The sequence below is a fragment of the Alcaligenes sp. Marseille-Q7550 genome (assembly GCF_965112015.1).
Genome location: NZ_CBCOPU010000002.1, coordinates 1 through 455,265, shown reverse-complemented (window position 1 = coordinate 455,265; position 455,265 = coordinate 1). Strand labels below are relative to the sequence as shown.

Below are 455,265 nucleotides of genomic sequence, written 5' to 3'. Positions count from 1 at the left end.
CGAAGCCGACGAGAAAGGCCGTCTGCGCCTGTCCATCAAGGCGATCGGCGGCATCGAAGCCCAAGGCGGCCCGTCCGCTCCAGTGGCCCAGTAAGCCTGCGCATCTTCGGATGCCGAAAAAGCCCGTCTTCGGACGGGCTTTTTTTGGTTCTTCGAAGAATTCCGGGGATTCCTCCTTGATTGGCGAGCTGTTTGGGCCAATCGAAAAGAACCTCGGGTTCTCGCAAGGCCGGCCGGGGCGGGCCGGCTTGGCTGGGTCCTTCGCCCGCGCTGCGCGCGGGTTTCCTGGTCAGGATACGGGGGCGGGCGGGGCGTAAACTCGCAGGGTGATTCGTCCACTGGACGAATCACAAGCGCCCTGCTCGAGCAGCACGCCCCTTGCTTCCCGCCCCCGCATCCCGCCTGCGGCGAAGGCCCTGACTCGCCCGCCGGCCCGCCCCGGCCGGCCTTGCGAGAACGGCGCCGCTGTTTTGGCCCAAACAGCGGGACGTCCGCGCAAAAGCCGCACAACGTATCAACCATCCGCTGAGTTTTCCGCTTGGTATGGATGCCTAGGGCCGGGTCGATGCCATCGGCATTTTGAGCCGTTCAAGGCGCGGGTAGATCGGACGGGGCGGGTCGGATGGCTTGCCGCAGGCGGGGCGCGGGGACGGGGGGCAAGCGTCGTTCTGTTCGACGGCGGCGCTTGTTGCTCGCCTGGGAGGCGAGCAACCGCCGGAGTTAACGACGCGCCCGGCCAGGCGCCCCGACCAGGGCACCGGCGCACCGCGCCGGCAAGCCGTCAGCGCCGTCCGATCTACCCGCGCCTTGAACGGCGTCTTCAAAAACCGGTTCAGCATCGACTTGGCAATTCAGTACCCGGAATTCCTCGAAGAACCTTTTTTTGGCCTGGTCTCACCGTGTCTGTTGGCCGGGCAGGCGCCTGGACCGTCCTAGGCTTGCATGGCAAGCAGGCCGGCGCGGCTGATCACATAGATGCCTGTGCCGTGCGAGCGGACCAGGCCTCGCGTGCGCAGCCGTTTCCAGGTGTCCGCGGTGGCGCCGCTCATGACCCAGCCTTCTCGGGACAGGAAGGTGACGGATTCGATCTTCTTGTGCGCATCGCGCTTGACCTGGATGTGGCCGCCTTGGGCCAGCATGAGCAGGACGCGGCGCTCTTGACGGGAAACGTTCATGGCCGCCCTCCGGGAGCAGAATGCCGGGCGGACGCGGAAAAGGCCGGAGCGCAAGCTCCCGCCTGTAAAAAGACAAGCATGATGAAAAACCGGAAAAAATACGCAGAAAGACGCCAGACGGTAGGTCCGGGTCAAGGGCTTGTTGGGTGTTGCTGCGGGCCTCTGCGCATAGGTCTCCGGTGGCGGGGCAGGAAGCGTCCTGCGCCCTGGTCGCCCTGAATAGGGCGGGCAAGTGGTGCATCCAGCCGGAATCGAACCGGCACGATCAAGGATCGAGGGATTTTAAGTCCCTTGCGTCTACCAATTCCGCCATGGATGCAGCGGGAGAAACTTGGCGGAAGCGGTGAGATTCGAACTCACGGATGGGTTGCCCCATCGCCGGTTTTCAAGACCGGTCCATTCAACCGCTCTGGCACGCTTCCTGTTTTCTTGGCTTTTGTTCGGCTCCGCGCCTTGGGGCGGGGCGCCGTTCCCCGCCCAGACAGGCGGGAAAGCTCTAAAGTGTAACGTAAAAGGCCGGGAGCGTCATCGGAATATTGTGGTCGTCGCGGCGGCTTTGCCAGGCAGGGCAGGGCGCATATGGTAGATTGCGGGGATAAGGTGAGAGGGCCGCTGCACGGCGCGGGGCCTTTCGTCATGGAATTCTGAACATAGGGAGCAGGCATGCGAGCCATTGAAATTGCTGAGTTTGGCGGTCCGGAAGTATTGCGCGTGGTGGAGCGGCCCATGCCGCAGCCGGGCGCGGGAGAGGTGCTGGTCAAGGTGCTGGCGGCGGGCGTCAATCGCCCGGATGCGTTGCAGCGCGCGGGGACCTATCCGCCGCCGCCCGGTGCCTCCGATCTGCCGGGGCTGGAGTTGGCGGGAGAAATCGTGTCCGGCGATCTGCAGGGCAGCGAGTTCAAGATTGGCGATCAGGTCTGCGCCCTGGTGACCGGCGGCGCCTATGCGGAGTACTGCGTCGTGCCCGTGCAGCAATGTCTGCCCATTCCCGCCGGATTCAGCCTGGTCGAGGCCGCGGGCCTGCCCGAGACCTTCTTCACGGTCTGGAGCAATGTGTTCGAGCGAGGCGCCCTGACGCATGGCGAAACCCTGCTGGTGCATGGCGGAGCCAGCGGCATCGGCACCACCGCCATCCAATTGGCGGTCGCCCTGGGCAACACGGTCTATGCCACGGCAGGCAGTGACGAGCGCGTGGAGGCCATCAACCGCCTGGGCGGCATCGGCATCAACTACAAGACTCAGGCCTACGAAGAGGTCATCAAGGCCAAGACCGGCGAGCGCGGCGTGGACGTCATCCTGGACATGGTGGCCGGCGACTACATCGACCGCGACCTCAAGTGCCTGGCGGACGACGGCCGTATCGTCATCATTGCCCTGCTGGGCGGCGCCAAGGCCACCATCAATTGCGGTGAGATCCTGCGCCGCCGCCTGACGGTGACGGGCTCCACCCTGCGCCCGCGTCCGGTCGCCTTCAAGGCGGCCCTGGCCCGGGCCCTGCGCGAACGCGTGTGGCCCTTGCTGGAATCAGGCCAGGTCCGGCCGGTGGTGCACGCGACGTTTCCGCTGGAGCAGGCCGATCGCGCCCACGCCATGATGGAGGCGGGCGAGCAGGTGGGCAAGATCATCCTGGTGCCTTGAGCCGCAAATGGATCGTCCGGGAGCGCCCGTTGGTTTTTCCACGTCTATTTGGGCCAATGTCGAGCGAAATCGCCAAGCTCGCGCTACAATAGCGGGTTAGCTGCGTCTGCATTGCGGGCGTCGGGTGTAACTTCTGACTGACATCAAGGGAGCAATGGGCGTACCTTCTTTGCGAAAACGACTGGTTGCGGGCAATTGGAAAATGAACGGTTCGCTCGATGGCAACCGCCGTCTGCTGGATGAGTTGCTTGCCCAGCCTGATGTTCAGCCGTCCGCGGCCCAGCCGAACGCGGCCCGGCCGGATGCGGCCCAACCGAATGCGGCCCAGCCGGAATGCGAGGTGCTGGTGTGTGCGCCGTATGTATACCTGCCCCAGCTGGCCGACGCCCTGCAGGAATCGGGCATCGCCCTGGGCGCCCAGGACGTCAGCGTGCATGCCAAGGGGGCCTATACCGGCGAGGTATCCGCCTCCATGCTGGCGGACATTGGTTGCAAGTGGGTCATCGTCGGCCATTCGGAACGGCGGCAGTACCATCAGGAAAGCAGCGCCCTGGTGGCTGCCAAGGTGGTGGCGGCCCTGGATGCGGGTCTGACGCCCATTGTCTGCATCGGCGAGCTGCTGGCTGATCGCGAAGCAGGGCAGGCGGCCTGTGTGGTGCAGGACCAGCTCGAGCCGATCAAGGCGCTGGGCAAGGATGTCGTGGAACGCATCGTGCTGGCTTACGAGCCGGTCTGGGCCATCGGTACCGGACTGACGGCTACGCCGGGGCAGGCGCAGGATATGCACGGGCAGATCCGCGCGTTCATGGAGTCGGATCGGCTGCGCATTCTGTACGGCGGCAGCGTCAAGGCGGACAACGCCGCCGAGCTGTTCGCCATGCCGGATATTGATGGTGCCCTGGTGGGCGGTGCGTCTCTGGATGCACGGGAATTCTTACGTATTGTGGCCGCTTGAGGCCTCGGAGTCTTTGAATGCAACATTGGATGTCTTCCGTTCTGATGGCCGTGCAGGTCATTTCCTCGCTGCTGATTATTGGCTTGGTGCTGCTGCAGCAAGGCAAGGGCGCCGACATGGGCTCCGCATTTGGCGGTGGTTCCGCTGGCAGTGTCTTCGGTGCCGCGGGCGCCGCCAATTTCCTGTCGCGCATGACCAAATGGGCGGCCATTGTGTTTTTTGCCTCGACCGGCGGCCTGGCCTGGATGGCGCACCATCCCGCCAAGCAGGCGGAATCCGGCGTGATGCAGGGTTATGAGTCCCCTGTGCCCGGCGGCGCTCCTTCCGGAGCTTCTTCCGTACCTGCACCCGCCGCTGCGCCCGCCGCCGTTCCCTCCCCAGCGCCTTCGTCGGTGCCGGCAGCTCCTTCGGCCGCCCCCCCTCGTCCCGCAGGCCCAGGAGCAGAGTCCTGAACCCGCTGCCGGTGAGCAAGCCCCCAAGGCGGAGTCGGAACCGGCCGCCAAGCCCTGATCTCTATATATAGAGAGGGGATCGAAAAGCCCGCCGTCAGGCGGGTTTTTTCACGGACTGCGCCTTGGTTTGTCGCGCCGAGTAAACGAAATCCTGTTTTTCCTGCGAAGGGCGGGGCCCGAATGCTGACAAGCCATTCTTTCTCGTGCTAATATCGCTGTCTTGATTGCCTTGCCGACGTGGTGGAATTGGTAGACACGCTATCTTGAGGGGGTAGTGGCGAAAGCTGTACGAGTTCGAGTCTCGTCGTCGGCACCATCGCATAAGTAAAAGTGCGCAGCGCACGCTGCCAGATAAAACCTGATCCGATTGCGGACAGGTTTTTTTTTGCCTGCAAATTGGCCGGCGCTTCAATACGGGGTCGTGGGTTCGTATGCTGGGCAGGGTGTCTGTTTCGCTAGTGCGGCTTGCCGACGATGGATGTTTCAGTCCTGTGATTGGCTTCGTATGCCTCGGCAGGTTCGGGACGCCGGACGTGCAATGACAATGACTGCTGTGCGTCAGGGCTCTTCTGTCTGGAAACTTGTCTTGGATTCGTCATGCGCAGAGCAGCCGGCAGGGATTGTTTTGTATGCGAAATTGTCTGCCCTGGGGCAGGGAGCGTCATCGGCGTTGCCCCCATTTGCTCGTGCTTGATCCTGCTTTGAGCGGTGAAATTTTCGCAAGGGCATGTGGCTGATTTATCAGCCCAAGAGAAATCGAGCGGACATGAAGCCGCCGGGATCGCGCCTCGGCGTGAACAGGGAGCGGCGCCGCCAAGCGGCGACTGTTTCCGGGCTCGCTGGCTGCTCGAATCGAAAAAGAGAGGCTTTCGAACGGCTTGAAAAGGGGACTTAAAGCAAGTTCTCAAGAGTGCCTTGGGTCATCAGGCCGCTAATGGTCCTGTAAAGGCCGCCAAACCACGGGTAAACCCTTGCGGCACGGGCGTTGTGACTTTGTTTTGTTGTGTATAGCCAACAAGGCGCGCACAAAGATTCACGATTCTGAATGGTTTCGTAGTCAAGCGTCGGGAATTTTGATGCAATAACGTTAACTTCCCATCGCGGAGTTAGAAAGAGCAGCAGCACTGTTGTAGTTGGGCTGCTCTGATTTACTCAAATCTACGGAGATTTCTTACATGAAAAAGACTCTGCTCGCTGCTGCTCTGATGGCCGGCTTCGCTGGCGTCGCACACGCAGAAACGTCTGTTACCCTGTACGGTATTCTGGATGGCGGTATTGGTTACCAAAAGCTGAAGTACAACGAAGCCCTGTACCTGTCCAATGTGGATGCTGGTGACTTCTCCCAGAAGCGCACCGGTTTGATCAACGGCATCCAGTCCGGCAACCGCTGGGGTCTGAAGGGTTCCGAAGATCTGGGTGACGGTCTGCGCGCTGTGTTCGTTCTGGAAAGCGGCTTCGACCTGGGTACCGGTAACTCCGCTCAAGGTGGTCGTCTGTTCGGCCGTCAAGCCACTCTGGGTCTGGCTGGCGACAGCTGGGGTCAACTGGACTTCGGTCGTCAAACCAACATCGCTTCCAAGTACCTGCCAGGCGTAGCCGATCCTTTCGGCGGCGGTTTCGACCAAGCTAACATCGGTGGTGCATTCACTGCAGCCAGCACCGCTCGTTACGACAACATGGTCATGTACCAGACCCCCAACTTCTCCGGCTTCCAGTTCGGCGTTGGCTACTCCTTCAACGTGAACGGCAACCAGGCTTACAAAGTTGACGGCGGCAGCGAGCGCAACAAGCGCGGCGTTACCACCGGTCTGCGTTACGCTAACGGCCCTGTCGGCATTGCTCTGACCTACGACCAGTTCAAGACTCCTGAGAACCTGGCTGGCGACAGCACCTCCGTCAAGTCCTGGAACATCGGCGGCAGCTACGACTTCGAAGTCGTGAAGGCTTACCTGGCCTTCGGTCAGACCCGCAATGGTCTGTTTGCTACTCAAGACTACGCTGGTAGCACCGGCCTGCTGAAAGATGCTGGCATCGACAGCAGCATGATCGGTCTGGACGGTCTGAAGATCAACTCCTACCTGGTCGGTTTGTCCGCTCCTGTTGGCGCTGGCAACCTGATGGCTTCCTGGACCATGGCTGACGCCCGTTCGGCTCCAGACGCGCTGGCTAACAGCACGCTGTCCTGGGAAATGAAGAAGCAGCACACCTACAGCCTGGGTTACAGCCACCCACTGAGCAAGCGCACCAACGTGTACGCTATCGGCTCCTACGCCAAGAACGTGTACTTCGTGCCTAGCGCCAAGTCCACTCTGATCGGCGTTGGTCTGCGTCACCAGTTCTAATTGTGCCGCGTAGCTTGTCTACGCGCTCAATGGCAAGCCTTCGGGCTTGCTGAACTGACTAGCAGTACAAGCTGTACGAAAAAGCCACCCGCAAGGGTGGCTTTTTCTATGCCCGATAATCCAGGGGACGGCCGGGTGTCGGCAAGCCGGGCAAGGCTGCATGGCTGAGTTCCATCGCGGCATGGGCGGGTGCGTGCCGGCTTGGTTCGGCTGGGCAATGGCACATCTTTTCTGATGAGCTTGTGGTTACAAATTAGATGCGAGTGGGCGTGTTTTTCCTGCTGGATATCTGACATAAACCTGACAAAAGAGGGTAGAATAAATATCCAGGTGCAGAAAACTCAACCTTAAATAATCCAAATAATCAATAAGGAACTGGGTTTTGTAAGGCGGCTGAGGGATTTTTGCTGCGCATGCGCAACATCGCCGTCAAGATGTAATGGTTTGGGGTTATCCCTCAAAACTGTGCTCTCAAAATGCTACAATCCAAGAGTTTATTTACTGCGATTGGATGCTTTGCATGAACCTGCAAGAGTACTTTCCCGTTTTGCTGTTTATCATTGTCGCCACGGGCATCGGCCTGGCGCTGCTCACGGCCGGTCGGCTGCTGGGCCCGAACCGTCCCGATGCCGAAAAGCTCTCGCCGTACGAATGCGGTTTCGAAGCGTTTGGCGACTCCCGCATGAAGGTGGACATCCGCTACTACCTGATCGCGATCCTGTTCATCATGTTCGACCTGGAAATCGCTTTCCTGTTTCCCTGGGCCATGGCCAATGGCACCGTCGGCCTGGTGGGCTTCTGGACTGTCATGGCCTTCCTGGCCGTGCTGACGGTCGGCTTTATCTACGAATGGAAAAAAGGCGCCCTGGACTGGGAGTAACCCTCCAGTCGGAGGTCCGCGCGGCGGGTCTTCGCGTCTCTTGCTGAACTCAAGGCGCACCGGGATGCGCCTTTGCGGCGGCAAGTTTGGTCAGCAATAGGATCGGCGGGGTTCTCCGGGCCGGATCCGGCAAAAGGCAACTACTATGGCTATCGACGGCATTCTCAAAGAAGGTTTTGTGACGACCAGTGCGGATAAGTTCCTTAACTGGGCAAAGACGGGGTCCATGTGGCCCATGACATTCGGCCTGGCCTGTTGTGCGGTGGAAATGATGCACGCGGGCGCGGCGCGTTACGACCTGGACCAGTTCGGCATCATCTTCCGGCCCAGTCCCCGTCAGTCCGACCTGATGATCGTGGCGGGCACGCTGTGCAACAAGATGGCTCCCGCCCTGCGCAAGGTGTACGACCAGATGGCTGAACCGCGCTGGGTCGTATCCATGGGCTCCTGTGCGAACGGCGGCGGTTATTACCACTACTCCTACTCCGTCGTGCGCGGCTGCGACCGCATCGTGCCGGTCGACGTCTACGTGCCGGGCTGTCCGCCCACGGCCGAGGCCCTGGTCTACGGCCTGCTGCAGATGCAGAACAAGATCCGTCTGACCAACACCATTGCGCGCTGATCGGCTAGAACAGGCTTAGAAAGACTATGACACGGCTAGAAACACTGAAAACCAACCTGCTCGCCGTCCTGGGCGAACAGGCCGCGCTGACCGAGGCGCTGGGCGAGCTGACCCTGGAAGTGCCGGCGGACGCCTGGGTGGACACCTGCACGCTGCTGCGCGACCACGCTGACCTGCGCTTTGAAACCTGTATCGACCTGTGCGGCATCGATTATTCCGCCTGGAAGGCGCCCACATACCAGCCTGTGGCCGGCCAGTTTCCCTATCGCTTCGCCGTGGTGCTGCACTTGACCTCGTTGACGCACAACTGGCGCCTGCGCGTGCGCTGCTTCGTGCCCAACGACGACTTTCCGACGCTGCCCACGCTGTTCGAGGTCTGGCCGTCGGTGAACTGGTTCGAGCGCGAGGCGTTCGACCTGTACGGCATCATTTTCGAGAACCACCCGGACCTGCGCCGCATCCTGACCGACTATGGTTTCATCGGCCATCCTTTCCGCAAAGACTTCCCGATTTCCGGCTACGTCGAAATGCGCTATGACACCGAGCAGAAGCGGGTCATTTACCAGCCCGTCACCATCGAGCCGCGTGAGATCACGCCGCGCGTGGTGCGCGAGGACGACTACGGAGTAGGGCGTTAATCATCATGGCAGAAATTCAAAACTACACCCTGAACTTTGGTCCCCAGCACCCGGCCGCCCACGGCGTGCTGCGCCTGGTGCTCGAGCTGGACGGTGAAGTCATCCAGCGCGCCGATCCGCACATCGGCCTGCTGCACCGCGCTACGGAAAAGCTGGCCGAGCATCGCACCTATCTGCAGACGCTGCCGTACATGGATCGTCTGGACTACGTGTCCATGATGGTGAACGAGCACGCCTATTGCATGGCCGTCGAAAAGATGGTCGGCGTGCAGGTTCCGCTGCGCGCGCAGTACATCCGCGTCATGTTCGACGAGATCACCCGCATCCTGAACCACCTGATGTCCGTGGGCTCGCATGCCCTGGACGTGGGCGCCATGGCCGTGTTCCTGTATGCCTTCCGCGAGCGCGAGGACCTGATGGACTGCTACGAGGCCGTCTCGGGCGCGCGCCTGCACGCAGCCTACTACCGTCCCGGCGGCGTGTATCGCGACCTGCCCGACAGCATGTCGCTGTACAAGGGCAACAAGTACCGTTCCGAAAAAGAGCTCAAGGCCATGAACGAGGCTCGTTCGGGTTCCCTGCTGGACTTCATCGAGGACTTCACCAACCGCTTCCCGGCCTGCGTGGACGAGTACGAAACCCTGCTCACCGACAACCGCATCTGGAAGCAGCGCCTGGTGGGCATCGGCGTCGTGGATCCGGAGCGTGCCAAGGCCCTGGGCTTCACCGGCCCCATGCTGCGCGGTTCGGGCGTGGAGTGGGACCTGCGCAAGGTCCAGCCCTACGAAGTCTACGACCGCATGGAATTCGACATTCCGGTCGGCCGCAACGGCGACTCCTACGATCGCTACCTGGTGCGCATCGCCGAGATGCGCGAGAGCAACCGCATCATCCGCCAATGCGTGCAGTGGCTGCGCAACAATCCCGGTCCCGTCATCACCGACAACCACAAGGTCGCACCGCCGTCGCGCGAACGCATGAAGTCCGGCATGGAAGACCTGATCCACCACTTCAAGCTGTTCTCCGAAGGCATGCACGTGCCGACCAGCGAAGTGTACGCCGGCGTGGAGCATCCCAAGGGCGAATTCGGCATCTACCTGGTGTCCGACGGCGGCAACAAGCCCTACCGCCTGAAGATCCGCGCCCCGGGCTTCGTGCACCTGCAGGCCCTGGATGAAATGTGCCGCGGCCACATGATCGCCGACGCCGTCACCATCATCGGGACGCAGGACATTGTGTTTGGCGAGATCGACCGCTAGGTCGCGCCTGGAAATACGGAACCGAATTATGTTGCTTTCCGAAAAAGCCTACCAACAGATAGATCGGGAACTGGGCAAGTTCCCGGCCGACCAGCGTCGTTCCGCCATCATGGCATCGCTGGCCATCGCCCAGCAGGAAAAAGGCTGGGTCTCGCCCGAGATCATCGCCGACGTGGCCCGCTACATCGGTGTGGAACCCATTGCCGTGCAGGAGGTCGCCACCTTCTACAACATGTTCCACACCAAGCCCGTGGGCCGCGTGACCATCTCGGTCTGCACCAACCTGCCCTGTGCGCTGCGCGACGGCGTCAAGGCAGGCGAATACCTGAAGGAAAAGCTGGGCATCGATTACGGTGAAACCACCGCCGACGGCCAGTTCTCCCTGATCATGGGAGAGTGCATGGGTTCGTGCGGCGACTCGCCCGTCATGCTGCTGAACAATCAGCACATGTGCGTGCGCATGGAAGCCGAGCGCATCGACGCCATGCTCGAAGAACTGAAGAAACACGGAGAGTCGGCATGAGTGCACCGGACATTCTGCGCAAGCTCGCCCAGGGGCTGGAGCCCAATCCCGGGGCCGACCTGTCGCGCAGCATGATTTTTCATGATCGCCACATCGAGCCCCAGATCCTGGCCGGCCTGAACGGCGACAACTGGGGTCTGGAAGAATACGTCAAGCGCGGCGGCTACGAGGCCCTGCGCAAGGTGCTGACCAGCGGCATGAAGCCCGAGGACGTCATCGCCGAAGTCAAGACCTCGGCCCTGCGCGGCCGCGGCGGCGCGGGCTTTCCAACCGGCTTGAAGTGGAGCTTCATGCCGCGCGCCATCCCCGGCCAGAAATACCTGGTGTGCAACTCGGACGAGGGCGAGCCCGGCACCTTCAAGGATCGCGACATCCTGCGCTTCAACCCGCACATCGTGATCGAGGGCATGGCCATCGCCGCCTATGCCATGGGCATCAGCGTGGGCTACAACTACATCCACGGCGAAGTGTTCGAGATCTACCAGCGCTTCGAAGAGGCGCTGGAGCAGGCGCGCGCCGCCGGTTTCCTGGGCGACAACATCCTGGGTTCGGGCTTCAACTTCCAGTTGCACGCCTTCCATGGCTACGGCGCCTACATCTGCGGCGAGGAAACCGCGCTGCTGGAATCGCTGGAAGGCAAGAAAGGCCAGCCGCGCTTCAAGCCGCCGTTCCCCGCCAGCTTCGGCCTGTACGGCAAGCCCACCACCATCAACAACACCGAGACCTTCGCCGCGGTGCCCTGGATCATCCGCAACGGCGGCCAGCAGTACCTGGAAGTGGGCATTCCCAACGCCGGCGGCACCAAGATCTTCTCGATCACGGGCGTCGCGGAGCGTCCCGGCAACTATGAAGTGCCCCTGGGCACGCCTTTCGCCAAGCTGCTGGAGCTGGCGGGCGGCATGCGCGGCGGCCGCAAGCTCAAGGCCGTCATTCCCGGCGGCTCGAGCGCTCCCGTGCTGCCGGCCGACATCATGATGGCCACCAACCTGGATTACGACTCCATCGCCAAGGCCGGCTCCATGCTGGGCTCGGGCGCGGTCATCGTCATGGACGAGACGCGCTGCATGGTCAAGTCGCTGCTGCGCCTGTCGTACTTCTACTACCACGAAAGCTGCGGCCAGTGCACGCCCTGCCGCGAAGGCACGGGCTGGTTGTGGCGCATGGTGCATCGCATCGAGAACGGCCAGGGTCGCAAGGAAGACCTGGACATGCTCGACGACATCGCACACAACATCATGGGCCGCACGATCTGCGCCCTGGGTGACGCCGCCGCCATGCCGGTGCGCAGTTTCGTTAAGCATTTCCGCGACGAGTTCGCACACCACATCGAGCACAAGAGCTGTGTGGTGCCTCAATATCTGTAGGCCAGGACAACGTAATGGTAGAACTCACCATCGATGGCATTAAAGTTGACGCCCCGGAAGGCAGCATGGTCATTCAGGCTGCCCATGACGCCGGGGTCTATGTGCCGCACTTCTGTTATCACAAAAAACTGAGTATTGCCGCCAACTGCCGCATGTGTCTGGTGGACGTGGAAAAAGCGCCCAAGCCGCTGCCGGCCTGCGCCACGCCCGTGACCAACGGCATGGTCGTGCGTACTCGTTCGGAAAAAGCCATTGCCGCCCAGAAAAGCGTCATGGAGTTCCTGCTGATCAACCACCCCCTGGATTGCCCCGTGTGCGACCAGGGCGGCGAATGCCAGCTGCAGGACCTGGCCGTGGGCTACGGCGGCTCCGAGTCGCGCTACAAGGAAGAAAAGCGCGTGGTGGCCCCCAAGTCCATGGGACCGCTGATTTCCACCGACGCCATGCAGCGCTGCATCCACTGCACCCGCTGCGTGCGCACGGGCGAGGAAATCGCCGGCGTGCAGGAAGTGGGCATGCTCAACCGTGGCGAACACTCTGAAATCACCACCTTCGTGGGCAAGGCCGTCGAATCCGAACTGTCGGGCAACATGATCGACGTCTGTCCCGTGGGCGCGCTGCTCTCCAAGCCGTTCCGCTTCAACGCCCGTACATGGGAACTGGCCCGCCGTCGCAGCGTCAGCCCCCACGACAGCGTGGGCGCCAACCTGGTGATCCAGGCCAAGATGGACAAGGTGCTGCGCGTGGTGCCCTTCGAAAACGAAGAGGTCAACGAGTGCTGGATCAGCGACCGCGACCGTTTTTCCTACGAAGGCCTGTATACCGAAGACCGCCTGACTCACCCCATGGTGCGCGGCGATGACGGCCAGTGGCGCGAGGCGTCCTGGAACGACGCCCTGCAGACCGTGGTCGCCGGCATGAATGCCGTGCGCGAGAAGTTCGGCGCCGACCAGCTGGGCTGCATCGGCTCGGCCACCTCCACCACGGAAGAACTGGCGCTGCTGGCCCGCCTGGGCCGCGCCCTGGGCACCGAGAACGTGGACTTCCGCCTGCGCCAGACCGACGCGCGCCTGGACGGCGCCCTGGCCGGCGTGCCCTGGCTGGGTCTGCCCCTGACCGAACTGAACAATCTGGATCGCGTCCTGGTCGTGGGCTCCTTCCTGCGCAAGGACCATCCTCTGATGGCCCAGCGCCTGCGCCAGGCCGTCAAACGCGGCGCCCAGGTGTCCTTCATCGATTCCGCCGCCGACAATCCGCTGTTCCAGGCCATTGCAGGCCGTCTCACCGTGGCTCCCAGCCAGTTGGCCAACGCCCTGGCCGAAGTCCTGGTGGCCGTGTCCAAGGCCAAGGAAAGCGCCGTGCCTGCCGGGCTGGAAGGCGTGCAGGTTTCCGCCCAGGCCCAACAGATCGCCGACAGCCTTGCCTCGGGCGAGCGCGTGGCCGTGCTGCTGGGCAATATGGCCGTCAATTCGGACCAGGCCAGCGTCATTGCCGCCAATGCCTCCGCCATCGCACAGGCCAGCGGCGGCAAGCTGGGCTTTCTGACCGCCGGCGGCAACACCGTGGGCGGCTATCTGGCCAATGCCGTGCCGGGCAAGGGCGGCCTGACCGCCGAACAGATGCTGGCGCAATCCCTGCGCGCCTACCTGGTGCTGAACGTCGAACCCGCCCTGGACAGCGATCTGGGCGAGCGCGCCGTGGAAACCCTGAAGTCCGCCACGTTCTCCGTGGCCCTGACGTCCTACCGCTCGGCCGCCGAGGCCTGGGCCGACGTCATGCTGCCGGTTTCTCCCTTCACCGAAACCTCCGGCACCTTCGTGAACGCCGAAGGCCGCGTGCAGAGCTTCAAGGGCGCCGCCGCTCCCCTGGGCGACACCCGTCCGGGCTGGAAGGTGCTGCGCGTGCTGGGCAATCTGTTCCAGCTCGACGGCTTCGATGACGAGACCTCCGAATCGGTGCGTGACTCCGTCATGGCCGCCGGCGTGGAATCGCGCCTGTCCAACCAGATCAAGCTGGCCCCTTCGGTCGTGGCAGCCGCCAGCGGCCTGGAGCGCGTCGCCGACGTGCCCATCTACCGCAGCGACGCCCTGGTGCGCCGTTCGGCGCCCTTGCAGGCCACGCCGGCTTCGGCCGCGCCGCGCGCCCGCATGGCCGCCGCCACCCTGGCCCGGCTGGGCCTGGCCGACGGCGATCTGGTGCGCGTCCGCTCCTCGCAAGGCGAAGTCACCCTGCCAGTCCAGCTGGACGACACCGTTGCGCCATCGTCGGTGCGCGTGGCCACGGCTTTCCCTGAAACCGCCGCACTGGGCAGCGCATTCGGTCAACTGACAGTGGAGCGTGCATAACATGGAATTTCTCTCTGTCATCAACAACTTCGGCACCGAACTGCTCGGTCCCACCGCCTGGTACGTGGTCTGGACGCTGATCAAGATCGTGGTCATCGCCGTGCCCATCATCCTGTGCGTGGCGTACCTGACCTACTGGGAACGCAAGATGATCGGCTTCATGCACGTGCGCCTGGGGCCCACCCGCGTGGGTTACCGCGGCCTGCTGCAGCCGTTCGCCGACGTGTTCAAGCTGCTGACCAAGGAACTGATCGTTCCGGCCAAGTCCAACAAGACGCTGTACATCCTGGCTCCCGTGGTCACGCTGATGCCCGCCCTGGCGGCCTGGGCCGTGATTCCCTTCGGTCCCGAGTCCGTGCTGGCCAACGTGAACGCCGGCCTGCTGTACATCCTGGCCATTTCCTCGCTGGGCGTGTATGGCGTGATCGTGGCCGGCTGGGCCTCCAACTCCAAGTACGCCTTGCTGGGCGGCCTGCGCGCCGCGGCCCAGGTGCTGTCCTACGAGCTGGCCATCGGCTTCGTGCTGGTGACCGTGCTGCTGGTGTCGGGCACGCTGAACCTGTCGGGCATCGTGACCGGCCAGACCCAGGGCTACTTCGCGGACAAGGGCCTGAACTTCCTGTCCTGGAACTGGCTGCCGCTGCTGCCGCTGTTCGTGATCTACGTGATCTCGTCCGTGGCCGAGACCAACCGCCACCCCTTCGACGTGGTGGAGGGCGAGTCGGAAATCGTGGCCGGTCCCATGGTGGAATATTCGGGCATGGGCTTTGCCCTGTTCTTCCTGGGCGAATACGCCAACATGATTCTGTTGTCGGCCCTGGCCTCCACCATGTTCCCGGCCGGCTGGACTCCCATCGTCGCGTTCGCTCCCTTCACCTGGATCCCGGGCTGGCTGTGGCTGGGTCTGAAGACCTTCGTCGTGGTCTCCATGTTCATCTGGTTCCGCGCAACGTTCCCCCGTTACCGCTATGACCAGATCATGCGTCTGGGCTGGAAAGTGTTCATCCCTCTGACGGGTGTGTGGCTGTTGATCGTGGCGATCTGGATGCAGACGCCATGGAACATCTGGCAGTAAGGCTAAGGGGCAAGATTATGGAAGCAATCAAAGATTTCTTTGGCAGCCTGATGCTGTCCGAAATGCTCAAGGGCATGCGCCTGACCGGCAAGTATTTCTTCAAGCGCAAGGTGACCCTGCGCTACCCGCTGGAAAAGACGCCGACCTCGCCGCGTTTCCGCGGCCTGCACGCCTTGCGTCGCTACGCCAACGGCGAAGAGCGCTGCATTGCGTGCAAGCTGTGCGAAGCCGTGTGCCCGGCCTTGGCCATCTCCATCGAGTCGGCCGAACGCGAGGACGGCACGCGCCGCACCACGCGCTACGACATCGATCTGGCCAAGTGCATTTTCTGTGGTTTCTGTGAAGAAAGCTGCCCGGTCGACTCGATCGTGGAAACACACATTCACGAATACCACGGTGAAAAGCGCGGCGACCTGTACTACACCAAGGACATGCTGCTGGCCATTGGCGACCGCTACGAGGACGAGATCGCTCGTCGTCGCGCCGCAGACGCACCTTATCGCTAAGGCCGGAGCTCTACACACATGTTATTTACTACTGTTCTGTTCTATGTGCTGGCGCTGGTGCTGGTGGTGGCCGCGTTCCGCGTGATCTCGGCCAGCAACCCGGTGACCGCCGTGCTGCACCTGATCCTGGCCTTCTTCACGGCCGCCATGCTGTGGATGCTGATGGGCGCCGAGTTCCTGTCGCTGCTGCTGGTGGTGGTGTACGTGGGCGCCGTGATGGTCATGTTCCTGTTCGTCATCATGATGCTGGACGTGCGCCAGGAGTCCGTGGCGTCCAAGTTCAAGGCCTACATCCCCCTGGGCCTGTTGATCGGCGCCGTCATGATCCTGGAGATGGGCTTCGTCCTGACCCAGTTGTGGCTCAAGGCCGGTCCGGCCGCCGTCATGCCGGAGGACTACAACAATACCCGCGTCATCGGCGAACTGATGTATTCGCAGTACGTCCTGGCCGTCCTGATCGGCGGCATCGTGCTGCTGGTCGGCATGATTTCGGCCATTGCCCTCACGTTGCGCAAGCGCGACGGCGTGAAACGCACCGTCCCCGGCCAGCAGGTCAAGGTGCGCGCACAAGATCGCGTGCGCCTGGTGTCCATGCCCGCCCAAACCGAAAAGCCGTCGGTATCCAGTTCGGCTGACGCCGTCGTTCCAGGAGACAAATGATGATGACGCTGTCGCTTGCGCACTATCTCGTCCTGAGCGCCGTGCTGTTCACGATCGGACTGTTCGGCTTCTCCCTCAACCGCCGCAACCTGATCATCCTGCTGATGTCGGTGGAACTGATCCTTCTGTCCGCCAACATGAACTTCGTCGCCTTCTCCACCTGGATGGGGGACGCGGCCGGGCAGGTGTTCGTCTTCTTCGTCCTGACGGTCGCTGCGGCCGAGGCGGCGATTGGTCTCGCGATTCTCGTATTGCTGTTCCGCAATCTGAATTCGATCAATGTCGAGGATCTCGACCAGCTCAAGGGTTGATGGGATAGCACAACAATGAACTCCATAAATCTTTATCTGACGATTGCGCTTGCTCCCCTGGCGGGAGCTGCGCTGGCCGGCCTGTTTGGCACCGGCTTTCTGGGGCGGATCATCGGCAAGACCGGCGCCCACCTGATCACCATTGCCGGCGTGCTGATCTCCTTCATCGGCTCGGTCACCGTGCTGTTCCAGGTGCTCGACGGCCAGACCTTCAACGGCTCCGTCTACACCTGGATCACCATAGGCAGCATCAAGTGGGACATCGGCTTTCTGATCGACCAGCTGACCGCCCTGATGATGGTGGTGGTGACTTCCGTGTCGCTGATGGTGCACATCTACACCATCGGCTACATGAAGGACGATCCGGGCTACCAGCGCTTCTTCTCCTACATCTCGCTGTTCACCTTCTCCATGCTGATGCTGGTCATGTCCAACAACATGCTCCAGCTGTTCTTCGGCTGGGAAGCCGTGGGCCTGGTCTCCTACCTGCTGATCGGTTTCTGGTACGAGCGCAAGACCGCGATCTTCGCCAACATGAAGGCGTTCCTGGTCAACCGCGTCGGCGACTTCGGCTTCGCCCTGGGCATCGGCCTGCTGTACGCCTACACCGGCTCCATGAACTACTCGGATGTGTTCGCCAAGGTCCAGGAGCTGAGCGCCATGACCTTCCCCGGCACGGACTGGCAGCTGCTGACCGTGGCGGCTCTGGCCCTGTTCGTGGGCGCCATGGGCAAATCCGCCCAGGTCCCGCTGCACAGCTGGCTGCCTGACTCCATGGAAGGTCCCACCCCGATCTCCGCGCTGATCCACGCCGCCACCATGGTGACGGCCGGCATCTTCATGGTCGCCCGCTTCTCGCCCGTGTTCGAACAGTCGACCACCGCGCTGTCCTTCATCATCGTGATCGGCGCCACCGGCGCGCTGTTCCTGGGCCTGCTGGGCATCATCCAGAACGACGTCAAGCGCGTCGTGGCCTATTCCACGCTGTCGCAGCTGGGCTACATGACCGTCGCCCTGGGCGCCTCCGCCTACTCGGCCGCGGTCTTCCACCTGATGACGCACGCTTTCTTCAAGGCCCTGCTGTTCCTGGGCGCCGGCTCGGTCATCATCGGCATGCACCATGACCAGGACATCCGCAACATGGGCGGCCTGCGCAAGTACATGCCCATCACCTGGCTGACGTTCCTGATCGGCACCCTGGCCCTGGTCGGCACGCCGTTCTTCTCGGGCTTCTATTCCAAGGAGCACGTCATCGAGGCCGCCCGCGAAGCCGGCATCTGGGGTTCCACCTATGCCTACTACGCCACGCTGATCGGCGTGTTCGTCACCTCGCTGTATTCCTTCCGCCTGTACTTCCTGGTCTTCCACGGCAAGGAGCGTTTCCGCGACGTCAAGCACGACGACCACCACGGTCATGACGATCATCACGCGCACGGCGGCGATCCGCACGAATCCCCCTGGGTCGTCACGCTGCCGCTGGTCCTGCTGGCCATTCCGTCGATCTTCGCCGGCATCTGGTTCGTGGATCCGCTGCTGTTCGGCTCGTTCTTCGACGGCGTGATCACTGTTCTGCCCGATCATCCCGCCATGGCGACTCTGGCCCATCACTGGACCGACTGGATGGCCTACGCCCTGCATGGCTTTGCCACCGTGCCGTTCTGGCTGGTCGTGGCCGGCGCCGTCGTGGCCTGGTACCTGTACCTGGTCAACCCAGCGCTGCCTGCCGCCATCAAGAAGAACTGCTCCTTCATCTACCGTATCCTGGAGAACAAGTACTACGTTGACTGGTTCAACGAGCAGGTGCTGGCTCGCGGCGCCCGCTGCCTGGGTACGGGACTGTGGAAAGGCGCCGACCGCGGCCTGATCGACGGCCTGCTGGTCAATGGTAGCGCCCGCGTGGTGGGCTGGGTGGCTGCGATCAGCCGTCACTTGCAATCCGGCTACGTCTACCATTACGCCTTCGCCATGATCATCGGCATCATGGCGCTCTTAACCTTTTTTGTACTGACGGTTCGGTAAATGGCTAGCGATATGGCGTCTTCTACTCTTCCTTGGTTAACGCTGGCGATTTTCGTACCCATCGTCGCCGGCCTGCTGGTGCTGGCTCTGGGACGCGACGACCGTCCCGAGTTCACCCGCTGGCTGGCCCTGCTGGGTTCGATTGCCGGCCTGATTGTCACCATTCCCCTGTACACCGGCTTCAATCCGGGCACGGCCGACATGCAGTTCGTCGAGCTGGCTCCCTGGATCGATGCCTTCAAGGTCAACTACCACCTGGGCGTGGACGGCATCTCCATGTGGTTCGTGCTGCTGACGGCCTTCATCACGGTCATCGTGGTGCTGGCCGGCTGGCAGGTGATCACCAGCCGCGTGGCCCAGTACATGGGCGCCTTCCTGATCCTGTCGGGATTGATGGTCGGCGTGTTCGCGGCCCTGGACGGCCTGCTGTTCTACGTGTTCTTCGAAGCTACCCTGATTCCGATGTACCTGATCATCGGCGTGTGGGGCGGTCCGAACCGCGTGTATGCCGCAATCAAGTTCTTCCTGTACACGCTGCTGGGTTCGCTGCTGACGCTGATCGCGTTCATCTACCTGTGGAACGTGTCCGGCGGCACCTTCGACATCCTGACCTGGCACGATACCAAGCTGGGCTATACCGCCCAGGTGCTGATCTTCGTGGCCCTGTTCATGGCTTTCGCCGTGAAGGTGCCCATGTGGCCCGTGCACACCTGGCTGCCCGACGCCCACGTGGAAGCGCCCACCGGCGGTTCCGTGGTGCTGGCCGCCATCATGTTGAAGCTGGGCGCCTACGGCTTCCTGCGCTTCTCCCTGCCCATCGCCCCCGATGCGTCCCAGGGCCTGGCCGGCATCATCATCGCGCTGTCCCTGGTGGCCGTGATCTATATCGGCCTGGTCGCCATCGTCCAGGACGACATGAAGAAGCTGGTGGCGTATTCGTCCGTGGCGCACATGGGCTTCGTTACCCTGGGCTTCTTCGTGTTCAACACGACCGGCATGGAAGGCGCGATCATGCAGATGATCTCGCACGGCTTCGTCTCCGGCGCGATGTTCCTGTGCATCGGCGTGCTGTACGACCGCCTGCACACCCGCCGCATCGCCGACTACGGCGGCGTGGTCAACGTGATGCCCCGTTTCGTGACGTTCTTCGTGCTGTTCTCCATGGCCAACAGCGGCCTGCCCGGCACCAGCGGATTCATCGGCGAATTCACCGTCATCATGGGCGCGGTCGAACACAATTTCTGGATCGGCCTGCTGACGGCCACGGCCCTGATCACCGGCGCGGCCTATTCGCTGTGGATGCTCAAGCGCGTGGCCTTCGGCCCCGTGGGCAACGAGAACGTTGCCGGCATGAGCGATCTGAGCAGCCGCGAGTTCTTCGTTCTTGGCGTAATGGCGATTGCTGTGTTGGGTATGGGTGTCTATCCAAAACCATTCACCGATGTCATGCACGTTTCGGTTGAAGCGCTGCTGCAACACGTCTCCATCTCGAAACTGTAGGCCGAAACACTATGGAAACTACCTTCAACTTTTCTCTGGCCCTGCCTGAGATTCTGCTCCTGGTTCTGGCCTCGTGTGTGCTGATTTTCGACTCCTTCAGCGCGCACAAGCAGCGCCACAATACCTTCGTGCTCAGCCTGGGCACGCTGGTGGTGGTCGCGCTGGGCGTCGCCTGGCAGTGGTCGCAGGGCATGACCGGCACCACGTTCGGCGGTCTGTTCGTGGTGGACGAGCTGTCCCACTTCCTGAAGCTGCTGTCCTGCGCGGCCGTGGCCGTCACCCTGATCTACGGTCGTGACTACGCCGAGCAGCGCGACATGCTGGATCGCGGCGGCGAGCTGTACACCCTGTCGCTGATGGCGCTGCTGGGCCAGATGATCATGATCTCGGCCAACAGCATGCTGACGGTCTACCTGGGCGTCGAGCTGATGTCCTTCGCCTTGTACGCCCTGGTGGCCCTGCGCCGCGAGCATCGCCAGTCCATCGAAGCCGCCATGAAGTACTTCGTGCTGGGCGCGCTGGCTTCCGGCGTGCTGCTGTACGGCATGTCCATGATCTACGGCGCCACCGGCCATCTGGAACTGACCCGCATCGCCGAAGTCATCGGCTCGGGCAAGGCCGAGCGCCTGGCTCTGGTGTTCGGCGTGGTGTTCGTGGTCTCGGGCCTGGCCTTCAAGCTGACCGCCGCTCCCTTCCATATGTGGACGCCTGACGTCTACCAGGGCGCGCCCACCACGGTCACCCTGATCATCGGCGCGGCTCCCAAGCTGGCGGCCTTCGCCGTGACCCTGCGTTTCCTGGTCGAAGGCCTGCACGGCATCGCCGTGGACTGGCAGCCCATGCTGCTGGTGCTGGCCGTGGTGTCGCTGGCGCTGGGCAACCTGACCGCCATCGTGCAGAAGAACCTCAAGCGGATGCTGGCTTACTCCACCATCTCGCACATGGGCTTCATCCTGCTGGGCCTGCTGGCCGGCGTCTTCGACGGCCAGACCAGCGCCCAGGCCTACGGCGCCTCTTTGTTCTACGTCGTGATCTACGTGCTGACCACGCTGAGCACCTTCGGCCTGATCCTGTTGCTGAGCCGCCGCGGCTTCGAGTGCGAGAACATCGACGACCTGAAGGGCCTGAACCGCCGCAATCCCGGCCTGGCCCTGGTGTGGCTGCTGTCCATGTTCTCGCTGGCCGGCATCCCCCGCTGGCCGGCTTCGGCGCCAAGCTGAGCGTGTTGCAGGCCGTGGTCGGCGCAGGCTACATCTGGCTGGCCGTCTTCGCCGTGGTCATGTCCCTGATCGGCGCGTTCTACTACCTGCGCGTGGTCAAGGTTGCCTACTTCGACGAGCCTGAAGGCGAAGCGCATCCTTTGGCGACAGGCGTGTTCACCAAGGCCGTCATGCTGGTGAACGGCGTGTTGATCATCGGCCTGGGCCTGCTGCCCGGCGGCCTGATGGACACCTGCATCCGCGTGATCCAGGCATCCCTGCAATTCTGATCGAGGTGACGACATGGACCAAAGCCTTTCCATCTGGGTGCTGATCGTTCTTTCGCTGATCACGGCCAATCTGCCGTTCTTCGTGGAGAAACCCTTGCTGGTTCTGCCTTGGTCCGCGCGGGGAGAAACGCCGCGTCCCGCCTGGCTGCAGTTGTTCAGCGGCGTGGTGTTCCTGGCCGTGGTGACGGCGCTGGGCCTGGGCATCTACAGCCTGATCGGCCGCAGCTCGGGCCTGAGCTCCACGCCCGCCATGCTGGGCAAGGTGGCGCTGGCGCTGGCTGTGGCCGCGGCAGTGTTCTACTTTCCGGCCTGGCGCGCAAGAGGCCAGAACGTCCACAAGAGCTTTTTTTCCGCTTGCTGGAAGTCTGTGCGTTCTACGGCATCGTCGGCGCCCTGGGCTTCGCCTTCGAAGCCAGCATCGGCAATCCCTTCAGCCAGACCTGGGTGTTCTACACCATCACCTTCGCCTTGTTCCTGGTGCTGGCCTATCCAGGCTATGTGTATCGCTACCTGATGCGCCACCCCAAGGGCAAGTTCGAATAGGCCGGCTGAACCGCCATAAAAAAACCCGCATGCGTGAACTGACCCCCGAAAGTTGGACGGTCAGAGCCTAAAGCCCGAAGGCCTGAGCTCGGTACTGCACCGGGCTCAGGCCTTTTAGCTTGAGCTTGATGCGTTCGTGATTGTAGTAGTGGATGTACTGGCCGATGCCGGCCTGGAGCTGCTCGATGCTCTCGAAGCGGTTCAGGTGGAAGAACTCGGCCTTGAGCGTGCCGAAGAAGCTCTCCATGGCGGCATTGTCCAGGCAGTTTCCCTTGCGCGACATGCTCTGAATCACGCCTTGCTCAGCGAGCCGACGCCGGTACTGGGGCTGCTGGTACTGCCAGCCCTGATCGGAGTGCAGCAGCGGGCGATCCGTGGGTGCGAGCCGGGCCAGCGCTTTCTGGAGCATGCTGCCCACGAGCTGGAACACGGGGCGCAGGCTGGTCTCGTAGGCCACGATCTCGCCGTTGTACAGGTCCATCACCGGCGAGAGGTACAGCTTGTCGGCGCCGACCTTGAACTCGGTCACATCCGTCACCCACTTCTGGTTGGGCCTGTCGGCCTGGAACTGGCGCGTCGGCAGGTTCGGCGCCACACGGCCCTGCTCGCCTCGGTACGAACGGTATTTCTTCGGGCGCACCAAGGACTTCAGTCCCAGCGTCTGCATCACGCGCTGGACGGCCTTGTGGTTGATGAGCTCACCGGCTCGGCGCAGCGCCGCCGTGATGCGCCGGTAGCCATAGCGGCCCTGGTGCTGGTCGTACAGCGCGCGGATGCGCGCCTTCAGTCCGGCGCAGGGATCGGCCGCGCCCAGTGCCTTGGCCTGGTAGTAGAACGTGCTGCGCGACAGCCCGGCCACCTTCAGCAGCACGGCCAAGGTGTGGCCTTGCCTCAATTCGAGCACGACCCGCGCTTTTTCTGCGCGGCCAGCGCTTTTTCCTGACGCAAGGCCCTCAATTTTTTTAAGTACGCATTCTCCGCGCGCAGATATTCGTTCTCTTGGCGCAACTGCTCCAGCGTGCGCGTGTCCTCGCAGGGCGAAGGCGTAAGGGTTGGAGGTTTGGGGGATTTCATCGTCGGGGAGCGGCCTGGGCGAGGGTTGGGGGTCAGGGCGCGAAGGCCCCCTTCATGATACTCGCGTTCCCACCGCCTCACGACGCCATGGCCGCCGCGCACGTCGAACCGCGCCGCGGCTTGGCGGCAAGACAAGCCCTCTTGCCACATCCGACTCAACACGGACAGCTTGAACTCGGCGCCGTAGTGACCGCTGTGCTTCTTGTGCAATCCCGCCTCGCCATGCTCTCGGTACTGCGCGGCCCAGCGGCGCACCGTCCCATGATCGAGCCCATATCGCCCGGCCAATGCCCGGGCCCCTAGCGACCCGGACCAATAGTCCCGTGCCACTTCCAGCTTGAAGTCCACATCATATTTCGCCATGTAAAACCCCCGAAGGTTGGTTCAATGTCCAACTTTCGGGGGTCAGTTCAGCGTTGCGGGTTTTTTTATGTCCGGGTGGGTTCATCGGCCGCCCAGCGGAGCATGGGGCGCCCCGGCCACGCCCATGCGCTTGCAGACGCCCTGGGCTTCCTGGGCCAGCACCAGTGTCAGCTGCTCGGCGGGAAGGCGCCGCCCGAGCGAGGCGGCTTGTCCGCTCCAGAGCGAGGTGAAGTCGCTGCGTCCTTGCTTTTCGGCTTCGATGCGCAAAGGACTGAGTGCGGAGCCGGCGTGCGGAAAAACGGGCGCGCTGGCGTCCAGAGGGCCGATTTCATCCATCAGCCGGGTGCGTATGCTGCGCGCCGGGCGGCCGGAGAACAGATTGGTGATGGCGGTGCCGTCCGAGGTACTGTTGTTCAGCGCCTTGCGGTGCAATTCGCTGATCTTGGATTCAGGACAGAACAGGTAGGCCGTACCGATCTGGGCGGCGCAGGCGCCCAGCGCGAACGCGGCGGCGATGCCGCGTCCATCCGCAATGCCGCCTGCCGCGATGACGGGCTTGTCCACGGCATCCGCAATCTGCGGCAGCAGAGCCAGGCTGCCGACCTGGGTGGAGACATTCTCGCCCAGGAACAGGCCGCGATGGCCGCCGGCCTCCGAGCCTTGGGCAATGATGACGTCGGCGCCGTGTTCCTGCAGCCAGAGGGCTTCGGCCACGGTGGTGGCGCTGGCCATCGTGAGTGCGCCCGCCTGCTTGACGCGCTCGAGCAGATCGGGGAGGGCAGGCCGAAATGAAAGCTGACGGCTTCAGGACGAAGTTCTTCCAGCAGATCCGCATGCGCCGGCGAGAATGGTGCGCGCGAGGCCTTGGGCAGCTCCTGGTTCGGGTCCAGTCCGTACTCTTGATAGTAAGGCATCAGGCGCAGCCGCCATTCCTGCAGCGCTTCGGGTTCCAGGCGCTGGTCCTGGTGGCAGAAGAAGTTCAGGTTCAAGGGGCGATCCGTGGCCTGGCGGAACAGGCTTACCTGTTCGCGTATCTGGTCCACGCTGAGCATGGCGCAGGGCAGGGAGCCCAGTCCGCCTGCACGTGCCACGGCGATGGCCAGAGCGCTGTCCTGGGCGCCGGCCATGGGAGCCTGGACGATGGGATGTTCGATGTTCAGCAGATCCAGCAAAGTATTGTTGGGCCAGACGTACATAGAAGAGTCCTTGTTTTCCTGTGTGCTTCATCGTAGCAGGATGAGTCCGGGCTGAAAACCGGCGCCTACGCCGCGGGAAGCCGCCCTGCGGAAAGCCGCCCTGCGGGAAGCCGCCCTGCGGGAAGTCGCTCCGGCCGGGTGTCGTTTCCCTCTGCCGACGCGATACAATAGCAATTTTTTGCCGCCGGGCCGCCCCAAGGCGAAAAGCGCCCCCTCGGGGGCAGCAAGCCGAAGGTGCAGCGTGGGGGCTTTTTTGCCGCCGGGCCGCCCCAAGGCGAAAAGCGCCCCCTCGGGGGGCAGCAAGCCAAAGGCGCAGCGTGGGGGCTTTTTTTGCCGCCGGGCCGCCCCAAGGCAAAAAGCGCCCCCTCGGGGGGCAGCAAGCCGAAGGCGCAGCGTGGGGGCTTTTTTGGGCTCGCCGCGCGCGCCCCGTTTATTTGTTTCGTGGACGTATTGATGTCTCATCTCATTCTTCAGGGGCCGCGCCTGGATGGCGCCATCATCGAAAAAATCGCCGCGCTGGTGCAGGCGGACGGCGTCCAGGAACTGGGGCCGACGGCCGTGCGCCTGCTGGGCGCCGATGCGCAGCAGAAGCCGCAGGTCCAGGCCCTGTGCCAGGAGGCCCGCATGGACTTTGCTTTCCTGGACCAGATCGACCGGCTGAAGGAGATGCGCGTGCTGGCGATGGACATGGACTCCACGCTGATCAATATCGAGTGCATCGATGAGATCGCCGACATGGCGGGCCGCAAGGAACAGGTCGCCACCATTACCGAAGCCGCCATGCGCGGGGAGATCAAGGATTTCTCGGAGAGCCTGATCCGCCGGGTGGCGTTTCTGGAAGGCGTGACGGTGAACGATCTGGCGCGCGTCTATGAAGAGCGCCTGCAGCCCAACCCCGGCGCCGAGCGGCTGGTGGCCACGGCGCATGCGCACGGCGTCAAGACGCTGCTGGTATCCGGCGGCTTCACCTTCTTCACGGAACGCATGAAGGACCGCCTGAGCCTGAGCTATGCCTATTCCAATACGCTGGAAGTCGTCGATGGCGTGCTGACCGGCAAGGTGCTGGGCGATATCGTGGACGGACAGGCCAAGGCGCGTTTCCTGCAGGAGCTTGCCGCCGAGCTGGGCGCGGGCCCCGAGCAGTGCATCGCCATGGGCGATGGCGCCAATGATCTGCTGATGCTGGCCAAGGCCAAGTATGCCGTTGCATACCGGGCCAAGCCCGTGGTCCAGGAGCAGGCCCGCTTCGCCCTGAATCATTCGCCGCTGGACGCGGTGCTGAACTGGTTCAGGCTGGACGTGTAAGGCGTTCACGCCGGCCCAGGCAGACAAAATCCCCGTAAACCGCAGGTCTACGGGGATTTTTTCATGAGCGGCCGGTCCGGCGCGAAAAGTCTGCAAGACGGGCGGCGGTGCGCCCCGTCAGCAGCTGATCTCAGGCTGGCTTGCCATTTTCTTTCTTCAGGCTCGCCAGCACGCTGCGCACGGCCTGGACACGGTTCTTGACGACTTCCCCGTCGCGGATCTCGATGCGTAGCTTGTCCGGACCGGCCAGGCGCACCTGCTTGTTCTTCTGCGCCAGTTCGATGATGCTGACCGGGTCCACATTGGGCTTGGTCGAGAACTGCACGGTGGCCTGTGCTTCGCTGGCGTCGATCTTGACGATGCCCAGCGGCTCGGCCTGGATGCGCAGGCGATGCACGGCCAGCAGATGCTCGCCGGGCTCGGGCAGCGGCCCGTAGCGGTCGATGAGCTCTTCCTGGATGCTGAACAGGTCTTCTTCGTTGCGCGCGTGCGAGAGCGCCTTGTAGTGTCCCAGGCGGGCATTGACGTCCGGACAGTAGCTGGAGGGCAGCAGGGCGGAGGTGCGCAGATTGACTTCGCATTGCAGGGCGAAGGGCGAATCCAGGTCGGGTTCTTCGCCGGCCTTGAGCGCTTTCACCGCCGCATTGAGCATGTCCGAGTACATGGAGAAACCCACTTCCTGGATATCGCCCGACTGCGATTCGCCCAGCACTTCGCCGGCGCCCCGGATCTCCAGGTCATGCATGGCCAGGAAGAAGCCGGCCCCCAGCTCTTCCATGGCCTGGATGGCCTCCAGCCGCTTCTTGGCATTGCTGGTGATGGCGTCCTCGCCCGGCGTCAGCAGGTAGGCGTAGGCCTGGTGGTGCGAGCGCCCGACCCGGCCGCGCAACTGGTGCAGCTGGGCCAGGCCCAGGCGGTCGGCGCGGTGGATCACGATGGTGTTGGCGCTGGGCACGTCGATGCCGGTCTCGATGATGGTCGTGCACAGCAGCACGTTGTAGCGCTTCTGATAGAAGCCCTTCATGACGGCTTCCAGCTCGCGTTCGGGCATCTGGCCGTGGGCCACGGCGATGCTGGCTTCGGGCACGAGCTCCTCCAGACGGGCGCGGCGGTTGTGGATGGTCTCGACTTCGTTGTGCAGGAAGTAGACCTGGCCGCCGCGCTTCAATTCGCGCAGCAGGGCCTCGCGTATGGTGCTGCCGTCTTCACGGCGCACAAAGGTCTTGATGGCCAGGCGCTTCTGCGGCGCGGTGGCGATCACGGAGAAGTCGCGTATGCCTTCCAGCGACATGCCCAGCGTGCGCGGGATGGGGGTGGCGGTGAGGGTCAGGACGTCCACCTCGGCACGCAGCGCCTTCAAGGCTTCTTTCTGGCGAACGCCGAAGCGGTGTTCTTCGTCGATGATGACCAGGCCCAACTGCTTGAAGCGCACGTCGGAGGACAGGATCTTGTGCGTGCCGATGACGATGTCCACGCTGCCTTCGCGCAGGCCGGCTATGGCCGCCTGGGTGTCCTTGCTGGAACGGAAACGCGACAGTTCGGCCACGCGTACCGGCCAGTCGGCGAAGCGGTCCGCGAAGGTCTGGGCGTGCTGTTCGGCCAGCAGCGTGGTGGGGCACAACAGCGCCACCTGCTTGCCGTTGGCCACGGCCAGGAAGGCGGCGCGCAGCGCGACCTCGGTCTTGCCGAAGCCCACGTCGCCGCAGACCAGGCGATCCATGGGTCGGCCCGAAGTCATGTCCTGGACGACGGCCTCGATGGCGGCCGCCTGGTCGGGCGTTTCCTCGAATCCGAAGCCCTCGGCGAAAGCCTGGTAATCGTTCAGCGGCAGCTTGAACTGGTAGCCCTGGCGGGCGGCGCGCTGGGCGTACAAGGCGAGCAGTTCGGCGGCGCTGTCGCGCGCCTGTTTGGCCGCGCGCCGGCGCGCCTTGTCCCACGGGCCCGAACCTAGCTGGTGCAGCGGCACAGGCTCGGGTGCGGAGCCGCTGTAGCGAGCGATGACGTGCAACTGCGCCACGGGCACATACAGGGTGCTGCCTTTGGCGTACTCCAGGTGCAGGAACTCCACCGGGCCTTCGCCCAGATCCATTTCCTTCAGGCCGCAGTAGCGGCCTATGCCGTGCTCGGCGTGCACCACCGGATCGCCTTCGCGCAGTTCCGACAGGTCGCGCACCATGGCTTCCACGTCGCTGCTGCGCTCGTTGCGGCGGCGGCCGCGCTGGGTGCGCGCCTGGGTCGGGTAGAGGTCGTTCTCCGTCAGCAGGCTCAGGCCGCCGTGCACCAGGGCGAAGCCATGGAACAGCGGCGCCACGATCAGGGCGAAGGGCGCGTCCGAGTCCAGGAAGTCGGCCAGGTTCTGGCAGGCGGGCGCGGGCCGCAAGTCATACTCCAGCAGCATTTGCAGCAGCGTCTCGCGACGCCCGGGCGAATCGGCGCATAGTACGGTGCGGCGGCGCTGGTCGTGGACCTCGCGACGCAGCAGGGCAAGCGGGTCCTCGGCGCGGCGGTTCACGGCCACGGCCGGCAGAGGCTCGAAGTCCGGGTGTGAAAGCGGGGCGGCCTCCGGTGCATCGGAGGCCGCCATGTCGGGTTTAGGCGTGCCAGGCGCCGCCGCGCCGCCCAGGCTGAGCCGGGCGAAGGGCTTGATCTCGCCGAAGAACTGTTCGTCCGACAGGAACAGGCTGGCGGGCGGCAGGATGGGGCGCTCGCGGTCGTTCTTCAGAAACGCGTAGCGGCTGTGCGTGTCGTTCTGGAAGCGCTGGATGGCCGTCTGGGCGTCGCCGTGCGTGACCACCAGGCTGCCTTGCGGCACGTAGTCCATCAGGGTGGCCGTCTGTTCGAAGAACAGCGGCAGATAATACTCGATGCCTGCGAAGGCGATCCCGTTGCCCACGTCCTTGTAGGGCAGGGCGCGCGAAGGATCTCCTTCGAACTGTTCGCGAAAGCGCGCCCGGAAGTTGTTGCGCGCCTCTTCGTCCATCGGGAACTCGCGTCCCGGCAGCAACTGGATCTCCTTGACCGGGTACAGGCTGCGCTGGGTGTCGATGTCGAAGCTGCGTATGGTCTCGATTTCGTCGTCGAACAGGTCCAGGCGGTAAGGCAGGGCCGAGCCCATGGGAAACAGGTCTATCAGGCCGCCGCGGATGCTGAATTCACCCGGTGCGCTCACCTGGGTCATGTGGGTGTAGTTGGCCAGCGTCAGTTGGGCGCGCAGGCTGGCTTCGTCCAGGGCGTCGCCCTGGCGGAAGGAGAAGGTGTAGGCGGCCAGGAAGGACGGCGGCGCCAGCCGGTAGAGCGCGGTGGTGACGGGCACCGTGAGCACGTCCACCTCCTGCATCATCAGGGCGTGCAGGGTGCGCAGGCGTTCGGAGATCAGGTCCTGGTGCGGCGAGAAGCTGTCGTAGGGCAGCGTTGCCCAGTCGGGCAGCTGGGGGACGCGCAGCTCCGGCGCGAACAGCGGCACTTCTTCGGCCGGGCGCTGCGCGGACAGGGGATCGGCGCACAGCACGATCAGGGGCGCCCCGCGCCGGCGCGCCAGGTCGGCCATCAGGCAGGCATCGCCCGAACCGGGCGGCATGGGTTGAACGTAGCGCTGGCCGGGGCGCAAGGCAGCCAGCACCTCGTGAGTGCTGGGCAGGGACAGGGAGTGCTGTTTTTCGGTTTCCATCAGGATTGTCATTATAAACTCCCCCACCTCTGAACCCTACGTTGATTGCGATTGTTCCGGCCGCCGGCATAGGCTTGCGCGCCCTGGATTCTGCCACGAAGGCGCAGGGCCTGCCCAAGCAGTACCGCCTGCTGGGCGGAGAGCCCATGCTGCGCCGCTCCGTGCAGGCGCTGCTGGCCGACGAGCGCGTGACGCAGGTGCGCGTGGCGGTGGCGCCCGGCGATGTCTGGGCGGCCGATGCGCTGCGGGGCCTGCCGCGCACGGTCTGCCTGCCCTGCGGCGGTCCCACCCGGGCCGACACGGTGCTCAATGCCCTGCGCAGCCTGGAGCCTGACCCGGACCAGTGGGTGCTGGTGCATGATGCGGCCCGGCCGGGCCTGCCCGCCCACGCGCTGGCGCGCCTGATCGACGCCTGCCTGCGGGCGGGGCGCGGCGGCCTGCTGGCCCAGCCGGTGCCGGACACGGTCAAGCGCAGCGCGGCGGGCGACGTTCCCGCCGTGCAGGCCACGGTGGACAGGGAAGGGCTATGGCTGGCGCAGACGCCGCAGATGTTTTCCGCGCAAGGCTTGCGGCAGGCCCTGGAACAGGCCGCTGTGCAGGGGCGGCCCGTCACGGACGAGGCCAGCGCCATGGAACTGGCGGGCGACAAGCCTTTGTTGATATTGGGGTCGGCGCGCAATTTTAAAGTGACCTGGCCGGACGATTTTGAATTGATGGAAAAATGGCTATGACAATACCGTTTCGTGTGGGGCAGGGGTTCGATGTACATGTGTTGTGCGAAGGCCGGCCGCTGATCCTGGGCGGCGTCACGATCCCGCATACGCATGGCCTGATGGGGCATTCGGACGCCGATGCGCTGCTGCACGCCATCACCGACGCCATTCTCGGCGCGGCGGGCCTGGGCGACATAGGCCGGCATTTTCCCGATACCGATCCACGCTATAAAGGCGCCGACAGCCGGGTGCTGTTGCGGCACGCCTTCGGGCAGGTGAAGGCGGCGGGCTGGAAGGTAGGCAATGTGGACGCCACCATTCACGCCCAGAAGCCCAAGATCGCTCCGCATGCGCCCGCCATGGCGGCCAACATCCAGGCGGATCTCGAATTGGAGCCGGGTTGCGTGAACATCAAGGGCAAGACCAACGAGGCCATCGGCTTCGTGGGGCGCCAGGAAGGCATCGCCGTGACGGCCGTGGCCTTGCTGGTGCCCGCCTGCGCCGCGCCTTCAGCCTTCCTTGTCCGCCAGCGGGGCAGGAGCGTTCCGGCCGGCGCGGATGCGCGGCAGCTGGATACGGGCGGTCAGCCCGTTGGATGGCGCGCTGATCAGCTCGAAGTGGCCGCCGACCTGGCCCAGCAGGCGCTCCACGATGGCCAGCCCGAGGCCCGCGCCGCTGACCCCGGTGCGGGCCGAGACGCCGCGGGAAAACGGACGCAGCAGGCGCTGGATGTCGTTCTGGGCGATGCCCACGCCCTGGTCCTTGACGGCGATCTCCAGGATATTCCCATGCTGGTGGGCGGACAGTTCGATGCGCGCGCGATCGTCTTCGGGGCTGCGGCCGTAGCGGCGCGCATTTTCGATCAGGTTGGAGACGATGCGCTTGAGGTCGTGGGCGCTGATGCGGGCGTACAGATTGGGTTCGATGGATGCGGTCAGGATCCCGCCCAGGGTCTCGGTATGGGTGCGCTCGCGCTCGTACACATCGTTCAGCACGGCGGACACGTCGATGCCGTGTTCGGGCACCGCGGTGGCGGGCCGGGCGTATTCCATCAACTGGCCGATGCTGTGGTCGATCTGGGCCAGGTCCTCGTCGATGGCGGCGCGCGTCTCGTCCGAGACCTGGCTCAGCTCGATCTCCAGGCGCATGCGCGCCAGCGGCGTGCGCAAGTCGTGCGAGATGCCCGCCAGCATGATTTCCCGGTCGGCTTCCGTCTGGCGTATGTCGCGCGCCATGCGGTTGAAGGCGATATTCATGTCGCGGATTTCCGCCGGGCCCTTTTCAGGCAGGGTATTGGGCGTTTCGCCGCGCGCAAGCTGCTGGGCGACCTTGGCCAGCTGGGCCAGCGGACGGTTGACGAAGCGCACGCTGACGGCCGCGCCGATCAGCGCCAGCAGCAGGGCGGTGGGGCCCCAGCCCAGCCATTCGACCCCCGCCGTCAGGCTGAGCTGCTCGCGGTCGAACACCAGCCAGTACTGGTCGTCGTTGATGTCGAAAGACACCCATACGCCGGGGGCGTTGTTGACGGACCACATGACCAGCGTCTGGCTGCCCAGGGCGCCGCGCACTTCGGTGGATACGTGCTGCCAGTAGTTGGAGCGCGGCAGGGGCTCCAGTTCGTCCGTGGTCTCGCGGGGCTGGACGCGCAGGCTTTCCTTGGTGGCCAGGTCCAGCAGCAGGGCGGGACGCACGGCCGGCGGCGCATAGACCAGCGCGGAGCGCGTGATGCTGACCACAGAGGCCACGCGCTGGGCCATCAGGGCGGCGCGCGGACCCTCCTCCACGCTGAAGAACACTTGCAGCCACGCTCCCAGGCTGACCAGCATCAGGGCGGCCAGCAATAAAAAAGACCGGCTGAACAAGCCCAGCCGGATGCTCGATCTCTTGGGGGAGCGGCGCTTGGCGGCCGCGGGGGGCCGCCCTGCTGTCTGTCCGGTGGACAAAATCAGTTACCGCCGTCGGGCACAAAGACGTAGCCCAGGCCCCAGACCGTCTGGATGAACACGGGTTTGGAGTCGTTGGGCTCGATCAGCTTGCGCAGACGCGAGATCTGCACGTCCAGACTGCGATCGAAGGCTTCGTATTCGCGGCCGCGCGCCAGTTCCATGAGCTTGTCGCGCGACAGCGGGATCTTGGGATGGCGGGCGAAGACCTTAAGTACCGAGAATTCGCCCGTGGTGATGGGCACGACCTCGTTGTTGCGCGTCAGGGTGCGGGTGGACAGGTTCAGCACATAGGGGCCGAACTCGATGGATTCGTTTTCCTGGCTGGGCGCGCCGGGGTGTTCCTCGGTGCCTCGGCGCCGCAGGATGGCATTGGCGCGGGCCAGCAGCTCGCGCGGGTTGAACGGCTTGATGAGGTAATCGTCAGCGCCCATCTCCAGGCCGACGATGCGGTCGATTTCCTCGGCCTTGGCCGTCAGCATGATGATGGGAGTGTTGTCGTGTCCGCCACGCAGTCGGCGACAGATGGACAGGCCATCTTCGCCGGGCAGCATCAGATCCAGTACCAGCAGATCGAAATGCTCGCGTTGCCAGAGCTTGGACATTTCCTTTCCGTCTTCGGCGACGAAGACGTTGAATCCTTGTTCGGACAGATAGCGACGCAGGAGGTCGCGCAGTCGTGGATCGTCGTCGACGACAAGGATTTTGCGGGCGAGGGGGGGGGTCTGCGTGTTCATAGCGAAAATGTAACAGGCATCAGAAAGCGCGTACAGGGGGCCGTAGAAAAATATTACACATTAAGCGTTTTGTACGACTTGCGCGCCTTTCAGCCATTTTACAGCCTCCATGAAAGGGGGCCGAAGGGGTCTTCGGCGCTGTTCGGCAGAGCAAGTTTAGCGGCAAAAACAGCGTTGCGGGACATGCGCGTTGAAATGGTCCGCCTCGCCCCGGGAGCAGGAGAGGAACCTGCCGCCCATTTGCCCGTGCTTAAACTAAAATAGCGCGATGGATGCACATATTCTTGCCCTGGAAAGTTCCTCCAGCCTTTGCGAGCTGGCCCTGCTGTCGCGCACGAGCGCGGGCCTGCGCGTGCTCGAGATAGCCCACGAAGGCACGGGCGATCATGCCGAGCGCCTGTTGCCCATGGCCGATCAACTGCTCGCGCAGGCCGGCCTGGAGCGGCGCGCCCTGACGGCCGTCGCCTTCGGCCAGGGGCCGGGCGGCTTCACGGGATTGCGCGTGGCTTGCGGCGTGGCTCAGGGCATGGCCTTCGCCCTGGACCTGCCCGTGCTGCCGGTCTCGTCCCTGCTGGCCGCCGCCGCGCGTGCGCCCGGGCAGCCCGACACCGTGTACGTGGTGGCTCAGGATGCGCGCATGGAAGAGCTCTATGCCGGCGTGTTCGCCTGGAGCGGGCAAGAGGGCTGGCAGGTGCTGCAAAGCCCCGTGCTGCTGGATGTCGCGCAGTTCGTGGACTGGGTGGAGCGCCTGCACGGCTCCTGGACTGCGGGCATGCCGCGGGCGCGCATTCAGGTGCTGGGCGATGCGGTCCGTCAGTTCCCCGCCTTGGCTCTGCAGGTGCGCGCCAAGGGCTGGCAGGTCGGCGAGCCTTGGCGCGCCGGCGCCCGCAGCGTGGCGCAGCTTGCGCTTCAGGATCTGGACAAGGGTCTGGGCGTGGCTCCGGAACTGGCCATGCCGCTGTACGTGCGCGACAAGGTTGCCTATACCATTACTGAACGGGAACAGGGGCAGGGCGGCAACCCGGCGGCCCAGGACCAGCCCGTGTCCATCGAGACCATGCGCGCCGGCCACCTGGAAGCTGTTCTGGATATCGAACGCGGCGTCCAGAGCCATCCCTGGACAAAGGGCAATTTCGCCGACAGCCTGGCGGGCGCCGGCTATTACGCGCGCGTCGCCCACCAGCAGGGCCGGGTGCAAGGCTTTGCCGTCTGGCTGGCCGCGCCGGATGTCATGCAGTTGCTGCTGATCGGCGTGGATCCCCAGTTTCAGCGTCGCGGACTGGGTCGTCAATTGCTGGAAGACGGCCTGGCCTGGACGCGCAGTCAGGGGCTGGACAGGGTGGTACTCGAAGTGCGCGCCTCCAATGCGCAGGCCATCGCCTTCTATCGCGGCCAGGGTTTCCAGATGGATGGCGTGCGCAAGAATTATTATCCGACCGACCATGGCCAGCGCGAGGATGCCGTGCTGATGAGTCTGGTCCTGGCCGACAAGGCGGCGGCATGAGCGCGTTCGAGCCTTTGTCGCTGCTGCAGCGGGCCTGGCTGCTGGAACTGGGGCTGGAACGTGCGTTCCTGGCGCGCCTGCCGCAGGCCGGCGAAGCTGCGCCCGCGCCGGTCCCGCAGCAGGATGGCGCCCGGCCTGTCCCTCAAGGAGTTGCCGACGCCCCTGATCAGGCCGAGTCCGCCATTCCGACGGTCCGCGCGAATGATTCCTCCCGCGCTGCGCGCGACCAGGCCCTGGCCTTGCTGCGCAAGCCGGGCCGCCAGCCCGCCGCGGCGCCGGCGCCCGAGGAGGCGGCCGCCGTCCAGCCCGCTGTGCTGATCCAGCCTGAGCAGGCCGCCGATCTGCAGGCCTTGCAGGAGCAGATCGAAGCCTGCCAGGAATGCGGCCTGTATACGGGGCGCTCCCTGGCCGTGTTCGGCGCGGGCGTCTCGCCGCAACCGGACTGGATGATCATCGGCGAGGCGCCGGGCACCAGCGACGATCGCAGCGGCCAGCCTTTCGACGGCAAGGCGGGCGTGCTGCTGCAGGCCATGCTGGCCAGCGCGCTGCCGCAGGCGTCGGTATACATGGCGCACCTGGTCAAGTGCCGGCCCCTGGGCAATCGGCCGCCCACCCAGGAAGAAATGGCGGCCTGCCGGGCCTTTCTCGATGCCCAGATACGGCTGGTTCAGCCGCGTCGTCTGCTGGCGGTGGGGAATCTGGCGGCGGCGGCGCTCAGCGGCCGCAATGAAGATCTGGAAACCCTGCGCGGCCAGGTCCTGTCTTATACGGATGCGCTGGGGCGCCAGCTGCCGCTGGCGGTCACCTACCATCCCGCCTCGCTGCTGCTTCGTCCGCAGCACAAGGCCAATGCCTGGCGCGATCTGTTGCTGCTGCGCCGGATGCAGTCCGGCGACTGATCACCAGACTCTGATCAATGCGAGGCCAGCGCCTGGCCGTGGCCTTCCTGGCCGATGCTGGCCTCCAGCTGCGGCTGGGCGCGCAGATTGGCATTCTTCCACATGATGAAGACCGTCATCAGGCAGGCCACCAGCACGCCGAACAGCACGATGATGTAATTGATGGGCAGGCCCAGCCAGAGCAGCAGGCTGTAGAAGGCCAGCATGAACAGAATGTTGAGCTGCTCGTTGAAGTTCTGCACGGCGATGGAATGGCCGGCCGACAGCAGGACGTGGCCGCGATGCTGCAGCAGCGCGTTCATGGGCACCACGAAGAATCCCGACAGCCCGCCTATGCTCATCAGCAGGGTGTAGACCGCCCATTTTTCATACACGAAGGGCATCAGCAGCACGATCAGCCCCATCAGCACGCCGACCGGCAGGACCTGCAGCGACTTCTTCAAGGGGACGCGGGCCGCGAAGATGGCGCCGAACACGGTGCCCAGCGCGGCCACCCCCATCAGGATGGAAGCCTGGTCCAGGCGGTAGCCCAGGTGCTGGGCCCCCCATTCGATCACGATGAACTGCAAGGTGGCGCCGGCGCCCCAGAAGAGCGTGGTGACGGCCAGCGAGATCTGGCCCAGCTTGTCCCGCCACAGGATCTGGACATAGTTGCGGAATTCCTTGAGCAGCTTGACCGGATGCTTCTGTTGCGGCGGGTAGTGGATATTGGTGCGGGGAATCAGCAGATTGCACAGCGCCGCCATCAGATAGACCAGCGAGATCAGCAGGATGGCCACTTCGGCGCGCGTCTGGGCCAGGGGAGCGATGAGCGAGTGCTCGGCCAGCGCGGCGGCGACGTGAGGGCTGATGAGCACGCCGCCCAGCACGGTCCCGACAATGATGGACAGCACGGTCAGCCCTTCGATCCAGCTATTGCCCTTGACCAGCAGTTCGGGCTTGAGCATCTCCGTGACGATGCCGTACTTGGCCGGCGAGTAGGCGGCGGCGCCCACGCCCACCAGCGTATAGGAGGCAAAGACCAGGATGAGCTGCTGCGAGTCGGTCATGCCGAAATACTGGTGGCAGAACATCATCAGGCAGCCGATCAGCTTGACGGCGTTGGTGGCGAACATGACGCGGCCCTTGGGGAAGGAATCCGCGAAGGCGCCGACGAAAGCGGCCAGAACCACGTAGGACAGCGCGAACCACCATTTCATCATGGGGGCCATCCAGGCGGGCCCCTGAAGGTCGGCGATCAGGGCAATGGCGGCGATCAGCAGGGCGTTGTCGGCGACTGACGACAAGGCCTGCGCGGCCATGACCAGATAGAATCCTTTATTCAAAATGCGTCTCGAATGCGTGTGTCCCCTCTGGCCAGGCGATGGCGACGATTGCGAGACACGGACCAAAGTGGGTTGTTTGAAGATTGAATTCCACAAGAGTTTACCGCCTGATTGCCCAGGCTGACCAATAATTGCCGCTCAATTGTTTTTTGCCCTTCCTGGCTGCGCAGAGCAGGTGCTGCGGTATCATACGTGGCGCGATGCCGGGTCGTGCCGCCCGAGGCTCGCGCCTGTTCGAACCGGACCATATCTAGCTGATTCCCACCTGTGCGCTTAACCCAGATCAAACTCGCCGGCTTCAAGTCGTTCGTGGACCCGACCTCCATTCCCACACCCAGTCAGCTGGTGGGCGTGGTCGGGCCCAACGGCTGCGGCAAATCCAACATCATCGATGCGGTGCGCTGGGTGCTGGGCGAAAGCAAGGCGTCCGAACTGCGCGGCGAATCCATGCAGGACGTGATCTTCAACGGCTCGGGCCAGCGCAAGCCGGCGGGCCGCGCGTCCGTGGAGCTGGTGTTCGACAATTCCGAGGGCCGCGCCTCCGGCCAATGGAGCACCTACGCCGAAATTTCCGTGCGCCGCGTGCTGACGCGCGATGGCGCCAGCAGCTATTTCATTAACAACCAGGCGGTACGCCGCCGCGACATCCACGACATCTTCCTGGGTACGGGCCTGGGCGCGCGCGGCTACGCCATCATCGGCCAGGGCATGATCAATCGCCTGATCGAGGCCAAGCCCGAAGAGCTGCGCGTCTTCCTGGAGGAGGCCGCGGGCGTGTCGCGCTACAAGGAACGCCGCCGCGAGACCGAAAACCGGCTGAAGGACACGCGCGAGAACCTGCTGCGCGTCGAGGACATCCAGCGCGAGCTGGAGACCCAGCTCGAGAAGCCGCAGGCCCAGGCCGAGGTGGCCCGCCAGTACCGCGACCTGCAGCAGGAAGGCGAGCTGAAGCAGAATCTGCTGTGGCTGGTGAAGGAATACAATGCCCAGAGCGACCAGAAGTCGCGCTTTCTGGCCATCGAGCAGGCCCAGACCAGGCTGGAAGAGGCCATCGCCGGCCTGCGCCATACGGAATCGTCGCTGGAATCCCAGCGCCAGGCCCATCTGCAGGCGGGCGATGCCCTGCACGCCGCGCAGGCCCAGCTTTACGAAGCCGGCTCGCAGGTCTCCAGCCTGGAGGCGGAGATCCGCCACGTGCTGGACTCGCGCAATCGCATGCAGCAGCGTCGTGAACAATTGGAGCAGCAGCAGCGCGACTGGCAGGAGCAGCAGGAGCATTGCCAGGAAGAGCTGGCCGTCAGCGAAGAGCAGCGCGAAGAAGCGGCGGTCCGGGTCGAGGAATTGCAGATGCTGGCCGAAGAGGCCCAGGGCAGCCTGCCCGAACTGGAGCTGCGCGTGCGTGAAGAAGCCCGGCGGCGCGACGAAATGCGCATGGCCCTGGCGCGCGTGGAGCAGAATCTGGCGCTGGCGGCCCAGTCGCAGCGCGACGCCGACCGGCAGATACAGGGCCTGGACGTCAGGCATGAGCGCCTGACCCAGGAGCTGCGCCTGCTCAATGCGCCCGATCCGGACAATCCGCAGCGCCTGCAGGGCGAATTGAACATGCTGCAGACTCAGCTCGCCCAGGCTCAGGAACACATGCAGCAACTGGAAGGCCAGTTGCCGCGGCTGGAGGCGGAGCGCAAGCAGGCGCAGCAACAGGCCTTGCAGGGCGGGCAGGAGCTGGCCCGGCTGGAAGCGCGGCTGCTGGCCTTGAGCCGGCTGCAGGAAGATGTGGCGCGCAAGGGCACGCTGGAACCCTGGCTGGCCAAGCACGGGCTGGATGGCATGAAGCGCCTCTGGCAGAGCCTGGATGTGGAGAAAGGCTGGGAGACGGCGCTGGAGTCGGTGCTGCGCGAGCGCATGACGGCGCTGGAGCTGCGTCGTCTGGACATGTCGGCCGCTTTCGCTTCCGACGCGCCGCCGGCGCGGCTGGCGTTCTACCAATTGCCGACGGCGGCCCCTCAGCCGGCCAGCGGCTTTGAATTGCCCTTGCTGGTTTCGGTGCTGCGCCTGCATCAACCGGAGCTGCGCACCTTGATGGACGCCTGGCTGCGGGAAGTCTATGCCTGTCAGGACCTGAAGCAGGCGCTCAGCCTGCGGGAGCAGTTATCCGATCAGGCGCTGATCGTGGTGCGCGACGGACACGTGGTGGATCGCCACAGCATCCGCTTCTACGCACCCGATTCCGAACAGGCGGGCATGCTGGCGCGCCAGCAGGAGATCGCCCACCTGGAGCGCGAGCTCAAGGCCGCGCAATTGATCGTGGACGAGCTGGCGGGCTTCAGCGCCCGGGCCGAGTCCGCCTTGCAGCAGGTCAGCGCCGGCCTGGCGCCGGCGCGCGCGCGCGTGGGGGAGCTCACGCGCCGCATGCACGATGTGCAACTGGAGCATTCCCGGCTGGCCCAGCAGGCCCAGCAGTCGGAGGAGCGCGCCGGACGCATCCGCGAAGAATTGGACGAGCTGCGCCTGCAGCGCGAGGAACTGCAGGCTGGCCGGGAGGAGGCCGAGGCGCGCTTCGAGGCCCTGGACGAGGAACTGGCCGAGCATCAGACGCGCTTTGCCGACGCCCAGATGGCGGGCGAGACGCTGGCCGAGCAGGCCGAGCGCGCCCGCAACGCCCTGCGCGAGCGCGAACGCGCCGTGCAGGACGCCCAGTTCGCCGAGCGCGCCCTGGTGCAGCGCATGGCCGAACTGCAACGCAACCTGACGCTGGCCCAGGAACAGGCGCAGCGCGCCATCGGCGAGCTGCAGGGCCTGCAGGGCGAATTGCTGGAGCTGGACGCCTCCGCCGCCCAGGCGGGCTTGCAGGAAGCCCTGGAGCTGCGCGCCGAGCGCGAGGAGAACGTGCGGCTGGCCAAGATCAACCTGGACACGCTGGCGGCGCAACTGCGCGAGAACGAACAGGCCAGGGTCGAGATCGAAAAGAACCTGCAGCCTCTGCGCGAGCAGGTGACCGAGCTGCAACTGCAGGAGCAGGCTTCGCGCCTGGCCGTCGAACAGTTCGCCGAGCAGCTGGATGCGCGCCAGGTGAACCGCGCCCAGTTGTGGGCCTTGTTACAGGAAAAGACACCCGAATGGCAGCGCGTGGGCTGGCTGCAGTCCGAAGTCCAGCGCATTTCCCGCCAGATCGAGGCATTGGGTCCGGTGAACCTGGCGGCGCTCGAAGAGCTGACCACGGCGCAGGCAGGCAAGACTTACCTGGACGCCCAGCACAAGGATTTGAGCGACGCCATCGAGACGCTGGAAGACGCGATCCGCAAGATCGATCGCGAGACGCGCCAGTTGCTGATGGAAACGTTCAACATTGTTAATCAACGTTTCGGCGAGCTTTTTCCGCGTCTGTTCGGCGGCGGAGAGGCTAAACTGACCATGGTGGGCGAGGAAGTGCTCGAGGCTGGCGTACAGGTCATGGCGCAGCCGCCGGGCAAGCGCAACAGCACCATCCACCTGTTGTCGGGCGGCGCCAAGGCGCTGACGGCGACGGCTCTGGTGTTTGCCTTCTTCAAGCTGAATCCGGCGCCGTTCTGCCTGCTGGACGAGGTGGATGCGCCGCTGGACGACGCCAATACGGAACGTTATGCCAATCTGGTGGCCAGCATGAGTGATCAGACGCAGTTTTTGTTCATTTCCCACAATAAAATTGCCATGCAGATGGCCAAGCAGCTGGTTGGGGTCACCATGCAGGAACAGGGCGTCTCCCGTATCGTGGCGGTCGATGTGGACGCCGCCATGCAGATGGCCGACGCTTGAGGCTGCGCGGCGTAGAGGCTTTTTTTTAACCGTTACAGCGTTGATACGACGGAACTGACAATGAGTGATTTGCAAATCGCACTGATTTTATTGGGCATTTTGCTCATCTTGCTCGTGGTGGTGTTCAATTGGTGGCAGGACCGCCGCATACGCCAGCAGATGCAGAGCCAATTCCCGGACGGCGATACGGATCCCTTGATGAGCCAACTGTCCGAGGCCGAGCGGCGCGAACCCAGCATGGGACGCGGCGAACCGGCGAGCGCCGACGGCGAGCACGACGCTGCGGAGGTGGACTGCACGACCGAAGCGGTCATCGATATCAGCTTCAGCCAGCCTGTGCAGGCGCAGGCGCTGGCCCAGGCCTTGCAGGGCGTGCAGCGCGTGGGCGGCAAGCCCGTGCGCTATTTCGCCGAATGCGAGGGCGGCGGGCATCGCGCCCGGCTGCGCGCCGGCGAATCCTATTCCAGCATGCAACTGGCCGTGCTGCTGGCCAACCGCAGCGGTCCCCTGTCGGCCATCGAATGGTCGCAATTGTGGACGGCGGCCCAGTCCCTGGCGCAGCAGTTCGACGCCTCGGTCGAAGGGCCAGAGCAGAATGACGTGCTGCGTCGTGCCGCCGCGCTGGACAATGCCTGCGCCGACCTGGACGCGCTGGTCGGCATTTCGGTGCGCCTGCCCGGGCCGTTGCCGGCCGCCAAGGTGATCCAGGCGGTCAGGGATTCCGGCTTTCTGCCCTATGGCCAGCAACTGGCCTGGCTGGCCGATTCGGGTCAGCCCCGTTTTACCGCCATGTTCGACAGCGCCAACCCGAATGACATCCAGTCCGCCAGCATCGAGCGCATCGACCTGCTGCTCGACTTGCCCAACAGTCCCGCCGACGACCACGCCTTCAGCCGCATGGCCACGGTGGCGCGCGATCTGGCCGGCCGTCTGGAGGGCGTGGTGCTGGACGACCAGGGCCGTCCGCTGCCCGAAAGCGCGGACCAGAACATCGATGAGCAATTGAGCAATCTATACCGTCGCCTGGACGAGGCGGGCTTTACCGCCGGCCAGGAACGGACTGGCAGGGTTTTTTCGTGACATTGAAACGAGTACAGGAACTGCATCAGGAATTGGCCCAGCACAACTGGGCCTATTACGTTCAGGATGCGCCCACGATTTCGGACGCGCAGTATGACGCGCTGATGAACGAGCTGCTGGCCCTGGAGGCCGAGCATCCGGAATGGATCACGCCGGATTCGCCCACCCAGAGGGTGGGGGCGGCGCCGCTGGCCGGTTTCGAGTCCGTGCAGCACGCCGTTCCCATGCTGTCCCTGGGCAATGCCTTCGAGGACGAGGACGTGCTGGCTTTTGACAAGCGCGTGGCCGACACCCTGGTGGAGGCGGGCCTGGCAGGGCTGGACCGGCGCGTGGACTACGTCGCCGAATACAAGTTCGACGGCCTGGCCATCAGCCTGCGTTACGAGCAAGGCCGGCTGGTACAGGCCGCCACGCGCGGCGACGGCGCGACCGGCGAGGACGTGACCAGCAATATCCGCACCATCAAGTCCATCCCCCTGCGCTTGCGCGGCGCCGCCGCCGACCTGCCGGCCGTGCTGGAAGTGCGCGGCGAGGTGCTCATGAACCGCGCCGACTTCGAGCGCCTGAACGAAAGCCAGGCGCGCCGCGGCGAGAAAGTCTTCGTGAACCCCCGCAATGCGGCGGCCGGCAGCCTGAGGCAACTGGATCCGCGCATCACGGCGCAGCGCCCGCTGCGCTTTTTTGCCTATGGCTGGGGCGAAATCAGCGGCGTGCCCATGGTGACGGTGGGGCAGGGCGGCTTGTTCGAAGAGCCGTTGCCCGATGCATTGCCGCGCGACACGCAGGCCGGCATGATGGACTGGCTGGAAGGCCTGGGCCTGCCCGTCAGCCGCGACCGGCGCGTCGTGCAGGGCGCCCAGGGCCTGCTGGATTTCTACGCCCGGACGCAGGAGCGGCGAGTGAGCCTGCCCTTCGAGATTGACGGGGTGGTGTACAAGGTAAACGCGCTGACGGCGCAGCGCGTGCTGGGCTATGTGGCCCGCGCGCCGCGCTTTGCCGTGGCGCACAAGTTTCCGGCCCAGGAAGAGATGACGCGCGTCGAACGCATCGAGTTCCAGGTCGGACGCACCGGCGTGGTGACCCCGGTGGCGCGCCTGAAGCCGGTCTTCGTCGGCGGCGTCACAGTCACCAATGCCACCCTGCACAATGAAGACGAGGTCCGCCGCAAGGACGTGCGCGAAGGCGACATGGTGACGGTGCGCCGCGCCGGCGACGTCATCCCCGAAGTGGTGGCGGTCGTGCTGCAACATCGGCCCGAAGGCAGCCTGCCTTTCGTCATGGCCAGCGCCTGCCCGGCCTGCGGATCGGCTCTGGAGCGGCTGGAAGGCGAGGCGGCCTGGCGCTGCACCGGCGGATTGATCTGTCCCGCCCAGCGCAAGCAGACGCTGATCCATGCCGCCAGCCGCAAGGCGCTGGACATCGAAGGGCTGGGCGAGAAGCTGGTGGACCAGCTGGTGGATACGGGCCTGGTCAAGACGCTGGCGGATGTGTTCAAGCTCAAGGTTGAGAACCTGGTGCTGCTGGAGCGCATGGGGCGCAAGTCGGCGGAGAACCTGATCGAAGCTATCGACAAGGTGCGCCAGCCGCCTTTGAATCGTTTTGTGTATGCGCTGGGGATACGGCACGTGGGCGAGACCACGGCGCGCGACCTGGCGCAGCATTTCGGTTCTCTGCAGGCGCTGGAGCAGGCCGACGAGGAGTCCCTGCTGCAGGTCAATGACGTGGGGCCCGTGGTCGCGGCCTCGGTACGGCACTTCTTCCAGGAGCCGCATAACCGGCAGGTGCTGGACGCCTTGCTGGCGGCCGGGGTGACGCCCCGGCAGGCCCAGGCGCGCGCCAACAGCGGCGCCTTGCCCCTGGCGGGCAAGACCTTCGTGATCACGGGCACCTTGCCCAGCATGAGCCGGGACGAGGCGACGCGCCGCGTGCTGGAGGCCGGCGGCAAGGTCAGCGGTTCGGTGTCCAGGAAGACCGCTTTCGTGCTGGCGGGCGCCGAGGCGGGCTCCAAGCTGACCAAGGCCCAGGAGCTGGGCGTGACCGTGCTGGACGAAGAGCAGTTTATGTCCATGCTGGCCGGTTAGCGATGCATCGCCGCAGCTCGCTCGCAAATCCATTGCAAGCATAAAAAAACCGGCGCCCCAAAAAGGGCGCCGGTTCGATCGTGCCTTTTCCGCCCGGCCGGGCGGGGGCGCCTTACTTGATGTCGGCGTCTTTCAGGATCTTCTGCTGGTACTCGGCCAGCTTGCGCTGGCGCAGCATTTCTTCCAACTGAGGCTTGACGTCGTTCAGGGCGGGGAAGGTCACGGGACGGGCGTCTTCCACCTGGATGATGTGCCAGCCGAACTGGGACTGCACGGGAGCGGCGGCCAGTTCGCCTTTCTTCAGCTTTTCAACGGCCTGGGCGAACTCGGGCACGTAGGTGGAGCTGGGCGCCCAGCCCAGGTCGCCGCCTTGCTGGCCGCTGCCGGTGTCGATGGAGTTCTTCTTGGCGGCGTCGGCGAAGCTGATCTTCTTGGACTTGATCTGGGCCAGCAGATCCTTGGCGGCCTTTTCATCCTTGACCAGGATGTGGCGCACCTTGTATTCCTGCTTGCCTTCTTCCATGCCCTTGATGGTGTTGTATTCCTTGCTGATGTCGGCTTCGGAGACGGGGTTCTTCTTCAGGTAGTCGGCCATCAGGGCGCGCACCAGGATGCCCTGGCGAGCCAGTTCGATTTCCTGCTGGACGTCGGCTTTCTTGTCCAGGCCGGCTTTTTCAGCGGCCTGCACGACAGCCATGCGGTTGACCATCTCCTGCTTGACCTGCTCGCGCAGTTCGGGCGAGTCCTTTGCGCCTTGCTCGACCAGCAGGGCGACGAACTGGTCCATGTCTTTCTGGGTGATGGCCTTGCCATTGACGGTGGCAACCGTCTGGGCGTAGGCAGGCGCGGCCAGGGCGCAGGTCAGGGCGAGGGCGGCAAAACGTTTCATGTGCATCCTTAAGCTATGGTTTTGGCTTGGATAGCCAGTGCGTGAATCGGGTAAGGCATGAGATCGTGGACGCGATCATACACAAGTCTGTGCCTTGCCAGTGTTGAAATTCCATCAAATTGTTTCGAGGCGATAATCACGCGGAAGTGGATGGCGCCTCCTTGCGCCCCGGCGTGGCCGGCGTGCAGGTGGGATTCGTTGATGATGTCGAGTTCGGCCGGCTCCAGCGCCTGGAGACGCTCGCGCAGCACCTGTTCGAGAGAGTCGGTCATGATTGCGTCAGGATTTGGGTGGATTGGATTTGTCGGAATGGTCTTCCAGATAGCGGCCCAGCCAGAGGGACTGGGCGATCACGAAGACCAGCATCATGCCCAGCAGTCCGAAGGCCTTGAAGTTCACCCATTGGGATTCGGTGAAATGTCCGGAAAAGGCCACGTACAGATTGACGACGCCCGCGGCCGCAAAGAACAGCGACCAGGCCAGGTTCAGCTTGTCCCAGACGCCTTCGGGCAGGACCAGTTGGCCGCCCATGAGCTTTTGCATCAGGTTGCGGCGCATCAGGTAGCGCGCGCCCAGCAGGATCGCGGCGAAGATCCAGTACAGCACGGTGGGCTTCCAGCGTATGAATACGTCGTTGTGGAAGATCAGGGTCGCACCGCCGAACACCACGATGACGGCCAGGTTGATCCAGTGCGAGGCCTCGATGGCCTTGCCGGTCAGTTTGAGCCAGACGATCTGCAGCACCGAGGCGAGCATGGCCACGCCGGTGGCCATGTAGATGTCGGAGAAGCGAAAGACCAGGAAGAACAGGACCAGCGGGAACAGGTCGAACAGGAGTTTCTTCATGCTTCGGGTTCGAACTTCAGCGACAGGGAGTTGATGCAGTAGCGCAGGCCGGTGGGCGGCGGGCCGTCCGGAAAGACATGGCCCAGGTGGGAGTCGCACACATTGCACAGGACTTCGGTGCGGGTCATACCGTGGCTGAAGTCGGCCTCCTCGCGGACATTGTCCGGATTCAGGGGCTCGAAGTAGCTGGGCCAGCCGCAGCCGGCGTCGAACTTGGTGTCCGAGGCGAACAGCGGTGTGCCGCAACCCACGCAGCGGTAGATGCCTGGCGTGGTGGTGTTCCAGTAGCGGCCGGTGAAGGCGCGTTCCGTGCCTTTTTTCCGGGTCACGATGAATTCTTCAGGACTGAGCAGGGCGCGCCATTCGGCCTCGGTCTTCCGTACTTTTTCCACGAGAGCTGCCTTTTGAAAAACGGGATGGACGCCTGCATGAACACTTTCCGGCAGGCGCAACACCACCTGTTGAACGCGAATTAGAGCCAATTTGCGTTCCAAGGTTCCGCGATGCACCACGGCGGACCGGTTGGCCCTATGATAGCGGCGGTGTCTTACCCCGCTCGATTTGACCGCGGCGCATTTAGTGCAGTATTCAAATTTTTAATATTTAAGGTAAACACCAATACCTTGTTTCAGCATGACTTGATACGGTTCCGGTATGTGCTGATGATTATCTGTATTACGATTTTCCGGCCGCCGAAACGGCCAACAACAATGAACAGATCTGGGAGATAAGAATGAACTGCTTTCCAACCGTGCGCCTGACCACGCTGGCGGCCGCCCTGGCGCTGTGCGCGCCGCTGGCCGTATCCGCTCAGGTGAAAGTGGGCGTGACCATTGCCGCGACCGGGCCGGCCGCCTCGCTGGGCATTCCCGAGCGCAACACCGTCAGCCTGCTGCCTACCGAGGTCGGCGGCCAGAAAGTCGAATACATCGTGCTGGATGATGCGACCGACACCACGGTGGCCGTGCGCAACATGCGCAAGCTGATCACCGACGACAAGGTGGACGTGGTCATCGGCACCTCGGTCACGCCCGGCTCGCTGGCCATGGTGGACGTGGCCGGCGAGACCAAGACGCCCATGATCAGCGTGGCGGCCAACGCCAAGATCGTCGAGCCCGTGGAAGGCGCCCGCACCTGGGTGTTCAAGACGCCGCAGAACGACCAGCTGATGGCCGGCGCGCTGGCCGACGCCATGGTCAAGCAGAACGTCAAGACGCTGGGCTTCATTGGCTACAACGACGCCTATGGCGACGGCTGGCTGAACGTCATGACCGAAGCCGCCAAGGCCAAGGGCATCAATGTGGTCGCCGCCGAGCGCTACGGCCGCAACGACACCAGCGTCACGGGCCAGACCCTGAAGCTGCTGGGCGCCAAGCCCGACGCCGTGCTGATCGCCGGCTCGGGCACGCCCGTGGCCCTGCCGCAGCGCGAGCTCAAGGGGCGCGGCTACGCCGGCATCATCTACCAGACGCACGGCGCCGCCAACAGCGACGTGCTGCGCGTCTGCGGCAAGGACTGCAACGACATGATCCTGCCGGCCGGCCCGCTGCTGGTGGCCGAGCAACTGCCCGATAGCAACCCCGTCAAGAAGACGGCCATGGACTACAAGACAAAGTACGAGGCCAAGTTCGGGGAAGGCTCCATCAATACCTTCGGCGGGCACATGTGGGACGCCGGCCTGCTGGTGGCCGAGGCCATTCCCGGCGCGCTGAAGACCGGCGCCAAGCCCGGCACGCCCGAGTTCCGCGCCGCACTGCGCGATTCCATCGAGCAGATCAAGGATCTGCCGGCCTCCCAGGGCGTGTTCACCATGTCCGACAAGGACCACGCCGGCCTGGACCAGCGCGCCCGCGTCATCGTGAAGGTGGTGGACGGCAAATGGACTTATCAGCCTGACCTGTAATCTCCCACAGGCGAAAACCGGCTTCCCAGCCGGTTTTTTCTGAAGGCGGGACCCGGCACGGGCCGGGCCCGTCCCCGCGACTGGTTTGCGTTACAGTAAGCCCCTTGCCCATTTTTTGTTGTACAGGATGTTGTCCGACATGGATACCACCATCGCTTTAATCTTATTGCAGGATGGCATATTGAACGGCGCCATCTATGCTCTGCTCGGACTCGCCCTGGTCCTCGTCTTTCTCGTCACCCGGGTCATCTTCATCCCGCAAGGCGAATTCGTCACCTTCGGCGCCTTGACCCTGGCCTTCGTGGTGAACGGCCGCATGCCCGGCACGGTCATCCTGCTGTTGATCGCCGGCTCGCTGGTGTTCCTGCTGGAGCTGCTGGCCGCCTTGCGCAGCCGCAGCGCCGCCGGCCTGCCGCGCAAGTTTCTCGTCAATATCCTGATTCCCGTGGCGGTGTACTTCGCTGCGCCCCATATCGTGGCCGCCGATCTGCCGCTGTGGATGGACGTGCTGTTCTCGCTGGCCGTGGTCATCCCGCTGGGGCCCATGGTCTACCGCCTGGCCTACCAGCCCATTGCCGAAGCCAGCGTGCTGGTGCTGCTGATCACGTCGGTGGCGGTGCACTTCGCGCTGACCGGCCTGGGCCTGGTGTTCTTCGGGCCCGAAGGTTGGCGTACGCCGCCCTTCATGCAGGGCGAGGTGTCCCTGGGCGCGGTCAGCTGGTCCGCCCAGACCTTCTTCGTGATGGGCGCCTGCGTGGCCTTGATCCTGGGGTTGTGGGCCTTCTTCGGCAAGACGCTGTACGGCCGCGCCTTGCGCGCCACCGCCGTCAACCGGCGCGGCGCGCGCCTGGTGGGCATCAGCACCAATATGTCCGGCTCGCTGACCTTCACCCTGGCCGCCGCCATCGGCGCCTTCTCGGGCATGCTGATCGCGCCGGTCACCACCATCTACTACGACACCGGCTTCCTGATCGGCCTGAAGGGCTTCGTGGCCGCCATCTTCGGCGGGCTGGTCAGCTACCCGGTCGCTTTGCTGGGCGCGCTGTTCATCGGCGTGCTGGAGGCTTTCTCGTCCTTCTGGGCCAGCGCCTATAAAGAGGTCATCGTATTCACCATGGTCATTCCGGTTTTGTTGTGGCGCTCCTTTGGTAGCAAGCACGTGGACGACGAGGAGTAAACACACATGAAACGCTTGCTGACGATATTGTTCATCGCCGTCCTGTTCGTGCTGCCGCAACTGGGCGCCACGCCCGAGTTCTGGATCACCCAGTTGAACTACATCGGCCTGACCAGCCTGGTCGTGCTGGGCCTGGTGCTGCTGACCGGCGTGGGCGGGCTGACGTCCTTCGGCCAGGCCGCCTTCGTGGGCCTGGGCGCCTACACCACCGCCTACCTGACGGCCCGCCTGGGCTGGTCGCCCTGGCTCAACCTGCTGATCGGCCTGGGCCTGACCATGCTGGTGTCCTACATCCTGGGCGCCATCACGCTGCGCCTGTCCGGTCACTTCCTGCCGCTGTGCACGCTGGCCTGGGGCCTGGCGCTGTACTACCTGTTCGGCAACCTGCAGTTCCTGGGCCAGTACGATGGCATCTCGGGCATTGCGCCGCTGGACATCTTCGGGCTGTCGCTGGCCTCGGGCAGGGACATCTATTACCTGATCTGGGTCGTGGCGCTGCTGGCCATGTGGGGCACGCGCAACCTGCTCGATTCGCGTCCGGGGCGCGCCATCCGCGCACTCAAGCACGGCAGCGGCATGGCCGAATCCTTCGGCGTGAACATGGCGGCCTACAAGGTCATCATCTTCGTCTACGCCGCCTTGCTGGCCTGCCTGTCGGGCTGGCTGTACGCGCACTATCAGCGCGCCGTTTCCCCCAGCCCCTTCGGCCTGAACTACGGCATCGAATACCTGTTCATGGCCGGGCTGGGCGGGGCCGGCAGCGTCTGGGGCGCGGTGCTGGGTTCGGCCCTGGTGCTGACCCTCAAGGACCAGTTGCAGAACTGGCTGCCCAAGCTGCTCAGCACCGACATCAACTTCGAACTGATCGTGTTCGGCATCCTGATGGTGCTGATCCTGCAATACGCCCGCGACGGCATCTGGCCCATCCTGCAAAAGGGCTGGGAGCGCGTGTTCGGCGTGCAGACGCGCCGCCAGGCGCCGCCGCCGCAGGCGCAGGCCCTGCCGCAGCGCGCCCGTCCGCAGGCCGGTTCGCTGGTGCTGCAGGTGGACAAGATCCGCAAGGAATTCGGCGGCCTGGTGGCGGTCAACGACATCAGCTTCACCCTCGACGCCGGCCAGATCATGGGCCTGATCGGGCCGAACGGCGCAGGCAAGAGCACGACCTTCAACCTGATCACCGGCGTGCTGTCGGCCACCAGCGGCCAGGTCAGCTTCCTGGGCCAGCGCATCGACAAACTGCCGGCGCGCGAGATCTCCCGCCTGGGCGTGGGCCGCACCTTCCAGCACGTGCAGTTGCTGCCGACCATGACAGTGCTGGAGAACGTGGCGCTGGGCGCGCACCTGCGCCGCAAGGTCGGCGTGGTGCCCGCCGTGCTGCATGCCGAACGCCGCAGCGAAGCCGAGCTGCTGCATGAGGCGGCGATCCAGCTGCAGCGCGTGGGTCTGGGAGATTATCTGTATGAACAGGCCGGCAACCTGGCTCTGGGCCAGCAGCGCATCCTGGAGATCGCCCGCGCCCTGGCCTCCGACCCCGTCCTGCTGCTGCTGGACGAGCCCGCCGCCGGCCTGCGCTACAAGGAAAAGCAGGAACTGGCCAAGGTGCTGGACCAGCTCCGCCGCGAAGGCATGAGCATCCTGCTGGTCGAGCACGACATGGACTTCGTCATGAACCTGACGGACAAGCTGGTGGTCATGGATTTCGGCACCAAGCTCGCCGAAGGCCTGCCCAAGGAGATCCAGGAAAATCCCGCGGTGCTGGAAGCCTATCTGGGCGGCATCGACGACGATCTGGAGCTGGACGAACCCGCAACAACCTCGCACGCAGGAGCATCCGCATGAGTCAGGCAACACCCCAGGATGTGATCCTGAAAGTCACCAATCTGGCCGCGCAATACGGCAAGGTCAGCGCCGTCATGGGCGCCAGCCTGGATGTGCGCGCCGGCAGCATCGTTACCGTGATCGGCGCCAACGGCGCCGGCAAGTCCACCCTGCTCAATGCCATGATGGGCGCGCTGCCCAGCGTGGGCCGCAGCACCGGATCGGTCCGGTACCAGGGCGAGGAGATCAGCCACTGGGAGGTGGAGCGGCGCGTGGCCGGCGGCATTTCGCTGGTGCCCGAGCGGCGCGAGCTGTTCGGCAGCATGACGGTGGAGGACAATCTGCTGCTGGGCGGCTTCCGGCTGTACCGGGCCCGGCAGGCCGGCTGGCGCGATACGCTGGACCAGGTGTATGCCTTGTTTCCGCGCCTGAAGGAGCGCCACGGCCAGTTGGCCGGCACCCTGTCCGGGGGTGAGCGCCAGATGCTGGCGGTGGGGCGCGCCCTGATGGCGCAGCCCAAGGTGCGGATGCTGGACGAGCCCAGCCTGGGCCTGGCGCCGCGCATCGTGCGCGAGATCTTCATGATCATCGCCCGCTTGCGCAGCACCGGCGTGGCCATCTTGCTGGTGGAGCAGAATGCGCGCGCCGCCTTGCAGGTGGCCGACTACGGCTATGTGCTGGAGACGGGCGACGTGGTGCTGGAAGGCCCCGCGCGCGAGCTGGCCGACAATCCCCGGGTGATCGAAAGCTACCTGGGACTGGGCAAGCGAGAGGCCGAGACGGCGTAGACGCCGCGTCCTTGAATGCAGAACGGGCCGCCCATGGGCGGCCCGTTCTGCATTTCGGCGCCTTAGAAGCGGTAGCCCACGCCTATGGTCGCGACCACGGGGTCCAGCTTGGCCTTGCCGATGGACTGGCCGCTCAGCTTCACGTCGGGACGGATGCTGATGTAGCGCACGTCGGCGTTCAGGAACCAGTTCTTGTCCAGCTTGTAGTCCACGCCGACCTGGGCGGCGAAGCCCCAGGTGTTCTTCAGCTTCAGGTCCGCGCCTTCCAGGGCGCCCTGCGACTTGGTGTCGAAGAACATGGTGTAGTTCAGGCCCACGCCCACGTAGGGCTGAAAGTCGCTGTCCGGCAGGAAGTGGTACTGCAGGCTGAGGGTGGGAGGCAGGTGCTTGGTGCTGCCGATGCGTCCCAGGTTGCTGTCGATGTTGTGCTTGAAGGGGAAGGCGCCCAGCAGTTCCACGCCGATGTTGCGGGTGGCCATGTAGGTCAGCGAGAAGCTGGGGCGCACATTGTTGCCCACGTCCAGCTTGACGGTGCCGTCCGCGACCGTGCCGTTGTTGGACTTGGGGCTGACCAGGGTGACGCCGCCTTTGACCAGGAAGTCGCCCGCTTCATGGGCCTGGCCGGCCGGCGTGTAGAGGACGGCGGCCGCGCCGATGGCGAGCAGGGACAGGTGCAGGGCTGGAAACAGGTGGCGGGTTTTCATGGGGACTCCGTAGGGTTGATTCAGACCTACAGAATGCCCGAGCGCCAGGGCGCCTGATTTGACCCAGAGCAACATCTTGATACAGGCGCCCGCCGGGACTTGTTCCAGATCAAACAAGTCCGATAAAGCGCGTCCGCCTTACGCCTCGCGACGGCGCAGCCGCCAGGCCAGTTCGCCCACGATGCCGCGCCGGAACGCCATCACGCACAGGATGAAGATCAGGCCGATGACGATGGTGACGGATTCGCCCAGGGTGCGGAATCCGTTCCAGCCTGTCCATTGGGCGAGCAGCGCGCCCCATTCGCCGACCTTGTTCTCCAGCACGACCACGATGATGGCGCCGATCACGGGGCCGGCCAGGGTGCCCAGTCCGCCGATCAGCGTCATCAGGATGACCAGGCCCGACATCTGCCAGGTCGCGTCGGTCAGCGTGGCCGACACGAACACCAGCGACTTGGTGGCGCCCGCCAGTCCCGACAGAGCGGCCGACAGCACGAAGGCCAGCAGCTTGAAGCGATCCACGTCGTAGCCCAGCGAGATGGCGCGCGGCTCGTTCTCGCGTATGGCCTTGAGGACCTGGCCGAAGGGCGAGTGCACGCAGCGCCAGATCAGCAGGAAGCCGAAGGTGAAGATGCCCAGCACCAGGTAGTACAGGTTCAGGTCCCGGGACAGGTCCCAGCCCAGGATGCTGCCGCGCGGAATGCCCTGCAGGCCGTCCTCGCCGCCCGTGAAGGGCGCCTGCAGGAAGAAGAAGAACAGCATTTGCGCCAGCGCCAGGGTGATCATGGCGAAGTAGATGCCGCTGCGCCGGATGGACAGCGCGCCCATCACCAGGCCCAGCGCGCCGGCGCAGGCCGTGCCGAAGAGCAGCCCGGCCGCCGTGGGCCAGCCCCAGACCGCCAGCGACTGGCCGGCGGCGTAGGCCGCGCCGCCCAGGAAGGCGGCGTGCCCGAAGGACAGCAGCCCCGTGTAGCCCAGCAGCAGGTTGAAGGCGCAGGCGAACAGCGCATAGCACATGACCTTCATGATGAAGATGGGATAGGCGCCCATGGCCGGCAGCAGCGCGACGATCAGGAGCAGAACGATGAAGACAGGGATCTCTCGTTTCATTTGACTTTCCCGAACAGGCCCGCCGGACGCAGCAGCAGGACGATGACCATGATGATGAACACGACGGTGTTGGAGGCTTCGGGCCAGAACACCTTGGTGAGGCCCTCGATGACGCCCAGGCCAAGGCCGGTCAGGATGGAGCCCAGGATGGAGCCCATGCCGCCGATGACCACCACGGCGAAGACCACGATGATCAGGTTGCTGCCCATCAGGGGGAGACTTGCAGGATGGGGGCGGCCAGCACGCCGGCAAAGCCCGCCAGGCCGACGCCGAAGGCGTAGGTGAGGGTGATCATCAAGGGCACGTTGACGCCGAAGGCCTCGACCAGCTTGGGATTCTCGGTGGCGGCCCGCAGCAGGGCGCCCAGCCGGGTCTTCTCGATCATGAACCAGGTCGCCAGGCACACCACGACGGAGGCCGCCACGACCCAGGCGCGATAGATGGGCAGGAACATGAAGCCCAGGTTGTAGCCGCCCTGCAGCAGCTTGGGCGTGGGGTAGGGCTGGCCGGACACGCCGTAGATGCTGCGGAACACGCCTTCGAGCAGCAGAGTCAGGCCGAAGGTCAGCAGCAGGCCGTAGAGGTGGTCCAGCCGGTAGAGGTGGCGCAGGAACAGGCGTTCCAGGACTATGCCGAACAGGGCCACGCCCAACGGCGCGAGCGCCAGCATGACCCAGTAGTTCAGGCCCAGGTATTGCATGCCCATCCAGGCCAGGAATGCGCCCAGCATGTACAGGGCCCCATGGGCGAAGTTGATGATGTTGAGCAGGCCGAAGATGATCGCCAGCCCCAGGGACAGCACAGCATAGAAGGAACCATTCACCAGGCCCAGCAGCAGCTGGCCCAGCAGAGCCTGCAGGGGAATACCGAAAATATCCGTCATAGTACGCGCGACCCGTGCATGTAGTCAGTCGTCAGGCATGGACCGGCCGCGGAAGCGGCCGGCCGGCGGGTTCTTATTTCTTCACCAGCGAGCAGGTGGATTCTTGCAGCGAGGCGTAGACCTTGTCTCCCGGCAGGGTCTCGACCAGTTTGTAGTAGTCCCAGGGCTGCTTGGATTCGCCGGGCTTTTTCACCTGCATCAGGTACATGTCGTGCACCATGCGGCCGTCTTCGCGCACGACGCCGTGGTCGGTGAACATGTCCTTGATGGGGTTGGACTTCATCCATTTCATGAGGGTGTCGGCATCGTCCGTGCCGGTTTCCTTGACGCCCTTCAGGTAGAAGGCGGCGCTGGAGTAGTCGCCCGCCTGCAGAAAGGACGGCATGCGGTTCTGTTCCTTGAAGAAGCGCTGCGCCCATTCCCTCGAAGCGTCGCTCTGGTCCCAGTACCAGGCGGTGGTCAGGTACAGGTTCTGGGTGGCTTCCAGGCCCAGGGCATGCACGTCGTTGATGAATACCAGCAGTCCGGCCAGATGCATGGTGGCGGTGATGCCGAACTCATTGGCGGCCTTGACCGAATTGATGAAGTCGCCGCCGGCGTTGGCCAGGCCCAGGATCTTGGCCCCGGAGGACTGCGCCTGCAGCAGGAAGGAGGAGAAGTCCGAGGCGCCCAACGGCACGCGCACCTGCCCCTTGACCTCGCCGCCGGCTTTCTTCACGACCTCGGCCGTGTCGCGTTCCAGCGAGTGGCCGAAGGCGTAGTCCGCCGTCAGGAAATACCAGCTCTTGCCGCCGTCCTTGACCACGGCGGCGCCCGTGCCGCGCGCCAGGGCGATAGTGTCGTAGGCGTAGTGCACGGTGTAGGGCGTGCACTGGGAGTTGGTCAGGTTGGAGGAGCCTGCGCCCACCGCGATGAAGGGCTTCTTCTTCTCCGCCGCCACCGCGGCCATGGCCAGCGAGGTGGCCGAATTGGTGCCGCCGATCAGCACGTCCAGCTTCTGGCTGTCGAACCATTCGCGGGCCCGGGCCGACGCGATGTCGGCCTTGTTCTGGTGGTCGGCCACCAGCAGTTCGATCTTCTTGCCGTTGATCTCGCCGCCCGCATCGGCGATGGCCATGCGGATGGCGTCGCCGCCGGCCTTGCCGTCGATGTCGGAATAGACTCCCGACATGTCCGTGATGAACCCGATGCGGATCACATCATCGGAGATGGCCGCAACTGCCGGTTGGGCCAGTAGTAGTCCGGCCGTCGTCAGGGCGGCGCTGATCGTTGCAAGCTTCATGGGCTGTCTCCTCGTGGTGTTGAGTGGCGTGTCTGGCCTTGCCGGCGGGAAGGGATCAGACCCCGAGCAAGGTGTTGAGTGTCTCGTGCTTGTGGGCAAGCTCGCTGGCCGCGAAGCTCTCGACCACCTGGCCGTGCTCCATGACGTAGAAGTGGTCGGCCAGGGGAGCGGCGAAGTGGAAATTCTGCTCCACCATGACGATGGTGTAGCCTTTGGCCTTCAGGGTGGCGATCATGCGGGCCAGCGCCTGCACGATGACGGGTGCCAGGCCTTCGGAGATTTCATCGAGCAGCAGCAGGTTGGCGCCGGTGCGCAGGATGCGGGCCACGGCCAGCATCTGCTGCTCGCCCCCGGACAGGCGCGTGCCGGGAGAGTGGCGGCGCTCCTCCAGGTTGGGGAACATTTCGTAGATCTCGGCCAGCGACATGCCGCCTCCCGGCGTGGAGCCGATGGCCGGCGGCAGCAGCAGGTTCTCCTCGCAGGTCAGACCGGCGAAGATGCCGCGCTCTTCGGGGCAATAGCCCACGCCCAGGTGGGCCACCCGATAGGTGGGCAGATGGATGGACTCGGCACCCTGGATGCGGATGGAGCCGCGGCGCGTGTCCGTCAGGCCCAGGATGGCGCGCAGCGTGCTGGTGCGGCCGGCGCCGTTGCGCCCCAGCAGCGTGACGACCTCGCCCTGCGCCACGTTCAGGTTGACTCCGTGCAGGATGTGGGACTCCCCGTACCAGGCATGCAGATCCTCGATTTCCAGGGCGGCCTTGCTCATGGATGCGCTCCTTGCAGTTCGGTTGCGGTGGTCCCCATGTAGGCCTGCATGACGGCCGGATTGCGGGACACGTCCTCGTAGGGGCCTTCGGCCAGGACGGCGCCGCGCGCCAGTACCGTGATGCGGTCGGCAATGGAGGAGACCACGTTCATATTGTGTTCGACCATCAGGATGCTGCGCCCGGCGCTGACCTTGCGGATCAGCTCGGTGATCCGCTCCACGTCCTCGTGGCCCATGCCCTGGGTCGGTTCGTCCAGCAGCATCAGTTCGGGCTCCATGGCCAGCGTGGTGGCGATCTCCAGGGCGCGCTTGCGCCCATAGGGGAGGTTGACGGTCAGGTCCCGGGCGAAGCCGGCCAGGTCCACCTGTTCCAGCAGATCCATGGCGCGCTCGTTCAGGCCGTCCAGGCAGCGCTCGCTGCGCCAGAATTGAAAGGAGGCGCCGGTGCGGCGCTGCAGGCCGATACGCACGTTCTCCAGCACGGTCAGCTGCGGAAACACCGCCGAGATCTGGAAAGAGCGGATGATGCCGCGCCGGGCGATCTGCGCCGGGCGCTCCCGGGTGATTTCGGTATCGTTGAAGTAGATCCGGCCGGAGGTGGGAGCGATGAACTTGGTGAGCAGATTGAAGCAGGTCGTCTTGCCTGCTCCATTGGGACCGATCAGCGCGTGTATGTCCCCGCGCCTCACCTGTAGATTGACCTTGTCGACAGCCACGAACCCCAGGAATTCCTTCACCAGGTTCTCGGTGCGCAGAATGTACTCTGTCATCGCCTGCCAGCCCTTGTGCGAAGTTAACGTCGAGTTTCAGTATGGAAGCCCGCATGGGCGAAAACCATGCGGGTTTGTCATAGGATAGGGAAACTCCGGTGGCGGACGGGAAGGCGGCGCCCTGAAGGAGCCGCCGGCGGGATCCGATCTACTTGCCGACCGTCTTGGACTTGAACTCGCACAGGTCGGCAATGCCGCACTGGGGGCATTTGGGCGTGCGGGCGACGCAGATGTAGCGGCCGTGCAGGATGAGCCAGTGGTGGGCGTCCAGCAGGAACTCCTTGGGAATGACGCGCTCCAGCTTCTTTTCCACTTCCACCACGTTCTTGCCGGGGGCGATGCCGGTGCGATTGGCCACGCGGAAGATGTGCGTGTCCACGGCGATGGTGGGCAGGCCGAAGGCGGTGTTCAGCACCACGTTGGCCGTCTTGCGGCCCACGCCGGGCAGAGCCTCCAGCGCGGCCCGGTCGCAGGGCACCTGGCCCTGGTGCCGCTCCAGCAGGATCTGGCAGGTCTTGATGACGTTGGCGGCCTTGGTCTTGTACAGGCCTATGGTCTTGATGGCTTCGCGCAATCCGTCCTCGCCCATGGCCAGGATGCCCTGGGGCGTGCCGTGCTCCGGGAAGAAGCGGCGCGTGGCCAGGTTGACCGATTTGTCGGTGGCCTGCGCGGACAGGATGACGGCGATCAGCAACTGGAAGGTGCTGTCGTATTCCAGTTCCGTGGTGGGCTTGGGGTTGGCGGCCTGGAAGCGGCTGAAGATTTCGTGGCGTTTGGCGGCGTTCATGGCGTGATTCAGTTGCCGGCCTGGCCCGCGCGGCGGGCGCGGGCGCGGGCCAGGGCGGCGGCAATGGAAGCCTGGCGCTTGTCGGCCTGGTCGGCGTCGTTGGCCAGCACGGGCTTGTTGGCCAGCGTGCGCGCCGCCAGCTCCGAGCTCTCGGCGTGGCGGGCCAGCAGGCGCAGGCGACGCTGTTCGGTATCGCGCCTGGCCTGCTCGGCCTGCGATGGCGTCCAGTCATCGGTGGGCACCATGGTGATGCAATCCACCGGACAGGGCGGCAGGCACAGTTCGCAGCCGGTGCAGCGATCGGCCAGCGCGGTGTGCATGAGCTTGTTGGCGCCGACGATGGCATCGACCGGGCAGGCCTGGATGCACAGCGTGCAGCCTATGCAGTGTTCCTCGATGATGACGGCGCGGCTCGGGCCGGCGAATTCCCCGCACTCCGGGTCCAGGGGCGTTTCCTCTCGCCCCAGCAGGGCGGCCAGGGCGCGCACGCCTTCCTGGCCGCCGGGCGGGCAGCGGTTGATGGCCTCGCCCTCCAGGGCGATGGCCTGGGCGTAGGGCAGACAGGCGTCGTAGCCGCAGCGCGTGCACTGGGTTTGAGGAAGCAGGGCGTCGATGCGCCGTATCAGTGAGTCGGACATGAATGCAAAAACGGGGCCGACCGGCCCCGTGGAGATGCGCGGTGGGCGAAATCAGGCGTGCTGACGGATGAAATCCTTGATTTTAGGACAGATCAGCGTGCGCCAGCGACTTCCCGAGAAAATCCCGTAGTGGCCGCAACGCGGCGCCGTGAACTGCTGCTTGAGTTCCGGGGCGATGCCCGAGCACAAGCCCTGGGCGGCATGCGTCTGCCCCAGGCCGGAGATGTCGTCCAGTTCGCCTTCGATGGTGAAGAGCGCCACGCCCTGGATGTCCTGCGGGCGCACCTGTTCGCCGCGTACATGCCAGTGTCCCTTGGGCAGCTGCTGCTCCTGGAACACCACGCGTATGGTGTCCAGGTAGAACTCGGCGGGCATGTCCAGCACGGCGTTGTATTCGTCGTAGAAGCGGCGGTGCGCTTCGGCGTCGTCCTCGTCGCCCTTGATCAGGTGCTGGTAGAAGTCGTAGTGCGAATGCATGTGCCGGTCCGGATTCATGGCAATGAAGCCGGCGTGCTGCAGAAATCCGGGGTAGACGCGCCGGCCCGCGCCCGGGTACTTGGACGGGACCCGGTGGATCAGGTTGTTCTCGAACCAGGCATAGGGCTTGGTGGTGGCCAGGCGGTTGACCTGGGTGGGCGACTGGCGCGTGTCGATGGGGCCGCCCATCATGATCAGGCTGCGCGGCATCTTGGGATCCTTGCGGCTGGCCATGAGCGACACGGCGGCCAGCACCGGCACGGTGGGCTGGCACACGGACATCACGTGCACGTCGGGTCCCAGCGCGCGGATGAATTCCTGGATGTACAGCACGTAGTCGTCCAGATGGAAGGGACCGGCAGACTGGGGCACCATGCGTGCATCCACCCAGTCGGTGACGTAGATCGAGTGGTCCGGCAGCAGGGCGCGCACGGTTTCGCGCAGCAAGGTGGCGTGGTGGCCCGACAGGGGTGCCACCAGCAGGACCTTGGGGGCCTGGTCGGCTTCGGGAAAGTCGCGGCTGAAATGGATCAGGTTGCAGAAGGGCTTGGCAATCTGCACACGCTCGGTGACCGCGACCGTGCGTCCCTGGATTTCCGTCTGGTTCAGTCCCCAGGCCGGTTTCTCGTAGTCCTTGCCCAGGCGATGCACGAGTTCGTACGCCGCCGCCAGTTGCCGGGACACGGGGGTGTAGGCCAGCGGGCTGTAGGGATGGGAGAACAGCTGCGAGCTGGTGCCCGAAGGCTGCCAGCGGCGCCAGGAAGGAGCGCTGGAGTTCGTGCAGATCGTAGAGCATAGGTGGTTGCGCCTTGGTGTTGCCTGATTCCTTATGCAAATAAATGCATAAGCTTATTTGCTACTTGAAACAATACGGCTTTTGCCGCCGCTTTTGACTTGGGATTATCCCGTTGCTGCATTGCAGCAATGTTTCTTGTATCAAAAGTGCGGCGGCCGACGCAAGCGCGGCAGGGAAGAAAGGCAGGCGCGGCGCCGGCGCTCAGAGGGCGCGGGCGCGGATCAGCGTTCCAGATACTGTAGTTTGTTTTCCACACCGTTCCAGTTGTCGGCGTCTTCCAGCGGTTTCTTGGAGCGGTTGATGCTGGTGAACACCGGGGAGAGCTCGGCGTTCAGCTCGATGAACTGGACCTGGTCCTGTGGAACGTCTTCCTCGGCGAAAATGGCGTTGGCCGGGCATTCGGGAATACAGACGGCGCAATCGATGCACTCGTCCGGATCAATCACCAGAAAATTCGGGCCTTCACGAAAACAGTCCACGGGGCACACATCCACGCAATCGGTGAATTTGCACTTGATACAGTTTTCGGTGACGACATGGGTCATTTCAGTAAAGCTCCTGCGGGATCGGTAAGGCTGTCGGACCAAGGGGGCGGACTGTGGGCGGGTGCACAGGGCGGGGCGACAGAAACTGGATTCAATCCATCAATTTTAACGAATATTCGGGTTCCTGCTTATTGAGTTGGCGCAAGTCCGCCGCGCCGGCCCTCCCTTGCGCCAGGTGCGCGAGGCGGGGCGGGCGTGCTATGGTTGCGCAAACGAAACCGGTATGCCCGCGATGATCATCACTTCTCTTCTCGATACGGACCTTTATAAATTTTCCATGATGCAGGTCGTGCTGCATCATTTCCCGGCGGCGCAGGTGGAGTACCGCTACAAATGCCGGACCCCCAACATCAACCTGAGCCAGTATCTGGACGAGATCCGCGCCGAGATCCACAGCCTGTGCCAGCTGCGCTTCTCGGACGAGGAGCTGGCCTATCTTGGTTCCCTGCGCTTCATCAAGAGCGACTTCGTCGACTTTCTGGGACTGTTCCATCTGCCCGAGCGCTGCATCAGCGTGGAGGCGGGCGCCGCGCCCGGCGAGATCGAGATCCTGGTCAAGGGGCCCTGGCTGCACACCATCCTGTTCGAGATACCGGTGCTGGCCATCGTGAACGAAGTGTATTTCCGCAACGAACGTCCCAATCCTCCCTGGGAGGAGGGGCGCGAGCGGCTGCAGTCCAAGATGCGCCTGGTGGTGGACGATCCGGCTCTGGCCGATTTCCGGGTGGCCGACTACGGCACGCGCCGCCGCTTCTCCAAGAAGTGGCACGAGGAGGTGGTCACCACCATGATCCAGCAGATGCAGCCGCATTTCGCCGGCACCAGCAACGTCTGGCTGGCCATGAAGCACGGCGTCACCCCCCTGGGCACCATGGGCCATGAATACCTGCAGGCCTGCCAGGCCCTGGGGCCGCGTCTGCGCGATTCGCAGATCTTCGCGCTGGAAGTCTGGGCCAAGGAGTACCGGGGCGACCTGGGCATCGCCCTGTCGGACGTCTACGGCATGGACGCCTTCCTGCGCGACTTCGACATGTACTTCTGCAAACTGTTCGACGGCGCGCGGCACGATTCGGGCGACCCCTTCATCTGGGGGGAACGACTGCTGGCCCATTACATCGCTAACCGTACCGATCCGCGCACCAAGACGCTGGTGTTCTCCGACGGTCTGACCATCCCCAAGGCCATCGAGCTGGCGCAGCGTTTTGCCGGCCGCTGCAAGGTGTCGTTCGGCATAGGCACCAATCTGACCAACGACCTGGGTCATGAACCGCTGCAGATCGTCATGAAGATGGTGCGCTGCAACGGCCAGCCCGTGGCCAAGGTGTCGGACGCGCCGGAAAAGACCATGTGCGACGATCCGGCCTACCTAGCGTACCTGCGCCAGGTCTTCCAGCTGCCGCCGGCGTGATCATGACAGGCAGAGCAGGGCGGCCAGGTGGGCGCCGGCCTGCCGCGCTTCCTGCTTCTGTTCCGCGCTCAGGTGCTTGGGCGCGAGAATGGCTTCGGGCGTCTGCGCCTGGAAGTTGAAGATGCGGCCGGGCCAGGCCGCCTCCAGGCGCCAGCCCGTGCAGATGCGCTCCAATTGGGCCAGGGCTCCGCGGCCGTCGCTGCCGGCGCTGATCAGGGCGCCGTAGGGCCGGCCGTTGAGCTGGTCGAGCACCGCATAGTAGAACCGGTCGAAGAATTCCTTCATGGCCCCGCTCAGGCTGCCCAGGTTCTCGGGCGCGCAGAACAGATAGGCCTGGGCCTGCAGCAGGTCTTCGGCGCCGGCCTGTTCACAGCCCAGCAGGCGGACCTGGATGCGTTCGCGCTCCTGCAGTTCCTCCAGGACCTGGCGCGCGCCTTCGCCGGCCTGCTCGGCCAACTGGCGGGAGGCGCCGGTGCGCGAATGCCAGACGATCAGCAGGCGGCGATGCTCGGGCGAAGGCATAAGGCTCATATGCTAATACTCGCGGTGATAGACTACGACTTATAGTATAGAGAGCCGCCGCCGGAACGGCCGCCATACCGAAGTAAACGACATGAATCAGACAGTATCCCCCCCTCTTGCCGAATCGGCCTTCAGCCCGCAGTGGCTGGCGCAGGCCGGCGCCGGGCTGGACGAACCGGGGCGCGAGCTCCTGCAGCGCGCGGCCGAGTGGGCCGAGCCGGCTCTGCGCGAGCTGGCGGGCAGCACGGGCGAGCCGCTGGACCAGCATTGCGCGCAAGTGGCGGTGATCCTGGCCGGCCTGGGGGCCGACGCCCAGACGCGCGCCAGCGCCTTGCTGGCCGTCATGCCTGCGCCGGATCGGGACGTCAAGCAGGATCCCGTCCAGAAAGCCTTCGGCGCCGAAGTCATGACCCTGGTGCGCGGTTCGCGCGCCCTGTACCGGCTGGGTTCGCTGACCGGCCAGGCCAAGGAGCAGCCGGGCGCCGGGGACCCGAAGGAGATGAAGCGCAAGATGCTGCTGGCCATGGCCGCCGACCTGCGCATCGTGCTGATGCGGCTGGCCTCGCGCCTGCAGTCGCTGCGCTGGTTCCGCCAGTCCAAGGCGCCGTGCCCCGTTGCCTTCGCGCGCGAAACCCTGGAGCTGTATACGCCGCTGGCCAATCGGCTGGGCATCTGGCAGGTCAAGTGGGAAATGGAAGATCTGGCCTTCCGTTTCCTGAATCCGGACGTCTACAAGGACATCGCCCGCCAACTGGATGACAAGCGCGTCGAACGCGAAACCCTGATCGCTCAGGTGCGCGACCAACTGCTGGCGGCGCTCAAGCGCGAGCACATCGACGCCGAAGTGTCGGGGCGGCCCAAGCATATCTACAGCATCTGGAACAAGATGCGCAACAAGCACCTGGACTTCGGCCAGTTGTTCGATCTGCGCGCGCTGCGGGTCATCGTCGAGGACGAGCGCAGCTGCTACAACACGCTGGCTGTCGTGCATTCGCTGTGGACGCCGGTGCCGGCCGAGTTCGACGACTACATCTCGCGCCCCAAGCCCAATGGCTACCGGTCCCTGCATACCGTGGTGGCCGACGCGCAGGGCCGCACCTTCGAGATCCAGATCCGCACTCGCGAAATGCACCAGTATGCGGAATTCGGGATGGCCGCGCACTGGCGCTACAAGGAAGCCGGCCCGCAGGGCGGACAGGTGGCCGCCGATGGCGAGGACGACCGCAAGATCGCCTGGATGCGCCAACTGCTGGCCTGGGACCGGGATGCGGCCGCCTCCAACGCGGTGCTCGGCGAACCCGCAGCCGCGGCTCAGGCGCCGGCCGCGCCCGCCTCGCCCCGTCCCCTGAAGGCGCAGGAAGAAGACCATATCTATGTGCTGACTCCCCAGGCGCGCGTGATCGAGCTGCCTGTGGGCGCCACGCCGGTGGACTTCGCCTACTACCTGCACACGGACCTGGGCCATCGCTGCCGGGGCGCGCGCGTGGATGGGCAGATGGTGCCCTTGTCCACGCGCCTGGCCACGGGTCAGACGGTGGAGATCGTGGCCGCCAAGTCGGGCGGTCCGTCGCGCGACTGGCTCAACACCCAGCTGGGTTTCCTGGCCAGCCCCCGTTCGCGCTCCAAGGTGCGGGCCTGGTTCAATGCCATCGAACTGCAGCAGCGCATCTCCCAGGGCCAGGCCATGGTCGAGAAAGAGTTGCAGCGCCTGGGCCGCACGGCCGTGAACCTGGAGCAGATGGCCCAGCAACTGGGTTTTGCCCGGGCCGACGACCTGTATGTGGCGGTGGCCAAGGATGAATTCAGCCTGCGCCAGGTGGACGCGCTGTTCCGCGGCGCCCCCCAGGAAGAAGAGCCTGTGCGGCGGGTGTTCGACGCCGCCAACGACAGCGTGGCCAAGACGGGCAAGAGCGGGGTCCTGGTGGTGGGCGTGGATTCGCTCATGACCCAGCTGGCTCGCTGCTGCCGGCCCGCGCCGCCGGACCTGATCGCGGGCTTCGTGACCCGGGGGCGGGGCGTATCCATCCATCGCGCCGACTGCAAGTCCTACCACGAGCTGAGCCTGCGCCATCCCGAGCGGGCCATCAGCGTGGACTGGGGCAATACCGGTGACTCCCTGTATCCCGTGGACCTGGCCATCGACGCCCAGGAGCATCCGAACCTGCTGCGCGATCTCTCCGAGGTCTTCGCACGGCTGCGCCTGAATGTCACCGGCATCAACCCCCACAGCCGCCGTTCGCTGACCCAGATGGTCTTCACCATCGAAGTGCGCGACGGCGAGCAGATCCAGAAGGCCTTGACCGCCTTGAACGAGCTGCCGGGCGTGAGCGCCCGCCGTTACTCGTCTTGAACTGGTAAAATCGTGGAATCCGAACGTCGCGGGCGCCGTGCCCGCGATTGTTCTTGTCAACCAAGAGAGCTAGCTTTGAAAACCTATACCTTGCCCGACCCGGATGGACATTTTGGTCAGTTTGGTGGTTCGTTTGTGGCCGAGACTCTCGTTCATGCCCTGGACGAGCTGAAAGCCGCCTACGAACGGTATCGGAACGATCCTGACTTTCTGCGTGAGTTCAACTACGAGCTCAAGCACTTCGTCGGCCGTCCCAGCCCTGTGTACCATGCACGCCGATGGTCGGAGCAACTGGGCGGCGCTCAGATCTGGTTCAAACGCGAAGACCTCAACCATACCGGCGCGCACAAGATCAACAATTGCATAGGCCAGATCCTGCTGGCGCGACGCATGGGCAAGCCGCGCATCATCGCCGAGACCGGCGCCGGCCAGCACGGCGTGGCCACGGCCACGGTGGCGGCCCGCTACGGCCTGGAATGCGTGGTGTACATGGGCAGCGAAGACGTGCGCCGCCAGGCGTCCAACGTCTATCGCATGAAGCTGCTGGGCGCCACCGTCGTGCCGGTGGAGTCCGGCTCGCGCACCCTGAAGGACGCGCTGAACGAAGCCATGCGCGACTGGGTCACCAACATCGAGAACACGTTCTACATCATCGGCACCGTGGCCGGTCCGCATCCCTATCCCATGCTGGTGCGCGATTTCCAGTCCGTCATCGGCCAGGAATGCCTGGAGCAGATGCCGGCCGAGGTCGGGCGCCAGCCCGACTACGTGGTCGCTTCGGTGGGCGGCGGCTCCAATGCCATGGGCATCTTCTACCCCTACATCGAGCAGGACGGCGTCGCCCTGGTGGGCGTGGAGGCGGCCGGTCGCGGCCTGGACACGCTGGAACACTCCGCTTCCCTGTACAAAGGGCGGGTGGGCGTGCTGCACGGCAACCGCACCTATGTGCTGCAGGACGAGAACGGCAACGTGATGCCCACGCATTCGGTGTCGGCCGGCCTGGACTACCCGGGCGTGGGGCCCGAGCACGCCTGGCTCAAGGACAGCGGCCGCGCCCAATACGCCACGATCACGGACCAGGAGGCCTTGCAGGCTTTCCACGACTGCTGCCGCATCGAAGGCATCCTGCCGGCCCTGGAGTCCTCGCACGCGCTGGCGCACGCCGCCCGCATGGCGCCCTCGCTGGGCAAGGACAAGATCATCCTGGTCAGCTTGTCCGGTCGCGGCGACAAGGACATGCACACGGTCGCCGAATACGGCGGCCTGACACTGTAATCAATCGGGAAGCCATTATGTCGAGTAACGTACGCCTGAAAGCGGCGTTTGAGCGTTTGAACGGGCGCTGCGCCCTTGTACCGTATGTCACGGCCGGCGACCCCTCCGTGCCGTCCACCGTCGCCCTGATGCACGCCCTGCGCCAGGCGGGCGCGGACGTGATCGAGCTGGGCGTGCCGTTCTCCGACCCGACCGCCGACGGTCCGGTCATCCAGCGGGCCGCCGAGCGCGCCATTAGCCGCGGCGTGGGCTTGCGCAAGGTGCTGGACATCGTGCGCCAGTTCCGTCAGCTGGACGACGAAACGCCCGTGGTGCTGATGGGCTACGCCAATCCCATCGAGTGCATCGGTCAGGCCGAGTTCGCCCGGCTGGCCGGGCAGTCCGGCGTGGACGGCGTGCTGACGGTGGATTATCCGCCGGAGGAATCCCAGGAGTTCACCGCCCTGCTCACCGAGCAGGGCGTGGACACCATCTTCCTGCTCTCGCCCACGTCCACGGACGAGCGCATCGCCAAGGTGGCCGCCCTGGCCCAAGGCTATGTGTACTATGTGTCGCTCAAGGGCGTGACCGGTTCGGGCCAGATCGACGTGGCTGATGTCGAGCACCACCTGCAGCGCATCCGCAAGCATGTCAAGATTCCGGTGGGCGTGGGCTTCGGCATCCGCGACGCCCAGAGCGCCAAGGCCATCTCGCGCAATGCGGATGCCGTGGTGATCGGTTCCAAGCTGATCGAGACCATGGAAGAGGCTGTGCAGGCCCATGCAGGCAAGGACCAGAAGGACGTGGACGCCGCCGCCATCGCGGCCGCGGGCCAGTGGCTGGGACAGATACGCCAGGCGCTGGATAATTAGCCCAAAAGCGCTTTTAGCGTTTAGAATCATGTGCCTGTTCCGCGTGAACAGGCGCTTTTTTTCAGAATAAGAGGGCAGCGGCCACGGGCCGGCTGACCGAACACAGGATCTCACAATGAGCTGGATCGAGAAAATACTGCCGCCACGAATCAACCGCAATCCCGAGAGCAGCCGTCGCGTGCCCGAAGGCCTGTGGGTGAAATGCCCATCGTGCGAGTCAGTGCTCTACAAGGAAGATCTGCAGGCCACGCTGAATGTCTGCCCCAAGTGCAGCCATCACATGCGCATCGGCGCGCGTGCGCGCATCAAGGCGCTGCTCGATGCCGAAGGCCAGGTGGAGATCGGTGCCAACACCCGTCCCATGGACCCCTTGAAATTCCGCGATTCCCGCAAGTACACCGAGCGCGTTGCGGAAGCCACCAAGCAGACCGGCGAGACCGAAGCCATGGTCGTGGTCAGCGGCACGATCCTGTCGGTGCCCGCCGTGGTGGCCTGCTTTGAATTCGAATACATGGGCGGCACCAAGGGGTCGGTGGTGGGCGAGCGTTTCACGCGCGGCGTGCAGGCGGCCATTGCCAATCGCAGTCCCTTCGTGTGCGTGGCTGCCTCGGGCGGCGCGCGCATGCAGGAGAGCCTGTTTTCGCTGATGCAGATGGCCAAGACCACGGCCATCCTGGCCGAACTGGCCGAAGCCGGCCTGCCTTTCGTCAGCATCCTGACCGATCCCACCATGGGCGGCGTGTCCGCCAGCTTTGCCTTCATGGGTGATGTGGTCATTGCCGAGCCCAATGCCCTGATCGGTTTCGCCGGCCCGCGCGTGATTGAGCAGACCGTGCGCGAAAAGCTGCCCGAAGGCTTCCAGCGCGCCGAGTTCCTGCTGGAGAAGGGCGCCATCGACATGGTGGTGGACCGTCGCGAGATGCAGCGCGAGCTGGCCGAACTGCTGGCCCTGCTGACCCGCCAGCCTGCCGAGGCCGTCGCCCGTCAGGCCTGACCCCGTGCCTGGCCCGCAAGGGCGTGAAGAGCGCCGCCTGTGTATCAGGCGGCGTTTTTTATTCTTGCGATTTTTCGTGCGCCCATGCAAAAACGCCGCCCCGAAGGGCGGCGTTTCTGTCTGGCGCTTAGTGCGTTTCGACTTGCTGCAGCGGTTCGCTGCTTTCAGCCTGCACCACGCGCTTGCGCGGACGGCCCATGCGCACCGGAGCGGGCTGGTAGTCATCCTGCACCGCGGAACGGGAGGTTTCGACCAGTTCGATGCCGGCGGCTTCCAATACGGCGTTCAGCTCGGCGGGCTGAGTTGCGCCGGCAGTGCCGTTCACCTGGGGCTGGGCGGCAGCGGGAGCCGCTTCCTGCGCCGTTTCCACGGCTTGCTGGGTCACTTCCTGGGCCGGAGAGGCCTTGGGCGCTTCCTGAGCCGCTTCTTCCTGAACAGGCTGCTCGGCTTGAGCTGCGGCTTCTTCCTGCGCTGGTTCTTCAGCGATCGGGGCGACGGCGGGCTCGGCCTGCTCGGAGGCGGCCTGTTCGGCAGCTTCCTGCACGGGCTCTTCGGCCACTTCCTGGGCGGGCGCTTCAGGCTGGGCCGCAACAGGCTCCTGGGATTGGACGGGTTCGGCGGACTGTTCCTGGACCAGTTCGGCAGGCGTTGCCTCGGCGGAAACGGGTTCGGCTTCCGAAACAGGAGCGGCCTGCTCGGGCTCGGCGGCAGGAGCGGGCTCCTGTTCGACGGGCGACTCCACGGCTACAGGGGCGGCCGCCACTGCAGGTTCCAGGGCGGCTGGAGCCGTCTCGTCACCGGAAGCGGCGCCTGCCTGGTCCTGGGCTTCCAGGGCGGCGGGGTTGAAGCCGGGGGTTTCGTGGGCCACGTAGGCGATGGCAGCGCCTTCTTCGGCGCTGTCTTCGCTTTCAGTCGCGGCGGCGGCGTCCGGGCTGCGACGGCCGCGACGGCTGCGGCGACGGCGGCGCTTGCGCTCGGGATCCAGCGCGCCGGCGTCCGCGGCTTCTTCGCTTTCGGTTTCGGCGACTTCGCTTTCCTCGACGGCTTCGGCGCGGGCGTCAGCGGCCTGGCTGGCGGCGGCGATGCCGGCCACCGTGGCGGCCGTGGCGGCAGCAGCGGCGGCGGCTGGAGCCGACGTCTGATCCTGCTGTTCCTCGACGGCGAGGTCCTTGTTCAACTCGGGCGTGTCCACGCTGCCTTCTTCACGGCGCTGGCGACCCCGGCCGCGGCGGTTGCGCGTGCCGCGGCTGCCGCTGGCGCCGCTTTCCTCGGCAGCAGCCGTTGCGGCAGGCGCGGCTGGAGGGCTCTGGCGGGTTTCCAGGACGGCTTCGGAGGCGGCCGATGCAGAACGGCGGCGGCCGCGTCCGCTGGCGGCCGCGTCAGCAGCGGGCTTGTCTTCCGTGGCGGATTCGGGACGGTTGCCTTGGCGGCGACCGCGCGTGCGTTCGCCCTGGCTGCGGCTGCCGCTGGACTGGCCGTTGCGGCCCTGGCGGCGCGCGGGAGCGGCCTTGGCGGTTTCCGTCTTGGCGGTTTCGGCGGCCGGCTCGGCAGGGCTGCCGGTCAGCCAGCCGATCAGGCGCTTGAGCAGACCGGGCGAGCCGGCCGCCGGCGCGGGAGCAGCGGCGGCAGGGGCGGGCTTGCTGATCGGGGCGGGCTGGGCCGGGGTGATGCCCTTGACCAGTGCTTCGGGGCGCGGCTTGACCTCGTGGCTGCGGTGCGGCACCAGGCTGTCCTGCTGTTCGGGCTGCTGCACCAGCTCGTAGCTGCTGCGCAGTTCGTCCAGGCGGGGGTCGTCGTGGCGCAGGCGCTCGATGACGTGGTGCGGCGTTTCCAGATTCTTGTTGGGAATCAGGACCAGGGCGATGTTCAGTCGCGACTCGATCTTGGTGATGTCGCTGCGCTTTTCGTTCAGCAGGAAGGTGGCCACGTCCACGGGCACCTGCGCGTGCAGGGCCGCCGTGCCTTCCTTCATGGCTTCTTCCTGCAGCAGGCGCAGCACGTGCAGGGCGCTGGACTCGGCATCGCGGATGACGCCGGTGCCGGTGCAGCGCGGGCAGGTGACGTGCGAGCCTTCATTCAGGGCGGGACGCAGGCGCTGGCGGGACAGTTCCATCAGGCCGAAACGCGAGATCTTGCCCATCTGCACGCGGGCGCGGTCAAAGTGCAAGGCATCGCGCAGGCGCTGTTCCACGGCGCGCTGGTTCTTGCTGTCTTCCATGTCGATGAAGTCGATGACGATCAGGCCGCCCAGGTCGCGCAGGCGCAGCTGGCGGGCCACTTCGTCGGCGGCTTCCAGGTTGGTGCGCAGGGCGGTTTCCTCGATGTCGGCGCCGCGGGTGGAGCGGGCCGAGTTCACGTCGATGGCCACCAGCGCCTCGGTGTGGTCGATGACCACGGCGCCGCCCGAAGGCAGCTGCACGGTGCGTGAATAGGCGGTCTCGATCTGGTGTTCGATCTGGAAGCGCGAGAACAGGGGGATGTCGTCGCGGTACATTTTGACCCGGTGTAGATTGTCCGGCATGACCACGCTCATGAAGGCGGCGGCCTGCTCGTGGATTTCATCGGTATCGATCAGGATCTCGCCGATCTCGGGCGAGAAGTAGTCGCGGATCGCGCGGATGACCAGGCTGGATTCCAGGTAGATCAGGATGGGCGCGGAGTTGTCGCGGGCGGCGCCGTCGATGGCGGTCCACAGCTGCAGCAGGTAATTCAGGTCCCATTGCAGCTCTTCGACGCTGCGGCCGATGCCGGCCGTGCGCGCGATGATGCTCATGCCCTGGGGAATGTCCAGCTGGTCCATGGCTTCGCGCAGTTCCTGGCGGTCCTCGCCTTCGACGCGACGCGAAGCCCCGCCCCCGCGGGGATTGTTGGGCATCAGCACCAGGTAGCGGCCGGCGAGTGAGATGAAGGTGGTCAGGGCGGCGCCCTTGTTGCCGCGTTCTTCTTTTTCGACCTGGATGATCAGCTCCTGGCCTTCGGTCAGGGCGTCCTGGATGCGGGCGGTGCGCACGTCCACGCCTTCCTTGAAGTAGCTGCGGGCCACTTCCTTGAAGGGCAGGAAGCCGTGACGCTCTTCGCCGTAGCTGACGAAGCAGGCTTCCAGGCCGGGCTCGATGCGGGTGATGACCCCTTTGTAGATATTGCCTTTGCGCTGTTCGCGCCCGGCTGTTTCGATGTCGAGGTCAATGAGCTTCTGACCGTCGACAATGGCGACGCGTAATTCTTCTTGATGCGTCGCATTGAACAACATGCGTTTCATGAGTGAGGATCTCCGTTGTCATGGCGCACCGTTCATCGGCGCACGACCTCGGGTCACTCGGTGTGTAGCGCAATTGCTGCAGCAGTACGGGGCAGGCAGGCGTATACGGCCTGCCGGCTTATAGTCTGGGAGGCACGAATCGCACGAAAGTGCGAAGTTCAGTCAGCAGGGGGGTCAGGTTCACGTGTGTGGTTGACGGATACAAAGTTGCTGGGAACGGCAGTCGCGTTGATGACGCGCCTGGTGCAAAAGAGCGGGACAATCTGTGCAGGAATTCAGCGCCGCACGCGGGAGGGAAGCATCTACTGGAAAGCGGGCGTATCGCGACTCGACTTTCTATATTTCGGGCTCACCCCGGCGACCTTGTGACCCGGAAGCTGGAACTCAAGGATACAATTATAAGACCTTGTCCATCCAACGGAGACGCACCCTTTGCATCTCTACGCCGGACCTAGTCTCAGCTCCCTTGGGCTGAAGCGATTATATGCCCCTTTTTGTTATGTGCAATCCTCACGATTCACAAAGACCATCCCCCCAGGTGCGGATGATACGCATCGACGAAAGCCGGGCGGGTCAGCGCATCGACAACTTCCTGCTGCGTGAATGCAAGGGGGTGCCCAAAAGCCACATCTACAAAGCCATCCGCGGCGGCGAGGTGCGGGTCAACAAGGGCCGCATCAGCAGCGACTACCGCCTGGAGGACGGCGATCTGGTGCGCGTACCGCCGCTGCGCCTGCCCGAGCGCGACGAGCCTCGCCGGGCGCCGCCCGCGGTGTTTCCGGTGGTCTTCGAGGACGAGCACCTGATGGTCATCGACAAGCCGGGCGGCGTGGCCGTGGACGGCGGCAGCGGCGTATCCTTCGGCGTCATCGAGCAACTGCGCGCCGCGCGCCCGCAGGAACGCTTCCTGGAGCTGGCGCACCGCCTGGACCGCGAGACCTCCGGCCTGCTGATCATTGCCAAGCGCCGCGCCGCGTTGGTCGGATTGCACGACATGTTCCGCGAGATCCGGGCGCGCAAGTTCTACCTGGCCCTGGTGCAGGGCGACTGGGCGAACGATCGCCAGCACATCCGCTTTCCGCTGCTGCGCTGGCTGACCGCCAACGGCGAGCGGCGGGGGCGGGGGGGCGAGGCAGGCAAGCCGGCCCACACCATCATCACCCTGCAGCGCCGTTTCGGCCGATTCAGCCTGCTGCAGGCGGAACTGAAAACCGGGCGCACGCACCAGATCCGGGTGCATCTGGCCCATTCGGGGTTCCCAATCATCGGCGACGAGAAGTACGGCGACGACGCCCTGCGCGAGCAATTCGCCCGCCAGGGCTTCAAGCGCATGTTCCTGCATTCGGGCCGCCTGGAGTTCGATCACCCCGTCACCGGGCAGCCGCTGGCGCTGGAGGCGCCGCTGCCGCCGGAGTGCCGGGCTGTTCTCGACATGCTGGAGAAGCAGGCATGAAGCGCTATGCCGCCGTTGTATTCGACTGGGACGGGACCGTCATGGACTCGACCTACTCCATCGCCAGCTCCATCCAGCAGGCCTGCGCCGACCTGGAATTGCCCGTGCCTTCCATCCAGCAGGCCAGCTGGGTGATCGGGCTGTCGCTGGAAAGCGCGCTGTACCGGGCGGTGCCGGACCTGAGCGCCGAGCAGATGCCGCAGTTCCTGGAGCGTTACCGCTTTCATTTCCTGCAGCGTGATCCGCACATCAAGCTGTTCGACGGCATCCTGCCGTTCCTGGGCGAGCTGCGCGGCCGCCGGGTGGCGCTGGGCGTGGCCACGGGCAAGAGCCGCCAGGGGCTGGACCGGGTGCTGCAGCAGGCCAGCCTCGGCGCTTTCTTCGACGCGACCCGCTGCGCCGACGAAACCCGCGGCAAGCCCGATCCCGAGATGCTGCACCAGCTGCTGGACGAACTGATGCTGGAGCCCTCGCAGGTGCTGATGGTGGGCGATACGGTGCACGACATCCACATGGCCGCCAATGCGGGCATGGACAGCGTGGCCGTCACCTACGGGGCCCATGATCCGCACACGCTGGCCCAGGCCCGGCCCACCGTCATGGTGGACAGCGTGGCGCAGATGCGCGACTGGGTCCTGCCGCGCATCACGAGCAGGTTCTAGGCCTTTGCAGGAACTTTGCGCCCGGCGGCCGGTCTCATGCTGGCAACCCGACAGGAGATTTTCATGTTCAAGTCGCGCTCCGTGCCTGTGCGTCCTTCGGAAATCACGGATGAATCCATCTGGCGCTCCCGCCGCCGTCTGCTGCTGCAGGCCCCCGGCGCCCTGGCGCTGGCCGCGGCCCTGCCGGGCAGGGCGCATGCCCTGGCTGCGGGCGAACCTTTGGATTTTTCCCGCTCGACGCGCTGGGCCGTCCAGGAGGAGCCCACCCGCGAATCCGACATCACCTCCTATAACAATTACTATGAATTCGGCACCGGCAAGGAAGACCCTTCCCGTTACGCCGGCGCCCTGAAGACAGAGCCCTGGACGCTGGTCGTCGACGGTCTGGTGGGCAAGCCCCTGAAGCTGGACATGGACCAGATCCTCAAGCTGGCGCCCCTGGAGGAACGCGTCTATCGCTTGCGCTGCGTGGAGGCCTGGTCCATGGTGGTGCCCTGGGTGGGCTATTCCCTGTCCGAACTGATCAAGCGCGCCGAACCTCTGGGCGACGCCCGCTTCGTGCGCTTCGAGACGGTGCGCGACGAGGGCGCCATGCCCGGGCTGCGTTCCGGCATCCTGGACTGGCCCTACGCCGAGGGGCTGCGCCTGGACGAGGCCATGCATCCGCTGACCTTATTGGCCACCGGCCTGTATGGCAAGTCCCTTCCCAAGCAGAACGGCGCGCCCGTGCGCCTGATCGTGCCCTGGAAGTACGGCTTCAAGTCCGCCAAGTCCCTGGTGCGCATCACCCTGACCGATTCCATGCCGGTGTCCAGCTGGATGCAGGTCGCCCCGCACGAGTACGGCTTCTACGCCAACGTGAATCCGGCCGTGCCCCATCCTCGCTGGAGTCAGGCGACCGAGCGCGTCATCGGCTCGGGTTTCTTCGCCGCCAAGAAGCCGACCTTGCCGTTCAACGGCTACGCCGAGGACGTGGCCGGCCTGTATGCGGGCATGGACCTGAAGCGGAACTACTGATGGCGACCTGGAAGGCTGCGCAAGTCGGCCGGTTCAAGCCGCTGGTATTCCTGCTGGGCCTGTATCCTTTGTTGCGCTGGATCTGGCTGGGCTTCATGGGCGGCCTGACCGCCAATCCCCCGGAATTCCTGACGCGCTCCAGCGGCCTGTGGGCCTGGGTGTTCCTGCTCCTGACCCTGGCGGTCACGCCGTCGCGGCGCCTGCTGGGGCAGCCGGCCCTGGTGCGAGTGCGACGCATGCTGGGCCTGTTCGCTTTCTTCTATGCCGCGCTGCATACTGCCGCCTGGGCCTGGTGGGACCGTTCCGGCGACTGGCTCTCCATGTGGCACGACATCCTTCAGCGCCCCTTCATCACGCTCGGGGCCGTGGCGACCGTGCTGATGCTGGTGCTGGCAGCAACCTCCACCCATGGTTGGCAGCGCCGGCTGGGCCGCCGCTGGTCCAGCCTGCATCGCAGCGTCTATGCCGTGGCCATCTTGTCGGTGGTGCACTTCTATCTGGTCAGGGCGGGCAAGAACGATGTGCTGGACGTCTTCGTATATGGCGCGGTGTTCCTGGGGCTGATGCTGCTGCGCAAATGGCCGGGCGCCGACCGCCAGTCGGCCTAGTTTAAGAAGCGCCTGGTCCGGCGCCTGCGGCGCATCGCGGCTTCATGGATGCGGCCCTGGCCCGCCGGACAAGCGCCGGCGCTCAGTTCAGACTCTTCAGTATGGCCAGGGTTTCCGCGTCCAGCACGCCGTCAAAGCGCGAGGGCCGGTAGTGCATCTGGAAGGCGGCGATCACATTCTGCGTGGCCTTGTCGAAGATGCCGGTCTCCGGCGTCTCGTAGCCCGCCTTGCGCAGCAGGGCCTGCACCTCGGCGGCCTGCGGCAAGGGCAGGGCGGCGTACTGCGCCTGCAGCTGGCGCGCCTGCGCCTCGTTGTACCAGCGGCCTATGCCGGCCTGGGCCAGTTCCTTCCAGGGAAACAAGGGGCCTGGATCCTGCTTGCGCTGCGGAGCCAGGTCGCTGTGGCCGATGATGTTGCGCGGGGCGACGCCATGACGCTGCGCCAGGTCCTGCAGCAGGATGGTCAGCGTCTTGATCTGTTCCGGCGTGTACGGCACCCAGCGGCCGTCGTCCAGGCGCCCCAGATTGACGATTTCGATGCCTATGGATCCGGTGTTCAGGTCCGTGAAACCGTACCAGGAACCCAGTCCGGCGTGCCAGGCGCGCCGGTTCTCGTCGACCAGGCGGTAGACGGTGGGACGGCGTTCGTCGGTGATCAGGTAATGGGCGCTGACATCGCGCTGGGTCAGCACTTTCAGCGACGTCATGTTGTTCAGGGCCGTGTAGTGTACGACCAGATAGCGCACGCGGCTGTTCTGGCCTTTGGCCTTGTAGCTGTCGTCGATCTTCAGGGGGCCGCTGCCGCCGCAGGCGGCCAGCAGGGCGGCCAGCGACAGAATGCCGGCCCGGGCGCCGCGTCGCAGCAGGGAGGAAGCCAGAGTCATGATCTTTCCTTGAGCAGGTTCCTAGCGGCCGGCCAGGAACAGGAATATGCAGGGGATCTTGTCCAGGTCCGGAGCCCGGCGCTCGCGCCATTGCTCGATGGTGGCGGTGCGCACCCATTCCTGGGAGGTCGTCAGCCCGCGCGCCACGCACAGGCGCGTGCCGGGCTTGAGCGTTTGCAGGAGCGTGGCGAACATGGCTGCATTGCGGTAGGGGGTTTCGATCAGGATCTGGGTCTGCTTCAGCGACTGCGAGACGCTTTCCCATTGCTTGAGCTGCTTGGCCCGGGCGGCGCCGTCCACCGGCGCGTAGCCGTGGAAGGCGAACTGCTGCCCGTCCAGACCGCTGGCCATCAGGCTCAGCAGGATGGACGAGGGGCCTACATGGGGCCGGACGATAATGCCCATGTCGTGCGCCATGGCAACGACGGTTGCGCCGGGGTCGGCGACGGCAGGGCAGCCCGCTTCCGACACCAGGCCGATGTCCTGGCCCGCCAGGGCCGGCTTGAGCCAGTCGCGCAGTTCGCCGGGCTTGTTGCCGCGCTTGTCCAGGGTGTGGATGGTGATCTCCTGCAAGGGGGCGGCGGTGCCCACCAGCTTCAGGAAGGCGCGTGCCGTCTTGGCGTTCTCGGCGATGAAGATGGTCAGTTCGCGCGTCAGGGCCTGGACGTCGGCGGGCAGCCAGCCGCTGGTCGGGCTCTCGCCCAGTCCGACGGGAATCAGGTGCAGGGAGGCGGCTTGGGGCATGGGGCGGGGTTTCCTAGTCTGGATTGGTCAGCAGGCCGGGCTGCAAGGGATTGAGGCCGAAATGGCGCAGCATGGAGCACAGCTCGATCAGGGGCAGGCCGATGATGGCGGTGGGATCGTCCGAGCGCATGCTCTGCATGAGGGCGATGCCCAGGCTTTCGGCCTTGGCGCTGCCGGCCGTGTCGTAGGGCTGCTCCACTGCCAGATAGTGTTCGATTTCCGCATCGGTCAGGGTGCGGAAGCGGCAGTTCGTTATGATATCGCTGCACAGGAACTCATGCCCGTCGGTCACGCACAGGGCGCTGTGGAAATCCACGCTGCGACCGCTCAAGGAGCGCAACTGCCGCAGGGCGCCCGCATGAACGCCGGCCTTGCCGATGGCGTCAGCGCCCTGGGTGGCGACCTGGTCGGAGCCGATCACGATGGCGCCCGGGTTCAGGCTGCTGATCCGGGCGGCCTTTTCGCGCGCCAGCCGCAGGCTCAGGTCGGCGGGATGCTCGCCCGGCTGCGGGGTTTCATCGATGTCCGGCGACTGGCAGGTGAAAGGCAGGCCCAAACGCGCTAACATGTCGCGGCGATAGACCGAGCTTGATGCAAGGATGATACGCATGGTGTGTTCTTGCTGTGCTTAGGTTTGACTGTCTTGCTTCAAGCACGGTATTATCTAATGTTTTCTTCGTTATTGAAATGGTTGGGCAAGGGTCTTTCCGGGCGGTTTTTTGACTGCTTGGGCCGGATCTTTTGCCCGCATGGCAAAACACATGGCGAAACAATATATAGATACCCAAGCTTTGAGCCGCGGTCCCCAGAATCTGGCAGGCCAGGCTCTTGTTGCGGATCTGTCTCGCCTGGTGTCGGATCTGCCCGCGCAAGGCGACCTGTCGGTGGCCTGGAGCGTGGCGGGCCGGGCTGATTCGGCGGGACGGCGCTTCGTGCACGTCCAGGCCAAGGGCGGCGTCATGCTGGAATGCCAGCGCTGCATGAAGCCCTTCGAATGGCCCATCGATATTTCCAACGAAGTGGAAGTTGTGGCAACAGAAGCCGAGCTTGAGCTGGATGACGACGACGTCGAAGGCCCGGATCGCATTTTTTGCGAAGGCCGTCTGGATGCCCTGGGTCTGGTCGAGGACGAATTGATCCTCAGCGTGCCGTACGTGCCGCGCCACGATGTCTGCCCCGGCAGCCAGGCGGCGGATGCGGAACCGGCTCCTGAAGACGAGCCGGCGCCCAAGCGGGAATCTCCGTTTGCCGTGCTGGGTTCGCTCAAGAAACCTTGATTGTTTGTTGCTAATTCGTTAATTTTTCGGGCTGACCCCATTCGGGGCGGTCCATCTACAGGAGTCATCATGGCTGTTCAGCAGAATAAAAAGAGCCCGTCCCGGCGCAACATGCGTCGTTCGCACGACGCACTTACCGGTCCTTCGACGGCCATCGAGCCCACGACCGGCGAACTGCACCTGCGCCACCACATCAGCCCCAACGGCATCTACCGTGGCCGCAAAGTGCTGAAAACAAAGAACGACGAGTAATCAGTCTCTTTGTCTCTGCAAGCAACATAGGTTGCATGCTTGATGTCTAACAAAAAAATACGTATTGCCATCGACTGCATGGGCGGCGATGTCGGTTTGCCGGTCACCGTCCCTGCGGCTCTGCTTTTTGCGAAGCGGTTCCCGGATGTGCACTGCTTATTGGTGGGCGATACCCAGGCCATCGAGCAAACACTGCGAGCGCAAGGCAATGTCGATGCCTCCTGGTACGACATTCTTCACGCTTCTGAAGTCGTCACCATGGCCGATTCGGTCGAGGTGGCCCTGCGCCGCAAAAAAGATTCTTCCATGCGTGTGGCCGCCCAGGCCGTCAAGGACGGGCTGGCCGACGCGTGCGTCTCCGCCGGCAACACCGGCGCCTGGATGGCGATCACCCGCTATGTGCTCAAGACGCTGGACGGCATAGACCGGCCGGCCATCGCCACGTCCATTCCCAACCAGAAGGGCGGCGCCACCACCATGCTGGACCTGGGCGCCAATGTCGACTGCACGGCCGAACACCTGCTGCAGTTCGCCATCATGGGCACGTCGCTGGCCAGCATCGTCGATGGCCACGAGCGTCCCACCGTGGGCCTGCTCAACATCGGCGAAGAAGTCATCAAGGGCAATGAAGTCGTCAAGCGGGCGGCGGAACTGCTGCGCTCCAGCGGCCTGAATTTCTACGGCAACGTCGAAGGCGACGACATCTGCAAGGGCACCGTCAATTTGGTGGTCTGCGACGGCTTCGTCGGCAACGTGGTGCTCAAGTCCATCGAAGGCCTGGCCAAGATGGTGGGCAGCATGCTGCGCGAGGAGTTCACGCGCGACACCCTGAGCAAGGCGTCCGCCCTGGTCGCCCGGCCCGTCTTGAACCGTTTCCGCGACAGGGTGGATAATCGTCGTCACAACGGCGCGGCGCTGCTCGGATTGCGCGGTATCGTCATCAAGAGCCATGGCTCGGCCGACGCCTACTCTTTCGGGTATGCTTTGCAGCGGGCTCGCGGCGCGGTGCTCAATGGCCTGCTCGACGGCACCAGCCAGGCGGTGGAGCGTATCAGGCAAAGCCTGAATTCGCTCGACGCCCAGCCCGGCGAACCGGATCCACTCCATACTTCAGAGCCCTCATCCCATTGAACCGGGCTCGACTGGGAAGAAAACTATGACGATATTTGCCAAAATTATCGGTACGGGCGGCTATCTGCCACCTCGGGTCGTGTCAAACGATGACCTGGCCGCCGAACTGGCGCAAAAGGGCATCGAGACCTCCGACGAGTGGATTGTCGAGCGCACCGGCATACGGCAGCGTCATCTGGCCGACCCCGGCGTGCGCACCAGCCAGTTGGCCACGCACGCCGCGCGCCAGGCCCTGGAGGACGCAGGCGTCCAGGCCCAGGACCTGGACCTGATCGTCGTGGCCACCTCCACGCCCGACTACGTCTTTCCCAGCACCGCCTGCCTGGTGCAGGCCGAATTGGGCAACAAGGGCGCCGCCGCCTACGACGTGCAGGCGGTCTGCAGCGGTTTCGTGTACGCCCTGACCACGGCCGAGGCCATGATCCGCGCCGGTCGCGCGCGCCACGCCCTGGTCATCGGCGCCGAGGTCTTCTCGGGCATCCTGGACTGGAACGACCGCCGCACCTGCGTGCTGTTCGGCGACGGCGCCGGCGCCGTGGTGCTCAAGGCCAGCGAGGAGCCCGGCATACTGGCCGCGCAGCTCAATGCCGACGGCAGCCAGATGGGCATCCTGTGCGCCGCGGGCAATGTGTCCCATGGCCAGGTTGTGGGCGATCCCTTCCTGCGCATGGACGGCCAGGCCGTCTTCAAGCTGGCCGTCACATCGCTGGCGGCCTCTGCGCACCAGGTCTGCGAACAGGCCGGCGTGCAGCTCTCCGACATCAATTGGCTGGTACCCCACCAGGCCAATATCCGCATCATCAATTTCCTGGGCCGCAAGCTGGGCATCCCGTCCGAGAAAGTCATCGTCACGGTGGACCAGCATGCCAACACCTCCGCCGCCAGCGTGCCTCTTGCGCTGAACGCGGCGCGTCGCGATGGCCGCATCCGCGCGGGCGACCTGGCCTTGCTGCAAGGCGTGGGCGGCGGCTTCACCTGGGGCTCGGTGCTGGTTCGCTGCTAAGCCTGCCGCGCCGCGCGTCCGTCCACTTCCTTCGAGTCTCTCTACCATGAAAATTGCGTTTGTCTTTCCCGGGCAAGGTTCGCAGTCCGTCGGCATGCTGGATGCCTGGGCTGAATCGAGCGTCGTGCGTCAGGTCATCGAGCAGGCCAGCGCCGCACTGGGTCAGGACCTGGCTGCGCTGATGGCGCAAGGACCGGCCGAAGACCTGAACCTGACCACCAACACGCAGCCCGTCATGCTGGCCAGCGCCGTCGCCATGTACCGCGCCTGGATCGAGGCGGGCGGTCAGGCTCCCGATCTGATGGCCGGGCACAGCCTGGGCGAGTATTCCGCGCTGACCGCCGCCGGCGCGCTGACGCTGGAGCAGGCCGTGCCGCTGGTGCGGGTGCGCGCGGACGCCATGCAGGCCGCCGTGCCTGTGGGGCTGGGGACCATGGCCGCGGTGCTGGGACTGGACGACGAGCAGGTGCGCGAGGTCTGCGCCCGCGCCGCCCAGGGCCAGGTGGTCGAAGCCGTCAACTACAATGCGCCCGCCCAGGTCGTGATCGCCGGCCACGTCGAGGCCGTGGAGCGCGCCTGCACGCTGGCCAAGGAAGCCGGCGCCAAGCGCGCGCTGGTCCTGCCCGTGTCCGCGCCGTTCCACTCCAGTCTGCTGGAGCCGGCCGCCGCCGTGCTGCAACAGGCCTTGGCCGGCATCGACCTGCAGGCGCCGTCCGTGCCCGTCATCAACAACGTGGACGTGCAATCGCCGGCCGATCCGGCCGGGATCAAGGACGCGCTGGTGCGCCAGGCCTGGCATCCGGTGCGCTGGGTCGAGACCATTCAGGCCATGAAGGCCCAGGGCGTCACGCACGTGGTCGAATGCGGCCCCGGCAAGGTGCTCAGCGGCCTGGTCAAGCGCATCGACCGCGACCTGGTCGCCCTGTCCATCACCGATCCCGCCTCGCTGCAGGCGACCCTGGAATCCCTGAAGGTAGCGTAAATGCAAGATTTCAATCTCAGCGGCAAGACCGCCCTGGTCACCGGCGCATCGCGCGGCATCGGCCAGGCCATTGCAAAAGAATTGATGGCGCGCGGCGCCAAGGTCATCGGCACGGCCACCTCCGAATCCGGCGCACAGGCCATCAGCGCCGCGCTGGACCAGAACGGCAGCCGCGGCGTGGTGGTGAACGTGGACGACGCCCAGGCTTGCGAGGCCCTGATCCAGGAGCTGAGCAAGGACGACGGCGGCCCGCACATCCTGGTCAACAATGCCGGCATCACCCGCGACAACCTGGCCATGCGCATGAAGGACGAGGACTGGGACGCGGTCATCCAGACCAACCTGAGCGCCGTGTTCCGCCTGGCCCGCGCCGTGGTGCGCCCCATGATGAAGGCCCGCTGGGGCCGCATCATCAGCATCACTTCCGTGGTGGGCGAGAGCGGCAATCCGGGCCAGGCCAACTACGCCGCCGCCAAGGCCGGCGTGGCCGGCATGAGCCGCGCGCTGGCGCGCGAGCTGGGCAGCCGCAACATCACGGTCAACTGCGTGGCGCCCGGCTTCATCGACACCGACATGACGCGTTCATTGACGCCTGAACAGTCGGCCGCCATCCTGTCTCAAATTCCCTTGGGCCGCCTGGGTTCGGCCGAAGATATCGCCAACGCGGTGGCCTTTCTGGCCGGCCCGCAGGCGCAATACATTACTGGCAGCACCATTCATGTGAATGGCGGCATGCACATGTAAGGGCTTGGCATCGCGCCCGGCTGAGGTAAAATTGCGGGATTATTTGGGGCCTATTGCTTGAGCCGGCGTTGCACGGGTAACGCTGGGCCTCATACAAGAACGCCGTTTTTTGTCATAGCCTACATCTTTTAGCAGTTTGGATTGGCTATAATTCGCGGGAATTTTTCCCCAACTTGGAGAATCTGCATGGAAAGCATCGAACAGCGCGTCAAGAAGATCGTCGCTGAACAACTTGGCGTCAACGAAGCCGAGATCAAAAACGAATCTTCTTTTCTCGACGACCTCGGTGCCGACTCGCTCGACATGGTCGAGCTCGTGATGGCGCTCGAAGACGAATTCGAAACCGAAATCCCAGACGAAGAAGCTGAGAAGATCACGACGGTCCAGCAAGCTGTGGACTACATCAATTCTCACAGCAAGCAGTAAGTTCAATCCAGGGTGTGGGCCTGCGTTCCTGCATGCCCCCGCTCCAAGGCGGTTTCCAGAGAATGGCTCGCGCCCTGCAGCTTTGGCTGGCAAGACGCAGTCATTCCCCTCGAACCGCTTTTTTTGTGTTTAGGAGTCATCCGTGAAGCGACGTGTCGTGATTACCGGTCTGGGCATTGTTTCCCCGGTCGGCAACGATATCCCCACCGCGTGGGATAACATCGTCAATGGACGTTCGGGCATCGGGCGTATCACCCGTTTCGATCCGTCGGCCCTGAGTGCCCAGATTGCGGGTGAGGTCAAGGATTTCGATATCACGCAGTACATCTCGGCCAAAGAAGCCAAGCAGATGGATACCTTCATCCATTATGGCGTGGCGGCCGGCATGCAGGCCTGGAAGGATTCCGGCCTGGAAATCACCGAAGCCAACGCCGAGCGCGTGGGCGTCATCGTCGGGTCCGGCATCGGCGGCTTGCCCCGCATCGAAGAGACCCAGAAAGATTATCTTGAACGGGGCCCGCGCCGCATTTCCCCGTTCTTCGTTCCCGGTTCCCTGGTCAACCTGATCTCGGGCCATCTGTCCATCAACCTGGGCCTGAAGGGCCCCAGCTACGCCGTGGTCTCGGCTTGCACGACGGGCCTGCATTCCATCGGCGACGCCGCCCGCCTGATCGAATACGGCGATGCCGACATCATGATCGCCGGCGGCGCCGAATCCACCGTCTCGCCGCTGGGCATCGGCGGCTTTGCGGCGATGCGTGCGCTGTCCACCCGCAACGACGATCCCCAGACCGCCTCGCGTCCCTGGGACGTGGACCGCGACGGCTTCGTGCTGGGCGAGGGCGCCGGCGTGCTGGTGCTGGAAGAATACGAGCATGCCAAGAAGCGCGGCGCTCGCATCTATGGCGAGTTCTCGGGCTACGGCATGAGCTCGGATGCGCATCACATCACCTCGCCCGACCGCGACGGTCCGCGCCGCGGCGTGCTCAATGCGCTGCGCAACGGCGGCATCAATCCCGACCAGGTCGACTACGTGAACGCGCACGGCACGTCCACGCCGCTGGGCGACGTCAATGAATCCGAGGCCCTGAAGCTGGCGTTCGGCGACCATGCCCGCAAGCTGGTCATCAATTCGACCAAGTCCATGACCGGCCACCTGCTGGGCGCGGCCGGCGGCATCGAGGCCGTATTCACCACGCTGGCGGTGTACCATCAGGTCTCGCCGCCCACCATCAACATCTTCAACCAGGATCCGGCCTGCGATCTGGACTACTGCGCCAACCAGGCGCGCGAAATGAAGATCGACGTGGCGCTGTCCAATTCCTTCGGCTTTGGCGGCACCAACGGCTCCATGGTGGTCAGCCGTCTTCGCTAATACGGCCCACTCCGCTCGTCACGCCCAGTCCTGGCGAACCGGCGCTCCCGCTCCGGTCCGCAGGCTGGGCGTCGCTGCTTCTGTGCTTGCCGCGGCCGGCGCCGCCTGGGTGCTGCATTCCTGGCGGCAGCCCTGGCCGATCTGCCTGGCGTTGGGCGTGCTGCTGGCGATATTTCTCGGTCTTGGCGCCCGGCGCGCGCTGGGGGATTCCGCTATCCTAAGCCATAGGGCGGGGCTATACTGGTTGCAGCGCAACGGAGCCGGGTTCGAGCCCGTGCAGCTCAGGCAGGTCTGGCGCTCGCCATGGTGGTTGACGCTCCAGCTGGCCGCCGGCGGCCCGGACGCGCTGCGCAGCCAGGTCACGGTGTGGCGCTTCGGCCAGCCCCCGCAGGCCTGGCGGGCCTTGCGTCTGTGTGCAAACAGACTGCCACAGCAGGTCCGTGTTCAGAATAAGGATACTCAATGAGTGAACGCGATACCGATGCCGAACTGATTGCACGTGTTCAGCGTGGGGACAAGCGCGCCTTTGACTTGCTGGTGCTGAAATACCAGCGCAAGATCATGCGTCTGCTCAGCCGCATGATACGCGACCCGTCCGAGATCGAGGACGTGGCGCAGGAAACCTTCATCAAAGCCTATCGGGCGCTCCCCCAGTTCCGGGGCGAAAGCGCCTTTTATACCTGGCTGTACCGCATTGCAATCAACACCGCGCGCAACTGGCAGGCGTCGGCCGGACGCCGGCCCAGCGCGCTGCAGGCAATCGAAAATGAAGAAGGTGAAACTTTTGATCAAATCGACAACCTAACTGACATAAGCACGCCTGAGTCCGTGATGGTCAGCCGCCAGATTGCCGAAACCGTAAATAGTGCGATCCAGGCCCTGCCCGAAGAATTGCGGACTGCCATCGTGCTGCGTGAAATCGAAGGCATGAGCTACGAAGACATCGCTCAGACCATGGATTGCCCGATAGGAACGGTGCGCTCGCGCATCTTCCGGGCCCGCGACGCCATTGCCGCGCAATTGCGTCCCATACTTGATGGTGAAGATAGTGAACGACGGTGGTAAGGATTGATGATGCAAGCCCTGAAATCCCATTCCGATGAAGAACAGCTGAACGCCTGGGAAGCGTCCGTATCCTCCTGGGTGGACGGCGAGGCCGAGATGCGCCCCGAAGAACTGGATTCGCCCTACGGGCGCCAGGTCTGGGATACGTATCACCTGATCGGCGATGTCATGCGCACCGAGGCGCTGGCCATCCGAACGTCGGACCGCTTCTATGCGCGCCTGTCCAAGGCGATCGATGAAGAACCCACCATTCTTGCTCCGCATGCGCTCAAGAAATCGTTGGCGCAGCGCTATGCCGTGCCCGGCCTGGCGGCGCTGGCCGCGGTGGCGGCGGCGGTCTGGATGGGCCTGCCTTACCTGGGCGTGACCGACGCTCCGCAAGGCGGCTCCCTGGTCGCCAGCGCCCAGGATGAACAGCTCGGGAACGACTATGCCGACCTGCACCGCGACTTCGTCGGAGCCGGTCCGGTGCGCCATGTGTCCTTTGAAAGCGGAGCGCTGGGCCAATGACGCTTGTACCCTTGCCGTCGCGTACGACGGCGGCCCGCATGCGCAAGGGCCTTGCCGCCTCGCTGCTAGCCTTGCTGGCGGCCCCGGCGCTGGCCCAGGAGCAGCGTCCCGTCCAGCCTCTGGACCTGCCCTGGCTGCAGCAGGTGCACAAAGCCGCCCGCGACCTGGACTATTCCGGAGTCATCATCTATACCCAGAGCGAATCCAGCCAGTCCATGAAGCTGGTGCACGTAGTCGACGGCACCGGCGAGCGCGAACGGCTGGAGATACTGGACGGACTGCCGCGCGAATACCTGCGCCAGAACGACGTCACCCAGTGCCTGATGCCAGAAAAAAAGATGGTGGTCATCGAGCGCCGCCAGAATGAACGCTTCCCCAGCTTTCTGGTGGGCGATGTCAGCCAGTTGCCCCAGCATTACGACATGCGCCGCCTGCCCGAAGCCGAACGCGTGGCCGGCCGCCCCTGCGACGTGGTCGAGCTGGTGCCCAAGGACGACCAGCGCTACGGTTATCGCCTGTGCGCCGATACCGATCACCGCCTGCTGCTCAAGATGCAGACGCTGGACGCCCGCCAGGCCATCGTGGACCAGATCGCCTTTGTCTCGGTGGCTTTCGGCGACCAGGTCGCGCTGCAGGACTTGCGCACCAGTTGGAATCCCAGCCAATGGGAAGTCGTCGAGCCCGAGGTGCGCAAGCTCGACTCCAGCCAGCAGGGCTGGCAGTTCGCCATGCCGCCCGGATTCACGATGCGCTCGGAAATGCTCCGGCCCATGCGCGCCGGCCGGCAGGTCACGCATCTGGTCATGGCCGACGGCCTGGCGGCCATTTCCGTGTTCCTGGAACGCATCGGCACGCCCGAAGCCGAGGAGAACAGCCTGGGCGCCTATCATCGCGGCTCCATGAACATGTTCCGCGCCCGCATCAATGATCATGTCGTGACGACCACGGGCGAAGTCCCCATGCAGACCTTGCGCTCGCTGGCCGAAAGTACGCAGTTCGTTTCCCCATCCCGGACACATTGACTATCGTCCACCAGGAGTTTTTCAATGGAAAAATCGAGTCATAAAATGCGTTTCAATGTCCTGTCGGCCCTGACTGCCACGGCGCTGCTGGCTGCAGCCGCGCCTTTGACGGCCGTCCATGCCCAGGCGCAGAGCGCGCCGGTCGCCCAGGCCAGCGTGGCCGGGCTGCCCGACTTCACCGATGTCGTGGCCAAGACCGAGGATGGGGTGGTGAACATCCGCACCACCGAGGCCGTGCAGGTGCGTTCGCCGGCCATGGGCCCGGGTTCGGATCCCTACGACATGTTCCGCTGGTTCTTCGGCCCGGACTTCGTGCCGCCGGGCATGGCGCCGCAACGCCCGCGCGGCGGCAACCAGCCGCAGCCCCAGGAGCGTACCGTGCCGCGCGGCGTGGGCTCGGGCTTCATCATTTCCAATGACGGCTACATCCTGACCAACAACCATGTGGTCGCCGACTCCAACGGCATCTTCGTCACGCTCAGCAACGGCAAGGAGTATCCGGCCAAGATCATCGGCACCGACGAGCGCACCGACGTGGCCTTGATCAAGATCGAGGCCAAGGATCTCAAGCCGATGACCATAGGCGATTCCGCCAAGCTCAAGAAAGGGCAGTGGGTGCTGGCCATCGGCTCGCCCTTCGGCCTGGAGTCCACCGTGACTTCCGGCATCGTGAGCGCCATCAATCGCGACACGGGCGACTACCTGCCTTTCATCCAGACGGACGTGGCGGTGAATCCCGGCAACTCGGGCGGTCCGCTGATCAACCTGAACGGCGAAGTCGTGGGGGTCAACTCCCAGATCATCTCGCGCAGCGGCGGCTTCATGGGCATCTCCCTGGCCATTCCGATCGACGAAGCCATGCAGGTCGTCGAGCAGCTCAAGGCGCATGGCAAAGTGACGCGCGGGCGCATCGGCGTGCAGATCACGCCGGTGGCCGATGACGTGGCCAAGGCGCTGGGCCTGTCCGACAGCAAGGGCGCGCTGGTCAGCAGCGTGGAAGAGGGCGGTCCGGCCGCCAAGGCCGGCATCCGCTCCGGCGATGTGATCCTGAAGTTCAACGGGCGCACGATCAATCAGGTGACTGATCTGCAACGCTTCGTGGGCGGCACCAAGCCGGGCGAGAGCTCCACCGTGGAGATCTGGCGCAAAGGCAAGCTGCAAACCGTCAAGGTCGAAGTGACAGAAGTGCCCTCGTCGTCTTCGGCGCCGAACAATGCGCCCGAGAAGGCCCCGGCCACCAGCGCCGACGCCTTCGGCCTGAAAGTGACCGCGGTGCCCGAGGCCGATCTCAAGCGCCTGGGTCTGGACAGCGCCGTGCAGGTGACCGAAGCCGGCGCTCCCGCCAGCGAGGCGGGGCTGCAGCCCGGCGACCTGCTCCTGCGCGTGAACGACAAAGACGTGGGAACTCCCGAACAATACGCTAAGCTGGTGTCCTCATTGGACAAATCCAAAGCGGCCGCCTTGCTGGTATTGCGTTCGGGCCAATCTCAATGGGTTCTGATCACGCCATCGAAATAAATCCTGCAAAACGGCTAAAATAGCCGTCAGTCAGAAGGGGGCGCCCTGGACGCCCCTTTTTCGTGGCGTTTTCCTGGCATCGAGCCACAACTTATTGTTTATTCTTAACGGTCTATGGATCACATCCGTAATTTCTCCATCATTGCCCACATCGATCACGGCAAATCCACCCTGGCTGATCGCCTGATCCAACGTTGTGGAGGCCTGGCCGACCGCGAAATGTCGACCCAGGTTCTGGATTCGATGGACATCGAGAAAGAGCGGGGCATCACCATCACGGCCCAGACGGCGGCCCTGCAGTACAAGGCCCGGAACGGCAAGATCTACAACCTCAACCTGATCGACACCCCCGGCCACGTGGACTTTTCCTACGAGGTCAGCCGTTCGCTGTCGGCCTGCGAAGGCGCGCTGCTGGTGGTCGACGCCTCCCAGGGCGTGGAAGCCCAGACCGTGGCCAACTGCTACACCGCCATCGAGCAGGGCGTGGAAGTCATTCCCGTGCTCAACAAGATGGACCTGCCCCAGGCCGATCCGGACGCCGCCCGCCAGGAAGTCGAGGATGTGATCGGCATCGACGCCAGCGACGCCATCGCCGCCAGCGCCAAGACCGGCATGGGCATCGACGACATCCTGGAGACCATCGTGGCGCGCGTGCCCGCGCCCGTGGGCAGCCCGGACGAGCCCCTGCAGGCGCTCATCATCGATTCCTGGTTCGACAATTACGTGGGCGTGGTGATGCTGGTGCGCATCGTCAACGGCGTGCTGCGTCCCAAGGACAAGGTGCTGCTGATGGCCACGCGGGCCACGCACCTGGTCGAGCACATCGGCGTATTCACGCCCAAGTCCGAAAATCGCCAGCAGCTCTCGGCCGGCGAAGTGGGCTTCGTCATCGCGGGCATCAAGGAGCTGGAGCACGCCAAGGTGGGCGACACCATCACCCTGGCCGGCAAGCCGGCCCAGGCCGCCTTACCCGGTTTCAAGGAAGTCCAGCCGCAGGTGTTCGCGGGCCTGTATCCCGTGGAAAGCAGCGAATACGACCAATTGCGCGACTCCCTGGAAAAACTCAAGCTGAACGACGCTTCGCTGATGTTCGAGCCGGAGGTCTCCCAGGCCCTGGGCTTTGGCTTTCGCTGCGGCTTCCTGGGGCTGCTGCACATGGAGATCGTGCAGGAGCGCCTGGAGCGCGAATTCGACATGGACATCATCACCACCGCGCCATCGGTGGTGTACGAGGTCGAGAAGCGCGACGGCGAAGTGCTGATGATCGAGAGCCCGTCCCGCATGCCGGAGGTGGCCCATATCGAGGATGTGCGCGAGCCCATTGTGGTGGTTTCGCTGCTAATGCCCCAGGAATACGTGGGCCCGGTCATGACGCTGTGTACAGCCAAGCGCGGTTTGCAGTTAAATATGACCTATCACGGTCGTCAAGTTAACCTGACCTACGAAATGCCGCTGGCCGAGATCGTGCTTGATTTCTTCGATCGCCTCAAGTCGGTGTCCCGCGGCTACGCCTCCATGGATTACGAGTTCAAGGAATACCGCTCCGCCGATGTGGTCAAGGTCGATGTCCTGATCAACGGCGATCGCGTCGATGCCTTGTCCATGATCGTGCACCGCAGCAACGCCCGCTACCGCGGCCGCGAGGTCGTGGCCAAGATGCGCACCCTGATCCCTCGTCAGATGTTCGATATCGCCATCCAGGCGGCCATCGGCGCCGAAGTCATTGCTCGCGAGAACGTCAAGGCGCTGCGCAAGAACGTGCTGGCCAAGTGCTACGGCGGCGACATCTCGCGCAAGAAGAAGCTGCTCGAAAAACAGAAGGCCGGCAAGAAGCGCATGAAGCAGGTGGGCAACGTCGAGATCCCGCAGGAAGCCTTCCTGGCCATCCTGCAGGTCGAGGACAAGTGATCCTGGCGCACCGGGCCGGTGCAAGCCCGGCCCCGCGCGCAGGGCTGGATTAACTTCTTTAAAGGAAACCGATGAGCTGGGATTTCGCTCTGATTTTGTTCGTGCTGCTGGTGGTGACCGGCGTGATCTGGTTTCTGGACCGTTTCTCCCTGCGCCCGCGCCGGCTGGCCCGCGCCCAGGCGGCCATGGACGCCGTGCCCGTCGCGGCCGGCATGGACCCGGAGGACAACCAGCGCCTGCGCCAGGAAGCCTACGACCGTGAAAACCGCATGCCCTGGTGGATCGAGTACGGCGTCAGCTTCTTTCCCGTGATCCTGTTCGTGTTCGTGCTGCGCTCCTTCATTTTCGAGCCCTTCCGCATTCCCTCGGGCTCCATGCTGCCCACGCTCAAGAGCGGCGACCTGATCCTGGTCAACAAGTTCGAGTACGGCATCCGCCTGCCGGTCACCGGCACCAAGGTGATCCCCATGGGCCAGCCCGAACGCGGCGACGTCATCGTGTTCCGCTATCCCGTGGACACCGATGTGGACTACATCAAGCGGGTGGTGGGCCTGCCGGGCGATCGCGTGGACTACCGCGACAAGGTGCTGTCCATCAATGGCGAGCCCGTGACCCAGGTGCGCAATGGCGACTACTACGAGCCGGACCGCACGGTCTACATCGGCCGCTACCTGGAGGAACTGGGCAAGACCCAGCACAACATCCTGCTCAACAAGACATTGCCGCAAGGCCTGATGCCCATCGTGGCTTTTCCGCATCGCGATTCCTGCGAATACTTCGTCGACGGCGTGTCCTGCGTGGTTCCGGAGGGCAATTACTTCGTGATGGGGGATAATCGCGACAACAGCCTGGACAGCCGTTACTGGGGCTTCGTGCCCGACGAGAACGTGGTCGGGCGCGCTTTCTTCATCTGGATGAATTTCCGCGAACCGGGGCGCATCGGCCGCTTCCACTAATGAAACGTTTATCTTTGCTTGAGGCCGCCATCGGCCACTCTTTCAAGGACATCGCGCTGCTGGAGCAGGCGCTGACGCATCGCAGTCACAGCGCCCGCCACAACGAGCGCCTGGAGTTCCTGGGCGACCCGGTCCTGAACTTCACCGTGGCGGCCCTGCTGTACCGCCGCTTCGAGCGCATCGACGAGGGCGACCTGTCCCGTCTGCGCGCCAATCTGGTCAAGCAGGCCGCGCTGGCGCAGATCGCCAACGAGCTGGACCTGTCCGAGTACCTGCGCCTGGGGGAAGGGGAGCTCAAGAGCGGCGGCTTTCGCCGCCCGTCCATCCTGGCCGACGCCGTGGAGGCCATCTTCGGCGCGGTGTTCCTGGACGCCGGCTTCGCCCAGGCCGAAGCCGTCATCACCCGGTTGTACGAACCCATGCTGGTGGATGTGGACCCCAAGACCCTGGGCAAGGATCCCAAGACCTTGCTGCAGGAACTGTTGCAGGGCCGCAAGCTGGACCTGCCGGTGTACACCGTGGTGGCCACTCATGGCGCGGCCCACGACCAGATGTTCGACATTGAATGCACCATCGCCAAGCTGAACATCCACGTCCAGGCCAGCGGCAGCAGCCGCCGGGCGGCCGAGCAGGCCGCCGCCACCCAGGCCATCGCCTTGCTGCAGGCCCAGCTGCCGGCCAAGACCACGCGCGCTTCGCGTCATCGCCGCCCGTCCCAATTGACTCTGCCTGTGGCGGTGTCCCAGGAGAATTCATGACAGACCAAGCTTTTCGCTGCGGGTTCGTCGCCATCGTCGGACGCCCCAATGTGGGCAAGTCCACCCTGGCAAACGCCCTGATCGGCAGCAAGATCTCCATCGTCTCGCGCAAGGCCCAGACGACCCGGCACCGCATCAACAGCGTGCTGACGCGCGAGCACGATCAGATCGTCTTCGTGGACACGCCCGGCTTCCAGACCCGGCATGGCGGGGCCATGAACCGCATGATGAACCGCGTCGTCAACCAGGCGCTGGCCGACGTGGACGTGGTCGTGCACGTGGTCGAGGCCGGCAAATGGTCGGCCGCCGACGCCGAGCTGCTGCCCATGCTGCCCAAGGGCGGCAAGACCATCCTGGTGGTCAACAAGGTGGACGCCTTGAAGAGCAAGAACGAGCTGCTGCCCTTCATCGCCCGCCTTTCACAGGAATTCGAGTACGGCGCGGTCATCCCCGTGAGCGCCGCCAAGCGCGTGCAGCTGGACCAGCTCCTGGACGAGATCGCCCAGCGCCTGCCCGAAGGCGAAGCCATGTTCGATGCCGAGACCATCACCGACCGTTCGGTGCGCTTCATCACTTCGGAGCTGCTGCGCGAGAAGATCTTCCGCCTGGTGGGCGACGAACTGCCTTACGGCTGCACGGTCGTCATCGAACAATGGGAAGAGAACGACCATGGCGCGCGCATTTCCGCCTGCGTGGTGGTGGAGCGCGAGAGTCATCGCCCCATCCTGCTGGGCGCCGGCGGCATGCACATGAAGCGCATCGCCACCGAAGCCCGTCAGGACATCGCCAAGCTGATCGACAAGCCCGTCTACCTGGATGTGTACATCAAGGTGCGCAAGGGCTGGTCCGATCGTGAAGCGGCCTTGCGCGAACTGGGGTATGAATAGTCGCCGGCAGCGTTTTCAGGACGAGCCCGGCTACATACTGCACACCAGCGCCTGGCGCGAAACGTCCCTGATCTGCCAGGCCTTCACGCGCAACCACGGTCTTGTGCCGCTGGTCGCCAAGGGGGCCAAGCGACCGCATTCCGTCCTGCGGCCCGCCCTGTCGGTCTTCCAGCCCCTGTTGCTGAGCTGGACGGGCCAGAACGAGGTCAAGACCCTGACCCGGGCCGACTGCGCAGGCATCCGGCCCCTGAAGGGCAGGGCGCTGATGTCGGCCTGGTACATGAACGAGCTCCTGATCCGCCTGCTGCCGCGCGAGGATCCGCATCCGGTGTTGTACGACGCCTACGAGGCCGCCCTGGCTCATCTGGCGCAACAGCCCCGGCCGCCGGTCGCCGGCGCCTTGCGGCGTTTCGAATGGGTGCTGCTGACCGAGACCGGCTACGGCTTCGAGGACGAGATGCCTGATTTCGACGATCCCCAGCGCGAACCCGAACTGCGCATCCGCCTGCGCGAGCGGCTCAACAGCCTGTTGGGCCGCCCCTTGCACACGCGCACCGTGCTCATGCAATTGCAACGCTACTGATATGGCCGCCGCTCTTCCTTCCGTGCTGGTGCTCGATACCTGCGTGCTGATTTCCAACGTGCTGCGCCGCCTGTTGCTGGCCATGGCCGACGCCGGCGTGTTCCAGCCGGTCTGGAGTCCGGTCATCGGCGATGAGTGGCGCCGCAACGCGGCGCGCTTGTGGAAGGTCATGCCCGTGTCCATCGAGGAGCAGTGGGAGCAGATGCAGCAGGCCTACCCGCAGGCCGACCTGGGCGATACGGCGCCGTTCAAAGACGGACTGCGTCATTCGGACGCCAAGGACTGGCACGTGATCGCCACGGCGCGCGCCGCCCGGCAGCGTCATCCAGGCCAGGGGGTGGGCATACTGACGCGCAACATCAAGGATTTCAATCGCTCCGAACTGCGCCGCCTGGGCTTGACGCTCTGGGAGCCGGACCAGTTCCTGTCCCTGTGCATGGAACGGCAGACCGAGCTGATGCGGCGCCTCCTGGAAGGCTTGCCGGGGCTGATGGTCACGCCCGAGGCCCAGGCCCTGGACACCGCGACCTTGCTCAAGCGCGATCGCCTGTTCCGCCTGGGCCAGCTCCATCTCCAGATGTCGTCGACAGGGGCGCAGCCATGAAGCAGGGCGTATTGCTGTCCGTTTTCGCCTCGTCGCTGTTTGCGCTGCTGTATTTTTATGCGACGGTGCTGCAGCCGCTCAGCGGCGAGCAGATATTCGCCTGGCGCATCGTGCTGGGTCTGCCGGCCCTGGCCCTGGTCATCACCCGGGCGCGCCGCTGGCGGGAAGTGCGCTGGGTGCTGCGGCATTGGCCGGGCAACTGGCGCTACTTCGCCCTGCTGGGCCTGGCCGCGGCCCTGGTTGGCGTGCAACTGTGGATCTTCGTCTGGGCGCCGCTGCACCAGATGGCGCTGGACGTGTCGCTGGGCTATTTTCTGCTGCCGCTGATGATGGTGCTGGTGGGCCGCCTGTTCTACAAGGATACCCTGACGCGGCTGCAGTGGCTGGCGGTGGCCCTGGCGGCGGTCGGCGTGCTGCACGAGCTCTGGCGCGTGGGCAGCGTATCGTGGGCCACGGCCGTGGTCGTGCTCGGCTACCCACCGTATTTCATGCTGCGCCGCTATCTGCGCCTGGGTTCGCTCGCCTCCCTGTGGTTCGATCTGAGCTTCCTGTTTCCGCCCGCCTGCTGGCTTCTGTTCGTGCAGAATGACGGCATGTGGGGAGAATTCATCCAGCATGCGCGCCTGTTCTGGCAAGTGCCGGTGCTGGGGCTGATCAGTTCCGTGGCGCTGGTCAGCTATCTGTCGGCCAGTCGCAAGCTTCCGCTGGCGTTGTTCGGCATCCTGGGCTATGTGGAGCCGATATTGCTGTTCTGGGTGGCTTTCCTGCTGCTGGGCGAGCCTATGAGCCCCGACCAGTGGTGGACCTACATTCCCATCTGGATTGCGGTGCTGCTGGTCGCGCTGGAGGGCGGAATCCGCTGGTGGCGCACTGAGCGCGCCGCGGCGCGCGGATAGGCCCATTCCCCGGAAAGCAGACGCGCGCCCTGATGCGGCCGGCAGTGGGGGCGCCTTCACGTCGGTTCGGCAAGACGGGGGCGGAACGGCGCCGGCTGGCGCGCCGTCCGTCAGACGTTCAGTGCTGGCCTGCGCATTGGCATTTTTCCTCAGCCAGGGCGATATGGCCGCGGGCGCGGCGCTCAACGGCGCCGGTACGTGCTTCCCGATCCTGGAGGCCAGGGTCGGGCTGCTGCAATTCGTTCAGAATCGGGCAGTCGGACCGGTGGTCGCCCGCGCAGGAGTCGATCAGCGCCTTCAGCGATTGCGCCATCTGCCGCATGTTTCCTATGCGCCGGTTCAACTCGGCGATGTGCTGCTCGGCCAGGCGCTTGACGTCCGCGCTCTGGCGCGACTGGTCGTTCCACAGATTCAACAGATTGCCGATCTCGGCCACCGAGAATCCGAGGTCGCGGGCGCGGCGAATGAAGTGCAGCCGGTGGATGTCGGCCGGGCCGTAGGTACGGTAGCCTGAGTCGGCCCGGCCGGCGGGGGGAATCAGGCCGATCTCCTCGTAGTAACGGATCATCTTGGCAGAGATTCCGGAAGCCTTGGACGCATCGCCGATGTTCATGAATTTTCTCCTTTCTCAGTGCGCAGCGGTGGATGTCGGTGGCGCTTGGCGAGCTTGTGGCTGCCGGCCATGCTTGCGATTCGACATGGCACAGAGTGGGGCTTGCCATGATAGGAAGGTCAAGTCCTGTCCCTGGCCGGCGGAACCCGGCTTGTTGTTTTCAGCGCTGGGCTGCCCGATGCCCGGTGCTCATGAGCCGGACGGCAGGCGCGCCCGGCCTGCCTGTGCAGCGGCGCGTCGTGTGACTATGCGAAGGAGAAATTTTCAGCAGAAGGAAGGCTTGACCTTCCCGTCGTTGTAACGCTCAGCCTTGCCTCAAATTCCTGCAGAGACGCTTCGGAAGGGCCGAAGCCCTGCTGCATGTAAAGGGGCATGTTCATGCGTCAAAAATTCAAATTCGCTGTGGCGGCGGGCATCATCGCGGCCCTCGGGGGGACGGCGTTCGCTGCCCGCGACGCCGCCAAGGACGAAGGCAAGGCCGCGGCGCCTCCAAAGGAAGCGCCCGCAGGCGCGCCGATGACGCCGCAGGTGCCCGTGGCCGAGGTCATCACACGCTCGATTGCGCCCGCCATCGAATTCACGGGCTTTCTTGCCGCTCCCAGGACCGTCGAATTGCGTTCACGAGTGGGCGGCGCCGTCGAGGCGGTCAGCGTCCCCGAAGGCGGGCTCGTGCGCAAGGGGCAGTTGCTGTTCCAGATCGATCCGCGCCCGTTCCAGGTCGCGCTGGACACTGCCACGGCAAACTTGCGCCAGGCCGAAGTGCTGGCCAGCCAGGCCCAGGCTGATTTCGACCGTGCCGAACGGCTGGTGGCCACCGGCGCGGTCTCGCGCAAAGCCTATGACGATGCCGCCTTCGCGCGCCGGGCGCGGCAGGCCCAGGTGCAATCGGCCCGGGCGGCTGTTGCTGCGGCACGGCTCGACCTCTCCTATGCACGCATCACCGCGCCGATCTCCGGACGCGTGGACCGGGTGCTGGTGACCGAGGGGAATCTGGTCAGCGGCGGCGCGGCAGGCGCGGCCACGCTGCTGACCACGATCGTGTCGATCGATCCCTTGCACGTCTATTTCGATATCGACGAGGCCACTTATCTTGCCGCCGTGAGAGAGGCCCGGCCTGATGCCAAGGCAAACGCGCCGGCGATGACGGTCGAGGTGGGCCTGGCTACCGACAAGGGCTTTCCCTACAAGGGAGTGCTCGACTTCGTGGGCAACCAGATCGATCGCAGCACGGGCACGATACGCGCGCGTGCCGTCGTGCCGAACCCCGATGGCCAACTGGCGCCGGGCCTGTTCGCCCGCGTCAGACTGTCCACCGGCGTCGCGCGCCAGACCATCCTCATCGATGACCAGGCCGTGGGCGCCGACCAGGGACGCAGCTATGTGCTGGTCGTCAGTCCGGACAGTCAAGCCCAGTACCGGCCGATAGAACCCGGACCGATGGTGGGCGGCTTGCGCGTCGTCCATGGCGGCTTGCAGGCCGGCGAGAAGATCATCATCAAGGGCCTGGTCCGTCCCGGCATGACCGTCACGCCCCGCATCGTACCCATGCAGCAGGCGGCGCCGGCGCTTGCCGGGCCGAACGGCCAGGCCGGTGCGCAGGAGGCCGGCCAATGAACTTTCCCCGCTTTTTCATCAATCGGCCGATCTTCGCCATCGTGCTGTCGGTGCTGATGCTGATCGCCGGCGCGGTGGCTTTCCTCCAGCTGCCGCTGAGCGAGTATCCTTCGGTCACCCCGCCCACGGTACAGGTCACGGCAAGCTATCCGGGCGCCAACCCCCAGGTGATCGCCGACACGGTTGCCTCTCCCCTGGAGCAGGCGGTCAACGGCGTGGAGGGGATGCTCTACATGAACTCCCAGATGGCGACCGACGGCCGCATGGTGCTCACGATTTCGTTCAAGCAGGGAACGGATCCCGACATGGCGCAAATCCAGGTGCAGAACCGCGTCTCGCGCGCCTTGCCCCGGCTGCCGCAGGAAGTCCAGCGCATCGGGGTGGTCACGCAGAAAACCTCCCCCGACGTGCTCATGGTCGTGCACCTGGTCTCGCCGGGCAAACGCTATGATCCGCTCTATCTTTCGAACTTCGCCATCCGGCAGGTTCGCGATGAACTCGCGCGCCTGCCCGGCGTGGGCGATGTCCTGGTCTGGGGGGCGGGGGAATATTCCATGCGGGTCTGGCTCGACCCGGCCAGGGTCGCCGCACGCGGGCTGACCGCGAGCGATGTGGTCGCCGCCATCCGCGAGCAGAACGTCCAGGTCGCCGCCGGGTCGGTGGGGCAGCAGCCGGACGCCTCGGCCGCCTTCCAGGTCACCGTCAATACCCTCGGCCGCCTGACGAGCGAAGAACAGTTCGGCGACATCGTCGTGAAGACGGGCGCCGAGGGGCAAGTGACCCGCCTGCGAGACGTCGCTCGCGTCTCGATGGGCGCGGACTCCTACTCCCTGCGCAGCCTGCTCAATGGCGAACCGGCGCTGGCGATGCAGATCATCCAGAGCCCCGGCGCCAACGCGCTCGATGTTTCCAGCGCCGTGCACGCCACGATGAAGAAACTGCAGCAGGACTTCCCGCAGGACATCGAGTACCGGATCGCCTACGACCCCACGGTCTTCGTGCGCGCCTCGCTCGAGTCCGTCGCCATGACCTTGCTGGAAGCCACCTTGCTGGTGGTCATCGTCGTCGTGCTCTTCCTGCAAACCTGGCGCGCCTCGATCATACCGCTGGTCGCCGTGCCGATTTCGCTGGTCGGCACCTTTGCGCTCATGCACCTGTTCGGCTTTTCCTTGAACACGCTGTCGCTGTTCGGCCTGGTGCTGTCGATCGGCATCGTGGTGGACGACGCCATCGTGGTGGTCGAGAACGTGGAGCGCCACATCGCCCTGGGCCAGTCGCCCAAGGAAGCGGCGCGCAAGGCCATGGACGAGGTTACAGGCCCCATCCTGGCCATCACCTCGGTGCTGGCGGCGGTCTTCATCCCTTCGGCCTTCCTGTCGGGCCTGCAGGGCGAATTCTATCGCCAGTTCGCGCTGACCATCGCCATTTCCACCATTCTGTCGGCCATCAATTCGCTCACCTTGTCGCCGGCGCTCGCGGCCGTGCTGCTCAAGCCGCACCATGCAGGGGGCAGGCCCGACCGCCTGACGCGCGTCATCGACAGCGTGTTCGGCGGATTCTTCCGCCGCTTCAACCGCTTCTTCGACAAGGCTTCGGACGGCTATGTGGGAACGGTGCGCCGCGCGGTGCGCGGCAGCGCCATCGTGCTGCTGCTCTATGCCGGCTTCCTGGCCCTGACCTGGCTGGGGTTCCACAAGACGCCGGCCGGCTTCGTGCCCGCGCAGGACAAATACTACCTGGTGGGCATCGCCCAGCTTCCAAGCGGCGCGTCCCTCGATCGCACCGAGGCGGTCGTCAAGGAGATGTCCAGGATTGCGCTGGCCGAGCCCGGCGTCGAGAGCGTGGTGGCTTTCCCCGGCCTGTCGGTCAATGGCCCGGTGAATGTGCCGAACTCCGCCCTGATGTTCGCCATGCTCAAGCCGTTCGGCGAGCGCAAGGATCCGTCCTTGTCGGCCAATGCCATCGCAGGCAGGCTGATGGGCAAGTTCAGCCAGATCCCGGATGGCTTCGTCGGCATCTTTCCACCGCCGCCCGTGCCGGGCCTGGGGGCGATGGGCGGCTTCAAGCTCCAGATCGAGGACAGGGCGGAGCTGGGCGTCGAGGCCCTGGCGCGGGCGCAGAGCCAGATCATGGGCAAGGCCATGCAGGCGCCGGAGCTGGCGAACATGCTGGCGAGCTTTCAAACCAATGCGCCGCAACTGCAGGTGGACATTGACCGGGTGAAGGCCAAGTCCCAGGGCGTATCGCTGACCGAGGTGTTCGACCCCTTGCAGGTGAACCTGGGCTCGCTGTACGTCAACGACTTCAACCGGTTCGGCCGCACCTATCGGGTCATGGCCCAGGCCGATGCGCCCTATCGCATGCAAGCGCAAGACATTGGCCTGCTCAAGGTGCGCAATGCGGCAGGGGAGATGATTCCGCTCTCCGCCCTGGCGACGATCACGCGCAGCACCGGCCCGGACCGGGTGATGCACTACAACGGCTTTCCCTCGGCGGACATCAGCGGCGGCCCGGCTCCCGGCTATTCCTCGGGCCAGGCCACCGATGCCATCGAGAGAATCGTCCGCGAAACGCTTCCGGCCGGCATGGTGTACGAGTGGACGGACCTGACCTTCCAGGAGAAGCAGGCCGGCAACTCGGCGCTGTTCATTTTTCCGCTGGCGGTGCTGCTCGCCTTCCTGATACTGGCGGCCCAGTACAACAGCTGGTCGCTGCCATTCGCGGTGCTGCTGATCGCGCCCATGGCGCTGCTGTCGGCAATCGCAGGAGTCTGGATCTCAGGGGGCGACAATAATATCTTCACGCAGATCGGCTTCGTGGTGCTGGTCGGCCTGGCGGCCAAAAACGCCATCCTGATCGTGGAGTTCGCTCGCGCCAAGGAAGACGAGGGCGCCGACCCGCTGAGCGCCGTGCTCGAGGCGGCGCGTCTGCGCCTGCGCCCCATCCTGATGACTTCGCTGGCCTTCATCGCCGGTGTCGTTCCGCTGGTGCTGGCCACCGGCGCCGGCGCCGAAATGCGGCATGCCATGGGGATCGCGGTGTTCGCCGGCATGCTGGGCGTGACGTTGTTCGGCTTGCTGCTGACGCCCGTGTTCTACATGGTGGTGCGCCGTCTGGCTCTGCGTCGCGCAGCCCGTGGCGTCGTCGCGGAGCTGAACAATCAGAGTGCATGACAGCCGGGAGGACATATCGACATGAAAACATTTTTTGCTCTGACCCAAAGAACCAGGATGCCGACGCTGCTTGCCGCGACGGCCGTACTGGCCGGATGTTCCCTGACGCCGACGTATCAGCGCCCGGCCGCGCCTGTCGATCCGGCCTATCCATCCGGCGCGGCTTATGTTCAGGCAGCGTTCGGGAGCTCCGGCGAGGTGAGCGCCGCCGACATAGGCTGGCGTGACTTCTTTCGCGATCCGCTATTGCAGCAGTTGATCGCCATTTCCCTGTCCAATAACCCTGACCTGCGCAAGGCGGCGCTGAACGTGGAAGCCGCCCGGGCGCAGTATCGTATAAAGCGTGCCGAGCTGCTGCCCCATCTTGGAGCGGGTGCGGATGGCGCGGCCCGGCGAGTGCCGGCAGACCTCGGCCCGGCCGCAGACGCCACGATAGACCGCAGCTACCAGGTTTCGGGCATTGTGTCCTGGGAAATTGATCTGTGGGGACGCATTCGCAACCTGGGCGAACAGGCTCTGGCGTCCTATCTGGCGCTTGATGAAACTCGTACGGCGGCCCAGTTGAGCCTGGTCGCCGAAGTGGCGAACACCTATCTGACATTGCGGGCCGACCAGGAACTGCTGGGCCTGACTCAAGAAACACTGAACGCACAACAGCGCTCTTTCGATCTGACCGCGCAGTTGGTCGAAGCCGGCGGCGCCAGCCAGATCGATCTGCGCCGCGCCGAGATGTCGCTGCGCAGCGCACAGGCAAACCTGGCGATGTACACCCGGCAGGCTGCGCGTGATCGCAATGCCCTGGTGCTGCTCCTGGGGCAGCCATTGACTCCGGACCTGTCCCGCCTGCTGGATGAGGCCGTGACGCTGCCCGACGGCCTGGTGCCCGCGGACCTGCCGGCCGGCATGCCGTCCGATCTGCTGGTACGCCGGCCTGATGTACGGGCTGCCGAACATCAGTTGCGCGGCGCCAATGCCAGCATCGGCGCCGCACGGGCGGCCTTCCTGCCCGCGATCAGCCTGACGGGGGCAGCCGGCACGGCCAGCGCGAGCCTGGACGGCTTGTTCGAGGCAGGTTCGCGCACCTGGAGCTTCATGCCTCGGATCATGCTGCCGATCTTCAGCGGCGGTGCGCTGAAAGCCAAGCTGGACGTGGCGACAGTGCGCAAGCGCATCCAGATCGCTGCCTACGAAAAAGCCATTCAGACGGCCTTCAGGGAGGTGGCCGATGGCCTGGCCGGCAAGCGCACGCTGGATGATCAGATCCGGTACGGGCGGCAATTGGCGGCCGCCAGCCAAGAAGCTTATGAACTGGCCCGGCAGCGCTTCATGGCCGGCGTGGATGACAATCTGAGCCTGCTGGATGCGCAACGCACGCTCTATGGCGCGCAGCAGACTCTGGTGCGCACGCGCCTGGCGCGTGTGAGCAATCTGATCGATCTCTACAAGGCCCTGGGCGGAGGCTGGTCGGAGCAGACGGTGCAGTCCGCCGTTGCTGCCATGCAGTTCCCCGGCGGGCCTGCACACGAAGCGGACAGGACCTCACCCGGCGCAATAGGGGCAGCCAGCCGCCCTTGACTGCGCCGCCGTGGCCATGCCTGCTTCCAGCGGTGGACCGGCCTGCCCGTGCCGCGCGCCTATTGGCCGCGCAGCAGGCTGGCCTGGGTCACGGATACGCCGGCCGGCACGTCGTCGGTGATCCACACGTTGCCGCCTATGGTGCAGCCCTTGCCCAGGGTGACGCGGCCGAGAATCGTCGCCCCGGCGTAGATGACCACGTCGTCCTCCACGATGGGGTGGCGCGGCTGGCCTTTGAGCAGAAAGCCTTTTTCGTCCTTGCTGAAGCGCTTGGCGCCCAGGGTGACGGCCTGGTAGATGCGCACGCGCTTGCCGATGATGGCCGTCTCGCCGATGACCACGCCCGTGCCGTGGTCGATGAAGCAGGCCTGATCGATGCGCGCGCCGGGGTGGATGTCGATGCCGGTCTGCCCATGGGCCAGCTCGGCGATGATGCGGGCGATCAGCGGCAGGTCCAGGATGTGCAGCGCATGGGCGATGCGATGGTGGATCATGGCCAGCACGCCGGGGTAGCACAGCAGCACTTCATCCACGTTCTGCGCGGCGGGGTCGCCCTGGTAGGCGGCCACCACGTCCAGGTCCAGGGTGCGGCGCATGTCGGGCAGGGAGTCGGCAAAAGACTGGATGGCGGCCTGGGCATGCCGTTCGATGGCTTCGCGGTCCATGTTCAGCCGCAACGCCAGGGCGGAGCGGCGCAGTTCGATGCGCGCCTGCTCCAGCAAGGCGTTCAGAGCCTGGCCCAGGGTGTAGCCCACATAGTGGTCTTCGTGTTCGCGGCGCAGGTCGGGGCTGCCCAGGCGCATGGGAAACAGTACGCCCTTGAGCTGCTCTGTCACGCGGGTCAGGGCCTGCACGGAGGGGAATTCCTGTCCGTCGGGCTCCTTCAGGCGCTGCTGCGCATGCCGCCAGTCCTCGCGCGCGCCGCGCAGATTGTCCACGATGTGTTGGGTTTCGAATACGGCCACCTGCTATCTCCGGATCGGAAGTTTTTTACAGGTTTTACTATACCCTTGAGCTTCACCTGCCACATGAAAAACCAGCTTGCGGATCGGGGCGAATGGTTGCGGCTGGGCGCGAGACGGCCGGAGGCAAAAAAACGGTTCTTCGAGGAATTCCGGGGGTTCCTCCGTGTCTGGCGAGCTGTTTGGGCCAAGCAGAAAGAAGCTCGGGTTCTCGCGAGGCGGGCCGGGGCGGGCCGGCTTGGCTGGGTCCTTCGCCCGCGCTGCGCGCGGGTTCCCTGGTCAGGATACTGGGGCGGGCGGAGCGTAAACTTGTATGGTTAAGGTGTCGGGGTGGAGGGACACTGTGAACTATCGGCCATCGCCGGACCGACACTGCGAGAACTCTCCTGCCCCACCCATCATCGTCGATAAGGAACTGAGCGGCGCTGTTCCTTGAACCGCGACCGCCGATCTGAACGCAAGTTAACGAGCCCGATGGCGTACACCCCGACATTGTTCATAATGCGCTCAGGAGGTGCTCCCATGCAAACGACTAGGCTTTATATCGGCGCCGATGTCGCCAAGGCTGACGTGGTCATCAGCGTAGCGGGCGAACGGCCCTGCACCATTGCCAACACGGCGGCTGGTATTACGCGCTGGTTAAAGACGGTGCCCGAACAGGCTCAAATTGCGATGGAGTCAACGGGCCGTTATCACGCCTTGCTGGCTCAGTTGGCTCATCTTCATGGCCTGACGGTGTTTATTCTGAACGCTCGCGACGTCTTTTACTATGCGCGGGCCTTGGGCAGCCGGGGCAAGACCGACAGCCTTGATGCCGAGGTGATTGCCCGCTACCTGCAAGAGCATCAATCCAGCTTGCAGGCCTGGCAACCGCTCAGCATCCAACAGCAACAGCTACGCCAGCTGCTGTCTCGTCGCGCTCAAGTCATCGCTCACCAGGGCGCCTTACGTCAGGCGTTTGCGGATGTGGATGTATCGGGTGTGGATATCCACGCGTTGCAGCAGGGGTTTGAGGCTGTTCTGGCTTCAATGGATCGGCAAATACAGCGCTTGATTGCCGGCGATCCACAGCTCGAACAGGGGTATCAACGCTTGCGCAGCGTCACGGGCATTGGCCAGCAGACAGCGTCCGTGTTAACGGAGCTGCTCAATCGTATCCCCTTCGCCAACGCGGATGCCTTGGTGGCGTATAGCGGATTGGATCCCCGACCCAATGACTCCGGGGCCAAACGAGGACGTCGCCGTATCAGCAAGCGTGGGCCAGCCCTGCTGCGCCGACAACTGTACTTGGCAGCGATGTCGGCGTGCCGTAGTACGGCATGTAAACCGCTGTATGAGGCGTATCGAGCTCGAGGCCTGGCGGGCACAGAGTCGATTGTGATTCTGGCGCGCAAGCTGTTGCGCATCGCCTATGCGGTATGGAAAAGCGGACAAGCCTTCGATCCATCCAAGTTATTGCCTAAAACGACTTGACCCAAACCATAGAACCTCGCAGGGTGATTCGTCCACTGGACGAATCACAAGCGCCCTGCTCGAGCAGCACGCCCCTTGCCTCCCGCCCCCGCATCCCGCCTGCGGCGAAGGCCCTGACTCGCCCGCTGGCCCGCCCCGGCCCGCCTCGCGAGAACGGCGCCGCTGTATTGGCCCAAACGGCGGGACGTCCGCGCAAGCCGTATGAGGCGTCAACCTCACATCCGCTGCGCCTTGAATGGCGTCTTCAAAGAAACAGTTCGGCATCGACCTGGCAAATTGACTCCCGGAATTCCTCAAAGAACCAAAAAAAAGCCCCCTGGGAAGGGGCTGAAATATCGAGAGGAAGAAAAACTCAGTCGCGGTCGCCGCCGAGGATGCCCAGCAGCATCAGCAGGTTGCTGAAGATGTTGTACACGTCCAGGTAGATGGCCAGCGTGGCCGAGACGTAGTTGGTTTCGCCGCCGTTGATGACGCGCTGCAGGTCCACCAGCAGGAATGCCGAAAAGATGCCGATGGCCATCACGGAAATGGTCAGCATCAGGGCGGGCAGTTGCAGGAAGATGTTGGCCAGGGCGGCGACCAGGATGATGACCGCGCCGATGAACAGGAACTTCTGCAGGTGCGTGAAGTCGCGCTTGGTGGTGCTGGCCACGGTTGCCATGGTGGCGAACACGGCCGCGGTGCCGCCGAAGGCCAGCATGATCAGTTGCGCGCCATTGCCCATGCCCAGTACGAAGCCCAGCAGGCGCGACAGCATGACGCCCATGAAGAAGGTGAAGGCCATCAGCAGGGCCACGCCCAGCGAGCTGTTCTTGTTGCGTTCGATCAGGAACATCAGGCCGAAGGCGCCGACCAGGAATACGATGGCGCTCAGGCCGGGGCTGGCGCCCATGACCCGGTTGATGCCGGAGGACAGGCCCAGCAGGGCGCCCAGCACGGTGGGCACCATGGACAGGGCCAGCAGCCAGTACGTGTTGCGCAGGACGCGATTGCGAGCAATCAGCGACTGTGCGCCCAGGGAGCCGTTGTGCTCAGGCAGGCTGGATTGACGAAATTCGCTCATGGTGATTCCTTAGAATACAGGTGGGATCAAGGGCAAAGAATAACTGACAAATACCTGAATAATCAAGAGAGTCGTCGCCGGCTTCAGTGACGATCCAGCTTGTGGGCGTGCAGCTCGCAACCCTGGGCCTGATACAGGCGCCAGCGTTCGCGCGCCTGCAGCCGGTCGGATTCGCGTTCGGAGACGATTTCCAGCACGCGCTGGAACTGTTCGAACCCGGGCGGGCACTGCGCGTCCAGGTTGAGCAGCCAGGCCTGTTCGGCCGGGGGCACGGGCGCGGCCGAGGTCAGCACCACGGGGGTGTCCGGCGCCAGGGGATCATCCACGCCGACGTGGGGCACGAAGGCGGTGGATTCGAAGCCCCACAGCAGGCGGTCGACGCGGGCGAGCTGGCGGGGGTCCGACCGATAGACCACCCCCTGCCGGCCCGCCTGGTAATGCTTGCGCACGACCTCGCAGGCCATGCGCAAGCGGTCCGGCGCGCCGAAGGCGAAATCGACGCGGCTCATGCCTAGCGGCCCTGATTCAGCAGGTACTGGACCAGCAGCGGGACGGGACGGCCGGTGGCGCCTTTTTCCTTGCCGCTGCGCCAGGCGGTGCCGGCGATGTCCAGGTGGGCCCAGCGGTACGCCTTGGTGAAGCGCGCCAGGAAGCAGGCGGCCGTGACCGAGCCGGCGGGCGGGCCGCCGATATTGGCCATGTCGGCGAAGTTCGAGCGCAACTGTTCCTGGTAGGCGTCCTCCAGCGGCATGCGCCAGGCGGTGTCGCCCGCCTGCCGGCCGGCCTGCAGGAGCTGGTCGGCCAGTTCGTCGTCGGGCGAGTACAGGCCGCTGTTGACGTGGCCCAGGGCGATCACGCACGCGCCGGTCAGGGTGGCCATGTCGATGACGGCGGCAGGCTTGAAACGCTCCACGTAGGTCAGGGCGTCGCACAGCACCAGGCGGCCTTCGGCGTCGGTATTCAGGATCTCGATGGTCTGGCCGGACATGCTGGTGACCACGTCGCCGGGCTTGTTGGCGCGGCCGCTGGGCATGTTCTCGCAACTGGCCACCACGCCGATGACTTCACGGTCCAGGTTCAGTTCGGCCACGGCGCGCAGGGTGCCCAGCACGCTGGCGGCCTCGCCCATGTCGTACTTCATCTCGTCCATGTTGAGGGCCGGCTTGATGGAGATGCCGCCGGAGTCGAAGGTCAGGCCCTTGCCGACCAGGACGATGGGGCCGTCCTCGCTCACCGGCTTGGCGCTGGGAGTGTGGCGCAGCACGATGAAGGCCGGCGGTTCGTCCGAGCCGCGCGCCACCGACAGGAAGGAGCCCATTTTCAGCGCTTCGATCTGCTTGCGCTCCAGCACCTCGACCTTCAGCGACTTGAATTCCTTGGCAAGTTGCTTGGCGGTCTGGGCCAGGTAGGTGGGGGTGCAGATATTGCCGGGCAGATCGGCCAGCAGTCGGGCCAGAGTGACGCCATTGCCCACCGCATGGCCTTGCTCCAGGCCGGCCTTGGCTTCGCCGGCCTGCGTGCGGGCGGTCCAGAGCTGAAATTTCTTGAGCCTGGGGGCGGGCTCGGGCTTGCTGAGCGTGGCGGTGTAGCGGTACAGGGCGCGGGTCACGGACAGGGCGGCGTCCTGCGCGCGGCTGCGCAGCGTCGTCCCCTTGCAGTCCACGCTGGCCAGGGCCGAAACGGCTTCGGGCAGTTCGGCCTGAGCGCAATAGTCGGCCAGGCAGGCCTGGGCGTCGGAGTGCGTGGCGGCTTTATACTCGTCCTGGGCGCCCAAGCCGATTAAAATGACCCGTTCGGCCTTGACGCCGGGCAGGTTGCGCAGCACTAGGCGGGTCTTGGGCTTGCCTTTGAACTCGGCCTTGACGGCGGCACTCACGGCGCCGTTGCTGGCGCGGTCTATCAATTCCGCGGCGGGGCTCAGGATGCCCTCGGCAAAGACGCCCACGCCCAGCGCGGCGGTCTTTATCTGGTGTAAGGAAGTGGATGTCTGTGTGCTAAATTCCATTGAACTGTCCTCCGGATCTCAGTGCTGATTCGATTCTGATTATCCCGCAAATTCTCACATGTCTCTATTCAAACGTTCCGCGGTCTCCGAAATCCTAAGCCATGGCGGCGTGGTCCTGTCCACTTTGCTGATCGTCTGGCTGAGCGTGCTGCTGGTGCGTTTGCTGGGCGAGGCGGCCAACGGCACCATCGGGCCGGACGTGGTGCTGGGCCTGGCCGCGTTTTCCAGCATCACGGCGCTGCCCATCATTCTGGCGGTCTCCCTGTTCATCGCGGTGCTCACCACCGTCACACGCAGCTTCCGCGAATCGGAGATGGTGGTGTGGTTCGCCAGCGGCCTGTCGCTCAAGGACTGGGTCGTTCCGGTGCTGCGCTGCGCCGTGCCGGTGGCCGTGCTGATCGCCTTGCTCACGCTGGAGGCCTCGCCCTGGGCGTATCGGCAGATCGCGGAGTACCGCCAGCGCTTTGAGCAGCGCTCGGACCTGAGCAAGGTCACGGCCGGCCAGTTCATCGAATCGGACGACGGGGCGCGGGTGTTCTACGCGGATTCTCCCCAGCAGGAGGGCGACGAACTGGGCAACGTCATCGCCCGGGTCATCGATCCGGAGTGGCTCAGCGTGGTGACAGCCGAGAGCGCGCGCCTGCAGGACGAGCCCAATGGCGATCGCTTCCTGGTGCTGACCCGCGGGCATCGCTACGACTTGAAGCCCGGCCAGCCCGAATTGCGCATGGTGGACTTCGACAAATACGGCATACGCCTGGAGAGCCGCGACAGCGGCAATACCGCCGAAACCATACGGGCGCGCGCCGAGCAGCAGATCAAGGCGCGTCAGACCAGCCTGCTGTTCGGCGACGGCAATGACGAAGCCCTGTCGCAGATCATGTGGCGCTTCGCGCTGCCTCTGGCGGCCCTGAACCTGGCCCTGCTGGCCATTCCCCTGGGGGCGGTCAATCCGCGCATGGGGCGTTCGGGCAATATCCTGATGGCGGGCCTGGTGGGCCTGCTCTACATGAATCTGATCAATCTGTCGCGCGGCTGGATCGGTCACGGCCAGCTCAGCTTCGAGCTGGGGCTGTGGCTGGTGCACGCGCTGTTCCTGGGCGTGATGGTCTTCATGATGTGGCGCAAGCTGCGCGTCAAGGCGCCCAAACCGCCGGCCGCAACGGCCTGAAGAACAGCAAGGGGCCTTGAGGCCCCTTTTTTGTTCCGAGTGCGCTCCAGGGCCCGGACCTGACTGTTCAGACCCCGTCCAGCAGGGCCTGGCGTTCCTGTACGGCCTGTTTCAGGAAATGCCACAGGCTGGTCAGGCTGGGGTTGTGGCGTTGTTCTTCATGACAGAACATCCAGAAGCGGCGCCGCAGCTCCACCTGCCCGGGCAGCACGCAGCGCAGCCGCGGATCGGTCTGCGCCAGAAAGCAGGGCAGCACGGCCAGTCCCTGTCCCTGGAGGGCGGCCTGGTATTGTGCGATCACGCTGGTGCTGCGAAAGCGGACCGGCGCCGAATGCACGATCTCGTCCAGGTAACGCAGGCTGTCGCTGAAGAGCAGGTCATCCACATAGGCGATGAAGCGGTGGCGGGGCAGGTCCTGTATGTTCGCGATGGGCGGGCGGGTGTTCAGGTAGTCGACATGGGCGTACAGGCGCAGACTGTAGTCGGCCAGGCGGGTGCACCAGTAGGGGCCGCGCTGGGGGCGTTCCAGCGCGATGGCCAGGTCGGCGTCCCGGCGCGACAGGCTGATGGGGCGGGGCACGGGCAGCAGCTCCAGCGTCAGGTCCGGGTAGCGGGCCTGGAACTGGTTGAGCAGGGGGTCAGCACGTAGCTTCCGAATGCTTCCGTGCAGCCCAGGCGCAGCGTGCCCGACAAGGGCCTGGCCTTGCCCGCGACGGCGTCGCGCGCGGCCAGAAGCCGGCTCTCCACGGGCTCCAGGCGCTGCTGCAGGTTCAGGCCTTCGCCGGTCAGGCTGTAACCGCTGACGGTGGACTTGTGGAACAGCCGCACGCCCAGCTCCTGCTCCAGAGCCTGGACGCGGCGCGCCACGGTGCTGTGCTGCACGCCCAGTCGCTGCGCGGCCAGGCTGATGCGCTGGCAGCGGGCGACTTCCAGGAAATAGCGCAGATTATCCCAGTCCATGGCCCTGTGCCCTCGGGAAAACGACCTTGTGCATGAATGCCCAGCTCCTGTGCATTTTTCATCATGGTAAACGGCGGCCCGGCCTTCTACACTCGATGAGAACCCTATACAAAAGGCCACGCCGCCGCGGCGGCAAGGCCTGAGTTCTTCACAGGAGACAGGAGATGACAGAAGCCGTCCGCGTACCTTTGCTGATCGATGGTCAGCGCGTGCAATCGAGCAGCGCCCACTGGGAGGATGTGCTCGATCCCGCCACCCAGGAGGTGGTGGCGCGCGTACCCTTTGCGACTCAAGCCGAACTGGACATGGCCGTGGCCAGCGCCGCCAAGGCGTTCGAGAGCTGGCGGCATTCCAGCCAGGGCACGCGCATGCGCGTCATGTTGAATCTGCAGCGCCTGGTGCGCGAACGCAGCGCCGAACTGGCGCAGGCCATTTCGCGCGAGCACGGCAAGACCCTGCCCGATGCGGAAGGAGAAGTCGGGCGGGGGCTGGAGGTGATCGAGCACGCCTGCTCCATCGTGTCGCTGCAACTGGGCGAATATGCCGAGAATGCGGCCAGCGGCATCGACGTCTACACCTTGATACAGCCGCTGGGCGTGTGCGCGGGCGTGACGGCGTTCAACTTCCCGGTGATGCTGCCTTGCTTCATGTTTCCGCTGGCGGTGGCCTGCGGCAATACCTTCGTGCTCAAGCCGTCCGAGCAGGATCCGACCTCCAGCCTGATGCTGGCGGAGCTGGCGCTGGAAGCGGGCTTGCCGCCCGGCGTGCTGAACGTGGTCCATGGGGGCGCGGACATCGCCAACGCCCTGGTGACGCATCCGGACGTCAAGGCGGTGTCCTTCATCGGCTCCACGGCCGTGGGCACTGAAATCCATCGCCGCGCGACCGAGGCGGGCAAGCGCTGCCAGGCCATGATGGGCGCCAAGAATCATTGCATCGTCATGCCGGACGCCGACCGCGACGTTGCCTTGAATCAGTTGCTGGGCGCAGCGTTCGGCGCAGCCGGCCAGCGTTGCATGGCGATCTCCGTAGCCGTCATGGTGGGCGCCGCGGGCGAATGGATCGATGAGCTGGCGCGGCGGGCGGCCGCCTTGAAGGTCAATGTGGGCACGGACCGCCAGGCGGACCTGGGCCCGCTGGTATCGCCGCGTGCGCGCCAGCGCGTGGAGTCGCTTATCGAGGCGGGCGTGCAGGAGGGCGCCGCCCTGTTGCTGGACGGCCGTGGCGTGCAGGTGGCCGGCTACGAGAAAGGCAACTTCGTGGGGCCGACCATCTTCCGGGACGTGCAGCCGCAAATGCGCATCTATCAGGAAGAGATCTTCGGCCCCGTACTGTGCGTGGTGCGGGTGGACACGCTGGAAGAGGCGGTGCAGTTCATCAACCGCAACCCCAATGGCAACGGCGTGTCCATCTTCACTCAGGACGGCGGCCATGCCCGCTACTTCCAGAACATGATCGACGTGGGGCAGGTCGGCATCAATATCCCCCTTCCCGTGCCTGTCGCCTGGTTCAGCTTCACAGGTTCGCGCGCCTCCAAGCTGGGCGACCTGGGGCCCAACGGCAAGCAGGCGGTGCACTTCTGGACGCAGACCAAGACAGTGACGGCGCGCTGGCAGGCGCATGCCAACACGGTCAATACCACGATAGTCATGAAGTAAGTTGTGGGTGTAAGCTTATAACTTAATATAATAAGTAGAGCTTGCCTTATTACATATAATAGCCTCGTACATGGGGCTATTATATGAATCTACAGCAATTCCGATTTGTGCGTGAAACCATACGGCGCAACTTCAATCTGACTGAAGCGGCCCGTTCGCTCTATACGTCCCAGCCTGGCGTTTCCAAGGCCATCATCGAATTCGAAGACGAGCTGGGCATCAAGATCTTCGAGCGCCACGGCAAGCGCATCAAGGGCCTGACCCGTCCCGGCGAAGCCGTGGCCGAGGTCATCGACCGCATCATGCGCGAAGTGGACAATCTCAAGCGCGTCAGCGATGACTTCGCCCGCCGCGACGAAGGCGCGCTGGTCATCGCGTGCACCCACGCCCAGGCGCGCTATCTCCTGCCCAAGGTCATCCCCGAGTTCCGTCGGCGCTTTCCCAAGGTGCACATGTCCCTGGCCGAAGGCAATCCGCCCGCACTGGCCCAGATGGTGCTGCACGAACAGGCGGATGTCGCCATCGCCACGGAAAGCCTGGCGCTGACGCCCGGACTGGTGGCCCTGCCCGTGTATTCCTGGGAGCACACTGTCGTGGTGCGTCCAGATCACCCCTTGGCCGACCTGCCGTCCAACAAGCAACTGTCCATCGAGACCCTCTCGCAGTATCCCATCGTGACATACGACCACGCCTTTTCAGGACGGCGCTCCATCGACGAGGCCTTCGCGGCCGAAGGCATCACGCCGGACATCGTGCTGGAGGCCATCGACGCCGACGTGATCAAGACCTACGTGGACGTGGGCCTGGGCATAGGCATCATTGCCGGCGTGGCGTTCGACCCGCGCCGCGACAAGGGACTGGTGGGCCTGTCGGCCGGGCATCTGTTCGGCACACACCATACCCGCGTGGCGGTCAAGGCGGGCTCCTTCCTGCGCGACTACATCTTCGTGCTGCTGGAGATGCTGGCGCCGGCCCTGACTCGCGACGTGGTGCAGAATGCGCTCGATGAAAGCCAGTCCGTGGCGCCCTGAACCTGCCTTTGTTCTCTGTCGGGAGGCCGTTCGCGCCTCCCGCGCCGCCTGCCTGCCGGGCATCTTTTCTTTTTACTGCTTTCCCAACGTTCTCCTTCGATGTCGCCGCTCGTGAAGGCGGTCTGAGCAGTCTGCGTCCGAAATTGAAACAGGCTATCAGTGCAATTGACTGTGATAATAAGAATGATTATCATTAACTAACTTTCACACCCCGATGGAGTTCCCATGTCGCAATTCGTCAGTGCAGTCGCGGTCGGCGCGGACCGCCTAGGCAACATTCCGGACCTGCTCTAGATCCATAACATCGCCATCAAGCACCATATCAGCGGGCGCGATCCCGCCCATCAGAAGAAGACCTTGCAGTTGCCCTCGGGCACCGAACTGCTGATCCTGCTGACCGATTTCCTGGGACACAATGTCATGAAGACATTCCGATCCGCCGCCCAGAAGTCGGGCGTGCAGGTCGTCGCCTGCCGTCGCTCGGTTTGCAGCATGAAGCAGGCCCTGGCGCAGTGCGGTTATTGCGAATCCTGCCCCCTGAACAAATCCAACACCCATTAGCCCATTGCTGGCCGCGTTCCCAGTGTCGCGGCATGGCAGGGAATCTCTTCAGGCGCTGAAAAAGACAAGGCCGTTGCATGTCGTGCAACGGCCTTCTTTCGTGATGGCCCGCCTTTGGCGTCAGGGAGGCGGGCGACAAAACAAAACAGCGCCCAAAAGGGCGCTGTTCGACAAGGCTGCAAGCCAGAGCTTATCTGGCGCTGCGCAGGCGCGTGCCGGTGTCGGGCTGCGCGGCCGCCAGACGGCGGGCGCCATTGTAGCGCTTTTTCCAGTAGGCGGTCTGCATGCTTTCCACGCGCACCACGGCGCCGGTGCGGGGAGCGTGGACGAATTTGTCTTCACCCAGATAGATGCCCACGTGGGAGAAGCGCGAGCCGCGGGTGTTGAAGAAGACCAGGTCGCCCTTGCGCAATTCGTTGCGGTTGACCGATACGCCTTCCTTGGCGATATCCTTGGACTGGCGGGGCAGCTTCAGGCCCAGGGACTTTTCCGCGGCGTAGGAAACCAGGCCGCTGCAGTCGAAGCCCGTGCTGGGGGCGTCGCCGCCGAAGCTGTACTTGACGCCCAGGAAAGAGAGGGCGGTGGAGGCCATGCCGGGGGAGTGGGACTTGCCTGTGCGGCTGGAGTCGCGCGTCTCGCCGCGGTTCTGGCGCCGTTCGCTGCTGTAGGCGATATTGATGTCGTTGCGGGCGCGGTTGGCCAGGTAGGCGCCCAGGGGATCGGATTCGGTCTGGAGATCGTAGTTGGCGAAATAATCGTCGTCGAGCTGGGCGAACTGATCCTGTTTGCTGCTTTGCTGCGTGCCGGTGGTGGCGCAGCCGGTCAGGGTCAGCGCGGCTGCAATCAACAGGTATTTGACGCTACGATAACCGGATTGCAGAAGCGCAGGCGGAGTGAGGTAATGTGGCGGCATGACCGGGGCTTTTTTAGGGGCTTGGTGGGTAGCAGCACAACCTTGATGCCTATTTTTGCTGAACTTGGCAGCAATTGATGGGTATCAGGGCTGTAAGTATGGCTAAAAGCGCATACCTTGCCGGACGTTGCTGTACTTCGAATAGTTTGGCAGTGTACCGGATGAAAATCACACCGTAAAGCTTTGCAAAGCCCAAATTCGCCATTGATTCATACTGTTTCACAGTATGTATATAGGCCGGATGGCGAGGGGAAGCGGAGCTGTCATGCTGTTGGCATCTGGTTTGCGAAAAATGAGCTGTTCTTAATGTTTTTTAACGAAATTTAGAGGTGGTTTGCATGGTGCGACGGCTTGGTGAACGCCTAGGGAAAGCCCTTAATGATGATGTCAGGCTGCGTGAGCTCTGGGCCTGGGCCATGTACGATTTTGCAAACTCCGGCTACACCACGGTCATATTGACCAGCGTGTACAGTGCATACTTCGTTGGCGTGGTGGCGGACGGACGCAGCTGGGCGACGCTGGCATGGACGCTGGCGCTGTCGCTTTCTTATTTGAGCATCATGTTCACGATGCCGGCTCTGGGCGCGCGCGCGGATGCGCGCCGCGGCAAGCGCCGGCTGCTGTTCAGCAGCACCGTGGGCTGCGTGTCGTTCACCTTGCTGCTGTTCTGGGCCGGAAAGGGCGACATCCTCTGGGTATTGGTGTTCATTGCCTTGTCCAATTACTGCTATTGCATCGGTGAATCGGTGGTGGGCGCTTTCCTGCCCGAAATCGCCCGGCCGCAGGCGCTGGGACGGGTGTCGGGCTGGGGTTGGGGATTTGGCTACTTCGGCGGCATGCTGGCCCTGGGGCTGTCCCTGGCTTTCCTGACCTGGGCGTCGGCGCGGGGCTGGCCGGCCGAGCGCTACGTGCCGGGAATCGTGGTCATCACGGCGGTGCTTTTCGCGCTGTCGGCCTTGCCGTCCTTTCTGCTGTTGCGCGAGCGCAGTGCGCCGTCGGGCGTCGAAGAGCCAGGCATGCTGAGCCGCCTGGCCGTTTCCTGGCGGGACGTCAACCGCCACTTTCCGGACTTTCGCACCTTGCTGCTGTGCGGCGCCGCCTACCAGGCCGGCATCGCCGTCGTCATCACCCTTTCGTCGGTGTATGCCACCGAAGCCATGGGCTTCACCATGGCCCAGATCATGCAGCTGATCTTCACGGTGAACATCGCCGCCGCGGTCGGGGCGCTGGCCTTCGGGCACGTGCAGGACCGGATCGGCCATCGTCGCGCGCTGACGCTGACGCTGTGCGGCTGGCTGGTGATGGTTGGCATCCCCGTCAGCTCGCGTTCCCTGGCCAGCTTCTGGGTCGCCGCCGCCGTGGCCGGATTGTGCATAGGCAGCAGCCAGAGTGCGGGGCGGGCGATGGTGGGCCTGCTGGCGCCCAGGCGTCGCCTGGCCGAATTCTTCGCCTTGTGGACGTTTGCCGTCCAACTGGCGGCGGTGTGCGGCCCCATCTCCTATGGCCTGGTGACCTGGCTGAGCGGAGGCAACCACAGGCTGGCGCTGGCCTGCACGGGGCTGTTCTTCCTGGCTGGTCTGCTGATATTGTCACGGATGAACTTCGAGCGCGGCGTGCAGGCGCGCGACGGGGCAGGGATGCCGCAGGCTGTCAGGCTTGAGTAAGTCTGGCGCGTTACGTTTACAAAAAATCAAGACGGCAGGCTTTGAAGCCGGTCGTCCAAAACACCAAATCTGGAAGAAAGGAGCCAAAAAATGAGCGGTTCTACCTCTATTGAATCCGTGCTGTCGGAAAGCCGTGTGTTCCCGGTCTTCCCGGACCTGGAGCGCCATGCGCGCATCGCCGGCATGCAAGCCTACCAGGACCTGTGCATGCAGGCCGAGCAGGACTATCCGGGCTACTGGGCCGGCCTGGCCCGCGACCGGCTGGTCTGGACCAAGCCCTTCACGCAGGTGCTCGACGACAGCAAGCCGCCGTTCTACAAGTGGTTCCACGATGGCGAACTGAACGTGTCGGCCAACTGCCTGGACAAGCACCTGGGCACTCCCGTCGAGCACAAGACGGCCCTGATCTTCGAGGCCGACGACGGCGCGGTCACCAAAGTCACGTTCCGCGAACTGTACGAACAGGTCTGCCAGTTCGCCAACGGCCTGAAGGCGCTGGGCTACAAGACCGGCGAGCGGGCCCTGATCTACATGCCCATGTCGGTCCAGTCCATCGTGGCCATGCAGGCCTGCGCGCGACTGGGCATCACGCATTCCGTCGTATTCGGCGGCTTTTCCGCCAAGAGCCTGCATGAGCGCGCCGTGGACGTGGGCGCCACGCTGGTCATCACGGCCGACGAGCAGCGCCGGGGCGGCCGCGCCATTCCCCTGAAGAACGCCGTGGATGAAGCCCTGGAAGGCGGCGGCTGCGAAGCCGTGCGACATGTCATCGTGTACAAGCGCACCGGCGGCACCGTGGTCTGGCACGAGGGCCGCGATCTGTGGTGGGACGATGTCGTCAAGGGGCAGGCCGCGGAATGCGCGCCCGTGCCCGTCAATGCCGAACATCCTCTGTTCGTCCTGTACACCTCCGGTTCCACCGGCAAGCCCAAGGGCGTGCAGCACTCCTCCGCCGGCTACCTGCTGGGCGCGCTGCTGAGCGTGCAGTGGACTTTCGACGCCCAGGACAGCGACGTGTTCTGGTGTACCGCGGACATAGGCTGGGTCACCGGCCACACCTTCATCACCTACGGCCCGCTGGCCGCCGGCCTGACGCAGGTCGTGTTCGAAGGCGTGCCCACCTATCCGGACGCCGGCCGCTTCTGGGACATGATCCAGCGCCATGGCGTCACCATTTTCTACACGGCGCCCACCGCCATCCGTTCCCTGACCAAGGCGGCGGAGGCCAACGAGGCCGTGCATCCCAAGCAATACAACCTGGACTCCCTGCGCATCATCGGCTCGGTGGGCGAACCCATCAACCCCGAAGCCTGGATGTGGTACTACAAGAACGTGGGCCGCGAGCGCTGCCCCATCGTGGACACCTGGTGGCAGACCGAGACCGGCGGCCATGTCATCACGCCGCTGCCGGGCGCCACGCCCCTGAAGCCGGGTTCCTGCGGCATGCCGTTCCCCGGCATGGACGTGGCCATCGTGGACGAGGTGGGCGAAGAGGCCGAACGCGGCAACGGCGGCTTCCTGGTGATCCGCAAGCCCTGGCCCAACATGATCCGCACCATCTGGGGCGATCCCGACCGCTTCGTCAAAAGCTATTTCCCGCCCGAGCTCAAAGGCTATTACCTGGCCGGCGACGGCGCGCAGCGCGACGCCGACGGCTACTTCTGGGTCATGGGCCGCATCGACGACGTGCTGAATGTCTCGGGCCACCGCCTGGGCACCATGGAAGTGGAATCGGCCCTGGTGGCGCACGAGCTGGTGGCCGAGGCCGCCGTGGTCGGCAAACCGGACTCGACCACGGGCGAGGCCATCGTGGCCTTCGTGGTGCTGAACGGCGACCTGCCCTCGGGCGAGCAGGCGGACAAGATCGCCGCCGAACTGCGCGCCTGGGTGGGCAAGGAGATCGGGCCTATCGCCAAGCCGCGTGAAATCCGCTTCGGCGAAAACCTGCCCAAGACCCGCTCGGGCAAGATCATGCGGCGCCTGCTGCGCTTCGTGGCCAACAATGAGCCCATCACGCAGGACGTGTCCACGCTGGAGAATCCCGCCATCCTGGACCAGCTCTCCGAAGCCCACTGAAAACGCCGCGTCTTCTTTTTTGGTAGTTCCTGTTTGGCCCTGGTTCTTCATTCGAACCAGGGTTTTTTTAATGGGGCGGCCATGGCGTCGGACAGGTCCGGCCAGCCGGATGCTCCGTCAACCGCCGCCGTTTCCTTGCCTGCCCCTTTGGCGTAGCATAGGGCCTGTTTCAATGAAGCGTCTACGCTGTAAAAAAAGGGGATGAGCTTGACCAAGGGGCAGACGCAGGACAAGGTGGCATTGGTCCTGATGGGCCTGGTGGTGTTGGCCTGGGGGATGAGCTGGGTGGTCATGAAGGCCATGACCACGCATATCGGGCCGGTGGATCTGATCGCGGTGCGCTATGCGCTGGCCTTCGTATTCCTGTGGGGCTTCATGCGCCTGAAAGGGCTGCGCCTGCACGCCACGCCCTGGAAGCTGAGCCTGGGCGTGGCCGTGTTCCAGACGGTGGGCTTCCAGCTTCTCAGCCAGTTTTCACTGCAGGCGGGCGGCGCCGGCAAGATGGTGGCTCTGGCTTACACCATGCCGTTCTGGATCGTGGTGTTTTCCTGGCCTTTGCTCAAGGAAAGACCTCAACGACGGCATATGCTGGGCATGGCCGCTGCGCTGAGCGGCCTGCTGTTGATCATAGCCCCGTGGCAGGGCATGGGGGGAGTGCTCGGTTCGCTGCTTGCCCTGCTCAGCGGCGTCAGCTGGGGCCTGGGCGCTGTATTTTCCAAAATGCTTTTCCAGCGCCATAGGGTGGAACTGCTCAACGCCACGGTGTGGCAGTGCTTCCTGGGCATGCTGATCGTGGCGCCGCTGGCCTGGCTGGTGCCCCAGCGCGAGCCGTCCATGGAATGGCCCATGGTGGCGGGCGTGCTGTTCCTGGGCGTCATCGCCACCGGCGTGGGCTGGCTGCTGTGGATGGCGGTGATGAGCCGCGTGAGTGCGGCCGTGGCCGGCATGTCCAGCCTGGGCGTGCCGGCCCTGACCGTGCTGCTGGCCTGGCTGATGCTGGGCGAGCTGCCCACGCGCCTGGAACTGGCGGGCACGGCCCTGATCCTGCTGGGGCTGTTGATCGTGAACTGGCCGGCGCGCCGATCGGCGTGACGGACCGGCCGCCCGCGGGCCGGCAAGCTGCGCAGGCGGCCTGTTTCCTACATGCCGTTGTAGACGGGGCCTTCGCCGCCTTGAGGCGGCACCCAGACGATGTTCTGGGTGGGGTCCTTGATATCGCAGGTCTTGCAGTGCACGCAGTTCTGCGCGTTGATCTGCAGCCTGTCGTCGCCGGTTTCGGTCTTGACGAATTCATAGACCCCGGCAGGGCAGAAGCGCGCTTCCGGCCCGCCGTAGCGCGCCAGATTGACCGCCACCGGCACCTTGGGATCCTTCAGGGTCAGGTGGACGGGCTCGTCCTCCTCGTGGTTGGTGTTGGAGATGAACACCGAGCTGAGGCGGTCGAAGGTGATCTTGCCGTCCGGCTTGGGGTAATCGATGCGGGCGCATTCGGCGGCCGGCTGCAGACAGGCGTGATCGGGTTTGTGGTTGCGCAGCGTCCAGGGCATCTTGCCCTTGAGCAGGCCCTGTTCCACAAAGGTCATGACCGATGCGATGGAGCGGCCTTTCTTGAACCATTGCTTGAAATTGCGCGCCTTGTTCAGTTCTTCGTGCAGCCAGGATTGTTCGAAGCGCTGGGCGTACTGGGTCAGTTCGTCGTGCTGGCGGCCGGCCTGCAGGGCCTCGAACGCGGCCTCGGCGGCCAATGCGCCCGACTTGATGGCGGCATGGCTGCCCTTGATGCGCGAAGCATTCAGAAAGCCGGCTTCGCAGCCCACCAGGACGCCGCCCGGAAAGCTGAGCTTGGGCAGGGCCAGCAGGCCGCCGGCCGTGAGCGAGCGGGCGCCGTAGGCGATGCGCTTGCCGCCTTCGAAGGTGGGGCGGATGGCAGGGTGGGTCTTGTAGCGCTGGAATTCGTCGAAGGGCGACAGCCAGGGGTTGGCGTAGTCCAGACCGACCACCAAGCCGACCATGACCAGGTTGTTGTCCAGGTGGTAGAGGAAGGAGCCGCCGTAGGTGTCGGAGTCCAGGGGCCAGCCGGCAGTGTGCATCACCAGGCCGGGGCGGGCCTGGGAAGGGTCCACTTCCCACAGCTCCTTGATGCCGATGCCATAGCTTTGCGCATTGCGGCCTTCGTCCAGCTTGTAGCGCGCGATCAGCTCACGGCCCAGGTGGCCGCGCGAGCCTTCCGCGAAAATGGTGTAGCGCGCCAGCAGTTCCATGCCGGGCTGGTAGTGGGACGTATGGGTGCCGTCGCGCGCCACCCCCATGTCGCCGGTGACCACGCCGCGCACGGCGCCCGAGTCGTCGTAGAGCACGTGGGCGGCGGCAAAGCCGGGGAAGATCTCCACGCCCAGGGCTTCGGCCTGTTCGCCCAGCCATTGCACCACATTGCCCAGGCGCACAATGTAATTGCCGTGGTTCTTGAAGCAGTCGGGCAGCAGCCATTCCGGCGTGGAGCGGGCGCCTTTTTCGGTCAGGAACAGGAACTTGTCTTCGGTGACTGCCACGGAGATAGGGGCGCCCTTGGCTTTCCAGTCGGGGATCAGCTCGTCCAGGGCGCGCGTGTCCATGACGGCGCCGGACAGGATGTGGGCGCCCAGCTCGGCCCCTTTCTCGAGGACACAGACGCTCAGCTCCTGTTCATTCTGCTGAGCCAGCTGCTTGAGGCGGATGGCCGTGGCCAGCCCTGCAGGCCCCGCTCCCACGATCACTACGTCGTATTCCATCGATTCGCGTTCTGACATTGCTGTCGATCTCCTGTAGGGGTAACCGTTCTGTTCTTGATTGTTCGGCGGTGAAATTCGTGCACAGTGCGTACGGTCGATTGTATTGCAGTCTGCCTGGCTTGTTTTAAGTTTAGACTCCTGCCGTGGGGCGCCGGATCGGGTCCGGCGCCCCGGCATGATTCAGCAAGGAGAATAAGAGATGCCGGAAACCGTACGCGCCGAGCCTGGTTTTGTCTTTGACATCCCGGTGCGCTGGGGCGATCTGGATGCCATGAACCACGTCAACAATACCGTGTACTTCCGCTATGTCGAGGAGGCGCGCGTGCAGCTGATGCTGAAGCTGGGCATGCTGCCGCCTTCGACGCGCACGGGCGTGCTGGCGCACGCCAGCCTGGATTTCGTGCGCCCCGTCCTGTATCCGGCCACGGTCCGGGTGGTGCACCACCTGGTGCGCATGGGGCGCAGCAGCCTCGAGGTGGAGGTGAGCGTGCGCGACGCGGACCAGCCCGAGGTGGTCTATGCGCGCGGGCGCAACGTGCTGGTGTCCATCAGTCCGGAAGGACGCTCGCAGCCCTGGAGCGAAGAGGAAGTCGTCCGGATCCGCCAGGCCTTCGGCGCCTAGGCGGCTTGCCGTAAATGTAAAGCCTGACTTTCATCAAGTCGTAAAAGGCCCGATGGTATGTTCCAGGACATCTTTGCATTATTCTAAGAGTTGCTGTGCAGGATACTTTTTGAGTCATTGGAGAGTGAATTGAACAAGGTCTATCCAAGCGCCCGGGAGGCGTTGCAGGGAGTCGTCGCCGACGGGCAGACGATTGCAGTGGGCGGGTTCGGCCTGTGCGGGATCCCCGAGGCGCTGATCGCCGCCTTGCGGGACAGCGCGGTCAAGAACCTGACCTGCATCAGTAACAATGCCGGCGTGGACGGCTTCGGCCTGGGCCAGTTGCTGACCACCCGTCAGGTGCGCAAGATGATCTCGTCCTATGTGGGCGAGAACAAGGAGTTCGAGCGCCAATACCTGGCCGGCGAGCTGGAGCTGGAGTTCACCCCCCAGGGCACGCTGGCGGAAAAGCTGCGCGCCGGCGGCGCGGGCATTCCCGCCTTCTTCACGGCCACCGGCGTGGGCACCATCGTGGCCGACGGCAAGGAGATCCGCGAGTTCAACGGCCAGCAATATGTGCTGGAACACTCCCTGGTGCCGGACGTTTCGCTGGTCAAGGCGCACATCGCCGACCGCAGCGGCAACCTGGTGTTCCGCAAGACGGCGCGCAACTTCAATCCCAACGTGGCCATGGCCGGCAAGATCACCATCGTCGAGGTCGAGGAAATCGTCGAGACCGGCACGCTGGACCCGGACCAGGTCCATCTGCCCGGCATCTACGTGCACCGCATCGTGCTCAATGCCAATCCCGAGAAGCGCATTGAACAGCGCACCGTTCGACCTTCCTGATTAGCGAGGCAGATAAAAATGGCTTGGAACAGAGACCAAATGGCGGCGCGCGCCGCCCGGGAGCTGCAGGACGGCTTCTACGTGAACCTGGGCATAGGCTTGCCCACCCTGGTGGCCAACCACGTGCCCGAGGGCATCGAAGTCTGGCTGCAGTCCGAGAACGGCCTGCTGGGCATCGGCCCCTTTCCCACCGAAGAGCAGATCGACGCCGACCTGATCAACGCCGGCAAGCAGACCATCACGACCCTGCCTGGCTCGGCGATCTTCTCCTCGGCCGATTCATTCGCCATGATACGCGGCGGCAAGATCAACATCGCCATCCTGGGCGCCATGCAGGTGTCCGAGAAGGGCGATCTGGCCAACTGGATGATCCCCGGCAAGATGGTCAAGGGCATGGGGGGCGCCATGGACCTGGTGGCCGGCGTCGGGCGCGTCGTGGTGCTGATGGAGCACGTGGCCCGCAAGAAGGACGGCACCGAGGATCTGAAGATCCTGCCGCAATGCACCTTGCCCCTGACGGGCGTGGGCGTGGTGGATCTCATCATCACCGATCTTGGCGTCATCGAAGTCACGGAAAATGGTTTAAAGTTGTTGGAGTTGGCACCTGAAGTCAGCGTCCAGGACATTCAGGCCAAGACGGGCGTCGAACTGGACGTCAGCGCCGTGGCCTGATTCCTCCTTCCATGACGCGAAAAAAGCTTCGGCCCGGGCCGAAGCTTTTTTTTTGAATGCCCGGTGCGTGAAAGACGTTTTACAAAGGAAGTCGGCATGGACCATACCTCTATCGCCGCGCGCCTGCAGGCGCTGCGCGAACAAATGACATTCCAGGCCCTGCAGGCCAGCATCTGGCCCACCTCCGATCCGCATCTGTCCGAATACCTGCCGGACCGCTGGCAGAGCCGGGCGTGGCTCAGCGGCTTCAGCGGCTCGGCGGTCCTGGGGGTCGTGGGGAGGGACTGGGCGGGCCTGGGGACAGCCAGCCGCTACTGGGGGCGGGCCGCCAAGGAGCTGGAAGGCAGCGGCATCGTGCTGATGCGGGCCGGCGAACCCGATGTGCCCGAGCCGGCCGCCTGGCTGGCCGGTCATCTTCCGGCGCAGTCGCGCGTGGCGCTGGACAGCCAGTCCATCTCCATGCAGGGCCTGGCCGCCTGGCAGGATGCGGCGCGCGAGCAGAAATACGACTGGGCGCTGAACGCCGACCTGCTCGGTCCCATCTGGACCGACCGTCCGGCCGCGCCTTGCGGCAAGGTCGTCGAGTACCTGCCGCCGCACGCCTGCCGCAGTCGCCAGGAGAATCTGGCGCGCACGCGCCAATCCATGCAGGAGCAGGGCGCGCACTGGCATCTGATCAGCGCGCTGGACGATATTGCCTGGACACTGAACCTGCGCGGCGAAGACGTGCCCTACAACCCGGTGTTCCTGTCCTACCTGCTGATCGGGCCCGACCAGGCGCATCTGTTCGTGGACGCCGGGAAACTCTCGCCCGGCGTGCGCGCATCCTTGGGCGAGGCCGGCGTCGAGGTCCAGGACTATGCCTTCCTGCCGGAGTTCATGCGGGCTCTGCCGGCATCCCTGACCGTGCTGCTGGATCCGGCGCGCACCACGGCCTGGGCGGCGCAACTGGCCGCGCATCTGACGGTGGTCGAGCACATCAATCCCGCCCATCTGTTCAAGTCCTGCAAGACGGATGCGGAACTGCAGCACGTGCGCGAGACGATGGAAAAGGACGGCGCCGCGCTGTGCGAGTTCTTCGCCTGGTTCGAGCAGCAGGGCGGCGGCCTCACCGAGCTGGACGTGGACGAGCAGATCACCGCGGCGCGGGCGCGCCAGGAGGGGTTCGTCAGCCCCAGCTTCGGCACGATCGCGGCCTATCAGGCCAACGGGGCCATGCCGCATTATCACGCTACCGAGCAATCTCATGCGCGCATCGAGGGCGATGGCCTGCTGCTGATCGACTCCGGGGGCCAGTACCTGGGCGGCACCACGGACATCACCCGGGTGGTGCCGGTCGGGCAGGCCTCGCTTGAGCAGATCCGCGACTTCACCCTGGTGCTCAAGGGCATGATCTCGCTGTCCCGGCTGGTGTTTCCGGAAGGCGTCGCCGGCCAGCAGATCGACGTGCTGGCGCGCCAGCCGCTGTGGGAGCAGGGGCTGGACTTCGGGCATGGCACAGGGCACGGCGTGGGCTACTTCATGAACGTGCACGAAGGACCGCAATCCATTTCCTGGAGGGGGCGCATCGGCCCGCACTCGGGCATGAAGGCGGGCATGATCACCTCCAACGAACCGGGCCTGTACCGGCCGGGCCGGTGGGGGATACGCATCGAGAACCTGGTGGCGGCCGTGCCCGCCATGCGTACCGAATACGGACAGTTCCTGCGCTTCGAGACCCTGACCCTGTGCCCGATCGACACGCGTTGTATTGATGCATCATTGTTGACCCAGGCCGAACGCCTCTGGCTCAACGAATACCATGCGCAGGTGCGCGAGCGCCTCCTGCCCCGGGTGCAGGGAGCGGCGCGCAATTGGCTTGAACAAAGGACCCAGGCCATCTGAGCCGGGCCGGCGCCGCTGTCAAGACGCCGTGCGCAAGAGGCATGCGCCGCTTGCGCGGCCTTCTTGCGAAGTCCCCAAGGACGGGCGCTTCCCGTTATAATCCAAATTTCCCGCTATCGCCTGACTTGCCGTCAGGCGCGTTTTTATAATGACCACCAAATACGTATTCGTGACGGGAGGCGTCGTGTCCTCCCTGGGCAAAGGTATTGCGGCCGCATCCCTGGCTGCCATTCTGGAGTCCCGAGGCTTGCGCGTGACCATGCTCAAGCTCGACCCCTACATCAACGTGGATCCGGTCACCATGAGCCCCTTCCAGCATGGTGAAGTGTTCGTTACCGAGGACGGCGCGGAAACCGACCTGGACCTGGGCCACTACGAGCGGTTCATCTCCGCCCGCATGCACAAGGTCAACAACTTCACCACCGGCCAGATCTACGAATCCGTGCTGCGCAAGGAGCGCCGCGGCGATTATCTGGGCAAGACCGTGCAGGTGATCCCGCACATCACCAACGAGATCCAGGACTTCGTCATGCGCGGCGCCAAGGCCGCCTATGACGGCGCGGCCGACGTGGCCATCGTGGAAATCGGCGGCACCGTGGGCGACATCGAATCCCTGCCGTTCCTGGAAGCCGCGCGCCAGATGAGCCTGCGCCTGGGCCGCAACAACACCGCCTTCGTGCACCTGACGCTGGTGCCGTTCATCGCCTCGGCCGGCGAGCTCAAGACCAAGCCTACGCAGCATTCGGTCCAGAAGCTGCGCGAGATCGGCATCCACCCGCACGCCCTGCTGTGCCGCGCCGACCGCGTCATCCCCGACGACGAGCGCGCCAAGATCTCGCTGTTCTCGAACGTGCCCATGGACGCCGTCATCTCCGTCTGGGACGCCGATTCCATCTACAAGATTCCGGCCATGCTGCATCAGCAGGGCCTGGACAGCCTGGTGTGCGATGCGCTGGCCCTCTCGCCGCCTCCCGCCGACCTGTCCATGTGGGACCGCCTGGTGGAAGCGCTGGAGAATCCCGAGCACGAAGTGCGCATCGGCATGGTGGGCAAGTACGTCGACCTGACCGAATCCTACAAGTCGCTCAGCGAAGCCCTGGTGCATGCCGGCATCCATACCCGTACGCGCATCAACATCGAGTACCTGGATTCCGAAGTCATCGAGAACGAAGGCACCGAGTGCCTGAAGGGTCTGGACGCCATCCTGGTTCCCGGAGGCTTCGGCAAGCGCGGCACCGAAGGCAAGATCCGCGCCATCCAGTACGCCCGTGAAAACGGCGTGCCCTTCCTGGGCATCTGCCTGGGCATGCAACTGGCCGTGGTCGAGTACGCCCGCCACGTGGGCAATCTGGTGGGGGCGAACTCCACCGAGTTCGATCCCTCCGCCGTGCATCCCGTGGTGGCCCTGATCCCCGAGTGGGCGGACCGCGAAGGCAAGATCGAGCGCCGCGACGGCTCCTCCGATCTGGGAGGCACCATGCGCAAGGGCGCGCAGCGCTGCCCCGTCAAGCCCGGCACCCGCGCCGCCGCCATCTACGGTGCGGACGTCAACGAGCGCCACCGCCACCGCTTCGAGGTCAACACGCTGTACGTGCCGCGCCTGGAAGAAGTGGGCATGGTCATCAGCGCCCGCACGCCGACGGAAAACCTGCCCGAAATCATGGAGCTGCCCAACCACCCCTGGTTCATGGGCGTACAGTTCCACCCCGAGTTCACCTCCACGCCCCGCGATGGCCACCCGCTGTTCACCAGCTATATCAAGGCCGCTCTGGAGCACCAGAAGAAATCGGCCTGATTTCCCGGCATGAATGAAAAAGCCCGCATGCTGAACTGACCCCCAAAAGTTGGACGGTCAGAGCCTAAAGCCCGAAGGCCTGAGCTCGGTACTGCACCGGGCTCAGGCCTTTTAGCTTGAGCTTGATGCGTTCGTGATTGTAGTAGTGGATGTACTGGCCGATGCCGGCCTGGAGCTGCTCGATGCTCTCGAAGCGGTTCAGGTGGAAGAACTCGGCCTTGAGCGTGCCGAAGAAGCTTTCCATGGCGGCATTGTCCAGGCAGTTTCCCTTGCGCGACATGCTCTGAATCACGCCTTGCTCAGCGAGCCGACGCCGGTACTGGGGCTGCTGGTACTGCCAGCCCTGATCGGAGTGCAGCAGCGGGCGATCCGTGGGTTTGAGCCGTGCCAGCGCTTTCTTGAGCATGCTGCCCACGAGCTTGAACACGGGGCGCAGGCTGGTCTCGTAGGCCACGATCTCGCCGTTGTACAGGTCCATCACGGGCGAGAGGTAAAGCTTATCGGCGCCGACCTTGAACTCGGTCACATCCGTCACCCACTTCTGATTGGGCCTGTCGGCCTGGAACTGGCGCGCCAGCAGGTTCGGCGCCGCGCGGCCCTGCTCGTCTCGGTACGAACGGTATTTCTTCGGGCGCACCAAGGACTTCAGTCCAAGCGTCTGCATCACGCGCTGGACGGCCTTGTGGTTGATGAGCTCACCGGCCCGGCGCAGCGCTGCCGTGATGCGCCGGTAGCCATAGCGGCCCCTGTGCTGGTCGTACAGTGCGCGGATGCGCGCCTTCAGCCCGACGCAGGGATCGGCCGCGCTCAGTGCCTTGGCCTGGTAGTAGAACGTGCTGCGCGACAGCCCGGCCACCTTCAGCAGCACGGCCAAGGTGTGGCCTTGCCTCAATTCGAGCACGACCCGCGCTTTTTCTGCGCGGCCAGCGCTTTTTCCTGACGCAAGGCCCTCAATTTTTTTAAGTACGCATTCTCCGCGCGCAGATATTCGTTCTCTTGGCGCAACTGCTCCAGCGTGCGCGTGTCCTCGCAGGGCGAAGGCGTAAGGGTTGGGGGTTTGGGGGATTTCATCGTCGGGGAGCGGCCTGGGCGAGGGTTGGGGGTCAGGGCGCGAAGGCCCCCTTCATGATACTCGCGTTCCCACCGCCTCACGACGCCATGGCCGCCGCGCACGTCGAACCGCGCCGCGGCTTGGCGGCAAGACAAGCCCTCTTGCCACATCCGACTCAACACGGACAGCTTGAACTCGGCGCCGTAGTGACCGCTGTGCTTCTTGTGCAATCCCGCCTCGCCATGCTCTCGGTACTGCGCGGCCCAGCGGCGCACCGTCCCATGATCGAGCCCATATCGCCCGGCCAATGCCCGGGCCCCTAGCGACCCGGACCAATAGTCCCGTGCCACTTCCAGCTTGAAGTCCACATCATATTTCGCCATGTAAAACCCCCGAAGGTTGGATCAATGTCCAACTTTCGGGGGTCAGTTCAATGTGCGGGGGCTTTTTCCTTTTGGAAAGGAGATTCCTGCTTACGATGTGATTGATTCTGTGTGCGCGCTCCGGACTTGAATCGGACCGAGATATCGGAACATCTGGCTGGGGACTGTCTCCACGCAGTGTCCACGTCCGCGGGAATGTGGGAAAATGCGGCAATACTGAAACGAGGTCAATTATGGATTTATGCGGCTATGAAGTGGGGCTGGATCGGCCCTTTTTCCTGATTGCCGGCCCTTGTGTGATCGAATCGCGCCAGATGGCCTTCGATACGGCGGGCCAATTGGCCGAGATCACCTCTGCGCTGGGCATCCCCTTCATCTACAAAAGCTCCTTCGACAAGGCCAACCGCAGCTCGGGCAAGTCCTATCGCGGACCGGGCATGGCGGAAGGACTGCAGATCCTGGCGGACGTGCGCTCGCACTACAAGGTGCCGGTGCTGACCGACGTGCACGACAAGGACCAGGTCGATGACGTCGCCGCCGTGGTCGATGTGCTGCAGACGCCGGCCTTTCTGTGCCGCCAGACCGATTTCATCCAGGCCTGCGCGGCCACGCTCAAGCCCGTGAACATCAAGAAAGGACAGTTCCTGGCCCCGCACGACATGGTGCAGGTCGTGGAAAAGGCGCGCGCGGCAGCGCTGGATGCCGGCGGCGACGGCTCCACCATCATGGTGTGCGAGCGCGGCGCTTCCTTCGGCTACAACAACCTGGTCTCGGACATGCGTTCCCTGGCCATCATGCGCGAGACCGACTGCCCCGTCGTGTTCGACGCCACCCATTCGGTGCAACTGCCCGGCGGGCAGGGCACTTCGTCCGGCGGGCAGCGCGAGTTCGTGCCTGTGCTGGCGCGCGCCGCCGTGGCGGCGGGCGTGGCCGGCGTGTTCATGGAAACCCATCCGGATCCGGACAAGGCCCTGTCCGACGGCCCCAATGCGGTGCCCTTGGCGCAGATGCCCGATCTGCTCCGGACCCTGCAACAGATTGATTCCATCGTGAAGAGCAGCGGTGCCTTGCAGCACGGCTATTGAGTTGTTTTTGGAGACGCCATGTCCGCATTTCTGATTGCCAATGTTGAAGTGACCAATCCCGAGCAGTACAAGCAATACCAGGAGTTTTCCACCATCGCCATGCAGACGCACAACGTGAAAGTGCGCGTGCGCGGCGGCAAGACCCTGGCCCTGGAAGGCAATGCGCCCCTGCGCACGGTCGTCATGGAGTTCGACACCCTGGAGCAGGCCCAGGCCTTCTATGATTCCCAGGAGTATCGCCGCGCCCGCCAAGCTCGCGACGGCGCCGCCAACATGACCATGTACGTGGTGGAAGGCCTTTGATCCTTCTGGACAGGCGCCGTCCGGGCGCCTGAATGCAAAAGGGAGCGTGTTGCACGCTCCCTTTCTTATTGGTCGGCGTACCGCACCGCGCCGCCTGAGCTGGCGGGTCAGGCCCAGTCAGAAACGGGAATCCTTCAATGCGGGCAGTATCAGTTCCCGCACGAAGCTGGCGTCGGACAATTGTCTGTATTCCTGATCCGCGGTCGATGGCAGGGCGAACCTGGCGTCCTGCTTGCTGACGCCATTGTCGGATGCGCAACACGGTCAGGGGCCGCAATCACCTTTGTCTTGTCAGGTTTTTAGGGATTTCGTAAAATTATTGATAAGTCAACAATTGTATGGTCAATGAAAAATGGCAAGCATTCCCGATCCGTCCCAACTGGCCCAGGGGCGCATGTTATCCGTCACGCAATCCATCCTGGCGATGATGGGGCTGTGTTTCGTCGTCATGCTGGTGGCCATCGACCAGACCGTGGTGGGCACGGCCATGCCCAATATCGTGGCTGAACTCAATGGCTTCGAGCTTTATGCCTGGGTGGCCACGGCCTATCTGCTGACTTCGGTCATCACCGTGCCCATCTTCGGCCGGCTGGGCGACTTCTACGGCCGCCGGCGCTTTGTGGTGGTATCCATCGTGCTGTTCACCGTGGCCTCGGTCCTGTGCGGCATGGCCCAGAGCATGATGCAGCTTGTGCTGGCGCGCGCCCTGCAGGGGGTGGCCGGCGGCATGCTGGTGGGAACGGCCTTCGCCTGTATTCCCGACCTGTTTCCCGATCCGCGCGTACGCCTGCGCTGGCAGGTGATGATGAGCGCCGCCTTCGGGATCGCCAACGGCATAGGTCCGTTCCTGGGCGGTTTCCTGACCGAGCAATATGGCTGGCGCTCGGTCTTCTACGTGAACCTGCCCATAGGCTTGCTCAGCCTGTATTTTGTCTATCGCTACCTGCCGCTGATCCGGCATTTCCGGCAGGGCGGCGTGCGCCTGGACTGGCAGGGCGCCATCCTGCTGATGCTGGGCCTGGGCTGCATCCAGCTGCTGGTCGAGCTGCTGCCCCAGCATGGCGCCAGCTCCTTCATGGTTCTGCTGGGCGTGGCCAGCCTGGCGGCCTTTGGCCTGCTGGTGCATTGGGAGCGCCGCGCGGCCGAGCCGCTGCTGCCGGCCGCCCTGTTCAGCAATCCGGCTCAGCTAGCCTTGTTCGTCCTGTCCGTGGGCCTGGGCTTCATCCTCTTTTCCCTGTTGTTCTACGGTCCGCTGCTGCTGCAGGGCGGCTTCGGCCTGCGTCCGCAGACCGCCGGCCTGCTCATCACGCCGCTGGTGGTGTTCATCACCGTGGGCAGCATCATCAATGGGCGCGTGGTGACGCGGCTGTCACGGCCCAACATCATGCTGTACCTGGGCCTGGCGCTGCTGACCATCGCCTGCATCGGCATGGTCTTCATGGATAAAACCGTCCCGCATTGGCAGTTCGTGCTGTATGCGATCGCCGGCGGCACGGGAATTGGCTTTATCATGCCCAACCTGACGGTGTTCTCGCAGGAAATCGCCGAACGTTCCATGCTGGGCATTGCCACGGCCATGCTACAGTCCATGCGCATGGTCGGCGGCATGCTGGGCACGGCCATCGTGGGCACATTGGTCACCTACCAGTACGGCGAGGGCTTGAGCAGCCGGGTGGCCGGCTTGCCGGCCGATCTGGCCGCTTCCCTGAAGGATCCGCAACTGCTCATGAGCTCCGCCCAGCAGGCGCAGTTCCTGGAGCTGGCCGGCCGGCAGGGCCAGGCCGGCCAGATGTGGCTGGGCGTGGCGCGCGATTCGCTGGCCCATGCCGTCAATATAGGAATGGCGGTCACGCTGCTGCTGATCGTCTGGTGTTTTTATTGGGTTCGCAAAGTGCCGCCGATCCGGTTCGTCCGTAAAGCGGAGTCCTCGCAATGAATGAATTTCCACAACTGCAGGCCGTTCAGCAACTGGGCCGCACCTATCGCAGCCTGATGGCCGCCTTCGACCAGCAACTGGGCATGCCCATGCCGCGCTGGCGCATCCTGATCTGCCTGTATCAGGACGGCTGCGTCTCGCAGAAGCAACTGGTGCGCCACCTGCGCATCGATCCGGCCGCGGTCACGCGCCAGCTCAAGAGCATCGAATCGCTGGGATTGATCGAACGCTTCACCGACGAGCAGGACAACCGGCTGACCAATGTGCGCCTGAGCGCCGCGGGCCGCGAACTGGTCGAGGCCACGCTGCCGCGCCGCCGCCGTCTGGTCGAGACCATGCTGCAGGACTTCTCCGATCAGGACCTGGAACAGCTCATCGCCTTGTTGACCACCTGGGAGCGTTCCTTGTCGCGCGCGGTGGACGCGGACCCATCCTGAGACTTATCGGTACTTTTCGTATTTACTGATACAACGCGCAGTCTCGGACTTTCTTGTGATAATAAACAGGTCCAGGCCCCGCCGGAGCCAAGCCGCCTGGCCGCCAGCCAGGCTTTTTTGGCGGCTTTTGGGGCCAGACATGGCACGGCTGTGTCATGGGCAGGTACAATCCCAGTTCAGTGGAGGATGGCATGGCAGCCTCGTCCGGAGAGCTGACGGGACGGCGCAGAAGCCATCCTGCATGCAGCGCGCCGGAGACCAGGCTGACCGCAAGGCCCGCCCTGGGCTGCAGGCCAGGCTACAGGATTGTTTAACTTATCTAGCTAAATGCTACTTCAGGCAGGACTGTCAAAATCATGAGTGCAATCGTAGATATTATCGGACGCGAGATTCTGGATTCCCGCGGTAATCCGACTGTTGAGTGTGATGTGTTGCTCGAGTCGGGCGCCATGGGCCGCGCGGCCGTTCCGTCCGGTGCATCGACCGGCGCCCGTGAAGCGCTGGAACTGCGCGATGGCGACAAGAGCCGTTACCTGGGCAAGGGCGTGCTGCGCGCCGTCGAGAACGTCAATACCGAAATTTCCGAAGCCTTGATGGGCCTGGACGCCCAGGAACAGACCTTCATCGATCGCACCCTGATCGAGCTGGACGGCACCGAAGACAAGAGCCGCCTGGGCGCGAACGCCCTGCTGGCCGCCAGCATGGCCGTGGCCCGCGCCGCCGCCGACGACTCCGGCCTGTCCCTGTACCGCTATTTCGGCGGCAGCGGCGCCATGGCCATGCCCGTGCCCATGATGAACGTCATCAATGGCGGCGCGCATGCCAACAACACCCTGGACCTGCAGGAATTCATGATCATGCCCGTGGGCGCTAAGAGCTTCCGCGAGTCCCTGCGCATGGGCGCCGAGGTATTCCATTCCCTGAAGTCCCTGATCCACGGCCAGGGCATGTCCACCGCCGTGGGTGACGAAGGCGGCTTCGCGCCCAATGTGGCCAATCACGAAGCGGCCATCGAACTGATCCTGCGCGCCATCGAGAACGCCGGCTACGAGCCCGGTTCGCAGATCGCCCTTGCCCTGGATTGCGCCGCTTCCGAGTTCTACCGCGACGGCAAATACCACCTGGCCGGTGAAGGCGGCGTGTCCCTGAGCTCCCAGGACTTCGCCAACCTGCTGGCCAACTGGTGCGACAAGTACCCCATCATCTCCATCGAAGACGGCATGGCCGAAGATGACTGGGATGGCTGGCGCATCCTGAGCCAGCAGCTGGGCGACAAGATCCAGCTGGTGGGTGACGATCTGTTCGTCACCAACACCAAGATTCTGAAGAAGGGCATCGAGATGGGCATCGCCAACTCGATCCTGATCAAGATCAACCAGATCGGCACCCTGACCGAAACCTTCGCCGCCATCGAAATGGCCAAGCGCGCCGGCTACACGGCCGTGATCTCGCACCGTTCGGGCGAAACCGAAGACTCCACCATTGCCGACATCGCCGTGGCCACCAACGCCATGCAGATCAAGACGGGTTCGCTGTCCCGCTCCGACCGCATGGCCAAGTACAACCAGTTGCTGCGTATCGAAGAAGAACTGGCTGAAGTCGCTACCTTCCCAGGTCGCGATGCGTTCTATAATCTGCGCTAATTCAGTTCAGACGGCCGGGTCGCAAGACCCGGCCCATACGCCGCCATGCGCCTTCTTGCCCTTTTGCTGTTCTGCCTGACCCTGGCCACTCATTACGCCCTGTGGTGGGGCAAGGGCGGCTGGCTGGATGTGCGACAGATGCAGACCAATCTGGCGGCCCAGAAGGAAACCAACGAGGCCCTGACCGCCCGCAACAACGCCTTGCTGGCTGAAGTCCAGGACCTGCGCTCCGGCACGCATGCCGTGGAAGAGCGCGCCCGCAGCGAGTTCGGCATGATGCGCGAAGGCGAGATCTTCGTGCAGATCGTTCCTCCAGGCGGCTCGGCCGCACAGACCCGGCATCCTTGATTCACAGCGCGCAGGCGCTGCTGCATTTCTTTTTCTTCCCTTGGCCACATTCAACAGCCCATGCGGGCGGAGCTGCCGTGTGCGCGCGTCATGGAGTCTTGCGGCTTTGTATTCAGTCGCAGGACTCGGGCAGTGGGGGATCCGCGGGCGGCTGATTTGCTTCGCCCGACGTGGCGGGCGGCGACTGCGGCAGGCCGGGCGTCGAGGGTTCGCCGGGGCCCGGGAATGGCGGAAGAGGCGGTGCGGGCGAAGGAGGGCCATGTGGCCGTCCTGGGGCGGGTGAACCTGCTCCAGGTGCCGGCAGGTCCGCCGCATGGTCCGCTCCGTAGACGACGCGTCCGTCCGCCAGGTCATCCCATTGAACGGCATCGGACTGCATGGGATGCCGGATGTCCAGCCGCATCAAAAGCGCGCGCGGGCCGGCCGTCGTGTTCAGGCTGGCGGCCAGGATGGGCAGCAGCCGCGACAAGGACAGCGGGCCGGGCTGATGGGCGTAGCGCAGCTGCAGATGCAGGGTATTGGCCTGGAAGATGGTGGGACGGCTGTCCGGCCGGTGCGCATGCTGCCGGGCCTGCCAGCCTTGACGGATGGCGGGCCTCATGGCGTGCTGGCGGGAAGGACGGCCGTGCAGGGCGAAGGCGGCGGCGGAAGGCGACAGGATGCGGATCTGCCAGCGATCCCTGCGTGGCGCTCTGGCTGCGGCCAGGCCTTGGGAGAAGCTGCGGGCGATGTATTCCGGGCTGCCCTGGTGGATGCTGGCCTGGCGCGCAGCATGCAGCAGGGCATGATGCAGGCGCACGCGCAGGGAATAGAGCGTGAGCACGTCCAGAGCCAGCAGCGAAAGCAGGAGTACGGCCAGCAAGGCCGCTATCGCCGGTGCGCCGGCCAGGCCGGATTGAGACAGAAGAGGGGGGCGGAGAGCAGGCATGGTGCGTTCATCATGCCTGCTTGGCTGGAGCAGGGGCAGACGGACTTGTACTGGCGTACAAATCCGTGCGCAGGGCTTTTAATGCAGGGTGCTGTCGCCGGGCAGGCTGTCGCTGTTGTCCACGAAGAGCGAGGCGCAGTCGATGGCGTCGAATTCGTAGGGCTTGCCGCAGAAGTTGCACGAGACATGGATGGTGCTGCGTTCGGCCAGCAATTGTTCGACTTCCTGTCGACCCAGCATGCGCAGCATGTTGCTGACGCGCTGACGTGAACAAGGGCAGTGCCAGCGCACGGATTGGGGGTCGAAGGCCAGCAGGTCTTCTTCCCAGAACAGGCGATGGATCAGCGTGTCGCAGTCCACCTGCAGCAGCTCCTGGGGCTGCACGGTGGACGCCAGCGCCAGGGCGCGTTCCCAGGTCTCCAGGCTTTGCACGATGCTTTGTCCGCCTTGGGCGGGCAGGCGCTGCAGCAGCAGGCCGGCGCAGTGCTGGCCGTCCGCAGCCAGCCACAGGCGCGTATCGAGCTGTTCGGAGCCATGCATGTAGGTCTGCAGGACTTCGGCCACGGTATCGCCTTCCAGCGGCACCACGCCCTGGTAAGGGCGGAAATCCGAACTGCTCTGCCTGGGAGCGAGCACCACGGTGAAGCGGCCTTCGCCCTGCGTGTTCAGCAGGCTTTGCAAGGTGCCGCTGTGCGGAATGGGCTGGTTCTCGCGCAGGGAGACGGTGGCGCGTATGTCCATGTCCGATGTGCATTCCACCACCAGCAGGGCGATGGGACCGTCGCCCTGGATCTGCAGGATCAGGGAACCGTCGAACTTGAGGTTGCCGGCCAGCAGCACGGAAGCGGCCACCAGCTCGCCCAGCAGGTTGCGTATGCAGTCGGGGTAGTGCTGATGTTCGAGACCGGTCTGCCAGGCCTGCTCCAGGTGAACGACCTGGGCGCGGGTGCTCTGGTCGGCAAACAGGTATTTTTTGAGGATGTCAGTCATGACTTTGGTGAACTACTAAAAAAATGGTCTGCAGGCCGTTCCGTTCAGGCTGCGGGAACGGCGGCACGGGCCGGGCGGGCATCGATCAGGCGAGTCTTGGACAGGCGGTCGTGCAGGAATTGCTGGTCTTTGTCGAACCAGGTCCAGATGAAGTTCAGGAACGGCGTGAACACGATGAACAGGTCCGTGGACGCATAGCCTGTATAGGCCGATATCTGCTTGACCAGCAGTGCTCCCAGCAGCGGCAGGGGCCAGATCAGAATATAACGCAGCAGCAGCGTGCGCAAGGCGGGAATACGACCCTGCTCATCGACCAGACGGATGTGACAGGTCTTCATGGGCAGGGTCTGGCCGAGCCGTCGCCAGCACAGCACGAAGTAGACGCCCAGTGCCAGGAACAGCACGACCTGGCGTCCGTGGCGCAGGTCCAGTCCGCTGCGGCTTTGCGTCAGGGTGTCGAAGAGGTAGCTGGTCGTGAAGATGACGCCAAAAAGCAGGATGGATTCATACATCATGCAGGCGAAGCGTCGCCAGCGTCCGGGCGTGGAGAAAGAGGGTGTCATGGTGCGAGCGGAGGCATACAAGACTGCATTATCGCGTATATCGGCAGCCAGCGGAACGATGCGCTTGCCATGCGCGCCCGGGAGGCAAAAAAAAGCCACCGCATCCGGTGGCTTGGGCTGCGCGGGCGGCTTGAGCCGTCCGGTTCTGGCGGATCAGGCGTTGATGCGACGCTGTTGGCCGAACAGGCGCATGAAGAGGTTCTTGAGCGCCTTGAAAGGGCGCAGGCGATACTGCTCTTCCAGCGCATGGGTAAGGAGCTGGCGTTCGATTTCGTCGGTCAGACGCAAGTCGTTGCGGTAGTTCATTTTGCCGTTCCGTTCATTGATAAGGGTTAACCCTGATTTTAGGGTTAACCCTTATATTTGGCAACTGAACCAGCAGGTTTCCGTGTACTTATGTCGTTCTATTACGACTCCATGCCGGCGTCGTCGTCCTGACGGTAGCTTGCCTGCACCATGTCGAAGCAGAACAGGCGGCAGTCCAGGGGGCCGTTGTACAGCGGGTAGCGGCGCTTGGGCTTGAGGCGCATGTGGCGCGGCAACTCCAGGTCGCTGCTGATCATGTTCACGCTCCAGCCGGCGAAGTTCTGCTTCAGGTTGCTGGACCAGTCACGCCAGAAATCGTCGTCCTGATGCTCCAGGCGTTCGCCGTAAGGCGGGTTGGTCACGATCCAGCCGGGTTCGGTGGAGGGCTGGATCTCCAGCGCATTGCCATGTTCGAAGCGGATGGTGTCCTGGGTCAGGTGCGAACGGTCCAGATTGGCGCGGGCCGCTTCCAGCACGACGGGATTGATGTCATAGCCTATCAGCGGCGTGTCCAGACGGGGCGCGATGCGTGAGCGGGCCTCGTCCTTGATGTCGCGCCACAGGCGGAAATCGTGGCAGCGCAGGCGTTCGAAGTGGAAAGGCCGCCAGATGCCGGGCGGCGCGCCCAGCGCCATCCAGGCCGCTTCGATCAGGATGGTGCCGCTGCCGCAGAACGGATCGAGCAGCGGTTTGGAGGGATCCCAGCCCGACAGGGCCAGCAGGCCGGCGGCCAGGTTCTCGCGCAAGGGCGCGTCGCCCTTGTCGTGGCGCCAGCCCCGCTTGAACAGGGATTCGCCGCTGGTGTCCAGGTAGAAAGTAGCGGTGGTCTCGTCCAGGAACAGGTGCACGCGGGCGTCGGGCCGTACGGTGTCGATGGACGGGCGCGCGCCTTCCAGTTCGCGCAGGCGGTCGCAGATGCCGTCCTTGGCGCGCAGATTGCAGTATTGCAGGCTCTGCATGGGGCTGCGCACGGCCGAGGTGTCCACGCGCAGGGTCTGCTCGGGGCCGAACCAGCGTTCCCAGGGCGTCAGGCGGGCCAGGGCCAGGATATCGTCTTCGTTGCCGACTGGCGCGTGCGAGAGTTCCAGCAGGATGCGGGTGGCCAGACGCGAGGACAGGTTGGCGCGCATGACGCCGATCCAGTCGGCAACGAAATGGCAGCCGGCGCGGCCGGCCTGGACGTGATCGTAGCCCAGGGCCTGGAGCTCGGCCGCCAGGGCTTCTTCCAGACCCTGCGGGCAAGGAGCGAACAGGCGGTACTGTTCGGTCTGGGCGGCCTTGATCTGCACTCGCTCAGTCTGCTGGATGCTGGCGTCGTGCAGGCGTTGGCCCGGACGGGGCGCCTGCGGGCTGTCCACTTTCTTGATGGGCGAATCGTACTGTGGAAAGGCGTCGCCGTTCTTGGCCGGACTGAATAGGCTGCTGCTGCGACTGGCCGATTCGCGGCGCTCACCGGAGAACTCGCGCCGCTCACCGGACTGGGGACGGCGTTCCTGGTCGCGGTTGAAGGCGGGTCGCTCACGGCGCTCGCCGGAGAACTCGCGCCGTTCACCGGATTGGGGACGGCGGTCCTGGTCGCGGCTGAAGGCGGGGCGCTCACGGCGCTCGCCGGAGAACTCGCGCCGTTCCCCGGATGAGGGACGGCGGTCCTGGTCGCGATTGAAGGCGGGTCGCTCGCGGCGCTCACCGGAGAACTCGCGCCGTTCCCCGGATGGGGGACGGCGGTCCTGGTCGCGATTGAAGGGGGGCGCTCGCGGCGCTCGCCGGAGAACTCGCGCCGTTCCCCGGATGGGGGACGGCGGTCCTGGTCGCGATTGAAGGCGGGTCGCTCGCGGCGCTCGCCGGAGAATTCGCGCCGTTCACCGGATGGGGGGCGACGGTCCTGGTCGCGATTGAAGGCGGGGCGTTCACGGCGCTCGCCGGAGAATTCGCGCCGTTCGCCGGACTGGGGTCGGCGGTCCTGGTCGCGATTGAAGGCGGGTCGCTCGCGGCGCTCGCCGGAAAACTCGCGCCGTTCACCGGATGGGGGGCGGCGGTCCTGGTCGCGGTTGAAGGCGGGACGTTCCTGCTCGCGCTTGCCGGCGTAAGGTCGGGGTTCGCGTTTGGGAGCGCCTTGCTGGCGTTCCTGCTGGCTGACGACGCGCGCGCGCGCGCCGGAGCGCGTGCGTGGTTCGGTGCTGGCGCTTTTCTTTTTGTTGCCTGACACCAGGCTTAGTGTCTTGCGTTCGGGTTGGTCTGACATGAAGAGTGCATTAAAAGGGTTTTACAACCACCAGGATGAGGACCAGCAGCAGAACGATGACCGGAAATTCATTGAACCAGCGGAAGAAGATGTGCGAGCGGGTGTTCAGCCCCTGCTGGAACTTCCGCAGGAAGCGTCCGCACACGCCATGGAAGGCAAACAGCGTCAGGACCAGAGCCAGCTTGGCATGCATCCAGCCTTGTCCCTTGCCTATGCCGTAGTACAAAAACAGCCCCAGGCCGGTGAGCAGCGTCAGGATGGCCAGGGGCGTCATGAAGCGATACAGCCGCCGGGCCATGCCCAGCAGCGTTTCGCGGCTTGCAGCGTCGTGGTCCTGGGCCAGGTTGACGTAGATGCGCGGCAGGTAGAACAGGCCCGCGAACCAGGACGTGACGAACAGAATGTGGAAAGCCTTGAGCCAGAGCATGGTCTAACCGCGCAACTGGCCGTCGCCGTGCAGCACCCATTTATAGGTCGTCAGTCCTTCCAGACCGACGGGGCCGCGGGCGTGCAGGCGATTGGTGGAGATGCCGATTTCGGCGCCCAGGCCGTACTCGAAGCCGTCGGCGAAACAGGTCGGCAGGTTCACCATGACGGAGCTGGAGTCCACCTCGCGCTGGAAGCGTTCGGCGTTGCTCAGGTTCTCCGTGACGATGGATTCCGTGTGCTCGGAGCTGTAGCGGGCGATATGATCCATGGCCTGCTCCATGGAGTCGACGATGCGCACTGCCAGGATGGGCGCGGCGAATTCGGTTTCCCAGTCGGATTCGGTGGCCGGTGTCACGTTCGAGACCAGGGCGCGGGTCTGTTCGCAGCCGCGCAGCTCCACGCCCTTTTCCTGCAACTGACGGGCGGCGCCGGGCAGGAAGGCGGGGGCGATATTGCGATGCACCAGCAGGGTTTCCATGGTGCCGCAGATGCCGTAGCGGTAGGTCTTGGCATTGAACACGATGCGCGCCGCCTTCTCCAGGTCGGCGAATTCGTCCACATAGACGTGGCAGTTGCCGTCCAGGTGCTTGATCAGGGGCACGGTGGCTTCGTCGCTCAGGCGCTGGATCAGGCTCTTGCCGCCGCGCGGCACGATGACGTCCACGAAATCATTCATGGTGACCAGCAGGCCCACGGCGTCGCGGTCGGTGGTGGGCACGACCTGAACGGCTTCCTTGGGCAGTCCGGCGCGCTCCAGGCCGTCGGCGATGATGCGCGCCAGCGCCTGGTTGGAATGGAAGGCCTCGCTGCCGCCGCGCAGGATGGTGGCATTGCCCGACTTCAGGCACAGGGCGGCCGCGTCGATGGTGACGTTGGGCCGGGATTCGTAGATGATGCCGATCACGCCCAGGGGCACGCGCATCTGCGCCACGCGCATGCCGTTAGGGCGGGTGCGCGAGGCGCTGATCTGCCCGACCGGATCGTCCATGTCCGCGATCTGGCGCAGGCCCGTGGTCATGATGTGCAGGGCCTTGTCCGACAGGGCCAGGCGCTCGATCATGGCCGGCGCGATCTGACGCTCGCGCGCGGCCTGCAGGTCCAGCTCGTTGGCGGCCTGCAACTGGACCTTCTGCTCCATCAGGGCGTCGGCCATGTGGCGCAGGGCGTCGGCCTTGGCCTTGCCGCTGGCGGCGCGCATGCGGCGCGCAGCGGCCTGGGCGCGCACGCCCAGGTCGCGCATGAGGGTGGGCAGGTCGCCGGCTTGCTGGGCGGCGGAGGTATGGGTGATGTCGTTCATAGCCGTGAAACTCTCCGGTTCAAGAGAGCATTATCGCAACAAATAAAGGGTTCGGGGCGTTGGGAAGTCAGGCGCGGGCCGGTCGTGTCGCCACGGCGATACGCAAGGTCAGGCGACGCATTTCTTCCCAGGGATCGTTCTGGCGGCCGGCCGGGCGCAGGCCCTTGATGAGCCTGTCTATGTCGTGGGCGTGCAGCACGGCGGCCGGCCAGGCGGCGTCCGGGATGCGCTCCAGGGCCTGGCGCACGAGTTTTTCGCGCGGCCCGAAGATGCGGTGCTGACGGAACAGGGAAGCGATGTCCTGGCCCTGCTGGCGGGCGCGGGCCAGGCGAGCCAGCGTGCGCACTTCGTCGCCCACGGCCCACAGCACCAGAGGCAGGGCCTCGCCCTCGGCCTGCAGGCCGTCCAGCACGGTCAGGGCGCGGCGGCTCTGTCCGGCCAGCATGGCATCGCGCAGGTCGAACACGCTGTAGCGCGCGACGTTCAGCACGGCGTTTTCCAGCTCCTGCTGGCTGAGCGCGCCGGGCGGGTAGATCAGGGCGAGTTTCTGGATCTCCTGGAAGGCGGCCAGCAGATTGCCTTCGACTTTGTCGGCCATCCATTCCAGGCTTTCGCGCTCCAGGCTCTGGTCCTGGCGCTTGAGGCGCTGCGCGATCCAGCCCGGCAGGGCGGATCGGCCGACAGGCTGGATGTCCACCCAGCAGGCGGCCTGCTCCAGCGCCTGGCACCATTTGGCGCTGCGGGTGGCCTTGTCCAGGCGCGGCAGCTGGATCAGGACGGCGGTGCCGTCCATCTGGCCGTTGGCGACCAGCTGGCACAGGCGCTGCAGGGCGTCCGCGCCCGGCTTGCCCGGCTTGCCGCTGGGGATGTTCAGGTCCACCAGCTTGCGATCGCCGAACAGGGAGATGTTCTGGGCCGCGGCAAACAGCGGCGACCAGTCCGAACGGGCATCGAAGGTGAAGCTGCTGCGTTCGGTGAAGCCGTCCTGGCGCGCGCGGGCGCGCACGGCGTCGGCGGCCTCCACCAGCAGCAGGGGCTCGTCGCCGCACAACACATACAGGGGCTGGAAGGCCGTGGACGGCGTGCTCAGCTCACGCAGCAGGGTGTCGTGGTCGACTTTGCGGCCCATGGTCAGAAGCGCGCCTCGTTGCGGGGCAGGCGCTCGCTTTCCTCGAGAGAGGGCAGGTCGGGCTGGCTGGCGGCGTAGCGGAATGCGTTGGCGACATCCGGCGAGCTGAGGCGGCGCGCGATGCGGTTGATCAGCGATTGTTCCATGTCGCGGAAGATCATGGCGATTTCGCTGTCCTTGGCCTGCACGGCTTCGGCGTCGTACGGCACTTCGCGGATGGCGCTGAGCGTGGTGGGCGGCAGGATGACGCGGCCCTTGGCGTCGTTCAGTTGGAAGACGAAGTTCAGCTGCAGCTCGTATTCTTCCACCTGGCCCTTGGCGTTGATGGAGATCTCGCGCTGGCTGCGGCTGTGTTCCAGTTCCAGAAGAACGGCTTCGGCGTCCTGCTGGCGATCCACGAAACGCGTGTTGGGCGAGCTGGCCGTCAGGTTGCGGCGCAGGTTGGCGCCGAAGGCGGTGTTGTCGGAGATGTTGGTGTAGAGCGTATCGAACGGCAGCGGCGCCACCCCTTTGAGGTGAAAGCCGCAGGCCGTCAGGAACAGGCTCAGCAGGATCAGCACGCCCGCCAGCCCCCACTGCCGTGGTTGGAACGCGGACAGGCGGGCGGACAGCGGGGGACGGGCAATGTGCATGGATTTATCCTACGACGTTCACGAGTTTGCCGGGCACCACGATGATGCGCTTGGCGGGGCGACCTTCCAGGTGCTTGGCCACGGCCTCGTGGCCGGCGGCGGCCTGTTCGATGACGGCCTTGTCCGAGCCATGAGGCACCACGACCGAACCGCGCAGCTTGCCGTTGACCTGCAGCATCAGTTCGATCTCGTCGGCGATCAGCGCCTGTTCGTCCACCTGGGGCCAGGCGACGTCCAGCATGTCGCCCAGTGTATCGGCCCAGCCCAGCTCGCGCCACAGTTGCCAGGTGATGTGCGGCACCACGGGATACAGCACGCGCAGCAGGATGGAGGTGGTTTCGGCCAGGGCGCGCTGGGCGGCCGGCGTGTCGGCCCACTTGGCCTGCTCCAGGGTGTTGAGCATCTTCATGCAGGACGACACCACGGTGTTGTACTGGATGCGCTGGTAGTCGTAGTCCGCCTGCTTGAGCAGCGAGTGGATCTCCAGGCGCACGCGCTTGGATTCGGCGTCCAGGTCGGACCAGTCCCGGCCTTGCGCATTGCCGGTGCGCAGGGCGTCGGCGTGGTTGTGGCAGAAGGCCCAGAGACGGCGCAGGAAGCGGTTGGCGCCCTCCACGCCGGAATCGGACCATTCCAGGGTCTGCTCGGGCGGGCTGGCGAACATGACGAACAGGCGGGCCGTGTCGGCGCCCATCGAATCGATCAGGGACTGCGGGTCCACGCCGTTGTTCTTGGACTTGGACATGGTGCCGATGCCGCCGTACTGGATCTCCGAGCCGTCGCTCTTCAGGCGCGCGCCCACGATGGCGCCCTTGTCGTCGTAGACGTTCTCGACGTCCTCGGGCCAGAAGTATTCGATCCCGCCCTGGGGCGTGCGGCGCGAGTAGATGTGGTTGAGCACCATGCCCTGGCAGAGCAGGCGCGTGAAGGGCTCGTCCACCTTGACCAGGCCCATGTCGCGCATGACCTTGGTCCAGAAGCGGGCGTACAGCAGGTGCAGCACGGCGTGCTCGATGCCGCCGATGTACTGGTCCATGGGCATCCAGTAATCGGTGCGTTCATCGACCATGGCGTCAAGGCTGTCCGGCGCCGTGTAGCGCAGGAAATACCAGGACGAGTCCACGAAGGTGTCCATGGTGTCGGTTTCCCGGCGGGCGGGCTTGCCGCAGGCCGGCCAGTCGCCCTTCACGCCGGCTTCGTGCTTGTTCAGCGGGTTGCCGCTGCCGTCGGGGATCAGTTCTTCGGGCAGGACCACGGGCAGGTCCTTTTCGGGGACGGGGACCGGGCCGCAGTCTTCGCAATGGATGATGGGGATGGGCGTGCCCCAGTAGCGCTGGCGCGAAATGCCCCAGTCGCGCAGGCGGAAGGTGGTCTGTTTCTCGCCCAGGCCGGCGGCGGCCAGGTCGGCGGCGATGGCGTCCACGGCCTGTTCGTGGTTCAGGCCGTCGTACTTGCCCGATGCGATGGTCCGGCCCTGCTGCTTGTCGCCGTACCAGTCCTGCCATTGGGTGGCGTCGTAGTCCTTGCCTTCGACGGCAATGACCTGGCGTATGGGCAACTGGTACTTGAGGGCGAAGGCGAAGTCGCGCTCGTCGTGGGCGGGCACGCCCATTACGGCGCCGTCGCCGTAGCTCATGAGCACGTAGTTGCCCACCCAGACGGGCACGTCCGCACCGGTGATGGGATGCTTGACCGTCAGGCCGGTGGGCAGGCCTTCTTTTTCGCGCGTGGCCAGGTCCGCTTCCGTGGTGCCGCCTTTCTTGCACTCTTCGATGAAGGCGGCCAGGGCGGCGTTGTCGCGCGCCGCATGACGCGCCAGCGGGTGTTCAGGGGCCACGGCGCAGAAGGTGACGCCCATGATGGTGTCGGCGCGCGTGGTGAAGACGTACAGGCGGCCGTCCTGGATGAGTTCGCCCTGCTCGTCGCGGATCTCGTGGGGAAAGGCGAAGCGCACGCCCTGGCTCTTGCCGATCCAGTTTTCCTGCATCAGGCGTACGCGCTCGGGCCAGCCGGGCAGGCCGTTCTTGACCGTGTCCAGCAGTTCTTCGGCATAGTCGGTGATGCGCAGGTAGTAGCCGGGGATCTCGCGCTTTTCCACCAGTGCGCCCGAGCGCCAGCCGCGGCCGTCGATGACCTGTTCGTTGGCCAGCACGGTCTGGTCCACGGGGTCCCAATTGACGGTCTGGGTCTTGCGGTAGGCGATGCCCTTGTCCAGCATCTTCAGGAACAGCCACTGGTTCCACTTGTAGTAGCTGGGATCGCAGGCGCACATTTCGCGCGACCAGTCGATGGCCAGCCCCATCGCCTGCATCTGCTTCTTCATGTAGGCGATGTTGTCGTAGGTCCACTTGGCCGGCGGCACCTGGGACTTGATGGCGGCGTTTTCGGCAGGCATGCCGAAGGCGTCCCAGCCCATGGGCATCGGAACGTTGTACCCGCGCATGCGCAATTGGCGCGCCATCATGTCGTTGATGGTGTAGTTGCGCACATGGCCCATGTGCAGCTTGCCGCTGGGGTAGGGCAGCATGGAGCACGCATAGAACTTGGGCTTGAGCGAGCCGTCGGGCGTGGTGGCGTTTTCGGTGGCACGATAGGCGTCGCGATCGGACCAGTTCTGCTGCGCGAGTTGTTCAACCTCGCGGGGGTTGTAACGTTCCTGCATGAGTGGCAATACCGTTTTAGACAAAATGGATGAAGTATCCGCCATTATACGCGGCAAACATCGATATGACCCCGACTGGGAAGGCGCCAGGCCCCGACTGTGCGGTCCAGGTGCGCCAAGGCGGTTCGGGCGTCCCGGCGGCATGGGCGAAAAAAAACCCTGCCGGGCACGGTTTTTTGTCTGGAGCCGGGGTGCCTTGCGGCGGGCGGGCTGCTTAGCGCAGCTTGGTTTCCTTGTATTCGACGTGCTTGCGGGCAACGGGGTCGAATTTCTTGATCACCATTTTTTCAGGCGTGTTGCGCTTGTTCTTGGTGGTGGTGTAGAAGTGACCGGTGCCTGCGGACGATTCGAGTTTGATTTTCTCGCGTATACCTTTAGCCATGTTGAGCTCCTGGTGAGATGTTTATGAAGCGCGGCTTAGACGTTTTCGCCGCGGGAGCGCATTTCGGCCAGAACGGCGTCGATGCCGTTCTTGTCGATGGTGCGGATGGCGTTGGCGGATACGCGCAGGCGCGCCCAGCGGTTTTCGCTCTCGACCCAGAAACGACGGGACTGCAGGTTTGGCAGGAAGCGACGCTTGGTCTTATTGTTGGCGTGCGAAACATTGTTGCCCGACATTGGGCCTTTTCCGGTCACTTGGCATACGCGTGCCATGGTCATACCCCTTGATATCTAAATCGGCCTCCGCTCAAACGTAAAAAGCCGCGGGCGATTGTAAAATTAGGATCGTGTTAACCCCGACATGGGGCCTAATGCAGTTTATTCTAATATGGAAAAAACGGTTAGATCAAGTTTTACCGTGCATTTGCGCGGGCGTTGCGGCCAAACAGCCACGATAGAACCGCGCAGGCGGCCAGCACCGCGGTCAGCGGCAGGGCGCTGACGTCGGCCCACGAACTGACGGCCAGACCGGCCAGGGCGCCGCACATCATCTGCATGGCACCCATCAGCGCCGAGGCGGTGCCCAGGCGCCGCCCCTGGTCCGACAGCGCAAGCGCCGCCGAGTTCGGATTCACGAAGCCCTGGCAGGCCATGAAGCCCATCAGGGTGGCCATCAGCAGCGGCAGGGTCAGCAGGCCCAGGGCCGCCAGCACGGCGCCGGCCACCGTGATCAGCGCCTGCAGGTTCTGGGCGATGCGCAGCAGCGTCTGCGGCCTGTAGGTGTTCAGCAGGCGGGCGCTGACCTGGGAGAACACGATCAGCGAGGCCGCATTGGCTCCGAAGTAGAAACCGAAATGCCGGGGCTCCACATTGAACAACTCGATGAACACCCGGGGCGAGCCCGAAATGTAGGCGAACATGCCGGCCGAGCTCAAGCCTCCCGCCAGCGAGTAGAACATGAATTCCCGATGGCGCAGCAGGCCGGCGTAGTTGCGCGCGATGATGCCCGGCCGCAGGGGCACGGCCCGCTCGGCGGGCAGCGACTCCTTCATGGTGAACAGGGTGAACAGGCCCAGCAGCACGCCGCAGCCGGCCATGAAGTCGAAGATGCCGCGCCAGTCGCTGAAGATCAGGATCTGTCCGCCGATCAGGGGGGCCAGGATGGGCATGACGCCCATGATGAGCATCAGCAGGGACAGGGCCTTGGCGGCTTCGCGGGTCTCGAAGCGGTCGCGGATGACCGCGCGCGGGATGGCCATGCCGGCCGCCCCGCCGAAGGCCTGCACGATGCGCCAGAGCGTCAGGTGCTCGATGTCGTCGGCGATGGCGCAGAAGAACGAGGCCGTGGTGAAGATGAGCAGGCCCATCAGCAGGGGCGGCTTGCGCCCGAAGCGGTCGGCCATGGGGCCGTACACCAGCTGCGGCAGGCCCGCGCCCGGCAGGTAGCGGGCCAGCGTGCGCTCCGCCATCGCCGGCGGGGTCTGCAAGCCGTGCGCCATGGCCGGAAAGGCCGGCAGGTACATGTCGATGGCCAGGGGTCCGAGGGCGGTCAGCAGGCCCATCAGGATCAACCAGCGGGGAAAGGCGGGGGTGGAGTTGCTTGTCATCCGGCTTCTTGTTGCTGTGGGCGATGTCCATGCCGCCTGGCGGGACGCTGCACCCTGGGCGCCGCTTTCAATGATAAATTATTCGCACGGCAGAAGAGTCGAGTTTAGCACGCAGTACGGGCGGTCCGCGGAATTCTGTTTCAGGTCTAAAGTATCTGGACGGCTTCCGGCATGCGGGCCGCTCTTGCCGACCGCCACTTCGTTTCGGGCGCGGCCGGCAGGTTACGGGCGATGTGCTGAAAGAGGCGGCGCATCGCCATCTTTGTTTGTTTCACATACAGGGAGGCGGAGTTGAGTTCTATTTCATCAGCGGTAGAGGCCAAGCTGGCGCAACTGAGCGTGCCGGTGCGACTGACCTTGCCAGGCGGCGAGCAGGTGGGACCTGCGAATGCCCGCATGCACCTGACCATCAAGGACAACGCCACGCTGGCGCAGTTGGCCGCCGGGCAGTCGGGGCTGCTGGGGGAGGCCTACGTGGAAGGGCGGATGGATTTCGAGGGCTCCATGCGCGACCTGATGCATCTGGCGGCCGAGATCCTGCCCGGCTCTCCGGTGGACGCCGCGCAGGCCGGCTGGCTGACTTCCATCATCAAGCACCTGACCTCCGTCTGGCGCCATTCGCTGGAGCGCGACGCCAAGCAGATCCAGTTCCATTACGACCTGTCGGATGATTTCTACGCCCTGTGGCTGGATCCGCGCCGGGTCTATTCCTGCGCCTACTACCGCGAGCCGGGCATGACGCTGGCCCAGGCGCAGGAGGCCAAGCTGGATCACATCTGCCGCAAGCTGCGCCTGCAGCCGGGCGAGCGTTTCCTGGACGTGGGCGCCGGCTGGGGCGGCCTGCTGATGTGGGCGGCTGAAAACTATGACGTGGACGTCACCGGCATCACCCTCTCGCGCAACCAGCATGCCTACGTCAATGGCCTGATCGAGCAGAAAGGCCTGGCCGGGCGGGCGCGCATGATGCTGCTGGACTATCGCGAGCTCGATGAACTCAAGCCGTATGACAAGCTGGCCTCCGTGGGCATGTTCGAGCATGTGGGCCGGGCACAGCTCAGCGCCTACTTCGACAAGCTGCGCCGCCTGGTCAAGCCGGGCGGCCTGATCCTGAACCATGGCATCACCGCCGGCGGGCTGGACAACAGCCAGTTGGGCGCGGGCATGGGGGATTTCATCGAAAAATACATCTTCCCCGGCGGCGAGCTGACCCACATCAGCCATGTGATGCGCCACCTGGCCGAAGGCGGCCTGGAGGGGCTGGACGTGGAGAATCTGCGCCCCCACTATGCCCGCACGCTCTGGGCCTGGAGCGATGCGCTGGAAGCGCAGTTGGACAAGGCGGCCGCCACCCTGGATTCCGAGCAGGGACGCAAATCCCTGCGCGCCTACCGGATCTACCTGGCCGGCTGCGCCATGGGTTTCGAGCACGGCTGGATCGCCCTGCACCAGGTGCTGGCGCACCCCCAGGGAGGCGGGCGCGCCGATGAGCTGGACTACCCGGCGGATCTGGCTTATCCGTGGCGACGCGACTACATGTACCAGCGTTGAGGAAATCCGTCCTGTTGGGGAAAGGCAAGGCTGCGGCCTTGCCTTTTTGATGCGCGATTCCTTGGGCTTCAGTCGGAGAAAAGGCGGCGCCCAAGAAAAGTTACAAAAAAAAATTCAAAAACTCCTGAAAACCGCGTGTGGCAAAGGCTTTGTTGCGTTTTTGCAGTTGACTTATCGCATGTTTATCGGAATTAAATGCGGTAAAAAATTGTTTTTGATGGCAAAGACTCGTAGAATGGCCTCCGTTCTTTGACGCATCAACCTGGTGAGTCCGGCTTCCACAGCCTGTCGTCACCGCAGAATTCACCGTGTTCGCACGGTGTCCCCCAGCCACTTTCCGGCCAGCCGGCCGGGAAAGGTGTCGGCCAGGATGACGGATCCCGCAAGGAGTCCCGCCCTGCCGCCTCCGGTGGCTCCACGAGTGCGTTGCACTCGCTACGCAGGTATGTATTGGCGATTGTGAATCGTCTTCCGCACACCCCTTTAGCCTTGGCGCCGACTGATCATGCAGGACGCGTCCACAGTAACTCAAGGAGGAGCATCATGTCTTCATACTTCCCTCGCGCCGGTGCCGAGTCGCGCTCGCACCGATCCCCTCTTTTCCAACGTTCCCTTCTGGCCAGCGTGCTGCTGGGCCTGTCCGCCGCTTCCGGCCTGGCCCAGGCGGCGGATGCGCCGGCCTGCGAGCTGGACCGCAGCGTGCGTTTTGGCGGCATGAACTGGGAATCCAATCTGGTCCTGACCGAGGTCGAGCGCTTCATCGCCGACAAGGGTTACGGCTGCAAGACCGAGGTCGTCTCGGTCGAGACGCTTCCGGCGCTGGCCGCCCTGGAGCGCGGCGACCTGGACGTGAACAGCGAGATCTGGCTGAACAGCACCTTCGAGCCTTGGCAGAAAGCCGAGGCCAGCGGCCGCGTCAAGCGCATCGGCGACATCTACATGGGCGGCGAGGCCTGGTTCATTCCGCGCTACACGGCCGAGCGCCTGCCCGAGCTGAAGTCGGCTCAGGACCTGCCCAAGTTCAAGGACGAGTTCAAGGATCCGGAAGAGCCCGGCAAGGGCCGCTTCTATGGCTGCCCGGCCGGCTGGGGATGCGAGGTGGTGAGCGGCAACCTGTTCAACGCCCTGAAGCTGGGCGACACCTTCACCTTGTTCTCGCCGGGCACCGGCGCCACGCAGAAAGCGGCGCTGACCTCCGCCTACCAGCGCAAGGAAAACATCGTCTTCTACTACTGGTACCCCACGCCCCTGGTCGGTTCCATGGACCTGGTCAAGCTGGAGCTGCCCGCCTATGACAAGGGCAAGCACGCCTGCCTGACCGATCCGAACTGCGCGGACCCGCAAGCCACGGCCTATCCGGACAATCCGGTCTTCACGGCCGTGAACACCGACTTCTCCGAAAAAGCGCCCAAGCTGACGGCCTTCCTGGCCAAAGTCAGCGTGCCCCTGGAACTGATGAACCAGACCATGGCGCACATGGAAAAAACCGAAGGCGAGCCCGAGGACGTGGCGCAGTGGTTCCTGAAGGAGCACGGCGACGTCTGGACCCAGTGGGTGCCCGCCGACGTGGCGGAACGCGTAAAGACCGCTCTTTAGTACTCGTGCCTTTCGCGGGGCGCACCGGTCCGCGGGCAGTTCCCTTTGCCGGGAACGTCCGAGGGTCGAGCGCCCCTGGCCGGCTTGCCCCTTCGGGCGGGCCGGCGTTTTGGACAGGTTCGCGCCTGGCCGTCCGCACGAGTTCTACGGAGTGTTTTTTATGTTTCCAGACCTGATTGATCCGCGCGCCCTGCGCCTGCCCATCGACCAGTTCGTGGGCGAGCTGGTCGCCAATTATTCCAGCGTGCTGCGCGCCATGACGCAGCCCTTGCTGGACATGCTTGTCTTCATGGAAACCATGCTGCGCAGCAGCCCCTGGTGGGCGGTGGTGCTGGTGGCGTTCGGCCTGGCCTGGCTGGCCAGCCGGCGCGTGCTGTTCGCCGCCGCCATGGCCCTGATGTTGTTCGCCATCGGGCTGATAGGCCTGTGGGATGCCGCCATGCAGACGCTGGCCCTGATGGTCGTGGCCGTGTTCCTGTCGGTGCTGATCGGTATTCCCCTGGGTCTCTTGATGGCCAGCTTCAACTGGTTGCGGCGCATCATGCTGCCGGTGCTGGACGTGATGCAGACCATGCCCAGCTTCGTCTATCTGATTCCCGTGGTGATGCTGTTCAACCTGGGCAAGATCGCCGCCCTGATCGCCACCGTGATCTACGCCATCGCGCCGGTGATCCGTCTGACGGACCTGGGCATACGCCTGGTGGACAGCGAAGTGCTGGAGGCCTCGCGCTCTTTTGGCTCCAACCGCTGGCAGCAGCTCTACGGCGTGCAGCTGCCGCTGGCCATGCCCAACATCATGGCCGGCATCAACCAGACGACCATGATGGCCCTGGCCATGGTGGTGATCGCCTCCATGATCGGGGTGCGCGGGTTGGGCTATGAGGTATTGCAGGGCATCAACCGCCTGCAGGTGGGCCGCGGCCTGATGGCCGGCCTGGGCATCGTGCTGCTGGCCATCCTGTTCGACCGGATCACCCAGGAGTTCGGCCGCCGTTTCCAGACCCGGGAGGCCGCATGAGCAAGATTGAAGTCCGCAATATCTACAAGATCTTCGGCCCTCATCCGGAGCGCTGGCTGGAGCGTGCCCGCCAGGGCGTGCGCAAGGACGAGCTGCTGGCCGAAAGCGGCCACACGCTGGGCCTGCGCGACATCAGCCTGTCCATCGAGCATGGCAGCATCTATGTGATCATGGGCTTGTCCGGTTCGGGCAAATCCACGCTGATCCGCCACTTCAATCGCCTGATCGAGCCGACCGCCGGCCAGATACTGGTGGACGATGTGGACGTGATGACCCTGGACGCGCGCGCCCTGGCCAGGTTCCGCCAGCAGAAGATCAGCATGGTGTTCCAGCGTTTTGGCCTGTTTCCGCATCGCACGGTGCTGGAGAACGCCGCCTACGGCCTGCAGGTGCAGGGCGTGGCGCGGGCCCAGCGCGAGGAAAAAGCCTTGTACTGGCTGGAGCAGGTGGGGCTGCAAGGGTTCGAGAAACAGTTTCCGCACCAGTTGTCCGGCGGCATGCAGCAGCGCGTGGGTCTGGCCCGCGCGCTGGCCACCGATGCCGACATCATCCTGATGGATGAGGCTTTCTCGGCCCTGGATCCCCTGATCCGCCGCGAGATGCAGGACCAGTTGCTGGAGCTGCAGGCCCGCCTGAACAAGACCATCGTCTTCATCACCCATGATCTGGACGAGGCGCTGCGCCTGGGCAACCGGATCGCCATCCTCAAGGACGGCGAACTGATCCAGGAGGGCTCGCCCGAAGACATCCTGCTGTCGCCGGCGACCGACTACGTCCAGGCCTTCCTGCAGGACGTCAATCGCAGCAAGGTGCTCAACGCCACCCATGCGGTGCGCGAATCCAGCAAGACCCTCACGTTGACCATGCGCACGCGGGCCGCGCATGCCCTGGAGCGCATGAGCGAGCGCGGCGTGCGCTATGCGCCCGTGCTGGACGGCAAGCGGCTGGCGGGCGTGCTGATGCGCATCCGTGCCGAGGAGGCCGTGCGCGCGGGAGCGCGCGACGTCTCGGGCTATGTGGACGAGATGACGTCCGTGCCGGCGACCACCGGCCTGGACGAGGTCCTGGGACACATGCTGCGCAGCAACGAGCCCATGGCCGTCACGGGAGAGAACGACGAGTTCCTGGGACTGCTTTCACGCAGCAAGGTCGTGGATCTGGTGACGCCGCTGATGGACAATGCGGCCGCGCCGGATGCGCCTGCGCAAGAGGAGCCGCCCGTCCCTGCGGCCGGCGGAGCCAACGCAGCCTGAATGCAGGACGGCGTCAAGAAACGGGGCGGAAACGCCCCGTTTCTTGTCGTGTCTTCAGCTTGGGCGCGCGCGCCGGGCGGGATTATGGATGCGCAGGATGCGCGCATACCACAGCAGGAGCAGGAAGGCGGAGGCGCCCAGGCCCAGACTGGCCATCAGCCACAGGCTGGCGGCGCCGGTCGGCGCGCCGGGCGCCAGCCGCTGGAGGAGGCCGCCCAGGGAGCCGGCCGCGGGACCGAAGCCCAGCCACCAGCCTCCGCCCAGACCCAGTACGCTCAGGGCCAGGAACTGCAGCAGCATGGGCACGAAGGCCACTTTGTAGGCGCGCAGCAGATAGGAGATGACGCACTGGAAGGCGTCGCAGAAGTGAAAGTACGGCAGCAGCTGCAGCAGGAGCAGGGCCAGCAGAGCGACTTCCGGATCGTCGGTGTAGGCGTGCGCCAGCGTGGGACGCAGCAGCACGAGCAGGCTGACGATCACGAGCACGCCGGCCAGCACCAGGGCCAAACCGAGCATGCCGATGTGGCGGGCGCGGTGGAACTGGCCGGCGCCGATGGCCTGGGCGCTGACCGAGGCCGAGGCCACGCCCACGGCCATGGGAACCATGAAGCAGACGGCGGCCAGGTTGGCCATGATCTGGTGTGCGCCGGACACGAACACGCCTTCGCGCGCCACCAGCAGCGCCATGAAGCTGAAGGCGCAGATCTCGATCAGGTAGGAACCGCCCATGGGCAGGCCCAGGCGCAGCAGCTCTTTTTGCGAGCGCCAGTCGGGCAGGCCCAGGCGCAAGCGGAAAGGCTGGTAGAAAGGATCGGTGCGCAGCACCCACAGGCCGGCCAGCAGCATCAGCCAGGACACCAGGGCGGTGGACAGACCCGAGCCCACCGCGCCCATGGCGGGCAGGCCGGCCTTGCCGAAGATGAACAGCCAGTTGAACAGGGCCTTGAAGAGCACGCTGAGCAGATTGATCGTCATCACGACCTTGGGCCGGGAGACGGCCGTGCCCAGGCAGTAGATGGTGCGGAACACCAGCGCGGCGGGCAGGGCCAGGATCAGGCTGCGCAAGTACCAGGTGACGCGCTCGTGCACCAGCGGGTCCAGGTCGCCCGACCAGCGCAGCCAGAGATCGGGCAGGGCCAGCCCCAGCGTGCCGATCAGGGTCAGCAGCAAGGCCAGCCAGACACCCTGGCCCCACCAGCGGCCCACATCGGTCAGCTTGCGGGCCCCGAAGCTTTGCGCAGTGATGGGAATCAGGGCGTGGATCACGCCCATCAGGCCGATGAAGACGGAGATATAGATGGACACGCCCAGGCCCATGGCCTGCAGGTCGATGGCGCTGCTGTGGCCCACCATGACGGTGTCCAGCACGCCGAAGACGATGCCCGCCCAGGAGCCGACCAGCACCGGCCAGGCCTGACGCAGGATCAGGCCGGCCTGGCTTTTCCAGTTGTGATGGAACAGGGTGGGCATGGTGGAGGCTGGGGCCTGTCGACCTCAAGGGTTCTGGATGCGCAGCAGGCGGAAGGCTTCGTGACGGTCCGGTCCGCGCTTGCCCTGCCAGAGTTCGACGGCATTGGGCGGAATGGGCTCGTTGTTGTCGCGCAGATCGCGCAGCGAGAACTGCTCGAGCACCAGCGTGCAGCGGTTGTCGAAATTGATGTTGATGTCGTCGAAAACCAGGAAGGAGGCGCGCTGCCCCGAGCCCACGCCCCAGGAGCGCAGGCATTCGCCGGGACGGCGGTTTTCTTTCAGGGCCGCGGCCAGCTCGCCCGACACGTCGCGGTAGCTGCGCACATAGTCCAGCGAAGGCATCCACAGCGTGACCAGCAGCAGCCAGGTGGTGATGAGGCCCCCGGCCGCGAGCACCGTGCCGCGCAGCAGGCCGGGCGGATGCGTGGACAGGCGCCAGCGCACCAGGGCGATCCAGGCCAGGGTGCCCAGCGCGGCGATGATCATGACGGGCCAGGAGACGAAGGTGTCGTAGCCCTGGGTCTGGCGGGCAATGTTGCGTGCGATCTGGCTGGGCCAGCCGGTCTGCTGGGCGATCCAGCCCAGCCAGACCGTGGCGGCGGTCAGCGAAAAGCACATGATGGCGAACCAGTCCAGCGTGTTGACCACGCCGCGGCGCAGCGTGGGCAGCGAGAAGGCGGCCAGCACGGCGCAGGGCACCACCAGCAGGGCGTACTCGGGCTCGAAGGCGTCGCGCACCAGCAGCAGGCTCAGGGCGGGAATCAGGAAGCTGATGGCCGGCACGTAGATGTGCGGGGCACGCAGCCAGCTGCGCCACTGCCACAGCGCCAGCAGGGTCAGCGGCCAGGTGGGCCACAGGAACCAGGCCAGGTCGCGCAGGTTGTTGAGCTGCTCCTTCAGGCCGCTCCAGCCCCAGGCGGCCAGATGCCACAGGCGCCATTGATCGGTCCAGTAGACGCTGACCCGCTTGGCCGGTATCCACCAGGCCATGATGATGGCCACGGTCAGGGCGATGGTCAGGGCCAGCCACTGAATGTGCGAGCGCAGCGGCCCGCGCGGCAGGAAGCACAGCGCGGTGGCGACCATCACGGGCAGGGCGCCCAGCCAGCCGCGCGCCAGGAAGCAGGCGCCCAGCGACAGGCCCAGCAGGATCGCGCCCGAGGCGGGCCGGTCGAACATGCGCACCAGGCTGTAGAGCGCCAGGGCCTGCAGGGCGATCATGGCCGGCACTTCGGAGGTTTCGTGCATGCGCCAGATGATGCCCACGGTAGCCACAGTGAGCAGCAGGGCGGCGTCGGCGATCATGCGGCCGTAGTCGGCGGGCGAGGGTTCGCCGCCGAAGGGCAGGCGCAGCGGCTGGGCTTCGGGGCGTCGGGCCAGCAGATAGGCGCAATGCCAGACCGAACCGGCCAGCATGCCGAACCATAGCAGATTGGGCAGCCGCGAGGCGGCGATGGTGGCGTTCAGGTCGGAGGTGAACAGCTTGAGCAGCGGCGCGAACAGGGTGATGCACAGCACGCCCAGCCAGGTGGCCAACGGGCCGTCCTGCGCATGCGCCAGATTGCCGACCTGCGGCAACAGCAACGCCTGGCCGCTGGAATCGCCCAGGGCGGTCATCATGGTGGCCAGCCCGATCACGTCATCGGTTTTCCAGGGATCGCGGAAGAACAGGCCGGCAAGAATGTAGATGGTGCCCACGACGATCAGCACCAGTCGGGGCAGCTTGACGGCCGCGGTGGCGGTGAGCCGGGCGGGCGTGGAGTTGGGTATGAGGCTGGAAGACACGTACGGATGAAACAGTCTGTGGATTCGCCCTATGTTAAATCAAAGGGCCGCGCTGTGGCCGTGAAAATACTCCCACGCCGCGCAGGCCGAGGACGGCCTGCTGTTCCCCGAGAGGGGCATCAGCGGTAAAAAAAGGCAGCCGAAGCTGCCTTTTCTTGCGCTGAACGCGGGTACTGGCAAAGAGGGCTTATTCGCCTTTCTTGACGGTACCGGCGGTGCGGGCGAAAAGGGCGCGGAACTTCTCGACGCGGCCGGTTTCCACGATGCGCGTCTGGGCGCCCGTGTAGAAGGGGTGCGACTCGGACGTCACGTCACACTTGAACAGCGGATAGGTCTGGCCGTCTTTTTCGATGGTTTCGCGAGTCTGGACGGTGGAACGGGTGATAAAGGAATTGCCCGTTTGCAGGTCCAGAAACACCACGTCGCGGTATTCTGGGTGAATGCCTTCTTTCATGATGATTCCTGTTTTGACAAGTAAGGACCGCCAGCAGGCACTTGGCAAGCATGGGCGGGAAGCGCATACAAGGAACAGGGCATTGCCTGCCGCTGTGTTGCTGGTGCCACCCGCTGTTTATTTGCCTTACAGCGCCAAAAAGCTAATTGGGCTTTTGCCACGTATCCGGTAAAGCCTGAAATTCTAACATCGAGCCGGGGCTTTTCAAAGAAAAACCCGCCAAGCTCCGTGCAAGAGCGCAACAGACCGGTTCCTACAGATTGGTGCGCAGGCTCCAGAGTTCGGGGAACAGCACCGTATCGAGCATCTTGCGCAGGTAGGACACGCCGGAGGTGCCGCCCGTGCCGCGCTTGAAGCCGATGATGCGCTCGACTGTCGTCACGTGGCGAAAGCGCCAGAGCCGGAAGGCGTCCTCCAGGTCCGTCAGCTTCTCGGCCAGTTCGTACAGTTCCCAGTAGCGGGGCGCGTCGCGGTACACCTGCAGCCAGGCCTGTTCCACATCCGGGCTGGCCTTGTAGGGCTGGCGCCAGTCGCGCTCCAGGTAGTCGGCCGGCACCGGTACGCCGTGCCGGTCCAGGCAGCGCAGCGCCTCGTCGTAGAGCGAGGGCGCTTCGTAGGCCTGGAGGACGCCGGCCAGGCGTTCGGGGTTGTGCTGGTGGGGCTTGAGCATGGCCGCGTTCTTGTTGCCGAGGGAGAATTCGATCTCGCGGTACTGGAAGCTCTGGAAGCCGCTGGACTGGCCCAGATAGGGACGCAGGGCGGAGTATTCCGGCGGCGTCATGGTGCTGAGCACGTCCCAGGCATTGACCAGCGCGGCCATGATCTTGCTGACTCGGGCCAGCATCTTCTGCGTTTCCTGCAGCCTGTCCTCGCGCAGGCAGCCGATGGCGGCGCGCAGTTCGTGCAGCAGCAGCTTCATCCACAGCTCGCTGGTCTGGTGCTGGATGATGAACAGCAATTCGTTGTGTTCGGGCGAGAGCGGGTGCTGGGCGCTGAGCAGCTGGTCCAGGCAGAGGTAATCGCCATAGCTCATGTCGCGGGAAAAATCGAGCTTGGCATGTTCTTCAGCGACAATGCGTTCGCCGGGCGTGGGATCGGTATGGGTCATGATGTCAGGCTAGAGAACGAAGAATGGCGCGAACGGGGCTGGCGTCAGCCTCGACGAGCGCCAGGGGCAGGGCGATCAGTTCATAGTCGCCGGGGGCGATGTGGTCCAGCACCAGGTTCTCCAGCACGCGCATATCGTGGCGGCGCAGGATCTGGTGGCTGTCCAGAGTCTTGCTGCTGGCCGGGTCGACGCTGGGGGTGTCTATGCCCACCAGCCGTACGCCGCGTTCGGCCAGCAATTGCAGGCTGGCCGGCGAGTAGGCCGCGAAGTGGTCCGTCCAGGCCTGTTGCGGCGCCTGGGCGGTGGTGCTGACCAGGATGCGCGGCGGGCAGCCCTCCAGGTGCGGCAGCAGGTCGGCCGGTTCGATCAAGGCCTTGCCGTGGCGCGCATGAATGACGCGGCACGGGCCGATGAAGGGCTCCAGCGCCAGCGCGCCGGCGGCCGCGCCCAGCGGATCGTAGTGCAGGGGCGCGTCGGCGTGGGCGCCCACATGGGGCGAAAGCGTGATTTCGGATACGTTGACGGGGCAGGCGCCCGACAGTGTCCAACGCCAGCTCTGGCGGTAGGGCGTATCGCCCGGAAAGACGGGGGAACGGCTGCTGACCGGCGGAGAAATGTCCCAGATGGTGCGCATGGCGAAATCGGAATTTGGTCGGTAATGCTCGCAGTGTAGATGATTTGGTACTGAAGCAGTGTGGGTTCAGAGGTCGCCTCGTTCGGCCATGGAGACGGCCTGGGTGGGCGTGACGATGATGTGGTCCAGCAGGCGGACCTCCACCAGGGCCAGGGCCTGGCGTATGTGGCGCGTCAGGCGGATGTCGGCGTCGCTCGGATAGGCGGCGCCGGACGGATGGTTGTGCGCCAGGATGATGGCCGAGCTGTGGTGGCGCAATGCGGCGCGCACGATCTCGCGCGGATAGACCGAAGCCTGGTTGATGGTGCCGCGGCTGATTTCCTCGGCGCAGATCAGGCGCAACTGGTTGTCCAGGAACAGGGCCAGGCAGTGCTCCACCGGCAGGTGGCCGATGTGCGAGACGCAGTAGTCGCGCACCTTGTCAGCCTGGTCCAGCAGAGGCTGGCCGACCAGCGCCTCCAGGGCGCAGCGGCGCTGCAGTTCGCGGATGACCAGCAGCTCGGCGCATTTGGCCGGGCCTATGCCGTCGACCTGCCGCAGCGCGGAGGCCTCGGCCGATAATAATCCCGTGAGTCCGTTAAAATGCTCCAGCAGCGCCTGGCCGAGCTGCACGGCGTTGCGCTCGCGCGTGCCCGTGCGCAGCACGATGCCCAGCAGTTCGGGAGTGGTCAGGCAGGCCGGGCCGTGCGCCAGCATGCGTTCTCGAGGTCCTTGGACGCGTAGTGTGGGTGTGGCCATAAGAAACGCTAAAATGCGGTAATTGAATGATTTTCCATGGTGATCGATCGTGAGTAACACTGCTAGTTCCGAGGCTGGAATTGTCCGTCCGGATTCCTACCTGACGCTGCATTACCGCATAGAGCTGGCCAGCGGCCCGGCGGCGGGTTCCGTTTTTGCCGACACGTACACGGGCCGTCCGGCCACTTTGCAGCTGGGCAACGGACAATGGGCGCCGGGCATGGAGGCGCGCCTGCTGGAGCATCGCGAAGGCGAGCGCTTCCAGGTCGACATCCCTGCCGGCGAGGCCTACGGCGAGCGCAATCCGGAACTGCTGCAGCGCGTCACGCGCGGCATGCTGGCCGCCCATGCCGCCGAGGGCGCGCAATTCGAGCCGGGCGACATGGTGGAATTCGCCGCGCCGGACGGCAGCCGTTATTCGGGCGTGCTCAAGGAGATCGACGACGAGACCGCCCTGTTCGATTTCAATCATCCCCTGGCCGGCGTCGCGCTGCGCCTGGATGTCCATATTCTGGGAATTCTGTAATGAGCCAGCTTGCTGCCGCCCAGGACGCCGAAGTCGTCCTGGCCCAACCCCGGGGGTTCTGTGCCGGGGTCGATCGCGCCATCGATATCGTCGAGCGCGCCCTGGAACTGCATGGCGCGCCCATCTACGTGCGCCACGAGATCGTGCACAATCGTTATGTGGTGGAGGATCTGCGCGGCAAGGGCGCCATCTTCATCAAGGAGCTGGACGAGGCGCCCGCGGGTTCCATCGTCATCTTCTCGGCGCACGGCGTCTCGCGCCAGGTGCGCGCCGATGCCGAGCAGCGCGGCCTGAAGGTCTTCGACGCCACCTGCCCGCTGGTCACCAAGGTGCATATCGAAGTCTCGCGCATGCGCGCCGAAGGCCGTGAAATCATCATGATCGGCCATGTGGGCCACCCCGAGGTCGAAGGAACGCTGGGCCAGGCCGAGGGCGGCATGTACCTGGTGGAAACGCCCGAGGACGTCGCGCGCCTGCAGGTGGCCGATCCCGACAAGCTGGCCTTCGTCACCCAGACCACGCTGTCGGTGGACGACGCCCAGGTGGTGGCCGATGCGCTGCGCGCGCGGTTCCCGAATATCGTCGAACCCAAGAAAAGCGATATCTGCTACGCCACGCAGAATCGCCAGGACGCGGTCAAGATCATGGCGCCCCAGTGCGACCTGGTCCTGGTGGTGGGCAGCACCAACAGCTCCAACTCCAACCGCCTGCGCGAGGTGGCCGAGCGCAAGGGCGCCGAAGCCTATCTGCTGGACAAGCCCGAGATGATCGATCCAGCCTGGCTGGTCGGCAAGAAGCGGGTGGGCGTGACCGCCGGCGCGTCGGCTCCCGAGGTGCTGGTCAATCAGGTCATCGAGAGCCTGCGCGAACTGGGCGTGGGACGGGTGCGGGCCCTGGACGGCGTGGAAGAGAACATTGCCTTTCCGCTGCCGCGCGAGCTCTCGCGCAAGATCGAAAACCTGAACAAGTAAAGCCCGCGCCGCCATTGGCGGGGGGACAGGAGACGCGATGATTCTGTACAGCTATTTTCGCAGCTCGGCTGCCTATCGGGTGCGCATCGGACTGAACCTGAAGGGTCTGGACTACGCCATCGAGCCGGTGCATCTGCTCAAGGACGGCGGCCAGCAGCACCAGCCGGACTATGCGCAGCTGAATCCGGCCGACCTGGGGCCCACCCTGTCTCTTATACACACCGGACGCTGCCGACGACTCCTTACGTCTGGGACCAGCCGGCGATTCTGGAGTATTTGGAAGAACGCTATCCGCAGGCGCCCCTGTTGCCGCAGGACGCCATGCAGCGCGCCTGGGCCCGGTCCATGGCCCTGGCGGTGGCCTGCGACATCCATCCCTTGAACAATCTGCGCGTGCTGCAATACCTCAAGCGCGAACTGCAGGTCGAGGAAGAGGCCCGCAACATCTGGTACAGGCACTGGGTGGCGGCTGGCCTGCAAGGCCTGGAGACGCTGGTGCGGCGGCACCGCGACGGGCGCCATTTCATTTTCGGCGACCAGCCCGGCATGGCCGAAGCCTGTCTGATCCCGCAGCTTTTCAATGCCCGCCGGCTGGAATGCGACCTGGCGCCGTACCCGACCCTGCTGGCAATCGAGGAAAAATGCCTGGAACTGTCGGCTTTCCAGGAAGCGGCGCCCGAGCGCCAGGCGGACGCCGCCTAGCGCGCCTGTTTCAATCCCGCGAAGGGCGTGCCCTTCGTGCGCCCGCCGCCATGGCGGGTTTTTCTTGCCCAGGGCAGGAAGTTTCTTTTAAGGAATGACGGACAATGAAGATCGGTTTTTGCGGTTTGGGCCTGATGGGCCAGCCCATGGTGCATCGTCTGCTGCAGGCCGGGCACGAGGTCCTGGTCTGGAACCGTTCGGTGGACAAGGCCGGCGGCGTGCTGCAGGCCGGGGCAGTCTGGTGCGACAGCCCGGCCGTCATGGCGCGGGAATGTGAAATCGTGCTGCTGTGCGTGTTCGACGCCCAGGCCGTCCATGACGTGGTGCTGGGCGAGCAGGGGCTGGCGGACGCGCACGGCGTTCTGCGCGTGGTGGTCGACCATTCCTCGATTCCGCCGCAGGCCACGCGCGACATGGCCGAGCAATTGCGCCGGCGTTGCGGCGCGCAATGGCTGGACGCCCCTGTCTCGGGCGGGGTGGGCGGCGCGGAGCAGGGCACGCTGGCCATCATGGCGGGCGGCCAGGCGGATGTGCTCGACGAAGTGCGCCCCGTGCTGGCCGCCTATTCCCAGCGCGTCACCCTGATGGGCGGCAACGGGGCCGGACAGGTAACAAAATTATGCAATCAGACCATCGTGGCAACAACTTTGACGGCCATTGCGGAGGCCCTGAGCCTGGCCAATGACAATGGCGTGGACGCCTCTCTGATCAGCGAGGCGCTGGGCGGCGGGTGGGCCGATTCGGTCCTGCTGCAACTGTTCGTCCCGCGCATGACGCAGGGCACGGACCAGACCAAAGCCTCTATCGACACCATGTTGAAGGACCTGAACACGGTGGCCGACCTGGCCCGCGCCAGCCATACCACCATGCCGGTGGCGCATGCCGCCCAGCAGACCTACCGGGCGGGTCACCGCATGGGGATAGGGGGCGGGACGTCGCCGAGATCGTCCAGGTGCTCGGTTACAATTCCAATAAATAAACCACGATGCCAAAATCCAGTTTCGGTATCATGTCGGCAAATTTAATTTAGGACTTCTGGTCCGACAAAAGGGAAGTAAATGAAGAAAAGCACAGGGGTTGTCGCACTGGTCGTGGCGCTGGCGGCTGTTTATGGTGGTTCCACATGGTACATGGGTCAGAAGACCGAAGAGCTGGTGCGCCAGAAGGTGGCCGAGTTCAACACGGCTTCGGCCGAAAAGCTCGCGCAGTCCGGCATCGACGGCACCGTGACCATGAACGTGGTGGAGTACAAGCGCGGCGTGTTCTCGTCCGACGCCCGTTACACCGTCACGCTGGCCTCGAACGACAAGCAGGACGAGCCGCTGGAACTGACCTTCGATGACAAGATCAGCCACGGGCCGCTGCCCCTGTCCGCCCTGAAGCTGGGCAACTTCACGCCCGTCGCGGCCCTGACGCACAGCACGCTGGTCAAGACCAAGGATACGGAAGGCTGGTTCAAGCTGACCGGCGACAAGACGCCGCTGTGGGCCGACAGCCTGGTCGGTTTTGACGGCGCCGTCGATTCCACCGCGCATTTCGAGGCCATCAAGCACCAGGGCGACACCGTCAAGGTCGAATTCAGCGGCGGCCAACTGCGCGCCAAGGCTGGCGGCAAGAGCGACGACATCCTGGTCAGCGGCAATTTCCCCAATCTGCTGGTCGATGACATCGGTGAAGATCCGCTCAAGCTGCAGGCCGCCAATTTCGCGGTGGACTTCAAGCAGACCGGCGACATCAACGTGAACGGCACGCAGACCGGCAAGATCAGCGTGGACGACATCCAGTTCCAGACTCCCGAGAGCGAAGGCCTGAAGTTCAAGCAGATCCTGCTGGATACCGACGGCGTCACCAAGGATTCGGTCGGCAACGCGAAGGTGCGCTATGTGTTCACCGACATGGTGTTCGAAGACAAGCTGAGCCTGGGCTCGGTCGAACTGGCCATGAACATGGACAGCATGTACATGCCTGCCATCACGGCGGTAAGCAAGCTGGTCTCGGATCCGGGCTTCCAGGACAGGATCGACAGCGAAGATCCGCAGACCGCCAAGCTGCTGCTGGAGCAGGTGCTGGTCGCTCTGGAGCGCAAGCCCGTGCTGAGCATCGAGCCGCTGCGCTGGTACAACGAGCAGGGCGAGACCAAGGCCACGCTGCGCGTGGACCTGCAAAAGCCCGCCGCCACCTTGCAAGAACTGGAAGACAGCCCTCAACTTTGGCTGCAGGCCATTCCGTCGGCCCAGCTGAACCTGCTGGTCTCCAAGCCCATGCTGCGCGGCGTGGCCACCCAGCTGGACAAAGCCGAAGGCGTCTCGCCCGAGGAAGGCTCCACCGCCATGCTGGACATGATGCTCGAGGCCGCCGTACAGCCTTACGTCGAGTCCAAGCTGCTCAAGCAGGATGACAATTCCATCTCCACGGAAGTCAAATACCTGGGCGCCGATCAAGGCTTTGACATCAACGGCCAACATTTCACCACTGACGACCTGATGGGTCTGGTGCTGATGAGCATGATGTAAATCGGCCCTGGCCTTGCCGATCAAGCCCGCCTATCATAGGTGGGCTTTTTTTCGGCGGGCCGCCCAAGGAAAAAAGCGCCCCCTCGGGGGCAGCGTGCGGGCGCAGCTCCAGTGGCGTGGGGGTTTTTTTTGAAGGGACGAGCACATGGCAAGTTTGTCGGATCAGTTGTCCAGGCTGGTGTATAGCACGGAACAGGGCAGGATGTGCCCCGGCTGCGGGCAGCCCCGGGCGCAGTGCTGCTGTGAGCAGGAGCGCCGCCAGGAACGTCTGTCGCGGCCTCAGGGGCCGGTGCGCCTGACGCTGGAGACCAAAGGGCGCAAGGGAAAAGGAGTGACGGTGGTGGGGGGGCTCGTCATGGACGAGCCGGATTTGAAGGCGCTGGTGAAGGAACTGAAGAACGCTTGCGGGGCGGGCGGCACGCTCAAGGACGGCGTGCTGGAGATTCAGGGCGACCATCGCGCCGTGGTGCAGGCGCGCCTGGAGCAGCGGGGCCTGACGGTCAAGCGCGCCGGCAGGCCCTGAGACGAGCGGGATCAGAAGCTGTAGCCCAGCCCCACGCCGCCGAACACGCTGCTCTTCTTTTCCACCAGCGGGCTGTCCTTGGCTTCTTCGCCCAGGGTGTTCACGCCCAGCACGCCCTGCAGGGACCAGCTCTGGCTCAGCTTGTGGGTGTATTGGCCGTACAGGGAGTAGGAACGCAGGCCGGCGTCGGGCCGGTAGGCGTGCAACTGGCCGTTGCTGGCGGCGGCCTCATGGCTTTTCACGCCGAAATAGGTGCGCATGGCCTTCTCGTTGGACCACTTGAACTCCGTGCCCAGGGAGAAGCTGCTGTCGTGGTCGTTCCAGAGGCGGTAGCTCAGGTCGATCACGGCGTTGGCGCCGTAGCCGCTCTTGAGGGCCTGATAGTAGCTGGCCTCCATCTTGGCGGGGCCCAGGCGAAGCGCCGTGAATACCCCCAGGTTGCCGTGGCGGCTGATGTCGTCCGTGCCGTACAGGCGATCGGCGTCGTCGGCCTTGCGCGAACGCGCCAGAGAAGCGTAGGTGCCTACGGTCCAGTTTTCAGTCAGATTGGTCTGCAGGCCCACGGCGGGCAGGCCGGCCTTGGGCGCCAGGAAGAAATGGCCGTTGCGGTGCGAGAGCAGGGGATAGGGACGGGCGCCGTAGCTGTCCGCGCCTTCGTACTTGGGCATGAAGCCCACGCCCACGCCTATCGTCGTCTGCTGGGCGACGGCCTGGCTGGCTCCCATGGCGAGCAGGATCAGCAGCAGGCTGGGGCGAAAGACGGTACGGGAACGGGCAGACATGGGCACTCCTTGTGGAACGGATACAAAATATGCCCGCCTTTGCGGCGGGCGTAACTATCGTAACAAGGTTTGCCGGCCGGGGTGTCAAATCATGACCGAACGGTATGGTATGTTGTCCTTAGCCCACAAGGAATTCAGGACCGGATGTAGGCCCAGCCGTCCTGCTGCAGCCGTACCAGGGCGGTGACCGCGCCCTGCTCCAGGACGCGCAGGCGCTTGGGCGCGTTCAAGTCCAGGTTGCGCAAGGTGTTGGGGCACAGATAGGTATAGGCGTCGCACTCGTGGGCTTCGCCCTGGACGCAGGCCGTCACGGCCTGCGCATTGGCGATGATGCGCACCTGGGCGTCGGGCATGTCCTTGAGCAGGTTGCGGGCGTTGTTGCGGGCGCGCTGCAGGGCGTCGGGCGTGGGGGCGTGAAGCAGAACCTGGGTCGTCATGGTTTGGTCTCCGGGCAAAAGTCAGCGCGGGCCGAAAACGCGCTCGGCCGCCTCGGGAGAGGCGCCGGTCTGCATCTGCATACGGCCTTGCTCATCCCGCCAGACCATGGCGGGCGTGGCGCGCAGGTCCCAGCCTACCATCAGGTCCTCGTTGGCCGTCAACTGGGCGTCGATGTCGGCGGGAATGTCGGCCAGGCCCTTGACGCCCCCGCTGCGGTCCTTGAGCATGGCGGCGGAGTGCTCGTGCAGGGCGGCGGCCGGGTCCTTGGACGCCAGGATGGCGGCCGCCTTGGGGCCGCTGGTGGGCGTGAGTATGCCCACGAGGATGTGGCGCAACTGCACCCTGCCCGAATCCACCCAGGGGCGGGCCATCTGCCAGAGCTGCATGCAGTAGGGGCAGTTGGGGTCGGTGAAGACATACACGATGCGCTTGGCGTCATCCTTGCCGTCGGCGATCCAGCGCGACTTCTCCAGCTTGCCCTGCATGTCTTTGGCGATGGCCGGCTGGACCAGTGCGTCCAGGCCGGCAGGGTGCACTTCCTCTCCCTTGGCGTCGATCAGCGTCCCGACCAGCATATGCTGGCCGTCGGGCAGGACATAGATGGCCAGGGGGCGATTGCCGTTGTAGGCGCCCCAGGCCTTCAGGCCGCCGGGCGCATCGAACTGGCCCACCACCGAGAAACCTTGTTCTTCCAGCAACTGCAGGGCAGGGGGGCGATCGGAGGCCTGAGCCGGGGAAGCTGCGCAAATCAGGCCCGCCAGGGCTGCGCGCAGGGACAGGGAGGAGGCTTGCTTCAAGGCGATTCGTGCGAAATGGGACGGCATGGTTTTATATATCCATTAAAAATATATAAATAAATAAACGGAATGAAGAGTGGGACTGCGCAGTCGGCGCGGAGTTCCCGATTCCTGTCATGCCGGCTGCCCGCATGACAGGCTGCGTCAGGCCGTCTGGACCGCCACCAGGTCGGCCAGCTGCAGCAGATGGTAGGTTTCGTGCACGGGCAGGCCCATGATGCCCGTGTAGCTGCCGCTGATATGCCGCACGAACATGCCGCCCAGGCCCTGTATGCCGTAGGCGCCGGCCTTGCCCATGGGTTCGCCGCTGGCGCAGTAGCGTTCGATCTCGCGTTCGCTGAGCGTCTTGAAGCTGACTTCGCTGATGCTGATGCTGTCGTATTCGTTGCCGCGCGCGCCCAGGCACAGCGCGGTCATGACCTTATGGGTGCGACCCGAGAGGGCGCGCAGGATGCGCCGGGCGTCATCCTGGTCGGCGGGCTTGCCGAAGATCTCCTCGTCCAGGCAGACGGTGGTGTCGGCGGCCAGGATGGCGCGCTGGGGATCCAGGCCCGGTTGCGTTGCGCGCCATTGCAGGGCGCGCAGCAGCTTGTCGCGCGCGGTGCGCCGGACATAATCCAGGGCGCGTTCATCGGCCAGCCGCGGCTCGTCCTCGCCGGGCGGGCTGGGGACGGCCAGCACCTCGTGGGGCACTTGCATGCTGACCAGCAGATCGTGGCGTCGGGGACTGGCGGAGGCGAGATAGATCGGTACGAATTGCATGATGCTTGACTGGAAGTGGGATTCTAGGCGCGGTGGTAAGGGTGGCCGGTCATCACGGACCAGGCGCGGTACAACTGTTCGGCCAGCAGGATGTGCACCAGCGGATGGGGCAAGGTCAGGGAGGACAGGCGCAGCATGCCGTGACAACTTTGCTTGAGGGCGGCGTCCAGGCCGTCCGGCCCCCCGACCAGAATGGCGATGTCCCGCCCCTCGCCACGCCAGCGCTCCAGTTCCTGGGCGAGCTTGACCGTGGTCATATCCTTGCCGCGCTCGTCCAGCGCAATGCGCAGGGCCTGGGCGGGGATGGCGGCCTCGATGCGCTTGGCTTCGGCCTGCATCATCTGCGCCGGCGTCTTGCCGCCGCTGCGCGGTTCGGCCTTGATCTCGCGCAGTTCCAGGGCGCAATCGGCCGGCATGCGGCGTGCGTATTCCTGCCAGCCCTGTTCGACCCAGTCCGGCATGCGCTGGCCAACGGCGATGACAATCAGTTTCATGGCTTATGGTGGAGAAAAAAAAAGGCCGCCTTGCAAGTGCGGCCTGCGCGCCGCCGGGATCGGCGGGCTGGGCTTACTGTTCGTCGTCCGGGCCGTCGTAGAAGCCCGGCTGCGGGATCTGGCGCGACTGCGGCAGCAGTTCCACGTCCACCGGACGCTCGCCCCAGAGATCCTCCAGGTTGTAGTACTGGCGGATGGCCGGCTGCATGCAGTGCACGACGACGTCGCCCAGGTCGATCAGCACCCATTCGCCGGTGTCGTCGCCTTCGTGAGCCAGGATTTCGACCTTGTTCTCGCGAGCCTTGTCGATGACGCTGTTGGCCAGCGCGCGGGTCTGGCGGTTGGACGTGCCGCTGGCGATGACCACGCGGTCGAACAGCCCGGTCATGTGGGTGGTGCTGAAGACCTTGATGTCCTGGGCCTTGACGTCTTCGAGGGCATCAATGACGATGCGTTGGAGTTTTTCGATATTCATAAAAAGAACTATACAGGGCGTGCCTGTCAGTGGGAAAGATAGAGTCCGTTTTTGCGGATGTAGTCGGCGACTTCCTCCGGGACCAGGCCGGCGATGTTGTCGCCGCGCCGCACTCGGTCGCGGATGTCCGCGGCCGACACGTCCATGGGCGTGAAGGCGATGCGATGCAGGCGCCGGCCCAGTTGTTCCAGGCGCGCCGCCAGCGGGGCCGGCGCCAGCGGGGCGGCGCCGGGGCGCTGGGCCACGGCCAGCTCGACGCGCTCGGCGATTTCTTCCCAGGCATGCCAGTTGCAGAAGTTGAGCAACTGGTCGCTGCCCAGTATCCAGTAGTAATGCGGCCCGGCGGGCAGGGCGCGCAGGGTTTCGACCGTATAGGTCGGCCCGCCGCGGCGGATCTCTTCCGCGTTGACGCTGAGCTCCGGATAGGGGCGCACGGCCAGCGCGGTCATGGCGAGCCTGTCCTGTGCGCTGGCGCCCAGGGCGGGGCGCTGCCAGGGCTGGGCCGCGGGCAGCAACTGCACTTGGTCCAGTTCCAGTTGCCGGCGGGCCGTCAGGGCCAGGGCCAGGTGGGCCCGATGGACGGGGTCGAAGCTGCCGCCCAGCAGACCGATGCGGACTAGATCCATTCGCGCGGCACCAGGTACTGCGCCAGCGCGGCCTCCGGGGTGCCGTGCTCGGGCGACCAGTTGTAGCGCCACTTGGCCTGGGGCGGCATGGACAGCAGGATGGATTCCGTGCGCCCGCCCGATTGCAGGCCGAACAAGGTGCCGCGGTCAAAGACCAGGTTGAATTCGACGTAGCGGCCGCGCCGTATCGCCTGGAATTCGCGCTGGGCGTCGGTGTAGGGCCTATCCATGCGGGCGCGCACGATGGGGGCATAGGCCTGCGTGAAGCAATCGCCCACGGAGCGGGTCAGAGCGAAGCTGGCTTCGAAGCCGGGCTCGTTCAGGTCGTCGTAGAAGATGCCGCCGATGCCGCGCGTTTCGTTGCGGTGCTTCAGGTAGAAATACTCGTCGCACCAGCGCTTGTAGCGGGGATAGTATTCCGAACCATGCGGCGCCAGCGCGTCGTGGCAGACCTGGTGGAAGTGGCGCGCATCATCCTCGTGCAGGTAGTACGGGGTCAGGTCCAGCCCGCCGCCGAACCAGAACACGTCCTTCTGGCCGTGTTCCTGCGCCTGCGCGACGAACATGCGCACGTTCATGTGCGTGGTCGGCACGTAAGGATTGCGCGGATGGATGACCAGCGATACGCCCATGGCCTCCCAGGGACGGCCCGCCAGTTCGGGGCGATGGGCGCTGGCCGAAGGCGGCAGGGCGTGGCCCTTGACGTGGCTGAACAGCACGGCCGCGCGCTCGAACACGGGGCCGTCTTCCAGGAAGCGCGACAGTCCGCCGCCGCCTTCCTGGCGCTTCCATTCGTCCGCCTCGAAACGCGAGCCGTCCAGTTCCTGCAGCGTGTCCACGATGTGGCTTTGCAACTGGCGGAAATAGGCCTGGGCGGAATCAACGGGTAAAGACATGGGAAGACCTTGCTGCGGGGATCAGGATTCGTTGGCGGGCAGGGCGCGCCAGCCGATGTCGGTGCGGAACTGCTTGCCGTCGAAGTGCGTCTGGGAAATGGCCTGGTAGGCGGCTTCCTGGGCGCGGCGGATGGAATCCGACAGCGCAGTGACGCACAGCACGCGTCCGCCCGTGGTCACGATGGTCTCGCCATCCAGGCGCGTGCCGGCGTGGAAGGTCACGCAGGTATCGGTGTCGGGAGCGAACTGGATGATGGGATCGCCCGTGCGCGGGGTGTCGGGATAGTTGGCGGCGGCCATGACCACCCCGATGGCGGTGCGCCGGTCCCATTCGATGGTGGCTTCGTCCAGCTTGCCGGCCAGGGCCAGCTCGAAGGTCTCGGTCAGGTCGCTCTTGATGCGCATCATGATGGGCTGGGTTTCAGGGTCGCCCATGCGGCAGTTGAATTCCAGCACCTTGATGGGGCGGGTGGCGTCGGGGCCGTCGCCGATCATGACGCCGGCGTACAGAAAGCCCGTGTAGGGCAGTCCTTCCTTGGCCATGCCCTGCATGGTCGGCAGGATCACTTCGCGCATGATGCGGTTGTGCAGCGTGGGGCTGACGATGGGGGCGGGCGAGTAGGCGCCCATGCCGCCGGTGTTGGGGCCCTGGTCGCCGTCCTTCAGGCGCTTGTGGTCCTGGCTGGTGGCCATGGGCAGCACGTTCTTGCCGTCGCACATGACGATGAAGCTGGCTTCCTCGCCGGTCAGGCATTCCTCCACGACCACGCGCGCGCCAGCCGCGCCAAAGCGCCCGTCGCCCAGGATGTCGTCGATGGCGCCCAGGGCTTCTTCCAGGGTCGTGGCCACGATGACGCCCTTGCCGGCGGCCAGCCCGTCGGCCTTGACCACGATGGGGGCGCCCTGCTGGCGGATGTAGTCCTTGGCCGCTTCGGGATCGGTGAAGGTCTGGTAGGCCGCCGTGGGGATCTTGTGGCGGACCATGAAGGCCTTGGCGTAATCCTTGGAGCTTTCCAGCTGGGCGGCCGCCTGGGTGGGGCCGAAGATCTTCAGTCCGGCGCTGCGGAACGCGTCCACGATGCCGGCGGCCAGCGGAGCCTCGGGGCCCACGATCGTAAAGGCGATTTTTTCCTGCTGCACGAAGGCGATCAGTTCCTGGATATCGGTGATGTCCAGGTTCTTGATGCGTTCGGCGCGGGCCGTGCCGCCATTGCCCGGGGCGACGTAGACGGTCTGCACCCGGGGGGACTGGGCCAGGCGCCAGGCCAGGGCGTGTTCACGGCCGCCGCTGCCGACAACAAGTAGCTTCATAGTGGTGAATTCGGGCAGGGCCCGCAAAGAGGAGTTTCAGGAACCAGTGTTATTCGGCTTCGTCCATGACGGCGGTGGTGTAGACCTCCTGGACGTCGTCCAGGCCTTCCAGCGCGTCCAGGAGCTTCTGCATCTTGGCGGCGTCATCGCCGCTGAGCTCGGTTTCGTTCAGGGCCTTCATGACGATGCCCTCGACTTCGGGCGCCAGGCCGGCGGCTTCGAAGGCGGCCTTGACCGCGGCGTATTCCGAGGGCGGGCACAGCACTTCGATCAGGCCTTCCTCGTCGGTGAGCACGTCGTCGGCGCCGGCCTCCAGGGCGACTTCCATGACGGTGTCCTCCGAGGTGCCGGGAGCGAACAGGAACTGGCCGCAATGGCGGAACTGGAATACCACCGAGCCGTCCAGGCCCAGGTTGCCGCCGTTCTTGGTGAAGGCGTGGCGCACGTCCGAGACGGTGCGCTGGCGGTTGTCGGTCATGCAGTCCACGATCACGGCCGCGCCGTTGATGCCGTAGCCTTCATAGCGGATTTCTTCGTAGTTGGCATCGTCCGCGCCGCCCGAGCCGCGCTGGATGGCGCGCATGATGTTGTCCTTGGGCATATTGGCGGCAGTGGCCTTGTCCCAGGCCAGGCGCAGGCGCGGGTTGGCGTCGGGGTCCGGGCCACCGGCGCGCGCGGCCACGGTGATTTCACGAATGATCTTCGTCCAGAGCTTGCCCCGCTTGGCGTCCTGGCGACCCTTGCGGTGCTGGATGTTCGCCCATTTACTATGTCCGGCCATAAAGTATTACCAATTCAGTAGTCTGCGTTCAAGAAAAGTGGAACTATTTTAACCTGTCTGTGAAGCAAGAGCCTGTCCGCACTTTTTTCATGACGCCCGGGCTCTTGCGAAAGTCGCTAGAATTCATTCATTTGGCATTCTATCCGGAAGGTGAAGAACGATCATGGCCGATCCCATCCTGCTTGCCCAGAACGGCGACACGCCGATTTACCTGCTGCCCGCCCTGGCCAATCGCCACGGCTGTATCACCGGCGCCACGGGGACCGGCAAGACGGTCACGCTGCAAGTGCTGGCCGAAGCCTTTTCGCGTCAGGGCACTCCCGTGTTCCTGGCTGATGCCAAGGGCGACCTGAGCGGCATCTCCCAGGCGGCCCAGCCCAACCCCAAGCTGCAGGAGCGCCTGCAGAAGCTGGGGCTGCCCGAACCCGCCTGGGGCGCCAATCCCGTCACCTTCTGGGATATCTTCGGCGAGCAGGGCCATCCGGTGCGCGCCACGGTCTCGGACATGGGCCCGCTGCTGCTGGGACGCATCCTGGAACTGAACGACACCCAGGAAGGCGTGCTGAACATCGTGTTCCGGGTCGCGGACGATGAAGGCCAGCTGGTGCTGGACCTGAAGGATCTGCGCGCCATGCTGCAGAACGTGTCCGATCGCGCCGCGCAGTTGCGCGCGCAATATGGCAATGTGTCGGCCGCCAGCGTGGGCGCCATCCAGCGCGCGCTGCTGCGCCTGGAAACAGAAGGCGCGGACCGCTTCTTCGGCGAGCCGGCGCTCGATGTCATGGACTGGATACGCACCGACTCGTCGGGGCGCGGCATGATCAACGTGCTGGCCGCCGACAAGCTGATGCAATCGCCGCGCCTGTACGCGGTCTTTCTCTTGTGGATGCTGGCCGACCTGTACGAGCGCCTGCCGGAGGTCGGCGACCTGGACAAGCCGCGCCTGGTCTTCTTCTTCGACGAGGCCCACCTGCTGTTCACCGGCGCGCCCAAGGCGCTGCTGGAGAAAGTGGAGCAGGTGGTGCGCCTGATCCGTTCCAAGGGCGTGGGCATTTATTTCGTCACCCAGAACCCGCTGGACATTCCCGATACCGTGCTGGGGCAGTTGGGCAACCGCGTCCAGCACGCCTTGCGGGCCTTCACGCCCCGCGATCAGAAGGCGGTCAAGACGGCGGCCCAGACCATGCGTCCCAATCCGGGACTGGACATCGAGGCCGCCATCACGGAACTGGGGGTAGGCGAGGCCCTGGTGTCGCTGCTGGACGAAAAGGGCCGGCCCAATCCCACCGAGCGGGCCTGGCTGGTGGCGCCGGGCAGCCGCATCGGCCCGGCCACGGACGCCGAGCGCCAGGCCGTGCGCCAGGCTTCCTTGCTGGGCCTGAAGTACGACCAGGCCGTGGATCGCGAATCGGCCTATGAGGAGCTCGCCAGGCGCGCCGCCGGCGCCCCGGCTGCAGGGCCGGCCGGCGAGCAGGGCGCGCCCGCCAAGCGGGACGACGGCCTGATGGGAGCCGTGAACGATTTCCTGTTCGGCACCACGGGTCCGCGCGGCGGCAAGAAAGACGGCCTGGTGCAGAGCATGGTCAAGACCGAGGCCAGGCGCGCGGCCACCAAGCTGTTGCGCGGCGTGCTGGGCTCGCTGCTGGGAGGCAAGCGCTGATGTCGGCCGGACAGCCTCACCTGATCGTCGCCACGCCCAGGGACAGCGAAACGCAGCGTTGGGCGCAGCATTTCCGCGACGCCTATCCGCAGTGGCGCGTCGATGAATTCGTACCCGGCCGCACCGCCACCGGCGCCCATTACGCCGTGGTCTGGAAGCCCGATGCATACCTGTTCAGCCAGGAGCCGGGGCTGCGCGCCGTGTTCAACCTGGGAGCGGGCGTGGACGCCATGGCCGCCTCCATCCCGGCGGGCATGCCTTTGTACCGGCTGGAGGACGCCGGCATGGCCGAGCAGATGGCCGAGTATGCCTTGTATGGCGTCCTGCAGGCCACGGGGCGTTTCCGTCCCTATGAAGAGCAGGCCAGGGAGGGGCGCTGGAAGGCCCACCGCCCCGTCGATCGGCGTCAATGGCCGGTGGCCGTGCTGGGCCTGGGCGTCATCGGGCGCAAGGTGGCCGATCTCATCGCCAGCCTGGGCTATCCGGTGCGCGGCTGGTCGCGCACTTTGCGCCAGGCGGGCTTTCCCTGCTACGCAGGCGAGCAGGGGCTGCAGGAATGCCTGGCGTCCAGCCGCATCCTGGTCAACGCCTTGCCGCTGACGCCGCAGACCCAGGGTCTGATCAATCGGGACACGCTGGCGCGCCTGCTGCCGGGCGCCTACCTGATCAATCTGGCGCGGGGCGCGCACGTCGTGGACGAGGACGTGCTCGAGGCCCTGGACAGCGGCCAGCTGGCCGGCGCGCTGCTGGACGCGTTCACGCAGGAACCCCTGCCGCAGGATCACCCCTTCTGGGGCCACCCCGGCGTCATGGTCACTCCCCACATCTCGGGCATCACTTTGCGCGAGCAGGCGCTGGAGCAGATCGGCTCCAGAATCGCCCTGCTGCACCAGGGCCGTGAAGCCGGCGGGCGAGTGAACGCCGCCCTGGGCTACTGAATCGCGGCAACAGAAGCGCCGGCCGTCCAGCCGGCGCTTTTCACAACAATTACATTGCAAAACCACAAGGAAGTTGAATGAGCACAGTACATCGCATTGCCGTGATCGCCGGAGACGGGATCGGCAAGGAAGTCATGCCCGAAGGACTGCGGGTCATGGAGGTGGCGGCCCGCCGCCACGGCATCCGCTTCGACTGGAAGGAGCTGGACTGGAGTTCCGAGTATTACCAGAAGCACGGCCGGATGATGCCCGAGGACTGGAAGGCCCAGCTGGCGGACGTGGAAGCCATCTATTTCGGCGCCATGGGCTGGCCCGAACTGGTTCCCGATCACGTGTCGCTGTGGGAGTCGCTGTTCAAGTTCCGGCGCGAATTCGACCAGTACATCAATCTGCGGCCGGTTCGCCTGATGCCGGGCGTGCGCTCGCCCCTGGCCGGCCGCGAGCCGGGCGATATCGATTTCTTCATCGTCCGCGAGAACACCGAAGGCGAATACTCCAACAGCGGCGGCATTCTGTTTGAAGGCACGGAGCGCGAAGTCGTGATCCAGGAAAGCGTATTCACCCGCACCGGCACGGATCGTGTGTTGAAATTCGCCTTCGAGCTGGCCCGCAAGCGCGGCAAGCACGTCACCAGCGCCACCAAGTCCAACGGCATTTCCATTTCCATGCCCTGGTGGGACGCGCGCCTGGCCGAGATGGGCAAGCAGTATCCGGACGTCAAATGGGACAAGTACCACATCGACATCCTGTGCGCGCATTTCGTGCAGCATCCGGACTGGTTCGACGTGGTGGTGGCCTCCAATCTGTTCGGCGACATCCTGTCGGACCTGGGCCCGGCCTGCACCGGCACCATCGGCATTGCTCCCTCGGCCAACCTGAATCCGGAACGCCGTTTCCCGTCGCTGTTCGAGCCCGTGCACGGCTCGGCGCCGGACATCTACGGCAAGGGCATCGCCAATCCGGTGGGCCAGATCTGGAGCGGGGCGCTCATGCTGGACTTCCTGGGCCATCCCCAGGCCGCTTCCGAGGTGGTGCGGGCCATCGAGCAGGTCCTGTCCCAGGGACCGCGCACGCCGGACCTGGGCGGGCAGGCCGGCACCCGCGAGGTGGGCGAGGCCGTCGCCCGCGTGCTTCAGGACATGGCCTGATCAGTCCGATGGTTTCGGCCTGGGCGGCCGCAGGCCCGCCCAGGTGATGGCGCCTATCATGATGGCGCCGCCCAGCAGGGCCCGCGCGCTGGGGTACTGCGCAAACAGCAGAGCCGCGAAGGCGATGGCGTAGACCGGCTCCAGCGCGATCACGATGCCTGCGCTGCGGGCGTTGAGCACGGTCAGCGCCGACACCAGCAGATAGTGCGACAGCGCCGTGCAGAACACGCCCAGCAGGGCGATCCAGAACCAGTCCAGCAAGGATGGCTGCCCCAGCAGGGGCAGCGCGAATGGCCAGCACATCAGCGCCACGAACAGATTTTCCCACCAGGCCACCTGCTGGGCCGACAGATGCTTGGCCGCGCGCCGGTTGATGATGGTGAACATGGCGAAGGTGAAACCCGAGGCCACCGCCCAGGCCAAGCCTATGGTGGACTGGTCCTGGAAATCGAAGGAAGGCGTCACCAGCAGCAGGCCGAAGGTGACCAGCGCCAGGATGATCCACTCCGACAGCGTGACGCGTTCGCGCAGCACGCCCCATTCGCACAAGGTGATGAAGGCGGGGAAGCTGGCGAAGCCCAGCGTGGCGATGGCCACGCCGCCCACCTTGACCGCCACGAAGAAGGTCGCCCAGTGGATGGCCAGCATGACGGCTGCCGACAGCAGGATGCCCAGGTCGCGCCGACCCATGCCCTGGCGCAGGCGCCGGCCCTGGGAGCGCACGCTGATGAACAGGGCCAGGACGGCGAAGCTGGCCCGGCCCGCCGTGATCAGCATGGCCCCCGCCTGGATCAGTTCGCCGAAAATGCCGGTCAGTCCGAAAAGGACGGCCGCCAGGTGGATGGCAGCCAGGGCGCGCCGCTGGGTCATGTGAAACAGTCCGACAAAAAGAGGATCAAAGTAGGCTATTCTGGTGTTTTGGACCAGGGAGCGGCACGGCCGGCGCCGATGCGGCGCGGGTGCACGGCGTCATTCTAACCAACTTGCCGCACGTCGCTATCATCGAAGGAGCAAAACAGTGAGTCAGACAGTCAAGGCGATACGTATCGAAAAGAACGGCGGACCTGAAGTGCTGCAATGGGTGCAGGTCGATCTGCCCGCCCCCCAGGACAAGGAAGTCACCATACGCCAGAAGGCGGTGGGCCTGAACTTCATCGATATCTATTTCCGCAACGGCCTGTACAGCCACCCCCTGCCGCACGGCCTGGGCTTCGAGGCGGCGGGCGTGGTGGAGGCCGTGGGAAGCGCCGTCACGCACCTGAAGGTGGGCGATCGCGTGGCCTATGGCCAGAGCCCGCTGGGCGCCTACGCGCAGGCGCGCAACGTGCCGGCCGACCGCGCGGCGCGCATCCCCGACGCGGTCTCGTTCGAGCAGGCCGCCGCGCTGATGCTCAAGGGTCTGACCTGCTGGTACCTGCTGCGCCAGACCTATCGCGTGCACGAAGGCCAGACCATTCTGTTTCATGCCGCCGCAGGCGGCGTGGGCCTGTACGCCTGCCAGTGGGCGCGCGCCCTGGGCGTCAAGCTGATCGGCACGGTCTCCAGTCCCGAGAAGGCGAAACTGGCCAAGGAGCACGGCGCCTGGGAGGTCATCGATTATTCCCGCGAAGACGTGGTGCAGCGCGTCCTGGAGCTGACGGGCGGCCACAAGGTGCCGGTGGTCTATGACGGCGTGGGCAAGGACACCTGGGAGCGTTCTCTGGATTGCCTGCAGCCGCGCGGCCTGATGGTCAGCTTCGGCAACGCCTCCGGCCCGGTCACCGGCGTGAATCTGGGCATCCTGGCCTCCAAGGGTTCGCTCTATGTCACGCGTCCCGTGCTGGGCGCCTACGTGCCCACCCAGCAGGCCATGCAGGAAGCCGCCGATGAATTGTTCGACCTGGTGGTGCAAGGCAAGATCAAGGTGCTGATCGGCCAGCGCTTTCCCCTGGAACAGGTCGCCCAGGCTCACGAGGCCCTGGCCGCCCGCCGCACCACCGGCTCCACGGTGCTGACGCTGGAAGAGGGTGGATCGGGAATGAAAAAACGGCCGCCTGATCTGGCGGCCGTTGTTTTTTTGCAGGGTCAGCCCTGCAGGTGATACTGGCGGATGCGCTCGACTTCGTTGCGCGAGCCCAGGATGACGCCGATGCGCTGGTGCAGTTCGGACGGCTGCACGTCCAGGATGCGCTGGCTGCCGTCGATGGACAGGCCGCCGGCCTGCTCGACCAGGAAACTCATGGGATTGGCTTCGTACATCAGGCGCAGCTTGCCCTTGCGGCCGGACTCGCGCGCATCGCGCGGATACATGAAGACGCCGCCTCGCGTCAGGATGCGGTGCACGTCGGCGACCATGGAGGCGATCCAGCGCATGTTGTAGTTCTTGCCCAGCGGGCCTTCCGTACCGGCCAGGCAGTCGTCGATATAGCGCTTCACGGGCGCTTCCCAGTGACGCATATTGGACATGTTGATGGCGAACTCGGCGGTGTCTTCGGGAATGGTGACGCGTTCGGTGGTCAGCACCCAGGAGCCCATTTCCTTGTCCAGCGTGAAGGCCGCCACGCCGTCGCCCACGGACAGCACCAGCATGGTCTGGGGGCCGTAGATGGCGTAGCCGGCGGCGACCTGGCGCACGCCGGGCTGCAGGAAGTCCTGTTCCTGGATGAGGCGTTCACGGGCTTCCTGCGGCACGCTCAGCACCGAGAAGATCGTGCCGATGGACCCGTTGACGTCGATGTTGGAGGAGCCGTCCAGGGGATCGAACAGCAGCAGGTTCTCGCCCTTGGGGTAGTAGTCGGGGATGCGGTGCAGGGTGTCCATTTCCTCGGAGGCCATGGCCGCCAGGTTGCCGCCCCATTCGTTGGCCTCCAGCAGGATTTCGTTGGACAGCACGTCCAGCTTCTTCTGGACCTCGCCTTGCACGTTCTCGGTGCCCAGGCTGCCCAGCACGCCGCCCAGGGCGCCCTTGCTGACGGCGTGGCCGATGGCCTTGCAGGCGCGCGCCACGGTTTCCAGCAGCAGGCGCACGTCGGCGGTGACCGTCTGTTTCTGGCGCTGTTGCTCGACCAGGTACTGAGTGAGGTTTTTCTTCAAGAGAGACTCCGGGTGATCAAAGAGTTAATGCCTTGTGCACGATTTCGCCCACGTTGCCCGACAGGCCGGGCTCGGCCTGGATGCGTTCGAGCGCCGCCTTGAGACCGTCGCGGGCCTCGGGCTCGAAGCGGGCCCAGTTGTCGAAGACACGGGCCAGGCGGGCGGAGATCTCGGGGTTGAGCTTGTCCAGCGCGATGACCTGCTCGGCCCAGAAATCGTAGCCTTCGGGACTGTGCACGCCTTGCAGATTGTTGATGCAGAACTGGAAGATCAGCGAACGGGCGCGATTGGGGTTGCGCAGCGAAAAGGCCGGGTGCAGCATCAGGGCGCGCGCCTGCGCGACCCCCGTGCTGGGCGCCGTGGCCTGCAGGGTGAACCAGCGGTCCAGCACCAGCGGATTGTGCTGCCAGCGCTGGAAGAAGTCCTCCAGTCCGTCCTGGCGATCTTCGGCGCTGCCGTAGTTGACCAGCACGCTGAGCGCGCCCATGCGGTCGGTCATGTTGGTGGCCTTGTCGTACTGGTTGCGGGCCAGTTGCGCGCCGGCGCTCACGCCGGCCGCCATCAGGTAGGCCAGCGCCAGGTTGCGCAGCGAGCGCGCGCCCGCTTGCATGGCGTCGGGACTGTAGTCGGGCTGGTCCAGGCTCAGGTACTGGTAGAGCTCCTGCCAGTAAGGCGTCAGGGCCAGCCCCAGCTCCTTTTGTACATGCAGGCGCGCCTGCACGATGGCGCGCGGGGTCATGGGCTGCGTCTGTTCCAGCAGCTCGCGCTCGCTGGGCAGGGCCAGGATGCGAGCCTTGTAGGCCGGGCTCAGGGCTGCGTCCTGCAGCAGGGCGTGCCAGGTCTGGACCAGCGTGGCCGATTGGGCCGGGGAGGGCGCGCGGCCGGCGGCGCGCGCCAGGATCAGGCGGGTGGCCAGCAATTGAGCGGCTTCCCAGCGGGCGAAGGGGTCCGGGTCGTGGCGCGCCAGCAGGGCCAGTTCCGCGTCGGGGCGGTAATACTCGATGCGCACCGGCGCCGAGAAATTGCGCAGCAGCGAGAGCACCGGAGTCTGGGGCACTTGGGCGAAGGTCCAGCTTTGTTCCTGCTCGGTGAAGTCCAGCACCAGCGTGTGATCGCTGCGTCCGTCCAGATGCAGGGTCAAGGGGCGGCCTTCCTGGTCCAGCATGCCCAGCGCGAACGGGATGTGCAGCGGGGGCTTGACCGCGGACTTGGGCTCGATGCCGACAGGCGGGTTGCTCTGGCGCAGGGTCAGCGTGCAGGTCTGGGAGGCCGGGTCATGCTGCAGGCTGACACTCACGCGCGGCGTGCCGGCCTGCTCGTACCAGCGGCGGAACTGCGTCAGGTCCCGTCCTGGATGGCGCTCGCGGTAGACGCTGTCCATGGCGTCCACGAAGTCGTCGCAGGTGACGGCCTGGCCGTCGTGGCGGCGGAAGTATTCGCGCATGCCGGCCTGGAAGCCGTCCTCGCCCAGCAAGGTATGCTGCATGCGGATGACCTCGGCGCCTTTTTCGTACACGGTGGCCGTGTAGAAATTGCTGATCTACTGGTAGCGCTCGGGACGGAGGGGGTGGGCGCTGGGGCCCGCGTGCTCGGGAAACTGGGCGGAGCGCAGCACGCTGACGTCGTCGATGCGCTTGACGGCGCGGGCGCTGGCCGCCTGCGCGCCGTCCAGGCCGTGCGCCAGCATGTCGCCGGAGAATTCCTGGTCGCGGAACACGGTCAACCCTTCCTTCAGGGACAACTGGAACCAATCGCGGCAGGTGACGCGGTTGCCGGTCCAGTTATGGAAGTACTCGTGGCCGATGACCGCCTCCACGGCGCGGAACGACGCATCCGTGGTGCTTTGCGGGTCCGCGAGCACATAGGCGGCGTTGAAGATGTTCAGGCCCTTGTTTTCCATGGCGCCCATGTTGAAGTCGCGCGCGGCGACGATCATGAAGCGGTCCAGGTCCAGGTCCAGCCCGAAGCGCTGTTCATCCCAGCGCACGGAATTCTCCAGGCACTGGATGGCCCATTCGGCCTTGTCGCCGTCGCCGCGGTCGCAATAGACCTGGAGAAGGGCGGGGCTGCCGTCGGCCTTGGAGATCTTGCGCTCGCGCAGGTCGAAATCCCCGGCGACCAGGGCAAAAAGGTAGGACGGCTTGGGGAATGGATCCTGCCAGGTCGCCTGGCGCCGGCCGTCCTCCAGCTCCACGGTGTGGAGCAGATTGCCGTTGGACAACAGAGTGGGGTAGCGGCCAGGGTCGGCGCGCAGCACCACTTCGTAGCGCGCCATGACATCGGGGCGGTCCGGGAAGAAGGTGATGCGGCGAAAACCCTGGGCTTCGCATTGGGTGAACAGATGCTGGCCCGATACGTACAGGCCCATCAGGGATGTATTGTCCTTGGGGCGGCAACGGCTTGTCAGCGCCACGTCCACTTCCGGCTTGCCGGGGTGCAGCGTCAGAGTCTGATCGGTCAGTTGATAGTCCTGTGGCGCCAGGGCAACGCCATCAAGACTCACGCCGAGCAGTTCTATGTCATCGCCGTCCAGGATCAGGGGAAGCGCCTGGCCGTTCAGGCTGCTGGCGCGGAACTGGAGGCTGACCTCGGTCTGTTCGGCCGCCAGGTCGAATTCCAGCCGGACCTGTTCGATGCGGTACGGGTAGGGCTGGTAATCCTGGCGGGAGATCGTGGGTAGGGTATCTGTGCGCATGTCATCCTGGTCCGACAATCAAAAAAGATTTGTCTATTGTAATGTTGTTTGAAGAGCCGGGCGGGCGGCGCGGCGGTAAACTCAATAACCGCCTCCCTGTCCAAGCAAGGGCGGACTTGCGCTCCGGGCAGGGCCGGCGAAATTTCAAGGGCAAATGTCATGACTATTCTTTCCACAGCATTTTCCATGCGTGTCGCCCGCCTGGCGGCGCTGGGGCTGGTGGCGCTGGCGACCGGCTGCGCCGCGCCGAGCTGGTCCGCCAAGTTGACGCGCTACCAGCAATGGCCTGCCCAGACCAATGGCGAAACGTATCGATTGATGTCCACCGATGCGCAGCGCGGCAATCTGCAATACCAGTCTTTCGCCGATTCGGTGCGCTCCGCCATAGGCGTGACCGGACTGGTGGAGGCCCAGGCCGGTACGCCGGCCCGCTTCGTGGTGGAAATCGATTACGGCAATCCGCAGGAACAGAGCTGGGTGCCCCAATATGCGGATAGTTTTTACGGCCCCATGGGCTGGGGCATGGGGCGCGGCTACTTTGCGCCCAATGACGGCTGGGCAGGGGGATTCTTTTATTCTCCGCCCGTGGTCAATGTCCCGGTCACTCTCTATCGCAATTACCTGAATGTGGTGATCAGGGATAATCGCCAGCAGCAGGCCGAAGTCTATCGCGCAACGGCGGTCAGCTATAGCCAATCCGACAATCTGGCCGTGCAGATGCCATTTTTGTCCCAGGCCATATTTGACGGCTTCCCGGGCAATAACGGTCAGGTTATCGATATCGAGTATCAACTTCCCAAACGCTGAGGAGAAAAAAGCGTCTGCTTTAGCGCAGCGTCTTGAATAAACGAAAAAGGGACAGCATATGGAAGCTGTCCCTTTTTCGAGTGAGGCGGCCCGACTTACTTGATCAGGAAGTCGTCGCGGCTTTGGCCCTGGGCTTCGGCGTCGATGATCCAGCGCGGAGGGCGGCCGCGGCCGGTCCAGGTGTCCTGGGTGCCGGGATGGCGGTACTTGGGAGGCAGGCTGGCCTTGGGTTCGTTGGAGCCGGCGGAGGAACCGCGCTTGGAGGTTTTTTCCAGCGCTTCAGCCACTTCTTCGAGGGTGATCTCGTTGTCCTGCATGGACTTCACGATGGAAGCGATGACAGGACGGCGTTGTTTGACCTTCAGGGACTTCATCTGCTTTTGCAACCGCAGAATCTCTTTTTCTATCTTCTGCTTGGCAGAGCTGTAAGTTTCGACGGACATATGGGATTCCTGTTTGGTGATTGTAGTTATCTGATAAACGCTGCCTTTGCCGGCTCATGTTTATCATGCGAAAACAGTGTACTTTGATTTTTTGAAAAATATAAGGGCTCGATGTAAAAAAATTAAGCCGTAATTCACGGCTGGATTGTGCTTTGTAATCGAACTGTCAGTTTGCATAATTACTTTGGCGGGGCGATTAATTATCCTGATCGGGGGCTATCATATTTTTGAATGGGTTTATATAAAAACGGTATAGCCATATAGAGTATTAATGTCTCAATACGATACGCTCTGCATTCATAATCACAAAATGTCGTAGCCGGTGTTTCACCGGGATGCGCCCGCCAATCGGGACGCTGGCCTGCGCGGGGCGCGGGCGCGGCCATGGGCCATCGCGCGCAGCGACGCATTCTGTTTTAATGCAGTGGTGGACACAGTCCGGACGGAGCCCATCGCGTCGGTCCGGCGGAAATGATTCAACCCTTGCGCATGACCGCTGCAACGGGTTTGCCAGTAGGAATACATAATGAAGCTTGTTGATCCCGCCATCGATGCCTTGGCGTGCGCCCGCGGACTGTTGCTGGAGCCCTGGGGCCTGAATGAAACCCATCTGTCCAGCGCGCTGGGCGAAATCCTGACCCATCAGGCGGACTATGCCGACCTGTATTTCCAGTACACCCGCAGCGAAGGCTGGAGCCTGGACGAGGGCATCGTCAAGAGCGGCAGCTTTTCCATCGAACAGGGCGTGGGCGTGCGCGCGCTCAGCGGCGAGAAGACCGCCTTTGCCTATTCGGATTCCATCAGCCAGGACGCGCTGCTGTCTTCGGCCCGCGTGGTGCGGTCCATCGCGCGCCAGGGCGGCAATGGCAAGAGCGGCGTGCTGGTGCCCTCCAAGCTGACGCGGCCCGCCCTGTATACCGGCGCCGATCCCATCAGCAGTCTGTCGGCGCCGGACAAGGTCGCCCTGCTGGGTCGGCTGGAGGCGCTGGCGCGCGCGGCCGACCCGCGCGTGATCCAGGTGATGGCCAGCCTGGGCGCCGAGTACGACGTGGTGCTGGTGGCCAGCAGCGACGGCCGCCTGGCTGCCGACGTGCGCCCGCTGGTGCATCTGTCCCTGTCCATCATCGTCGAGCAGAACGGGCGCCGCGAGCGCGGCTCGGCCTCGGGCGGCGGACGCGTGGACCTGTCCTATTTCTCGGACGAGCTGCTGCGCAGCTATGTGGACAAGGCGGTGCGCTCGGCCATGACCAATCTGGAAGCGCGCCCCGCGCCCGCGGGCCGGATGACCGTGGTGCTGGGCCCCGGCTGGCCGGGCGTGATGCTGCACGAAGCCGTGGGCCACGGTCTGGAGGGCGACTTCAATCGGCGCGGCAGCAGCCTGTTCTCGGGCCGCATCGGCGAGCGGGTGGCCTCCAAAGGCGTCACCGTGGTCGATGACGGCACCCTGGCCAATCGCCGCGGCTCGCTCAATATCGACGACGAAGGCAACCAGAGCCAGCGCACCGTCCTGATCGAAGACGGCATCCTGAAGGGCTATCTGCAGGACACGCACAATGCGTGCCTGATGGGCGCCGCCGTCACCGGCAACGGCCGGCGCGAATCCTATTCCAGCCTGCCCATGCCGCGCATGACCAACACCTTCATGCTCGGCGGCGACAAGGATCCGCAGGAGATCATCGCCTCGGTCAAGAAGGGCCTGTATGCCGTGGATTTTGGCGGCGGCCAGGTGGACATCACCAGCGGCAAGTTCGTGTTCTCGGCTTCGGAAGCCTGGGTCATCGAGAACGGCAAGCTGATGTATCCCGTCAAGGGCGCCACCCTGATCGGCAACGGACCGGACGCCATGAACCAGGTCAGCATGATAGGCAACGACATGCAGCTCGATCCCGGCGTGGGCACCTGCGGCAAGGAAGGGCAGAGCGTGCCCGTGGGCGTGGGCATACCCACGGTCCGCATGGAGAACCTGACCGTCGGCGGGACCGCCTGAGGCCAAGGTGGCGCAGATCGGAAAAGAACCTGCCTTCGGGCAGGTTTTTTTGTCCGTGCGCAGCCGCTGGCGCGTTGGCGTCCGGAATGGCTGTGCTAGCGCATGCGCCAATCTGTTTCCAGGTGTATCCTGCCGACCAAACTCGTTTGACTTACACCTTTACTGATCTTATGATTTCAACACGAATGAATCGTGCTGAATTATTTTGTTTGGCTAATTAAATGACTACTGATCAACAATACGACCTGCGCATCCTGCGGGCCTTGCGCCGTATTACCCGCTCGATCGCCCTGCATTCCCGTCAGCTGGCCGCCTACAGCAACATCACGGCGCCGCAGCTGATCTGCCTGCGCACGATCATCGAAAAAGGTCCGCTGACCGCCACCGCCATCAGCCGCGAGATGCATGTCAGCCCCAGCACGGTGGTCGGCATCCTGGACCGCCTGGAAGACAAGAAACTGGTGCTGCGCGAGCGCGGTCGCGAGGATCGTCGCATCGTATTCGTCAGCGCCACTCCCGAAGGCCTGGAACTGGCGCGAGACACGCCTTCGCCTCTGCAAAAGAAACTGGCCGATGCCTTGAAGGAGCTGCCCGAGCTGGAGCAGGCCACCATGACCTTGTCGCTGGAGCGCATCGTCCGCTTGATTGACTCAGACCCGGAATCGCCCATGGAGGCGGGGGATCCCGTGTCGCCGATACTGGAGGTCCCGGAGGGAGACGTGCCCCCTGAATCCGGGCTAGTGGTTTGACTGCATACGCCGAATCATCCCCCCCAGCCGGAGCGCCCCGGGGGGGAACCGCCGCTCCGGGCGCAGGCCCGATGCTGCGGGCTCCCCAAGCACAGGATGCCGCCGCCATCCACCAATTGACCGCAGAGTGCCCGCCTCTGGATCTCAATTCCGTCTATGTCTACCTGTTGCTTTGCGAGCATTTCCGCCGGACCTGTGTGGTCGCGGAGCGAGGCGGCCGGGTGGACGGCTTCATTTCCGCCTATTTCCTGCCCGAGCAGCCCGATGTGCTGTTCGTCTGGCAAGTCGCCGTACACGAACGCGCCCGCGGCCAGCGTCTTGCCCAGGCCATGCTGGATCATCTGAAACAGCGTCTGGCCAGTGACCGGATCCGTTTCCTGGAGACCACGGTCAGCCCGGACAACCAGGCTTCGCGCGGCTTGTTCAAGGCCATGGCGCGGCGCTGGCAGGCGCCGTTGCAGGAGCAGGATTTCTTTCAATCAACGTTGTTCGGCCGGCAGGCCCACGACGCTGAACCTCTGTTACGAATCGGTCCCTTCGGCGCAGCCTGAAGGGGTCCCTACGCAACAGGACGTTCAAGCCTGCGCTGCGCGAGCAGCCGGCTCGAGGAGGGGCGTCCTACAACCAGGAGAGGAAACATGACTGACTTAAAAATATTCGACCGGATGGAGTCCGAAGTCAGAGGCTACGTCCGGTCCTTCCCGGTCATCTTCAACAAGGCGCGAGGCTCCTTGCTGGAAGATGAGAGCGGCAGGCAGTACATCGATTTTTTCAGTGGCGCCGGCACGCTCAATTATGGCCACAACAACCCCCACCTGAAAGAAAAGCTGATCGAGTACCTGAACACCGACGGCGTCGTGCACGGCCTGGACATGGCCACCAGCGCCAAGAAGTACTTCCTGGAGACGGTGGACCGGGTGCTGCTCAAGCCGCGCGGCTGGAACTACCGGCTGCAGTTCACCGGCCCCACGGGCACCAATGCCGTCGAGGCGGCGCTCAAGCTGGCCCTCCAGGTCAAGGGGCGGCAGAACATCATTTCCTTCACGCATGGTTTCCACGGCGTCAGCACGGGTTCCCTGGCGGCGACCGCCAATTCCAAGTTCCGTCGCGCGGCCGGCGTCGCGCTGGGCAACACCACCTTCATGCCCTACGACGGTTACCTCGGACCGGACGTCAACACCATGGCCTACCTCGAGCGCATGCTGGAAGATCCCAGCAGCGGCCTGGACCATCCAGCGGCTGTCATCGTGGAAACCGTGCAGGGTGAAGGAGGCGTGAACGTGGCCACGCAGCGCTGGCTGCGCGAACTGCAGCGCCTGTGCCGCGAACACGACATGCTGCTCATCGTGGACGACATCCAGGTCGGCTGCGGGCGTACGGGCCGCTTCTTCAGCTTCGAGCAGGCCGGCATCAGCCCCGACATCATCACGCTGTCCAAGTCGCTGTCGGGCTTCGGCCTGCCCATGTCGCTGGTGCTGCTGCGCCCCGAGCTGGACATCTGGAAGCCCGGCGCGCACAACGGCACCTTCCGCGGCAACAACCTGGCTTTCGTCACGGCGGCCCAGGCGTTGGAGACCTACTGGGCGGACGACGCCTTCGAGGCCGAAGTCCAGGCCAAGGAGCGCCAGGTGCGCGACTGGCTGGAGAACCTGGTGCACAGCTACCCCGACACGGGCTTGAGCGTGCGCGGACGCGGGCTGATCCAGGGCCTGGTCACGCCGGCAGGCGAGGGCCTGGCCAACAAGATCGCCGCCCAGGCTTTCGAGCACGGACTGGTCGTCGAGACGTCCGGAGCCCACGACGAAGTGCTCAAGCTGCTGCCGGCCCTGACCATCAGCGGCGAGGAGCTCGCACAAGGGCTGAACATCATTGAACGCAGCGTCGCGCAATGCCTGTCGCGGCGCGGCGCCAAGGCACGAGTACTGAAAATGGGAGGAGCACGCTGATGCTGGTCAAGAACGTACAGGATGTGATTGGAACGAGCGACGAAGTTCGCACCGACAACTGGGTCAGCCGCCGCGTGCTGCTCAAGAAGGACGGCATGGGTTTTTCCTTCCATGAGACCGTCATCTTCCCCGGCACCGAAACGCATATCCACTACCAGAACCACCTGGAGGCGGTCTGGTGCGTGGAGGGCGACGGCGAGATCGAGACCATCGCCGACGGCAAGAAGTATGCCCTGGGCCCGGGCGTGGTCTACGCGCTGGACCAGCATGACGAACATTGGCTGCGTGGCGGCGAGAAGCCGCTGCGCGTGATCTGCGTCTTCAATCCGCCCCTGACCGGGCAGGAGGTGCACGATGCCGAGGGCGTCTACCCCTTGGTGTCGGACGCCACGTAAGCAAGTAGGAGGTCATCATGACAGTGACAATGACGGATCCGTATGCATCGCGCACCGAACGGGGCGCGGCCATCGTCAGCCGCCAGGAGCCCGTGGTGTATGACACGCCGGTGGGCAGTTGCCCGCTGGCTGCCGGCCAGTTGCAGGAATACGAGGAGAACGGCTTCCTGCTGCTGCCGGACCTGTTTTCCGCGCAGGAGGTCCAGGCCCTGCTGGCCGAGGTCGAAGCCATGAGCGTCGACCCGGCCATTCTGGCGCGTGAGGAAGCGGTTGTGGAAAAGGGCAGCAAGGCCGTGCGTTCGATCTTCCGGGTTCACGAACTGAGCCCCCTGATCGCCCGCCTGGTGCGTGATCCGCGCGTGCTGGACGTGGCGCGCCAGATACTGGGCTCCGAGGTCTATGTGCACCAATCGCGCGCCAACCTCAAGCCCGGCTTCAAGGGCAAGGAGTTCTACTGGCATTCGGACTTCGAGACCTGGCACGTGGAAGACGGCATGCCGCAGATGCGGGCCCTGAGCTGCTCGGTGCTGCTGACGGACAACAATGCCTGCAACGGGCCGCTGATGCTGGTGCCCGGCTCGCACCGCCAGTTCGTCTCCTGCGAAGGGGTGACGCCCGACAACCACTACAAGGAGTCCTTGCGCAAGCAGGAGTACGGCGTGCCCGACCCCATCAGCCTGCGCCTGCTGGTGGACAAGGGCGGCATCGAGGCCATCACGGCCAAGGCCGGCTCGGTGATCTTCTTTGACTGCAACACCATGCACGGATCGGCCAGCAATATCTCGCCCTGGCCGCGCGCCAACGTGTTCACGGTGTACAACAGCATGGAAAACTGCGTGCAGGATCCCAAGTACGGCCTGGATCCCCGGCCCGAACACGTCGCCACGCGCGGGCGCTTTCCCGTGCTGGAGCCGCTGCAAGGCCGCTTGCTGGACGGGCAAGGCTAGGCTGGAGCGTTGAATGCGGCGCCCCTTGGGAGTTTTCTCCCAAGGGGCGTTTCTTATGTCAGCAACTGAATGGAAAGGACAGCCGCGGCGACAGCTCCCGGCCTTGTGCATCGACCAGGCGGCAGGGGGGGGCGTGGGCGGTGTCTTTCCGGATGTCAACTGGCGCCGACCGTGGCGATAGGCCGCGTAAGCGGCGACCGTGCCGCCCAGGGACACCGGCCCCATGGATTCGCAGGCGACCTGTCTGGCTGCGGGCTGGCTTCGGAAGACATGGCGTGCGGAGCCATCCGGCTGCGCGAGGGCGCGCACATCCCGGCCCGTTGCCCGCAAGACGCTCACGAAGGCTTGATGAAGTTGCCCAGGAACTCCTGCGTGCGCGCTTGCCGCGGATGCGTGAACAGTTCCTCGGGCGGGCCGGACTCCACGATGACGCCTTTGTCGAAGAAGCAGACGCGGTCCGAGACTTCCTTGGCGAACTGCATTTCATGCGTGACCAGGAGAATGGTCAGGTCATGTTCTTCGGCCAGTTTCTGGATGACGCCCAGCACTTCGCCGACCAGCTCGGGGTCCAGGGCGGAGGTAGGCTCGTCGAACAGCATGATGTTGGGCCGCATGGCCAGCGCGCGGGCGATGCCCACGCGCTGCTGCTGGCCGCCGGAGAGCTGGCTGGGGAACTTGTCGGCATGGTCGATCAATCCCACCAGCTCCAGGTACTCCTCGGCGCGCTCGCGGGCCTCCTGCCTGGACAGGCCCAGCACATGAGTGGGGGCCTCGGTCACATTGCGCATCACCGACATGTGGGGAAACAGATTGAACTGCTGGAATACCATGCCCATTTCCTTGCGCATCTCGCGCAGGTGGGCTTCGCCGGCGGGCACCAGGTTGCCGTTGACCTGTTCGTGCCACAGCGGCCGCCCGGCTACGGTGATGACGCCGTCGTCGATGTTCTCCAGCGTCATCAGGATGCGCAGCACCGTGGACTTGCCAGAGCCGGACGGGCCGATGATGGTGACCTTCTCGCCGCGTCGCACCTCGAAGTTCAGGGAGTCGAGCACGGTCACGTCGCCGAATTTCTTGGTGACCTGGTCGAACTGGATGATGGGGGATTCGTTCGGGTTATTCCTCGTAGCGGGATTCCTTGTTTGGGCAGGCGGGTATCCAGGGCGCGCACGCCGGCCGAGGCCAGCAGCGTCATGATCAGGTACAGGCCGCCCACCATGGACAGGGGGATGATGTAGTTGAACGTGCGATCGCCGATGATCTTGGCCACGTTCAGCATCTCCAGCACCGAGACGACCGACAGCACGGGCACGTCCTTCATGATGGAGACCAGGTAATTGCCCATGGCCGGTATGATGCGCGGGATGGCCTGGGGCAGGATGATCACCGCAAAGGTGCGCAGCGGCGACAGGTCCAGGGCGCGGGCCGCCTCGGTCTGGCCATGGGTGACGGACTCCAGGCCGGCGCGGTAGACCTCGGACAGATAGGCGCTGTACTGCACGCCCAGGGCCAGCGCTCCGGTCAGGAAGGCGGGCAGCACGATGCCGTAGTCCGGCAGCACGTAGTACAGAAAGAACAACTGCACCAGCAGGGGCGTGTCGCGCAGGAACTCGGTGAAGACGTAGGCCGGCCAGGAAATGAGGCGCAGGCGCACGCTCTTGAGCCCGGCCAGCGCCAGGCCCAGCACGGCGGCCACCAGAAAGCCCAGGACAGTGGCCTGCACCGTCACCCACAGGCCCTTGAGCAGGATGGGCAGGATGGACACGGCGAAGGCCCAGTTGCTGCTGGTGTCCCATTCAATGCCGAACAACATGGTCAGCTCCTTCCGGCGCGCCACCGTCCGGTGGAGCGCTCGAGCAGTTTCATCAGGGCGGTCAGCACCAGCGCCATGCCGAAGTACATCAGCAGGAGCAGGGTGTAGATGGTGGTGCTGTCCTGGGTGAAGTTGCGTATCTGCTCGGCCCGGAATGCCAGGTCGCTCAGGCTGATCAGCGACACCAGGGCGGTGTCCTTCAGGTTCTGCACGGCCAGGTTGCCGAAGCTGGGCATCATTTCGGGAACGGCCTGCGGCAGGCTGATGCGCCAGAGGGTCTGGCGTTCCGTAAAGTCCAGCGCCTTGGCGGCCTCCAGTTGCGAATGCGGCACCGCCTGGATGGCGCCGCGCACGACCTCGGCCCCGTAGGCGCCGATGTTCAGGCTCAGGGCCAGCGTGCCGGCCACCACCGGGTGCAGGCGCAGGTCCAGGCCGACGGCTTCGCCCAGGATGGGCAGGGCGAAGTAGAGCCAGAACAGCTGCACCAGCAGGGAGGTGCCGCGAAAGACTTCGATGAAGGCGATGGACAGGGCGCGCAGGCCGATGTTGCGCGACAGCTTGCCGATGCCGAAGGCAAAGGACAAGAGGCCGCCCAGCACCGTGGAGTAGGCCGTCAGCTTGACGGTGACCCACGCGCCTTCCAGCAGGGGAGTGCTATAGCTTAACCAATCCATAGGGGAACCCAGAGAAGGCCGGGGAGCGCGCCGGCGGCGCGCCGCCCGTCCGGATGGCGGGAGAAAGAGAGTCGGCGGAGCCGGGCGGCTCCGCGCAGCGGTGGATGCTTAGCCCTTGCAGAGCTGCTCGGTGCTCTTCTCGAAGGAGTGCTTGGCATCTTCGTCGGTGAAGCCATAGTTCGCCAGGATGGCCTTCCATTCGTCGGTCTTCTTGAATTCGGCCAGTTCCTTGTTGACCGCGTCGCGCAGGTCCTGCGAATCCGAGGCGAAGGCGAACCCGCCCCAGCTGCGCACCGGGTTGCCGTTGATGATGGGGTCCTTGAACTCCGCGGCCAGCTCGGTCTTGCCGCCGCTCTTGGAGGCCAGGTCGTTGACGGTCAGGCCGGTGGCGGCATAGGCGTCGGCGCGGCCCGTGGCCACGGTGGAGATGGCGTCCGCGTTGTTGGAGATGGTGACCATGCGGCTGTCGGGCACGCCCAGCGCCTGCATCATCTCCAGCTGGTCGGCGCCGGCCATGATGGCGATCTTGTGCTCCGTCTTGGCGAAATCCTCGTAGGAATGGATGTTCTTGGGATTGCCCTTGGCCACCAGCAAGCCTTCGCCGTAGGAGCTATTGGGTTCGGAGAACAGAATTTGCTGGCAGCGCTGCGGCAGGATCGCCATCTCTGCGGCCACCATGTCGAAGCGCTTGGCCTGCAGGCCGGGGATCAGCGAACCGAAATTGGCCGTCTCCCAGGTGATGTTCTTGATTCCCAGGCGTTCCATGACGGCCTTGGCCACATCGGGCCCGGCGCCCTTGGCCTGGCCGGACATATCCATATAGCCATAGGGGATCTCGTTGGCGACCGCGATGCGGATGGACCCGCGTTTTTGCACGTCGGCCAGCGAGATGGCGTGTGCGCCGGCCATGATACCCAGGCAGCCGGCCAGGGTTCCGGCCAGAACAGAAAGCGGTTTGAACCTTGTTTTCATGAGCATTTCCTTTTCTGGTGCAAATCATTCTTCAAAAAAATGATTTGCATTACAAAAGATTTACCGAGAAATCATACTTCATAAAAACATTTGTACTCAAATTAATTTAATAGAAACTATCGTTCTCATGCTCTGCCTAGAAATCATCAATGAACCTGATGCGCGCCTTGCGGCTCCGCTGCCGTGCCCAGGGTCGCTGTTTTTGCTATGCTTTGCTGCAGAGTCTGGCGTGGACGCTCCTGCGTCGCCCGGGCTCGGCAGCATCCAGATCGTTTCAGTGATTAGCGCCGCTTGCAGGCGGCTGCACCGTTTTTTGCGGCGCGCGAATGCGCGCCGCAAGCAACATGCCGACCAGGGTCGGATCCGGCCCCATCCGGGCCGGGGAGACCACGAGGCGCGAGCCGTATAGAGCGGCGGCCGCGGCATCGGTTCGGCATGACGTCCGACTCCCGTGGAAACGGGCGCGGACCGGCAGGCGGCAGCTCTACTAACGCTAAATCGTGGAGGCTCTATGAGCAGAGAAGAGGGCGGTTTCATCAAACGGCATCTGATCTGGGTGCTGATCGCTTTGTTGGGGGCGTTTGCCCTGGGGACCGTGGCCTTGCACAGGGGCGAGACCATCAACGCCCTGTGGATCGTGGTGGCGGCGGTCTGCGTCTACCTGGTCGCCTACCGGTACTACAGCCGCTTCATCGCGCGCAAGGTGTTCGAGCTGGACGCCACGCGCCTGACGCCGGCCTGGCGCCACAACGACGGCCTGGACTACGTGCCCACCAACAAGCATGTCCTTTTCGGGCATCACTTCGCGGCGATCGCCGGGGCGGGGCCGCTGGTCGGGCCGGTGCTGGCGGCGCAGATGGGGTATCTGCCCGGCATGCTCTGGATCCTGGCCGGAGTGGTGTTCGCCGGCGCGGTCCAGGATTTCACCGTCCTGTTCATTTCCATGCGCCGCGACGGGCGTTCGCTGGGCGACCTGATCAAGGCCGAACTGGGCAGCGTGCCCGGCGTCATCGCGCTGTTCGGCGCCTTCATGATCATGGTGATCATCCTGGCGGTGCTGGCCCTGATCGTGGTCAAGGCCCTGATCGGTTCACCCTGGGGCACCTTCACGGTCGTGGCGACCATCCCGCTGGCCATCTTCATGGGCATCTACCTGCGCTACCTGCGGCCCGGCCGCATCGGCGAAGTGTCCGTCATCGGCCTGGTCTTCCTGCTGGGCGCCATCGTCTACGGCCAGGACGTGGCCGCCCATCCAACCTGGGGGCCGTTCTTCACGCTGGACGGCGTGGAACTGACCTGGGCCCTGATCATCTACGGCTTCATCGCCGCCGTGCTGCCGGTGTGGCTGCTGCTGGCGCCGCGCGACTACCTGTCCACCTTCCTCAAGGTGGGCACCATCGTGGGCCTGGCGATCGGCATCCTGATCGTCGCGCCGCACATGAAGATGCCTTCCACCACGCAGTTCATCGACGGCTCCGGGCCGGTCTGGTCGGGCAGCCTGTTTCCCTTCCTGTTCATCACCATCGCCTGCGGCGCGGTGTCGGGCTTTCACGCCCTGATCTCCTCGGGCACCACGCCCAAGATGATCGAGAACGAAACCCAGGCGCGCTACATCGGCTACGGCGGCATGCTGATGGAATCCTTCGTGGCCATCATGGCCCTGGTGGCCGCCTGCGTCATCGAACCCGGCATCTACTACGCCATGAACAGTCCCGCGGCCCTCATCGGCACCACGCCCGAGCAGGCGGCGCAGGTGGTCTCGAGCTGGGGCTTTCTGGTGACGCCGGCCGACCTGACCCAGATGGCCAGCAATGTGGGCGAGAGCAGCATCATCTCGCGCGCGGGCGGCGCGCCCACGCTGGCTGTGGGCATGGCTTACATCCTGCACAACGTCATCGGCGGACCCGCCATGATGAGCTTCTGGTATCACTTCGCCATCCTGTTCGAGGCCTTGTTCATCCTGACGGCGGTGGACGCCGGCACGCGGGCCGGGCGTTTCATGCTCCAGGACCTGCTGGGCACCTTCGTGCCCAGCCTGCGCCAGACCGAATCCCTGGTGGCAAACCTGATCGCCACCTCCCTGTGCGTGGCGGCCTGGGGCTACTTCCTGTATCAGGGCGTGGTCGATCCGCTGGGCGGCATCAATACGCTCTGGCCGCTGTTCGGCATTGCCAACCAGATGCTGGCCGCGGTGGCGCTGGTGCTGGGCACCGTGGTGCTCTTCAAGATGAAGAAAGACCGCTACGCCTGGGTCACCGTGCTGCCCACGCTCTGGCTGCTGATCTGCACCCTGACCGCGGGCCTGCAGAAGATGTTCCATCCCGATCCCAAGATCGGCTTCCTGGCCCATGCCAAGGTGTACCAGAAGGGCCTGGCCGAACAGATGGTGATGGCGCCGGCCAAGTCGCTGGAGCAGATGAGCCAGGTGATCTTCAACGATTATGTCAACGCCTCCTTGTGCGGGCTGTTCATCTTTGTGGTGTTGAGCATGGTGTTCTTTGGCATACGCTGCGTGTTGCGGGCTCGCCGGGACGCCGCGCCGCACACGGCCGAAACCCCCTACGAGCCGCTGCCCCAGCAGGCGGCGGCGGGAGCCTGACATGAAAGGACTGTTCACCGGCGCCCTGGCGCGCAGCGCCCAGGCGGGGCGCGACACCGGACGCTATCTGGCCACGACGCTGCGGCTGATGGTGGGCGTGCCGGACTACGACACCTATCTTGAGCACATGCGCCGCAACCATCCGGAGCAGACGCCCATGGATTACCCGACGTTCTTCCGGGAGCGTCAGCAGGCCCGCTACGGCGGGCGAGGGCGCATCGGCTGCTGCTGAGGATCGGGCCGGCCTGCAGCAACGGCGCTAGCCGGATGCACTGCAACACCCGCCCGCCGGGCGGGTGTTGCGGTAAAAACAACAGGACAATCGCAATGAGATGGATTCTCCTTGATTTTCCTGAAAACTCGAAACAAAAGGGCTTTTAAAAAAACCAAAACGAAATATTCATTTCGTTATTGGGCAATTTATACAGTAAATTCGATATGAATATTCTGTCAGTCGCCATATTTTCATGCCGTTCTTGCTGAAATCCTTGGCAGGGCCCGGAAAACTGTGTTAGGATTTTTCCCATGAAGCAAGCAACCCCATTCTTCTACTTTTACTTTTACGCTTTTCCAATGCCGCTGGTGGAGGAAAGGACGGGTTGCACCAAACGAAAGTAAGCCCAAAATCCTGAAAAAAGCCGCCAGCATCGTCCGGGCGGCTTTTTTTTCGCCTGCCCCGGCCCTGGCAAAACTACTGGAGTAACGTCGTGTCGCACAATACTGATGATTTACGGATCCGTGAAATCAAGGAGCTCTCGCCCCCATCGCACGTCATGCGCGAGTTCCCTTGCACGTCCGAAGTATCGGCCACGGTCCACAATGCGCGCCGCAGCATTCACAAGGTCCTGCACGAGCAGGACGATCGCCTGGTCGTCATCGTCGGCCCGTGTTCCATCCACGATACCGAGGCCGCGCTGGACTACGCCCGCCGCCTGACGGTCGAACGCAAGCGCTTTGCTTCCGAACTGGAAATCGTGATGCGCGTCTACTTCGAGAAGCCTCGCACCACCGTGGGCTGGAAGGGCCTGATCAACGATCCGCACCTGGATGGCAGCTTCAACATCAACCAGGGCCTGCGCACCGCGCGCGAGCTGCTGCTGGCGGTGAATCAGCTGGACCTGCCCGCCGGCTGCGAATTCCTGGACATGATCACGCCGCAGTACATCGCCGACCTGGTGTCCTGGGGCGCCATCGGCGCGCGCACCACGGAAAGCCAGGTCCACCGTGAGCTGTCGTCGGGGCTGTCCTGCCCGGTCGGCTTCAAGAACGGCACCGACGGCAACATCCGCATCGCGCTGGATGCCATCAAGGCGGCTTCCCAGCCGCATCATTTCCTGTCCGTGACCAAGGGCGGCCATTCGGCCATCGTGTCCACGGTGGGCAACACCGACTGCCATGTGATCCTGCGCGGCGGCAAGACGCCCAACTACGATGCCGAAAACGTGGAGGCGACCAGCCAGGCCATGGTCAAGGCCGGCATGATTCCGCGCGTGATGATCGACGCCAGCCATGCCAACAGCAACAAGGACTACCGTCGCCAGCCTGAAGTCCTGGCCGACGTGGCGGGCCAGATCGCCAAGGGCGATGCGCGCATCTTCGGCGTGATGATCGAAAGCCACCTGGTGGGCGGCCGCCAGGATCTGGTCAACGGCTGCGCCCTGACCTACGGCCAGAGCATTACCGACGGCTGCATATGCTGGGATGACACCGTCGCCGTGCTGGAGCAACTGGCCCAGGCGGTCAAGGACCGCCGCCAGGCGCGGGTGAAGCTTGAAGAGGCGGCGCTGAGCCACTCATAATAGCGTTTTGCTCGTTTCTAGGAATCGCTATGAATGCTCCTGGCCATGCCGCCGCCGTGCGGCGTCCCATACCGGAGGGCTTTCTGCAAGCCCTGCAGGCCCAGTTCAATGAACGCTGTTCGCTTGCGCACGCCGTGCGCGAGCACCATGGCAGGGACGAATCGCCGTTCCCGCCCATGCTGCCTGATGCCGTGGTCTTCGCCCGCACGACCGAAGAAGTCGCCTGGGTGGCGCGGCATTGCCATGAGCATCACGTCCCGCTGATTCCCTACGGGGTCGGCTCTTCCCTGGAGGGCCACCTGCTGGCCGTGCAGGGCGGGGTCAGCCTGGACCTGTCGGGCATGGATCAGATCGTGGCCATCAATCCCGAAGACTTCACCGCCACGGTGCAGGCCGGCGTCACGCGCCTGGCCCTGAACGAACATCTGCGCGATACCGGCCTGTTCTTTCCAATCGATCCGGGCGCCGACGCCAGCCTGGGCGGCATGGCGGCCACGCGGGCTTCGGGCACCAACGCGGTGCGCTACGGCACCATGCGCGAGAACGTGCTGACCCTGAAGGTGGTCACTGCCGACGGCCGCGTCATCGAGACGGCCAACCGCGCCAAGAAGTCCTCCGCAGGCTATGACCTGACTCGCCTGTTCATCGGCAGCGAGGGCACGCTGGGCATCATCACGGAAGTCACGGTGCGCCTGTACCCGCAGCCCGAGGCCATTTCCGCCGCCATCTGCAACTTTCCCGACTTGCGCTCGGCTGTCCAGAGCGTGATCGAGGTCATCCAGATGGGCATCGCCATCGCGCGCGTGGAGTTCATGGACGCCGCAGCCGTGCGCGCCACCAATGCCTACAGCAAGCTCGCGTTGAAAGAGACGCCGCTGCTGCTGTTCGAATTCCACGGCAGCCCCACCGGCGTGCAGGAGCAGGCCCAGGTGGTGCAGGAGATCACGCGCGAGAACGGCGGCATGGATTTCGAATGGGCCAACAAGCCCGAGGACCGGTCGCGGCTGTGGACGGCGCGCCACAACGCCTATTTCGCCGGGCTGCAGCTGCGCCCCGGCTGCAGGGCCAGCACCACGGACGTATGCGTGCCGATCTCCGCCCTGGCCGACTGCGTGGCGCAGACCGCGGCCGACATGGACCAGGCCTCCTTCCCCTACACCATCGTGGGCCACGTGGGCGACGGCAACTTCCACGTCCTGATGCTGCTCGCTCCGGACAGCCAGGAGGAATGGCAGGAGTCCGAAGTCCTGAACCGCCGCCTGGTGCAGCGCGCCATCGCCATGCAGGGCACCTGCACGGGCGAACACGGCGTTGGCCTGCACAAGATGGAGTTCATGCTGGCCGAGCACGGCCAGGATTCCCTGGACTTGATGAGCAGCATCAAGCAGGCGCTGGATCCGCACAACATCCTGAATCCGGACAGGATGATCCCGCCCCGCCCGCTGGACTGAGACGCGGCCCGAAGGGGCTTGCGTGTGGATTCGCCCCGGCAGGCGTACAATGCGTTTTTGCGGCCCGCCGGGGCGGGCCTTCCGCGTTACAGCGCGCCCCTCGCGGCGCGCCTCACCACCACCGCAATGACTACTTCCACCAAGAAAGGTCGCGTCGTGATCGGCATGTCCGGCGGCGTCGATTCCTCCGTGTCGGCCTGGCTGCTCAAGCAGCAGGGCTATGAGGTCGTCGGCCTGTTCATGAAGAACTGGGAAGACGACGACGATTCCGAATACTGCTCCTCGCGCCAGGACTGGCTGGACGCCGCCAGCGTGGCGGACGTGGTGGGCGTGGACATCGAGGCCGTGAATTTCGCCGCCGAATACAAGGATCGGGTCTTTGCCGAGTTCCTGCGCGAGTATTCCGCTGGCCGAACGCCCAATCCTGATGTGCTGTGCAATGCCGAGATCAAGTTCAAGGCCTTCCTGGACCATGCCATGACTTTGGGCGCTGACTGGATCGCCACCGGTCACTACGCACGGGTGCGCGCGGTGCAGGCCGGCGGGCGTACGCAATACCAGTTGCTCAAGGGGCTGGACGCCTCCAAGGACCAGAGCTACTTCCTGCATAGGCTGAACCAGGCCCAGCTTTCGCGCAGCCTGTTTCCCCTGGGCGAGATCAACAAGCAGGAAGTGCGCCGCATCGCGCAGGAGTTGCGATTGCCCAACGCAGCCAAGAAGGATTCCACCGGCATCTGCTTCATCGGCGAGCGGCCGTTCCGCGAGTTCCTGAACCGCTATCTGCCTACCCAGCCCGGCCCCATCAAGACGCCGGAAGGCGTGGTCGTGGGCCAGCACGTGGGCCTGTCCTTCTACACCTACGGGCAGCGCAAGGGCCTGGGCATAGGCGGGGTCAAGGGCAAGCAGCGCGACGACGGCACGGCCGACGCCTGGTATGCCGCCCGCAAGGACCTGAAGACCAACACGCTGTATGTGGTGCAGGGGCATGACCACCCCTGGCTGCTGCAGTCCGAGCTGCGCGCGGCCGATGCCAGCTGGGTGGCCGGTCATCCTCCCGAACTGGAAACGCTGGGCGCCAAGACCCGCTATCGCCAGGCCGACGCCGCCTGCCGCCTGCTCCAGGCCCAGGGCGACACCTTTACGCTGGCATTCGATCAGGCCCAGTGGGCCGTCACGCCGGGGCAGTCGGCCGTGCTGTATGACGGCGACGTCTGCCTGGGCGGCGGCATCATCCAATAGGGGCGAGCATGGATCCCATCCTGATTGCCAGCCTGCTGGCGCTGGGCGCCGGCGTGGGCGTGGCCGCCGGCCTGCTGGGCATAGGCGGGGGCATGATACTCGTGCCCTTCCTGACCTTTCTGCTGCCGCGCTTCGGCGTGTCCCAGGAACTGGCCGTGCACGCCTCGATTGCGACGGCCATGGCCACCATTCTGTTCACGTCGCTCTCCAGCGTGCGGGCGCACCACAAGCGCGGCGCCATACGCTGGGATGTGGTGCGGGCCATGGTGCCGGGGCTGATCCTGGGCGGCATGCTGTCGGGCGGCGCGGTGTTCGCCGTGATCGACGGCACGGCGCTGGCCATCGTCTTTGGCGTGTTCGTGCTGTATTCGGCCTACAAGATGGGCCGCAACACGCCCGTGCCGCAGGGCCGGGCGCTGCCCGGGCAGGCCGCCATCGTCGCCATGGGCGCTTTGATCGGCTTCGTGTCCGGCCTGCTGGGAGCGGGCGGGGCCTTTCTGTCCGTACCCTTCATGCTGCGCGGCAATGTGCCGGTGCGCCAGGCCGTGGCCACCTCGGCTGCGCTGGGCTTCTTCATTTCCCTGGCCAACAGCGTGGGCTACATCTGGTCCGGGGAGGCCGTCAATGGCGGCCAGCCGGGCATGATAGGCTACATCTACTGGCCGGCCCTGCTGATCGTCTCGGCCATGAGCATCTGCACCGCGCCCGTGGGCGCGAGCCTGGCGCACAAGATCTCGCAGCTCGCTCTCAAGCGCATCTTCGCGGCCATGCTGACCATGCTGGCCATCTACATGATCGGACAGGCCATCGTTCACGCCTGAATGTCCCCGGCGCTGGCCGCATGCCGGGGGCGGCCAGCGCGTCCAGTTCCGTTTCCCGGATGCCTTCGAAGGCGCCGGCGCCTCCGGCCCATGCCACTGCTTCCCGCAGTCGTTCGAGCGCATGCGGGCCCTGTCCAGGCCCGACCCGCCGCGAAAGCGGCTGGCATAAAAAAAGCCCATTCTGCTGAATGGGCCCTGTCTTGCCGGATGTTGCGGTCAAATCACAGGGATGGTGCTGGCGAACGAGGGGCGGGTCTGGAGCTTTTCGTCCAGCCGCTGCAGGTTGCCATATTGCGAGCGCCAGGCCAGGTCCGGAAAACGAAGGTCCAGGTAGCCCAGGGCACAGCCCACGGCGACGTCGGCCAGGCTGAAGGTCGTGCCCGTGCAGAAGGCCTGTTCGCCCAGGCTGCTGTTCATGGATTGCAGCGCGGCGGCGATCTTGCCTTGCTGGCGTTCGATCCAGGGCTGATGGCGCAGCGCCTCGGGGCGGCGGTTTTCCACCACGATGGCCACGGCGGCGTCCAGCACGCCGTCGGCGATGGCTTCCCAGCATTTGACCGCGGCCCGGTCGCGGCCCGCCTGGGGTATCAGGCGACCGACGGGCGAGAGGGTGTCCAGATATTCGACGATCACGCGGGAATCGAACAGGCTGCTCTGATCGTCCATGATCAGGCAGGGAACCTTGCCCAGCGGGTTGTACTTCATGATATTGCTGTCGTCGGCCCACACATCTTCCAGAATCAGCTCGTAGTCGAGCTTTTTTTCCGCCATGACGACACGCACCTTGCGCGCGTAAGGGCTTGTGAGGGAAGCAAGGATTTTCATAGGAAGCTATCAAAAGTTACAGGCCAAAAAAGTATAGCAGGAACCCATGGGCGAACGCTCCGGCCACCCGGCGCAAGGGGCGAGGATGCGGTAATGGCTATAAATTGTGGTTTATTCGTCAATCAGGCGGACGAGGGCCGGATTCTTGGCCCGGCCGGGCGAGGCGCTGCGCGGGCGCCGGCCGGCAATGTTAGAATGCTGGCTGAATTTTTCCCCCTTTTTCCTGTAGAACGATGCAAATAGCCGATACTCTGAGCACTCTCAATGCCCTGTCTCCCCTGGACGGGCGTTATGGCAGCCGTACGGGCTCCCTGCGTGGACTGTTGTCCGAAGCCGCCTTCATGTGGCATCGCGTGGAGGTCGAAGTGGCCTGGCTGATCGGCCTGTCCGACGCCGGCCTGCCGGAGCTGCCCGCGTTCTCGGCCGAGGCGCGCCAGAAGCTCAAGAGCCTGGTCGAACAGTTCTCCGAAGACGACGCGGCCCGCATCAAGGCCATCGAGCGCACCACCAACCACGACGTGAAGGCCGTGGAATACTGGCTCAAGGAAAAAGTTGCGGATCATGCCGAGCTGGCCAAGGCGGCCGAATTCATCCACTTCGCCTGCACGTCCGAGGACATCAACAACACCTCGCATGCGCTGATGCTGAGCCGCGCGCGCGAACAGGTCATCGTGCCGCAGCTGCAGGCCGTGTGCGACGCCATCAAGGCCCAGGCGCGCCTGCACGCCGCCCAGCCGCTGCTCTCGCGCACCCACGGCCAGCCGGCCAGCCCCAGCACCATGGGCAAGGAATTCGCCAACGTGGCTGCGCGCCTGCAGAACGCCATCGCCGCCATCGTCGCCGTCCAGCCCTTGGCCAAGCTCAATGGCGCCACCGGCAACTACAACGCCCATTTCTCGGCCTACCCTGAAATCGACTGGCCTGCCTTCAGCAAGAACGTGCTGGCCGGCCTGGGCCTGACCCAGAACGTCTACACCATCCAGATCGAGCCGCATGACTGGATGGCTGCGCTGTTCGACGCCATCGCCCGCGCCAACACCATCCTGCTGGACTTCAACCGCGACGTCTGGGGCTACATCTCCCTGGGCTACTTCAAGCAGCGCCTGAAGGAAGGCGAGATCGGCTCGTCCACCATGCCGCACAAGGTCAACCCCATCGACTTCGAAAATTCCGAAGGCAACCTGGGCCTGGCCAATGCCGTGCTGCGCCACCTGTCCGAGAAGCTGCCCGTGTCGCGCTGGCAGCGCGACCTGACCGATTCCACCGTCTTGCGCAACCTGGGCGTGGCGCTGGGCTACAGCGTGGTGGCGTATGACGCCTGCCTGCGCGGCCTGGGCAAGCTGGAGCTGAACGCCGCCGCCGTGGATGCCGACATCGACGCCTGCTGGGAAATCCTGGCCGAGCCCGTCCAGACGGTGATGCGCCGCTACGGCCTGCCTCAGCCCTACGAGCAGCTCAAGGCTCTGACTCGCGGCAAAGGAATCACCGAAAGCGCATTGCGCGAATTCATCGGCGGTCTGGACCTGCCGGCCGATGCCAAGAATTACCTGCTCAACCTGACCCCGCGCAGTTATCTGGGCGTGGCGGTCGAGCTGGCCAACGCGATTTAAGAGCCGCCTCGCGCGCGTCGTGGGGAAGCGGCGCGCCAAGCGGCCCGGCATGACCTGCAAGCCTCGCAAGGGGCGTTTCAAGTATCACTAAACAGGAGTCCGTATGAAGAAGTTCGCTTTCCTGGCAGCCGCCGCGGCGGTGTGCGCCGCCATCGCCGCCCCGGCCACGGCGCAGTTCGCCAAGCCTGAACAGGCCATCAAGTACCGTCAGGCCGGCATGACACTGATCGGTTCGCATTTCGGTCGCATGGCGCCCGTGGCCAAGAAAGAGGCGCCGTTCGACGCCGACGCCATCGCCAAGAACGTGGAAGTGCTGTCGGTGCTGGCTGCCTTGCCCTGGGCCGGCTTTGCCCCCGGCGCCGAAGGCGGCGATGCCAAGCCGGAAGTCTGGAGCGATGCCAAAGGCTTCAAACAGGCCGAGGACGACTTCCTGTCGGCCATGGACAAGCTGAAGACGGCTTCCGCGTCGGGCGATTTCGATGCGTTCCGTGTGGCTTTCGGCAATGTGGGAAAATCCTGCAAGTCCTGTCACGATTCCTATCGCAAGGAAAAGTGATCGCTGGCGGCAGCCTGAAAAAAAGCCCTCGAAAGAGGGCTTTTTTACGTCTGGGTCGAGCCGGTGGTGCAGGAGCCGGCAGGCGGTCGGGACAGGGCGGGTTGAGCGTCATGGCTGGTCTCAGCTCTGGTATCCGGATTCGCCGTGCGTGCGGATGTCCAGGCCTTCGCGCTCGTGCTCGGGACTGACGCGCAGCCCGCCGCAAATCCATTGCGCCAGCTTGAAGGCGATCAGCGCGGCGAGGCCAGACCAGGCCAGCGTCAACAGCACGCCTTCCAGCTGGATCCAGAGCTGCATCCACACGCCGTTGCCTGCCGCCGTGCCCGGGCCGCCCCACGACGGCGCATTGAACAGGCCGGTGAGCAGGGCGCCTACGATGCCGCCCAGGCCGTGGATGCCGAAGACGTCCAGCGTATCGTCGGCGCGCAGCAGGCGCTTCAATCCGTTGACGCCCCACAGGCAGGCCAGCGAGGTGATCAGGCCGATGGCCAGCGCCCCTGACGGAGCCACGAAACCGGCTGCGGGCGTGATGCCCACCAGTCCGGCGATGGCGCCCGAGCAGGCGCCCAGCAGGGAAGGGTGGCCCTTGATGAGCCATTCGCCCAGCGTCCAGGCCACCACCCCGATGGCCGCCGCCAGCATGGTGTTGAAGAAGGCCAAGGCGGCGTTCTCGTTGGCGGACAGGGCGGAGCCCGCGTTGAAGCCGAACCAGCCCACCCAGAGCAGGGCCGCGCCGATGAAGGTCAGCGGCAGATTGTGCGGCGGCATGGCTTCGCGCCGGTAGTTCAGGCGCGGACCGACCAGCCAGGCGCCCACCAGTCCGGCCATGCCGGCGTTGATGTGCACCACGGTGCCGCCGGCGAAGTCCAGCGCGCCGCGCTGATTGAGCAGTCCCCCGTTCTCGGCGTCGGCAAACCATACCATGTGGCAGATCGGCAGATAGGCCAGGGTGAACCAGATGACGGTGAACACCAGAATGGAGGACAGGCGGGCGCGTTCGGCCAGGCTGCCGACCACCAGTGCGCAGGTCAGTCCGGCGAAAGTGGCCTGGAAGGCGGCGAAGAGCAGCTCGGGCAAAGAGCCCGACAGCGCGAACCGTTGGTCGCCGGGCGTGAACAGCCCGTTCAGGAAGGCTTTGTCCAGGCCTCCGATGAAGGGATTGCCCGCCGTGAAGGCCAGCGAATAGCCGTAGATGAACCACAGCACCACGCCCAGCGAGAATACGAGCAGCGTCTGGGACAGCATGGACAGGGCGTTTTTGCGGCGCACCATGCCCGAGTAGAACAGGGCCAGGCCGGGGGCGGCCATCATCAGCACCAGGAGGGTGGACACCAGCATCCACGATAGGTCAGCGTTGTTCATGATGAGGTCTCCCGAAGTCACAATGCGTTTTCGTCGCACTCGCCGGTGCGGATGCGGACCACATGGTCCAGGGACTGCACGAAGATCTTGCCGTCGCCGATGCGGCCCGTGCGGGCGCTGGTCTGTATGGCTTCCAGCACGGTCTCGAGCAGGGCGTCCGGGATGGCCAGTTCGATGCGTATCTTGGGCAGGAAGTCCACGGCGTATTCCGCGCCGCGATACAGTTCGGTATGGCCTTTCTGGCGTCCGAAACCTTTGACTTCGGTCAGCGTCATCCCCTGTATGCCAAGCTCGAAGAGCGCTTCCCGTATTTCGTCGACCTTGAACGGCTTGACGATGGCGGTAATGAGTTTCATAGGTGTTCCTGAAATGAACGCAGGTCCGCTCGCCGTCGTGGCAGGGCAGGAACACCGTGGGGATGGCGGCGGGTGGGGGAGGGCCTGCCGGGACTCGTGATCCTGGCGGCTGGCTTGAAGCCGGGCAAAGCCGGCTTGAGTTGATCCCTGGCTGCGGCGCCTCGAGGGCGGCAGCGCGAGCACAAGATGTAGGCAAGCGGACCTGTGTTGTAGGTTGAAGAGCAACACAATTCCGGCAAGGCGAGTAAGCTAGCTTGGCACGTGACCCCGATCTTGCCTAGTCGGTGGGCAGTGAGGTGACGGCAGCGCTCTGTGACGCCTGTTTCCGCGGATCTCACCGCCGCAGGAACAAAGACTATGGAAAAATAATATATGCTGCAGCGCAACAAGTGAGCGTCGGCCGCCACTTTTTTTTTGAATAGTCTTAACTTTGCAACAAAAGTGTAGCCAGCGCGCGCAGCAAGCAGGCAAAGAAAAAGGCCGCTTTCGCGGCCTGATTCTGCTATGCTTCGCAGGATTTCTGGTGGGTCGTGTGCGACTCGAACGCACGACCAATGGATTAAGAGTCCAGTGCTCTACCAACTGAGCTAACGACCCGTGTTTCCTGCGAAGAAAATAATTATAGATCGAATTCCTCGGCGGACAATACCAGTTTACATATTTTTACATTTTACTCCTGCCCGATGGCCCGACAAAAAAGCGGCGGCCGCGGAGAATCCGGTAAGGCGCGGCCGCCCAAGGGAACTCAGTTCGCCATGGCCAGGGCCTGGCGGGCGCGGCGCTTCTTGGCCAGCGTCGAGTACAGCAGGCCCAGGATCAGCAGCGCGCTGGCCAGCATGAAGCCCGCGCTGATGGGCCGCTCGATGAAGACCGCCATGTCCCCGCGCGACAGCAGCAGGGCGCGGCGGAAGTTTTCCTCCACCATGGGACCCAGCACGAAGCCCAGCAGCAGCGGCGCCGGTTCGAACTCCAGGCGCATGAACAGGTAGCCCACGATGCCGAAGAACAGCACCATGCCCACGTCGAACAGGTTGTTGTTGGTGCTGTAGACGCCCACGCACACAAAGAACAGCGCGGCCGGGAACAAGTACTTGAAGGGCACGGTCAGCATGCGTATCCACATGCCGATCAGGGGCAGGTTGAGCAGCAGCAGGATCAGGTTGCCGACCCAGAAGCTGGCGATCAGGCCCCAGAACATGTCGGCATGCTCCAGCATCATCTGCGGGCCGGGCTGTATGCCGTGGATGATCAGGGCGCCCAGCATCAGGGCCATGACCGGATCGCCCGGGATGCCCAGGCTCAGCGTGGGGATGAAGCTGGTCTGCGTGGATGCGCTGGTGGCGGCCTCGGGGGAGGCGATGCCTTCGATGGCGCCGCGCCCGAAGCGCGAGGGTTCCTTGGCCATCTTCTTTTCCGTGGCGTAGGCAATGAAGGAGGCGATCGTGGGGCCGGTGCCGGGCAGGATGCCGAAAGCCGCGCCGATGGAGGTGCCGCGGACCAGCGCGCCGCGCGACTGGCGCAGGTCGCCTTTTTGCGGGCGCAGCGACTTGAGCGTGACCTTGCTGCTCACCACGCTGTTTTCCGGCGTGATCTGGTTGATGTTCTTCAGGAAGTCGGCCACGCCGAACAGCCCCATGGCCAGCGCCACGATCTGCAGGCCGTCGCTCAGCTCCATGATGTCGAAGGTAAAGCGCATGACGCCGCTGTTGACGTCGGTGCCGATCACGCCCATGAGCAGCCCCAGCACCACCATGGCTACGCCCTTGAGCGCCGAGCCTCGGGCCAGGGTGGCGCCGGCCAGCAGGCCCAGCGTCATCATGGCGAAGTATTCCGCCGGCCCGAAGAGAAAGGCCACGTCCACCAGGACAGGGGAGAACAGCATCATGGCCAGGATGCCGATGGTCGCGCCGAAGAAGGACGAGCACATCAGCATGAACAGGGCCGAGCCCGCCTTGCCGTTGCGCGCCATGGGATTGCCGTCCAGGCAGGCCACGGCGTGCGAGGCGGTGCCGGGCAGGTTCAGCATGATGGAGGTGATGCCGCCGCCGTATTGCGAGCCATAGTAGATGCCCGCCAGCATGATGAGCGCGGCCGTGGGCGTCATGGTGTAGGTCAGGGGCAGCAGGATGGAGATCGCGGCCAGCACGCCCATGCCGGGCAGCACGCCGATCAGGTTGCCCATGAACACGCCGAAGATGGCCCAGATCAGGTTGTCCCATTGCAGGGCCACCTGGAAGCCGTGAAGCAGATTCAGTACGGTGTCCATGGATCAGCCCCAGCGCAGCAGCGGGAACTGCAGATTCAGCCCCCAGTAGAAGATCAGCGAGCCGGCGACCGTCATGAAGGCGGCCAGCAGGCCGGCGGTCTTGATGGTGTGCTGGCGGTCGCCCATTGCCGAGATGAATACCAGGGCGAAAGTCGCCGGGGCCAGGCCGCCCCATTTGCCGAAGAACATGAAGGCCAGGATGCCGGCCGTGATGCAGGCCCAGCCGCGCCATTGGGGCGGGGCGACCGGTTCCTCCTCCTGGGTGCCGGCCGACCGGCCGGTCAGGGCGATGGCCAGCCCGAGCAGGGCCAGCAGGATGCCCAGCATCAATGGGAAATAGCCCGGTCCCATGCGCTGCAGGGTGCCGACGTTGTAGCCGAGCGAGGTGATGGCGGTCGCGGCCCCCAGCACCACCATGGTGCCGCCCGCGACCAGATTCTGTCTGCCGTGCAGTTTCATTATTGTGTCTCCCGTGGACGCACAATTGCGCGACTCCATGGTAGGGACACGGCAGGCCCCGGGGGATTACAAATGCCTTAACGAACGGTAATGTGGCGGGCGATAGTACAGGCTTGAATCATTCAGCCCGCCGGCCGGCGGGCTGTTTCAACGCGGGTCGGCCAGGGTGAAGGTGTCGCAGCTGCGCAATTGGCCGCTGCGATAGCCTTCCTGGAACCAGGCCATGCGCTGCCTGGCGCTGCCATGCGTGAAGGAGTCGGGCAACACATAGCCCTGGGCCTGTTTCTGCAAGGTGTCGTCGCCCACGGCCTGCGCGGCGGCCATGGCTTCCTGGATGTCGCCCGGTTCCACTATCTGGCGCTGCGCGTCGGCATGGTGCGCCCAGATGCCGGCGTAGCAGTCGGCCTGCAGTTCCAGGCGCACGGAAGCCTGGTTGGCGCGCGTCTGGGAACCGCTGCGGCGGGCCTGCTCCACGGCGCGCATGGCGCCCAGCTGGTTCTGGACGTGGTGGCCTACTTCGTGGGCGATGACGTAGGCGGGGGCGAAGTCCCCCTTGACGCCCATGCCGCGCTCCATTTCATCGAAAAAGCCCAGGTCTATGTAGAGCTTTTCGTCCCCGGGACAGTAGAAGGGGCCCATGGCCGACTGGCCGGTGCCGCAGGCGGTGGGGGTGGCGCCGCGATACAGCACCAGGACGGGGTCGCGGTACTGGCCGTTGGTCTGCTGGCGGAAGATGTCGCGCCAGACGTCTTCGGTTTCGCCCAGCACTTTGGCGATGTACTGGCCCTGCGCATCGTTGGCGGGCACGGACTGCGCCGGAGGCTGGGTGACGGGGCCTTCGGCCAGGTTCAGCACCATGTTCGGGTCTATGCCAAAGTACATGGCGACCAGTGCCAGCACGACGGTGCCCAGGCCTATCTTGCCGCGCCCGATGCGCGGGCCGGCCGAGCGGCGGTCCTCGACGTTCTGGCTGGAGCGGGATCGATCCAGGCGCATCACGTTCTCCTTGCTCTGAAAAGCGTCAATGTACTCCGAATCGGCGCTTGCCGGTGCGCTCGGCAGGCGGCCGCTGCGGCTCCATTGGCTGGACGTTTGCTGACCTGGAAATATAAGTGCTTGATGCCAAAATGGAAATCAGGTTTTTCCAGAGGCTGTTCCCATTTTTGTCCACCGGGATTGTGGATAAGCCGGCTGCGCTGCGGGCCGGTGTATGCTGTCCGGATTGAGCATGGCAGGCAGGAGGCGATGAATGTTGGCTGGTACTTTGTTGTCCTTGCGCGATCATGCGCGGGTGCGCGCCATCGGCGCGGTCGTGGCGCGGTACGGCATCGAGGACGTGATTCAGCGCCTGGGCTTGGCCGAACTGTGGCCGAGGACGTCGAGCAAGGCTCAGGCCGGCTTGCGCGAACAGGCGGCGCCCGTGCGCCTGCGCCGCGCCCTGGAGGAACTGGGACCCACCTTCATCAAGCTGGGCCAGATCCTGGCCACGCGCAACGACTTGCTGCCCCAGGAATGGACGCAGGAGCTGGAAAAGCTGCAAGGGCAGGCCGCGCCCGTGCCCTGGTCCGTCATGAAGCCCGAGCTGGAGCGGGCGCTGGGCCAGAGCCTGGAGCAGGCCTTCGCCTGGTTCGATACCGATGTGCTGGCCGCGGCGTCCATGGCTCAGGTCTACCGTGCCCGCCTGCACGATGGCGCGCAGGTCGTGGTCAAGGTGCAGCGTCCCGGCCTGAAGCCCTTGATACAAGCCGACCTGAGGCTGCTCTCGCAGATCGCGCGCCTGGTCCAGCAACAAGGCCTGCTGCCGGAGTACCGGCCGCACGATATCGTGCGCGCCCTGGCGCAGGCCATTGCCGACGAGCTGGATTTCACGCGCGAGGCGGCCAACGGCATGGCCGTGCGGGAGAACCTGCGCGAGTTCGATTACCTTGTCGTGCCGCGCGTGCACGAGGCCTGGACCAGCCCTGCCGTGATGGTGCAGGACTACGTGCAGGGCGCTTCGCCCGTCAATGCGGCGGCCCTGGATGCGATCGAGGCGGACCGGGAAATACTGGCCCGCCGGGGCGCCTTGGCTTTCCTGCACATGGTGCTGGAGGACGGCCTGTTCCACGCCGACCCCCATCCGGGCAATGTGCTGGCCCTGCCCGGCAATCGGGTGGCCTTCATCGACTTCGGGCTGGTGGGCCGGCTGACCGCGCGGCGGCGCCAGCAGCTGCTGATCCTGCTGCGGGCCATCGTTGACGGACAGGCTGAGGGGGTGGCCACGACTTTGCTGGACTGGTCGGGCGCCGATGATTTCGACTGGGCCCGTCTGGAGGAGAGCGCCCAGCGCTACGTCGCCAGACAAGGCAGCGGCCTGCTGTCGATATCGGCCGCGCTGCTGGACTTCATGGCGCTGGCGCGCGAGAACCGGCTGATGCTCCCTCCGGACCTGGCGCTGCTGTTCAAGGCCTTCATCACGGCCGACGGCGTACTCAAGCGCCTGGACCCGCAGTTCGACGTGATCGCCGTGGCCCAGCCCATGATCGCCGACCTGATGCGCCGGCACTATTCGCCGCGGCGCCTGTATGCGGACCTGCAGCGCAGCCTGCTGGAATCGCGCCAGATCGCCATGGACGCCCCTCAGTTGCTGCGCCTGCTGATGCACCGGGTGCGGCAGGGCAAGGTGCAGGCGCGCATCGAAATCCAAGGCATGCAGCGCCTGGGCGCTTCGCTGCAGAAGGCCGCCACGCGCCTGGCCATTGCCATCGTCACGGCGGCCTTCGTCCTTGTGTTGGGACCAGCCCTGCTGACGCGGGGGCCGGCCTGGCTGGGCTTGACGATATTCGGCTGGGCGGGGCTTCTGGCGGCGCTCGTGGGGCTGGTGCTGGTCCTGTGGGGATTCTGGCGCCGGCGGTAATATTGCATTTGCCTTGGGCGTCGTTTCGAACGAAGATGCGAGCTTTTCAAGCAAAGGAAGGAGAGTCATGCAGGGCAAGTGGCGCTGTTTGATCGTCGAGGACGATGCCGAGACCGCGCGTTACATTGCGGACGGGCTGGGACAGCAAGGGCATGCGACGGTGATCTGCCGCGACGGCGTGGAAGCGTTGACGCGCTCCATGGAGCAGGATTGGGACTTGATCATCCTGGACCGCATGCTGCCCAGCCAGGTCGACGGCCTATCCATCCTGTCCACGTTGCGCGGCCTGGGCAAGGAGACGCCGGTACTGGTGCTGAGCGCGCTCAACGCGCTGGACGAGCGGGTGCGCGGCCTGAAAGCCGGCGGGGACGACTACCTGACCAAGCCTTTCGCCTTCTCCGAGCTGTATGCGCGGCTGGAAGCGCTGGCGCGTCGCAGCCGGCGCAGCGACCAGCCTGTGTTGCAGATACTGGATCTGACGGCCGACCTGGCCTCGGGACGCGTGACCCGCGCCGGCCAAGCCGTCGCCTTGCAGCCCAGGGAATTCCGCTTGCTGGCCTATCTGATGCAGAACGAAGGCCAGGTCGTCACCCGCACCATGCTGCTGGAGGCGGTGTGGGATTACCGCTTCGATCCCCAGACCAATCTGATCGACGTGCAGATCAGCCGCCTGCGCCGCAAGCTCGATGCGGCCGGCGGCGCGCCCTTGATCCACACCTTGCGAGGCGTAGGCTACACCATGAGCGCCGCCGCTCCCGACCCCTTGGCGGACTTGCCGTGAGGGCCGGCCGTCTGCCGGCATGGTGGCGTTCGATCTCGTTTCGCCTGACACTGAACTACGGGGCCCTGGCCACGCTCACGACGCTGACTCTGCTGGCGTTCATCTATATACAGGTCATCAGCGTCCTGCATACCCAGTTCTTCCGCCATGTGTCCGTGACGGCGCAGCGCCTGCTGCTGGAGTATGAGGACGGAGGGCGGCCGGGACTGGTCCGCGCCCTGGAGCTGGCCTTGTCGGATCGCGTGGATTCGGAACGTGAGATCTATCTGCTGCTCGATGAAAACGGCCACAAGATCGTGGGCAATCTGGACGAGCTCGAACCGGCCTTGCTGCGGCGCACGGACATGTCCGAGGTGGCCGTGCACCGCGAAGGCGTGCTGACGCAGGGGCGGCTGCGCGTGCAGGGACTGGACGACGGTTCGGTCCTGGTGGTTGGGTACGATCTGCAGGAGCTTAACGAGATCAAGTCGCTGATCGGGCAGGCCAGCCTGGTGGCCGTGCTGGTGGCCGGCTTGCTGATTGCAGCGGGCACCTACATTTTCTACTCCGAACTGGGCTACCGGGTGGCCGGCATCCGCCGGATCACCCAGGAGATCCGGGCCGGACGCTTGCGCGAGCGGGTCCCGCTGCTGGGCCATACCGACGAGTTTTCCCAGTTGGCGCAGGACATCAATTCCATGTTGGACCAGATCGAGGATCTGATGCAGGGCGTGCGCCATGTATCGGATACCATAGCCCACAATCTGCGTACCCCCTTGACCCGCCTGCGCGGCCGCCTGCAGGCGGCGCAGCAGCCAGGCGCCGGCGTGGCGGAAATGCGTGCCGCCCAGCAGGCTGCGCTGGCCGAGATCGACCTGCTCAACCAGTTGTTCGGCAAGATGCTCCAGATCGCCGAGATTGAGGCCGGCATGCAGCGCCAGCGCTTCCTTTCCTGCGACTTGAGGGAGATTTGCCGGGATGTGCTGGATATGTACGACGCGCTGGCCGAAGAGTGCGCCGTGTCAGTCTCCTGTACGCTGGGGGCCACGCCCCGACTGATGGGCGATGCCGATCTGCTGGCCAGCGCGGTGGCCAATCTGCTGGACAATGCCATCAAGTACGCGGACTCCAGGGTATGGATCAGTACCGGCACTGACGGCCGCGGCTGGGTCCGGATGTCCCTGCAGGACGCCGCGCCCCGGGCGGCGCGCCGAGAGCCTGCCCTTGCTCGGACGGCATTTCTTCCGCGCCGACGAGCGATATTCCGGGCACGGCCTGGGGCTGAGCAGCGTGCTGGCCACCATACGGCTGCATGGCGGCGAGATTCTCTGGGAGAATGCGCAGCCTGGGCTGCGCGTGCATGTTTTCTTTCCCGCCGCCTCGTCAAAGCACTAGGGCGGGTCGTCAGCCGGATGCTCCTGTCGTTCTGGATGACGTCTGGCTCTAGGCTGCCCGGCCTAGGACGGATAGTCGCCGTCCACTTTAAAAGACAGTCAGCAGGAATGCGGCTCAGGCAAAACAATCCCCGCGTTATCCCCAGGTTTGTGCACAGTTTCTGGGGATAAGTCGGGTCTACATGAAGTCATCCATTCCACCGGCGGGCGCCAGTCCGGTCAAGGCGTAGACGCCCCAGCCGATGAGGATGGCCAGCACAAGGGCGATAAGCCGCGTCTTCCAGGTGTCGGTGCTGGCGGGTAGGGCGGGTTCGGCCGGAACCTGGGCGTCGCCGCTGATCATGGCGCTGGTCAATTTCTGACCACCCAGGACGCGGTACAGGAAGATGGCCAGCACGTGCATGGTAATGAGCGCCAGCATGATCCATTCATTGGCCTTGTGCAGGCCGGTCAGGGTCTTGGACCAGTCGCTGCTCAGGTAGGCCAGCGGCCCGGCCGTGAAGATGTCATCGTTGGCGAACAGGCCCGAGACGGCCTGGAAGCCGAAGACGATCAGCATGGCCCAGACCGACCAGGCGCCGATGGGGTTGTGGCCGGGGTAGAAGGCGGGCCTTTCGCGCAGATAGTTCAGGCTGCGGGCCGGATTGGGCAGGAAGCGCGCAAAGCGCGAATAGTAGCCGCCGATCAGGCCCCAGACCAGACGGAACGCCAGCAAGCCCAGTGCAAACAGGCCAAAGCGCACATGCCAGTCCATCCACAGGCCGCCTGCCTTGACCGTGACGAAGCTGCCGACGACGCTCAGCACCAGAAGCCAGTGAAACAAACGGGTGGGCAGGTCCCAGACGCGCAGGCGGCGGGAAGCATGAGCAGAGTTCATGATGAAATCCGGGGTGAGATAGAACAATCGATTATAAGCCTTGTCCTATTGGTCAGCCCCGGCGGGGGCGAAGTTCCGCTTAGCGCATGGCCTGACGGCGCTTGCGCAGGCTGACTTTGCGCCCGTCGTAGCGGTATTCGTCGATCTTGGTGGGGTCTTCCCGGTTGGGCGTTTCCATGATCAGCGTCTGGCCCTGGTGGCGCACGCGTATCTGGGCGCTGCAGTAGCCGAAGGCCGGCGACAGCGTGTAGCCGCTGGCGGCCACGGTGATCCAGTGGTAGCTGATGGGGCAACTGCCCAAGCCCGTGTCGACGGAGATCAGCGCCGTCTGGCCTTTTTGCTGTTTGAAGGCGTAGGGAATATTGAGCATGCCCTTGAGTTCAGGAGCAATGACGGTGGCGCCCAGCAGCAACTGGGCTTCGTAGACGTATTCGCTCTGGCTGACCTGCAGCTTGCCATAGGGGGTTTCCAGACTGAGCTGGGATGGCGGCTGCGGCCAGGCCAGCGGGGCGGCGCCGCTCGAGGACAAGGGGTGGAGCAGGATGGCAAGCCCGGATGCCAGGCCGCATAAACAAGCTTTGGAAAGACGCATGGCGAATCAAGTCTGAAAGGAGCAGAACTGGGCTGAGTGAGTACCGCGCAGAATTTCCTCTGTTTGTAAATTCTATGACATTTTATGTTGCTTGTCAGTTATGTTGATATCGAGTGTAAGTTCGGTTACGTATGTCATTATTGCATAACATGATGCAATAATGGCGGTTGCGTGAGTGGAAATGGCGACGATATACCCACTGGGCTGAGGGCTTATGCATGTGGGTAAGAATGAGGCAGGGGTGTTTTGCGCTATGATTGACAGGTTGGCTCCCGCCGGGGGCAAGCCGCATTTTTTCGTTGCAGCCGAGACTCTTCATTTATGCAATCCACGCCGGATTCCTCACTGGCGCCTGAAGCGGGAACTCCAAGCCCCGCAAGCGAGGCTGGCCAGGCTCCACTGCTGGACTACATCAGCGCCAGCCAACTTCCTACCCCATGGGCGGTCTTCAAGATCCACGTCTTCGTCGAGCGCAGCACGCAGAAGGAGCACGTGCTCCTGACCCTGGGCAATGTCGCGGGCGGCGAGCCCGTCCTGGCGCGCGTGCACTCCGAATGCCTGACGGGCGACGCCTTGTTCAGCCTGCGCTGTGATTGCGGCCCCCAGCTGCAACTGGCGCTGGAGCGCATCGCCAAGCAGGGGCGGGGAGCCCTGATGTATCTGCGCCAGGAAGGGCGCGGCATAGGCCTGGTCAACAAGATCCGCGCCTATCAGCTCCAGGACCAGGGAGCTGATACGGTCGAAGCCAACGAACGGCTGGGCTTTCCCGCCGACATGCGCCGTTACGACATCTGCAAAAGCATGCTGGATCACGTGGGCATACGCCAGATCCGCCTCATGACCAACAATCCCCGCAAGGTCAAGACCTTGCAGGACATCGGCATCGACGTCGTGGAGCGCGTTCCGCACCAGATCGAAGGCAATCCCTATAACAAGAATTATCTGAACACCAAGCGCCTGCGCCTGGGGCATTGGCTGGATACGGACCAGTAGCACGGGCTTGCGCAACGCCAGGCAGGCGTTGCGCAAAGCGCATCATTGCATCTGGGTCTGACCCGCATAAAAAAAACCGCCAGCTCTACGGGGCCGGCGGTTTTTTTTGCGGGTGTTGCGCACTGGTTCAGACGGTGGCTTGCTCCAGCAGGGAGGCGACGCTGGCCTTGGCCTTGTCCAGGATGGCCTGGCGCTGCTCGGGAGCCTGGGCCATGCCTTCGGCGTAGATGAAGCGCAGGTCGGTCACGCCCATGAAGCCGAACATCACGCGCAGGTAGCTCTCCTGGTGCTCCAGGGCCTGGCCCTGCTCGGAGCCGGAATAGACGCCGCCGCGGCTGATCACGATGTAGACCGTCTTGCCGCCGGCCAGGCCTTCGGGGCCGTTGGCGGTGTAGCGGAAGGTGCGGCCGGCCTGGGCGATGCGGTCCAGCCACGATTTGAGCTGGCTGGGGATGGTGAAGTTGTAGAAGGGGGCGCCGATCACCAGCGTGTCGGCGGCCAGGAACTGGCTGACCAGTTGTTCGGAGATCACGTTCTCGGCGCGCTGGCGATCGCTCAGGCTGGCATCGTCCAGGCCAAGGCGCAGGCCCAGGGAGTCGGCCGAGAAGTAAGGAGGAGGATTGTCGGCCAGGTCCAGGTACTCGACTTGCACGTCGTCATTCTGCTGGCAGATCTGTTCGACCACATAGTGGGTCAGCATGCGCGATGCGGAAGCGGAGCCGGTGATACTGGAGTCAATGTGCAGCAATTTCATGATGTCGGGTGTCCAAGTGGTTCATTGAATGGTTGTTATTATGTTTGAACTCATTGCTGGTGATAAGCTGGCTATTTTGAGAAAGATTATTCCACTTTTGTTGGTAATGTTGCGGCGATGCATGACTTGAACGATATGGTGCTGTTCACCGAAGTGGTGCAGCGAGGAGGATTCAGCGCGGCCGCGCGGCATCTGGGCATGCCGCCGTCGCGGCTGTCGCGGCGCATCAATCGCCTGGAGACGGAGCTGGGCGTGCGCCTGCTGCAGCGCACGACTCGCAGCCTTTCGCTGACGCCGGCGGGCGAAGTGTTCCTGCGTCACTGCCAGGCCATGCGCGACGAGGCGGAAGCCGCGCATGCGGCGGTCGCGCAAGTTCAGCAGGAGCCGCGCGGCCTGTTGCGGGTCAGTTGTCCGGTGACGCTGGCGCAGACCGTGCTGCACCAGGTGTTCGCGCAATATCTGCTGCGCTACCCCCAGGTGGACCTGGAAGTGGAGGTCACCAATCGTGTTGTGGACCCGGTGGCCGACGGCATGGATGTGGCCCTGCGCGTGCGCAGCACGCTCAGCGACAGCGCCAGCTACATCGTCAAGCGCCTGGGCGAGAGCAGCTCCATCCTGGTGGCGCATCCAGCCCTGCTGGCCCGATTCGACCCCGTGCGCGGACCCGCCGATCTGGCACGCCTGCCCACTGTGGGGATGTCGGCCCGGCAGGGGCAGGCCGAATGGCAGCTTCACGGCCCCGGCGGCGCATCCATGGCCGTGACGCACCGGCCGCGCTACGTGGCCACGGACCTGCTGACCCTGCAGCAAGGCGTGGAACTGGGGGTAGGCGTGGGGATTCTGCCCGACTATATGTGCTGCGAATCGCTGCAGGCCGGGCGGCTTGTGCGGGTACTGCCGCAATGGGCGCCCCTGCCGGGCATCATCCATGCCGTGTTCGCGTCACGCCGGGGCATGGCCCCGGCGGTGCGCCGCTTCCTGGATTTCCTGGCCGAGCAGTTGCCCGTCCATCATCCTCGCATCTGATTGCGGCTATTGCTGTCCGGCCTTCGCATCGCAGGCCGCGCGCTCGGGCAGGATGGCCCAATGCAGATCGATCATGGGGCTGCGCTCCGAGGACCAGCGCTGTTCGCGCAGGCCCTTGATGGGCGCCTGCTCGTACAGGGCGGCCAGGGCGGGCTGGGGCGGTCCGCGCGTCTCCAGGCTATAGACGATCAGCGCCCCGCAGTCCAGGTCCCTGGGCAGGACCAGCCAAGGGGACGAGGCCGCATCGGCGTCGATGAAGACCTGTGTTTGCGGCCCCGCATGCACGGCGATATTGCCGCCCAGCCACGTGTCCGAGATCACCACGCGCAAGGGCTTGCCCGGCATGTGTTCGTTCCAGACCTGCTGCATCTGCGCGGAAACTTCAGGGCCGGGAAAGGTGGAGCGCGAGTCCCGCCCCGCATGCCAGGCTAGCGGCCCGCGCGCCAGCGCGTAGCCGGCGGCCATCAGGACCTGCAGCACGATCACGATGACGGCAAGACGCCGCAATTGGACGCGTTCGCGGCCGTGGATGATCCACAGGGCGAAGAAACCGTACAGGACGAAGAAGGTCGTGGCCCAGGAGGCCACCAGTCGGGTGCCCAGCACGGCGGAAACCAGTACGGTGCTCAAGAAGGGCGTCAGGCCGACCCACAACAGGAACTGGCGATCGGCCGGATCCAGGGCGTTGGCGTAGCGCCGGGCCTGGCGCACGTCCGCGCCTGGGTCATAGTTCACCCTATGGCTGCTGCGCCGGTTCCAGATCTTCAAGGCGGCCAGGGCGACGATCATGGGGCTGAGGCGGGCAAGCTGGTCCAGCACGAAGCTCAGCAGTTCCTTGTAGGCCTGCCAGCGGGTGGAGGTCTCCAGCGAGCCGTCCATGTAGCGAAAGGGCGCGAAATCATGCGCGACCAGCCAGTACAGGTGGGGAGAGAGCACGGCCGCGTAGGCGACCAGCGCCAGTCCCAGCCCCTGCCAGGTCTGGCGGCGCGCGAAGGCCCCGCTGCGCAGCAGGTACAGGAAGAAGGCCGCGAACAGGATGACGGCGCTGTATTTGGTCATGGTGGACAGGGCGGCCACGGCGCCCAGCCAGAACCAGCTGGAGAGCCGCTGGAGACGGGTGGCGCGGTAGAACAGCCAGATCGCGGCCGTCACGGACCACAATTGCGCCGTATTGTGATTGAAGATGGTGCCGCGCAATGAAAAATAGATGCTGACCGAGCTGATCAGCAGCACGATGAAGGCGCGCCGCTGGTTCAGGAATTCGCAGGCCAGCTTCCAGATGAACCACAGCCCGAGCGCCGAAGCCGTCATGCCGGCGGCGAAGGTCAGCCATATCGGACGCCCGAATACTTTGGTGAGCGCGGCCATGATCCAGGACGGGAAAGGGGGATGCTTCGGATAGCCCAGCTCGAAGCTGGCTGCCCAGACCAGTTCTTCCATGCCGTCCAGGTCGGGCGCCTTGTGGCTGAGTCCTGTCAGCACGGTCCACAGCACGACCATGAACAAAAGATACAGGATTACCTGGCTGCCCAGGTTGCGGCGTATGGCAAGAGGGTGGGGTCGGGCGTGCATGCTCGTCATCTGCGAAACAGGAAAAGGCAAGTGTATCGCCTTTGCGTGGCGGCTGGCAGTGCCGACTCGACAGGGGCTGCAATCTGGGCTACTATCGCCTGCGTCATTGGGGAGTAGCCGCTCCGGTCCGCCGGAGGTCAGCGTCAACACACTTGGCCGACAAGGGGCCATGGCGCTGGCAGCAACAGCCTGGCAAGACCTTTGACCATGAACCTTCGCGTTGGGCCGGGGAGGTTTGTGGTCATTCGTCTGTTACCGGCCAGGAGTTTACATGGAAGCTCTCTTTGTCTCTACCGGCGTGGTCGCACTGGCCGAAATCGGCGACAAGACCCAATTGCTGGCCTTTATCCTGGCGGCGCGCTACAAGCGTCCCTGGCCCATCATCATCGCCATCCTGCTGGCCACCCTGGTCAACCACGGCCTGGCCGGCGCCATTGGCGTCTGGGTTCCTTCCCTGCTCGATCCCGAAGTCCTGCGCTGGGTGCTGGGCCTGTCTTTCCTGGCCATGGCCGTCTGGATTCTCATTCCCGACAAGATCGACGACGCCGAGGCCGCGCGCACTCGTTTCGGTGTGTTCGGCACGACTGCGGTCACGTTCTTCCTGGCGGAAATGGGCGACAAGACCCAGGTGGCCACGGTGGCGCTGGCGGCCAAGTACCACGAGTTCTGGTGGGTAGTGGTCGGCACCACGCTGGGCATGATGCTGGCCAACGTGCCTGCGGTGCTGTTCGGCGAGCGCATCGCCCAACGCCTGCCCACCCGACTGGTGCATCGCATCGCCGCCTGTATTTTCGCGGTGCTGGGCGTGCTGGCCTTGCTGGGCGGGATGGAACGTCTGGGCTTCTGATCCTTCAGGCGCTGGAGGCCTGATGGCGCAGCGCGCGCTGCCGGGCCGGGGGCCTGCGGACCGGGTCCATGGGCGCCAGGGCCGGCGGCTCGCGACCGGGTCGGGCGCCGCTGGCGGCTTCGCCGTGATTGAGCACGTTGATGGCTTCCTGCAGGTGTTCGCCGTTGCGGCTCAGGCGCTGCGCTGTTTCGCTCAGGTCGTGCACCAGCGCGGCATTGTTGGTCGTGATCTGATCCACCTGGCCGAGCGCCTGCGTCAATTGGCTCAGCCCGACGCTTTGTTCGCTGGTGGCGGCGGATATCTCGCCCATCAGCAACGACACTTCCGATACTGATTTCAGGATTTCTTCCATGGTCTGCCCGGCATGCTCGGCGTGCGCCGCGCCCTCGGCGGTCAGCGCGCTGGTGTCCTGGATCAGTTGCTTGATCTCGTCGGCCGCGGCGGCGGCCTGCTGGGCCAGGGAGCGCACGGCCGAGGCCACCACCGCAAATCCTTTGCCGGCTTCTCCCGCGCGGGCGGACTCGATGGAGGCGTTGATGGACAGGATGTTGGTCTGGAAGGCGATATTGTCGATCAGGGTCACGATGTTGCCGATGCGCCGCGAGCTCTCCAGGATGCGCTGCATGGAAGCGGTCACCTGCTGCACGGCATCATTGCCGCGCGCCGCGATGTCGGCGCTGCGGCTGGCCAGGCTGTGGCTGGCCTTGGCGTTTTCCGCCGTCTGCAGTACGGTCTGGCCAAAAGAGCTCATGCTGGCCGTGGTCTGCTGCATGGAGGCCGCCTGTTCGTGCGTGCGCGCTTCCAGCAGCGCGCTGTTCTCGGACAGTTCCTGGGCCACGATCTGACTGTCGCGGCTGCTGTGGTCCACATCGGTGCTGATGCTCACCAGGCTCTTGCGCATCAGGTCCAGGCTCAGTCCCAGCTTTTCCAGTTTCTGTACGGCGGCGCTGCGGGTGTCCACGGTCAGATTGCCGGCGGCGATCTGTTGCGCCACATGCGTGGCGGTCCGGAAGGAGCCCAGCACCCGGCGCATCAAGACAGCCTGACAGCTCAGGATCAGCAGCGTGCCCGCACCCAGCGCCGTGGCCAGGACGGCCATGCTTTGCGCCGGCATTTCCGTGTTCAGGATCATCGCGATGACGCCGCCCGTGACGCCAATGTTCAGCAGCCCCTTGCGCAGGAAGGCGGCCAGCAGCGTCGGCCCCGCCAGGAACGACAGGGCTGTCCAGGGTCGCCGCCAGCTGTGGGCCACGATGCGGCCTTCGCGCACGGTACGCCCCCGCGCCCGGCCTTCGCGCAGTTCCTGATAGAACTGCTCGGCCTCCTGTATCTGCCGCGCGTCGGCGCGTACCCGCACAGAGGCAAAGCCTGTCAGTTCACCGTTTTCCATGATGGGGCTGGCATTGGCCAGCACCCAGTAGAAGCCTCCGTCCTTGCGGCGGTTCTTGACCACGCCCACCCACGAACGCCCATGCTTGAGGGTGTGCCACAGATCGGCGAATACGGCTGGGGGCATGTCGGGATGGCGCACGATATTGTGCGGCTGGCCTATCAGCTCTTCCCGGCTGAAGCCGCTGACATCCACAAAAGCCGGATTGGCGTAGACGATGCGGCCTTTCAAGTCGGTTTTGGAGATCAGATATTGATCATCCAGCAGTTCAGTTTCAACTCCCGTCACGGGCAGATTCTTGCGCATAGCTTTTCCCCTATGTTTGCGGGTCCGCAACCAGCCCAAAACGACATTCAATGCCGTTCTTTATGTTTTTTCGGGAATCGTATCACTTTGATTTATTTTTGTGTTAAAAATTAAAAAAATGATAATAAAAAAGCGCAACAATTGAATTGAACAAGCGTGCAGAGACCGACGACCAGGGAGGGTCGCCAAGATCGGGCACGCGGATGGAGGTCAGGGAGCCAGGCATTGGGCCTGGAATGCTTCGCTGAGCAATTGCAACAGCAATGCGATGGGAATGGGTTTGGCCAGGGCCGTGGAATTGGGCGGCAGGCCGCCGCGCGAATGGATGTCGGCGGCGCTGAGGGCTGAAATGACGTAGATGCGGGTGCGTTGCGTCTCGGGCGCGTCGGACAAGGCCTTGAGCATGGCGAAACCGTCGAGCTCGGGCAGATTCAGGTCGACGAGCAGCACGTCGGGATGAAAGTTGCCGGCCGTGATCAGGCCTTTGAGCCCGTCCTGCTCGCAGCGCAGCTCTATGGGAAATGGCAGGTTTTCCATCGCCATGCGGTACACCGCCACCAGGTCTTCATCGTCCTCGACCACCAGCACGCGCAGGCAGGCTTCGTCCCCGTGCCGCCGAGCTTGCGAGGCGCAGACGGGCGCGGCAAACGAGGCAGGCGGCGCAGCGGCGGCCTGTCTGCGTTGTTGCAAAATCGCCTGCACGGACTGGTGGTCGATACGGCGGTGTCCGCCTTGCGTCTTCCAGGCCTTGAGCGTGCCGGCTTCCACCCATAGCTGCACGGTACGTACTGAAACCCCCAGCAAATCAGCGGCCTGACGCGTGGAATAGACAGTGGAGCTCATGGGTTCTTGGGCAGGGGAGCGGCGAGAGACAGAAGCTTCACAGTGTAACGGGCTTCTGCTTGCATAGGATTGCATAGTTTCTAGACGGTATCATTTGCTACTTTGTTGACAATAATGGTAACGGTAAACGATTGTTTCAGGGTGCTGGGCGATCGGAAAACCATAAAAGCATGTTTTCTAAACCCCGAAATTTCAAGTTTCCGTATGCCGTTACGGAACTGCTCAAGAAGTTGCAAGGCCGCTGGAGAGTTGCCGCCGTGCTTATTTTAAGCTGGACAATATTGCTGTCCTGGGTCATGGGGGATGAAGGCGCGGATCAGGGGGGAGGCTTGCGGTCACAGCAGGCCGTGTCCGAAACCCTGGCCATGCACACCAAGCAGATTCTGGCCGAGGCGGATCGCCTCGTTTGGCGTCTGGTCGGGCAAGCCAGCATCCAAGACCATGATCATAGCTGGCTTGACTCAGTTCTGGAAGAAGCAAAATTGTCCAGTCTTATTTCCGGCATTGCCATATACGACCATGACAAGCGCCTGCTCATGTCCGCCGGCCATCTCAATGTGAATCTGTCCTCCGCAGACCTCGCGGCGGCTCACCGCTCGCCCTATGTGGTCCCGTCCGAACCGCCGCTGACGCTGGTCAGCACGGGCGGCATGGACGGGCGGTCTGGCGGCTATATCGTCAAGTATCGCGTCAACTTGGGTTACTTTCATCAGATGCTGCATCTGGTCGTGGGCGATGAGCCCTGGCTGCTGCTCCTGATGGATGCGGACAGCCATCAGGTTCTTGATGCCTATCCGAACATGCCGGCGCGCTGGCGCGCGCAGGATGTGCAGCGCGCCTTGCGTCACCATTCCAAGCAGGGAGGGCGCTCGAGTTCCCTGGCTTATTTCACCGGACACAAGCGCCATGAGCTCAGTATCTCCAGCATGGAACCCTGGCCCTTATTGCTGGTGTCCGAGAGCATGGCGCTGCATCCGGGGTTTCTGGTGCATTGGAAGCGATGGGCTGCGCTGGCGGTCCTGTTGCTGGCGTCGTTCCTGCTGTTGCGCTGGGATTGGCAGCGACGGGATCGCCATGCGGTCCGGCAGCCGCGCGAAGCGGGGGGCAGGATAGGGAGGGCACGCGGGTGTTCGAGCGCATCTTCGAAACCTTGCCGGATGCCGTGATCATGTTCGATGCCCAAGCCAGGGTCGAGGGGGTCAATTCCGCCATGCGGCGCCTGCTTGGCGGCCTGGACGACCAGGCGCGTCCCCGCTGCATGGCAGACTTCGTGCGTTTGCTGCAGGCCCGCGAGCGCGGCGCCGCCGACGGCAGCGGCTCATCAGCGCTGGCCTGCGGGCTGAGCGGCGTGATCGAGCGCGTGCAGAGGGAGTTTCGCTGCATGCAGGTCCAGGCGGGCAGCGATCCGGCCCGGATGCTGGAGCTGCGCGCCTATGCGGCCAGCGAGCCGGACGATGCCACTCTGGTCGTGATACGGGATGTCACGCTGCAGGTGGAGCTGGACCGGATGCGGTCCGAATTTCTGTCGCTGGCTGCGCATGAGCTGCGCTCGCCGCTGGCCTCGGTGGCCGGCTACGTGGAGCTGCTGGAGCTGGGGCTGGTGGCTCCGGAGCGCCAGTCCAAGGTCTACGCCCAGGTGCGCGAGAAAGTGCGCGACATGACGGCGTTGCTGGAGAACCTGGCGCGCCTGAACCGCATCGAGCATGCCGGCGACTGGCGGCAGGACTGGCGCGAGCTGGACTTGCGGGCCTTGTTGCGCCTGAGCCTGCGCGCGTTCTACGAATCGCGTCAACGCATCCAGCTGGAGGTGCCGCCGCGGGCGCTGCGCGCCAGTGTCGATGCGATGCAGTTGCTGGTGGCGGTGCGCAACGCGCTGGAGAATGCCTTGAAGTATTCCGGCGAGCTTACGACCGTGGTGCTGCGCCTGCGGCAGATCAGCAGCGGCTGGGCGAGCATCGAGATCATCGACCAGGGGCCGGGGATCGCTCGTGTCTTCCACGACCGGGTCTTCGACAAGTTCTTTCGCGTGCCCGGCCAGAAAGTCCAGGGCACGGGCCTGGGCCTGGCCATACTGAAGTCCATTATCGCCAATCACGGCGGGCGGGTGTATTTCCACCCCTGCGCCAGGCAAGGCACGCATCTGGTCATGGAGCTCACTTTGCTGTCTTCAGCTTCTTATATTCGCTGATCCGCCTTCATTTGCGACCATCTTCTTATATTGTGGACGGATATAAGGTACAATCCCTCGTTTATATGCGGAGCGGGGGCTTGCCGCCAGGGTGCGTCTCGCTTCGGGTTTTTTTGTAGCTTACCTGTTGCAGGAGCTGCAGAGTCCTTTTCAAGGAGCGCGCAATCATGCAAGGCCTGCACCTGACCGCAGATCTCTACCAATGTGCCTGCAGCCCCAAGCTGCTCATCGATGCCAAGGAGCTGGCGGACTTCTGCCGCCAGCAGACGCTGGATGCGGGGCTGACCATCGTCGGCGAAGAATGGCAGGCATTTCCTGAATTCGAGGGCCAGCCCGGCGGGGTGACGGGCATGTTGCTGCTGGCCGAGTCGCATCTGGCCATCCACACCTGGCCGGAGCGGGACGGCGTCACGCTGGACGTCTATGTCTGCAATTTCATGCAGGACAATTCCGGCAAGGCTCAAGCCCTGATCGACGGTCTGGAGGCCGCCTTCAAACCTGGGCAGTCGCAGCGCAACCGCATCTGGCGGGGCGATGCGGACGGCCCGGCGCAAGGCGGCGAAGTGCTCACCGAGAACCTGAACGACGACGCCCTGTACGGCTTTCGCTTCACGGAGCGGCTGCTGGAGCGCGATACGGCTTTTCAGCGGCTGGAATTGCTGCGCTCCGCCACCCTGGGCAAGACGCTGCGCCTGGATGGCTGTCTGATGACCTCCGAAGCGGACGAATTCTTCTATCACGAGGGTCTGATCCATCCGGCGGCAGTGGCGCATCCGGATCCGCGCCATGCGCTCATCGTGGGCGGCGGCGACGGCGGCGCCTTGGAAGAATTGCTCAAGCACAACAGCCTGGAGCGGGTTACGCTGGTGGACCTGGACGGCGAGGTCATCGAGGTGGCCCGCCAGCACCTGCAGTCCATCCACAAGGACGCATTTGACGACCCGCGCGCGGACATCCGCGTAGGCGACGGCGCCGACTTCCTGGCTCGCACGCAGGATCGCTTCGACCTGATCTACCTGGACCTGACCGATCCGGAAACCCCGGCCGGCCCCCTGTACACGCCGGCGTTCTTCGAATGCTGCCGGCAGGCGCTCAAGCCGGGGGCGCCCTGGTCCTGCACCTGGGTTCGCCGTTTCATGAACCCGACCAGGTCGCTGCGCTCGGCGCCGATCTGGCCAAGGTGTTCGCGCAGGTGCACGGCTATGGCCTGCACATCCCCCTGTATGGTTCCTATTGGGGCCTGGCCATCGCCTCGGACGAACTGGATCCGCGGACGCTGTCCGGTGCGCAGGTGCAGAAGCGCCTGGCGCAGCGCTTCACCTCCGGTCAGCAGGATTCCCTGCAGTTCTACAATGCCGAGCTGCATGGCGCGCTGTTCGCCCTGCCCACCTTCTACCGTCGCCTGCTGCCTGCGCCGCAATCCTGCCTGGAAGAGGTCTGCTGAACGGGTCCGCACCATAGCAACCATAAAAAAAAGCCCCCCGGGCCAGGATGGCGCGGGGGGCTTCTTGTTTGGCGGGATCAGTTGGGAGCGTTTCGACGGGTGCGGAAGGACAGGATCCAGATGCCCACCAGCAGCTCCAGCGCGGCGATGATCCACAGGCCGCTCTGGAAGCTGCCTGTGGAGTCCTTCAGCGCGCCCAGCATGAAGGGCGCGCCGAAGCCGGCCAGGTTGGCCACCGAATTGATGAAGGCCACGCCGATGGCGGCCGCCGAACCGGCCAGCACGGCATTGGGCAACTGCCAGTAGACCGGAATGCAGCCCATGGTGCCCGAGACGGCGATGGCCAGGCTGATGAAGGCCAGGATGGTGTTGTTGCCCAGGAACAGGCCTACCCCGGCCAGTCCGAGGGCGCCGATGATGACCGGGATGCCCGTGTGCAGGCGCGCTTCGCGGCGGCGGTCGGCGCTGAAGCCCAAGGCCAGCTGGAAGATGGCGCCAAAGACATAGACCAGTCCGACCAGCAGGCCCACGTGCAGCGGATCGGTGGGGCCCAGCGAGCGCACCAGCGTGGGCGCAAAGAAGGCCAGGGTGGAGTTGGCGGCCACGATGCCGAAGAACATCAGGGTCAGGGTCCACAGGTCGCGGTTGCCCAGGGCCTTCTTGAAGCTGTGCTCGCGCGGGCCGGCCGCCTTGGCGTCCAGCAGCAGCTCCTCCTTGATCAGGTCTTTCTCGCGCTGGCTGAGCCAGCTCGCCTTCTCGGGACTGTCCACGATGAACATGACCGCCAGGATGCCGGCGAAGATGGTGGGCAGGCCTTCCAGCAGGAACAGCCACTGCCAGCCCGACCAGTCGTTGACGCCGTGCAGGTTGGTCATGATCAGGCCGGCCAGCGGCGCGCCGACGACCGAGGCCACGGCCGAGGCCGAGATGAATACGGCGAACGCCTTGGCGCGGCGATGGGCGGGGAACCAGAAGGTCAGGAACAGGAGCACGCCGGGCTGGAAGCCCGCCTCGAAGGCGCCCAGCAGGAAACGCATCACATAGAAGTAGGCCGGCGTCTTGGTGAACATCATCAGCACGCAGATCAGGCCCCAGCCAAAGGCGATGCGCGCCAGGGTCTTGCGTGCGCCGATGCGCAGCAGCAGCCAGTTGCTGGGCACTTCGAAAAAGAAGTAGCCCAGAAAGAAGATGCCGGCGCCGATGCCGTACACGGTTTCGGAAAAGCCCAGCTCGGGCTGCATCTGCAGCTTGGCGAAGCCGATGTTCAGGCGGTCTATCCAGGCCAGCATCCACAGCAGGAAGATGAAGGGCAGGATGCGCCACATCACCTTCTTGTAGATCCGGTCCAGCTCCTGCTGGCTGGCCGGCGATGCCCGGTCCCCGCTCAGGGTCGTCGTTGTCATGCTTGCTTCTCCTCTTCGGTATGGTTGCAGCGTATTCAGTTGATGCGCAGGGGCAGCTTTTCGGCCATCAGTTCACAGGCGGCGACGATGGGGTTGACCACGGGCACGGCCAGCTTGTCCTGCAGGCCCTGCACGCTTTGCGCCAGTGGGCCGCCGCCGATGATGACGGCGCGGGCGCCGTCCTGTTCGATGCAGGCGCGCACGCTGTCCTCCAGTTCCTGGTTCTGGCGCTTGGGCGATCGGGCCAGGTCCAGCGGCGGGGGGGGCGGCAGGCGCAGGCCGGCGAACTGGCCGCGCCACCCCCAGCGCCGCACCCGTTCCAGAATGGATTGTTCCAGCCCAGGCGTGGTGGTCGCGATGCCGAAGGGCGAGCCGGCCCGGGCGGCCTGCAGCATGGAGGCCTGGCCGATGCCGATCACAGGCGGTTCCACCTCTTCGGCCAGTGCCGCCAGGCCCGGATCGCCGAAGGCGCCCACGATCACGCCGTCCGCGTGGCGAGCCTGCTCCAGCACCAGGGGATGTTCGGCGATGGAGGCGGCCTGCGCCAGTTCCTCCATCTCGGTCAGCATGCCGGGGCCTTGCGGGGCGGTCAGGCCCCGTACGAGGATGTCGCGCCGCTCCAGCCGGTCAAAGCAGGCCTGCGCGATGGCGACCATCATGTCCGTGGTCTGGCGGGAGGTGTTGGGATTGATGAGCAATACGGTATGGGACATAAAGGTATGCGCAATGGCCGGGGCGAGCCCGGCCGGTCAGATTGAAATCAGGTATCCAGGGGGCGGCCGAAGGTCTCGGGCGCCAGTTGCAGGACGGCGGCGAAGGTGACGTACATGCCGGCCATCAGGGTGAACATGCCGCCTACGCCGTAGACTTCCAGCACCCAGCCGCTCAGGGTCGGCACGAAGGCGCCGGCCAGCGTTCCCAGGGCCAGGATGAAGGCGGTGCCGAATGCCCGCACGCGGGTGGGATAGAGTTCGGGAGCGAAGATCCAGATCGTCGTGTTGAGCAGCAGCACGCAGAACTGGAAGGCGGCGCCGAACAGCAGCACCAGCGCGATGTTGTGGCTGAGAAAGCCGAAGGCCAGGCCCGAAGCGCAGGCCAGCAGGGCGCCGACGGTGAACACGCGCTTGCGGGGCATGCGCGAACCCAGGTAGGAGGCGGTCAGCGCGCCCAGCAGGCTGCCGGACTGCATCAGGATGGTGAAGGTGTAGCTCTTGACCAGAGAATGGCCCTGTTCCACCAGCAAGGTGGGCATCAAGGTCAGCACGGTCAACTGGGCGCCGTAGGTCATGCACACGGCAATGCCGGTGACCAGCGTGCGCAAGGCGAGCGGCCCCTGGAAGATCTCTCCCAGGCGTACGCCCTCGGCCTTCCGGGCTTGAGGGCCGCTTTGCAGGTAGGGGTAGGGATTGGCTACGTTGCGTCCCAGCTTGCCCGAGGCCAGGATGTTGAGCACCTTGTTGGCTTCCTCGATGCGTCCCTGGGAGACCAGGAAGCGCGGCGTTTCAGGAATGTAGCGGCGGTAGAACAACACCATGAACGCCGGCATCACCAGCAGGCCGAACAGCCAGCGCCAGCTTTCGGGGCCGGGGAACAGGGTGAACACCAGCAGGCCGAAGGCGGGGGCGAGCATATTGCCCAGGCCGCCGCCGGCCACGTTGATGGTGCCCACGGCCGTGCCGCGAAAACGCGAGGAGCAGAACTCGGCCAGCATGGTGACCGCGATCGAGATCTCGCCGCCCAGCCCGAAACCCACGATGACGCGGCCCAGGCCCAGGACCCAGTAGCTGGGCGCCAGCGCGCAGATCAGCGCGCCCAGGGTGAACAGGCCCAGGTTGATGGTCAGCATGACGCGCCGGCCGTAGTGGTCGGCGATGTAGCCCGAGAGCAGGCGTCCCAGGGCCGCTGCGGCGAAGGTCAGCGTGTTCAGAAAGCCTACGTCGCGGGTGCTGATGCCCCAGTACTCCTGCAGCAGGGGGCCGACCAGGCCGACGGCGTTCTGCTCCAGCACATCGAACAAGACGCCCAGCAGGATCAGGGCCAGCACCTTGCGATGCGAGTTGGTGACGCCGATGGTCTCCAGCGAATGCTCCAGCTGGTGCTGGACTGTGGCGCCGCCGGCCGAAGGGGCGGCCGCGTCGGGGCGCGCGGCGTCCCCGGGCAGGGCTTGGCTTGTGGTTTGCATGATAGTCTCCTCGTTCAAGGACGCGTGTGGCGCGCCCGCCTCCATACAAAATTTTTTCAGTGATTATTGATATGAAAAAATTTTTGCAAAACTAGGGTAAACGAGAAAGATCTTTGCAGGACTCTCGTTTGGAGCCTGCAAGTTGTTGATACGTAATGGAAATTTAAATAATCTCGGATATAACTATATCCGCATGATGATTATTTGCTTTTCTGATGACGCTTACAGTTCCTGGAAGCAGTCGTGGAAGGCTTCCACCATGCCCAGGTGCCGGCGTCCTGTCGGGCCCGCATTGTCCATGATCTGGCTCAGGATGAGGTGGCACAAGCCGATCACGGCCACGTGGTTGTCCAGGACGCCGGGCGATTGCACGTCGCAACGCACTGTCCAGCGACAGGGGCTCTTTTCGGCGCTGAGCTGATCGGTGATGTGCAGGACATTGGGGCAGTTATGGGCCAGTTGCTCGATCAGCAGGCCCATGCCGCGCACGCGGCGGCGCAAGGCGAACACCACGACCACATCCTGCTCGCGTATGCCCGCCAGGTGCTCGCCCATGGTCTCCCCAGGGCCGGGGATCAACTGCGCGTCGGGCACGATCTGCAGGAGCTGCCAGCGAAAGTAGCTGGCCAGCGCGTGGCTGGACCGGAAGCCCAGCACCCATACCTTGCGGGCGCCTATGATGGCATGGGCGATCTCATCGAGCAGGGATTCGGGGATGCGGCGATAGGTGGAGGCCAGATTGCTCTGGCTTTGCTGCAGGTGGTTGGCCAGCGAGCGGCCCGTCTCGGTCTCGGTGGCGGCCAGCAGCAGGGGGAGCCGGCATTCTTTTCGGAACGCACCTGCTTGCGGGCGGCTTCGTAGTTGGTGTAGCCCAGCCGGCGGATGAAACGGGTGACCGTGGCGTTGGAAACATGCGCCAGGGACGCCAGTTCCGATGCCGTATAGCCGGCCAGATCGCCGGGAAAGTCCAGGGCGAATTCCGCCAGGCGTCGTTCAGAAGGAGAAAGATCGTTGAGAATCTCGCGTATGCGTCCAACAAACGATTTGGGGGCGGTATCGGGCATGGGCATTTCGGGTTCTGCTTGTGATGTATTCGGGATTTTATCCGTGGCTGACTCAACTGTATCAAAATTTCCGATTCGATACCGGCCGCGCCGAAACAGGACAAATTAAGCCAATACATTTCAGGCATAAGCTTCTGCGCGCGCCGGGCATGAGCAAATAGGCATTGCTTCGTTCTTCGGCGTGAGGAGGATTGATATCTTTTCCTTACAAATTGATGAAAGGAGAAGTCATGTCATTGCTCAAACATTTTGCCGGCCTACTGTCCGCCAGCGCGCTGGCCGCCGGCCTCATGGCCCCGCTGGCCGCCCAGGCAGCGGCCTCCGACGTGCTGGTCAGCACAGAATGGCTGGAAAAGAACCTGGACGATCCCAAGGTCCGCGTGATCGAAGTCAGCGTCAACCCCGGACTGTACGAACGCGGCCACATCCGCGGCGCGGCCAATTTCCGCTGGCATACCGACCTGGTCGACACGGTGCGGCGCGACATCGTCGGCAAGGACCAGTTCCAGAACCTGTTGCGCCAGGCCGGGGTCAACCAGGACTCGGTCACGGTCCTGTACGGCGACAGCAATAACTGGTTTGCCGCCTGGGGCGCCTGGGTGTTCGACATCTACGGCGTGCCCAATGTGAAGCTGCTCGATGGCGGCCGCAAGAAATGGGAAGCCGAGGGGCGGGCCCTGAGCCCGGCCGTGCCTGAACGCAAGCCCGGCAACATCACCGTGCAGGCGGCCAATGAAGACCTGCGCGCCCGCCTGAGCGATGTATTGGCCGTGGCCAAGAAGGAAAAAGACGCCGTGCTGGTGGACATCCGTTCGGCCGATGAATACAACGGCAAGATCTTCGCGCCCAACGGCGTGCCGGAGCTGGCCGTGCGCGCCGGCCATATTCCCGGCGCGGTCAACGTGACCTGGAGCAAGCTGGTGGCCGAGGACGGCACCTTCAAGTCCGTGGAGGAGCTCAAGAAGATCTACGCGGACGCGGGCGTGGACGGCAGCAAGCCTGTCATCACCTATTGCCGCATCGGCGAGCGCTCCAGCCACTCCTGGTTCGCCCTGAAGAAGCTGCTGGGCTTCGAGGTGCGCAACTACGACGGCTCCTGGACGGAATACGGCAACTCCGTGGGCGTGCCGATCGACAATCCGGCCGGCACGGTCTGGGGCCAGACCTGATACGGAGCGCGTGAATGACGGCAGGCACTTTCGAGCCTGCACGCGGCGGACGGCCAGCCCGGGTGCTGGCCGTTTTGCTCGTGCTGGCCTTGATCCTCTTCAGTTTCCACCTTTCCGGCATACCGGGCGAAGGCCGCGTCCTGGCTTTCGCCGTCCTGGCCGGCGGCCTGTTCGGGCTCGCGCTGCAGCGCTCGCGCTTCTGTTTCTTCTGCGTGACGCGCGACTTCCTGGACAGGCGCGACGCCCGCGGCTTGCTGGGCATCGTGGCGGCGCTGGCCGTCGGGATGCTGGGCTACCACGTCCTGTTCAGCGTCTTCCTGCCTGTGCCGGCGGCCGGCCGGCTGCCGCCGGGCGCTCATATCGGACCGGTCAGTTATGTGCTGGCGGTGGCCGCCTTCGTGTTCGGCCTGGGCATGGCGATTTCGGGCTCCTGCATCAGCGCGCATCTCTACCGCCTGGGCGAGGGCGCGCTGGCTTCGCCTTTCGCCCTGCTGGGCGCCCTCCTGGGGTTCGGCCTGGGCTTTCTGTGCTGGAATGTTCTGTATCTGGATGCCATACAGGCCGCGCCGATCGCCTGGATTCCCGCCTGGACCGGAAGCTATGGTCTGTCCCTGCTGCTGCAACTGGGCCTGCTGGGCGTGCTCGCGCTGCTTTTGTGGCGCCGACATGTCGCTCCGGCGGGGACGCTGGCACGTTCTGCGGAAGCCCATCCCTTGCTGGGCCGCTGGCCGGTATGGGTGGGCGGCCTGCTGATCGGCTTTCTGGGCGTCATGTCCTATTTTCGCTATGCGCCGCTGGGCGTCACCGCGGAACTGGGCAGCCTGGCGCGCACGGCGGGTTCTGGGCTGGGCTGGATTCCGAGCAGGCTGGAAGGCCTGGATGGTTTCGCCGGTTGCGCCACGGTGCTGAAAGAGACCTTGTTTTCGCCCAATGGCGTGTTCGTGATCGGCCTGGTGCTGGCCTCCTGGGCCAGCGCCCTGGCGGCGGGCGAGTTCAAGCCCGTGCGTCCGAGCGGGCGCGATGTGGCGCGCAACTTTGTCGGCGGCATATTGTTGGGCTGGGGCAGCATGCTGGCCCTGGGCTGTACGGTGGGCACGCTGCTGTCGGGCGTCATGGCCGGCGCGGCGTCCGGCTGGCTCTTCGCCGCGGCTTGCCTGGCCGGCATCTGGACGGGGTGGCGCGCCCGCCAGTGGGTGGGGCGGCGCCTGGGCTGAATGCCTTGTCAGCGTCCTTCCAGGACCTCGAAGTGCCGGCGCAGTTCGTTCAGGGCGTGGACCAGCGAGCCCTGGACGAACTGGGTGCTGACGGCCACCATCAGGTTGCAGGGCAGGTCGAAATCTTCCACCAGGGCGCCGTTGCGGTCGCGCCAGAGCTGGCTGGCCGAATCCAGCACCAGCGGCCCGTAGTGCTCGCGAACGGTTTCCAGCACGGTGCCTTCGTATTGGCGGTAGGTGAATACCGGCAGGCCCTGCGCCACGGCATAGCCGATCTCGAACGCGGTGCCGGTGTCCATTTCCGCGCCGCGAAAGGGGATGATGTTGGCGACGACCGCGTCGGCTTCATTCAGCAGGCGGATGTTGAGGTGGTAGATGGACGCCGGATCATTCTTTTCCTGGTCCACGGGATGCAGGGGCTCGAAGCCGAATTCGCGGACCATCTGCTTGTGCAGGGCGGCCCGCTCCAGGGCGTCGCTGAAAAACACATCCGGGCCAGCCAGGTAAATCCGTTTCATGGGGCAGTCTCCCTTGTACGCCGCCTGTGGCGTCCGGGTCGTGAGGACCCGGCGCCTGCGGCACGGCCAGCTTCAGGCCATGGGATATTTTATCGGGCTGACCGGGACGGCGGAGCTTCTTTTTTTGCGAAGGGGCCTATGATCAGGCCCGGCCCGGTTCCAGGGTGGCGGCGGCGGTGAACAGCACGTCGGTGGAGGAGTTCAGGGCGGTTTCCACGGAATCCTGGACCACGCCGATCACGAAGCCCACGCCCACGACCTGCATGGCGACATCATTGGAGATGCCGAACATGCTGCAGGCCAGCGGAATGAGCAGTAGGGAGCCGCCGGCCACGCCCGAAGCGCCGCAGGCGGCGACCGTGGCCACCAGGCTCAGCAGCAGGGCGGTGGGCAGGTCGGGCGTGATCTCCAGCGTATGCACGGCGGCCAGGGTCAGCACGGTGATGGTGACGGCTGCGCCGGCCATATTGATGGTGGCGCCCAGGGGGATGGAGACCGAGTAGGTGTCTTTGTGCAGGCCCAGGCGCTCGCACAGGGCCAGGTTGACCGGGATGTTGGCGGCCGAGCTGCGGGTGAAGAAGGCGGTGATGCCGCTTTCGCGCAGGCAGGTGAAGACCAGCGGGTAGGGGTTGCGGCGCAGCTTGGCAAAGACGATCAGCGGGTTGATGACCAGGGCCACCAGCAGCATGCAGCCTACCAGCACTATGAGCAGCAGGGCGTACTGGCGCAGGGCCTCGAAACCGGATTCGGCGATGGTGGCGGCGACCAGGCCGAATATCCCCAGCGGCGCGAAGCGGATCACCAGCCGCACCAGCGAGGACACTGCGCCGGCCATGTCGGTGAGGAAATCGCGCGTGCCTTGCGTGCCGTGCTTGAGCGCCACGCCCAGGGCGATGGCCCAGGCCAGGATGCCCATGTAATTGGCGTCCTGCAGCGCCTGCACGGGATTGACGACGATGCTGGCCAGCAGGCCCAGCAGCACCTCGGCAATGTCGCCGGGCGGATTCAGCGTGGAATTGGCCAGGTCCAGCTTCAGCGTGACCGGAAAGGCGAAGCTGGCGATCACGGCGATCAGCGCCGCCAGGAAGGTGCCCAGCAGGTACAGCAGCAATACCGGGCCCATGCGAGTGCCGGACTGAGCTTTCTGGTTGGCGATGGAGGACATCACCAGCACGAAGACCAGGACGGGCGCCACCGACTTCAGGGCGGAGACGAAAAGCTGGCCCAGCAAGGAAATGGAGTGGGCGGCGCCGGGCGCGAAATGCCCCAGGAGAATGCCGGCGATCAGGCCGATCACGATCTGCGTGACCAGGCTGCCATGAAGAATGAACCCGAGCGGGCCCCTGGCTTGTGCTGCGGTTTGAGCCATGAGAAGGCGACTCCAAACAAGGTATGGTATTGGCTGGAAGCAGAGCTGGCCGGGCGCGCCTTGTGGACGAGCCCGGCCAGCTCTGGGAAAACGTTTATTCTAGCACTTTGGTATGTACATTTATGGGCGCTTATGGTACGCTTTCTAATCCACAGGGGCCGACATGGCTTCGACGTGGGTCAAGAAACAGAGCAGGGCGTGTCGAGCACCAGTACGCTCGTAAATCCACTGGAAAACTACAAACGCCAACGACGAGCGTTTCGCTCTCGCCGCTTAAGGCTGAGCCGCTGCACTAATTTGTCTTTGGGTTAGGTAGGGCAACCTACAGCAGCGTCACTTACAAAGAATCGAATCGGCCTGGGCCACGCAGTCCGGTTCTAAATCCTAGTGGCTCGCCAAGGAAAGGCCTGTCGGTTGGCACAGTCCAAGGTTAAACTCTAAAATCAATCGACTACACATGTAGAACTGCCTGCGGACGACTTGCGGACGGGGGTTCAATTCCCCCGACTCCACCAAGTTTCTCTAAAAGCCAAGGACTTAGCGGTCCTTGGTTTTTTCTTTTCCAGGCCTGCTTCGGCACGCTTTGGGCCTGCTCATCAGACCGTCTTGCTCATCGACGATGCAGTGTCAGCGCGTGGGCGACCTTGGCGGACCAGTCGTGCAAGCCCGCTGAGCGATACGTCCTGTACTCCCCGCATGGCTTTCTGAACACCTCATTCACCGCTCTGCGCCGTCGGAGCCGCCCGGGCACATGTCTAGCGTCATTTCCGCTGTCCTGCTGTGGGGCTGCTTGGCCCGCCGCAGCGCTTCGCGTTTGAGCTTGCCCCTGATGTTCCCGGGAGGATTTGGGGAATATTTGCAGGCGATGCTGGTCAGGCTGTTGCAAGACGCCATTTTGATTGAAGGAATGGAACCTTTGTAGCGTAACTGGTACTTATTTGTACAAATTTTATTGTCAAGGGGAAAGAAATGGCCAGCTCCATATTGTCCGATAAGTTCAGTAATTATTACAGAACTCACCGGATAAGCGAATCGCGCCTGGAACGCCTGAAAGATCCGGACAAGAACAAGGCGACGCATTTGGGTTTGTGGGATAAGTTCAAAGATCTGTTTTTGACGAATAAAAAGCAAGATGCATTGAATGCTTTGCATGATGCGATCCATGGAGATTCGGCATCAAGCAAGCTGGAGGCTTTTGGAACCTTGAAGTCGTGTGCTGGGCAGGCATACCAGGATCGGTTTACCAAGCAAATCGACGACGCTGGAAAGATTTCGCTGCTCATTGATAAAGACCTGGTCACCACTTGCTCCGTCAAGGAGGCCCTCTACATCGACGACGACGTGTCACTGCACCCCATGACGAATGAGGAGAAAGGGCTTTTCATTAGAATATTGGATGTTACCAAGGAGCAAGAGCGTTTGATTGGCGTATCCGACGGTGCAGAGACGGCGCGCAGAAATGCTGTGAGAGAGAGCATAAGAGAAGCTCTTTATGCGGTATACAGGCCCGATGAAAAATCGACGCGTTTACCTGCGGACTGGAAAGGCGGCAATATTGATGAGTTGGCGGAAAATTTGAAATGTTTGAATGCGAATAGTTTTGATCTGCCGACTCAATTCTACAAAATTGGCTATCAATATGATCCAATGATGGAAGCTCTCGAATTTAAAATGGTTCATCCTGTGATATCTTATATGATGGGCGCGTATGTGAACGCGGATGATTTTGATGGAAGTCGAGGTTATATAAAAGAGGACTGGGTATTTCAGAATAGTTTTTTGCTGAAAGAGCATAATAGCGATTACGAATCGTATTTGAATAAAAAAAATGAAATAGACAAGCAGTTTAGTGCGATTTATGAATTACACGACAAGACTCTTTGCATACAATTAAACGGGAGCGGCCGAAACTATTTGTGCATGCCTGGCATGACCGAAAACTCCTAGCTGACGGCGCGTATTCCGGCGTCTGCCGCCATGACGAAGACGACGCCTGATCAAGGGGAAGGGAGGCGTCCTCTAGCGCATGCATGGCGGCCGGGCCGGGCTTTGCGGTTGGCGATGGAGGACACACCAGCATGAAAACCGGGACGGGCGCCGCCGGCTCAGGGCGGAGACGAAAAGCTGGTCCGACAAAGAAATGGCGTGGGCGGCTCCAGGCGCGAAATGCCCGGGAAGAATGCCGGCGGTCAGTCTGATCACGATCTGCATAACCGAGCTGCCATGAAGAATGAACCCGAACGTCAATAAATGTTGAGCGATCAAACGGAGCATGATGTCGACCTTGGGTAGCAACTGTCGACTACGAGGCCAGATAAGATGAATTGGTAAGCCCGGAGTCGATAGGTGAGGCATGATTTCCACTAGATCGCCGCGTTGTAGTTCATCGCGTATCAGTCGCCAGTTGGGAGATGCCGTAGCCTTCTTTGACTGCTTGCACCTGAGCCTCTCCGCTACCGACTATGATCCTGCCTCTCATGATGCGTCTCTCGATCTGGCCGTTGGGTCCGCTGAAGCACAAGGACGGCCACGCCGTCCGCGCTATCTTGTCCCGCCCTGAACGGAAGGGCTTGTCGCGCGCCGGGGCGTTGCACACAATCACTTCAATCCGGCGCAGGGCATTGGCGATTCAGCATCAGCGCGAACCGCGAATCCAATGGCTTTCAGCTCCGTTTTGCCGCCAGCGCCCACGTCAGCGCGTGGGCGACCTTGGTGCTCCTATCCATTTCAGTCGCGCAAGCCCACTGAACGACATGTCCTGTGTTTCTCGCATGGATTGCTGAACACCCCATTCACAGCCCCCGCCGACGGAGCAGCCCGGGCACATATCTAGCGTCATTTCAGCGGGACTGCTTGGCCCGCCGCAGCGCTTCGCGTTTGAGCTTGCCCCTGATGTTCCCGGGAGGACTTGGGGAAGATTTCCAGGTGCTGCTGGTCAGGCTGATGCAAGACGCCATGCTGGTTGCATGAATGGAACCTTTGCGGCGTAACTGGTACTTATTTGTACAATTTTTATTGTTAAGGGGAAAGAAATGGCCAACTCCATATTGTCCGATAAGTTCAGTAACTATTACAGCACCCATCAGATAAGTGAATCGCGCCTGGAACGCCTGAAAGACCCGGACAAGGCCAAGGCGACGCATTTGGGCTTATGGGATAAGTTCAAAGATCTATTTTTGACGAATAAAAAGCAAGATGCATTGAATGCTTTGCATGATGCGATCCATGGGAGCTCGGCGACAGGCAAGCTGGAAGCTTTTGAGACCTTGAAGTCGTGTGCTGGACAGGCATACCAGGATCGGTTTACCAAGCAAATTGATGACGAGGGTATAATTTCGCTCCTCATTGATGAAGACCTTGTCACGACTTGCTCTGTCAAGGAGGCGCTCTACATCAATGATGACGTAGCACTACTCCCCATGACGGCTGATGAAAAAGGGTTGTTTCTTAAAATTCTGGATATTGCCAAAGAGAAAGACAGGTCTATTAGCGGTGAGGCTGTAATAGGGAAACGCAGAGATGCGATCTGCGAGGAAATACTGGGTGATCTTTATGCTGTGTATAGGCCATCAGAAGATCCAGCGCGTGCAACTGTGGAGTGGAAAGGGGATGGGGCTGGGTGGGAGATAGATGATTTGAAGTGGTTGAACTCAGGGGAGTTTGATCCTTTTACGCAATTTAATAGAATTGGCTATCAATATAATTCCATAATGGAAGTAGTGGAGTTCAAAATGGTTCATCCTGCTATTTCATTTCTGTTGGGAACATATTCAAACGTAGAAGAAACTGCCAGGGAAATGGGTTTGGATAAGAATCTGATTATGAAAAGCGGCTCTGATTTTCTGAATGTGATAAATGGGGACTATGTTAATTATCAAGAAAAAAAACCGGCTATAGATAAAACGCTTAATGATATTTATGAATTACACAACGGTACGCTTTGCATAGGAACCGAGAGCGGTAGCCGAAACCGTTTGACTGTATTTGAGAAAGCTTAAGTCTCCGGTTGACGACGCGTATTTTGACGCCTGCCGCCACCACGAAGGCGGCTGCATCAATCGATTGCACATGTAGACCCGCTTGCGGACGTGGCTTCGATTTCCCCCGACTCTACAAAGTTTCTCCAAACGCCAAGGACTTGACGGTTCTTGGCGTTTATTCCGTGGCCTTCGGTCCGCTCCAGAAAGCCGGGTGTTGCCTGCCCGTGGCATTTTGTGGCCATAGGCGGCTTGCGCCTTCTCGTGAAATGCACTGACAGATGCAGTCTGAAATCAGTGGTACAGTCCAGCGTATGCGGGTTTACCGCGCTAAACAGTTCGGTTTGCTCGCGACAGGCCATGCTTGACCAAACGGTCGATCAGCTCTGGATAGCTGACACCGCTTGCCGCCATAACCTTGGAATACATGCTGATGTCGGTGAAGCCCGGAATGGTATTGAGTTCGTTGACGAGAATTCTCATGTCCGAGGTAACAAAGAAATCCGCTCGAGCCATGCCGTCACAACCGAGAGCTCGAAAGGCCTTCAACGCCATGGTCCGGATTTCATCCTCAAGCACGGCAGGCAAATCGGCCGGCACCGTTAGAGCTGCTCCGTCCTTATCGATGTATTTGGCAGAATAGGTGTAGAAACCGTGGCTTTTCGCCGGGAGAATTTCGCCCGTCCGCGACACGAACAGGTCGCCCTTGTCATCCTCCAAAATAGCGCATTCGATTTCGCGCCCGCGAATGAACTCTTCGGCAAGCAGTTTACGGTCGTAGCGGAATCCTCCTGTCAGAGCTGCCTCGTAGTCTGCTACGGGCGAGACTTTGCTGACTCCAGCAGACGAGCCCTGGCGGGCTGGCTTGATGAAGATCGGAACGCCGAGCACGCCTTTGCGGTGGTCGAAGGATGGAACGAAATCCCTATGGATTGCAACTGATCGTGCTGCAGGCACACCGGCCTCATTGAACAGCCGCTTGGCAATATCTTTATCAAGCGCGTTGGCCGAGCCGGGCAGGCCGCATCCCGCAAACGGCACGCGGGCCACTTCGAACACCCCTTGCACTGTACCGTCTTCGCCATGAGGACCGTGTAGAACTGGAAAGACTATGTCGATCTTCGGCAGTTCATAGGGAGCTCCGTCTGAGGGAAGCGCTATAGCTCGTCCGTATCCCCCCGGCGTGAAGCAGACTTCGGTACCGCTTGACGGCTGGGCAAGCGACCCCTTCTCAAAGGTGCTTAGCAGCCATCGACCCTCTAGAGTCACGAAAATCGGGACGGCATCGTATTTTTCGGATGCCAGTGCGCTCATAACGTTGGTGGCCGAAAGCACCGAAACATCATGCTCCGCTGAACGCCCTCCATACAATACGCCGATACGCAGCTTGTTCGATGTGCCTGCCATGTTCGCCCTTTCCTATGAAACTTTGCTGAATCTCAGAGATTGCTCCAACCAACACGAGCGCGTTAGTAGTAATTCGTCCGTCTTGATCAACGGTTGCCGAAAAACCATTATGAGCCAGTCAAATAAGCTGACCAAGACCTGTCAATCAGAACTCAGGTTCGCTGGGCTATGCCCATACTGAGTAGAGAATCATGAAAATTGGGTTCGGGTAGCACGTGACTCTCTTGTTGCGCAGTTGTGGCACAGGCATGGTCCAGGTGCAGATGGGCTGCCAAGGCGACGGCCCGGCCGTTGAGCACAATGGTCACGGAGTCTGCGGCAATTCGCCAAACTGCATATCGCTCCCCATTGACCTGGTCTAGTTCAGCCTTGTTGCGGGTGACCTGAACCATGTGGCCCGCTTGGACTTCTGCCGTGCGTGTCGCCCGGGCACATGTCCAACGCCATTCTGATCGGAGGAATGGAACTTTTGTGTCGTAGCCAGCACTTATTCGTGTAACTTTAATTGAAAAAAGGACGGAAATGGCAAACTCTATTTTGTCTAACAGGTTCAGTAATTATTTCAGCACCCATAAAATCACTGAAGCGCGTCTGCAGAGCATGAAAGATCCGGATAAGAGCAAGGCGACGTATATGGGCTTGTGGGATAAGTTCAAAGACTTGTTTTCGACAGATAAAAAGCAGGATGCATTGAATGCCATGCATGATGCGATCCATGGGAATACGGCGACGGACAAGCTTGAGGCCTTTGATACGTTGAAGTCCTGCGCCGGACAAACATCCCAGGATCGGTTTACCAAGCAAATCGATGACGATGAAAAAATTTCGCTGCTCATCGATAAAGACCTTGTCACTACTTGCTCTGTCAAGGAGGCACTCTACATCAACGACGACGTGTCAATGCGTCCCATGACAACTGATGAAAAAAAACTGTTTCTTAAAACATTGGATGTTGTCAAGGAGAAAGACAGGACAATTGTTGATGCTCAAAAACTTATGGTCGGCGCACGCAGAGAAGCTGTAAGAAAGGAAATAAGGGACGATTTGAATGCTCTGTACAGGCCCGCGGAAAAGCCATTGAGCTCAAATGTGGAGTGGAAAGGCGACGAAATCAATGGTTCATTGGACGAGCTGAAATGCTTGAATATGGGAAATGGCAAGCCTCATACATTATTTCATAAGGTTGGTTATCAATATAATCCCATAATGGAATCTGTCGAGTTTCGAATGGTTCATCCTACGATCTCGTATCTGCTGGGGCAATATGTAAATGCAGATGAGATGGCTGCGAAATTTGATCAGGAAAAAGAAGATATTATGTTAAAGAATTCTAGTTATTTGAATTTATTTAATGAAGATTACGAAACGTATCAAAGCAATAAACCGGCTGTAGACAGCAAGCTTGAAGAGGTGTATCAATTACATGGCGATACTCTTTGCATAACAGTCGGTGGCGAGTGTCGAAATCACTTGTAATAGTAGTCTTCACTTATGGCAACCGGAGCCCTCGATTGACGACGCGTATCCTGGCGCCATTACGAAGGCGACGGCATCGGTCGACTGCACATGGAGATCTGCTTGCGGACGAGGGTTGAAGCTGCCCCCGACTCCAGCAAGTCTCTCCAAAGGCCAAGGACTTGGCGGTCCTTGGCTTTTTTCATTCCGGGGCCTTTGGTCCGCCCCAGGCAGCCTTGCCAGGCGCCTACGTCGCCTCGGCGGTCTTCACGGCCTGATTGGGCGCATCCGAAAATTCCGCTCGCTCCGTTCCGTGCTTGATGCGGTAGTCCTTGAGGAATTTGGCCATGCGGCTGATGGCTTCGCGCAGGTCCGGTTCGTGGGGCAGGAAGACCATGCGGAAGTGGTCGGGGTGGGGCCAGTTGAATCCCGTGCCCTGCACCAGCATGACGCGCGTGGCTTCGAGCAGTTGCAGGAAGAACAGGCGGTCGTCCTTGATGGGGTAGACCTCGGGGTCCAGCCGCGGGAACATGTACAGGGCGGCGTGCGGCATGACGCAGGTCACGCCTGGAATGGCGGTGATCAGTTCGTAGGCCAGGTCGCGCTGGCGGCGCAGGCGACCGCCTTCGCACACCAGGTCCTTGATGCTCTGGTAGCCGCCCAGGGCGGTCTGTATAGCCCATTGGCCCGGCACGTTGGCGCAGAGTTTCATGTTGGCGAGCATGCTCAGGCCTTCGATGTAGTCGGCCGCGGCGCTCTTGTCGCCCGAAATGACCAGCCAGCCCGCGCGGTAGCCGCAGGCCCTGTAGCTCTTGGACAGCGAATTGAAGGTCAGCGTCAGCACATCGGTGGACAGGCTGGCCAGGGCGGTGTGCTTGAGGTCGTCGAACAGCACCTTGTCGTAGACTTCGTCGGCCAGCAGCACCAGGCCATGCTCGCGGGCGATATCGACCAGAGCCTGGAGCACTGAGTCCGGATAGAGCACGCCGGTGGGATTGTTGGGATTGATCACGACGATGCCCTTGGTGCGCGGCGTGATCTTGGAACGGATGTCCTCCAGATCGGGGATCCAGCCGTTGGCCTCGTCGCACAGGTAGTGCACGGGGGTGCCGCCCGACAGGCTGGTCACCGCCGTCCAGAGCGGGTAGTCGGGCATGGGCAGCAGCAGTTCGTCGCCGTCATCGAGCAGCGCATTGGTCGCCATGGCGATCAGTTCCGAAGCGCCGTTGCCCAGGTAGATGTCTTCCAGCGTGACGCCTTCGATCCCCTGTTCCTGGGTGTAGTGCATGACGGCCTTGCGCGCAGCAAAAATGCCTTTGCTGTCCGAGTATCCGGCCGAGTTGGGCAGATTGCGGATCATGTCGAGCTGGATTTCCTCGGGGGCGTCGAAACCGAACACCGCCAGGTTGCCGATGTTCAGCTTGATGAGTTTCTGGCCCTCATCTTCCATTTGTTTGGCCCTATCCATGATGGGGCCGCGAATGTCGTACAGGACATTCGCCAGCTTGCTCGATTTCTTGATGGTTTTCATGGTGCTTGTGAATCGGATTCCGTTTCCGCGACTGAGGATCATTGCCAGGGCAGGGCAGGATGCATGCGCCGCAACATATTGCCTGGCCAGTGCAGCCTATTGTCGCACCTTCCTGGCTCCAGGTTTCGTTCATTTCCATGCTATCAGGCCTCAGAGCTCGAGAGCGATTGCTGGTTGATTGCATCGCAACATTTGCGCAACAGCGGCGGGATTCGAATACGGGGAGCTGGCGTTTCAGTTATATAATTCGATATCTAACTATATGATGTCAAGCTATGCAATTGGAACGAAAATACATGGCCCTGCTGGAAGACGCCCGGCAGCGGGGTGGCGCGGATCTGGGGGGCATGCAGCTGTGTTTCCAGATTCTGTCGTTAGCTGCGGGTATAGACAGGGACTGCGCGGCCCTGCTGTTTGCGCAGGGGCTGACCGAAGGGCGTTTCGTGCTGCTCTTTCTGTTGGACGTGGCGCCTGACGGCCTGGCTCCCCATGTGCTGGCCGAACGGGCGGGCGTGACGCGCGCCACGGTCACCGCCTTGCTGGAGGGACTGCAGCGCGCGGGTCTGGCCGAGCGCAGGGCGGATGCGAAGGACCGGCGCGCCCTGACCGTGCATTTGACAAGCAAGGGCAGGGCCGTGGCGCGGGAGATGGTGGCCGCTCATGCGCAGTGGATAGGCGGCCTGTTCGGGCATCTGTCCGGGCAGGAACGCAGCCAATTGTCGGACTTGCTGAACAAGGCGGCGCAAGGACGCGCCCCGGCGGAACAGGAGCGTGCATCATGAAAGAAACAGCTCGCAAAGGGTATGCCCGCGCGGCCGATATTCCGGCCGATGTCCTGTCGACCTTGTCGCGTGGCGAGATGGCCAGCGCGACCTTGTCCGAATCCTTGGCCATCGATCAGCGCATGCTGCTCGGCGCCGTGTTCCCGGAGTTGACCGAGGCTCAATGGGAAGAGCTCGATACGCTCTGCCAACTGGGCATACTCAAGCGCATGATGGGCGTGGGCGCATGGCCGCTGCAGTTCGGGGGGCGGCAGGCTTGGGAACGTTGCCGTGATCATGGTTCCGATACGGTGCGGGGCTGGTCCCGCTTCATGGTGGGCGCCGAACCGGACTTGAGTCTGGCGCAACGGCTGGAGAAGATGGAGTCCCTGGCGAATGATGCGCATTTCGGCGTTCGTGAATGGGCCTGGATGGCGCTGCGGCCGCATCTGGCCGCCGACCTGGATCGGGCCGTCGAGCTGCTGGGCGCCTGGTCTCTCTCGCCGTCCGCTTATCTGCGCCGCTTTTCTTGCGAAGCCTTGCGTCCTCGCGGCGTCTGGTGCGCGCACATTGCCGTGCTCAAGCGCGAGCCTGGGCGCATGCTGCCCATATTGTCCGCCTTGAGCGCGGATGACAGCGTCTACGTCCAGGATTCCGTGGCTAACTGGCTGAACGACGCCGCCAAGGACCAGGCGGACTGGGTGCGCAGCGTGTGCGCCCAATGGCAGGCGCAGGCTGCACAGGACGAGGCGACGCAGCGTATCTGCCGGCGCGCGCTCAGGAGCCTGACGCCCTAGCAGGAATGGCGGCCGATCAGGGGGCGCGGCGCAAGGTGATCAGCGTGATCTCCGAAGGCCTGCCGATGCGCAATGGCAAGCCGGCCCACAAGCCCGTGCCGTTGCTGACGTACAGCTGCATGTCGCCGACCTGGTAGACGCCGGATACAAAGCCTTCATTGGCCATTTGCACGATCTTGTGCAGACCGACGATCTGGCCTCCGTGGGTATGGCCCGACAATTGCAGGTCGGCGCCGGCCGCAGCGTTCACGGCTGCGCCGGCAGGGCGGTGGCTCAGCAGAATGACAGGCGTGCCGGCGGGAATGCCGGCCATGGCTGCGCGTACGTCGGGATGCGGCTGCCCGCGCTGGGCGGCGGTGGCGTCGGTGATTCCCGCCAGGGCGAAAGCAGCGCCGTTGCGTGTGATCAGCGCGTGCTCGTTGAGCAGCAGACGCAAGCCCAGGGCCTTGAAATGCGCAATCCACTGAATGTAGTTGGCGTAGTACTCGTGGTTGCCAACGACCGCGAAGACACCCTGCGGTGCCGCCAGATCCTGCAAGGGAGCAACGTCGGCCAGGCGGGCGGCGACACTGCCGTCTACCAGGTCGCCCGTGATGACGATCAGGTCGGGCTCGAGCGCATTGGTCTTGTTCACCACGGCGCGGATCCAGCCCCTCTGCAGCAGACGGCTGGCGTGCAGGTCGGTCAACTGCGCCAGCCTGAAGCCGTCCAGTTCGGCCGGCAGGCCCTTCAGGTTCACTTCCAATGCCTTGACGTCTGGAACATGCACTGCTTGCCAGACTCCCAGGGCGGACAAGGCCAGCGCGGCTGCGCCGACGGCGGTGCGTGCCGTTCGGGCGCCCAGCCAGCGCCGGCCGGCAGGGCGGTTCACGGCCCAGATCGCAAGACTGGCCAGGTCCAGCAGCAAGAGCAGGCAGGCCGCCAGCAGAATGCCGCCGAATGCCCAGCCCAGCACCATGATGAGCTCGCCCGGAATCTCCGGCGAGGCCCGCGTGCCCCAGAAGCTGGCCACGATGCGGTGGTGCAGCGACGCCGCCAGGACGAGGGCGGCCAGAACGCCTTTCAGCCAGGGCCGCAGAGGCAGAAGGAGCACGATGCGCCAGGATACGTACAGGGCGAGCAGGATGGCGACAGCTTGGAACACGACAGGAATCCAGAAAGAGGCCGGGAAGCGGCCGAGGGGCAAGTATAAGGCCTGGCGGCCTGCTTTTTTGTTCCCGTCCGGTAACTGGATGATTCTACAAGGCAAAAGCAGGGGCGGGGCGGTCATAGTTGCTCACGACTTGAGACGCCCGTTCGCACTCGGGCCCGGAAAAAAACCTAGGCTTTTCTTCACGAACCCGCCTGGCATGAGGCTTTTGCAGGCAGGTTGTCGCAAGCCTCGTTTTTTCAAGGAGCACACCGTCATGGACAAGGACCGTATCAAGGGCGTCGCCCATGAAGTCAAAGGCGCGATCAAGGAAACCGTGGGCAAAGTCACCGGCAACAGATCGGTGGAGCTGAAAGGCAAGGCGGAAAAGACCGCCGGCGCCCTGGAGCGCAAGGTGGGCGAGACCAAGGACGCCGTCCGCAAGGCGACCAAAACTTGAATCCGGCCATTGGCGATATTTTTTTCAAACCGAGAAGGAGAGTCAGATGAAATCCGTTTCCCTTGTACTCCAAAGCGTGTTTGCCGCATCCGTCATGACCCTGGGCCTTGGAGCCGCGCCGGCCTCGGCCGCCCAGGACGACAGTGCTATCAAGGCCCAGTATGACCAGGCCATGAAGCGCTGCGACGCCCTCAAGGGCAATGAAAAGGACGTCTGCGAGAAAGAAGCCAAGGCCCAGCGCGAAAGCGCCAAGGCGGACGCCAAAGAGGCCAAGGAAAGCGCCGAGGCGCATCAGGAGGCCGTCGAGGACAAGCGTGACGCCCAGTACAAAGTGGCCAAGGAGAAATGCGACGCCATGTCGGGCGATGCCAAGGACGCCTGCCTGGCCGAGGCCAAGACCAAGTACGGCCAATAAGCCGCCCATAGCCGATCAGGCCCCGTTCCCAGGCGGGGCCTGTTTTTTTGTCTTGCAAAGGAGGACCGCATCGTGGCCAAGAAACAGCCGACAGCACCCGTACAGACCCGTCACGGCCAAGGAGGCGAGCCGCACCAGAGCGGCTACCAGGGCCTGACCACCAACCATGGCATGCCCATATCGGATAACCAGAATTCGCTGCGCGCGGGTGCGCGCGGCCCGACCTTGCTGGAAGATTTCGTCTTGCGCGAGAAGATCTTCCACTTCGATCATGAACGCATCCCTGAACGCATCGTGCACGCTCGCGGCACCGGCGCGCACGGGTTCTTCGAATGCCTGCATCCCATACCGGAGTTGACGCGCGCTTCCCTGTTCCAGAAGGCGGGCGCGCGCGTGCCGGTCTTCTGCCGTTTTTCCACGGTGGCCGGCTCCAAGGGGTCCAAGGATACGCCCCGCGACGTGCGCGGCTTTGCCGTCAAGTTCTACACGGACGAGGGCAACTGGGACCTGGTGGGCAACAATATGCCCGTGTTCTTCATCCAGGACGCCATCAAGTTTCCGGACCTGATCCATGCCGTCAAACCCGAGGCGGATCGCGGCTTTCCGCAGGCGGCCTCGGCGCACGATACCTTCTGGGATTTCGTCTCGCTGATGCCGGAATCCATGCATATGGTGTTGTGGCTGATGTCCGATCGGGCCCTGCCGCGTTCGTTCCGCATGATGGAGGGTTTTGGCGTGCATACCTTCCAGTTGGTCAACGAACAGGGGCAGGCGCATTTCGTGAAGTTCCACTGGAAGCCCAAGCAGGGCATGCAGTCGACCTTGTGGGACGAAGCCGTCAAGATCTCCGGAGCCGACCCGGACTATCTGCGCCGCGACCTGTATGAAGCAATTCAGAGCGGCGCATTTCCGGAGTGGGAACTGGGCATACAGGTGTTCGACCAACAGTGGGCCAGCCAGCAGGATTACGATGTGCTGGATCCCACCAAGCTGATACCGGAGGAGGCCCTGCCGGTAAAGATCATTGGCCGGCTGGTGCTGGACCGCTATCCGGACAATTTCTTCGCAGAAACCGAACAGGTCGCGTTCCTGCCGTCCAACGTTGTGCCCGGTATCGATTTTTCCGATGATCCCCTGCTGCAGGGGAGGCTGTTTTCCTACATGGACACGCAGAAGTCGCGCCTGGGCACCACCAACTTCCACCAGATTCCGGTGAACGCGCCGCGCTGTCCGTTCCACAACTTCCAGCGCGACGGCATGATGCAGACCCAGGTCTTCAAGGGCCGGGCCACGTATGAGCCCAACAGCCTGGGCGAAGTTGGCGAGCCGACAGGGCCGCGCGAGCAGGAGCATGGCTTTCGCACGGTGGGCAGCGCGCCGCAGGACGCGGCCAAGCTGCGGGTGCGCGCCGAATCCTTCGCGGACCATTACACCCAGGCGCGGCTGTTCTACCGCTCCCAGTCCGAGATCGAGCAGGAGCATCTGATCGCCGGCCTGGTGTTCGAACTGTCCAAGGTGCAGCTCAACCATGTGCGCCTGCGCGTGCTGTCCCATATGCGAGTGATCGACGAGGGCCTGGCCCAGCGGGCCGCCCAGGGCCTGGGGCTGGAGCTGCCCGAGCCGGCCGTGCCTGTCGTGCCGCCGCGCGACATGCCTCCGTCGGCCGCCCTGTCCATCCTGGCGCACAAGCCGCCTGCCGCCGGCCGCTGCCTGGGGATCCTGGTGACGGACGGAGCCGACGACGCCCTGGTCGGCCTGCTGCGCAAGACGGCGGAGCAGGCCGGGGTTGCGGTCAAGATCGTGGCCCCGCGCGTGGGCGGGGTGACACTGGCCTCCGGCAGGCGCCTGCCGGCCGACGAGAAGATAGACGGGGCGCCGTCGGTGCTGTTCGACGCCGTGGCCTTGCTCATGAACGAGAGCGAAGCCGGCAAGCTGTGCAATTGCAAGGCCGCGGTGGATTTCGTGTCGGATGCCTATGGACACCTGAAGGCCCTGGGCCATGACGGCGGGGCCAAGCCCCTGCTGGAGCGGGCCGGAGTGTCCACCGACAAGGGCGTGTTCGTCATCAAGACGGGCGGTGATCTGGTGGGCAAGGTGGCGACGCGCTTCTGGGAACGCCGTCACCAGATCAACGGCACGGCGTGACGGGTGGGGGCGGAACCGCCCCCGTTTCCGTGCGGGTCAGAAGCGCCAGCTCAGTCCGAGAACCGGTCCCGACAGACGGGCGTCGAAGACATGACCCGCGCGGCGCGAGTCCACCTCCAGAATCTTGTAGCCGGCGGCCACGCTGAAGCGTTCGGACAGATCGTAGTTCAAAGTCAGCACAGCCTGGCGGCTGCGGCGCGAGCCGGCGCCGAACCCCCCCAGGCCGGCCTGGGCCTGCACGGAGAAGCGCTCGTCGAGACGGTAGAATGCGCGCAGGCCGATCATGGGGTCCACCCAGTTGAAACTTTCCCTGTAGGAGGTGGAAAGCGGTCCAGCCTGCAGGCGAGCGCGCGTGCTCACGTCCCAGAAGGAGGCTCCGGCCAGCACATCCAGGCTTGCCTGTTCCGACTGCAGGATCCGATAGCCGCCTTGCAGCGAGGTCATGAACAGGCGATTGTCCACCTTGCCTTCCAGGGCGCCCGGCAGGGGCAGGCCGTCAACGATTCTGCTTTCGCTGCTGTCCACATAGAGCAGGTCGCCCGACAATACATAGCGAGCGCGGCGCGCCCAGAGGTTGACGAATCCGCCCGCGTTCAGGTCCCGCCAGACATCGTTAAAGGATTTTTCAATACCGATCGTGGGGCCGCGCTTGAAGGGAGAGACATCGCCTTTCAAGCCCGTCACCCAGAGATAAGGAGTGAGCTGCAGTGCGTGCGCGGCGCCGGGCCCCGCTGTCCGATCCGGCCCGGCCATGGCCGCCAGGGGCGCAAGGCCCAGCAGCATCAGCCACGGGCCGTGTTTGAGCATGCGGGAAAGAGTCATGGGGCGTCTTCCATCTGCCGACGTTCGCAGGCCGGCAAGATAACGGCGGGCTAGGATTCGAATGGGCCTCAATGTAGCACGGGAACCTGCCGGGTTCCGGTATTGCCATGCAGGTCGGGCTCTTTGATTACAATCGCGCATCATCAACAAAAAAGGGGGAATGATCATGATTCGTCTGTCCAAGACATTGCTGGTGGCGGCCATTGGCTTTTTTGCATTTCTGGTCGCCTTCGGCAACATCACGGATTACGGCACCAATTTCGCTTTCGTGCAGCACGTCTTCCTGATGGACACCATCTTTCCGGATGCCGCCATCAAGTATCGGGCCATCGATACGCCCTGGATCCATCATGCGGGCTATATCGGCATCATCGCGCTGGAAAGCCTGACGGCCATTCTGTGCCTGGCGGGCGCCTGGATCATGTTCAAGAACCGGCATGGCCTGGATTTCAATAAATCCAAGCGCGTGGCCGTGGCCGGACTTACTTTGGGGTTTCTGACCTGGCAGGTGGCGTTCATGTCCGTGGGCGGCGAATGGTTCGGCATGTGGATGTCCAAGACCTGGAACGGCGTGCCGGATGCCTTCCGTTTTTTCATCACCATTTTGCTGGTGCTGATTTACGTGGTGCAGCGCGACGAGTTCGACGATTGAGCCCGGATATATATTTGCGGCACACGCGAAGCCGCCTGCCCGAGCAGGCGGTTTTTTTACAGGCCGCATTCCGGACCGGCGCCATGCCCATGTCGTGTTGCTGTGCCTGGTGCCGGGGGTGAAGCTGCCCGTGTAGTCCGCGCTGGCGCGCGGGCGCCGACCTTCGGTATGCTGCATGTATTGTCCAACCACTTTACAGGAGGTCGATATGCATCTGTTCTATCTGTGCAGGGAAGAGGTTGACAGTCTGGCGCGTCTGGTGCGGCTGGCGATGGAGGCCGGGCCAAGGCGCGAAGTCGGCTTCACGCCGCAGGAATTGAACCTGCGCGCAGCGCTGGAGGCGCTGGAAGACCCCAAGCTCTCTGAACTGCTGGCCGGCGCGCGCATCGCCCCCGACCGTTACGAGGCGGGACTGGCGGACGAGGACTATCGGGAAAAGGTGCTGGAGCTGGAAACCCGGGACACGTCCTACCTGATCGACCAACTGATGGGCAGCTATACGCAATTGCCGCTTTTCTTCAAGCACCTGGAGTTCTGAAGCGGGAAAGAAAAAAACCGGCCCCTGAACGGGGCCGGCGTGCAGCTGGGACGCAAGACGATCAGAAGCCGACCGTCAGCTGGGCCCAGTAGCGGCGGCCGTCATACACGGCATCGAAGGTTTCATCCGTGACGCGCTTGTCCAGGATGTTGTAGATGCCGAAACCAACGCGGGTGTTCTTGTTGATCTTGTAGGACAGGCCCGCGTCCACAAAGGTGAAGGACGGGGTGCCGTCGCTCATGGACGTGCGGCTCAGGTAGTCGGAAGTGCGTCCGCGGTAATTGACCCGGCTCCACAGGCCCAACTGTTCGTTGACGTCCCAGTCCAGCGTGGCGTTGAACATGTGTTTGGGCATCTTGTTCAAGGGGCGACCGGCGAATTCGCCGCTTTTCTGCTTGGAATAGGTGTAGGTGTAGTTGGCTGCCAGGCGCAGGTCGTCCGTGATCGACCAGGTGGTCGAGGCTTCCACGCCGCGCATCACGGCCTTGTCCACGTTCACGCGATCGCTGATGAATTTGTAGCCCTGGTCGCCGGGGAACACGTGGCAGTTGGGCAGTCCGTCGGGATCCGTGCAGCGGCGAGTCTCGGAGATCTTGTCCTTGAAGTCGGTGTTGAAGAAGGTCAGGCTGTTGACCAGGCCGTTGCGGTTGTCCCAGATCAGGCCCAGTTCCTGGCTCAGGCTCTTTTCCGGCTTCAGGTTGGGATTGCCCACGATCACGGCGGGCACGCCGCCGCCTCCGCCTGTGATCTGGCCCCAGTCGGCCACCGCCGAGCGCAGCGCCGGCGCCTTGAAGCCGGACGACACGCCGCCCTTGATGCTCAATTGCTCGGTGGCGTGCCAGACGCCATACAGGCGCGGGGTCCAGTGGTCGCCGTAATTCTCGTCATGGGTCATGCGCAGGCCGCCGGTCAGGGCGAAGTTGTCCGTCATGCTCCATTCATCTTCCGCAAACACGGACCATTGGTCGCGGCTCAGATTGTTGACGTCCGGCTTGTACTGGTTGCCCATGTCGCGCAGCTCTTCTCGCAGGAACTGAAAGCCCGAGGTCAGCATGTGGTTGCCCAGCGGCATGCTCCACTGCGTATTGAACTCCGTGTTCTTCAGGAACATGTTGCGGCCGGGATTGTCGATCTCTTCGCGCTGAACATAGGTGGAGGAGACCGCCTTGCCCCAGCGGCCGTTGTGGGTGAGCGAATAGACATTGCGGTCGTACTTGCTCTGGGACAGTTCATTGGGCGTGCACTTGCCGCGGCTGCAGCTCTCGACGGCCATGCTCTTGCCGGGCGTGGAGGTGCGCTCCTGCAAGGTGCGCGAGAATTCGGCCGTCAGGTCGTGATCGGCGTTGGGCGTCAGGGTCAGCTTGACCGTGCCCGAGGAGGTGTTCTGCTTGTTGAAGCCGTTCAGGATCTCGTCCTCGTTGCGGCGCGACTCCTGACCGTAGATCTGCAGGCCCAGCAGGTCTTCCTTGATGGGGCCGGCCAGGTAGAAGTTGCCCTGGTAGATATTGCCGGACTTGGAGTCTTCCTGGAACGTGCCTTCGGTACGCAGAGAGCCTGTCCATTCCTTGTTGACTTTGCGGGTGATGATGTTGATCACCCCGCCCATGGCTTCGGAGCCATACAGGGAGGACATGGGGCCCCGGATGACTTCGATGCGCTCGATGGCCTGCATGGGAGGCAGCCACCCCTGCTCGATGCCGGCATTGTCGCTGTTGGGACGGGTTTCACGCGAGTTCTGCCGTTTGCCGTCCACCAGGATCAGGGTATAGGCGGACGACATGCCGCGTATGCTGATGTCGCTGCTGCTCGCCCCGCCGGTGATCACCACGCCGGGCACGTCCTTGAGCGCATCGGTCACGTCGCGATAAGCCTTTTTCTCCAGTTCTGCACGCGGAATGACGCTGATGGAAGCGGGCGCGTCCTCCACGGCCTGCTCGAATCCCGACGCGGTGACCACGATATTGTCCAACTGCTTCACGTCCTGTTGGGCCAGGGCGCTGGAAAGAGGAAAGGCGGAGCCGGTCAGGATGGTCAGCACGCGTGCGGTAGGGAAGAGTTTGAATGAAGACGACATGGGCTGGATATCAAATTAAATAATAAAATAAACGATAACAAGAATTATTCTTATTATTAAAATATTTCTTTTGTAAACTCCTGGCCATTCTTTTTTTTGTTCTGTGGACTCATTGCAACGCTCGAGCTCCAGCCTTGACGGCGCAGAAGAATTCTGCCTTTAAGCTCGCCGTCAGCCGTCGGAAAGGGAAGACGGGCAGGGATGCGCGGGGCGTGCGCACCCTGCGGTATGATGGCCGGGCGGCCGGTCCCGGAGGCCGGCCCCAGACCTGGCATCATGCCGGGCCTTTTACCTGGAGGCCGCGCGCAGATACCGCTGTCGGAGAAAAAAGCTATGTCGCAACAACGGTTTTGTCATGGGCTGCTGGCGTGCGCCCTTGGGCTGTCATTGTTTTCGCCTGCCTTGCAGGCGTGCACGCGGGCGGTGTATCTGGGAGAGAACGGCCAGATCATCACCACGCGGTCCATGGACTGGAAGACGGATGTCATGACCAATCTCTGGGTCTTTCCCAGGGGAGCGCAGCGTACGGGTCAGGCAGGACCGGACTCCATCGAGTGGACGTCGAGGTATGGCAGCGTGATTGCATCCGGCTATGACATCTCCACGACGGACGGCGTCAATGAAAAAGGGCTCAATGCCAACCTGCTGTGGCTGGTGGAGTCCTCGTATCCCGCGCCCGTCAAGGGGGATAAAACGCTCAGCATTTCCCTATGGGCGCAGTATGTGCTGGACAATTTCGCAAGCGTGGCCGAGGCGGTCGCCGCCCTGGAGAAGGAGCCTTTCGTCATCGTGACGGACCAGGTGCCCGGCGAGCAGCGCCTGGCGACCTTGCATCTGTCCATGTCCGACTCCTCAGGCGACAGCGCCATCGTCGAGTACATCGACGGCAAGCAGGTCATCCATCATGGGCGCCAGTATCAGGTCATGACCAATTCGCCGACCTTCGACCAGCAATTGGCCTTGAACGAATATTGGAAGCAGATCGGCGGCACTGTCATGCTGCCGGGTACGAACCGGGCGGCCGACCGCTTTGCGCGCGCTTCCTTCTACATCAATGCGGTGCCCCAGGCCGCCCCGCCCAACGAGGCCCTGGCCAGCGCTTTCAGCGTCATACGCAATGCGTCCGTGCCTTACGGCATCACGACCGAAAGCGAGCCCAATATTTCCTCCACGCGCTGGCGCACGGTCTTCGATCACAAGCGCGGCTTGTATTTCTTCGAATCCGCCCTGACGCCCAATACCTTCTGGGTGGATACGCGGCGGGTGGACTTTTCGGCCGAGACCGGCAAGGTGCTCAAACTGGACCTGGGACCGAACCAGACCAACGTCTATTCGGGCGACGCCCTGGATCAGTTCAAGCCGGCTGAGCCGTTCCGGTTCCTGGGCATCTGACCGTGCGCCGTTGCGTCGGCCTTGCCGTCCATGGCAAGGCCGGTGCTTCGGGCGCATCCGCCTGTCGAAGGCTGGAGAAGGAGTGTTGCGTTTTTTCGATGTGAATTCCAGAGCGGTCCTGGCTGGATTATGCTTTGCCATGTAATGCGCGCTGACGACGCGCCTTCACGCCAGTCGCGAGGCTGGGTCCTTCACAAGGAGGAATGCCATGAAATCCGTTTCATCACGCCCTTGGGCGGCAGGGCTGGCCGCCGCCGCCCTGGTGCTTCTTGCCGGATGCAGCAGCGGTCCCGCGGGCAAGGCGCTGCTGGGCACGCAGAAGAATGTGGATCTGGCGCGCTACGTGGGGCTCTGGTACGAACAGGCTCGCCTGCCCAACCGTTTTCAGGATCAGTGCGTGGGCGACGTGCAGGCCATGTACGAGTTGGTGGAGCAGGGCTTGCGGGTGACCAACCGCTGCCGCACGGCGTCCGGGCAGTTCGACGAGGCCAAGGCGTTCGGGCGCCTGGCCCCCGATACCGAAGACCCAGCCCGCCTGCAGGTGCGTTTCGCACCCCAGTGGATGTCCTGGCTGCCCTGGGTCTGGGGGGACTACTGGATCCTGCGGGTGGACGGCGATTACGACTATGCTCTGGTCGGCACGCCGGACCGGGAATACCTGTGGGTGCTGAGCCGCAAGCCGCAGGCGGACGAGGCGCGCATCCAGTCCCTGCTGGATTATGCGGCGTCTCAGGGCTTCGATATCGCCAAGGTCCGGCGCACGCCGCAATCGCCGGGTTGACTGCGCGACGGGCAATTGTCATCTGAACGGTTTACAGTAGGACCTTTCAGTAAAGCGTAATAACCATGCCTTATGTTGTGACGGATGCGTGCATCCAGTGCAAATACACCGATTGCGTGTCGGTGTGCCCCATGGACTGTTTCTTCGAAGGCCCGAATTTCCTGGTGATCCATCCGGACGAGTGCATAGATTGTTCGATCTGCGTGGCCGAATGCCCGGTGGGCGCCATCGTCAGCGAACAGGACTTGAAGCCGGAGCAGGCCGTCTATGCCGACCTTAACCGGGAGTTGAGCCAGGCTCCCGGCTGGGTGCGGATCACTCGACAGAAAGCGCCTTTGCCGGAGCACGAGTACTGGGCGGGACGCAGCGGCAAGCTCGGCCTGCTGCAGCGGCCCTAGATCGATGCAGCCCCATTCTGGTCAGCCGGGCCGACGCTGGAAGCGCCAGACGGCCAGGGCGGCGGTCAGCAGCAGTGCCGTGCACGCGGCCAGCACGGCTACGTAGCCGCCATCGAAGGCGTTGCGGGCCAGTTCGCCCACCAGCAGCGCCTGGTCCCGGGGCAGGGATTCGGCCGCCAGCAGGGCTTCGTCCAGGCTGTCGCGTACGGCGAAGGGCAGGTTCGTACCTGCCGGCAACAGCAGAGTAGCGCTGTACACCGCGGAAAGCAGGCTGCCCATCAGGGTCACGCCCAGCGCGCCGCCCAGTTCATAGGACATTTCCTCCACGGACGCCGCCATCCCTGCGCGCGAGGCTGGCGCGCTTTGCATGATGGTGCTGGAGGCGGCCGTCATGGCCGCGCCTATGCCCAGCCCCAAGAGCGCCAGGCTGACAGCCTGCAGGGCCTGGGGCGCATTGTGCCAGAGCAGATAGGCGCCCATGCCCAGACCCGACAGCGTCAGGGAGCCGGTCAGCAGGCGCGCGCTGCCGATGCGGGGCAGCAGCTTGCCGGCCAGCGGACCGGCCAGAAAAGCCGCCAGAGGCAGCGGGACGATGGCCAGGCCGGCTTCCAGCGGCGAGAAGCCCAGTACCAGTTGCAGGCGTTGACTGAAAACCAGCTCCATGCCGATCAGGGCGGCGGAGGCGGTCAGGGCCGCCACGACCGAGGTTGTGAAGGCGGCATTGCGAAACAGCGAAAAATCGATCAGCGGATGCGGGCTGCGGCGCTGCTGGCGTGCGAACAGGGTCAGGAACAGCACGCCGGCGGCCAGCGCGGCGGCAGCCAGCGGCCAGGCGGGCGTTTGCTTGCCGGCTTCCTTGATGGCGAAGGTGCAGGCCACCAGTCCCACCATGATGATCAGGGACCCTTTCAGATCCCAAGGACGCGAGGTATCGGGGCGCGAACGCGGCACAAGCAGCATTCCCAGCGGCAGGGCGAGCAATACGATGGGTACGTTGATCAGGAACACCGAGCCCCACCAGAAATGCTCCAGAAGCAGGCCGCCGACCACCGGTCCGAAGGCGGCGCCGCCCGAGGCGACTGCAGCCCAGATGCCGATGGCGACGGCGCGCTCGCGCTCGTCCGCGAAGGTGATGCGGATCAGCGACAAGGTGGCCGGCATCATCATGGCCGCGGCCACGCCCAGGAAGGCCCGGGCGGCGATGAGGGCCGCAGGGGTGGGGGAGTAGGCGGCGGCCAGCGAAGCCAGGCCGAACAGGGCCAGGCCGGACAGGAACAGGCGTTTGTGGCCGAGACGGTCGCCCAAGGTGCCCATGCCCAGCAGCAGGCCGGATACGACCAGGGCGTAGATGTTGACGATCCATAGCTTTTGCGAGGCCGAGGCGTGCAGATCGTGGGTCAGGCGGGGAAGGGCGGTATAGAGCACTGTCATGTCGATGACGATGAGCAGCAGCGCCGCCGAGACAATGGCCAGGACCAGCCAGCGCCGGCTTGTGGTCGGATGGGTCTGGGCTTGGTTGGGCGTCGTGGTGAAGGACATGGGAAAGCGTCGTTGTTGCGAAGCGTTTATGATCCATCAATAATATCTGCGTACAAAGTTAAATAGCATCTATAAATTTGATAGCATGGATTGGACCCTGGAAAGAATGAGGCACTTCGTGGCCGTGGCCGAGGCCGGCTCCATGACTCAGGCCGCCCGGAACCTGGGCAAGGTGCAGTCGGCGCTGAGCACATCCATAGGTTTGCTGGAAGCGGACCTGAATCTGGAATTGTTCGATCGTTCCCGGCGCGCGCTGAGGCTGACGGCGGCCGGCGAGGTCATGTTGCTGGAGGCGCATGCCTTGTTGCGCCAGGCCGATGTCCTGGAGCGGCGCGCCCTGGAGTTGTCCCAGGGGCAGCCCGCACGCCTGGAGATCGCCCTGGACGAAGCCCTGCCCCTGGAGCCGGTGTCGCTGCTGCTCAAGGAGCTGGCGGCCCGCTGGCCGGCGCTGGAGCTGACGGTGCTCAACGGCACGGCCTCGGAAGTGATGGCCTACGTGGCCGAGGGACGCTCCCGGATCGCTTTCCAGTTCGACCGCGGCCCCGCTGCGGCGCAGTTCGCGCAGCGCTACATAGGCACCGTGCCGCAAGCCATCTGCGTGGCGCGCACGCACAGCCTGGCGCGCCAGGGGCAGGTCAGCCGCAGGGATCTGGCCGGCCATCGCCAACTGCTGATGCACATCGAAGGCGCGGAGCAGGCCGTTATCAGCCCCAGCGTCTGGCGTTCGGACAGCTTCTACGTGATCGCGGACATGGTGGCCGATGGCCTGGGCTGGGCCATCCTGCCCCTGAACATCGCCGAATACGAGAACCTGCGCGCCAAGCTGCGGCAGCTGCATTGCAAGGAGATGGTCCTGCCGCCTCTGGCGGTGCGCATGCTGTGGCGGCAGGGCGAGGCCTTGCCGCCGGCCGTTCTGCGGATGCAGCAACGCCTGCCGGCGCTGCTGCCCTGAGGAGAATCAGCAGGCCAGGGGGAGGCGGCCTGGTGCCCGCCCTGGGCCCAGCGTTGCACGCCCTCCCAGATTTCGGCGACATCGTGGGCGATCAGGTCCGCCTTCCAGCTGGGTATGGCCGGGTCCTGCGCGCAATATCCGTAGGCCGCCACCATGGTGGCCATGCCGGCGGCCTGGCCGGCCTGTATGTCGCGCTGGTCGTCGCCCACGTAAAGGCAGTGCTGCGGCTGGAAGCCGGCTTTTTCGGCGGCGTAGAGCAGGGGGGCGGGATGCGGCTTGGCATGGCCGGTGGTGTCTCCGCCCACGGTGACGGCGCAAGCCTGCTCCAGGCCCAGGTGGCGTATCAGGGGCAGCGCCAGGTATTCCAGCTTGCCGGTGACGATGCCCCAGGTGTACTGGTTGTGCTCCAGCCGCTGCAGCATCTCGGCCACGCCCTCGAACAGATGGGTGAGCGAAGTCATGTTGGCCTCGTAGTCCTGCAGGAACTGCGCGCGCAGCTGGGCGTATTCGGGATGGTCCGGGTTCATGTCCAGGGCCGCCTTGAGCAGGCCGCGGGCCCCATGCGAAGCGTGGGGGCGCAAGGTCTCGTAGGGCAGGGCGGCCAGGCCGCGCTGCAGGCGCAGCCGGTTGGCGGCGGCGGCCAGGTCGGGAGCGGAGTCGGCCAGGGTGCCGTCGAAATCGAACAGGACGAGTTTCTTCATGGACATGGGGTCAGTCTTGCCGGCGGGTGGCCACCAGGTAGTTGACGGAGGTGTCGCCGGACAGGCGATAGTGATCGGTGATGGGGTTGTACTCCAGGCCTCTCAGCTCTTCGGCCTCCAGTCCGCAGTGGCGCGCTGTCTGGATCAGTTCGCTGGGCTTGATGAAGCCTTCGTAGCTGTGCGTTCCCTTGGGGATCAGGCGCAGCACGTATTCCGCGCCCACGATGGCGAACAGAAAGGACTTGGGATTGCGGTTCAGGGTGGAGAAGAACACCCAGCCGCCCGGTTTGACCAGGCTCGAGCAGGCGCGGATGATGGAGCCAGGGTCCGGCACGTGCTCGAGCATCTCCATGCAGGTCACCACGTCGAAGCGCGCCGGGTGCCGTTCGGCCATGTCCTCGGCGCTGACGGTCTCGTACTGCACGGGTACGCCCGATTCCAGGCTGTGCAGCCGCGCGATCTTCAGGGAGCGTTCGGCCAGGTCTATGCCGGTGACTTCGCCGCCGGCCTGCGCCAGGCTTTCGGACAGGATCCCGCCGCCGCAACCCACGTCCAGCACCCGCTTGCCCTGCAGCGGACCGGTGTGTGAAAGAATCCAGTCCAGGCGCAGCGGGTTGATGGCGTGCAGCGGCTTGAATTCGCTGGTCGGATCCCACCAGCGGGAGGCCAGCGCGCTGAACTTGTCGATTTCTGCCTGATCGACGTTGGCGGTCGCGGCAGTAGGTGTGGAGACTGTCATGGTTCACCCAAAAAATTAAGGCCCCGCGAAAGCGGAGCCTTAATTGTAGCCTTAGCTACGGAAATGCGTGGCGCAGCAGGAATTACTTGCGGTTGCCGACGATTTCGATTTCCACGCGACGGTTCTGAGCGCGGCCTTCGCGGGTCTTGTTGGACGCCACGGGTTGGCTTTCGCCCTTGCCTTCAGCGTAGATGCGGTCAGCAGGAACGCCTTTGCTGATCAGGTACTGCTTGACGGTGTTGGCGCGACGCTCGGACAGCTTCTGGTTGTAAGCTTCGGTACCGATGGAGTCGGTGTGACCGGTGGCGATCAGGGTTTCCAGATTGATGGACTGAACGGTTTCAGCCACTTGATCCAGGACCTGGCGGCCTTCTGGCTTCAGCGTTGCCTTGTCGAAGTCGAAGAACGTGTCGGCGTTCAGGGTCACTTTGGTGACGGTGGGAGCTACGACGGGAGCTTCGGGAGCCTGAGCAACGGGCACACCGTCACAACCTGGAATGCCCGTGGCGGGAGTCCAGAAGTTGTTACGCCAGCACAGTTCGTTGGTGCCGTTCTTCCAAACGTCGCCAAACGGATTGCGCCAGTTGTTGATCTCGCCGGATTCCTGTGCGGAAACTGCACCGGAGGCCGATACAGCGGCAATGGCGAGTACAAGTGCGATTTTGGAGGGTTTGTTCATATTTCTCCTCGTTGAGCTGATGCTGTTAAGTGACCGCAGCGAACCCCTGCCGCCGATTTACGGAACCAGTATAGCAATGCCCTGAACGGATCAAAGAATTGCGCTGGGTTTCATGCGTGTTAGCTCGAATCTTAAGACATTTCGGTCCCATGCGTTAGGTTGACGGGGAACGATTCGGCCAGATAAACGGAATTAACCCCGTTCTTTCCCGTTATTGTTGGTTTTAGGCAACAAGGCGTGAAGCGGGAGCGGGAGGCTACGGACGGGCGGGCATGACCGGCCGGCACACTTCTTTTTCACGCCCGCCCCCCGCATCCGGACGGGGCGGGCGCGCCTGAATCGTCCGCTGCGTCCCTCTATGTGAAAGTGCTAGAATTTCCTCTTGTCCCGTTTACGGCTGGCTTACTGCTTAACCCATATCTATAAAGAATTAACCTATGGATTCCTTTGCCAAGGAGACGCTTCCCGTTTCACTTGAAGAGGAGATGCGCCGCAGCTACCTCGATTACGCCATGAGCGTGATCGTTGGCCGTGCTCTTCCCGACGTGCGAGATGGTTTGAAGCCTGTGCATCGCCGTGTCTTGTTTGCCATGCACGAACTCAACAACGATTGGAATCGTGCCTACAAGAAATCGGCCCGTATCGTCGGCGACGTCATCGGTAAATACCACCCGCATGGTGATTCCGCCGTTTACGACACCATCGTGCGCCTGGCGCAGGATTTCTCCATGCGCTACACGCTGGTGGACGGACAAGGCAACTTCGGCTCCATCGACGGCGACAATGCCGCCGCCATGCGCTATACCGAAATCCGCCTGGCCAAGATCGCGCACGAGCTGCTGGCCGACATCGACCAGGAAACCGTGGACTTCGTGCCCAACTACGACGGCAGCGAAAAAGAGCCGGCCCTGCTGCCATCGCGCCTGCCCAACCTGCTGGTCAACGGCAGCTCGGGCATCGCGGTGGGCATGGCCACCAACATTCCGCCGCACAACCTGGCCGAAGTGGTCAACGGCTGCCTGTATTGCCTGCGCAATCCGGAGTGTTCGGTCGATGAGCTGATCGAGCACATCCCTGCGCCCGACTTCCCGACCGGCGGCATCATCTACGGCATGTCCGGCGGGCGCGAGGGCTACCGCACAGGCCGCGGCCGCGTCATCATGCGCGCCAGCACGCACTTCGAAGACATGGAGAAGGGCAACCGCCAGGCCATCGTGGTCGACGCCATTCCCTACCAGGTCAACAAGAAGTCCCTGCAGGAGCGCATCGCCGAGCTGGTCAACGAGAAGCGCATCGAGGGCATCTCGGACATCCGCGACGAATCCGACAAGGACGGCATGCGCCTGGTGATCGAGCTCAAGCGCGGCGAAGTGCCCGAAGTGGTGCTGAACAACCTGTACAAGAACACCCAGCTGCAGGAAACCTTCGGCATGAACATGGTGGCCCTGGTCGACGGCCAGCCCCGCCTGCTGAACCTGAAGCAACTGGGTGAGTATTTCCTGAGCCACCGCCGCGAAGTGGTCACGCGCCGCACCGTGTTCCAGTTGCGCAAGGCGCGCGAACGCGGCCACGTGCTGGAAGGCCTGGCCGTGGCGCTGGCCAATATCGACGACTTCATCGAGATCATCAAGGCCGCGCCCACGCCGCCGGTGGCCCGCCAGGACCTGATGGCACGCTCCTGGGACTCCAGCCTGGTGCGCGAGATGCTCGCGCGCGCCGGCCCCAGCGCCATCGTGGGCGGCCGCCAGGCCTATCGCCCCGACGATCTGGGCGCCGAGTTCGGAATGGGACAGGACGGCCTGTACCGCCTGAGCGAAGTGCAGGCCCAGGAAATCCTGAACATGCGCCTGCAGCGCCTGACCGGCCTGGAGCAGGACAAGATCGTCCAGGAATACCGCGAAGTCATGGACAAGATCGCCGACCTGCTGGACATCCTGGCCAGCCCCGCGCGCGTCTCGGCCATCATCGGCGACGAGCTGATCGCCCTGCGCGACGAATTCTCCGCCACCGGCAAGGACCTGCGCCGCTCCCAGATCGAGCACAACGCCACCGAGCTGGACACCGAGGACTTGATCACCCCCATGGACATGGTGGTGACGCTCTCGCACAGCGGCTACATCAAGAGCCAGCCGCTGTCTGAATACCGCGCCCAGCGCCGCGGCGGCCGCGGCAAGCAGGCCACCGCCATGAAGGAAGACGACTGGATCGACCAGCTCTTCATCGCCAATACGCACGACTACCTGTTGTGCTTCTCCAACCGCGGCCGGGTCTACTGGCTCAAGGTCTGGGAGGTGCCGCAAGGCTCGCGCAACTCGCGCGGCCGCCCCATCGTCAACATGTTCCCGCTGGAGGACGGCGAGAAGATCACGGTGGTGCTGTCGGTCAAGGAATTCAGCGAGGACCAGTTCGTGTTCATGGCCACCTCGCGCGGCACGGTCAAGAAGACCCCGCTGTCGGATTTCTCCAATCCCCGCAAGGCCGGCATCATCGCCGTGGGCCTGGACGAGGGCGACTACCTGATCGGTGCGCAACTGACCGACGGCGTGCACGACGTCATGCTGTTCTCGGACGCCGGCAAGGCCGTGCGCTTTGACGAAGGCGACGTGCGCCCCATGGGCCGTGCGGCGCGCGGCGTGCGCGGCATGATGCTGGAGGACGGCCAGTCCGTCATCGCCCTGCTGGTGGCCGAAGATGAAAGCCAGTCCGTGCTGACCGCCACCGAGAACGGCTACGGCAAGCGCACCCCCATTGCCGAATACACCCGCCATGGCCGCGGCACCAAGGGCATGATCGCCATCCAGACCTCGGCCCGCAACGGCAAGGTCGTGGGCGCCGTGCTGGTGCGCGATACCGACGAGATCATGCTGATCACCACCGGCGGCGTGCTGGTGCGCACCCGCGTTGCGGAGATCCGCGAGATGGGGCGCGCCACGCAGGGCGTCACCCTCATCAGCGTGGACGACGACAGCCAGCTCTCGGGCGTGTACCGCGTGGTCGAGACCGACGACGAGGTCGAGGCAAGCCTGGCCGAAGAGGGCCGGGTCGAGGACGACCGGACCCAGGACGATCAGTCCGGCTCCGCCGATGGACAGGCGAATACTACAGGCAAGGAAGACGTGTGATGCGCGTATGGAATTTTTCGGCAGGCCCGTCGATGCTGCCTCTGGAAGTGCTGGAGCAGGCCGCCGCCGAAATGACGGATTGGCGCGGCACGGGCATGTCCATCATGGAAATGAGCCATCGCGGCAAGGACTACATGGGCGTGCGCGACGAGGCCGAAGCCGACCTGCGCGCCCTGCTGGCCGTGCCCGATGATTTCGCGGTGCTGTTCGTGCAGGGCGGGGCGCAAGGCCAGAACGGTCTCATTCCCCTGAACCTGATCCAGCGCAACGGCAGCGGCAAGGCCGACTACGTGCTTTCGGGCAGCTGGTCGGTCAAATCCTACGAAGAGGCCAAGCGCTACGGCGACATCCAGGTGGCCGGCACCAGCGGACACGAATGGCAGGACCTGGGCCGTACCTGGTCGCCCTGGACATGGTTCCAGGAACCTGCGCAATGGAAGGTGCGCCCGGACGCCGCCTACGTGCACGTGTGCACCAACGAGACCATAGGCGGGGTCGAATTCAACGACATGCCCAGCCTGGACGTGCCGCTGGTGGCCGACGTTTCCTCCAACATCCTGTCGCGCCCCATCGACTTCTCGCGCGTGTCGCTGGCCTACGCCGGCGCCCAGAAGAACGCAGGCATGTCCGGCATTGCCCTGATGATCATCCGCAAGGACCTGCTGGGTCATGCCATGGACGTCTGTCCCTCGGCCTTCAACTACGCCAACATCGCTGCACAGCAGTCCATGTTCAACACGCCGCCCACCTATTCCATCTACATGGCCGGCCTGGTGTTCAAGTGGCTGCTGCGCCAGGGCGGGGTGGCCGCCATCCAGGAGCGCAACGCCGCCAAGGCGCAGGCCCTGTACGGCTACCTGGACGCCTCGGAGTTCTACTCCAACAAGGTGCATCCTGCGTACCGCTCCCGCATGAACGTGCCGTTCCTGCTGCGCGACGAGTCCCTGAACGGCGCCTTCCTGGAGCAGGCGCAGGCCGCCGGCCTGACTTCCCTGAAAGGGCACAAGAGCGTGGGCGGCATGCGCGCCTCGATCTACAACGCCATGCCGCTGGAGGGCGTGCAGGCGCTTATCGAATTCATGAACGACTTTGAACGACGGAATGGCTAATACCTTAACTGAACGCCTGCTGCCCTGGCGCAACCGCATCGACGAGCTGGATCGCCAGATTCTGGAATTGCTGAACGAGCGCGCCCGCGCGGCGCTGGAAGTCGGCAAGATCAAGCAGGACTTCAATGCGGACGAGGTCATCCTCAAGCCCGAACGCGAGGCGCGCATCGTGCGCCGGCTGCAGTCGGAGAACAGGGGGCCCTTCACGCCGGCCGCCGTCGAGGCGGTGTGGGGGCAGATCATCTCGGCCTGTCGCGGACTGGAAAGCGTGCTGCGCGTGGCCTACCTGGGCCCGCAGGGCTCGTTCTCCGAACAGGCGGCCTATGAGCATTTCGGCCATGCCCTGGACGGCCTGCAATGCGATTCCTTCGACGAAGTCTTTCGCAGCGTGGAAGTCGGCCAGGCGGACGTGGGCATGGTGCCGGTGGAGAACTCCACCGAAGGCGCGGTGAACCGCACCCTGGACCTGCTGCTCAATTCGCCGCTGCGCGTGCTGGGCGAGCGCTCCATCCGCGTGCACCACAATCTGCTGACCCAGTCCGGGACCATGGAAGGGGTCACCCGCGTCATGGCCCATCCGCAGGCCCTGGCGCAATGCCAGAGCTGGCTGCAGAAGCATCACCCCCAGTTGCTGCGCGAAGCGGCCTCCAGCAATGCCGAGGCCGCCCGCATCGCCGCCGACGATCCCACCGTGGCCGCGATCGCCGGCAACACGGCGGTCACCGCCTGGAACCTGGGCGTGGTGGAGTCGGGCATCCAGGACGATCCGCACAACCGCACCCGTTTCCTGGCCATCGGCAACATCGAGTCCCTGCCCAGCGGCAACGACAAGACCAGCATCATCCTGGCCGTGCCCAACCGGGCCGGCGCCGTCTACGACATGCTCTCGCCGCTGGCCGTGCACGGCGTGTCCATGACGCGCCTGGAGTCCCGCCCGGCCCGCACCGGCCAATGGGAATATTATTTCTACGTCGACCTGATCGGTCACCGCGACGAGCCCGCCATGGCGGCCGCCCTGACCGAACTGAAGAAACAGGTCGCCTTCTTCAAGATCCTGGGGTCCTACCCCGTCAACGATTTCTGATCATGACAAGCACACGTGCAGCACTGGAGGCGGCCGTCGCCGACCATATCCTGGCCATCGCCCCCTATCAGCCCGGCAAGCCCGTCAGCGAGATCGCCCGAACTTTCGGTCTGGAGGAGGGCAGTATCGTCAAGCTGGCCTCCAACGAAAATCCGCTGGGCATGTCTGATTCCGTGCGCAGCGCCGTGGCGCGGGCCGTGCAGGAGCTGGGCCGCTATCCCGATCCCAACGGCTTCGACCTGAAGCAGGACCTCTCGCGCCGCTACCAGGTGCCGGCCGACTGGATCACGCTGGGCAATGGCTCCAACGATCTGCTGGAGCTGATCTCTCTGGTGCTGCTGGGTCCCGATGTCTCCTGCGTGTACGCCGAACACGCCTTCACGGTCTACAAGCTGTGCACCCAGGAGCGCGGCGCGCGCCACATCATGGTGCCGGCGGTGGATTACGGCCACGACCTGAACGCCATGCTCGAGGCCATCCGGTCCGACACGCGCCTGCTCTTCATCGCCAATCCCAACAATCCCACGGGCACCTTCCTGCCCGGGGAGCAGATCGAGGCCTTCCTCGCCCAGGTGTGGGAGCGGCATGGCCGCCAGGTCACGGTGGTGCTGGACGAGGCCTACAACGAATACCTGGATCCCGACCTGCGCTTTGACAGCGCCGACATGGTGCGCCGCTACCCCAATCTGATCGTCACGCGCACCTTTTCCAAAGCTTATGGTCTGGCCGGCCTGCGCATTGGCTACGCCTTGGCGCAAGCGGAGCTGACGGACATCCTCAACCGGGTGCGCCAGCCTTTCAACGTCAACAGCGTGGCGCTGGAGGCGGCCCGCGCCGCCCTGGCCGATCAGGACTTTCTGCAGCGCAGCTACGAACTGAACCTGGCCGGCAAGCAGTTCCTGGGCCAGTTCTTCGAGTCCCTGGGCCTGGAGTACGTGCCCAGTCACGGCAACTTCATCCTGGTGCGCGTGGGCGATGCGGCGGGAATCAACCTGGCCCTGCTCAAGCAGGGCGTCATCGTGCGGCCCGTGGCCGGCGACGGCCTGCCCGAGCATCTGCGCATCACCATCGGCCTGCCGGAAGAGAACCAGCGCTTCGCGCAGGCTCTGACCGGCATCTTGCGGGCTTGACCATGACGGCACTGCCAGAGTCAGTGACTCCGGCGCCACTGATTCCGGTGCTCGCCGTGGTGGGGGCAGGGCTGATCGGCGGCTCGCTGGCCCTGGCGCTCAAACGCGCCGGCGCCGTGGGCCGGGTGCTGGGCGTGGGCCGACAGCTCAAGACGCTGCGCCGCGCGCAGGAACTGGGCCTGATCGACGAGATCGCGACCCTGGAGCAGGCGGCCGCGCAGGCCGACCTGATCATGCTGGCGACTCCCATCGGCGCCATGGGCGCCGTGCTGCGCGCCTTGCGGCCCCATTTGCGCGACGACACCCTGGTCAGCGACGCGGGCAGCACCAAGGTCGACGTGGTGCAGACCGCCCGCGAGGCGCTGGGCGAGCGTATCGGCCAGTTCATCCCCGGTCATCCTATCGCCGGCGCCGAGACCCTGGGCCCCGATGCCGCGCGCGCCGACCTGTACGAAGGCCGCAATGTCATTCTGACTCCCCTGGAAGAAAATCGCCCGCCGGCGCGTGAACGGCTGATCGCCGTCTGGGAACGTTGCGGCGCGCGCGTCATGCTGATGGACCCGCCCACCCATGACCAGGTGCTGGCCTCGGTCAGCCACGTGCCCCACTTCCTGTCGTCGGTATTCATGTGGCAGGTGGCCTCCAGTGCGAATTCGGATCAGCGTTTCGCCCTGGCCGGCACGGGTTTTCGTGATTTCACCCGCATCGCCGCCGGTTCGGCGGAAGTCTGGCGGGACATTTTCCTGAGCAACCGGAGCGCCGTGCTGGCCGAGCTAAAAGAAGCGCACCTGGCGCTGGGCCAGGCCGAGCAGGCCTTGCAGGACGGCGACGGCCAGGCCTTGTATGAATTTCTGGAGCGCGCCGCCCTGGCGCGACGTTTTTGGGCGAGCAGGAGCGGTTTGCAATGAGCCAGAGTGATTGTATTGTCTTGAACCCCGTCACCCGGGCCCGCGGCGAGCTCGAGCTGCCCGGGTCCAAGAGCATTTCCAACCGTGCGCTGCTGCTGGCGGCGCTGGCGCGGGGGCGCACCCGCCTGGAGGGGCTGCTGCATTCGGACGATACCCGCGTCATGCTGGCCGCGTTGCGGCAGATGGGCGTGGAGGTGCAGGACCTGGGGCAGGGAACGGTGGAGATCGAGGGCGGGGCGCCGTTTGCGCTGCGCGACGCCGACCTGTTCCTGGGCAATGCCGGCACGGCCTTCCGCTCGCTGACCGCCGCGCTGGCCCTGATGGGCGGGCGCTTCACCCTGAGCGGCATTCCCCGCATGCACGAGCGCCCCATCGGCGACCTGGTGGACGCTTTGCGCAGCCTGGGCGCGGACGTGCGCTGCCTGGACAAGGAAGGCTATCCGCCGCTGGCCATAGGCGCGGCCCCGCAAGGGGACGCGCGCAGCGTCTCCGTCAAGGGTTCGGTGTCCAGCCAGTTCCTGACGGCCTTGCTCATGGCCGCGCCCCTGCTGACCGCCCAGACCGGGCAGGATCTTTGCATAAGCGTGGACGGCGAGCTGATCTCCAAGCCCTACATCGAGATCACGCTGGCCATGATGGCCCGATTCGGCGTGGCGGTACGCCGCGACGGCTGGCGCAGCTTCACGGTGCCGGCCGGCGCCGCCTATGCCAGTCCCGGCCTGTACCCGGTGGAGGGGGACGCTTCTTCTGCCTCCTATTTCATCGCACTGGGCGCCCTGGGCGGCGGGCCGGTGCGCATACGCGGCGCGGGCACGGACAGTTTGCAGGGCGACATCCAGTTCGCCGACGTGGCCCAGGCCATGGGCGCGCACATCGAACGCCACCCGCAGGAGCTGGTGGTCAGCGGGCCCCGCGTGGCGGACGGCGAGCGGCTCAAGGCCTTCGACATGGACTTCAATCGCATCCCCGACGCGGCCATGACGGCCGCGGCCATGGCCATGTTTGCCGACGGACCCTGCACGCTGCGCAATATCGCCAGCTGGCGCGTCAAGGAGACCGACCGGATCCACGCCATGCACACGGAACTGGCCAAGCTGGGCGCCCGGGTGCAGTCCGGCCCCGACTGGCTGACGGTGCATCCCATCGCGCAGACGGACTGGCGGCCGGCCAGCATCCACACCTACGACGACCATCGCATCGCCATGTGTCTTTCGCTCGCCAGCTTCGGCCCCGTGCCGGTCACGATCCTGGACCCGGGCTGCGTCAGCAAGACTTTTCCTGATTATTTCTCCGTTTTCCAGAAGCTGGTGCAGGCATGACCGAAACTTCTTCCATTCCCGTCATCACGATCGACGGCCCCACCGCCTCCGGCAAGGGCACCATCGCCCACCAGGTGGCCGAGCGCCTGGGCTGGCACACGCTGGACAGCGGCGCCCTGTACCGCCTGACGGCGCTGTCCTGCCTGCGCCGCCAGGTGGACGCCAAGGACGAATCCGAGGTCCAGCGCGTGGCGGCCGATCTTGATATCCGTTTCCAGCATCCCCGCATTTTCCTGGAGGGCGAGGACGTCACCGAAGCCATACGCCAGGAGCAGGTAGGCAATCTGGCCTCGCTGGTGGCGGTCATGCCCGGCGTGCGCGGCGCGCTGCTGCAGCGCCAGCGCGACTTCCGCGTCGCCCCGGGACTGGTGGGCGACGGCCGCGACATGGGCACGGTCGTGGTCCCCGACGCGCCTCTGAAGATCTTCCTGCTGGCCGACGCCGAAGTGCGCGCTGAAAGAAGATGTAAACAGTTGAACGAAAAGGGGATTTCTGCTAATCTAGCGAGTCTTTTAGCGGACCTTCGCGCGCGCGACGAACGCGACCGCACGCGGGCCCACGCTCCATTGGTGCCTGCGCAGGACGCCCACATCGTGGATTCGTCCCGGCTCAGCATCGAAGAAACCGTAAATATCGTGCTCGACCTCTGGTCGGGCGTGTCGTTCCCGTCGGCGTGATCCTGCGCCGAGCGGGTTTTGTTCACTCCACCGGGTTCGCCTGGTGTGTTTTTTAACAGCCACTGTGGCTGATGGATTGATTTAATGTCCACTAACCTTCACACAGACGCAACGGGCGGCGAAAGCTTTGCCGATTTGTTTGCAGAAAGCATCAAAAACCAAGACCTGAAAAGCGGCGAAGTCATCTCCGCCGAAGTTCTGCGCATCGACCACAACTATGTTCTGGTCAACGCCGGTCTGAAGTCCGAGGCCCTGATCCCCCTCGAAGAGTTCCTGAACGACCAGGGCGAGCTGGAAGTCCAAGCTGGCGATTTCGTGTCCGTGGCCATCGATGCTTTCGAGAACGGCTATGGCGACACCATTCTGTCCCGCGATCGCGCCAAGCGCCTGTCGGCCTGGCTGTCCCTCGAGCAGGCGCTCGAGTCCGGCGAGCTGGTCAACGGTACCATCACCGGCAAGGTCAAGGGCGGCCTGACCGTCATGACCAACGGCATCCGCGCCTTCCTGCCCGGTTCGCTGGTCGACCTGCGTCCCGTCAAGGACACCACGCCATACGAAGGCAAGACCCTGGAATTCAAGGTCATCAAGCTGGACCGCAAGCGCAACAACGTCGTGCTGTCGCGCCGCGCCGTGCTGGAAGCCTCCATGGGCGAAGAGCGTCAGAAGCTGCTGGAAACCCTGTCCGAAGGCGCCATCGTCAAGGGCATCGTCAAGAACATCACCGACTACGGTGCGTTCGTGGACCTGGGCGGCATCGACGGCCTGCTGCACATCACCGACATGGCCTGGCGCCGTGTCCGCCACCCATCCGAAGTTCTGCAGGTGGGTCAGGAAATCGAAGCCAAGGTCCTCAAGTTCGACCAGGAAAAGAGCCGCGTCTCCCTGGGCGTCAAGCAGCTGGGCGAAGATCCATGGATCGGCCTGGCCCGTCGCTACCCGCAGAACACCCGCCTGTTCGGCAAGGTCACCAACCTGACCGACTACGGTGCGTTCGTTGAAGTGGAAGACGGCATCGAAGGTCTGGTGCACGTGTCCGAAATGGACTGGACCAACAAGAACGTCGACCCACGCAAGGTCGTGACCCTGGGCGAAGAAGTCGAAGTCATGGTTCTGGAGATCGACGAAGACCGTCGCCGCATCTCGCTGGGCATGAAGCAGTGCCGCGCCAACCCATGGGAAGACTTCGCCATCAACTTCAAGCGCGGCGACAAGGTCCGCGGCGCCATCAAGTCGATCACCGACTTCGGCGTGTTCGTCGGTCTGCCTGGCGGCATCGACGGCCTGGTGCACTTGTCCGACCTGTCCTGGTCCGAATCCGGCGAAGAAGCCGTGCGCAACTTCAAGAAGGGCGACGAAGTCGAAGCCGTGGTTCTGGGCATCGACACCGACAAGGAGCGCATCTCCCTGGGCATCAAGCAGCTGGAAGGCGATCCGTTCAACAACTTCGTGGCCACCTATGACAAGGGTGCCGTGGTGAACGGCGTGATCAAGTCGGTTGAGCCCAAGGGCGCCGTCGTGACCCTGTCGCTGGACGTCGAAGGCTATCTGCGCGCTTCCGAGATCTCCTCGGGCCGCGTCGAAGACGCCACCACCGTCCTGAAGGAAGGCCAGGAAGTCGAAGCCATGATCCTGAGCGTGGACCGCAAGACCCGTTCGATCCAGCTGTCGATCAAGGCCCGCGACTCGGCCGAGACCGCTCAATCCATGGCTCGTCTGTCCGAAGCCAGCGCTTCGTCCGGCACGACCAATCTGGGTGCTCTGCTGCGTGCCAAGCTGGACCAGCAGCAACGTGACGACGGTTAATCAGCGTGACCAAGTCTGAGCTGATCGCGCTATTGGCCAGCCGCTATCCGCAGCTGGCCCTGCGCGACATGGATTTCGCCGTGAAAACGGTACTGGATTCGATGACCCAGGCCCTGGCCAACGGTCAACGGATCGAAATCCGCGGATTTGGCAGCTTTTCGCTCTCCACCCGCTCTCCGCGGGTGGGGCGCAATCCCAAGTCGGGGGAAAAAGTGCTGGTGCCTGGCAAGCAGGTGCCGCACTTCAAGGCCGGCAAGGAATTGCGCGAACGCGTGGATTCTGTTTTTCTCCAGCAGGAACAGACTGAAACAGACGACCAGTCGTCGGCGTTCGAGCAGCTGAATGCGCGGGTCCGTCACGGCTAAAGACACCCTTGCAAGCTGATGAAACAGGCCCTTTACAGGGCCTGTTTTGCGTGTGCGCTAAACTACGCTTCCACGTACAATCAGGCATTATAAAAACACTGTTGGAGCCTTAATAATGCGCTATCTAGTCTGGGTACTGCGTTTGCTCGTCTTCGTGATCGTGCTGCTGTTCGCCCTCAAGAACACCGAGCCCGTGCAGGTGAATTTCTTTGCCGAGCACATTATTCAGGACGTTCCCCTCATCGTCGTCATGCTGGGCGCCTTCATTCTGGGCCTGGTCATGGGCCTGCTGCTCATGGTGGGCGCGCTCATGCGCCGACGCCGCGAGAACAATCGCCTGCGCCGCGACATCGATCGCCTGCAGGAGCGGCTGGAGCAGTCCGGCCAGGCGCCGGTCGCCCCTGCGGTCGCCCCCGAAACCGTCGCACCCCTGGCGCCGTTGTAATCAGCCGGAGTAACACACTGTGGATTTTGAAACCTGGTGGCTGGTCTTCGTCCCCATCCTGTTCGCTCTTGGTTGGGTTGCGGCGCGGGTGGATTTCCGGCAAATGATGTCAGAGACTCGCAGCCTGCCTGATTCGTATTTCAAGGGCCTGAATTTCCTGCTGAATGAAGAACCGGACCGCGCCATTGACGCCTTCGTGGAAGTGGCCAAGCTGGATCCGGAGACCACCGAGCTGCATTTTGCGCTGGGCATCCTGTTCCGCCGCCGCGGCGAGATGGAACGCGCCATCCGTGTGCACCAGAGCCTGCTGTCGCGCGCCGACCTGCCGGCGGCCGATCGCGAGAACGCCCAGTTCCAGATCGCCCAGGATTTCCTGAAGGCGGGCATGCTGGACCGCGCGGAGGCCGCTTTCGAAGCGGTGCGAGAAACCCGCTTCGCCGTTCCCGCCATGCGCGCCCTGATCCGGATCTACGAGTCCGAGCACGACTGGCCCCGCGCCATCGAGGCCGTGCGCCGCCTGCGCGCGCTGGTGGACGAGCCCGTCCCGCAATTGGTGCATTACCAATGCGAACAGGCCGAGACCGCCCTGCAGGGCAAGCAGCCGGACTTCGAGCGCGCTTCCAAGGCCCTGGACGAGGCCGACAACGCCATCCGCAAGCTGGGACCGGAGCAGACGACTCAGGCTTCGCAGGCTCGCGTGGCTTCCCTGCGCGCCCGCGTGGCGCGCATGCAGGACCAGGTGGAGCAGGAGCGCGCCTATCTGGTGTCCATCCTGGCCAGCGCGCCGGAATACGTGGGGCTGTATGCCGCCGAGCTGCTCGACAGCTACCGCCGGCTGGGCCGCGAGGACGAAGGCGTGGCCATGCTGCGCAGCCATTACCAGCATCACCCCGGCCTGGACATCTTCAATGTGCTGTTCCGCGTGCTGCGCGAGCGCCAGGGTTACCAGCAGGCCTGGGCCTTCGCCCGCGAAGCCCTGCGCTCGCATCCGTCGCTGCTGGGGCTGGACAAGATGCTGGAAGTGGAGCTGCAGGACGAAAGCCAGCATGCGCAGGCCCGCGCCCAGCAGGAGCCGGGCTTGTCCGCGGCGGCCGACATCGTGGCCGGGGCCGACCTGAGCCTGCTGCGTACGCTGATCCACAAACACACCCAGCGCCTGGACCGCTATTCCTGCAAGGTCTGCGGCTTCGAGGCGCGGCATTATTATTGGCAATGCCCAGGCTGCAATTCCTGGGAAACCTACGCCCCTCGACGGCTCGAGGAACAAAGATAATGGTATTTCCGACACAGGCCGTACAGGCCAGCCGGGTGCTGGTGGTGGGAGACGTGATGCTGGACCGCTACTGGTTCGGCGACGTGGACCGCATCTCGCCCGAAGCCCCGGTCCCGGTGGTCAAGATGGGCCGCACCGAAGACCGTCTGGGCGGCGCGGCCAACGTAGCCCGCAACATCGCCGCGCTGGGCGGCCAGGCCAGCCTGCTGGGCGTCGTGGGCCTGGACGAGGCCGGCGCCAAGGTGCGTGAACTGGCCTTGCATGACCACGTGCAGGCGCATTGGGTGCAGGACCCCGGCATGCCGACCTCGCTCAAGCTGCGTGTGCTGGGCCGCCAGCAGCAGCTGCTGCGGGTGGATTTCGAGCATCGCCCGGGTGTCGGCGCCCTGGAGCAGTTGCGCAAGCAGATGGATGTCTTGCTGGAGGCGCATCAGGTCGTGGTGCTGTCCGACTACGCCAAGGGCTCGCTGGCCCAGGTGGAGGCCCTGATCGCGCTGGCGCGCGAGAAAGGCATACCGGTACTGGTCGATCCCAAGGGCAGGGCCTACCAGCGCTATCATGGCGCCACCATCCTCACGCCCAACCGTTCCGAAATGCAGGAGGCGGTCGGCGCCTGGACGGACGAGGACGATCTGCAGGAGCGCGCGCAGCGGCTGCGCCGCGAACTGGACCTGGAAGCCTTGCTCATCACTCGTTCCGAGCAGGGCATGACGCTGTTCACCGGGCAGGGCAGGGAGCATGTGGATGCGCAGGCGCAGGAGGTGTTCGACGTCTCGGGCGCGGGAGATACCGTGCTGGCGACGCTGGCCGTCATGAGGGCGGCCGGCCTGGGCTGGCTGGATGCGATGCGCTGGGCCAACCGCGCCGGCGGCATCGTGGTAGGAAAATTGGGCACGTCCGTGGTGACGGCAAAGGAATTGGCATGATCGTGGTAACGGGCGGCGCCGGCTTCATCGGCAGCAATCTGGTCCTGGGGCTCAACCGCCAGGGGGTGACGGACATCCTGGTGGTGGACGACCTGACCGACGGCGACAAGTTCGTCAATCTTGTGCACGGACAGATCGCGGACTACATGGACAAGGACGATTTCCGCGCCCGGCTGGCGCGCGACGAATTCGACAATATCGAGGCCATCCTGCACCAGGGCGCCTGCTCGGACACCACCGAGCGCAACGGCCAGTGCATGATTGACAACAATTACCGCGTCACGCTGGAAATATTCGAGTACTGCCAGCGCAAACGCATTCCGCTGCTGTACGCTTCCTCGGCGGCCGTCTACGGCGCCGGCCCCCGCTATGCCGAGGACCTGGCCAACGAGGCGCCGTTGAACGTCTACGGCTATTCCAAGTTCCTGTTCGACCAGGTGCTGCGCCGCGAATTGCCCTCGCTGACCGCGCCCGTGGTGGGGCTGCGCTATTTCAATGTTTACGGTCCCCAGGAACAGCACAAGGGCCGCATGGCCTCGGTGGCCTACCACAATATGCTGCAGTACCGGCGCGACGGCCACGTGCGCCTGTTCGGCGGCTGGGACGGCTACGCGGACGGCGGCCAGCAGCGGGACTTCGTCTTCATCGACGACGTGGTGGCGGTCAACCTGCATTTCCTGGGCCAGGACCAGCAGTCCGGCGTGTTCAATTGCGGCTCGGGCCGTGCGCAGCCGTTCAACGATGTGGCCCAGACCGTGGTCAACACCTTGCGCGAGCACGACGGGCTGGAGCCTTTGCCTCTGGAGGAACTGGTCAATCAGCAGGTCCTGCAATACATCGCCTTCCCGGACGACCTGAAAGGCCGCTATCAGAGCCATACCGAAGCGGACCTGACTCAACTGCGCGCCGCTGGCTACGACAAGCCCTTCCACGACGTGCAAAGCGGCGTGGCCGAGTATGTGCGGCGGCTGCTGCGCAGCGGCGCGCTGAAGTAGGCTGTTTGCGTCCATGCGCAAGTGCGCGCATGGATATCCGGCCGTCCGGACGCCCCGGCCCGGGGCGCCGCGTAGCACCATAAAGGCTCCTTTTCATGGAGCCTTCATCATGTTTTCTTCTCTGTTTTCCCGTTCCGTCCCGGTCCCTGTCCGCCGCATGCAGCCTGCATGGCGCGCCGGAGCGGGGCGACTGGCGGCTGCGCTGCTGCTGGCTCTCTCGCCGGGCCTGGCCGCATCGGTCGATCTGAACTCCGCCGGCGCCGAGCAATTGCAGCAGATCAAGGGCATAGGCCCGCGCACCGCGCAGCTCATCCTGGAGGAGCGACAGCGCGGCGGGCCCTTTGATTCCCTTCAGGACCTGGCCGACCGGGTCAAGGGCATAGGCCCCAAGAAGCTCGGCACCATGCAGCAATCGGGCCTGACGGTCGGCTCCCCCAAGCAGGAGGGCGGCGCGCCGGCCGCCCGTCCGGCTGCGGATATGCGAAAAAAGCCGTAGCCCTGGGGCGCGTCTCGCTTTAAGCTAATAGGTTGTTGTTTGGACGCCGCTGCCGGCATGCCTTGGCCGGCGGCGGTGCTGCGCCGGATCGAGCGCGTCAGGCAAGGTAGAACGCTGATGAAAAACTATCCCACAATCGAAGATACCGTAGGCCACACTCCCTTGGTGCGGCTGCAACGCATTCCGGGCGAATTCGGCCAGGCCCGCGGCAATGTCATCCTGGCCAAGATCGAGGGCAACAATCCGGCCGGTTCCGTCAAGGACCGCGCGGCCAGCTCCATGATCCGGCAGGCTGAACTGCGCGGCGACATCAAGCCCGGCGACACCCTGATCGAGGCCACCAGCGGCAATACCGGCATCGCGCTGGCCATGATCGCCGCCGTGCGCGGCTACAAGATGGTGCTGATCATGCCCGACAACCTGTCGGTGGAGCGCCGCGCCTCCATGACGGCCTACGGTGCGCAGCTGATCCTGACCCCGGCCAAGGAAGGCGGCATGGAATACGCCCGCGACCTGGCCATGAAGATGCAGGCCGAAGGCAAGGGCAAGGTGCTGGACCAGTTCGCCAACAAGGACAATCCCGCCGCCCATGTGGGTTCCACGGGGCCCGAGATCTGGCAGCAGACCGACGGCCAGGTCACTCATTTCGTGAGCGCCATGGGCACCACGGGCACCATCATGGGCGTGGGCAGCTATCTGCGCAGCAAGAACGACAGGATCGTGGTGGTGGGCGCCCAGCCGGCGGAAGGTTCGCAGATCCCGGGCATTCGCAAGTGGCCCGAGGCTTATCTGCCCAAGATCTACGATCCCGCCAAGGTCGACGAATTCGAATCCATCAGCCAGCAGGAGGCCGAGGACATGACCCGCCGCCTGGCGGCCGAAGAGGGCATCTGCGCCGGCATATCCTCGGGCGGCGCCCTGGTGGCGGCCATGCGCGTGGCCCGGCGGGTGGAGAACGCCACGATCGTTTTCATTGTCTGCGATCGCGGCGACCGCTATCTGTCCACCGGCGTCTTCAATTAATTGGGGTTGCCGTAGCCCATCTGCGCGGCCAGTTCCGAAGCCAGGTCGGCGACCGAGCTGGCGTAGAAGTAGCTGCGGTTGTAGTGGGTGATGGCGAAGAAATTGGGCGTGCCCAGGCGATATTCCGTGGTGTTGCGAGGCTCGTCCACCAGATTCACCACGCCCAGCCGGGCCTGCTGCCAGGGGGCCGCGTGGCTGGCTTGTCCATGCGCCGCCGCGCCCGCCTTGCGCAGTTCCGCCCAGGTGCGCTTGGGGAAGATGCCGCCATCCACCATGCCTTGATTGGCGGCGCTCAGGCGCGCCGGCGCAAACACCGGCAGCCCGGGCTCCCAGCCGTGCGCGCGCAGGAAATTGGCGATCGAAGCCATGGCGTCCACGGGGTTGTTGCGCAGGTCTATGCGCCCGTCGCCATTGCCATCCACGGCATAGCGGATCAGGCTGCCCGGCATGAACTGGGGCATGCCCATGGCTCCCGCAAACGACCCTTGCACGATGCGGGCGTCCAGCTCGCCTTCATGGTGCAGCTGGATCAGGTCGGCAAGCTGGTCGCGGAACAGCTGGCTGCGCTCGGGGCGGCTGTCGTCCGGATAGGCGAAGCCCAGGGTGAACAAAGCGTCCAGCACCTTGAAGTCACCCATGATCTGTCCATATACCGTCTCCACGCCCAGGATGGCCACGATGACCGAGGGCGGCACGCCGTAGGCCCGCGAGATGCGGTCCAGGTCGGCGCGGTGCTCTTGCCAGAACGCCACGCCGCGCCGGATGCGTACCGGATCCACGTTGCGCTGGCGGTAGGTGACCCAACTGCGCTTGATGCGTCCGCTCGTAGGGCGCATCAGCTTGACGGCGGTGGGGTTGTACTGCGCCTGCAGCAGCAGGTCCGTGACCACGTCCAGCGGCACCTGGCGGGTGCGGGAGACGTCGCGCGCGTAGGCGGCGATATCCTCGCTCAACTGGCCGGCGGCGGTGAAAAACAGGGTGCGGCCCGAGCGCGACTCGCCCGCGCGGATGGAAGCGGGCTCGGCCAGGGACTTGATGGCGACCACGCCGGCGGTGCGTTCAGGGGCGATGGAGGAGGCGGGGCCGGCGGCCTCGGCCCGCGGGCTTGCCGCCTTGGGCGGGGTGGCGGCGCAGCCGGCCGTGGTCAGCGCAATCAGCGCCGCTTGCAAAATACGAGTGGGTCTGAACATAATCCATCCTCATGGAGACACTATATATTACCCATCCGGCATGTCATCTGCATGAGATGGGACGATGGCATCCCGAAAGCCCGGAACGGCTGGACGCCATCAATGACCAATTGCTGTCCAGCGGCCTGGCATCCTACCTGCTGCAGCGCAAGGCCCGGCCGGCGACGGACGAGGACATCCTGCGCGTGCACGATGCCGCCTATCTGCAGCAGCTCAGGCAGCAGCTTCCGCGTCAGGGCTATTTCAACATCGACGCCGACACTCTGATGAACCCCCACACGCTGGAGGCGGCCTATGCCGCCGCCGGCGCGGGCCTGGACGCGGTGGACGGCGTCATGGGCGAGAAGGCGGCCGGCGCGTTCTGTTCGGTGCGCCCGCCCGGCCACCACGCCGAGCGCAACCGGGCCATGGGCTTTTGCTTCTTCAACAATGTGGCGGTCGCGGCGGCCTATGCCATGGCACGCTACGGGCTGACACGCGTACTGATCGTCGATTTCGACGTGCACCATGGCAACGGCACTGAACAGATCTTTGCCGGCGACGAGCGGGTGCTGATGTGCAGTTTCTTCCAGTACCCGTTTTTTCCTGGCTCATATCAAGTTCCTCCACCGCAAAACATGGTAAACATACCGGTTGAGGCCTATACAAAGTCGGCGCAGGTCCTGGATGCGTTCAAGCACGAATGCATGCCCCGGATCGAAGCGTTCCGACCCGAAATCGTGTTCTTTTCGGCCGGCTTCGATGCACACCGCGAGGATGAAATGGGACAGCTCAGCCTGGTCGAGGCGGACTACGCCGAATTGACCGCCCTGGTGGTCAAGGCCTGTGCGCCCAGCGCCGGGCAGCGCCTGGTCAGCATGCTGGAAGGCGGCTATGACGCGTCGTCCCTGGGGCGCAGCGTGGTGGCCCACCTGAAGGCCCTGGCCGGACTATAGGCGGCCGCATGCTCGGGACAGCGGGCTGTTCCGGAGACAAATCTTTACTTCTATTCAAGATAGCCTTGGAGAAAACTAGATGAAGGTGTTAGTACCCGTGAAACGCGTAGTTGACTATAACGTCAAGGTGCGCGTGAAATCCGACCAGTCCGGGGTGGATATCGCCAATGTCAAAATGTCCATGAATCCTTTCGATGAAATCGCCGTCGAAGAAGCTACCCGCCTGAAGGAAAGCGGCGCGGCCAGCGAGGTGGTGGCGGTGTCCTGCGGCGTGGCCCAGAGCCAGGAGACGCTGCGCACCGCGCTGGCCATCGGCGCGGATCGCGCCACGCTGGTGCAGACCGACGCCGAGTTGCAGCCCCTGGCCGTGGCCAAGCTGCTCAAGGCCGTGGTGGACAAGGAGCAGCCCCAACTGGTGATCCTGGGCAAGCAGGCCATCGACGACGACTCCAATCAGACCGGCCAGATGCTGGCCGCGCTGCTGGACTGGCCCCAGGCCACGTTCGCCAGCAACGTCGAACTTTCAGCCGACAGCGTGTCGGTCACCCGCGAGGTCGACGGCGGCCTGGAAACCGTCAAGCTTACGCTGCCTGCCGTCATTACCACCGACCTGCGCCTGAACGAGCCGCGCTATGTCACGCTGCCCAACATCATGAAGGCCAAGAAGAAGACGCTGGAAACCCTGACACCCGAAGAGCTGGGCGTGGATGTTGCGCCGCGCATCAAGACGCTCAAGGTCAGCGAGCCGCCCGCGCGCTCGGCCGGGGTCATCGTGCCGGATGTGGCTACGTTGGTGGAAAAACTGAAGAATGAAGCGAAGGTGATCTAAATGTCGATTCTTGTAATTGCCGAGCACGACAACCAGCAGCTCAAGGCTGCAACCCTCAACACCGTCGCCGCTGCGCAGAAGATCGGCGGCGAGGTCCATGTCCTGGTGGCCGGCCACCAGGCCCGCGCCGTGGCCGAGCAGGCCGCCCAGGTGCAGGGCGTGGCCAAGGTGCTGCTGGCCGACGGCCCCTCCCTGGCCGACGGCCTGGCCGAAAACGTGGCCGCCCAGGTGCTGGCCGTGGCTTCGTCCTACGGCCATATCCTGTTCCCCGCCACGGCCTCGGGCAAGAACGTGGCCCCGCGCGTGGCCGCCAAGCTGGACGTGGCCCAGGTGTCCGACATCCTTTCGGTGGAATCGCCCGACACCTTCACGCGGCCCATCTATGCCGGCAACGCCATCGCCACGGTGCAGTCGGGCGATGCCGTCAAAGTCATCACCGTGCGCACGACCTCGTTTGACGCCGTTGCCGCCCAGGGCGGCAGCGCCGCCATCGAAGAGCAGGCCGCCGTCGCCGATTCGGGCCGTTCCGCCTTTGTCAGCCGCGAAGTGGCCAAGAGCGATCGTCCCGAGCTGGCCGGCGCCACGGTGGTCGTCTCCGGCGGACGCGGCCTGGGCAGCGCCGAGAACTTCAAGATGCTCGACGGCCTGGCCGACAAGTTGGGCGCGGCCCTGGGCGCCTCGCGCGCGGCGGTCGACGCAGGCTATGCGCCCAACGACTGGCAGGTGGGCCAGACCGGCAAGATCGTCGCCCCGCAACTGTATGTGGCCGTGGGCATTTCCGGCGCCATCCAGCACCTGGCCGGCATGAAGGATTCCAAGGTCATCGTGGCCATCAACAAGGATCCGGAAGCGCCGATCTTCGGCGTGGCCGATTACGGGCTGGTCGCCGACCTGTTCGAGGCGGTGCCCGAACTGGAAAAAGCGCTGTAACTCCCAGCTGCCTGCCGGTGAGATCGTCGGCAGGCTTTTTTTTACCGCCGGAGCGCCGGACCGCCGGATCGCCGGGCCGCCGGATCGCCGGGCCGTCCCAAGGTAAAAAAGCGCCCCCTTGGGGGCAGCATGCCGAAGGCGCGGCGTGCGGGGTATTTTTCTTTCATTGCGTGTCCAGCAGGGCGCGGCACTGGCAGCGGCCCTGTCGTTTCTGTGTAGGAGTGTTCATGACTTATCGTGTTCCCACCCAAGACATCCGCTTCGTGCTGAAGGAGCTGGCCGATCTGCCCGGCGTACTGGAATTGCCTGGCTACGAAGATTTCTCGCCCGAGCTGATCGACGCCATCCTCGATGAGAACGCCCGCTTCGTCGAGCAGGAAGTGGCGCCGCTGAACCGCGTCGGGGATGAGCAGGGCGCGCAATGGAAAGACGGCCAGGTGACGACCGCGCCGGGTTTCAAGAAAGCGTTCGATGAGTTCGCCAAGGCGGGTTGGCAAGGCCTGCAGCACGAACCGGAGCTGGGCGGCCAGGGCCTGCCCAAGCTGATCGGTGCGGTGGCCGGCGAAAACATCAATGCCGCCAACCTGGCCTTTTCCTTGTGTCCGCTGCTGACGGACGGCGTGATCGAAGCCCTTTCCCTGGTCGGCACGCCCGAGCAGAAGGAGCGCTTTCTGCCGCCCCTGCTGGAAGGCCGCTGGACCGGCACCATGAACCTGACCGAGCCGCAGGCCGGTTCGGACCTGGCCCAGGTGGCCACTCGCGCGGTGCGCCAGGACGACGGCAGCTACCGGCTGAGCGGCCAGAAGATCTTCATCACCTACGGCGAGCACGACCTGGCCGAGAACATCGTCCATCTGGTTCTGGCACGCACGCCGGATGCTCCTCCCGGCGTCAAGGGCATTTCCCTGTTCATCGTGCCCAAGTTCCTGGTCAAGGAGGACGGTACCCTTGGGGCGCGCAATGATGTCTGGTGCGCATCCCTGGAGCACAAGCTGGGCATACATGGCAGCCCCACGGCGGTGCTGCTGTACGGTTCGGGCAAGGGCGACGCGGGCGAGGGCGCCGTCGGCTACCTGGTGGGCGAGGAAAACCGCGGCCTGCAGTACATGTTCATCATGATGAACGCGGCTCGCTATGCGGTCGGCCTGCAGGGCGTGGCCGTGGCGGAGCGGGCCCTGCAGCAGGCTTGCTCCTATGCGCAGGAGCGCATCCAGGGCGCGCCCTTGAACGGCGGCAAGCAGGCCGTCCCCATCGCCCACCATCCCGATGTGCAGCGCATGCTGCTGCAGATGCGCGCCTTGACCGAAGGCGCGCGCGCCCTGGCGTATTTCGCGGCAGGCATCAACGACAAGGCGCGCCGCAGCGCGGATGAGTCCGTTCGCCAGCGCCACCAGGCGCTGTACGAGTTCCTGGTGCCCGTGGTCAAGGGCTTCTGCACCGAGATGTCGGTCGAGGTCGCCTCGCTGGGGGTGCAGGTGCATGGCGGCATGGGCTTCATCGAAGAGACCGGCGCCGCGCAGCATTACCGTGATGCGCGCATCCTGCCTATCTACGAAGGCACCACGGCCATCCAGGCCAATGACTTCATCGGCCGCAAGGTGCTGCGCGATGCGGGAACGGTCGTCCAGGCCCTGTCCCCGCAACTGGAAGAGACCATCGCCCGCTTGCGCGAACGCGCCGACCAGTCCGAGGAGCATGCCTCGGCCCTGAACCTGATCGCCGACCGGCTCGAGAGCGGCATGCAGAACGTCGAGCTGGCGGCCACCTTTACCCTGATGAATGCGCAGCAGAACCTGCCTGCCGTGTTCCTGGGCAGCGTGCCCTTCCCGATGCTGGCCGGTTATGTGCTGGCCGGCTGGCAGATGGCGCGCGCCGCGCTGGCCGCCGAAACGGCGCTGGCCCAGGGCAGCCAGGATGCCTTCCTGCGCCGCAAGCTGGCGACCAGCGTGTTCTATGCCAGTCATATCCTGCCGCGAGGCGATGCGCTGGCCCTGTCCATTTCCGATGGCCTGGAGCTCTCGCCGTATCTGTCGGCGGACCTGCTGTAAGGCGTCGGCGGGGAGCGCGGTCCGCTCCCCGGCCTGGCTTCAAGTGGCTATAAACTTATAAGCAATGGCTATTTGAAATGAGCCTCTTATGCTGACAAAATCTATCCATCAACATCAATGATCGGATCAGCCGATCTTTCCAACGCCGGCTTATCCAGCAAGGGAGCACACAATGGCAACACTACGTCTGGGCGACACCGCCCCCGACTTCGAGCAGAAATCTTCGGTTGGCACCATCAAATTCCATGAGTTCCTGGGCGACAGCTGGGGCGTGCTGTTCTCGCACCCCGCCGATTTCACGCCGGTCTGCACGACCGAGCTGGGCTACACCGCCAAGCTGGCCGATGAATTCGCCAAGCGCAATGTGAAAGTGCTGGCCGTGTCCGTGGATGACGTCGACTCCCACAACCAGTGGATCAACGACATCAACGACACCCAGAAGACTACGGTCAACTTTCCCATCCTGGCTGACGATGACCGCAAGGTGGCGGATCTGTACGACATGATCCACCCCAACGCCAGCACCACTGCCACCGTGCGGTCGGTGTTCATCATCGACCCCGCCAAGAAAGTGCGCCTGATCATCACCTACCCCGCCAGCACGGGCCGCAACTTCAACGAGATCCTGCGCGTCATCGATTCGCTGCAGCTCACCGACAGCCACAGCGTGGCCACGCCCGTGAACTGGGAAGATGGCGACGATGTGATCATCGTTCCCAGCCTGAAGGATCCTGAAGTCCTGAAGCAGAAATTCCCCAAGGGCTACACCGAAATCCGCCCCTACCTGCGCGTGACGCCGCAGCCCAACAAGTAAGCAGCGCTGCCGTCCATGCAAAGTCCCGCGGCCCTTTATGGGCGCGGGGCTTTTTTTTTGCGTGGGCCGCGCGCAACAGGGCAGGGCAGGCGCTTGCGCGAAATGCTGTTGTTAAGTACAGTACTGTACAAGAAAACAGTAAACCGGAGCCCGCCATGTCCCGCCCAGTCCGCCGTCCCGCCGCTCGCACTCCAATCCGTTCAAGTTCTTCGTCCGTGCGCTCGCGGCGCAGTCCCTTTTCCGGTCAATTGTCCACGCGCGCCAAGCTGCTGGATGTGTGCCTGGTGGCTGTCTGGGGCGCCACCATCCCCGGCCTGTTGTGGCTGGGCAGCATGGGCGGGTTTTGAATCCGTCCTTCCGAATCAAGCTCGCCGGCCTTGAGGCCGGCGCAAAGGCATGTAGTCAAGGAACGATATTCGTCCATTCCGCCGTCAGGAAACGGTCCTGCGCCAGTTGCCGCGCACGCGCCAGTGTGGCGGCGTCCAGTTCCACTTTTTCCAGCGGCGCCTTTTGCTTGAATTCGGCCAGCATGGCCTCTATCACCGCCTCGCGGCTCATGCCGGTCTGGCTGCGTATGGGGTCCACGCGCTTCTTGGCGCTGGTCGTGCCTTTGTCGGAGAGTTTTTCCTTGCCAATGCGCAGCACTTCCAGCATCTTGTCGGCGTCGATATCGTAGGCCATGGTCACGTGGTGCAGCACGGCGTTGCCGCGCCGCGCCTGGGCGGCCCCGCCTATCTTGCCGCCGGCGCTGGTGATGTCGTTCAAGGGCTGGTACCAGGCGTCGATGCCCAGGCTGCGCAGGGCGTCGATCACCCATGCATCCAGAAACTCATAGGACTCTTGAAAGGTCATGCCGGCGACGAATTGCCGCGGCACGCTCAGGGAATAGGTAATGGTGTTGCCGGGTTCGATGAACATCGCGCCGCCGCCGCTGATGCGGCGCACCACCTTGATGCCGTGGCGGGCGGCGCCTTCGGGTTCGATCTCGTTGCGCAGGGACTGAAAGCGGCCGATCACCACGGCGGCCTGCTGCCATTCCCAGATGCGCAGGGTGGGCGCGCGCACGCCATCGCTGACATCCTGCGTGATCACTTCGTCCAGCGCCATGTGCAGGGCGGCGGGCTGCGGCTCCGTATGGATCAGTTGCCATGGCAATTCGCTCCACCTCGTCATGCCAGGGCCCTCCGCACCACCACGCCAATGGCCTGGGGATCCACGCCGAACATTTCCGTGTCCCGGGGCAGATTGCGGCTGACCTGCGCGGCAATCTCTTCGGCGCTGCTGTGCACGGACAAGCCCAGCAAGGCTTCGTTGATCAGGGCCAGGGTTTCGGGCGGCTCCAGGAAGAAGTCCCCGCTCAGGCGAGCCTGGCGGATGACGTCGTCATCAACATCCAGATCGACAACGACCAGCTTCCCTCCCGGGACTTTGTATTCGGCATGCATGCGGTGTTCTTTCCTCTCGATGCGGCCGCTCTGTGCAACGGGACGACGGCCTCCGATTGATGGTTGTATTCCGCGCGCCATGGACTCCCGCGCGGATTGTGTCGTATCTTAACGCAGTTAAACGTTCATCGCGTCCGGACGACATGCCGGCCCCGTCTTGTTGAGCCCATGTTTTTAATGGTAGAATCATGGGCTTAACATTTTTTCATCCTCTGTCAGCGCCGATTCATTTTAATTTTTGCGGCTGATACGATGGTTTTGGAGTCAATCGTGGATTTGATCGCTATTCTTGAGCAAGAAGAAATCCAGCGCCTGACCGGTGGCAAGCTGCCTCCCGAGTTCGGTCCTGGTGACACCGTCGTTGTCAACGTGAACGTGGTCGAAGGCACGCGCAAGCGCGTCCAGGCTTACGAAGGCGTGGTTATCGGCCGCCGCAACCGTGGCCTGCATTCCTCCTTCATCGTTCGCAAGATTTCTTCCGGCGAAGCCGTCGAGCGTACGTTCCAGCTGTATTCCCCCCAGATCGCCAGCATCGAAGTCAAGCGCCGTGGCGCTGTGCGTCGTGCTAAACTGTACTATCTGCGCGATCGCTCGGGTAAAGCCGCTCGCATCAAGGAAAAACTCGTTCGTCGTTCGGGCAACTGATTCCCGACGAGCTACGATGCAAAGGCACCCAGGCGGGTGCCTTTGTTTTTACGTGAGAACGATGCCGGCCCCTATCATCAAGCCTCATCGCAGGCCTGTCGTAGTTCCGGGGTTCGACCCCCGCAGCCAGCCATTGGTGGCCCTCGATCCGCTGCCTGACCTGCCTTCGCAAGCCCTGCAGCTGGACTTCATGCGCAGCGCTTTCGGCCAGCCCGTCCAGTGGCAGGTCGAGCCCTTGTTCCGCAGTTCCTTCCATCCGGATTTCCTGCCCGGGTCGGTCAATATCCGCGCCGCCGTCTGCATCGGCGTCATTCAGCGCCCGGACGGCCCGTCCATCATCTTCACCAGGCGCGCCACTCATCTGCACAATCACGCCGGCCAGATCAGCTTCCCCGGGGGGCGCATCGAGCCTTCCGATGTCGGTCCGGTGGAAGCCGCCCTGCGCGAGACCCAGGAGGAAATCGGCATCGAGCCGCGCTTCGTGCGCTACCTGGGCCAGCATCCGATTTTCGTGACCAGCACCCAGTTCGCCATGCGCCCCATCATCGGTGAACTTCAGGCGGGTTTCACCGTCGTGCCCGACAGCGCGGAAGTGGCCGAGGTCTTCGAGGTGCCGCTGTCCGTGCTGCTCGATCCGCAGCGCCACCAGTTGCATCACGCCATCCTGCCCGACGGCACGCAGCGCCAATATTTTTCCATTCCCTGGGGGCCGTACTTCATCTGGGGCGCCACGGCCGTGCTGGTGCGCAATCTGTATCACCACCTGTCCGCGGCATGGAATCAGTTGTCGGCCGGCGGAGACGCACGGCGGTAAGACCTTGAACAGGCTCCAGGGCCACGGCCCGGGGCTTCAGTAACGCGGCTTGTTCTCGTGCTCGGCCAGCAGACGCTGGTACAGGGCATGACGGTCGGGATGTATGGAGCCGGCCTCGATGGCGGCCAGCACGCCGCAGCCCGGTTCGTGCCGGTGGCTGCAGTTGTAGAAACGGCAGGATTCGACCGCCTGGCGGAAGTCCGGGAAACCATGGACGATGTCCTCTTGTTCCAGATGCGACAGGCCGAAGGCCTGGAAGCCAGGGCTGTCGATCAGGTCTCCGCCTTCGGGCAGGTGATACAGACGGGTGCTGGTGGTGGTGTGCCGGCCGGTGCCCAGCGCCTGGGAGTGTTCCTGGGTCAGGGCGCGGGCCTCGGGCACCAGTGCGTTGAGCAGAGTGGACTTGCCCATGCCGCTTTGCCCCAGCAGCAGCGTGCGCTTGCCGGCCAGCCAGGGAGCCAGGGCCTGGCGCGTCTGCGCGGGGTCCAGGGCCACCATTTCCAGGATGGGCACGCCCAGGGCGGCCGTGGGCGCCAGCTTGGCCCGCGCCCTGTCCAGGGATGCCGACAGGTCGGCCTTGTTCAGGATGATGACCGGGGCGATGTCCGCGCTCCAGGCGGCCACCAGGGCGCGGCCCAGCAGGTCTTCGGAGTAGGCGGGTTCGGGAGCGACCACGATCAGCAACTGGTCGATGTTGGCGGCGAACTGCTTGGTGCGGAAGTCGTCCGACCGGTACAGCAGGTTGCGTCGTTCCTGTACGCGCTCGATCACGCCTTCGTCCTTGCCCTGCAGCAGCACGTCCACCTGGTCGCCCACAGCGATGCCGGCTTTCTTGCCGCGCGGAAAGCACTTGATGCTCTGGCCGTCAGGCAGCTCGACGAAGTAGTGGCGGCCGTGGGCGGCCGTCACCAGGCCGCTGAGTGTGTTTTTGCTTGTCATGCCAGGCTTTTGAGGTGTCTTACGCGGTCGACGGCGTTGGGGTGGCTGTCGTAGAAGGCGGAATGGATGGGGTCGGGCGTCAGCGTGGCCGCATTGTCATTGTAGAGCTTGAGCAGCGCCGAGATCAGTTCGCCGGCCTGGCTGTGGCCGGCGGCGAAACGGTCGGCCTGGTATTCGTCGCGGCGCGAGAAGTAGGCGGCTACCGGCCCCATCCAGAACGTGAAGGTGGGCACGACCAGAAAGAACAGGATCAGTGCCAGAGCGTCATTGGGGCGGCCCAGCTGGGGAATGACGCCCAGGCTGGTATAGAAGCCAACCTGGGACCAGGCCCAGCCGGCCAGCAGGAAGAAGACCAGCGAGGAGAGCAGGCTGATCAGCAGGCGGCGCTGGATGTGGCGGTGCTTGAAGTGGCCCAGCTCGTGGGCCAGCACGGCCTCGATCTCGGCGGGCTGCAGCTTGTTGAGCAGGGTGTCGAAGAAGACGATGCGTTTATGACGTCCCAGGCCCGTGAAGTAGGCGTTGCCGTGCGCCGAGCGCCGCGAGCCGTCCATGACGTACAGGCCGTCGGCCTGGAAGTCGCAGCGCTGCGCCAGGGCGGCGATGCGCTCTCGCAACTCGGCGTCCTCCAGCGGCTTGAAGGTGTTGAAGAGCGGGGCGATGACGCGTGGATAGAGCCACAGGACCAGCAGGTTGAACGCCACCCACAATCCCCAGGCATACCAGGGCCAGGAGGGGCCGGCCCACTCCATGAAGCCCAGCAGGGCGGCGCACAGGGGAGTGCCCAGCGCCAGCACCAGCAGCAGCGCCTTGAGCGTGTCGGCCACGAACAGGCCGGGCGTCATGCGATTGAAGCCGAAGCGCGCCTCCAGCACGAATTTGCGGTACCAGGCGAAGGGCAGGCCGGCCGCTCCCATGATGGCCAGCACCGCGCCGATCAGGATCAGCTGGCGCAGCAGCTCGTGGCCGATCAGTCTCCCCAGGGCGACGTCCAGCCATTGCAGCCCGCCCATCAAGGTCAGGGCCAGCAGCAGGAAGGCTTCCACCAGTCGTTCGACCAGGGCCAGGCGCGTGCGCGCAATGGTGTAGCGTGCGGCGCGCTGGTGGCTGTGCAGGCTGATGCGGCCGGCGAACTCGGCCGGCACCTGGTTCTGGTGCCGGTAGACGTGCCGGATCTGGCGCATGCCCAGCCAGAAGCGCAGGAATACGTCGCACAGCAGGAAGATGACGAACAACAAGGTCAGCATGAGCACGGGCAATATGTAAAATAGGCGTTTTGAGGAATGATTATATGGCGGTTCAAACACAGCGTCTGGTCTGGCTCGACATGGAAATGACGGGCCTGGATCCGGACAAGGAGCGCATCATCGAGGTGGCCGTGGTGGTGACCGAGGCCGATCTGACCGTGGTGGCCGAAGGACCCGTCCTGGTCGTGCACCAGAGCAACCAGCTTCTTGACGCCATGGACGCCTGGAACAAGGGCACGCACGGCCGCAGCGGCCTGATCGACAAGGTCAAGGCGTCCACCCTGAATGAAGAGCAGGCCGAGGACATCCTGCTGGATTTCCTGAAGCAGCATCTGCCGGCCGGCAAGTCGCCGCTGTGCGGCAATACCATCAGCCAGGACCGCCGCTTCATGTACCGCTACATGCCGCGCCTGGAAGCCTTCTTCCATTATCGCAACCTGGACGTCAGCACTCTCAAGGAGCTGGCCTTGCGTTGGAAGCCCGAAGTGGTCAAAAGTTTCGTCAAGCAGAGCCGACACGAGGCCCTGGCCGACATCTACGAATCCATCGCCGAACTCAAGCACTACCGCGAGCATTTCATCCAGCTCTAAGACCGTCGCGACGGTCCGCGGGCGGCGATCCGCGGGCGGCGGTCCGCGGCCGACCCTCGGCGTCTGCATGCGGCGGCTGGCGCTCCTGCGCCGCGCGCGCTCTCCTGGCCTGGGGATGGGTCAAAGACGGCGGACAGGACATTTTTTCAGGCCTAGGGATTTACCCTTAAATCCCCCCTTGCGCTTCCATATGATACGGTTTTTTGATTGACATCAAATTTTTCGTATTAAATAATGAAGCGTATATGGTTTGCGCTGAAACAAAGTTTTTTGGCGCTGTCTGCACTATTACCGGGGGTTTGTCATGTATGCACAACTCGTAGAGACCGGCGTCAAGCAGGTCAAAGGCATGGACGACATGTCCGAGCAGGAGCGTCAGTTCCAGCAGCGCATCGACGACGGCGTGCGCATCGAGGCCAAGGACTGGATGCCCGAGGCCTATCGCAAGACGCTGGTGCGTCAGATTTCCCAGCACGCCCACTCCGAAGTGGTGGGCATGCTGCCCGAGGGCAACTGGATCACGCGCGCGCCTTCGCTCAAGCGCAAGGCCATCCTGATGGCCAAGGTTCAGGACGAGGCCGGCCATGGCCTGTACCTGTACAGCGCCGCCGAGACGCTGGGCGTCAGCCGCGAACAACTGGTCGGCGACCTGCTGTCGGGCAAGGCCAAGTATTCCAGCATCTTCAACTACCCCACGCTGAACTGGGCCGATATCGGCATGATAGGCTGGCTGGTGGACGGCTCGGCCATCATCAACCAGATCCCGCTGTGCCGCTGCTCCTACGGCCCGTATGCGCGCGCCATGGTGCGCGTCTGCAAGGAGGAGTCCTTTCACCAGCGCCAGGGCTACGACCTGCTGATCCAGATGTGCCTGCACGGCACGCCCGAGCAAAAGGCCATGTGCCAGGATTCCATCAATCGCTGGTGGTGGCCTGCCCTGATGATGTTCGGCCCTTCTGATGCCGATTCCACCAACAGCGCCCAGTCCATGCAGTGGAAGATCAAGCTGTTCTCCAACGACGAACTGCGCCAGAAGATGGTGGACCAGACCGTGCCCCAGGCCGAGTACCTGGGCCTGACCATTCCCGATCCGGACCTGCGCTGGAACGAGGAGCGCGGGCACTACGATTTCGGTGAAATCGACTGGGAAGAGTTCTGGGCGGTCATCAAGGGCAACGGCCCCTGTAACCGCGAACGGCTGCAGGCGCGCGTCAAGGCCCATGAAGACGGCGCCTGGTTCCGCGACGCCCTGGACGCTCATGCCCAGAAGCAGCAAGCGGTCCGCAAGGTCGCCTGAGTGTTTTTGCACGGGGAGCGCCGTCGCTTCCCGACCCGATCCGATACGCAGCGCGCGTCCAGTGTTCGCCGCTGCACAGCGAGGAATTGAAGTATGAGCAAGCATGATTGGCCTCTCTGGGAGGTCTTTATCCGCAGCCAGCACGGCCTGGCCCACAAGCATGTGGGCAGCCTGCATGCGCCCGACGCGGAAATGGCGATCAACAACGCCCGTGACGTCTACACCCGCCGCAACGAAGGCGTGAGCATCTGGGTCGTGCGCGCGGCCGACATCGCCGCCTCCAGCCCGGACGACAAGGGCGCGCTGTTCGAACCGTCCAACAGCAAGGTCTACCGCCATCCCACCTTCTTCCCGATGCCCGACGGCATCAATATGTAGGAGGCCGCATGGACAAGGCGCTGTTTTCCTATGCCCTGAGACTGGGCGATTCGACCCTGGTGCTGGCCCAGCGCCTGGGCGAATGGACCGGCCACGGCCCGGCCCTGGAAGAAGAGCTGGCCAGCGCGAATACCGCGCTGGACCTGCTCGGCCAGGCGCGCATGTGGCTGACGCTGGCCGGCGAGACGGAAGGGCAGGGCCGCGATGAAGACCGTCTGGCCTATCACCGCGACGCCCACCAGTACACCAACTACCTGCTGGTCGAACGCGACAACGGGCACTACGGTGACACCTTGATGCGCCAGTTCCTGTTCGATAGCTGGCATTTCTTCTTGCTGGAAGAACTGGTGCGCTCGTCCGACGAGCAGATCCGGGCCATCGCCCAGAAGGCGCACAAGGAAGTGATGTATCACCTGCGCCGTTCCAGCGACCTGATCGTGCGCCTGGGCGACGGCACGCCCGAGAGCCATGCGCGCATGCAGCAGTCGCTGGACGACGCCTGGCGTTTCGTGGGCGAGCTGTTCCTGGATGACGAGGTGACGCAGTCCCTGGCCGAACGCCAGGCCGCGCCGCTGATGGCGGGCCTGTGGACGCCGTGGCTGGATTACGTCAGCCAGGTGCTCGAACGCGCCACGCTGCGCCGTCCGCCGGAGCAGGACGCGCAGCACAAGGCCTATCGCGGCGGCCCGCAGGGGCGTCATACGGAGGCGTTGGGGTATCTGCTGGCGGAGATGCAGCATCTGCCACGCATGTATCCCGACGCTCGCTGGTGAGCGTCATGACCTCGACCTGGACGCCCGAGCAGGTCATGCAGCGCCTGGCCCGCATCCCCGACCCGGAGATCCCGGTGATCTCCCTGCTGGACCTGGGCATCGTGCGCGAGGTGCGCCGCGAGGGCGAGCTGTGCGTGGTCACCATCACGCCGACCTATTCCGGATGCCCGGCCATGTACGAGATCACGCGCATGATAGAAGAGGCCCTGCATGAAGAGGGCCTGGATCAGGTGCGCGTGGACACGCAGTTGTCGCCGGCCTGGACCACGGACTGGATGAGCGAGCAGGGCAGGCAGGCGCTGCGCGGCTACGGCATCTCGCCGCCCGCCCAGCGGTCGGTGGACATCTCCGGGCTGCTGCGCCAGCCCGACGCGCCTGTGGTGGCCTGTCCCCAGTGCGGCTCCACGCACACCCGGGTGATCAGCCAGTTCGGCTCCACGCCCTGCAAGGCGCTGTATCGCTGCATAAGCTGCGGCGAACCTTTCGATTACTTCAAGGCGCATTAATATAGGCCCAAATATGAGTCAGTTTTATTCCCTCCCGGTGGCCTCGGTCTCGCGCAGCACCCGCGATGCGGTGGTGGTGGCCTTTGCCGTGCCGGATGAATTGCAGGACGTGTTCCATTTCCGTCCCGGCCAGTACCTGACCCTGCGCACGCACCTGGACGGCCAGGAATTGCGCCGTTCGTACTCGATCTGCGCGGCTCCCCACGACCGCCTGCTGCGCGTGGCCATCAAGCGCGTCAACGACGGCGCCCTCTCCACCTGGGCCAACAGCCATCTGGAGGCCGGCGCCACGCTGGAGGTCATGCCGCCGGACGGGCATTTCACGGTGGAGTTCGACCCCGCTCAGGCGCGCCGCTACGTGGCCTTCGCCGTGGGCAGCGGCATCACGCCCATCCTGTCCCTGGTGAAGACGGCCTTGAACACCGAGCCGGATTCCTCGTTCACGCTGTTCTTCGGCAATCGCGCTTCCTCGGCCATCATGTTCCGCGAAGAAATCGAGGACCTGAAAAACACCTATATGGAGCGTTTCTACATCGTGTATATCATGAGCCGGGAGACGCAGGACATCGACCTGTTCAATGGCCGGCTCGACGGCGACAAGGTGCGCCAGCTGATGAAGCTGTGGTTCGATCCGTCCACGGTGGACGTGGCCTTCGTCTGCGGTCCGCAGGACATGACCGAGCAGGTCATTGCCGCCTTGCAGGAAAACGGGCTGGAGAAGTCGCAGATCAAGTTCGAGCTGTTCGGCGCTCCCAAGGGGCCGCGCGCCCTGCGCACCGGCGAGGAAGCGCGCAAGGCGCCGGGCAAGGAGCAGTGCGAGCTGACGATCATCCAGGACGGCGTCACGCGCAGCCTGACCATAGACAAGAACAGCGCCAGCGTGCTCGATTCGGCGCTGCAGCAGGGCCTGGAACTGGCTTACTCCTGCAAGGGCGGGGTCTGTTCGGCCTGCCGCTGCAAGGTGGTGGAGGGCGAAGTGGACATGGACGCCAATTTCGCGCTGGAAGACTACGAGGTGGCGCGCGGCTTCGTGCTGAGCTGCCAGAGCTTCCCGGTCAGCGACCGCCTGGTCATCGATTTCGACCAGGAAACCTGAGGCAGGGCCGCCCCAAGGTAAAAAGCGCCCTCCGGCAGCAAGCAGGCGAGAGCCTGGGCCGCGCGAGGAGCATTTTTCAGGAACAACAGCATGGTCCGGCCGGTCCGGACCATGCCCGGAGTCAGGAGCAAATTGCATGGCAATCGATTTTTTCAAGACGCACCAAGCCACCCTGGACCAGGCCCTGGCCAGCATCAACGAGCGCACGTTCTGGAGCGCCTACCCCGAGAACCCCAGCCCCCGCACTTACGGGGAGAGCGCCGCCCAGCAGGGCCAGGCAGCTTTCGAGGCCTATCGCGGCAAGCCGTTTCCCCTGACGCTGGAAGGCGCCCAGGGCGAGACCGGCGACGAGCAGTCGCCGTTTGGCTTCGCGCTGGACATCCGCTATCCCAAGGTTCCCGTCGACCAGCTGATCGCCCAGTCGCAACTGGCGCTGGAGAGCTGGCGCGATGCCGGGCCGCAGGCCTGGGTGGGCGTGTGCCTGGAGATCCTGCACCGCCTGAACCAGCGCAGCTTCGAGATGGCCAACGCCGTCCAGCACACCACCGGACAAGGCTTCATGATGGCCTTCCAGGCCGGCGGCCCGCACGCCCAGGAGCGCGCCCTGGAAGCCGTGGCCTATGCCTGGCAGGAAATGGCCCGCATTCCCGGCCTGGTGGATTGGGTCAAGCCCCAGGGCAAGCACGACCCCATCCAGATGAAGAAACAGTTCAAGGTCGTGCCGCGCGGCATAGGCCTGGTCATCGGCTGCTCCACCTTCCCGACCTGGAACGGCTATCCCGGCCTGTTCGCCTCCCTGGCGACCGGCAATACCGTCATCGTCAAGCCGCATCCGGGCGCCATCCTGCCCCTGGCCATCACCGTGGCCGTGGCGCGCGAGGTGCTGGCCGAAGCCGGCTTCAATCCCAATGTGGTGCTGCTGGCCGCCCATGAACCTCAGGAAGACACCGCCCAGCAGCTGGCCCTGCATCCGGCCGTCAAGCTGATCGACTTCACCGGCAGCAGCCAGAACGGCAACTGGCTGGAAGCCAATGCCCGCCAGGCCCAGGTCTACACCGAGAAGGCCGGCGTGAACCAGGTCATCATCGATTCGGTCGAGGACTTCAAGGCCGTGGCGCGCAACCTGGCGTTTTCTTTCGCCCTGTACTCGGGCCAGATGTGCACGGCTCCGCAGAACATCTACGTGCCGCGCGACGGCATACGAACCGCCGACGGCGTCATGAGTTTCGACGAGGTCGCCCAGGGCCTGGCGCTGGCTGTGCAGAAGCTGGTGTCCGATCCCGCCCGCGCGGTGGAGATCACCGGCGCCGTGCAGAATGAAGCCTGCGCACAGCGCATCGACGCCGCCCGTCAGCTGGGCATGCCCATCCTGGCTGACAGCCAGACGCTGGAGCATCCCGCATTCCCCGGGGCGCGCGTGCGCACGCCCCTGCTGCTGCAGGCGCGCGCCGACCAGCCCGAGATCCAGAAGGAGTGGTTCGGCCCCATCGCGTTCGTGGTGCAGACCGATTCGACCCGGCACAGCATCGAGCTGGCCGGCCGCAGCATCGTCGAACACGGCGCTCTGACGCTGTCGGCCTACAGCACCGATGAGCAGGTGACGGCCGAGATCCAGCGCATGGCCGAGCGCGCCGGCGTGTCCCTGTCGCTGAACCTGACCGGGGCCGTTTTCATCAACCAGACGGCGGCCTACAGCGATTTCCACGGCACGGGCGCCAACCCGGCCGCCAACGCCTCGCTGTCGGACTCGGCCTACGTGGCCAACCGTTTCCGTGTAATCCAGACCCGTTGGCATTTCTGAAAGGACGATGGCCGGATGATTTACCAGAATATCCAGTTTGAACTGCAGGACGGCGTGGCCCGCATCACGCTGAACCGCCCCGACAAGCTCAACAGCTTCACCGCCGACATGCATGCGGAGCTGGCCGACGCGCTGAGCCGCCTCGAGCAGCAGCCCGGGCTGCGCGTGCTGGTGCTGACCGGCAATGGCCGCGGCTTCTGCGCCGGACAGGACCTGTCCGAGCGCCAGATGAGCGCGGGCGATGCGCCTGTGGACCTGGGCGCCACCATCGAGAAGTTCTATGCGCCGCTGGTGCGCCGTCTGCGCGCGCTGGCCGCCCCCGTGGTGGTGGGCGTGAACGGCGTGGCGGCCGGCGCCGGCGCCAATCTGGCCCTGGCGGGCGATATCGTCATCGCGCGCCGCTCGGCCAGCTTCATCCAGCCTTTCTGCCGGTTGGGCCTGCTGCCCGACACGGGGGGCACTTTCTTCCTGCCCCGGCTGGTGGGGCCGGCCCGGGCCATGGGCCTGGCGCTGCTGGGCGACAAGCTGCCGGCCGAGCAGGCCGCGCAGTGGGGCCTGATCTGGGAATGCGTGGCCGACGAGGACTTCGAGGCGCGCCTGGACGAGCTGGCCCGCCATTTTGCGCAGGCGCCCACCAAGGGCCTGGCCTACGCCAAGAAAGCCATCTACGCCAGCGACGCGCACTCGCTGGACCAGCAGCTGGACATGGAGCGCGACCTGATGCGCGAACTGGGAGCCAGCCAGGACTACCGCGAGGGCGTCGATGCCTTCCTGGCCAAACGCGCACCTGTTTTCAAGGGGATGTAATGGATAACGTCGTTGTTCCGGAAGACGCACAGCAACTGGCCGAGCAGGTCAGCGAACATATGTACGGCAATGACCAGGCCTCCCAGGCGCTGGGCCTGAGCCTGGATGCGGTCGCGCCCGGCCAGGCCAACATGAGCATGACGGTGCGCGCCGACATGCTCAATGGCCACAAGACCTGTCATGGCGGATTCATCTTCGCCCTGGCCGACAGCACCTTCGCCTTCGCCTGCAATTCGCGCAACGCTCCCACGGTGGCCTCGGGGTGCACCATCGATTACCTGGCGCCCGCCTTCGAGGGCGACGTGCTCACGGCGCGCGGCGTGGAAGCGTCGCTGGCCGGACGCACCGGCGTATACGATATCGAGGTGGTGAACCAGAATGGCCGGCGCATCGCCCTGTTCCGGGGACGCTCGTACCGTCTGAACGGCACGGTGCTGGGCGGGATCGAAAAGAAATAGTTTTATTGACGAGACACCCTGCGGACCCGGGGGGGTCTGTAGTACCAAACGAGTGGCAGGGCAGGAGTACACCATGACAGCAATTCAAGAACAAGTCGGCCGCGATGCCATCGAGCACGCCAGCGTCGACGAAATCCGCAATCTGCAGCTGGAGCGCCTGAAGTGGACGCTGCGGCATGCCTACGAGAACGTGCCCCATTATCGTCGCAAGTTCGACGAGGCGGGCGTGCATCCGGACGATCTGAAGCAGTTGTCCGACCTGTCCAAGTTCCAGTTCACGACCAAGCAGGACCTGCGCGACAGCTACCCCTTCAATATGTTCGCCGTGCCCCGCGAGCAGGTGGTGCGCGTGCACGCCTCCAGCGGCACCACCGGCAAGCCCACGGTGGTGGGCTACACGGCCAAGGACATCTCCACCTGGGCCGACCTGTTCGCCCGCTCCATGTGGGCGGCCGGCGCGCGTCCCGGCGACATCGCGCACGTGGCCTACGGCTACGGCCTGTTCACCGGCGGCCTGGGCGCGCACTACGGCGCCGAGCGCCTGGGCTGCACGGTCGTTCCCATGTCCGGCGGCCAGACTGAAAAGCAGGTGCAGCTGATCCAGGACTTCCGCCCCGACGTGATCATGGTCACGCCTTCCTACTTCTGCAACATCATGGAGGAAATGGAGCGCCAGGGCATAGATCCGCGCGATACCTCGCTGCGCATCGGCATTTTCGGCGCCGAGCCCTGGACCAGCCAGATGCGCCTGGACATCGAGCAGCGCGCCGGCATCGACGCCGTGGACATCTACGGCCTGTCCGAAGTCATGGGGCCGGGCGTGGCCATGGAATGCGTGGAGAGCAAGGATGGTCCGGTGGTCTGGGAGGATCATTTCTTCCCCGAGATCATCAATCCCGAAACCGGCGAGCCCGTGGCCGACGGCGAGAGCGGCGAGCTGGTGTTCACCTCGCTCAGCAAGGAGGCCATGCCGGTCATCCGCTATCGCACCCGCGACTTGACGCGCCTGCTGCAGCCCACCTCGCGCAGCATGCGCCGCATCGGCAAGATCACCGGCCGCAGCGACGACATGCTGATCGTGCGCGGCGTCAATCTGTTTCCCACCCAGGTCGAGGAACTGGTCCTGAAGATGCCCGAGCTGGGCGCCCAGTATCAGCTCGTGCTCAGCCGCAGCGGCAACCTGGACGAGCTGGAGGTGCTGACCGAGGTGCGCGCCGAGCACAACCACCTGGACGAGGCGGCCCGCGAGCAGTTGGCGCGCCGCCTGTGCCACTCCATCAAGACCTTCATCGGCGTGAGCGCGCGCGTGCGGGTGCAGTCGGCCGGCACGGTCGAGCGCACCATCACCGGCAAGGCCAAGCGCGTGGTGGACCGGCGCACATTCTGATCGTCGCGACGGGGTGCCCGACGGCCCTGCCCAGGCAGGGCCGTTTTTGTATTCGCCCGTCTCACGGTATCATTCAGTCTGGCAGGCGGCGCAAGCCGTCTTTCTGTTTTTTCCGTGGCCGACCATGTCCGACACAGTTCCCGGCGCCATTGCCGGCATAGGCACCGACCTGATCCGCATCGAGCGGATCGAACGCGCGCTGGCCCGTCACGGCGAGCGCTTCGTCACCCGCATCCTGGGCGAACAGGCGCGCGTCGTCTATGCGCGCCGCGCCGCGCGCGATCCGCAGCGCGGGCTGCGCTACCTGGCGACCCGCTTTGCCGCCAAGGAGGCTTTTTCCAAGGCCATCGGCCTGGGCATGCACATGCCCATGGCCTGGTCGCGCATGCAGACCCTGAACGCGCCCGGCGGCCGGCCCGTGGTGCGCCTGTCCGGGGAGCTGCAGATCTGGTTCGAGGCGCGCTTTGGCGCCGCCCACATTTCCCTGACGGACGAGTCCGACATGGCCATGGCCTTTGTCGTGCTGGAGCGCAAGCCCCAAACCGGCCGCCATTCCTCCCTATCCGAGTCTGAAACCAAATGAGTTCTTCTCCGCAAGCAGTACTGCCTCCCGGTCCGGTCATGGTCGACGTGCAGGGCACCTCCCTGACCGAACAGGAGCGCCTGCGACTGCGCCACCCCCTGGTGGGCGGCGTCATCCTGTTCAGCCGCAACTTCCAGGACCGCGCACAGTTGACGGCCTTGTGCCAAGCCATCCATGCCGAGCGCGATGAGCCGCTGCTGATCGCCGTGGACCATGAGGGCGGGCGCGTGCAGCGCTTCCGGGAAGACGGCTTCACCACCTTGCCGGCCATGAGCCAGCTGGGCGAGCTGTGGACGCGCGACGCCGTCAAGGCGGCGGCGGTCGCCGCGGACACCGGTTACGTGCTGGCCGCCGAGCTGCGCGCCTGCGGCGTGGACATGAGCTTCACGCCCGTGCTGGACCTGGACTGGGGAGTCAGCAAGGTCATCGGCGACCGCTCCTTCCATCGCAGCCCGCGTGCGGTCTCCATGCTGGCGGCCGGCCTGATCCGGGGCCTGAACAAGGCGGGCATGTCCGCCTGCGGCAAGCATTTCCCCGGCCATGGCGCCGTGCAGGCGGACTCCCACCACGAGATTCCCGTGGACGACCGCCCGCTGGAGCAGATCCTGGACGAAGACGCCGCCCCCTACGGCTGGCTGGGCACCTTGCTGCTGCCTTCCGTCATGCCGGCCCACGTCATCTATTCCAAGGTGGACCCCAACCCGGCGGGTTTCTCGCCATACTGGATCCAGCGCGTGCTGCGCAAGGCCCTTGCCTACGACGGCGTGGTGTTCTCCGACGACCTGACCATGGAAGGCGCCTCGGTGGCGGGCGACATTCTGGACCGCGCCAAGGCGGCCCTGGGCGCCGGCTGCGACATGGTGCTGGTGTGCAACCGTCCCGACCTGGCCGACGAACTGCTGGAGCGCCTGGAGTTCACGCCTGCGCCGGAATCCACAGACCGCATCCGCAAGCTGATGCCAACGACCCCCGCCCTGGACTGGGATGCCCTGCAGGCGGACGAGCACTATCAATATGCCCGCGGACTTCAATCTAAAATCCTTTCTGTCTGAGCTGCCGAATCTGCCGGGCGTGTACCGGCATATCGACGAGCAGGGCGAGGTGCTGTACGTGGGCAAGGCCCGCGACCTCAAGCGCCGCGTCAGCTCCTACTTCCAGAAGAACCTGAGCAGCCCGCGCATCGCCCACATGGTGGCGCGGGTGGCGCGCATCGAGGTCACCGTCACCCGCAGCGAGGCCGAGGCCCTGCTGCTGGAAAACAACCTGATCAAGCGCCTGCGGCCGCGCTACAACATCCTGTTCCGGGACGACAAGTCCTATCCTTATTTGATGATCAGCGCCCACGAGGCGCCGCGCATCGCCTACTACCGCGGCAGCACCAGCGGCAAGGGCCATTTCTTCGGACCCTATCCCAATTCCTGGGCCGTGCGCGAAACCATCCAGATCCTGCAGCGGGTGTTCCGCCTGCGCACCTGCGAGGACAGCGTCTACGCCAACCGGACCCGCCCCTGTCTGTTGCATCAGATCGGACGCTGTTCGGCGCCTTGCGTGGATCTGGTCTCGCCGGAGCAGTACCAGCAGGACGTGCAGCGCGCCATCCGCTTCCTGGATGGCCATACCTCCGAGATCCTGGACGATCTGCAGGCCCGCATGATGAAGGCGTCCGAAAACCTGGACTTCGAGCAGGCCGCCGTGCTGCGCGACCAGATGAAGGCCCTGTCCGCCGTATTGCAGCAGCAGAGCATGGAGCAGGTCGGCAACGACGACGTGGACGTCATCGTGGTGGCCAATGCGGGCGGCAAGTTCTGCGTCAACCTGGCCATGGTGCGCGGCGGCCGCCATCTGGGCGACCGGGCTTTCTTCCCGACGCAGATCAACGACGACACGCCCGGCGACGTGCTGGCGGCCTTCATCGCCCAGCATTATCTGGAGCGCCGCATGCCGCCGGTGCTGGTCTGCTCGCACGCCTTGCCCGATCCGGACCTGATGCCCCTGCTGGCCGAGCAGACCGGGGTCAAGGCGCGGGTGCTGACGCGCCCGCAGGGCGTGCGCAGGACCTGGCTGGAACAGGCGGCCAAGAACGCCGAGCTGGCGCTGGCGCGCGTGCTGAGCGAGTCCACGGCGCGCGCCGAGCGCACCCGGGCGCTGGCCGATGCCCTGCAGTTGGACCTGGACGAGGCCCAGCTGGACGCCTTGCACATCGAATGCTTCGACATCAGCCATACGGCCGGGGAGGCCACGCAGGCTTCCTGCGTGGTGTACAGGCAGCACGCCATGCAGCCCTCACTGTATCGTCGCTACAACATCGCCGGCATCACGCCGGGCGATGACTATGCCGCCATGCGCCAGGTCCTGAACCGCCGCTTCGCGCGCGTGGCCGAGGGGCTGGCCGAGCTGCCGGACATCGTCCTGATCGACGGCGGCAAGGGGCAGGTGGAGATCGCCCGGCAGGTGTTCGTGGAGCTGGGTCTGGACATCCATGTGCTGGTCGGGGTGGCCAAGGGCGAGAAACGCAAGGTCGGCCTGGAAACGCTGGTCTTTGCCGACGGCCGTCCGTCCGTGGCGCTGGGCGTGGAGTCCGCCGCCCTGATGCTGGTGGCGCAGGTGCGCGACGAGGCGCACCGTTTCGCCATCACCGGCATGCGCGCCCAGCGGGCCAAGGCGCGCAACGTGTCCCGGCTGGAGGATATCGAAGGGGTCGGCGCCAAGCGGCGCCAGCGCCTGCTGGCGCGCTTTGGCGGCTTCAGCGGGGTGGCCGACGCCAGCATCGACGAGCTCAGTTCGGTCGAGGGAATATCCACCGAACTGGCCGAGCGCATTTATCATGCTTTACGATAGGCGTGAGCCTTCGTCCATTTAGGTTGGTATCCGAGCTATGCCTTTCAATCTGCCCATCGCCCTTACGTGGCTTCGCATCGTCCTGATCCCCTTGATCGTGGCGCTTTACTACCTGCCCGAGAGCTGGCTGTCCGAGCCTTCGCGCGATCTGTTGGCGGCCCTGGTCTTCATCGTGGCGGCCCTGACGGACTGGTTCGACGGCTGGCTGGCGCGGCGCTGGAACCAGACTTCGTCCTTCGGCGCCTTCCTGGATCCGGTGGCGGACAAGCTGATGGTGAGCGCGGCCCTGCTCGTGCTGCTGGACCTGAACCGGGTGGACGCCTTCATCGCCCTGATCATCATAGGCCGGGAAATCACCATTTCCGCATTGCGGGAATGGATGGCCAAAATCGGGGCCAGTGGTAGTGTGGCGGTTCACCGGCTCGGCAAGTTCAAGACGGCGGCACAGATGGTGGCCATTCCCTGCCTGCTGTACTGGTACCCCATCATGGGCCTGCCGACCCGCATCATCGGCCAGGCGCTCATCGTCGTGGCCGCGGTACTGACTGTCTGGTCCATGTGCTATTACTTGCAGAAGGCCTGGCCGGAAATCAAGAAAAAGCAGAACTGAGCATGTCTGATACGCAAACCTCCACGCTGGACGGGCAGCTCGCCCCCAGCTCGCGCGACTGGCGGGTGATCGGGGTCATCGGGATCGCCCACGCCAGTTCGCACTTCTTCCAGCTGATCCTGCCCACGCTGTACATTTCCCTGGGCCAGGAGTTCGGCTATGACTTCCTGACGCTGGGCGGGCTGGTCACCACTTTTTATCTGGTGTCCTGCCTGGGGCAGGCCTCTTCGGGCTTCCTGGTCGATCGGGTGGGCGCCTATCCGGTGCTCAAGGTGGGGCTGGCCTGCTTCGTGGTGGCGGCCTTGCTCATCGGCATGGCCAACGGCTACGCCATGCTGCTGGCCGCCGCGCTGATCGGCGGGGTGGGCAATGCCGTCTTCCACCCGGTGGACTTTTCCATCATCAATCACCGGGTCAGTCCGGCGCGCCTGGGCCATGCCTTCAGCACGCACGGCCTGACGGGCAACCTGGGTTGGGCGCTGACGCCGGTCTTCATCACGTCCCTGACCATTTATTTCAACTGGCGCGTTGCCGTGCTGGCCGCCGCCGCCCTGATCGCGGCCGTGCTGGCGCTGGTGCTGCTCAACCGCGAGGCGCTGGCCGGCGCGTCCGTTGCGCGCGAGGCGGACGGAGCCAGGCCGCAGAACAAGGAGCCCATCTGGGTGACGCTGTCCACCTTGCTGTCCCGGCCCTCGCTATGGGGGGCGTTCCTGTTCTTCGCCTTTGCCACGGCCGCCATGGCGGTGGTGCAGAACTACACCATTCCCATGCTGCACAACACCTACGGCATCGACAAGGTGCTGGCGGGTTCGGCGCTGTCCGGCTATATGCTGGCATCGGCGGCGGGCATGCTGGCCGGCGGCTTCATCGCTTCCAGCACGCCGCGCTCCGAACTGATCGTGTTCGTGTCCCTGATCGTCTCCGGCACCTTGCTGCTGGTGCTGGGGGCAGGGTGGGTGGCGCCGGCGCTGGCCCTGTTTTTCGTGGGCGCCGCGGGGTTCTGCTCGGGCATCGCCTCGCCCTCGCGCGACATGCTGATCCGCCGCGTCACGCCCAAAGGGTCGACCGGCGCCGTCTATGGGCTGGTGTATTCGGGCATGGATGTGGGCTCGTCCCTGGCCCCAGTGGGCTTCGGGCTGCTGCTGGATGCCGGCCTGAACCAGGCGCCCTGGTACGGCGCGGCCATCGGCTACTGGACCGCCGCCGGCCTGGCCGTCTATGTGGCTTCCACTGTCACCCGGGCGTCCCGGAACTGAAGAAAAGGGCAAAAGCAAAACCGCTGCAACTGCAGCGGTTTTTTTGCATAACGGCGCGGCCCTTACTGCCGTGCCAGGCGGGGTTCGTCCACGCTGTCCGGATGACTGCTGCGCCAGGGGTTGATGTCCAGGCCGCCGCGGCGCGTATAACGCGCATATACCAGCAGGCGTTCGGGGCGGCAGCTTTGCATGATGTCGCTGTAGAGCCGTTCCACGCAGTGTTCGTGGAACTCGGTATGGCGGCGCAGGGAGACGATGTAACGCAGCAGGGAGGCGGGATCGATCTGCGGGCCGGTGTAGCGCACCTGCACGCTGCCCCAGTCCGGCTGGCCGGTGACCGGGCAGTTGGACTTGAGCAGGTCGGACACCAGCGATTCAGTGACGACGGGGGCCTCGGGCAGGCAGCGCAGCAGCCCGCTCTGGGGCGTGTAGTCGCGGATCTCGATGTCCAGCTGGTCGATGCACAATCCGTCCAGCGTGCCGATGTTCTGGCCGTCCAGGGCGTCGAGCGGCAGCAGCGTGACGTCCACGGGGGCGCCGGCGACGGAACCCAGGTCCGGGCCATGCGTTCGCGCAGCGCGTCCGTATCGCTCACGATCTCGTCGTTGAAGGAATTCAGGTAGAGCTTGAAGGATTTCGATTCGATGATGCGCGGGCTGTTCCAGGGGATGACGAAGCGCGCGATGGCCGCGACCGGCTTGCCTTTGGGGTTGAGCCAGGACATTTCGTAGGCGTTCCAGATGTCGGCGCCGTGCCATTGTTCGGGCGTCTGGAGGGAGCGGCGGTTCAGGGCCCGTTCGATGCCGAACAGCACGGATGGATCGTAGCGACTGGGATAGACCACGTCGTGGCCCAGAGGGGAGTCTTTCAGGAGGGAAGTGCTCGTCATTGGCGGCTAATACGGGAACAAGACAATCAAAAGGCGCGGCGCGCTCGCCGGCCTTGCGTGGCGAGCCCCATTATCCCATATGGTGAAACTGCTGTCTCAGCATGCAAAAACGCTGCTGCGACGCACATCATGGCGTTTCATAAAAAGACACTGCATTTCATATCTCGAAATTTATAAACTAAGCTGTTGATTTAAATATAAAAAATTTTTAGTCTTATATAAGATACAACACACCATTGCGGCGCAGCATTTGGATAGACTGTAGTCATCTGTTCAACGTCATTTCTGATAGAGGAGTTCATCCATGAATGCTCGAGAAGCCGACATCCGGAACCTGCAAAAACGCTGGGCGGAAGATTCCCGCTGGCAAGGCGTCAAGCGAGGCTACAGCGCCGAGGAGGTGATCCGCCTGCGCGGCTCCCTGGTCGAGGAATACACGCTGGCGCGGCGCGGCGCAGAGCGGCTCTGGCAATCCATCAACCAGGAGCCTTTCGTCAACGCGCTGGGCGCCCTGACCGGCAACCAGGCCATGCAGCAGGTCAAGGCCGGCTTGAAAGCCATCTATCTATCGGGCTGGCAGGTGGCGGGCGATGCCAATACCGCCGGCGAAATGTACCCTGATCAATCCCTGTACCCCGTCAACTCGGTGCCATCCGTGGTGCGCCGCATCAACAATTCCCTGGCGCGCTGTGATCAGATCCAGTGGATGGAAGGCGTCAACCCCGGCGACGAAGGCTATATCGATTACTTCGCGCCCATCGTGGCCGACGCCGAGGCGGGCTTTGGCGGCGTGCTCAATGCATTCGAGCTGATGAAGGCCATGATCGCGGCGGGCGCGGCCGGCGTGCACTTCGAGGACCAGCTGGCCTCGGCCAAGAAGTGCGGCCACCTGGGCGGCAAGGTCCTGGTGCCCACCCGCGAGGCCGTCTCCAAGCTGGTCGCCGCTCGCCTGGCCGCCGACGTGCTGGACGTGCCCACCATCCTGGTGGCCCGTACCGACGCCGATGCCGCCGACCTGATCACCAGTGATGTGGACGAGTACGACCGCCCCTTCATCCTGGAAGAGCGCACGGTCGAAGGCTTCTATCGCACCCGCGCCGGTCTGGACCAGGCCATTGCCCGGGGCTTGGCGTACGCGCCGTATGCGGACCTGGTCTGGTGCGAGACGTCCACGCCGAACCTGGAGTATGCGCGCCAGTTCGCCGAAGCCATCCACCGTCAGTTCCCCGGCAAGATGCTGGCCTACAACTGCTCGCCTTCCTTCAACTGGAAGAAGAATCTGGACGACGCCACCATCGCCAAATTCCAGCGCGAGCTGGGCGCCATGGGCTACAAGTTCCAGTTCATCACGCTGGCGGGCTTCCACGCCCTGAACTACGGCATGTTCGAACTGGCGCACGGCTATGCCCGCCGCCAGATGAGCGCCTTCGTGCAACTGCAGGAAAAAGAGTTCGCCGCCGCCGAGCTGGGCTTTACCGCCGTCAAGCACCAGCGTGAAGTGGGCACGGGCTATTTCGACGCCGTGACCCAGACCGTGGAGGCCGGCAAGTCCTCGACCACGGCGCTGGCCGGTTCCACCGAGGCCCAGCAGTTCGCGACCTCGGAAGCGTGATCGGGGAGGGCGCTCCCTGAGAGCGCCGCCGCGATGCAGACAGCCCGCCGGCCTGCTCCAGCCGACGGGCTGTCTTTTTGGCAAGAGGAGAGGGCCGCTCCAGACGGTCTTGTCTGGATAAGTCTCTTAATTACCACGATTTATTTGCCTGGCTGATTTTCTGGGTGTTTGTTCATAAAATCGCGGCAGGCGAGAAAACAATCAAGCCGTGCGGGTCGATGGCCGCCGCCCTGGAAGGGCGGTATTTTTTTGGCGCGGCCGGCCGAAAAAAAAAAGAGGCTGCCAGCGGCAGCCCTAAAGCATTGAACAGTTGATGCCGTGTTGGGGGGATAACGGCCTGAACAAGATGCGTAGGGACAACGATATAGGAAGCAAGCAAAGTCGTATTGATTTAGATCAAGAGTAAAGAAATATCAGTGGTTTATAGTCCTTCCATGCGCGCATATTCCATTTTTTCCCTGCCCAAGCCCCTGACGGACGAACAGCGTTCGCGCAGGCGTCACACCCTGGCCCGGCTGGGCCTGGCCTGGCTGGCCGCCATGCAGGTCATGATGTTCGCCTTTCCCGGCTACATGCGCTCGTTCAGTACCTCGCCGGACAATATCGAATCCCTCTCCCAGGCCATCGTGCTCATGAACTGGGCCAGCCTCAGCCTTACCATGCCGGTCATACTGTACTGCGCCTGGCCCATCATCAAAGGCGCCGTCGCCAGCCTGTCCGAAGGCCGCGTCGGCATGGACGTGCCGGTGGCCCTGGGCATCATCGGCGCCTTCCTGCCCAGCGTGGTCGGCACCTGGACCCATCAGGGCGAAGTCTATTACGACTCGGTCACCATGTTCGTGGCCTTCCTGCTCACCGCCCGCTATCTCGAACTGTGCGCACGCCAGTCGGTGGCGCAAGGCGGCTCGCACGAGGTCATCGAGCAGTTCCGCCGCTCCGTCAGCGGTCATGCCGACACCCTGGCGTTCTGGTTCGTCACCATCCAGTTGCTGCTGGCCGCCGTGCTGGGCCTGGTCTGGTACTGGCTCGACCCTTCGCACGCCGTGCCCGTGGTGGTGTCGCTGCTGGTCATGAGCTGTCCCTGTGCCATGTCCATGTCCGTGCCCACGGCGGTGGCCTCGGCCCATGCCGGCCTGTCGGCCCGTCCGGCCGCCAGCGAATTCGAAGTCGTGCAGCTCACCCAGCAGACGGGCCGCATCGCCCGCCAGAACCTGTACGGCTCCATCGCCTGGCACCTGCTCATGACGCCCCTGGCCGCCGTGGGTATCGTCGCTCCCTGGCTGGCGGCCATCAGCATGCTGGTTTCCTCGCTGGCGGTCGCCGCCAATTCCTGGCGCATCTATCGCAGCCGGGTGCGCGAAGTTCCCGCGGGCTGGACCGGCCCGGCGGCAGGGCAGGCCTGACATGTTCGGCTCCCTGCTGGTCCTCATACCCATTTCCGTCATGCTGGTCATCCTGATCGGCGTGGCTTTCTGGTGGGCGATCTTCGCCGGCCAGTTCGAAGACGCCCACACCGCGGCCGATTCCATTCTCCAGGATGACGACACGACCGCCCGCCCGCCTCGGCGGGGGCGTCCTCCCGATACCCACTGATTATTCTTTTTCAAGCCCCTGGGACTGTTGGCGCCAGGCAGTCCAAGGGGCTGGAACGCGCGCGTTTGCGCGGCTTTCCAAGGCTTCTTGATGCACATCAAGGAGCCGTTTATCGACTTGCAGGATGATGCTGGTAGTTGTCGCTTGTATTAACAATGTTTGTTTAGGGGAAGCAAATGGGCACTTCCGATACGGTCGGAAACAACGCCGAAGTCTTCAATTACGGAGTGGTGCGGCAATTCACCATCATGACCGTATTTTGGGGCGTCATAGGCATGGCAATGGGCCTTTTCATTGCCTTGCAGCTGATCTGGCCAGAACTCAATTTCAATACTCCATGGCTCAGCTACGGGCGCCTGCGTCCGCTGCACACCAACGCCGTGATCTTCGCGTTCGGCGGCACCGGCCTGTTCGCCACGTCCTACTACGTGGTGCAGCGCACCTGTCAGGCGCGCCTGTTCAGCGACAAGCTCGCCGCCTTCACCTTCTGGGGCTGGCAGGCCGTCCTGGTGGCCGCCGTCATCACTTTGCCCATGGGCTACACCAGCAGCAAGGAATACGCGGAACTGGAATGGCCCATCGACATCCTGATCACCCTGGTCTGGGTGGCTTATGCCATCGTGTTCTTCGGCACCATCGTCAAGCGCCGCGTGCGCCACATCTACGTGGCCAACTGGTTCTTCGGCTCCTACATCCTGACGATCGCCGTCCTGCACATCTTCAACAACCTGGAACTGCCCGTCAGCTTCATGAAGTCCTACTCGGCCTATGCCGGCGTGCAGGACGCCATGGTGCAGTGGTGGTACGGCCATAACGCCGTGGGCTTCTTCCTGACGACCTCCTTCCTGGGCATGATGTACTACTTCATTCCCAAGCAGGCCAACCGCCCCATCTATTCCTATCGCCTGTCCATCGTCCACTTCTGGGCGCTGGCCTTCACCTACATGTGGGCGGGTCCTCACCACCTGCTGTACACCTCGCTGCCCGACTGGACCCAGTCCCTGGGCATGACCTTCTCGCTGATTCTGCTGGCTCCATCCTGGGGCGGCATGATCAACGGCATCATGACCCTGTCCGGCGCATGGCACAAGCTGCGCACCGACCCCATCCTGAAGTTCATGGTCGTGGCCCTGTCCTTCTACGGCATGTCCACCTTCGAAGGCTCCATGATGGCCATCCGCACGGTGAACGCGCTGTCGCACTACACCGACTGGACCATCGGCCACGTGCACTCCGGCGCCCTGGGCTGGGTGGCCATGATCACCTTCGGTTCGCTGTACTACCTGATCCCTCGCCTGTACGGTCGCACCGCCATGGCCAAGCCCCGCCTGATCGAACTGCACTTCTGGCTGGCCACCCTGGGCGTGGTGCTGTACATCGCCGCCATGTGGATCGCCGGCGTGATGCAGGGCATGATGTGGCGCGCCACCGGCGCCGACGGCACCCTGACCTACAGCTTCGTGGAAGTCGTGAAGGCCACCTATCCCTTCTACGCCATCCGCGCTCTGGGCGGCCTGCTGTTCGTGACCGGCATCCTGATCATGGCATGGAACACCTTCCTGACCATCAAGGGCCAGCCGCGCGTCAACCCCGTCGTGCCTCTCAAGAATCCAGACGCCCGCGATCCAGCCCTGGTGGGTGCAACCACCGTGCTGGCGTAAGGAGTAAACCATGGCTAACGAAACCAACAAGCGCTTTTCTCACGCAACCATTGAGAAGAACATCGGGCTAATGATCATCCTCAGCATCCTGGTCATCTCCTTTGCCGGCCTGGTGCAGATCGTGCCCCTGTTCTTCCAGCACTCGACCACCCAGCCTACCGAAGGCACGGTGCCCTACGAACCGCTGAACCTGATCGGCCGAGACATCTACATCCGCGAAGGCTGCGTCGGCTGCCACTCGCAGCAGATCCGCATGCTGCAGTCCGAGGTGCAGCGCTACGGTCCTTACTCGCTGGCCGGCGAATCCGTGTACGACTATCCCTTCCTGTGGGGCTCCAAGCGTACCGGCCCCGACCTGGCCCGCGTCGGCCAGCGCTACAGCGACGAATGGCATCGCATCCACCTGCGCAATCCGCGCGACGTCGTCAAGGAGTCCAACATGCCCGCCTATCCATGGCTGCAGCACAACTCCGTCGAAGGCGAGAACGTGCAGGACCGCATGAAGGTGCTGCGCAAGCTGGGCGTGCCCTACACCGACGAACAGATTGCCAAGGCGCCCGAGCAGCTCAAAGGCAAGACCGAGGAAGACGCCCTGGTGGCGTACCTGCAGGGTCTGGGCGTGAAGAGCCGCGCCGCCGCCGCCAAGGCCGTGGAACAAGGAGCCCATTAAATGGCCATGGTCAACGCCGTAGTAACGTTTCTGGCGATGCTGACCTTCCTGGGCATTTGCTGGTGGGCGTTCTCCCGGGGACGCCGCCAAGCCAACCAGGAAGCCGCGCTTCTGCCTTTTGCCTTGCCCGACGAGGGACGCAACGATGAAAACCTTGGGGGTTTGAATGAGTGACTTTTTCAATAATGGCTGGAGCATCTGGATTTCCGCCATCGCCCTGGGCGGCATCGTCTTCTGCCTGTGGCTGCTGTTTACGCAACGTTCGTTCCTGGGCAAGAATGTCCAGGTCGAGGAGACCGGCCACGTATGGGACGGTGACCTGACCGAGCTGAACAATCCCGTGCCGCGCTGGTGGACCGTCATGTACATCGGTCTGTGCATCTTCGCCCTGGGCTACCTGGTGCTGTATCCCGGCCTGGGCGCTTACAAGGGCGAGCTGGGATTCACCTCCGGCAAGCAGGTCAAGCAGCAGCAGGAAGAGATCAACGCCCGCCTGGCGCCCGTGTACGCCCGCTACCGCGAGATGCCCATCGAGGATATCGCCCGCGACCACGAGGCCCGCGAGATCGGCCAGCGCCTGTTCCTGAACAACTGCGCCCAGTGCCACGGCTCGGACGCCAAGGGCGCGCCCAGCTTTCCCAACCTGGCCAACAAGGCCTGGCTGTGGGGCGGCGAGCCTGAGCAGATCCTGCACACCATCACCGAAGGCCGCACCGGCATGATGCCGCCGCAGTCGCAGTTGACGCCCGCCCAGGCTTCGGATGTGGCCCAGTACGTGCGCTCGCTCTCGGGCCTGGCTGCGGATCCGCTGCGCATCGTTCCCGGCAAGCGCGTGTTCGACAGCACCTGCTTCGCCTGCCACGGCGCCGACGGCAAGGGCAATGTGCTGCTGGGCGCGCCCGACCTGACCGATGACTACTGGCTGTATGGCAGCTCCGAAGCCACCATCGTCCAGACCGTCCTGCAAGGCCGCAGCAACCAGATGCCCGCCCAGAAAGGCACGCTGACGCCCGAGCAGATCCGTCTGCTGGCCGGCTGGGTCTGGGGCCTGTCCAATGCGGAACCTGCTCAGTCCAAGTAATTTGTTTTTGAATCGATCTGACGTCTTCAGGACCTGCAATGAGTAGTGAAGCTCCCCAAGCCCGCGCCGACGGTGCGCAGGAAAACGTTCCCAAGTGGCAGCCGCCACGCAACGGCAAAGGAGCGGGAGGCACCTCGCCGCAGGTCGAGAAGGCGCTGGTCGATGTACGCAAGAAGATCTATCCCCGCTCCGTCACGGGCGTGTTCGCCCGCTGGCGGGTCTGGATGGTGTATCTCACGCAGATCATCTTCTATGGCCTGCCCTGGATCGAATGGCATGGCCGTCAGGCCGTGCTGTTCGATCTGCTGGAACGCAAGTTCTACATCTTCGGCATGATCCTCTGGCCGCAGGACGTCATCTACCTGACCGTCCTGCTGCTGATCTCCGCCTTTTCCCTGTTCCTGTTCACGGCCATGGCCGGGCGGCTGTTCTGCGGCTATGCCTGTCCCCAGACCGTCTACACCGAAATCTTCATGTGGGTCGAGCGCAAGGTCGAAGGCGACCGGCTGGCCCGCATCCGCCTGGACGAACAGCCCTGGACGCCCAGGAAGCTGCGCATCAAGGCCACCAAGCATTTCCTCTGGATCGTCATCGCGCTCTGGACGGGCTACACCTTCATCGGCTATTTTGCGCCCATCCGCGAGCTGGGCGGCGAACTGATCGCCTTGACGCTGGGTCCCTGGCAGTGGTTCTGGCTGCTGTTCTACGCCTTCGCCACCTGGGGCAACGCCGGCTTCATGCGCGAGGCCGTGTGCAAGTACATGTGCCCCTACGCTCGTTTCCAGAGCGTCATGGTGGACCGCGACACCTTCGTGGTCACCTACGACTTCGTGCGCGGCGAAAAACGCGGCGGGCGTTCCCGCAAGATCGACCACAAGGAAGCCGGCATGGGCGACTGCGTGGATTGCAGCCTGTGCGTGCAGGTCTGCCCGACCGGCATCGATATCCGCGACGGCCTGCAGTACATGTGCATAGGCTGCGGCGCCTGCGTGGACGCCTGCGACCAGGTCATGGACAAGATGGGCTATGAAAAGGGCCTGATCCGCTACACCTCGGAGCGCGCCATCAAGGATAGGCTGACGCAGTCGCAGGTGCGCCGGCGCATGCTGCGTCCGCGCGTCATCTCCTATATCCTGATCCTGGCCGTCATCTGCGGCGCCTTCGTCTACACCCTGGCCACGCGCACCCCGATGCGGGTCGATGTCATCCGCGACCGCGGCGCGCTGGGGCGCGAGGTGCCGGGCGGCCTGATCGAAAATGTCTTCCGCCTGCAGGTCATCAACACGTCCGAAGAATCCATGGAGCTGCAGTTGTCCGTCAGCGGGCTGGAGGGAGCGCGCATCACCTTGACCGAGAACGGCAGCGACCACATCCATGTGGACGCCGCCGCCAACAAGCTCCTGCCCGTCGTGGTGCAGGTGCCGGTCAACAGCGCCAAGCCGGGCTTGTATGATATTTCCATCCAGGCGGTGGGCGAGCACGAGAACGGTCAGAAAACTTACGTGAACGAACGCAGCAGTTTCTACATTCCTCAATGATTTTTCAGGGAGAGCAAGTCATGGACAAAAGTACCGACAGTCAACCGTGGTGGCGCGAACCCTGGCCCTGGCTGCTCATGGCCGGCCCGGCGCTGGCCATCGTGGGCTGCGCCATCACCATCGTCCTGGCCTTCCAGAACTTCAGCGATCAGGATGTGAACGACGGCGGGGTCAAGCAGGGCCTGGTCGTCAGCAAGCCTGCTCCTGCTCAGGACAAAAACCGATAGATAGCTTCCTCGGTTTACGATAGGGTAAAGAATCATGTGGCCTTTCAAGAAGGGGGTACGAATGAGCATTCGGTCTCTGATGTGGATACTGTGGCCTTCATTCCTGGCGGCGGGCGCGATCAGCGCCGTCGTCTTCGCCCTGGTGGATCCCTTGGATATCGTATTTCTTGGGCACCTGCAGGCCGATCGCTTGTCGGTCTATACCGCATCCTTCTTCCTGTTCTGGCTGGCCGCCGCCGGCTCCAGCGCGCTGAGCCTGTTCATGTCCCCGGGCGGCAAGGCGGACTTGCCGGAACCGGCCGACAGCCTGGACTGAGGCGCTGCGCCCGAACCACAAAAAAAAGCACACGCATCGCTGCGTGTGCTTTTTTTGTGTACCGCGGCGCGCCGGGCGCAAACCGGGACCCTGGCGGGTCCTATTGCCGGCGCGCGTTCATTCGCATTCAGTGCCGGCCAAGCTCTGCAGGGCGGGCAGATCCAACAGGTGGACTTCGCGCTGCGATATCTTGAGCAGGCCTTCGCGCGCGAAACGCGAGAACAGGCGGCTGACGGTCTCCAGGGTCAGGCCCAGGAAGTTGCCGATTTCTTCGCGGCTCATGCGCAGGATGAATTCGTAAGGGGAGTAACCCAGCAGGGAAAGGCGCTGCGACAGGTTCAGCAGGAAGGCGGCCAGGCGCTGTTCGGAACGCAGGCCCGCCAGAGTCAGCATCAACTGGTGGGCGCGGTTGATCTCCTTGCTCATCAGGCGGCGGAACTGCTGCTGCAGGATGGGCAATTGAGCCGAGAGGCGATCCAGGTCGTCCAGGCGGATCACGCAGACTTCGCTGTCCTCCAGCGCGATGGCGTGCGAGACATGGCGGTTCTCGACCAGGCTGTCCATGCCCAGAATCTCGCCGGGCAGCAGAAAGCCCGTGATCTGGATGTGTCCGGTGGAGTCCTCCAGTTGCATCTTGATCGACCCCGAACGCAGGCCATAGATGCCTTCGACCGGATCGGCCAGGCGGAACAGGGCGCCGCCCTTGGGGATGCGAATACGCTCCTTGACCAGGTCGTCGAGCCTCTCCATTTCATGCTTGGGCATGCCCAGAGGAAGACACACCTCGTTCAGCATACAACTGGAGCAGCGTATGGAATCAGAGGTAACCGAGATACGTTTTTGCATAAAGATAGAGTCGGACTGCGAAACGCGGAATCCTTGAGTCAAATCAAGATCAATTGTAGCTTTTTATTGATGACTATTCTGTTGAATCCCCGAATATGTTCAGGCGCTGAATTCCGCGGGCCTGCCGTGAGCGGCATTCACGGCCCCGTTCGGCCGCCAGACGCCTGATTTTTCCTTGTTGTATAAAAGCGATGGAAGGGCTTGAATTCGGCGCCTTCGTCCTTATCTGCATTCCATCCTGTTATTTGTTGCGAGACCCGGGCGGGCAGTGATCGGTAACTGTTGGCAGTGGGTTTCCGCATTTGTTCATAAGTGAATGATCCATGCGAATCGATAAACTGACAACGAAGTTTCAGCAGGCCCTGGCCGATGCGCAAAGCCTCGCTGTTCGCGAAGACAATCCCTACCTGGAACCGGCCCACGTGCTGGTGGCCCTGCTGGCCGACTCCGAGTCCGGCACGGGCAGTCTGCTGGCGCGCGCCGGCGTGGCCATACCACGCCTGGACACCGAGCTGACCCGTTTGATCAACAACCTGCCCAAGGTGCAGGGCGCGGAAGGCCAGCAGCAGCTCAGCTCCGCCCTGCAGGCGGCCCTGGCGCGCACGGAAAAGGAAGCCGCAAACCGCGGCGACACCTATATCGCCAGCGAACTCTTCCTGCTGGCGCTTGCCGACGACAAGGGCGAGACCGGCTGCGCCCTGCGTGACAGCGGCTTGCAGCGCAAGACGCTGGAGGCGGCCATCGACGCGGTGCGAGGCGGGGCCAATGTGTCCGATCCCGAAGGCGAGAGCAATCGGGAAGCCCTGGACAAGTACACCACCGACCTGACCGAGCGCGCCCGCCAGGGCAAGCTGGATCCGGTCATCGGCCGTGACGACGAGATCCGCCGCACCATACAGATCCTGCAGCGCCGCACCAAGAACAATCCCGTACTGATCGGCGAGCCCGGCGTGGGCAAGACCGCCATCGTGGAGGGCCTGGCCCAGCGCATCGTCAACAATGAAGTGCCTGAAACCCTCAAGGGCAAGCGCCTGCTGGTGCTGGACCTGGCGGCCTTGCTGGCCGGCGCCAAGTACCGGGGCGAGTTCGAAGAGCGCCTGAAGGCCGTGCTCAAGGAGCTGTCCAAGGACGACGGCAAGACCATCGTCTTCATCGACGAGCTGCACACCATGGTGGGCGCGGGCAAGGCCGAAGGCGCCATGGACGCCGGCAACATGCTCAAGCCGGCGCTGTCGCGCGGCGAACTGCACTGCATAGGCGCCACCACCTTGAACGAGTACCGCCAGTACATCGAGAAGGACGCCGCGCTGGAGCGCCGCTTCCAGAAGGTGCTGGTCAACGAGCCCGACGTGGAGTCCACCATCGCCATCCTGCGCGGTCTGCAGGAGCGCTATGAGCTGCACCACGGCGTGGCCATCACCGACCCGGCCATCGTGGCGGCGGCCGAGCTCTCGCAGCGCTACATCACCGACCGCTTCCTGCCGGACAAGGCCATCGACCTGATCGACGAGGCCGCGGCCCGCATCCGCATGGAGATCGACTCCAAGCCCGAGGTCATGGACAAGCTGGACCGGCGCATCATCCAGTTGAAGATCGAGCGCGAAGCCGTGATCAAGGACACGGACGAAGCCTCGCAGCGTCGCCTGCAGGCCATCAATGACGAGATGGAAAAGCTGCAGCGCGAGTACAACGACTACGAGGAAATCTGGAAGGCCGAGAAAGCCTCGGTCCAGGGTTCGCAGGTCATCAAGGAAGAAATCGAGCAGGTGCGCGCCGAGATGGCCGAGCTGCAGCGCAAGGGCCAGTTCGACAACCTGGCCGAGCTCCAGTACGGCAAGCTGCCCGAGCTGGAGGGGCGCCTGAAGGCGGCCGAGAAGGCCATGGACAGCGCCGACCAGGACAAGCCGCGGCTGCTGCGCACGCAGGTCGGCGCCGAAGAGATCGCCGAGGTGGTCTCGCGCGCCACCGGCATTCCGGTGGCCAAGATGATGCAGGGCGAGCGCGAGAAGCTGCTGCAGATGGAAGGCTACCTGCACAAGCGCGTGGTGGGCCAGGACGAGGCCGTGCGCCTGGTGTCCGACGCCATCCGCCGCTCGCGCGCCGGGCTGTCCGATCCGTCCCGCCCTTACGGCTCCTTCCTGTTCCTGGGGCCCACCGGCGTGGGCAAGACCGAGCTGACCAAGGCGCTGGCCAACTTCCTGTTCGATTCGGAGGACCACATGGTCCGCATCGACATGAGCGAGTTCATGGAGAAGCATTCGGTGGCCCGCCTGATCGGCGCGCCTCCCGGCTATGTGGGGTATGAAGAGGGCGGCTACCTGACCGAGGCCGTGCGCCGCAAGCCATACTCCGTCATTCTGCTGGACGAGGTGGAGAAGGCGCATCCGGACGTGTTCAACATCCTTTTGCAGGTGCTGGACGACGGCCGGCTGACCGACGGCCAGGGACGCACGGTGGATTTCCGCAATACGGTGATCATCATGACCTCCAACCTGGGTTCGCAGCACATCCAGCGTCTGGCGGGAGAATCCTACGATGTGGTCAAGGAAGTGGTGTGGGAAGAAGTGAAGCAGCATTTCCGCCCCGAGTTCCTGAACCGGATCGACGAGGTGGTGGTGTTCCACGGCCTGGAGGCCAAGCACATCGAGTCCATCGCCCGGATCCAGTTGCAGCGCCTGGACGAGCGCCTGGCGCAACGAGACATGCATCCGGATGTCAGCGACGCCGCGTTGGAGCAATTGGCCAAGGCGGGCTTCGATCCGGGGTTCGGCGCCCGGCCCCTGAAGCGGGCCATCCAGCAGCACATCGAGAATCCGGTGGCGCGCCTGATTCTGGAAGGCCGCTTCGGTCCCAAGGATGTGGTGCCGGTGGACTGGAAGGACGGCCAGTTCGTGTTCGAGCGCACCATCCAGTAACACGCTTGCCGGGAAGGTGCGCCTTCCCGGCGGCCGCCCAAAAAAAGCGCCTGGAAAAAACCAGGCGCTTTTTTGTCGCTCTTCGGTACAGCGTCCGTTCGCCCCCAGAAGGTGTGGAGCGCCTACGCCTATCGCCGGCGGCTGGCCGGTCTCAGGCCGGGAGCGGCGGGACGATCAAGGCGTGCCGGCAGGCGCTGGCGGCGGATTGAGCTCCAGTTCGTCCTTGCCGTAGAACTTGACGCCGATCTGGATGCGCTCGCGGCCGTTGGCGCGGCGGTGGCGGTTGGTGTCGCGCAGTGAATAGACGCAGCCGCAGTATTCCTGCTGGTAGAAGTTCTCGCGCTTGCTGATCTCCAGCATGCGTTGCGAGCCGCCGCCCTTGCGCCAGTTGTAGGTCCAGTACTTCAGTTCGGGGTACCGGGCGGCGGCGCGTTCGCCGCAGTCGTTGATCTGGTTCATGTCCTTCCAGCGCGAAATGCCCAGCACGCTGGAGATGGGGTCGAAGCCGTGCTCGTGGGCATACAGCGCCGTGCGCTCGAAACGCATGTCGAAGCACACGGTGCAGCGTTCTCCCCGTTCGGGCGCATGTTCCAGGCCGCGCACCCGCTCGAACCAGTTGTCCACGTCGTAGTCGGCGTCGATGAATTCGATGCCGTGCTTCTGGGCGAAGCGGATGTTCTCCTGCTTGCGCAGTTCGTACTCGCGCACCGGATGGATGTTGGGGTTGTAGAAGAAGATGGTGTATTGGATGCCCGACGCGTGCAGCGCTTCCATGACTTCGCCCGAGCAGGGCGCGCAACAGGAGTGCAGCAGCAGCTTTTGCCGTTGGTCCGGCATGGTCAGGGGTTTGCGATCTACCGTGGTGGACATGAGCGTGAATCCGTGAAAAGGGCGCCCGCATTGGGACGCGCATGGAACTTATGAGCTTATTTTACCGCCGGGCCGCTCCAAGGTAAAAAGCGCCCCCTTGGGGGGCAGCAAGCCGAAGGCGCAGCGTGGGGGCACTCTTTTACCGCCGGGCCGTCGGAATGCCGCATCACCCAAGGTAAAAAGCGTAGACTCAGTACCCCAGCACCTGGTCCCAGAGCTGCGTGACGGCCTGGCGCTCGGCTATGAGCTCGGTGGGCGGCACGCGGGCCTTTTCGGCGCCTTCCAGCCGCAGCGCGTGCTGGCGGCGGCGCAGGCTGCGATAGGCGTCGGCCACTTCCTGCGCCAGCGTTGCGGGAATGAGCCCGGCCTGGGCGGCGATGCCCAGCAGCGCGATGTTGCCCAGATTCTCCAGCAGGCGCGGGTGGGCGCGGCTGTGGCACAGCACCAGGTACTGGGTGACGAACTCCACGTCCACCATGCCGCCGCGGTCGTGCTTCAGGTCGAAGAGATCGCTGCGGTTCGGGTGGCCGGCGCTGATCTTGTCGCGCATGTCCAGGATGTCGGCGCGCAGCTTGCGCGGGTCGCGTTCCATCAGCAGGATGGTGCGGCGGATCTGGTCGAAGCGCTCCTGTATGCCGGGGTCGCCGGTGACGAAGCGCGCCCGCGTGATGGCCTGGTGCTCCCAGGACCAGGCGCTGCGGGTCTGGTATTGCTCGAAGGCGTCCACGCTGACGGCCAGCAGGCCCGCGTCGCCGTCCGGGCGCAGGCGCAGGTCGATCTCGTACAGCCGGCCCGAGGACGTCATGGCGGACAGCCAGCTGGTCATGCGCCTTGCCAGCTTGATGTAGCGTTCCACGCTATCCTGGTCCGGGTCGTCGTAGAGAAACACCAGGTCCAGGTCGGAGGCGTAGCCGATTTCCTTGCCGCCCAGCTTGCCATAGGCGATCACGGCGAAGCGGGGCGGAGCGTCCTGCGATTCTTCCATCGTCCTGGGCCGGGTCAGGGGCCAGGTACGCCTTACGGTCTCGGCCAGCATCATGTCGGCCAGGGCGGAGAGCTGGTCCGCCAGGGCTTCCACGGTCAGGACGCCTTCCAGGTCCTGGGCCAGCAGCTGGAAGGTGATCTGGTGCTGCCAGTCGCGCATCAGATTCATCTGCTGTTCCACATCGGCGCGTCCGTCCGGCAGCAGGCAGGCGTCCAGGTCGCGCCGCATCTGGGCCGACAGCGTGCCGAAGTCGGGCATCTCCATCAGGGAGCGCCATTCGATCAGACTGTCCAGCAGCAGGGGGTACTGGGCAAGGTACTGGGCCGCCCAGGGGCTGGCGGCCACGATGCGGGCCACGCGGGCGAGAGTGTCGGGGTATTCGGCCAGCAGCGCCAGGTAGGCGCTGCGCTGGGCGATGAGTTCGATCAGCGTGAAGAGGCGGGCGGCCGTGCTTTCGGGATCTTCCGAGCGCCGCGCGCAGTCCTCGGCCAGCGGCAGCAGCCGCTGCACCCTGTCCAGGCTGACGTTGGGCAGACTGCGGATGCGGTGACTGTCCAGCATGGCCTGGCGCCGCCGCGCGATGCGCTCCTCCAGATCCTGGTCTGGCGCCTGCGTCGGGGCGGCGGCCGGCTGCGGCGCGGGTTCGGCAGCCGATTCCTCGCCCATGCCCGCCAGGCGGAAGGCGTTGCGGAAGGTGTCGGCCACGAAGGCGCGGTGCTCGCCCAGTTGCCGGTCGAAGTCGGCCAGGGACAAGCCGAGCGTACCGGCCAGGGCGGCGCGCTGTTCGTCGTCCTGGGGCAGCAGGTGGGTCTGTTCGTCCTCCCGGTACTGGAGGCGATGCTCCACCTGGCGCAAAAAGGTATAGGCGGCCAGCAGCCGGTCGCAGAAGTCCTGCTCCAGCAGGCCTGCCGCGCACTGGCGCTGCAGGGCCAGGTGCAGGCTGGGCGTCTGCAGAGAGGGCTGACGGCCGCCGCGGATGAGCTGGTTCAACTGGACCACGAACTCTATTTCGCGGATGCCGCCGTCGCCCAGCTTGACGTTCTGCCAGGCTTCCACGCCGCTGCGGTTCAGAACACGGCGGTTCCAGTCCTGGCGGATGCGTTCGCGCAGGCCGCGCAGGGCCGACAGCGCGTCGAAGTCGAAGTATTTGCGATAGACGAAGGGCGTGCGCAGGGCTTCGAACTGGCGTATGTCGGCGCGGCACTGGCTGCCCTGGAAGGCGCGCGCCGTGATCGGCCTGGCCTTGATCCAGGCATAGCGCTCCCATTCGCGGCCCTGGTTGACCAGGTAGTTCTCCAGCGCCTGCATGCTCCAGGCCAGGGGGCCGACATCGCCGTCGGGACGCAGGCGCAGGTCGGTGCGAAAGACCTGCCCGTAGGCGTCGCTGTCGGAGAGCACGGGCATCATGCGCTGGGTCAGCTTGCCGTAGAACTCGTGGTGGCTGATGGGCCGGCGTCCGTCGGTTTCGCCGTCCTCGTCGTAGAGCATGATCAGGTCGATGTCGGAGGAGACATTCAGCTCGCGGCCGCCCAGCTTGCCCATGCCCAGGATGATCATTTCCTGGGGCAGGCCGGTTCCGGGGTGACGGGGCACGCCATGCACGGCGGCCAGTTGGGCCGCGACGGTTTCGTAGGCCTGCGCCACGGCCAGATCGGCCAGGGAGGACATGGCCCGCATGACCTCGTCCAGGCCCGCGCTGCCGTTGATGTCGCGCACCATGAGCAGCAGGAAGACCCGCTCGCGCAATTGCCGCAGGGCTTGGCGGACCTCGGCCAGGCGATCGTCGCCGGGGGCGGGCAGCAAGTCCTGGTACCATTGGCCGATGAGCTCGGGCGTGACGGCCTGGCCGGCTTGCTGCTCCAGCCATTGCCCCAGTTGCGGATGGGAGTTTACTTTTCGACGCAAGGGGCCGGACCATTGCATTGCCGGCTTCAATATAATGGACGGGCTCATACGATAAGAGGCTGTTCGGAAATGGTGGGCAGGCGCGCCGGCCTGGCCCGGCGAAGCCGGAAATGGCCGAATCTAACTATACTCGGGAATTGACTGCATGGTGGTACGACGGGTCTTGCGACTGGCGCTGCTGCTCTACTTTGCGCTGATGCTGGGCCTGATCGGGGTTCGTTACCTGCTGGTCCCCCATCTCGATTATTTCCGCCCCTACATCATTCAGCAACTGAGCCAGCGCAGCGGCCTGCAGGTGAACATGGCTGAACTGCAGGGCGACTGGCAAGGCTGGAATCCCCGCCTGCTGCTCAAGGGCCTGTCGATTGCCGAAGCGGGACAGCCGCCGCTGCTGGAGCTGCCCAGGCTGGAAGCCAGCATCAGCTGGAAGTCGTTGTTCCAGGCGTCGCTGCAACTGCGGCATCTGGATGTGCAGGGCCTGAATATTCCAATAAGGCGCGATGCCCGCGGTCACTTCTGGGTGATGGGCCAGTCCTTCCATCCCGACGACGATTCCGCGCCCGACGATCCGGATGCCTGGCAGGGGCCCGCGCGCTGGCTCCTGCAGCAGCGGGGCATACGCATCCCGGGCGCCTCCCTGGTCTGGGTCGACGAGTTGCGCGGTGCGCCCGAGCTGCGCATTCCCGATATCGAATTGCAGATGCGTTATGCGGACGGCTGGCACGAACTGGGTCTTCAGGCCCAGTTGCCGGCGGGCCTGGGCGAGTCCTTGCGGCTCGATGCGCGGGTGCGCGGCGAGCGCCGCCTGCCCGCCGGACTGGATCTGCGCAGCCTTCCCTGGGAGGCGGTCGTGCAGGGGCAGGGCGTGGACGTGGCGGGCTTGCGTCTCTGGGCGGACGTGCCGCAAGCCCTCTACCGCGGTTGGGCCGATCTGCGGGCGACGGCGCGGCAGGCCGGCGAAGCGGCGCCCATGCGCGTGCAGGCGTCGGCTTCGCTGCGCGACCTGGGCGTACAGACCGAGCAGGGCGAGCGTCTGCTGCTGCGACAGGCCGCTGTGGAAGCGGGCGGTACGCTGGAGGACATCCGAAGCGTGGCGCAGGGCGAGCCCAGCGGCCCGCTGGACTGGTCCGTCTCCTTGGCGCAGATGAGCCTGCGCGTGCCGCAGGTCTTCGCCCGGAGCCTGGACCTGGCCCAATTCAGCGGCCAGGGGCATATGCGGCGCGATGAACAGGGGCGCCTGGCGCTGGAGGACATGGATGTCGTCGTGCGCAACCGGGACCTGGAGGCGACGCTGGGCGGGCGCTGGCGGCAGGACAGCCGTTTCGAGGCCGGCGTGGCGGACTGGAGCGGCCGGCTGGACAGGCTGAACCTGGGGGCGCTGGTTCATTATCTGCCGCTGACCGTCAATCCAGACGCACGCGACTGGATGGCGGACGGCCTGGTGCAGGGCGAAGTCAGCCAGGGCTCGCTGATGCTGAGCGGCGGCCTGGATACCTTTCCCTATGGCCTGGCGCCCGAGGACGGGCGGGTCGAGATCAGCGGTCAATTGCAGGACGCCATCATCGATTACCAGCCGGCCCGTCCCGACCGGCCGGCCTGGCCGCGGCTGGAGCAGGTCGAGGGCGCGATACGCATGCGAAACGACAATCTGGAGGTGGAGGCCCGCCAGGCCCGCATGCGCATCCCGGAGCAGGACGACATCGTCATGCAGGACATCGCCACCCGCATCGACGGCATGGAAAGCCACGCTCTGCTGACGCTGGAAGGCCGCTCGCAAGCGCCTGCCGCCAGCTACCTGGGGCTGCTGCGGCAGTCTCCGCTGGACCGCTTGCTGGACGGCGTGCTGTCCGAGAGCCGGGCGCAGGGAGACTGGATCGTGCCCCTGCGCCTGCAAATCCCCTTGAATGACGTGGACCAGGCCAGCGTGCAGGGCCGCATCCAGATGGAGCGCGGGACGTTCCAGTACATGCCCGAGGCGCCGCCCGTGACGGCTTTGAAAGGTGAGCTGGCCTTCAGCGAGAAAGGCGTGAGCGCGCAGTCCCTGACCGGGCAACTGCTGGGCGGCCCGGCGCGCATCAAGGGGGTGCTTGAACCCGGCAAGCCGGGCTTGCGGATCGACGGGGAAATCACCTCCCAGGGGCTAGGGCACTATTTGAACCTGAAAGGCGCGCAGCGCCTGCAGGGCCGGACCGGCTACAGCCTGCTGCTGACCCTGGATTCCAAGGCAGCCTTCGGCATGACGCTGGAGTCCGACCTCCAGGGCCTGGCGCTGGATTTCCCGGAGCCCCTGGCCAAGCCGGCGGACCAGGCGGCGGCCCTGACGGCGCGCTGGAGCTCGGATCCGGCGGCCAAGTCCGACCTGCTGCAACTCAGCCTGGCCGGGCGCCAGACGCTGCTGGTCGATATGCTGCGCCGCCAGGGCGTGGGCAGCGGTCCTTACTTCCAGGGCGTGGCCATGGGAACGCCCGGCCTGGTGGCCTCGCCGGAGCGCGGCACGCAGGTGCATGCGCAGTACGACAGGCTGGACATCGACGCCTGGGAGCGGGTGTTGCTGGAGTTCGAACAGACGCCGGACGGCAAGCCTGCGCCGCCACGCGAGCGCCCCTTGTTTCCGGAACTGGAGCGGGTGCGCCTCAAGGCGGGTCAGGCTTTCTTCATCGGCATGCTGCTCGACGAGCTGGACCTGGACAGCACCCAGGATGCCGCCGGGCGCATGCGCCTGCGGCTCCAGGCCAGGCAGGTCGACGGGCTTCTGGAGGTCCAGCGCCAGCAGCGCAGCTACGTGGGCCTGATGACGGCGAAATTCTCCCGCCTGTATGTGGACAAGACTCGCGCCGACTGGGTGCAGCCTGAACCCGAGGGCCAGACGGTGGACGACAATCTGCAGTTGCCGGCGGTGTTGCTGCAGGTGGACGATTTGCGCATGTACGGCGTGGAACTGGGGCGGATGCAGGCCAGGGGGCGTCCCCAGGACGGGGGGCGCCAGTGGCTGCTGGACAGTTTTTCGCTGCAGTCCGAAGGCATGGTCATGAAAGGCACGGGCAAGTGGGTTCTGCGCGGCGAGCAGCGGGGGCTGCAATTGACCGCCTTGAGCGATATCAGCAATCTGGGACGCTTCATGGACAACAGCGGGCTGCCCAAGGAAGTGCTGCGCGACGGCTCGGGCACGGTGCAGGGCGCGCTCTTCTGGCAGGACTTTCCCTGGTCGGTAGACAAGGCCAGGATCAGCGGCCAGGTCAATGTGGATCTGGCCAAGGGCCGCTTCCTGAGCGTGAATTCGCGTTCGGCCAAGCTGCTGGAGCTGCTCAGCCTGCAGTCCATCGCGCGCCTGAGCCGATTGGACGTCGACCTGATCGGCGCGGCCCGTGAAGGTTTTCCTTTCGACAGCCTGACCGGGCGCATGACGCTGCGCGCAGGCAAGGTCGAGCTGGAAAATTACCGGGTCGTGGGGCCGGCGGGCACGATACGCCTGCAGGGGCAGGTGGACATCCAGGCGGAGAGGCGGGCCCTGACCGCCGTGGTGGCTCCCAATCTGGACGTCAGCGGCGCGGCCATAGCCGCCATATTCGCCGTCAACCCGGCTGTGGGCGTGGGAGCGTTCCTCACCCAATGGCTGATGCAGGCGCCCCTGAGCGAGAGCCTGTCGGTGACCTATGCCGTCAGCGGCAGCATCGACGATCCTCAGCTCAAGGAAGTGGCGGAGCCGCCCGTGCCTCGCCGCAAGCCTCGGACGCAGACCTTCATCGAACCGTGACCGCGGATCGTCGCGCACGCGCCGCCGTTCATGGCGGGGCCGGGCAAGGCCGGGGCGACGCGGCGCGCAACGCGCACCGGTATCGCGGCGGGCAAGCACCGGCCCCAGGGCCGGTGTTCTTCATCCAGAGGATTCAGTCGGTCTGCCGTTCCAGCATTTCATCCAGCGTGGCGTAATAGCACATGGACGCATGGCGCAGGTTGGAGCGCACCTGTTCGCGCGCCTGCTCGTCGTCCTTGTCCAGAAAGGCCTGCAGGATGCCGCGGGTGGCCTGCAGCGACAGCTCGCGGTAGTTCGATTCGCGCAGGGTGGCCAGGCGCACGGCTTCCACATGGTCGCTCAGGCGCATGATCATGGTGCTCAGGTGCGTATTGGGGCATAGCGTTATCCAGCTTTCCCGGAATGCGTCGTTGGCGATCATGTACTGCAGGGGATCCTGGGCGGCATGGGCTTTCTCGGCGGCGGCGGCCGCCTTGTTCATCAGCGCCAGGCCTTCCAGCCCGGCCTGCCGGCAGGCGGCCGCGGCCGCCTCGGGCTCCAGCAGCATGCGTATCTCGAAGATCTGGGCGATGTCGGCCGGCGTGAAGCGCCGCAATACGAAGCCGCGCGAGGTGCCTTCCAACAGGCCCTCGCTGGTCAGTTGCAGCAGCGCTTCGCGCACCGGCATGCGCGAGACCTGGAGTTCGGCGGCGATCTCGTGATCCACCAGACGGTCGTCGTAGGCGATCTCGCCGCTGCGCATCCGGCTGCGCAGGTGACGGTACACCTGCTGGCGTATGTTCAGTTTCGGGGCGGCGGGCTTGCTTTTATTCATTGGCTCTGGGCATGACGGTGAACAGGCAGTCGGCGTGCAAACCCTGTGCGCAGCAGTGGCGCTCCTGCACTCGGACCTCCTGATCGTAGATCAGCGCGCCGACGGCCGTAAGCATACCAACGATAGGGCGGCACAGGGGCTCATCGTGCGCGCCGAACCCCTTGGCGAAGGGGCTGTTGCGCACCTGGACGCGCAGGCCTGCGTCGGGCAGGTGTTCGATGCGCCAGGCGCCCCAGCCCAGTTGGGCGGAGATATCGACGATGCTGGCCAGCAAAGCCTGTGGCCGGCGGCCGCAGGCCTCCCAGTAGGCCCAGGCCGATTGTCCGCCCTGTTCCATCACGGCTTCGCCCAGGGCGTGCAGGGCCTGGCCGCGAGCGGGCTCGTCGAGCCGGCGGAACAATCCCATCAGCACGTCGGCGCGCAGCATGAGGTAGCGCCGGTCGGCGTCCAGGATCTGGCCGCGCTCCGCATCCCACATCAATCTGTCTTTGAATTCAGTCATTTTTAAGAAAAGTATATTGTTTTATTTGAAGATAATATATTGATTTTTAAGAATATAAATTATAGGGTAAACCATTATACATTTAATTTAAGAATAAACTATATACTTTTTTGCAAGGCGGGCTGCCGCCCTCATGAAGCACACGACAAAAGGGGACACAAGGTGAAAGCGTTACGAAAAAGCGTGATGGGACTGGCCCTGGGGGCCGCGTTGATGATGGGTTGGGGGACGGCCAGCCAGGCGGCCGGGGACGAGTTGAAGATCGCCTTTCCGGTGGACATCCCGTCCTGGGACCCGACCTCGGTCACGTTCCCGGCCGGACAGTCCATCTACAAGGCCGTATTCGATTCGCCGCTGTTCGTCGGCGACGACCTGAAGGTGGCGCCGCGCCTGATCGAATCCTGGGAATGGGCCGATGAGCAGGGGCAGGCCCTGAAGGTCAAGCTGCGCGCCAACGTCAAATTCCACGACGGCAGCGCCATGACCGCCGAAGACCTGAAGTTCACTTTCGATCGCGCCATCAACAAGAAGACGCTGGCGCTCAACGGCATGCTGCCCACGCTCAAATCGGTGGAGGTCACCGGCCCGCTGGAAGCCGTGATCCATTTCAACTCGCCCACGCCCACCGCGCCCAAGGGGCTGGCCTTCCTGTCGGCCTACATCCTGCCCAAGGCCTATTTCGAGAAAGTGGGCGAGGCCGAGTTCCTGAAGCGCCCCGTGGGCGCCGGGCCGTGCAAGCTGAGCGATTACCAGCGCGGCTCGCGCATCACGCTGGAGGCGTTCCAGGATTACTGGCAGGGCGAGCCGGCCTTGAAGCATGTGGTGTTCGACATCGTGCCGGATTCCTCGGCGCGGGTCGCGGCGGTGGAGTCGGGACGTGCCGACGTGTCGGTCCAGATCCCGGTGCGCGAGATCACCCGATTGGAAAAGAATCCCAAGCTCGAGGCCAAGGTTTACCCCTACAGCGAGATCTACATCCTGCAGATGCCCAGCTACGTGGACAGCTTCAAGGACGTGCACGTGCGCCGCGCCATGAACATGGCCATCGACAAGGCCGGGCTGTCGCGCGCCTTCTACAAGAATGCGGCCCAGCCCCTGTCGGTGCTGGCCACCAAAGGCTCGCCGGGCGATGTGCCGGACCTGGACATCCCCTTCGACAAGAAAGCCGCCGCGGAGGAACTGGCCAAGGCCGGCTACAGCACGCAAAAGCCCCTGGTCATCACCCTGTATTCCACCAACAACACGTTCCCGTCGGACTATGATGTGGCCCGCGCCGTGGCGCAGATGTGGAGCCAGATCGGGATCCAGACCACGGTGGAGGAGATCACCGTGGCCAAGTACCTGGAGCTGAGCCATTCGTCCAAGCTGACCGGGGTGATGCTGTATAGCTGGGCCAACGCCACGGGCGATCCGGAAATCTTCACCGGCCGCATCCTGGATCCGCGCCTGCGCTTTTCCACCTGGAAAGAAGAGCGTCTGGCCGGCACCCTGGACGAGCTCAATCGCCAGATGGATGAAGGCAAGCGCGTGGCGGGCTACCAGGCCCTGAACCGCGAGGCGGCCGAGCAGGCCTGGAGCCTGCCGGTGCTGCAGTCCATTTCCACCATCGCCTACAAGAAGGGGCTGAAGCTCAACACCTACCAGACCGGCTACATCCTGCCGCAGGAGTATTCCTGGCAGTAAGTGAGTATTGCATCCCGCGGCTGCCTGCCGCGGGGCTGTCCGCCGGGCCGGGTCCGGCGCTTTTCCTCCTGCGGTTCTGTTCATGAAAAACGTTTGCTTCCTGCTGGCGCGCAAGTTCGTCTTCGTGCTGGTGACGGCGTTCCTGCTGTCCATGATCGTGTTCTTCATGCTGCGCGTCATCCCCGCCGACTCGCTGGGCATGATGCTGCCGCCCTCGGCCACCGAGGCCGACGCGCAGGCGCTGCGCGTCGAGCTGGGCATGGACGGTTCGGTGCTGCACCAGTATCAGGTCTGGTTCAGCGGCGCGCTGCGCGGCGACCTGGGCAATTCCATCTTCTTTCACCAACCCGTCACCGGCTTGCTGGGCCAGGCCTTGCCGCCCACGCTGGAGCTGGCCTGCATCAGTCTGCTGATGGCCTTGCTGATCTCCATTCCGGGCGGCATCGTCCTTTACCTGCTGGACAAGAAGAAGATCGAGTTCGTGGCCGACTTCGTGCTGGTGCTGCTGCTGTCCGTGCCGTCCTTTCTGTGGGGCATCATCCTGATCGTGGTGTTCGGCGTGCTGTTTCCCGTCCTGCCTTTCATGGGCCGCATGGAGGGCACGCCGGCGCTGGACGGGGGCACCGGCTTTTTGCTGCTGGACCTGCTGGTGCGCGGGCAGTGGCAGGCCTGGTGGGACGCCTTTTCCCATTTGCTGCTGCCGGCCCTGGCCCTGGCGCTGGCCTTCAGCCCCATCGTGATCCGCGTGCTGCGCTCCAGCCTGATCGAGACCGCCAACAGCCAGTACGTGAACGTGGCCCGCCTGCGCGGCGTGCCGGAGTGGCGGGTGCTGCTGGTGCATATGCTCAAGAACGCCGCCTTGCCCACCCTGACCCTGATCGGCGTGCAGTTCGGCTTTCTGTTCGGCGGCACCTTGCTGATCGAAGTGATCTTCTCCTTTCCCGGCATCGGCAACCTGATGGTGCAGGCCATCAAGAATCACGACCTGCCACTGATCCAGGGCGTGGCCCTGGTGTTCTGCCTGATGGTGCTGGCCGTCAATTTCTGTGTGGACGGCTTGTACAGCGTCCTGAATCCGCGTCTGAGGTCCGCATGAACACGAGTTCGCTATCGTCCCTGGGGGCCCGGCTGCGGCCGGTGCTGGCCCATCCCAAAGTCCTGGCGGGCGGCATCCTGGTGCTGATCTTCGCCCTGGTGGCCCTGTTCGCGCCCTGGCTGGCGCCCAACGACCCCAATGCCCAGGACCTGCTGGCGACCTTGCTGCCGCCATCCTGGCAGGAGGGCGGGCTGGCCCAGTATCCGCTGGGCACCGACGGCCTGGGCCGCTGCATCCTGTCGCGCCTGATCTACGGCAGCCGGGTCGCCTTCCAGGTAGCGGTCACCGCCGCCGCGGGCACCATGGTGCTGGGCACCGTGCTGGCCATCCTGGCCGGCTACATCGGCGGCTGGTTCGACCGTACGGTGAGCTCCCTGGTGGTCCTGTGGATGGCCTTTCCGCCCGTGGTGTTTTCCATGATGCTGATGGTGGGCCTGGGCACGGGCTTGTTCAACGTCATCCTGGCCGTGGTGCTGGTGGACTGGACGCGCTTTTATCGCGTGGTGCGCGCCGAGGTCCTGGTGGCCCGCCAGCGTGATTATGTCTATGCCGCCCACCTGCTGGGCTTCTCGCACCTGCGCATCATGCTGCGCGAGGTCCTGCCCAGCGTGGCGCCGCTGATCGTCACGCTGTTCAGCCTGCAGATGGGCGTGGCCATCGTGGTGGAGGCCATCCTGAGTTTCGTGGGGCTGTCCGTGCCTTCGGACGTGGTGGCCTGGGGCGTCATGCTGGCCGACGGCCGGGACCAGATCTACCAGGCGGGCTGGGGCCTGATGGCGCCGGTGATGGGCATCGTATTCGCGGTGCTGGGTTTCAACCTGCCGAGCGACGGCCTGCGCACGACGCTGGATCCCAGGCTCAAGCAACGGGGAGCGCATTGATGAGCGTGCCGGTCATTGAATTCAAGCAGGTCAGCGTCAGCGTGCCTGTGCAGGGGCAGCCAGTGGAGCTGCTGCGCAAGGTGTCCTTCGCCGTGCAGGCGGGCCGCACGCTGGGCCTGGTGGGCGAGTCGGGGGCGGGCAAGAGCATGATAGGCCGGGTCATCTCCGGCATGCTGCCCAGCAATCTGCGCCTGTCCTCGGGGCAGGTCTGTTTCCAGGGCGCGCCGGTGACGGGGGCGCAGATGCGCCGCCTGCTGGGCCGCAAGATCGCCTTCGTGCCGCAGGAGCCGCTGTCCTCGCTCAATCCGGTGCTGACCATACGTCAGCAGATGATGGAGCACCTGGCGCGTATGGGCATCGCGCGGCGCGATCGTGAACGCTATTGCCTGGAGCGCCTGCACGAAGTGGGGCTGCCCGATCCGCCGTCCATCCTGGGACGCTATGCTCACGAGCTGTCCGGCGGGCAATGCCAGCGCATTCTGATCGCCATGGCGTTTTCGGGCGATCCGGAGCTGATCATCGCCGACGAGCCGACCACGGCCCTGGACGTGATCACCCAGGCGCAGATCATCCGCATCCTGCGCGACGTGCAGCAGCGTCACCGGACGGCGGTCATCCTGATCACGCACGACCTGCGCATGGCCGCGCACGTCTGCGACGAAGTGGCCGTGCTGTACGCCGGCGACGTGGTGGAGCAGGGGCCGGCGGCCGACGTGCTGGACACGCCGCTGCACCCCTACGCCTGGGCGCTGAAGAATGCCACGCCCGCCTTGACCGGTCCCCTGCTTGCCCTGCCTTCGCTGGCCGACATCATGCCGGGGCTCAAGGACATGCGCGAACTGCCTGGTTGCCGCTTCGCGCGGCGCTGCCCGACCCGCAATGCGCAGTGCGAACAGCGTCCGCCCGCACTGGAGATGGTGCGTCCGGGGCACAGCGTCAGTTGCGCCGGCGCCTGCCTGGCGGGCTAGGCGGCGGCCCGCGCCGAGCTTCATGTCTCTCCTGAACCGCCGGCTCCCGAACTGGCGCCTCTGGTGGAGTTTCGTGAAGTCGAGCGCAGCTACCGGGTGACGCGCCAAGGGCGCCGCGGCCTGATGCATGCCTTGCGTCCCCTGTCGCTGAGCGTGCGTCCGGGCGAACTGGTGGGCGTGGTGGGCGAGAGCGGCAGCGGCAAGAGCACGGTGGCGCGCCTGATGGTGGGGCTGCTGGAGCCCAGCGGCGGGCAGGTTCTGGTGCAGGGACGGCCGCGCGAGCAATTCGCGGCGGGGCAGGGCGCCTCGCTGTCGCAAACCATACAGATGGTGTTCCAGGACCCTGATTCGGCTCTGAACCCGCGCCGCAGCGTGCAGCAGTTGGTGACCCAGGTGCTGGAGCTGCAGCCGGACATGACGCCGGAGCAACGACGCCGCAAGGCGGACGAGCTGATGGCCCAGGTGGGCATCGCCCAGGATGCGGGCCAGCGGTTTCCGTCCGAGCTGTCGGGCGGACAGAAGCAGCGCGTCAATATCGCCCGGGCCCTGTGCGTTCAGCCGCGCCTGCTGGTGGCCGACGAGATCGTTTCCGGCCTGGACGTATCGGTACAGGCGCTGATCCTGAATCTGCTGCTGCGTTTGAACAAGGAGCTGGGCGTGGCGGTGGTCTTCATCTCCCATGACCTGTCCGTGATCCGCTATCTGTGCACGCGCGTGCTGGTCATGAAGAACGGCGAAGTCGTGGAGCAGGGGCCGACCGCGGAGGTCTTCGCCCGCCCTCAGCATCCCTACACCCGTCTGTTGCTGGCCAGTGTGCCGCCCGACGACTCCAGCCGGCCCTGGCCGGCGCCGCAGGCGGCCGAGGCGGACGCCGATCGGGCCGGCGCGAGCCTGGCGACCGCCCTGGCGGTCTGAATCACGTTTTACTCGCATTACACAGGAATCACTATGAGGTATGCCAACAACGAGGCCGCGCTTGCCGGCCTGGCCCAGGCCAATCAGGTGCATCGGGACGCCTACCTGGACGAGGAAGTGTTCCAGCTGGAAATGGAGCGCCTGTTCAGCCGCGCCTGGCTGTACGTGGGCCACGAAAGCCAGGTGCCCAACACCGGCGACTATATTTCGGTGACGCTGGCCCAGAGCCCGGTGATCATGCTGCGTCACGGCGACGGCTCGGTGCGCGTGGTGATGAACCGCTGTGCGCACAAAGGCGCGCGCCTGGTCAGCGAATCCAGCGGCAATGTGGGCAAGATGCTGCGCTGCCCCTACCACGCCTGGACGTATCGGCTGGATGGCTCCCTGCTGGCGGTGCCGCTGAAGAACGCCTATGAAAACACCGGCTTTGCCCAATGCCCGGCAGCGAAAGGTCTATCCACGCCCGGTGCGGTGGACAGCTACCGCGGCTTTGTCTTTGCGCGCCTGAGCGAGCAGGGGCCGAGCCTGAAGGAGTACTTCGGCGACGTGCTCCAGGCGCTGGACAATATGGCGGACCGTTCGCCCCAGGGCGAGCTGCAGGTGGCGGGCGGATCCATCCGCACCGTGATCCACTGCAACTGGAAGATGTACCTGGAGAACATCAACGACACGGTCCATCCGATCTCCACGCATGAGTCGGCCTCCAGTTCGGCCGCCAAGGTGGGCGAAGTCTTCAAGGACGAAGATCCCACTGCGCTGGAGCAATTGCTGCCGTTCGGCTCGGGCTACGACTTTTATTCGCGCCTGGGCGTGCAGACCTTTCCCAACGGCCACAGCATCCTGGGCACCAAGTTCAGCATTCATACCGATTATTCCGGCATCCCCGGCTACGAGGCCATGATGCGCGAGGCCTGGGGCGAGGAGAAAGCCGCGCGCGTGCTGGGGTTCAATCCGCAGAATGTGGTGTTCTATCCGAGCATGGCCGCCAAGGGTTCGCCGCAGATCATCCGCGTGCTGCGTCCGCTGGCGGTGGATCGCACCTTGCTGGAAGTCTGGGTCTTCCAGCCCAAGGGCGCGCCGCGCGAGATGCTCGATCGCGGCCTGACCTACAGCCGTCTGGTGTATTCGCCCATGAGCGTGGTGGCGCACGATGACGTGCATTTGTTCGAAAGCCAGCAGGCCAGCCTGAAGGCGCAGGGCAACCCCTGGGTCAACCTGCTGCGCCAGTACGACGAGCAGGAGCTGGCGCAGGAAGGCGGCGCCTTCGACGACGCCAACAATGAACGGGTGATACGCAACCAGTACCGCGCCTGGCAACAGGGCATGGCGCGGCAGGAGCAGGAATGATGAGCATGGACAGGCAGCACAGTCTGCAGGAATTCGTGTGGCAGGAAAACGCCTTGCTGGACCAGGGGCGTTTTGACGAGTGGTACGAGCTGTTTGCGCCGGACGGCCTTTATTGGATTCCCGGCGAATCGGGCCAGCAAAGCCCGCAGGGCCGCATGTGCATCGCCCTGGAGAACCGCATGCTGATGCGTCTGCGCATCGACAGGCTGTCGCATCACCGCGCTTTTTCGCTGCAGCCGGGCGTGCGGGGCCTGCGCGTGATCCAATCTCCCCGGCTCCAGTCGGAGCAGCCGGACGGGCAGGGCTGCTATACGGTCCGAACCAATCTGATCTATTCGGAGTTCCAGAAGCAGAGAACCGAGGTGCTGCCGGCCACGGCATCGTACCGGCTGCGCGAACGCGGGCAGGGCTGGGAGATCGTGGAAAAGCGCGTGGACCTGCTGAGCGTGGATGGCTACCTGCCCACCATCCAGTTGTTCATCTAGGCCTGTCATGGACGCATCGGTTTCCTATCGCAGCCTGACCTGCGCGGACATGGACGACAGCCTGGCCTACCGCCTGCTGACGTCCCTGGTCGTGCCGCGCCCCATCGCCTGGGTCTGCACGCTGGAGGCGTCGGGCAGCGTGAACCTGGCGCCGTTCAGCTCGTTCAACTACGTGGCCCATAGTCCGCCCATGCTGGCCATCAACATCAATCGCACCGAGCAGGGCGGCCTGAAGGACACGGCCCGCAATCTGCAAGCCAATGGCGAATGCGTGGTGCAGCTATGCCGGCAGTCGGACCTGGCGGCGGTGCACGCCAGCGCCGCCGAGCGTCCGTCGGGCCACAGCGAGGCCCTGGAGCTGGGGCTGTCCCTGTCGCCCGGTCAACACGTGCGCGTGCCACGCCTGGACGGGGCGGCGGTGCAGATGGAGTGCCGCCTGGACCAGGTGGTCGACCTGGGCCGGGGCGTCAACCAGCTGCATATCCTGGAGGTGCTGGCCTTCCACGTGGACCAAGCCCTGCTGGATGCCGATGGCCGGGTGGACATGCAGGCCTACCGGCCCCTGGCCCGGCTGGCGGGTCCGTATTACGCCGTGCCGGGGGAGATTTTGCGGCCTTGACCTGACTTGGTTGGTTAAAGCGGCCGTGCATGGATTCAACTCTCTGAGATGCAATGGTTCCATGTATATAGGGTGGTCGATACAGCGGTCGTTGTGAGCCGTTCAAGGCTTTAGAGGGGCAAGCCGTCAGCCCAGGCTGCCCCTCTAAAGCCTTGAACGGCGTGTTCACAAGGAGCCGCTCTGCTGTCGAACAGCCTATTTGTTTCATTGGCCGGTTCGTTTGACGGATGCTTGTGACGGCGCAAAAAAAAGACCGCCTCGTGGGCGGTCTTTTTACTACTGAGCAAGGCGCAGAATTTAATAAACACCTTGATGACGCATCGCGGTGGCCACTTTGACGAAGCCGGCGATATTGGCGCCATTGACGTAGTTGACGAAATCGCTTTCTTGACCATAGTTCACGCAATTCTCGTGGATGTCGCGCATAATGGAGTGCAGCTTGGTGTCGCCTTGTTCGCGGGTCCAGTTCAGACGCTGGGCGTTCTGGCTCATTTCCAGGCCGGAGACGGCTACGCCGCCGGCATTGCTGGCTTTGCCGGGAGCATACAGGATCTTGGCATGGATGAAGGCATCCACCGCCTCGAGGGTGCTGGGCATGTTGGCGCCTTCGGCCACGCAGCGCACGCCGTTCTTGATCAGGGTCTCGGCGTCGGCGCGATCCAGTTCGTTCTGGGTGGCGCAGGGCAGGGCGACGGCGACCGGCACGTGCCATGGGCGCTTGCCTTCTTCGTAGCGCAGGCCCAGCTGGTCGGCGTATTCCTTCACGCGGCCGCGCTGGCCGTTCTTGACGTGCATCAGGACAGCCAGTTTTTCAGGCGTGAAGCCGTCCAGGTCCACCACGCAGCCATGGGAGTCGGACACGGTCACGACCTTGGCGCCCAGGTGCATGCACTTCTCGATGGCGTATTGAGCCACGTTGCCGGAGCCGGAAACGGATACGGTCAGGCCTTCGATGGACTGGCCCTTGCGCTTGAGCATTTCTTCGGCGAAATACACCGTGCCGTAGCCCGTGGCTTCGGGACGGATCAGGCTGCCGCCGAAGGTCAGGTCCTTGCCGGTGAACACGCAGGCAGCGCTGTTGGACAGCTTTTTCATCATGCCGGCCATGAAGCCCACTTCGCGCGCGCCCACGCCGATGTCGCCCGCGGGCACGTCGGTGTCAGGACCCAGGTGACGGTACAGCTCGGTGATCAGAGCCTGGCAGAAGCGCATCACTTCGCCGTCGGACTTGCCCTTGGGATCGAAGTCGGAGCCGCCTTTGCCGCCGCCCATGGGCAGGGTGGTCAGGGCGTTCTTGAAGGTCTGCTCGAAGGCCAGGAACTTCAGGATGGACAGATTCACCGAGGGGTGGAAACGCATGCCGCCCTTGAAGGGGCCGATGGCGTTGTTGTGCTGGATACGGAAGCCGCGATTGACCTGGACCTGGCCGCGGTCGTCCACCCAGGAGATGCGGAACTGGATGGCGCGTTCAGGTTCGACCAGGCGCTCGAGCAGGCCGTGATCGGCGTACTGGGGGTTCTTCTCGATGAAGGGCCACAGGCTGGTCATGACTTCGCGTACGGCCTGCATGAATTCAGGCTGATGCGGGTCACGGGCTTGGACCTTGGCGAGGAACTGTTCTAATGAGATAAGTTTCATTGCAAGCGAACTCTGTTTGCAAGACTGAGGGTTGGATTAGAACTCAGCAGATTGAAAGATAGGGTGCACGGGAATGCACCAAGGTCATACGTCCATCGCAAGCAAGCCTCTCGGATGGAGAGGCTTGCGGATGTTCGATTTACTTCTTCATCATGTCGAAGAATTCGGAGTTGGTCTTTGTAGCCCGGATCTTGTCCAGGATAAATTCCATGGCTTCGATTTCATCCATGCCGTGGATGAATTTGCGTAGCACCCAGACCTTTTGTAGAAGGTCCGGCTTGATCAGCAGTTCTTCGCGACGGGTGCCTGATTTGTTCAGGTTGATGGCAGGGTAAATGCGTTTTTCGGCCAGGCGGCGCTCCAGATGGATTTCGGAGTTGCCGGTGCCTTTGAATTCTTCGTAGATGACTTCATCCATGCGGCTGCCGGTTTCGATCAGCGCGGTGCCGATGATGGTCAGGGAGCCGCCTTCTTCCAGGTTGCGGGCCGCGCCGAAGAAGCGCTTGGGCCGCTGCAGGGCATTGGCGTCCACGCCACCGGTCAGGACCTTGCCGGAGGCGGGCACCACGGTGTTGTAGGCGCGGGCCAGGCGGGTGATGGAGTCCAGCAGGATTACCACGTCTTTTTTCAGTTCGACCAGGCGCTTGGCTTTTTCGATGACCATCTCGGCCACCTGGACGTGGCGCGTGGCCGGCTCGTCGAAGGTGGAGGCCACCACTTCGCCGCGCACGGTGCGCTGCATCTCGGTCACTTCCTCGGGGCGCTCGTCCACCAGCAGGACGATCATGGTGGCCTCGGGGTAGTTGGTGGTGATGGCGTGGGCCATGTGCTGCATCATCACCGTTTTGCCCGACTTGGGGCTGGCCACGATCAGGGCGCGCTGGCCCTTGCCGATGGGGGCGAAGATGTCCAGGATGCGGCCGGTGATGTTCTCCTCGCTCTTGATGTCGCGCTCCAGGCGCATGGGCTGGTCCGGATGCAGCGGCGTGAGGTTCTCAAACATGATGCGATGCTTGATGGCCTCGGGCTGCATGCCGTTGACCTTGTCCACCTTGACCAGCGCGAAGTAGCGCTCGCCGTCCTTGGGCGTGCGCACCTCGCCTTCGATGGAGTCGCCGGTGTGCAGGTTGAAGCGGCGGATCTGCGACGGGGAGATGTAGATGTCGTCCGTGCTGGCCAGGTAGGAGGTCTCCGGCGAACGCAGGAAGCCGAAACCGTCCGGCAATACTTCCAGCACCCCGTCTCCGAAAATCTGCTCGCCTTTCTTGGCGTGCTTTTTCATGATGGCAAACATGAGCTCTTGCTTGCGCAAGCGGTTCGCGTTGTCGATTTCCAGAGTGGCAGCCATTTCTAGCAGCTGCGAGACGTGCAGAGCTTTTAATTCGTTGAGGTGCATGAGAGGGGAAGGGATTTCAGCAGCAGACCGCGGGCCAGCGGCGGGCCCGCGTGCGGTTAATCAGAAGGATTACAGGGAGCTGTCGAGAAACGCGCTGAGTTGCGACTTGGAAAGTGCCCCGACTTTGGTTTCGGCCACTTTGCCGTCTTTGAACAGCATGAGCGTGGGAATTCCGCGAATACCGAATTTTGCGGGGGTATCGGGATTTTCATCGACATTGAGCTTGGCAATGATAACACGGCCTTTGTACTGTTCGGCAGCGTCGTCCAGCAGGGGGGCGATCATTTTGCAGGGACCGCACCAGGCGGCCCAGTAGTCGACCAGAACGGGCAGTTCTGCTTTGAGGACGTCGTTCTCGAAGGAGGCGTCCGTTACATGTTTGATGGAATCGCTCATGGCAAGATACAAAAAAGAAGAAAGGATGACCAAAAACTATACGTGTGGCGAGGCCTGAGCACAATGTATTCTACGGTGAATTGCGACGCTCTTGTTGCCAATTTTTGACAGGATGGCATTGCTCTTTGCCGATAATGGCCCGGCAGCGGCGGGGCGTGCGCCGACAAAGCGTTTCCCCCTGGCCCATCCCCCCGTAAAATACCGTTTTTCTGATCGATCTTCCGGGAATCAAGTTGTCTACCACACGCTACGACGAATCCTCCATCCGGGTGCTCAAGGGGCTGGAACCGGTCCGCCAGCGCCCGGGCATGTACACCCGAACCGACAATCCCCTGCACATCCTGCAGGAAGTCATCGACAACGCGGCCGACGAGGCATTGGCCGGTTTCGCCAGGACCCTGACGGTCACGGTGCTGGAGGATGGCGGCATCGAGGTCGAGGACGACGGGCGCGGCATTCCGGTCGGCCTGCATCCGGACGAGCAGGCGCCGGTGGTGGAGCTGGTCTTCACCCGCCTGCACGCCGGCGGCAAGTTCGACAAGGCCGACGGCGGCGCCTATGCCTTCTCGGGCGGCCTGCACGGGGTGGGGGTGTCGGTCACCAACGCGCTCTCGCGCCGTCTGGAGGTGCTGGTCTGGCGCGACGCCCAGGCGCATGAAATCATTTTCTCCGGCGGCGAAGTCGAACGGCCCCTGACCGTGGTGGGCTCCGTGGGCAAGCGCAAATCGGGCACGCGCGTGCGCCTCTGGCCCGATCCCCAGTATTTCGATTCCGCACAGATCCCCATGGGCCAGCTCGCGCACATCCTGCGCAGCAAGGCGGTGCTGCTGGGCGGGGTCACCGTGCAGCTGGTCAACCAGAAAACCGGCCAGCAGCAGCAATGGTGCTACCAGGACGGCCTGCGCGGCTACCTGCAGGAGGAGCTGGGCGATACCGAATTGCTGGTGCCCCTGTTCGAAGGCCGCCAGTACGCGCCCCAGGACGACGACAATTTCTCGCCGGGCGAGGGGGCGCACTGGGTGGTGACCTGGACGCTGGACGGCAACATCGTGCGCGAATCCTACGTCAACCTGATACCCACCAGCGCCGGGGGCACGCATGAAGCGGGCCTGCGCGACGGCCTCTACCAGGCCGTGCGCAGCTTCGCCGAACTGCACAGCCTGATCCCCAAGGGCGTGAAGCTGCTGCCCGAGGACGTGTTCGCCCGCGCCAGCTTCGTATTGTCGGCCAAGGTGCTCGATCCTCAGTTCCAGGGGCAGATCAAGGAAAAACTGAACAGCCGGGATGCGGTGCGCCTGGTGGGCGGCTATGTGCGCAACGCCCTGGAGCTGCACTTGCACGCCCACGTGGACCAGGGCCGCAAGCTGGCCGAGGTGGCCATACGCCAGGCCCAGGCGCGCACCCGCTCGGCCCAGAAAGTGGAAAAGCGCAAGAGCTCGGGGGTGGCGGTGCTGCCCGGCAAGCTCACCGATTGCGAATCGCATGACCTGGACCGCTCCGAACTCTTCCTGGTGGAGGGCGATTCGGCCGGCGGCTCGGCCAAGATGGGCCGGGACAAGGAATTCCAGGCCATCCTGCCGCTGCGCGGCAAGGTGCTCAATGCCTGGGAAGTGGAGCGCGACCGCCTGTTCGCCAATCAGGAGATTCACGATATTTCGGTCGCGATCGGCGTGGACCCGCACGATGCGGATTCCGACCCGGACCTGTCGGGCCTGCGCTACGGCCGCATCTGCATCCTGTCGGATGCCGACGTGGACGGCTCCCACATCCAGGTGCTGCTGCTGACCCTGTTCTTCCGCCATTTTCCCAAGCTGATCGAGGCCGGCCACGTCTACGTGGCGCGTCCGCCGCTGTTCCGCGTGGACGTGCCCGCGGCCGGCAAGCGCGCCGCCCGCAAGATCTATTGCCTGGACCAGGGCGAACTGGACGCCACCCTGGAGAAGCTGCGCAACGAAGCGATCCGCGTGGAGTCGCTGAGCATCAGCCGCTTCAAGGGCCTGGGCGAGATGAGCGCCGAACAGCTCTGGGACACCACCATGAATCCGGACACCCGCCGCCTGCTGCCGGTCAGCTGGGGCGCGGACGGGCTGCCGGGCACGCAGGCCATGTTCACCATGCTGATGGGCAAGGGCGAGGCCTCCCAGCGGCGCGCCTGGCTGGAAGAAAAAGGCAATCTGGCCGAAATTGATGTTTGAGCCGGGGCAAAGAGTCATTTATGGATAGCAATCAATTGGATTTTGAGCCGGCGGGATCGGACGATCACATCACGCTGGCCACGTATGCCGAGCAGGCCTACCTGGATTACGCCGTATCGGTGGTGCGCGGCCGCGCGCTGCCCGACCTGACCGACGGGCAAAAGCCCGTGCAGCGCCGCATCCTGTACGCCATGGACGCCATGGGGCTGGGTCCGAACGCCAAGCCCGTGAAGTCCGCCCGCGTGGTCGGGGACGTGCTGGGCAAGTACCACCCGCACGGCGACCAGGCCGCCTATGACGCCATGGTGCGCATGGCGCAGGACTTCGTGCTGCGCTACCCGCTGGTGGACGGCCAGGGCAACTTCGGCTCGCGTGACGGCGACAATGCCGCCGCCATGCGTTACACGGAAGCGCGCCCGACTCCGTTCTCGCGCCTGCTGCTGGACGAGCTGGACGAGGGCACGGTGGATTTCGTGCCCAACTACGACGGCAGCCAGAAAGAGCCCGTGGCGCTGCCCGCACGACTGCCCATCATGCTGTTGAACGGCGCCTCGGGCATCGCCGTGGGCATGGCCACCGAGATTCCCCCGCACAATCTGCGCGAGATCGCCCAGGCCTGCGTGGCCCTGCTGCGCGACCCCAAGCTCAGCGACGAAGAGCTGTACCAGCTGGTGCCGGGACCCGACTTCGCCGGGGGCGGCCAGATCATCTCGCCGGCCTCGGACATCGCGGCCATCTATACGCAAGGCCGCGGCACGGTCAAGGCGCGCGCCCGCTGGGTCTTCGAGGACCTGGCGCGCGGCCAGTGGCAACTGGTGGTCACCGAACTGCCCCCGGGCACTTCGGCCCAGAGGATCCTCGAGGAAATCGAAGAGCGCACCAATCCCAAGGTCAAGAACGGCAAGAAGTCGCTGACGGCCGAACAGCAGCAGACCAAGGCCCTGATGCTCAACCTGCTGGATACGGTGCGCGATGAATCGGGCAAGCAGGCCGCGGTGCGCCTGGTGTTCGAACCCAAGTCGCGCACGATCGATCGCGACGAATTCGTCAATACGCTGCTGGCCCAGACCAGCCTGGAAGGCAGCGTGTCCATCAACCTGGTGTGCATCGACGTGGACGGCCGGCCCGGCCAGCGCTCCTTGCGCCAGATCCTGGGCAACTGGCTGGAGTTCCGCCGGCTGACCATGGAGCGCCGCACGCGTTTCCGCCTGGACAAGGTCTCGGACCGCATCCATGTGCTGGAAGGGCGCATGGTGGTCTACCTGAACGTGGACGAGGTCATCCAGACCATACGTGAATCCGACGAGCCGCGCGCCGCGCTGATGGAGCGCTTCGAGCTGAGCGAGCGCCAGGCGGACGACATCCTGGAGATGCGCCTGCGCCAGCTGGCCCGCCTGGAAGGATTCAAGATAGAAAAGGAATTGGACGAGCGCCGCAAGGAGCAGGCCGGCCTGCAGGAACTGCTGGACAACCCCAAGGCGTTCAAGCGCCTGATGATCCGCGAGATCGAAGCCGACGCCAAGACCTACGGCGACGAGCGCCGCACCCTGATCGAGGCGGCCGAGCGGGCCGTGCTGGAAACCAAGGTGGTGGACGAACCCGTCACCGTCATCATCTCCCACAAGGGCTGGCTGCGCTGCCGCCAGGGACATGGGCACGATGCCTCCCAATTCACCTTCAAGACCGGCGACAGGCTGTACGATGCGCTGGAATGCCGCAGCACCACGGACCTGGTGGCCCTGGGGCGCGACGGCCGGGTCTATACTGTGCCGGTCTCCAGCCTGCCGTCGGCGCGCGGCGACGGCCAGCCCATCACCTCCATGATCGAGGTCAGCCCGGCGGCGCCGATCGAGCACATGATGGCCGCGCCCGGCGACCAGCGCTACGTGCTGGCGGCCTCGGACGGCTATGGCTTCATCGCCAGCCACGCGGACATGAATACCCGCCAGCGGGCCGGCAAGCAGTTCGTCACCGTCGAGGCGGGCAAGTCGCTGCTCAAGCCGCTCGCCTTGCGGCCGGACGATCAGTACGTGGGCCTGCTCAGCGCCAAGGGCCGCTTCCTGGTGGTGGACATCAATGAACTGAAAGTGCTGGAGAAGGGCGGCCGCGGCACCATCCTGATGGGCCTGGACGAGGGCGACAGCCTGGCGCAGTGGGTGGCCGTCGGCGAGGCAGGCCTGGCCGTGTCGGGCATCTATCGCAAGCGCGAGTCCACCGTGCACATGGACCTGGACGCCCTGGCCGAATACCTGGGCAAGCGGGCCCGCAAAGGCAAGCAGCTGGGCGTCAAGCTCAGCGATCCTGTGCTGCACCGTCCGCAGGTACAGTAAGGTTTTGCCGCCGGGCCGTCGGAATGCCGCATCACCCAAGGCAAAAGCGCCCCCTCGGGGGGGGCAGCAAGCCGAAGGCGCAGCGTGGGGGTGTTTTTTTGCCGCCGGGCCGCCCCAAGGCAAAAACGCCCCCTCGGGGGGCAGCAAGCCGAAGGCGCAGCGTGGGGGTGTTTTTTTGCCGCCAGCCGGGGTTGTGCGCCCCGGCCGGCTTGCTTCTTTTTTTCGAGTATTGGATATGAGTTTCAAGATCACGGTACAGCCCAGTGGGCACAGTTTCGAGGTCCAGCCCGGGCAATCCGTGCTGGATGGCGCCCTGAACGCGGGCATCGTCCTGCCGTACAGCTGCCGCAACGGCACCTGTTCGTCCTGCAAGGGCAAAGTGCTGGAGGGCGACTACGATGCCGGCCGCGCACCCGAGCAACTGCTCAGCGACGAGGACCGGGCGGCGGGCTATACCCTGTTCTGCCAGGCCAAGCCGGCCACGGACATGGTGATCGAATCGCACGAGATCCGCATGGCATCGGACATCCAGATCCGCAAGATGCCTTCGCGCGTGGCCGGGCTGGAGAAGGTGCGCGAGGACGTCATGATCGTGCGCCTGCAGATGCCGACCTCCGAGCCTTTCCGCTATTACCCCGGCCAGTACCTGGAGTTCATACTGAAGGACGGCAGCCGCCGCAGCTATTCCATGGCCACGCCGCCGCGCGAGGACAACCAGGTTGAGCTGCACATCCGCCACATGCCCGGCGGGTTGTTCACCGATCACGTGTTCGGCGCCGGCGCCACGGCCATGAAGGAGCGCGAGATCCTGCGCGTGGAAGCGCCGCTGGGCTCTTTCTTCCTGCGTGAGGACAGCGATGCGCCCATGGTGTTCCTGGCCAGCGGCACCGGCTTCGCCCCCATCAAGGCCCTGATCGAGCGCCTGCGCCAGACGGGCAGCCGGCGCGAGATCGCATTGTACTGGGGCGGGCGTCGTCCGGGCGATCTTTATCAGTCCGAGCTGGCCGAGCAGTGGGCGGCGGACATGCCCAACCTGCGCTACATCCCCGTGGTGTCGGATGCCAGGCCCGAAGACGGCTGGACCGGACGCACGGGCTTTGTGCACCTGGCCGTGCTGCAGGACCTGCCCGACCTGTCGGGCTGGCAGGTGTATGCCTGCCGCGCTCCGGCCATGGTCGAGTGCGCGCGCCGCGACTTCGTCGAGCCGGCCGGCCTGAATCCGGACGCCTATTTCGCGGACGCCTTCACTTCTTTGGTCGACGTCAAGTAAGCGACGCCGACTTCCACGCAGAAACGGACAGCAGACATGAAAGTAGCAGTGCTGGGCAGCGGCATCATCGGAATTTCGACGGCATGGTGGTTGAGCCAGGACGGACACGAGGTCGTGGTGGTGGACAGGCGCAACGGGCCGGCCCAGGAAACGTCCCGCGCCAATGGCGGGCAGATATCGGTCTCCTACGCCGAGCCCTGGGCCAATCCGCAGATGCCGCTGAAGCTGCTCAAGTGGCTGCTGGACGACAATGCGCCGCTGTTGTTCCGGCCGCGCCTGGACATGCGCCAGTGGCGCTGGTGCCTGTCGTTCCTGCGGGAATGCCTGCCTTCGCGAATGGCGCCCAATGTGCGCGCCCTGGTGGGGCTGGCCGAGTACAGCCGCCGCACGCTCAAGCAGATGCGGCCTTCGCTGGACTTCGACTATCGCCATCAGGAAAAAGGCATCATCACCTTCTACCGCGACGCCGCCAGCCTGGACGATTCCCTGCAGATGGCGGACCTGATGCGCGACATGGGCGTGGACCGGCGCGTGATGAGCGTGGACGAACTGGTGCAGGTCGAACCCGCATTAGCGGCGGCGCGCCACCTGATCGTGGGCGGGGACTACACCAAGGACGATGAGTCCGGGGACGTCAACCAGTTCGCCTGCGGCCTGGCGGCCATGGCCGAAAGGGCGGGCGTGCAGTTCCGCTTCTCCACCCAGATCAACCGGCTGCAGACCGAGCAGGGCAAGGTGAGCGGGGTGGAGATCATTGCGCCCGACGGCAGCTTCGAATCCCTGCAGGCCGACGCCTTCGTGGTCGCCATGGGCAGTTTCAGCCCCGAGTTGCTCGAGCCCCTGGGCATTGCCTGCCCGGTCTATCCGGCCAAGGGTTATTCGGTCACCATCCCGGTACTCGTGCCCGAGGCCGTGCCTACGGTCAGCCTGACCGACAAGGACCAGAAGATCGTCTATTCGCGCCTGGGCGACAGCTTGCGCATGGCCGGCACGGCCGAACTTTCGGGCTACTCCCGCAGCTTGAACACAAAGCGTTGCACATCCATGCTGGCGCAAGTGGCGGAATTGTTCCCAAGCGCCCTGGATTTTGATAATGTTCATTTCTGGTCGGGACTGCGTCCCGCCACGCCTTCAAATGTTCCGCTGATCGGCCGCACCCGTATATCGAACCTGTATCTGAATACCGGGCACGGCACGTTGGGATGGACGATGGGGGTCGGCTCCGGCCGGGCCCTGGCCGACCTGATGGGCGGCCGTCAGCCCGAACCCGAATTTCCTTTTTTACGCTAAAGGATTTATGAAGAATCTACGCGGATTAGCGCTGAAGCGGTGCGTGCAGGCACTGGCGACGGCGGCGTGCGGCGCCCCCGCGCTTTTGCATGGTTCCGCTGCCCCGGCTGCGGTGGACATCCAGGTCTGGACTTCCCTGAACCCCCACAACCAGGCCGAATTCGAGAAACTGGTCAGGGACTTCAATCGCAGCCAGAAGGACGTCAAGGTCGAGGTCAAGGCGCACGACTCGGATGCCGCCCTGGACCAGGCCCTGCAGGCCGCATCCGGCGCGCAACTGCCCAACCTGGTTCAACTGGGCGAGATGTCCGGCCTGGACGAAGTGGCGGACCGCTCCTACATCCTGCCCATGCATACGCTGCTCGCCAAGGAGAACCTGGGCAACGTGTCCTGGTTCCTGGCCTCCAACTCCTTCGTGCGCAACGGCCGCGGCCAGTTGCAGGGCTTCCCCTACATGGCGGAGATCCCCGTCATGTACTACAACCTGGACGCCTTCCAGAAAGCCAAGCTGGAACCGGCCGTTCCCAGCCGCGTCTGGCTGGACCTGCAAGGCCAGCTGGTGCAGCTGGCCAACAACGGCTCGCGCCGCTGCCCCCTGACCTCCGACCAGTCCGTCTCCATCAACCTGGAGAATCTGGCGGCGGTGAACAACCAGATCTATGGCCTGGCCCCCGGGCCCAAGGTCAAGGGCAAGGTGGGCTTCGATTTCGACGTCCTGTACATCCGCCACCTGTCCATGATGGTCAGCTGGGTCAAGTCCGAACTGATGGTCAAGCCCGACATGCTGCCTCAGTCGCCCCAGCGTTTCGCCAAGGGCGAGTGCGCCGTCATGTTCTCGAACTCGGGCCAAATCGGCGAATACAGCGCCACCCGCGGCCTGAAGTACGCGGTGACCGGCCTGCCGTACTACCCTGAAGTCACCCAGACTCCCGGCAAGCCTTTCGTGACCGGCTCGGCCCTGTGGGCGACCAAGGGGCATCCGGCCGACCAGAACCAGGCCGCCGCGCGTTTCGTCAGCTGGCTGGCTCAGCCCGAGAACGCCGCACGCTGGTACCAGCAGACCGGCTTCCTGCCCGTCAGCCGCGAGGCCTTCAACGCCACCGGTAGCGACTACTACAGCGGCAAGGGCGACTGGCAGCACCTGGTGGGCGCCTACGGCAGCGGCTCCTCGGGCACCGCCAAAGGCAATTTCCGTAATTACCGCCAGATCCGCGCCGTGTTCAACCAGAGTCTGGAAAGCGCCCTGGACGGCAAGCAGCCGGCCATGACGGCGCTGCGCACGGCCGCCACCGAAGCCAATCGCCTGGTTGCCCAGAAGGGACGCTGATTCATCCATTCGTACAAGCCGATCTGGCGCCCGGCCCAGGCCTGACCGAAGATGAGCTCCATGCCCCACGAGGGGTATGGAGCTTTTTCTTTGGATGTGCGCCATGCTGTCTTTTCTTCGGCCTGCCTGTGCCTGCCTGATCCTTCCCGGCCTGTCCGCCTGTCTGGCCGGACAGGGCCCGGGCACATTTGCGCCCGAATCCGCGGCGCAGGCCTTCAATTTCGACTGGAGCCTGTCGGGCGAGCCCCGCGTCGGCCCCTTGCAGGTCTTCGACAATGGCGTGCGCACTTGGCTGCACTTTGCGCCGGGCCAGATCGTGCCGGCCGTGTTCGGGCGGCGCGCGGGGCGGGAGCAGGCGCTGGTCCTGACGCCCGTAGGCCAGTTTCACCTTTCCCAGGGCGTATGGCCGGAACTGCTGTTTCGCGCCGGCCACGGCCAGGCGCGGGCCAGCCGGCACGCGGATCGGCCCGCCGGCGAGTCGCCGCCACCTGCGCCTGCCGCAGCGCCGGGGTCTGCGGTCCGGCCTGCCGCACCGCCGGTCGTCCGGGCCGCTGCTGCATTGCAGGAACAGCCGGCTGTGCCGGCTGCGGCCCCGGCGCTTTCGTCGTCCTACGATATCCGCCCGGAGGACCAGACGCTGCGCCAGGCGCTGGCGCGTTGGGCCGGACAGGCAGGCTGGGTGTTCCAGCCGGAGCACTGGGACCTGGATGTGGATCTGCCGGTCAGCGCGCCGGCCCGTTTCCAGGGGGACTTCAAAACCGCGGTGCAGCAGTTGCTGCATGGCACCGAGCTGACTGCCTATCCGGCGCAGCCGTGCTTCTATTCCAATCAGGTCCTGCGCGTGGTGGCCTGGTCGCAGGCGTGCGACCGCAGCCTGGCGCCCGGAGAGCGCTCATGAAGCCCTGGTTCATACTCGTCGCGGGTCTGCTCGCGGGATGCAGCCTGGCGCAGCAAGGCAGGGAGGTGGGCCGGCGCCATCAGGCGGCGCAGCAGCAGGTTCAGCAGCACCAGGAGCGTTTCCGGGAGGGCAATGACGCCGAGCAGCGGCGCCGCCGGCAGTCGGTGGACAGACCCTGGGTGGCCGGTTCCGCCGTTCCGCTGGGGCGGGACAAATCGCTGCCTGCGGTACTGCGCGCCGCCCGCAAGGTCACCTTGGCGCTGGCCGAACCGTTGCCTGGCCTGGATCAGCTGGCCCAGCGCATCGCCCACTTGTCGGGCCTGCCGGTCTTCGTCAGCCCGGAAGCGCTTCTGCCCGCCGCCGATTTCCTGCCGCGTCTGGCCGGCGCCGTGCCGGCGGCGGATCGCACCCAAGCGGAGCGGGGCCGCCTGCATCTGGAACAGCGCACGCTGGCGGATCTGCTGGATCATCTCTGCGCGGCCTTTGGCGTCAACTGGCGCTATCGCCAGGGGCGGATCGAGTTTTTCCGCACCGAAACCCGTCATTTCCAATTGCGGATCCTGCAGCAGGACCTGGATGCCCAGGCCGGCATCGGCGGTTCGGGACAGGCAGGGGAAGCCTGGCAGACACGCTTGTCCGCCGCGCCCGTTTCCCTGATGGAATCCCTGCGGCTGAGGGTGGAGGCCTTTCTGTCGCGCGCCGGAACGGTTGCGGCGGCGCCCGGCCCTAGCTCTTTGCTGGTGGTCACCGATACGCCCGAACGGCTGGACGCGGTAGGCCGGTATCTGGACCTGGAGAATCGCCAGCTGGCGCGCCGGGTGCGCCTGGTATTCGAGGAAATCAGCCTGTCCTTGTCTGACCAGCAGCAGATGGCGCTGGACTGGAACCTCCTGTTTCAGAAGGCCGGGCTGGCATGGGGCCTGGGCAGCCCCGGGGAGACCCTGTCCGCCGCCGTCACTCTCCAGGGGCGCAGCGAGCGCGGCGCCTGGGCGGGCACCGAGGGATTCCTCCAGGCCCTGGCCGAACAGGCCAGGGTGGTCCGGCGTCAGAGCTTCCCCATCTTTGCCTTGAACCGGCGTCCCGCCAGCCATTCCCTGCGCACGCGCTTCACGTACGTGGACAAGGTGGAGGCCGCGGCCTTGTCCGCCGGAGCCCAATTGTCGCTGCCCGCGGTCAGCGTCAGCCAGAAGGAAGAGGCCGTGGGCGCCATGCTCACCGTGGTGCCGGACATCCAGGACGACGGGCGCATCCTCCTGACCATCGCCTACGACAGCACGGTCGCCCAGCCGCTGCGCATGCTCAGCTTCGGCGACCGCAGCCATCCCTTGCAGTTGCAGCAGGTCACCATAGACGGCAACAGCCTGATGCAGCAGGTGTCGGTGCTGCCGGGCCAGACCTGGCTGATCGCCGGGCACGATCGCGTCCTGGACCAGGATGAACAGACCCGCGCCGGCCCGGACCTGCCCTGGCTGCTGGGCGGCAGCCGGCAGGTGCGCAGCCAGACCGTGCGTACTCTGCTGCTACTGACGGCGTATCTGGAGGAGGAGCTGACATGACCCGCCACGAACCGCTTGTCGATTACTGTTTCGGCCTGCATTGGTTCGCCCTGGTCGATGGACCCTCGGGCCCGGGCCTGCGGCGCCTGTTGCGCAACCATCCTCGCGCCTGGTATTGCCTGGCCGGCGGAGATCTGCTGGCCGCGGGCCTGGCCGACGAAGCCTGCCTGCGTGATTCCGCCGGGCTGGCGTCCGTGCGCGAGGCCAGCCCGGCCGCAAACGGTCGCCGCGCCGTGTCGTTCTACTCGGCCGCCGCCTGCGTGGCCGGCCAGCATCCGGACGGCTGCGTGCTGGCGCTGTGGCGACTTGAACAGGGGCGTTTCTGGCTGATGGCGGCCCACGACGGCGCCGTCATCGGCGGCACCGATTGCCTGTTCGACGACCCGGCGCAGGCCCATGCCGTGCATGCGGAAATGAAGCGGCGTTTTTCCGGACTGCGGGAACTGCCGCAGCCCGAAGACCTGCGGGCGCACCTGGAGCAGGGCAGACAGGAATCCTGTCGCCTGCATGCCGGAGCGGGTCCGCGCTCGCGCCGGTTCGTTGTTCTGTTGGGGCCGGTGCTTGCGTTGGTACTGATCGTCGCCGGCTGGATTCTGGGGCAGCAACGGCCTGCCGTTCAGACGGCCGCGGCCGATTTCGGCGGGCTCATGCAGGACTTTCGGCAACGGCACTGGCTGCCGGGCGTTGTGGGCTTCCAGTCTTTGCTGGGGCTTCTGGAGCGTCTTCCTTATCAGGCGGCGGGCTGGCGGCTCCAGCAGGCCGATTGCCTGCCGAACGATGGTTCCTGGCAATGCGCGGCGCTGTATGCGCGTCACGATCCGCAGGCAAGCAATCAGGGTCTGGAGCAGATTCTCGGTCCTCGGGCGGACCTGCAGTTCCTGGACCTGGACCGCGCCCGCCTGCGCGTGGCGGCAAGGCATCATGGCCAGCCTCTGGATTCGGCCCGCCTGCGGGGGCAGCGACAGAACGAACGCGACCTGTTCAGCGCGCTGCAGGCCGTGCAGGCCGCCTTCGGGCAGGTGTCGATAGGGCCGCCGCAGGCGCTGGACCTTGGTCCCGGCGCTGCGCATGTGGAACATTCGCCGGGCGTGCAGCGCCGGCCCTGGCGCAGCCAGTCGCCCTTGCGCTCGGCGTATTTGTTATTGCCGCAGGCGCAGGTCCTGCGCTGGGAAAAATCACGCTTCATGTGGCGGAGCAGGCGATTGCCTCGCTGGCCAGCAGCGTGTTGACCCTGAACCTGGAGGGCTATGTCTATGAGCGGGCCGACGAGGCGTCTTCTGATTCTGCGCAGGTGCTCGGCCATGATCTGGCTCCTGCCCATGCTGTGGCCTCCCCAGGCTCAGTCCGACACGGCGCTGCTGATCACGGTCCATGAACTGTTGCGCATGGACGCCGAGCGCGCCCGGCAGAATGTCTCGCCCCGCTCCTGCCCAGGGGATGCGCCCCTGACCAGCCAGGGGCGATCAGTAGACGGCGGCATCGAACTCAAAGCCATCTATGGCCGCGACAAGCAATTGCTGGCCGAGGTCCGGCTGGGCGAGCGTTCCCTGGTTTACCAGCAAGGCCAGCCCTGGCCCATAGGCCGGCACCGCGACCGAAGCATGCGGCTGCATTCCTTGAGCAGCCGTTGTATCGAACTTCAGGAAGGAGACCAAAAGCATGAGCTTTGCCTGGAACCTTGAACATCACGGCCGCGGCGCGGGCCGGCATCCCTGGCGGGCGTTCGGCAGGCGCCGGCGCGAACAGGCCGATCCCGGCGCGGACTTGGCCAAAGGGGATGCGCACCGGGGGCCGGGCGCGGCCCGGCTTGCAGAGGCCATTGCCAGCCTGTCCAGCCTTGAAGCGCTTCATGAAGCCTGTGAGCCCAAGCGCAGCCTGGCGGCGGAGCTGGGCGTGGAGCATCTGGCTGCCCGCCTGGCGCCCATCGTGACCGGGGACGGCGCCGCGGTGATCCTGGCCGTGGACGATATGGCGGCCTCGGACCAGGCGCAGGCATTGCTGGCCTTGCTGCGCGAACGCGGCTACCTGCTGGCCGATCCTCCCATGTACAAGGTCAGCGAGGCGCTGTTGCTCGGATTGCGCCGCGACGGCGTCCGGTTTCGTCAGAGCCTGCCGGCGCGTACGGACCGCAATGAGCTCGAGCAGCTTTTTCTGCGCCTGTTGCGCTGGGCGCTGGAGCAAGGCGCCAGCGACATCCATGTGCGTTTGCGCGAAGATCGCGCATGCTCCGATGTGCACTTCACCCTGGCGGGCCGCCAGGTGTGCCCCGACGCCTTCCAGGCGCTGGACACCCGCCTGCTGACGGACATGCTGGCACTGGTCTGGATGGATGCGCAGGGCGGCAATGGGGCCGTCTTCGATCCGGGCCAGGAGCAGCAGGCCAGCCTGCGCAGGCAGGTCGGGGGCCGCAGCGTCGCCTTGCGCTGGGCTTCCATGGCGGCCCTGCATGGTCCGGCCGGCTGTCTGCGGCTCCTGTCCACGCCCCAGGACAGCCCGCTGCCGGTGCTCGAGGAGCTGGGCTATCTGCCCGAACAGGTGGCGCAGTTCAATCGCGTCATGGCCTGCGAGGGCGGGGCCATCCTGTTTGCCGGAACCGTCGGTTCGGGCAAATCCACGTCTCTGGCGGCGCTGGTGCGCAGCGTGCCGGCCACGCGCAAGATCATCACCCTCGAAGATCCGGTGGAGTACCTGATCCCCAACGCGATCCAGAGCTCACTCAGCCGCAGTCTGGACCAGGACGCGCATTCGGTCTTTGCCAGCAAGCTGCGCGCCCTGAAGCGTTCAGCCATGCAGGATGTCCTGCTGGGGGAGATACGCGACCGGGAGACGGGGCCGGCTTTCATGGCTCTGGCGTCCTCGGGCGTCAGCGTCTACAGCTCCGTACATGCCGCCGGGGCCGAGCAGATCCCGGAACGTCTGGCCTCGAGCTTCATCGGGGTGCCCAGAGAGTTTCTGGCCATGCCGGGCATGCTCAAGCTGCTGGTCTATCAAGCCCTGCTGCCGCTCCTGTGCCCGGGGTGCGCGCTGGACGGTCCGCCGAACGATGCGGCGCACGCCAGCCTTGAGGCGCTGCGGGGCTGCGAAACCGGCTCCATGGATGGGCTGCTCTGGCGCAACAAGGCGGGATGCGCGCAATGCACGGGATCGCGCCTGCCCGAGCATTACGGCTATCAGGGCCGTACCGTGGTGGCGGAGCTGCTGGAGCCGGACCTCTTGCCTCAAGCGCACGAGCGCATGCGTCGGGGCCTGCCTTTGCGCGCACCAGGCCCAGGCTTGCCCGCCGTGCTCCATTCCGCATTGCGCCAGGCGTACAGGGGCAGGCTGGACCTGCACGACATCGAAGCCCGCTTCGGCGCTTTTGAAACCTGGCGCTTGCGCCTGAAGGCCCGTCGCCATCGCGCGGCCGGGGTCCAGGAGCTGCTTCAATGAATGAATTTGCGAGCAGCCGGCTTGTCCAGGCCTGGCGCGCCTGCCGCCTCCGGCTCGATCAATGGCGTTTCATCCGGCGGCGCGAGGCTTATTTCCAGTACTTGCTCGGGGTCCTGCAGGCGGAGCAGGGCCGTCGCACCCTGCACTCCCTGTTTGTGCAAGACAGCCTGCGCTACGGCGCAAGACATCATCGCGGCCGCCTGAGCCGGCATTGGCAGGCTGTGTACCGGCGCAGCGGCGGGGAATTGCAGGCGGTCTGGGCGGGTTGCTTGCGGCCGGATGAACTTCTGGTGTTGCGCACCGCACAGGCTGCAGGCCGGGTGCAGGACGGTCTTGCCGCCTTGAGTTCCTACCTGTCTCTGGTCGGCTGGGCGCGCGGGCAGGTTCTGCAACTGCTATGGCCCGCCGTCATGGCGGTGCTCCTGGCGGTTTTCCTGCTGGCCTGCATTCCCTGGCTGACAGTTCCGGCCCTGCAGCAGGCCTTCATGGATCTGCCGTCCGAGTTTCTCGGGGCGCGCACGGCAAGCCTGTACGCCTGGGCGCAGCGCCTGCGCACGGCGGCGCCATGGGCCGACGTGCAGGCCGTGGCGGGGGCGGCGGGCCTTCGGCTCGTGTTGAAGAACCGCAGTCACGGACTGCGGCGCACGATGGATCGCGTGGGTCCCGGCCTGGTCTTGCGCCGTCTGGCGGCCCTGCGCTTCTTGTCCTTGCTGGCGGTGCTCCTGCAGCCGGGCGCCGGCGCAAGCCTGCCTTTGCGCGCGGCAATCCAGCTCCTGGCCGTGGGCAGCGGCGACTGGATGCGCTGGCACCTGGACCTGATGCTGCGCCGTATCGCGGCAGGGCATCGGGACGAGGCCTTTTTCGACACCGGGCTGCTGGCTCGAGAGCTGCTCCGGTTCCTTTCCGACATGACCCGCGCTCACGGCATGGCACGCGCCCTGTCGCTATGCGCGCGCCAGGCCAGCGATACCCTGCGTTCGAGCCTGCCCCGGCAAGCCTTGGCGCTGCGCTGGTTCTGCCTGCTGGCCGCGGTCCTCTTCGGACTCTGGTTGCTGGCTTGGCACTATGCCGTGCTGGACGAGTTGCGCCGTTCCTTGATGCTGTTCTTCAGTTCCTCTTCCTTGCTTTCCTGAATTCCGGAGGTTCCATGTCTTCGTATCCTCGTTCGATGCCTGTTCAGCGCCAACGCGGTTTTTCCTTGCTGGAGGTGTCGGTGGTGACCGCCATCATTTTGCTGGTGGCCATTCTGGCTGTGCCGGCCATCGGTTCCTACCTGATCGAAAGCCGCGTGCCCAAGGTGGGGGAGGAGCTCAGCCGCTTCATCGTGCAGACGCAGGTCCATGCCCCCTATGAAGGCGGCGCGCCTTATGCGGGCATGAGCACGGCGGCCCTGGCGCGGCAGATTCAGCCCGGTTCCGCCTTGACGGTGTCGGCCAATCGCCAGCAGGTGCTGCACGGCCTGGGCAGCGGCGGACAGGTCAGCCTCGAGACGCGGGAGTCGGGCTCGGCCTTCGCCATGACGCTGGACAAGGTCAATCACGCCGCCTGCCCGGCATTGCTGTCCATGATGCAGCGGCTGGCGGCGGGCATGAGCATACAGGCCGGCGGCGCTCTCAAGGAGGTCAAGTCCGCCACCCTGGCCTACAACGCCCTGGCCGCCCAGGCCAATTGCACGCACGGGGACAGCAATACCTTCGTACTGGTGGTGCGCTGAACATGCGGCTCCAGAGCGGACAGGCCCTGCTGGAACTGCTGCTGACGCTGGCCATCAGCGCACTGCTCTCCGTCTGGGCGGTGCAGCGATGGCAGGCGCATCTGCGGGAGCAGCAATTGCAGAACTGGGCCGGCTGGCTGCTGGAGGTCAGGCAGGGCGTGCAGCGCTATATGGATGCGCATGCAAGCGATCTGCTGGCCGGCGCGGCGGCCTTGCCGGGATACGCGGATCCCTGGAGACCCGGCATGGCGGAGCTCGCGGCGCAAGGGTGGCTGCCCAGGGGGCTGTCGTCGATGCCGCTCAATTGGCCCGGATTGCAGATCCAGTTGACGCCCCAAGGAGACTGCCCCGGCGCGTGCCGGCTGGACGCCTTGCTGCTTCTGTTCGCCAGCCAGGACTGGGCGCATCGGCCTGCCGCGCTCGGACAATGGCTGCTGGAGACGCGCGGCTACGGCCTGGTCGTCCATCCCGACCGGTCGACCCGCCTGCAAGGACCGGCCGGCGATTGGCCCAACCCCTTGTCCGGCACGCAGCCCCGGCCGGCGGGCACGATGGCGGTGCTGGCTTCTGGAGGCCGTGATGCGGGCCTGGCAGGGGAGGACATGAGTTCCTACCTGCGTTTGCGTGATGAACGGGATCCTGACTTCCAGGCAAACCTGAGCGCCCGCGGCCAGGTGCAGGCGCATGGCAATCTGCAGACGCAGGGCGCCCTGGTCCTGGGGGGAAGCGCGTATACCTATTCCGCCTGTTCCCAGGAGGCCGCCATCGTGCGGCGCATCGAATCGCCAGGCCTTCTGACCTGCCGGCAGGGCTATTGGCGGCCCTTGGCTTCCGCTGGAGGCGGGGCGTTCATGACTCATTCCCATACGCCTTGTCCAGCCCAGCACGCCCAGGTGCAGGTCAATCCCATGACGGGGCAGTGCAGCTGCCCGAGCGGCTACCTGCCTTTGCGCATCGCCGAATACACGGTGGCCTCGGGCGTGACGCGCTCCTACCTGTGCGTGGACTGAGCGCGGGCAAGAAAAAACCCGGCATGGTTCCCATGCCGGGTTCTGGCGAGTGCGGCGCCGCGCGTTTGCGCTGCCGCGGCCGTGCAGGACGGTTTAGTCGGCCTTGCCGCTCCAGGCGGCGATGTCGGCCCGTTCTTCGTCGGTCATCTGGGTCAGGTTGCCCAGCGGCATGTAGTGGGAGCCCACCACGTTCTTGACCTGTGCCGCGTGCAGCAATGTGTTTTCCTTGGTGTCCAGCAGCATGCCGGCAGGAGCCGAAGGGAAACCGAACTGTGCGCTTGGCTTGGCGGCGTGACACTGGATACAGCGGGCGTCCATGATTTCCTGGACTCGCGCCAGGCTGATCTTGGAAGCCGAGTCATCCGCGGACACGGCGGCGTTCTGGGCCGGGGCCTTCACGCTGGCAGGAGCAGCCACCCAGCCCACGATCAGCAGCAGGATGACGCCGGCGACGGGGTAGGACAGGTTGTTGGTGCCTGCGTGCAGCAGCACGAAGTACTGGCGGATCAGGGCGCCGGCGAAGATGAACAGCACCATGATGATCCACGCATTGGGATGGTTGTACGTGAACGAATAATGGTTGCTCAGCATCAGCAGCACGACGGGCAGCGTGAAGTAGGTGTTGTGCACTGAACGCTGCTTGCCGCGCTTGCCGTCCAGGGGGTTGGGAGCCTGGCCGGCCTTCAGGGCCTTGACCATGCGGCGCTGGCCGGGAATGATCCAGAAGAACACGTTGGCCGACATGCTGGTGGCCATGACGGCGCCGGTCAGCAGGAAGGCGGCGCGGCCCGAGAAGATGTGCGCGCTAAGGTAGGCGACGGCCACCATCATGATGGCCACGGCAACGCTCAGGATGCCGTCGCGTTCCATGTTGGGGCTGATGATGCGGCACAGGCCGTTGTACACGACCCAGCCCAGCACCAGGAAGGCGATGGCCACGACGTTGGCCTGGGTGCCCGTCATCTGGGCTGCCCATTCCCAGGGGCTGTTGGGATTGACCAGGTAGAACTCGGGCTTGGTCAGGTACAGCAGGGCGAACAGGCCGAAGCCCGACAGCCAGGTGGTGTAGGACTTCCAGAACGACCAGTGCAGATCGTCGGGCAGTTCGGCCGGATTGGTCAGGTATTTCTGGTTGTGGTAGAAGCCGCCGCCGTGGACGGCCCACATTTCACCGAACACACCCCGTTTCTTGCTTTCCTCGCCTTTCGGAGGCTTGAGGCTGTTGTCCAGCATCACGAAGTAGATGGATTCGCCGATCCAGGCGACAGCGGCAATCACGTGTAGCCAGCGCAGCAGCAGGTTGCCATATTCAAGTAAATACGCGTGCATAGAAGTCTCGTATCGTTTGTTGACTGGTTATGAGATCGAAAGAAGCGGTTCAGATAACCGATCAACTGCCGCGATACGTGGACCAGGACCAGGGAGTCACGACCAGGGGGACGTGGTAGTTGGCGTTGGCGTCGGCGATGCCGAAGCGGATGCCGACCTGGTCGACGAAGCGAGGCTCGGGCAGGGTGCTGCCGTTGGCTGCGAAGTAGTCGCCGGCGTGGAACACCAGTTCGAATACGCCGGTCGCCATGGAATCGCCCTGCAGCAGGGGTTCGTCGCAGCGGCCGTCGCTGTTGGTGGCTGTGGTCTTGATCAGAGTGCGCTGGTCGCCCTGGATGGAATAGAGGTCGACGCGCACGCCTTGTGCAGGACGACCTTGAGTCGTGTCAAGCACATGGGTAGAGAGCTTTCCCATAAGTGTCTCCGGTTTATGGTGATCAAAAAAGGTCCAGCGAGCCCAGTTTTGAGAACCGGCCGGGGGCCAGCGGTGCAAGGATCAGTGCGCTGGGTTGAGGCCCCAAAATCGCCGCGCCGGTTGAGGTTCCGGATTGTCGACAATTTGTGTTGACGATTTTGTAGGGATGCCGAATAATTGTCAAGAGTTAATAACGAGAATTTTTATGCTTCAGATTAGGCGGCACGAGGGCGATTCGTCCGACGTCCAGGCGCCCAGCGCCTCGTCTCTGCTGGAAGGCGGCATGGCGGACAACGAGACCGGACGTGTATACAGCCAGATTTTCGATGCCGTGGTGGACCGGCGGCTGCTGCCCGGCGCCAAGCTGACCGAAGCGACCCTGTGCACCATCTTCGACTGCTCGCGCGCCACCGTGCGCGCCGCGCTCTCGGCCCTGGCCCACGACAAGATCGTGGTCATCGAGCCCAACCGCGGCGCGTTCGTGTGGAAGCCCACCGCCAAGGAAACGCAGGATGTGTTCGAGCTGCGGCGCGACCTGGAGGAGCTGATCCTGCGCAAGCTGCTGGCCCTGCCGGATCTGCCTGCGCACCTGGAAGGGCTGTATGACATGGTCGCGCGCGAACAGCAGGCCTTCGAGCAGGGCGACCGCATCAGCTGGCTGCGCCTGTCCAATGCCTTTCACGTGGTGCTGGCGCGCTGCGCCGGCAACCACGAGCTGACCGAACTGATGCACACCTTGTGCGCCCGGACCACGCTGATCATCGCCTACCACGATACGCCGGGCGAGAAGGCGTGCTCCTTCTACGAGCACAAGGAAATTCTCGACCGATTGAGTCAGGGCGACGCCGAAGGCGCGCTCCGGGCCATGCAACACCACTTGAGTGATTGTGAACACCGCATGAGCGAGGCCAACGACGGCAAGCCTGCCGATCCCTGGCTCGCATTCAGCGTGAAACGCTAACAGGAGACGTAATGTCACTATGCAAGTCCTACCCCCGTGACCTCATCGGTTACGGCAAGAATGTGCCTCACGCCAACTGGCCCGGCCAGGCGCGCGTCGCTGTCCAGTTCGTGCTGAACTACGAGGAAGGCGGCGAGAACTGCGTGCTGCACGGCGACCCCGGTTCGGAGCAGTTCCTGTCCGAGATCATCGGCGCGGCCGCCTACCCGGACCGCCACCTGTCGATGGAATCCATCTACGAGTACGGTTCGCGCGCCGGCGTCTGGCGCATCCTGAACGAATTCGAGAAGCGCGGCCTGCCGCTGACCATCTTCGGCGTCGGCATGGCGCTGGAGCGCCATCCAGAGCTGGCCAAGGAATTCGTGCGCCTGGGCCACGAGATCGCCTGCCACGGCTACCGCTGGATCCACTACCAGAGCGTCTCCGAAGAGGTCGAGCGCGAGCACATGCGCCAGTGCGTGGAAGTGCTGACCAAGATCCTGGGCCATCATCCCGAAGGCTGGTACACCGGCCGCGACAGCCCCAACACGCTGCGCCTGGTGGCCGAAGAGGGCGGCTTTCTGTATGACTCCGACTACTACGGCGACGACCTGCCTTTCTGGACCGAAGTGGAACTCAAGGACGGAACGATCAAGCCGCAGCTGATGGTGCCCTACACCCTGGACTCCAACGACATGCGCTTTGCCGCTCCCCAGGGCTTCAACACCGGCGACCATTTCTTCAACTACCTGAAGGACGCGTTCGACGTGCTGTACGAGGAGGGCGAAACGGCTCCCAAGATGCTGTCCGTCGGCCTGCATTGCCGCCTGATCGGCCGTCCCGGTCGCTTCAAGGCCCTGCAGCGCTTCCTGGACCACATCCAGCAGCACGAGCGCGTGTGGATCTGCCGTCGCGTGGACATCGCCCGCCACTGGGTCGAGCACCACCCCTACCAGCCGTCCAAGTAAGACGCCGGGCCGCGCCGGCCTCCAGGCCCGGCGCAGACGGCAAGACGGCCCCGGCCTGGCGACCGGGGCCTTTCATTCCGGTCATAGGGCCGGAATTGTTGTTTATGGCTGCTGAAAACAGTACTATTTGACGCTTGCGCGGCCTTGCTCCGCGCAGGGCTTGTGCTGCTTGCCGGGCCTGTCGGTGTTGTGCGGTCGCACCGCGCGCATGGGCCGCAAGGCCGGTCGTCTTTATAATAGGCTTTACTTTTTCATCGTGTTTCATGTAATGAAAACATCCGAAATCCGTCAGAAATTCCTATCGTTCTTTGAATCCAAGGGGCATCACATCGTTCCTTCGGCGCCTCTGGTCCCAGGCAATGATCCCACCTTGCTGTTCACGAACGCCGGCATGGTGCAGTTCAAGGATGTTTTCACTGGCAAGGAAACCCGTCCCTACCATCGCGCGACCAGCTCTCAGCGCTGCGTGCGCGCCGGCGGCAAGCACAATGACCTGGAAAACGTGGGCTACACCGCCCGGCACCACACGTTTTTCGAAATGCTGGGCAACTTCAGCTTCGGCGACTACTTCAAGCAGGACGCCATCCGCTATGCCTGGGAGCTGCTGACCACGGTCTACCGCCTGCCCGCCGAAAAGCTCTGGGTCACGGTCTATCAGGAAGACGACGAAGCCTACGACATCTGGGCCAAGGAAGTCGGCGTGCCGCGCGAGCGCATCATCCGCATCGGCGACAAGAATGGCGTGCGCTACAACTCGGACAACTTCTGGCAGATGGCCGACACAGGCCCTTGCGGTCCCTGTTCGGAAATCTTCTACGATCACGGCCCCGAGGTCTGGGGCGGCCCTCCCGGTTCGCCCGAGGAAGACGGCGACCGCTACATCGAGATCTGGAACCTGGTGTTCATGCAGTTCGACCGCTCCGCGGACGGCACCATGACGCCGCTGCCCAAGCCCTGCGTGGACACGGGCATGGGGCTGGAGCGCATCTCGGCCGTGCTGCAGCACGTGCACTCCAACTACGAGATCGACCTGTTCCAGGCCTTGATCAAGGCCGCCGCCCGCGAGACCGGCGCCCAGGATCTGGAGAACAACTCCCTCAAGGTCATCGCCGACCACATCCGCGCCTGCAGCTTCCTGATCCTGGACGGCGTCATTCCCAGCAATGAGGGCCGCGGCTACGTGCTGCGCCGCATCATCCGCCGCGCCCTGCGCCACGGACACAAGCTGGGCCAGAAAGGGCTGTTCTTCCATCGCCTGGTCAAGGACCTGGGCGAGCAGATGGGGCAGGCCTATCCTGAGCTGCTGAACCAGCGCGAGCGCATCGAACAGGTGCTGCGCCAGGAAGAAGAGCGCTTCAGCGAAACGCTGGAAAACGGCATGCGCATCCTCGAAGGCGCGCTGGCGGCGCTGCCCGCCAAGGGCAGGCTGGACGGCCAGACCCTGTTCACCCTTTACGATACCTATGGTTTCCCGGTGGACCTGACGGCCGACATCTGCCGTGAGCGCGACGTGGACGTGGACCTGGAAGGCTTCGAGGCCGCCATGGAGAATCAGCGCAAGATGGCGCGCGCCTCAGGCAAGTTCAAGGCGGCAGAAGGCCTGAGCTATTCGGGCGTGGAAACCCGCTTCGAAGGCTACGAGACCCTGGCCGGCAGCGGTACCGTCACGGCGCTGTACGTGGACGGCACGGCCGTTCAGTCCGTCGCCCAGGGCCAGCAGGCCGTGGTCGTTCTGGACGCCACGCCCTTCTACGCTGAATCCGGCGGCCAGGTCGGCGACGCCGGCGTGCTGTCGGCCGATGGAACTATCTTCGAAGTACAGGACACCCAGAAGATCGCCGGGCAGGTGTTCGGCCATCAGGGCGTGCTTGCCAGCGGCTCGCTGTCCGTGGGCGACACCGTCCAGGCGCAGGTGTACACGGCGCGGCGCGCGCGCATCGTGCGCAATCACTCGGCCACCCACCTGATGCACAAGGCCTTGCGCGAAGTGCTGGGCGGACACGTCCAGCAGCGCGGTTCGCTGGTGGACGCCGACAAGACCCGTTTCGACTTCGCCCATGATTCGGCCATGACGGCCGAGCAGATCGCCCAGGTCGAAGCCATCGTCAATGCCGAAGTGCTGGCCAACAAGGACGTGCAGGCGCGCCTCATGTCCTTCGACGACGCCGTCAGCGGCGGCGCCATGGCCTTGTTCGGCGAGAAATACGGCGACGAGGTGCGCGTGCTGGACATCGGCTTTTCGCGCGAGCTGTGCGGCGGCACACACGTGGCCCGCACCGGCGACATCGGCTTGTTCAAGATCGTGTCCGAAGGCGGTGTGGCCGCCGGCGTGCGCCGCGTCGAAGCCATCACCGGCGACAATGCCCTGCATTGGGTCCAGGACCAGCAGCGCCTGCTGAACGAGGCGGCCGCCAGCCTGCGCACCCAGCCTGACGGGCTGGTGGGCCGGATTTCCGCCCTGCAGGGACAGATCAAGGAGCTGGAGCGCGAACGCGAACAATTGCAATCCAAGCTGGCTTCGGCAGCCGGACAGGATCTCGTGTCGCAGGCTGTGGCCTTGAACGACACCAGCCGCCTGCTCGTGGCCACGCTGACCGGCGTGGATCCCAAGGCGCTGCGCGGCATGGCCGACCAGCTCAAGGACAAGCTCAAGTCCGCCGTGCTGCTGCTGTCGGTCGTGGCCGACGGCAAGGTCAGCCTGGTCGGCGGCGTCACGCCCGACCTGGCCGGCAAGGTCAAGGCAGGCGATCTGGTGGGCTTCGTGGCCGGTCAGATCGGCGGCAAGGGCGGCGGCCGTCCGGACATGGCCATGGGCGGAGGCACGGATGCGGCGGCTCTGCCGGCCGCCAACGCCTCGGTTCAGGGCTGGGTGCAGGAAAAGCTGGGCGCGTGATGACCGAGACAGTCAATGCCAGCCTGCCGGCCTTCGACCTCGAGGTGGACGCCTCGGGGTTGAAGTGCCCGCTGCCCATATTGCGCGCCAAGAAGGCCTTGGCGCAGATCGAATCCGGACACGTGCTGCTGGTCATCCCGACCGACCAGCACGCCGTCCAGCACTTTCAGGCGTTCAGCCGGCAAACGGGCAACGAGCTGTTGGCCCAACAGGCGGACGCCGAAAAAACTCTGCATTTTTTACGCCGCCGTTGAGCCGGCGGCGTTAAAATAGTGCTTTGTATGTTGCGTTTTTAGGACTTAAGCCGGCATTTGGGCGCGCCATTTTTGGCACGCGGCCGGAAAAGTGCTAGAATTTTTTGTTTACCGTTTACCTTACACAATAAAGGGATTATCAATGGTGGTAATTCGCTTGGCCCGTGGTGGCTCCAAAAAGCGTCCTTTTTACAACGTTGTAGCCGCCGAGGCGCGTGATCGCCGTGATGGTCGCTTCATCGAGCGCCTGGGTTTCTACAGCCCCGTCGCTGGCGAAGGCCAGGAAAACCTGCGTCTGCAACTGGACCGCGTTAAGCACTTCACCGACAACAGTGCTCAGGTTTCGCCCGCCGTGGCTCGCCTGGTCAAAGAATACTCGGCCAAGGTCGCTTCGGCAGCCTAAGCTGAATCGCCGGTTTTTTTTGCAGCGTACCGGTCCGTGAAACAGGCAGCCGCTCCCGACGATCTCGTCGAGCTTGGACGCATTGTTTCCGCTTATGGGGTGCGCGGCTGGGTCAAGGTCCAGCCGCATTCCATGCAGACCAAGGCGCTGCTCAATGCCAAAACCTGGTGGTTGAAAACGCCCCGGCCTGGAAACCAGGCGGGCGTTTTTGCGTCTGTGCCGTTCCGAAACGTCGTGGCTGCGCGCCAGCACGGCGCCACCATCGTGGCCCAATTCGAGGGCATGGACGACCGGGACCTGGCCCAGGCCATGAAAGGGCAGACCGTCTGGGTCTCCCGCGCCGCCTTTCCCAAGGCGGACGATGACGAATACTATTGGGTCGACCTGATCGGCTGCCGACTCCTGGGCGAGCAGGACGGGCAGGCCCAGCCCATCGGCGAAGTCGTCGAGGTCCTGGACAATGGCGCGCACGCCATTCTGGTGGTGCATCGTGGCTCCTGGAGCCAGGACGGCGTTTTCGCGCCCGATCTGGACGACCAGGGCCGGCCTCTCGAAGAGCTGGTGCCTTTCGTGCAGGCCATCGTGCATACGGTGGATCTGCAGGGCCGCCTGCTGCACAGCCATTGGTCTGCGTAAGATCGGCGCAGGCTGCGCTCTTCCCGTTTTTTTCTGGCCCAGACCCATGCGTTTTGATGCTCTGACCCTGTTTCCGGATATGTTTAATCTGGTCAGCGAATCCGGAGGGACCGGGCGCGCCCACAAGCAGGGCAGCTGGCAGATGCGCACCGGGAATCCCCGCGACTACACCACGGACGTGCATCGCACCGTCGATGATCGTCCGTATGGCGGCGGCCCGGGCATGGTCATGCTGGCTGATCCGCTGAATGATGCGCTGGATCAGGCCTTGGCAGACCGGGGCGATGCTCCCACGGTCATCCTGCTCAGCCCTGCGGGCCGGCGCTTTGACCAGTCCCTCGCGCAGGAACTGGCCCAGGGGCCGGGTGCGGTGCTGGTCTGCGGCCGTTACGAAGGGATAGACCAGCGCTTCATCGACGAGCGCGTCACCCTGGAGCTGTCCCTGGGGGATTTTGTACTCTCGGGCGGGGAAATTGCATCCCTGGCCATCATCGACAGCGTGGTGCGCCTGCTTCCCGGCGTGCTGAACGATGCCGACTCCGCGCGCCAGGATTCTTTCCATGCCGCCAACAGCGGCTTGCTGGACAGTCCGCATTACACCCGCCCTGAGGTCTATCGGGGACAGGCCGTGCCCGATGTCTTGATGTCCGGGCATCATGGCCGCATCCAGGCATGGCGGCGCGAACAGTCCCTGCGCCTGACGGCGCTGCGTCGCCCCGATCTTATTGAGCAGGCCCGTTTGCGCGGCGAGCTCAGCAAGGCGGACGAACGCTTTCTGGCCGCCTTGGCGGAATCGGATTCCCAGAACGGGCGCTGATCGTCCGCAGGCGGGCCGGGCCGGTCTTGTCCCCAAGTCATCTATGAAAAGCTTCTTCACCTCGCGCCGGCTGATGCCTGTTCGCCGCTCTCCGAAAAGGTTTTCTTGTCTTGTCGCGGCCTCGCCATAAAAAAGGCCCTGCATCATGCAGGGCCTTTTCCTTGTCAGGGCCGCATCAGCCCAGGCGGGCGTACTGCTGCTGGACCTTGGACAGGGTTTCGCTGAATTGGGCGACCCGCTGGCGTTCCTGCTCGACCACGGCGGCCGGGGCTCGTTCCACGAAGCTGGCGTTGCCCAGCTTGCCTTCGGCCTTGCGGATCTCGCCCTGCAGGCGTTCGATCTCCTTGGTGAGGCGAGCGCGCTCCGCATCCACGTCGATCTCCGCGTGCAGCTTCAGCTGGGCCGTGCCCTCCACCTGCCCCGGTGCGCCGGCCTCCGCGGGCAGGTGGGCCACGCTCTGCACGCGTTCCAGCTTGCCCAGCGCGGCCAGGTAGGGGCTGTTGGCGCGCAGGGTGGCGGCATCGCCCTGGGCGATCAGCGGCACGCGCTGGGCGGGCGAGATGTTCATCTCGCCCCGCAGGGCGCGAATGGCGTCCACCTGGGCCTTGAGCTCGGCCACCTGGGCTTCGGCCTGTTCATCGATGGCGGCGGCGTTGGCCACGGGGTAGGGCTGCACGGACAGGCTGGCGGTTTCGCCTTCGGCGCGCTTGCCGGCCACCACGGACACTTTTTGCCAGAGCTCTTCGGTGATGAAGGGGATGATGGGGTGCGCCAGGCGCAGCACCACTTCCAGCACGCGGATCAGGGTACGGCGCGTGCCCAGCTGCTGGGCGGGCGTGCCCTGCTGGATCTGGGTCTTGGCCAGCTCCAGGTACCAGTCGCAGTATTCGTCCCACGCGAAGTGGTAGATGGCGTTGGCGATATTGTCGAAGCGGTAGTCGGCAAAGCCGCGTTCGGCGTCCTGCTCCAGGCGCTGCAGCAGGCTGACGATCCAGCGGTCGGCAAAGGACAGTTCGGCCGGCGCATCCTGCTGCAGGTCGTGGCCTTCGGTATTCATCAGCACGAAGCGCGTGGCGTTCCACAGCTTGTTGCAGAAGTTGCGGTAGCCTTCGCAACGCTTCATGTCGAAGTTGATGTTGCGGCCCAGGGTGGCGTAGGCGGCCATGGTGAAACGCAGCGCGTCCGTGCCGAAGGCGGGGATGCCGTCCGGGTAGTCCTTCCTGGTGCGCTTGGCGATGCTTTCGGCCTGCTTGGGGTTCATCAGCCCGAAGGTGCGCTTGTGCAGCAGGTCTTCCAGGCTGATGCCGTCGATCAGGTCCACGGGGTCGATGGTGTTGCCCTTGGACTTGCTCATCTTCTTGCCTTCCATGTCGCACACCAGGCCGTGCACGTACACGGTGCGGAAGGGCAACTGGCCGGTCAGGTGCATGCTCATCATGACCATGCGCGCGACCCAGAAGAAGATGATGTCAAAGCCGGTGACCAGCACGCTGGAAGGCAGGTAGCGGGCCAGGTCCGGGGTCTGCTCGGGCCAGCCCAGGCCGGTGAAGGGCACCAGGGCCGAGGAGAACCAGGTGTCCAGCACGTCCTCGTCGCGGCGCAGCGGGCCGTGCACGCCGGCGGCGCGGGCCTGGGCCAGCGCGTCTTCCTCGCTGCGGGCCACGAAGAGGCGGCCGTCCTCCGAGTACCAGGCCGGGATCTGGTGGCCCCACCACAGCTGGCGGGAAATGCACCAGTCCTGGATGTTGTTGAGCCACTGGTTGTAGGTGTTGGCCCAGTTGTCGGGATAGAAGCGTACGCGGCCGTCGGCGACCACCTCCAGCGCCACTTCGGTGATGCTCTTGCCCGGATGCAGCGAGTCGGCCGGGGCGGGCTTGCTCATGGCCACGAACCACTGGTCGGTCAGCATGGGCTCGATGACGGTATTGGTGCGGTCGCCGCGCGGCACCATCAGCTTGTGCGGCTTGACGGCCTGCAACAGGCCCAGGGCGTCCAGGTCGGCCACGATCTGCTTGCGGGCGGCGAAGCGTTCCATGCCCTGGTAGGCGGCGGGGGCGGTGTCGGCAATGCGGGCGTCCAGCGTCAGGATGCTGATCATCTCCAGCTGGTGGCGCTGGCCCACGGCATAGTCGTTGAAGTCGTGGGCGGGTGTGACCTTGACCACGCCGGTGCCGAATTCGCGGTCCACATAGTCGTCGGCAATGATGGGGATCTCGCGGTTGACCAGGGGCAGGGTGACGGTCTGGCCGATCAGGGTGGCGTAGCGCTCGTCCTCCGGGTGCACCATGACGGCCACGTCGCCCAGCATGGTCTCGGGTCGCGTGGTGGCCACCACCAGGTGGGTCAGCCCGCCCTGGGGCTGGGTCAGCGGATAGCGGATCTCCCACATGTGGCCGTCTTCTTCCTCGCTGACCACTTCCAGGTCGGAGACGGCGGTGCCCAGCACCGGGTCCCAGTTCACCAGGCGTTTGCCGCGATAGATCAGGCCCTGTTCAAACAGGCGCACGAAGGTTTCCACCACGCCGCGCGACAGATTGTCGTCCATGGTGAAGTATTCGCGGTCCCAGTCGCAGGAGGCGCCCAGGCGGCGGAACTGGCCGGTGATGGTGCTGCCCGACTTCTCCTTCCATTCCCAGACTTTCTCCAGGAATTTCTCGCGGCCCAGCTCGTGGCGGCTGATGTTCTGCGCATCCAGCTGGCGCTCGACCACGATCTGCGTGGCGATGCCGGCGTGGTCGGTGCCGGGGATGTAGACGGTATCGTCGCCTTTCATGCGGTGGTAGCGGGTCAGACCATCCATGATGGTCTGGTTGAAGGCGTGTCCCATGTGCAGCGTACCGGTGACGTTGGGCGGCGGCGACTGGATGACGAAGGGCTCGGCCTGGCGGCCGGCCTGCGGCTGGACGTGCTGGCCGCCCTTGAAATGGCCGCCTTGCTCCCAGCGCGCATACCAGCGCGATTCGATTTCCTGGGGTTCAAAGCTCTTGGATAACTGGTCGTCGGAGGTCGTTGCGGATGAGTTGGTCATGGTGATGCTGTCTGTCTTGTGCGCGCGTGCGGTGCGTAGGCCGCTTGCTTCTTGGGCAAAATTCGAATTCAAAACGCACTATTTTAAGATGTAGCCGTGCGTCTTTGGCGTGGTAAAATGCCGGGTTGCCGTAAATACGACGAAAGTGCTTGTTTTCATTCGGGAAATTGGCGCGACCCGTCGGATGTGCATTTTGCTTTACGCAGCAAAGACTACACTATATTGTTCTTATTTGGATTTTCACATGGCTATTGAACGCACTCTGTCCATCATCAAGCCCGACGCCGTCGCCAAAAACGTGGTCGGCCAGATCATCTCCCGCTTCGAAGGCGCCGGCCTGAAGGTCATCGCCGGCCGCATGGTCCACCTGTCCCGCGGCGAAGCCGAGCGCTTCTATGCCGTGCACGCCGCCCGTCCTTTCTTCAAGGACCTGGTGGACTTCATGGTGTCCGGCCCCGTGTTCGTGCAGGTCCTGGAAGGCGAAGGCGCCATTGCCAAGAACCGCGAACTGATGGGCGCAACCGACCCCAAGAAGGCCGAACCCGGCACCATCCGCGCCGACTTCGCCGACAGCATCGACGCCAACGCCGTGCACGGTTCCGACGCCCCGGAAACGGCCGCCGTCGAAATCGCCTTCTTCTTCCCCGAGTGCAACGTCTACAGCCGTTAATCCGGTCGCCCGCGTTTTACTCAAACAGTTTCAGCCATGTCATCGCTCGAACCAATCAATCTCCTGGGCATGGGCCCGGAGCAACTCATTGATCTCGTCGCCCAGTGGGGAGGCAAGCCCTTTCGCGCGCGGCAGCTGCAGCGCTGGATACACCAGCGCCAGCAGGACGATTTCGGGCAGATGACGGACCTGGCGCGCGAGTTCCGCGAACAGCTGACGGCGCATTGCGTCGTCAGCGCGCCCAGCATGTCCCACGAACACCTGTCCGCCGACGGCACGCGCAAGTGGCTGTTCGACGTCGGCGGCGACAACGCCGTGGAAGCGGTCTTCATTCCCGAGGACGACCGCGGCACCCTGTGCATCTCCAGCCAGGCCGGCTGCACCGTGGCCTGCCCGTTCTGCTCCACCGGCTACCAGGGCTTCAACCGCAACCTGACCACCGCCGAGATCATCGGCCAGTTATGGTATGCGCGCCGCGCGCTGCTGGACGCGCCCGAGACGGCCCGCATCGGCGAAGGCGCCGGCGAGAACTCCCGCGTCATCAGCAATGTGGTGATGATGGGCATGGGCGAGCCGCTGCTCAACTACGACCAGGTGCTGGGCGCTCTGCGCCTGATGCTGGACGACAATGCCTACGGCTTGTCGCGCCGCCGCGTCACGGTCTCCACCTCCGGGGTGGTGCCCATGATGGACCGGCTGGCGCGCGATTGCCCCGTGGCTCTGGCGGTATCGCTGCATGCGCCCAACGACGCGCTGCGCGACCGGCTGGTGCCGCTCAACAAGAAGTATCCGCTGGCAGAACTCCTGGCGGCCTGCAACCGCTACCTGGAGCACGCTCCGCGTGACTTCATCACTTTCGAATACATCATGCTGGACGGCATCAACGACACCGACCAGCATGCCCGGGAGCTGCTGGACATTGCGCGCGAGGTGCGCTGCAAGTTCAACCTGATCCCCTTCAATCCCTTTCCGCAATCCGGACTGAAGCGCTCCACCCATGCGCGGGTCAAGCAATTCGCCCAGATGCTGATGGACGGCGGAGTCGTGACCACGGTGCGCAAGACGCGCGGCGACGACATCGCCGCGGCCTGCGGCCAGTTGGCGGGCGATATCCGCGACCGCACCCGCATCGAGCAGCGCCTGCCGGATCGCGCGGTCATTCAAATCAAACAGGAACGTGCATGAGCGATAACCTGTCCTCCTCCAGCCAGTCTCCATCGTCGCCGGCCGCGGCGGGCGTGGGCCCCGCCTTGCGCGAATTGCGCCAGGCCCTGTCCTATTCCCTGGCCGATGTATCCGGGCGCCTGAAGTTCTCGGTCCGCCAGCTCGAAGCGCTGGAAGCCGAGGAATGGGACCAGCTGCCCGGCGGACAGTCCGTGCGCGGCATGGTCCGCAACTACGCCCGGTTCCTGGACGCCGACGTCGCCGCCTTGCTGACCATGCTGGAGAGCCAGGTCAGCGGCGTGGGCGCGCCCAAGCCCGTGCCGCGCAGCACGCCGGGCGGCGGGCTGGCGGGCGCCGACCTGTCCCTGTACACCGAATCCCGCTCCGGTTTTTCCTGGGGCTGGCTGCTGATCATCGTGCTGTTCTTGCTGGTCGCCGGCTTCTACGCCATCGATCGGGGCTGGGTCCCCGATTCCTGGCTTGTCTTCGACTGGCTCAAAGGTCTGAAGTCATGACAAACGAAACCCTTGTTCCATCGTCCTGCCAGCCCCTGCCCGTGGGCGCCAAGCCCAAGCGGGTCACCCGCGGCGTGGACGTGCGCTGGGGAGACCACGTGGTCCATCTGGGCGGCTCGGCCCCGGTCGTCGTGCAGTCCATGACCAACACCGATACGGTCGACGCCATCGCCACGGCGATCCAGGTCAAGGAGCTGGCGCGCGCCGGCTCGGAGCTGGTGCGCATCACCGTCAACACGCCGGAGGCGGCCCGCGAGGTGCCGGCCATCCGCGAACAGCTGGACCGCATGGGCGTGAACGTGCCGCTGGTGGGCGATTTCCACTACAACGGCCACAAGCTGCTGACGGACTACCCCGAGTGCGCCCAGGCGCTGTCCAAGTACCGCATCAATCCCGGCAATATGGGCGGCGGCAAGCGGCGCGATGACAATTTCGCCAAGATGATCGAGGTGGCCTGCCGCTACGACAAGCCCGTGCGCATCGGCGTGAACTGGGGCAGCCTGGACCACGAATTGATGGCGCGCATGATGGACGAGAACAATGCGCGCGCCCACCCCTGGACTGCGCAGGCCGTCATGCGCGACGCCCTGGTGGTGTCGGCCATCAGCAATGCGCGCCGCGCGGAGGAGCTCGGCCTGTCCGGCAACCGCATCGTGCTGTCCTGCAAGGTCAGCCACGTACAGGACCTCATCACCGTCTACCAGGACCTGTCGGCCCGCTGCGATTACGCGCTGCACCTGGGGCTGACCGAAGCCGGCATGGGCAGCAAGGGCATCGTGGCCTCCACGGCCGCGCTGGCCGTGCTGCTGCAGCAGGGCATAGGCGACACCATCCGCATCTCGCTCACCCCCGAGCCGGGCGGCGACCGCGCCCGCGAAGTCGTGGTCGCACAGGAGATCCTGCAGACCATGGGCCTGCGCGCCTTCACTCCCATGGTGGTTGCCTGTCCGGGCTGCGGGCGCACCAGCAGCACGGTGTTCCAGGAGCTGGCCAACGACATCCAGAGCTACCTGCGCGACCAGATGCCGGTCTGGAAGGACTTGTATCCCGGCGTGGAAACCATGAACGTGGCCGTGATGGGCTGCGTGGTCAACGGCCCGGGCGAAAGCCGCCATGCCGACATCGGCATCAGCCTGCCCGGTACCGGGGAGGTTCCCTCGGCGCCCGTCTACGTGGACGGCGAGCGTGTCGTGACCCTGAAGGGTGATACTATCGCTCAGGAATTCCAGGCCATCGTGCAGAATTACGTCGAACGCCGCTACGGCAAGGCGTCGGCGGCTTGATCAACAGACCTGTCATCCAGACGGCGGGCAAACCACTAGAACTATGACGCAGCAGTTTCAGAAGCTCCGCGCCCTGACGGGCATGAAAGACACCTTGCCGGGCGAAAGCGCCCAATGGGAGGCCCTGGAGGGCCTGGTGCGCGACTGGCTGGCCAGTTACGGCTACCGCAACATGCGCACCCCCGTGCTTGAACACACCCAGCTCTTTGCCCGCGGCATCGGCGAAGTCACCGACATCGTCGAGAAGGAAATGTACTCCTTCACCGATTCGCTCAATGGCGACAACCTCCCCATGCGGCCCGAGTTCACCGCCGGCATGATGCGCGCCACCATCGAGCACAACCTGCTCTACGATCGTCCGCACCGGGTCTACGCGCTCGGTCCCGTGTTCCGCCATGAGCGCCCGCAACGCGGCCGCTACCGCCAGTTCCACCAGATCGACGTCGAGGCCCTGGGCCTGCCCGGACCGGACATCGATGCGGAGCTGATCGTAGTGGTGGCCCGCCTGTGGAAGAAGCTCGGCCTGACCGACATCCGCCTGGAACTCAACTCCCTGGGCCAGGCCCAGGGGCGCGCCGCGCGGCGCGCCGCCCTGATCCAGCACCTGGGAGCCCACGTGGACGTGCTGGACGAGGAAGCCCACCGCCGCATGCACACCAATCCGCTGCGCGTGCTGGACACCAAGAATCCGGCCATGCAGGACATGGCCAATTCGGCCCCGCGCCTGTTCGACTTCCTGGGCGAGGAGTCGCGCGCCCACTTCCAGGGCGTGTGCGATCGCCTGGACGACGCCGGCATCGCCTACACCCTGAATCCGCGCCTGGTGCGGGGCCTGGACTACTACAACCTGACCGTTTTCGAATGGGTCACGGACCGCCTGGGCGCCCAGGGTACGGTCTGCGGCGGCGGCCGCTACGACGGCCTGATCGAGCTGATGGGCGGCAAGCCGGCCCCGGCAGTGGGCTTTGCCATCGGCATGGAGCGCCTGCTGGACCTGTGTTCGCAGGACGGCGAGCAGCAGGCCGCGCCCGAGTGCCAGGTCTACATGGTGCACCAGGGCGAGGCGGCCCAGCGCAAGGCGGCCTTGCTGGCCGAGTCGCTGCGCGACGCCGGCCTGGACGTCATCGTGCACGCCGGTTCGTCCGGCTTCAAGTCGCAGTTCAAGCGCGCGGACGCCAGCGGCGCCCAGGTCGCGGTCATTCTGGGCGAGGAAGAGCTCCAGAAAGGGCAGGCCAGCGTGAAGTGGCTGCGCGCCCAGGACAACGCCGAGCAGCAGCAGTCCGTGGATTTCACTGAACTCGCCAACGTTTTGTCAGCAAGGATTTGAGCATGGCCTACGATCTCGAAGAACAGGAAAAACTGGATGCCATGCGGGCATGGTGGGACCGCTGGGGCACGCTGTGCATCGTGGCGGCTTTCGTGCTGGTCGCGGCCGTCGCCGGCTGGCGCGGCTGGCAGTGGTACCAGGGCCATCAGGCCGGCCAGGCCATGGGCTACTTCGAAGCGCTCGAGAGCGCCGCGGCCCAGCAGGGCGAAGAGTCTGACGCCCGCATCAAGGCGGCCAGCAGTACCTTGCGCACCGACTTCGCCAAATCGGCCTATACCTCGCGCGGCGTGCTGGTCGCGGCTCAGGCCCTGCAGCAGCGCGGCGACCTGGACGGCGCGCGTGAACAGCTCGAATGGCTGGTGAAGGCCGATCACGACAAGCCCATGACCCCGCTGGCGCGCCTGCGCCTGGCGGGCGTGCTGCTGGAACAGAAAAAATATGACGAAGCCCTGGCCCAGCTGGACAATCCGCCGGCCAGCTTCGCCGGCCTGTTCGCCGACCGCAAGGGCGAAATCCTGGCCGCACAGGGGCAGAACGAGCAGGCCCGCCAGGCCTGGACCCAGGCCGTGGAACTGCTCAAGAACGATCCCATCTCGCAGGTCGTGCAGATCAAGCTCGACGCACTGGCAGGAGCCTAAACGATGTCCGTCCAATCTCTTCGCAACCCCAAGCAATCCGCCTCGCGCGCGTTTCGCGTCCTGCGCCTGAGCGCGCTGGCGCTGGGCCTGGCGGCCGTGGCCGGCTGCTCCATGTTCTCCAGCACGGACCCGCGCTTCGAGCCGGCCCCCTGACCGAATACGCGCCCGGCATTTCGGCCTCCATCGCCTGGAGCACCTCCATCGGCAGCGGCGCCGATTCCGGCTTCGCGCCCCAGGTCGTGGGTTCGGACGTCTACGCGGCGACCGTCTCCGGCCAGGTCAGCAAGGTGGACCTGGACAGCGGCCGCGTCATGTGGACGGCCAATGCCGGCAAGAAGCTCACGGCAGGCGCGGGCTCGGACGGCAATGTCACGGCCGTGGCGGCGGTCGGCGGCAATGTGATCGCGGTTGACGACACCGGCAAGGAACTGGGGCGCAGCCGCTCGAGCAGCGCCGTCAATGTGCCGCCCGCGGTGGGCGCCGGCGCGGTGGTGGTGCGCACCAGCGACTATCGCCTGCAGGCCTTCGACGCCAGCACCGGCGATGTCCGCTGGAGCATCCAGCGCCCGGGCCCCGCGCTGTCGCTCAAGACCAGCATGCAGATGCGCATCCTCGACGGCCTGCTGCTGGCCGGCATGCCCAATGGCCGCCTGATGGCCGTCAACGCGGCCAACGGCGCGCTGGTCTGGGAAGGCAGCATCTCGGTGTCGCGCGGCGCCACCGACCTGGAGCGCATCAACGACGTGGTTGGCGCGCCGCAGGTCGTGGATCCGCTGCTGTGCGGCGCCACCTATCAGGGCCGCGTGGCCTGCTTTGACGTTTCCCAGGGCGGCCGCCTGGTCTGGGATCGTGATTTCTCCGCCGGCACGGGCGTGGCCTCGGACAATCACATGATTTATGCGGCCAATGGCCGCGACAAGCTGGAAGCCTTCGCGCTGGCGGACGGCCAGACGATCTGGACGCAGGACGCCCTGCGCAACCGGGGTCTGGCGCCGCTGGCCGTGGTGCCCCAGGCGCTGGCCGCCGGTGACCGCGAAGGCTATGTGCATTTCCTGTCCCGTGTGGACGGCACCCTGCTTGGACGCGTCAGTGTCGGCGGCGGCGCCATCGTCTCGCCCCTGGTGGGCACGACGCGCGGCGTGCTCGTCCAGACTGGCAACGGTAATCTGGTTTTGGTTGGTATCAATTGAAAAGCGTTTCCTTTAAACCCGTCGTCGCCCTGGTCGGCCGGGCCAATGTGGGCAAGTCCACCCTGTTCAACCGCCTGACCCGTTCGCGGGCGGCGCTGGTGGCCAACTTTCCCGGCCTGACCCGCGACCGCCACTACGGCGAAGGCCGGGTCGGCAGCCGTCCCTACATCGTCGTGGATACCGGCGGCTTCGAGCCTGTGGCCAAGACGGGCATGCTGCTGGAGATGGCGCGCCAGACCCAGCAGGCCATCGCCGAGGCGGACGTGGTCGTGTTCCTGGTCGATGCCCGCGAAGGCCTCAACGCCCTGGACCTGGAGATCGCGCAGCTGCTGCGCAAGCTGGGCCAGAAGGTGCTGCTGGCGGTCAACAAGGCCGAAGGCATGCGCCACGGCGCCGGCGGAGTCGAGTTCCATGAACTGGGACTGGGCGAACCCTATCTGATCTCCGCTTCCCATGGCGACGGCGTCGAGGAGCTGATCAACCTGGCGCTGGAGAAGGTGCCCGCGCCGCCGTCCGAGGACGAGCAGGACGAGGGCGAGTTCCAGCACCGGATCAAGCTGGCCATCGTGGGCCGCCCGAACGTGGGCAAGTCCACGCTCATCAACACCCTGATGGGCGAAGAGCGGGTCATCGCCTTCGACCAGCCGGGCACCACGCGCGACGCCATCGAGATCGAATTCGAGCGCAACGGCGTGCAGTACACCCTGATCGACACCGCAGGCCTGCGCAAGCGCGGCAAGGTGTTCGAGGCGGTGGAAAAGTTTTCCGTCATCAAGACGCTGCAGGCCATCGAAGCCTGCAACGTGGTGCTGCTCATGATCGATGCGCACACCGAGATCTCCGACCAGGACGCCAGCATCGCCGGCTTCGTGGTCGAGACGGGCAGGGCCCTGGTGGTGGGCATCAACAAGTGGGACGGCCTGGACGAATATCAGCGCGAATGGATCAAGCGTGAATTCGACCGCAAGCTGCGTTTCCTGAACTTCGCCAAGATGCACACGCTGTCGGCCTTGAAAGGGCAGGGCATCAATCCCTTGCTCAAGTCGGTCAACGCCGCGCACGCCGCCGCCTTCGCCAAGCTGTCCACGCCCAAGCTCACCCGCGTGCTGCAGGAAGCAGTGGAACAACAACAGCCGCCGCGCAAAGGCATCTTCCGGCCCAAGATGCGGTATGCTCACCAAGGCGGCATGAATCCTCCCATCGTGGTCATCCACGGCAACGCCCTGGATGCCATTTCGGACTCCTATCGCCGCTACCTGGAAACGCGCTTTCGCGAGGCCTTCAACCTGGAGGGCACGCCCCTGCGCATCGAATTCAAGTCGTCTAAAAACCCTTACCTGAAGGAAGCGTGATGAGCCGTTTGTGGAGCGACCATGTAGCAGAGCTGTCGCCATATGTTCCGGGAGAACAAGCCAAGCTGGACAAGCTCTTGAAACTGAACACAAACGAACATCCTTTCGGTCCTTCGCCGCGTGTGCTGGAGGCCATCCGCCAGGCGGCCACGGACGATCTGCGCCTCTATCCTTCCTACAGCGCCCAGGAGCTGCGCGAGGCCGTCGCCCAGGTGCACGGCGTGCAGCCGGCCAACGTGTTCCTTGGCAACGGTTCGGACGAGGTGCTGGCCCATGTGTTCAGCGCCTTGTTCATGCGCGGCGTGCGGCCGGTGCTGCTGCCCGACGTCACCTACAGCTTCTACACCACCTACTGTTCCTACTTCGGCGTGCCCGCCGACGTGGTTCCGCTGCGCGAGGACTTCACGCTGGACGTGCAGGACTACGTGCGCGAACGCACGCTGAAGCCGGCCGGCATCATCTTCGCCAATCCCAACGCGCCCACCGGCATTGCGCTGGGCCTGGACAAGGTCGAAGCCATCCTGGCGGCGAACCCCGACACGGCGGTCGTGGTGGACGAGGCCTATGTGGACTTCGGCGGCGAATCGGCCGTCGGACTGCTGGCGCGCTACGACAACCTGGTCGTGATCCAGACCATGTCCAAGTCGCGCGCCCTGGCGGGGCTGCGCGTGGGCTATGCGCTGGCCAGCGCCGACGTGATCCAGGCCCTGGAGCGGGTCAAGGACAGTTTCAACTCCTATCCGCTGGACACGCTGGCCCAGGCCGGCGCGCTGGCCTCGCTGCGCGACCCCGATTATTTCCAGCGTCAGTGCCAGGCCGTGATCGACGCGCGCGAGCAGTTGCGCGGCGAACTGGAGCAGATGGGCTTTCAGGTGCTGCCGTCCAAGACCAATTTCCTGATGGCCACTCACCCGGCCCATCCGGCATCCGGCATACAGCAAGCCTTGCGCGAACAGGGCATACTGGTGCGGCATTTCCGCCAGCCGCGCATCGATCAGTATCTGCGCATCACGGTGGGATCGCCCGAGCAGTGCGCCCGGCTTTGCGCAAGTTTGCGTCAAATCCTGGAGCAGGGCGTAAAATAATCATCCACCACATCAAAATGTCCAGCAGGGCAGGTGCGGATTCAGGGAAAACCCGGTAAAGTATCAGCATCCGCTTCCACTCTGGAATAACAACATAACTGGAGCCTCACCAATGAGCAACAAAGGGCAAATACTACAAGACCCGTTTCTGAACGTGCTGCGCAAGGAGCATATCCCCGTCTCGATTTACCTGGTCAACGGCATCAAGCTGCAGGGCCAGATCGAATCCTTCGACCAGTATGTGGTGCTGCTTCGCAATACGGTCACCCAAATGGTGTACAAGCACGCGATCTCCACCGTCGTTCCCGCTCGTCCCGTCACCCTGGCTGCGGATGATCAGGCTGAATAAATCCGTCCCTCATCCTTCGCACCCTGAATTACCCGTCTTGCGGCCTCCGCAGACGGGTCTTTCTTTCTGGAGCGTCCCATGAAAGCCCTTGTCATCAGCGTCGACATGGGGGAGCTGGACTTCCAGGCGCATTCCGAAGAATTCGTCATGCTGGCCGAAGGCGCCGGCGCCGATATCGTCGAGATGCTGATCGTGCGCCGCGCCCGGCCCGATCCCGCCTATTTCATCGGCACCGGCAAACTGGACGAGGCCGTGGCCCTGGCCAAGGCGGCCGGCGCCCAGGTCATCCTCTTCGACCAGGCCCTCACCCCCGCCCAGCAGCGCAACCTGGAGCGCAAGTTCGAATTGCGCGTCGTGGATCGCGTCGCCCTCATCCTGGACATCTTCGCCTTGCGCGCGCAAAGCCATGAAGGCAAGCTGCAGGTCGAGCTGGCCCAGCTGCAGCATCTGTCCTCGCGCCTGACGCGCATGTGGACCCACCTGGAGCGTCAGCGCGGCGGCATAGGCATGCGCGGCCCCGGCGAATCCCAGCTCGAGATGGACCGCCGTATGATCGGCGCCAAGGTGCGCACCCTGCGCGAACGCCTGGCCAGGGTCCAGCGGCAACGCAGCACGCAGCGGCGCGCCCGCTCGCGCGGCGATACGCTGTCGGTCTCGCTGGTGGGCTATACCAACGCCGGCAAGTCCACGCTGTTCAACGCCCTGACCCGCGCCCAGGCCTATGCGGCCGACCAGCTGTTCGCCACGCTGGACACCACGACCCGGCGCGTCTGGATCGAAGGGGCGGGGCAGGTGGTCATCTCCGATACCGTCGGCTTCATACGCGACCTGCCGCCCACCCTGATCGCGGCCTTCCGCGCCACGCTGGAGGAAACCGTGCACGCCGACCTGCTGCTGCACGTCGTGGATGCGGCCAGTGCGCAGCGCGACGAGCAGATAGCCGAAGTGCACAAGGTGCTGGAGGACATCGGCGCGCATGAAATCCCGCGCATCCTGGTCTACAACAAAATCGACCAGGCGGGCTACGAGCCGCGGGTGGAGCGGGATGAACATGGTACTATTGCCCGAGTCTTTGTTAGCGCTCTCGAGCGCATCGGATTGGATGGATTGCGTACGGCAATCGTCGAATCAGGTCACTTCGCGGAAAACAATGCGTCTGAACAATAAAATATTCAATCTCAATGATCCCGGTTGGGGGCGAGACAACGGCAAGAATGGTTCCGAGCCGCCTCGCCGCCCCGAGAAACAAGATGGCCCGCCTGATCTCGACGAGGTATGGCGCGATTTCAACAACCGCCTGGGTTCCATGTTCGGACGCAAGGGACGCCGCTCCCCTCCGGGCGGCATGCCGCCCGGCGCCGGCTGCCCTTCCATGCCCAAGGGCTCGCCCAAGCTGCTGGTCATCGGCGGCGTGGTGGTCGTGGGCCTGTGGCTGGCCAGCGGCTTCACCATCGTCCAGGAAGGGCAGGTGGCCGTGGTCACGCGTTTCGGCGAATACACCAAGACGCTGAATCCCGGCCTGCAATGGCGCTGGCCCAATCCCATCGAAGACCACCAGACCGTCAACATCTCCCAGCTGCGCACGTTCGAAGTCGGCTATCGCGGCAACGCCCGCAACAAGGTGCTGCCTGAATCGCTCATGCTGACCACGGACGAGAATATCGTGGATATGCAGTATGTGGTTCAGTACCGCCTGCTGCCCAACGGCGCGCCGGACTACCTGTTCAACACCAACAATCCCGACGAGGCCGTGCGCCAGGCCGCCGAGACCGCCATGCGCGAGATCGTGGGCAAGCAACCCATGGATTCGGTGCTGTATTCCGGCCGTACGCAGATCGCCGCCGATGTGCAGCAACTGGCCCAGTCCATCCTGGACCGTTATCGCACCGGCATCCAGATCAGCACGGTGGCCATTCAGAACGTGCAGCCTCCCGAGCAGGTGCAGGCCGCCTTCGACGACGCCGTCAAGGCCGGCCAGGACCGCGAGCGCCAGATCAACGAAGGCCAGGCCTACGCCAACAAGGTCCTGCCCGAGGCGGCCGGCCAGGTTGCCCGCATGCTGCAGGAATCCGAGGGCTACAAGGCCCGCGTCGTGGGCGATGCCAAGGGCGACACCGCGCGCTTTGCCAGCGTGGAGGCGGAATACGTGAAGGCGCCCGGCGTCACGCGCGACCGTCTGTACCTGTCCACGGTCCAGGAAATCCTGGAGCGCACCAGCAAGGTGCTGGTCGACACCCGCAGCGACAACAACATGATCTACCTGCCTTTGGACAAGATCGTGCGTCAGGTGGGCAGCCAGCCCGGCGTGGAGCCTTCCGCTCCGGCCGCGGCGGCCGCGGCCTCCCAGAGCCAGCCCAGCCGTCCGGCTCCGGCGGCGCCGCCCAAGGCGCCGGCGGTCAGCAATCCGGCCGGCATGGACACTTCGCTGGGTTCGCTGGTCAGCCCCTATTCCCCATACGCACGCTAGGAGAGCATGATGCAACGTTTATTTCCTGCTCTGGTGGCCCTGGCGGTGATCATCGGTCTGCTGCTGTCGTCCGTGTTCATCGTGCGTGAGCGCGATGCGGCGCTGGTCTTCGCCCTGGGCGAAGTGCGCGGCACCATCACCAGCCCCGGCCTCTATTTCAAATTGCCCCCGCCGTTCGAGAACGTGGTCTTCCTGGACAAGCGCCTGCAGACCATCGAGACCAAGGATCCGGAACGCATCCAGACCGCGGAGAAGAAGAACCTGCTGATCGACTCCTATGTCAAGTGGCGCATTTCCGACCCGCGCCAGTTCTACGTGACCTTCGGCGCCAGCGACCGCGGCGCGGTCGAGCGCCTGCAGGCCCAGATCCGCGACGCGCTGAACGCCTCGGTCAACGTGCGCACCGTCAAGGAAGTGGTTTCCACGCAACGCGATGCCATCATGCGCGAAGTGCTGACGGCTGTGGAGGCCCGCGCCCGTCCGCTGGGCGTGGAAGTGGTGGACGTGCGCCTGCGCCGCATCGACTTCGCGCCGGAGATTTCCGAATCCGTGTACCGGCGCATGGAAGCCGAGCGCACCCAGGAAGCCAACCGCCTGCGCGCCACCGGCGCGGCCGAAAGCGAACGCATCCGCGCCGAGGCCGAGCGTCAGCGCGAGGAACTGCTGGCCGACGCCTATGCCCAGGCCCAGAAGATCCGCGGCGAGGGCGACGGTCAAGCCGCTTCCATCTACGCTCAGGCCTACGGCAAGAACCCCGAGTTCTACCGTTTCTACCGCAGCCTCGAGGCCTACCGCGGCGCCTTCGGCAAACAGAGCGACACGCTGGTCATCAGCCCCGATTCGGACTTCTTCAATTACTGGAGCAAGCCGAACGAGCCGGTCCCGGCGGGACGCTGATCCGCGCCAGGAACCTTCAGGGCCGCCGGGTGTTCCCCCGGCAGCCCTGATCGTTTATACTACCGTGTAAGTTACTAACACCACTTCGCAGGCGACTTGGGCGGCTTACAAGCCCCAAGTCGCTTTTTGTTTGGCTGGAACTTTCGTCTATCAAGTAGTCCGAGGCATTCGTATGTCCAATTGGTTGTTGCCAGAGAGCCTGGCCGATATCCTGCCCGCCGAGGCGCGCCGCATCGAAGAGCTGCGCCGCAATCTGCTGGACTTGTATCGCACCTACGGTTTCGAGCTGGTCGCCCCTCCGCTGGTGGAATACCTGGAGTCCCTGCAGGCCGTGTCCGGCACGGACCTGAACCTGCGCACCAGCAAGGTCGTGGACCAGATTTCGGGCCGCACCATGGGTGTGCGCGCCGACATGACCCCGCAGGTGGCGCGCATCGACGCCCACCTGCTCAACCGTGAAGGCGTCACGCGCCTGTGCTATTGCGGTTCGGTGCTGCACGCTCGCCCGGCCGGCCTGCTGTCCGACCGCGAGCTGCTGCAGATCGGCGCCGAGGTCTTTGGTCACGCGGGCGTGGAATCCGACCTGGAAGTGATTCAACTGGCGCTGGCCAGCGTGGGCCGGGCAGGGGTGCACCATCCCCGCCTGGACCTGAATTATCCCGGCCTGGGGCGCTTCCTGATCGAACGCGACCCCGTGCTCAAGCCGCGCGCCGCCGAAGTCTGCGATCTGCTCAATGCCAAGGACGTTTCGGGCATCCATGCCCTGGGCCGCGAGTCCGGCTGCCTGCCCGAGACCACGCGCTACCTGTTGGCCCTGACCTCGCTGTACGGCGGCGCCGACGTGCTGGAGCGCGCCCGCGGCCTGCTGCCGGACGCGCCTGAAGTGCGCGAGGCGCTGGGCAGCCTGCGCACCCTGATCGACGCCTTGCCCGGCCATGAGATCACCGTGGACCTGGCGGACATCGGCAGCGGCTACGGCTATCATTCCGGCCTGGTGTTCTCGGTCTATGCGGAAGGCTGGCACGACGCGCTGGTGCGCGGCGGCCGCTTCGACGGCATCGGCCGGCTGTATGGGCGGGCGCGTCCCGCCACCGGTTTCAGTCTGGACTTGCGCAAGCTGTCCGCCGGCCTGCCGCCGGCGCAGGCCGCGCGCGCCGTCCGGGCGCCATGGGGTAATCAGCCCGACCTGATTGAGGCGCTCAAGCGCTTGCGCCAGAGCGGCGAAATCGTCATCCAGATGTTGCCCGGTCAGGAGCCCAGCCTGGATGAATTCGTGATCGACCGCGAGCTCGTCTTGCTGGACGGTCAATGGCAGCTTAGGGCGCTGTAAGCCGGGCGGCTTGCTGCGCAGGTGATTGTTCTCGGTCCGGCACGGTGCCGGCCTCCTTTAATTCTGATACTAGACATGAGCAAAAACATTGTGGTGATCGGCACCCAGTGGGGTGACGAAGGCAAAGGCAAGATCGTCGACTGGCTGGCCGAATCCGCGCACGGCGTGGTCCGCTTCCAGGGCGGCCACAACGCCGGCCATACGCTGTGGATCAACGGCAAGAAAACCATTCTGCGCCTGATTCCCTCGGGCATCATGCACGCGCACGTCACCTGCTACATCGGCAATGGCGTGGTGCTCTCGCCCGAAGCCCTGCTGACCGAAATCGGCGAACTGGAAGCGGCCGGCCTGGATGTGCGCTCGCGCCTGCAGATCTCCCCGTCCTGCCCGCTGATCCTGCCCTACCACATCGCCGTGGACCAGGCCCGCGAAAAGCGCAAGGGCGACGGCAAGATCGGCACCACGGGCCGCGGCATCGGCCCGGCCTACGAGGACAAGGTGGCGCGCCGCGCGCTGCGCGTGCAGGATCTTTACGACCCGGCCATCTTCGACGAAAAACTGGCCGAAGTCCTGGACTACCACAACTTCGTGCTGACCCAGTATCTGGGCGCCGAACCCGTCTCCGCCCAGCAGGTGCGCGATCTGGCCATGGCGCATGCCGAACAGCTCGCTCCCATGGTGGCGGACGTCTCCAACAATCTGTACCTGGCCAAGAAGGCCGGCCAGAAGCTGCTGTTCGAAGGCGCGCAGGGCGCGCTGCTGGACATCGACCACGGCACCTATCCCTTCGTCACCAGCAGCAACTGCCTGTCGGGCGCGGCGTCCGCCGGCGCCGGCGTGGGACCGCAGGAGCTGAGCTACGTCCTGGGCATCGCCAAGTCCTATACCACGCGCGTGGGCTCGGGTCCGTTCCCGACCGAACTGCTGGACGACACCGGCATGCGCCTGGCCACCGTCGGCAAGGAATTCGGGTCGGTCACGGGCCGTCCCCGCCGCTGCGGCTGGTTCGACGGCGCGGCCATGAAGCGCTCGGTCATGATCAACGGCATTTCCGGCCTGTGCATCACCAAGCTGGACGTGCTGGACGGCGTGGAACAGATCAAGATAGGCGTGGGCTACCGCTACAAGGGCGAGTTCCTGGACGTGCTGCCCTACGGTGCGCACGCCGTGGCCGAAGCCGAGCCTGTCCTGGAGGAAATGCCCGGCTGGACCGAGTCCACCGTGGGCGTGACCGACTACGACAAGCTGCCCATCAATGCGCGCCGCTACCTGGAGCGCATCGCCGAGATCTGCGACGTGCCTATCGACATGGTCTCCACCGGCCCCGATCGCAATGAAACCATCGTGCTGCGCGATCCGTTCACCAAATAAGCGCATTCTCGCGGTATAATGCCCTGCACCGTTGTACGGTGCGTACAAAGCGGCCCTTGGGCCGCTTTGTCGTTCTGGACGCTGCGCGGCCTGCCCAGACTCTCCTTGCAGGTGTTAGACGCGCAGCCATTGCATCTATACCTGGAATACATATGAGTCTGCCCCCAAATACCGATACTGATGAGTGGGTTTCCTGGGACCAGTACAATCGCCTGATCGAGCGACTGGCCCTGAGCATTCACGAGTCCGGCTGGAAATTCGACAAAATCGTCTGCCTGGCTCGGGGCGGGATGCGAGTGGGGGATGTCATATCGCGCATTTACGACGTGCCCCTGGGCATTCTGGCCACCAGCAGCTATCGCGAGGCGGCCGGCACGCAGCAGGGCGATCTGGACATCGCGCAGTACATCACCATCACGCGCGGCACGCTGGACGGCAACGTCCTGCTGGTCGACGACATGGTCGATACGGGCAAGACCTTCATGCGCGTGCGCGATCACCTGCGCTCGCAATTTCCCGCCATCACCGAACTGAAAACGGCGGTTTTGTGGTGGAAAGGCCACGCCAAGGTGGAGCCGGACTACTATGTGGCCAAATTGCCGACAAATCCCTGGATTCACCAGCCCTTTGAGGACTACGATAGCATTCGTCCTCATCAACTCGAGGCCTGGATCCGCAAGGGTATCAGCCAGGCCTGAGTCCACGATCACACGTTTTTGCGCAGACCTCGCCGTATCCGGCCGGGGCGGCGCGGGGACCAGAATGATGTGGCGCCGCAAGCGCCCCCGCATCGTGGCGAAGGATTCTGGCCAAAGGCCCGGGTCCTTCAATCCAGACATCCGGTGGTTAGCCCAATGACACGTTGCTTGGCCGTGGCCGGCAATCGTGCTATGATTTTGGGCTATCTGTTTACGCTAACCCTTTAATTTACAAGGCTAGGGATTACATGCCTATTGTTCGCCTGAAAGAAAACGAGCCTTTCGAGGTTGCCCTGCGTCGCTTTAAGCGCACGATCGAAAAAACCGGTCTGCTGACCGAACTGCGTTCGCGTGAATTCTACGAAAAACCAACGGCCGAGCGTAAGCGCAAGCACGCTGCCGCCGTGAAGCGTCGCTACAAACGCATCCGTAGCCAGCAGCTGCCTCCGCGCTTGTATTGATCCCTGAATCTTTTGTTCAGGAACTGCTCGCCCGTGTCGATGTCGTCGATGTCGTCGGGCGATATGTGCAGTTGCGCAAAGGCGGGGCCAACTTGCTTGGCCTATGCCCTTTTCACAACGAAAAGTCTCCCTCCTTCACGGTCAGTCCCACCAAGCAGTTCTATCATTGCTTTGGTTGTGGAGCCCATGGGTCAGCCATATCGTTCCTGATGGAGCATACGGGGGCCTCGTTCCCCGAGGCAGTGCGCAGCCTGGCCGCCACTGTCGGCATGACCGCACCCGAAGCGCACCGCTCCCCGCGCCACCGCGCCGCCGACGCCCGCCGCAAGGACGAGCTGACGCGCCAGCATCATATCCTCGAAGCCGCCCAGGCGCATTACCTGCGCCAGCTCAAGCAATCGCCCATCGCCATCGACTACCTCAAGCGCCGAGGCCTGGACGGAGAGACCGCAGCGCGTTTCGGCCTGGGCTGGACGGGAACGGAGCGCCGGGGCCTGGCCACGGTTTTTCCGCAATACGAAGACAATCAGCTGGTCGAGTCCGGCCTGGTGATCGAGTCCGAGGACGGACGGCGCTATGACCGCTTCCGTTCGCGGATCATGTTTCCGATCCGCAACGCCAAGGGCAACATCATCGGCTTTGGCGGCCGCCTGATCGAAAAGGGCGAACCCAAGTACCTGAATTCGCCGGAAACCACGCTGTTCTCCAAGGGCCACGAACTCTACGGCCTCTGGGAAGGGCGCCAGGGCATACGCAAGGAAGGCTTTGTCCTGATCGTGGAAGGCTATATGGACGTGGTGGCGCTGTCCCAGCACGGGCTGCACAACGCGGTGGCCACGCTGGGCACGGCCACGACCGAGCACCACATCACCAAGCTGATGCGCGCAAGCGACCGGCTGGTGTTCTGCTTCGACGGCGATGCGGCCGGCCGCAAGGCGGCCTGGCGCGCGCTCAACACCTGCCTGCCGCTGGTGCGCGACGACGTCTCCATCCGCTTCATGTTCCTGCCGGACAAGCATGACCCGGATTCCTACGTACGCGAGCACGGCCCGCAGGCCTTTCGCGACCAGGCCCAGGAAGCCTATGCCTTGTCGCGCTTCTTCCTGGACGAGCTGGCCTCGCGCCATCGCATGGACGAGGCCGAAGGGCGCGCCGCCTGCGTGCACGAGGCCCTGCCCATGCTGCTGGAGCTGGCCGACAGCACGCTCAAGGTCCAGATCCAGCACGAATTCGCCCGCATGGTGCTGCTGACTCCCGACGAGCTGGCGCAGCGGCTCAGCACGGTGGAGCCGCCGCGTCGCCCGGCGGCGGACCGGCCGCCGGCGCAGGACGGCCTGGTGGCCCGCCCGCCGGTGGCCTCCGAGCCCCCGTCGGCGGAGGCGGGGCCGGCGCCATTCGACGACGGCTTCGAAGGCTTCGATGCCTCCTTCGCGGACAGCGTGCCCATGGAGCACTGGCAGGAGCCGCAGGGCTGGCAGGAAGCGCCGGCGCAGCCGCGCGAGCGCGGCGCCTGGCGCGGCGATCGCAAGGGCAAGTCGCGCCAGGGAGCGGCGCCCGTCATGGGCAGCCGGGCCGTCACGCCCATGGCCAAGCGCCTGCTGCGCCTGCTGATCGCCCATCCGGCGCTGGTGGGCAGCCTGGGGGACCAGCAGCTTGAAATCCTTGCCCAGAGTCCCCATCTGCGTCTTGTACAGGAGTTGATCGCCCTGACCAACATCAGCGCCGCGCGGCACGCCGGCGCCTTGCTGGAGGCGGTGGATCCGGATTCGGACCTGGCCCCTGTGCTGCAGTCCCTGGCCACGGAACTGCTGGGCGAGGACGAATTGCCCGACCCGCAGGGAGAGTGGCGCGACGCCTTGCATCGGATCGAGCTGGATGCGATCAAGGCCGAGCAGTCTTCCCTGGTGGAAACGGGCCTGCGCGAGCCCGAGCAACGTCAGCGTTATCAAGAGTTGACACGCCGCATTGCTTTGTTGAATGCTGCTTATACTCGGCAAGTGAAGTAAAATATTAGGTTTATGTGTTGTGTTTGCATCCGGCCAGGATTTCGTGTCCTGGCGCGCGGGCAAATGCGGCGGGCAGCGGGTTGCGAACCACATCATGCCTTGAGCCGATGAGCCAGGGATTAAATCACGCAGGGTTCGCTTGCGCGGCACGCCCAGGAGCCGGCCGGATGGAGGCGCACGCATCATCAGGTTCTGGCCTGTACGACTCGGTGGCTACATATTGGTACCACAGGGGTAATTGGCGTCTATGGAAGAAATTATGACTCAAACGACTGGTAAAACCTCGGCGACGGTCTCTCGGTCTGGCAAGAAAACCCTGGCCGCGACGGCAAAATCAGGGTCCTCGAGCTCGGTAGACCTCGATGATTTCCTCGAGGATGGGGAGCCAGGTGCAGCGCCTGCCAGGAAGGCGGCCAAGAAGGCCGCCGCCAAGAAAACCGTAGCCAAGAAAGCCGCGGCCAAGAAGACGGCGGCCAAGGCCGCCGGCGGCGGCCGTCGCGGGCGTCCCGCCAAGAACGCCAATAACGACGGCATCGATTTCGTCGACGACGACGACATGGGCGACGAAGAGGTCATCCCCGAACTCAAGCCGGCGGCCAAGCGCGGCGCCAAGCGCGCCAAGGCCGAAAAAGACGTGTTCGGCGTGCGCGGCCAGCTGAGCCCCGAGGAGCAGGAAGCACGCCGCAACCGTCTCAAGGCCCTGATCAAGCTGGGCAAGGACCGCGGCTACCTGACCTATGGCGAGATCAACGACCATCTGCCCGACGACCTGGTGGACGTCGAGGCCATCGACGGCATCATCGGCACGTTCAGCGACATGGGCATCTCGGTCTACGACCAGGCGCCCGACGCCGACACCCTGCTCATGAGCGACAACGCGCCCATGGCCTCCAGCGACGACGACGTCGAGGACGAGGCCGAGGCCGCGCTGACCACCGTGGATTCGGACTTCGGGCGCACCACCGACCCCGTGCGCATGTACATGCGTGAAATGGGCTCGGTCGAGCTGCTGACCCGCGAAGGCGAGATCGAGATCGCCAAGCGCATCGAGGACGGCCTCAAGCACATGGTCATGGCGATCGCCGCGTGCCCGACGACGGTCAACGAGATCCTGACCTACGTGCAGCGCGTGCGCGAAGGCGTGATTCAGATCGACGAGGTCGTGGACGGACTGGTGGACGACGAGGGCGAAGAGTACGCGGGCTCGGGCGTGTCCGCCGAGGACGAGGACGAAGGTCCGGCCGGCGGCATGAGCAGCAAGCAGATCGAGTACCTGCGCAACAAGTCGCTCAAGAAGTTCGACATCATCGGCGAATGGTTCGACAAGATGCGTGTCGCATTCGAGACCGAAGGCTACAAGAGCCCCGGCTACGTGCAGGCCCAGGAAACCATCCTGAACGAATTCATGGGCATCCGCTTCACCGCCAAGATGGTGGAGAAGCTGGCCGACACCATGCGCGAGCAGGTGGCGGTGGTGCGCCAGCATGAACGCGAGATCCTGAACATCTGTGTGGAACGCGCCGACATGCCGCGCGCCCACTTCATCAAGGCCTTTCCCGGCAACGAGACCAACCTGAACTGGGTGGTGGACGAGGTCAATGCCGGCCATCCCTACAGCGCCATCCTGGAGCGCCACATCCCGGCGATCCAGGAGATCCAGCAAAAGCTGATCGACCTGCAGACCAGCGTGGTGCTGCCTCTGAAGGACCTGAAGGAAGTCAACAAGCGCATGACCACCGGCGAGGCCAAGGCCCGCAAGGCCAAGCGTGAAATGACCGAGGCCAACCTGCGTCTGGTGATCTCCATCGCCAAGAAGTACACGAACCGCGGCCTGCAGTTCCTGGACCTGATCCAGGAAGGCAACATCGGCCTGATGAAGGCCGTGGACAAGTTCGAGTATCGTCGCGGCTACAAGTTCTCGACCTACGCCACCTGGTGGATCCGACAGGCCATCACGCGCTCCATCGCGGACCAGGCCCGCACGATCCGCATCCCGGTGCACATGATCGAGACCATCAACAAGATGAACCGGATCAACCGCCAGATCCTGCAGGAAACCGGCGTCGAGCCCGATCCCGCCACCCTGGCCCTGAAGATGGACATGCCCGAGGACAAGGTTCGCAAGATCCTGAAGATCGCCAAGGAGCCCATCTCCATGGAAACGCCGATCGGAGACGACGACGATTCCCACCTGGGCGATTTCATCGAGGACAACAACACGGTGTCGCCCTCGGATTCGGCCCTGCATGGCTCCATGCGCGAAGTGGTCAAGGACGTGCTGGATTCCCTGACGCCTCGCGAAGCCAAGGTGCTGCGCATGCGTTTCGGCATCGAGATGAGCACGGACCAGACCCTGGAGGAAGTGGGCAAGCAGTTTGACGTCACGCGCGAGCGCATCCGTCAAATAGAAGCCAAGGCCCTGCGCAAGCTGCGTCACCCCAGCCGCGCGGACAAGCTCAAGAGCTTCCTGGAAAGCCAGTAATCCGATTGCTGGCCCAGCCCTGAAAACCCGGCCCTGGCGGCCGGGTTTTGTCATGGCCGTCCGCAGGCGGATGCCGATAAAGCGGACGCGGCGGATCCTTCGACAAGGGCGTTGCATGAATTTCACGTTCCGCATGGTATGTTGCAAGGCATTTTTCGACGCCCGGACGCGCCTGCGCAAGCAGACGGAAGTCCCGGGGAGCGGTCATGAACACATTACGAAAAATTCACTGGCTGGGAGCCGGGCGCCATGCTACAACGGGCGCATCTTTCGCCAGGACCTGCCGTTGCTCTGGTTCCCCCAGCCAGGGTCCGGCCGGTCGCTTTTCGCATTTCAGACATGAAGCCATCCATTTCCGAGCATCAGGAGCCAAGGGCATGATTGCGACCAGCTCCGTCACGCATCGCATCCAGTGGGCCATGGGCCTGTCCCTGACGGTCATGGTGCTGGTATTGGGAGCCGGTTCCTATCTGGCGTTCGGCTACCTGAAGGACAATGTGCTGGGCGAGCAGCTCGAGGACGTGGCCGCGCAGGTGGGCTCCATGAACCCCACGCGCAGCGGAGCTCTGGTGCTGGACCAGCCGCACACGCACCTGGCGTGGTTCATGGCCGGTTCGCAAGCGGGGCAGGGAGGCGTGCCCTCCGAATTCGCCGCCTTGCCGGCGGGTGATCACGAGGCGAGCTGGCGCCAGCAGCAGTGGCGGGTGCGCGTGATGGACCATGCCGAGGGACGCGTGGTCATGGCTGTCAATTCCGAATCCTTCCGTCAGCGCCAGACCGAGTTCGGCCTGTTGATCCTGGCCTGCATGGCGTTTTGCCTGCTGCTGGTGTGGGTGACCGCCGGGCATCTGGCCGCGTTGGCGTCCGGACCCATCATCCGACTGGTGCAGATGCTGAGCCAGCGCAGCGGCGAGCAGCATCAGTATCAGGTGGCCAACGACAATGAAATGGGACGCCTGCTCAGCGCCTTCAATGTGATGCAAAGCCGCCTGGAGGAAGAGCTCTACGAAGAGCGGGAAATGGCCCTGAACCTGGGGCACGAGCTGAATACGGCGCTGTGCGCCATCCGCAGCGAAGCGGAGATGCTGCTGCTCACGGGGCAGGAGGGCGGCCAGGCCCGCCTGGAAAATATCATCCGCCAGGCCGACATCGCCGCCGCGGGCCTGCAGAGCGCACAGAACCTGGCGTCGATCGGCAGTTCCCACAAACAGTGGTGCTGGCTGGCGCGTTACGTGGACGATGCCTGGCATTCCCTGGCGGCCCGGGCGGACAAGGGCCTGCCGCATTTCCGCAACGAGGTGCCTGAGCAGATGCAGCTCGGCCTGGATCCGTCGGCCCTGTTGGTGGTGATGCGCAATCTCCTGCAGAATGTGGTCGATCACGCCCAGGCGACGGAGGTGACGGTCAGCTCGCCCGGGCCCGGCACGCTGCTGTTCCGGGACAACGGCCAGGGCATCCCCGCAGAGCGGCTCGAGCGCCTGTTCGAGCGCCATTACCACCAGGGCGGCCGGTCTTCTCCGCAGACCGGCCGGCGCGGCCTGGGGCTGGATATCGTGCGCCAGATCTGCCTCTACCACGGCTGGAGCCTGCAGGTGCAGTCCGATGCCCAGGGAGCGCAGCGCGGCACCCGCTTCTACCTCGGACTTGACTGAATCGCGCACCGGGGAGTCATTCAACGCGCTTTTTACGCTGCCGCCGCTACAGTGCCCCTGTCTGCGACGAACCAGTTCCGGTTCGCCGCCAACAATGGCGAGATCACATCATGCCCGGCGCTTCCTCTCTGGTGCAACGCAATTCCTTGTTCTATCTGCTCACCCAGGTGGTGGGCGTGACCCTGCTGCTGGCCTGGCTGGCGAGCCTGGCGCAGCAGTGGACTCCGGTCAACCCTTTGCTGGCCATGGCCAGCCGTCCCGCTCATGCCGCCCATGAAATGAAAGAAGTGCAATGGGTTCTGATGGCCTTGACGATGTCGGGCGGTCTGCTGCTGCCCTTCTGGCAGGCGCATCGCCTGGAGCGCCAGGCCGGCCTGCCGGTCAGCCCCGCCTTGATGTGCAGCGTCGCATTGTTTCTGGGAGGGCCGCTGCTGGCCGCCTTGCTGCAGTCGAGCGCCGCGCGGGTCTGGCTGGACCTGGCGCTTGGCTGGGCGCCCCAGGCGCGAGGGTTCGTGCAGGCGGGCGTGTGCGTGGCGGCGGGCGCCGGTCTGGTGTTCCTGTATTTCGTCGGCTGGGCGCTGAATCAGCCTCGCCTGCGCTGGGTGGGCCTGGCGGCCGGGTTGCTGTGCGCCGTGGTGCTGGGTGTGCTGGAGCCGGAGCAGGGGCGTGTCAATCTGGCCCAGGTGTTCAGTTCCCTGATGGTGGTGTGGCTGCTGTGCAGTCTGGTTTTCTACCCTCTGATCGTGGCGCCGCGGCGGTGGTCCGATGCGCATGCCGGTCGCAGCACCCTGGAGCAGGCCTGGGAACACCTGGCTGTCATCCAGGTGCGTCGGCGCCGCACCCTGGGCGTATTCGGCGTCTTGCTGGCCACGCTGCTGCCGTTCTTCTCGTCCGCATGGTCGGCGGACTCGCTGGTGTTCCAATTCACGCGCATGGCCGGCCTGGCCCTGGTCCTGGCGGCGGTATTGGGGCGCTGCTGGTGCATGCTCTATCTGGGCGGGCACAAGGGGGCGAGCCTGATCACCCAGGGGCCTTATTCCGTCAGCCGCAACCCCCTGTATGGATTCTCCCTGTGCGCCGTGGCCGGCATGGGCGCGCTCTCGGGCAGCCTTCTTCTGGGCCCCGTCATGGCCCTGTTCGTGTACGCTGTGTTCGACAACGTCATCGATGAAGAAGAGGTGTTGCTGCAGCGCGTCTTCGGCTCGGCCTACGAGGACTACTGCCGGCGCGTGCCGCGTTTCGGGCCGCGCCTGTCCCTGTGGCGCAGCCCGGACGAGCTGCAGGTGTCGGTCAGCGGGCTGGCCCGTACCTTGCGGGACGCCTTGCCGTATTTCCTGATCTGGCCGATTTTCGAGCTGGCGCAGCGGGCCCAGGTCCATGGCTGGGTGCCTGTTCTGCTGCACCTGCCTTGATGGACCCGTCCGGCGCCGGCCCGAATGGACGAGCCAACCCCTTGTGGAACATTTTTTCTCATGCGTGTACTCATAGTTGAAAACGATACGACCATTGCCGAGAACCTTTACACTTATCTGGAGCTGAAGGGCTTTGTGGTGGACGCCGCCTACGACGGCAATGGCGCGCTCGGCCTGCTGCAGGAGCTGGACTTCGACGCCATGGTGCTGGACCTGGGCCTGCCGGGGCTGGATGGCTTCGGCGTGCTGCAGGCCTTGCGCAAGTCCGGCAGGGCGCCCATCCCCATCCTGGTGCTGACGGCGCGCAGCCAGTTGGAAAGCAAGCTGACCGCGTTCGACCTGGGCGCGGACGACTATCTGGTCAAACCTTTCGCCCTGGCGGAAGTGGAAGCGCGCCTGCGAGCCTTGTTGCGGCGCGGCCCGTCTCAGGTCCAGCATGGCTCCTTGCGCTGGGGAGTGCTGGAATACAATCTGGACACGGCGCTGGTGAGCGTGGCCGGACAGAGCCTGCACCTGAGCTTCAAGACCCGCCAGGTCCTGGAGGCGCTGCTGCGCGAACCGGGCGCCATCGTCACGCGGCGTGCGCTGGAAAAAACGCTCTGGCCGGAGGGCGCGCCGTCTCCCGAGGCCCTGCGCAGCCAGATCCATCTGTTGCGTCGCGCCTTGACCGAGGCCGGCGCCGGCAATATCGAAACGCTTCCCGGCCTGGGCTGGCGGCTGGAAAAGGAAAACGAGGATGTTCAGGGGGCTGAGAAGGCCTAGATTCATGAGCACGCTGACGCAGCGGGTGTCCTGGGCGCTGACGTTGATCGCGGCAGCGCTGGTCCTTGTCGTGGGCGGCCTGGCCTACGCCGCCTTCGCCCGCATGGAGGACGAGATGGTCAACACCATGCTGCTGTCCTATGCGCGCAATCCAGCCCTGCTGCCCGATAGCGCGTACGATCGCAGCGAGGCGCTGGGTTCCGAGCTGGACAGCTACTGGTTCGCGCAGGGGCAGCCGCTGTCCGGCTTGCCGGCTTTTGCACAGACCGTTCAGCCCGGCCTGCACGAGTTTGAAAAAGGTGAGGACACCTGGCATGTGCTGCGCCAGGACAGCGCCCAGGGCCGCCTGTACCTGGTGTACCGGGCAACCCCGCACGAGCAGCGCGTCCGGCAGTTCGGCCTGACCCTGGCGCTGATCGGCGCGATGGCCATCTTGCTGGTATTTCTTTTTTCGCGTTGGGTGGCGCGCCGGGCCGTGGCGCCCATGCAGATTCTGTCGCGGCATCTGGAAAACTGGGCGCCGGGCCGCTCCGGCCTGCCTGAACGCCAGGATGACGAGGCGGGGCGCCTGATACGGGCCTTCAACCGCATGCAGGAGCAGGTCGAGGAACTGCTGACCCACGAACGCGAATTTGCGGCCAATCTGGGCCATGAGCTGCGCACCGGGCTGGCGGCCATTCGCAGCGATTGCGAACTGTTGCTGTTGCAATTGCCCGAGGGGCCCGCCCAGCAGCGCCTGCAGCGCATGATGGTCCAGGCCGACGCGGTCTGCGCCAGCCTGGACGCGGCCGAGAGCCTGGCCTATACGGCGGCGCAGCATTTGCGCGAGATCCAGGTGAGCGAGCTGGCCGAACAGACCTGGCAGGCGGTGGCCCTGCTGGATGCGGGCAGCGAACAGGTCCGCTGGAGCAATCGCATTCCCGATACCGTGCGTCGGCAGGCTGATGCCTACGCCTTGTCCATGCTCTTGCGCATCCTGATGCGCAACGCCGTCGACCACGCTGCGCCGTGCGAATTATGGGTCGCCTGGAAGGAGCCTGCGGTCCTGGAAGTGGGGGATGACGGCCCGGGCATTGCCGTCCAGGACCAGGCGCTGATCTTCGAGCGGCACTTCAGCCGCGGCCGGCAGTTGTCCCAGGGCTCGCGTGAACAGGGTCACAGGGGAATAGGCCTGGCCCTGGCGCGGCAACTGGCGCTGGCGCAGGGCTGGAGCTTGACGGTGCAGCCCGGCCCGCGGGGCGCGGGCTGCGTATTCAGGCTGGATCTGGACCCCGCCTAGGCGTCGCGCTGGTGCACCCGGCGACCGGCGCTGTAGGTGGCGCTGATGCAGCGATCGTCGCCCAGCATGGCCAGGACGAACAACTGCTCCTCCAGGGAGTCCAGCAGGGAGCTGCGGCGCGCGATCAACGGCGTGCACTGAGGATCGAGCACGATGAAATCCGCTTCCGCGCCGGGCGCCAGGGTGCCGATCTGTCCTTGCATGTCCAGGGCGCGCGCAGTGCCTTCGGTAGCCAGGTAGAACATGGAGGCCGCCGTCAGGTGCCAGCCACCCAGGCGGGCGACCTTGTGGGCTTCATTCATGGTGCGCAGCATGGAGAAGGACGTGCCGCCGCCCACGTCGGTGGCCAGCGTGTGCATCACGCCGCTCTGGCGCATGGCCACGAAATCGAACACCCCGCTGGACAGGAACAGATTGGATGTGGGGCAGTGAGCCGCCACGCTGCTGGTGTCGTGCAGGCGGGCGCGGTCCTGCTCATCCAGCCAGATGCTGTGGCCGTACACGGCGCGCGGACGCAGCAGGCCGAAGCTGTCGTACACGTCCAGGTAGCTGCGGCTCTTGGGGAAGAGCTCGCTGACCCATTTCACTTCGTCCTTGTTTTCCGCCACGTGCGTCTGCATGAAGACGTCCGGGTAGGCGCGCGCCAGCTCGCCGCAGGCGGCCAGTTGTTCGGGCGTGGAGGTGGGGGCGAAGCGCGGCGTCAGCGCATACATCTGGCGGCCTTTGCCATGCCAGCGGCGGATCAGGTCTTCGGATTCGCGCGCGCCCGATTCGGCCGTGTCGCGCAGGTATTCGGGGCAGTTGCGATCCATCATGACCTTGCCGGCGATCATGCGCAGGTTGCGGCGGTGGCTTTCTTCGAAAAAGGCATCCGCGGATTCGGGGTGGACGCTGCCGTAGACCAGGGCGGTGGTGGTGCCGTTGCGCAGCAGCTCGTCCAGGAATACGCCGGCCACTTCATCGGCGTGGCTCTTGTCTTCAAAGCGCCTTTCGGTGGGGAAGGTGTAGTTCTCCAGCCAGGGCAGCAGGCCGGGCGAGGGCGAAGCAATCATGTCGGTCTGCGGGAAATGCAGGTGCGTGTCGATCAGGCCGGGCATGATCAGCTTGCCGCGCAGATCGACCAGGCGCACGTCGGCGGGCAGCGAGTCCGCCAAGCGGGCGTAGTCGCCGCAAGCCTCGATCCGCCCCTGGGCATTGACCAGCAGCAGGCCGTCGCTGTAGTAGCGCATGGCCTCGGAGGGATCCTCCAGGCAGGCGGGATCGGCCACAAAGTACAGCAGTTGTGCGCGGTAGGCACAGGCGGTCGTATCGTGGTTCGTCATTTTTATCCTCGAAAGCAGAATAAGGGGGATCAGCGGCTCAGCTGGCCCAGGCGATAGGCATAGCCCAGCAGATCGGCGGCGACCGCCACGGCGATCACGGAGGGAGCCTTGCCGGTGATGTCGGGCACGCCGATGGGGCAGACCAGTTCCTGCACGCGGGCGCTGGGCAGGCCGCGCTGTTGCAGACGCCGCTCGAACTGGCAGCGCTTGGTCATGGAGCCGATTAGGCCCACGTAGGCGGTATCCAGGCGGCGCAGAATCTTCTGGCACAGCTCCAGGTCCAGCGCATGACTGTGCGTCATCACCAGGAAGTAGCTGTTGGGCGGCGCCTGTTCGATCAGGGCGTCCGGGATGTCGGTGGCCTCGATGCTGACATTGTCCGGCACGCTGGCCGGGAACGCGTCTTCGCGCTCATCGATCCAGAGCACGCGGCAGGGCAGGGTGCCCAGTACCTGGACCAGGGCCTCGCCCACGTGGCCGGCGCCAAACAGCAGGATGGTCATGGGTGCGGGAGGCAGGTCTTCCTGCCACAGCCCCTGGTCGTCCTGGCGCTCGAGCCGCGAGCCGGCGCAGGAGTCCGGACGGACCTGCACGCGCCGTTGGCCGGCAGGCAGCAGATGCGACAGGCGGCTGGCAGGCTGGCCCGCGCGCAAGGCCGCGTCCAGCGCTTCGATCCAGTCCAGGTCGGCCGGTTCCAGAATTTCGTGCAGCAGCGTGACCACGCCGCCGCAGCATTGACCCAGGCTAGGGCCCAGCGTCAGGCGGCTCAGGAACCAGGCCGGCGCGTCGTCCTGGGCCAGCAAGGCCCGGGCTTGTTCGCCGGCCACCCATTCCAGGTGGCCGCCGCCTATGGTCAGCCATTGTCCGTCCTGGCTGAACAGCATGGCGGTGCCGGCCGTGCGCGGCGTGGAGCCTTTGGCCTCGGCCACCGAGCACAGCACCAGCCGCTCGCCGGCCCGCAAGCGGGCCAGCGCGACAGAGGGCCAGTTCGTCATTGCGCGCGACGCAGACCGGTGACCGCCCGCAGGATGGCTTCGGGCGTGGCCGGCGCGTTCAGCTCCGGTTCGCGGCGATAGTCGGCCACGCTGGCCACGGCGTCGCGGATGGCGTTGAACACGCTGAAGGGCAGCAGCAGGGGCGGCTCGCCCACCGCCTTGGAGCGGTGGATGGAGTCCATGGCGTTGCGGTTCTGGAACAACTGCACGCGGAAGTCCGTAGGACAGTCGCTGATGGCCGGGATCTTGTAGGTGGACGGCGCATGCGTGGTCAGCTTGCCCTGCGCGTTCCAGACCAGTTCCTCGCTGGTCAGCCAACCCATGCCCTGGATGAAGGCGCCTTCGACCTGGCCGATGTCCAGGGCCGGATTGATGGACTGGCCCACGTCGTGCAGCACGTCGGCGCGCAGCAGGCGGGATTCGCCGGTCAGCGTGTCGATGATGACTTCGGCCACGGCCGCGCCGTAGGAGAAGTAGTAGAAGGGATGGCCCTTCATGCGCTTGGAGTCCCAGTGCAGTCCGGGCGTGGCGTAGAAGCCGTCCGACCAGAGCTGGACGCGCGCCTGATAGGCTTTCTCGACCAGCTCGAAGAAGGGCAGGGTCTGCCCGGCCACATGCACCAGGCCGTTCGCCAGGCGAACCTGGTCCTGATCCACGCCGAAGGCCTGGGCGGCCACGTCCACCAGGCGCCGGCGTATCTGGGCCGCCGCGTCCTGGGCCGCCTTGCCGTTCAGGTCGGTGCCGGTGGAGGCGGCCGTGGCCGAGGTGTTGGCCACCTTGCTCGTGTCGGTGGCGGTGACGCGCACCTGGTCCAGGTTCAGTCCCAGTTCATGCGCCACGACCTGGGCCACCTTGGTATTCAAGCCCTGGCCCATTTCGGTGCCGCCGTGGTTGACCAGCACCGTGCCGTCCCGGTAGACGTGCACCAGCGCGCCGGCCTGGTTGAAGGCGGGGACGTTGAAGGAGATGCCGAACTTGACGGGCGTGAGGGCCAGGCCCTTCTTCAGCACGGGGCTGGCGGCATTGAAGGCCTGCACCTGACGGCGGCGTTCGCGGTAGTCGCTGCTGGCCTCCAGCTCGGCTACCAGTTCATGGATCACGTTGTCTTCGACGACCTGATCGTAGGGAGTGACGTTGCGCTCGTTCTTGCCGTAGAAGTTCAGCCGGCGCACGTCCAGCGGATCCTTGCCCAGACGGCGTGCGATGGCGTCCAGGGCGACTTCCATCATCAGCGCGCCCTGCGGGCCGCCGAAGCCGCGAAAGGCCGTGTTGGACTGGGTGTTGGTGCGGCCGCACAGGGCGCTCATCTCCACGTCCGACAGATAGTAGGCGTTGTCGAAGTGGCAGATGGCGCGCGTGGCCACCGGGCCGGACAGGTCGGCCGAGAAGCCGGCATTGGCGGTCATGTCCAGGCGTGCGCCCAGCAGGCGGCCCTCGTCGTCGTAGCCGATGTCGTATTCGTAGTAGAAGCCGTGGCGCTTGCCGGTGATCATGAAGTCGTCGTCGCGGTCCAGGCGCAGCTTGACCGGACGCTGCAGGCGCACCGCACAGATGCTGGACAGGCAGGCATACAGGGCCGACTGGGATTCCTTGCCGCCGAAGCCTCCGCCCATGCGCCGGCATTCCACCTGGACCTTGTGCGCGCCCACGCCCAGCGCATGGGCGATGAGCTGCTGCATCTCGGAGGGGTGCTGGGTGGAGCACCAGACGTGCACGGCGCCGTACTCTTTGGGCACGGCATAGGAGATCTGGCCTTCCAGGTAGAACTGTTCCTGACCGTTGCACTGGAACGTGCCCTTGAGGCGGTGGGGCGCGGATTGCAGCGCGCGCTCGGCATCGCCCTGGCCCAGGTGCATGGGCGGCAGCACGCCGGCCTGCGCCTGCTTGGCCTGCTGGGGCGTCAGGATGGCGGGCAGTTCCTCATACTCCACCTGGCCCAGGCGCGCGGCGCGGCGCGCCTGGTCGTGCGAGGCGGCGACCACGGCATAGATGGGCTGGCCCACGTAGTGCACCACGCCGTCGGCCAGAATGGGGTCGTCGTGGATGATGGGGCCGCAATTGTTCTCGGCCGGGATGTCCGCCACGGTCAGCACGGCGATGACGCCCGGCGCCTGGCGCACGGCGTCCAGGTTCACGTTCAGCAGTCGCGCATGGGCTTTCTGGGACAGGCCCAGGGCCACGTGCACGGTGCCATGCAGCTCAGGGATGTCGTCCGTATAGGTGGCTGCGCCGGTCACGTGCAGGTCGGCCGACTCGTGCAGGAAAGACACGCCCACGCGCTCGGGGGCGCTGCTGTTCATCAGTTCGCTGGATTCGATTTTCATGGTTGTGCCTCCAGGCTGGCCTGCGCCCGGGTGAAGACATTCAGTTGCGCCGCGCTCAGAGCGTTGTCGGGACGGGTTTCCAGGAAGAAGCGGTACAGCAGATTGGCGGCGGCCTGGCTGCGGTACTCGCTGCTGGCGCGCATGTCGCTCAGCGGCTGGTAATCCTGTTCCAGGGCCTGCATGGCGGCCTGTACCCGGGCTTCGTCCCAATCCTGGCCCTGCAGCGCCTGTTCGGCCAGGGCGGCCCGCTTGGGCGTGGCGGCCATGCCGCCGAAGGCGATGCGCGCGCTGCGCACGCGACCGCCGTCCAGCTCGATGGCGAAGGCGGCGCAGACGGCGGAGATGTCCTGGTCAAAGCGCTTGGACAGCTTGTAGGTGCGGAACTGCCAGCCGGACTTGTCGCGCGGCACCAGCAGGCCCTGCACGAATTCGCCCGGTTCCATGGCGGTCTTCTGGTAGGCCAGATACAGATCTTCCAGCGGCAGCATGCGCACCCGCTCGCCCTTGCGCAGCACCACGCGGGTGCGCAGCGCGATCAGGGCGGGCATGGAGTCGCCGATGGGCGATCCGTTGGCCACGTTGCCGCCCAGGGTGCCCGCATTGCGGATGGGGAAGGAGGCAAAGCGCTGGCGCAGCTCGGTCAGTTCGGGATGGTCCTTGACCAGGGCGTCGAAGGCGTCGTTCAGCAGCACGCCGGCGCCGATGTACAGGTCATTGTCGGCGGTGGGCGCCAGTTCGCGCAGCTCGGCCACGCGTCCGATGTAGATCAGGTGGGGCAGGTCGCGGAACTGCTTGGTGACCCACAGGCCTATGTCGGTGCTGCCGGCCAGGATGCGCGCTTCGGGGTATTGCTCGCGCAGCCGCGCAAGTTCATCCAGGGTGCGCGGCGCATGGAAGGTCTGGCCCTGATACTGGTAGGCCAGCATGCCGTCGGACTGGATGGCCTGCAGCTGCTTCTCCACGGCGGCGCGGTCGAATTGCGCGGCCGGGTAGCGGTGCATGGCCTGGGCGGCGTCGATGATGGGGCGGTAGCCGGTGCAGCGGCACAGATTGCCCGAGAGCACGTCGTCGATCTGTTCGCGCGAGGGCGGGGGAGCGTCATGCGGGTGCGACAGGTACAGGCCCCACAGGGACATGATGAAGCCGGGCGTGCAAAAGCCGCACTGGGCCCCGTGCAGGTCCACCATGGCCTGTTGCACCGGATGCAGGCTGCCGTCGTCCTGGCGCAGGTCTTCCACGGTGTACAGCACCTTGCCGTCCAGGGTGGGCAGCAACTGGATACAGGCGTTCACGGCGCGCAGCTGCAGGCGGCCGTCGCCGCCCAGTTCGCCGACCATGACCGTGCAGGCGCCGCAGTCGCCTTCAGCGCATCCTTCCTTGGTGCCGGTGCAGTGCAGGTCCTCGCGTATATACTGTAAAACGGTTCGCGTCGCGGGGGCCTGGGTCACTTCCTGCACCTGACCGCGATAAATAAAACGAATGGGTCTTGTCTCCATGGTCTCACTCGGCTGGTTTCTTACCTGCCCAAGATAGCATTAGCCCTGGGCTCGGACATTCGCTTGGGATGATGTTCACTATTTTTGCCCATGCCTGTCCAGTCGCATCTACCATGACGGCGGAGGACACTACATACGCCATGCCAAAACTACGAGAACAATTGGATCTTCATCTACTCAAGGTCTTGCAGTCGCTGCTCAAGGAACACAGCGTTTCGCGCACCGCCATCCGCCTGGGCATGTCCCAGCCGGCCGTGAGCAACGCCTTGCGGCGGCTGCGGGAAATCACGGGCGACGCCATACTGCTGCGCGGCAAGAAAGGCATGGTGCCCACCGAGCGCGGCCAGGAACTGCTGCGCAACGCCACCGAGGCCCTGCAGGCCATCGAGCGCATCTCCACCGCCGCCGAGCCGCATGACCCGGCGCTGTCCACGCGCGTGTTCAATCTGGGGGCGCCGGACTACCTGGACGGCTCCTTCATTCCCGACATCGCCGAGCGCGTGCGCCGCCAGGCGCCGCAGGCCCGGCTGGTGGTGCACCCCATCAGCCCGGACCTGGACTACGTGCAGGCCCTGGAGGAAGGAGAACTGGACGTGGTCATCGGCAACTGGCTGGAGCCGCCCGAGAAGCTGCATCTGGCGCGCCTGTTCGACGACGAAGTGGTGTGCATGCTCGGTCGCCAGCATCCGCTGGCCCAGCGCGGGCTTTCCCTGCAGCACTACCTGGAGATGCCCCACCTGGCGCCGTCCGTGCACGTGTCCGAGAAGCAGGGGTTCATCGACGGCTGCCTGGCCGAGCAGGGCATCAGCCGCGTGGTGCAGATGGTGGTACCGTACTTCGGCCTGGTGCCGGGCATACTGTGCCGCACCGACATGGTTTTCACCACCAACCGGCAATTCGCGGAGTATTATGCGCGTCTGCTGCCCATCGCCGTGCTGCCCTGTCCGGTGAGCTTCCCGGCCATGCGTTTCTACCAGCTCTGGCATCCGCGCACGCACCATGCCGCCGAACTGCTCTGGTTCCGGCGCTGCATCGCGGAGGCCGCCAACCGGCTGGGCGGGACATTGATGCCGAACGGCGCGGGAGAGCTGATGAGATGAAACACTACATCGATCTGAATTGCGACATGGGCGAGAGCTTCGGCGCCTGGACCATGGGGCACGACAAGGAGGTCATGCCCTGGGTGTCGTCCGTGAACATCGCCTGCGGCTTTCATGCCGGCGATCCGGCCACCATGCGGCGCACCGTCGCGCTGGCGCTGGAGCACGGCGTGCGCGTGGGCGCCCATCCGGGTTTGCCCGACCTGGCCGGCTTCGGTCGTCGGGTCATGGCCGTGACGCCGCAGGACGCCTACGACCTGGTCGTGGTGCAGGTGGGGGCGCTGGCCGCCGTGGCGCGTTCGCAGGGCGGCTCCCTGCATCATGTAAAGGCGCACGGCGCCCTGTACAACATGGCGGCGCGCGATCCCGCCCTGGCGCAGGCGATCGCCCGCGCCGTGGCGGACGTGGACCCCGGCCTGGTGCTCTATGCGCTGGCCGGCAGCGTGCAGGTGCAGGCGGGTCTGGAGGCCGGCCTGGTCGTGGCTCAGGAAGTGTTCGCCGACCGCAGCTATCAGCCCGACGGCAGCCTCACGCCGCGCCAGCAGCCGGGCGCCATGATCACCGATGCGGAGCAGTCCGTGCGGCAGGTGCTGCAGATGGTGGAACAGGGCCAGGTCACCTGCCTGTCGGGCGAGCTCGTCGAGCTCAAGGCCGATACCTTGTGCCTGCATGGCGACCAGCCGGATGCGGCCGATTTCGCGCGCCGTCTGCATGCCGCCTTCCAGGAGCGCGACATAGGCGTGCAGGCGGTCTGATCAGTCCTTGTGCTCGGGCAGGTTCTTGCGCGCGGTGTCGGTGCTGGCCAGTTCCTCCAGCTCCTTTTCGGTCATGCTGTCGTACATCTCGCGGGCGGCGCCCTTCAGGCTGGATGGGCTGGTCTCGCCGCGCTTGGCCGCCAAGGCTGCGCCGGCGGCCTTCTGCTGGGCTTGGGATTGGGCGGGCATGAGCGTCCTCCTTGTCGAACAGTTCAGGCAATATGCACAGCATGCCAAGAAGCGCCGCGCCGCGGGCAAGCAATTGTGAGCGTTGTTTGCCGTGTCTGGCCCTGCTCGCGCAGGGCCGGGATCAGGCCGGCTTGCGTTTCTGAATCAAATAGATGGCCATGCCGAACACCAGGCCCCAGAAGGCGCTGCCTATGTTCAGCAGGCTCATGCCCGAGGCCGTCGTCAGGAAAGTGACCAGAGCGGCATCGCGCGTATCGGGCGCCTCCAGCGCCATATGGATGCTGTTGCCTATGGTGCCCAGCAGCGCCAGGCCGGCGATGGCCGCGATCAGTTCTGTCGGGAAGGCGGCGAACAGGCTGACCACCGTGGCCCCGAAGATTCCCCCCGCAAAATAGAAGAGCCCGGCCCAGACGCTGGCCCGGTAGCGCTGGCGCGGATCGGGGTCGACCTCGGGGGTCATGCACAGGGCGGCGCTGATGGCCGCCAGATTGTAGGCGTAGCCGCCGAAGGGCCCCAGGATCAGGCCCATGATGCCGGTCCAGCTGATGACGGTGGAGTTGGGCGCGTCATAGTTGTGCGCCTTGAGCACGGCCACGCCGGGCACGTTCTGCGAGCTCATGGTGACGATGAAGAAGGGGATGCCCACGCCCAGCAGCGCGGTCCAGGAGAATTCGGGCCAGGTGAACACGGGCTTGGCCGGCGTCCAGCTCAGCACCTCCACCTTCAGCAGCCCTTGCAGGGCGGCGATCAGCACCCCGCACAGCAGAGCCAGGGGAACCGCATAGCGGGCGAACCACTGGCGCGCCAACAGGAACACGACGAACATGGCGATGCACATCAGCCATTGGGTCTGCATGGCGCCGAACAGATCCAGGCCGAAGCGCAGCAGGATGCCGCCCAGCATGGCGCCCGCTATGCTGCGCGGCATGTACTGCATCAGTTTCTGGAAACTGCCGGTCAGGCCGCACAGCGTGGTCAGCAGCGAGGAGAACAGGAATATGCCGATGGCCTGCGACATGGGCAGGCCGACCAGCCCGGTGGCCAGCAGGGCGGCGCCGGGCGTGGACCAGGCCGTCAGGATGGGGATCTTGTAGCGCAGCGACAGGCCGCAGGACAGAAAGCCCAGGCCTATGCCGATGGCCCACATCCAGGAGCCCAGCTCCTCGGTGCTGGCGCCGGCGGCCTGGGCGGCCTGGAACACGATGGCGGCCGAGCTGGTGTAGCCGACCAGCACGGCGATCAGGCCGGCGGACATGTGGGAGATCTGGAACCAGCTCAGCAGGCGGTGCAGGGGGGGCAGGCTGGAGGAGGGGGTGGAGGACATGGAGGTGTGGATCTCAATGATGGGTGTGCTGGCGCGACTGCGTCTGGTTCAGATACCGGCTGGGGGTGTCGCCGAGAATGGACTTGAATACGGTGATGAAGGCGCTGGTGGATTCGTAGCCCAGCTCCTGCGCCGTGCTCTTGACCGGCATGCCCGACGTCAGCTTCTGCAGCGCCAGCATCATCATCAGCTGATGGCGCCAGCGCCCGAACGTCATTCCCGTGTGTTTTAGAATATGTCGCGCCAGGGTGCGCTCGCTCATGGCCACGCTGCTGGCCCATTGCGCCATGCTGACGCGCTCGCCCGGCGCGCGCAGGATGTGGCGCGCGATGTCCTGCAGGGTGCGGTCCTCGGGCAGCGGCACATGCAGCTGACGGGTCGGCATCTCGCTCAGGGTTTCCAGCAGGACCTGGACCAGGCGATGCGTGGCGCTGTAGGGGCCGTATTCGCGCGGCCGCTCGCTCAGGTGCATGATCATCTCGCGCAGCATGGGGCTGATCTCCAGCGTGCAGCAATGGTCCGGCAGCCTGCCGGCTCCGGGCTCGATGAACAGGAAGTGGATCAGGGCGTTGGCCGCCGCATGGTTGCAGTGCCGTATGCCGCCCGGCACCCAGACGGCGCAGCCCGGCGGCACCATCCAGTAGCCTTCGTCGGCCTGGAAGGTGACGGCGCCGTGCTGGGTCATGATGAGCTGGCCCTTGCGGTGCACGTGCAGCGGCACTTCCTTGGGGCAGCCGCCGATGGCCACCTTGACGCTGAATGCGGGGCAGGCGTAGGAATCGGGATCAAAGCTCATGCGATTGTCTGTTTTGAGATATGAATTGTCATGATATCGTGATTACGTCGTGCGCAAAACAAGATAGAGTGTAGGCTCTCAAAAAAACTTCCGCTGTATTTCATGTCCCGCTTTGCTTTTCCCTTTCCGTCCCGTCCCATGCTGGTATTGCTCGGCGTCCTGCTGATCGCCGCCAACCTGCGCGCCCCGGTGACCGGGATCGCCCCCTTGCTGGAGCTTATCCAGAGCGACCTGGCGCTGTCCTCCACGGCGGCCGGGCTGCTGACGGCCATGCCGCTGTTCATCTTCGCCGTGGTCTCGCTGCTGGCCGCCTCGCTGGCGCGCGCGCTGGGCCTGTTCCGCTCCCTGTTCCTGGCCGCCGCCCTGATCCTGGCCGGGGTGGCGATCCGGGTGCTGGGCGGGACCATCGCGCTGTTCATGGGCATGGCTCTGCTGGCCGTGGGCATCGCCATCGCCAATGTGCTGCTGCCGTCCCTGGTCAAGCAGCAGTTTCCGCAGCGCATCGCTTTCGTCACCTCGCTGTACGTGCTGGTGATGGGGGTGGTCGCCGCCTTCAATTCCGCCGTGGCCGTGCCTCTGGCCGATCTGGCCGGGCAGAGCTGGCGCTGGTCCTCCTCGGCCATCGGCCTGGTCGCCCTGGCCAGCGTGCTGGTCTGGTTCACCCAGCTGGGAGCGGATCGCAGCGCCGGCCAGGCCGCCGGGGCCGCCGGCAAGGCCGCAGCCTCGGTGTGGTGCCTGCCGCTTGCCTGGTACATCACCTTGTACATGGGCCTGAACTCCGTGGCGTATTACATGATTGCCACCTGGCTGCCCGCCATGCTGGTGAGCCATGGGTTCGATGCGGATCGCGCCGGCCAGATCCACGGGCTGATGCAGTTGTGCTCGGCGGTGCCCGGCCTGGTGCTGCTGCCCTTGCTGAACCGCCTGAAGGACCAGCGGCCCGTGGCATTTGCGGGCGCGGCCCTGCAGACCCTGACCATGGTGGGATTCTTGATCCTGCCGTCCTGGTCCCTGCTGTGGTCGCTGCTGTTCGGCTTTGGCAGCGGCAGCGTCTTCATCGTGGCGCTGTCGCTGATCGGCCTGCGTTCCACCTCAACCTCCCAGGCGGCCTCGCTGTCGGGCATGGCGCAGTGCGTGGGCTACCTGCTGGCGGCCTGCGGGCCGCCGGCCATAGGCGGGCTGCACGATCTGTTCGGCAATTGGGGCTGGGCGCTGGGATTGTGCCTGCTCGTGACGCTGGGCATGGTGTGCGCCGGCGTGCTGGCCGCGCGGCCGGCGCCGGTCCAGAAAAAGAGCGCCTGATTTCCCGTCTTCGCGCCAGCCTCGCCGCTCACGACCAGCGCACGCAAGGCAGCGGCGACGCCGCCCTGCGGACGTCCCCGCATTGTCGGCAGAAGCCCCGGCCGACAGGCCGGAGTGCTTCACGACGTGACTGACGTTCGGGTGGCGAGCAAGGCGGCTCAGGCCCTCAGGATTGCGGGCGCTGGCGCAGTGAGACGGCATGGATGCCCAGGCCGCCCAGGGCCAGCAGGGCGCCCACCCAGGCTGTGGAGGTCCAGCCCAGGCCGGCCGAAACGGTCAGGCCTCCCAGCCAGGCGCCCAGCGCATTGGCCAGGTTGAAGGCGGAGTGATTCAAGGCGGCCGCCAGGGTCTGCGCGTCGCCGGCCACGTCCATCAGGCGGATCTGCAGCGCCGGGCCCAGGTCCACCACGGTGCCGATCAGCAGGATGTTGAGCGGGCCCAGGATGGGGCTGTGCGCGGTCAGCATGAAGAGCAGCAGCACCGCGGCGGCCCAGATCAGCACCAGGCGGATGCTGCGGTCCAGGTGGCGGTCCGCATAGCGCGCACCCAGCAGATTGCCCAGCACCATGCCGGTTCCGAACAGGGCCAGCACGACGGGGATGGCGTGGATGGTCAGGCCGGCCAGTTCCATCAGCGTGGGTTTGACATAGCTGAACACCGAGAACATGCCCCCAAAGCCTATGGCGCCTATGCCCAGAGTCAGCCAGACCTGCTTGCGCTTGAGCGCATTGAGTTCGCGCAAGGGGCTGGCCAGCTTGTTGGCCGGCATGAATGGCACGAAACGCAGAATCAGCGCCATGGTCAGCAGCGCAATGACGCTGACGAAGATGAAGGCGGCCTGCCAGCCCAGCCATTGCCCCAGGCTGGTGGCCAGCGGCACGCCCGCCAGGGTGGCCACGGTCAGGCCCAGCATGACGTAGGCCACCGCCTGGGCGCGCTTGTGGGCGGGCACCAGGCTGGCGGCCACCAGGGCGGCCACGCCGAAGTAGGTGCCATGGGGAAAGCCGGCCAGAAAGCGCGATACCAGCACGCTGTAATACGCAGGCGCCACGGCTGTGTACAGATTGCCGGCGGCGTAGGCGCCCATCAAGGCGATGAGCAGCCTGCGCCAGGGCCAGCGCGCGCCCAGCACCGCCAGCACCGGTGCGCCGATGACCACGCCCAGCGCATAGGCGCTGATCAGGTGGCCGGCGGTGGGAATGTCTATGCCCAGGTCCTGCGCCACATCGGGCAGCAGCCCCATGATGACGAATTCGCCCGTGCCGATGGAAAAACCGCCCACTGCCAGAGCCAGGACGGCCAGGAACACGTGACGACGGAGCAACCGGGCGGAACCGGCTGGAGAGGGAGCGTGGGACATGTTGAGAAATGCAGGACGGCGCGCCGCTTGCGCTCGCAGGCGCGCGCTTCAGAGATAAAAACGCTATTGTCGCGCAGACGTCCCCCATCTCTCAAGGGAAAACCCTAGGTTTTTGAAGCTTGTTGTTTTCAAATATGAATATTATTTGTCCGTTTCGGTTTTGAAAACCTCGAGCAATACCACGATTTTACGGCTTCTGCCATACCGGTTTCTGTAATCAACTTATGTAGACAATTTTTTTTCGTTTTCTATAGAATGGCGGTGTTGGGTATATATTTGTATCCGATCATTTTCCTGTGGTAGCTTTCCCCTGGTTTCCTTTAAAGAAATCGGGGGTTTTTTTATTTCTATATTATAAATGTCAATTATCAGCGAATTGACCATAACATGATCATGTACCGGCCCCGCGGAACTGGGGCGTATACTGCGCAGGGTCGCCGGGGGCGATCCGTGCATCCCTACAAGGCGTGATCCATGTTGCAGGACCCATATTTCTACCTGGCCGGCATTCCGGCCGTCTTGTTGCTGGGCATTTCCAAGGGCGGTTTCGGCGGCGGGCTGGGCGGCTTCAGCCTGCCTTTGCTGCTGTTGGTGCTGCCGCCGGTTCAGGCGGCCGCCGTGATGCTGCCTTTGTTGTGCCTGGCCGATTTCACGGGCCTGAAGGCATATTTCGGCAAATGGGACTGGGCCAATCTGCGCATCGTCCTGCCTGGCGCGCTGCTTGGCACGGCGCTGGGCTGGTGGGCCTTCGACGTTTTCAAGCCGGCGCATATCCTCTTGCTGATCGGATTGATTTCCGCATCCTACGCCGTGCTGAACATAGGCCGCTCCGCCGACGCAACCAGGCGCAGGAGCGGCGTCAGCCGTTTGCGCGGATGGTTCTGGTCCGGGCTTTCCGGTTTCACCAGTTTTGTTTCCCATGCAGGCGGCCCGCCCCTGCAGATTTATCTTTTGCCGCAGCGTCTGGACAAAGAAGTTTATATCGCTACCACCAATATCTTTTTTCTGCTGCTCAATTTGATAAAGCTGCCACCGTATTACTGGCTGGGCCAGTTCAGCGTGGACAATCTTTGGCTTTGCCTGGTGCTGGCGCCCTGGGTGCCGCTGGGCGTGTACCTGGGGGTGTACTTGCAGCGCCGCGTGGACGCCGATACTTTTTATGGGCTGCTGCAGGGGTTCTTGCTGTTGACCGGCCTGTGGCTGATCTACAAGGGGCTGCAGGGATAGGCGGGACGGCGCTAGAATGGTCCTCGCGGCAGAACACAGGAGAGCGCCATGAAAGTTGCATTGGGCCAGTTGGCCGTATCCAAGGATGTCCAGGAAAACCTGGCCAGTTGCCTGGGCCTGATCGAGCAGGCTACGCGCGCCGGCGCCCATCTGCTGGTGCTGCCCGAAGGCGTGCTGGCTCGCAACGTGGCCGACCCCGAACTGGTGCTCAAGGCCGCCCAACCCCTGGACGGCGACTTCGTCACGCGCCTGAGCGCGGCCACCCGCGATACGGATCTGACCGTCGTGTTCTGCATCCATACCCCGGCCGCCGAAGGCAAGGTCTGGAATACCCTGGTCGTGCTGCGCGATGGCCAGGTGCTGGCCCATTATCACAAGCTGCACCTGTACGACGCATTTTCCGTCAAAGAGTCCACCTATGTGCAGCCCGGCGAGGACATTCCGGCCCTGATCGAGGTTGCCGGCCTGAAAGTGGGCCTGATGACCTGCTACGACCTGCGTTTTCCGGAACTGGCCCGGCGCTTGAGCGTCGACGGCGCCCAGGTGCTGGTCGCACCCTCGGCATGGCTCAAGGGCCCCTTGAAGGAACATCACTGGCGCGTGCTGACCACGGCGCGCGCCCTGGAGAACACCGCCTACATGGTGGCGGTCGGCGAATGCGGCGAACGCAATATAGGCCAGAGCCTGGTCGTGGATCCGCTGGGCGTGATCGTGGCGCAGGCGGCCGAGGCGCCTGCGCTTTTGCTGGTGGAGCTGGATCGCGAACGGCTGGCCTATGCGCGGCGCATCCTGCCGGTGCTGGACAACCGGCGCTTCGCCTCGCCGCAGCTGGCCTAATTCAGGCGGCGCGCCGGAACGTCAGGTTGACGCGGAACTCGCCCCAGTCCGGATGGGGCGGTCCCGCCAGCCGGCGGACGCCGTGGTATTTCATCCTGTCCGGCCCCCACCAGATCAGCACATCGCCGTGGCGCAGCCGTATCGTGCGCACCGGGTCCGCGCGCCGCAGGCCGCCCCACAGGAACAGGGCCTCCCGGCCCAGCGACACCGACACGATGGGCTGGGTCAGGTCCCGTTCGTTGCGGTCCTGGTGCAGCGACATGCGGGCCTGGGCGTCGTAGCGATTCATCAGGCAGGTGTCTGGCTGGAAGTCCGCCAGCGCGGCGTGAGCGCAGGCTTCGCGCACCAGTTCTTGGAACAGCTCGGGCATGGGCGGCCAGGCTTGCCCGGTCAGGGGGTCGAGCGCCGTGTAGCGGTAGCCGCGATCGTCCGTTATCCAGCCCAGGCGGCCGCAACTGGTCTGGGCGGCGGACATGAGCTGGCCGGAAGGCACCCGCATGTGCCGCCATGGCGACAGGGCGGTCAGCGCCTCGATTTCCTGGCGCAGCGCCCGCCCGCGCGCGGCCGCCATGCCGGGCAGGGCGATCAGGCCGGCATCCAGGCGCAAAGGCGGCTCCGGCAGGGATTCGAAGAGCGACAAGCTGGACATGGGTGATGGGAGAAACCGGGAGGATGACGGTATAGTAAACGGGATTGCCTTCATGTTCCGGATATGTTCAAGGAGAGACGCCCATGGTGGAACTCGTCATCAATCAGCGACAGCACAGCATCGGCGCTTTCGAGGTAGGGCGCGTGCTGCCTTTTCGCCAGCGCCGCATGGTGGGCCCCTTCATTTTCTTCGACCGCATGGGACCGCAGGAACTGGCCGGGCCCATCGGGCGCGAGGCCGACGTGCGCCCGCATCCTCATATCGGCCTGTCCACCGTGACCTATCTGTTCGAAGGCACCATCACCCACAGGGACAGTCTGGGGGTGGAGCAGGACATCACGCCCGGCGCCCTGAACTGGATGACGGCCGGCTCAGGCATCAGCCATTCGGAGCGTTTTGACCAGATGCGCCAGCAGGGCGGACGCATGGACGGCATCCAGGCCTGGGTGGCGCTGCCGGAAGACAAGGAGGAGCAGGAACCGGACTTCGTCCATTATTCGGCCCAGCAACTGCCCTTGATCAGCGAAACGGGGCTGCAAGGGCGGTTGATCGCCGGCGCGGCCCTGGGGCTGACCAGTCCCGTGCATGTGGATTCGCCTCTGTTCTATATCGAGCTGCGCGCCCAGGCCGGGCAATCCGTGCCCCTGCCCGGCGGTCACGAGGAGCGCGCCATCTATATCTGCGGCGGCGGCCTGGAGGTGGCCGGCCAGCGCTACGAGGCCGGCCAGATGGTGGTGTTCGCCAAGGGCGATGCGCCGCGCATCCTGGCCTTCCAGGACAGTCACCTGATGCTGTTGGGCGGCGAGCCCCTGGGGCCGCGCCACATCTGGTGGAACTTCGTGTCCTCGCACAAGGAGCGCATCGAACAGGCCAAGGATGACTGGCAGAACGGCCGCATCATGCTGCCGCCGCTGGATAACCAGGACTTCATCCCCTTGCCGGAGTATTGAACGCGGACGCTGCCGATACGCCATCCGGCGCCATAAAAAAAGGCCCTGGATCAATGCCAGGGCCGGGAAAGGCTTGCACGTCAGGACTGGTGGATTTGCCTATGTCTGCAAGTAGCGGCAGAACGGTTTTTTAATGTGACGGCAAGCCAGGCGGAGCGGCAGGGCCGCTCACGCTCTATAAGGGGGCGATTGTACGTAGAGATGACGCCCCGTCGGGCCAAGACCTGTCTTCGAGCAGGGCTATTGGGATGCGCGGCGGTTCAGCCCGGCGCCCTTGCAGCCCGTCAGTCGCGGGCCGGTATGTTCAGCCCGCGCTGAACGGCAGGGCGCTGCACGAAGGCCTGCAGGACCCTGGCCACATTGCTGAATTGCTCGAATTGCACCAGTTCCCTGGCTTCGTAGAAGCCGATCAGGTTGCGCACCCAGGGGAACAGGGCGATGTCGACAATGGAATAGTCCCGGCCCATCATCCACTCCTTGCCCTGCAGATGCCGGTCCATGACGCCCAGCAGGCGGCGGGACTCGGCCACATAACGGTCACGCGGCCGCTTGTCTTCATAGTCCTTGCCGGCGAACTTATGGAAAAAGCCCAACTGGCCGAACATGGGGCCGACTCCGCCCATCTGGAACATCAGCCATTGCAAGGCCTCGTAGCGCAGGGCCGGATCTTCGGGCATCAATTGGCCCGTCTTGTCGGCCAGGTAGACCAGGATGGCGCCTGACTCGAACAGCGCCAAGGGTCGCCCGCCCGGCCCGTCCGGGTCCAGGATGGCGGGGATCTTGTTGTTCGCGCTCAGCGAAATGAATTCAGGGCTCAGCTGCTCGTTGCGCTCGAAGCTGACCAGGTGCGGTTCGTAGGGCAGGCCTGTTTCTTCCAGCATGATGGACACCTTGACGCCATTGGGCGTGGGCAGGGAGTACAGCTGCAGGCGCTCGGGATGCCGGGCGGGCCACTTGCGGGTGATGGGGAAAGAGGACAGGTCTGTAGTCATGGTTTTCTTGCCGATGGCGTGAATGAGACCTGCCTATAGTAGCAAGCCTTGCTCATTGCGGCGCGGGCGCGGGACGCTGCGGGAAGGCGGACCGGCCGAACTGGCTACCCATGCGGTTGCCCAGCGTGGCCGGGACGGGCATGCCCAGCGAGTTGGGCGCCTGCAACACCTGCTGTTCGGACCGGGGCAGGGCGGGAGGGCGCTTGGCCCCTTCGGGCGACAGGCGCTGCTGCAAGCACTCGTACGAGGGCGTGCGCTGGCCGTTGACCTCCACTTCCACACAGCTCTCCGGGCCGCGGACCGGCTCCGGGGCTTGCGCCCAGGCGCTTGCGCCGATCAGGAGCAGGCATGGCCCCGGGCTGCGCAGCAGCGTGTTCATAACACCAGTTCTCATTGATTCATACCTTGAAAAAGACCGCCGACAAAATGTTCGGGAACTTAATTAACAGAACTGAAAAATTATTCCAATAGGATGCTGGATTGTTTCCAGGCGGAATTTTCGCTTATTCATTCTGTTTTGTTGGTCTGTTCTTACTTTAATTTTCTTTTATTTCAAGATTCTGACTGCTTGTCTTTGCGCAAGCCTTGCCGTGCGAATAGCGAGGTTCGCGCAAAGCCCGGATCAACGCGGCGCTGGAAGCGCCTTTGCACTGTGGCGAAGAAATTCCGGCTGAAAGGCCGTGGCTCTTCACCGTCTCCTTGTCGAAGGGCGGCTTTGCTTCGTCCCGCCCGGGCGGGACGAAGGCCTTTTCATCATTGGGCTTTGTCATGAATAAAAAGTTGAAACGGGTGTCCATGCAGGAACTGGATACCCGTCTGTCGAAGATCGTCGATGAGGCCCGGGACCATCCCGTGGCGGTGACGCGCTACAACGCTCCCTGGGTGTGGATCGTGTCGCACAACGTCTGGGTGGACATTGAAAAACTCAAGAGCGTGGTGCCGGAGGGCCATCCCCTGGCGGAGGTGCGCCGCCTGACCGATGCGGACATCCAGGCCAGCGCGCCATTGCTGGGCGATCCCGCCGGCTCGTACGACACCTACATGCCCGCGCCGGCCATATTCCGCTGCCTGATGCTGCAGGTGCTGTTCTCGCTGGGTTCGGCCGACCGGGTCTATGACGAGCTGCGCTTCAACCTGTTGTACCGCTGGTTCATCGGCATAGAGACTTTCCGCGAGCCGCTCGATAGCCGCGAACAGTTGCGCGACCGCCTGGCCGCCATGCGGGGCCGGTCCTCGGCCCTGGATCTGCTGGGCCGTTGCGTGGAGGCCGTGCGTCAGTCCGCCCATGCGCGGGAGTTTCAGATCGACGAGCAGGCCCTGCTCGAGTGGCAGCGCCAGTTCTCCAATCCCTAAATGAATTTTTCAAGCTAAAGAATTATAGAAATAAAGCAAAAATAATTTCCGATTAAAAAAGCTCCCGAGCTTTTTTAATAAGGCGGAAGCATTGGCTTATTAACATTTCTTTTTGTTTGGGCTGGAAACGAGATATTCCCGAAAATCGGGTCCGGCGCCGATATCGATATTCCCTTACCGAGTCTCATCCATGCAGCCTTTCAGCCGTATCAAACAGGATTCCCGCCATTCCGGCCAGGGCCGGCGTCCGCGGGCCAGGGCCCGCCTGGCGGCGGGCGCCCTGGCCCTGGCCGCCGTTCCCTGTGCGGTCCTCGTCCAGGCCGCCCAGACCGTCACCATCAATGAATACATCGTGCGCGGCAATACCGTGCTCGAGGCCCGCGACATCGAGACGGCGGTCTATCCCTTCCTGGGAGAAGGGCGCAGCCTGGCCGATATCGAGCAGGCCCGGGACGCCTTGCAACAGGCCTACCAGCAGGCCGGCTACCAGTCAGTGTACGTGGACCTGCCCGAGCAGCAGGTGGAGGGCGGCGTCGTGATCCTGCAGGTGTCCGAGACCAAGGTGGGGCGCGTGCGCGTGGTGGGCGCCGAACACCATTCACCGCTGGCCATCCGCGACGCGGTGCCGGCGCTGCAGGAAGGACGGGTGCCCGATTTCGACAAGGCCCAGGCGCAGCTCGCGCAGCTCAACCGGGGCGGTTCCCGCCAGGTCATGCCCCTGGTGCGCGAAGGCCGGCTGCCCGGCACCCTGGACGTGGACCTGAAGGTCGAGGACAAGAGCCCCTGGTCGGGTTCGCTGTCGTTCAACAACGACTACAGCGCCGACACGACCAAGACGCGCGCGGTGGCCACGCTCTCCCACGACAACCTGTGGCAGAAGGGCCATAGCGCTTCGCTGACCTGGTTCACGGCGCCCGAGCGGCGCGGCGACGCCAGCGTGTGGTCCGCATCTTACGGCATGCCCTTGTCGCGCTACTGGGACCTGAACCTGTCGGGCTACAAGTCCGACAGCGACATTGCCACGGTGGGCGGCACCAACGTGCTGGGCAAAGGCCATTCCTTCGGCCTGCGCCTGAGCTACTCGCCCGACTACCAGGCGCCCTGGTACCACAGCTTTTCCATGGGCCTGGATTACAAGCGTTTCAGCGAATCGATCCGCTTCGGTGGCGACAAGGACGACGTGCCCATCACCTACGTGCCCCTGTCCCTGGGCTACAGCGGCTACCGCTACACCGAGCAGTCCCAGAGCATGGTGGCCCTGGACCTGGTGGCCAGTCCGCGCAGCTTCATGGGCATAGGCAGCAACGACGACGAATTCGACTACAAGCGCTACCGCGCCAATCCCAGCTTCGCCCTGCTCAAGCTCAACGCTTCCCACACCCAGGGCCGAGACTGGCAGCTGCACGGCCGTGTAGCCGGACAGATCGCCACCGGTCCGCTGATCTCCAACGAGCAGTTCTCGGCCGGCGGCAGCGGCACGGTGCGCGGCTATCTGGCCGCCGAGCGTTCCGGCGACGACGGCTACATGGGCAGCGCCGAGCTGCGTACGCCCTCCCTGAACCGCTGGCTCGGTCCGCGCGTGAATGAATGGCGCTTCTATGCCTTCGCGGACGCCGCCCGCATCCGCCTGCAGGACCCGCTGCCCGAGCAGGAAGCGCATTTCACCCTGGCCAGCGTGGGCCTGGGCAGCCGCATTCAACTGATGGACTGGCTGTCGGCCAACGTGGATTGGGCCTACCCGCTGCGGGACGGCGCCAATACCCGCAAACATGAACCCCGCTGGCATTTCAACGTGCGCGCCAGCTTCTAACCCTCTTCTCTCTGTATCCGGAGCATACGAATCATGCAACGCTACATCATGTTCCTGCTGGTGTTCATCGCCAGCTTTCTGCCGGCGGCCGCTCAGGCCTGGTGGCAACCCGACTGGACGTACCGCAAGCCCATTTCCATCGACGCGTCCGTCGAAGGCGCCAACCTGCAGGACGGCCTGGGCCGCACGCCCGTGCTGGTGCGCCTGCATACCGGCAACTTCACCTTCGACGGCGTGAACGACAACGGGTCGGACCTGCGCTTCGTGCTGGACGATGACAAGACCGTGCTCAGCCACCAGATCGAGACCTTCGATCCGTTGCTGGGCATCGCCCTGATCTGGGTCGACCTGCCTGAAATCCAGGCCGGCCAGAAACGCGACATCTGGATGTACTACGGCAATGCCGCCGCTCCCCAGGCATCCAACGGCCAGACCACCTTCGATCCCAACTACACCCTTATCTACCATTTCAACGGCGCGGCCGATGCGCCGCCGCGCGACACTACCGCCTATGGCAACCACGCCCAGACCAATGTCGCCGGCGGCTACATCGACGGCGTGGTGGGCCGCAGCGCCCAATTCAACGGCGCCGCCCCCTGATGCTGCCCGCCAGCCCATCGCTGGCCGTGCTGGCCGGCTCGCCGTTCAGTTTCAGCGCCTGGGTGCGTCCCGACCAGATCGTGGGCGAGCAGGCCGTCTACGCCCGCCGCGACGGCGGCAATGCCGTCCTGCTGGGCTTGAGCCAGGGCGTGCCTTTTGTCGAGATCAATGGACAGCGCGCCCAGGCCGGCCAGGCCCTGGCGGCCGGCAGCTGGCAGCACCTGGCCGTCAGCAGCGACGGCAGCCAGATCCAGTTGCTGGTGCAGGGCCAGCCGGCCGCGTCGCTGGCCGCCGCCATGCCCGCGCTCAATTCGGCGACGGCCCTGGGCGGGGATCTGCCGGCAGCCCCTGCCGCTGCCGACGAAGGCGCGGAAGGCTCCGAAGCCGCCGCGCCCGCCGCCCGCTACGCCGCTTTCGTCGGCGCCATGGACGAGATCCGCCTGTCCAAGGTGGCGCGTCCCGCCGGCCTCTTGTATGTGGACGCCTTGTCGCAGGGGTCCGAGTCGCGCCTGATCGCCTATGGCATGGATGAGCAGCAGTCGGGCTTCGGCTTCGGCGCCCTGGGCTACCTGCTGGCCGCCGTGCCGCTGGACGCCTGGATCGTGCTGGCCGTGCTGGCCGTCATGCTGGTGCATTCCTGGATCATCATGATTTCCAAGAGCCGCCGCGCCGCCGCCCTGGAGCACGGCAACAAGGTGTTCCGCGAGCGCTTCGCCCAGTTGGGCACGCAGCTGGAAGCCCTGGCCGACGCCATGCCCGACGCCGCCGTGCAGCATCGCCTGGCCGAATCCCCCTTGCGGAAGCTGTATGTGACCGCCGTGCGCGAAGTGCGCAAGCGCCGTACCGAAACCGGCTCCAGCCATCTGTCGCCCGCCGCCATCGAGTCGATCCGCGCCGCCATGGACTCCGTCCGGACCTACGAAAGCCAGGCCCTGGCGGCGCGCATGGGCGCGCTGTCCAACGCCATCGCCGGCGGGCCCTACATAGGCCTGCTGGGCACGGTGCTGGGGATCATGGTGGTGTTCCTGGGCACGGCCATGGCCGGCGACGTGAACATCAACGCGATCGCCCCCGGCATGGCCGCCGCTCTGCTGGCCACGGCCGCCGGCCTGTTCGTCGCGATTCCCGCCCTGTTCGGCTACAACCGCATCCTGGGCCGCAACAAGGCCATCAACGCCGAGATGCGCGTGTTCACGGAAGAGTTCGCCACGCGCCTGGCCGAGAGCTATGGCGGCCACGAAGGCGGCGAGCGCAAGAAGGGCGGCAAGGATCGCGCGGCGCAAACCGCCGACGGCGTGCTGGCCTCTCTGTCCACCGACGCCAGCACGGCGCAATAACCCAGGAGCTCCATCATGTCCCGAAGCATGGTTGACGAAGACGAGGACGGCGCCGTCGACGGCATCAACATCACCCCGCTGGTCGACGTCCTGATGGTGGTGCTGGTCATGTTCATCCTGACGGCCACGGCCCAAGTGGCCGGCATCCAGGTGAACCTGCCCAAGGCCAGTTCCACGGTCTCGCTGTCCGTTTCCCAGACCAAGGCCATTTCGGTGAACGAGGCCGGCCAGGTGTTCCTGGACGCCTATCCCGTCACGCTGCCGGAGCTGGAAGAGCGCCTGCGCACGGAAAAAGCCCTGAATCCGGATTTCCCCGTCATCGTGCGGGGTGACGCCGACGTCCAGTATCACCGCGTGGTCGAGGTCCTGGACCTGCTGCGGCGCCTTGAGCTGTCCCAGGTGGGGCTGGTCACGGGCAAGCCAACCTGATTTTCGTGAAGCGCTGCAATCATGACGTCAAACACACCTGATCCATTCAAGAGCTCGCCGCCGCCGGCGCCGCGCAGGAACGCCGCCCGGTACGTCAAGGGCGGGGCGCTGGTGGTCGTGGTGGCCGTGCTGGGCTATTTCGTGTGGAAGTGGGCCAATGACATGGCGGGGATCAAGCGCGAGCCGCCGCAGGTCAACGCCATCATTCCCTTGCCGCCGCCCCCTCCGCCGCCGCCCGAGCCCGAGAAACCGCCCGAGCCCGAGGAGCCCAAGGAAGAGGAGGTCGTGGAGCCGGAGCCCGAGCCCGAACCCACGCCGCTGGAAGAGCCCAAGCCGGCCGACGAGACCCCGCCCACCCCGGTGGACAGCACGACCGAAGCCATGCAGATGGATTCGGACGGCCAGGCCGGATCGGACGCCTTCAACATCGCCGCCGGTTCCGGAAAGGGCATGGGCGGTTCGGGAAGCGGGCGCGCCGGCAACGCCACCTACAGCCAGTACCTGGGCTACGCCCTGCAGAAGATCCTGCGCGACGACGAGCGCACCCGCATGCTCAGCTACCGTGTGCGCGTCAACCTCTGGATGACGGACATGGGCGAGATCACCCGCGTGGAGCTGGTCGGCTCCAGCGGGGACGCCGAGATCGACCAGGCCGTGCTGTCCGCCCTGCGCGCCGTGCCGCGCCTGGAGGAACGTCCGCCGCCATCCCTGCCCATGCCCGTGCGGGCGGCCCTGAACAGCCGCCGGCCATCCTGATGTGCCACTGCCAAATGTTTAAACGGAGTCCTGAATAATGAAACCTCAACCACATCGTCTGAGCAAGGCACTGGCCGTTGCTTTGATGTGTTCCTCGGCCGCAGTGGCAGCCCAGCCCGCCGCCGACAACGCCACGGCCAACCTGATCCGCCTGCTGGTCGAGCAGGGCGTGCTCCAGCCCGAACAGGCGGCCGCGCTGCTCAAGCAGGCACAGTCCGAGGCGGCCGCCGCGACGGTGCGCGCCAGCGGCGCCCAGCCCGGCGACGTGCGGGTGCCCTACATTCCGCAGACCGTGCGCGACCAGATCCGCGAAGAGGTCAAGCAGGAAGTCATGGCCACGGCCAAGAGTGAAAACTGGGCCGCGCCCAATACCTTCCCCGACTGGGTGTCGCGCATCACCGTGGACGGCGATGTGCGCGTGCGTTTCGAGAACCGCGGTTTTTCCAGCGGCAACAGCCCGGAAATCACGGATCTCGCTCGTTTCAACGAGCGTGGACCATACGAAGTCGCCAGTATCAACAGCGTCGGCTCGCCATTGCTCGCTTCGCCGCCTTTGCTCAATACTCGCCAGAATCGCAACAACCAGCTGCGTTTCCGCGCCCGCCTGGGCGTGAAAGCGCAACTGAGCGACCAATGGAGCGCCGGCGTGCGCCTGGCCAGCGGCAGCAGCAAGAGTCCGGCGTCCACCACCGACAACTTCGGCGGCGGCTTCAGCAAGAAGGATTTCTGGCTGGACCAGGCCTGGCTGAACTACAAGCCCGCCAGCTGGGCCAGCCTGACGGCCGGCCGGGCCTCCAATCCCTTCGTGTCCACCGACATCCTGTATTCCAGCGACCTGAACTTCGACGGCGTGTCCGCCGTGTTCAGCAAGCCGCTGCCCGACTCCCCCTTTGCCCTGCGTGGCGCCCTGGGCGCATTCCTGATCGAAAACACGCATAACCCCGGAGAACCGGGGGTCAGAGACATACATGGCGGTTCCGAAGGCGAGTCCAAGACCAAGTGGCTGCTGGGCGCCCAGATCGGCGGCGACTGGAAGATCAGTGCCGAGCAGCAGCTGGGCGCGCACGTGGCCTACTACACTTTCCGGAACATCGAGGGTCAGCTCTCCGAGCCCTGCTACTGGTACCAGAGCGTGTGCAGCACCGACTGGTCGCGGCCCGCTTTCATGCAGAAAGGCAACACTCTGTTCTACCTGCGCGACCTGATTCCGCCCGCGCCCGGCGAAGCGGGCTCGCTCCACCAGTATGTGGGCCTGGCCTCCAAGTTCAATCTGCTCGACCTGAACCTGAACTGGAAGGGCCGTGTCGGCAATGGTCTGGGCTTGATGGTGTCGGGTAACTATATCCGCAATCTGGCTTACAGCACGTCGCGCATGGAAGACCGCATTGGTCATAGTGTCGTCGTCAACAACGTAGACGAGGACGACTACCTGCGCTCCGGCGGCAATGCCTGGATGATCCATGCCGCGCTGGGCAAGAATTACAGCGTGGTCGACCGCGGCGACTGGCAGGTGTTCGCCGGCTACAAGTACATCCAGCCCGATGCCGTGCCCGACGCCTACAACGACTCCACCTTCCATCTGGGCGGCACCAACGCCAAGGGCTATTACCTGGGCGCGGCCTATGCCATTGAAAAGAATGTGGTGGGCCAGCTGCGCTGGACCAGTTCGCGCGAGATCTACGGCAGCCCGCTGTCGATCAACGTGATGCAACTTGAACTCAATGCACGGTTCTGACATGAAACAGCCAACAGTACCTCATGCCAAGGCCCTGGCGGCCTTGCTGCTGGGCCTGGGCGCGGGCCTGGTCCAGCCGGCCGGGGCGCAGACCATGGAAGAGCGGCTGCGCGCCGAGCTGCGCTCCACCAGCCAGCAACTGCAGCGCCTGCAAAGCGAGCAGGCTCAGGTGAACGCCGCCAAGGCGGCGGCCGAGGCGCAGCGCGACGCGGCCCAGGCCGAAGCGGCGCAACTGCGCAAGGCGCTGGACAAGGTGCAGGCGCAGGCCGACGCCTACGGCAAGGCGCACGAATCGCTGCGCGTACAGGCTTCCAGCCAGATCAGCGCGGTCCAGTCGCAACTGGCGCAGGCACGCGGCGCGCACGAGCAGCTCAGCGCCCAGGCGCGCCAGTCCGAGGCCCAGCGCCAGGCCCTGGGCAAGCAGCTGGCGGCGCGCGATCACGAGCTGCAGGTCTGCATGCTCAAGAACGATCAGCTCTACAGCGCCGGCAAGGAAATCCTCAGCGCTTACGAGTCATTCTCCACGGGCGACCTGCTGGCCCTGCGCCAGCCGTTCTCCGCGGGAACGCGGGTGGCTTTTGACATGAAGGCGCAAGAACTGGGCGATAAGCTGTACGAGCACAAGTTTGACCGTCAGGCGGTGGACGCGCCGGCCGTTGCTCCATGACCGCTCGCCTTTGCGCAAAGCCCAGCCGTTCGCGGCGAGGTCAAGCAAGGCGAGTTCGATATGGCGCGGTAAGCGCCCTTGAATCATGGCGAAGAACTCAGGCCGAACAGCCGGAGCTCTTCACGGCGGCGACGCGGCAGGCGGGCGGGCGGGTTTACCGTCCGGCATGGCTGCGCCGCGGATGGAAGGAATCGGGCCGCCGCATCGGCGGCCTTCATAAGGACGGCGCTGTCCAGGCCGTTTTATTTATCCTGGGATAGACAAGGAATGGAAAACAAGACCCTCATCGAAACCGTCACGACCGACGCGCTGACCGTCCTGCTGCAGGACATGGGATATCGCGTCACCGAGGCTCAGCAGGGTGACATCGTGCATTTGCTCAGCGCCGCGCAGGGCATAGGCTTTACCGTGCGGCCCGGCAATTCGGGGGCCGAGCCGCTCAGCTACCTGGACTACACCTTCTCCTGCGTGATCCGCGTGGAAGGCACGCTGGCCGCCAGCCTGATCAATCGCTGGAACGTGGAGAAGCGTTTTGCCCGCATGGCCCTGCAAGGCGAGTTCCTGACGCTGGAGATGGACGTGGTGGTGGCCGGCGGCGTCAGTCATGCCTATCTGCAGGCCCAGACCGAGCTGTGGGACCGGCTGCTGCAGGAGATGATCCTGTTCCTGCGCGGCAATCCCGAGACTCCGCCCGCACCCGGGACCGCCTCGCAGCCGGTCGATGCCGCACTGGCCGAACAGACCCAAGCCTCGGGCCAAGCCGCCTGAGCCTTTCGTGTACTGAACGCCCGCTGGCGGGCGTTCAGTTTTTCCCGCTTCTTTACTTCATGACTGGACTGCCCATTATGCAGAAACTGTCCCGGACCTCTCTAGCGCTGCGCCTGGCCATGGGCGCTTCCCTGGTGCTGCTGAGCGCCTGCAAGGATTCCAATGGCGAACCCAGCGCCCAGCCGGCCCAAGCCGAGCAAAATGCTCCGGCCCAGCCGGCCGCCGCTGCCGCGCCGCCCGCCGCCGGCAGCGAGGTCGCCGTAGCCCGCCTGGGACAGGTGCAGGTCGGCGCCGAGGAACTGGCCTTGCAACTGCAAGGCATCTCCCGCGCTCAGTATCAATTGCTGCAGCAGAACCGCGCCAGCCTGGAGCAATGGCTGCGTCAGCGGCTGGCGGAGAAGGCCTTGTACGAGCAGGCCCTGAATCAGGGCTGGCAAGACAAGCCCGAGGTGCGCCGGAGCCTGGAGCAGGCGCGCCGCCAATTGATCGTGCAGAGCTACCTGCATTCGGTCAGCCAGCCTCCGGATGCCTTTCCGTCCGAGGACGAGCTGATCCAGACCTATGAGCGCAACAAGGCGGCCCTGCAAGTGCCGGCCCGCTATCGGGTGGAGCAGCTTTTTCTGCCCTTTACCGGCCAGGCCGACAGCGACGGCAAGCTCAAGGTCCAGGCTGATGAGCTCGTGCAGAAGATGCGCAAGTCGGGCAGTTTCAGCGCTGTGGTCCAGGAGCTGGAGAAGCAGTCGCCCGGCCTGGCAAGCCGCTCGGAAACCCCCTTGCTGCCCCTGGAGCAGCTCCTGCCTGAAACCCGCGCCGCGATCGCCCAGTTGAAGACGGGGCAGCTCAGCGACCCGGTACGCTCGTCCAGCGGCTGGCACGTGCTGCATCTGCTGCAGAGCGAACCCTCCCGGGCGGCGACGCTTGACGAAGTGCGCGCGCAATTGACCCGCTTGATGCGCGAGCAGCGCCAGCAGGATATCGCCTTCTCCTACCTGAACGGCCTGCTGGATACGGGCACGGTCACCATCGACGGCGGCGAGCTGACCAAGGTGCTGGAGCGCAGCGCACCTGTGGTTCAGGCCGACCCGGCCGCCGCGCCCTGACCCGGAGCGGCGCGACCATGAGCGGTTTTTCCTGGAACGAGGCGTTTCATTCCTTGGGGCAACAATTGCGCGCCATGCGACGACGGTCCAGCCAGGTTGGAGCAGCTGCCTGGCTGGGCCTGCTCGCCGCCCATGCGGCGGCGCAGACGCCTCTTCACTGGCAGAACTATGCCAGCCAGGCCAGCCAGACGGTGCATGCCCACATCCAGCAGATGGACCTGCCCGGCGCCGAGCCATTGCGCGCCTGGGCGCAGAGCCGGCCTGACCATGCTGTCGGGCCGCTGCGGGCGTCGTTCTGGATCGACGGCAAGGGGCGGGTGTCCCGCCTGGAGGTGGACGGCGTGGGCGATCCCGATATGGACCGTCAACTGCAGGTGCTGTTGGGACAACTGGTGTTTGCGCACGCGCCGCCGCTGGACATGCCGCAGCCCTTGCGGCTGCAACTGTATTGGCAATATCCCGAGGCGCCGCAATAAGGCGCCCGCCATGATTCCATTGTGGCAGTCCTTTTCAGGCCGCCTTCGGGCGGCCTCTTTTTAGATGACACTTCGCTTAAAGGGCAGTGCATCGACGTCATCGAAGCATCAAGAGCAACGCTCAAAGGCCACGATGCGACGAGATTTATTGGTAAAACGCCTTTGTTGACAGGTCGATAAGGTGGCCATTGTGAGCCGTTCAAGAAGTGGGCGGGCCCGTCAGGGCGGGTCAGACGGCTTGCCGCAGGCGGGGAAGCACGCAGGGATGTAAGCACCTTGCTGTCTGAGTCCGGTGCTTGTGGTTCGCCTGGGGGGCGAACCACCCGGACGAGTTCAAGGTGCGCCCGGAGTGATCTCCCGACAAGGGCACCGGTGCGCAGCACCGGCAAGCCGTCAGCCCAGACGGGTCCGCTCACTTTTTGAACGGCGTCTTCACAAAGACCAACTCTGCTATCGATCTGTCGACCCCTGCCTCGTCAACTGGCAAAGGACTTTTTTATCCGGAGCTCAGGATCGTTTGCCGCGCAGCGGAGCCAGCAGATCCCGCAGGCCGTTGTGATCCAGTTCGTGAGCCAGGGCCAGCAATTGCCCAAGCCGGCCCGAGGGAAATCCCTCGCGGGCGAACCAGTTGAGGTAGTGGCCGGGCAGGTCGGCCAGGAGCCGGCCCTTGTACTTGCCGTAGGGCATGGAAGTGCTCAGCAGGGCTTGCAGGTCATCACTGGAATCGGACATGGTCTGGGGACGGACGCAACAAAGATCCGGATTATGCCATGGGCCCTGCATCCGCTTATCCGACAGCATTCTCAAATGGTTTCAAATAAGATTTTGAAAACACAAAAAAGAAATAAAACGCAATAAAGTAAAATCGTCTATAAATTATTGAAATAAAAGTGAATTTGATGCGTCGTCCGACGCATTTTCCGCCAAGGGCGGCAGGGCTGGGAACAGGGGGATTTTCCCTGCCCAATTTGCCGGAATAAGGCCGCGGCGGCTTGGCTAGAGTCCATTTACGTTTTTTGACATTTGGACATGGTCATGCGTATTTTCAAACGCTCCTCTCTTTGCGTCGCCGTCCTGTCGGCCCTGTTAACGCTTTCCGCTTGTGGCGGCGGAGGAGGGGGCGGGGGAGGCGGCAGCCACGACACCTGGCAGCCGCCGTTGATTCCACCCGTCGACCAGGAACCCTCGGAAGGCATCCAGGGGCAGCAGCCTTCCGAAAAGCCCAAGCCGGAAACGCCTGCGCCGGACAAGACCGCAGGCAGCCGCAGCTTCGAACCGGGCTGGAGCCAGGGGCATGAAGGCCGGGGCGTGCGCGTGGGCCTGGTGGACGCCGGCATCAACCCCGATCACGCCGCCTTGTCGGACCGCATCGACAGCTACGTCGTGTTCAACAACAGCGGTCCGGTGGCGGGATCTTCAGGCCAGCAGGACTCGGCGCAGCACGGCGCGCGCGTGGGTCAGGTCATTGCGGGCAATGGGTACGCAGGCAGCCAGGCGGGTTATGCGCCCGCGGCCAGGCTGGAGGCGCGCCAGATCGGTCAGCTCGAGACCGTGTCGGTGACGGCGGGCATCCTGGCCATGCGGGATCTGCAGGCCAAAGGGGTGCAGATCGTCAACAACAGCTGGAACGTGGCGCCGATTGCCGACCCGACTCCGGAGCTGGTGCGCAGCCGCCAGGCGTTCAACCTGAAGGCCTATGCGGATCTGGTGGACGGCGGCATGCTGATCGTGCAGGCCGTGGGCAACCATTCGCAATCCCAGCCCGGCGCCTTGACCTTGCTGCCCCTGGCCGAGGCCAGCCTGCAACAAGGCTTGATTGCGGTGACCGGCGTACAGGAGGAGGCGGACGGGCGGCGCAGCCTGCCTTCCATGGCCAATGCCTGCGGCGCGGCCAGCCAATGGTGCCTGGCTGCTCCGTCTGTGTTCCGGGTGGCGATCGCCGACGGTGAGGATTATTCCCTGCTGAACGACCGCGGCACCTCTTTTGCCGCCCCGGCCGTGACGGCCGTGGCCGCGGCGCTCAAGCAAAAGTATCCATGGATGAGCAATGACAATCTGCGCACGACCTTGCTGACCACTGCCATGGACATTGGCGAGCCGGGGGTGGATGAGATTTTCGGCTGGGGCCAGCTGGATGCGGCCAAGGCCATGAACGGGCCGGCGCAACTGGCCTTCGGCGATATGCGGGCGGACGTCACGCCCGGCCACTATGTCTTCGGCAATGCCATTTCGGGGCAAGGCGGATTGATCAAGCAGGGGCCCGGTGTGCTGGAATTGTCGGCGGACAACAGCTATTCGGGCGGCACGCGGGTGGAGCAGGGTGAGCTGCGAGTGAGCGGTGCGCTGCGTTCAGTCGTGCAGGTAGAGGCCGCCGGAATCCTGAGCGGCGAAGGCCGGGTGGGCGCTGTGCGCAACGAGGGGACGGTGCTCAGCCATGGCGCGGGGCTTACCGTGCAGGGCGATTACCGGCAGGGCGCCGAGGCGGTGCTGGATGCGCAGTGGGGCAGCGTGCTGCGGGTCCAGGGGCAGGCCGAGCTGGATGGCGTCCTGCGCCTGTCGGGCACGCGGACCGGCTTCGTCGGGCAGGCGGGACAATGGGTGACCGTGCTGAGGGCGGAACAGTCGAAGGGGAGTTCAGCCAGGTCCAGGACCACGGTTCGGTCCTGCTGTCCAAGGACGTCGTCTACCGCGCGGACGGCGTGGATCTGCATTATCAACCGCGTCAGGCGAGCAGCCTGGTGGCGGCGCGATCTGGCAGTCCGGCGGCGGACATCGTGCTGCGCAGCGCCCGGACGCTGGACGCCGCCGTGGCCGGCTTGAGCGCGGCGCAGGACGAGCAGGGCGACACAGCAGCCTTGAGGGCGGCTCGCGAGGCCACGGGGCGCCTCCAGCAGATGGCGAACTCCGATCAGGCGCTGGACGACGTGCTGTATTCGCTCAGCGGCGCCACCTATGCCAATGCCCTGGGAGTGGCAGCGCGCCAGTTCCGCGCCGAAGGCGGCTTGTTCATGGAGCAACTGAGTGCGGCTGCAAGTGCGGCTGCAAGCGCGGGCGCAGGGACGCCTTCCACGCGCGCCTGGGCGTCCCAGTCCCGTCATGACACCCGCTGGCGTCCTGAAGAACTGGACGGCCGGCTCAGGGCCGATGCCTCGTTGATGGGCCTGACCCGCAGCCTGGGCCAGGGCTGGAGCCTGGGCGGGGCGGTGGGCCGGCAATCCCTGCGCTGGACGGAAGCCCTGACGGAGCAGTCACAAGAGCAATCCAGCAGGATTCGCAGCCAGTCGGCCATGCTTGGCCTGGCCTGGCAGGACGAGGCTGGCTGGCGCCTCCAGGGCGCCGTGGCCTATCAGCACTTCCGCCAGCAGGCTCAGCGCTGGCTGGGCTCTACCCAGGATGGCGAGGCGGCGCGCGGCGACAGCCGCGGGCGGGCCTGGTCGCTGACGGCTTCGGCGGCGCGGACTTGGCCCCTGGGGGCGCAATGGAGCGTCACGCCTTCGCTCGGCCTGGCGTGGCAGCACCTGCGCCAGAACGCCGTGCAGGAGCAGGGCGGGGCTTACAGCCTGGCCCTGGATGCCGTATCGCGATCCCTGTGGACGGCGCAGGCCGCCGTGCGCGCCGCTTATGACAGCCAGTGGGCCGGCCGGCCCCTGCGGCTGTCGGCCGCGGTGGGCTACGAGCGCGACCTGGGCGGCAACGCCTTTGCCTACCAGGCCGCCTATCAGGGCGTGCCGGGCAGCCGCTTCGACCAGCAGGGCGTCGCCCTGGGCCGTGATCGCCTGAGCGCCCAGTTGCGCGTGGACTGGCAGATCGGCGCGCGTACCGACCTGGGCCTGGGCGTGCAGACCCGCCATGGCAAGGATTGGAACAGCGTGGATGTGGGGCTGCAGTTGGGGGTGCGGTTCTAGCCGATGGGGAAACCCGAAGTGAGCAAATCATCCCTTTGCAACTGCATGGCCGAGCAAAGACCGGCTATGTTGACGGTGGTGACTTGCCAAGTTGAAGCAGGGCAGCGGCGGTCTGGCCAAGCCTATGTCCTGAAAAGACATTGCCCCCGGGGGCATGCTTGCGCAGAGGTCACACCGGGGGCTTGCTTTACGACGATGCTATGGCATTTGATCCCGTTTGGCAAGCTTGGCCATGGTCCAACCAGGATGTTGCGATGTCTCCTGTTCTACCCAGGCTTGATACAGAAAGCGCACGTCATGTGCTCGTCACCTTGAGTCGTCCGCGCTTGAGTCGTTACCTGCAGTTGGCGGGAGGCAATCTGCAGCAAGCTTTGAAGCTTTATATCCTCAACAGTAGAGTCAGTGCCGCTTTTCTCCATGACCTGCATTTTGTCGAAGTGGCCCTGCGCAACAAGTTCGATGCCCAGTTGGTGCTTCGGTATGGGCAAGACTGGTATGCCCGATCCGATTTTCTGTCTCTGATCAATGGCAGGGGACGCTCTATTTTGCTCAAGGCGCAGCGGGATGCGGCACGCGGCGATTCCCCTGATTCCAGCGTAGCGCCCGGCAAAGTGATTGCGGAGTTATCGTTCGGGTTCTGGCTGCAGTTGACAGATGCGCCCCTGGAGCATGGCCTGTGGGTGCCTTGCCTGCACAGGGCCTTTGCGCCCCGGCGGGCCCCTAAGCGTTCTGTTTTCAATGCCAGGCTTGAGGTGCTGAGGCAATTGCGGAATCGAATTGCTCATCACGAGCCAGTGCTTCATTGGGATTTACTGGCTTCGTATCGAGATATTCAACAGATCGGAGCATTGCTGTGCCCGCACACGGCACGATTGATGCGAGCCAGCAGCACTGTACCCCGGCAGGTCATGGCGGTGGTCAAGTATCGTCGCAGGCGTGGCTTTTAAGTGTTCGCGTCAGAGTGTGCGCATGAGGAGAACGACTGCACCAGTTCCATGAAATGCCGCGCCAGCAGGGACGGGGCGCTGCGTGAGGGACTGGACATGCGCACCGACGTGTCCAGGCCCGGCAGCAGGGGCCTGACCGCCAGCTGCTGGCGAAAGGTGCTGGCCACGTAGGGATTGACGATGCCCACGCCCGTGCCGGCGGCCACCAGCGCACAGATGGTGACCGAGGAAGTGGTCTCGATGGCCACGCCCTGGTTCAGTGCGTTCTCGCGCATCAGGGCGGCGATGCGCATGGCCAGTTCGTCATTGTCCGACAGGGACAGGATGCGGCTTTGACCCAGGTCGCGCAGGTGGATGCTGTCCTTGTGCGCCAGGGGATGATCCAGCGGCAGCACGCACACCGCTTCGGAGCGGTCCACGATCAGCGGCTCGATCTCGTCGTCGTCGAAGTCGCTGGTCGTGAAGGCCAAGTCGATCAGATCCTGGTGCAGATAGTCCAGCAATTGGCGCGATGTCGTGGTCTGGATGTCGATGTGCACGTCCGGATAGCGTTCCAGAAAGGGTTTCACGATGCGCGGCAGCAGGCCCACGCCCAAGGTGGGCGTGCTGCCCAGGCGCAGCACGCCCGTGCCCGAGCGGCGCATGATGGCGATGACGCTCTCGATGCTTTCCAGCCCCTGGAAATGCTTCTGTATGGTCCTGTAGAGCAGCTTGGCCTCGTCGCTGGGCCGCAGCCGGCCGCGATGCAGTTCGAACAAAGCCAGTCCGGTGGCCGACTGGATCTCGGCGATGCGCCGGCTGACCGAGGGCTGGGTGGTGTTCAGGAACTGGGCGGCGCGCGTGGTCGTGCCGAGCTCCATGACGGCCTTGAAGGCCTGGATCTGCTGGAAATTCAAGGGACGGGACACGCTGGCTCCTGGAGCAAAGGGTTAACCCGAAGTATATCAATTCTGAATTGTTCTTCTATCAAAAAGAATTTGTTGGCATAACTGGCGGGTGATAACTTTTGTTCCGGGCGAGGGCCGATCCGGTATCGGGACGGCTCCGACATTCGTAGCAAAGGCATACCCAGAAAGGGAATTTCCGTCCTCATGTCAGACAAGATCATTAGCAAGACCAGTCCTATCCGCCGTCTGGGCTCGGGAAGCAAACATCATTTCTTTGGTTACTACAACAAGTCCACCTGGGACCGCAGCGACCGCTACCTGCTGGCCAACCAGGTGCCCATGATGGACGCCGACGTGAAGGCGGACATGGAGGCGGAAGTGGGCTTCTTCGATCTTCAGGACGGGGACGCTTTCCACGTGATCGACAGCACCCGCAGCTGGAACTGGCAGATGGGCTGCCAGTTGCAGTGGCTGGACGGCCGCCCCGGCCGCCAGGTGATCTACAACGTGCGCAACGAGCGCACGGATACGCCATACCCCGGCCTGGGCTCGCGCATCGCCAATGTGGATACGGGCGAGAAGACCGATCTGCCCCTGCCGGTCTATGTGACCGCGCCCAACAGCCGCTTTGCCATCAGCGTGAACTATCGCCGCTTGTGGATCACGCATGAAACCATAGGCTATCCCGACCTGGAGCCGCAGCCCGAACTGCCGCTGGCTCCCGAGGACGACGGCCTGTGGCGCATGGACCTGGACAGCGGCGCCTATCGCCTGCTGGTCAGTTATGCGGACCTGAAGCGCTTCCATCATCGCGATTCCATGGACAAGGCCATTCATTGGGTCAGCCACATCGAGATCAATCCGGATTCCAGCCGCGTGCTGTTCTTGCATCGCTGGACCGAGCGCGTCAAGGACGAGACCTGCTTCCTGCATCGTTTGATCACCATGAATCCCGATGGTTCCGATCTGCGCCTGCTGGAATGCTCGGACCATCCGCTGCCCCAATTGGCCGAGGACTTCGACCCCGACGCCGTGGGCACTTTCGACTACGAGAAGTCCGAATACCAGATATCCCATCCGCTGTGGTGCGACAAGGAGCGCATCATCGTGTGGGGGCCGCACGCCGGCCAGATCCATTACCACCTGTATGAAGACCGCGACGGCGGCGATGTGCAGGTTGTGGGCGCCCATGTGCTGACAGAAAATGGCCACATGACTTTCTCGCCCGTGAACAAGCGCTGGCTGCTGAGCGACACCTACCCCGATTCGCAGACCAACCAGCGCATCCTGTTCCTGTACGACATGCAGGAGCAATGCCGCTATGACCTGGGCAGCTTCTACACCAGTCCGGACCTGCGCAAGGAAAACCGTTGCGACCTGCATCCGCGCTGGAGCCGCGACGGCCGCTCGGTCTGCATCGACTCCGTGCACGAGCACGAGCGCCAGATGTACGTCATCGATGTGAGCGGACTGGTAGGGTGATGTGCAAGGAAAAAAGCCTGGCCGGCCGGCCAGGCTCAATAGACATGTTGGAGAGAGAGTAATGAAAGCAGACAAGACCTTGCTGACGGGCGTCGCACTTGCCGCCCTGGTCCTGCCCCTGGCCGGCCAGGCCCAGGAGGCGGCGACGGATACCTTGCAGAAGATCAAGAATGAGAACGTGCTGGTGGTGGGTTACCGCGAGGCGTCCATTCCCTTTTCCTATTACGACGAGCAGCAGCATCCCATCGGCTATTCGATGGACTACGCCAATCTGATCATCGAACGCATCAAGCAGGAGCTGAATCTTCCCGACCTGAAAGTGCGCCTGCTGCCCATCACCTCGCAGAACCGCATCTCCCTGCTGCAGAACGGCACCTTCGATTTCGAATGCACCACGACCACCCACAACGAGTCGCGCGCCAGGCAGGTGGACTTCACCAACAGCATCTTCAAGGTGGGCACCCGGCTGCTGGCCAAGGTCGACGGCGGCATCAAGGATTTCGCCGACCTGAAGGGGCAGAGCATCGTGGTGGGGGCGGGCACCACGTCCGAGCCCATCATCCGCAACATGAACATCGAGAAGGACATGGGCATGCGCATCATCAGCGCCAAGGATCACAGCGAATCCTTCCTGATGCTGTCCACGGGCCGGGTCAAGGCCATGATGATGGACGACGCCCTGCTGGCGGGCGAGCGCGCCAAGGTGCGCAAGCCCCAGGACTACGTCATCACCGGCACGCCGCAGTCCTTCGAGGTGTGCGGCTGCATGGTGCGCAAGGGCGACGACAAGCTGCGCGCGCTGATGAACGAGGTGATTGCCCGGGCGCAGATCTCGGGCAAGGCCGCGGAAATCTACAACAAGTGGTTCATGCAACCCATTCCGCCCAAGCAACTGAACCTGGACTTCCCCATGTCGGACGAGATGAAGGCGCTCTTCGCCCATCCCAACGACGAGATCTGACGCATAGGCACGGCCCGTCCCTGCGGACGGGCGCCGGCTGGTCCAGGTAAGAGCGGGCCGGCCTGACTCTTTATCGGTGAACGGATGGATTATCAATGGAATTGGGGGATGCTGCTGGAGCCCGTGGCCACGGGCGAGCCATCGACCTATCTGGGCTGGATCATTTCCGGCTTCATCAATACGGTCCTGCTGACCGTCTGCGCCTGGCTGCTGGCCCTGGCGCTGGGAATCGCATTCGGCGTGATGCGCACACTGCCCGGACGCCTGCCGCGGGCGCTGGGCACGGCCTACGTGTCGGTGTTTCGGAATATTCCGCTGATCGTGCAGTTCTTCATCTGGTTCTATGTGGTGCCGGAAATGCTGCCGGTCAGCGTCGGCGATTGGATCAAGGGCCAGGAGCCGGCCATCCAGTTCTTCGTGGTGTCGGTGTTCGCGCTGGGCGTCTATACCGGTTCGCGCGTCTGTGAACAGGTGCGCGCCGGGATCACGGCCTTGCCGCGCGGCCAGCGCATGGCCGGCCAGGCCATGGGCTTCACCCTGCCGCAGACCTACCGCTACGTGCTGCTGCCCGTGGCCCTGCGCAACATCATCCCGCCGCTGACCTCGGAGTTCCTGATCATCTCCAAGAACTCGGCCGTGGCCTCGACCATAGGCCTGCTGGAGCTTTCGGGCCAGGCGCGCCAACTGGTGGACTACACCTCGCAGCCCTACGAGTCCTTCATCTGCGTGACGCTGGGCTACATCGTGCTGAACTTCCTGATTATTCGCCTGATGAGCTGGATCCGGAAATCCACGCGTCTGCCAGGCCTGCTCGGAGACTGACATGCTGGAACTTGATTGGAGCGCGCTCTGGGATTCGCGCCATCTGCTGGCCGCCGGCATGTGGATCACGGTGCAGGTCACGGCCGTGGCCATCGCTTGCGGACTGGCCTGGGGCACGGTGCTGGCGGTGTTCGCCATTTCGGGCAATCGCTGGCTGCGTGGTTTCTCGCAGGCTTACGTGACCTTTTTCCGGTCCATTCCCCTGGTCATGCTGCTGCTGTGGTTCTTCCTGATCGTGCCGCAGGCCCTGAAGGCGGTGTTCGATCTGTCGCCCAGCGTGGACATCCGCCTGGTGTCGGCCATGGTGGCCTTCGCCCTGCTGGAGTCGGCTTTCTTCTGCGAGATCATGCGCGCCGGCATCCAGAGCCTGTCGCGCGGCCAGTTGCATGCGGCACGGGCGCTGGGCATGACGCCGCTGCAATCCATGCGCTATGTGATACTGCCGCAGGCCCTGAAAGCCATGACGCCCATCATCATGACCCAATGCATCGTGATCTTCCAGGACACCTCGCTGGTCTCGGTGATCGCGCTGGGCGATTTCTTCCGCCGCGCCACCGCCATCGGCGAGCGCGACGGCACGCTGATCGAAATGCTGGTGTTTGCCGGCGTGACTTATTGGATAATCTGTTCGTTGTTGACGGCCTTCGTCAAACTGATTCAAGCAAGGACGCAGAATGGTTGAGCTCAAGAATGTATCGAAGTGGTATGGCAAGTTCCACGCCCTGAAGGACTGCAGCGTGCGAGTCGAGAAGGGCGAAGTGGTGGTGTTCTGCGGTCCGTCCGGCTCGGGCAAGTCCACGCTGATCAAGACCATCAACGGCCTGGAGGAAATCCAGGAAGGCGAGATCCTGTTCAACGGCCAGTCCATCCATGCCCCGGGGCGCAAGATGTCCGAGCTGCGCACCAGGATCGGCATGGTGTTCCAGCATTTCGAGCTGTTTCCCCACCTGACGGTGCTGGACAATCTGTGCATCGCTCAGGTCAAGGTGCTGGGCCGCGACCGCAAACAGGCCGAGGAAAAGGCCCTGAAGCTGCTCGAGCGAGTCGGCCTGGCGGCTCATGCCCACAAGCATCCCGCCCAGTTGTCCGGGGGCCAGCAGCAGCGCGTGGCCATTGCGCGCGCCCTGTCCATGGACCCGGAAATCATGCTGTTCGACGAACCCACCTCGGCGCTGGATCCGGAGATGATCAACGAAGTGCTGGCCGTGATGGTGGAACTGGCCCAGGAAGGCATGCCCATGCTGGTGGTCACCCATGAAATGGGCTTTGCCAAGAAAGTGGCCGACAAGGTCGTGTTCATGGACCAGGGCTCCATTGTCGAAGTCTCCGACAAGGAGTCCTTCTTCAGCCAGCCCAAGTCCGATCGCGCCCAGGATTTCCTGAAGAAGATCATCCACTGAACGTCGACTGTCCTGCGCTTTGCGGCCCGGCCCGCCTCTGGCGCGCCGGGCCGTTCTTCCAAGAGCGCGTTCAGCGCAGGTGGCGGGCGAAGAACTCCAGGGTGCGTTGCTGGGCCAGCTCGTACGAAGGCGCATGGAAGTCGGCGCGTTGCTGGCAGCCGAAACCGTGGCCGGCCTCGTCGTATTCGTAGATGTCGGCCTGCGGCTGGGCGGCGCGTATGGCCTGCACGGCGCTGGGCGGAATGGAGTGGTCCTGAACGCCGAAGTGCATCTGCACCGGTACCCGGGGTTTCAGGTCCGCCGCCTGGGCGATCTGGTCGCCGTACCAGCAACTGGCGGCCTGCAGGCCCTCCAGCTTGCAGGCCGCCTGCCAGCTCAGCGAACCGCCCCAGCAATAGCCCACGATGCCCACATGGCGCTGGCCCAGCGCATCGATGGCGGCCTGCAGGTCCAGCAGGGTCTTTTCAAGGGGAATGGCGCCGCGCAGGGCCAGGCCGCGCTGCACGTCCTGGGCGGTGTAGCCCATTTCCACGCCGCGCTCCCGGCGGTCGAACAGGGCGGGCGAGATCACCCGGTAGCCCTGCTGCGCAAAGCGCTCGCACGTGGCCCGGATATGGTCGTTCACGCCGAAGATCTCCTGCAGCACGACCAGGCCGCGCGGAGCCTGCTCGTCGCCCGTGACATAGGCCTGGAATTCGTGCTGGTCGGCGCTGGTGATGCGCTGTGTGCTCATGGCGCTATTCCTTCATGGTTGAATGAATAAACCCCATTTATAGCAGGCGGCGGGGACTGGCGGCCAGCGCGAGCTCCGAACATTTGCGAGCCGTCTTGCACCGGGGAATGCATGGAAGGCTGCATCTGCCTTTACAATTGCCTGGACATCAAGCTCATGTCGAGCCTTCTGTGCCTGCTATGGCCGCGCAATCGATTCATGAGCTCCCGATGTCGCGTGGCTCGCCAAGGGGGCGGGCTGTCTTTTGGCCGATGGCTCTTGTTTTGGCGGAAATTTGATGCGTGAAATTTTGACGGATGGTCTGTTCTGGACCATTGTGATGCCCTGGGCGCTGTTCATCGGGCTGTTCCTGGTGCCCAGGAACCCCGCCTGGTTGCGGCGCTATGCCTTTCCCGGCTTTTTCTTTGTCATCGGCGCCGTGCTGATCGGCATGGTGGCGGTAGGCGTGGGCATTTTCAGCCTGGTGCTGGGATTGATCGCTTTCTGGGTGGCGTACGAGCGACCCCGCGCCGCGGTCTGATCTTCCCAAGGAAAAAAAGCCGGCCAGACATAAGCTGGCCGGCTTTCTTCATTGCCCGACTATTTCTCATGCCGCTTGCAATGCATGCACGCCATAGCGCGCCGCCACGTTGCGTTCGCCAATGGCCAGGCCCGTGGTCATGCCCAGGCCCGTGTGCATCACCGTGACCAAGGTGCCGGCGTCGGCCCGCAGCACGGAGAAGGGCGCCGGGCCCTTGGCGCCGTAGACGCCCTGCCAGCGCTGCAGCACCTGCACGCGGCAGCCGAGCACGGTCTGCGCCAGATCCAGCATCAATTGATCGGTCTCTTCCTGGTTGAAGGGGCTGGCCTGCTGGCCGTAATCGTGCGAATCGCCGATGATCAGTTCCCCGGCGGGCGTGGGACTGATCAGCAAGTGTATGCCCCGAGCCAGCAGCTTGCCGTGGCGTTGCTGCACCTGCTCGCGCAGGGCCTGGGCCAGAGGCAAGTCGCTGAAGGCGCCGTAGTGCAGGCAGGACAGGCCGGTCAGCAGGGGCCGGTCCAGTTGCCAGCCGGCGTCCTCGGCGCGCACCTTGAGCATCTGCAGGCGGGTGACCGAGGGCTTGACGCTTTGCAGCAGCTCGCGGTGCAGGCTGACGTAGTCATGGCCGGGGCAGACATAGATGCTGTCGGCGGTGAAATCGCCGACGGTGCTCTGAACCCGTCCGTCCTGCGCGGCGTGGACGTGGGCGTTGGTATGGACCGTCACGCCCATGGCCTGCAGGCTGGCCGTGATGGCGGGCAGGGCGTCGCGCGAATAGATCTGCAGATCGTCCAGGCCTTGCAGTGCGCCGTGGTGGTGCGCCAGCCGGCCTTCGAAGAAGCCGGCCAGCTCGCGGCCGTCCAGCAGGCGGCAGGCCACGCCCAGCTCCCGGGCGCGGCCGTGGGCGAACTGCGCCAGCACATCCAGTTCCTGCCGGTTGCGCGCCAGCACCAGCGAGCCCTTGCTGCGCACGTGGAAGCCGGCCTGGGCGGCCAGTTCCAGCCAGAGGCGGCGGCTCTCGCGCGCCAGCTCCATCATCACGCCCGGGGCCTGGCCGGTGACCAGCACCTGACCGAAATTGCGTATCGTGGCGCCCTGGGCCTGGTGGCTGCGCTCGAGCACGGCCACGCTCAGCTTGCGGCGGGCCGCCGCCCAGGCATGCGCCATGCCCAGGATGCCGCCCCCCACGACGATGACATCGTAGTGTTGAGTCATGATTACTTCTTGGCTTCCGATTTGCCGTCGTAGCGCTTGGTCCATTCCTGGATGATGCGTTCGCGGTTTTCGGCGGCCCACACGAAGTTGTTGTCGATCAGGCGCTTGTTCAGGTCGGCCGGCAGGTGGGGGTTGGCCGTGGCGATGGACGGGATGGCCAGCACGGCGAAGTTGGTCTTGTACAGGTGGTTGGCGGCTTCGCTGGCGGAGAAATCGGCCAGTTTCCGGGCGGCTTCCAGGTTCTTGGTGCCTTTCATGATGGCCGTGGCCTCGATCTCCCAGCCCAGGCCTTCCTTGGGGAACACCAGCTCCAGGGGCGCGCCGTCTTCCTTCAGGCGCGCGCCGCGGTAGTCGAAGGACACGCCGATGGCGTATTCGCCGGCCGCCGCCATATTGCAAGGCTTGGAGCCGGAGTGCGTGTAGGCGCCGATGTTCTTGTGCAGGCCGTCCATGAAGGCCCAGCCTTTTTCTTCACCGAAAAGCTGCAGCCAGGCGCTGACGTCCAGAAAGCCCGTGCCCGAGGAGGCGGGGTTGGGCATGACGATCCTGCCGGCATATTCGGGCTTGGTCAGGTCCTCCCAGGAGGCGGGCATGGGCAGCTTGTGCTTCTGCAATTCCACGGTGTTCACGCACAGGGCGGCGGCATAGCCGTCCATGCCGACCCAGCTGGGCGGGTTGCCCTGGTCGCGCATCTTGGAATCGATCTTGTCCAGGCCCTGCGGCGCATAGGGCTGCAGCATGCCCTGACTGGCCATCAGGCCCAGCGAGGAGCCGGCCAGGCCCCAGATGGCGTCGGCCTTGGGGTTGTTCTTTTCGGCCAGCAGCTTGGCGGTGATGATGCCGGTGGAGTCGCGCACCCACTGGATCGTGATGTCGGGATTCTCTTTCTCGAAAGCGGCCTGGTAGGCCTTGAGCTGATCGGCTTCCAGGGCCGTGTACACGGTCAGGGTGGTGGCGGCCTGGGCCAGGGAGGCGGCGCCCATCAGGGCGGCGGCCAGGGAACTCAGAACGAGGGTCTTCATGCGGAAAGCTCCGTTTTGTGTCGGAAAGGGATTCAGGATTGGACGGGGTCGGTGGGCAGGGCGCCGGCCGCCAGGCGCTGCTGGATGTCTTGCAGCACGGCGGGCAGGTCGGCCACGGTGTCGATCAGGTAATGAGGGCGCGCGGATGCGAAAGCGGCGGCGGCCCGTTCGCGGGCGGCCTGTCGGGCGGCTTCGTCCAGGGCGTGGAATTGCGCCTCGGTCAGGCCGGCGGCATTGCCCGAGAGCAGCAGGCCCACCGTCCACATGCCGGCGCCACGGCCTTCCTCTATGCCCACCGGCGTGTCGTCGATCTTCACGCAGCCGGCCACCTGGCTGACTTCCAGGCGGATCACGTTCTCCAGAGCCATGGCCGGCCAGGGGCGCGCCAGGGGCACCTCGTCGAAGGCAACATGGTGGTCCACGAAAACCTGCTGCCGGTTGGCGTGCTGCAGCAGATTGTCCAGTACGGCGCGCGGGTAGCCCGAGCAGGAACCGATCTTCAGGCCCTGGCGGCGCGCCCAGGACAGGGTCTCGCGCACGCCCGGGATGGGGGCCGAGAATTCGCCCACGCGCTCGGTCTGCAGCGGCAGGAAGGTGTTGTAGATCCGGTCGACGTCGCTGTCTTCGGGCTCGCGCTGATGCAGGGCGATGAATTGCGCATGGACCTCGGGCAGCGCCAGCATGGCCTTGATGTGGTCCCATTTGCCTATGCCCATGGCGCTGCGGGCCTGTTCCAGGTTCAGCTCCAGGTCGAAGCGGGCGAAGGCCTCGACCAGGATCTGCGTAGGGGCGAAGGAGCCGAAATCCACCAGCGTGCCGGCCCAGTCGAAGACCAGGGCTTCCAGGCGGACGGCTTGGGTGGAGCGCCCGTCCAGGCGCGTGATGGCGGGGGTCAGGGATTGCATGGCTATCCTATCGTGTCGGAGAAAGTGGGGAAGAAGAGCGCCAGGCCTGGGTGCGGCGCAGGGCGGCGCTGCTCAGCAGGTGGGCCAGCAGGCAGAACACGGCCGAGCTGAGCATGATCAGGGTGCACATGGCGGCAGCAGCGCTGATGAAGCCGGCGTCGTCCATGTTCAGCACGGCCACCGAGGCCAGCACGGTCTGGGGGCTGTACAGAAAGACCACGGCCGACACGGTCGTCATGGCCGAGACGAACAGGTAGCGCGCCACCGACAGCAGGGCGGGCAGGCACAGCGGCACGGTGACGCCGGTCAGGGTGGCCAGGCGCGGCGCCTTGAGGGAGGCGGCCGCCGCTTCCAGTTCGGCGGGGATGGCTTTCAGGGCGGTCACGAAGGTCAGGTGCGCGCTGGTGTACAGGTGCACCACGGTGCACAGCACCAGCAGCGCCATGGAGCCGTACAGGCCGCCCAGCGGATTGTCCGGATGGTTGAAGAAGAAGATGTAGCCCAGGCCCAGCACCAGGCCGGGGATGGCCATGGGCGTCAGGGCCAACATGCGCAGCAGGCTGTACAGGCCTTGCTCGGCGCGGCCGCGCGCCGGCAGCTTTTCCAGGATCCAGGCGCCCAGGAAGATCAGGACGGCGCCTAGCAGGGCGGTGCTCAGACTCATGAACAGGCTGTTGCGCCAGGCCAGCCAGCCGCCGCCGTCCATATTGTCGAAATCATAGGACTTCAAGGACAGGCCCAGGTTGTAGGGCCAGAACTTGATGAGGGAAGCCCAGACGGCCATGCCCACGATGGCCAGGATGGCCAGCGACACCAGCGTCAGCATCGCGCCGAAGAAACGGTCGCGGCGGGCGTGCGGCTGGGGAATGTAGGCGCTCAACTGCCCTTGCGCCTGGGCGCCGGCGCGAGCCCGCAGGTGGCGGTCCAGCAGAAAGGTCAGCACGGCGGGCACCAGCAGCAGCATGCCGATGGCGGCTCCCTTGGAGAACTGCAACTGGCCGACCACGGCCTTGTAGGCCTCCATGGCCAGCACATTGTAGGAGCCGCCCACGACCTTGGGCACGCCGAAGTCGGTCACGGTCAGGGTGAAGACCAGGCAGGCGGCCGAGAACACCGCGTAGCGGCTGGCCGGCAGGGTGACGGTCAGGAAGCGGCGCCAGGCGCCGGCGCCCATGGCGCGGGCGGCGTCGTACAGGCGCGCATCGGCCAGCGCCAGGCCGGTGCCCAGGATCATGAGCGCATGGGGAAAGGTATAGAAGGCCTCGCCCAGCACGATGCCCCAGAAGCCGTAGATGGTATGGCCGCCTAGCCAGTCGCGCAGCAGTCCCTGGTTGCCGAACAGATAGATCAGCGACAGGCCCGGCATCAGGGACGGCGCCAGCAGCGGCAGCAGGCCCAGGGCGCGGAACAGGCCGGCGCCGCGGATGCAGCAGCGCTGCAGCGCGAAGGCGAAGGCGTAGGCGGTGGGAACGACGATGGCCAGCGTGGTCAGGCCGACCAGGACGCTGCGGCCCACCATGGGCATGAAGCCGGGAGCGCCGACAATGCTCCAGAACTGCGTCAGGCCCGTCAGCCTGCCGTCGCCGTCCTGGACGGCGCGCAACAGGATGCACAGCATGGGCAGGGCCAGGAACAGTGCCAGCAGGACAAGCAGGACCAGCACTAGAGTGCGGCGCGCTGCGTACCCCATCCAGGAAGGCAGGGCCTGGCGGACCAGCTTGCGGGCCGCAACGGGACGCTCCTCGGATTGCATGCGGCTGCGCGCGGCCGCGGCCTGGCGCAGCGGCGCAGCGCGGCCGGAGGTGCTCAGTTCAGGCATGGGCATGCAGGGCCTCGCTGGGGAGCTGGACGCGGCAGCGGCGCGCGGCCAGGGGCGCGAGCAGGCGGTCGCCTTGTTCAGGATTGACGATGGCCTGCACGGTCAGCCCGTCCATGCCTTCGGGGCGCAGGATCAGCTTGTAGTGGCGGCCCAGGAAGACGCCGTCCACGATGTCGGCCAGAAAGGTGTTGGCGGCTCCGGCCGGGCTGGCGGTATCGAGCACGCGGATGTTCTCGGGGCGGATGAACAGGCGGCCGGGCGCGGCGGGTGCGTCCCGGCTCAGGTCCAGGCGGGCGCGCTCGACCAGCACGGCCGCGCCCTCCAGAGGCATGTAGGGCAGCCAGTTCGCCTCGCCGATGAAGCCGGCCACGAAGGGATCGGCCGGCGAGCGGTACAGGGCCTGCGGGCGGTCGAACTGCACCAGCCGGCCTTTTTCCATCACGGCGATGCGGTCGGCCATCACCATGGCTTCTTCCTGGTCGTGGGTGACCATCAGCGTGGTGATGGACAGTTGCTTCTGCAGGGCGCGCAGTTCGATGCGCAGGCGTTCGCGCACCTGGGCGTCCAGGGCCGACATGGGCTCGTCCAGCAGGAGCAGCGAGGGCGAGGGCGCCAGGGCCCGGGCCAGGGCGACGCGCTGCTGCTGGCCTCCGGACAATTGGGCGGGGTACTTGTCTTCCGAGCCGGAAAGGCCCACCAGATCCAGCATCTCGGATACGCGCTGGCGCACCTGGTCGGCCAGACGGCGGCGCGGCGACACGCCGGAGGCGATGTTCTGCGCTACGGTCAGGGTGGGGAACAGGGCGCAGGCCTGGAACAGGATGCCATAGTCGCGCTGTTGCGGCGGCAGGAGGCTGATGTCTCGTCCGGCCATGATGATGGCGCCGCGGTCGGCCTGCTGCAGGCCGGCGATGCAGCGCAGCAAGGTGGTCTTGCCGCAGCCCGAGGGACCCAGCAGGCAGACCAGTTCACCCGCCTGTATGTCCAGGCTGACCTGGTCCAGGGCGGTAAAGGAGCCGAACTGCTTGTGCAGTCCTTGTATCGATAGAAAGGCAGGGTTGGCGCTCATCCCGTGGTTCCGACTCGTCATGAATGTCATGGTCGCCAGTATGGGAGCCGCACATGATGGCTCTATGACAGAACATCAAATTTCTGTAATACGAGAATTGGATAATTTGGGCTTCGACTATTGAGGAGGAGAGTCGCGCCATGCTGGCTCTGGAACTGAAGTCCTTTCATGCCATCGCCCACAGCGGCTCCATTACTAAGGCCGCACAGCAACTGGGCATCAGCCAGCCCACGGTGACTTCGCACCTGCGCCAGCTCGAGGCGCGCTACGGCATCGAATTGTTTTATCGCCAGGGCAAAGGAGTTTATCTGAGCGAGCAGGGCGAGCGCCTGCTGCCCCAGGTCGAGGAGCTGATGCAGCAGGCCGCGCAGATCGACTTCAGCCTGCGGGACCTGCGCGACCTGAAGAGCGGCAAGCTGCGCGTGGGCGCCACCGGCCCTTACTACATCATGGATGTGTTGCGGCGGTTCTACCAAGCCTATCCCGGCGTGGAAATGAAGCTGAGCATCGACAATTCGCAACGCGTGCTCAGCAGCCTGCTGGACTATCAGCTCGATGTGATCGCCTCATCCTTCCTGGTGGACGATGAGCGCATCATCCGCGTGCTGCTGGCCTCCGATCCGTTGGTCGTGGTGTTGCGGCGCGATCATCCGCTGGCCGCGCGCAAGCGCGTGCGCATTGCCGAGCTTTGCCGTCACGCCATCCTGATGCGCGAGGCCGGCTCCATGACGCGCGAGCTGTGCCAGCAGGCGTTCCGCCAGGCGGGCCAGGAGCCCGGCCAGGTCTTGGAGATCGGCAGCCGGGAAGCGATCTGCTGGGCCATCGTTTGCGGGCTGGGGGCCAGCCTGCTGCCCATGCGCGAGGTGCCCGCGCACCCGGACATCGTCACCCTGTCCATCAGCGACGTGTCCATGCATCTGAACGAATATGTGTATTGCCTGAAGGAGCGCGCCCATGGCCACGCCATCCGCGCATTCCTGGACCAGGTCCAGGCGGACCTGCCCGCTCTCTGAGAGCCCGTTCGGCGCGCCGGCGAGGCAAAGGGCGTCACGCTAGGCGCGTGAACGGCGCCCGGGAGCGGGGGGCAGCGTCAACCCTGCCGGGACAGGGCGGCCTGGAAGGCGTCGCGCGCCTGGCGCACCGCGTGGCGGCGTTCGTCCAGCGTCTTGCGCTGGGCCGCGATCTGGTCTTCCTGCTGGGCCAGTTGTTCCGTGAAACGCTGGCCCAGCGTGCTCTGGGCCGTGACCGCGCCCAGGTTGGCGCGTATGCGTTCCTGCTCGGCCACGGTCTCGTCCAGGGCCTGCTGGGCCTGTTGCTGCAGGTCCTGCGCCTGGCTCAGCCGGCGGCGCAGTTCGATCAGCTTGTCCAGCCGTTCGGCCTGCGCCTTGTCCGCGCCGGCGCCGCGCCATTGCTCCAGCAGGTTCTCGTCGATGTCCTCCAGACGCAGCTCCATCTGGTCCTGGAAGCTCAGGTCCGCGGTCACGATCACGGTCTTGCCTTTGGGCACCTTGATCTTCAGGCGGTGTTCCTGCGCCGTGTCGCTGTCGTGGGCGTCGGACTTCAGGGCCCAGCCGTCCTGGCGCGGCAGCTGGATCAGCACGGTGCGGTCTTCGTCCGCCGCTCCCTTGATCTCGAAGCGGTGGTGCCGGATGCGGGTCCAATCCGAGCGGGCAATGCCGTCGCTCACGCGGGTGCGGGACAGGCGGTGCTCCTCGGTCTCCTCGGCGCGGACCTGCACTTTGCTGTCGCGCGCGAAGTAGATCAGACGCTGCTCGCCGGCAGGCAGGCCCGCCAGTTCGGCATCGCCCACGTGGCCGTCGCGCTGGTTGAAGACGGTGATGATGCCCGGCGGCAGCGTTCCGGCCTGCTGGTTGTCCAGCAGGATGGCGGCGGTGGGATGATCTCCGCTCTGACCGCTCTGGTAGACCGACAGGGATTCGGCCTTGAGCTCGGCGTCGACGAAGGGCACGGATACGGTCTGTCCGGCCGGCACGTCCAGGGCCTGCGGGAGGCTGTAGCGCACCTGGGTCAGGCCTTCCTGGACCCGCGCGGCGGGCTCGGGGCTGTAGGGCTGGGCCCAGGCGCGGTCCTCGGCCATTTCGGCCATGACGGGAGCGGCAGGGGCGGGCATGGCCATCCTGGCCGCGTTACCCGCCGCCGCAGTCGCCATGGCGCGGCTCTTGGCCGTGGCCGACTGGGTATCGGCCCTCGGCGCGCGCGAGCTGCCCACCGCGACCGGCAGTTCGGGGCGCTCGTTCCAGTAGCGCTCCAGCAGCCGCTGGCGCAGCACCACGGGCGAACCGGAGCTGAGGGTGACCTTGACGTTCTTCCAGTCCTCGCCGCTGGTGTTCTCGAAGACGGCCCAGGCCTGCAGACGGGCCTTGCCGTCTTCCATCATCAGGCGATAGGTGCTCTTCCAGACAGGGGCGGGAATCAGGTAGGACAGACGGGCCGGGCCTTCGCCGCTCTGGCCCAGGACGATATGGATGTCGCGCGTCTGGTCATTGTTCTGGCTGGCCAGCACCTGGGCGGCCTGTTGCAGCTTTTTCTGCAGTTCGCCGTCCAGCAGCTCCAGGTTTGCGTCCGGGCCGAGCTCCAGCGTCTGGATCTGGCCGTTGCCGGCCAGCACGGACAACAGGGTCTGGGCCGGCCTGTCGCGCGTGGGCGGCGAGCTCTGCACGCCTAATACGGCGCCGCTGACGTTGCGTCCCTGGGAGCTGGCTTTCACCTGCACGCCGCGCAGCGCATGGGCCAGGGCGGCTGGCGAGCGCAGGTCCTCGGCGGAGAAGGGCAGGTTGTCGAAGGTCTCCTTGAGCGGCGCAAGGCCCGAGAGAGTGACCGATTCGATGCGGTGCTTGCCGTCGATGGCCATCAGCGTCTTGAGCACGTCGTCGACCTGGTTCAGGGGCACGCGGATCTGCACGGCGCCGTCGCTGCCTGCCTGCACGCTGCGTTCGATTTCGGCCATGCCGGCGGTGGACAGCGTGATGGTCTGGATTTCGTCGGCCCAGGCGGCGGCGCTGCCGGCCGCCAGCCAGAGGGCCAGCAGGGCGCGGCTCAGGACGCGCAGGCGGGGAGCATGACGACGGGCTGGCGCGGAGTGGGTCATTGGGCGTTTCCTTGTTCTTGCGTTGGCGAGTGAGGCTGTTGGACGCATTATGCCCAGCCTTGGGCGTGCCTGTCTGTGATACGGGTAACAAAACATGCCCCCACGCTGCGCAGGCTCCGCCCGCTTGCTGCCCCCCAAGGGGGCCATTTTTGCCTTGGGGCGGCCCGGCGGCAAGAAACGCCCCTACGCTGCGCAGGCTCCGCCCGCTTGCTGCCCCCAAGGGGGCCATTCTTGCCTTGGGGCGGTCCGGCGGCGAGAAATGCCCCTACGCTGCGCAGGCTGAAAATGGCGCGCCGGTCATCAAAATGCCCTCGGCCTCTGCTAGCATCCCCGTGAGCGGCCGGCCGGCACCGGGGCTGCAATGCAATTCGAGGAAGGACGAATCATCATGATGTGGACGCAATGGGGCGGGGCCTGGGCGGGATCGGCGGCGGCGGTGGGCATGGCGCTGCTGCTGGCGCGGCCAGCCGGCAGCCTGGCCTGGGCGTTGCCCGTCGAGCTGGAGCCGGAACTGGAGCGGCGGTCGCGCGATCGCCATCGCCGCTGGCGGCTTCTGTTCCAGGCGGCGGCCCTGGTCTTGCTGGTCCTGGCGGGATGGCGGCTGCGCCTGACGCCGGCTCTGCTGGGGGCCTGCCTGTTCATCATAGGCGGCCTGCTGCTGGCCTGGATCGATGCCGAGACCGGCTACCTGCCTGATCGCCTGACCCTGCCTTTGCTGTGGCTGGGCCTGCTGACCAATCTGGGCGACACTTTTGCGGCGCTGCCCATGGCGGTCCTGGGGGCGGCGCTGGGCTACGCGGCGCTCTGGGCGATCAATCAGGCTTTCCTGCTGTCCACCGGCAGGCATGGCATGGGCTATGGCGACTTCAAGCTGCTGGCGGCGCTGGGGGCCTGGCTGGGGGCGCCGGCTTTGCCCACCGTGGTGCTGGCCGGCTCCCTGCTGGGCCTGCTGGCGGCGCTGGTCCTGCGCCTGACCGGACGCATGCAGGCGGGGCAGGCCTTGCACTTCGGTCCTTATCTGGTCGCGGGCGGGCTGTTTGCCCTGTTTACATCGTCCGATTTTTTGTAAAAAATCGTCTTAATTTTTCAACATATCGACAAAAACATCCATGTGCCCCATTCCCTGCTGGCATAGTGAGCGCCTGCGGGAATGTGCATGTCGGGGCCCTACCCGCGCCGTATTCCCGCCTTTCTGCCGCAGCACTTCCAATGCACAGGGATACGCCGCACCATAGCGGCGGTCCAAGGGGATACATCCGTGAATCGTCGTGACTTTCTGTTCAGCGCCGCCGCAGCCAGCGTGACCGCGCCCATCTGGTTCAAATCCGCCATCTCGCCCTTGCAGGCGCAGGAACTGGCGCCCAAGGGCGCGCGCATCCACAAGGTGGCCATTTTCCCCGCCATCGGCTTCGCCCGGGTCGGCAATGCCAGCGAATGGTTTCTGGCTCCGGAAGTCCCAGGCCTGATGCCCGAGCCCGAGGGCGGCTTCAAGGACGCCCGGGGCCGGGTGAAGAAGCAGGCCCAGCGATTCCGCCTGTATGGCTATGACGAGCAGGGGCGCGTGGTGCGGGAGCTGGATGCCTCCTTCAAGCCGCGCTGGAGCGTGCACGTGGCCAATACCAAGGCCGCCTGGTATGGCTTCGTGAATGCCATGGACCGTGGCGCCGCGGCTCCGGGCGTGCCCGGCGCGCAGCGCAACGCCTTCATTCCGGCCGCCAAGCGGGCCGCCATGCTCGCCATCGATCCCGGCGTCGTGTCCATCAGCGGCGCCTCGGTCAATGCGCAAGGCACGGATCCGGCCTTCCGCATGCAGGGCATGTTCTGGCAGACGCTGGACGTGCCGTTGGGCCATTTGCGCACGGACGAGCAGGGCCGCCTGTTGGTGTTCCCGGCCAATGGCGTGTCGCGCACGGCGGTCGAGCAGAATCCGGTGCGCGACTTCACCAACAACGACGGTTGGCACGACGATTGGTGCGACGGCTGGGTCAAGGCCACCGTGGAAGTGGATGGTCGCGAGCTGGAATGCGATCCGGCCTGGGTGGTGTCTTGCGGGCCCAAGTTCGCTCCGCAGTTCGAACCCGTCGTGACCTTGTACGATGCGGCGCGCGAGGCCATGATCGCCCTCGGACAACTGCCCGCGCCCACGGACACGGTGTCGTTCCGCCGGGACGTACTGCCCATCCTGCGCCGCAGCGGCCAGATGCAGTGGGTGGCCAGCGCCTCTTTCCTGGGCTCGGCCTGGAATCATGTCGGCGACCTGTCCGACCCCAGGACGCTGGCCCGCCTGGCCGAACCGGGCGAAGTCGCCCGCGAGCAGCGCCGGAAAGTCTTCCAGGCTTTCCGGCGGCCCGATGGCAAGGACTTGCGCGCCGAGGCGCTGCCCATCATGCTGGGCGACGGCATCAATTATCCCGACAGCCCGCATTCCTGGCTGTCCTTGACGCCCACGCAGTACGCCGTCCTGGATCTGTGGGCCCAGGGGCGTTTCGTGAATGACTACCAGGACGAGCAGCTCGACGCCTGCGCGTCGCTGGATGAGCTGCCTTTGGAGTTGCAGCCCGAGGCCCTGACGCGGGCGGCTTTGGACGCATGCTCGGGCGGCGCCTTCCATCCTGGCGTGGAGATCACCTGGCCCATCCGCCACCCCGAACTGTTCCGCGGCCCCAAGCAGACCAGTCTGCCGTTTCGTATCGCGCTGTCCGAACGCCCAGGCCTGATTCAGGACATGGGCTATCAGCTCAATCCGGTCAATGTGTTCAAGGGCAATCCGGAGCGCCCGGATCATGGCGCGCTGGTGGGCCCGCAAGCGCCCGGCGACCTGACCCGCTGGATGGGCGTGCCCTGGCAGGGCGACGCCTTCAGTTGCCAGGCGGTGCAGACGGCGGACGGATTCCCCACGCCCATCTGGTGGCCGGCTCTCCTGCCGGTGGACGTGCTGCCGGAAGCGTGCTACCGGCAGTTGCTGCGCGAGGATCGGAGCGCCGAAGAGCGCTTGCGCTTCTTCCATTCGCGAGTGCCATGGGCGCGTGGTGCGGCCGGCATCGGCTTGCACGTGGAGGCCGGCTATACGGATGGCCTGCGGCGCATGATCGAGCTTTGGACTCGCATGGGGGTCGTGGTAAAACGACCGGGGCCTGCGGGCCTGGCGGGAGTCCCGGAGCAGTTGTACGTGGAAGTGCAGCGCGGTTCCATGGATATCGTCCCGCCGCTGTCGCAGATCGGGACCTGAGGATTTTTTCATGATTATTGTTGTAGGCGCCGGCCTGGCCGGCCTGGTGGCGGCGCGCCGTCTGAGCATGCAGGGCCACCGGCCCGTGCTCGTTGCTTGCGGCGGCCCGGCCGCCGCCCTGGGCGAAACCTTGTCCGAACGCGGTGCGCGCTTCCTGGATGTGCTGGGCTGGGCCGACTGTCTGGACGAGTCCGTGGCCCTGGCCGGCCAAGGCCGTTTTTCCGTCTGGGGCGCAGCGGGCCTGCGCGCCGTGCAGGACGAAGACGGGCAAGGTTATCTGGTGGACAAGGCCCGCCTGGAGCAGGCCCTGGCCGAGCGACTGAGGGACGATGATCTCGAGTGGCGGTCCGCCCGCGTGCTGCGCCTGGAGCACGTGCCGGACGGCGTGCGCGCCATGCTGGACGATGGGGCGGCGCTGGAAGGCCAGGCCCTGATCGATTGCACCGGCAGGGCGGCCCTGTCCGCCGGCGAGCTGGCCGATCGCCGCCGCCTGGACAGGCTGGTCGCCGCCTGGCGCGTGTTCGATCTGCCGGACGGCGCCGAGACCTTGGCGGCCACCCTGGTGGAAGCGGTGGAACTGGGCTGGTGGTATATGTCGCCCATGCCGGGCCGGCGCATGATGCTGGCGCTGTTTTCCGATTCCGATCTGCTGCCCGATGGCCTGAGCCGGGACGGCCGGGTCTGGGCTGGTCTGGCGGCCTGCACGGATGCGGTGCGGGTGCGGCTGGAGAGCCTGGGATTGGACAAGGCGTTGGATGGCCAGGCTCCCGCCGTGTCGGCGGCGGCGACCTGCCTGGTGTCGCGCTTCGTCGAAGGCCGCATTCTGCGCGCCGGCGATGCGGCGGCGGCCATGGACCCCCTGGCCGCCAATGGATTGGCCACGGCGCTGTGGAGCGGCGTGCACGCGGCCGATGCGGCGCTGGCCTTGCTCAAGGCAGATGCCGAGCCGGCGCGCCGCTATGAAAAAGATTATCTGCTGGGGCTGGTGCGGCATCTGAATTCCCAGCATGCCCTGTACGGTGCGGAGCAGCGCTATGCCGCCCAGCCATTCTGGCAACGCCGCCACCGGGCTTTGGACTAGGCTGCAGTCATTCAGCCGGCTGGCGGAAGCGGCGGTACAAGGCCAGCAGCCATGCCGCCAGGCCGGCCAGGAACACTCCCATGCCGATCAGCATGGGCGTAGATTCCAGTTGGGCCGGTACGTGCTGGTTGGCGCGCAGCACCAGCCAATGCACGAAAGCCAGCAGGGCCACCACCAGCAGCGACAAGGACTGCAGCCAGCCGGATAGATAGCGCAGGCTCTCGGGCCGGCGTTCCTCGCTCAGCCAGTAGTCGCGCTGCGGGATATTGATGGCCTGCGCAGGCAATTTCTGAAACAACGCACCCAGCAAGGCGGCGCCCAGAGGCAGCGCGGCCATCAGAATCATCATCAGGGTCACATAGGCGGAGCGTTCCAGGAAAGCGTCGGGCCGCCCCTGCATGTCGAAATGCGAAGCCACGACGGCGGGCAGGGCGTGCTGCGTCCACCATACATACATGATGGCGGCAAAGCTCGGGATCAGGGTCAGGTGCATGGGCGGCTCTCCAAAACCGCAGTGTATCGCCAGCTGCGTCCAGCGTGCGTGAAGAAATATCGACGATCATGCCCGGCCTTTCTCGTCCTCGCGCAAGGTGCTCAAGCACCTTGCTTGCTGGGCGGGACAAAGCAAAAAGCCGGCTGTCTTTCGACAACCGGCTTTTTGAGGAATCTGGTGCCCAGGAGAGGACTCGGTCACACGGGCGCGACCCCGGCCGGGCCTGCATGCCCGGCCTTTCTCGTCCTCGCGCAAGGTGCTCAAGCACCTTGCTTGCTGGGCGGATAAAGCAAAAAGCCGGCTGTCTTTCGACAACCGGCTTTTCAAGGAATTTGGTGCCCAGGAGAGGACTCGAACCTCCACACCTTGCGGCACATGGACCTGAACCATGCGCGTCTACCAATTCCGCCACCTGGGCATTGAGTTTTGATCTGCATCTCGACTCAAGAATTAAATTATAGACTCGAATTTTCATTTTTGGCAAGCGTAGCTTGGCCATATTTTTTCTTTTTGAGAAAAAAGTTTGATTTTGAGCTGCAGTATGTTTACAGTTATATCGTACGATATAACTTAAGAGGGAAAGCATGGAACTGAATCCGATGGAGGCCGAACGCATGCTGCTCGACTTCGGGCAGGGGCGGAAATACACGGCCAGGGCCATGCAGTTGATGCTCATGGCCTTGTTGCGGGACGGGGAGACGCACGGTTATCAGCTGATCCGGCGTTTGGCCCAGCTCAGCCACAACAGCTACGTGCCCAGCGCCGGAGCGGTTTACCCCGCCTTGTCCTATTGTGCCGGGCAGGGCTGGGTGCATGTGCAGGAGCAGGGCCGCCGCAAGCTGTACAGCCTGACCGAAGAGGGGCGTCGTTATCTGCAGGGCCAGCAGGACAAGTGTGATTATCTGCTGCAGTCGCTGGCCTATCGCGCCCGCAAGCTGGTGTGGATGCGCCAGATGCTGGCCGAACAAAGCGACCCGGACGATCTCCAGGCCGCGCAGGAGCAGACCGGCTGGCTGCCTGAGTTCGTGCAGATCCGCCACACCTTGAAGAACGCTTTGTTTGAACAGTCCACGGCCAGCTTTGAGCGTCAGCGCGAAGTCGTCGCCATCCTGGAGCAGGCCGTGGCGCAGATACGGAATCTACCTAAGGAGTCGTGAAGATGCAGCCCCATGAAGACACGCAAAAAGTGTCGCACCCCTTGAAACTGCGCCTGTTGACCGTGACGGCGCGCCGCATGCTGGGTCCGGACCTGGTGCGCATCACGCTCAGCGGACCCGACCTGGCCGGCTTTCATTCGCCGGGCTTTGACGATCACGTCAAATTGATTTTTCCCGATCCGGGTCAGAAAGTTCCGCGCCTGCCGCAACTGGGCGAACGCGGCGTGGTGTTCCCGGCCGGCCAGCCCAAGCCCGCCATGCGCGACTACACGCCGCGCGCCTGGCGTGCGCATGAGCAGGAACTGGATATCGACTTCGTGCTGCACGGGGAAGGCCCGGCCTGCCAGTGGGCGGCCGCCGCACAGACCGGCGACAAGCTGGGCGTGGCCGGCCCGCGCGGCTCGTTCCTGATCTCCACGACCTTTGACTGGCATGTGCTGATCGGCGATGAAACGGCGGTGCCCGCCATGGCGCGCCGCCTCAAGGAGCTGCCGGCCCAGGCCAAGGTGCAGGTGTTCGTGCTGGCGCGCAATCTGTTGACGCTGGGCGCGCTGGAGGCGCCGGAGCATGTGCCGGTCAACTGGGTTCCGTCGCTGGCCGGGCAGGCCGGCTTGCTGGACGCCGTACGCGCCGCGCCGGTCCTGGAAGGGCGGGGCTATGTGTGGATTGCCGCTGAATCAGCGGCAGCCAAGGCTTTGCGCCAGTACTGGGTGCAGGAGCGCGGACACGACAAGAATCTGGTCCGCGCGAGCAGCTATTGGCGTCAGGGCGATGCCGCGGTGCACGAGCACCACGATTAAGCCGCCTGGCGATCCTGGTCGGGCAGGGCGCGCAGCCGCCCGTCCAAGTTCAGGACCGGCTCCAGGTCTGTGTCCAGTTCCGTGTCCACATCGGACAGGCGATGGCGGTCGATCAGGCGGGCGATGGCGTCCATGTTCAGCAGCAACAGGCTGTCGATCTCGGCACGGAACGTGGCCCAGTAGCCGCCGCGGCAGCTCGAGCCAAGCCAGCGCGGTTCGTAGGCGCCCAGGACGACGGGCTGATGTTCCTTGAGAATGGCCAGGCGGGAACAGCCAGGACGGGCCTGGATGCGGTAGCGGCGCTGTCCCAGCGTCAGGTGGTAGTAAAACGGTGCAGGCATGAAACGCTCCTGTTTAGCTCTTGGAAGGATTTCCGGGTGAGCAAGTTGGATTAAAAGACCCGTTGGATGCGCCGGGCGCATCCAATAAAAAACCCGCCGGCGGCGGGTTGCTGTGCAGATCCCGTGAATTGCCGAAAGGCCGTATCCTGTATCCACCTTGTGCGGGTACACAGGTTGGCATGGGTAGCCCCAACTCTTGATACGGGAATAAGCATAGAAGCGTTTGTGCGCATGCGCAAGGCGCGCTGGTATCCGTATGTGAAAAACTGGAACGCCTGCAAAATAAAGTTTGCATTTTCTGAAAGTCGTGTTATAGTTCTTTTCTGCCCGGCTGATTGGCGTTTTTTTTGAAAAGCGCAGCATTACAAGCAGCAATTAGCGGTCAGAGCCCAGGTGGCGGAATTGGTAGACGCGCATGGTTCAGGTCCATGTGCCGCAAGGTGTGGAGGTTCGAGTCCTCTCCTGGGCACCAGATTCCTTGAAAAGCCGGTTGTCGAAAGACAGCCGGCTTTTTGCTTTATCCCATCCAGGAAGCAAGGTGCTTGAGCACCTTGCGCGAGGACGAGAAAGGCCGGGCATGCAGGCCCGGCCGGGGTCGCGCCTGTGTGACCGAGTCCTCTCCTGGGCACCAGATTCCTTGAAAAGCCGGTTGTCGAAAGACAGCCGGCTTTTTGCTTTATCCGGCCTATGCGTTCACTCAGGCGACGCGGCGGATGCGCGCGCTGGAGCCGCGGCCACGGGTATGGCGAAATACATCCTTGGGGTCGTCATCGACCCAGGGCACCAGCTCGATCTTGACGCCGAAGTTTCGTTTCTCCGCTTGTTCGTTGATATAGCGCAGCGTGGAATAGTCTTCCAGGGCGAACCCGACCGAATCAAAGATCGTCACCTCGCTCCGGCTGCGGCGGCCCGGCGTCTCTCCTGCCAGAACCCGCCAGAGTTGTTCAACCGCAAAGTCGGCGGGCATCTGTTGCAGGTCGCCTTCGATGCGCGTCTGAGGTTCGTATTCGACGAATACGCGTCCTGCACGCAGGACGTCGGCGTGCAGTTCGGTTTTTCCAGGGCAGTCCCCGCCAACGGCATTGATATGCATGCCCGGCTCGATCATGTCAGGCGTGAGAATCGTGGCGCGGGCCTTGTCGGCAGTGATCGTGGTCACGATATCGGAGCCTTGCACCGCCTCTGCTATCGATTCGACGCGCCGGATGGACAGGTCGGCGTATTCGGCCAGATTGCGCATCAGCTTGGCAGTGGCGCCCGGGTCGATGTCGTAGGCCGCGATTTCCCGAATGCCAAGATGCTTGTGAAAGGCCAGCGCCTGGAATTCGCTTTGTGCGCCATTGCCGATCAGCGCCATGCGGCGTGAGTCGGGGCGCGCCAGGGCGCGCGTCGCCATCAGCGAGGTGGCGGCGGTGCGCAGGGCGGTGGCCACGGTGAGCTCGGACAGCAGTATCGGATAACCGGTCTCGACCTCCGCCAGGACGCCGAATGCCATGACGGTATGCAAGCCGCGCGCCGTATTGCGGGGATGGCCGTTGACATACTTGAAGGCATAACGGTGGGTATCGGAGACGGGCATCAATTCGATCACGCCTATGTCCGAATGACTGGCGACGCGGGCCGATTTGTCGAATTCCGGCCAGCGGATGAAGTCGCTTTCTATGTTGTCGGCCAGATCGGCGATGAAGGTATCGACGCCGATCGTTTCGATCAGTTGCGACATGGTGGACACATCGATGAAACGCGTCATGGTTTGACTCTCCTTGGAATGAACCCCCGCCTGCCGGACCAGTACGCCGGAGGATCAAGTTGCTGGCGACGAATCCCGCCCGCGTGCTTGCTCCTCGCGCTTCCATGGGCGTACCAGCGTGCTCTTGCCGAACAGGCTTTCCACCAGGTCAACGACAAGTTCGGCGGTCTGGTTGCGGATGTCGAGCGCGGGGTTGAGTTCGACGATGTCGAGCGAGGCCAGCCTGCCCGTGTCCGCGATCATTTCCATGCAGAGCTGCGCTTCGCGGTAGTTGGGTCCGCCCCGCACGATGGTGCCGGTGCCGGGGGCGATCTCGGGATCGAGAAAATCGATGTCGAAGCTCAGATGCAGGTGCACCTTGTCGGCGTCTTCCCCGTCCAGTCCCGCCAGAGCGCTGCGCATGACCTCGCGCATGCCCAGCTCGTCGATGGCGCGCATGTCGTAGACCTCCAGGCCGAGCTGCTGGATCATGCGTTTCTCGGCTTCATCGACGCTGCGCAAGCCGATCTGGCAGACCTCGCCAGGCCGCAGTGCAGGCCTTGCTCCAGACATGCCTGTGAGCGCCGCGGGTCCCAGTCCATACAGATTGGCCACCGGCATGCCATGGGCATTCCCGCTGGGAGAGATTTCGGGCGTATTGGAGTCCGAGTGCGCATCCAGCCAGAGCACGCGCAGGCGTTTGCCTGCCGCGCGGCAGTAGCGCGCCACGGCGCTGATGGATCCGGTCGCCAATGTATGGTCGCCGCCGAGCATGATGGGAACGCGGCCTTCGATCAACTGCGTATGCACGGCGTCGTGTGCGGCCCGGTTCCAGGCTATGCATTCGGCCAGGTTGCGCAGGCCTTGTGCTTGCGGATCCCGGGCGCCCTGCGGATTGGGCGGGCCGGCCAGGTTTCCTAGGTCGCGAACGTCGACCCCGAAGCGTTTCAAGGCGGGCCCGAGCTGCGCGACACGCAGCGCGTCTGGACCCAGGGACGCGCCCAGCCTGGTTGCGCCTACATCGGTGGGCACGCCGATCAGGGTGACTCGGGTCAAGGGTTGGTCGGGGCTGGTGGGAAATTGATGGTCGCTCATTTTTGGACACGGCTCCTCATGAAAGTACAGACAGCATGCGCGCAACATCGTTTCCATCCGTACATGCGCATAGCATCCCACGGAAGAGAGACAAACAAAATGGCAAATTCTGCTGTCACATTGCATAATTATTGCCATTAAGTCAGGTTGGATTGGCAAAATGAACAGTCTGGACAAGATCGACCAGCAATTGATCGCGCATTTGCGCCACAACGCGCGCGCAAGCGTGGCCACATTGGCGTCGCGCCTGGGCGTGTCGCGGGGCACCGTGACCAACCGCCTGAACAGACTGGAGGAGCGCGGCGTGATCGTGGGCTACACCGTGCGTTTGCGTCCCGAGACAGAAACCGGCGGTTTGCATGCATGGATGGGCGTCGCGATCGAAGGAAACGACGCCCGTCGCGTGGCCGCATCCTTGCTGGGGGAGCCTAGCGTGCTGGCCTTGCACGCCACCAATGGACGATGGGACCTGCTGGTCGAGCTGCAGGTGGCGACCTTGCCGGAGTTGGCTCATGCACTTGAGCGGATACGGTTGATCAAGGGCATCAGCAATTCGGAAACCAGCATCCACCTGGAGACCCTGCGCGCCGCGCCCGACGCCAGATAGACGCAGACCTGTTGTCGGTGTCATGGCTGATCTGAAAGAAGACCGGCTGTCGAAAGACAGCCGGTTTTTCTATGAGCTGTGCAGGCTCGGGGATTCGCCCAGGATAACCCGATCGAAGAAGTCTTCCTGCCCCATCTGTCCGCCCTTGAGCACCAGCTCCAGGCCGTGCAGCTCGTCGTCGCTGTGGCATTGGCATAGCGAGACGCCGGGGCTGACCTGGCCCAGATGGCTCAATCCCCAGATGCCCAGCGCTTGCGTGCTCAGGCTGGACGTGTCGCCGCCGGCGATGCACAGGCGCGACAGCATGTCCTCGCGCCGCAGACGTCGCGCCAGGCCGCCCACCAGCCGTGCCGTATCCTGGGATACAAGGTCAACCGGCAGGGGTGACGAGGCGTCGGCCGTACGCGTTTTCAGCAAGGTGTGGCGGCCTTGCTGCAGCATGCGGCAGACCGTCTCCTGGAGTTCCTGCGCGTAGGTCGGCGATTGATGCAATTGCCGTGGATCCAGGTCCAGCACCGTCGCCTGGCGGCATCGCGCCACCTGCATGGCAGTGACGGGCGACTGGCTGCCCACGACGATCAGAGCCGGCTTGGCCGCGGCCTGGAGGCTGGTCTGCGACAGGGGCGTCAAATCGCCTTGCCGGCTCAAGTAGGCCTGGGCGACGCTGCTGGCGCCTGCTGCCAGTACGGTGCCGACATGGCTCAGTTCCTCCAGCAGCGCACCGGCGCGGGCGATATCCTCGTCCCGGCTGATGTCCAGCACCGGATGCAGATGGCCCTGCCGTACGGCGGCCTGCAGCCAGGCGTCCGTCTGCCCGCGGCTTGTCCAGTCCGGCCTGCCGTATTCCGTGTAGGGCATGGCGATCAGGTTCGTCAGCCCTTGCGCCTGCAGGTGCCGCAACAGGTCCGCTTCCTGCATGGGGGTCACGGGATGACGGCTCATGGTGGGATGGCGATCCAGCCTGTGCGCTTCGCCGTCCTGTCCCGCCCGTGCGAACAGATTCCCGAAAACGCAGTAGCGTCCCAGGCTCGGTTGCCCGCCCAGGATGGGCGTCACCGGAACCTGGGCGGCCGGACGCAGGCAATCCAGGGCTGTGGCGATATTGCCGACTTCCGGGCCGCTGTCGAAGGTGGAACAGATCTTGTAGTGCAGCACCTGCGGCTGCAGCGCGGCGAAGAAACGGGCGGCGGGCTCCAGGACGGCGCGCATGCGGGCCGGTTCCAGTGAACGGGTGGCGCCGGCCAGCCCTACGGCCTGTACGCCGGCCAGTTGCGCCAGGCGTCGCTGGGTTGGCGTGCCCAGCAGCAGGACGGCGCGCAGGCCGCTGGCTCAAGGTGGCCAGGGTGTCGCTGGCGCCGGTGAAGTCGTCGCCGTACCAGGCGTAGCGCGGGCGGAGTGGACCGGAAGTCATGTGCATCCGCCTGGTCAGGCCACCTTGGGACCGAAGAATTCCAGCGCGTGCGCCAGCTCGGGGCAGGCGCGCGCCTTGTCCTGCAGGGCAAGGCCCTGGCCGGCCGCTTCCCAGGCCTGGCGCAGGCTCAGCACGCCGGCCTGCGCGCCGTCCGGATGGGCCAGGATGCCGCCGCCGGCCATGAACAGCACGTCCGTGCCGCCGGCGGCCTCCCAGGTCGCGGGCACGGTGCCGGCCCATTGGCCTGACGACACCACGGGCAATACGCGGTCGTCGCTCCAGTCGTCCAAGCTGTGCAGGCAGTGCGCGATGGCTTCGCGCACCTCGGCGTCGGGCTGGGCGAATTTGCCCTCCAGGCCGTGGACGTGGATATGGTCCGCGCCGGCCAGTCGCCACAGAGTCTGGTAGGCCGAGACGGAAATGCCCAGCAAGGGATGGCGTGACAGTGCGCCGTAGCCGTTGCGATGGGCGTGCAGGGCCAGTCCGGTGTGGCGGCGCAGGGTCTGCAGCGCCGAGTAGCCCACCCAGTTCTGGCTGACCATCACGCAGCTGCCGCCTTCGCGCTCGACCAGATCGGCATGACGTTTCATGGCGTCGGTCTCGTCGCTGATGTTGAAGGCGTACATCACATGCTTGCCGCTGCGCTGCTCGTGGTCCCGGATTACGCCCATCACGGCCGGTATGCGTTCATCCAAGGGAGAGTGCGCCGGATCCGCGCAGACCTCGTCGTCCTTGATGAAGTCCACCCCGGCCCGGCATAAGGTTTCCACCAGCTGGACGATGTCCGGCGTGCGCAGTCCCACGCTGGGCTTGATGATGGTGCCGACCAGGGCGCCCTGGTCCACGCCTGTGCGCCGGCGCGTGCCCGCAATGCCCAGGGCCGGCGCATCGAAGCGGCGGCGATAGTGGGCGGGCAGCTCCAGGGATTCCAGGCGCAGGCCCGTGACCTCGCCCAGGTCGAACAGATTGCCGGTCACGCAGGCCGCCAGCGTGGGCAGGTTGGCGCCGATGTTGGCGATGGGGAAACGGATGTCCACCTGTGCGCGCCGCCAGGGGCCGCGTATGCCGCGCCGCTCCAGCAGGGCATTGGACAGGCTGGGCAGCGGCGCGCTGTCCAGCTCCAGGATGCGTTCCACGGTGGCGCGGGCCCGTTCGCGCAGTTCGTCGGTCTCGCCGGCCACGCGGGTGAAGGTGCCGCAGGACTGTTCGCCGGCGATCACTTCGGCGACCTGTTCAGGCGGCAGCGGGGTTTCGATCAGATAGCGGGCAAGAAAGGTGTCGGTGTTCATGGCGGCGCCTACAGCGTGGCCAGGTCGGGGAAGGGGCGCACGGGATCGCGGCCATCCCAGCCTTCGGAAGCCTGGCGGATCAGGGTGAACAGCTTGCCTTTGGGGCCGGCCACTTCCGACAGCTCCACCACTGCGCCGGGATGGAATTCGGTGTCGAAGTAGCAGAAGCGGCCGCGCTCGCCGACCTCGCCGCTCATCACGACCTTCAGGCCATGGTCCAGGGCGCGCTGCAGATCGGCATCGTAGTTTTCCGTCCAGTAGGCCACGTGCTGCAATCCGAGCTGACCGGCCTGCAGGAAATCGCGGTACATGGAAGGAACGTCATTGCGGCACTGGATCAGTTCGACCTGGACGGCGCCTGAATTGGCCAGGGCCACCGAGTTGTGCGGCTCATAGGACTGGCCGTGGTATTGGTAGTTCTTGATCCCCACCTTGGGGTTGTAGTACCAGGGGCCGACGCCCAGGTGGCGGCTCCAGTACTCCATCGCCGCCTCGATGTCGCGCACGACATAGCCGAGCTGACGGATCTCGCCGAATAGGGTGCTCATAAACAGGTTCCTGACTGGTGATGCGGCCGGCGCAAGGCGCAGCCTGCCCCGCGGCGGCCGCAAGGCGCGCCGTCGGGCGAGGTTGAGGGAAAGCCGGACGAGCCGTCCGGCCGGGGTTTACTGGCCGGCGCCCTGGACGATCTCGTCGGGGATGGGCACGCCGGCGTACTTCAGATGGATTTCATTGAGCTTGCCGTTCTGCAGGTTGGCGCGCACCCACTGGTTCACCCAGTCCTTGAGTTCGGGCTCGTTCTGGCGCATGGCAATGCCCAGCTTGTAGGATTCGATGACGAACTTCACCTCGAAGGGCCGTGCGGGATTGCGGTCGGCGATGGCCTTGATGATGGGAGGGGTGATGGCCACGATGTCGGTCTGGCCGCTGGCTGCCGCCGTGATCGAGGCGGCCTCGTCGTCAAAGCGTACGATGTCGGCCTGCGGGGCGCGCTCGCTGACCAGCTTGTCCTGGGGGCCGCCGCGGGTCACGGCCACGCGTTTGCCGGCCAGGTCGGCCATGCCGGTGATGGCGATGTCCTTGGGCGCGCCCACCGCCGCCTGGATGGCGCCGTAGGGGATGGAGAAATCCACCGCTTTGGCGCGTTCGGGCGTGATGGACAGCGAGGAGATGATCAGGTCGGCCTTGTTGGACAGCAGGTTGGGTATGCGGGCCGAATTGGTGGTCTGGACGATTTCCAGCTCCACGCCCAGGTCCTGGGCGAGCAGGCGGGCGGCCTCCACGTCCGAACCCACGGGCTGCATCTTGTCGTCGATGTAGCCGTAGAAGGGCGCGCCCAGGTCTATGCCTACGCGTATCTTCTTGGCGGCCTTGATGTCCTCCAGCGTGTTGGCCATGGCGGCGGCGGAAAGGCCGGTCAGGCCCAGCGCCAGCAGCGTGGCGCGCATCAGGGTGTGGATCTTCATGGTGTCGTCTCCGTGGATGTGTGCTTTATGAAGTCATGGGGTGTTCAAAGGCCGTGAGCCAGGAATTCCTGCAGCTCGGGCGTGGAAGGATTGCGCAGCATCTCGCCCGGCCCGGTCTCCCAGACCCGGCCCTGGTGCATGAAGATCACCACGTCGGCCACGCGCGCGGCGAACTCCATTTCGTGGGTTACCATCACCATGGTCATTCCGTCGGCGGCCAGGCTTTCAATGACGCGCAGCACTTCGCCGGTCAGTTGCGGATCCAGCGCGGAAGTGACTTCGTCGAACAGCATGACCTTGGGTTCCATGGCCAGCGAGCGGGCGATGGCCACGCGCTGCTGCTGGCCGCCGGACAGTTGCTCGGGGTAGGCCTGGGCCTTGTCCGACAGGCCGACCTGGGCCAGGGTGCGGCGGCAGATCTCGCGGGCCTGCTCGCGGCTGCGGCCGCGCACCACCTGCGGGGCCAGCATGATGTTGCGCTCCACTGTCAGGTGCGGGAACAGGTTGTAGCTCTGGAAGACGATGCCCACGTCGGTGCGCAGCGAGCGCAGGCACACCTCGGGATCATGCACCTTGTGGCCGCAGACCTCGATCTGGCCGCGGTCTATGATCTCCAGCCTGTCTATGCAGCGCAGCGCCGTGCTCTTGCCCGAGCCGCTGCGACCGATGATGGCCGTCACCTGGCCCTTGGGAATGGCGAACGACACGCCGTTCAGGACGGCATTGCTGCCGAAGCTTTTGTATACGTCTTTGAGTTCGACCACGATGGACATGGGGGCTCCTTGGCGGCGTGGGTTCATTTCTGCACCGGGCGATGGCCGAAATGCAGGCGCATCTCCAGCCGGCGGCTCCAGGCCGACAGCGGATAGCACATGGCGAAGTACAGCGCCGCGATCAGCATGTAGATCAGGAAGGGCTGGAAGATGGAGTTGTTGATCAACTGGCCGGCCCGTACCAGTTCGACGAATCCCACGATGGAGGCCAGCGAGGTGTTCTTGACGATCTGGACCATGAATCCCACGGTGGGCGGGGTGGCGATGCGCACGGCTTGGGGCAGGATCACCAGCCGCAGGCGCTGCCAGCGGGACAGGGCCAGGCATTCGGCCGCTTCCCATTGGGTGCGCGCCACCGACTGTATGCTGCCGCGCCAGATCTCGCCCAGGTAGGCGCTCACGTAGATGGTCATGGACAGGCCGGCGGCCACCAGCGGCGGCAGGGTGAAGCCCATGATGCTCAGACCGAAATAGGACAGGAACAGGATCACCAGCAGCGGCGTGCCCTGGATGATCTGGATGTAGGCGATGGCCAGCCAGCGCAGCGGCCTCCAGCGACTGATGCGCGCCAGCGCCACCAGTGCGCCGGCGGCTCCGCCTCCTAGGAAGGAAATCAGGGACAGGCAGACCGTCCACAAGGCGCCTTCCAGCAGGAAGCTCAGATGATTGGCGTTGAATCCGCTCGTGAACATGGCTCAGCTCCTGGCGCGCAGTGCGCGCTGCCGGGTGAAGACGAGCCGCCCGCCCAGCCACAGCGCCAGGCGCATCAGCAGGGACAGGGCCAGGTAAAGCACGGCCTCCAGGATGTAGGCCTCGAAGGGGCGGAACGTCTCGGCCTGGATGTGGTTGGCCATGGCGGTCAGCTCCTCCACGGAGATCTGCGAAGTCACCGAGGAGGCCAGCATCAGCAGCACGTACTGGCTGGTCAGGGCCGGGAAGACGCGTTCCAGGGCCGGCAGCAGGATCACGTGCCAGTAGGTCTGGGCGCGGGTCAGCCCAAGGCATTCGGCGGCTTCGAGCTGCCCCTTGTGGATGGAGTCCATGCCGGCGCGCATGATCTCGCAGGTGTAGGCCGCGACGTTGATCACCAGCGCGGCCAGGGCCGCGCCGAAAGCCGATACTTTCCAGCCCAGGGTGGCCAGGCCGAAGAAGACCAGGAATATCTGCACCAGCAGCGGCGTGTTGCGGATGATCTCCACATAGAAGCCGCAAAGGCGCGCCAGCAGGCGGCTAGGGCTGCGCCGCCCCACGGCCAGCAGGGTGCCGGCCACAAAGCCCAGCACGGTGGCCGGCGCCGACAGCTTGATGGTCATCCAGGC

410 protein-coding genes, 6 tRNA genes, 1 other RNA gene, 13 pseudogenes and 2 riboswitches (1 of these 432 only partly in view) are annotated in these 455,265 nt (G+C 64.6%); of the genes and pseudogenes, 277 read left to right on the top strand and 153 right to left on the bottom strand.

What is annotated here, in order from left to right:
• Positions 1-94, top strand: partial view of a polyribonucleotide nucleotidyltransferase gene (gene pnp, locus ACWPWO_RS11455; protein ID WP_454006703.1) — the 3' portion only. The gene continues 2,045 nt to the left of window position 1, outside the view; 94 of the gene's 2,139 nt are visible here — the last part of the coding sequence; the start codon falls outside the window, past its left edge; its stop codon occupies positions 92-94.
• Positions 95-932: 838 nt separating this feature from the next.
• On the opposite strand, the gene ACWPWO_RS11450 is transcribed toward pnp, so the two are convergent.
• From ACWPWO_RS11450 to ACWPWO_RS11440, 3 genes are all read right to left on the bottom strand, one after another.
• The gene (locus tag ACWPWO_RS11450) at positions 933-1,175 is read right to left on the bottom strand and encodes a YjhX family toxin (protein ID WP_454006702.1); all 243 of its coding nucleotides are present in this window, start codon (positions 1,173-1,175) and stop codon (positions 933-935) included.
• Between the two features lie 233 nt (positions 1,176-1,408).
• Positions 1,409-1,494: transfer RNA gene (locus tag ACWPWO_RS11445), tRNA-Leu, on the bottom strand.
• Positions 1,495-1,507: 13 nt separating this feature from the next.
• A tRNA-Ser gene (locus ACWPWO_RS11440) sits at positions 1,508-1,597 on the bottom strand.
• Between the two features lie 241 nt (positions 1,598-1,838).
• Between ACWPWO_RS11440 and ACWPWO_RS11435 the strand changes: the two genes are divergently transcribed.
• From ACWPWO_RS11435 to ACWPWO_RS11335, 21 genes and pseudogenes are all read left to right on the top strand, one after another.
• Positions 1,839-2,813, top strand: coding sequence for an NAD(P)H-quinone oxidoreductase (locus tag ACWPWO_RS11435; protein WP_454006701.1), 975 nt, complete (start codon positions 1,839-1,841; stop codon positions 2,811-2,813).
• Positions 2,814-2,967: 154 nt separating this feature from the next.
• Positions 2,968-3,768, top strand: coding sequence for a triose-phosphate isomerase (gene tpiA / locus ACWPWO_RS11430; protein WP_454006700.1), 801 nt, complete (start codon positions 2,968-2,970; stop codon positions 3,766-3,768).
• Positions 3,769-3,785: 17 nt separating this feature from the next.
• On the top strand, positions 3,786-4,220 hold the full coding sequence (gene secG / locus ACWPWO_RS11425; protein ID WP_454006699.1) for a preprotein translocase subunit SecG: 435 nt from the start codon (positions 3,786-3,788) through the stop codon (positions 4,218-4,220).
• Between the two features lie 231 nt (positions 4,221-4,451).
• Positions 4,452-4,536: transfer RNA gene (locus ACWPWO_RS11420), tRNA-Leu, on the top strand.
• 859 nt (positions 4,537-5,395) lie between these two features.
• The gene (locus ACWPWO_RS11415) at positions 5,396-6,562 is read left to right on the top strand and encodes a porin (protein WP_454006698.1); all 1,167 of its coding nucleotides are present in this window, start codon (positions 5,396-5,398) and stop codon (positions 6,560-6,562) included.
• A gap of 520 nt (positions 6,563-7,082) precedes the next feature.
• Positions 7,083-7,442, top strand: coding sequence for an NADH-quinone oxidoreductase subunit A (locus tag ACWPWO_RS11410; protein ID WP_394060967.1), 360 nt, complete (start codon positions 7,083-7,085; stop codon positions 7,440-7,442).
• 145 nt (positions 7,443-7,587) lie between these two features.
• The gene (locus ACWPWO_RS11405) at positions 7,588-8,064 is read left to right on the top strand and encodes a NuoB/complex I 20 kDa subunit family protein (protein ID WP_003801059.1); all 477 of its coding nucleotides are present in this window, start codon (positions 7,588-7,590) and stop codon (positions 8,062-8,064) included.
• A 26-nt stretch (positions 8,065-8,090) separates the two neighbouring features.
• Complete coding sequence (locus ACWPWO_RS11400) at positions 8,091-8,702, top strand: NADH-quinone oxidoreductase subunit C (RefSeq protein ID WP_394060964.1); 612 nt, start codon at positions 8,091-8,093, stop codon at positions 8,700-8,702.
• Between the two features lie 5 nt (positions 8,703-8,707).
• On the top strand, positions 8,708-9,961 hold the full coding sequence (locus ACWPWO_RS11395; protein ID WP_394060962.1) for an NADH-quinone oxidoreductase subunit D: 1,254 nt from the start codon (positions 8,708-8,710) through the stop codon (positions 9,959-9,961).
• Between the two features lie 28 nt (positions 9,962-9,989).
• Positions 9,990-10,484, top strand: coding sequence for an NADH-quinone oxidoreductase subunit NuoE (nuoE, locus tag ACWPWO_RS11390; RefSeq protein ID WP_394060960.1), 495 nt, complete (start codon positions 9,990-9,992; stop codon positions 10,482-10,484).
• Positions 10,481-11,848 (top strand): NADH-quinone oxidoreductase subunit NuoF, encoded by a 1,368-nt coding sequence (gene nuoF / locus ACWPWO_RS11385; RefSeq protein WP_454006697.1) that lies wholly within the window; start codon positions 10,481-10,483, stop codon positions 11,846-11,848. The genes nuoE and nuoF overlap by 4 nt, the downstream gene beginning before the upstream one ends.
• Before the next feature lie 14 nt (positions 11,849-11,862).
• Positions 11,863-14,193, top strand: coding sequence for an NADH-quinone oxidoreductase subunit NuoG (nuoG, locus tag ACWPWO_RS11380; RefSeq protein WP_454006696.1), 2,331 nt, complete (start codon positions 11,863-11,865; stop codon positions 14,191-14,193).
• 1 nt (position 14,194) lies between these two features.
• On the top strand, positions 14,195-15,268 hold the full coding sequence (gene nuoH / locus ACWPWO_RS11375) for an NADH-quinone oxidoreductase subunit NuoH (protein WP_454006695.1): 1,074 nt from the start codon (positions 14,195-14,197) through the stop codon (positions 15,266-15,268).
• A gap of 17 nt (positions 15,269-15,285) precedes the next feature.
• Positions 15,286-15,774, top strand: coding sequence for an NADH-quinone oxidoreductase subunit NuoI (nuoI, locus tag ACWPWO_RS11370; RefSeq protein ID WP_394060952.1), 489 nt, complete (start codon positions 15,286-15,288; stop codon positions 15,772-15,774).
• An 18-nt stretch (positions 15,775-15,792) separates the two neighbouring features.
• Positions 15,793-16,434, top strand: coding sequence for an NADH-quinone oxidoreductase subunit J (locus tag ACWPWO_RS11365; RefSeq protein WP_454006694.1), 642 nt, complete (start codon positions 15,793-15,795; stop codon positions 16,432-16,434).
• Between the two features lie 2 nt (positions 16,435-16,436).
• Complete coding sequence (gene nuoK, locus ACWPWO_RS11360; RefSeq protein WP_454007483.1) at positions 16,437-16,745, top strand: NADH-quinone oxidoreductase subunit NuoK; 309 nt, start codon at positions 16,437-16,439, stop codon at positions 16,743-16,745.
• A gap of 15 nt (positions 16,746-16,760) precedes the next feature.
• A complete protein-coding gene (gene nuoL, locus ACWPWO_RS11355) occupies positions 16,761-18,764 on the top strand; it encodes an NADH-quinone oxidoreductase subunit L (RefSeq protein WP_454006693.1) in 2,004 nt (667 codons plus the stop codon).
• A gap of 12 nt (positions 18,765-18,776) precedes the next feature.
• Positions 18,777-20,264, top strand: a complete 1,488-nt coding sequence (locus tag ACWPWO_RS11350) for an NADH-quinone oxidoreductase subunit M (protein WP_454006692.1) — start codon at positions 18,777-18,779, stop codon at positions 20,262-20,264.
• An 11-nt stretch (positions 20,265-20,275) separates the two neighbouring features.
• Positions 20,276-21,753: pseudogene (gene nuoN / locus ACWPWO_RS11345) on the top strand (NADH-quinone oxidoreductase subunit NuoN).
• Positions 21,754-21,766: 13 nt separating this feature from the next.
• A pseudogene (locus tag ACWPWO_RS11340) lies at positions 21,767-21,913 on the top strand (DUF2818 family protein); the annotation flags it as partial.
• Positions 21,914-22,107: 194 nt separating this feature from the next.
• The gene (locus tag ACWPWO_RS11335) at positions 22,108-22,296 is read left to right on the top strand and encodes a DUF2818 family protein (RefSeq protein ID WP_454006691.1); all 189 of its coding nucleotides are present in this window, start codon (positions 22,108-22,110) and stop codon (positions 22,294-22,296) included.
• Positions 22,297-22,363: 67 nt separating this feature from the next.
• On the opposite strand, the gene ACWPWO_RS11330 is transcribed toward ACWPWO_RS11335, so the two are convergent.
• Positions 22,364-23,733 (bottom strand): IS3 family transposase gene (locus tag ACWPWO_RS11330; RefSeq protein ID WP_454006690.1). Its coding sequence is split into 2 segments (ribosomal slippage): positions 22,364-23,242 and positions 23,245-23,733, totalling 1,368 coding nucleotides; the frame shifts between segments, so codons are not numbered across the junction.
• Between the two features lie 81 nt (positions 23,734-23,814).
• Positions 23,815-24,929 (bottom strand): annotated as a pseudogene (locus ACWPWO_RS11325) (NAD(P)H-dependent flavin oxidoreductase).
• A 453-nt stretch (positions 24,930-25,382) separates the two neighbouring features.
• Between ACWPWO_RS11325 and serB the strand changes: the two are divergent.
• On the top strand, positions 25,383-26,234 hold the full coding sequence (gene serB, locus ACWPWO_RS11320) for a phosphoserine phosphatase SerB (protein ID WP_454006689.1): 852 nt from the start codon (positions 25,383-25,385) through the stop codon (positions 26,232-26,234).
• A gap of 130 nt (positions 26,235-26,364) precedes the next feature.
• On the opposite strand, the gene mfd is transcribed toward serB, so the two are convergent.
• A complete protein-coding gene (mfd, locus tag ACWPWO_RS11315; protein WP_454006688.1) occupies positions 26,365-29,913 on the bottom strand; it encodes a transcription-repair coupling factor in 3,549 nt (1,182 codons plus the stop codon).
• A gap of 17 nt (positions 29,914-29,930) precedes the next feature.
• Here mfd and ispD point away from each other — a divergent pair, with 17 nt between their 5' ends.
• Complete coding sequence (gene ispD, locus ACWPWO_RS11310) at positions 29,931-30,632, top strand: 2-C-methyl-D-erythritol 4-phosphate cytidylyltransferase (protein WP_454007482.1); 702 nt, start codon at positions 29,931-29,933, stop codon at positions 30,630-30,632.
• Positions 30,629-31,111, top strand: a pseudogene (gene ispF / locus ACWPWO_RS11305) (2-C-methyl-D-erythritol 2,4-cyclodiphosphate synthase); the annotation flags it as partial. The gene ispD and the pseudogene ispF, both read left to right, overlap by 4 nt.
• A gap of 12 nt (positions 31,112-31,123) precedes the next feature.
• Here the strand turns inward: ispF and ACWPWO_RS11300 are convergent.
• A complete protein-coding gene (locus ACWPWO_RS11300; protein ID WP_454006687.1) occupies positions 31,124-32,455 on the bottom strand; it encodes an ATP-binding protein in 1,332 nt (443 codons plus the stop codon).
• 104 nt (positions 32,456-32,559) lie between these two features.
• A complete protein-coding gene (ompR, locus tag ACWPWO_RS11295) occupies positions 32,560-33,222 on the bottom strand; it encodes an osmolarity response regulator transcription factor OmpR (protein WP_454007481.1) in 663 nt (220 codons plus the stop codon).
• Here ompR and ACWPWO_RS11290 point away from each other — a divergent pair.
• Genes ACWPWO_RS11290 through ACWPWO_RS11280 form a run of 3 tightly spaced genes read left to right on the top strand, consistent with a single transcriptional unit; the run spans position 33,136 to position 35,697 of the window.
• Positions 33,136-33,558, top strand: a complete 423-nt coding sequence (locus ACWPWO_RS11290) for a hypothetical protein (protein ID WP_454007517.1) — start codon at positions 33,136-33,138, stop codon at positions 33,556-33,558. The two genes, ompR and ACWPWO_RS11290, sit on opposite strands and share 87 nt — an antisense overlap.
• Positions 33,559-33,562: 4 nt before the next feature.
• Positions 33,563-34,798, top strand: a complete 1,236-nt coding sequence (gene tsaB / locus ACWPWO_RS11285) for a tRNA (adenosine(37)-N6)-threonylcarbamoyltransferase complex dimerization subunit type 1 TsaB (RefSeq protein WP_454006686.1) — start codon at positions 33,563-33,565, stop codon at positions 34,796-34,798.
• The gene (locus tag ACWPWO_RS11280; RefSeq protein WP_454006685.1) at positions 34,795-35,697 is read left to right on the top strand and encodes a uracil-DNA glycosylase; all 903 of its coding nucleotides are present in this window, start codon (positions 34,795-34,797) and stop codon (positions 35,695-35,697) included. The genes tsaB and ACWPWO_RS11280 overlap by 4 nt, the downstream gene beginning before the upstream one ends.
• 14 nt (positions 35,698-35,711) lie before the next feature.
• Here the strand turns inward: ACWPWO_RS11280 and lplT are convergent, their stop codons facing one another.
• Entirely contained in the window at positions 35,712-37,022 is a 1,311-nt protein-coding gene (lplT, locus tag ACWPWO_RS11275; protein ID WP_454006684.1) for a lysophospholipid transporter LplT, read from the bottom strand.
• A gap of 267 nt (positions 37,023-37,289) precedes the next feature.
• Here lplT and smc point away from each other — a divergent pair, with 267 nt between their 5' ends.
• From smc to ligA, 3 genes are read left to right on the top strand one after another with little or no spacing between them, the layout of a single operon-like run.
• The gene (gene smc / locus ACWPWO_RS11270; protein WP_454006683.1) at positions 37,290-40,814 is read left to right on the top strand and encodes a chromosome segregation protein SMC; all 3,525 of its coding nucleotides are present in this window, start codon (positions 37,290-37,292) and stop codon (positions 40,812-40,814) included.
• A 60-nt stretch (positions 40,815-40,874) separates the two neighbouring features.
• Entirely contained in the window at positions 40,875-41,894 is a 1,020-nt protein-coding gene (locus ACWPWO_RS11265) for a cell division protein ZipA C-terminal FtsZ-binding domain-containing protein (protein WP_454006682.1), read from the top strand.
• Positions 41,891-43,975, top strand: coding sequence for an NAD-dependent DNA ligase LigA (gene ligA / locus ACWPWO_RS11260; RefSeq protein WP_454006681.1), 2,085 nt, complete (start codon positions 41,891-41,893; stop codon positions 43,973-43,975). The genes ACWPWO_RS11265 and ligA overlap by 4 nt, the downstream gene beginning before the upstream one ends.
• Positions 43,976-44,087: 112 nt before the next feature.
• Here ligA and ACWPWO_RS11255 read toward each other — a convergent pair whose 3' ends face one another.
• The 4 genes from ACWPWO_RS11255 to msrB are packed head-to-tail and all read right to left on the bottom strand — an operon-like array spanning position 44,088 to position 46,102.
• A complete protein-coding gene (locus ACWPWO_RS11255) occupies positions 44,088-44,864 on the bottom strand; it encodes a peptidylprolyl isomerase (RefSeq protein ID WP_394060922.1) in 777 nt (258 codons plus the stop codon).
• Positions 44,865-44,872: 8 nt separating this feature from the next.
• Positions 44,873-45,136 (bottom strand): BolA family protein, encoded by a 264-nt coding sequence (locus ACWPWO_RS11250; protein ID WP_454006680.1) that lies wholly within the window; start codon positions 45,134-45,136, stop codon positions 44,873-44,875.
• 7 nt (positions 45,137-45,143) lie between these two features.
• A complete protein-coding gene (locus ACWPWO_RS11245; protein ID WP_454006679.1) occupies positions 45,144-45,710 on the bottom strand; it encodes a septation protein A in 567 nt (188 codons plus the stop codon).
• The gene (msrB, locus tag ACWPWO_RS11240; RefSeq protein WP_454006678.1) at positions 45,707-46,102 is read right to left on the bottom strand and encodes a peptide-methionine (R)-S-oxide reductase MsrB; all 396 of its coding nucleotides are present in this window, start codon (positions 46,100-46,102) and stop codon (positions 45,707-45,709) included. The genes ACWPWO_RS11245 and msrB overlap by 4 nt, the downstream gene beginning before the upstream one ends.
• Before the next feature lie 341 nt (positions 46,103-46,443).
• On the opposite strand from msrB, the gene ACWPWO_RS11235 reads away from it, so the two are divergent.
• The 4 genes from ACWPWO_RS11235 to ACWPWO_RS11220 all read left to right on the top strand — a co-directional run bounded on the left by ACWPWO_RS11235 (position 46,444) and on the right by ACWPWO_RS11220 (position 51,396).
• The gene (locus ACWPWO_RS11235; RefSeq protein WP_454006677.1) at positions 46,444-47,613 is read left to right on the top strand and encodes an ABC transporter substrate-binding protein; all 1,170 of its coding nucleotides are present in this window, start codon (positions 46,444-46,446) and stop codon (positions 47,611-47,613) included.
• Positions 47,614-47,752: 139 nt separating this feature from the next.
• Positions 47,753-48,790, top strand: a complete 1,038-nt coding sequence (locus tag ACWPWO_RS11230) for a branched-chain amino acid ABC transporter permease (RefSeq protein WP_454006676.1) — start codon at positions 47,753-47,755, stop codon at positions 48,788-48,790.
• Between the two features lie 6 nt (positions 48,791-48,796).
• Positions 48,797-50,629, top strand: coding sequence for a branched-chain amino acid ABC transporter ATP-binding protein/permease (locus ACWPWO_RS11225; protein ID WP_454006675.1), 1,833 nt, complete (start codon positions 48,797-48,799; stop codon positions 50,627-50,629).
• Positions 50,626-51,396 (top strand): ABC transporter ATP-binding protein, encoded by a 771-nt coding sequence (locus ACWPWO_RS11220; RefSeq protein ID WP_454006674.1) that lies wholly within the window; start codon positions 50,626-50,628, stop codon positions 51,394-51,396. The genes ACWPWO_RS11225 and ACWPWO_RS11220 overlap by 4 nt, the downstream gene beginning before the upstream one ends.
• Before the next feature lie 62 nt (positions 51,397-51,458).
• On the opposite strand, the gene ACWPWO_RS11215 is transcribed toward ACWPWO_RS11220, so the two are convergent.
• The 10 genes and pseudogenes from ACWPWO_RS11215 to fdxA (ACWPWO_RS11170) form a co-directional block, all read right to left on the bottom strand.
• Positions 51,459-52,100, bottom strand: a complete 642-nt coding sequence (locus tag ACWPWO_RS11215; RefSeq protein WP_454006673.1) for an OmpW/AlkL family protein — start codon at positions 52,098-52,100, stop codon at positions 51,459-51,461.
• Between the two features lie 138 nt (positions 52,101-52,238).
• Positions 52,239-53,210 carry a branched-chain amino acid ABC transporter permease gene (locus ACWPWO_RS11210; RefSeq protein WP_454006672.1) on the bottom strand — a complete coding sequence of 324 codons (972 nt, stop codon included), beginning with the start codon at positions 53,208-53,210 and terminating at the stop codon, positions 52,239-52,241.
• Positions 53,207-54,093, bottom strand: a pseudogene (locus tag ACWPWO_RS11205) (branched-chain amino acid ABC transporter permease). Before ACWPWO_RS11205 ends, ACWPWO_RS11210 begins: the two are co-directional and overlap by 4 nt.
• A 73-nt stretch (positions 54,094-54,166) precedes the next feature.
• Positions 54,167-55,375: an ABC transporter substrate-binding protein gene (locus tag ACWPWO_RS11200; protein WP_394060900.1), complete on the bottom strand. Its 1,209-nt coding sequence runs from the start codon at positions 55,373-55,375 to the stop codon at positions 54,167-54,169.
• Positions 55,376-55,430: 55 nt separating this feature from the next.
• Complete coding sequence (locus ACWPWO_RS11195) at positions 55,431-56,144, bottom strand: ABC transporter ATP-binding protein (protein ID WP_454006671.1); 714 nt, start codon at positions 56,142-56,144, stop codon at positions 55,431-55,433.
• A complete protein-coding gene (locus tag ACWPWO_RS11190) occupies positions 56,141-56,914 on the bottom strand; it encodes an ABC transporter ATP-binding protein (protein WP_454006670.1) in 774 nt (257 codons plus the stop codon). The genes ACWPWO_RS11195 and ACWPWO_RS11190 overlap by 4 nt, the downstream gene beginning before the upstream one ends.
• 148 nt (positions 56,915-57,062) lie before the next feature.
• On the bottom strand, positions 57,063-57,701 hold the full coding sequence (nth, locus tag ACWPWO_RS11185; RefSeq protein WP_454006669.1) for an endonuclease III: 639 nt from the start codon (positions 57,699-57,701) through the stop codon (positions 57,063-57,065).
• Positions 57,702-57,709: 8 nt separating this feature from the next.
• The gene (locus ACWPWO_RS11180) at positions 57,710-58,339 is read right to left on the bottom strand and encodes an RnfABCDGE type electron transport complex subunit B (protein ID WP_454006668.1); all 630 of its coding nucleotides are present in this window, start codon (positions 58,337-58,339) and stop codon (positions 57,710-57,712) included.
• Positions 58,340-58,390: 51 nt separating this feature from the next.
• Positions 58,391-59,612: pseudogene (locus ACWPWO_RS11175) on the bottom strand (polyhydroxyalkanoate depolymerase).
• Between the two features lie 221 nt (positions 59,613-59,833).
• The gene (fdxA, locus tag ACWPWO_RS11170) at positions 59,834-60,157 is read right to left on the bottom strand and encodes a ferredoxin FdxA (RefSeq protein WP_394060888.1); all 324 of its coding nucleotides are present in this window, start codon (positions 60,155-60,157) and stop codon (positions 59,834-59,836) included.
• 232 nt (positions 60,158-60,389) lie between these two features.
• Here fdxA (ACWPWO_RS11170) and pncB point away from each other — a divergent pair, with 232 nt between their 5' ends.
• Positions 60,390-61,565, top strand: a complete 1,176-nt coding sequence (gene pncB / locus ACWPWO_RS11165; protein WP_394065837.1) for a nicotinate phosphoribosyltransferase — start codon at positions 60,390-60,392, stop codon at positions 61,563-61,565.
• On the opposite strand, the gene ACWPWO_RS11160 is transcribed toward pncB, so the two are convergent.
• A complete protein-coding gene (locus ACWPWO_RS11160) occupies positions 61,566-62,087 on the bottom strand; it encodes a flavodoxin family protein (RefSeq protein WP_454007480.1) in 522 nt (173 codons plus the stop codon).
• A gap of 91 nt (positions 62,088-62,178) precedes the next feature.
• Between ACWPWO_RS11160 and ACWPWO_RS11155 the strand changes: the two genes are divergently transcribed.
• The 4 genes from ACWPWO_RS11155 to accD all read left to right on the top strand — a co-directional run bounded on the left by ACWPWO_RS11155 (position 62,179) and on the right by accD (position 67,557).
• Entirely contained in the window at positions 62,179-64,437 is a 2,259-nt protein-coding gene (locus tag ACWPWO_RS11155; RefSeq protein ID WP_454006667.1) for a RelA/SpoT family protein, read from the top strand.
• A gap of 75 nt (positions 64,438-64,512) precedes the next feature.
• The gene (gene trpB, locus ACWPWO_RS11150; protein ID WP_454006666.1) at positions 64,513-65,712 is read left to right on the top strand and encodes a tryptophan synthase subunit beta; all 1,200 of its coding nucleotides are present in this window, start codon (positions 64,513-64,515) and stop codon (positions 65,710-65,712) included.
• A 17-nt stretch (positions 65,713-65,729) separates the two neighbouring features.
• On the top strand, positions 65,730-66,563 hold the full coding sequence (trpA, locus tag ACWPWO_RS11145) for a tryptophan synthase subunit alpha (protein ID WP_454006665.1): 834 nt from the start codon (positions 65,730-65,732) through the stop codon (positions 66,561-66,563).
• 115 nt (positions 66,564-66,678) lie between these two features.
• A complete protein-coding gene (gene accD / locus ACWPWO_RS11140) occupies positions 66,679-67,557 on the top strand; it encodes an acetyl-CoA carboxylase, carboxyltransferase subunit beta (protein ID WP_454006664.1) in 879 nt (292 codons plus the stop codon).
• A 127-nt stretch (positions 67,558-67,684) separates the two neighbouring features.
• Here accD and ACWPWO_RS11135 read toward each other — a convergent pair whose 3' ends face one another.
• Positions 67,685-70,816 (bottom strand): Rne/Rng family ribonuclease, encoded by a 3,132-nt coding sequence (locus ACWPWO_RS11135; RefSeq protein WP_454006663.1) that lies wholly within the window; start codon positions 70,814-70,816, stop codon positions 67,685-67,687.
• Between the two features lie 544 nt (positions 70,817-71,360).
• Here ACWPWO_RS11135 and ACWPWO_RS11130 point away from each other — a divergent pair.
• The 4 genes from ACWPWO_RS11130 (at position 71,361) to ACWPWO_RS11115 (ending at position 74,556) form a co-directional block, all read left to right on the top strand.
• Positions 71,361-72,269 carry an RluA family pseudouridine synthase gene (locus ACWPWO_RS11130; protein ID WP_454006662.1) on the top strand — a complete coding sequence of 303 codons (909 nt, stop codon included), beginning with the start codon at positions 71,361-71,363 and terminating at the stop codon, positions 72,267-72,269.
• Positions 72,266-72,931 carry an HAD family hydrolase gene (locus ACWPWO_RS11125; RefSeq protein ID WP_454006661.1) on the top strand — a complete coding sequence of 222 codons (666 nt, stop codon included), beginning with the start codon at positions 72,266-72,268 and terminating at the stop codon, positions 72,929-72,931. Before ACWPWO_RS11130 ends, ACWPWO_RS11125 begins: the two co-directional genes overlap by 4 nt.
• Positions 72,932-72,994: 63 nt before the next feature.
• Positions 72,995-73,948 (top strand): protein-methionine-sulfoxide reductase catalytic subunit MsrP, encoded by a 954-nt coding sequence (gene msrP, locus ACWPWO_RS11120; protein WP_454006660.1) that lies wholly within the window; start codon positions 72,995-72,997, stop codon positions 73,946-73,948.
• Positions 73,948-74,556 (top strand): sulfite oxidase heme-binding subunit YedZ, encoded by a 609-nt coding sequence (locus ACWPWO_RS11115; protein ID WP_454006659.1) that lies wholly within the window; start codon positions 73,948-73,950, stop codon positions 74,554-74,556. Before msrP ends, ACWPWO_RS11115 begins: the two co-directional genes overlap by 1 nt.
• A gap of 82 nt (positions 74,557-74,638) precedes the next feature.
• Here the strand turns inward: ACWPWO_RS11115 and ACWPWO_RS11110 are convergent, their stop codons facing one another.
• The 3 genes from ACWPWO_RS11110 to ACWPWO_RS11100 are packed head-to-tail and all read right to left on the bottom strand — an operon-like array spanning position 74,639 to position 76,793.
• A complete protein-coding gene (locus ACWPWO_RS11110; RefSeq protein ID WP_454006658.1) occupies positions 74,639-75,439 on the bottom strand; it encodes an N-acetylmuramoyl-L-alanine amidase in 801 nt (266 codons plus the stop codon).
• Between the two features lie 21 nt (positions 75,440-75,460).
• Positions 75,461-76,183, bottom strand: a complete 723-nt coding sequence (locus tag ACWPWO_RS11105) for an SAM-dependent methyltransferase (RefSeq protein ID WP_454006657.1) — start codon at positions 76,181-76,183, stop codon at positions 75,461-75,463.
• Positions 76,184-76,196: 13 nt separating this feature from the next.
• Positions 76,197-76,793 (bottom strand): Maf family nucleotide pyrophosphatase, encoded by a 597-nt coding sequence (locus ACWPWO_RS11100; protein ID WP_454006656.1) that lies wholly within the window; start codon positions 76,791-76,793, stop codon positions 76,197-76,199.
• Between the two features lie 151 nt (positions 76,794-76,944).
• Between ACWPWO_RS11100 and ACWPWO_RS11095 the strand changes: the two genes are divergently transcribed.
• The 19 genes from ACWPWO_RS11095 (at position 76,945) to rarD (ending at position 94,080) form a co-directional block, all read left to right on the top strand.
• Entirely contained in the window at positions 76,945-77,460 is a 516-nt protein-coding gene (locus ACWPWO_RS11095; protein WP_394060863.1) for a YceD family protein, read from the top strand.
• A 69-nt stretch (positions 77,461-77,529) separates the two neighbouring features.
• The gene (gene rpmF, locus ACWPWO_RS11090; RefSeq protein WP_003800968.1) at positions 77,530-77,712 is read left to right on the top strand and encodes a 50S ribosomal protein L32; all 183 of its coding nucleotides are present in this window, start codon (positions 77,530-77,532) and stop codon (positions 77,710-77,712) included.
• A gap of 42 nt (positions 77,713-77,754) precedes the next feature.
• Positions 77,755-78,843, top strand: a complete 1,089-nt coding sequence (plsX, locus tag ACWPWO_RS11085) for a phosphate acyltransferase PlsX (RefSeq protein ID WP_454006655.1) — start codon at positions 77,755-77,757, stop codon at positions 78,841-78,843.
• A 25-nt stretch (positions 78,844-78,868) separates the two neighbouring features.
• Entirely contained in the window at positions 78,869-79,846 is a 978-nt protein-coding gene (locus ACWPWO_RS11080; RefSeq protein ID WP_454006654.1) for a beta-ketoacyl-ACP synthase III, read from the top strand.
• A gap of 46 nt (positions 79,847-79,892) precedes the next feature.
• On the top strand, positions 79,893-80,828 hold the full coding sequence (gene fabD, locus ACWPWO_RS11075) for an ACP S-malonyltransferase (protein ID WP_454006653.1): 936 nt from the start codon (positions 79,893-79,895) through the stop codon (positions 80,826-80,828).
• Positions 80,829-81,572 carry a 3-oxoacyl-ACP reductase FabG gene (gene fabG / locus ACWPWO_RS11070; RefSeq protein WP_454006652.1) on the top strand — a complete coding sequence of 248 codons (744 nt, stop codon included), beginning with the start codon at positions 80,829-80,831 and terminating at the stop codon, positions 81,570-81,572.
• Positions 81,573-81,758: 186 nt separating this feature from the next.
• Entirely contained in the window at positions 81,759-81,998 is a 240-nt protein-coding gene (gene acpP, locus ACWPWO_RS11065) for an acyl carrier protein (RefSeq protein WP_003800961.1), read from the top strand.
• 142 nt (positions 81,999-82,140) lie between these two features.
• Complete coding sequence (gene fabF, locus ACWPWO_RS11060) at positions 82,141-83,373, top strand: beta-ketoacyl-ACP synthase II (RefSeq protein WP_394060852.1); 1,233 nt, start codon at positions 82,141-82,143, stop codon at positions 83,371-83,373.
• Positions 83,374-83,835: 462 nt separating this feature from the next.
• Positions 83,836-84,438 (top strand): RNA polymerase sigma factor RpoE, encoded by a 603-nt coding sequence (gene rpoE, locus ACWPWO_RS11055; protein ID WP_394060848.1) that lies wholly within the window; start codon positions 83,836-83,838, stop codon positions 84,436-84,438.
• Positions 84,439-84,444: 6 nt separating this feature from the next.
• On the top strand, positions 84,445-84,948 hold the full coding sequence (locus ACWPWO_RS11050; protein WP_454006651.1) for a sigma-E factor negative regulatory protein: 504 nt from the start codon (positions 84,445-84,447) through the stop codon (positions 84,946-84,948).
• Complete coding sequence (locus tag ACWPWO_RS11045) at positions 84,945-85,970, top strand: MucB/RseB C-terminal domain-containing protein (protein ID WP_454006650.1); 1,026 nt, start codon at positions 84,945-84,947, stop codon at positions 85,968-85,970. Before ACWPWO_RS11050 ends, ACWPWO_RS11045 begins: the two co-directional genes overlap by 4 nt.
• Before the next feature lie 45 nt (positions 85,971-86,015).
• Complete coding sequence (locus ACWPWO_RS11040) at positions 86,016-87,488, top strand: DegQ family serine endoprotease (protein WP_454006649.1); 1,473 nt, start codon at positions 86,016-86,018, stop codon at positions 87,486-87,488.
• Between the two features lie 114 nt (positions 87,489-87,602).
• The gene (gene lepA / locus ACWPWO_RS11035; RefSeq protein WP_454006648.1) at positions 87,603-89,396 is read left to right on the top strand and encodes a translation elongation factor 4; all 1,794 of its coding nucleotides are present in this window, start codon (positions 87,603-87,605) and stop codon (positions 89,394-89,396) included.
• 71 nt (positions 89,397-89,467) lie between these two features.
• Complete coding sequence (lepB, locus tag ACWPWO_RS11030; RefSeq protein WP_454006647.1) at positions 89,468-90,352, top strand: signal peptidase I; 885 nt, start codon at positions 89,468-89,470, stop codon at positions 90,350-90,352.
• The gene (gene rnc, locus ACWPWO_RS11025; RefSeq protein ID WP_454006646.1) at positions 90,352-91,110 is read left to right on the top strand and encodes a ribonuclease III; all 759 of its coding nucleotides are present in this window, start codon (positions 90,352-90,354) and stop codon (positions 91,108-91,110) included. Before lepB ends, rnc begins: the two co-directional genes overlap by 1 nt.
• Complete coding sequence (gene era / locus ACWPWO_RS11020) at positions 91,107-91,997, top strand: GTPase Era (protein WP_394060834.1); 891 nt, start codon at positions 91,107-91,109, stop codon at positions 91,995-91,997. The genes rnc and era overlap by 4 nt, the downstream gene beginning before the upstream one ends.
• The gene (gene recO, locus ACWPWO_RS11015; RefSeq protein WP_454006645.1) at positions 91,990-92,580 is read left to right on the top strand and encodes a DNA repair protein RecO; all 591 of its coding nucleotides are present in this window, start codon (positions 91,990-91,992) and stop codon (positions 92,578-92,580) included. Before era ends, recO begins: the two co-directional genes overlap by 8 nt.
• Before the next feature lies 1 nt (position 92,581).
• A complete protein-coding gene (locus ACWPWO_RS11010; RefSeq protein ID WP_454006644.1) occupies positions 92,582-93,184 on the top strand; it encodes a PIN domain-containing protein in 603 nt (200 codons plus the stop codon).
• Positions 93,181-94,080 (top strand): EamA family transporter RarD, encoded by a 900-nt coding sequence (rarD, locus tag ACWPWO_RS11005; protein WP_454006643.1) that lies wholly within the window; start codon positions 93,181-93,183, stop codon positions 94,078-94,080. Before ACWPWO_RS11010 ends, rarD begins: the two co-directional genes overlap by 4 nt.
• A 118-nt stretch (positions 94,081-94,198) precedes the next feature.
• On the opposite strand, the gene cueR is transcribed toward rarD, so the two are convergent.
• Positions 94,199-94,693: a Cu(I)-responsive transcriptional regulator gene (cueR, locus tag ACWPWO_RS11000; RefSeq protein WP_454006642.1), complete on the bottom strand. Its 495-nt coding sequence runs from the start codon at positions 94,691-94,693 to the stop codon at positions 94,199-94,201.
• A 372-nt stretch (positions 94,694-95,065) separates the two neighbouring features.
• On the opposite strand from cueR, the gene ACWPWO_RS10995 reads away from it, so the two are divergent.
• Genes ACWPWO_RS10995 through ACWPWO_RS10985 form a run of 3 tightly spaced genes read left to right on the top strand, consistent with a single transcriptional unit; the run spans position 95,066 to position 101,055 of the window.
• Entirely contained in the window at positions 95,066-96,307 is a 1,242-nt protein-coding gene (locus ACWPWO_RS10995) for an efflux RND transporter periplasmic adaptor subunit (protein ID WP_454006641.1), read from the top strand.
• Positions 96,304-99,480, top strand: a complete 3,177-nt coding sequence (locus ACWPWO_RS10990; RefSeq protein WP_454006640.1) for an efflux RND transporter permease subunit — start codon at positions 96,304-96,306, stop codon at positions 99,478-99,480. The genes ACWPWO_RS10995 and ACWPWO_RS10990 overlap by 4 nt, the downstream gene beginning before the upstream one ends.
• 57 nt (positions 99,481-99,537) lie before the next feature.
• Positions 99,538-101,055, top strand: a complete 1,518-nt coding sequence (locus tag ACWPWO_RS10985; RefSeq protein WP_454006639.1) for an efflux transporter outer membrane subunit — start codon at positions 99,538-99,540, stop codon at positions 101,053-101,055.
• A gap of 59 nt (positions 101,056-101,114) precedes the next feature.
• Here the strand turns inward: ACWPWO_RS10985 and epsC are convergent, their stop codons facing one another.
• On the bottom strand, positions 101,115-102,020 hold the full coding sequence (epsC, locus tag ACWPWO_RS10980) for a serine O-acetyltransferase EpsC (protein ID WP_394060820.1): 906 nt from the start codon (positions 102,018-102,020) through the stop codon (positions 101,115-101,117).
• Positions 102,021-102,539: 519 nt separating this feature from the next.
• Between epsC and ACWPWO_RS10975 the strand changes: the two genes are divergently transcribed.
• Positions 102,540-103,490 carry an IS110 family transposase gene (locus ACWPWO_RS10975; RefSeq protein ID WP_454006638.1) on the top strand — a complete coding sequence of 317 codons (951 nt, stop codon included), beginning with the start codon at positions 102,540-102,542 and terminating at the stop codon, positions 103,488-103,490.
• 352 nt (positions 103,491-103,842) lie between these two features.
• Here the strand turns inward: ACWPWO_RS10975 and ACWPWO_RS10970 are convergent, their stop codons facing one another.
• The 3 genes from ACWPWO_RS10970 to ACWPWO_RS10960 form a co-directional block, all read right to left on the bottom strand.
• A complete protein-coding gene (locus tag ACWPWO_RS10970; RefSeq protein WP_394060819.1) occupies positions 103,843-104,553 on the bottom strand; it encodes a Bax inhibitor-1/YccA family protein in 711 nt (236 codons plus the stop codon).
• Between the two features lie 83 nt (positions 104,554-104,636).
• Positions 104,637-105,062, bottom strand: a complete 426-nt coding sequence (locus tag ACWPWO_RS10965) for a DNA polymerase III subunit chi (protein ID WP_454006637.1) — start codon at positions 105,060-105,062, stop codon at positions 104,637-104,639.
• 2 nt (positions 105,063-105,064) lie between these two features.
• Positions 105,065-106,558 (bottom strand): leucyl aminopeptidase, encoded by a 1,494-nt coding sequence (locus ACWPWO_RS10960; RefSeq protein ID WP_454006636.1) that lies wholly within the window; start codon positions 106,556-106,558, stop codon positions 105,065-105,067.
• A 58-nt stretch (positions 106,559-106,616) separates the two neighbouring features.
• On the opposite strand from ACWPWO_RS10960, the gene lptF reads away from it, so the two are divergent.
• Positions 106,617-107,729: an LPS export ABC transporter permease LptF gene (lptF, locus tag ACWPWO_RS10955; protein WP_454006635.1), complete on the top strand. Its 1,113-nt coding sequence runs from the start codon at positions 106,617-106,619 to the stop codon at positions 107,727-107,729.
• A 67-nt stretch (positions 107,730-107,796) separates the two neighbouring features.
• Here lptF and ACWPWO_RS10950 read toward each other — a convergent pair.
• Positions 107,797-108,689 (bottom strand): annotated as a pseudogene (locus ACWPWO_RS10950) (LysR family transcriptional regulator).
• A gap of 164 nt (positions 108,690-108,853) precedes the next feature.
• Between ACWPWO_RS10950 and ACWPWO_RS10945 the strand changes: the two are divergent.
• The 3 genes from ACWPWO_RS10945 (at position 108,854) to ACWPWO_RS10935 (ending at position 111,939) form a co-directional block, all read left to right on the top strand.
• A complete protein-coding gene (locus ACWPWO_RS10945; protein WP_454006634.1) occupies positions 108,854-110,347 on the top strand; it encodes a CoA-acylating methylmalonate-semialdehyde dehydrogenase in 1,494 nt (497 codons plus the stop codon).
• 83 nt (positions 110,348-110,430) lie between these two features.
• Positions 110,431-111,378, top strand: coding sequence for a CysB family HTH-type transcriptional regulator (locus tag ACWPWO_RS10940; RefSeq protein ID WP_454006633.1), 948 nt, complete (start codon positions 110,431-110,433; stop codon positions 111,376-111,378).
• Between the two features lie 294 nt (positions 111,379-111,672).
• The gene (locus ACWPWO_RS10935) at positions 111,673-111,939 is read left to right on the top strand and encodes a DUF2325 domain-containing protein (protein ID WP_454007479.1); all 267 of its coding nucleotides are present in this window, start codon (positions 111,673-111,675) and stop codon (positions 111,937-111,939) included.
• A gap of 190 nt (positions 111,940-112,129) precedes the next feature.
• Here ACWPWO_RS10935 and ACWPWO_RS10930 read toward each other — a convergent pair whose 3' ends face one another.
• Positions 112,130-112,786 (bottom strand): C40 family peptidase, encoded by a 657-nt coding sequence (locus ACWPWO_RS10930; RefSeq protein WP_454006632.1) that lies wholly within the window; start codon positions 112,784-112,786, stop codon positions 112,130-112,132.
• Positions 112,787-113,190: 404 nt separating this feature from the next.
• Between ACWPWO_RS10930 and ACWPWO_RS10925 the strand changes: the two genes are divergently transcribed.
• The 3 genes from ACWPWO_RS10925 to ACWPWO_RS10915 all read left to right on the top strand — a co-directional run bounded on the left by ACWPWO_RS10925 (position 113,191) and on the right by ACWPWO_RS10915 (position 117,684).
• Entirely contained in the window at positions 113,191-114,516 is a 1,326-nt protein-coding gene (locus tag ACWPWO_RS10925) for an MFS transporter (RefSeq protein WP_454006631.1), read from the top strand.
• A 90-nt stretch (positions 114,517-114,606) separates the two neighbouring features.
• Positions 114,607-116,592 carry an acetate--CoA ligase gene (gene acs, locus ACWPWO_RS10920; RefSeq protein WP_454006630.1) on the top strand — a complete coding sequence of 662 codons (1,986 nt, stop codon included), beginning with the start codon at positions 114,607-114,609 and terminating at the stop codon, positions 116,590-116,592.
• Between the two features lie 201 nt (positions 116,593-116,793).
• A complete protein-coding gene (locus tag ACWPWO_RS10915; protein WP_394060800.1) occupies positions 116,794-117,684 on the top strand; it encodes a DMT family transporter in 891 nt (296 codons plus the stop codon).
• A 47-nt stretch (positions 117,685-117,731) separates the two neighbouring features.
• On the opposite strand, the gene ACWPWO_RS10910 is transcribed toward ACWPWO_RS10915, so the two are convergent.
• Complete coding sequence (locus ACWPWO_RS10910) at positions 117,732-119,378, bottom strand: electron transfer flavoprotein-ubiquinone oxidoreductase (protein ID WP_454006629.1); 1,647 nt, start codon at positions 119,376-119,378, stop codon at positions 117,732-117,734.
• A gap of 181 nt (positions 119,379-119,559) precedes the next feature.
• Here ACWPWO_RS10910 and ACWPWO_RS10905 point away from each other — a divergent pair, with 181 nt between their 5' ends.
• The 5 genes from ACWPWO_RS10905 (at position 119,560) to ACWPWO_RS10885 (ending at position 125,161) form a co-directional block, all read left to right on the top strand.
• A complete protein-coding gene (locus ACWPWO_RS10905) occupies positions 119,560-119,982 on the top strand; it encodes an acyl-CoA thioesterase (RefSeq protein ID WP_454006628.1) in 423 nt (140 codons plus the stop codon).
• 129 nt (positions 119,983-120,111) lie between these two features.
• Positions 120,112-120,810 (top strand): CoA transferase subunit A, encoded by a 699-nt coding sequence (locus tag ACWPWO_RS10900; RefSeq protein ID WP_394060794.1) that lies wholly within the window; start codon positions 120,112-120,114, stop codon positions 120,808-120,810.
• A gap of 18 nt (positions 120,811-120,828) precedes the next feature.
• Complete coding sequence (locus ACWPWO_RS10895; protein ID WP_454006627.1) at positions 120,829-121,482, top strand: CoA transferase subunit B; 654 nt, start codon at positions 120,829-120,831, stop codon at positions 121,480-121,482.
• Positions 121,483-121,578: 96 nt separating this feature from the next.
• Positions 121,579-123,366 carry a M24 family metallopeptidase gene (locus tag ACWPWO_RS10890; RefSeq protein WP_454006626.1) on the top strand — a complete coding sequence of 596 codons (1,788 nt, stop codon included), beginning with the start codon at positions 121,579-121,581 and terminating at the stop codon, positions 123,364-123,366.
• A gap of 148 nt (positions 123,367-123,514) precedes the next feature.
• Positions 123,515-125,161 carry a CTP synthase gene (locus tag ACWPWO_RS10885; protein ID WP_454006625.1) on the top strand — a complete coding sequence of 549 codons (1,647 nt, stop codon included), beginning with the start codon at positions 123,515-123,517 and terminating at the stop codon, positions 125,159-125,161.
• Positions 125,162-125,225: 64 nt separating this feature from the next.
• On the opposite strand, the gene ACWPWO_RS10880 is transcribed toward ACWPWO_RS10885, so the two are convergent.
• Positions 125,226-126,595 (bottom strand): IS3 family transposase gene (locus tag ACWPWO_RS10880; RefSeq protein WP_454006624.1). Its coding sequence is split into 2 segments (ribosomal slippage): positions 125,226-126,104 and positions 126,107-126,595, totalling 1,368 coding nucleotides; the frame shifts between segments, so codons are not numbered across the junction.
• Between the two features lie 233 nt (positions 126,596-126,828).
• Between ACWPWO_RS10880 and kdsA the strand changes: the two genes are divergently transcribed.
• From kdsA to ftsB, 6 genes are all read left to right on the top strand, one after another.
• Positions 126,829-127,680: a 3-deoxy-8-phosphooctulonate synthase gene (kdsA, locus tag ACWPWO_RS10875; RefSeq protein WP_454006623.1), complete on the top strand. Its 852-nt coding sequence runs from the start codon at positions 126,829-126,831 to the stop codon at positions 127,678-127,680.
• Between the two features lie 18 nt (positions 127,681-127,698).
• Entirely contained in the window at positions 127,699-127,983 is a 285-nt protein-coding gene (locus tag ACWPWO_RS10870) for a DUF1330 domain-containing protein (protein ID WP_394060784.1), read from the top strand.
• 352 nt (positions 127,984-128,335) lie between these two features.
• Positions 128,336-129,919 carry an MFS transporter gene (locus ACWPWO_RS10865; protein ID WP_454006622.1) on the top strand — a complete coding sequence of 528 codons (1,584 nt, stop codon included), beginning with the start codon at positions 128,336-128,338 and terminating at the stop codon, positions 129,917-129,919.
• Positions 129,916-130,356 (top strand): MarR family winged helix-turn-helix transcriptional regulator, encoded by a 441-nt coding sequence (locus ACWPWO_RS10860; RefSeq protein ID WP_454006621.1) that lies wholly within the window; start codon positions 129,916-129,918, stop codon positions 130,354-130,356. The genes ACWPWO_RS10865 and ACWPWO_RS10860 overlap by 4 nt, the downstream gene beginning before the upstream one ends.
• A 356-nt stretch (positions 130,357-130,712) precedes the next feature.
• Entirely contained in the window at positions 130,713-131,999 is a 1,287-nt protein-coding gene (gene eno / locus ACWPWO_RS10855; RefSeq protein ID WP_394060776.1) for a phosphopyruvate hydratase, read from the top strand.
• 45 nt (positions 132,000-132,044) lie between these two features.
• Complete coding sequence (ftsB, locus tag ACWPWO_RS10850) at positions 132,045-132,347, top strand: cell division protein FtsB (RefSeq protein ID WP_454006620.1); 303 nt, start codon at positions 132,045-132,047, stop codon at positions 132,345-132,347.
• Positions 132,348-132,459: 112 nt separating this feature from the next.
• On the opposite strand, the gene ACWPWO_RS10845 is transcribed toward ftsB, so the two are convergent.
• The 13 genes from ACWPWO_RS10845 to ACWPWO_RS10785 all read right to left on the bottom strand — a co-directional run bounded on the left by ACWPWO_RS10845 (position 132,460) and on the right by ACWPWO_RS10785 (position 145,468).
• The gene (locus ACWPWO_RS10845; protein ID WP_454006619.1) at positions 132,460-133,209 is read right to left on the bottom strand and encodes a hypothetical protein; all 750 of its coding nucleotides are present in this window, start codon (positions 133,207-133,209) and stop codon (positions 132,460-132,462) included.
• A 144-nt stretch (positions 133,210-133,353) separates the two neighbouring features.
• Entirely contained in the window at positions 133,354-134,265 is a 912-nt protein-coding gene (gene hslO / locus ACWPWO_RS10840) for an Hsp33 family molecular chaperone HslO (protein ID WP_394060770.1), read from the bottom strand.
• Positions 134,266-134,309: 44 nt separating this feature from the next.
• Positions 134,310-134,828, bottom strand: coding sequence for an RDD family protein (locus ACWPWO_RS10835; RefSeq protein WP_454006618.1), 519 nt, complete (start codon positions 134,826-134,828; stop codon positions 134,310-134,312).
• A 153-nt stretch (positions 134,829-134,981) separates the two neighbouring features.
• Positions 134,982-135,134: a hypothetical protein gene (locus ACWPWO_RS10830; RefSeq protein WP_454006617.1), complete on the bottom strand. Its 153-nt coding sequence runs from the start codon at positions 135,132-135,134 to the stop codon at positions 134,982-134,984.
• Positions 135,135-135,235: 101 nt separating this feature from the next.
• Positions 135,236-136,924, bottom strand: coding sequence for a THUMP domain-containing protein (locus tag ACWPWO_RS10825; protein WP_454007478.1), 1,689 nt, complete (start codon positions 136,922-136,924; stop codon positions 135,236-135,238).
• 462 nt (positions 136,925-137,386) lie between these two features.
• Positions 137,387-137,803 (bottom strand): CopD family protein, encoded by a 417-nt coding sequence (locus ACWPWO_RS10820; RefSeq protein WP_454006616.1) that lies wholly within the window; start codon positions 137,801-137,803, stop codon positions 137,387-137,389.
• A gap of 3 nt (positions 137,804-137,806) precedes the next feature.
• Positions 137,807-139,102, bottom strand: coding sequence for a glutamate-5-semialdehyde dehydrogenase (locus ACWPWO_RS10815; protein WP_454006615.1), 1,296 nt, complete (start codon positions 139,100-139,102; stop codon positions 137,807-137,809).
• A 67-nt stretch (positions 139,103-139,169) separates the two neighbouring features.
• Positions 139,170-140,231 carry a DNA polymerase III subunit delta gene (gene holA / locus ACWPWO_RS10810; RefSeq protein WP_454006614.1) on the bottom strand — a complete coding sequence of 354 codons (1,062 nt, stop codon included), beginning with the start codon at positions 140,229-140,231 and terminating at the stop codon, positions 139,170-139,172.
• Between the two features lie 2 nt (positions 140,232-140,233).
• Positions 140,234-140,863 carry an LPS-assembly lipoprotein LptE gene (locus ACWPWO_RS10805; protein ID WP_454006613.1) on the bottom strand — a complete coding sequence of 210 codons (630 nt, stop codon included), beginning with the start codon at positions 140,861-140,863 and terminating at the stop codon, positions 140,234-140,236.
• 4 nt (positions 140,864-140,867) lie between these two features.
• The gene (gene leuS / locus ACWPWO_RS10800) at positions 140,868-143,525 is read right to left on the bottom strand and encodes a leucine--tRNA ligase (RefSeq protein WP_454006612.1); all 2,658 of its coding nucleotides are present in this window, start codon (positions 143,523-143,525) and stop codon (positions 140,868-140,870) included.
• Positions 143,526-143,739: 214 nt separating this feature from the next.
• Positions 143,740-143,907, bottom strand: coding sequence for a 50S ribosomal protein L33 (gene rpmG / locus ACWPWO_RS10795; RefSeq protein WP_341669215.1), 168 nt, complete (start codon positions 143,905-143,907; stop codon positions 143,740-143,742).
• A 35-nt stretch (positions 143,908-143,942) separates the two neighbouring features.
• Positions 143,943-144,179, bottom strand: a complete 237-nt coding sequence (gene rpmB / locus ACWPWO_RS10790; protein ID WP_454007477.1) for a 50S ribosomal protein L28 — start codon at positions 144,177-144,179, stop codon at positions 143,943-143,945.
• 140 nt (positions 144,180-144,319) lie between these two features.
• A complete protein-coding gene (locus ACWPWO_RS10785; RefSeq protein WP_454007476.1) occupies positions 144,320-145,468 on the bottom strand; it encodes a Bcr/CflA family multidrug efflux MFS transporter in 1,149 nt (382 codons plus the stop codon).
• 345 nt (positions 145,469-145,813) lie between these two features.
• Between ACWPWO_RS10785 and ACWPWO_RS10780 the strand changes: the two genes are divergently transcribed.
• The 5 genes from ACWPWO_RS10780 (at position 145,814) to ACWPWO_RS10760 (ending at position 150,928) form a co-directional block, all read left to right on the top strand.
• The gene (locus ACWPWO_RS10780; protein ID WP_454007475.1) at positions 145,814-147,061 is read left to right on the top strand and encodes a class I SAM-dependent methyltransferase; all 1,248 of its coding nucleotides are present in this window, start codon (positions 145,814-145,816) and stop codon (positions 147,059-147,061) included.
• The gene (locus ACWPWO_RS10775) at positions 146,997-147,314 is read left to right on the top strand and encodes a hypothetical protein (protein ID WP_454006611.1); all 318 of its coding nucleotides are present in this window, start codon (positions 146,997-146,999) and stop codon (positions 147,312-147,314) included. Before ACWPWO_RS10780 ends, ACWPWO_RS10775 begins: the two co-directional genes overlap by 65 nt.
• A gap of 290 nt (positions 147,315-147,604) precedes the next feature.
• On the top strand, positions 147,605-148,657 hold the full coding sequence (locus ACWPWO_RS10770) for an ABC transporter substrate-binding protein (RefSeq protein ID WP_454006610.1): 1,053 nt from the start codon (positions 147,605-147,607) through the stop codon (positions 148,655-148,657).
• Positions 148,658-148,817: 160 nt separating this feature from the next.
• Positions 148,818-149,675 (top strand): ABC transporter permease, encoded by an 858-nt coding sequence (locus tag ACWPWO_RS10765; RefSeq protein WP_454006609.1) that lies wholly within the window; start codon positions 148,818-148,820, stop codon positions 149,673-149,675.
• The gene (locus ACWPWO_RS10760; protein ID WP_454006608.1) at positions 149,672-150,928 is read left to right on the top strand and encodes a quaternary amine ABC transporter ATP-binding protein; all 1,257 of its coding nucleotides are present in this window, start codon (positions 149,672-149,674) and stop codon (positions 150,926-150,928) included. Before ACWPWO_RS10765 ends, ACWPWO_RS10760 begins: the two co-directional genes overlap by 4 nt.
• Before the next feature lie 54 nt (positions 150,929-150,982).
• Here ACWPWO_RS10760 and ACWPWO_RS10755 read toward each other — a convergent pair whose 3' ends face one another.
• The 6 genes from ACWPWO_RS10755 to radC all read right to left on the bottom strand — a co-directional run bounded on the left by ACWPWO_RS10755 (position 150,983) and on the right by radC (position 157,117).
• Complete coding sequence (locus ACWPWO_RS10755; protein ID WP_454006607.1) at positions 150,983-152,398, bottom strand: MATE family efflux transporter; 1,416 nt, start codon at positions 152,396-152,398, stop codon at positions 150,983-150,985.
• A 24-nt stretch (positions 152,399-152,422) separates the two neighbouring features.
• Positions 152,423-154,183 (bottom strand): ArnT family glycosyltransferase, encoded by a 1,761-nt coding sequence (locus tag ACWPWO_RS10750; RefSeq protein WP_454006606.1) that lies wholly within the window; start codon positions 154,181-154,183, stop codon positions 152,423-152,425.
• 187 nt (positions 154,184-154,370) lie between these two features.
• On the bottom strand, positions 154,371-154,637 hold the full coding sequence (locus tag ACWPWO_RS10745) for a type B 50S ribosomal protein L31 (RefSeq protein ID WP_454006605.1): 267 nt from the start codon (positions 154,635-154,637) through the stop codon (positions 154,371-154,373).
• A 253-nt stretch (positions 154,638-154,890) separates the two neighbouring features.
• Positions 154,891-155,745, bottom strand: coding sequence for a tryptophan 2,3-dioxygenase (gene kynA / locus ACWPWO_RS10740; protein WP_454006604.1), 855 nt, complete (start codon positions 155,743-155,745; stop codon positions 154,891-154,893).
• 4 nt (positions 155,746-155,749) lie between these two features.
• Positions 155,750-156,379 (bottom strand): arylformamidase, encoded by a 630-nt coding sequence (gene kynB, locus ACWPWO_RS10735; RefSeq protein WP_454006603.1) that lies wholly within the window; start codon positions 156,377-156,379, stop codon positions 155,750-155,752.
• Between the two features lie 66 nt (positions 156,380-156,445).
• Positions 156,446-157,117 (bottom strand): RadC family protein, encoded by a 672-nt coding sequence (gene radC, locus ACWPWO_RS10730; RefSeq protein ID WP_454006602.1) that lies wholly within the window; start codon positions 157,115-157,117, stop codon positions 156,446-156,448.
• Positions 157,118-157,166: 49 nt separating this feature from the next.
• Here radC and ACWPWO_RS10725 point away from each other — a divergent pair, with 49 nt between their 5' ends.
• The 6 genes and pseudogenes from ACWPWO_RS10725 (at position 157,167) to ACWPWO_RS10700 (ending at position 162,352) form a co-directional block, all read left to right on the top strand.
• The gene (locus tag ACWPWO_RS10725) at positions 157,167-157,643 is read left to right on the top strand and encodes an FKBP-type peptidyl-prolyl cis-trans isomerase (RefSeq protein ID WP_454006601.1); all 477 of its coding nucleotides are present in this window, start codon (positions 157,167-157,169) and stop codon (positions 157,641-157,643) included.
• Positions 157,643-158,614, top strand: coding sequence for a 4-hydroxy-3-methylbut-2-enyl diphosphate reductase (gene ispH, locus ACWPWO_RS10720; RefSeq protein ID WP_454006600.1), 972 nt, complete (start codon positions 157,643-157,645; stop codon positions 158,612-158,614). Before ACWPWO_RS10725 ends, ispH begins: the two co-directional genes overlap by 1 nt.
• Before the next feature lie 37 nt (positions 158,615-158,651).
• A pseudogene (maiA, locus tag ACWPWO_RS10715) lies at positions 158,652-159,316 on the top strand (maleylacetoacetate isomerase).
• Between the two features lie 104 nt (positions 159,317-159,420).
• The gene (locus ACWPWO_RS10710; protein ID WP_454006599.1) at positions 159,421-160,341 is read left to right on the top strand and encodes an NAD(P)-dependent oxidoreductase; all 921 of its coding nucleotides are present in this window, start codon (positions 159,421-159,423) and stop codon (positions 160,339-160,341) included.
• Positions 160,342-160,374: 33 nt separating this feature from the next.
• The gene (locus tag ACWPWO_RS10705) at positions 160,375-161,829 is read left to right on the top strand and encodes a YdgA family protein (RefSeq protein ID WP_454006598.1); all 1,455 of its coding nucleotides are present in this window, start codon (positions 160,375-160,377) and stop codon (positions 161,827-161,829) included.
• A gap of 145 nt (positions 161,830-161,974) precedes the next feature.
• Positions 161,975-162,352, top strand: coding sequence for a translation initiation factor (locus tag ACWPWO_RS10700; protein WP_454006597.1), 378 nt, complete (start codon positions 161,975-161,977; stop codon positions 162,350-162,352).
• Positions 162,353-162,363: 11 nt separating this feature from the next.
• On the opposite strand, the gene ACWPWO_RS10695 is transcribed toward ACWPWO_RS10700, so the two are convergent.
• From ACWPWO_RS10695 to ACWPWO_RS10650, 10 genes are all read right to left on the bottom strand, one after another.
• The gene (locus tag ACWPWO_RS10695) at positions 162,364-163,134 is read right to left on the bottom strand and encodes a MipA/OmpV family protein (RefSeq protein WP_454006596.1); all 771 of its coding nucleotides are present in this window, start codon (positions 163,132-163,134) and stop codon (positions 162,364-162,366) included.
• Positions 163,135-163,268: 134 nt separating this feature from the next.
• Positions 163,269-163,571, bottom strand: coding sequence for a DsrE family protein (locus ACWPWO_RS10690; RefSeq protein ID WP_454006595.1), 303 nt, complete (start codon positions 163,569-163,571; stop codon positions 163,269-163,271).
• 21 nt (positions 163,572-163,592) lie between these two features.
• Complete coding sequence (gene dsbG / locus ACWPWO_RS10685) at positions 163,593-164,369, bottom strand: thiol:disulfide interchange protein DsbG (RefSeq protein ID WP_454006594.1); 777 nt, start codon at positions 164,367-164,369, stop codon at positions 163,593-163,595.
• 144 nt (positions 164,370-164,513) lie between these two features.
• A complete protein-coding gene (locus ACWPWO_RS10680; protein WP_454006593.1) occupies positions 164,514-165,131 on the bottom strand; it encodes a Maf family protein in 618 nt (205 codons plus the stop codon).
• A gap of 23 nt (positions 165,132-165,154) precedes the next feature.
• Positions 165,155-165,625, bottom strand: coding sequence for a 23S rRNA (pseudouridine(1915)-N(3))-methyltransferase RlmH (gene rlmH, locus ACWPWO_RS10675; RefSeq protein ID WP_454006592.1), 471 nt, complete (start codon positions 165,623-165,625; stop codon positions 165,155-165,157).
• A 73-nt stretch (positions 165,626-165,698) separates the two neighbouring features.
• A complete protein-coding gene (rsfS, locus tag ACWPWO_RS10670; RefSeq protein WP_394060715.1) occupies positions 165,699-166,100 on the bottom strand; it encodes a ribosome silencing factor in 402 nt (133 codons plus the stop codon).
• A gap of 26 nt (positions 166,101-166,126) precedes the next feature.
• Entirely contained in the window at positions 166,127-166,726 is a 600-nt protein-coding gene (gene nadD, locus ACWPWO_RS10665; RefSeq protein WP_454006591.1) for a nicotinate-nucleotide adenylyltransferase, read from the bottom strand.
• A complete protein-coding gene (hemF, locus tag ACWPWO_RS10660) occupies positions 166,717-167,622 on the bottom strand; it encodes an oxygen-dependent coproporphyrinogen oxidase (protein ID WP_454006590.1) in 906 nt (301 codons plus the stop codon). Before hemF ends, nadD begins: the two co-directional genes overlap by 10 nt.
• 21 nt (positions 167,623-167,643) lie before the next feature.
• A complete protein-coding gene (purD, locus tag ACWPWO_RS10655) occupies positions 167,644-168,933 on the bottom strand; it encodes a phosphoribosylamine--glycine ligase (RefSeq protein ID WP_454006589.1) in 1,290 nt (429 codons plus the stop codon).
• 49 nt (positions 168,934-168,982) lie between these two features.
• On the bottom strand, positions 168,983-169,714 hold the full coding sequence (locus tag ACWPWO_RS10650; protein WP_394060707.1) for a YebC/PmpR family DNA-binding transcriptional regulator: 732 nt from the start codon (positions 169,712-169,714) through the stop codon (positions 168,983-168,985).
• Between the two features lie 163 nt (positions 169,715-169,877).
• Here ACWPWO_RS10650 and ACWPWO_RS10645 point away from each other — a divergent pair, with 163 nt between their 5' ends.
• From ACWPWO_RS10645 to ACWPWO_RS10635, 3 genes are all read left to right on the top strand, one after another.
• Entirely contained in the window at positions 169,878-171,374 is a 1,497-nt protein-coding gene (locus ACWPWO_RS10645) for a helicase HerA-like domain-containing protein (RefSeq protein ID WP_454006588.1), read from the top strand.
• Complete coding sequence (locus ACWPWO_RS10640) at positions 171,374-172,312, top strand: 2-hydroxyacid dehydrogenase (protein ID WP_454006587.1); 939 nt, start codon at positions 171,374-171,376, stop codon at positions 172,310-172,312. Before ACWPWO_RS10645 ends, ACWPWO_RS10640 begins: the two co-directional genes overlap by 1 nt.
• Before the next feature lie 77 nt (positions 172,313-172,389).
• The gene (locus ACWPWO_RS10635) at positions 172,390-173,460 is read left to right on the top strand and encodes a tartrate dehydrogenase (protein ID WP_454006586.1); all 1,071 of its coding nucleotides are present in this window, start codon (positions 172,390-172,392) and stop codon (positions 173,458-173,460) included.
• Here the strand turns inward: ACWPWO_RS10635 and ACWPWO_RS10630 are convergent, their stop codons facing one another.
• Positions 173,461-174,330, bottom strand: coding sequence for a DMT family transporter (locus ACWPWO_RS10630; RefSeq protein WP_454006585.1), 870 nt, complete (start codon positions 174,328-174,330; stop codon positions 173,461-173,463). It abuts the gene before it with no gap.
• 148 nt (positions 174,331-174,478) lie between these two features.
• Here ACWPWO_RS10630 and ACWPWO_RS10625 point away from each other — a divergent pair.
• Positions 174,479-175,462 (top strand): annotated as a pseudogene (locus tag ACWPWO_RS10625) (quinone oxidoreductase family protein); the annotation flags it as partial.
• A 62-nt stretch (positions 175,463-175,524) separates the two neighbouring features.
• Here ACWPWO_RS10625 and ACWPWO_RS10620 read toward each other — a convergent pair.
• Together ACWPWO_RS10620 and pepN are read right to left on the bottom strand one after the other, a co-directional pair.
• Entirely contained in the window at positions 175,525-176,532 is a 1,008-nt protein-coding gene (locus ACWPWO_RS10620; RefSeq protein WP_454006584.1) for a class 1 fructose-bisphosphatase, read from the bottom strand.
• Between the two features lie 16 nt (positions 176,533-176,548).
• A pseudogene (gene pepN, locus ACWPWO_RS10615) lies at positions 176,549-179,227 on the bottom strand (aminopeptidase N).
• A gap of 159 nt (positions 179,228-179,386) precedes the next feature.
• Here pepN and ACWPWO_RS10610 point away from each other — a divergent pair.
• Entirely contained in the window at positions 179,387-180,034 is a 648-nt protein-coding gene (locus tag ACWPWO_RS10610; RefSeq protein WP_454006583.1) for a DUF4136 domain-containing protein, read from the top strand.
• Between the two features lie 95 nt (positions 180,035-180,129).
• On the opposite strand, the gene ACWPWO_RS10605 is transcribed toward ACWPWO_RS10610, so the two are convergent.
• Positions 180,130-180,477, bottom strand: a complete 348-nt coding sequence (locus ACWPWO_RS10605) for an H-NS histone family protein (RefSeq protein ID WP_454006582.1) — start codon at positions 180,475-180,477, stop codon at positions 180,130-180,132.
• 526 nt (positions 180,478-181,003) lie between these two features.
• Here ACWPWO_RS10605 and tldD point away from each other — a divergent pair.
• The 6 genes from tldD to thpD all read left to right on the top strand — a co-directional run bounded on the left by tldD (position 181,004) and on the right by thpD (position 186,501).
• Complete coding sequence (tldD, locus tag ACWPWO_RS10600) at positions 181,004-182,464, top strand: metalloprotease TldD (RefSeq protein WP_454006581.1); 1,461 nt, start codon at positions 181,004-181,006, stop codon at positions 182,462-182,464.
• 221 nt (positions 182,465-182,685) lie between these two features.
• Entirely contained in the window at positions 182,686-183,213 is a 528-nt protein-coding gene (locus tag ACWPWO_RS10595) for a MarR family winged helix-turn-helix transcriptional regulator (RefSeq protein ID WP_454006580.1), read from the top strand.
• Between the two features lie 71 nt (positions 183,214-183,284).
• A complete protein-coding gene (gene ectA, locus ACWPWO_RS10590; RefSeq protein WP_454006579.1) occupies positions 183,285-183,764 on the top strand; it encodes a diaminobutyrate acetyltransferase in 480 nt (159 codons plus the stop codon).
• 87 nt (positions 183,765-183,851) lie between these two features.
• Positions 183,852-185,159 carry a diaminobutyrate--2-oxoglutarate transaminase gene (gene ectB, locus ACWPWO_RS10585; protein ID WP_454006578.1) on the top strand — a complete coding sequence of 436 codons (1,308 nt, stop codon included), beginning with the start codon at positions 183,852-183,854 and terminating at the stop codon, positions 185,157-185,159.
• The gene (locus tag ACWPWO_RS10580; protein WP_394060679.1) at positions 185,159-185,554 is read left to right on the top strand and encodes an ectoine synthase; all 396 of its coding nucleotides are present in this window, start codon (positions 185,159-185,161) and stop codon (positions 185,552-185,554) included. The genes ectB and ACWPWO_RS10580 overlap by 1 nt, the downstream gene beginning before the upstream one ends.
• A gap of 17 nt (positions 185,555-185,571) precedes the next feature.
• Positions 185,572-186,501: an ectoine hydroxylase gene (gene thpD, locus ACWPWO_RS10575; RefSeq protein WP_454006577.1), complete on the top strand. Its 930-nt coding sequence runs from the start codon at positions 185,572-185,574 to the stop codon at positions 186,499-186,501.
• Between the two features lie 335 nt (positions 186,502-186,836).
• On the opposite strand, the gene ehuA is transcribed toward thpD, so the two are convergent.
• The 4 genes from ehuA to ehuB form a co-directional block, all read right to left on the bottom strand.
• Positions 186,837-187,601 (bottom strand): ectoine/hydroxyectoine ABC transporter ATP-binding protein EhuA, encoded by a 765-nt coding sequence (gene ehuA, locus ACWPWO_RS10570; RefSeq protein WP_454007474.1) that lies wholly within the window; start codon positions 187,599-187,601, stop codon positions 186,837-186,839.
• Positions 187,559-188,314 (bottom strand): ectoine/hydroxyectoine ABC transporter permease subunit EhuD, encoded by a 756-nt coding sequence (gene ehuD / locus ACWPWO_RS10565; RefSeq protein ID WP_454006576.1) that lies wholly within the window; start codon positions 188,312-188,314, stop codon positions 187,559-187,561. Before ehuD ends, ehuA begins: the two co-directional genes overlap by 43 nt.
• Before the next feature lie 2 nt (positions 188,315-188,316).
• Positions 188,317-188,988 (bottom strand): ectoine/hydroxyectoine ABC transporter permease subunit EhuC, encoded by a 672-nt coding sequence (gene ehuC, locus ACWPWO_RS10560; RefSeq protein ID WP_454006575.1) that lies wholly within the window; start codon positions 188,986-188,988, stop codon positions 188,317-188,319.
• A gap of 108 nt (positions 188,989-189,096) precedes the next feature.
• On the bottom strand, positions 189,097-189,960 hold the full coding sequence (gene ehuB, locus ACWPWO_RS10555; RefSeq protein ID WP_454006574.1) for an ectoine/hydroxyectoine ABC transporter substrate-binding protein EhuB: 864 nt from the start codon (positions 189,958-189,960) through the stop codon (positions 189,097-189,099).
• A gap of 511 nt (positions 189,961-190,471) precedes the next feature.
• On the opposite strand from ehuB, the gene ACWPWO_RS10550 reads away from it, so the two are divergent.
• The 6 genes from ACWPWO_RS10550 to ACWPWO_RS10525 all read left to right on the top strand — a co-directional run bounded on the left by ACWPWO_RS10550 (position 190,472) and on the right by ACWPWO_RS10525 (position 197,869).
• Complete coding sequence (locus ACWPWO_RS10550; protein WP_454006573.1) at positions 190,472-192,559, top strand: carbon starvation CstA family protein; 2,088 nt, start codon at positions 190,472-190,474, stop codon at positions 192,557-192,559.
• 1 nt (position 192,560) lies between these two features.
• Positions 192,561-192,791, top strand: a complete 231-nt coding sequence (locus ACWPWO_RS10545; protein ID WP_454006572.1) for a YbdD/YjiX family protein — start codon at positions 192,561-192,563, stop codon at positions 192,789-192,791.
• A 475-nt stretch (positions 192,792-193,266) separates the two neighbouring features.
• Complete coding sequence (aroG, locus tag ACWPWO_RS10540) at positions 193,267-194,358, top strand: 3-deoxy-7-phosphoheptulonate synthase AroG (RefSeq protein ID WP_454006571.1); 1,092 nt, start codon at positions 193,267-193,269, stop codon at positions 194,356-194,358.
• Positions 194,359-194,387: 29 nt separating this feature from the next.
• Positions 194,388-195,809, top strand: a complete 1,422-nt coding sequence (locus tag ACWPWO_RS10535; protein WP_454006570.1) for an FAD-binding oxidoreductase — start codon at positions 194,388-194,390, stop codon at positions 195,807-195,809.
• A 126-nt stretch (positions 195,810-195,935) separates the two neighbouring features.
• Positions 195,936-197,048, top strand: a complete 1,113-nt coding sequence (gene mnmA / locus ACWPWO_RS10530; protein WP_454006569.1) for a tRNA 2-thiouridine(34) synthase MnmA — start codon at positions 195,936-195,938, stop codon at positions 197,046-197,048.
• Positions 197,049-197,056: 8 nt separating this feature from the next.
• Positions 197,057-197,869 (top strand): sulfite exporter TauE/SafE family protein, encoded by an 813-nt coding sequence (locus ACWPWO_RS10525; RefSeq protein WP_454006568.1) that lies wholly within the window; start codon positions 197,057-197,059, stop codon positions 197,867-197,869.
• Positions 197,870-198,085: 216 nt separating this feature from the next.
• On the opposite strand, the gene ACWPWO_RS10520 is transcribed toward ACWPWO_RS10525, so the two are convergent.
• Positions 198,086-198,694 carry a glutathione S-transferase family protein gene (locus ACWPWO_RS10520; RefSeq protein WP_454006567.1) on the bottom strand — a complete coding sequence of 203 codons (609 nt, stop codon included), beginning with the start codon at positions 198,692-198,694 and terminating at the stop codon, positions 198,086-198,088.
• Positions 198,695-198,927: 233 nt separating this feature from the next.
• Between ACWPWO_RS10520 and purB the strand changes: the two genes are divergently transcribed.
• Both purB and ACWPWO_RS10510 read left to right on the top strand, forming a co-directional pair.
• The gene (gene purB, locus ACWPWO_RS10515) at positions 198,928-200,304 is read left to right on the top strand and encodes an adenylosuccinate lyase (protein ID WP_394060655.1); all 1,377 of its coding nucleotides are present in this window, start codon (positions 198,928-198,930) and stop codon (positions 200,302-200,304) included.
• A gap of 103 nt (positions 200,305-200,407) precedes the next feature.
• On the top strand, positions 200,408-200,860 hold the full coding sequence (locus tag ACWPWO_RS10510; RefSeq protein WP_454006566.1) for a c-type cytochrome: 453 nt from the start codon (positions 200,408-200,410) through the stop codon (positions 200,858-200,860).
• Between the two features lie 120 nt (positions 200,861-200,980).
• On the opposite strand, the gene ACWPWO_RS10505 is transcribed toward ACWPWO_RS10510, so the two are convergent.
• From ACWPWO_RS10505 to ypfJ, 6 genes are all read right to left on the bottom strand, one after another.
• On the bottom strand, positions 200,981-202,222 hold the full coding sequence (locus ACWPWO_RS10505) for an ammonium transporter (protein WP_454006565.1): 1,242 nt from the start codon (positions 202,220-202,222) through the stop codon (positions 200,981-200,983).
• A 17-nt stretch (positions 202,223-202,239) separates the two neighbouring features.
• Positions 202,240-202,578 (bottom strand): P-II family nitrogen regulator, encoded by a 339-nt coding sequence (locus tag ACWPWO_RS10500; protein WP_454006564.1) that lies wholly within the window; start codon positions 202,576-202,578, stop codon positions 202,240-202,242.
• A 521-nt stretch (positions 202,579-203,099) separates the two neighbouring features.
• Positions 203,100-203,175 (bottom strand) — tRNA-Lys (locus tag ACWPWO_RS10495).
• Between the two features lie 148 nt (positions 203,176-203,323).
• Positions 203,324-204,844 carry a tripartite tricarboxylate transporter permease gene (locus tag ACWPWO_RS10490; RefSeq protein WP_454006563.1) on the bottom strand — a complete coding sequence of 507 codons (1,521 nt, stop codon included), beginning with the start codon at positions 204,842-204,844 and terminating at the stop codon, positions 203,324-203,326.
• Between the two features lie 3 nt (positions 204,845-204,847).
• On the bottom strand, positions 204,848-205,303 hold the full coding sequence (locus ACWPWO_RS10485; RefSeq protein ID WP_394060647.1) for a tripartite tricarboxylate transporter TctB family protein: 456 nt from the start codon (positions 205,301-205,303) through the stop codon (positions 204,848-204,850).
• A 147-nt stretch (positions 205,304-205,450) separates the two neighbouring features.
• Entirely contained in the window at positions 205,451-206,299 is an 849-nt protein-coding gene (gene ypfJ, locus ACWPWO_RS10480; RefSeq protein WP_454006562.1) for a KPN_02809 family neutral zinc metallopeptidase, read from the bottom strand.
• Between the two features lie 253 nt (positions 206,300-206,552).
• Here ypfJ and ACWPWO_RS10475 point away from each other — a divergent pair, with 253 nt between their 5' ends.
• The 3 genes from ACWPWO_RS10475 (at position 206,553) to ACWPWO_RS10465 (ending at position 210,524) form a co-directional block, all read left to right on the top strand.
• A complete protein-coding gene (locus ACWPWO_RS10475) occupies positions 206,553-208,199 on the top strand; it encodes an ABC1 kinase family protein (RefSeq protein ID WP_454006561.1) in 1,647 nt (548 codons plus the stop codon).
• A 67-nt stretch (positions 208,200-208,266) separates the two neighbouring features.
• Positions 208,267-208,980 carry a response regulator transcription factor gene (locus ACWPWO_RS10470; RefSeq protein WP_394060641.1) on the top strand — a complete coding sequence of 238 codons (714 nt, stop codon included), beginning with the start codon at positions 208,267-208,269 and terminating at the stop codon, positions 208,978-208,980.
• A complete protein-coding gene (locus tag ACWPWO_RS10465; RefSeq protein ID WP_454006560.1) occupies positions 208,977-210,524 on the top strand; it encodes a histidine kinase dimerization/phospho-acceptor domain-containing protein in 1,548 nt (515 codons plus the stop codon). The genes ACWPWO_RS10470 and ACWPWO_RS10465 overlap by 4 nt, the downstream gene beginning before the upstream one ends.
• Before the next feature lie 7 nt (positions 210,525-210,531).
• Here the strand turns inward: ACWPWO_RS10465 and ACWPWO_RS10460 are convergent, their stop codons facing one another.
• Together ACWPWO_RS10460 and ACWPWO_RS10455 are read right to left on the bottom strand one after the other, a co-directional pair.
• Entirely contained in the window at positions 210,532-211,230 is a 699-nt protein-coding gene (locus ACWPWO_RS10460) for a cytochrome b/b6 domain-containing protein (RefSeq protein ID WP_454006559.1), read from the bottom strand.
• Between the two features lie 79 nt (positions 211,231-211,309).
• On the bottom strand, positions 211,310-211,822 hold the full coding sequence (locus ACWPWO_RS10455) for a hypothetical protein (RefSeq protein WP_454006558.1): 513 nt from the start codon (positions 211,820-211,822) through the stop codon (positions 211,310-211,312).
• 321 nt (positions 211,823-212,143) lie between these two features.
• Here ACWPWO_RS10455 and ribA point away from each other — a divergent pair, with 321 nt between their 5' ends.
• On the top strand, positions 212,144-212,815 hold the full coding sequence (ribA, locus tag ACWPWO_RS10450; protein ID WP_394060633.1) for a GTP cyclohydrolase II: 672 nt from the start codon (positions 212,144-212,146) through the stop codon (positions 212,813-212,815).
• A gap of 127 nt (positions 212,816-212,942) precedes the next feature.
• Here the strand turns inward: ribA and ACWPWO_RS10445 are convergent, their stop codons facing one another.
• Positions 212,943-213,569 carry an FMN-dependent NADH-azoreductase gene (locus ACWPWO_RS10445; RefSeq protein ID WP_454006557.1) on the bottom strand — a complete coding sequence of 209 codons (627 nt, stop codon included), beginning with the start codon at positions 213,567-213,569 and terminating at the stop codon, positions 212,943-212,945.
• Positions 213,570-213,686: 117 nt separating this feature from the next.
• Between ACWPWO_RS10445 and ACWPWO_RS10440 the strand changes: the two genes are divergently transcribed.
• Complete coding sequence (locus ACWPWO_RS10440) at positions 213,687-214,595, top strand: LysR family transcriptional regulator (RefSeq protein ID WP_394060629.1); 909 nt, start codon at positions 213,687-213,689, stop codon at positions 214,593-214,595.
• 6 nt (positions 214,596-214,601) lie between these two features.
• On the opposite strand, the gene ACWPWO_RS10435 is transcribed toward ACWPWO_RS10440, so the two are convergent.
• Positions 214,602-216,167, bottom strand: a complete 1,566-nt coding sequence (locus tag ACWPWO_RS10435) for a glycosyltransferase family 39 protein (RefSeq protein ID WP_454006556.1) — start codon at positions 216,165-216,167, stop codon at positions 214,602-214,604.
• 96 nt (positions 216,168-216,263) lie between these two features.
• A riboswitch (yybP-ykoY riboswitch) is annotated at positions 216,264-216,436 on the top strand.
• Positions 216,437-216,438: 2 nt separating this feature from the next.
• Here ACWPWO_RS10435 and ACWPWO_RS10430 point away from each other — a divergent pair.
• Positions 216,439-217,014 carry a TMEM165/GDT1 family protein gene (locus tag ACWPWO_RS10430; protein WP_454006555.1) on the top strand — a complete coding sequence of 192 codons (576 nt, stop codon included), beginning with the start codon at positions 216,439-216,441 and terminating at the stop codon, positions 217,012-217,014.
• 4 nt (positions 217,015-217,018) lie between these two features.
• Here ACWPWO_RS10430 and ACWPWO_RS10425 read toward each other — a convergent pair whose 3' ends face one another.
• Both ACWPWO_RS10425 and ACWPWO_RS10420 read right to left on the bottom strand, forming a co-directional pair.
• Positions 217,019-218,710, bottom strand: a complete 1,692-nt coding sequence (locus ACWPWO_RS10425; protein WP_454006554.1) for a methyl-accepting chemotaxis protein — start codon at positions 218,708-218,710, stop codon at positions 217,019-217,021.
• A 210-nt stretch (positions 218,711-218,920) separates the two neighbouring features.
• Positions 218,921-219,553: a helix-turn-helix domain-containing protein gene (locus ACWPWO_RS10420; protein ID WP_454006553.1), complete on the bottom strand. Its 633-nt coding sequence runs from the start codon at positions 219,551-219,553 to the stop codon at positions 218,921-218,923.
• Between the two features lie 170 nt (positions 219,554-219,723).
• Between ACWPWO_RS10420 and ACWPWO_RS10415 the strand changes: the two genes are divergently transcribed.
• The 3 genes from ACWPWO_RS10415 (at position 219,724) to ACWPWO_RS10405 (ending at position 223,336) form a co-directional block, all read left to right on the top strand.
• Positions 219,724-220,719, top strand: coding sequence for a hypothetical protein (locus ACWPWO_RS10415; protein ID WP_454006552.1), 996 nt, complete (start codon positions 219,724-219,726; stop codon positions 220,717-220,719).
• A complete protein-coding gene (locus tag ACWPWO_RS10410; RefSeq protein WP_454006551.1) occupies positions 220,680-221,741 on the top strand; it encodes a sensor histidine kinase in 1,062 nt (353 codons plus the stop codon). The genes ACWPWO_RS10415 and ACWPWO_RS10410 overlap by 40 nt, the downstream gene beginning before the upstream one ends.
• 167 nt (positions 221,742-221,908) lie before the next feature.
• The gene (locus ACWPWO_RS10405; protein WP_454006550.1) at positions 221,909-223,336 is read left to right on the top strand and encodes a spermine/spermidine synthase domain-containing protein; all 1,428 of its coding nucleotides are present in this window, start codon (positions 221,909-221,911) and stop codon (positions 223,334-223,336) included.
• Here ACWPWO_RS10405 and ACWPWO_RS10400 read toward each other — a convergent pair.
• From ACWPWO_RS10400 to ACWPWO_RS10380, 5 genes are all read right to left on the bottom strand, one after another.
• On the bottom strand, positions 223,263-224,588 hold the full coding sequence (locus ACWPWO_RS10400; RefSeq protein WP_454006549.1) for an MFS transporter: 1,326 nt from the start codon (positions 224,586-224,588) through the stop codon (positions 223,263-223,265). The genes ACWPWO_RS10405 and ACWPWO_RS10400 overlap by 74 nt on opposite strands.
• Before the next feature lie 35 nt (positions 224,589-224,623).
• The gene (locus ACWPWO_RS10395; RefSeq protein WP_454006548.1) at positions 224,624-225,301 is read right to left on the bottom strand and encodes an aspartate/glutamate racemase family protein; all 678 of its coding nucleotides are present in this window, start codon (positions 225,299-225,301) and stop codon (positions 224,624-224,626) included.
• 47 nt (positions 225,302-225,348) lie between these two features.
• Positions 225,349-226,770: an MFS transporter gene (locus ACWPWO_RS10390; protein ID WP_454006547.1), complete on the bottom strand. Its 1,422-nt coding sequence runs from the start codon at positions 226,768-226,770 to the stop codon at positions 225,349-225,351.
• A gap of 222 nt (positions 226,771-226,992) precedes the next feature.
• Positions 226,993-227,427, bottom strand: a complete 435-nt coding sequence (locus tag ACWPWO_RS10385) for a MurR/RpiR family transcriptional regulator (RefSeq protein WP_454006546.1) — start codon at positions 227,425-227,427, stop codon at positions 226,993-226,995.
• A gap of 17 nt (positions 227,428-227,444) precedes the next feature.
• On the bottom strand, positions 227,445-227,834 hold the full coding sequence (locus ACWPWO_RS10380; protein ID WP_454006545.1) for a MurR/RpiR family transcriptional regulator: 390 nt from the start codon (positions 227,832-227,834) through the stop codon (positions 227,445-227,447).
• A 290-nt stretch (positions 227,835-228,124) separates the two neighbouring features.
• On the opposite strand from ACWPWO_RS10380, the gene ACWPWO_RS10375 reads away from it, so the two are divergent.
• Both ACWPWO_RS10375 and ACWPWO_RS10370 read left to right on the top strand, forming a co-directional pair.
• Positions 228,125-229,003, top strand: a complete 879-nt coding sequence (locus ACWPWO_RS10375) for a sulfurtransferase (RefSeq protein WP_454007473.1) — start codon at positions 228,125-228,127, stop codon at positions 229,001-229,003.
• A 14-nt stretch (positions 229,004-229,017) separates the two neighbouring features.
• Positions 229,018-230,217 (top strand): YeeE/YedE family protein, encoded by a 1,200-nt coding sequence (locus ACWPWO_RS10370; protein ID WP_454006544.1) that lies wholly within the window; start codon positions 229,018-229,020, stop codon positions 230,215-230,217.
• An 8-nt stretch (positions 230,218-230,225) separates the two neighbouring features.
• Here ACWPWO_RS10370 and ACWPWO_RS10365 read toward each other — a convergent pair whose 3' ends face one another.
• Together ACWPWO_RS10365 and sstT are read right to left on the bottom strand one after the other, a co-directional pair.
• Positions 230,226-230,735: a nucleoside 2-deoxyribosyltransferase gene (locus ACWPWO_RS10365; RefSeq protein WP_394060604.1), complete on the bottom strand. Its 510-nt coding sequence runs from the start codon at positions 230,733-230,735 to the stop codon at positions 230,226-230,228.
• A 142-nt stretch (positions 230,736-230,877) separates the two neighbouring features.
• Complete coding sequence (sstT, locus tag ACWPWO_RS10360) at positions 230,878-232,104, bottom strand: serine/threonine transporter SstT (RefSeq protein ID WP_454006543.1); 1,227 nt, start codon at positions 232,102-232,104, stop codon at positions 230,878-230,880.
• A gap of 154 nt (positions 232,105-232,258) precedes the next feature.
• Between sstT and ssrA the strand changes: the two genes are divergently transcribed.
• The 4 genes from ssrA to ACWPWO_RS10340 all read left to right on the top strand — a co-directional run bounded on the left by ssrA (position 232,259) and on the right by ACWPWO_RS10340 (position 236,102).
• Positions 232,259-232,619, top strand: a transfer-messenger RNA (tmRNA) gene (ssrA, locus tag ACWPWO_RS10355).
• Between the two features lie 236 nt (positions 232,620-232,855).
• Complete coding sequence (locus tag ACWPWO_RS10350) at positions 232,856-233,026, top strand: hypothetical protein (protein WP_454006542.1); 171 nt, start codon at positions 232,856-232,858, stop codon at positions 233,024-233,026.
• Positions 233,027-233,073: 47 nt separating this feature from the next.
• Positions 233,074-234,051 carry a hypothetical protein gene (locus ACWPWO_RS10345; RefSeq protein WP_454006541.1) on the top strand — a complete coding sequence of 326 codons (978 nt, stop codon included), beginning with the start codon at positions 233,074-233,076 and terminating at the stop codon, positions 234,049-234,051.
• Positions 234,052-235,136: 1,085 nt separating this feature from the next.
• A complete protein-coding gene (locus ACWPWO_RS10340; protein WP_454006540.1) occupies positions 235,137-236,102 on the top strand; it encodes a hypothetical protein in 966 nt (321 codons plus the stop codon).
• A gap of 309 nt (positions 236,103-236,411) precedes the next feature.
• On the opposite strand, the gene ACWPWO_RS10335 is transcribed toward ACWPWO_RS10340, so the two are convergent.
• Entirely contained in the window at positions 236,412-237,488 is a 1,077-nt protein-coding gene (locus tag ACWPWO_RS10335; protein WP_454006539.1) for a D-alanine--D-alanine ligase family protein, read from the bottom strand.
• A 522-nt stretch (positions 237,489-238,010) separates the two neighbouring features.
• Between ACWPWO_RS10335 and ACWPWO_RS10330 the strand changes: the two genes are divergently transcribed.
• Complete coding sequence (locus ACWPWO_RS10330) at positions 238,011-238,964, top strand: hypothetical protein (protein ID WP_454006538.1); 954 nt, start codon at positions 238,011-238,013, stop codon at positions 238,962-238,964.
• Positions 238,965-239,190: 226 nt separating this feature from the next.
• Here ACWPWO_RS10330 and ACWPWO_RS10325 read toward each other — a convergent pair whose 3' ends face one another.
• Entirely contained in the window at positions 239,191-240,474 is a 1,284-nt protein-coding gene (locus tag ACWPWO_RS10325; RefSeq protein ID WP_454006537.1) for a pyridoxal phosphate-dependent aminotransferase, read from the bottom strand.
• Positions 240,475-240,749: 275 nt separating this feature from the next.
• Between ACWPWO_RS10325 and ACWPWO_RS10320 the strand changes: the two genes are divergently transcribed.
• Both ACWPWO_RS10320 and ACWPWO_RS10315 read left to right on the top strand, forming a co-directional pair.
• On the top strand, positions 240,750-241,256 hold the full coding sequence (locus ACWPWO_RS10320) for a MarR family winged helix-turn-helix transcriptional regulator (protein WP_454006536.1): 507 nt from the start codon (positions 240,750-240,752) through the stop codon (positions 241,254-241,256).
• A complete protein-coding gene (locus ACWPWO_RS10315) occupies positions 241,253-242,032 on the top strand; it encodes a DNA alkylation repair protein (RefSeq protein WP_454006535.1) in 780 nt (259 codons plus the stop codon). The genes ACWPWO_RS10320 and ACWPWO_RS10315 overlap by 4 nt, the downstream gene beginning before the upstream one ends.
• Before the next feature lie 16 nt (positions 242,033-242,048).
• Here ACWPWO_RS10315 and ACWPWO_RS10310 read toward each other — a convergent pair whose 3' ends face one another.
• Entirely contained in the window at positions 242,049-243,176 is a 1,128-nt protein-coding gene (locus tag ACWPWO_RS10310) for a metallophosphoesterase (RefSeq protein WP_454006534.1), read from the bottom strand.
• A gap of 262 nt (positions 243,177-243,438) precedes the next feature.
• Here ACWPWO_RS10310 and ACWPWO_RS10305 point away from each other — a divergent pair, with 262 nt between their 5' ends.
• The 3 genes from ACWPWO_RS10305 to ACWPWO_RS10295 all read left to right on the top strand — a co-directional run bounded on the left by ACWPWO_RS10305 (position 243,439) and on the right by ACWPWO_RS10295 (position 246,181).
• Positions 243,439-243,621, top strand: a complete 183-nt coding sequence (locus ACWPWO_RS10305; protein WP_454006533.1) for a CsbD family protein — start codon at positions 243,439-243,441, stop codon at positions 243,619-243,621.
• A gap of 94 nt (positions 243,622-243,715) precedes the next feature.
• Positions 243,716-244,036 carry a hypothetical protein gene (locus tag ACWPWO_RS10300; RefSeq protein WP_454007472.1) on the top strand — a complete coding sequence of 107 codons (321 nt, stop codon included), beginning with the start codon at positions 243,716-243,718 and terminating at the stop codon, positions 244,034-244,036.
• 72 nt (positions 244,037-244,108) lie between these two features.
• Complete coding sequence (locus ACWPWO_RS10295) at positions 244,109-246,181, top strand: catalase (protein WP_454006532.1); 2,073 nt, start codon at positions 244,109-244,111, stop codon at positions 246,179-246,181.
• Positions 246,182-246,217: 36 nt separating this feature from the next.
• Here the strand turns inward: ACWPWO_RS10295 and ACWPWO_RS10290 are convergent, their stop codons facing one another.
• Positions 246,218-247,003, bottom strand: coding sequence for a hypothetical protein (locus ACWPWO_RS10290; RefSeq protein ID WP_454006531.1), 786 nt, complete (start codon positions 247,001-247,003; stop codon positions 246,218-246,220).
• A 163-nt stretch (positions 247,004-247,166) separates the two neighbouring features.
• Between ACWPWO_RS10290 and ACWPWO_RS10285 the strand changes: the two genes are divergently transcribed.
• Together ACWPWO_RS10285 and ACWPWO_RS10280 are read left to right on the top strand one after the other, a co-directional pair.
• Entirely contained in the window at positions 247,167-247,655 is a 489-nt protein-coding gene (locus ACWPWO_RS10285; RefSeq protein ID WP_394065828.1) for a DUF2165 family protein, read from the top strand.
• Between the two features lie 208 nt (positions 247,656-247,863).
• Positions 247,864-248,193, top strand: a complete 330-nt coding sequence (locus ACWPWO_RS10280; RefSeq protein WP_394060568.1) for a hypothetical protein — start codon at positions 247,864-247,866, stop codon at positions 248,191-248,193.
• 61 nt (positions 248,194-248,254) lie between these two features.
• Here ACWPWO_RS10280 and ACWPWO_RS10275 read toward each other — a convergent pair whose 3' ends face one another.
• Positions 248,255-250,267 carry a ligand-gated channel protein gene (locus ACWPWO_RS10275; RefSeq protein WP_454006530.1) on the bottom strand — a complete coding sequence of 671 codons (2,013 nt, stop codon included), beginning with the start codon at positions 250,265-250,267 and terminating at the stop codon, positions 248,255-248,257.
• 333 nt (positions 250,268-250,600) lie between these two features.
• On the opposite strand from ACWPWO_RS10275, the gene ACWPWO_RS10270 reads away from it, so the two are divergent.
• The 3 genes from ACWPWO_RS10270 to fdxA (ACWPWO_RS10260) all read left to right on the top strand — a co-directional run bounded on the left by ACWPWO_RS10270 (position 250,601) and on the right by fdxA (ACWPWO_RS10260) (position 252,838).
• A complete protein-coding gene (locus ACWPWO_RS10270) occupies positions 250,601-251,659 on the top strand; it encodes a linear amide C-N hydrolase (RefSeq protein WP_454006529.1) in 1,059 nt (352 codons plus the stop codon).
• A 208-nt stretch (positions 251,660-251,867) separates the two neighbouring features.
• Positions 251,868-252,440, top strand: a complete 573-nt coding sequence (locus ACWPWO_RS10265; protein ID WP_454006528.1) for a lipocalin family protein — start codon at positions 251,868-251,870, stop codon at positions 252,438-252,440.
• 65 nt (positions 252,441-252,505) lie between these two features.
• The gene (fdxA, locus tag ACWPWO_RS10260; protein ID WP_394060561.1) at positions 252,506-252,838 is read left to right on the top strand and encodes a ferredoxin FdxA; all 333 of its coding nucleotides are present in this window, start codon (positions 252,506-252,508) and stop codon (positions 252,836-252,838) included.
• A gap of 21 nt (positions 252,839-252,859) precedes the next feature.
• Here fdxA (ACWPWO_RS10260) and ACWPWO_RS10255 read toward each other — a convergent pair whose 3' ends face one another.
• Positions 252,860-254,377 (bottom strand): MFS transporter, encoded by a 1,518-nt coding sequence (locus ACWPWO_RS10255; RefSeq protein WP_454006527.1) that lies wholly within the window; start codon positions 254,375-254,377, stop codon positions 252,860-252,862.
• Positions 254,378-254,462: 85 nt separating this feature from the next.
• Between ACWPWO_RS10255 and ACWPWO_RS10250 the strand changes: the two genes are divergently transcribed.
• The gene (locus ACWPWO_RS10250; protein ID WP_454006526.1) at positions 254,463-255,329 is read left to right on the top strand and encodes a LysR family transcriptional regulator; all 867 of its coding nucleotides are present in this window, start codon (positions 254,463-254,465) and stop codon (positions 255,327-255,329) included.
• Positions 255,330-255,382: 53 nt separating this feature from the next.
• On the opposite strand, the pseudogene gph reads toward ACWPWO_RS10250, so the two are convergent.
• The 3 genes and pseudogenes from gph to ompA all read right to left on the bottom strand — a co-directional run.
• Positions 255,383-256,030, bottom strand: a pseudogene (gph, locus tag ACWPWO_RS10245) (phosphoglycolate phosphatase); the annotation flags it as partial.
• Positions 256,031-256,040: 10 nt separating this feature from the next.
• Positions 256,041-256,769, bottom strand: coding sequence for a bifunctional 2-polyprenyl-6-hydroxyphenol methylase/3-demethylubiquinol 3-O-methyltransferase UbiG (ubiG, locus tag ACWPWO_RS10240; protein WP_454006525.1), 729 nt, complete (start codon positions 256,767-256,769; stop codon positions 256,041-256,043).
• 82 nt (positions 256,770-256,851) lie between these two features.
• Positions 256,852-257,448 carry an outer membrane protein OmpA gene (gene ompA / locus ACWPWO_RS10235; RefSeq protein WP_394060553.1) on the bottom strand — a complete coding sequence of 199 codons (597 nt, stop codon included), beginning with the start codon at positions 257,446-257,448 and terminating at the stop codon, positions 256,852-256,854.
• Between the two features lie 437 nt (positions 257,449-257,885).
• On the opposite strand from ompA, the gene gyrA reads away from it, so the two are divergent.
• From gyrA to cysM, 15 genes are all read left to right on the top strand, one after another.
• A complete protein-coding gene (gyrA, locus tag ACWPWO_RS10230; RefSeq protein ID WP_454006524.1) occupies positions 257,886-260,570 on the top strand; it encodes a DNA gyrase subunit A in 2,685 nt (894 codons plus the stop codon).
• Complete coding sequence (gene serC / locus ACWPWO_RS10225; RefSeq protein WP_394060549.1) at positions 260,570-261,679, top strand: 3-phosphoserine/phosphohydroxythreonine transaminase; 1,110 nt, start codon at positions 260,570-260,572, stop codon at positions 261,677-261,679. Before gyrA ends, serC begins: the two co-directional genes overlap by 1 nt.
• Positions 261,672-262,763, top strand: a complete 1,092-nt coding sequence (pheA, locus tag ACWPWO_RS10220) for a prephenate dehydratase (RefSeq protein ID WP_454006523.1) — start codon at positions 261,672-261,674, stop codon at positions 262,761-262,763. The genes serC and pheA overlap by 8 nt, the downstream gene beginning before the upstream one ends.
• 2 nt (positions 262,764-262,765) lie before the next feature.
• The gene (hisC, locus tag ACWPWO_RS10215) at positions 262,766-263,893 is read left to right on the top strand and encodes a histidinol-phosphate transaminase (protein ID WP_454006522.1); all 1,128 of its coding nucleotides are present in this window, start codon (positions 262,766-262,768) and stop codon (positions 263,891-263,893) included.
• Positions 263,894-263,895: 2 nt separating this feature from the next.
• A complete protein-coding gene (locus ACWPWO_RS10210) occupies positions 263,896-264,801 on the top strand; it encodes a prephenate dehydrogenase (RefSeq protein WP_454006521.1) in 906 nt (301 codons plus the stop codon).
• Positions 264,798-266,120 (top strand): 3-phosphoshikimate 1-carboxyvinyltransferase, encoded by a 1,323-nt coding sequence (gene aroA, locus ACWPWO_RS10205; RefSeq protein WP_454006520.1) that lies wholly within the window; start codon positions 264,798-264,800, stop codon positions 266,118-266,120. Before ACWPWO_RS10210 ends, aroA begins: the two co-directional genes overlap by 4 nt.
• Positions 266,117-266,797: a (d)CMP kinase gene (gene cmk / locus ACWPWO_RS10200; protein WP_454006519.1), complete on the top strand. Its 681-nt coding sequence runs from the start codon at positions 266,117-266,119 to the stop codon at positions 266,795-266,797. The genes aroA and cmk overlap by 4 nt, the downstream gene beginning before the upstream one ends.
• 84 nt (positions 266,798-266,881) lie before the next feature.
• Positions 266,882-268,600, top strand: coding sequence for a 30S ribosomal protein S1 (gene rpsA, locus ACWPWO_RS10195; protein ID WP_454006518.1), 1,719 nt, complete (start codon positions 266,882-266,884; stop codon positions 268,598-268,600).
• A gap of 5 nt (positions 268,601-268,605) precedes the next feature.
• Entirely contained in the window at positions 268,606-268,965 is a 360-nt protein-coding gene (locus ACWPWO_RS10190) for an integration host factor subunit beta (RefSeq protein WP_454006517.1), read from the top strand.
• A gap of 115 nt (positions 268,966-269,080) precedes the next feature.
• Positions 269,081-269,410 carry a LapA family protein gene (locus ACWPWO_RS10185; RefSeq protein ID WP_454006516.1) on the top strand — a complete coding sequence of 110 codons (330 nt, stop codon included), beginning with the start codon at positions 269,081-269,083 and terminating at the stop codon, positions 269,408-269,410.
• Positions 269,411-269,429: 19 nt separating this feature from the next.
• Complete coding sequence (lapB, locus tag ACWPWO_RS10180; protein WP_454006515.1) at positions 269,430-270,683, top strand: lipopolysaccharide assembly protein LapB; 1,254 nt, start codon at positions 269,430-269,432, stop codon at positions 270,681-270,683.
• Positions 270,680-271,609, top strand: coding sequence for a D-glycero-beta-D-manno-heptose-7-phosphate kinase (gene rfaE1, locus ACWPWO_RS10175; RefSeq protein WP_394065826.1), 930 nt, complete (start codon positions 270,680-270,682; stop codon positions 271,607-271,609). The genes lapB and rfaE1 overlap by 4 nt, the downstream gene beginning before the upstream one ends.
• A complete protein-coding gene (gene rfaD, locus ACWPWO_RS10170; protein WP_454006514.1) occupies positions 271,606-272,604 on the top strand; it encodes an ADP-glyceromanno-heptose 6-epimerase in 999 nt (332 codons plus the stop codon). The genes rfaE1 and rfaD overlap by 4 nt, the downstream gene beginning before the upstream one ends.
• Positions 272,605-272,713: 109 nt before the next feature.
• On the top strand, positions 272,714-273,100 hold the full coding sequence (locus ACWPWO_RS10165; RefSeq protein WP_454006513.1) for a ComEA family DNA-binding protein: 387 nt from the start codon (positions 272,714-272,716) through the stop codon (positions 273,098-273,100).
• Positions 273,101-273,217: 117 nt separating this feature from the next.
• Positions 273,218-274,123, top strand: a complete 906-nt coding sequence (cysM, locus tag ACWPWO_RS10160) for a cysteine synthase CysM (protein WP_394060526.1) — start codon at positions 273,218-273,220, stop codon at positions 274,121-274,123.
• Here the strand turns inward: cysM and mltB are convergent.
• The gene (gene mltB, locus ACWPWO_RS10155; protein ID WP_454006512.1) at positions 274,120-275,313 is read right to left on the bottom strand and encodes a lytic murein transglycosylase B; all 1,194 of its coding nucleotides are present in this window, start codon (positions 275,311-275,313) and stop codon (positions 274,120-274,122) included. The genes cysM and mltB overlap by 4 nt on opposite strands.
• A gap of 11 nt (positions 275,314-275,324) precedes the next feature.
• Between mltB and ACWPWO_RS10150 the strand changes: the two genes are divergently transcribed.
• The 6 genes from ACWPWO_RS10150 (at position 275,325) to ACWPWO_RS10125 (ending at position 281,216) form a co-directional block, all read left to right on the top strand.
• Entirely contained in the window at positions 275,325-276,248 is a 924-nt protein-coding gene (locus tag ACWPWO_RS10150; RefSeq protein ID WP_454006511.1) for a histone deacetylase family protein, read from the top strand.
• A 79-nt stretch (positions 276,249-276,327) separates the two neighbouring features.
• Positions 276,328-277,077 carry an electron transfer flavoprotein subunit beta/FixA family protein gene (locus ACWPWO_RS10145; protein WP_454006510.1) on the top strand — a complete coding sequence of 250 codons (750 nt, stop codon included), beginning with the start codon at positions 276,328-276,330 and terminating at the stop codon, positions 277,075-277,077.
• Entirely contained in the window at positions 277,078-278,007 is a 930-nt protein-coding gene (locus tag ACWPWO_RS10140; protein WP_454006509.1) for an electron transfer flavoprotein subunit alpha/FixB family protein, read from the top strand.
• Positions 278,008-278,234: 227 nt separating this feature from the next.
• Positions 278,235-280,055 (top strand): acyl-CoA dehydrogenase, encoded by a 1,821-nt coding sequence (locus ACWPWO_RS10135; RefSeq protein ID WP_454006508.1) that lies wholly within the window; start codon positions 278,235-278,237, stop codon positions 280,053-280,055.
• A 172-nt stretch (positions 280,056-280,227) separates the two neighbouring features.
• Positions 280,228-280,869, top strand: coding sequence for a peroxiredoxin (locus tag ACWPWO_RS10130; RefSeq protein ID WP_454006507.1), 642 nt, complete (start codon positions 280,228-280,230; stop codon positions 280,867-280,869).
• Between the two features lie 155 nt (positions 280,870-281,024).
• Complete coding sequence (locus tag ACWPWO_RS10125) at positions 281,025-281,216, top strand: hypothetical protein (RefSeq protein ID WP_454006506.1); 192 nt, start codon at positions 281,025-281,027, stop codon at positions 281,214-281,216.
• A gap of 55 nt (positions 281,217-281,271) precedes the next feature.
• Here ACWPWO_RS10125 and ACWPWO_RS10120 read toward each other — a convergent pair whose 3' ends face one another.
• Together ACWPWO_RS10120 and ACWPWO_RS10115 are read right to left on the bottom strand one after the other, a co-directional pair.
• Entirely contained in the window at positions 281,272-282,042 is a 771-nt protein-coding gene (locus tag ACWPWO_RS10120; RefSeq protein ID WP_454006505.1) for a lipoate--protein ligase family protein, read from the bottom strand.
• On the bottom strand, positions 282,039-282,314 hold the full coding sequence (locus tag ACWPWO_RS10115) for a biotin--protein ligase (RefSeq protein ID WP_454006504.1): 276 nt from the start codon (positions 282,312-282,314) through the stop codon (positions 282,039-282,041). Before ACWPWO_RS10115 ends, ACWPWO_RS10120 begins: the two co-directional genes overlap by 4 nt.
• Before the next feature lie 270 nt (positions 282,315-282,584).
• On the opposite strand from ACWPWO_RS10115, the gene rplS reads away from it, so the two are divergent.
• Both rplS and ACWPWO_RS10105 read left to right on the top strand, forming a co-directional pair.
• The gene (gene rplS, locus ACWPWO_RS10110; protein WP_454006503.1) at positions 282,585-282,959 is read left to right on the top strand and encodes a 50S ribosomal protein L19; all 375 of its coding nucleotides are present in this window, start codon (positions 282,585-282,587) and stop codon (positions 282,957-282,959) included.
• Positions 282,960-283,020: 61 nt separating this feature from the next.
• The gene (locus tag ACWPWO_RS10105) at positions 283,021-283,773 is read left to right on the top strand and encodes an NUDIX hydrolase (protein ID WP_454006502.1); all 753 of its coding nucleotides are present in this window, start codon (positions 283,021-283,023) and stop codon (positions 283,771-283,773) included.
• A 36-nt stretch (positions 283,774-283,809) separates the two neighbouring features.
• Here ACWPWO_RS10105 and rsgA read toward each other — a convergent pair whose 3' ends face one another.
• Both rsgA and ACWPWO_RS10095 read right to left on the bottom strand, forming a co-directional pair.
• The gene (gene rsgA / locus ACWPWO_RS10100; RefSeq protein WP_454006501.1) at positions 283,810-284,712 is read right to left on the bottom strand and encodes a ribosome small subunit-dependent GTPase A; all 903 of its coding nucleotides are present in this window, start codon (positions 284,710-284,712) and stop codon (positions 283,810-283,812) included.
• Positions 284,709-285,956, bottom strand: a complete 1,248-nt coding sequence (locus tag ACWPWO_RS10095) for a M48 family metallopeptidase (protein WP_454006500.1) — start codon at positions 285,954-285,956, stop codon at positions 284,709-284,711. Before ACWPWO_RS10095 ends, rsgA begins: the two co-directional genes overlap by 4 nt.
• A 44-nt stretch (positions 285,957-286,000) precedes the next feature.
• Here ACWPWO_RS10095 and orn point away from each other — a divergent pair, with 44 nt between their 5' ends.
• The 15 genes from orn to ACWPWO_RS10020 all read left to right on the top strand — a co-directional run bounded on the left by orn (position 286,001) and on the right by ACWPWO_RS10020 (position 300,336).
• Entirely contained in the window at positions 286,001-286,546 is a 546-nt protein-coding gene (gene orn, locus ACWPWO_RS10090) for an oligoribonuclease (protein WP_394060498.1), read from the top strand.
• Positions 286,547-286,850: 304 nt separating this feature from the next.
• Complete coding sequence (gene paaA, locus ACWPWO_RS10085) at positions 286,851-287,843, top strand: 1,2-phenylacetyl-CoA epoxidase subunit PaaA (RefSeq protein ID WP_394060496.1); 993 nt, start codon at positions 286,851-286,853, stop codon at positions 287,841-287,843.
• Positions 287,844-287,936: 93 nt separating this feature from the next.
• Positions 287,937-288,221 (top strand): 1,2-phenylacetyl-CoA epoxidase subunit PaaB, encoded by a 285-nt coding sequence (gene paaB, locus ACWPWO_RS10080; RefSeq protein ID WP_394060494.1) that lies wholly within the window; start codon positions 287,937-287,939, stop codon positions 288,219-288,221.
• An 8-nt stretch (positions 288,222-288,229) separates the two neighbouring features.
• Complete coding sequence (paaC, locus tag ACWPWO_RS10075) at positions 288,230-288,994, top strand: 1,2-phenylacetyl-CoA epoxidase subunit PaaC (RefSeq protein ID WP_454006499.1); 765 nt, start codon at positions 288,230-288,232, stop codon at positions 288,992-288,994.
• 5 nt (positions 288,995-288,999) lie between these two features.
• A complete protein-coding gene (paaD, locus tag ACWPWO_RS10070) occupies positions 289,000-289,500 on the top strand; it encodes a 1,2-phenylacetyl-CoA epoxidase subunit PaaD (RefSeq protein ID WP_454006498.1) in 501 nt (166 codons plus the stop codon).
• Positions 289,501-289,513: 13 nt separating this feature from the next.
• On the top strand, positions 289,514-290,596 hold the full coding sequence (gene paaE, locus ACWPWO_RS10065; protein ID WP_454006497.1) for a 1,2-phenylacetyl-CoA epoxidase subunit PaaE: 1,083 nt from the start codon (positions 289,514-289,516) through the stop codon (positions 290,594-290,596).
• A gap of 136 nt (positions 290,597-290,732) precedes the next feature.
• Positions 290,733-292,397, top strand: coding sequence for a phenylacetic acid degradation protein PaaN (gene paaN / locus ACWPWO_RS10060; RefSeq protein WP_454006496.1), 1,665 nt, complete (start codon positions 290,733-290,735; stop codon positions 292,395-292,397).
• Between the two features lie 15 nt (positions 292,398-292,412).
• The gene (gene paaG / locus ACWPWO_RS10055; protein ID WP_454006495.1) at positions 292,413-293,204 is read left to right on the top strand and encodes a 2-(1,2-epoxy-1,2-dihydrophenyl)acetyl-CoA isomerase PaaG; all 792 of its coding nucleotides are present in this window, start codon (positions 292,413-292,415) and stop codon (positions 293,202-293,204) included.
• Entirely contained in the window at positions 293,204-293,662 is a 459-nt protein-coding gene (gene paaI, locus ACWPWO_RS10050; protein WP_394060482.1) for a hydroxyphenylacetyl-CoA thioesterase PaaI, read from the top strand. Before paaG ends, paaI begins: the two co-directional genes overlap by 1 nt.
• Before the next feature lie 73 nt (positions 293,663-293,735).
• Positions 293,736-295,049: a phenylacetate--CoA ligase PaaK gene (paaK, locus tag ACWPWO_RS10045; RefSeq protein ID WP_454006494.1), complete on the top strand. Its 1,314-nt coding sequence runs from the start codon at positions 293,736-293,738 to the stop codon at positions 295,047-295,049.
• A gap of 124 nt (positions 295,050-295,173) precedes the next feature.
• The gene (gene acpS / locus ACWPWO_RS10040) at positions 295,174-295,632 is read left to right on the top strand and encodes a holo-ACP synthase (RefSeq protein ID WP_454006493.1); all 459 of its coding nucleotides are present in this window, start codon (positions 295,174-295,176) and stop codon (positions 295,630-295,632) included.
• Positions 295,629-296,684, top strand: coding sequence for a beta-N-acetylhexosaminidase (gene nagZ / locus ACWPWO_RS10035; protein WP_454006492.1), 1,056 nt, complete (start codon positions 295,629-295,631; stop codon positions 296,682-296,684). Before acpS ends, nagZ begins: the two co-directional genes overlap by 4 nt.
• The gene (uvrC, locus tag ACWPWO_RS10030; RefSeq protein WP_394060475.1) at positions 296,647-298,470 is read left to right on the top strand and encodes an excinuclease ABC subunit UvrC; all 1,824 of its coding nucleotides are present in this window, start codon (positions 296,647-296,649) and stop codon (positions 298,468-298,470) included. Before nagZ ends, uvrC begins: the two co-directional genes overlap by 38 nt.
• Positions 298,471-298,507: 37 nt before the next feature.
• Positions 298,508-299,080 carry a CDP-diacylglycerol--glycerol-3-phosphate 3-phosphatidyltransferase gene (pgsA, locus tag ACWPWO_RS10025; protein ID WP_454006491.1) on the top strand — a complete coding sequence of 191 codons (573 nt, stop codon included), beginning with the start codon at positions 298,508-298,510 and terminating at the stop codon, positions 299,078-299,080.
• Positions 299,081-299,082: 2 nt separating this feature from the next.
• Positions 299,083-300,336, top strand: coding sequence for an MFS transporter (locus tag ACWPWO_RS10020; protein WP_454006490.1), 1,254 nt, complete (start codon positions 299,083-299,085; stop codon positions 300,334-300,336).
• A gap of 62 nt (positions 300,337-300,398) precedes the next feature.
• Here ACWPWO_RS10020 and queF read toward each other — a convergent pair.
• A pseudogene (gene queF, locus ACWPWO_RS10015) lies at positions 300,399-301,225 on the bottom strand (NADPH-dependent 7-cyano-7-deazaguanine reductase QueF).
• 304 nt (positions 301,226-301,529) lie between these two features.
• Between queF and aceA the strand changes: the two are divergent.
• The 10 genes from aceA (at position 301,530) to ACWPWO_RS09965 (ending at position 309,923) form a co-directional block, all read left to right on the top strand.
• Complete coding sequence (aceA, locus tag ACWPWO_RS10010; RefSeq protein WP_454006489.1) at positions 301,530-302,837, top strand: isocitrate lyase; 1,308 nt, start codon at positions 301,530-301,532, stop codon at positions 302,835-302,837.
• 434 nt (positions 302,838-303,271) lie between these two features.
• Complete coding sequence (locus tag ACWPWO_RS10005; RefSeq protein WP_454006488.1) at positions 303,272-304,240, top strand: P-type ATPase; 969 nt, start codon at positions 303,272-303,274, stop codon at positions 304,238-304,240.
• A gap of 1 nt (position 304,241) precedes the next feature.
• Complete coding sequence (ccoS, locus tag ACWPWO_RS10000; RefSeq protein ID WP_454006487.1) at positions 304,242-304,430, top strand: cbb3-type cytochrome oxidase assembly protein CcoS; 189 nt, start codon at positions 304,242-304,244, stop codon at positions 304,428-304,430.
• 176 nt (positions 304,431-304,606) lie between these two features.
• Positions 304,607-306,091, top strand: coding sequence for a cytochrome-c oxidase, cbb3-type subunit I (gene ccoN / locus ACWPWO_RS09995; RefSeq protein WP_394060461.1), 1,485 nt, complete (start codon positions 304,607-304,609; stop codon positions 306,089-306,091).
• A gap of 10 nt (positions 306,092-306,101) precedes the next feature.
• A complete protein-coding gene (ccoO, locus tag ACWPWO_RS09990) occupies positions 306,102-306,761 on the top strand; it encodes a cytochrome-c oxidase, cbb3-type subunit II (RefSeq protein ID WP_394060460.1) in 660 nt (219 codons plus the stop codon).
• Positions 306,762-306,935 carry a cbb3-type cytochrome oxidase subunit 3 gene (locus ACWPWO_RS09985; protein WP_394060458.1) on the top strand — a complete coding sequence of 58 codons (174 nt, stop codon included), beginning with the start codon at positions 306,762-306,764 and terminating at the stop codon, positions 306,933-306,935.
• Positions 306,928-307,842: a cytochrome-c oxidase, cbb3-type subunit III gene (ccoP, locus tag ACWPWO_RS09980; RefSeq protein ID WP_454006486.1), complete on the top strand. Its 915-nt coding sequence runs from the start codon at positions 306,928-306,930 to the stop codon at positions 307,840-307,842. Before ACWPWO_RS09985 ends, ccoP begins: the two co-directional genes overlap by 8 nt.
• Before the next feature lie 38 nt (positions 307,843-307,880).
• Positions 307,881-309,380, top strand: coding sequence for a cytochrome c oxidase accessory protein CcoG (ccoG, locus tag ACWPWO_RS09975; protein WP_454006485.1), 1,500 nt, complete (start codon positions 307,881-307,883; stop codon positions 309,378-309,380).
• A gap of 20 nt (positions 309,381-309,400) precedes the next feature.
• Positions 309,401-309,607, top strand: coding sequence for a FixH family protein (locus tag ACWPWO_RS09970; RefSeq protein WP_394060452.1), 207 nt, complete (start codon positions 309,401-309,403; stop codon positions 309,605-309,607).
• Between the two features lie 61 nt (positions 309,608-309,668).
• Positions 309,669-309,923, top strand: a complete 255-nt coding sequence (locus tag ACWPWO_RS09965) for a hypothetical protein (RefSeq protein WP_394060451.1) — start codon at positions 309,669-309,671, stop codon at positions 309,921-309,923.
• Positions 309,924-310,040: 117 nt separating this feature from the next.
• Here ACWPWO_RS09965 and ACWPWO_RS09960 read toward each other — a convergent pair whose 3' ends face one another.
• The gene (locus ACWPWO_RS09960) at positions 310,041-310,769 is read right to left on the bottom strand and encodes a helix-turn-helix domain-containing protein (protein ID WP_394060450.1); all 729 of its coding nucleotides are present in this window, start codon (positions 310,767-310,769) and stop codon (positions 310,041-310,043) included.
• 323 nt (positions 310,770-311,092) lie between these two features.
• Between ACWPWO_RS09960 and clpB the strand changes: the two genes are divergently transcribed.
• A complete protein-coding gene (clpB, locus tag ACWPWO_RS09955; RefSeq protein WP_454006484.1) occupies positions 311,093-313,684 on the top strand; it encodes an ATP-dependent chaperone ClpB in 2,592 nt (863 codons plus the stop codon).
• 174 nt (positions 313,685-313,858) lie between these two features.
• Here the strand turns inward: clpB and ACWPWO_RS09950 are convergent, their stop codons facing one another.
• Both ACWPWO_RS09950 and glnE read right to left on the bottom strand, forming a co-directional pair.
• Positions 313,859-314,554 carry an epoxyqueuosine reductase QueH gene (locus tag ACWPWO_RS09950; protein WP_454006483.1) on the bottom strand — a complete coding sequence of 232 codons (696 nt, stop codon included), beginning with the start codon at positions 314,552-314,554 and terminating at the stop codon, positions 313,859-313,861.
• Between the two features lie 190 nt (positions 314,555-314,744).
• Positions 314,745-317,492 carry a bifunctional [glutamate--ammonia ligase]-adenylyl-L-tyrosine phosphorylase/[glutamate--ammonia-ligase] adenylyltransferase gene (gene glnE / locus ACWPWO_RS09945; protein ID WP_454006482.1) on the bottom strand — a complete coding sequence of 916 codons (2,748 nt, stop codon included), beginning with the start codon at positions 317,490-317,492 and terminating at the stop codon, positions 314,745-314,747.
• Between the two features lie 97 nt (positions 317,493-317,589).
• Between glnE and ACWPWO_RS09940 the strand changes: the two genes are divergently transcribed.
• The gene (locus tag ACWPWO_RS09940) at positions 317,590-321,198 is read left to right on the top strand and encodes a YhdP family protein (protein ID WP_454006481.1); all 3,609 of its coding nucleotides are present in this window, start codon (positions 317,590-317,592) and stop codon (positions 321,196-321,198) included.
• A gap of 133 nt (positions 321,199-321,331) precedes the next feature.
• On the opposite strand, the gene ACWPWO_RS09935 is transcribed toward ACWPWO_RS09940, so the two are convergent.
• Together ACWPWO_RS09935 and ACWPWO_RS09930 are read right to left on the bottom strand one after the other, a co-directional pair.
• Positions 321,332-322,012 (bottom strand): GntR family transcriptional regulator, encoded by a 681-nt coding sequence (locus ACWPWO_RS09935; RefSeq protein WP_454006480.1) that lies wholly within the window; start codon positions 322,010-322,012, stop codon positions 321,332-321,334.
• A complete protein-coding gene (locus ACWPWO_RS09930; protein ID WP_454006479.1) occupies positions 322,005-322,514 on the bottom strand; it encodes a V4R domain-containing protein in 510 nt (169 codons plus the stop codon). The genes ACWPWO_RS09935 and ACWPWO_RS09930 overlap by 8 nt, the downstream gene beginning before the upstream one ends.
• A gap of 186 nt (positions 322,515-322,700) precedes the next feature.
• Here ACWPWO_RS09930 and ACWPWO_RS09925 point away from each other — a divergent pair, with 186 nt between their 5' ends.
• The 8 genes from ACWPWO_RS09925 to ACWPWO_RS09890 all read left to right on the top strand — a co-directional run bounded on the left by ACWPWO_RS09925 (position 322,701) and on the right by ACWPWO_RS09890 (position 330,508).
• Positions 322,701-324,197, top strand: coding sequence for an ABC transporter substrate-binding protein (locus ACWPWO_RS09925; protein ID WP_454007471.1), 1,497 nt, complete (start codon positions 322,701-322,703; stop codon positions 324,195-324,197).
• Positions 324,198-324,279: 82 nt separating this feature from the next.
• The gene (locus ACWPWO_RS09920; RefSeq protein WP_454006478.1) at positions 324,280-325,293 is read left to right on the top strand and encodes an ABC transporter permease; all 1,014 of its coding nucleotides are present in this window, start codon (positions 324,280-324,282) and stop codon (positions 325,291-325,293) included.
• Positions 325,290-326,174, top strand: a complete 885-nt coding sequence (locus tag ACWPWO_RS09915) for an ABC transporter permease (RefSeq protein ID WP_454006477.1) — start codon at positions 325,290-325,292, stop codon at positions 326,172-326,174. The genes ACWPWO_RS09920 and ACWPWO_RS09915 overlap by 4 nt, the downstream gene beginning before the upstream one ends.
• Positions 326,174-327,142: an ABC transporter ATP-binding protein gene (locus ACWPWO_RS09910; protein WP_454006476.1), complete on the top strand. Its 969-nt coding sequence runs from the start codon at positions 326,174-326,176 to the stop codon at positions 327,140-327,142. Before ACWPWO_RS09915 ends, ACWPWO_RS09910 begins: the two co-directional genes overlap by 1 nt.
• Before the next feature lie 63 nt (positions 327,143-327,205).
• A complete protein-coding gene (locus ACWPWO_RS09905; protein WP_454006475.1) occupies positions 327,206-328,057 on the top strand; it encodes an ABC transporter ATP-binding protein in 852 nt (283 codons plus the stop codon).
• 33 nt (positions 328,058-328,090) lie between these two features.
• Positions 328,091-329,404 carry an aromatic ring-hydroxylating dioxygenase subunit alpha gene (locus tag ACWPWO_RS09900; RefSeq protein WP_454006474.1) on the top strand — a complete coding sequence of 438 codons (1,314 nt, stop codon included), beginning with the start codon at positions 328,091-328,093 and terminating at the stop codon, positions 329,402-329,404.
• Positions 329,401-329,889 (top strand): aromatic-ring-hydroxylating dioxygenase subunit beta, encoded by a 489-nt coding sequence (locus tag ACWPWO_RS09895; protein WP_454006473.1) that lies wholly within the window; start codon positions 329,401-329,403, stop codon positions 329,887-329,889. The genes ACWPWO_RS09900 and ACWPWO_RS09895 overlap by 4 nt, the downstream gene beginning before the upstream one ends.
• Before the next feature lie 7 nt (positions 329,890-329,896).
• Positions 329,897-330,508 (top strand): flavin reductase family protein, encoded by a 612-nt coding sequence (locus ACWPWO_RS09890; protein WP_454006472.1) that lies wholly within the window; start codon positions 329,897-329,899, stop codon positions 330,506-330,508.
• A gap of 297 nt (positions 330,509-330,805) precedes the next feature.
• Here ACWPWO_RS09890 and gdhA read toward each other — a convergent pair whose 3' ends face one another.
• From gdhA to trxA, 3 genes are all read right to left on the bottom strand, one after another.
• Positions 330,806-332,146: an NADP-specific glutamate dehydrogenase gene (gene gdhA / locus ACWPWO_RS09885; protein WP_454006471.1), complete on the bottom strand. Its 1,341-nt coding sequence runs from the start codon at positions 332,144-332,146 to the stop codon at positions 330,806-330,808.
• Positions 332,147-332,285: 139 nt separating this feature from the next.
• Entirely contained in the window at positions 332,286-333,542 is a 1,257-nt protein-coding gene (rho, locus tag ACWPWO_RS09880) for a transcription termination factor Rho (protein ID WP_394060420.1), read from the bottom strand.
• Between the two features lie 69 nt (positions 333,543-333,611).
• Positions 333,612-333,938, bottom strand: a complete 327-nt coding sequence (gene trxA / locus ACWPWO_RS09875; RefSeq protein WP_394060418.1) for a thioredoxin TrxA — start codon at positions 333,936-333,938, stop codon at positions 333,612-333,614.
• 233 nt (positions 333,939-334,171) lie between these two features.
• On the opposite strand from trxA, the gene ACWPWO_RS09870 reads away from it, so the two are divergent.
• From ACWPWO_RS09870 to ACWPWO_RS09810, 13 genes are all read left to right on the top strand, one after another.
• Positions 334,172-336,133: a DNA topoisomerase IV subunit B gene (locus ACWPWO_RS09870; protein WP_454006470.1), complete on the top strand. Its 1,962-nt coding sequence runs from the start codon at positions 334,172-334,174 to the stop codon at positions 336,131-336,133.
• Positions 336,134-336,153: 20 nt separating this feature from the next.
• Complete coding sequence (gene parC / locus ACWPWO_RS09865) at positions 336,154-338,463, top strand: DNA topoisomerase IV subunit A (RefSeq protein ID WP_454006469.1); 2,310 nt, start codon at positions 336,154-336,156, stop codon at positions 338,461-338,463.
• A 235-nt stretch (positions 338,464-338,698) separates the two neighbouring features.
• Positions 338,699-339,733, top strand: coding sequence for a CDP-6-deoxy-delta-3,4-glucoseen reductase (locus tag ACWPWO_RS09860; protein WP_454006468.1), 1,035 nt, complete (start codon positions 338,699-338,701; stop codon positions 339,731-339,733).
• A 36-nt stretch (positions 339,734-339,769) separates the two neighbouring features.
• Complete coding sequence (locus ACWPWO_RS09855) at positions 339,770-341,023, top strand: D-amino acid dehydrogenase (protein ID WP_454006467.1); 1,254 nt, start codon at positions 339,770-339,772, stop codon at positions 341,021-341,023.
• Between the two features lie 7 nt (positions 341,024-341,030).
• Positions 341,031-342,350, top strand: coding sequence for an extracellular solute-binding protein (locus ACWPWO_RS09850; protein WP_454006466.1), 1,320 nt, complete (start codon positions 341,031-341,033; stop codon positions 342,348-342,350).
• Positions 342,351-342,453: 103 nt separating this feature from the next.
• The gene (locus ACWPWO_RS09845) at positions 342,454-343,248 is read left to right on the top strand and encodes a TcpQ domain-containing protein (protein WP_454006465.1); all 795 of its coding nucleotides are present in this window, start codon (positions 342,454-342,456) and stop codon (positions 343,246-343,248) included.
• Positions 343,245-344,804: a hypothetical protein gene (locus ACWPWO_RS09840; protein ID WP_454006464.1), complete on the top strand. Its 1,560-nt coding sequence runs from the start codon at positions 343,245-343,247 to the stop codon at positions 344,802-344,804. The genes ACWPWO_RS09845 and ACWPWO_RS09840 overlap by 4 nt, the downstream gene beginning before the upstream one ends.
• The gene (locus tag ACWPWO_RS09835; protein ID WP_454006463.1) at positions 344,801-346,033 is read left to right on the top strand and encodes a hypothetical protein; all 1,233 of its coding nucleotides are present in this window, start codon (positions 344,801-344,803) and stop codon (positions 346,031-346,033) included. Before ACWPWO_RS09840 ends, ACWPWO_RS09835 begins: the two co-directional genes overlap by 4 nt.
• Before the next feature lie 72 nt (positions 346,034-346,105).
• Entirely contained in the window at positions 346,106-346,486 is a 381-nt protein-coding gene (locus tag ACWPWO_RS09830; protein ID WP_454006462.1) for a hypothetical protein, read from the top strand.
• Positions 346,464-348,233 carry an ATPase, T2SS/T4P/T4SS family gene (locus ACWPWO_RS09825; RefSeq protein ID WP_454006461.1) on the top strand — a complete coding sequence of 590 codons (1,770 nt, stop codon included), beginning with the start codon at positions 346,464-346,466 and terminating at the stop codon, positions 348,231-348,233. Before ACWPWO_RS09830 ends, ACWPWO_RS09825 begins: the two co-directional genes overlap by 23 nt.
• A complete protein-coding gene (locus ACWPWO_RS09820) occupies positions 348,230-349,366 on the top strand; it encodes a hypothetical protein (protein ID WP_454006460.1) in 1,137 nt (378 codons plus the stop codon). The genes ACWPWO_RS09825 and ACWPWO_RS09820 overlap by 4 nt, the downstream gene beginning before the upstream one ends.
• 14 nt (positions 349,367-349,380) lie before the next feature.
• Positions 349,381-349,947, top strand: a complete 567-nt coding sequence (locus ACWPWO_RS09815; protein WP_454006459.1) for a type 4 pilus major pilin — start codon at positions 349,381-349,383, stop codon at positions 349,945-349,947.
• A gap of 2 nt (positions 349,948-349,949) precedes the next feature.
• The gene (locus tag ACWPWO_RS09810) at positions 349,950-350,957 is read left to right on the top strand and encodes a hypothetical protein (RefSeq protein WP_454006458.1); all 1,008 of its coding nucleotides are present in this window, start codon (positions 349,950-349,952) and stop codon (positions 350,955-350,957) included.
• A gap of 93 nt (positions 350,958-351,050) precedes the next feature.
• Here the strand turns inward: ACWPWO_RS09810 and ACWPWO_RS09805 are convergent, their stop codons facing one another.
• Together ACWPWO_RS09805 and uraH are read right to left on the bottom strand one after the other, a co-directional pair.
• The gene (locus ACWPWO_RS09805) at positions 351,051-352,286 is read right to left on the bottom strand and encodes a urate hydroxylase PuuD (RefSeq protein WP_454006457.1); all 1,236 of its coding nucleotides are present in this window, start codon (positions 352,284-352,286) and stop codon (positions 351,051-351,053) included.
• 61 nt (positions 352,287-352,347) lie between these two features.
• The gene (uraH, locus tag ACWPWO_RS09800) at positions 352,348-352,701 is read right to left on the bottom strand and encodes a hydroxyisourate hydrolase (RefSeq protein WP_454006456.1); all 354 of its coding nucleotides are present in this window, start codon (positions 352,699-352,701) and stop codon (positions 352,348-352,350) included.
• Positions 352,702-352,906: 205 nt separating this feature from the next.
• Between uraH and ACWPWO_RS09795 the strand changes: the two genes are divergently transcribed.
• The 7 genes from ACWPWO_RS09795 to trmD all read left to right on the top strand — a co-directional run bounded on the left by ACWPWO_RS09795 (position 352,907) and on the right by trmD (position 359,612).
• Positions 352,907-353,662, top strand: a complete 756-nt coding sequence (locus ACWPWO_RS09795; protein ID WP_454006455.1) for a GntR family transcriptional regulator — start codon at positions 352,907-352,909, stop codon at positions 353,660-353,662.
• Positions 353,663-353,673: 11 nt separating this feature from the next.
• Complete coding sequence (gene puuE, locus ACWPWO_RS09790; protein WP_454006454.1) at positions 353,674-354,609, top strand: allantoinase PuuE; 936 nt, start codon at positions 353,674-353,676, stop codon at positions 354,607-354,609.
• 268 nt (positions 354,610-354,877) lie between these two features.
• Complete coding sequence (gene alaS / locus ACWPWO_RS09785; protein WP_454006453.1) at positions 354,878-357,502, top strand: alanine--tRNA ligase; 2,625 nt, start codon at positions 354,878-354,880, stop codon at positions 357,500-357,502.
• Entirely contained in the window at positions 357,502-357,756 is a 255-nt protein-coding gene (locus ACWPWO_RS09780; protein WP_454006452.1) for a sulfurtransferase TusA family protein, read from the top strand. Before alaS ends, ACWPWO_RS09780 begins: the two co-directional genes overlap by 1 nt.
• Positions 357,757-357,898: 142 nt before the next feature.
• Complete coding sequence (gene rpsP / locus ACWPWO_RS09775) at positions 357,899-358,159, top strand: 30S ribosomal protein S16 (protein WP_454006451.1); 261 nt, start codon at positions 357,899-357,901, stop codon at positions 358,157-358,159.
• Positions 358,160-358,195: 36 nt separating this feature from the next.
• Positions 358,196-358,795, top strand: a complete 600-nt coding sequence (gene rimM / locus ACWPWO_RS09770) for a ribosome maturation factor RimM (protein ID WP_454006450.1) — start codon at positions 358,196-358,198, stop codon at positions 358,793-358,795.
• Between the two features lie 46 nt (positions 358,796-358,841).
• Positions 358,842-359,612, top strand: coding sequence for a tRNA (guanosine(37)-N1)-methyltransferase TrmD (trmD, locus tag ACWPWO_RS09765; protein WP_454006449.1), 771 nt, complete (start codon positions 358,842-358,844; stop codon positions 359,610-359,612).
• A 175-nt stretch (positions 359,613-359,787) separates the two neighbouring features.
• Here trmD and ACWPWO_RS09760 read toward each other — a convergent pair whose 3' ends face one another.
• Entirely contained in the window at positions 359,788-362,640 is a 2,853-nt protein-coding gene (locus tag ACWPWO_RS09760; protein WP_454006448.1) for a valine--tRNA ligase, read from the bottom strand.
• 244 nt (positions 362,641-362,884) lie between these two features.
• On the opposite strand from ACWPWO_RS09760, the gene ndk reads away from it, so the two are divergent.
• From ndk to ACWPWO_RS09645, 23 genes and pseudogenes are all read left to right on the top strand, one after another.
• Entirely contained in the window at positions 362,885-363,310 is a 426-nt protein-coding gene (gene ndk / locus ACWPWO_RS09755; protein ID WP_394060375.1) for a nucleoside-diphosphate kinase, read from the top strand.
• 36 nt (positions 363,311-363,346) lie between these two features.
• A complete protein-coding gene (gene rlmN / locus ACWPWO_RS09750; RefSeq protein WP_394060373.1) occupies positions 363,347-364,495 on the top strand; it encodes a 23S rRNA (adenine(2503)-C(2))-methyltransferase RlmN in 1,149 nt (382 codons plus the stop codon).
• Positions 364,492-364,989: a helix-turn-helix domain-containing protein gene (locus ACWPWO_RS09745; protein WP_454006447.1), complete on the top strand. Its 498-nt coding sequence runs from the start codon at positions 364,492-364,494 to the stop codon at positions 364,987-364,989. The genes rlmN and ACWPWO_RS09745 overlap by 4 nt, the downstream gene beginning before the upstream one ends.
• A complete protein-coding gene (gene ispG, locus ACWPWO_RS09740) occupies positions 364,986-366,272 on the top strand; it encodes a flavodoxin-dependent (E)-4-hydroxy-3-methylbut-2-enyl-diphosphate synthase (RefSeq protein WP_454006446.1) in 1,287 nt (428 codons plus the stop codon). The genes ACWPWO_RS09745 and ispG overlap by 4 nt, the downstream gene beginning before the upstream one ends.
• 43 nt (positions 366,273-366,315) lie before the next feature.
• Positions 366,316-367,599 carry a histidine--tRNA ligase gene (gene hisS, locus ACWPWO_RS09735; protein ID WP_454006445.1) on the top strand — a complete coding sequence of 428 codons (1,284 nt, stop codon included), beginning with the start codon at positions 366,316-366,318 and terminating at the stop codon, positions 367,597-367,599.
• Between the two features lie 2 nt (positions 367,600-367,601).
• Positions 367,602-368,237: a YfgM family protein gene (locus tag ACWPWO_RS09730; RefSeq protein WP_454006444.1), complete on the top strand. Its 636-nt coding sequence runs from the start codon at positions 367,602-367,604 to the stop codon at positions 368,235-368,237.
• Between the two features lie 3 nt (positions 368,238-368,240).
• A pseudogene (bamB, locus tag ACWPWO_RS09725) lies at positions 368,241-369,427 on the top strand (outer membrane protein assembly factor BamB).
• Entirely contained in the window at positions 369,424-370,779 is a 1,356-nt protein-coding gene (gene der / locus ACWPWO_RS09720) for a ribosome biogenesis GTPase Der (RefSeq protein ID WP_394060361.1), read from the top strand. Before bamB ends, der begins: the two are co-directional and overlap by 4 nt.
• Positions 370,779-371,864: a histidinol-phosphate transaminase gene (hisC, locus tag ACWPWO_RS09715; RefSeq protein ID WP_454006443.1), complete on the top strand. Its 1,086-nt coding sequence runs from the start codon at positions 370,779-370,781 to the stop codon at positions 371,862-371,864. The genes der and hisC (ACWPWO_RS09715) overlap by 1 nt, the downstream gene beginning before the upstream one ends.
• Positions 371,865-371,976: 112 nt before the next feature.
• Positions 371,977-372,213 (top strand): RNA chaperone Hfq, encoded by a 237-nt coding sequence (gene hfq / locus ACWPWO_RS09710; RefSeq protein ID WP_454006442.1) that lies wholly within the window; start codon positions 371,977-371,979, stop codon positions 372,211-372,213.
• 78 nt (positions 372,214-372,291) lie between these two features.
• Positions 372,292-373,380, top strand: a complete 1,089-nt coding sequence (hflX, locus tag ACWPWO_RS09705) for a GTPase HflX (RefSeq protein WP_454006441.1) — start codon at positions 372,292-372,294, stop codon at positions 373,378-373,380.
• Positions 373,364-374,680, top strand: a complete 1,317-nt coding sequence (gene hflK / locus ACWPWO_RS09700; protein WP_454006440.1) for an FtsH protease activity modulator HflK — start codon at positions 373,364-373,366, stop codon at positions 374,678-374,680. The genes hflX and hflK overlap by 17 nt, the downstream gene beginning before the upstream one ends.
• Positions 374,681-374,689: 9 nt before the next feature.
• Positions 374,690-375,577, top strand: coding sequence for a protease modulator HflC (gene hflC, locus ACWPWO_RS09695; RefSeq protein ID WP_454007470.1), 888 nt, complete (start codon positions 374,690-374,692; stop codon positions 375,575-375,577).
• A gap of 172 nt (positions 375,578-375,749) precedes the next feature.
• The gene (locus ACWPWO_RS09690) at positions 375,750-376,907 is read left to right on the top strand and encodes an ATP phosphoribosyltransferase regulatory subunit (protein WP_454006439.1); all 1,158 of its coding nucleotides are present in this window, start codon (positions 375,750-375,752) and stop codon (positions 376,905-376,907) included.
• A gap of 75 nt (positions 376,908-376,982) precedes the next feature.
• Entirely contained in the window at positions 376,983-378,278 is a 1,296-nt protein-coding gene (locus tag ACWPWO_RS09685) for an adenylosuccinate synthase (RefSeq protein ID WP_454006438.1), read from the top strand.
• Positions 378,279-378,430: 152 nt separating this feature from the next.
• A complete protein-coding gene (locus tag ACWPWO_RS09680; protein WP_454006437.1) occupies positions 378,431-378,976 on the top strand; it encodes a phosphoribosyltransferase in 546 nt (181 codons plus the stop codon).
• Between the two features lie 248 nt (positions 378,977-379,224).
• On the top strand, positions 379,225-379,437 hold the full coding sequence (gene rpsU, locus ACWPWO_RS09675) for a 30S ribosomal protein S21 (protein WP_454006436.1): 213 nt from the start codon (positions 379,225-379,227) through the stop codon (positions 379,435-379,437).
• On the top strand, positions 379,434-381,443 hold the full coding sequence (gene dnaG, locus ACWPWO_RS09670) for a DNA primase (protein ID WP_454006435.1): 2,010 nt from the start codon (positions 379,434-379,436) through the stop codon (positions 381,441-381,443). The genes rpsU and dnaG overlap by 4 nt, the downstream gene beginning before the upstream one ends.
• Before the next feature lie 259 nt (positions 381,444-381,702).
• On the top strand, positions 381,703-383,925 hold the full coding sequence (gene rpoD, locus ACWPWO_RS09665) for an RNA polymerase sigma factor RpoD (protein WP_454006434.1): 2,223 nt from the start codon (positions 381,703-381,705) through the stop codon (positions 383,923-383,925).
• Positions 383,926-384,302: 377 nt separating this feature from the next.
• Positions 384,303-385,577: a sensor histidine kinase gene (locus tag ACWPWO_RS09660; RefSeq protein WP_454006433.1), complete on the top strand. Its 1,275-nt coding sequence runs from the start codon at positions 384,303-384,305 to the stop codon at positions 385,575-385,577.
• 110 nt (positions 385,578-385,687) lie between these two features.
• The gene (locus ACWPWO_RS09655) at positions 385,688-386,989 is read left to right on the top strand and encodes a methyltransferase family protein (protein WP_454006432.1); all 1,302 of its coding nucleotides are present in this window, start codon (positions 385,688-385,690) and stop codon (positions 386,987-386,989) included.
• 60 nt (positions 386,990-387,049) lie between these two features.
• Positions 387,050-387,751 (top strand): response regulator transcription factor, encoded by a 702-nt coding sequence (locus tag ACWPWO_RS09650; protein ID WP_454006431.1) that lies wholly within the window; start codon positions 387,050-387,052, stop codon positions 387,749-387,751.
• A 4-nt stretch (positions 387,752-387,755) separates the two neighbouring features.
• Entirely contained in the window at positions 387,756-389,030 is a 1,275-nt protein-coding gene (locus ACWPWO_RS09645; RefSeq protein ID WP_454006430.1) for a sensor histidine kinase, read from the top strand.
• Here the strand turns inward: ACWPWO_RS09645 and guaD are convergent.
• From guaD to xdhA, 4 genes are read right to left on the bottom strand one after another with little or no spacing between them, the layout of a single operon-like run.
• The gene (gene guaD / locus ACWPWO_RS09640) at positions 389,027-390,352 is read right to left on the bottom strand and encodes a guanine deaminase (protein ID WP_454006429.1); all 1,326 of its coding nucleotides are present in this window, start codon (positions 390,350-390,352) and stop codon (positions 389,027-389,029) included. The two genes, ACWPWO_RS09645 and guaD, sit on opposite strands and share 4 nt — an antisense overlap.
• Positions 390,353-390,381: 29 nt before the next feature.
• Positions 390,382-391,347 carry a xanthine dehydrogenase accessory protein XdhC gene (gene xdhC, locus ACWPWO_RS09635; protein ID WP_454006428.1) on the bottom strand — a complete coding sequence of 322 codons (966 nt, stop codon included), beginning with the start codon at positions 391,345-391,347 and terminating at the stop codon, positions 390,382-390,384.
• The gene (xdhB, locus tag ACWPWO_RS09630; RefSeq protein WP_454006427.1) at positions 391,344-393,671 is read right to left on the bottom strand and encodes a xanthine dehydrogenase molybdopterin binding subunit; all 2,328 of its coding nucleotides are present in this window, start codon (positions 393,669-393,671) and stop codon (positions 391,344-391,346) included. The genes xdhC and xdhB overlap by 4 nt, the downstream gene beginning before the upstream one ends.
• A complete protein-coding gene (gene xdhA, locus ACWPWO_RS09625; protein ID WP_454006426.1) occupies positions 393,668-395,167 on the bottom strand; it encodes a xanthine dehydrogenase small subunit in 1,500 nt (499 codons plus the stop codon). The genes xdhB and xdhA overlap by 4 nt, the downstream gene beginning before the upstream one ends.
• A 140-nt stretch (positions 395,168-395,307) precedes the next feature.
• Here xdhA and ACWPWO_RS09620 point away from each other — a divergent pair, with 140 nt between their 5' ends.
• Complete coding sequence (locus ACWPWO_RS09620) at positions 395,308-396,267, top strand: LysR family transcriptional regulator (RefSeq protein WP_454006425.1); 960 nt, start codon at positions 395,308-395,310, stop codon at positions 396,265-396,267.
• Positions 396,264-397,022 carry a LamB/YcsF family protein gene (locus ACWPWO_RS09615; RefSeq protein WP_454006424.1) on the top strand — a complete coding sequence of 253 codons (759 nt, stop codon included), beginning with the start codon at positions 396,264-396,266 and terminating at the stop codon, positions 397,020-397,022. Before ACWPWO_RS09620 ends, ACWPWO_RS09615 begins: the two co-directional genes overlap by 4 nt.
• Here the strand turns inward: ACWPWO_RS09615 and ACWPWO_RS09610 are convergent, their stop codons facing one another.
• The 3 genes from ACWPWO_RS09610 to ACWPWO_RS09600 all read right to left on the bottom strand — a co-directional run bounded on the left by ACWPWO_RS09610 (position 397,023) and on the right by ACWPWO_RS09600 (position 399,331).
• Positions 397,023-397,211, bottom strand: a complete 189-nt coding sequence (locus ACWPWO_RS09610) for a DUF3008 family protein (protein WP_394060323.1) — start codon at positions 397,209-397,211, stop codon at positions 397,023-397,025.
• A gap of 121 nt (positions 397,212-397,332) precedes the next feature.
• Positions 397,333-398,535 carry a benzoate/H(+) symporter BenE family transporter gene (locus tag ACWPWO_RS09605; RefSeq protein WP_454006423.1) on the bottom strand — a complete coding sequence of 401 codons (1,203 nt, stop codon included), beginning with the start codon at positions 398,533-398,535 and terminating at the stop codon, positions 397,333-397,335.
• 13 nt (positions 398,536-398,548) lie between these two features.
• Positions 398,549-399,331, bottom strand: coding sequence for an AraC family transcriptional regulator (locus ACWPWO_RS09600; protein WP_454006422.1), 783 nt, complete (start codon positions 399,329-399,331; stop codon positions 398,549-398,551).
• 102 nt (positions 399,332-399,433) lie between these two features.
• Between ACWPWO_RS09600 and ACWPWO_RS09595 the strand changes: the two genes are divergently transcribed.
• Positions 399,434-400,633: an MFS transporter gene (locus ACWPWO_RS09595; protein WP_454006421.1), complete on the top strand. Its 1,200-nt coding sequence runs from the start codon at positions 399,434-399,436 to the stop codon at positions 400,631-400,633.
• A gap of 166 nt (positions 400,634-400,799) precedes the next feature.
• Here ACWPWO_RS09595 and ACWPWO_RS09590 read toward each other — a convergent pair whose 3' ends face one another.
• A complete protein-coding gene (locus ACWPWO_RS09590) occupies positions 400,800-401,993 on the bottom strand; it encodes an MFS transporter (RefSeq protein WP_454006420.1) in 1,194 nt (397 codons plus the stop codon).
• Positions 401,994-402,467: 474 nt separating this feature from the next.
• Here ACWPWO_RS09590 and ACWPWO_RS09585 point away from each other — a divergent pair, with 474 nt between their 5' ends.
• Both ACWPWO_RS09585 and ACWPWO_RS09580 read left to right on the top strand, forming a co-directional pair.
• Complete coding sequence (locus tag ACWPWO_RS09585) at positions 402,468-403,220, top strand: sulfite exporter TauE/SafE family protein (RefSeq protein ID WP_454006419.1); 753 nt, start codon at positions 402,468-402,470, stop codon at positions 403,218-403,220.
• Positions 403,221-403,268: 48 nt separating this feature from the next.
• Positions 403,269-404,057 (top strand): deaminated glutathione amidase, encoded by a 789-nt coding sequence (locus tag ACWPWO_RS09580; RefSeq protein WP_394060312.1) that lies wholly within the window; start codon positions 403,269-403,271, stop codon positions 404,055-404,057.
• Position 404,058: 1 nt separating this feature from the next.
• On the opposite strand, the gene alkB is transcribed toward ACWPWO_RS09580, so the two are convergent.
• A complete protein-coding gene (gene alkB / locus ACWPWO_RS09575; protein WP_394060310.1) occupies positions 404,059-404,706 on the bottom strand; it encodes a DNA oxidative demethylase AlkB in 648 nt (215 codons plus the stop codon).
• An 83-nt stretch (positions 404,707-404,789) separates the two neighbouring features.
• Between alkB and ACWPWO_RS09570 the strand changes: the two genes are divergently transcribed.
• The gene (locus ACWPWO_RS09570) at positions 404,790-405,656 is read left to right on the top strand and encodes a pirin family protein (protein ID WP_454006418.1); all 867 of its coding nucleotides are present in this window, start codon (positions 404,790-404,792) and stop codon (positions 405,654-405,656) included.
• A 284-nt stretch (positions 405,657-405,940) separates the two neighbouring features.
• Here ACWPWO_RS09570 and ACWPWO_RS09565 read toward each other — a convergent pair whose 3' ends face one another.
• From ACWPWO_RS09565 to ACWPWO_RS09555, 3 genes are all read right to left on the bottom strand, one after another.
• Complete coding sequence (locus tag ACWPWO_RS09565) at positions 405,941-406,648, bottom strand: glutathione S-transferase N-terminal domain-containing protein (protein WP_454006417.1); 708 nt, start codon at positions 406,646-406,648, stop codon at positions 405,941-405,943.
• Between the two features lie 52 nt (positions 406,649-406,700).
• Entirely contained in the window at positions 406,701-407,042 is a 342-nt protein-coding gene (locus ACWPWO_RS09560) for a hypothetical protein (RefSeq protein WP_454006416.1), read from the bottom strand.
• A gap of 142 nt (positions 407,043-407,184) precedes the next feature.
• Complete coding sequence (locus tag ACWPWO_RS09555; RefSeq protein WP_454006415.1) at positions 407,185-407,445, bottom strand: hypothetical protein; 261 nt, start codon at positions 407,443-407,445, stop codon at positions 407,185-407,187.
• Here ACWPWO_RS09555 and ACWPWO_RS09550 point away from each other — a divergent pair.
• The 11 genes from ACWPWO_RS09550 to ACWPWO_RS09500 all read left to right on the top strand — a co-directional run bounded on the left by ACWPWO_RS09550 (position 407,444) and on the right by ACWPWO_RS09500 (position 417,679).
• Positions 407,444-408,001 carry a transposase gene (locus ACWPWO_RS09550; protein ID WP_454006414.1) on the top strand — a complete coding sequence of 186 codons (558 nt, stop codon included), beginning with the start codon at positions 407,444-407,446 and terminating at the stop codon, positions 407,999-408,001. The genes ACWPWO_RS09555 and ACWPWO_RS09550 overlap by 2 nt on opposite strands.
• Positions 408,002-408,191: 190 nt before the next feature.
• A complete protein-coding gene (locus ACWPWO_RS09545; protein WP_454006413.1) occupies positions 408,192-409,811 on the top strand; it encodes a ShlB/FhaC/HecB family hemolysin secretion/activation protein in 1,620 nt (539 codons plus the stop codon).
• A 33-nt stretch (positions 409,812-409,844) separates the two neighbouring features.
• On the top strand, positions 409,845-410,411 hold the full coding sequence (locus tag ACWPWO_RS09540; RefSeq protein ID WP_454006412.1) for a DUF2341 domain-containing protein: 567 nt from the start codon (positions 409,845-409,847) through the stop codon (positions 410,409-410,411).
• Positions 410,411-411,748: a MotA/TolQ/ExbB proton channel family protein gene (locus ACWPWO_RS09535; protein ID WP_454006411.1), complete on the top strand. Its 1,338-nt coding sequence runs from the start codon at positions 410,411-410,413 to the stop codon at positions 411,746-411,748. The genes ACWPWO_RS09540 and ACWPWO_RS09535 overlap by 1 nt, the downstream gene beginning before the upstream one ends.
• Positions 411,749-411,763: 15 nt before the next feature.
• Positions 411,764-412,177 (top strand): ExbD/TolR family protein, encoded by a 414-nt coding sequence (locus tag ACWPWO_RS09530; protein WP_454006410.1) that lies wholly within the window; start codon positions 411,764-411,766, stop codon positions 412,175-412,177.
• 21 nt (positions 412,178-412,198) lie between these two features.
• Positions 412,199-412,933, top strand: a complete 735-nt coding sequence (locus ACWPWO_RS09525; RefSeq protein WP_454006409.1) for an energy transducer TonB family protein — start codon at positions 412,199-412,201, stop codon at positions 412,931-412,933.
• Positions 412,934-412,970: 37 nt separating this feature from the next.
• Positions 412,971-414,668, top strand: a complete 1,698-nt coding sequence (locus ACWPWO_RS09520) for a putative porin (protein ID WP_454006408.1) — start codon at positions 412,971-412,973, stop codon at positions 414,666-414,668.
• A gap of 1 nt (position 414,669) precedes the next feature.
• A complete protein-coding gene (locus tag ACWPWO_RS09515; RefSeq protein WP_454006406.1) occupies positions 414,670-415,335 on the top strand; it encodes a DNA repair protein in 666 nt (221 codons plus the stop codon).
• A gap of 267 nt (positions 415,336-415,602) precedes the next feature.
• Positions 415,603-416,103 (top strand): YbjN domain-containing protein, encoded by a 501-nt coding sequence (locus ACWPWO_RS09510; protein ID WP_454006404.1) that lies wholly within the window; start codon positions 415,603-415,605, stop codon positions 416,101-416,103.
• A gap of 77 nt (positions 416,104-416,180) precedes the next feature.
• On the top strand, positions 416,181-417,203 hold the full coding sequence (locus ACWPWO_RS09505) for a peptidyl-prolyl cis-trans isomerase (protein ID WP_454006403.1): 1,023 nt from the start codon (positions 416,181-416,183) through the stop codon (positions 417,201-417,203).
• Between the two features lie 17 nt (positions 417,204-417,220).
• On the top strand, positions 417,221-417,679 hold the full coding sequence (locus ACWPWO_RS09500) for a hypothetical protein (RefSeq protein WP_454006401.1): 459 nt from the start codon (positions 417,221-417,223) through the stop codon (positions 417,677-417,679).
• Between the two features lie 507 nt (positions 417,680-418,186).
• Here ACWPWO_RS09500 and ACWPWO_RS09495 read toward each other — a convergent pair.
• A complete protein-coding gene (locus ACWPWO_RS09495; protein WP_454006399.1) occupies positions 418,187-418,411 on the bottom strand; it encodes a DUF3820 family protein in 225 nt (74 codons plus the stop codon).
• A gap of 303 nt (positions 418,412-418,714) precedes the next feature.
• Here ACWPWO_RS09495 and ACWPWO_RS09490 point away from each other — a divergent pair, with 303 nt between their 5' ends.
• From ACWPWO_RS09490 to ACWPWO_RS09480, 3 genes are all read left to right on the top strand, one after another.
• Positions 418,715-420,499, top strand: a complete 1,785-nt coding sequence (locus ACWPWO_RS09490) for a S8 family serine peptidase (protein ID WP_454006397.1) — start codon at positions 418,715-418,717, stop codon at positions 420,497-420,499.
• Positions 420,418-421,584 carry an autotransporter outer membrane beta-barrel domain-containing protein gene (locus tag ACWPWO_RS09485; protein WP_454006395.1) on the top strand — a complete coding sequence of 389 codons (1,167 nt, stop codon included), beginning with the start codon at positions 420,418-420,420 and terminating at the stop codon, positions 421,582-421,584. The genes ACWPWO_RS09490 and ACWPWO_RS09485 overlap by 82 nt, the downstream gene beginning before the upstream one ends.
• Before the next feature lie 200 nt (positions 421,585-421,784).
• Positions 421,785-422,531, top strand: coding sequence for an Abi family protein (locus ACWPWO_RS09480; protein WP_454006393.1), 747 nt, complete (start codon positions 421,785-421,787; stop codon positions 422,529-422,531).
• On the opposite strand, the gene ACWPWO_RS09475 is transcribed toward ACWPWO_RS09480, so the two are convergent.
• Positions 422,528-423,439: a LysR family transcriptional regulator gene (locus tag ACWPWO_RS09475; RefSeq protein ID WP_454006392.1), complete on the bottom strand. Its 912-nt coding sequence runs from the start codon at positions 423,437-423,439 to the stop codon at positions 422,528-422,530. The two genes, ACWPWO_RS09480 and ACWPWO_RS09475, sit on opposite strands and share 4 nt — an antisense overlap.
• A gap of 183 nt (positions 423,440-423,622) precedes the next feature.
• On the opposite strand from ACWPWO_RS09475, the gene ACWPWO_RS09470 reads away from it, so the two are divergent.
• From ACWPWO_RS09470 to ACWPWO_RS09450, 5 genes are all read left to right on the top strand, one after another.
• Positions 423,623-424,900 carry a hypothetical protein gene (locus ACWPWO_RS09470; protein WP_454006390.1) on the top strand — a complete coding sequence of 426 codons (1,278 nt, stop codon included), beginning with the start codon at positions 423,623-423,625 and terminating at the stop codon, positions 424,898-424,900.
• Between the two features lie 61 nt (positions 424,901-424,961).
• A complete protein-coding gene (locus ACWPWO_RS09465) occupies positions 424,962-425,861 on the top strand; it encodes a glutamate/aspartate ABC transporter substrate-binding protein (protein ID WP_454006388.1) in 900 nt (299 codons plus the stop codon).
• A gap of 84 nt (positions 425,862-425,945) precedes the next feature.
• The gene (locus tag ACWPWO_RS09460) at positions 425,946-426,683 is read left to right on the top strand and encodes an amino acid ABC transporter permease (protein WP_454006386.1); all 738 of its coding nucleotides are present in this window, start codon (positions 425,946-425,948) and stop codon (positions 426,681-426,683) included.
• Between the two features lies 1 nt (position 426,684).
• Positions 426,685-427,365 carry an ABC transporter permease subunit gene (locus tag ACWPWO_RS09455; RefSeq protein WP_454006384.1) on the top strand — a complete coding sequence of 227 codons (681 nt, stop codon included), beginning with the start codon at positions 426,685-426,687 and terminating at the stop codon, positions 427,363-427,365.
• A complete protein-coding gene (locus ACWPWO_RS09450) occupies positions 427,358-428,083 on the top strand; it encodes an amino acid ABC transporter ATP-binding protein (RefSeq protein WP_454006382.1) in 726 nt (241 codons plus the stop codon). Before ACWPWO_RS09455 ends, ACWPWO_RS09450 begins: the two co-directional genes overlap by 8 nt.
• A gap of 70 nt (positions 428,084-428,153) precedes the next feature.
• Here the strand turns inward: ACWPWO_RS09450 and ACWPWO_RS09445 are convergent, their stop codons facing one another.
• Entirely contained in the window at positions 428,154-428,816 is a 663-nt protein-coding gene (locus ACWPWO_RS09445) for a dienelactone hydrolase family protein (RefSeq protein ID WP_454006380.1), read from the bottom strand.
• A 277-nt stretch (positions 428,817-429,093) separates the two neighbouring features.
• On the opposite strand from ACWPWO_RS09445, the gene ACWPWO_RS09440 reads away from it, so the two are divergent.
• Positions 429,094-429,336, top strand: a complete 243-nt coding sequence (locus ACWPWO_RS09440; RefSeq protein ID WP_394060267.1) for a hypothetical protein — start codon at positions 429,094-429,096, stop codon at positions 429,334-429,336.
• 66 nt (positions 429,337-429,402) lie between these two features.
• Here ACWPWO_RS09440 and ACWPWO_RS09435 read toward each other — a convergent pair whose 3' ends face one another.
• The 5 genes from ACWPWO_RS09435 to ACWPWO_RS09415 are packed head-to-tail and all read right to left on the bottom strand — an operon-like array spanning position 429,403 to position 435,366.
• Entirely contained in the window at positions 429,403-430,551 is a 1,149-nt protein-coding gene (locus ACWPWO_RS09435) for a TIGR03364 family FAD-dependent oxidoreductase (RefSeq protein ID WP_454006378.1), read from the bottom strand.
• A gap of 2 nt (positions 430,552-430,553) precedes the next feature.
• Complete coding sequence (locus ACWPWO_RS09430) at positions 430,554-431,573, bottom strand: putative 2-aminoethylphosphonate ABC transporter substrate-binding protein (protein ID WP_454006377.1); 1,020 nt, start codon at positions 431,571-431,573, stop codon at positions 430,554-430,556.
• Between the two features lie 32 nt (positions 431,574-431,605).
• Positions 431,606-432,478, bottom strand: a complete 873-nt coding sequence (gene phnX, locus ACWPWO_RS09425) for a phosphonoacetaldehyde hydrolase (protein WP_454006375.1) — start codon at positions 432,476-432,478, stop codon at positions 431,606-431,608.
• 7 nt (positions 432,479-432,485) lie between these two features.
• On the bottom strand, positions 432,486-434,297 hold the full coding sequence (locus ACWPWO_RS09420; protein WP_454007469.1) for a putative 2-aminoethylphosphonate ABC transporter permease subunit: 1,812 nt from the start codon (positions 434,295-434,297) through the stop codon (positions 432,486-432,488).
• Positions 434,290-435,366 carry a putative 2-aminoethylphosphonate ABC transporter ATP-binding protein gene (locus ACWPWO_RS09415; RefSeq protein ID WP_454006373.1) on the bottom strand — a complete coding sequence of 359 codons (1,077 nt, stop codon included), beginning with the start codon at positions 435,364-435,366 and terminating at the stop codon, positions 434,290-434,292. Before ACWPWO_RS09415 ends, ACWPWO_RS09420 begins: the two co-directional genes overlap by 8 nt.
• Positions 435,367-435,506: 140 nt before the next feature.
• Between ACWPWO_RS09415 and ACWPWO_RS09410 the strand changes: the two genes are divergently transcribed.
• Positions 435,507-436,379, top strand: coding sequence for a LysR substrate-binding domain-containing protein (locus ACWPWO_RS09410; protein WP_454006371.1), 873 nt, complete (start codon positions 435,507-435,509; stop codon positions 436,377-436,379).
• 77 nt (positions 436,380-436,456) lie between these two features.
• Here the strand turns inward: ACWPWO_RS09410 and ACWPWO_RS09405 are convergent, their stop codons facing one another.
• Positions 436,457-438,475 carry a DUF4139 domain-containing protein gene (locus tag ACWPWO_RS09405; RefSeq protein ID WP_454006369.1) on the bottom strand — a complete coding sequence of 673 codons (2,019 nt, stop codon included), beginning with the start codon at positions 438,473-438,475 and terminating at the stop codon, positions 436,457-436,459.
• A gap of 388 nt (positions 438,476-438,863) precedes the next feature.
• Between ACWPWO_RS09405 and ACWPWO_RS09400 the strand changes: the two genes are divergently transcribed.
• The 3 genes from ACWPWO_RS09400 (at position 438,864) to ACWPWO_RS09390 (ending at position 442,785) form a co-directional block, all read left to right on the top strand.
• Positions 438,864-439,544, top strand: a complete 681-nt coding sequence (locus tag ACWPWO_RS09400; RefSeq protein ID WP_454006367.1) for a prepilin peptidase — start codon at positions 438,864-438,866, stop codon at positions 439,542-439,544.
• A gap of 189 nt (positions 439,545-439,733) precedes the next feature.
• Positions 439,734-441,704 (top strand): CTQ-dependent glycine oxidase GoxA, encoded by a 1,971-nt coding sequence (goxA, locus tag ACWPWO_RS09395; protein ID WP_454006365.1) that lies wholly within the window; start codon positions 439,734-439,736, stop codon positions 441,702-441,704.
• A 10-nt stretch (positions 441,705-441,714) separates the two neighbouring features.
• Positions 441,715-442,785: an NAD(P)/FAD-dependent oxidoreductase gene (locus ACWPWO_RS09390; RefSeq protein WP_454006363.1), complete on the top strand. Its 1,071-nt coding sequence runs from the start codon at positions 441,715-441,717 to the stop codon at positions 442,783-442,785.
• A 7-nt stretch (positions 442,786-442,792) separates the two neighbouring features.
• Here ACWPWO_RS09390 and ACWPWO_RS09385 read toward each other — a convergent pair whose 3' ends face one another.
• Entirely contained in the window at positions 442,793-443,278 is a 486-nt protein-coding gene (locus ACWPWO_RS09385; RefSeq protein ID WP_454006361.1) for a hypothetical protein, read from the bottom strand.
• 333 nt (positions 443,279-443,611) lie between these two features.
• A tRNA-Leu gene (locus ACWPWO_RS09380) sits at positions 443,612-443,696 on the bottom strand.
• 166 nt (positions 443,697-443,862) lie between these two features.
• On the opposite strand from ACWPWO_RS09380, the gene ACWPWO_RS09375 reads away from it, so the two are divergent.
• Positions 443,863-444,435, top strand: coding sequence for a PadR family transcriptional regulator (locus ACWPWO_RS09375; protein WP_454006359.1), 573 nt, complete (start codon positions 443,863-443,865; stop codon positions 444,433-444,435).
• Positions 444,436-444,437: 2 nt separating this feature from the next.
• Entirely contained in the window at positions 444,438-445,235 is a 798-nt protein-coding gene (locus tag ACWPWO_RS09370) for a siderophore-interacting protein (protein WP_454006357.1), read from the top strand.
• On the opposite strand, the gene ACWPWO_RS09365 is transcribed toward ACWPWO_RS09370, so the two are convergent.
• Entirely contained in the window at positions 445,232-445,576 is a 345-nt protein-coding gene (locus tag ACWPWO_RS09365; RefSeq protein WP_394060243.1) for a hypothetical protein, read from the bottom strand. The genes ACWPWO_RS09370 and ACWPWO_RS09365 overlap by 4 nt on opposite strands.
• 114 nt (positions 445,577-445,690) lie before the next feature.
• A riboswitch (SAM-I-IV-variant riboswitch) is annotated at positions 445,691-445,784 on the bottom strand.
• A gap of 179 nt (positions 445,785-445,963) precedes the next feature.
• Here ACWPWO_RS09365 and ACWPWO_RS09360 point away from each other — a divergent pair.
• Positions 445,964-446,048: transfer RNA gene (locus tag ACWPWO_RS09360), tRNA-Leu, on the top strand.
• A gap of 225 nt (positions 446,049-446,273) precedes the next feature.
• On the opposite strand, the gene ACWPWO_RS09355 is transcribed toward ACWPWO_RS09360, so the two are convergent.
• Together ACWPWO_RS09355 and rocF are read right to left on the bottom strand one after the other, a co-directional pair.
• Positions 446,274-447,326, bottom strand: coding sequence for an ornithine cyclodeaminase (locus ACWPWO_RS09355; RefSeq protein ID WP_454006354.1), 1,053 nt, complete (start codon positions 447,324-447,326; stop codon positions 446,274-446,276).
• Positions 447,327-447,380: 54 nt separating this feature from the next.
• A complete protein-coding gene (gene rocF / locus ACWPWO_RS09350) occupies positions 447,381-448,400 on the bottom strand; it encodes an arginase (RefSeq protein WP_454006352.1) in 1,020 nt (339 codons plus the stop codon).
• Positions 448,401-448,569: 169 nt separating this feature from the next.
• On the opposite strand from rocF, the gene ACWPWO_RS09345 reads away from it, so the two are divergent.
• Positions 448,570-449,007 carry an Lrp/AsnC family transcriptional regulator gene (locus ACWPWO_RS09345; protein ID WP_454007468.1) on the top strand — a complete coding sequence of 146 codons (438 nt, stop codon included), beginning with the start codon at positions 448,570-448,572 and terminating at the stop codon, positions 449,005-449,007.
• Between the two features lie 69 nt (positions 449,008-449,076).
• Here ACWPWO_RS09345 and ACWPWO_RS09340 read toward each other — a convergent pair whose 3' ends face one another.
• The 7 genes from ACWPWO_RS09340 to ACWPWO_RS09310 all read right to left on the bottom strand — a co-directional run.
• Complete coding sequence (locus ACWPWO_RS09340) at positions 449,077-450,327, bottom strand: four-carbon acid sugar kinase family protein (RefSeq protein WP_454007467.1); 1,251 nt, start codon at positions 450,325-450,327, stop codon at positions 449,077-449,079.
• Between the two features lie 105 nt (positions 450,328-450,432).
• Positions 450,433-451,707: a ribulose-bisphosphate carboxylase large subunit family protein gene (locus ACWPWO_RS09335; protein WP_454006351.1), complete on the bottom strand. Its 1,275-nt coding sequence runs from the start codon at positions 451,705-451,707 to the stop codon at positions 450,433-450,435.
• An 8-nt stretch (positions 451,708-451,715) separates the two neighbouring features.
• Positions 451,716-452,255, bottom strand: a complete 540-nt coding sequence (locus tag ACWPWO_RS09330) for a VOC family protein (RefSeq protein ID WP_454006350.1) — start codon at positions 452,253-452,255, stop codon at positions 451,716-451,718.
• A 117-nt stretch (positions 452,256-452,372) separates the two neighbouring features.
• The gene (locus ACWPWO_RS09325) at positions 452,373-453,173 is read right to left on the bottom strand and encodes a transporter substrate-binding domain-containing protein (RefSeq protein WP_454006348.1); all 801 of its coding nucleotides are present in this window, start codon (positions 453,171-453,173) and stop codon (positions 452,373-452,375) included.
• A gap of 44 nt (positions 453,174-453,217) precedes the next feature.
• Positions 453,218-453,946 carry an amino acid ABC transporter ATP-binding protein gene (locus tag ACWPWO_RS09320; protein WP_454006346.1) on the bottom strand — a complete coding sequence of 243 codons (729 nt, stop codon included), beginning with the start codon at positions 453,944-453,946 and terminating at the stop codon, positions 453,218-453,220.
• A gap of 23 nt (positions 453,947-453,969) precedes the next feature.
• On the bottom strand, positions 453,970-454,638 hold the full coding sequence (locus tag ACWPWO_RS09315) for an amino acid ABC transporter permease (RefSeq protein WP_454006345.1): 669 nt from the start codon (positions 454,636-454,638) through the stop codon (positions 453,970-453,972).
• 3 nt (positions 454,639-454,641) lie between these two features.
• Positions 454,642-455,265: amino acid ABC transporter permease (locus tag ACWPWO_RS09310; protein ID WP_454006343.1), on the bottom strand; the 624-nt coding region annotated here is incomplete at its 5' end.

Coding starts and splice junctions, on each gene's coding strand:
- ACWPWO_RS11450 (WP_454006702.1), bottom strand. CDS start 1,175: ATGAACGTTTCCCGTCAAGAGCGCCGCGTCCTGCTCATGCTGGCCCAA.
- ACWPWO_RS11435 (WP_454006701.1), top strand. CDS start 1,839: ATGCGAGCCATTGAAATTGCTGAGTTTGGCGGTCCGGAAGTATTGCGC.
- tpiA (WP_454006700.1), top strand. CDS start 2,968: ATGGGCGTACCTTCTTTGCGAAAACGACTGGTTGCGGGCAATTGGAAA.
- secG (WP_454006699.1), top strand. CDS start 3,786: ATGCAACATTGGATGTCTTCCGTTCTGATGGCCGTGCAGGTCATTTCC.
- ACWPWO_RS11415 (WP_454006698.1), top strand. CDS start 5,396: ATGAAAAAGACTCTGCTCGCTGCTGCTCTGATGGCCGGCTTCGCTGGC.
- ACWPWO_RS11410 (WP_394060967.1), top strand. CDS start 7,083: ATGAACCTGCAAGAGTACTTTCCCGTTTTGCTGTTTATCATTGTCGCC.
- ACWPWO_RS11405 (WP_003801059.1), top strand. CDS start 7,588: ATGGCTATCGACGGCATTCTCAAAGAAGGTTTTGTGACGACCAGTGCG.
- ACWPWO_RS11400 (WP_394060964.1), top strand. CDS start 8,091: ATGACACGGCTAGAAACACTGAAAACCAACCTGCTCGCCGTCCTGGGC.
- ACWPWO_RS11395 (WP_394060962.1), top strand. CDS start 8,708: ATGGCAGAAATTCAAAACTACACCCTGAACTTTGGTCCCCAGCACCCG.
- nuoE (WP_394060960.1), top strand. CDS start 9,990: ATGTTGCTTTCCGAAAAAGCCTACCAACAGATAGATCGGGAACTGGGC.
- nuoF (WP_454006697.1), top strand. CDS start 10,481: ATGAGTGCACCGGACATTCTGCGCAAGCTCGCCCAGGGGCTGGAGCCC.
- nuoG (WP_454006696.1), top strand. CDS start 11,863: ATGGTAGAACTCACCATCGATGGCATTAAAGTTGACGCCCCGGAAGGC.
- nuoH (WP_454006695.1), top strand. CDS start 14,195: ATGGAATTTCTCTCTGTCATCAACAACTTCGGCACCGAACTGCTCGGT.
- nuoI (WP_394060952.1), top strand. CDS start 15,286: ATGGAAGCAATCAAAGATTTCTTTGGCAGCCTGATGCTGTCCGAAATG.
- ACWPWO_RS11365 (WP_454006694.1), top strand. CDS start 15,793: ATGTTATTTACTACTGTTCTGTTCTATGTGCTGGCGCTGGTGCTGGTG.
- nuoK (WP_454007483.1), top strand. CDS start 16,437: ATGACGCTGTCGCTTGCGCACTATCTCGTCCTGAGCGCCGTGCTGTTC.
- nuoL (WP_454006693.1), top strand. CDS start 16,761: ATGAACTCCATAAATCTTTATCTGACGATTGCGCTTGCTCCCCTGGCG.
- ACWPWO_RS11350 (WP_454006692.1), top strand. CDS start 18,777: ATGGCGTCTTCTACTCTTCCTTGGTTAACGCTGGCGATTTTCGTACCC.
- serB (WP_454006689.1), top strand. CDS start 25,383: ATGTCTCATCTCATTCTTCAGGGGCCGCGCCTGGATGGCGCCATCATC.
- mfd (WP_454006688.1), bottom strand. CDS start 29,913: ATGACAATCCTGATGGAAACCGAAAAACAGCACTCCCTGTCCCTGCCC.
- ACWPWO_RS11290 (WP_454007517.1), top strand. CDS start 33,136: ATGCTCGCGTTGCCAGAGCTTGGACATTTCCTTTCCGTCTTCGGCGAC.
- tsaB (WP_454006686.1), top strand. CDS start 33,563: ATGGATGCACATATTCTTGCCCTGGAAAGTTCCTCCAGCCTTTGCGAG.
- ACWPWO_RS11280 (WP_454006685.1), top strand. CDS start 34,795: ATGAGCGCGTTCGAGCCTTTGTCGCTGCTGCAGCGGGCCTGGCTGCTG.
- ACWPWO_RS11265 (WP_454006682.1), top strand. CDS start 40,875: ATGAGTGATTTGCAAATCGCACTGATTTTATTGGGCATTTTGCTCATC.
- ACWPWO_RS11255 (WP_394060922.1), bottom strand. CDS start 44,864: ATGAAACGTTTTGCCGCCCTCGCCCTGACCTGCGCCCTGGCCGCGCCT.
- ACWPWO_RS11250 (WP_454006680.1), bottom strand. CDS start 45,136: ATGACCGACTCTCTCGAACAGGTGCTGCGCGAGCGTCTCCAGGCGCTG.
- ACWPWO_RS11245 (WP_454006679.1), bottom strand. CDS start 45,710: ATGAAGAAACTCCTGTTCGACCTGTTCCCGCTGGTCCTGTTCTTCCTG.
- ACWPWO_RS11235 (WP_454006677.1), top strand. CDS start 46,444: ATGAACTGCTTTCCAACCGTGCGCCTGACCACGCTGGCGGCCGCCCTG.
- ACWPWO_RS11230 (WP_454006676.1), top strand. CDS start 47,753: ATGGATACCACCATCGCTTTAATCTTATTGCAGGATGGCATATTGAAC.
- ACWPWO_RS11225 (WP_454006675.1), top strand. CDS start 48,797: ATGAAACGCTTGCTGACGATATTGTTCATCGCCGTCCTGTTCGTGCTG.
- ACWPWO_RS11220 (WP_454006674.1), top strand. CDS start 50,626: ATGAGTCAGGCAACACCCCAGGATGTGATCCTGAAAGTCACCAATCTG.
- ACWPWO_RS11215 (WP_454006673.1), bottom strand. CDS start 52,100: ATGAAAACCCGCCACCTGTTTCCAGCCCTGCACCTGTCCCTGCTCGCC.
- ACWPWO_RS11210 (WP_454006672.1), bottom strand. CDS start 53,210: ATGAAACGAGAGATCCCTGTCTTCATCGTTCTGCTCCTGATCGTCGCG.
- ACWPWO_RS11200 (WP_394060900.1), bottom strand. CDS start 55,375: ATGAAGCTTGCAACGATCAGCGCCGCCCTGACGACGGCCGGACTACTA.
- ACWPWO_RS11195 (WP_454006671.1), bottom strand. CDS start 56,144: ATGAGCAAGGCCGCCCTGGAAATCGAGGATCTGCATGCCTGGTACGGG.
- ACWPWO_RS11190 (WP_454006670.1), bottom strand. CDS start 56,914: ATGACAGAGTACATTCTGCGCACCGAGAACCTGGTGAAGGAATTCCTG.
- nth (WP_454006669.1), bottom strand. CDS start 57,701: ATGAACGCCGCCAAACGCCACGAAATCTTCAGCCGCTTCCAGGCCGCC.
- ACWPWO_RS11180 (WP_454006668.1), bottom strand. CDS start 58,339: ATGTCCGACTCACTGATACGGCGCATCGACGCCCTGCTTCCTCAAACC.
- fdxA (WP_394060888.1), bottom strand. CDS start 60,157: ATGACCCATGTCGTCACCGAAAACTGTATCAAGTGCAAATTCACCGAT.
- pncB (WP_394065837.1), top strand. CDS start 60,390: ATGATCATCACTTCTCTTCTCGATACGGACCTTTATAAATTTTCCATG.
- ACWPWO_RS11160 (WP_454007480.1), bottom strand. CDS start 62,087: ATGCCTTCGCCCGAGCATCGCCGCCTGCTGATCGTCTGGCATTCGCGC.
- ACWPWO_RS11155 (WP_454006667.1), top strand. CDS start 62,179: ATGAATCAGACAGTATCCCCCCCTCTTGCCGAATCGGCCTTCAGCCCG.
- trpA (WP_454006665.1), top strand. CDS start 65,730: ATGTCGAGTAACGTACGCCTGAAAGCGGCGTTTGAGCGTTTGAACGGG.
- accD (WP_454006664.1), top strand. CDS start 66,679: ATGAGCTGGATCGAGAAAATACTGCCGCCACGAATCAACCGCAATCCC.
- ACWPWO_RS11135 (WP_454006663.1), bottom strand. CDS start 70,816: ATGAAACGCATGTTGTTCAATGCGACGCATCAAGAAGAATTACGCGTC.
- ACWPWO_RS11130 (WP_454006662.1), top strand. CDS start 71,361: ATGATACGCATCGACGAAAGCCGGGCGGGTCAGCGCATCGACAACTTC.
- ACWPWO_RS11125 (WP_454006661.1), top strand. CDS start 72,266: ATGAAGCGCTATGCCGCCGTTGTATTCGACTGGGACGGGACCGTCATG.
- msrP (WP_454006660.1), top strand. CDS start 72,995: ATGTTCAAGTCGCGCTCCGTGCCTGTGCGTCCTTCGGAAATCACGGAT.
- ACWPWO_RS11115 (WP_454006659.1), top strand. CDS start 73,948: ATGGCGACCTGGAAGGCTGCGCAAGTCGGCCGGTTCAAGCCGCTGGTA.
- ACWPWO_RS11110 (WP_454006658.1), bottom strand. CDS start 75,439: ATGACTCTGGCTTCCTCCCTGCTGCGACGCGGCGCCCGGGCCGGCATT.
- ACWPWO_RS11105 (WP_454006657.1), bottom strand. CDS start 76,183: ATGCCCCAAGCCGCCTCCCTGCACCTGATTCCCGTCGGACTGGGCGAG.
- ACWPWO_RS11100 (WP_454006656.1), bottom strand. CDS start 76,793: ATGCGTATCATCCTTGCATCAAGCTCGGTCTATCGCCGCGACATGTTA.
- ACWPWO_RS11095 (WP_394060863.1), top strand. CDS start 76,945: ATGGCGAAACAATATATAGATACCCAAGCTTTGAGCCGCGGTCCCCAG.
- rpmF (WP_003800968.1), top strand. CDS start 77,530: ATGGCTGTTCAGCAGAATAAAAAGAGCCCGTCCCGGCGCAACATGCGT.
- plsX (WP_454006655.1), top strand. CDS start 77,755: ATGTCTAACAAAAAAATACGTATTGCCATCGACTGCATGGGCGGCGAT.
- ACWPWO_RS11080 (WP_454006654.1), top strand. CDS start 78,869: ATGACGATATTTGCCAAAATTATCGGTACGGGCGGCTATCTGCCACCT.
- fabD (WP_454006653.1), top strand. CDS start 79,893: ATGAAAATTGCGTTTGTCTTTCCCGGGCAAGGTTCGCAGTCCGTCGGC.
- fabG (WP_454006652.1), top strand. CDS start 80,829: ATGCAAGATTTCAATCTCAGCGGCAAGACCGCCCTGGTCACCGGCGCA.
- acpP (WP_003800961.1), top strand. CDS start 81,759: ATGGAAAGCATCGAACAGCGCGTCAAGAAGATCGTCGCTGAACAACTT.
- rpoE (WP_394060848.1), top strand. CDS start 83,836: ATGAGTGAACGCGATACCGATGCCGAACTGATTGCACGTGTTCAGCGT.
- ACWPWO_RS11050 (WP_454006651.1), top strand. CDS start 84,445: ATGATGCAAGCCCTGAAATCCCATTCCGATGAAGAACAGCTGAACGCC.
- ACWPWO_RS11045 (WP_454006650.1), top strand. CDS start 84,945: ATGACGCTTGTACCCTTGCCGTCGCGTACGACGGCGGCCCGCATGCGC.
- ACWPWO_RS11040 (WP_454006649.1), top strand. CDS start 86,016: ATGCGTTTCAATGTCCTGTCGGCCCTGACTGCCACGGCGCTGCTGGCT.
- lepA (WP_454006648.1), top strand. CDS start 87,603: ATGGATCACATCCGTAATTTCTCCATCATTGCCCACATCGATCACGGC.
- lepB (WP_454006647.1), top strand. CDS start 89,468: ATGAGCTGGGATTTCGCTCTGATTTTGTTCGTGCTGCTGGTGGTGACC.
- rnc (WP_454006646.1), top strand. CDS start 90,352: ATGAAACGTTTATCTTTGCTTGAGGCCGCCATCGGCCACTCTTTCAAG.
- era (WP_394060834.1), top strand. CDS start 91,107: ATGACAGACCAAGCTTTTCGCTGCGGGTTCGTCGCCATCGTCGGACGC.
- recO (WP_454006645.1), top strand. CDS start 91,990: ATGAATAGTCGCCGGCAGCGTTTTCAGGACGAGCCCGGCTACATACTG.
- ACWPWO_RS11010 (WP_454006644.1), top strand. CDS start 92,582: ATGGCCGCCGCTCTTCCTTCCGTGCTGGTGCTCGATACCTGCGTGCTG.
- rarD (WP_454006643.1), top strand. CDS start 93,181: ATGAAGCAGGGCGTATTGCTGTCCGTTTTCGCCTCGTCGCTGTTTGCG.
- cueR (WP_454006642.1), bottom strand. CDS start 94,693: ATGAACATCGGCGATGCGTCCAAGGCTTCCGGAATCTCTGCCAAGATG.
- ACWPWO_RS10995 (WP_454006641.1), top strand. CDS start 95,066: ATGTTCATGCGTCAAAAATTCAAATTCGCTGTGGCGGCGGGCATCATC.
- ACWPWO_RS10990 (WP_454006640.1), top strand. CDS start 96,304: ATGAACTTTCCCCGCTTTTTCATCAATCGGCCGATCTTCGCCATCGTG.
- ACWPWO_RS10985 (WP_454006639.1), top strand. CDS start 99,538: ATGCCGACGCTGCTTGCCGCGACGGCCGTACTGGCCGGATGTTCCCTG.
- ACWPWO_RS10975 (WP_454006638.1), top strand. CDS start 102,540: ATGCAAACGACTAGGCTTTATATCGGCGCCGATGTCGCCAAGGCTGAC.
- ACWPWO_RS10970 (WP_394060819.1), bottom strand. CDS start 104,553: ATGAGCGAATTTCGTCAATCCAGCCTGCCTGAGCACAACGGCTCCCTG.
- ACWPWO_RS10965 (WP_454006637.1), bottom strand. CDS start 105,062: ATGAGCCGCGTCGATTTCGCCTTCGGCGCGCCGGACCGCTTGCGCATG.
- ACWPWO_RS10960 (WP_454006636.1), bottom strand. CDS start 106,558: ATGGAATTTAGCACACAGACATCCACTTCCTTACACCAGATAAAGACC.
- lptF (WP_454006635.1), top strand. CDS start 106,617: ATGTCTCTATTCAAACGTTCCGCGGTCTCCGAAATCCTAAGCCATGGC.
- ACWPWO_RS10945 (WP_454006634.1), top strand. CDS start 108,854: ATGACAGAAGCCGTCCGCGTACCTTTGCTGATCGATGGTCAGCGCGTG.
- ACWPWO_RS10940 (WP_454006633.1), top strand. CDS start 110,431: ATGAATCTACAGCAATTCCGATTTGTGCGTGAAACCATACGGCGCAAC.
- ACWPWO_RS10925 (WP_454006631.1), top strand. CDS start 113,191: ATGGTGCGACGGCTTGGTGAACGCCTAGGGAAAGCCCTTAATGATGAT.
- acs (WP_454006630.1), top strand. CDS start 114,607: ATGAGCGGTTCTACCTCTATTGAATCCGTGCTGTCGGAAAGCCGTGTG.
- ACWPWO_RS10915 (WP_394060800.1), top strand. CDS start 116,794: ATGAGCTTGACCAAGGGGCAGACGCAGGACAAGGTGGCATTGGTCCTG.
- ACWPWO_RS10910 (WP_454006629.1), bottom strand. CDS start 119,378: ATGTCAGAACGCGAATCGATGGAATACGACGTAGTGATCGTGGGAGCG.
- ACWPWO_RS10905 (WP_454006628.1), top strand. CDS start 119,560: ATGCCGGAAACCGTACGCGCCGAGCCTGGTTTTGTCTTTGACATCCCG.
- ACWPWO_RS10895 (WP_454006627.1), top strand. CDS start 120,829: ATGGCTTGGAACAGAGACCAAATGGCGGCGCGCGCCGCCCGGGAGCTG.
- ACWPWO_RS10890 (WP_454006626.1), top strand. CDS start 121,579: ATGGACCATACCTCTATCGCCGCGCGCCTGCAGGCGCTGCGCGAACAA.
- ACWPWO_RS10885 (WP_454006625.1), top strand. CDS start 123,515: ATGACCACCAAATACGTATTCGTGACGGGAGGCGTCGTGTCCTCCCTG.
- kdsA (WP_454006623.1), top strand. CDS start 126,829: ATGGATTTATGCGGCTATGAAGTGGGGCTGGATCGGCCCTTTTTCCTG.
- ACWPWO_RS10870 (WP_394060784.1), top strand. CDS start 127,699: ATGTCCGCATTTCTGATTGCCAATGTTGAAGTGACCAATCCCGAGCAG.
- ACWPWO_RS10865 (WP_454006622.1), top strand. CDS start 128,336: ATGGCAAGCATTCCCGATCCGTCCCAACTGGCCCAGGGGCGCATGTTA.
- ACWPWO_RS10860 (WP_454006621.1), top strand. CDS start 129,916: ATGAATGAATTTCCACAACTGCAGGCCGTTCAGCAACTGGGCCGCACC.
- eno (WP_394060776.1), top strand. CDS start 130,713: ATGAGTGCAATCGTAGATATTATCGGACGCGAGATTCTGGATTCCCGC.
- ftsB (WP_454006620.1), top strand. CDS start 132,045: ATGCGCCTTCTTGCCCTTTTGCTGTTCTGCCTGACCCTGGCCACTCAT.
- hslO (WP_394060770.1), bottom strand. CDS start 134,265: ATGACTGACATCCTCAAAAAATACCTGTTTGCCGACCAGAGCACCCGC.
- ACWPWO_RS10835 (WP_454006618.1), bottom strand. CDS start 134,828: ATGACACCCTCTTTCTCCACGCCCGGACGCTGGCGACGCTTCGCCTGC.
- ACWPWO_RS10830 (WP_454006617.1), bottom strand. CDS start 135,134: ATGAACTACCGCAACGACTTGCGTCTGACCGACGAAATCGAACGCCAG.
- ACWPWO_RS10820 (WP_454006616.1), bottom strand. CDS start 137,803: ATGCTCTGGCTCAAGGCTTTCCACATTCTGTTCGTCACGTCCTGGTTC.
- ACWPWO_RS10815 (WP_454006615.1), bottom strand. CDS start 139,102: ATGAACGACATCACCCATACCTCCGCCGCCCAGCAAGCCGGCGACCTG.
- holA (WP_454006614.1), bottom strand. CDS start 140,231: ATGGGCCGCAAAGTCGACCACGACACCCTGCTGCGTGAGCTGAGCACG.
- ACWPWO_RS10805 (WP_454006613.1), bottom strand. CDS start 140,863: ATGCACATTGCCCGTCCCCCGCTGTCCGCCCGCCTGTCCGCGTTCCAA.
- leuS (WP_454006612.1), bottom strand. CDS start 143,525: ATGCAGGAACGTTACAACCCCCGCGAGGTTGAACAACTCGCGCAGCAG.
- rpmG (WP_341669215.1), bottom strand. CDS start 143,907: ATGGCTAAAGGTATACGCGAGAAAATCAAACTCGAATCGTCCGCAGGC.
- rpmB (WP_454007477.1), bottom strand. CDS start 144,179: ATGGCACGCGTATGCCAAGTGACCGGAAAAGGCCCAATGTCGGGCAAC.
- ACWPWO_RS10785 (WP_454007476.1), bottom strand. CDS start 145,468: ATGGGCCTGCTGACCGCCCTCGGACCCCTGGCCATCGACATGTACCTG.
- ACWPWO_RS10775 (WP_454006611.1), top strand. CDS start 146,997: ATGAGCTGGACTACCCGGCGGATCTGGCTTATCCGTGGCGACGCGACT.
- ACWPWO_RS10770 (WP_454006610.1), top strand. CDS start 147,605: ATGTCTTCATACTTCCCTCGCGCCGGTGCCGAGTCGCGCTCGCACCGA.
- ACWPWO_RS10765 (WP_454006609.1), top strand. CDS start 148,818: ATGTTTCCAGACCTGATTGATCCGCGCGCCCTGCGCCTGCCCATCGAC.
- ACWPWO_RS10760 (WP_454006608.1), top strand. CDS start 149,672: ATGAGCAAGATTGAAGTCCGCAATATCTACAAGATCTTCGGCCCTCAT.
- ACWPWO_RS10755 (WP_454006607.1), bottom strand. CDS start 152,398: ATGCCCACCCTGTTCCATCACAACTGGAAAAGCCAGGCCGGCCTGATC.
- ACWPWO_RS10745 (WP_454006605.1), bottom strand. CDS start 154,637: ATGAAAGAAGGCATTCACCCAGAATACCGCGACGTGGTGTTTCTGGAC.
- kynA (WP_454006604.1), bottom strand. CDS start 155,745: ATGACCCATACCGATCCCACGCCCGGCGAACGCATTGTCGCTGAAGAA.
- kynB (WP_454006603.1), bottom strand. CDS start 156,379: ATGCGCACCATCTGGGACATTTCTCCGCCGGTCAGCAGCCGTTCCCCC.
- radC (WP_454006602.1), bottom strand. CDS start 157,117: ATGGCCACACCCACACTACGCGTCCAAGGACCTCGAGAACGCATGCTG.
- ispH (WP_454006600.1), top strand. CDS start 157,643: ATGAGCCAGCTTGCTGCCGCCCAGGACGCCGAAGTCGTCCTGGCCCAA.
- ACWPWO_RS10710 (WP_454006599.1), top strand. CDS start 159,421: ATGAAGATCGGTTTTTGCGGTTTGGGCCTGATGGGCCAGCCCATGGTG.
- ACWPWO_RS10705 (WP_454006598.1), top strand. CDS start 160,375: ATGAAGAAAAGCACAGGGGTTGTCGCACTGGTCGTGGCGCTGGCGGCT.
- ACWPWO_RS10700 (WP_454006597.1), top strand. CDS start 161,975: ATGGCAAGTTTGTCGGATCAGTTGTCCAGGCTGGTGTATAGCACGGAA.
- ACWPWO_RS10695 (WP_454006596.1), bottom strand. CDS start 163,134: ATGTCTGCCCGTTCCCGTACCGTCTTTCGCCCCAGCCTGCTGCTGATC.
- ACWPWO_RS10690 (WP_454006595.1), bottom strand. CDS start 163,571: ATGACGACCCAGGTTCTGCTTCACGCCCCCACGCCCGACGCCCTGCAG.
- ACWPWO_RS10680 (WP_454006593.1), bottom strand. CDS start 165,131: ATGCAATTCGTACCGATCTATCTCGCCTCCGCCAGTCCCCGACGCCAC.
- rlmH (WP_454006592.1), bottom strand. CDS start 165,625: ATGAAACTGATTGTCATCGCCGTTGGCCAGCGCATGCCGGACTGGGTC.
- rsfS (WP_394060715.1), bottom strand. CDS start 166,100: ATGAATATCGAAAAACTCCAACGCATCGTCATTGATGCCCTCGAAGAC.
- nadD (WP_454006591.1), bottom strand. CDS start 166,726: ATGGATCTAGTCCGCATCGGTCTGCTGGGCGGCAGCTTCGACCCCGTC.
- hemF (WP_454006590.1), bottom strand. CDS start 167,622: ATGTCTTTACCCGTTGATTCCGCCCAGGCCTATTTCCGCCAGTTGCAA.
- purD (WP_454006589.1), bottom strand. CDS start 168,933: ATGAAGCTACTTGTTGTCGGCAGCGGCGGCCGTGAACACGCCCTGGCC.
- ACWPWO_RS10650 (WP_394060707.1), bottom strand. CDS start 169,714: ATGGCCGGACATAGTAAATGGGCGAACATCCAGCACCGCAAGGGTCGC.
- ACWPWO_RS10645 (WP_454006588.1), top strand. CDS start 169,878: ATGGCCGATCCCATCCTGCTTGCCCAGAACGGCGACACGCCGATTTAC.
- ACWPWO_RS10640 (WP_454006587.1), top strand. CDS start 171,374: ATGTCGGCCGGACAGCCTCACCTGATCGTCGCCACGCCCAGGGACAGC.
- ACWPWO_RS10635 (WP_454006586.1), top strand. CDS start 172,390: ATGAGCACAGTACATCGCATTGCCGTGATCGCCGGAGACGGGATCGGC.
- ACWPWO_RS10630 (WP_454006585.1), bottom strand. CDS start 174,330: ATGACCCAGCGGCGCGCCCTGGCTGCCATCCACCTGGCGGCCGTCCTT.
- ACWPWO_RS10610 (WP_454006583.1), top strand. CDS start 179,387: ATGACTATTCTTTCCACAGCATTTTCCATGCGTGTCGCCCGCCTGGCG.
- ACWPWO_RS10605 (WP_454006582.1), bottom strand. CDS start 180,477: ATGTCCGTCGAAACTTACAGCTCTGCCAAGCAGAAGATAGAAAAAGAG.
- tldD (WP_454006581.1), top strand. CDS start 181,004: ATGAAGCTTGTTGATCCCGCCATCGATGCCTTGGCGTGCGCCCGCGGA.
- ACWPWO_RS10595 (WP_454006580.1), top strand. CDS start 182,686: ATGACTACTGATCAACAATACGACCTGCGCATCCTGCGGGCCTTGCGC.
- ectA (WP_454006579.1), top strand. CDS start 183,285: ATGCTGCGGGCTCCCCAAGCACAGGATGCCGCCGCCATCCACCAATTG.
- ectB (WP_454006578.1), top strand. CDS start 183,852: ATGACTGACTTAAAAATATTCGACCGGATGGAGTCCGAAGTCAGAGGC.
- ACWPWO_RS10580 (WP_394060679.1), top strand. CDS start 185,159: ATGCTGGTCAAGAACGTACAGGATGTGATTGGAACGAGCGACGAAGTT.
- thpD (WP_454006577.1), top strand. CDS start 185,572: ATGACAGTGACAATGACGGATCCGTATGCATCGCGCACCGAACGGGGC.
- ehuD (WP_454006576.1), bottom strand. CDS start 188,314: ATGTTGTTCGGCATTGAATGGGACACCAGCAGCAACTGGGCCTTCGCC.
- ehuC (WP_454006575.1), bottom strand. CDS start 188,988: ATGGATTGGTTAAGCTATAGCACTCCCCTGCTGGAAGGCGCGTGGGTC.
- ehuB (WP_454006574.1), bottom strand. CDS start 189,960: ATGAAAACAAGGTTCAAACCGCTTTCTGTTCTGGCCGGAACCCTGGCC.
- ACWPWO_RS10550 (WP_454006573.1), top strand. CDS start 190,472: ATGAGCAGAGAAGAGGGCGGTTTCATCAAACGGCATCTGATCTGGGTG.
- ACWPWO_RS10545 (WP_454006572.1), top strand. CDS start 192,561: ATGAAAGGACTGTTCACCGGCGCCCTGGCGCGCAGCGCCCAGGCGGGG.
- ACWPWO_RS10535 (WP_454006570.1), top strand. CDS start 194,388: ATGAATGCTCCTGGCCATGCCGCCGCCGTGCGGCGTCCCATACCGGAG.
- mnmA (WP_454006569.1), top strand. CDS start 195,936: ATGACTACTTCCACCAAGAAAGGTCGCGTCGTGATCGGCATGTCCGGC.
- ACWPWO_RS10525 (WP_454006568.1), top strand. CDS start 197,057: ATGGATCCCATCCTGATTGCCAGCCTGCTGGCGCTGGGCGCCGGCGTG.
- ACWPWO_RS10520 (WP_454006567.1), bottom strand. CDS start 198,694: ATGAAAATCCTTGCTTCCCTCACAAGCCCTTACGCGCGCAAGGTGCGT.
- purB (WP_394060655.1), top strand. CDS start 198,928: ATGCAAATAGCCGATACTCTGAGCACTCTCAATGCCCTGTCTCCCCTG.
- ACWPWO_RS10510 (WP_454006566.1), top strand. CDS start 200,408: ATGAAGAAGTTCGCTTTCCTGGCAGCCGCCGCGGCGGTGTGCGCCGCC.
- ACWPWO_RS10505 (WP_454006565.1), bottom strand. CDS start 202,222: ATGAACAACGCTGACCTATCGTGGATGCTGGTGTCCACCCTCCTGGTG.
- ACWPWO_RS10500 (WP_454006564.1), bottom strand. CDS start 202,578: ATGAAACTCATTACCGCCATCGTCAAGCCGTTCAAGGTCGACGAAATA.
- ACWPWO_RS10490 (WP_454006563.1), bottom strand. CDS start 204,844: ATGGACACCGTACTGAATCTGCTTCACGGCTTCCAGGTGGCCCTGCAA.
- ACWPWO_RS10485 (WP_394060647.1), bottom strand. CDS start 205,303: ATGAAACTGCACGGCAGACAGAATCTGGTCGCGGGCGGCACCATGGTG.
- ypfJ (WP_454006562.1), bottom strand. CDS start 206,299: ATGCGCCTGGATCGATCCCGCTCCAGCCAGAACGTCGAGGACCGCCGC.
- ACWPWO_RS10475 (WP_454006561.1), top strand. CDS start 206,553: ATGTTGGCTGGTACTTTGTTGTCCTTGCGCGATCATGCGCGGGTGCGC.
- ACWPWO_RS10470 (WP_394060641.1), top strand. CDS start 208,267: ATGCAGGGCAAGTGGCGCTGTTTGATCGTCGAGGACGATGCCGAGACC.
- ACWPWO_RS10460 (WP_454006559.1), bottom strand. CDS start 211,230: ATGAACTCTGCTCATGCTTCCCGCCGCCTGCGCGTCTGGGACCTGCCC.
- ACWPWO_RS10455 (WP_454006558.1), bottom strand. CDS start 211,822: ATGCGTCTTTCCAAAGCTTGTTTATGCGGCCTGGCATCCGGGCTTGCC.
- ribA (WP_394060633.1), top strand. CDS start 212,144: ATGCAATCCACGCCGGATTCCTCACTGGCGCCTGAAGCGGGAACTCCA.
- ACWPWO_RS10445 (WP_454006557.1), bottom strand. CDS start 213,569: ATGAAATTGCTGCACATTGACTCCAGTATCACCGGCTCCGCTTCCGCA.
- ACWPWO_RS10440 (WP_394060629.1), top strand. CDS start 213,687: ATGCATGACTTGAACGATATGGTGCTGTTCACCGAAGTGGTGCAGCGA.
- ACWPWO_RS10435 (WP_454006556.1), bottom strand. CDS start 216,167: ATGCACGCCCGACCCCACCCTCTTGCCATACGCCGCAACCTGGGCAGC.
- ACWPWO_RS10430 (WP_454006555.1), top strand. CDS start 216,439: ATGGAAGCTCTCTTTGTCTCTACCGGCGTGGTCGCACTGGCCGAAATC.
- ACWPWO_RS10425 (WP_454006554.1), bottom strand. CDS start 218,710: ATGCGCAAGAATCTGCCCGTGACGGGAGTTGAAACTGAACTGCTGGAT.
- ACWPWO_RS10420 (WP_454006553.1), bottom strand. CDS start 219,553: ATGAGCTCCACTGTCTATTCCACGCGTCAGGCCGCTGATTTGCTGGGG.
- ACWPWO_RS10415 (WP_454006552.1), top strand. CDS start 219,724: ATGTTTTCTAAACCCCGAAATTTCAAGTTTCCGTATGCCGTTACGGAA.
- ACWPWO_RS10405 (WP_454006550.1), top strand. CDS start 221,909: ATGCAAGGCCTGCACCTGACCGCAGATCTCTACCAATGTGCCTGCAGC.
- ACWPWO_RS10400 (WP_454006549.1), bottom strand. CDS start 224,588: ATGACAACGACGACCCTGAGCGGGGACCGGGCATCGCCGGCCAGCCAG.
- ACWPWO_RS10395 (WP_454006548.1), bottom strand. CDS start 225,301: ATGTCCCATACCGTATTGCTCATCAATCCCAACACCTCCCGCCAGACC.
- ACWPWO_RS10390 (WP_454006547.1), bottom strand. CDS start 226,770: ATGCAAACCACAAGCCAAGCCCTGCCCGGGGACGCCGCGCGCCCCGAC.
- ACWPWO_RS10380 (WP_454006545.1), bottom strand. CDS start 227,834: ATGCCCGATACCGCCCCCAAATCGTTTGTTGGACGCATACGCGAGATT.
- ACWPWO_RS10375 (WP_454007473.1), top strand. CDS start 228,125: ATGGCCCCGCTGGCCGCCCAGGCAGCGGCCTCCGACGTGCTGGTCAGC.
- ACWPWO_RS10370 (WP_454006544.1), top strand. CDS start 229,018: ATGACGGCAGGCACTTTCGAGCCTGCACGCGGCGGACGGCCAGCCCGG.
- ACWPWO_RS10365 (WP_394060604.1), bottom strand. CDS start 230,735: ATGAAACGGATTTACCTGGCTGGCCCGGATGTGTTTTTCAGCGACGCC.
- sstT (WP_454006543.1), bottom strand. CDS start 232,104: ATGGCTCAAACCGCAGCACAAGCCAGGGGCCCGCTCGGGTTCATTCTT.
- ACWPWO_RS10350 (WP_454006542.1), top strand. CDS start 232,856: ATGTCTAGCGTCATTTCCGCTGTCCTGCTGTGGGGCTGCTTGGCCCGC.
- ACWPWO_RS10345 (WP_454006541.1), top strand. CDS start 233,074: ATGGCCAGCTCCATATTGTCCGATAAGTTCAGTAATTATTACAGAACT.
- ACWPWO_RS10340 (WP_454006540.1), top strand. CDS start 235,137: ATGGCCAACTCCATATTGTCCGATAAGTTCAGTAACTATTACAGCACC.
- ACWPWO_RS10335 (WP_454006539.1), bottom strand. CDS start 237,488: ATGGCAGGCACATCGAACAAGCTGCGTATCGGCGTATTGTATGGAGGG.
- ACWPWO_RS10330 (WP_454006538.1), top strand. CDS start 238,011: ATGGCAAACTCTATTTTGTCTAACAGGTTCAGTAATTATTTCAGCACC.
- ACWPWO_RS10325 (WP_454006537.1), bottom strand. CDS start 240,474: ATGAAAACCATCAAGAAATCGAGCAAGCTGGCGAATGTCCTGTACGAC.
- ACWPWO_RS10320 (WP_454006536.1), top strand. CDS start 240,750: ATGCAATTGGAACGAAAATACATGGCCCTGCTGGAAGACGCCCGGCAG.
- ACWPWO_RS10315 (WP_454006535.1), top strand. CDS start 241,253: ATGAAAGAAACAGCTCGCAAAGGGTATGCCCGCGCGGCCGATATTCCG.
- ACWPWO_RS10305 (WP_454006533.1), top strand. CDS start 243,439: ATGGACAAGGACCGTATCAAGGGCGTCGCCCATGAAGTCAAAGGCGCG.
- ACWPWO_RS10300 (WP_454007472.1), top strand. CDS start 243,716: ATGACCCTGGGCCTTGGAGCCGCGCCGGCCTCGGCCGCCCAGGACGAC.
- ACWPWO_RS10290 (WP_454006531.1), bottom strand. CDS start 247,003: ATGACTCTTTCCCGCATGCTCAAACACGGCCCGTGGCTGATGCTGCTG.
- ACWPWO_RS10280 (WP_394060568.1), top strand. CDS start 247,864: ATGCATCTGTTCTATCTGTGCAGGGAAGAGGTTGACAGTCTGGCGCGT.
- ACWPWO_RS10275 (WP_454006530.1), bottom strand. CDS start 250,267: ATGTCGTCTTCATTCAAACTCTTCCCTACCGCACGCGTGCTGACCATC.
- ACWPWO_RS10270 (WP_454006529.1), top strand. CDS start 250,601: ATGTCGCAACAACGGTTTTGTCATGGGCTGCTGGCGTGCGCCCTTGGG.
- ACWPWO_RS10265 (WP_454006528.1), top strand. CDS start 251,868: ATGAAATCCGTTTCATCACGCCCTTGGGCGGCAGGGCTGGCCGCCGCC.
- fdxA (WP_394060561.1), top strand. CDS start 252,506: ATGCCTTATGTTGTGACGGATGCGTGCATCCAGTGCAAATACACCGAT.
- ACWPWO_RS10255 (WP_454006527.1), bottom strand. CDS start 254,377: ATGTCCTTCACCACGACGCCCAACCAAGCCCAGACCCATCCGACCACA.
- ACWPWO_RS10250 (WP_454006526.1), top strand. CDS start 254,463: ATGGATTGGACCCTGGAAAGAATGAGGCACTTCGTGGCCGTGGCCGAG.
- ubiG (WP_454006525.1), bottom strand. CDS start 256,769: ATGACAGTCTCCACACCTACTGCCGCGACCGCCAACGTCGATCAGGCA.
- ompA (WP_394060553.1), bottom strand. CDS start 257,448: ATGAACAAACCCTCCAAAATCGCACTTGTACTCGCCATTGCCGCTGTA.
- gyrA (WP_454006524.1), top strand. CDS start 257,886: ATGGATTCCTTTGCCAAGGAGACGCTTCCCGTTTCACTTGAAGAGGAG.
- serC (WP_394060549.1), top strand. CDS start 260,570: ATGCGCGTATGGAATTTTTCGGCAGGCCCGTCGATGCTGCCTCTGGAA.
- pheA (WP_454006523.1), top strand. CDS start 261,672: ATGGCTAATACCTTAACTGAACGCCTGCTGCCCTGGCGCAACCGCATC.
- hisC (WP_454006522.1), top strand. CDS start 262,766: ATGACAAGCACACGTGCAGCACTGGAGGCGGCCGTCGCCGACCATATC.
- ACWPWO_RS10210 (WP_454006521.1), top strand. CDS start 263,896: ATGACGGCACTGCCAGAGTCAGTGACTCCGGCGCCACTGATTCCGGTG.
- aroA (WP_454006520.1), top strand. CDS start 264,798: ATGAGCCAGAGTGATTGTATTGTCTTGAACCCCGTCACCCGGGCCCGC.
- cmk (WP_454006519.1), top strand. CDS start 266,117: ATGACCGAAACTTCTTCCATTCCCGTCATCACGATCGACGGCCCCACC.
- rpsA (WP_454006518.1), top strand. CDS start 266,882: ATGTCCACTAACCTTCACACAGACGCAACGGGCGGCGAAAGCTTTGCC.
- ACWPWO_RS10185 (WP_454006516.1), top strand. CDS start 269,081: ATGCGCTATCTAGTCTGGGTACTGCGTTTGCTCGTCTTCGTGATCGTG.
- rfaD (WP_454006514.1), top strand. CDS start 271,606: ATGATCGTGGTAACGGGCGGCGCCGGCTTCATCGGCAGCAATCTGGTC.
- ACWPWO_RS10165 (WP_454006513.1), top strand. CDS start 272,714: ATGTTTTCTTCTCTGTTTTCCCGTTCCGTCCCGGTCCCTGTCCGCCGC.
- cysM (WP_394060526.1), top strand. CDS start 273,218: ATGAAAAACTATCCCACAATCGAAGATACCGTAGGCCACACTCCCTTG.
- mltB (WP_454006512.1), bottom strand. CDS start 275,313: ATGTTCAGACCCACTCGTATTTTGCAAGCGGCGCTGATTGCGCTGACC.
- ACWPWO_RS10150 (WP_454006511.1), top strand. CDS start 275,325: ATGGAGACACTATATATTACCCATCCGGCATGTCATCTGCATGAGATG.
- ACWPWO_RS10145 (WP_454006510.1), top strand. CDS start 276,328: ATGAAGGTGTTAGTACCCGTGAAACGCGTAGTTGACTATAACGTCAAG.
- ACWPWO_RS10140 (WP_454006509.1), top strand. CDS start 277,078: ATGTCGATTCTTGTAATTGCCGAGCACGACAACCAGCAGCTCAAGGCT.
- ACWPWO_RS10135 (WP_454006508.1), top strand. CDS start 278,235: ATGACTTATCGTGTTCCCACCCAAGACATCCGCTTCGTGCTGAAGGAG.
- ACWPWO_RS10130 (WP_454006507.1), top strand. CDS start 280,228: ATGGCAACACTACGTCTGGGCGACACCGCCCCCGACTTCGAGCAGAAA.
- ACWPWO_RS10125 (WP_454006506.1), top strand. CDS start 281,025: ATGTCCCGCCCAGTCCGCCGTCCCGCCGCTCGCACTCCAATCCGTTCA.
- ACWPWO_RS10120 (WP_454006505.1), bottom strand. CDS start 282,042: ATGACGAGGTGGAGCGAATTGCCATGGCAACTGATCCATACGGAGCCG.
- ACWPWO_RS10115 (WP_454006504.1), bottom strand. CDS start 282,314: ATGCATGCCGAATACAAAGTCCCGGGAGGGAAGCTGGTCGTTGTCGAT.
- ACWPWO_RS10105 (WP_454006502.1), top strand. CDS start 283,021: ATGCCGGCCCCTATCATCAAGCCTCATCGCAGGCCTGTCGTAGTTCCG.
- rsgA (WP_454006501.1), bottom strand. CDS start 284,712: ATGACAAGCAAAAACACACTCAGCGGCCTGGTGACGGCCGCCCACGGC.
- ACWPWO_RS10095 (WP_454006500.1), bottom strand. CDS start 285,956: ATGCTGACCTTGTTGTTCGTCATCTTCCTGCTGTGCGACGTATTCCTG.
- orn (WP_394060498.1), top strand. CDS start 286,001: ATGGCGGTTCAAACACAGCGTCTGGTCTGGCTCGACATGGAAATGACG.
- paaA (WP_394060496.1), top strand. CDS start 286,851: ATGTATGCACAACTCGTAGAGACCGGCGTCAAGCAGGTCAAAGGCATG.
- paaB (WP_394060494.1), top strand. CDS start 287,937: ATGAGCAAGCATGATTGGCCTCTCTGGGAGGTCTTTATCCGCAGCCAG.
- paaC (WP_454006499.1), top strand. CDS start 288,230: ATGGACAAGGCGCTGTTTTCCTATGCCCTGAGACTGGGCGATTCGACC.
- paaD (WP_454006498.1), top strand. CDS start 289,000: ATGACCTCGACCTGGACGCCCGAGCAGGTCATGCAGCGCCTGGCCCGC.
- paaE (WP_454006497.1), top strand. CDS start 289,514: ATGAGTCAGTTTTATTCCCTCCCGGTGGCCTCGGTCTCGCGCAGCACC.
- paaN (WP_454006496.1), top strand. CDS start 290,733: ATGGCAATCGATTTTTTCAAGACGCACCAAGCCACCCTGGACCAGGCC.
- paaG (WP_454006495.1), top strand. CDS start 292,413: ATGATTTACCAGAATATCCAGTTTGAACTGCAGGACGGCGTGGCCCGC.
- paaI (WP_394060482.1), top strand. CDS start 293,204: ATGGATAACGTCGTTGTTCCGGAAGACGCACAGCAACTGGCCGAGCAG.
- paaK (WP_454006494.1), top strand. CDS start 293,736: ATGACAGCAATTCAAGAACAAGTCGGCCGCGATGCCATCGAGCACGCC.
- acpS (WP_454006493.1), top strand. CDS start 295,174: ATGTCCGACACAGTTCCCGGCGCCATTGCCGGCATAGGCACCGACCTG.
- nagZ (WP_454006492.1), top strand. CDS start 295,629: ATGAGTTCTTCTCCGCAAGCAGTACTGCCTCCCGGTCCGGTCATGGTC.
- uvrC (WP_394060475.1), top strand. CDS start 296,647: ATGCCCGCGGACTTCAATCTAAAATCCTTTCTGTCTGAGCTGCCGAAT.
- pgsA (WP_454006491.1), top strand. CDS start 298,508: ATGCCTTTCAATCTGCCCATCGCCCTTACGTGGCTTCGCATCGTCCTG.
- ACWPWO_RS10020 (WP_454006490.1), top strand. CDS start 299,083: ATGTCTGATACGCAAACCTCCACGCTGGACGGGCAGCTCGCCCCCAGC.
- aceA (WP_454006489.1), top strand. CDS start 301,530: ATGAATGCTCGAGAAGCCGACATCCGGAACCTGCAAAAACGCTGGGCG.
- ACWPWO_RS10005 (WP_454006488.1), top strand. CDS start 303,272: ATGCGCGCATATTCCATTTTTTCCCTGCCCAAGCCCCTGACGGACGAA.
- ccoS (WP_454006487.1), top strand. CDS start 304,242: ATGTTCGGCTCCCTGCTGGTCCTCATACCCATTTCCGTCATGCTGGTC.
- ccoN (WP_394060461.1), top strand. CDS start 304,607: ATGGGCACTTCCGATACGGTCGGAAACAACGCCGAAGTCTTCAATTAC.
- ccoO (WP_394060460.1), top strand. CDS start 306,102: ATGGCTAACGAAACCAACAAGCGCTTTTCTCACGCAACCATTGAGAAG.
- ACWPWO_RS09985 (WP_394060458.1), top strand. CDS start 306,762: ATGGCCATGGTCAACGCCGTAGTAACGTTTCTGGCGATGCTGACCTTC.
- ccoP (WP_454006486.1), top strand. CDS start 306,928: ATGAGTGACTTTTTCAATAATGGCTGGAGCATCTGGATTTCCGCCATC.
- ccoG (WP_454006485.1), top strand. CDS start 307,881: ATGAGTAGTGAAGCTCCCCAAGCCCGCGCCGACGGTGCGCAGGAAAAC.
- ACWPWO_RS09970 (WP_394060452.1), top strand. CDS start 309,401: ATGGACAAAAGTACCGACAGTCAACCGTGGTGGCGCGAACCCTGGCCC.
- ACWPWO_RS09965 (WP_394060451.1), top strand. CDS start 309,669: ATGAGCATTCGGTCTCTGATGTGGATACTGTGGCCTTCATTCCTGGCG.
- ACWPWO_RS09960 (WP_394060450.1), bottom strand. CDS start 310,769: ATGCAAAAACGTATCTCGGTTACCTCTGATTCCATACGCTGCTCCAGT.
- clpB (WP_454006484.1), top strand. CDS start 311,093: ATGCGAATCGATAAACTGACAACGAAGTTTCAGCAGGCCCTGGCCGAT.
- ACWPWO_RS09950 (WP_454006483.1), bottom strand. CDS start 314,554: ATGTCCACCACGGTAGATCGCAAACCCCTGACCATGCCGGACCAACGG.
- glnE (WP_454006482.1), bottom strand. CDS start 317,492: ATGAGCCCGTCCATTATATTGAAGCCGGCAATGCAATGGTCCGGCCCC.
- ACWPWO_RS09940 (WP_454006481.1), top strand. CDS start 317,590: ATGGTGGTACGACGGGTCTTGCGACTGGCGCTGCTGCTCTACTTTGCG.
- ACWPWO_RS09935 (WP_454006480.1), bottom strand. CDS start 322,012: ATGAATAAAAGCAAGCCCGCCGCCCCGAAACTGAACATACGCCAGCAG.
- ACWPWO_RS09930 (WP_454006479.1), bottom strand. CDS start 322,514: ATGACTGAATTCAAAGACAGATTGATGTGGGATGCGGAGCGCGGCCAG.
- ACWPWO_RS09925 (WP_454007471.1), top strand. CDS start 322,701: ATGGGACTGGCCCTGGGGGCCGCGTTGATGATGGGTTGGGGGACGGCC.
- ACWPWO_RS09920 (WP_454006478.1), top strand. CDS start 324,280: ATGAAAAACGTTTGCTTCCTGCTGGCGCGCAAGTTCGTCTTCGTGCTG.
- ACWPWO_RS09915 (WP_454006477.1), top strand. CDS start 325,290: ATGAACACGAGTTCGCTATCGTCCCTGGGGGCCCGGCTGCGGCCGGTG.
- ACWPWO_RS09910 (WP_454006476.1), top strand. CDS start 326,174: ATGAGCGTGCCGGTCATTGAATTCAAGCAGGTCAGCGTCAGCGTGCCT.
- ACWPWO_RS09900 (WP_454006474.1), top strand. CDS start 328,091: ATGAGGTATGCCAACAACGAGGCCGCGCTTGCCGGCCTGGCCCAGGCC.
- ACWPWO_RS09895 (WP_454006473.1), top strand. CDS start 329,401: ATGATGAGCATGGACAGGCAGCACAGTCTGCAGGAATTCGTGTGGCAG.
- ACWPWO_RS09890 (WP_454006472.1), top strand. CDS start 329,897: ATGGACGCATCGGTTTCCTATCGCAGCCTGACCTGCGCGGACATGGAC.
- gdhA (WP_454006471.1), bottom strand. CDS start 332,146: ATGAAACTTATCTCATTAGAACAGTTCCTCGCCAAGGTCCAAGCCCGT.
- rho (WP_394060420.1), bottom strand. CDS start 333,542: ATGCACCTCAACGAATTAAAAGCTCTGCACGTCTCGCAGCTGCTAGAA.
- trxA (WP_394060418.1), bottom strand. CDS start 333,938: ATGAGCGATTCCATCAAACATGTAACGGACGCCTCCTTCGAGAACGAC.
- parC (WP_454006469.1), top strand. CDS start 336,154: ATGGATAGCAATCAATTGGATTTTGAGCCGGCGGGATCGGACGATCAC.
- ACWPWO_RS09860 (WP_454006468.1), top strand. CDS start 338,699: ATGAGTTTCAAGATCACGGTACAGCCCAGTGGGCACAGTTTCGAGGTC.
- ACWPWO_RS09855 (WP_454006467.1), top strand. CDS start 339,770: ATGAAAGTAGCAGTGCTGGGCAGCGGCATCATCGGAATTTCGACGGCA.
- ACWPWO_RS09850 (WP_454006466.1), top strand. CDS start 341,031: ATGAAGAATCTACGCGGATTAGCGCTGAAGCGGTGCGTGCAGGCACTG.
- ACWPWO_RS09845 (WP_454006465.1), top strand. CDS start 342,454: ATGCTGTCTTTTCTTCGGCCTGCCTGTGCCTGCCTGATCCTTCCCGGC.
- ACWPWO_RS09840 (WP_454006464.1), top strand. CDS start 343,245: ATGAAGCCCTGGTTCATACTCGTCGCGGGTCTGCTCGCGGGATGCAGC.
- ACWPWO_RS09835 (WP_454006463.1), top strand. CDS start 344,801: ATGACCCGCCACGAACCGCTTGTCGATTACTGTTTCGGCCTGCATTGG.
- ACWPWO_RS09830 (WP_454006462.1), top strand. CDS start 346,106: ATGATCTGGCTCCTGCCCATGCTGTGGCCTCCCCAGGCTCAGTCCGAC.
- ACWPWO_RS09825 (WP_454006461.1), top strand. CDS start 346,464: ATGAGCTTTGCCTGGAACCTTGAACATCACGGCCGCGGCGCGGGCCGG.
- ACWPWO_RS09820 (WP_454006460.1), top strand. CDS start 348,230: ATGAATGAATTTGCGAGCAGCCGGCTTGTCCAGGCCTGGCGCGCCTGC.
- ACWPWO_RS09815 (WP_454006459.1), top strand. CDS start 349,381: ATGTCTTCGTATCCTCGTTCGATGCCTGTTCAGCGCCAACGCGGTTTT.
- ACWPWO_RS09810 (WP_454006458.1), top strand. CDS start 349,950: ATGCGGCTCCAGAGCGGACAGGCCCTGCTGGAACTGCTGCTGACGCTG.
- ACWPWO_RS09805 (WP_454006457.1), bottom strand. CDS start 352,286: ATGCACGCGTATTTACTTGAATATGGCAACCTGCTGCTGCGCTGGCTA.
- uraH (WP_454006456.1), bottom strand. CDS start 352,701: ATGGGAAAGCTCTCTACCCATGTGCTTGACACGACTCAAGGTCGTCCT.
- ACWPWO_RS09795 (WP_454006455.1), top strand. CDS start 352,907: ATGCTTCAGATTAGGCGGCACGAGGGCGATTCGTCCGACGTCCAGGCG.
- puuE (WP_454006454.1), top strand. CDS start 353,674: ATGTCACTATGCAAGTCCTACCCCCGTGACCTCATCGGTTACGGCAAG.
- alaS (WP_454006453.1), top strand. CDS start 354,878: ATGAAAACATCCGAAATCCGTCAGAAATTCCTATCGTTCTTTGAATCC.
- ACWPWO_RS09780 (WP_454006452.1), top strand. CDS start 357,502: ATGACCGAGACAGTCAATGCCAGCCTGCCGGCCTTCGACCTCGAGGTG.
- rpsP (WP_454006451.1), top strand. CDS start 357,899: ATGGTGGTAATTCGCTTGGCCCGTGGTGGCTCCAAAAAGCGTCCTTTT.
- trmD (WP_454006449.1), top strand. CDS start 358,842: ATGCGTTTTGATGCTCTGACCCTGTTTCCGGATATGTTTAATCTGGTC.
- ACWPWO_RS09760 (WP_454006448.1), bottom strand. CDS start 362,640: ATGACCAACTCATCCGCAACGACCTCCGACGACCAGTTATCCAAGAGC.
- ndk (WP_394060375.1), top strand. CDS start 362,885: ATGGCTATTGAACGCACTCTGTCCATCATCAAGCCCGACGCCGTCGCC.
- rlmN (WP_394060373.1), top strand. CDS start 363,347: ATGTCATCGCTCGAACCAATCAATCTCCTGGGCATGGGCCCGGAGCAA.
- ACWPWO_RS09745 (WP_454006447.1), top strand. CDS start 364,492: ATGAGCGATAACCTGTCCTCCTCCAGCCAGTCTCCATCGTCGCCGGCC.
- ispG (WP_454006446.1), top strand. CDS start 364,986: ATGACAAACGAAACCCTTGTTCCATCGTCCTGCCAGCCCCTGCCCGTG.
- hisS (WP_454006445.1), top strand. CDS start 366,316: ATGACGCAGCAGTTTCAGAAGCTCCGCGCCCTGACGGGCATGAAAGAC.
- ACWPWO_RS09730 (WP_454006444.1), top strand. CDS start 367,602: ATGGCCTACGATCTCGAAGAACAGGAAAAACTGGATGCCATGCGGGCA.
- hisC (WP_454006443.1), top strand. CDS start 370,779: ATGAGCCGTTTGTGGAGCGACCATGTAGCAGAGCTGTCGCCATATGTT.
- hfq (WP_454006442.1), top strand. CDS start 371,977: ATGAGCAACAAAGGGCAAATACTACAAGACCCGTTTCTGAACGTGCTG.
- hflX (WP_454006441.1), top strand. CDS start 372,292: ATGAAAGCCCTTGTCATCAGCGTCGACATGGGGGAGCTGGACTTCCAG.
- hflK (WP_454006440.1), top strand. CDS start 373,364: ATGCGTCTGAACAATAAAATATTCAATCTCAATGATCCCGGTTGGGGG.
- hflC (WP_454007470.1), top strand. CDS start 374,690: ATGCAACGTTTATTTCCTGCTCTGGTGGCCCTGGCGGTGATCATCGGT.
- ACWPWO_RS09690 (WP_454006439.1), top strand. CDS start 375,750: ATGTCCAATTGGTTGTTGCCAGAGAGCCTGGCCGATATCCTGCCCGCC.
- ACWPWO_RS09685 (WP_454006438.1), top strand. CDS start 376,983: ATGAGCAAAAACATTGTGGTGATCGGCACCCAGTGGGGTGACGAAGGC.
- ACWPWO_RS09680 (WP_454006437.1), top strand. CDS start 378,431: ATGAGTCTGCCCCCAAATACCGATACTGATGAGTGGGTTTCCTGGGAC.
- rpsU (WP_454006436.1), top strand. CDS start 379,225: ATGCCTATTGTTCGCCTGAAAGAAAACGAGCCTTTCGAGGTTGCCCTG.
- rpoD (WP_454006434.1), top strand. CDS start 381,703: ATGACTCAAACGACTGGTAAAACCTCGGCGACGGTCTCTCGGTCTGGC.
- ACWPWO_RS09660 (WP_454006433.1), top strand. CDS start 384,303: ATGATTGCGACCAGCTCCGTCACGCATCGCATCCAGTGGGCCATGGGC.
- ACWPWO_RS09655 (WP_454006432.1), top strand. CDS start 385,688: ATGCCCGGCGCTTCCTCTCTGGTGCAACGCAATTCCTTGTTCTATCTG.
- ACWPWO_RS09650 (WP_454006431.1), top strand. CDS start 387,050: ATGCGTGTACTCATAGTTGAAAACGATACGACCATTGCCGAGAACCTT.
- ACWPWO_RS09645 (WP_454006430.1), top strand. CDS start 387,756: ATGAGCACGCTGACGCAGCGGGTGTCCTGGGCGCTGACGTTGATCGCG.
- guaD (WP_454006429.1), bottom strand. CDS start 390,352: ATGACGAACCACGATACGACCGCCTGTGCCTACCGCGCACAACTGCTG.
- xdhC (WP_454006428.1), bottom strand. CDS start 391,347: ATGACGAACTGGCCCTCTGTCGCGCTGGCCCGCTTGCGGGCCGGCGAG.
- xdhB (WP_454006427.1), bottom strand. CDS start 393,671: ATGAAAATCGAATCCAGCGAACTGATGAACAGCAGCGCCCCCGAGCGC.
- xdhA (WP_454006426.1), bottom strand. CDS start 395,167: ATGGAGACAAGACCCATTCGTTTTATTTATCGCGGTCAGGTGCAGGAA.
- ACWPWO_RS09620 (WP_454006425.1), top strand. CDS start 395,308: ATGCCAAAACTACGAGAACAATTGGATCTTCATCTACTCAAGGTCTTG.
- ACWPWO_RS09615 (WP_454006424.1), top strand. CDS start 396,264: ATGAAACACTACATCGATCTGAATTGCGACATGGGCGAGAGCTTCGGC.
- ACWPWO_RS09610 (WP_394060323.1), bottom strand. CDS start 397,211: ATGCCCGCCCAATCCCAAGCCCAGCAGAAGGCCGCCGGCGCAGCCTTG.
- ACWPWO_RS09605 (WP_454006423.1), bottom strand. CDS start 398,535: ATGTCCTCCACCCCCTCCTCCAGCCTGCCCCCCCTGCACCGCCTGCTG.
- ACWPWO_RS09600 (WP_454006422.1), bottom strand. CDS start 399,331: ATGAGCTTTGATCCCGATTCCTACGCCTGCCCCGCATTCAGCGTCAAG.
- ACWPWO_RS09595 (WP_454006421.1), top strand. CDS start 399,434: ATGTCCCGCTTTGCTTTTCCCTTTCCGTCCCGTCCCATGCTGGTATTG.
- ACWPWO_RS09590 (WP_454006420.1), bottom strand. CDS start 401,993: ATGTCCCACGCTCCCTCTCCAGCCGGTTCCGCCCGGTTGCTCCGTCGT.
- ACWPWO_RS09585 (WP_454006419.1), top strand. CDS start 402,468: ATGTTGCAGGACCCATATTTCTACCTGGCCGGCATTCCGGCCGTCTTG.
- ACWPWO_RS09580 (WP_394060312.1), top strand. CDS start 403,269: ATGAAAGTTGCATTGGGCCAGTTGGCCGTATCCAAGGATGTCCAGGAA.
- alkB (WP_394060310.1), bottom strand. CDS start 404,706: ATGTCCAGCTTGTCGCTCTTCGAATCCCTGCCGGAGCCGCCTTTGCGC.
- ACWPWO_RS09570 (WP_454006418.1), top strand. CDS start 404,790: ATGGTGGAACTCGTCATCAATCAGCGACAGCACAGCATCGGCGCTTTC.
- ACWPWO_RS09565 (WP_454006417.1), bottom strand. CDS start 406,648: ATGACTACAGACCTGTCCTCTTTCCCCATCACCCGCAAGTGGCCCGCC.
- ACWPWO_RS09560 (WP_454006416.1), bottom strand. CDS start 407,042: ATGAGAACTGGTGTTATGAACACGCTGCTGCGCAGCCCGGGGCCATGC.
- ACWPWO_RS09550 (WP_454006414.1), top strand. CDS start 407,444: ATGCAGGAACTGGATACCCGTCTGTCGAAGATCGTCGATGAGGCCCGG.
- ACWPWO_RS09555 (WP_454006415.1), bottom strand. CDS start 407,445: ATGGACACCCGTTTCAACTTTTTATTCATGACAAAGCCCAATGATGAA.
- ACWPWO_RS09545 (WP_454006413.1), top strand. CDS start 408,192: ATGCAGCCTTTCAGCCGTATCAAACAGGATTCCCGCCATTCCGGCCAG.
- ACWPWO_RS09540 (WP_454006412.1), top strand. CDS start 409,845: ATGCAACGCTACATCATGTTCCTGCTGGTGTTCATCGCCAGCTTTCTG.
- ACWPWO_RS09535 (WP_454006411.1), top strand. CDS start 410,411: ATGCTGCCCGCCAGCCCATCGCTGGCCGTGCTGGCCGGCTCGCCGTTC.
- ACWPWO_RS09530 (WP_454006410.1), top strand. CDS start 411,764: ATGTCCCGAAGCATGGTTGACGAAGACGAGGACGGCGCCGTCGACGGC.
- ACWPWO_RS09525 (WP_454006409.1), top strand. CDS start 412,199: ATGACGTCAAACACACCTGATCCATTCAAGAGCTCGCCGCCGCCGGCG.
- ACWPWO_RS09520 (WP_454006408.1), top strand. CDS start 412,971: ATGAAACCTCAACCACATCGTCTGAGCAAGGCACTGGCCGTTGCTTTG.
- ACWPWO_RS09515 (WP_454006406.1), top strand. CDS start 414,670: ATGAAACAGCCAACAGTACCTCATGCCAAGGCCCTGGCGGCCTTGCTG.
- ACWPWO_RS09510 (WP_454006404.1), top strand. CDS start 415,603: ATGGAAAACAAGACCCTCATCGAAACCGTCACGACCGACGCGCTGACC.
- ACWPWO_RS09505 (WP_454006403.1), top strand. CDS start 416,181: ATGCAGAAACTGTCCCGGACCTCTCTAGCGCTGCGCCTGGCCATGGGC.
- ACWPWO_RS09500 (WP_454006401.1), top strand. CDS start 417,221: ATGAGCGGTTTTTCCTGGAACGAGGCGTTTCATTCCTTGGGGCAACAA.
- ACWPWO_RS09495 (WP_454006399.1), bottom strand. CDS start 418,411: ATGTCCGATTCCAGTGATGACCTGCAAGCCCTGCTGAGCACTTCCATG.
- ACWPWO_RS09490 (WP_454006397.1), top strand. CDS start 418,715: ATGCGTATTTTCAAACGCTCCTCTCTTTGCGTCGCCGTCCTGTCGGCC.
- ACWPWO_RS09480 (WP_454006393.1), top strand. CDS start 421,785: ATGGCATTTGATCCCGTTTGGCAAGCTTGGCCATGGTCCAACCAGGAT.
- ACWPWO_RS09470 (WP_454006390.1), top strand. CDS start 423,623: ATGTCAGACAAGATCATTAGCAAGACCAGTCCTATCCGCCGTCTGGGC.
- ACWPWO_RS09465 (WP_454006388.1), top strand. CDS start 424,962: ATGAAAGCAGACAAGACCTTGCTGACGGGCGTCGCACTTGCCGCCCTG.
- ACWPWO_RS09460 (WP_454006386.1), top strand. CDS start 425,946: ATGGATTATCAATGGAATTGGGGGATGCTGCTGGAGCCCGTGGCCACG.
- ACWPWO_RS09455 (WP_454006384.1), top strand. CDS start 426,685: ATGCTGGAACTTGATTGGAGCGCGCTCTGGGATTCGCGCCATCTGCTG.
- ACWPWO_RS09450 (WP_454006382.1), top strand. CDS start 427,358: ATGGTTGAGCTCAAGAATGTATCGAAGTGGTATGGCAAGTTCCACGCC.
- ACWPWO_RS09445 (WP_454006380.1), bottom strand. CDS start 428,816: ATGAGCACACAGCGCATCACCAGCGCCGACCAGCACGAATTCCAGGCC.
- ACWPWO_RS09440 (WP_394060267.1), top strand. CDS start 429,094: ATGCGTGAAATTTTGACGGATGGTCTGTTCTGGACCATTGTGATGCCC.
- ACWPWO_RS09435 (WP_454006378.1), bottom strand. CDS start 430,551: ATGACTCAACACTACGATGTCATCGTCGTGGGGGGCGGCATCCTGGGC.
- ACWPWO_RS09430 (WP_454006377.1), bottom strand. CDS start 431,573: ATGAAGACCCTCGTTCTGAGTTCCCTGGCCGCCGCCCTGATGGGCGCC.
- phnX (WP_454006375.1), bottom strand. CDS start 432,478: ATGCAATCCCTGACCCCCGCCATCACGCGCCTGGACGGGCGCTCCACC.
- ACWPWO_RS09420 (WP_454007469.1), bottom strand. CDS start 434,297: ATGCCTGAACTGAGCACCTCCGGCCGCGCTGCGCCGCTGCGCCAGGCC.
- ACWPWO_RS09415 (WP_454006373.1), bottom strand. CDS start 435,366: ATGAGCGCCAACCCTGCCTTTCTATCGATACAAGGACTGCACAAGCAG.
- ACWPWO_RS09410 (WP_454006371.1), top strand. CDS start 435,507: ATGCTGGCTCTGGAACTGAAGTCCTTTCATGCCATCGCCCACAGCGGC.
- ACWPWO_RS09405 (WP_454006369.1), bottom strand. CDS start 438,475: ATGACCCACTCCGCGCCAGCCCGTCGTCATGCTCCCCGCCTGCGCGTC.
- ACWPWO_RS09400 (WP_454006367.1), top strand. CDS start 438,864: ATGATGTGGACGCAATGGGGCGGGGCCTGGGCGGGATCGGCGGCGGCG.
- ACWPWO_RS09390 (WP_454006363.1), top strand. CDS start 441,715: ATGATTATTGTTGTAGGCGCCGGCCTGGCCGGCCTGGTGGCGGCGCGC.
- ACWPWO_RS09385 (WP_454006361.1), bottom strand. CDS start 443,278: ATGCACCTGACCCTGATCCCGAGCTTTGCCGCCATCATGTATGTATGG.
- ACWPWO_RS09375 (WP_454006359.1), top strand. CDS start 443,863: ATGGAACTGAATCCGATGGAGGCCGAACGCATGCTGCTCGACTTCGGG.
- ACWPWO_RS09370 (WP_454006357.1), top strand. CDS start 444,438: ATGCAGCCCCATGAAGACACGCAAAAAGTGTCGCACCCCTTGAAACTG.
- ACWPWO_RS09365 (WP_394060243.1), bottom strand. CDS start 445,576: ATGCCTGCACCGTTTTACTACCACCTGACGCTGGGACAGCGCCGCTAC.
- ACWPWO_RS09355 (WP_454006354.1), bottom strand. CDS start 447,326: ATGACGCGTTTCATCGATGTGTCCACCATGTCGCAACTGATCGAAACG.
- rocF (WP_454006352.1), bottom strand. CDS start 448,400: ATGAGCGACCATCAATTTCCCACCAGCCCCGACCAACCCTTGACCCGA.
- ACWPWO_RS09335 (WP_454006351.1), bottom strand. CDS start 451,707: ATGAACACCGACACCTTTCTTGCCCGCTATCTGATCGAAACCCCGCTG.
- ACWPWO_RS09330 (WP_454006350.1), bottom strand. CDS start 452,255: ATGAGCACCCTATTCGGCGAGATCCGTCAGCTCGGCTATGTCGTGCGC.
- ACWPWO_RS09325 (WP_454006348.1), bottom strand. CDS start 453,173: ATGAAGATCCACACCCTGATGCGCGCCACGCTGCTGGCGCTGGGCCTG.
- ACWPWO_RS09320 (WP_454006346.1), bottom strand. CDS start 453,946: ATGTCCATCGTGGTCGAACTCAAAGACGTATACAAAAGCTTCGGCAGC.
- ACWPWO_RS09315 (WP_454006345.1), bottom strand. CDS start 454,638: ATGTTCACGAGCGGATTCAACGCCAATCATCTGAGCTTCCTGCTGGAA.